This window comes from Sphingopyxis sp. NJF-3 (assembly GCF_053514865.1).
Genome location: NZ_CM130726.1, coordinates 2146286 through 2607658, shown reverse-complemented (window position 1 = coordinate 2607658; position 461373 = coordinate 2146286). Strand labels below are relative to the sequence as shown.

The window sequence follows — 461373 nt, the reverse complement described above, 5'->3', positions numbered from 1 at the left end:
CCGCCTTCGATCAGCGTCGCCATTGCGGCAACGATGCGGCGGCGACTCGTCACGCTGCGCGCGCGGCGGCCGTCGACGGGCTTCGGCGTCTTCGTCACGGATTTCGCGCTGATCGTCATCACCTCCCCGCTGACCCTAGTTGACGCGCCGGGTCAAGCCCGACGCCGAAGTGGCTTGCGCCTCCCATAATATAATGACACACATAGTGCCATAAGTTTCGAGCAGTCGGATGATCGGTGGGGCGATGGACGATCGAGGCCTTTGGATCGCAGGGACATGGGGTGCGGCGCTACTGCTGTGGCTCGGCTTCCGGCTGTTTTACGACGGGCTGCGGCGACGGCTGCGGCCGCGTGAGATCGAGACCTTCCTCGCGGGACTCGGCGAGCGGATGGACGCGACCGGCAACGACACGGCGCGGCTGCGCGCCTTTCTGGAGGCCGACGACGGGCGCGAGTTCGTGATGCTCAATCTCGTCAAGACGCGCCCCGGCGTCATCACCGATCCCGAAAGCGGTGAGACGCTGGGTGGCGCCGAATGGCTGCGGCGCTATTCGCGGACCTTCGTGCGCGGGCTGATCCGCCGCGGCGGTCATCCGGTCTTCGTCGGACGCAAGGTCGGCGGCTATATCGACGCCTGGAATAGCTCCGCCGACCCCGGCTGGACGCTGTTCGGGACAATGCGCTACCGCAGCCGCCGCGACCTTGTCCGCCTCGCGGGCGACCGCGCCTTTCGTGCCGTGCATCCGGCGAAGCTGCTCGGGACCGAGGCGACCTTCAGCTTTCCGGCGCAGCGCATCTTCGGCTTTCACGCCGGGCCGCGCACGACCGTCGGGCTGGTGCTCGCGCTGCTCGCGGCGCTCGGCCATGTTGCGATACTGACGTGGGGATAGAGGACCGATGAAAAAGAGATGGATCGCGCTCGGCCTCATCGCACTGCTCGGCGCAGGGGGCTATCAGGCGTTTCAGGCGAACAAATATCGGCTGCCGGGCCTGATCGCCGACTGGCGCGAGCCGGTGCAGGCCAACCGGCCCGTCGCCTGGCAGCAGGGGCCCGCGACGCGGCCCGCGGGCAAGCGGCCGCCCAACATCATCCTGATCGTCGCCGACGACATGGGCTGGAACGACATCAGCCTGAACGGCGGCGGCGTCGCGGGCGGGATCGTTCAGACACCCAACATCGATGCGATCGCGCGGCAGGGGGTGGATTTCACGACCGCCTATGCCGCCAACGCGACCTGTTCCCCGTCGCGCGCCGCGATGATGACGGGGCGCTATCCGACGCGCTTCGGCTTCGAATATACTGCGGTGCCGGTCGAGTTCGCCGAGAATCTGACCCACGGCAGCGGTATCGGGCCGCTGAAGCCGGTCTTTCACAAGGAGCTGATCACCCCCGACATTCCCGACTATCCCGACATGGGTGTGCCGCCGAGCGAAGTGACGATCGCCGAGGCGGTGAAGGCCGCGGGCTATCACACCATTCATATCGGAAAATGGCATCTGGGCGAGGCGCCGCGGCTGCAGCCGCAACGCCAAGGCTTCGACGAAAGCCTTGCCGTGCTCGCGGGGGGCGCAAAATATCTGCCCGATGACGATCCCGACGCGGTCGATGCCAAGCTGCCCTGGGACCCGATCGACCGTTTCATCTGGGCCAATCTGCGCCACGCGGTGACCTTCAACGGCAGCGAGCGCTTTCACCCCAAAGGGCATATGACCGACTATTTCGCGGACGAGGCGAGGCGAGCGATCGAGGCGAACAAGAACCGGCCCTTCTTCCTGTACCTCGCCTTCAACGCGCCGCACACGCCGCTGCAGGCGACGAAGGAGGATTATGCGAAGCTGCCGCAGATCAAGGACAGGAAAACGCGCGTCTATGGCGCGATGATCGCGCAGCTCGACCGGCGGATCGGCGACGTGATGGCCGAACTGAAGCGCGCGGGGATCGACGACAATACGCTGGTCATCTTCACCAGCGACAATGGCGGCGCCTGGTACAACGGCATGCCCGACCTCAACGCGCCCTACCGCGGATGGAAGGCGACTTTCTTCGAAGGCGGCATCCGCACTCCGCTGTTCATGCGCTGGCCAGGCCATATCGCGCCGGGATCGACGCGCGCCGACATGACCGGCCATATCGACATTTTCGCGACGATCGCGGCGGCGGCGGGGGCGAAGCTGCCCGGGGACCGCGTCATGGACAGCCAGAACATCCTCGCAGGCCCCGCGACGCGCGACGCGCTCTACTGGCGCTCGGGCGATTACCGCGCGGTGCGCGCCGGCGACTGGAAGCTGCAGGTGACGAAGCGCCCCGAAAAGGTCCGCCTCTACAATCTCGCGACCGACCCCACCGAGCGGCACGACCTGGCGGCCGAGCAGCCGCAGCGCGTCGCGCAGCTCCGCGCGATGATCGACGCGCAGAACAAGGGCATGGCGAAGCCGATCTGGCCGGGTCTGATCGAAGGGCCGATCCGCATCGACGTGCCGATGAACGCGCCTTGGAAAGACGGACAGGATTATATCTACTGGACGAACTAGGCCGCCGCCGCGTCCTGTTATGTCCCCCAAAGAAGAGCCGTCAGTCGATCCTGGCCTTGCCTCGCTTCGGGATCGCGGTCTCGAACGGTCCCACCGGCCAGCCCGACCGGTCGAACAGCGCCGGCGCCGGAACGTCGGCCCAGGCGTAGCGAACCGACCGGGGTTCGGTGCCGGCCGGAATCGGCAGTTCGACGTCGCGCGCTCCGATGACGCGGGCGGCGACGGGCGCGCAGCGTTCCGCGCATAGTTCGAAACCCTCGACCGCCGGCCCATCGCGCCCGCTGAGCGCGCCCGCGGCCGCAAAGCGGATGCGGATCGCGGTCTTCGTCCGCGCGATCGTCGCCGCGCGTGGACCCTTCGCGCCGCCCGATCGGTAGACGTCGGCCAGCGCCACCGCTGCCGCGCGTTCGGCGACCACCGCCTTTCGGAGCGGGTGCAGTTCGTGCGCGCTGCCCTGGTCGATCTGGACGACGAGGCTCGCGCTTTCGTCCTCCGCGGCGAAACGGCGCTGCGCTTCGCGGACGATTGCCCAGTTTCCGGCAGGATCCTTCGGTGTCGGGTCGAATGCGGGAAGCTGGATCACGACGAAGGGCAGGGGTTGCGCGAAGGCCTTGCGCCAGCTCGCGGCGAGCGCGGCGAGGCGCGCGCCATAGGCTTCGGGCCGATGGGTGTCGCTTTCGCCCTGATACCAGAGCACGCCGCGCAGGGCGAAAGGTGCGAGCGGGGCGATCATTCCATTGAAGACGCGCCCGCCGTTCTGGCGCGACGCCGGATCGGCGATGGAAGGAGCGAGTTCGCGCGACGTCAGCATATCCTCGTCGACGAAGGCCGCAATCTGTGTGCCGCCCCAGGCGGCGTCGATCAGCCCGATGGGCACGCCCAGCGCCGCGCGCAGCCGCTGCCCGAAATGATGGCAGACCGCGGAGAAATTCGCCGCGGTCGCGGGTGCCGACCGGGACCAGCCGCCGAGGGTCATCAGATGCGGCGAGGGCGTCGGGGCTTGCTGCCGTGCGACGTCGAGTATCCGCAGGCTCGCGTCGGGCGCGAAACGCTGGTCGAGATCCAGCGCCTTCGAACGGCGGAATTCCATGTTCGACTGGCCCGCGCACAGCCAGACATCGCCGATCACCACATTGTCGTAGCGGTCGTGGAACGATGGGGCGGATGCTTCCATCCGATAAGGTCCACCGGCGTGCCGCGCTGCGAGCTGCGTTCGCCAGACCCCGTCGGCGTCCGCGACCGCCTCAGCGCGCCTGCTCCCCAGCGAAACCTCGATCCGCTCGCCAGGCTTGGCGCGGCCCCAGATCGCGATCGGGCGATCGCGCTGGAGGACCATGTTCGCGCCGAAAAGCGAGTCGAGGCCGAGGCGCTCGGCGGCTGGGGGCGGCGGCGCGTCGCGGGTCTGCGCGGCGGCGGGGAGCGCGGCGAGCGCCAGCGCGGCGGCGGCTATCAGGCGGATACGGTTGCTTTTTCCGGGCATCGATACGCTCCAAAGGTCGCTAACATCGTTCATGATGCCCTTTCTAGTCCATCTTCCGGTTGACATATAGCTAAAATAGCAACAATAAAGATGCCACATCCAGCCGCTGATGCAAAGCGGCGGCACGAGGGGACGGAGGATATCGTGAAGGTAATTGCCAATATATCGGGAATCGCGTTGGTTGCGGGGATGATGGCCGCGGCGCCGCAATGTTTCGCTCAGGAGAACGAAACTGCGGCGCAGGCACAGGACGAAACCGATCAGGGGCCCGGCACCGCGATCATCGTCACCGGCATCCGCGCCGCCGAGGCCGAGTCGATCGACATCAAGCGTCAATCGACCCAGATCGTCGATTCGATCGTCGCCGAGGATATCGGCAAGCTGCCCGACCAGAATGTCGCCGAATCGCTCGAGCGCGTCGCCGGGGTCCAGGTGCGCCGCGAAATCGACGAAGCCGCCGACATCGCGATCCGCGGCCTCAGCCAGAACCGGCTGGAGTTCAACGGCCACACGCTGATCAGCCCCTATGGCCGCGGCGCCGACGGCCCCGACGACGGCGCCTATAATGTGCTGACCCTGATCCCGTCCGAGCTGGTCGCGCGGCTCGACGTCACCAAGCTGCCGTCGCCGTCGATGATCGAGGGGTCGCTGGGCGGCACCGTCAACATCCTCACCCGCCGCGCCTCGCCGAGCAAGAAATTCTTCGTCGGCGGGTCGGCGCAGATCGTCGACAAGTCGAAGGCGGGCGATCCTTCCTATCGCCTGACCGGCCTCGTCGCGGCGTCGCTGCTCGACGGCCGCCTCGGCATCTCGGTCGGCGCCAACTACCAGCGGCTCAACATCGGGCAGGATTCGTTCGACAGCTTTTCCTCATGGCGCGCCGAACCCGATAATTTCAGCCCCGACCCCGACGTCGTCGACCCCAATGGCGACGGCAACAACATCTATTATTTCAACGATATCCGCTATCAGCGCCTGCAGGAGAAGCGGACCAAATACGGCGTCACGACCAACATCTATTTCGACGCCACCGACAATCTCGAATTTCACGCCGACCTGCTCTACGCGCACGCCAACACCGACCGCACGCGCAACTGGGTGTCGATCCCGCTCAGCCGCAAGTCGACCGATTACACCGACCTCGTCGTTTCGCCAGACGAGAATATCGTCGCCGGCACGGTCAAGGCGGTCATCCAGGGCAATGCCGAGCGGCTGACGCTGCCGACCGACATCTATTCGGGGCAGTTCGGTACGAGCTGGCAGGCGAGCGACCGGTTGAAGCTGTCCGCCGACCTGTCCTATACCCGCGCGACGCAGCATTATGGGCAAACCTATCTGCGCGCCGACACGACCGCGGCGCAGCAGGTCTCGTTCGACTTCCGCGATGCCGACGTGCCCGCGGTCGGACTGCCCGCCAATGTCGATATCACCGACCCCGACCTCTATATCTATCGCACCAGCTTCGATAATAATTATGTCTATGCGGCAAAGGAGTTCACCGGTCGGCTCGACGCGACCTATGCGATCGACGGGCCGTTCCTGACCTCGGTCGCGGTCGGCTACCGCTTCGCGCAGATCGACCTCGGGCGCGAAACCTATCGCAACCAGACGACCTATCCGACCTCGGCCGCGACGCGGATTCCGGTCACCGATTTTCCCGACAATTTCGACATCGTGCAGTTCGACAAGTTCCTGACCGGCGTGGACGGCGATTTCCCGACCGCCTATCTGGTCCCGATCATCGACAAGCATGGAAATGCCGGAATCTGTCAGGTCTTCTCGGCGACCTGCACACCCAATCTCTATGACCCGACGTCGAGCTTCGACCTCAGCGAGCCCGTTCATTCGGCCTATGTCCAGGCCGATTTCGACACCTCGCTGTTCGGCCTGCCGGTCACCGGCAATTTCGGCGTGCGCTATGTCAGCACCAAGCTGATCGCGGACGGCTTCTACGGCATTCGCGGCGGCACCGACCCCGACAGCTATTCGCCCGTGCACCAGGTCGTGAAATATGACGACTGGTTGCCGAGCATCGCGACGCGCTTCGAACTCAACGACAATCTGCTGCTGCGCCTCGGCGCGGCGCGCGTGATGGCGCGGCCCGACACGCGCGATCTGTCGCCATCCTTCTCGATCACCTCGGCGGGGACGGGCGCCGGCGGCAACCCCGCGCTCCAGCCGTTCCGCGTCAACCAGATCGACGCCTCACTCGAATGGTATCCGAAGCGCGGCTCGCTCGTCTCGCTCGCGCTCTTCTACAAGGATGTCGAGAGCTTCATCTATTCGCAGACGGTCGAGGAGGTCATTCCGGGGCTCGACGCCGACCCCGACGACAGCGATCCCGAAACCCCCTATCGCATCGGCCGGACGTTCAACGGCGAAGGCGCGACGATCAAGGGGTTCGAGGTTCAGCTCCGCCAGAATCTCGACTTCCTGCCCGGACCGCTTTCGAACCTCGGGGTCAAGGGCACCTACACCTATATCTCCAGCAATTCGGGGATCATCGACGGCCGGACGCACAACGAGCTGCCGCTCCAGTCGCTGTCGAAGCACAGCGGCACCGCGCTCCTCTTCTACGAGGACGGGCCGCTGGGGCTGCGCGTCGGCTATTCGTACCGCAGCGGCTATCTCAACCGCATCGGGCTCGAGGGCAACGGCATCTATTATCGCGCCGCGGGCTATCTGTCGGCCGGAGTCAGCTACGACATCACCAAGGGGATCAAGCTGAGCGTGTCGGGGTCGAACCTGACCAACACGCCGACGCGCAAATATGCCAATTATGAGGAAGCGATCGCCAGCTATCTGGAGAATGGGCGGACCATCACGGCGAACCTGAGCTTCCGTTTCTGAGGCTCCTCTGCTGAGGTGAATCGCCCCTCCCCTTCAGGGGAGGGGTTGGGGTGGGGTCTCGAAACCTCGCGCAAGGCCGATGGACCCCACCCCCAACCCAGTGCCGGGTGAACAGTCCCCCGGACTGTTCAGGTCGGTCCGGGGGACCGACCGACCCGCCACTCCTGAAGGGGAGGGGCTTAGAGAATTCCAAGAAGGGCGGAATAGGTGAAGATGCGATATTCGTTGGCCCTCACACTGTTTGCGGGAACCGCGCTGTCCGCCTGTGCGGCGCAGATGCAGGCCCCCGCTGCGAGCGCGAGCGCGCCCGCCGCCGATGCTCTCGCGGCGCGGATCGAGGGGTTTTCGCTCGATTTCACCGTGCTGTACCGGCCCGACGACCCCGCCATGGCGCAGCGGCCGGCGGGGATCGAGGGGGTCGCCTATAATGTCGCGACGTGGCGCGCCTTCGACCCGGCGCGCGCCGACCTGGTCGCCGAAAAGCGCGACGCGGCGACCGCGGGCGACGGCTTCGACGACCGCATCCTCGATGCGAGCGCCGACAGCCGCAGCGCCAATTATTTCAACGCGGGCCAGCCGGTCGCGATGAAGCCCGAGAGCGTGCGGCGCGTCGGCGACAAATTGATCGCGACCTATCCCGCCGATCCGCGCTTCACGCTGACCGCCGAAGTCGACCTCGCGGCCCAGCCCTATCCGCTGCTGCAATGGCGGCTCGAGGCGCGCCAGCCCGGCTATTATTCGGTCGGCTATACTGGCGGACCTCACGTCGCGGCGGGCCAGGCGAGCGAGATCTGGCAGCCGCTGATCTGGCAGGAGCAAAGGCTGCCCGATCGGTCCTATCTGACGCTCGCCTATCGCGCGACCTTGCCGACGACGATGGTGCGCGAGGGCGACACCGCCTTCGCGGCGATCGCGCATCCCGGCGAATTCCCGTTCCAGCCGCTGCCGCTCGCCGACAACAGCCGCTTCGGGGTCGCGGTGCGCGACGGCGCCGGCGGCGCGAGCCCGATGATCTTCGCCCCCGTGATGGGCGGCGCCGGATCGAAGCTCGCGGGCGGCACGAGCACGAGCTTTCGCGCCTATCTGGTGCGCGAGAAGGCGGGCGACCTGACCCAGCTGTACGAGCGGCTCGCGCGCGGCGTCTATGGCTTCGGCGATTTCCGCCACAACGCGGTCGGCTCGCTCAATACGACCTTCGACCGCATGGTCGATTATTCGATGTCCTCCTACGCGCGCTGGATCGCCGAGCTGAAGGGCTCGTCCTATTCGACCGACGTGCCCGGCGCGGTGAAGAATGTCAGCAGCCTCAACCCGTTCGAGCTCGCGCTGGTCACCGACCGCCCCGGCATGTTCGAGAGCCGCGTCATCCCCTATGTCGAATATATGCTGTCGCGGGAGAAATTCCTGTTCAGCCTCGACCGCGAGATGAAGATCCAGAACCCGTCGCGCGCGCTGCGCGGCCCGACCGCGCCGGTGTCCGAACTCGCGACGCTTTATGCCGTGCTCGGCAAGCGCAATCCCGCGCTGCTCGACCTCGCGCGGCGCGAGTTCGAAGGATCGCGGACGCGCAACCTCGACGTCGCCGAGCAGGGCCGGACATGGCAGAACGCGCTGTCGCTGTTCGAGGCGACCGGCGACCGCGCGATGCTGGGCGAGGCGGTCGCGGGCGCCGACCGCTATCTCGCCGCGCGCGTCGACACGCCGCAGCGCGAATTCAAGGACGCGGCCTTCTTCTTCTGGCCCGCCTATGTCCCCGATTTCGTCGACCTCTATCGGCTCTACGAGGCGAGCGGCGAGAAGCGCTTTCTCGACGCGGCGCAGACCGGCGCGCGGCGCTACACGATGTTCACCTGGATGGCGCCCGCGGTTCCCGACGCGAAGGTGACGGTCAATCCGGGCGGCAAGGCGCCGGTTTATTGGTATCTCGCGTCGAAGAGGCATCATCCGATGTCGGCGCCGCAGGAGGATGTCCCGGCGTGGCGCCTCTCCGAAATGGGGCTGACCCCCGAAAGCTCGGGCACCAGCACCGGGCATCGCGCGATCTTCATGGCGAATTTCGCGCCGTGGATGCTGCGCATCGCCGAGGATGCGAATGACAAGTTCCTGCATGATGTCGCGCGTTCGGCGATCATCGGGCGCTATCGCAATTTCCCCGGCTATCACATCAACACGGCGCGGACGACGATCTACGAGCAGGCGGACTATCCGCTCCACGCGCACAAGGACCTCAGCGTCAACAGCTTCCACTATAATCACATCTGGCCGATGGCGACGATGCTGCTCGACTATCTGGTCAGCGACGCGCGCGGCCGGTCGGACGGCGCGATCGATTTTCCAAGCCAGTTCATCGAGGCCTATGCCTATCTGCAGAACGGCTTCTACGGTTATGCGCCCGGGCATTTCTATGGCGACCAAGGCGTCAATTTGTGGATGCCGAAGGGGCTGCTCACCGGTTTCGATCCCGAGCTCAACTATGTCGCGGGGTATCGCGGCGACGCGCTTTACGTCGCGCTCGCCAACCAGTCGGACGCGCCGGTCGCGAGCCGGGTCGCGATCGACCCCAGGCTCGCCGGACGGGTGGGGGCGCTGCGCGTGACCCTGCTGTCGCCCGCGGGCGCGGCGCGCGCCGAGGGCGACGGCATCGCGGTCGAAGTTCCCGCGCGCGGGCAGGTCGCGGTGCGGATCGACGGGCTGCGCGCGCGGGCGAAGATCGACCGTGCGGGGCTCGATCGCCCGGCGGCGGCGGTGCCCAACGACAGCGCTGCGCTGAGCGTCGGCGACGCGCGTGCCTATCTGCTCGATTTCGGCGGCTTCGGGCGGCGCGGCTATGTCTATCTGCGTGACGACGACGCCAAGGTGGTGCGCGCGCGGCTGCGTTATCGGAGCGGCGGGGCGTGGAAAACGCTGACCGACGACGCCTTTCCGTTCGAATTCAGCGTGCCGCGCGGGACGGGCGAGAGCTTTCGCTTCAGCCTGTCGGTCGACAAGGTCGGCGGCGGGAGTGCGACGAGCCCGGTGACGGTGCTGGGGGAATAGGGCTGGCTTTAGCCCCTCCCCTTCAGGGGAGGGGTTGGGGTGGGGGCCAGCGGAGAAATAGCGCGCGGCCGATTGGCCCACCCCGCTGCAACTAGGCAGCAAGCTGCCGAGTTTCGCTGCCCCTCCCCTGAAGGGGAGGGGTGATTCAGCCCTGTATCTTCTCCGCATGCGCCCACAGCGCCGCGCCCGGCGCGACACCGAGGCCGGGGCCTTCGGGTAGGCGGTAGGCGCCGGCCTCGCAGACCAGATCGCCGTCGAGCAGCGCGGCGTTCCGGTCGAGGATCGAATGCTGATACTCGTGCATCGGCAGCTCGTCGGCCGCCGCCGAGGCCTGGAGGCTCGCGGCCTGGAAGATGCCGACGCCGATCGTCGCGTGCGGGATCGTCGCGACATGGTGCGCGGCCGCGAGCCGGGCGATGCGTAGGAACTGGGTGATCCCGGTGTGCCCCATCTCGGGCTGGACGATCGACACCGCGCCCGCGGCGAGGCGGGGGAGGGCGTCGTGGACGCTCCGCCATTCCTCGCCCGCCGCGATCGGGGTCGCGACGGCGCGCGCGACATGCGCAAGCCCCTCGACATCCTCGGGCTTCACCGGCGCTTCGGCGAACCACAGACCATAGGGTTCGAGCCGACGGATCAACGCCGCCGCCTCGCCCCGCCCGAACATCCAGTGGAAGTCGATCATCAGCTTGACCTTGGGCCCCAGCGCCTCGCGCAGCGCCGCAAGCTCGGCCTCGATCCCGTCGGGGTCGACCGCGGCGGCGAACTTGATCGCGTCATAGCCCTGGGCGACGAAGTCGGCGGCGAGCGCGACACGCTCTTCGAGCGTCGCACGCGGCAGCCCCGAGACATAGGCGGGAATGCTGGCGCGCCGCTCGCCGCCGAGCAGCTTGCGCAGCGGCTGGTTCGCGAGCTTGCCGCAGAGGTCCCACAGCGCGATGTCGAGCGCGGCGAGCGCGTCGAGCCAGAAGCCGCCGTCATAGCCGCGCACGCGCAGCAGATCGTAAAGGTCGTGCCAGATCGCCGAGACGTCGAACGGGTCGCGCCCGCGCACCAGCGGCAGGATCAGGTCGTCGACGAACTCGCCGATCACGCGCGGCGCAGTGAGGCCGTAGGTCTCGCCCCAGCCGACCGCGCCGTCCTTCGTCGTCACCTTGACGAGCACCGAGCGATCCTCGGTCGGATAGATGGTGCGGTTGGAGCTGCGGACCAGATAGCCGCGCTCGTTCACGCTCTCGCCCGCGCGCAGCGGTCCCAGATAGGGGGTGTCGCGCGGGATGGTGACGACGAAGGTCTCGATATGGTCGATGCTGTCGCGCATGGCGGACCCGACTATACCATCTGCCGCGCGTCGAACGAGGTCCCCATTTCGCGCATCAGCGGTTCGAGCGCGGCGAGGAGCTGGTCGAGCTCGGCGCGGTCGTGCGCATCGAGTTCGGGCCCCGGCGCGCGGACGAAGGCGGATGCGATCAGGCCGCGGCGGCGCAGCACTTCCTTGGTCAGCCGCCAGCGATACACCGCCTGCATGTTGAGCAGCGGCAGCGTGCGCTCGAACAGCATGCGGACCGTCGCCTGGTCGCCGGCGCGGTGCGCGGCGATCAGGCGGACGTGGAGGTCGGCGATCTCGGCGGCGGGCATCGTCCCTTCGGCGCCGCGCGCCAGTTCGTCGGTGATGTAGCGCCCGCCGGCGCCGCCGAAGATCGCGCGGAGCTGCGGCGGCGCTGCGGCGCGCAGCGCCGAGATGCGCTGGCCGCACGGGGCGTTCTCTTCCTTGACGTAGAGGATGTTGGGCGCGCGGCCCAGGATGTGAAGGAGCGCGGCGGCGTCGAGTCCGAGTCCCATCGGACGCGGCGCGTTCTGCAGCATCACGGGGACGTCGGCTGCGGCGGCGAGTCCTGCGTAGAAGTCGCCGATCGCGTCGAGGTCGCCGTCGAGGCGCGTCGGGGTGACGATCATCGCCGCCGCCGCGCCGGCCTGGCCGGCGGCGGCGATCAGCGCGGCGCTCTCTTCGTCGTTCTGGCCGCTGCATCCGGCGACGAAGGCGACGCGTCCCGCCGCGAGCTCGCCGATCATCGCGATCAGGCGCAGCCGCTCGGCGAGGCTCAGATGATCATATTCGCTCGCCAGCCCGGGAAACACGACGCCGTCGACGCCGCAGCCGATCACCCATTCGACGGTGTTGCGCATCCCCTGCGCGTCGATGGCGCCGGTCGAATCGAAGATGGTGGGCAGCACCGGAAAGGCGCCGGCGATATTCGTCATGCTCGTCACTCCCTTGGGCGGCCGATCGGCGGCCGCGTCCAGAGAGGCTTAGGCATGTATTGCTAATTTAGCAATAGTTGAGACGCTAATCTCCGATCCGGTGCGCCGCATTGGTCAGCGCTTCGACGATCGGGGCGTTATTCTGTTCGGGGATCCAGCCCGACATGCCGACCGCGGCGAAGGAAAGGTTCGACACCGGGACCGCGACCGTGTGGCGATCCTCGACCGGATCGACGCAGACGCGCGCGTAGCCGAGCTGGCGCACCTCCTCGATCGCCGCCATCAGATCGGGCAGGCCGCCCGGAAAACCGTCGATCGCGCGGTCGGCGAACAGTTCGGCGATATGATCGTCCCCGTGCTGCGCGAGCAGCGCCATGCCGATGCCGCTCGAGGTTGCGGGAAGCAGACCGATGCGGCCGATGCCCTGCGTCGTCGTCATCCCGGGCGGCGCGTGGAACAGATAGCTGACGCTGTCGCGCCACAGCACGCCGAGCGCGATAGTGAGGCCGAAACGCCGCAGTTCCTCGAGCACCGGCAGCGCGTCCTGCATGATGCGCGAGGCGTGGAGGCTCTGCGCGGCGAGGACGTGCATGCCCGGCCCGGCGGTATATTTTCGGTTCGCGGTCTGGCGCGCGATCCCCAGATAGGCGAGCGTCTTGAGCAGCCGGTTGACGCGCGTCGGGTTGAAGCCGAGCTGGCGCGCGAGTTCGCGATTGCCGACGGGTTCGGGCGACACCGCGAGCGCCTGGAGCGTCGCGATGCCGTCGATAAGGCTCTGGTTCGGCTGGGCATTGGGTTTGGGGTTCATTCGCCTCGATCCATCCAACAAGGGGGCGGAAAAGCGATGATCGCCGCCCCTCGGCCGCGCATGATAGTGCCGCCGCGGGCGAATTTCACCTCCGCCGCTTTCTTCCTCCATAATGTCGCTAAGATTGCAACGCCAATGTTTCATCTGGCGTGACAAAAAGGGCAGGCGGGGATGGAAGGCCGCCTGCCCGAGGTGGTGGATCTGGTGGTTGCCTACCCTTCAGGGGTGGGGTTTATTCAGCCCGGGTTCGACGACGAGGGCGGATCGGCGGGGTAGTTGGTCACCGTGATCTTGCGCCGCGTGATCCGCGTGTGGCCGCTCGCGATCGACTTGCGGTAGAAGAGATAGCTTTTCCCGTTCGAATAGAGGCGGTCGAAGTCGGAATCGCCGTAATCGCCGCCGTCGAAGTCGATCGTCACCGGATAATTGGCCTGCGCCGAGGTCGACACGAGCAGATTTTGCCCGTCGCTCCAGTTCACCAGATCGGTCGAGGTCGCATATTGGACCGCGCTGCTGGTGCGGAAGAAGGCGATATAGTGTCGCGACGGCTTGTGCCAGACGACCGAGCGCAGATAGCTTTTGAACATCTCCGGCTTCACCACCGCGCAGGCGCTGTTGGTATAGACGGTCGGGTTGCGCATCTGCTGGGTGAAGCCCGGATTGCTCGTGTCGCCGTCCCACGCGCGCCAGCTCGTCCGGTCGGTCGGGTCGGCCGTGCGGAACAGGCAGACCCCCTTCGCCTGCCCGGCATAGGCCGAGCTGCTGTAGGCATACATGTAATAATAGCCGTCGAGCGTGCCGTCCTGGTTGCGCCCGCGGATGATGTTCGACGGCGTGCCATAGCCGATCCAGCCCGCGTCGGTCGTATTGGCGTCGCCCGGATAGGCGACGTGCGGGAAGATCGCGACATGATCGGGCGTCGCCGCCGAGCGCGCGAAGTCGATATGGCGGTCGGGGGGCGAGACGGTCGCGGTCCACAGCGGGATCGAGGCGTACCAGCAATAGGGCTTGCCGTCGCTCGTACCCGCATCGTGGCAGTCGGGGTCGTTGGTGCGGGTGCCGAAATAATCCTCGTGCCCATAGGCGTAGACGGTCGACCCTTCGAAATGGACCGCCTGGATCCAGGTCTTCTGGTCATAGGCGTCGGGGTCGGTATTGCCGCTGTTGCCGGTCATCACCCCGTCGCAGTCGAGCGCCGCCGTCTTGGGATTGTTGGTGAAGCCGGTGACCGATCCGGTCCATTGCCAGCCCTTGGCATTGGGATCGGACACGGTGAGGTGGATGACGTTGTTCTGATCCTCGAAGGCGCGGACCGGGCCGTCGATATGCACCTTCTGCGTTCCGCACATATTGTCGTCGCTGTCGTGGAAGGTTTCGATCACCGAATCGGCGAGACCGAGCGTCGGGGCGTCGAGCGTGGTCAGCGCCGCGCTTGAGGTTGCTGTCCGGGCGGAAGCGGTGCCCTTATTCTTGGCCGCGGGGGCGGGCGGCAGCAGGACCTTCCAAGTCGCCTCCCCCGATTCGGGCGCGCTGCTGAACGCCAGCGCCGCTCCGCCCGCCAGCGCCGCCACGCCGGCCAGCATCGCCCATTTCATCGCTCCATGCTGCATGATTCCTCTCCTGTTGCACGGCTTTGCCGCCGCTGCGCGCAGCGGCATGCCATAGAAATGCTAATAAAGCAATTTTATCATCGACGGCGTATCGATTTCAGGCCCGTAGAGCGAGCAACGGAAGTTCGGATTTATAGCAATAATTAAGCGTTTCTCGCGTGGTCGATGTCACCGTCGGCGAGGGGCTTGCCTTTGCATCACGTTGCTTTAATAGCGTTTCAAACGCACCGGAGAGGGAAAGCCGATGAGCAGAGCCGACGCGATCGTCCTGATCGCCTATCTTGCGGGCATGTTGGCGCTCGGCGTCTACTACATGCGCCGGAACACCAATTTGAAGCAGATGTTCGCCGCCGGGCACCAGTCGCCCTGGTGGGTCGCGGGTCTGTCGGGCTTCATGACGATGTTCTCGGCCGGAACCTTCGTCGTGTGGGGCGGGCTCGCCTATCGGTCGGGGCTCGTCGCGGTCGCGGTCAACATGGCCTATGGCGTCGCGGCGCTGCTCGCCGGGGCCTTCCTCGCCGGCCGCTGGCGCGCGCTCGGGGTCGAATCGCCGTCGCAATATGTCCGGCTGCGCTTCGGCGAATCGGCGGTGCAGCTCTATCTGTGGGCGATGATGCTGTTCCGGCTGATCGGGTCGGGGATCGCGCTCTACGCGCTCGCCGTCCTGCTCTGCGTGCTCGTGCCGCTCGAGCCCGGCCATCTGCTGCGCGATCCGGCGACGGGCAATCTGTCGGTGACCTTCGCGGTGATCGCCTTCGGCGCGGTGATCGTCCTCTACACGATGCTCGGCGGGCTGTGGGCGGTGCTGATGACCGATGTCATGCAGTTCATCATCCTCAACCTCGCAGTGCTGATCACCGTCGTCCTGATCCTCGCCCGGCTCGGCGGGCTCGAAGGTTTCGCGTATCGGGTGCCCGCGAATTTCTTCGCGCTGACCAACGACGATTACGGCTGGTGGTTCATCGCGGCGTGGACTGCGATCCATTTCTTCATGATCGGCGGCGAATGGGCGTTCGTGCAGCGTTTCCTGAGCGTGCCGACCCCGCGCGACGCGCGGCGCAGCGCGTGGCTGTTCGGCGGGCTCTACCTGATCTCACCGCTCTTCTGGCTGCTGCCGCCGATGCTCTATCGTGCGATCGATCCCGCCGCCGACCCCGAACAGGCCTATATGCTCGCCGCGCAGGCGGTGCTGCCGACGGGGATGCTCGGGCTGGTGCTCGCGGCGATGTTCTCGGCGACCGCGAGCCTGATCAGCGGTCAGCTCAACGTATTCGCCGGCGCGCTGACCCCGATGTTCGTCCGAGGCGAGGGCGACGCGCGCGCGGTGCGCGTCGGGCGGCTGGTCACCATCGTGCTCGGCCTGTTCCTGACGCTGGTCGGCGTCGCGATCCCGCTGCTCGGCGGCGCCGAAAAGGTGATCGTCGCGGCGACGAGTCTGCTCGTCGTGCCGCTCGTCGCGCCGAGCGTCTGGGGCTTTTTCAGCGACCGCGTCGACCAGCGCTCGGCGTGGCTGACAGTGATTGCGGCGGCGGCGCTCGGTCTGTTCCTGCGCTATCTGATCACCCCTGCGGGTCCGCTCGGCGGCGTGGCGGCGCTGCAGCCGTTGCAGCAATGGGCGGCGGGCGCGGGAATCCTGATCGACGTGATCGTCGGGGTCGGCGTTCCGATGCTCGTGCTCGGGGCCTATCATCTGCTGTCGCGGCGCGCCGCGCCGGGCGTCGCGCGCATCGCGGCGCTGCACCCCGCGACGATCGACGAGGGAGCAGCAACCAGCGCGTCCGACGCACCGCGGATCGTGGCGCTCACCGTCGGCGCGAGCGGCCTCATGTTGTGGTTGACGGCGCTGACCGCGAGCGCCGAGGATCGCGGGGTCCTGTTCCCGACGGGCGCGGTGCTCGTGGTGCTGGCGCTGTTTTCCGAATGGCTCGGACGGCGCGCGGCGCGCCGGGCAGGGATGGAGGCGCGGCATGGCGAGGCGGTTTGACGGAAAGCGGGCGCTGATCACCGGCGCAGCGGGCGGGATCGGCGGCGCGCTGGTCGCGGCCTTCCGCGCGGAGGGGGCGTGGGTCGCCGCGCTCGACCTCGAAGCGCCCGATAGCGGCGATTGCAATCTCGCCGCCGATCTCGGTTCCGACGCTGACGTCGCGCGCGCGCTGGCCGAGGCGCGCGATGCCGGCGGCGCGCCCGACATCGTCGTCCACGCCGCCGCGGCGAGCGTCAACGCCGGGGTTGCCGACACGCCGAGCGCCGACTGGCTGCGGCTCTACGACGTCAATGTCGTCGGCGCGGTGCGGCTGATCCAGGGCTGCGCGCCCGCGATGCGCGCGGCGGGCGGCGGCGCCTTCATCTTCCTGTCGTCGATCAACGCGCGCTTCGCGACCCCGACGCTCGCCGCCTATGCCGCGTCGAAGGCGGCGCTCGAGGGATTGATCCGCACCGCCGCGCTCGAGCTGGCGGAGGACCGGATTCGCGTCAACGGCGTCGCGCCCGCGTCGGTCGATACCGACCTGCTCGCGCGCAATTTCGCGCTGGCGCCCGATCCTGCGGCGGCGCGCGCCGCCAACATCGGGCGCCATCCGCTCGGCCGGCTCGGCACGCCCGAGGATGTCGCGCATGCCGTGCTGTTCCTGTCGTCGGCCGACGCCGGCTGGATGACCGGGACGATTGTCGAAGTGGATGGAGGTGCCGGTGTCACACGCCGTTGACGGCGCCCGGCCGATGGTCGGGATCAATTGGGGAAGCAGCAATTTTCGCGCGTGGCGGATCGATGCCGACGGCGCGATCCTCGACCATGTCGCGATGCCGAAGGGGGTCGCGTCGCTGGATCGCGACGGGATGGAGGCGTGCATCGCCGAGCTCGCGGCGCGCTGGGGCGATTTGGGCGACTGCTGGGCGTCGGGTATGATCGGATCGGCGATCGGCTGGGCCGACGCGGGATATTTTGAAACGCCATCCTCGGTCCGCGACCTCGCGGGCGGCAGCGCTGCGGCGCGGATCGGCGGGCAGGAGGTGAAGATCGTCCCGGGCCTCGCCTGCACCGGGCCGCACGGCGGCCCCGACGTGATGCGCGGCGAGGAGATCGAGCTGTTTGGCTATCTGGTGCTGGGCGGCACCGGCGCGGCGGCGGGGCGCGACCGCTTCATCGTCCTGCCGGGCACCCACAGCAAATGGGTGCATTGCCGCGACGGGCGTATCGTCGATTTCTTCACCAGCATGGGCGGCGAGATTTTCGACCGGATGAGCGCGCAGGGGCTGCTGTCGTCGGTGACCGAGGGCAGCGGTGCGGCGGGGCGCGTTTTCGACGCCGCGTGCGACCGCGCGCGGACGAGCGGAGTCGGGCTCGGCAGCCTGCTCTTCGAAACGCGCGCGCGCGCGGTGCGTGCGGGGCTGGGCAAGGGTGACGCGGCGTCGTGGCTGCGCGGGCTGCTGATCGGCAGCGAGATCGGCGATGCGCTGCGCTATTATCCGGGGCTCGCGCAGGCGCCGGTGACGTTGATCGGCAACAGCGCGCTCTGCGGCCTGTTCGCCCACGCGCTCGGGCGGCTCGCGATCGAGGCCGAGGTGGTCGAATCCGAGCGCTGCTGCATCGCGGGCTATCGCGCGCTCGCCGCCGCGAACTTCAGCGAAGCGGTGCGCGCGGCATGACGATGGACTCAGCGGCTGCGGTCGACGCCGCGCTGGCGGCGGCGCCGGTCGTCGCGATCCTGCGCGGACTGGCGCCGGACGAGGCGATCGCGGTCGTCGAGGCGCTGCACGATGCGGGCATCCGCGTCGCCGAGGTGCCGCTCAATTCGCCGTCGCCGTTCGAGACGATCGCGCTGCTGTGCCGCCATTTCGGCGAGCGCATGGTGATCGGCGCGGGCACGGTCACCGATTCGCGCGATGTCGACCGGCTCGCCGACATCGGCGCGCGGATCTGCGTCGCGCCCAATTGCGACCTCGCGGTGATCGCGCGCGCCGCAGCGCGCGGGATGGTGCCGATGCCCGGGGTGGCGTCGCCCAGCGAGGCGTTCCGCGCCTATGAGGCGGGCGCGCGCTGGCTCAAATATTTCCCGGCGGGCGAAGCGGGGCTGGCGACGATCGGCGCGCTGCGACCGGTTATGCCGAAGGACGCGCGCTTCATCGCGGTCGGCGGGGTCGGCGCATCGAACGCCGCGGCCTTCCTGGGCGGCGGCTGCGACGCGATCGGGGCGGGGTCGGAACTCTATCGCCCCGGCATGGCGGTCGAAGCGGTCGCGGCGGCGGCGCGCGCGCTCGTCGCGGCAGCCAACGCGCCATTGCCGCGACCCGCCACGCTCGTTGCCAACCCGGGCGCTACGATCAGCGAATCGCCGCTGCTCGACCGGACGGGAGAGGCATTGCTGTTCGTCGATCCGGTGCAGTCGGCCTTGCACCGCATCCGGCTTTCGGACGGATCGGCGAGCCAAGTCGACACCGCGGTACCGGTCAACGCGATCGGCTGGCGCGGCGAGACGCTGATCGGGCTCGCCGACGAGGCGATCGTCGCGCTCGACCCCGCGACCGGCGCGGCGCGGATGCTGGTGGCGGTCGACGTCGGCAGCGGATGCCGCTTCAACGACATGACGATCGACGCGAACGGGACGGTCTGGGCGGGGACGATGCATCGCGGGCTGCTCAGCGGCCGCGGTGCGCTGTTCCGCATCGACGCCGCAAACCGCGCCGCGCGCGTGTGCGATGGGCTGGGCGTCTGCAACGGCATCGCGATGGCCGCCGACCATACGCAGCTCTACCTGATCGACACGCTGTCGCGCACGCTGATCCGCTTTCCGGTGGGGGGCGGCGGCGAGGGGGTCGGCGAGCCCGTGATCGTCAGCGATTTCATGGGGCTGGCGGGAAAGCCCGACGGGATGGCGCTCGACGCCGCGGGGCACCCTGTCGTCGCGATGTGGGGCGGTGCCGGGGTCGTCGAGCTTGGTCCCGACGGATCGCTCCTGCGACATCATGCGCTGCCTGCGCCGCATGTCAGCAGCCTCTGCATCGACGCGGCCGGCGACCTGCTGGTGACGACGTCGCGGATGCGGCTGACGCCCGAACGCGCCGACGCGACGGGATCGGGCGGGCTCTACCGGATTGTGCGCGGGTAGCGGCCCGCCCTATCGGATCGGGCCGCCGCCGCGATCCTGCCAGCCACTGTCATCATTCCGACGGGCTTGGTCAGCGGGTGCAGAAATTCGGGCTCGGCCACGGCGGCTATCGCGCTGCTTATGGCGCGACGCTGCAATTCCTGATCGACTATCTCGCTTGGCTGGAAACGGGGCCGATCCCGACCGGTTCGCGGGCCTGCCGATCAACGATCCGGGGCCGACGAAGGCGGCTTGTTCGTTGGAGTGTGATGGCTCCGCTCGTGCGAACCATATCGAACTTCTTTAAGTATCCAACGGTTGAAGCACGGCAACTGGTCAGCAGGTATCGCGCCATGTTCAATATGAGTTATGAATAGGTGATCTAGATTTATCTGAAACGCGGTCAAAGGGCCGAGTTTTTTGATTCTGATCTTGGATCATACGTCCCGGCAGGATTTTATGCGACTGGGTTGATGCTCTTCGGATCGCAATGCCATGGCTTCGATAGTGGCAGTTCAGTCCCTGAAATGGGGCTGTAGCACGTTCCACCACCGGCTCGGTCGATCACCGTTTCCGAGAGCGGCAGTTCAACCTCATCGCTGAGGATTGTGGCACATCCGCATTCGGAAACGGGTCAATTCTTCCGTAGACCGTCTTGATCCCTGCACAATGTCAAAGAGTCATCGCGAGCACGGAGCATCGCATCGCGACGAGATCGACTTGGCTGCCCGGCAGTTCAGGACCCTTTCGAGCCTGTGGCACATTCCGGCGCCTCGTTTGTCTTCGCTCACAATGCCCATGGAAATAGCTGGTGCCAAGTGAGAGGGCACTAAAGTGCCGATTGTGCTCACATCGGATACTGTGCGCCTGAATCGGTCCTTCGGCGCGGCATCGCGCCCTCAAGCGCTGTCGGGAAGATGGGCGATCGTTTTCCCCCTGAGTTCGCTTCGGAGCAAATCCGCTAGGAAATCGGTGAAAGGCAGGATGTCCTGGTGACCGCTCGCGGCCTCAAGCGCCATCATATACTGGGCCCTGCGTTCGACCGGGATGATCGTCCACGGATAGCCGGTCGCGCGAACAATCGCCTTGATCGACGCTCCCTTCGTAAGCGGCGTCGCGACCCCACCTTGCGGGAGTGCCGTGCAGCGCCGAGTGTCCGCGCCCTGATTGCGGGTGAGGAAGCTGGTGCTATGACGATGCCATATGATGATGCTGGCACCAGCGGGGTTCAGCGCTTCGAGTTTTTCACTGGCAGGGGCAAGCGGCGGGATTGGCCACCGGAGGTCAAGGCCTCGATCGTTGCGGAGAGCTTTTCGGGTCAAGAGACGGTCAGTGCGGTGGCGCGTCGGCATGGCTTGAGCCCTACGCAGCTATTCAACTGGCGCCGCGATCTGCGCAAGCGCCTGGAAGGCCAGGGCTTGACGTTGCCGGCCATGTCATCAACGGCTCCCGCCTTCGTCCCTGCCGTGGTCGATCCACTGCCCGCGAGCGGTCCGCTTCCCGCCGTCAGGCATTCCGCGAAGCGGCACCGTCCGCAGGCAAGCGCGATCGAGCTGGAGATCGATGGCATCGCGGTGAGGATCGGCCGCGGCGCCGACGCCGGCATGATTACCGCGGTGATCGAAGCGCTCAGAGCACCGCGATGATCGGCCCCGGTGCTGGCGCGCGCGTGATGGTCGCAACGCGTCCCGTGGATTTCCGCAAGGGGCCCGACGCGCTGGCCGCGCTGGTCGCCGCTGACTATGGCGGCGATCCCTGGTCGGGCGTGATCTACGTATTCCGGGCGAAGCGCGCCGACCGGATCAAGCTGGTCTGGTGGGACGGCACGGGCCTCTGCCTGATGGCCAAGAAGCTGGAGTCCGGAGGCTTCAAGTGGCCGGGCATCCAGGACGGCGTGATGCGGCTGACCGCCGCGCAACTCGGCGCTCTTCTGGAAGGTCTGGACTGGCGCCGCGTCCATGGCGGGCGCCGGCCACAGACACCGCAGATTGCCGGTTGACGGGGCGTCCTTCCGCTGATTCACTGCTCCCATGCTCCTGGAAGCGGACCTGCCGGATGATGTTGACGCGCTCCGCGCGCTCGTCCTCGAACAGGCCCGCAAGCTCGAGAGTGCCGATGCTGAAGTCGAACGTCTGAGGACGATCCTCGAGGCGTTTCGGCGTCACCGGTTCGGCCGCCGTTCCGAACAGCTCGATCCCGATCAGCTGCAACTGGGTCTCGAGGATATCGAGGCGGCACTCGCCGAGGCCGAGGTCGTCGCCGAAGCGAAGGCCGGAAGGCCTCGCAGCGATCGGGTGCGCAAGACCAACCGCGGTTCGCTGCCGTCGCATCTCGAACGGATCGAGCAGGTCGTGGATATCGAGGAAGTTGATGGTGTCCGGGCCTGCCCCTGCTGCGGCGGTGCGCTCCACCAGATCGGTGAGGATGTCGCCGAGCGTCTCGATGTCGTGCCGACCACTTTCCGCGTCCTGGTCACGCGCCGCTCGCGCTACGGCTGCCGCGCGTGCGAGTGCGCCGTGGTCCAGGCCCCCGCACCGCCGCGCATCGTCGAAGGCGGCATTCCGACCGAGGCGCTGATCGCCCAGGTGCTGGTCTCCAAGTATGCCGATCACCTACCGCTTTACCGGCAAGCCCAGATTTACGCCCGGCAGGGCATCAACCTCGATCGATCCACCCTGGCCGATTGGGTCGGCCGAGCAGCATGGTATCTACGCCCCTTGCGCGACCATATCCTCGAACAGCTTCGCCGGTCCGAGCGGCTGTTCGCCGACGAGACGACGGCGCCGGTGCTCGATCCGGGGCGCGGGCGGACCAAGACCGGACAGCTATGGGCCTATGCCCGCGATGACCGGCCATGGGGCGGAAGCGACCCGCCGATCGTCGCCTATGTCTACGCTCCGGATCGCAAAGCGGAGCGCCCTCACGCGCATCTTGGCGATTTCGCGGGCATCCTGCAGGTCGACGGCTATGGCGGCTACGCCGCGCTCGCCCGGCGGCGCCAGCAGGTCCGGCTCGCTTTCTGCTGGGCGCACGTACGCCGCAAATTCTACGATCTCGCCGACACGTCGCCGGTCGCCACCGAGGTGCTGCGTCGCATCGCCTTGGTCTACGCCATCGAGGACGAAGTGCGCGGTTCACCCGCCGAGCAGCGCCGCTCCGCGCGGGCCGAGCGCAGCCGCGCCATCGTCGATGAGCTTCACCACTATCTTGTCGCCCGCGGCCGCCAGGTCAGCGCCAAGAGCAAGCTCGGCGAAGCGATCCGTTATGGGCTCACCCGCTGGGATGGCCTCACGCGTTTCCTCGACGACGGGCGTATCGATCTCGACTCCAATACCGTCGAACGATCGATCAGGCCGCTGGCACTCAATCGTAAAAATGCCCTATTCGCCGGCTCCGACGAAGGTGGTGATAACTGGGCCGTCCTCGCAACGCTCATCGAATGCTGCAAGCTCAGCGCCATCAACCCCCACGCATGGCTGACCGACACCCTCGCCAGCCTCGCCAATGGTCATCCCGCCCACAGTGTCGGCGATCTCATGCCTTGGTCCGCCGTGGCCTGAAAACACCGGTTACCTCCCTTCCGGAGCAGCCCGCGGATCATGTCGTCGGCATTCTGACGCCGTTTGAAGCCATCATATTGAAGCCGCTCGGCGCGAGTGAGAAGGGCTGGATCAGGTTCGGCCACCTGAAGGGCGTGGCGAATGGCGCGCATGGATTTACGGACAGCGTCGAGGAATGCCTGGCTGGCGTTCTCCATCAGGTGCCAGCGATCCGCGACCTGCCGGGCTCGTGGCAAAGCGCGGAGAGCGGCATGGCGGTAGCCACCCCCGCGATTGCGTGCGATAATGGTGATCTCCGGTCTTTCCTTGAGCCAGGCTTCCACTGTGGAAACGCTGCAATAAGGGAGGAGGTCGATAATCCGCCGACGTTCCAGGTCGCAGACGATCGTTCCATATCGTTGCCCCTTCTTCCACGCCCAGTCGTCGATACCGACGATCGTCGACTTCACTTGGGCCCTGTTGAAACGGCGGCGTACCGTGCGTAGCAAAGTGTCTTTGCTGACGGGCACCAGGAGGCGGCGCGCCAGACTGGCCGCCGGACGTCCGCCCAGCGCCAGCCCGAGGTGATGCACAATGGAATCGAGGCGGGACGTACGCCGGGCAAATGTCGCCGCGACATCCGATGGGAAGCGTTCGGCGAAAATATGCGTGCGGCAGCGCGATGTGGCACAGCGAAAACGGCGAGCGGTAAGCGTAATCCGAACCGGGCGACCATGAGATGGTAAATCGGCAAGCGTACGACGATATCGACTATGAACACGGGCCGATGGGCGCCCGCATCCTGGACATAGAGAAATCCGTGATCGCGACCGCCCCGTGATCTGTAGCTGCCCGGCGGCATACTCGACCTTGTCGATCACCAATCCCGTCGGCGCGATGCTGTCTCGAAACGCGCTGCCTCCCATGACGATATCCTCCTGCGGAAAACCTCGCCACTATCATCCCGACTGCACCAAAAGTGAGTCAGAGCCGAAGAGGGACCCCCTTTTCGGATATGATGCCGGTTAGTTGAGGGTCGCCTTGCGCTGCGTGCGGCGGAGGGCGGGCGTAGCCCGACCGGAGGCGCGCGCAGCGCAAGATAGATTTTTGAAGGGGCCGAAGGTGGCGGTCAGCTGCGGTTTTTGAAGCGTCAGCTGTCGTTGCCCGTCTCGATGATATCGCAGTGGTGGGTGACGCGGTCGAGCAGCGCCGTGGTCATCTTGGGATCACCGAAGACGGTAGGCCACTCGCCGAAGGCGAGGTTGGTGGTGATGATGACGCTGGTGCGCTCATAAAGCTTGCTGATGAGGTGGAACAGCAACTGCCCTCCGGAGCGGGCGAACGGCAGATAACCGAGCTCGTCGAGCACGATCAGGTCGAGCCGCGACAGCTGCGCCGCCAGGGTCCCGCCCTTGCCGATCCGGGTCTCCTCTTCGAGGCGTGTCACCAGATCGACGCGCTACATTCCCGACGCCATCACCGCCGTCTTCCCCGAAGCGATGGTTCAAACATGCATCGTCCATCTGCTGCGCAACTCGATGGATTTCGTGGCGTGGAAAGACCGTAAGGCGCTCGGAACGGCGTTGAAGGCCATCTACCGTGCCGTCGATGCCGCGGCGGCCGAGGAAGCGCTGACGGCCTTCGAAGCCAGCTTCTGGGGGCAGCGGTACCCCGCTATCGGCCAGAGCTGGCGTCGGGTCTGGCCCGAGGTCATTCCGTTTTTCGCCTTCCCCGATGAAGTCAGGCGGATCGTCTATACGACAAATGCGATAGAGGCCCTCAATTCCAAGCTTCGCCGCGCTGTTCGTGCGCGGGGTCATTTCCCGAGCGATGAAGCTGCCACCAAACTCCTATATCTGATCTTGAACCGGTCGGAGAAAGAGTGGAAAATGCCGCCCCGCGAATGGAACATGGCAAAGGCGCAATTTGCCGTGCTCTTCGGCGAACGCTTCATTAGGGCCATGACGGCCTGATGATCAACCGCCTCGCCGCACACGAAATTCCTGACAGTCCCGGGCGAGATCCCTGCCAAACGCAACCGCCGAAACTCGATTCCGCACGGCAGCGCCAAATATAAACGGTGCACCCTCATCGAGCGTCTCTTCAACAACCTCAATAACTGGCGCAGCCTTGTCACCCGATACGACAAGACCAAATAAGTACACTTGGGCTTCGTCGCCGTCGCCTCAATCAAATTGTGGAAGCTCTTTGTCTACGAAACCTACAACGAGATTCGGCCGCATAGCTCCCTCGGCAACCAAAACCCGGCAGAGCGCGCTTTTGCATCAGGACAGCCTGCCCTGATGCAAAAAAGAGTCGGCCTTTCTCACAGTGACCGGGCCAGAAAATGGGATAGGCCCAGTCGGATGAAAGATGAGGCTCGCATCTGTAGTTCCCCAATTAGGAACGAGGCTAATAGCCGGATCGCACGCAAAATACGTCGGCCAGATAAACGCGGCCGTCGAGCGTTTGCTGGCTTTCGGATTTCGATCCGTTCCATCCCGCACTCCGGCAAAATTCATCGGCAGTGCGTGCCGCGCAGCTCGCCGCGGAACCGCCGCCTGCACATGAAAGTATACGGAGTCCGTCGCGGCCCGGTGCTGGAAAGAATTCCGCGCTCATCCCGCGCAGCGAGGTTCCCGCAGGCGGGGCGGGCACTTCCGGCTGTACGCCCAGCGGGCGCATCGATTGCATCATACTGAGCCGGCCAAGGCGGCCGCTGATGTCGGGCTCGTCAGCGGCGACGCGAATGCAGGGGCTGCGATAATTGGTGCGGGCGCAAAGCTCCCATGTACCCGACCTCACGCGAATGGATCGGACGGGCCAGCTAAGCTTTAAATTGGGCTGCGCCTTGTTCACATATAGCGCTGGGCCGGCATGGCCCGTGTCACGATAGATGGTCGCTTCTCCCGTACCGATCGGCGCAAGCTTGTCGGCAGCTATGGCGGTGGCGCTCAACGCCGCAACGACTCCGATGCCGGTCAATGTTCGCAATATATGCATGTCCTGCTCCTCACCTTGACGTCCATGTCGGTGAATGCCGCTAACGGGGCATGGCCACCTGCCGGCATGTCTGGGGAGCGCTCCGGTCGGCCGTGTTCCACGTTGCGGAACCGCCCTGGATGTGCAGGCGTGCACCACCGGCTCCTTCATAATTCTGGCCGCCGACGCTCTGGGTCGTCCGCAGGGGCAGGGCGCGCCTGCCATCGACCGACACGAGCGCGCCGTTTCTGACATAGTCAATCTTCAGGCGCGTGCCGCGATCACATTCGTAATAGCTGCTGCCCCCCGGCCCGCCGACGGTCTGACATGCACCCAACAAAAGCGCCCCGCCCAGCGCAAGGCCAGCACGAATATGAAGTCGTTTCATCTTTGTCTCCTTTTTTGCTTTATTGCGTTGAATCGCTCGTCGAGACCTTTGCTTCGGGCAAAATGCCGAGATGTCGCGACAGGAAATCGACCATTGCGCGCACATAGCGATCGGCCTGGTCGCCTTCGGTTCCGATCGTGACGCCGCGGCGCACGAAACCGTCTTCGATTGAACGGCGCACGAAATCGGCCGACGTCAGCGTCGGGTTCGGCTGGCCTGTGGCAGGATCGTAATAATTTCCTGCGTCGTCCATATAGACGGTCGGAAAGGTCGTGGACGTGACGGCATCCTCGATACGCAGCGGCGCCACACCGTCACGGTCGAAGGCATGACGCGCGCCGGGAAAAATTCGCATGCTGGCGTTGTTTCCCCCCGCCGCGAGGGCGTGAACGGCATCTTGGCATTGCTGCACCGAAACCCAGTCGTCGCGGTCGCCCGACAGGACGAGGAGGGCAGCATTGTTCGCCAACCGCGGCGCATAAAATTGACTACCACACCAAGGGTAGCCCGTCACGGCCGCCTTGAGCCCGGCATGACTGGGGAAATATCGGGACAGATGCTCGGACAAAGCGAAAAGGACGGCGCTGCCGCCGCGGCTGCTGCCGACGGCACCGATGCGGTCGACGTCGATGTCGTCGCGGCTTCGCAGATATTGGAAAGCGGCAATCACGTCGAAGGCGCCGGCTGCCCAGCTCAGCCGCGCCTGATCGGCGACGGTGTCCCGAATGCCGCGGCCATGAAATGGGTCGATCAGCAGCACCGCGAACCCCGCATTGGTCAACGCCGCACTCTGACGAAGATGATGCGGTCCGATACCGCCGCTACCCGGCACCATGATGACGGCCGGCAGCCTGCCAGCGGCGGTGGCGGGATGGAAGAACTGGGCGGTCAGGGTCACGTCTGCGCCCAAGTCGCCCCGCAACATGGGAGCAAAATCTGAAGGCGATCTGCTCGGAAAAGTCACTAGCGTGCCGTGCACGCCATTTTCCAGGTGCCGCGGCGCGGAGGCGAACGCGCGTCCGTCAATTGGTGGCGGCAAAGCGCCTCTCGCTGGGAGGCTTTCTCCCAACATCGCCATGACGACTGCAGCCGCGCCCACAAGTCTTGCTCGATGTACTCGACTTGCGGGAAAATGCCTCATGCTGCCCCCAACCTCTCTCGGTGATCCGAGCCGAGCATAAGGGCGAGGGCGTGAGAAGATTGTCGGCGTACCGACAATCACAGCAATAATCAGATATTTTCCGGGGAGCGGACCGATATCTGCCGCAACAGCACGGTGTCGGAAACGCGAATTTCACCATAAGCGAGCGAAACGGCTCCCGCAGCCTCAAGCTGGCGAAGCAGCTGATTGATCGTTTGTCGCGACAGGCCTGCGGATTTCGCCAACTGGGCTTGGCTGATCCGTGTCAATAACAGGTTTGCCTCCCCGATGTCCGAATAGGGCCACCGACTGAGCGCGATGAGCTGATATGCGACGCGCTGTAGCGGCGTGGGTCGCTGCATCTCGGCAAACAGACGGTAATGGTGCCGCGTGCTGGCCAGCTGTGGTGCGACCAGCAATTGGTATGTCGCGACATCCTGTTCAAAAATTTCGCGAACTGCTGCCACCGGCAGTGTTCCGATAACGCTCGGCTCGGCAGCGCGAGCTTCGAACGCATAGGGCAACCCGTCCAATGTCGCGAGGAAGGCGGTCCATTCGCCCAAGCGCAATATGGCCATCAATGCCTCGTCGCCATTTTCGGCGAGACCAAAGATGTGCAGGCAACCGTCAAGCAAGCAGTGAAGTCCGTTTGGCGAATCTCCTTGCCGAAACAGCATATCCGACTTCCCGAGCCGGGCTATCTTCAACCGCTCAATGATCTGTGCCTGAACGTGTTTCGGCAGGCTTCCATACCAACTGCCGTTCGCCAGCGCAGATTGAACACAGGTCGCGCGCATTCCCTCGATCATGCCCATACTCCATGCGGCTCGGCGTCGCATTCGATGAACATAGCCCCGATTTCGGGATCGGCAATCGCTCGCCATCATCAGATGCCGAACAGCCGGCCCGCCGGGGCAGGGCGGTTTCGCAGGCGCCATCCGGGCTTGTCGTCCCCGCGGGCGGTGAGATCTTGCTACGCTTCAGCGGCCCAGGCCCGAAGAAAGGTTTCGACCGCGCAAGCGGCGTCATCGATCCGTTCCGAAGAATCGGGGGCTTCCCTCATTCCAAAGAGAACATGATGAAAATTCGCGGCCTGGCACAGGCTGATGAATTGCGACGCGGCGGTTGCCGGGTCGCCTGTTCGCAAACCTCCCTGCTTCATGGCGCCATCCATATAAGCCGTGAGGCGTTGAAGCCCCCGTTCAGGACCACGCGCGAAAAACATGCGCGCAAGATGGGGAAAATGCTGGGCTTCGCCGACTACGAGGCGATGGAGGGCCAGGATATCGGGAGAAAACAGCGAATCGAGCAGAGCGCGGGCGAAGCTGTCGAGCACGATCGTGACGGGCTCGGTCTGAGGAAGGTCGACGGACAGGGCTCTTGCGTGAAGCTGTACGACCTCATCGACAACCGCCGCAAACAAGTCCTTCTTCGACCGGAAATAACTCCAGAGCGTGGTTTTTGAACCGCCCACGCTCGCCGCGATGGACGACATCGTCGTCGAACCAAAGCCGTGGGTCAGAAACGCATTTTTCGCGGCGATTACATAGGCCTTGCGTTTCCGTTGGGCCATGGAATCCGCTTTTTTCATCCTGTCGTCGGCCAACTCTTCCTCCTTTCGAGTTGGGCTGGGAGGGCCTGAGCTCGCGCCGCCACCTGTTGCTGCAGATTATTGCCGCAGTGGTTGACGTCAGAATGCGGCGATATCGGTAATCGCGCGGCCGAGGATCAGCGCATGGACATCATGCGCGCCCTCATAGGTGTTGACGGTCTCCAGGTTCATCATGTGACGGATGACTTGATACTCCTCCGAAATGCCGTTTCCGCCGTGCATGTCGCGCGCCTGCCGCGCGATATCGAGCGCCTTGCCGCAGTTGTTGCGCTTGACGATCGAGACCATTTCGGGTGCGAAGCGGCCTTCATCCATCAGTCGCCCGACACGGAGGCTCGCCTGAAGGCCGAGCGCAATGTCGCTCAACATCTCTGCAAGCTTCTTCTGGTAAAGCTGGGTTGCGGCGAGCGGGCGACCAAACTGCTTGCGGTCGAGACCATATTGGCGCGCGGCATGGAAACAGAATTCGGCGGCGCCGAGCGCGCCCCAGGAAATTCCGTAACGCGCACGGTTAAGACAGCCGAACGGACCCTTGAGGCCCTGAACGTCGGGGAGGAGCGCGTCCTCGCCGACTTCGACGTCGTCGAGATTGATCATGCCGGTGATCGAGGCGCGGAGGCTGAGCTTGCCTTCGATCTTCGGAGCCGAGAGGCCCTTGGCGCCCTTCTCGACAATGAAACCCCGGATCTGATTGTGATGTGCGTCAGATTTCGCCCAGATCACGAACACGTCGGCGATCGGCGAGTTGGATATCCAGGTCTTGTTGCCGTTCAGACGATAGCCGCCATCGGTCTTGACCGCGCGCGTGCGCATTCCGCCGGGATCCGATCCCGCGTCGGGCTCGGTCAGGCCGAAACAGCCGATCCATTCGCCCGAAGTGAGCTTCGGGAGATATTTTTCCTTCTGCGCTTCAGACCCATAGGCATGGATGGGATAAATCACGAGACTGGACTGAACCGACATCATCGACCGGTAGCCGCTGTCGACCCGCTCGATCTCGCGGGCGATCAGCCCATAGGCGACATAGGTGGCATTTGCGCCGCCGAACTTCTCGGGCACGGTCGCACCGAGAAGGCCCCGCGCGCCCATTTCACGGAAGATGTCGGGATCGGTATGCTCTTTCGCATAAGCTTCGATGACGCGCGGCTGCAGCTTTTCCTGGGCATAGGCACGCGCGGCGTCGCGGATCATCCGCTCGTCGTCGGTCAACTGGTCGTCGAGAAGAAAGGGATCGCTCCAGTCGAAGCGGCTCATCTGGCTCATGGCGATGTCCTTGGAATGGGTGGGAGATAGGGGACGGTCAGTCCGGAACGACCGCCGTCACTTCGATTTCGATCTTGGCTTCGTCTTCCATGAGCGCGACGACCTGCACGACGGCCATGGTCGGGTAGCTGCGCCCCAGATAGGCGCGATAGATTTCGCCGATCTTCTTCGCGTCGCGAACATAGGCTTGCTTGTCGGTGACATACCAGGTCATGCGAACGATATGTTCGGGGCCCGCATCGCCTTCGGCGAGCAGGGTTACGAGGTTTTTCAGCAGTTGCTCGAACTGGCCGGGAATATCCTTGGCGACGAACTTTTCTTCCTCGTTCCATCCGATCAGACCGGCGACATAGATGGTCCGTCCGCGCGCTTCGATGGCGTTTGAATAGCCCTTCGGCCGCGGCCATCCCGCGGGTTGCAAAATCTTCATCGTCACCCCTTTGCTTCGGCGATTGTAGAGCGCGCGATGACGACTTTCTGAACTTCGCTCGCCCCCTCGTAGATGCGCAATGCGCGGATTTCCCGGTAAAGTTGTTCGACGGTGTTTCCGCTGACGACGCCTGCGCCGCCAAAAAGCTGCAACGCCTTGTCGATCGTCTGCTGCGCCGTGTCGGTAGCGTAGAGCTTGGCCATGGCAGCCTCGCGCGTCACACGCGGCTGACCGCGGTCCTTCGCCCATGCGGCGCGGAAAATGAGCAGGGCGCTCGCGTCGTTGCCGAGCGCCATGTCCGCGATCGCCGCCTGGGTCAGTTGCAGATCGGAGAGCGGGGCGCCGAACAGGTGGCGGCTCGTCGAGCGGTCGACCGCTTCGTCGGTGGCGCGTCGCGCGAAACCAAGCGCGGCAGCACCGACTGTCGAGCGGAAGACGTCGAGCGTCGCCATCGCGATCTTGAAGCCGTCACCCGGTGCGCCGATCAGATGATCGTCAGGGATGAAGCAATTCTCGAAGTGGATCGTCGCGAGCGGGTGCGGCGCGATCACGTCGATCCGTTCGGTGACCGAAAAGCCCTCGGTCGCGGTCGGGAAGACGAAGGCCGAGAGACCTTTTGCGCCCGGCGCTTCGCCGCTGCGCGCGAAAAGGGTCAGCACGTCGGCGATCGCGCCATTCGAAATCCAGGTCTTCTCGCCGTTGATAACCCAGCCGCCGTCGATCTTGGTCGCGCTCGTGTCCATCGCGGCGACGTCCGACCCCGCTTCCTTCTCCGAAAGCGCGAAGCCAGCGATCATGTCGCCCGTGGCGATCTTCGAGAGATAGGCTTGCTTGACCGCTTCGCCTCCGAAAAGGCCGATCGCGCCGGTGCCGAGCCCCTGCATCGCAAAGGCGAAGTCGGCGAGCGCCGCATGATAGCCGAGCGTCATGCGGGTAAGACAGAGTGTGCGGACGTCGAGCTTCTCGTTCAGTCCGCCATAAGCAGCGGGCACCGCGGCGCGGAACCATCCAGCGCCGCCGAGCATCTTGACCAGCCGCTGGCAGTCGGCCTCGACGTTGCCGCTCTCCTGGTGAAGTTCGTGCGCGTGCGTCTCGCACCAGGACGAGAGTGTGTCGAAGTGGACGCGGTGGCTTTCTTCGAAGAAGGGCCACGCGATGAAGCTCGTGTCCGCCATCTCAATTCCCCTCGAAGACCGGCTTCTGCTTGGCGACGAAGGCGTTGTATGCGCGCACGAAATCTTGCGTCTGCATGCAGATCGCTTGCGCCTGCGCCTCGGCCTCGATCGCCGTCGCGACGGGCATCGCCCATTCCATCTCGAGCTGGTTCTTCGTCATGCCGTGCGCGAAGGTTGGCCCGCTCGCGAGATTGGCGGCATAGGCCTGCGCCTCGGCAAGCAGTAATCCTGCATCGACGATCCGGTTGTGGAAGCCCCAGCGCTCGCCCTCGTCGGCCGACATCGAGCGCCCCGTATAGAGGAGATCTGCGGCGCGGCCCTGGCCGATGATCCGCGGCAGGATCGCGCAGGCACCCATGTCCGCGCCGGCAAGGCCCACGCGCGTGAACAGAAAGGCGGTCTTCGTCTCTGGCGTCGCGATACGGATGTCCGAAGCCATGGCCATGATCGCGCCGGCGCCCGCGCAGATGCCATCGATCGCGGCGACGACGGGCTGCGGGCAGGCGCGCATGGCTTTCACGAGATCGCCGGTCATGCGCGTGAAGGCGAGGAGCTCGGGCATCTCCATTCTTGTGAGCGGCCCGATGATTTCATGGACGTCGCCGCCCGAGCAGAAATTGCCGCCCGCGCCCGTCACGACGACCGCCTTCACATCCTGCGAATAGACGAGGTTGCGAAAGAGGTCGCGGAGTTCGGCATAGCTTTCGAAGGTCAGCGGGTTTTTGCGCTCGGGGCGGTTGAGCGTGATCGTCGCGACTTTGCCATCGACGCTGAACTGGAAATGTTCGGCCTGATAGGCTGCTGCATCAAACATAACGTGTTGCACTCCTCACATGATTTCACCGCCGGCGACCGTGATCGCCTGGCCGGTGACCGAGCGTGCGGCATCGGAGATGAGCCACATGACGGTCCCTGCTACTTCTTCGGGTGCGACAAGCCGCCCCTGAGGATTGGTGCCGGTGAAGTTCTTCAGCGCGTCTTCCTCGCTGCGCCCCGTTTTCTCGACGATGGTTTTCACGGAATTTCGGATGATGTCGGTATCGGTGTAGCCTGGGCAGACCGCATTCACGGTGATCGCCGTCCCGGCAAGTTCGAGCGCCAGCGCCCGCGTGACGCCGAGCACCGCATGCTTCGATGCGGTGTAAGCGCTCGTATAGGCATAGCCCTTGAGCGAGGCCGTGCTGGCAATGTTGACGACCCGTCCTGCCGAAAGTCCGCGCATCGCCGGCAGAACCGCGCGCGTCGCATGGACTACGCCCATCACATTGGTGCGCCAGAGCGTCTCCCACTGGTCGAGGCCAGCCTTTTCGAACGGCGCAGTGGTCACGACCCCCGCGCAATTGACGAGCAGCGCTGCCGGGCCGCGCGCTTCAGCGGCGTCGGCGATCGCCGCGGCGACGCCGGCGGCGTCGCCCACGTCGCAAGACACCGTCTCGAAGCTCTCGCGCGAAGCTTTCGCCGCCGCCAGCCGTTCGGGGCTGCGCCCCAGAAGGGTGACTGTCCATCCCGCGTCGGCGAGAGCTTCGGCGATCGCAAGCCCGATGCCGCTCGCGCCGCCGGTGACGAGCGCGTGACCGGGCGCCATCGTCACTTGCCTGCCGCCATCTGCGCCGCACGCTGCGTCTGCAGCGTCAGCTGGAAATAGCCGCTCTTATACTGATCGGGCACCGGCGCGTCCTTGTAATCCTGCATCGCCGCCGCATGGATCGTCCAATTCGGGTCCATCTGGTGCGGACGGGCGAGCGCGCAAAGATCGGCGCGGCCCGCGGCGATGATCGAATTCACATGATCGGCGTCGAAGATATTGCCGACCGCGATCGTCGGGATGTCGACCTCGTTGCGGATCTGGTCCGAGAACGGCGTCTGGAACATGCGTCCGTAGACCGGCTGCTCGGCCTTGGTGACCTGGCCCGAGGAGACGTCGATGAGATCGACCCCAGCCTGTTTGAAGGCGCGCGCAATCTCGACCGCCTCGTCGGGTGTGACGCCCTGATCACCAACCCAGTCATGGGCAGAGATGCGGACCGACATCGGCTTGTCCTGATGCCAGACCGCACGCATCGCGCGGAATATCTCAAGCGGATAGCGCAGCCGGTTCTCGAGGCTCCCGCCATAATCGTCGGTTCGGCGGTTCTGCGTCGGGCTGACAAAGCCCGAGAGCAGATAGCCGTGGCCGCAGTGCAACTCGACCATGTCGAAGCCCGCCGCCTCGGCGCGGACCGTGGCCGAAACGAACTCATGCTTGATCCGGTCCATCGCCGCCTTGTCGAGCGCCACCGGAACCTGGCTTTCGGAGGTATAGGGCACGTCCGACGGTGCGACGAGCGGCCAGTTGCCGCGCTCGAGCGGCTTGTCGATGCCTTCCCATGCGACGCGCGTCGACCCCTTCGAACCCGCATGGCCGAGTTGGAGACAGACGCGCGCGCCGGGTGTGCGGTGGATGAAGTCGGTGATGCGTCGCCACGGGGCGATCTGGGCGTCGCTCCACAGGCCCGTGCAGCCGGGCGTGATCCGACCTTCGGGCGATACGCAGGTCATCTCGGTGACGATGAGCCCTGCCCCGCCCAGCGCGCGGGCGCCATAATGGACGAGGTGGAAATCGTCGGGCACGCCGTCGATCGCCGAATACATCGCCATCGGCGACATCACGATCCGGTTGCGCATCGTCATACCGCGCAGCTTGAACGGCAGGAACATCGGCGGAACCTTCTCGCCGACCGGATGGCCAAAGGCCGAGGCAGCGAGCATGTTTTCGAGTTTGGCCAGCCACGCCGGGTCGCGCTCGCGCAGATTCTCGTGGCTTACCCGCTGGCTGCGCGTCAGCAGCGTGTAGGTGAACTGCATGGGATCCATTTTGAGATAGCGATCGAGATGCTCGAACCATTCGGTCGAATTGCGCGCCGCATTCTGGAGCTTCACGACCTCCAGCTGTCGTTCTTCCTGATATTCCTCGAGCGAGGCGTCGAGCCGCGTCAGGTCGATGTTCGGGCGGTTCAGCACCTCCGCGAGCTTGATGGCATCCTCAAGCGCGAGCTTGGTGCCCGAACCGATCGAGAAATGAGCGGTGTGCGCGGAGTCGCCGAGCAGGATGATATTCCCGTGGCTCCACTTGCGACAGATGATGCGCGGGAAGCTGATCCACGCCGAGCCGCGGATATGGCTGGCATTGGTCATCAGATCATGCCCGCCAAGATAGTCTGCAAAGATCTTTTCGCAGAGGCGGCAGCATTCTTCCTGGCTCATCTCGTCGAAGCCGAACGCCTCGAACACTTCGGGCGTCGTCTCGACGATGAAGGTCGCCGTATCCTTGTCGAACTGGTATGCGTGCGCCCAAATCCAGCCATGTTCAGTGTTCACGAAGAGGAAGTTGAATGCGTCGAAGCGCTGATGCGTGCCGAGCCAAACGAATTTGTTGCGCTTGACGTCGATGTCGGTCTGGAAGCTCTCGTCGTAGCGGCGACGGAGCTTGGAATTGAGCCCGTCGGCCGCGATCACCAGATCATAGTCCGCAAGAAAATCGCTGTCCGGCTCGATCTCCACCTCGAACCGGAGATCGACGCCGAGTTCGCGCGCCCGGTCCTGAAGAATGTTGAGCAGGCGTTTGCGGCCGATGCCGATGAAGCCGTGGCCGCTCGAGGTCATGCCGGTCTTGCGCTCGCCGTCGTCGACATGGACGTCGATATCGTCCCAGTGCGCAAGCTCATCGATCATCACCTGCGCGCTGATCGGATCATTCGCGATGAGATGCTCCACCGTCTGGTCGGAGAAGACGACGCCCCAGCCGAATGTGTCACCCGGGCGGTTGCGTTCCAGAACCGTGATTTCATGCTCCGGGTTCCTGAGCTTCATCGAAATCGCGAAATAGAGACCCGCCGGACCCCCGCCTACGCAAGCAATCTTCATATGCCTTACCCCGATTCTCTCAGTCATGTTGGCGGTAGGCTGTCTCGAAAATTAGTTCAAGCATAAATCATTTTCTGGTGACGGATCGCTTCTGGGCGGCGATGTCGTCCGAACATCGTTCTTTTTGCGATCAGTCGTTGGAAGCGGCGGCGCTGGCCGCGATTTTTGCGCGCAGGGCGTCAGGCCAAAGCGCCGATTTCTGGGCTTGCAGATCCATGCAGACGATCGTCGCCTGACCGCGCACCCGATCGCGCCCATCGCCCGTGAAGCGATAGTCAAAGGCGCAACTTGAACGGCCAATATGTTTCGGTTCGATCTCGACAGCCAGCCGGTCGCCGAGTTCGCTGGGAGAGAGAAATTCGGTTTCGAGTTTGACCATCGGTGTGCCGAGGCCATGGCCGATGTGCAGGGTGCGGAAATCAAAGCCCATTGCGGCAAACCAGTCCTCGACGGCCGCGTTGAGCATCTCGAAATAGCGCGGATAGAAGACGATGGCTGCCGCATCGACATGCGCGAATCTCACCTGGGCCGTCGTCGTGAACATGCCGCTCAAGCCTTCGCGATCGAGGATTTGAGCTCGGCGAGAAGTTCGAACAGTTCGCGCTGGCTGGTGCGTGGAAAGTCGCGCATCAGGTCCTGAATCCAGCCATGATGAGCGGCCGCCAATTCGTCGAACACATGACGTCCCTTTGCAGTCAGCGCGACGATTGCCGACCGCCGATCCGCAGGATCCACGGTCGAAACGACAAGTTCCTGTGCTTCGAGTTGGCGGACGATCGCGGTAACATTGCCCTTGGACACGAGCAGCGAACGCGACAAATCACCCATCGTCTGCCCCTGCGGATGACGATCGAGCGACGCCATGACGTCGAACCGCGGAAGCGTTGTGTCGAACTGCTCGATAAAATTGCGGCGAATGGATTTTTCCATTCGCATGACGCAACTCAGCAGACGGACCCAGACCCTGAGGTCCAGAGGCCCCGATGTCGCCCCCTCGAGCTTTTCCTGCATGCCATCCTCATTCACTCTGTTCTGGCCAGGCTGAAACGCCCCGGCGCAGGCTTGTCAGCAAAGGTTTCAGCTTGCGGCATAAGCGCCAGGCGCGAAATGGTCACTGCAGATTTTACTTCAACCATAGACTAGCATTCGTGGGCAAGGCGACGGAAGCCAATCTCTTGGACAGGCATGGCTGGCAACCTATGCTGCTGGGGCTTGTCGCAGCCTGTACCGCTCAATCTTGCCCGTCGCTGTCTTGGGAAGCGCATCGACAAATTCTATCCAGCGCGGGTATTTGTAGGGCGCCAGCGCTTGCTTTACATGGTCCTTGAGGTCCTTTTTGAGCGTCGCCGTCGGCGATTGGCCCGCCTGAAGCACGACAAAGGCCTTGGGCTTGACCAATCCGTGTGGATCGGACCACGCTACCACGGCCGCTTCATGCACCGCCTCGTGCGTGAGTATCGCGTTTTCGACTTCCATCGGCGAAACATAGATTCCACTGACCTTCAGCATGTCGTCGGATCGTCCGCAAAAGACGTAATGTCCTTCTTGGTCGCGCAGGAATTTATCTCCGGTGCGTATCCAGGGGCCAAGAAAGGTCGCTTGGGTCTTGTCTCGCTTGCACCAGTATCCGAGTGCGCTGGTCGGCCCGCGGACGTGCAGCTCGCCAATCTCGCCATCCGCGACGGGCTTTCCATCTTCGTCGATCAAGCGCAGTTCATATCCCTGGACCGGACGGCCCGTCGTTCCATAGGCGATGTCGTCTTGCCGATTGCTCAGGAAGATATGGAGCATTTCCGTAGAGCCGATTCCATCAATAATATCAGTGGTATATTTTCGCGTCCATTCTTCACCGATCTGCCTAGGCAGCGCCTCTCCGGCAGAGGTGCAAAGGCGCAGCGCCAGTTCGTCTCGATCGGGAGCATCCGGTTCATGGAGCATGGACGCATAGAGGGTCGGCACGCCGAAGAATATGGATGGCTGATGTGCCACAAGGCGCTTCCAGACCTCGCCAGCCGTCGGCCTTCCGGCCATCAATACCGCGGTCGCTCCCACCGAAATGGGAAAGACCAGGCCGTTTCCGAACCCATAGCCGAAGAAGAGCTTCGCTGCGGAAAAGGTCACGTCGCGATCGGTCAGATCGAGAATTTCGCGTGGATATAACTGCATGAGGCTACGCAGATTTGCGTGCGAGTGGATCGTCCCCTTGGGCCGCCCGGTTGTCCCCGACGAATATTGCCAAAGACAGGGCTCGTCGGGGCGCGTCGCGGCCGACATGGCAAGCGGTTCTGCGGCTTCGATGACGTCCGCAAGCGAGGTTTCTCCCTCCGGCATATCTCCGTCGGCCAGAAGCCATCGGTCGAGGAATGGCTGATTCGCTACAAGGGGCGCCAGCCTTGGCCAGGCCGATGTCGACGCGACCAGTAAACGGGCGCGACTGTCTTTCAGCATATAGTCGAAATCTTCGCTGGAAAGCAGTGGATTGATCATGACGGGAACCAGTCCCGCCTTGATGGCGCCCAGACAGGCGACAGGGAAATTTACCGAATCCTCAAGGCAGATCATGATCCGGCTCTCGGGCGCCCAGCCCGTCCCGGCCAGATAGCCGGCGAAGCGATCGATCCGCCTGGATAGCTCGGCATAGGTGTAGCTGCCGTGGTCGTCGATCACGGCAATCTTGTCACGTCTATCGGCCAGGTTCCGGTCGATAAGATCGGTCGCGGCGTTGTAGAATTCCACCGTCGTATCTCCCTGCATAAGAAATCCAAGTTCAATCCATCTAGTTTAAGATTAAACTATATAAGAGTGTCAAGCCCGATCGGAATTCTGCCCGCCATGCACCATTCCTGAGCCCGTCCGCCGTGCGGCTTCTTGCTTCTGCAAGGTCAGGATGGCGAACAAGGCGATGGCAGCGAATGCCATAGTTGCCAAAATTGCGGTCTGCGGCGTCGAAGCCAGCGAAAGCAAAACTCCGCCAGTCATCGGTGCAACCATCGCTCCGACCCGGCCCGCGCCCGTGGCATATCCCAGCGCCGTTGCGCGAATGGCGCCGGGATAAATTTGGTTGACGATCGCGGTCAGCGCGAATTGTGAGCCGATTATCGATGCGCCCGAAAGCGCAATGACCACCACGAACTGCCAATCCGACATCGTGCCTAGTCCGAGTATCGCGATGCAGGCGAAGGTTATGAGATTGGCGCTTGCCAATATGATATAGGGCCCGGCCGGACGCAGGAGCAGCGACATGGCGATGCCTCCAAGCACGCCTCCAAAGCTGAAATAGGCGGCGCCCGACACCGCGACGGCGACGCTGGCGCCTTGCGCGGACAAGATGCTCGGCAGCCAGCTGACGAAATAATATACGAGCGCCATGTTGGCGAAATTGACCGCCCACAACAGCGGGGTTCGCAACCGCCATTCGGGCGCGAACAGGGCGACGACAAGCGAAAGCGCAGTCGGCCGGCTGTCAGATAGGCCGTGGGATAGGGTGTCCGGAACCCCCGGCATGTTCTTCCCAGGAGCGGTGACCAGGCGTCTCAATCGCGCAGAGTCTCCTCCGTCCGTTCGCGACAGGATAGTCGGCGATTCGGGCAACCACAGAAAACTGCCGATCAACGCGACCAATGTCGCGGCGCCGCCGGCTTTGAATACAAGCGTATAATCCTGTGCGACATAGGGTCCGACAAACAGGCCGCCGATTCCGGCGCCGAGCGCATAGCCGCTGCACACAATGGCCACCACGACCGCGCTCAGCCGTCTCGGCATCACTTCCACGGCTAGGATGATGACAACCGGCATCGCAAGGCCGAGACCGACTCCCGCCACGAACCGTACGAGCATAAGCGTCGTGATATCTGCCGCATAGGCTCCTGCGACAGTCCCGTACGCGGCAATGCCCAGCCCGAGGAGGATTGCCGGACGCCGCCCTTTTGAATCGCCCAACGGACTTAGAACGAAGCTGCCGAAAACGAGACCGGCAACCGACGCCGTCAGGATCAGCCCGGTCATCATCGGCACGAGCCGCCACTCGCTGGCAAGCGATGGCGCCGCGAGCGCCATCGCCTGGATATCGAAGCCTTCGGTCATGCTGATGACGAGGCACCAGATCACGATGCCCCAAGCAAAGGGTCGGGGGCGTGCCAAGTGCGCCGGTTCACTCCCGTTCGCGCTTCCCTGCAGAGGATCGGAATGGCTGTTCATGTCAGGCCCTCGCTCCCGCCCGGTGCGCCATGCCGCCTCAGTACCGCCACCGCACCGTCGCCGACCATGTGCGCGGCGGCGCCAGGACACCCGTCAAGGTTCCGGTGGTGTTTCGGCTTCTGCCGATCGAGGTATAATATCCGCTGTCGGTCGCATTCTTGACGCTGACACCCAGTTCGAGCCGCTCGTTTGCAAAGCGATAGGTGGCGCCAGCGTTGACGAGGACCATCGATTCCTGGCTGACTTCGCGCTCATTGAGCAACGAGAAGTAGATGCGATCGGTCAGCGACACGTCGCCGCGCAGGACGATCTCGCTGCCATCCGCAAACGGCAACGTCACGCTCGTCCCGGCGGAGGCCTTCCACGCGGGTGAAAATGGCAGGCGCTTGCCGACCGGCACCGGAATACCCTCTTCATTGAGCGTCGGGTCGGCGCGGGTGAGGCGGGTGTCCATGTGGGAAAGGCTGGCATCGACCCGGACATAGCGCGATGGCGCCGCGACCAGTTCCATCTCGATGCCCTTGATCCGCGCATCGCCCGCGTTGATCACCGTGCCGAAGGGCGGAACCAGATCGGTGCGCGTGCCCGGTCCCTGAAAATCCTTGTAGCCGGTCGAGAACAGCGCAACATTCGCGCGCAGCTTGTTGGACAGCAAGTCGGCCTTGAATCCGATTTCATAGCTCTGGGCCTTTTCAGGGCCATAGGTGGGAATCGAGGAAACCTGCCCTATGATGCGCGGCGGGAAGCCCCCGCTGCGAAAACCCTCGGAATAGGAGGCATAGGCGAAAAGGCCTGGCGCCAGATCCGCGGCCAGCGTGACCAGCGGCGTGACGCGCTTTACCGTAAGTTCGCCTTCGAGACCCTGCGGTGCAGCGGGCCGGAGTATCAGAAGGGCGTCCTTCTTTTCATATGTCCACCGCAAGCCACCCGTCAGGTGGAGCCAGGAAGTCAGATCGTAGGTCGCCTGTCCGAATGCCGCCACATTATAGGTGTGCGTCGGCTGTTCATTGTCGGTGAGCAGGGGATAGGTCGTGCCGAGAAACGGCGCCGCAGCCAGAGCAGACAGCACGTCGACGTGGCTGAAAGTATATTCATAGAAGAAATAGCCGCCGAGAAGCCATTTGAGCTTGTCATCCAGCACTGTGCCGCCGATCTGGATTTCCTGGCTATATTGCTCGGCATCCTGCTGGTCCGCCGAAGTCTGGAAAAATAGCCCGCCGACAAGTCCGCCGTCGCCGGAGTAATCGCTCCGGAAACGCCGGTAAGAGCTGATGCTGCTGACCGTCGTGCTCCCCGAAATATCCCATTTTAGCGCGAGGTTCACACCGAGGACTTCGAAGCGGTTGACCGGATCAACCCGGTCGAGCGACCGCGAAAAGAAGGCTGCGTTGGAAACCCGTGGATCGGACGAAACCTGGACCGGACCGAAGCAGGCCATGTTGCTTTGCTGGCCGGCAGGCGTCATGCACGACGGATCGCCGGTGAGAATATTGTAGAAGGTGGGAGTCAGCGCGGACGGATAGGTGTCAAGCAAGACTGCGGGCGCACCGGTGTTGCGCGTGGACGAATAGTCGAAGGCGAGATCGGCTGTGAAATTGTCCGACGGACTCCAGCGCAATTGCGCCCGCGCTCCCCATGTCATGTCGTCGCCGAACTCGCGTCCGGGATAGTTCACGAGATCGATATAGCCGTCCTGCCGATTCACGAAACCCGAGATCCGGGCGGCCAGATTCTCTCCGATCGGCAGGTTTATCATCGCCTTGCCGCCGATCCGGGCATAGTTGCCCGCCGTCAGTTCGGCGCTCGCGGCAAAGCGATCAACCGGCTTCTGGCTGACAAGGTTGATGGCGCCGCCGATCGTGTTCTTGCCGAACAATGTCCCCTGCGGTCCGCGCAAAATCTCGACGCGTTCGAGATCGACAAGGTCGAGGATCGCGCCGGTGTTGCGCGCGATATAGACGCCGTCGAGATAGAGGCCTACGGCGGGATCTGCCGTGAGCACATTGTCTGCCTGGCCGAGACCGCGCAGAAAGATGGCGGGGGTCTTGGAACTGCCATTGGCACCCGACGCCTGAAGGACGAGATTGGGCGTTGAGCCCGATAGTTCGGTCACGTCCTTGATTGCCCGGTCCTCGAGCATCTGGCCGGTAAAGGCACTGACCGCGACCGGCGTCGTTTGAAGGCTCTCCTCCACTCGCCGTGCGGTGACGACGATGTCCTCAATTCCGTCCGGGGTCGTGGTGCGTGCTTCAGCCGTTTCCTGCGCAGCGACATGGCCAGGTATCGTAATCGCCGACAGAGCGCAGGAAACCCAGAGGCCGGTGCGAGCCATTTTGCGCGATAGAGCATGGCCATGGCGCATTGGATGATATGAATATTTCTTCATGATTTTCCCTCCCGATCTTCTTCTAGTCACATTGCGAATTCGCCTTGTCGGTCCGCTTCAGGTGGCGGTCGAAAAACGAAGACACGATTTGAATGATGTGCGGCGTCCAGAAACGAACACCGTGGTTCCCACCCGAAACCTTATAGAAATCCACGGCTTTCCCGGCGTCGTTCAGGGCCCGGTAGAGCTCGACGCTTTGCTGAAATGGAACGATGGCATCGGCATCGCCGTGAATGAGTAGGAAGGGAGGAATCTTCCGATCCGGCGAAATATAGTGGACCGGGCTCTGCGCCGCGGCGCGTTCGGGTTCCACGAGCGGCGATGCGCCAAGCATCAACGAGCCGGGAGAATCGGGCGCATCATGATCGAGCCAGCTTGGCGGTCCGCCAAGGGTCCGCAGGTCGCTGACCCCGTAAAAGTCCGCCACAGCGGAAACGGCGTCCGATTGGCCGGGATAGTCGGCCGTATCGAACGCCGCGACGCCTTCGGTTGTTCCGACCAGCGCGGCCATATGTCCGCCGGACGAATCTCCCCAGATGCCGACGGCGTCGGGATCGATCCCATATTCATCGGCATGGGCGCGCATGAAGCGGATCGCCGTTTTGACATCCTGAATTTGCGCGGGTGCCGTCGCCACCGTCGAGGGACGATATTCGACACTCGCGACGACATAACCGCGATGCGCCAGTTCGGCGAGCTGTGGGATCGCCGAATAGATATTCTGGGGACCCCAGCCCGAACCCTGAACATAGATCACGAGCGGGCGACGCGGCTGTTCCGATGCGCCTCCCATGAAGGGCGGCACATCGCGCGGCTTCAGTATCTGCAGCCGAAGCGGCGTGCCGGCGCGCGTAATATAGGGAACGTCCGGCAGATAATCGGCGGCATAGCCGTCATCGCAGGATTGGATGATCGTCATGCCCGGTATCGCTTCGGTGGATTCGGGAATAGTGACCGGCGTCATTCTCGGCATAAATGCCGCTGGAGCCGGAGCGGGCTTCGCCATCGCCGATGTCGATGGCGCTAACAGAAGCGCGGCGAGGGGCAGGGCGGTCCGCCTCATGCGAGGGCCTCCCTCGACAGCTCCGCGTCACCCGTCGGAGTGGCGATCGGCACGGACCCAAGCCAACTGGGGTCGTCGAAATGCATCAGCGGCCGTTGCAGCGCCGACCATGGCGCGAAGCCGGGGTCGCCGGTGCGAACAAATCCACCCCAACTCGCCATCATCGTTTCGGTGAGGCGCAACATCGAAGCCGGGTCAGCACCCGCAAGGAGCGGCGCGTCGCGCCACGCAGAGGCCGTTCCAAACATGAAGGGAATGTCGAGGCAGTGACATGCCCCGCGCCTCGAATCCTCGAGCGACCAGTCGAATTGATAGACAAAGGCGTTGCCGCTGGCGTCCGCAACCTCTTCGGCAAAGCGTATCGATGCGTTTCGGAACGCGCTCGCGGTTACCGCGTCGATATAGTTCGCGCGCAGCGAAGCTGCGTCTTTCAGCAAGTCGCGGGCCATTATCTTGCCCCACAATGCGGTCGCGAATGCCCCGAGCGCCTTCGGGTCGGGTTCGGCAAGCATGGGATGTTCGGACAGGAAGAATGCGGCTTCATCGCGCGTCCAGCCGATCAATATATCCACCCTCCGTGCCGCTGCGGCCCGCGCGGCTTCAATGGTCAGGTCGAATGGAACGGCGGGATGGGGCGCGGTAGTCGCCGGAAGCACCGAGGGACGCAGATCTCCCAGAATCGCGCGCCCGGCGATAACCGCTCCGGCGCTGTCCTGCGCCTGCAAAAGACGGTCCACCGGCATGTCGCGCAGCACATCGAGCAAGTCATGCCGGGCAGCGTCAATGCCGAGCGCGTCGAGAAAGGCGACCGCGCGTGCTTGCGATTCAGCGGCGTTCGCCAGGCCGATCCCAAGCGGCGGGCTTTGCAGGATCGCTCGCGAGAACAGACCCTGGCTTTTCGGGGTGGTGAGCAAAGACGCGATTGAATGCGCGCCCCCGGATTCTCCGGCAACGGTCACGGCATCGGGATTGCCGCCGAACGACGAGATGTTCCGCTGCACCCAGCGCAGCGCTTCGAGCTGATCGAACAGGGCGAAGTTGCCCGGAACCCGATCGTCAATCGCCAAATAGCCGAGCGCACCAATTCGGTAATTGATGCCGACGACAATCATGTTCTGGTCCGCGGCGAGGGCACTGCCGTCGTACCAGTCGAGCGCGCCGCCGCCGGTCAGAAAGCCGCCGCCGTGAATCCAGACCATGACCGGAAGGTCCCGTTCGCCGCGATCGGGGGCCCAGATTGCCAGCGTCAGGCAATCTTCGTCCTGCCGCCCGGTGATCGGGCCCATGACATGATCGGCGCGCGAAGGGAGCTGCGGCGCGATCGCACCGCGGACGCGGCCGTCGCGAACACCGTCCCATGGGCGGCATGGCTGGGGAGGAAGGAAACGCAGGTCTCCCACCGGGGGGCTCGCGTAGGGTATATTATGGAACGTCAGGAGATTGGCATGCCGGACGCCACTGATGCGGCCGCAATCCGGAATCTCCCGTTCGATATATGTCTCTGCCATATTCATTCGACGAGACTAATTGTTTCCAAACGGCGAAAAAGATGGCTATTTTGTGAAACATTATCCTAAGATTGGGATAATAAACTTTCCCGATTCTGGAGGCTCGCCGTGACCCGAGCAGACGATCTCATCCTGCTCGCTCATCTTATCGAGAAGGGCTCATTTTCACGGGCAAGCGCTGCTGCAGGGGTGTCGAAATCCTTTCTCAGCCGTCGTATCGCGGAGTTGGAAGTCGATCTCGACGTCCGCCTCATCGAACGGACGACACGGACTTTCTACGTCACCGACATGGGTCGGCAGCTATACCAACATGCCTGCGCGCTTCGAGAAGCGCGAGAGGCCGCGCTCGCGCTCGTCGACGCCCGCCTCGCCCAGCCCACGGGGCCGCTCTGTGTCGTATGCCCGGTCGTTCTAGCCGAAACGCTCATCGGGGATATTGCGATCAGCTACGCGGCGATGTTCCCCGAAGTGCATCTCACCTTCGATGTCGTCAGCAGCTTGCCGAACGTATTGCCCGAACATTATGATATCACTTTCGTTCCCTCGTACGGATCGCTGCCCGACTCCGCGATGATAGCGCGGCGGATTTTGCGCACACCCTATATCCTTGCCGCCGCGCCAGGCTGGATGGCTGAGGCGGGGATCATTCGTGGGTGGAGGGATTTGCAGGATCGTGAGGGGATTGGATGGTGGCAGGCCGGCACCAAGCCGATCTGGAATCTGTTGGATACGAACGGCGATCCCATAGAACTTCACATTCGGCCGACACTCCAGACCAACAATCTTCAGATCGCGCAAGGGGCTGCCGTTGCCGGATTGGGTATGGCGCGGTTGCCGCTGCAGCTTTGCCGCGACGATCTGGAATCGGGGAAATTGGTCGAGGTCCTGCCCGGCGTGACGCCGCGCCCCATCATCATCCATGTCGCCTATCCGTCGCGCCGGTCGTTGAATGCCGCCGGGCGGGCCTTTTTGGCACTGCTCGACGAAAAGGCGCAAGATCAGTTTCGCGATTACAACGAAACTGCAACCGAAATCCGAGGCCTCGGCAAGCAAGGCAGCGGGCCTCAATAGCGGTCAGGGCTGGTTTCTGGCCGGCACTGAACGCGCCCTTTTACCGGACCGAGCGATCGTCAGGATGTGCCCCGCACGACAAGATTCGTAGGCAGAAAAATGGTGTCGAGGCTGGCGACATGTGCATCGGCGATAATCGCTACCGCTTGAAAGGCGAGATCGGCAATGGGCTGATGGACCGTGGTCAGGGGCGGCCAGGCCAGTTGGGCGATATAGCTGTCGTCAAACCCCGCGACCGCAATATCCTCGGGGATTGAAAGGCCCAAATCGCGCACCGCTGCCATCGTTCCGATTGCCACCTCGTCGTTGAACGCGAAGATCGCGTCGGGCAGCGTCTCCGCGTTACGCAGCAGATGCTGGGTCGCTATGCGTCCCGCTTCAGAAATTATGTCGTGAAGCTCGATGCGGGCCAGCGACACATTCGCCGGGTTGCCGCCCAGCACGGCCAGGGTGTCGCGGAAAGCCTTTTCGCGAACCATCGCCGCCGTGTGGTCATCCGGGCCGGCAATGATTGCAAAGCGGCGGCGACCGCGTTCCCACAAATGACGCGCGAGTTGCTCGACCCCCTGTCGTTCGTCGGCGCTCACCGCTTTTGAGCGCGTGAACTGCTTGCCGGGTGCGATCCGCACATAGGGCAGACCATCGCGATCGAGCGCGTCGAGCAGCCTCTCGTCGTCGCAGACCGGTGGTGTCAGGATCAACGCATCGCAGTGCGCGCCACGCAATCCCTGTTCGTAGCGATCGACAACGCTGTCCGCGCCATGATCGAACTCCTCGAGGACGAGGTGATAGCCATGCTGGCGGCAGGCATTCGCCGCGCCCCGGAAGATCTCCGCGAAATAGAAGGAGGAGATATGCGGCATGAAAGCACCGATCAGGAAGGAGCGCGACGCGGCGAGCGACCGCGCGGCCTGATTCACCCGATAGCCGGTTTCGCGAATCGCCGCCTCGATGCGCTCGCGCGTCGCGGCGCTGACATTCGCGTCACGGTTTACGACGCGCGAAACGGTCTTGGCCGACACGCCCGCGATCATCGCGACATCGTCAAGCGTCGTCGCCTTTTTCGAAGGAGAGACAGGGACTTTCATGGCGCCTTGTTAGACAGCGAATACGTATCCGGTCCAGTCATTAATGTCAGCGCTGACATTTTTCATTGTCAGCGCTGACATGATTAGATAGCTAGCGATTCGAGAATAGATAAATTGGGAGAGATTCATGAAATCGTGGCTTTGCTGCGCAGCGCTGCTTGCGGCCTGCTCGACGTCCGCCATCGCCCAGCGAGCGCAGGCGCGCGAACCGGCGGCCGAGGCTGACGAACGCGCCGCCGCCACCGAAGCCGCGATGACGGACGCCGAACGGATCACGCTGCTCAATGGCATCATGGCTATGCCCTATGGTGATGTGAAGATACCCGACGGCGTGCCGTTCGGCGCGGGCTATATTCCCGGCATCGAACGTCTCGGCGTTCCCGCGCTCACCGAAACCGATGCGAGCCTCGGCGTTTCCTATATCGGCGGATTGCGCGGCGACGGTGCGACCGCGCTGCCGTCGGGGATGGCGATGGGATCGACGTGGAGCCCGGATTTGATGCGCAAGGGCGGCGCGCAGATCGGCGGCGAGGCGCACGCCAAGGGGTTCAATGTCCTGCTCGCGGGCGGTATCAACCTTGTTCGCGATCCACGCGGCGGCCGTGTGTTCGAGTATCTGGGCGAGGATCCGCTCCACTCGGGCCTGCTCGGCGGGGCCGCGGTGGCCGGTATCCAGTCGCGCCACGTGATTTCGACGGTCAAGCATTTCGTGCTCAACCCGACCGAGATCGGGCGCCAGTTCCACAACGGCGTCATCGACGAAGGCTCGCTCAGGATGAGCGACCTGCTCGCCTTCGAGATCGCGATCGAAAAGGGGCAGCCCGGGTCGGTCATGTGCGCCTACAACAAGATCAATGGCGCGCAGGCGTGCGGCAATGGCCTGATGCTCAACGACATTCTCAAGAAGGATTGGGGCTATAAGGGTTGGGTGATGTCCGACTGGGGTTCGGTGCGGGCGACCGATTTCGCGCTCAAAGGCCTGGACCAGCAGTCGGGATCGCAACTCGACGCAGCGGTTCATTTCGGTACCCCGCTGCTCGATGCGGCCCGGCGCGACAAGCGCTATCGCGATCGCGTGAAGGACATGAATCGGCGCATATTGCGCTCGATCTATGCCGTCGGCGTCGACCGCACCCCCCCGCGCAAGGCGCCGATCGATGTCACTGCGGGCGCGGCCGTCGCGCAGGAGATCGCCGAAAAGGGCATCGTCCTCCTCCAGAATCGCGGCAACATCCTGCCGCTCGCTGCCACAGCGAAGCGCATATTGGTCGTCGGCGGCTATGCCGACAGCGGTGTGCTCTCGGGCGGCGGATCGTCGCAGGCGCAGGGTGAAGGCGGCCCGGCGGTGTCGCTTCCGACCATGAAGGACGGGCCGTTCACGGCGATGATGGCGCAGAATTATCACCGCTCGTCGCCGCTCGACGCGCTCCGCGCTCGTGCGCCGCAGGCCGAGGTCGTCTTCCGTGACGGCCGCTACCCGGCCGAAGCGGCATTGGCGGCGAAGAACGCCGACCTCGTCATTGTCTTTGCGACGCAATGGATGACCGAAGGTCTCGACGTTCCCGACCTGTCGCTGCCGCAGGGACAGGATGCGGTGATCGCTGCGGTGGCAAAGGCCAATCCGAACAGCGTTGTCGTTCTCGAAACCGGCGGACCGGTCGTCATGCCGTGGAAAGATGATGTCGGCGCCATCGTCGAAGCCTGGTATCCCGGAGCGCGGGGCGGCGAAGCGATCGCCGCAGTGCTGTTCGGTGACGTCAATCCCTCTGGGCGGTTGCCGGTGACCTTTCCGGCCTCGGTCGCGCAGCTTCCGCGTCCCGCCCTGCCGGGCGCGGATGCGGTCGAGCCCAGTTTTTCCGGCTATGGCAAACCGGGCCAGACGCTTGACATCGACTATAATATCGAGGGGGCCGACGTCGGCTATCGCTGGTTCGCGCGCAAGGACGCAAAGCCGCTTTATCCCTTTGGCTTCGGGCTCAGCTATACCAGCTTCGAGCGCGCGGGCCTCATCATTTCGGGCGGGCCCAGCCCCAGTGCAACTTTCACGTTGCGCAACAGCGGTGCGCGCGAGGGCGCCGACGTCGGGCAGGTCTATCTGGTCGAAACGCCGCGCGGCAAGACACGTCGGCTCGTTGCATTCGAGCGCGTGAATCTCAAGCCCGGCGAAGCGCGCACGGTCGAAGTGCCGATCGACGCGCGGTTGCTCGCTGACTGGACAGAGAGCGGCTGGTCCATCGCGCCCGGAACCTATCGCTTCGCACTTGGCGCGTCGGCCGAAGACTTGCTCGGGCAAACGGACATCACGCTCGCCGGAAGGACGTGGAACTACCGCCAATAGATAATCGAAACAGGGGAGATGGACATGAAGAGAATTTGGATTTCCGCCACCGCGCTGGTCACAACGCTCGCGCTCGCCACGCCCGTGCTGGCCCAGGATGCTGCGTCGACCGACGAGCGGTCCGGCGGCTTCGGTGACATCATCGTCACGGCACAGAAGCGCGCCGAAAACCTCCAGGACGTGCCGATCTCGGCAACTGTCGTCAGCGCCGACCAACTTGCCGCGCGCCAGATATTCGACCCGTCGCAGCTTCAACTCGTTGCGCCCAGCCTTCAGGTCAAGAGCTTCAACGCCGCGCTCGGCGCATCCAATTTCTCCATTCGCGGCGTCGGCACGCTCAGCTTTTCTCCGACGATCGAATCGAGCGTGACCCCGGTGATCGACGGCGTCGTCATGGGCAGTCCGGCGCTCGGCTTCATGAACTATCTCGACCTTGCGCAGATCGAGGTGCTCAACGGGCCGCAGGGCATGTTGTTCGGCAAGAACGCATCCGCCGGTCTGGTCAATATCACGACGCGGCGGCCCGAGATCGGTCGCTTCGACGGGCAGTTGATGGGTGAAGTCGCGCAAATGAAGGTGCCCGGCGACGGGCTGCTCTATCGCCTTCAGGGCATCGTCAACGTGCCGCTGGGAGAGACGGCCGCGCTGCGCGTCAGCGCGTCGCAGACCCACACCGATCCGGTGATCAAGAATTTGGTGGCCGTGCCCGACAGCCAATATGGCCAGGACCAAACCAGTCTGCGCGCCAAGCTGCTCTGGGAGCCGACGCCCGAACTCAGCATCTATATTGCCGGCGACTATGCCCATTCGTCGGGGGTCGGTTCGGGCGGCGCCGCCGATCGCATCGTCCGGCCGGCCAGCCCGTTCGCGGCCGAAAATGCCTCTCTCGGCATCATCGCCAGCCCCGACAATTTCTATTCAAGCTATGGCGCGCCGACGCGGGCTACCTTTGACGTCGGCGGGGTGCAGGCCAATATCGACTATGAATTTTCGGGCGGGCATACGCTGACCAGCATCACCGCCTGGCGCAAATTCGACTCCACCAACCTGTTCGATTCGGACAAACATCGGGTCGATATTCTCGACACCAACCTCCAGCTTTCGACGATCACCCAGTTCACCGAAGAATTGCGCCTGGCGTCTCCGGTCGGCCAATTCTTCGAATATCAGCTCGGTCTCTATTATTTCGATATGGATACCGACACCAGCATCACTGCCAGCGGCGCCTTCGGCCAGACGGCACCGCCACCGGCGGGGTTCGACGCGTGGCTTGGAATTCGCTCGGACGGCATTCTTGCGTCGAAAAGTTATGCCGCCTTTGGCCAGGGGACACTGAACCTCAGCGATCGGCTCCGTTTCACGGTTGGCGGCCGCTACACCTATGACAAGCTGAAACTGAATTCGGTCAACGATGCGAGTGGGTTCGTCATTCCGCTCGGCGGGCCGGGATCGCGCGACCAGCGGATCAGCGAGGAGAATTTCTCGTGGCGTATCGGCGCGCAATATGACCTCACCGACAACGTCATGGCCTATGCCTCGGTCGCCCGCGGCTACAAGGGGCCAGGCTTCAACCTGTCGATCGACCCCAATGCGCCGCTGATCATGCCCGAAATTCCGACATCCTATGAAGCGGGTATCAAGTCGACGCTGCTCGACCGCCGTCTGATCTTCAACATTTCGGGCTACACCTCGACCTTCAAGAATTTCCAGGCACAGGCATTCGACACCGCGAGCAACGGCTATGTGCTGCTCAACGCCGGCGAACTCAAATCGCGCGGGTTCGAGATCGAGGCGTCGGCGCTGCCGGCGGAAGGCCTCGTCTTCAACCTGGGGGTGAGCTACGTCGATGCCTTCTTCTCGGATTTCCAAGGGGATAAATGTTATCCGTTCCAGCCGAACTGCCGCGCCAACGGCACGGTCGATTCTTCGGGCAATCGCTTGCCGAACGTCCCGAAATGGACGGTCAGCCTGACGGGCCGCTACGAAACGCCGGTGAATGAAAGCATGGCGGTGTTCCTCCAGGGCGCTCTCTATGCCCGCACCAGTTCGAACTTCAGTTCGACCGAGGACCCGAACACCGAATTGAAGGGCTATGCGCTGTTCGACGCGAGCGTCGGGCTCAAGCAGATGGACGACAAGTACAAGCTGACGCTGTTCTGCCGCAATTGCTTCGACAAACGTCAACCGACCTTCATCAACTCCAACTCGCAGGCGCGCGGCGACTATTACCATATGTTTGGGCTCAATTCGTTTCGGACGCTCGGCGTGTCGCTCGAAGGCCGTTTCTGAAGAACAAGATGCGTCGGGTCATCGAACGCGATGGCCCGGCGCCGAGGAGGTTGGGGCGGATGAGGAAATGGATCGTGGCCGCGGCGGGCGTCCTGGCTCTTGCGACGGGCATCAGCGCCTCCGCCGCCGAGGGAAAGACCGAGGCGCCGAAGCTGGTCATCCTGATTTCGATCGACCAGTTTTCGGCCGATCTGTTCAACGCCAGCCGCGGCGAATTTCACGCGGGGTTGGCGACGCTGGCGCAGGGGATCGTCTATTCCAACGGTTTTCACGCGCACGGTGTGACCGAGACCTGCGCCGGCCATGCTGTGATCGCCAGCGGCCGGCACCCCAATGCGACGGGGATCATCGCGAACCAATGGTATGACCAGCGCGGCGCGGTCGATCGCTATTGCACAGACGACGGCGTTCACGTCGCGGCGCATGCCGTCCGCAAGCCCGGCGTCGGGCCGGGGATGCTGGAGGTATCGACGCTCGGCGACTGGTTGAAGGCCGCGTCGCCCGCCAACCGTGTCTTTTCAGTCGCGGGCAAGGATCGCTCGGCGATCATGATGGGCGGCCACCATCCCGACGGCGCCTTCTGGTTCGACGGCAAGCAGGGATTCGATAGCTGGGGCGACGACGCCGAGCATGCGCAGCGGCGCCTCGCGCCGCTCGACCGCCTCAACGGAGAACTCGCGAAGCGCCTCGCGGCGGCGCCGCCGCTGTGGACCTATCGCCGCGAAAGCTGCCGCGCGCGGGAGACCGTTATACCCCTGTCCGGCGGCAAGAAGTTCCACGCGCACCTGCCGCCCGATCCGCCAGCGGCGATCCCCGGACAGCCGCAGGTGAACGGTCCAAAGCTGCCGCCGTGGCTCTATGACCAGCTTACCGTCGACGCCGCGCTCGACCTGCTCGACCATCAGGCGCTCGGCCAGTCGTCGGGGACCGATTTGCTCGCCGTCGGCTTGTCGGCGACCGACATGGTCGGCCATGCCTATGGCACGCAGGGCCCCGAGATGTGCGACCAGATGGCGCGCGTTGACGAAGAGGTTGGCCGGTTGTTGAAGCGAGTCGAAGAGCTGCATATTCCCGTGCTTGTCGCGCTCACCGCCGACCATGGCGGCGGGGACATACCCGAGCGACTGACGATGCGCGGCTATCGCGATGCCGGCCGCATCGATGGCGCCGCGCTGCTCGCCGACCTCAACGCCGCGGCGCGCGCCGCGACGGGCATCGGCTGGAACCCGCTGCGCCCCGCCTTTTTCGATCCGACGCAACTTGTCGTCGTCGATACCGAAGGGCGCCCCCTCGCCGACGCGGCGCTCAAGGACCGCATCGCCGCCGCCGCCGCCGACCGCGCGCGGACCCGGCCGGGGATATTGGGCGCGTGGACCGCAGCCCAATTGCGCGCGCGGAAGCCCGATCCGCATCTTTCGCCGGACCTGCTGCCCGTCGCCGACCGCATGGCGCTGTCTTACTATCCCGAGCGCAGCGGCGACCTGCTGATCGCCACCGATCCGCTGAAAATCGCGGTGCCACCGCTGCCCGGCCTGTTCATGATGGGCCATTCGGGGCCGAGCGACTTCAACCGGCGCGTTCCCATCCTCTTCTGGTGGCCAGGAATCGCGCATCAGGAACGCGCGCTGCCGGTCCGGGTGGTCGATCTGGCGCCAACGCTTGCGGGCGCAATGCACATTACGCCGACCGATCCGGTCGATGGAGAATGCCTCGAACTGCGTGATGCCGGGACGATCTGTCCCGCTTCGCCGGTAGCGCGGTGATCAAGTGAAAGGACAGACAATGCGGATATTCCAAGGCATCGCACTGGCACTGGCACTCGCCACCCCCGCGGCGGCGGCCGATACGGCGCAGCCGCTCGTCGTCAAGGCCGATGCTGGCGCCGTGCAAGGCGTCGCCGAGGGGCAAAGCATCGTCTATCGCGGCATTCCCTTTGCGCTGCCGCCGGTCGGCGACCTGCGTTGGCGCGCGCCGCAACCCGCCCACCGCTGGAGCGAGGTCCGGGTCGCCGACCAGTTCGGACCCGACTGCATGCAGATTCCTTACAAGGCCGACGCGGCGCCGCTGGGGGTGAAGCCGTCGGAGGATTGCCTCTACCTCAACGTCTGGACTCCGACCAAGCCGTCGTCTGCAAAGCGGCCGGTGATGGTCTGGATCTATGGCGGCGGCTTCGTCAATGGCGGTAGCTCGGCGCCCGTCTATTCGGGGCGCGCCTTTGCGGAATCGGGCGTCGTCTTCGTCAGCTTCAATTACCGGCTCGGCCGCTTTGGCTTCTTCGCCCATCCCGCGCTGACGCGCGAGGCGGCAGGGGCTCCAACCGGCAATTTCGCGATCCTCGATCAGATTGCGGCGCTGAAATGGGTACAGGACAATATCGCCGCGTTCGGCGGCGATCCGAACAATGTCACCATTTTTGGCGAGTCTGCGGGCGGCGGGTCGGTGCACGCACTGGCAACGACACCGCTCGCCAAGGGACTGTTCGCCAAGGCGATCGCGATGTCGGGCGGGGGGCGTGACCTGATGGGACCGCCCAGCACCGCTGCGCAGGCAGAGGCGATCGGCGCCGCCTTCGCGGGGACGAAAGGAGTGACGGGCGATAGCGCCGATACGCTCACGGCGCTCCGCGCCTTGCCGGCCGACGCCGTGATGAACGGGCTCAACCTGATGAGCTTGTTTGGCCCAAGCGCGAAGGATTTCACCCCGCTCTACATCGACGGACAGATTGTGCGTCGACGGGTCGATGCCGCCTATGCCGCCGGCGACGGCGCCGCGATTCCGATGATGATCGGCGCCAACGACGCCGACGGCTTCTTCTTCGGCGGCGGGCTCGATCAGGCCTATGCGCCGCTGGCGGGGGTGCGGGCCGAGGCCGAGAAAGTCTATGATCCCGAGGGCCGCAAGGATGCGATGCGCATCGGGGTCGCGGTCTCCGCCGACATGATGTTCCTCGAACCCGCACGGCACGTCGCGCGGATCATCGCTGGCCGGGGACAGCCCGTCTTCACCTATCGCTTCGGTTATGTGCCCGAATATCTGCGCGCGAAGATGCCCGGCGCGTTCCATGCCAGCGAACTGCCCTTCGTCTTTGGCACCGTCGATGTCCGGCACGGCGCCGCGACGGTCCCCGCCGACCGGGCCGCAGCGCGGCTGGTGCATGACTATTGGGTCAATTTCGCCAAGACCGGCGTGCCGTCGGCGACGGGCGGCGGGCGCTGGTCGCCCTATCGCACGGCGACCGACAATGTGATGATCTTCGACGCGACAGGCGCCCATGAGGAGCCCGATCCGATCCGCGCCCGGCTTGATTTCGTCGAGCAGGTCGTGTCGGCGAAGGCGCCCTGAGCGGGCAAGTGGGAGTCATGAGGATGCGCCTTTTCTCTACCCTCGTCGCGCTGCTGGGCGCGTTTCTGGTCGCCCCGTCCGGGGCCGCGCAGGATAGGACCGCGACGGTCGAGAGCGGCGAACTCATCGGCACCGCCGACGCGGGCGTCGTCCGCTTCCTGGGCATTCCCTATGCCGCGCCGCCGGTCGGCGAACGGCGCTGGGCCGCCCCCGCCGCGCCGCTGCCGTGGGCCGGGCGGCGCGAGGCAAAGACAAATGGCCCCGGCTGCATGCAGGCGATCACGCCCGGCGGCTTCGGCCCGTGGACGCACGAATATGTCACGCCGCCGCCGGTATCGGAGGATTGCCTGACCCTCAATATCTGGGCGCCCGCGAACCATGACGGCGGTCCGCTGCCGGTGATGGTCTGGATTCACGGCGGCGCCTTCATGTCGGGGTCGAACGCGGTTCCCATCTATGACGGCACCGAACTGGCGAAGCGCGGCATCGTCGTCGTCTCGATCAACTATCGCCTGGGCGTCTTCGGCTTCGCCGCGTTCCGGGACCTTGCGGGCGATCCGGGCGGCGGCGCCAACTTCGGCTTGCAGGACATGGTCGCCGCGCTGCGCTGGACACAGCGCAATATTGCGGCATTCGGCGGCGATCCTGAACAGGTCACCGTCGCCGGCCAGTCAGCGGGGGCGATGGCGGTGCATATGCTGCTTGTCTCGCCGCGGTCCGACGGGCTGTTTGCGCGCGCGATCGCCCAAAGCGGCATCATCGAAACGCCGCTGCCCGGCCGCGCCGAGGCCGACCGTCGCGGCGCCGACCTGTTGGCGCGAGCGAAGCTGGCCGATGTCGCAGCGCTGCGGCGGCTATCTGCCGATCGCGTGATGGCGCTGCTCGCCACCGGGCCGCTCGCCGGAGCGGGCGAGGTCGGCGGTATGCCGCTGCTCGGCCCCGTCGTCGATGGGGCGATCCTGCCGGGACAGGTCGCCGCGCTCGAAGCGGCGGGCGCGCGGCGCGCGGTTCCGGTGATGGTCGGGCTGAATGCCGACGAAGGCGTGCTGAATCCGGGCTATTTCCGCACCACGCCCGCCGAGGTGCGAGCCCGCGCGGCGCGGATGGCGGGCGAAGCCGGGGCCGACGCGCTGCTGGCGGGTGATCCGCTCGACAACGAGGCGGCGGTGCTGGCGGCGGGCCAACGCCTGACGCGCCTCTACGGCCTCGCCTCGCTCGTCGATTGGGCGCGGGCGTATCGCGGGCCGGTCTTCGCCTATTATTACACCCATCCCGAGCCCGGGCCGGGATCGGAGATGTTCGGGGCGTTTCATTCGGCGGAAATCCCCTATGTCTTCAACGCATTGTCGGCATCGCCAGAGCGCCCCTTCACCGCGGCCGATCGTGCCATCGCCGAAACGATGTCGCACCTGTGGGCGAATTTCGTGAAGCGCGGCGACCCCAATGGGGCGGGCTTGCCGCGCTGGCCGGCCTTTGCCGGGGTGGGCGGCGAAGTCATGGAGTTGGGCGCGCGCTTCGCACCCTATCGCGGCGACCGGAAAAGCCTGGACCTGCTGCTCGGTCGGCTTTCGGGCCGCTCGATCTTTGGTATCGACAGCTTCGCCGAAACCTCGCCAAGCCGATAATCATTTCCCGATCGGACAGGACAGACCGCATGGCATTTGCCGCCGCCAGTCACACCACCACCTCCTCGCCGTCCGCAGTCGACGCTCCCGAGCTTCGCCTGTTTGTGATGGGGCTGTTTTTCATCTTCGGGGGAATCACGTCGCTCAACGATGTGATCATCCCGAAGCTGAAGGAATTGTTCACGCTGAGCTATACGCAGGCGATGCTGGTGCAGTTCTGCTTCTTCACCGCCTATCTGCTGATCGGGGTCCCGGCGGCGAAGCTGGTCAAGAAGATCGGGTATATGCGCGGCGCGGTCGCGGGGCTGCTCACGATGATGATCGGCTGCCTGCTGTTCATTCCCGCCTCGCGGACTGCGACCTATGGCCTGTTCCTCTTTGCGTTGTTCGTGCTCGCGAGCGGCGTCGTGGTCGTCCAGGTCGTCGCCAACCCGCTGATCTCGCTGCTCGGCAAGCCCGAGACCGCGCACAGTCGCCTGACCTTTGCACAGGCGTTCAACTCGCTGGGAACGACGGTGTTTCCGGTCGTCGGTTCGATGCTTATCCTCGGCGGCCTCGCCAAGATCAGCGCCGATCAATTGTCGGGTGCCGAACTCGATGCCTATCGCACGGCCGAAAGTCAGGCGATCGTGCATGGCTATCTGGGCATTGCGGCGGCGCTCGCGGTCGTTGCGGCGGCGGTATGGCTGTTCCGCGGCCGTCTGAAGGGCGAACGCCATGAGCCGAGTGCGGGTCTAGCGGGCTTCGACCTTTTGAAGCGGCCGCGCTTCGGCTTCGGGGCATTGTGCATCTTCCTCTATGTCGGCGCCGAAGTGTCGATCGGGTCGCTGATCGTCAGCTATCTGATGCAGGGCCATGTCATGGCGCTCCCCGAACAGGCGGCGGGCAAGCTGATCGGCCTGTACTGGGGCGGTGCAATGGTCGGCCGCTTTATCGGATCGGGGCTGATGCGCGTCGTTAGCCCGGGCAAGCTGCTCGCCGCCGTCGCGCTCGGCGCGATCGCGCTGATCCTCGTGTCAACGGCCACCACCGGCGCGCTGTCGGGCTACAGCCTGCTCGCGATCGGACTGATGAACGCGATCATGTTCCCGACGATCTTCAGCCTCGCCTCCGAAAAACTCGGCCCGCGCGCCGCGGACGGATCGGGGATCATCAACGTCGCGATCTTCGGTGGGGCTGTCGTTCCCTTGGCGACCGGCGCCATCGCCGACCTTACCGGCCATCTCAGCCTCGCGCTATTGCTCCCCGCCGCCTGCTACGCGGTCATAGCCGTCTTCGGAATCTATGCCCGGCGACCGGCTCTCTGACCTTCTCACGATTATCCTGCACCAGGGCGGCGCATCCTTGTGCTTTGCGATTGCAAGAAGCAAGCTGCGGCTTGTCACCTGAATCTCTTTCGGCATTTGGCCTTTTGGCGGCTTCGATGAATTCACCTCGTTGCCTATCAAACTGCACCGACGACTCTTCACGGGCCATCGTCGATAGATAACCCATCTTCTTGCAGCCGTTCGGCTCCGACACTTTCGCGGTCTATCAACATATCATGGGCGCCTCGCCCCGCAAGAACCTCAGCAGGTTGCACGGCTGAAGCGGTCTGCTTTCGCCGGTCGATATTAAAGCCCGATGATTGCCAATTCGGTCCCGTGCTTTGTCAAACGGCGTTCAAAAGGGACCCCCTATCGGCGTCGAAGAGGGACCCCCTTTTCGGATATGATGCGGTTAGTTGAAGGTCGCCTTGCGCTGCGTGCGGCGGAGGGCGGGCGTAGCCCGACCGGAGGCGCGCGCAGCGCAAGATAGATTTTTGAAGGGGCCGAAGGTGGCGGTCAGCTGCGGTTTTTGAAGCGCCAGCTGTCGTTGCCCGTCTCGATGATATCGCAGTGGTGGGTGACGCGGTCGAGCAGCGCCGTGGTCATCTTGGGATCACCGAAGACGGTAGGCCACTCGCCGAAGGCGAGGTTGGTGGTGATGATGACGCTGGTGCGCTCATAAAGCTTGCTGATGAGGTGGAACAGCAACTGCCCTCCGGAGCGGGCGAACGGCAGATAACCGAGCTCGTCGAGCACGATCAGGTCGAGCCGCGACAGCTGCGCCGCCAGGGTCCCGCCCTTGCCGATCCGGGTCTCCTCTTCGAGGCGTGTCACCACCACTGTCTCCACGATCAACATCCCGTTCTCGCCAACTGATCAAAACCAGTCGGCCGACTAAATCCCCGGGATGAAGGGGTCCTTTTTGCACGCCGATCACCCCACGAAGGGGGTGCCTATTGCACGCTGATCCTCATACATTCGGGAGGAAGCGCTCGATCTTGCGTTCAAACATGCGCTATCCAGGCTCCGTCTCGACGACGAGACGTTTCGGCTCCTCGCTCGGGCGATTCGTGAGAGCCATGCTGATGAGCGGCGGGAACGCGACGAGACAGTCGCGCGCCTCCGCGCGGAGGCCGACCGTCTCCAGCACCGACTCGATACACTCTATATCGACAAGATCGATGGGCGGGTGACGACGGAAATGCACGATCGCGTATCTGCGACATGGCGCGAAGAACGCGACCGTTGCATCCGGGATATGGAGAGCGTGAATACCGCCGAGGACAACCTGATCGACGACGGTTTGGCACTTTTGGACTTTGTCCGAACAGCCCATAATCGCTTTGAAAACCAGCCTTTGACCAGCAAGCGAAGGGCTCTCAATCTCGTATTATCGAACTGCTCATTCGCCGATGGCAAACTCGGGGTTACCTATCGGAAACCATTCACTATTTTGGCTGAATCGGGAAGGCCCGATGGCGATGATTCCGGAGGCATTTTGCGCCCGAATTCAGAAGTGGCTCCCCGGGTAGGATTCGAACCTACGACCGATCGATTAACAGTCGATTGCTCTACCGCTGAGCTACCGAGGAACACCCCGCCGGAGCGGGCAAGGCGGCCCCTTTGCCGCCAACGGACATATTTATCAAGGGGGTTTTGGCGGGTCCGGCGCTCTAGACGATAAATTGTTCCATCGCGATGCGTTCGTCGAGGCCCTGGTCGGGGTCGAACAGCAAGGTCAGCGGGCGGCTGCGGTCGGTGGTGACGAGGACGGTCTTCACGTCGCGGATCTCGCGCTGGTCGGCGACCGCGCTGACCGGGCGCTTCGCCGCCTCGCGGACGTTGAAGCGGATGCTCGTCGATTCGGGCACCAGCGCGCCGCGCCAGCGTCGCGGGCGAAAGGGGCTGATCGGGGTCAGCGCGAGCATTTCCGATTCGAGCGGCAGGATCGGCCCGTTGGCGGACAGATTATAGGCGGTCGAACCCGCGGGCGTCGCGACGAGCACGCCGTCGCAGGCGAGTTCCTCGAGCATCGTCTTCTCGTTGATCAATACCTCGAGCTTCGCCGCCTGGCGCGTTTCGCGCAGCAGCGAAATCTCGTTGATCGCGGGCAGGATATGGCGCTCGCCGCTGATCGTCGTGATGTCGCCCGAGAGAGGATGGATCAGGAAGGGGCGCGCGCCGGCAAGGCGTTCGAGCAGCCCCTCGACGCGGAACTCGTTCATCAGAAAGCCGATGGTGCCGCGGTTCATGCCAAAGACGGGCAGGCTCCGCCGCTGGTCGAGCAGCTGGTGCAGCATGTGGAGCAGGAAGCCGTCGCCGCCGAGCGCGATCAGCAGGTCGGCCTCCGCCAGATCGACGAAATCGTAGAGCGGACGCAGCTCGGCCTCCGCCTCCTCGCCCGCGGGCGTGTTCGATGCGACGAGCGCGATCTTGCGATGCATTTGGTCCGGTCCCCCTTGGGGCGCTGTTCTCAGCCGCCCGTTGCACTCATATGACGCGCGACCGCCGGTTTGGACTTTCGTTCGATGTGAAAGTCATGCGCGCGGGGTTTGCCAGCCAAAGCGGCATCAATCAAGCCATCGACCGCGCCGATGCCGCCGTCGCGCAGCGCGGCGCGCAGGTCGATATGGTCGTCCTGGCCGAGGCACATGTAGATCCGCCCCTCGACGGTCAGCCGGATACGGTTGCACGTCGTGCAGAAATTGTCGCTGAGCGGGGTGATCAGGCCGAGCGTGACCGGGCTGTCCTCGACCCCGAAATAGCGCGCCGGGCCGCCGGTGCGCTTGTCGACGGGGTAGATGGCGCGCTCGGCGCGAAGCGGGGCGATGAAGCGGTGGAGCGGAATATAATGGTCGCTGCGGTCGCCCTCGACGTCGCCGAGGGGCATCGTCTCGATCAGGGTCAGGTCGCAGCCGGTCGCGGCGCAATAATCGAGCATCGGGAGGAGCTGGTCCTCGTTGAGTCCCGCGAGAGCGACCATGTTGATCTTGACCGAAAGGCCCGCCGCGCGCGCCGCGTCGATCCCGCGCAGCGCGACGGCGACGTCGCCGACGCGGGTGATGTAGCGGAAGGCGTGCGGGTCGAGCGTATCGAGGCTGACGTTGACGCGCCGCACCCCGGCATCGGCGAGCATCGGCGCATGGTCGGCGAGGCGCATGCCGTTGGTGGTCAGCGTCAGCTCGTCGAGCCCGCCCCCGATCAGCGCGCCGAGCCGGCCCGCGAGCAAGTCGATGCCGCGCCGCACCAGCGGCTCGCCGCCGGTCAGGCGGATGCGCCGGATGCCGCGCGCGACGAAGCGTGTCGCGAGCGCGCCCATTTCTTCGATGCTGAGCACCGCCGAGCGGGGCAGGAAGCTCATATGTTCGGCCATGCAATAGCGGCAGCGCAGGTCGCAGCGGTCGGTGACCGACAGGCGCAAATAGCTGATCCGGCGGCCGTGGCCGTCGGTCAGCGGGGCATCTGCGGGCGAATGAACAGCCATCGCGCCGATTGTGATGCAAAAGGGAAGGGATTGGCAAGCAAAGCCTGATATGGCGACGCGATGAATCGCTCCGTCGACCCGAATAGCGCCAGTATCCGCCACCTGACCGAACTGCACGCGCGTCACGATGCCGATGTCGGCGTGATATTGGTGCAGGTCGACCAGCTCGCGCGAATCAATCACAGCGCGGGGACCGAGACGGGCAATGCGCTGCTTGATGAGGTCGCGCGGCGGCTCGAGAATTTCGCCGGCGACGAATTCGGCCACGGGGCGGTGGTCGAGCGACTGAGCGGGCCGCGCTTCCTGATCGTCCCCGCGCTACCGCTGTCGCTCGCCGCCCTGAATGCGCAGGAGCGGGCGTTGCACGTCGCGCTCGCCGAGCCGATGGTCGGCGACCCGAGCGGGCGGCTTGCGATCCGCATCGCCGCGGCGCTGATCACCCGCGATGAGCCGATCGCCGACCAGCTCCGCACCGCCAGCGACCAGCTCGCGCGCCCGGCCTCGGCGCGCGATGGCGCAATGGTCAAGGCGGCGTTGTCGCACGGCGAGGTCGCGATCTTCTATCAGCCGCAATATGACGTCGCGAGCGGCGCGATGACCGGGGTCGAGGCGCTGCTGCGCTGGCGGCATCCCGAGCTCGGGCTGCTCGGCGCCGGGCCGCTCGTCACCGCAGCGCGCGCCGCGCGGATGGAGCGCGAACTCACCGAGCATGCGCACCGCGTCGCGCTCGCCGAGATCGCGGGCTGGCCGAAAGCGCTCGGTGGCCTCCGGGTGTCGCTCAACATCACCGCGGCCGACCTCGGCGACCCCGGTTTCGCCGACCGCTTCGCGGCGATGGCGAAGCAGGCGAAGGTCGACCCCGACCGGCTGACGCTCGAACTCACCGAACAGGCGATGCTCAGCGACCCGGCGAGCGCCGCGGCGCAGCTCGCGCAGATTCGCGCGCTCGGCTCGGCGATCGCGATCGACGATTTCGGCACCGGCTATTCGAGCCTGTCGCTGCTTGCGCGGCTGCCGATCGACTATCTGAAGATCGACAGCGGCTTCACCCGCACGATCGACGGCAGCGACCGCGACCGCATCGTCGTGCGCGCGATCGTCGACCTGGCGCGCGCGCTGGGATTGCTGGTGGTCGCCGAAGGAGTCGAGAACGACCGGCAGCTCGCGCGGCTGAAGGAGATCGGGGTCGCGACCTGGCAGGGCTTCCTGAAATCGGGACCGGTGCCGGGGGAGGAGCTTCTCGCTTTGATACAATAGCTCCGTCATTGCGAGGAGCGTAGCGACGAAGCAATCTCCAGCTATCGGCCTTGCGCAAGGCCAATAGCTGGAGATTGCGTCGCTCCGCTCGCAATGACGATGTTTTACGCCGCCTGCCGTGCCAGCTTTCCCAGCCCTTTGGACAGTTGCAGCGCGCCGTTGAGCCGTGCCCCCGCGCTCGCCCACTCGCCGCTGACCGACAGCCGGTTATCGGGGCGGATGCGCGCGCGGCCCTTCAGCCGCTCGACATAGGCGATCAGCCCCGGCACGTTGGCGAATTCGTCGCCGTGGAAGCTGACCAGCGCGCCCTTGGTGCCGACGTCGAGCTTGGCGATGCCCGCGGCCTTCGCGTTCGCCTTGATCTCCATCAGCTGGACGAGGTTCGCGGTCTCGGGCGGCAGCGGACCGAAGCGGTCGATCATCTCGGCCGCGAAGGCGTCGAGCCCCGCGCGGTCCTCGGCCTCGTTGAGGCGGCGATAGAGCGCCATGCGCAGCGGCAGGTCGGGCACATAATCCTCGGGGATCAGGATCGGCGCGTCGACGGTGATGACCGGCGACAGCGCCTCGCGCGGCGGCGCAGCGCCCATGCCCTCGGCCTTGGCAACGAGAATCGCTTCCTCGAGCATCGACTGATAGAGCTCGAAGCCGACCTCGCGGATATGCCCCGACTGCTCATCGCCGACGAGGTTACCCGCGCCGCGAATGTCGAGATCGTGGCTCGCGAGCTGGAAACCAGCGCCCAGCGTGTCGAGGTCGCCGAGCAGCTTGAGGCGCTTTTCCGCGGTGTCGGTGATGCCGCCGTGGTCGGGCGTCGTGAGATAGGCATAGGCGCGCGTCTTCGACCGCCCGACGCGGCCGCGAAGCTGGTAAAGCTGCGCAAGACCGAAGCGGTCGGCGCGGTGGACGACCAGCGTGTTGGCGCTCGGAATGTCGAGCCCCGACTCGACGATGGTGGTCGAGACCAGCACGTCATATTTGCGGTCGTAAAAGGCGCTCATCCGCTCCTCGACCTCGCCCGGCGCCATCTGGCCATGCGCCACGACATATTTGACCTCGGGCACCCGTGTGCGCAGGAACTCCTCGATGTCGGGCAGGTCCTTGATCCGCGGCGTGACGAAGAAGCTCTGGCCGCCGCGGTCGTGCTCGCGCAGCAGCGCCTCGCGGATCACCACCGGGTCCCACGGCGCCACATAGGTCCGCACCGCGAGCCGGTCGACCGGCGGCGTCTGGATGACGCTCAGCTCGCGCAGCCCCGACATCGCCATCTGCAGCGTACGCGGGATCGGCGTCGCGGTCAGCGTCAGCACATGGACGTCGGCCTTGAGTTGCTTCAGTCGCTCCTTGTGGACGACGCCGAAGCGCTGCTCCTCGTCGACGATGACGAGGCCGAGCCGCTGGAACTCGACCGCTTTCGCAAAGACCGCGTGGGTGCCGACAACGATGTCGATCTGCCCGCTCGCCACCCCGTTGCGCGTCTTCGCCGCTTCGCCCGCGGGCACCAGCCGCGACAGGCGCCCGATGTTGATCGGGAAGCCTTTGAAGCGCTCGACGAAGTTCGTGTAATGCTGGCGCGCGAGCAGAGTGGTCGGACAAACGACCGCGACCTGCACCCCTGCCATCGCGGCGACGAAGGCGGCGCGCAGCGCGACCTCGGTCTTGCCGAAGCCGACGTCGCCGCAGACGAGCCGGTCCATCGGGCGCCCCGATGCCATGTCGGCGAGCACGTCGCCGATCGCGCGGTCCTGATCGTCGGTTTCCTGATAGGGGAAGCGGTCGGCGAAGGCAGGATAGGCGGCATCCTGTGCGAGCAGTTCGCCCGAGCGCAGCGCGCGCTGCGCCGCGGTGGCGAGCAGTTCGCCCGCGATCTCGCGGATGCGCTCCTTCATCCGCGCCTTGCGCCGCTGCCACGCCTCGCCGCCCAGCTTGTCGAGCCCGACCCCCTCGCTCTCGCCGCCGTAGCGCGACAGCACGTCGAGATTCTCGACCGGGACATAGAGCTTGTCGCCGCCGGCATAAGTGAGCGCGACGCAATCGTGCGGGCTGTTCCCGACCGGGATCGAGGTCAGTCCCTCGTAGCGGCCGATGCCATGATCGAGATGGACGACGAGATCGCCGACGCTGAGCGTCGCGAGCTCGGCGAGGAAGGCGTCACCGCTCTTGCGGCGCTTCTGCCGCCGTACGAGGCGTTCGCCGAGGATGTCCTGCTCGGTCAGCAGGCTGATCGCGTCGGACGCGAAGCCATGGTCGAGTGGGAGGACGACCATCGCGGTGGTGCCGCCGCTTTCGGCCGAAGCTGTGCCGAGTGCATCCTGCCAGCTGTCAACCGGTGCGAGCGACGTTACCCCATGGTCGCGCAGCAGTCCCGAAAGCCGCTCGCGCGCGCCCGCCGAATAGCTGGCGATGATCGTGCGCCGCCCCTTGCGACGTTCGTCGGACAGGTGGTCGGCGACCTTGTCGTAGACGTTGAGGTCGGCGGTCCGCTCGGGCGTGAAATCGCGCGCCGCGAAGGTCTCGAGGTCGAGCACCGTGGGCGCTTCGGGGACGTCGAACGGGGTGACGACATGGACGGGTCGCGCCGCCTCGGCGTCGCTCCATTCGGCCTCGGTCAGATAGAGCGTGTCGGGGGCGAGCGGGCGATAGCTGCCCGCCTGCTCGCGCTCGGCGGCGACGCGGTTCGCGTGATAGTCGCGGATCGCGTCGAAGCGCGTCTCGGCGGTCGCGTCGGTGCGGTGGCCGCGCAGCACCGGGGTTGCGGGGTCGATATGGTCGAACAAGGTCGCGAGCCGTTCCTCGAACAGCGGCAGCCAATGGTCCATGCCCGCCTGCCGCCGCCCTTCGCTCACCGCCTGATACAGCGGATCGCCGGTCGCCTGCGCGCCGAAGATTTCGCGATAGGTGGAACGGAAGCGCTTGATCGTCGCTTCGTCGAGCAAAGTCTCGGCGGCGGGGAGCAGCGACAGCGCCTTGGCGGGGCCGAGGCTGCGCTGGTCGGCGGGGTCGAAGCGGCGGATGCTCTCGATCTCGTCACCGAAGAAATCGACGCGGAGGCCCGTTTCCTCGCCCGCGGGGAACAGGTCGACGATGCCGCCGCGCACCGCGAACTCGCCCTGATCGGCGACGGTGTCGACGCGGTTGAAGCCGTTCGAGACGAGCAGCTCGGTCAGCGCGTCGCGGTCGATTCGCTGGCCGGGCGCGAGCGTCGTCGCGAGCTGGCGGATGCGGAACGGCGTGAGCGTGCGCTGGGTGATCGCGGCAACGGTGGTCAGGATCAGCTCGCCGCGCTGCGCGGGCGCCTGCAACGCCGACAGCGTCGCCAACCGATCGGCGCTGACCCGCATCGAGGGGCCGGCGCGATCGTAGGGCAGACAGTCCCACGCCGGAAAGCGATGGACGATCAGGTCGGGCGCAAAGAAGGGTGCGGCGTCGGCGACCGCCTGCATCGCCGCATCATCGGTGGCGACATAGACGAGGCGCTTCTCGCTCGCCCGCGCCAGATCGGCGAGCAGCAGCGGCAGGAAGCCGTCGGCCGCGCGCGCCAGCGTCAGCGGCGCCGGCGCCGATCCGATCGCGGCGAAAAGGTCGGCGGCGCTTCGGGTCATGGCAGCGGAATATAGTCCAGCCGGCGCATCGCGGCGATCAGATCGGGCTTGTCGAGGTGCGCGGGCGGGTGCCCGGTGCCGAGCGCCCACGCCATGATGTCGACGTCATCCTCCTCGCACACGGCCTCGAACCATATGACTTCGTCCTCACCCCATTCGGGCGCATAACGGTCGAAGAAGCCGCCGATCATATAGTCGGCCTCGCGTGTGCCGCGATGCCAGGCGCGGAATTTCAGGCGTTTCAGGCGGTCTTGCATCTGTTTCTCTTTACCCCCTTCTCCCTTGACGGGAGAAGGATACGAAGCCTTGCCGCTTTGCGGCTAGGCGAAGTTGGATGAGGGTGAGTGCTCGCATGGCGAGCACGCGCTTGCTTTGCAAGCGCAACCCCTCACCCGCTGCGACTAACGAGCAAGCTCGTAAATCTCGCTGCCCTCTCCCGCAAGGGGAGAGGGGAGGTGCAAGTTCGTGCCGGCCGCGCTAGACGAGATCACCGATGCGACCCGAAATCCTCAACCCGCTCTTTGCCGCGCTGACCGACCTCAAGGGCGTCGGGCCGCAGCTCGCCAAGCCGCTGGCCCGACTGGGGCTCGATCGCGTGATCGACGTGCTCTTTCATCTGCCGACGGGTCTCATCTCGCGCATTCCGGTCGAGCGGCTCGATCAGGCGCAGGCGGGGCAGACGATCATCGTCGACGTGACCGCGCAGGACTATCGCCCCGGCCGATCCCCGCGTGCGCCCTTCGGGGTCGAGGCGTTCGACCGCGCGGGCGACCATGTCCGGCTCGTCTATTTCGGGCGGACGTCGGGGCTGGCGCGCAAGCTGTTTCCGCTCGGGGAGACGCGCCGCGTCTCGGGGCGGCTCGACCTTTATGGCGACATGCGCCAGATCGTTCATCCCGATCATGTCGCCGAGCCCGGTGACGAGGGCTCCATCGCGGTCCACGAACCCGTCTATCCGCTGACCGAGGGGCTGACCAACGCGCGCCTGTCGCAGCTCGCAGGCGTCGCGCTCGACCGGCGGCCCGAGCTTGCCGAGTGGATCGACGCGCCGCTGCTGGCCTCGCGAAACTGGCCCGCATGGCGCGAGGCGATGGAACGCGCGCACGCCAGCCCGCGCGACGAGGCGGCACGCGACCGTCTCGCCTATGACGAGATTTTCGCGAGCCAGGTCGCGCTGATGCTGATCCGGCAGGGCCTGCGCACCCGCAAGGGGAGGGCGATCCGTGGCGACGGCCGGTTGACCGATGCGCTGAAACTGCCCTTCGGTCTCACCGGCGCGCAGGACCGCGTCGGACGCGAGATCGCGGGCGACATGGCGCAGGACGTGCCGATGCTGCGGATGCTGCAGGGCGACGTCGGCTCGGGCAAAACGCTCGTCGCACTCCGCGCGATGCTGGCGGCGGTCGAAGCGGGCACGCAGGCGGCGCTGCTCGCCCCGACCGAAATCCTCGCGCGCCAGCATCATGCGACCTTGCAGGCGATGCTCGCGGGGCTGCCGGTCAACCTCGCGATCCTTACCGGCCGCGACAAGGGGAAGGTCCGCGAATCGACGCTGATGGGGCTCGCCGACGGCAGCATCGACATCCTCGTCGGCACCCACGCTATCTTCCAGGAGGCGGTGCAGTATCGCGACCTGTCGCTCGTCGTCGTCGACGAGCAGCACCGTTTCGGCGTCGCGCAGCGGCTGATGCTGACGAGCAAGGGCGCGCGCCCGCCGCATCTCCTCGTGATGACCGCGACCCCGATCCCGCGCACGCTGCAACTCGCCAATCATGGCGAGATGGACGTCTCGCGGATCGACGAGATGCCGCCGGGGCGCACGCCGGTCGACACGCGCGTCGTTTCGGTCGACCGGCTCGATGAAGTGGTGGGCGGGCTCGAACGCCATCTCGCGGGCGGCGCGCAGGCCTATTGGGTCTGTCCGCTGGTTGCGGAGAGCGAGACGAGCGAACTCGCGGCGGCCGAGGACCGCGCGGCGCTGCTGCGCGAACGCTTCGGCGATACCCGCGTCGGGCTCGTCCACGGCCGGATGAAGGGCCCCGACAAGGATGCGGTGATGGCGCGCTTCCAGGCGGGCGAGATCGGCGTGCTCGTTGCGACGACGGTGATCGAGGTCGGGGTCGACGTCCCCGCCGCCAGCCTGATGATCGTCGAACATGCCGAGAATTTCGGCCTCGCCCAGCTCCACCAGCTCCGCGGCCGCGTCGGACGCGGTGCGGCGAAGTCGGTGTGCCTGCTGCTGCGTTCGCAGTCGCTGTCGGAAACCGCGCGCGAGCGGCTCGCGCTGATGCGCGAGACGAATGACGGCTTCGTGATCGCCGAAAAGGACCTCGAACTGCGCGGCGGCGGCGAGCTTCTCGGCCTCAAGCAGTCGGGCGACGCCGACTATCGCGTCGCGACTCCCGAACAGCTCGTGCGCCTGCTTCCCGTCGCCCACGACGACGCGCGCCTGTTCGTTGAGCGCGATGGCGGCATGGACGGCCCGCGCGGCGAGGCGGTGCGCCTCTGCCTCTACCTCTTCGAACGCGACGCTGCGGTGCCGCTCCTGCGGAGCGGGTGAAAGCTTCCCATCCTGAAAATAGTTTGTATCCTAACCTTTCTGGGAGGATGGGCGAAGGAGCCACAATGCAGGACCTGTCATCGGGCGAAGTGACCTTCACCGAAACCAGGCGCGTCGTCTTCGGCCGGCCGGCGGGGGAGGTGCTTCGCGAGCAGGCGGAGGCGATGGGCGCGGGGCGGGTGCTGCTGATCGCCTCGACCTCGCTGTGCACGCGCACCGATGCGATCGCGGGGATCGAGGCCGCGCTCGGCGGCCGTCATGCCGGCACCTTTCACGGCATCGCGCCGCACGCCCCCCGCTCGGACGTGCTACGCGCGGTCGAGGCGGCGCGGGCGGCCAAAGCCGACCTGATCGTCTCGATCGGCGGCGGATCGGTCACCGATGCGGCCAAGATCGTCGCGCTCGCGCTGAAGCACGATGTGCGCCGCGTCGAGGATTTCGAGCCGCTGCGCACGCGCGTCGATGCCGAGGGGCACGCGGTCAATCCGTTAATCGAAGGCCCCGACATCCGCGTCGTCTGCGTGCCGACGACGCTGTCGGGCGGCGAGTTCAACCCGCGCTCGGGCGCCACCGATGAGCGGACACAGCACAAGCAGGGCTACGGCCATCCGGCGATGGTTCCGGTCGCGATCGTCCTCGATCCGGCGCTCGCGGTCCACACCCCCGAATGGGTGTGGCTCTCGACCGGCGTGCGCGCGGTCGATCATACGGTGGAGACGCTCGCCTCGCACCGCTCGAACGATTATGCCGACGGTCTGGCCGACAGTGCGCTGCGACTGCTCGTCGAGGGGCTGGCGCGGGTCAAGGCCGATCCGAGCGACCTCGAAGGCCGCCTCAAATGCCAGATCGGCGCGTGGCAGGCGATGATGCCGGTGCTCGCCGGGGTGCCGATGGGGGCGAGCCACGCGATCGGTCATGTGCTCGGCGGCACCTGCGGGGTGCCGCACGGCTATACCTCGTGCATCCTCTCGCCGACGGTGCTCGCCTGGAACGCGGAGCATGACGCGCGCCGGCAGGCGCGGATCCTGCAATGCCTGGGGGGCGGACAGGCGACCGCCGCGGCGGCGCTCGACGCCTTAGTGCGCGGTCTCGGCATGCCGCGCACACTCGCGGAGGTCGGCGTCGGCGAGGCGCAGTTCGGGCAGGTCGCGACCTATGCGATGCACGACCTCTGGCTGCGCACCAACCCGCGGCCGATCGGCGGCGAAGCGGATGTGCTGACGATCTTGCGGATGGCGGCGTGATGACGCGGGTCGCGCCGCTCGGCCTTCAGTTGAGGTCGCCGCGCGCGCCCATGGCGCGGATCATCGGCAGATAATCCTCGACCGTGATCATCTTGTCGAACTGGACCCCGGTCTTGCCGCCCAGCGACCAGATGACCTTCGCCGCGGTGCGGCCGATGATCGGCATGCGGAACACGACGAGGTCGCCGGGCTCCAATCCGCGCTCGAAGCGCATCAGCAGGCCGTCGGCGCTGATGTTGACGCAGGTGCACATTTCCTGCCGTCCGTCGGGCATGACGAAGGGCAGGCGGCAATAGACGTCGCTACGCGGCGAAAGCCGCTGGTCGAGCCCGACATAATGGGCCTTGCTGGTGTCGATCTTGCGCATAGTCGTACCCTTGCTGGTCTGGCGTGCAGGATCGACTCGATTCCTCAAGAATCGGTAAATATCCGCGCTCGACTCATCGCGTCACGAGGCCGTGTTTCTTGGCGCCCAGGCTGACCGGGACCGGCTCGTCGGCGGGCTGGATCAGATGGTTCGGATCGCGGATGACGACGCCGCCCGCTCTCACCGCGCCTTCGTCGAGCTTGCGCCGTGCTTCCTTGTTCGAGGCCGCGAAGCCGAGTTCGCGCAGCGCGTCGAGAATGCGCAAGCCTTCGGCGGGCGCCGCGACCTGCGGCAGATCGCCGCCGATATGGCCCTTTTCAAAGGTTTGTGTCGCGGTCTCGGCGGCGGTTCGCGCCGCCTCCGCGCCGCGGCACATCGCGGTCGCAGCATTCGCGAGGATCTTCTTCGCCTCGTTGATCTCGGCGCCTTCGAGCGCTTCGAGCCTTGCGATCTCGTCCATCGGCAGATCGGTGAACAGCTTCAGGAAGCGCCCGACGTCGCGGTCGTCGCAGTTGCGCCAATATTGCCAATAGTCGAAATGGGACAGTTGGTCGGCATTTAACCAGACCGCGCCGGCCGCGGTCTTGCCCATTTTTGCGCCCGCCGCGGTGGTCAGCAGCGGCGTCGTCAGGCCATAGAGCTCGGCGCCGTCCATCCGGCGGCCGAGTTCGACGCCATTGACGATATTGCCCCACTGGTCCGACCCGCCCATCTGGAGGCGCACCCCCATGTCCTTCGACAAATGGCGGAAATCATAGCCCTGGAGGATCATATAGTTGAATTCGAGGAAGGTCATCGGCTGTTCGCGGTCAAGCCGCAGCCTGACCGAATCGAAGGTCAGCATGCGGTTGATCGTGAAATGCGTCCCGACCTCCTGCAGCAGCTCGATATAGCCGAGCTTCCCCAGCCAGTCGTGGTTGTTGACCATCACCGCGTCGGTCGGCCCGTCGCCGAAGGTCAGGAAGGGTTCGAAGATCGTGCGGATCGACGCGATATTGTCCTCGATCGTCTGATCCGACAGCATCTTGCGACTTTCGTCGCGCCCGGTAGGGTCGCCGATCCGCGTCGTCCCGCCGCCCATCAGCACGACGGGCTTGTGCCCCGTTTGCTGCAGGCGGCGCAGCATCATGATCTGGACGAGGCTGCCGACATGCAGACTGGGCGCGGTTGCGTCGAAACCGATATAGGCCGGGATGATCTGCTTCGCCGCAAGCGCATCGAGCCCTTCCGCATCGGTCGTCTGGTGGATATAGCCTCGCTCGTCGAGCAGGCGTAGCAGGTCGGATTTGTAAGTCGTCATAGCGCGCGGGCGCTTAGCATGGGGTTTGCGATTTGGATAGCGTGCGCAAGGAACTGCTCTGCCACCCGGCCACTCCGGCGCGCGCTGTCCGCGCGCTGTCGGTCGAGATCGGCCTGTCCTTCGACGACGGCTTCGTGCTCCGCTTCGTCGTCGAGGGCGAGATCGACCGCATCGTCCTGCCCGCGGGCGACGGGCAGCTCGTGATCGCCGATGGCGCGACCGACGGGCTGTGGCAGGGCACCTGCTTCGAGGCTTTCCTGACCGAGGATGGCACCCCCGACTATACCGAATTCAACTATGCGCCCGACGGCCGCTGGGCCTGCTACCAGTTCGACGATTATCGCTCGCTGCTTGGCCCCGACGATCTGGCGCCGTGGGACATGGCGGCCGAACGCGAGCCGGCGCGCTATGCGCTGCGCGTCGAGCCCGGCATCTTTCCCGATCGCGGCAGTAAGGTCGCCCTCTCCGCGATCATCGAGGAAACCGACGGCACCAAAAGCTATTGGGCGCTGTGCCACCCGCCAGGGAAGCCCGATTTCCATCATCCCGATTGCTTTACGCTGACGCTTGGGGCACCCGACCCGGCATGACGATCCTGTTCGGCATCGACCGCCTGCTCGCCGACCCCGCGCTCCGCAAGCCGCTGGAGGGACGGCGCGTCGCGCTGCTCGCGCATCCCGCCTCGGTCACCGCGGACCTCACCCACAGCCTCGACGCGCTGGTCGCGGCGGGGGTCAACGTCAGTGCGGTGTTCGGGCCGCAGCACGGGGTACGCGGCGACCTGCAGGACAATATGATGGAGTCGCCGGATTTCACCGATCCGGTTTATGGTGTCCCCTGTTTTAGCCTCTATGGCGAAGTGCGGCGACCGACCGGCCAGTCGATGCATACGTTCGACGTGATGCTGGTCGATCTTCAGGATCTCGGCTGCCGCATCTACACCTTCATCACCACCCTGCTCTATGTGCTCGAGGCAGCGGCCGAGCATGGCAAGGCGGTGTGGGTGCTAGACCGGCCGAACCCGGCAGGGCGTCCCGTCGAGGGCACGCTGCTCCGCCCCGGCTGGGAGAGCTTCGTCGGGGCCGGGCCGATGGCGATGCGGCACGGGTTGACGATGGGCGAGATGGGGCACTGGTTCGTCCGCCACTTCGGGCTCGACGTTGATTATCGCGTGATCGAAATGGACGGATGGAACCCCGATGCCGCGCCGGGTTTCGGCTGGCCGCCGGAGCGGGCGTGGATCAATCCGAGCCCGAATGCCGCGAACGTCAACATGGCGCGTGCCTATGCCGGAACAGTGATGGTCGAGGGCGCGACGCTGAGCGAAGGGCGGGGCACGACGCGCCCGCTCGAACTGTTCGGCGCGCCCGATATCGACGCGCGCGCGGTGATCGCCGAAATGCGGCGACTCGCGCCCGGCTGGCTCGGCGGATGCAAGCTGCGCGACATCTGGTTCCAGCCGACCTTCCACAAGCATGTCGGCGCATTGAGCAGCGGCGTTCATATCCATGCCGACGGGCCGTGGTACGACCCCGCCGCGTTCCGGCCGTGGCGCGTGCAGGCGCTGGGGTTCAAGGCAATCCGCAATCTATATCCGGATTACCCGATCTGGCGCGGCACCGATTTCAAATATGAATATACCGAGGATGTGCTCGCGATCGACGTGATCAACGGCTCGCCGCTGCTGCGCGAGTGGGTCGACGATGCCGGCGCCGAGCCGGGCGACCTCGACGCGCTTGCGTTGCCCGACGAGGCGGCGTGGCGCGAGGAAGTGGACGGCGTGCAGCTTTATCGTTAGCCCATTGGATGGACATTAAAATCCGTTCGTGCTGACCCCGGATCAAGTCCGGGGGAAGCACTGTCCTTTTTCTCTATCCGACGTCAAAAGGAAGGACGGCCCTTCAACAAGCTCAGGGCGAACGGGGAACAGGGAGTAGTTGAGATCATGCACCGGCGGAATTTTCTGGGCGCGGCGGCGATCGGCGGCCTCGCGGCGAGCCTGCCCGCGGCAAGCTGGGCGGCCGACGATTTCGCGGGCCTGGCGAACATGGCGAAGGATGCGAAGCCGATCGGCGCCGACGAGCATAAGGCGCGGCTGGCCAAGGCGACCGCGCTACTGCGCGCGAACGATATGGACGCGCTGCTGATCGAGCCCGGCGCGAGCCTCATCTATTTCACCGGCGTCCGCTGGGGACGCAGCGAGCGGCTGACCGCCGCGGTGCTGACGCGCGAGGGCGAGGTGGCGATCGTCACCCCCTTCTTCGAAGAACCTTCGGTGCGCGAAAGCCTGGGCGTCGAGGCCGAGGTACTGACGTGGAACGAGGACGAGAATCCGCTCGCCGCGGTCGCGGCGTGGCTCGGCAAGCGCGGGCTGACCAAGGGCCGCATCGGCGTCGAGGAGACGGTGCGCTATTTCGCGGTCGACGGGCTCGAAAAGGCGATGCCGGGTGCTACCGTGGTCAACGGCGCCCCGGTCGTGCGTGGGTGCCGCATGATCAAGTCGGCGGCCGAGATCGCGCTGATGAGCCTCGCCACCGACATCACCATGGCCGCCTATCGCTATACCGCGCCGCGCGTCGTGGCGGGAATGACGCCGGCCGACATCAGGGTGATCATGAACGGCGCGACCAAGGCGCTCGGCGGGTCGCCCGAATTCGCGCTGGTGCTGCTCGGCGAGGCGAGCGCCTATCCGCACGGCAGCGGCCAGCCGCAGATGGTGCGGCCGGGCGAGGTCGTGCTGATGGACTGCGGCTGCAACGTCCACGGCTATCAATCCGACGTCTCGCGAAGCTGGGTGCACGGCACCGCGACCGCGCGCGAGCGGCAGGTGTGGGAACAGATGCGCAAGGGCCAGCTCGTCGCCTTCGAGGCGGCGAAGCTCGGCACCCCGGCGGGCGCGGTCGACGACGCGGTACGCCGCTACTACGAAAGCCTCGGCTACGGCCCCGGCTACAAGCTTCCCGGCACCTCGCACCGCACCGGACACGGCATCGGGCTCGACGGGCACGAACCCGTCAACCTAGTGCGCGGCGAGACGACGCGGCTCGCCCCCGGCATGTGTTTCTCGAACGAGCCCGGCATCTACATCCCCGGCGAATTCGGCATCCGGCTGGAGGATTGCTTCCATATGACCGAAAGCGGACCCCAATGGTTCAGCAAGCCGCCGGTGTCGTTCGACGACCCGATCGGTTGATCTTCGGTCAGCTTGAGCGCGGCCGGGAGTCGTCGTCCAGCCCCCGCGGTCGCTGCACCAGGCTGACCAGCACGAACGAGATGATCATCAGCAAATACCAGCTGCCGAGCTTTTCCACCCCGACCATATGCCAGCCGTCCTGCTGGCTGGGGTAGGTCCACGCGCGGGCGAAGGTGCCGATATTCTCGGCGAACCAGATGAACAGCGCGACGAGCGCCCAGCCGACCAGCAGCGGCATGCGGCGATGGACGCGCAGCGGACGGAACCACACCTGGCAGCGCCAGAAGAGCAGCGCGGTCGCCGCGAACAGGATCCAGCGGATGTCGGGCAGCCAGTGATGCGCGAAGAAATTGACGTAGATCGCCGCGGCGAGGGCGTAGCTCGTCCAGGCGGGCGGGTAGCCCGTGTAGCGGAAATCGAAGATGCGCCAGACGCGCGCGATATAGCTGCCGACCGCGGCGTACATAAAGCCCGAGAAGAGCGGCACCGCGCCGATATGGAGCAGGCTGCCCTCGGGATATTGCCACGATCCCGCCGCGGTCTTGAACAGCTCCATCACCGTGCCGACGATGTGGAAGATCAGGATGACCACCGCCTCTTTCGGCGTTTCGAGCCGGAAGGCGAGCATGGAGAGCTGGATCAGCACCGCGCCGATGGTGATCGCGTCATAGCGGTGGATCGGCGCGCTGTCGGGCCAGTAGAAGTGCGTTCCGAGCAGCAGCGTCAGCATCAGCGCCCCGAACAGGCAGGCCCAGCCTTGCTTGAAGCCGAAGACGAGGAATTCGAGGAACCAGCCGCGCGGCCCGGGCTCGACCGCCATTGCCTCGAGCCGCGCGCGGACGCGATAGAAGCGCGAATGGGCGCGGCGCGGTTCAGACATGGACGGCAACGAGCGCGATCAGCGACGCGGCGGGGAGCAGCAGGGCTTGGGCGAGGACCGTGCCGGCGAGGCGGCTCAGCGAGATGAAGGTGATCGCGCGGCGGAAGTCGGCCTCGTCGACCTTCCCCTCGACCGCGTCGTCGGTCATCACCGACAATTGCGGGTCTATGAAGGCGAAAAGCAGGATCGTCGCAAAGCCGTTGATCAGCGCCGACAGCTGTGATGCGGTAACGCGGAATTCGGGGGCGAGATAGCCGGCGTAGAGCGAGGCGACCACCCCGACCGCGAGCAGGGATTGCGCGAGGCAGTTGGCGATCAGCACGCCCCAGCCGATCCCCTGCGGCATGTGCCAGCCCCTGAGATGCGCAAGGCTCGGAAAGCGGAGCGACTGGCGCAGGGTGCGCACCCCGGCGGGGCTCGCCGCCTTGAGCGCGAGTTTCGTGGTCGAGCGATTGTCCTGATACCAGCCGATGGCGGCGGCGAACATCCGCTGCCCGGTCGGCACGAGGAGGATGCCGACCAGCGTCGCGGCGCTCGCCGCCGCGAGCACGAGTTGCATGTCAACGAACAGCGACGCGCCGCTGCCGTCGTGGATGCGCGTCTCGATCCGCTTGGCGAGGAAGGGGCCCAGAAAGCTGTTCGACGTGCGCGAAAAGAGCACGAGGATGTTGAACAGCGCAAAGGACATCGCGATCCGCCGCGTCCGCACCCCCGCGATCCGCGCGGCGTAGGCGAGCGCGCCGATCAGGTTGATGAAGCCGGTGAGCAGGAGGATGGTGACGAGGGGGAGGTCGATCATCGACCCGGTCTTTCCAATAAGCTGCCCCTTCTTCCGTTCGCCCTGAGCCTGTCGAAGGGCCGTTCCTCTTCAAGCGTCAAAGAAAGAACGGTGCTTCGACAAGCTCGGCACGAACGGGCAAAAGAGAAAGCGAAAAATTCGATCGACGTTGCCTAGCGCACCCCGCCGCGCCGTCAATGCTTTCGCGTCAACTCGCGCATCGCATCGTCGAGCCCCGCGAGCGTCAGCGGATACATGCGGTCGTTCATCAGCTGTTTGATCAGCTTCACCGACTGGGTGTATCCCCAATGCGCCTCGGGCACCGGGTTCAGCCACACCGCGGCGGGATAGACGTGCGTCATCCGCTGGATCCACACCGCGCCCGCTTCCTCGTTGAAATGCTCGACGCTGCCGCCCGGATGGGTGATCTCATAGGCGCTCATCGACGCGTCGCCGACGAAGATCACTTTGTAATCATGGCCATATTTGTGGAGAATGTCCCACATCTGATGCCGTTCGGACCAGCGCCGCTTGTTGTCCTTCCACACGCCTTCATAGGGGCAGTTGTGGAAATAGAAGAATTCGAGGTTCTTGAACTCGCTCGTCGCGGCGCTGAACAATTCCTCGCAGAGCTTGATGAACGGGTCCATCGATCCGCCGACATCGAGGAAGAGCAGCAGCTTCACCGCGTTGCGTCGTTCGGGGCGCATGCGGATATCGAGCCAGCCCTGCCGCGCGGTGCCGTCGATCGTGCCCGGGATATCGAGCTCGTCGGCCGCGCCCTCGCGCGCGAACTTGCGCAGGCGGCGGAGCGCGATCTTGATGTTGCGGGTGCCGAGTTCCTTGGTGTTGTCGAGATTCTGGAACTCGCGCTTTTCCCAGACCTTCAGGGCCCGCTTATGCTTGCTCTCGCCGCCGATCCGCACGCCTTCGGGGTTATAGCCCGAATTGCCGAAGGGGGAGGTGCCGCCGGTGCCGATCCACTTGTTGCCGCCCTGGTGGCGCTTCTGCTGTTCCTCGAGCCGCTGCTTCAGCGTCTCCATGATCTCGTCCCAAGAGCCGAGCGACTTGATCGCCTCCATTTCCTCGGGAGTCAGATATTTCTCGGCGACCGCCTTCAGCCATTCCTCGGGGATGTCGACCGGATTCTGGCCGTAATCGGTGAGCAGGCCCTTGAAAACCTTGTTGAACACCTGATCGAAGCGGTCGAGCTGCCCCTCGTCCTTCACATAGATGGCGCGGGAGAGATAATAGAATTGCTCGGGGCTGCGGTCGATCACCTCGCGGTCGAGCGCCTCGAGCAGCATCAGATGCTCCTTGAGGCTGGCGGGAATGCCCGCGGCGCGCAATTCGTCGAGGAAGCCGAAAAACATGGATGTCGGCGTAACCCGTCGCGGCGGGGGACGCAACCGCTTTACGTAAACGGAAAGTGACGGCGGGCGACGCGGAACGGCCGGTTGCGCTGGCCGAAAATATACTATAGGGGGGTATGGTATGAGCCACCTAGCTACGCGCCCCGAGCTTCTCGCTCGTGTCCGCCGCATTGCCGGCCAGGTCGCCGCGGTCGAGAAGGCGCTCGCCGCGAACGAGCCCTGCGCCACCGTCCTGCACCGCGTCGCGGCGGTGCGCGGGGCGGTGAACGGGCTGCTCGACGAGGTGATCGCCGAGCATCTGACCGAGCATGTCGCGCTTCCCGGGCTCAGCGACGCCGAGCGCGCCGCGGGCGCCGACGAACTGCTGGCGGTGATCCGCCGCTACGCGAAATAGGGTGCGGCCTATGTCCGACAGCGATTCTCCGGCCACCCGGCATATCCACGACTTTCTGGGCGCCTCGCACGACGAGAATGCGAAGCGGACCCTGTGGGTGGTCGCGCTGACCGCCGTGATGATGGTCGGCGAGATCGCGGCGGGATACTGGACCGGATCGATGGCGCTGCTCGCCGACGGCTTTCATATGGCGACGCATGCGGGTGCGCTGGGGCTTGCGGCGCTCGCCTATCGCTATGCGAAGAACCACCGGCACGATCCGCGCTTCAGCTTCGGCACCGGCAAGGTCGGCGACCTGACGGGTTTCGCCTCGGCGCTGATCCTCGGCATCTTCTCGATCGGGATCGCGGTCGAATCGGTGCTGCGGCTGATCGACCCGGTGCGCGTCGATTTCGCCAGTGCGACGTTCGTCGCGGTGCTCGGGCTGGTGGTCAATATCGTCAGCGCGCTGCTGCTGATGGGCGGGCATCATCACGGGCACGACCACGATCATGACCACGGTCCCGAAGGCCATCACCATCATGGGCACGACAACAACCTTCGCTCGGCCTATTTCCATGTCCTCGCCGATGCGCTGACCTCGCTCCTCGCGATCGCGGCGCTGCTCGCGGGGCGCTACCTCGGGCTGCGCTGGATGGATCCGGCGATGGGCATCGTCGGCGCGATCGTCATCGCGCGCTGGTCGTGGAGCCTGATGCGCGACACCGCGGCGATCCTGCTCGACGAGACCGACGCGGAACTCGCCGCGGCGCTGCGCGAGCGGATCGACGCGATGGCGGGGCTGCGCCTCGCCGACCTGCATGTCTGGCGCGTCGGGCCGCAGGCGCGCGCCGCGATCGTCGAGGTCGAGGGCCGGGTGAACGAAGCCGAATTGCGCGGGCGCCTCGCCGATATCGATTCCATCGCGCATCTGACCATCGCGATTCGCTGATCCGAAGGGGCATTTCGCTTCCGGTCCCGGAATGATAGATCGCCTCAGTTCCCACACGGAGGATGAGATGCAGATCGCGGTTCTGACGTTCGACGGCTTCAACGAGCTCGACAGCTTCGTCGCCGCCGCGATCCTGAACCGGCTGCGCGGGCAGGGCTGGGCCGCGCATATCACCGCGCCGACGCCGCAGGTGACCTCGATGAACGGCGTGACGGTCGAACGGCAGAAGCCGCTGGAATTCGCCGCGGAGGCCGATGCAGTGATCATCGGCAGCGGCGTCCGCACGCGCGACTATGCCGCCGATGCCGATCTGCTGGCGCGCATCCGGCTCGAACCCGAACGCCAGCTCATCGGCGCGCAATGTTCGGGGACGCTGCTGCTCGCGAAGCTGGGGCTGATCGGCGACCTGCCTGCCTGCACCGACCTCACCACCAAGCCATGGGTGATCGAAGCGGGGGTCGAGGTGCTCGACGCGCCTTTCGTCGCGCACGGCAATGTCGCGACCGCCGGCGGCTGCCTGGCGTCGCAATATCTCGCGGCGTGGATCATTTCGCGGCTCGCGGGCGAACCTGCGGCCGAGGCGGCGCTGCACTATGTCGCGCCGGTAAGGCGAGAAAGAGCTTTATATTGCGCGGGCGATGGCGACGGTGCGGCCGTTCCTGCCCGTGGAGGCAGCGGCTTAACTGGCGATCCCGTACAATACGCCTTGCCTCGACCGGCTATAAACCGGCATCTGCGATCAAGGGCAAAGGGGGCAGGGCGATGGCGGCACCGTTCAATTTCGGGCAGCTCAAATTTCTGAAGGCGCTGACCGAGGCGCTGTTCCACGAGGCGGAGATGGTGATCTCGGCCGATCAGGTGGTTGCCAATGTCTGCGAACTGTTCGCGAAGGTCGGCGGCACGAAGCTCGACGAGATCCAGCTTTCATTGACCGCGACCGAAATCGTGCTGGGGCCGCTGTTCGCCGCGTCGCGCGTCGAAACGCGCGCCGAGCGGATCCGCGGCCGGCTGCAGAACAGCCAGTTCGATCTGTTCCAGGATATGGCGCGGCTGCGCGGGATCATCTACGCCTGCTATTACGGCCATTGGCAGCCGGGGACCGAGCCCGGCGACCAGGACGCCAATGTCGCCAATCCGGTGCACGCCCAGATCGGCTTCACCCTGCCGAAGTTTCGCGCGCGCGGCGCGGGCGAGATGCCGATCACCCGCGTCGATGGGCGCGAGATCGATCCCGCGCATGTGCTGGGCGCCGCCGATCTCGAACCCGAATATGACGTGATCGTTGTCGGGTCGGGCGCGGGCGGCGCGGTCGCGGCCTATAACGTGGCGGCGCAGGGCTATAGGGTGCTGATCGTCGAGGCGGGACCCTTCTACCCCTCGCCGCGCATCACCCACCACGAGCTCGACATGGTCGCCGAACTGTTCAAGCACGGCGCGTTGCAAACCTCGACCAACCGCGATTTCGTGGTGTTCCAGGGGCGCTGCGTCGGCGGATCGTCGACGATCAACAACGGCATCTGCCTGCGCGTCAACGAGGCGGGGCGCACCCATCCCGACGCGCCCGACATCCTCGCCCGATGGGCGAACATGGGGGCGCCGATCGACGCGGCCGCCTTTCACGCGAGCTATGACGCGGTGCAGGCGAAGCTGGGCATCGCGAAGATCGAACCGCGCAGCGGGCGCCATAATGGCCCGCACCTCCTGAACGGCTGGGCTGCGCATGCCGCCACCTCGACCGATCCCAGGGAGCGGCGCGCGGTCGCCGACTGGTTCGCGAAAAATTTCGGGCCGCCGAACACGCCGACCGCCTGCGCCTATTGCGGTTATTGCAATTCGGGCTGCGCCTATGGCCGGCGGATGGGGATGGCGCAGACCTATCTGCCCGAGGCGTGCCGCGATTTCGGCGCGCGCATCCTGCCCGGCACCAAGGCCGACCGGATCGTCTGGCAGACCGCGATCGACGGGCGGCGCGAGGCCGAGGCGGTGAAGCTGGTGCTGCCCGACGGATCGAAGGCGCTGGTTCGCGCCCGCGTCGGCGTGATCGTCGCCTGCGGCACGATCGCCTCGTCGAAGCTGCTCGACCGCAGCGATATTGATAGGACCGGCCATCAGGTATCGCTCAACGTCGCTTCGCCCGTCGTGGCGCTGATGCCCGAGGGCGTCGGCGGCGACGCGTGGGACGAGGACCAGATGGCGAGCTATGTCGATTGCGGCGACTTCCTGCTCGAAAGCCATTTTCAGCCGCCGATGGCGATGGCCTCGCTGATGCCCGGCTGGTTCGCCGATCATAGCGCGCGGATGAAGAATTACGATCGCGTCCATTCGGCGGGCATCCTGTTCCCCGCCGACCGCCGCGGGCGGGTGAAGGACGGCAAGCTGAAATTCCAGCTCGACGCCGAGGAGGACCTGCCGGTGCTGCGCCGCGCGATGGCGACGCTGACCAAGGTGCATTTCGCCGCCGGCGCGATCGAATGCTACCCGGCGCTGACGGTCGGGCAGACGGTGACCCCGGATATGGACATCGATGCCTTCTTCGAGGACGCGATCCGCGAGGCCGACGATGTGACGCTGTCGAGCAGCCATCCGCACGGCGGCAATGCGATCAACGAGAATCCGCAACACGGCATCGTCGACCCCGAATGCCGCGTCCACGGCACGACCAATGTGCTCGTCACCGACGCCAGCGTCTTCCCGAGCTGCATTCGCGTGAACGCGCAATGGACCACGATGGCGATGGCGCATTATGTGACAGGGAGGGGCGATCCGTTTCGGTGACGGAGACTTTTGTTCGGAACGGGGCACGGCTATGAGCCGCGCCATGAGCTTCACTGTCGCCGCCCTCTATCGCTTCGCGCCATTCGACGATCCCGCCGCGCTGCGTGCTCCGCTGATCGACCTTTGCGCGGCGCAGGGGATCAAGGGCACGCTGCTCCTCGCGCGCGAGGGGGTCAACGGGACGATCGCGGGGAGCGCCGGGGGCGTTGCCGCCGTCATCGCGCATCTCCGCGCGCTGCCTGACTGCGCCGATCTCGACGTCAAATATTCGACCGCCGCCGCGATGCCGTTCCAGCGCATGAAGGTGCGGTTGAAGAAGGAAATCGTGACGATGAAGGTCGCGGGGATCGATCCCGCGCGCGATGCCGCGCCCTATGTCGACCCGGCCGACTGGAATGCGCTCGTCGACGATCCGGACATCGTGCTGATCGACACGCGCAACGATTTCGAGGTCGGTTACGGCAGTTTCGAAGGCGCGCTCAACCCGCATACCAGAAGCTTCGGCGATTTTCCCGACTGGTGGCGCGCCAACGCCGACCGCCTGGCGGGAAAGCGCATCGCGATGTTCTGCACCGGCGGCATCCGCTGCGAGAAATCGACGGCCTTCCTGAAGAGCGAAGGCGTTGAGGATGTCGTCCATTTGAAGGGCGGCATCCTCGCCTATCTCGAGCAGGTGCCCGCAGGTGAGAGCCGCTGGCGCGGCAGCTGCTTCGTCTTCGACGAGCGCGTAAGCGTCGGGCATGGGCTGGTCGAGGTGGGAGAGGGGGAATAGGGTTAGGTTGAGCGCGCGGCGGCTTTGGGGGTGGGAAGCGAATGTTATGACCTAATGTGAGTTTTCCTTTCTTGGTCGATATGCTCGGTAAAAAAGGAGGCAAGCGGACGCCACAAATATAGGCCACGTCCAATTCTCGACGATACGGTCGAAGGCCACCCAACCCAAGCCAATCATCACGAACGCCATTAGCAGTGACCAATTATCCTTTGGTTTCACAGCAATATCTCCTCCGAGCCAAGGCATTATCTATACCGTGGCCGATTCAGCCGCAACGTCCGCAATCGGCCGCTACCTGCCGTCGCCTCGCGCCGTCACTCCGCGCTCACCCGGTATGTCACCCGATATTCGCTGCGGTCGCCGTTCAGCGTGCGCACGAAGCTGCCGGTGCGCGGTTCGAGATCGATCGTGCCGAGGATGTCGCTGCCGCCGACGTCGTCGTCCTCAAGCAGCTGGACCGTCGAATTGCCGTCGAAATCGAAGCTGCGCGGAATGACCCAGCGCTGGCCCTTTTTCATCGTATAGCTGTCCTTCTTGCTCTCGGGGAACCGCTGGTCGCCGCCGAAGCGCAGGAAGAGCTGGTCGGGAAGCCCCAGGAAGCCGGTGACCTTCACGCATTCGATGACGATGTCCGAAACGCGATACTGGCCGCTGCGCACCGCGCCGTCGGCGCTCGGCTGAAGCAGGCGGGCGATTGCATCGGAGGCGTCGGCCGCATGGCGTCCGCCCGGAAATTCGGAGAGATAGGCGCTGAACGCGCGTACGCTGCTTTCGGCGAGCGCGCCCTTCCAGAGCAGTTCCTCGCTGACCGCGCGGTCGGTCGCGGGCGCGGCGGGCGGCGGGGCGACGAGCGTCGCGACGGTGCGTGGAACCAGATAGACCGGCGTGCCGGTGATGCTCGCGCTGACGAAGGGACGCTGGTTGCCGCCGGTCGCGGCGAGCACATCGTCGCGGATCGCGCCGCCGAGCAACTGCACCGGCAGGTCGGGCTGCGGCAAGCGCCGCGCGAGCGCCTCCGCAAAGGGGCTGTTGCCGCCGGTGCCGTCGGCGGCGGTCTGCCCCGGCGCGGCGGCGAAGATTACCAGCACATCGTCGGCCTCGACCCCCGCGAGTCCGCGCGCGATGGCGCGGGTTCCCGAGCGCCAATTCTTGCCGAACGGATTGTTGCGGCACGAATCGAGGACGATCAGGCGAATCTGCGCTCCCGACACCGCCTCCATCAGCCGGTCGAGATTGATCGCCTCATAGGGAAGGTCGAGGTCGGACTTCAGCTCGGCATCGACCGGGACCAGCCAGTTCTTCCCCTGCGCCTCGATCCCGTGGCCGGCGAAATAGACCATCGCCACCTCGGCCCCGTCGGCCTTGGCGCGAAAGTCGCGCATCGCGTCCTGGAACGCCTTGTTGGTGAGATTGTCAGCGACCGTGACGTCGTCGAACCCGGCGCGTTTTGCCGCGTCGGCGACGAGCTTGCCGTCGTTGACCGGGTTGGCGAGCGGCGTGGCGTGCGCATAGGCGGCGTTGGCGATCACCAGCGCGACCTTGCGCGCTTCGGCCGCCGTCGGCGCGAGGAGGAACAACAGGGAGAGCAGGGTCAGCCAGAATCGGGTCATCGCGGCATCCTCTCTACGATGCGTGGGCGGCTCCATATTCGACCCAGCCGAAGGGCCGGGGGGTCTTGGGCATATAGCGCGCGCCGCGGCGGTCGACCGCGAAGCCAGCGCGGGCGTAGGCGTCGGCGATCGGGCGCGTCAGGTGGCAATTGCCGCCGATGCGCTTCCACAGCGGTTCGATCCGCCGCTGCCATTTCGCGACGCCGGCGTCGGGGGCGGCGCCATGTTCGAGGAACAGCGCAGTGCCGCCGGGTTTGAGCACGCGGCGAATCTCGGCGAGCACCGCCGCGGGGTCGGCGACCGAGCAGAGGGTGAAGGTGGTGACGACGGTATCGAAGCGTCCGCTTTCGAACGGCATCGCCTCGCCCACGCCGCCCCGGATGTCGGCGTCGATCCCGCGCCCCTGCGCCGCCGCGCGGCTCATCGCGAGCAGTTCGGGCGACGGGTCGAGACCGCTGAAGCGCGCGATGCGGGCGGGGTCGTAGAATTCCATGTTGATGCCGCCGCCGCAGCCAAGCTCCAGCACGTCGCCCGATGCCTGCGGCACGACCTGGCTGCGCAGCTTCATGATCTGCCCCTGCGAACAGGCGCATTTGATCAGGCGCGGTACCCCGTGACGCTCCCACCAGCTCGGCATCTGCGCGACTCCCCCTTGGCGCGGAAGGTGAGCCTTGCTAGCGCGATTGGCAACACCCATCTGTGCTGTCCGGCACAGGGCCGCAAAGGATCGTCATGCCCACCACGCACCACACCAAGATGCTCATTCTCGGCTCCGGCCCCGCCGGCCTGTCGGCGGCGATTTACGCGGCGCGCGCGGGGATGCAGCCGATCGTCGTGCAGGGGCTCCAGCCGGGCGGCCAGCTCACCATCACCACCGACGTCGAAAATTATCCCGGCTTCGCCGAGGTGATCCAGGGCCCCTGGCTGATGGAACAGATGACCGCGCAGGCGGTCCATGTCGGCACCAGCATGATCTGGGACACGATCGTCGACGTCGATCTGTCGCAGCGCCCGTTCAAGCTGACCGGCGACGGCGGCGACGTATACCTCGCTGAAACGCTGGTGATCGCGACCGGCGCACAGGCGAAGTGGCTGGGCGTTCCGGGCGAGCAGGAACTCGGGGGCAAGGGCGTGTCGGCCTGCGCAACCTGCGACGGCTTCTTCTATCGCGGCAAGAAGGTGGTGGTGATCGGCGGCGGCAACACCGCGGTCGAGGAGGCACTCTACCTCACCAATCACAGTGACGACGTTACGCTGATCCACCGCCGCGACAGCCTGCGCGCCGAAAAGATCCTGCAGGATCGCCTCTTCGCCAATCCGAAGATCAAGGTTTTGTGGAACAAGACGGTCGACCGCTTCGTCGCGGGCGAGGGGACGGCGGGGCTGGTCGGGGTCGACCTGATCGACACCGTCACCGGCGCCGCGAGCCACGAGCCGACCGACGGCGGCTTCGTCGCGATCGGCCACAGCCCGTCGACCGAACTGTTCAAGGGCAAGCTGCCGCTCGACGCCGACGGTTATCTCGAGGTCACGCCGGGCACGTCGCTGACCGCGATCCCCGGCGTGTTCGCGGCGGGCGACGTGACGGACAAGGTCTACCGCCAAGCGGTGACCGCGGCGGGCATGGGCTGCATGGCGGCGCTCGACGCCGAACGCTTTCTAGCCGAGGCCGAGTATCACGCGATGGTGGACGCATAGGGCCAGGACCCGCGCCGTCTGCCCTGATCCTCCTGCTCACCGTCAACGAAAAAAGCCCCGCCGGATCGCTCCGGCGGGGCTTTTTGTCGGGCCATCGGGCCGGCGAGGCTTATTCTTCCTCGCCGCCTTCGGGACGCTCTTCGACCATCACGTCGTCGGTCGTGAAGTCCTCGCCCTGCACCTTGCCGAGCGGGTCGTCGCCCATCGCGGCTTCGGGGCCCTGCGCCAGTTCGGCCTCATGCTCCTCGGCCGCGGTCTGCGGCGCGATCAGATGCTCCTGGTTCGCGGCGCGCATCGCGGCGCGAAGCGCGGCATCCTTCGACGAGGCGGTGACGCGAACGCGGTTCATGGCAGCGCCGGTGCCCGCCGGGATCAGGCGGCCGACGATGACATTCTCCTTGAGGCCCATCAGCGAGTCGACCTTGCCCTGCACCGACGCTTCGGTGAGGACGCGGGTCGTTTCCTGGAAGGACGCGGCCGACACGAAGCTGCGCGTCTGCAGGCTCGCCTTGGTGATGCCCAGCAGCACCGGGCGTCCTTCGGCGGGCTTGCCGTTCTTCGGCAGCTTCGCGTTATATTCCATCATCTCCAGATAATCGAGCTGTTCGCCCGGCAGCAGCGTGGTGTCGCCGCCGTCGGTGATCTCGACCTTCTGCAGCATCTGGCGGACGATCACCTCGATGTGCTTGTCGTTGATCTTCACGCCCTGGAGTCGATAGACTTCCTGGATTTCCGCGACCAGATATTCGGCCAGCGCCTCGACGCCCATGACGTCGAGAATGTCGTGCGGGTTCGGCGAGCCCGAGATCAGCGCGTCGCCGCGCTTCACATGGTCGCCTTCCTGCACTTCCAGAACCTTCGACTTGGGGATCAGATACTCGATCGGATCGCCTTCCTCGGGAACGATCGCGATCTTGCGCTTCGCCTTGTAATCCTTGACGAATTCAATGCGACCGCTGATCTTCGCGATGACGCTGTTGTCCTTCGGAATGCGCGCTTCGAACAGCTCGGCAACGCGCGGCAGACCGCCGGTGATGTCGCGCGTCTTCGACGCTTCGCGGGTCACACGAGCGAGAACGTCGCCCGCCTGCACTTCCTGGCCGTCCTCGACCGACAGCATCGTGCCGACCGCGAGCAGGTAGCGCGCGGCTTCGCCCGAGGCGTCGTCGAGCAGGGTCAGGCGCGGCTGAAGGTCTTCCTTCTTGCCGCGGCCGGCGGCGCGATATTCGATCACGACGCGCTGCGCGATGCCGGTCGCTTCGTCGACCTGCTCGATCAGCGTCTTGGAATCGATCAGGTCCTGATACTTCACGACACCGTTCTTTTCGGTGATCAGCGGCATGGTGAACGGATCCCATTCGGCGATCCGGTCGCCCTTCTTCACCTTCTCGCCGTCCTTGTGCATGATCTGCGCGCCATAGGGCAGCTTGTGGGTCGCGCGCTCGCGGCCCTCGCTGTCGATGACCGCGATCTCGCCCGAACGCGACAGCGCCAGACGGCGGCCGCGCTGGTCGACGATCGTCGCCATGTCGCGATATTCGATCGTGCCGTCGGAGATGGCTTCGAGGTTCGACTGCTCGTTGACCTGCGCCGCGCCGCCGATGTGGAAGGTCCGCATCGTCAACTGGGTGCCGGGCTCGCCGATCGACTGGGCGGCGATGACGCCGACCGCCTCGCCGATGTTCACCGGCGTACCGCGCGCCAGGTCGCGGCCATAGCATTTGGCGCAGACGCCCAGCGTCGCTTCGCAGACCAGCGGGCTGCGGATCTTGACCGCCTGCACTTCGGCGTCCTCGATCTTCGCGACCATCGCTTCGTCGAGCAGCGTGCCCACCGGAGCGATGACGTTGCCGTCCTTGTCGGCGACGTCCTCGAGCGTCGTGCGGCCGAGGATGCGCTCACCGAGCGAGGCGATCGTCGAACCGCCCTGCACGATCGCGCGCATTTCCATGCCGCGTTCGGTGCCGCAATCCTCCTCGATCACGACGCAGTCCTGCGACACGTCGACGAGGCGGCGGGTCAGGTAACCCGAGTTCGCCGTCTTGAGCGCGGTGTCCGCGAGGCCCTTGCGGGCGCCGTGGGTCGAGTTGAAATATTCAAGGACGGTCAGGCCTTCCTTGAAGTTCGAGATGATCGGCGTTTCGATGATCTCGCCCGACGGCTTGGCCATCAGGCCGCGCATGCCGGCGAGCTGCTTCATCTGCGCCTGGCTACCGCGGGCACCCGAATGCGCCATCATGTAGATGGAGTTGATCGGGGCGAGACGGCCGTCGTCGAGCTTCGGCGTCGCGCGGATTTCCTCCATCATCGCGTTCGCGACCTTGTCGCCGCACTGCGACCAGGCGTCGATCGCCTTATTGTATTTTTCCTGCTGCGTGATCAGGCCGTCCTGATACTGCTGCTCGAAATCCTTCACGAGCGCGCGAGTTTCGTCGACCATGCCTTCCTTCGACGCCGGGATGATCATGTCATCCTTGCCGAACGAGATGCCCGCCTTGAACGCGTTGCGGAAGCCCAGCGCCATGATGGCGTCGGCGAACAGCACGGTCTCTTTCTGGCCGGTGTGGCGATAGACCTGGTCGATCACGTCGCCGATTTCCTTCTTGGTCAGAAGGCGGTTGACGACGTCGAAGGGCACGGTGTGCGACTTCGGCAGGCATTCGCCGATCAGCATGCGGCCCGGGGTGGTCTCGAACCGCTTCAGATACTCGTTGCCCTCTTCATCGGTCTGCGGAACGCGGCTGATCACCTTGGTGTGCAGCGTCACCGCGCCCGTGTAGAGCGCCTGGTGCACTTCGGCCATGTCGGCGAGCAGCATGCCCTCGCCCGGCTCGCCTTCGCGCTCCAGCGACAGATAATAGAGACCCAGCACCATGTCCTGCGATGGAACGATGATCGGCTTGCCGTTCGCGGGGCTGAGGATGTTGTTGGTCGACATCATCAGCACGCGCGCTTCGAGCTGGGCTTCGAGGCTCAGCGGGACGTGCACGGCCATCTGGTCACCGTCGAAGTCGGCATTGAACGCGGCGCAGACCAGCGGGTGAAGCTGGATCGCCTTGCCCTCGATCAGCACCGGCTCGAACGCCTGGATGCCGAGGCGGTGGAGCGTCGGCGCGCGGTTCAGCAGGACCGGGTGCTCGCGAATGACTTCGTCGAGAATGTCCCAGACTTCCTTGCGTTCCTTTTCGACCCACTTCTTCGCCTGCTTCAGGGTCATCGACAGACCCTTGGCGTCGAGGCGCGCGTAGATGAACGGCTTGAACAGCTCGAGCGCCATTTTCTTCGGCAGGCCGCACTGGTGCAGCTTGAGTTCGGGACCGGTCACGATGACCGAACGGCCCGAATAGTCGACGCGCTTGCCGAGCAGGTTCTGACGGAAGCGGCCCTGCTTGCCCTTGAGCATATCGGACAGCGACTTGAGCGGACGCTTGTTGGCGCCGGTGATCGTGCGGCCGCGGCGGCCGTTGTCGAACAATGCGTCGACGGCTTCCTGCAGCATGCGCTTTTCGTTGCGGACGATGATGTCCGGCGCGCGCAGCTCCATCAGCCTCTTGAGACGATTGTTGCGGTTGATCACGCGGCGATAGAGGTCGTTCAAATCCGACGTCGCGAAGCGGCCCCCGTCGAGCGGCACCAGCGGGCGCAGTTCGGGCGGGATAACCGGCACGACTTCGAGGATCATCCACTCGGGGCGGTTGCCCGATTCGATGAAGCTCTCGACGACCTTCAGGCGCTTGATGATCTTCTTGGGCTTGAGTTCCGACTTGGTCGTCGCCAGCTCTTCCATCAGGTCGACGCGTTCCTGTTCGAGGTCGAGATTTTCGAGCAGGACACGGATCGCCTCGGCGCCGATGCCGGCCGAGAAGGCGTCTTCGCCATATTCGTCCTGCGCGTCGAGCAGTTCGTCTTCGGTCAGAAGCTGGAACTTCTCGAGCGGGGTCAGGCCGGGCTCGAGGACGATATAGGCCTCGAAGTACAGGACGCGCTCGAGCTGCTTCAGCTGCATGTCGAGCAGCAGGCCGATGCGCGACGGCAGCGACTTCAGGAACCAGATGTGCGCGACCGGCGCGGCGAGCTCGATATGGCCCATGCGCTCGCGGCGCACTTTCGTGACCGTGACTTCGACACCGCACTTCTCGCAGACGATGCCCTTGTATTTCATGCGCTTGTACTTGCCGCACAGGCATTCATAATCCTTGATCGGACCAAAGATGCGCGCGCAGAACAGGCCGTCACGCTCGGGCTTGAACGTGCGGTAGTTGATCGTCTCGGGCTTCTTGATCTCGCCGAACGACCACGAGCGGATGCGCTCGGGGCTCGCGATGCCGATCTTGATCATGTCGAAGGTTTCGGGCTTCGCGACCGGGTTCATGAAGTTGGTAAGCTGGTTCATATTCTAGGCTCCATCTTCCCCTCTCGCCGCAGGGCGAGAGGGGTGAGGAAAAATCATTCGGCGGCTTCGGGAAGGGCTTCGGGACCTTCGTCGGGGTCTTCGTCCGCATAGGACGAAAGCTCGACGTTGAGGCCCAGCGAGCGCATTTCCTTGACGAGCACGTTGAAGCTTTCGGGAATGCCGGCCTCGAAGGTGTCGTCGCCCTTGACGATCGCTTCATAGACCTTGGTGCGGCCGATCACGTCGTCGGATTTCACCGTCAGCATTTCCTGCAGCGTGTAGGCGGCGCCATAGGCCTGGAGCGCCCAGACCTCCATTTCACCGAAGCGCTGACCACCGAACTGCGCCTTGCCGCCCAGCGGCTGCTGGGTGACGAGCGAGTAGGGGCCGATCGACCGCGCGTGGATCTTGTCGTCGACGAGGTGGTGGAGCTTCAGCATATAGATGTAGCCCACGGTCACCTTGCGGTCGAACTTGTCGCCGGTGCGGCCGTCGTAGAGGTCCGACTGGCCCGACGAGTCGAGACCCGCCAGCGTCAGCATGCTCGACACGTCGGCTTCCTTCGCGCCGTCGAACACCGGCGTCGCGAACGGGACGCCGACCTTCAGGTTCGACGCGAGCTCGACGATGCTGTCGGCATCGCGCGACTGGATGTCGGCCGTATATTCGGCGCCATAGACATGCTCCAGCGTGTCGCGCACCGCTTCGGGCATCTGGCCGCCGGTCGCGTCGGGGTTGGCGTCGCGCCAATCCTCCAGCGCCTGCGTGACCTGCCGTCCGAGGCCGCGCGAGGCCCAGCCAAGGTGCGTCTCCAGGATCTGCCCGACGTTCATGCGCGACGGCACGCCCAGCGGGTTGAGCACGATGTCGACCGGCGTCCCGTCTTCGAGGAACGGCATGTCCTCGTTCGGCAGGATGCGGCTGATGACGCCCTTGTTGCCGTGACGGCCGGCCATCTTGTCGCCCGGCTGCAGCTTGCGCTTCACCGCGACGAAGACCTTGACCATTTTGAGCACGCCCGGCGCCAGTTCGTCGCCGCGCTGCAGCTTTTCGACGCGATCCTCATACTTCGCGTTGATCCGCTTGATCGCGTCGTCATACTGCGCCTTGATCGCCTCGAGCGCGGTCTGCGCCTTGTCGTCGACGACGGCGAGCTTCCACCAGTCGGAGCGATCGAGGCCGGTCAGCATTTCCTCGCTGACCTCGTCGCCCTTCTTCAGGCCCTTCGGCACCGCGCTGGTCGTCTGACCGATCAGCAGGTCCTTGAGGCTGGAGAAGGTCGCGCGGTTGAGGATCGCGCGCTCGTCGTCGGCGTCCTGCTTCAGCCGCTCGATCTCTTCGCGTTCGATCGCGATCGCGCGCTCGTCCTTGTCGATGCCGTGACGGTTGAAGACGCGGACCTCGACGACGGTGCCCGACACGCCCGGCGGCAGGCGGAGCGAGGTGTCGCGCACGTCGCTGGCCTTTTCGCCGAAGATCGCGCGCAGCAGCTTCTCTTCCGGCGTCATCGGCGATTCACCCTTGGGGGTGATCTTGCCGGCGAGGATGTCGCCCGGGCCGACTTCGGCGCCGATATAGACGATGCCCGCCTCGTCGAGGTTGCGCAGCGCTTCCTCGCCGACATTCGGGATGTCGCGGGTGATGTCCTCGGGCCCGAGGCGCGTGTCGCGCGCCGTGACTTCGAATTCCTCGATGTGGATCGAGGTGAAGACGTCGTCCTTCACGATGCGTTCGGAAATGAGGATCGAGTCCTCATAGTTGTAGCCGTTCCACGGCATGAACGCGACGAGCACATTCTTGCCGAGCGCCAGCTCGCCGAGCTCGGTCGACGGGCCGTCGGCGATGATGTCGCCGGTGCGGACCACGTCGCCCACCTTCACCAGCGGACGCTGGTTGATGCAGGTGTTCTGGTTCGACCGCTGGAACTTCTGCAGGCGATAGATGTCGACGCCCGACTTGCCCGGCTCGACCATGTCGGTCGCGCGGATGACGATGCGGGTCGCGTCGACCTGGTCGATCACGCCGCCGCGGCGCGCCGCGATCGCCGCGCCCGAATCGCGCGCGACGGTGCCTTCCATGCCGGTGCCGACGACCGGAGCCTCAGCGCGAAGCAAGGGCACCGCCTGGCGCTGCATGTTCGACCCCATCAGCGCGCGGTTGGCGTCATCGTTTTCAAGGAACGGGATCAGCGAGGCCGCGACCGAAACGAGCTGCTTCGGCGACACGTCCATCAGCGTGATCTGGTCGCGCGGCGCCATCAGGAACTCGCCCGCCTCGCGTGCCGAGATCAGCTCGTCGATGAAGCTGCCGTCGGGGTTGAGGTCGGCGTTCGCCTGCGCGACGGTGTGCTTCTGCTCTTCCATCGCTGACAGATAGACGACCTCGTTGGTCACCTTGCCGTCGATGATGCGGCGGTACGGCGTCTCGATGAAGCCGTATTTGTTGACGCGCGCGAAGGTCGCGAGGCTGTTGATCAGACCGATGTTCGGCCCTTCGGGCGTCTCGATCGGGCAGATGCGGCCATAGTGGGTCGGGTGGACGTCGCGGACCTCGAAGCCCGCGCGCTCGCGGGTCAGGCCGCCCGGCCCGAGCGCCGACACGCGGCGCTTGTGGGTGACTTCCGACAGCGGGTTGGTCTGGTCCATGAACTGCGAAAGCTGCGACGAGCCGAAGAATTCGCGCACCGCGGCGACCGCGGGCTTCGCGTTGATCAGGTCGTTCGGCATCACCGTCGACACGTCGACCGACGACATGCGCTCCTTCACCGCGCGCTCCATGCGCAGCAGGCCGACGCGATACTGGTTTTCGAGCAATTCGCCGACCGAACGCACGCGGCGGTTGCCGAGATTGTCGATATCGTCGATCTCGCCCTTGCCGTCCTTCAGGTTCACCAGCTCCTTGACCACGGCGAGGATGTCCTCGGCGCGCAGCGTCGTCACCGTGTCCTCGGCGTCGAGGCCGAGGCGCATGTTGAGCTTGACGCGGCCCACCGCCGACAGGTCGTAGCGCTCGGGGTCGAAGAACAGCCCGCCGAACAGCGCTTCCGCGGTCTCGCGCGTCGGCGGTTCGCCGGGGCGCATGACGCGGTAGATGTCCGACAGCGCCTGGTCGCGATCCTCGGCCTTGTCGGCCTTCAGCGTGTTGCGGATCCAGGGACCGGTGTTGTTGTGGTCGATGTCGAGCAGCACGAGCTGGTCGATGCCCGCAGCGTCGAGCTTCTCGAGATTCTCGGCGGTCACTTCGTCGCCCGCCTCGATATAGATCTCGCCGGTCGCTTCGTTGATCAGGTCGTACGCCGAATAGCGGCCGAAGATTTCCTCGGTCGGGATCAGCAGCGTGTCGAGACCGTCCTTCGCCGCCTTGTTGGCGAGGCGCGGGCTGATCTTGTGGCCGGCGGCGAAGACGACTTCGCCGGTCTTGGCGTCCACCACGTCGAACGCGGGCTTCGAACCGCGCCAATTCTCAACGACGAAGGGAACCTTCCAGCCATTCTCGGCGCGCTCGAAGATCAGGCGGTCATAGAAATGGTTGAGGATTTCCTCGCCCGACATGCCCAGCGCATAGAGGAGGCTGGTGACCGGCAGCTTGCGCTTCCTGTCGATGCGGACGTTGACGATGTCCTTGGCGTCGAATTCGAAGTCGAGCCACGAACCGCGGTACGGAATGACGCGCGCGGCGAACAGGAACTTGCCCGACGAGTGGGTCTTGCCGCGGTCATGGTCGAAGAGCACACCCGGCGAGCGGTGCATCTGCGACACGATGACGCGCTCGGTGCCGTTGACGAAGAAGGTGCCGTTCTCGGTCATGAGCGGCATGTCGCCCATGTAGACGTCCTGTTCCTTGATATCGAGAACCGAGCGGGTGTCGGTTTCGCTGTCGACCTCGAAGACGATCAGGCGCAGCGTGACCTTCATCGGCGCCGCATAGGTGATGCCGCGCTGACGGCATTCCTCGACGTCGTATTTCGGGTCTTCGAGTTCGTAATGGACGAAGTCGAGCTCGGCGGTGCCGGCGAAATCGCGGATCGGGAACACGCTGCGCAGCGTCTTCTCGAGGCCCGAAACATAGCCGACCGAGGGGTCGGACCGCAGGAACTGCTCATAGGATTCGCGCTGCACCTCGATGAGGTTGGGCATCTCCACCGCTTCGTGGATATTGCCGAACAGCTTGCGGATTCGCTTGCTAGCGGTTGCTTCGAGGGCCTTGCCCACCGACTTCGCCTTGGTCGCCATATGTGATTGTCTCGCCTCAATAAAATCAAATCGCGAGCGCGATAGAGACGCAAAAAGGCCGCGAGCAACCGTTGCCGGTTTACCGCAGCTTCTCAACGCATCTCGAAATCCCCGACGCCCTATTCATGGAACCCGCTGCGCAAGATCGGGTCCGTCCCGGACGGAAGGGTGTGATCGCCATATAGGATTAGGGGCGCGTGAAGTCAACGGCCGCACCCCACCGGACAAGCGGCGATCGCGCAAGGCTCAACCGCAATCGCCCCCGACCGCACAGCTCTCGCCGCCGCCTTCGGCCGCCGCGACCACGCCTTCCCCTTCATCGAGCAGCTGCTGAATCGCCGCGCCGACTGCCAGGTCGGGGACATGGCCGAAGCGGTGGAGGCGAAGGCGTCCCTGCCGGTCGATCAGCAACAGGCTGGGCGTGCCGCGCAGGCCATAGCGCGCCATGGTGACCGGCACGCCCGCCGGATCGTCGTGGCGGTCGACCGCGACCGGCCAGGCGATGCGATATTCGTGAAGAAAGGGCTCGAGCGACACCGGCGTCATCGCGGCGTGATGCTCGAACACACTGTGCAGGCCGATCACCGTTACCGCGTCGCCGGGAAAGATATCGTGGATGCGCCGAAGCTGCGGCAGGCTCTCGGCGACGCAGCCGGGGCACAGCATCTGGAACGCCCCGATGACGACGACGCGCCCGCGCAGGCCGGCAAGCGACAACGGCGCGCTGTTGAACCAGCGCGCGATGTCGAGTTCGGGTGCCGTCGCTGCGGTCATAGTCGTCGTCCGCCTTTCCTTTCGCGCGCCGGGACTCGGTCGACCGGCGTATTCGGCGATCCTAGGGCGGCGAACCGCGAGTATAAACCACGACCTTCTGCCGCTCAGCGCAGCAGGATGTGCGCCACTTTGAAACGGTTCATCCCGCAACGGCCACGGTTCGGCAGCAATTCCGTGGTCATCGCCCGCGCGGATGCGTTGAACCCGGACCGCAATGACCAAATTCTCAAGGAGAGACGACGCGATGCGAAAGATCGCTGCTTTTGTGACTTCCCTTTCCCTCGGCATGGCCCTCGCGGCCGGTGCGCCCGCGATGGCGCAGGATGCCGCCGCCGCCCCGGCCGCCGGCCCCAACCTTGCGCCCGGCACCGTCGTCTACGACAGCGAAGGCGCGACGATCGGCCCCGTCGCCAGCGATGCCGGCGACAATGTCGTCGTGACGCTGAACGGCAAGCCGGTCACCCTGCCCAAGAACGCCTTTGCCAAGGGCGAGAAGGGCCCGACGATCACCGTCACCGTCGCGCAGCTCACCGCAGCGATCGACCAGGCCGCCGCCGCCAGCGCGCAGGCGCTCGAAGCCGCCATCAAGCCCGGCGCCGAGGTGCGCAGCGCCAACGGTTCGGCCGTGCTCGGCACGGTCAAGCTCGCCGACGCGTCCGGGGTCGTCGTGACCACCCCGACCGGCGACGTCAAGGTGCCGAAGAACGCCTTCTTCGTCGCGCAAAGCGGCCTCCAGACCAGCTTCACCGCCGACCAGTTCGCCGCCGCGATGCGGCAGGCGAGCCAGGCTTCGGCCGCCGATGACGCCGCAGTGACCGCGGCGCTGAAGACCGGCGCGGAAGTGCGCGGCATCGAGGGCACGGCAGTGCTCGGCACGGTCAAGTCGTTCGACGCCGCGAATGTTGTCGTCACCACGACGAGCGGCGATGTCGCGCTGCCGCGCAGCGCCTTCAACATGGGCGCGAGCGGTCTCAGCGCCGCCTACACCGCGGACCAGTTCGCTGCCGCCGTCGCCCAGGCGACCGGCGCCGAGGCTCCACAGACGGCCGACGCCTCCGACGCTGCCGCACCCGCGGACGAACCGCAGGCGAAGGAAGCCAACTAGAGTGTTTTCAAGTCAGGTGGAATCACCTGACGACTCGGAAAACACGGTAAAGCAAGAATCTGGAGTGCCGGTTTTGATTGAAGCAAAACCGGCACTCTAAGCCGGCAGGCTTTTTAGGAAGGGGCGCGAGGACACCGTTCCTCGCGCCCTTTTTTTTGCGCCCGCTATCTTTGCCCCAATATGTTCAATATTCGTGCTGCCAACCAATCGGCATCGGCGCCGGCGAAGCTGTGCGAGGCGCTGTCGAGGCGCTCGACGGGCACCGCGCCGGGATGGCACGCTTCCATGAAAGCCTGCGCCGTCCGGTCGCCGGTGGCGAGCAGGATCGTCGCGGGGCAGGGGAGCGACGCCAGCGCGGCATCGAGGCGCGCGGCGAGGCTGTCGGGCGCGGCCTGCGGCTTCTTCCGGCCCAGCGCCGCGACGCCGCGCAGCAATTTCCTCAGATCGACCTCGCCCTTGATCAGCCGGATCAGGCTTTTGGGGTCGCGGAGCCGCGCCAGATAGCGCGCGCGGATCGCCGCGGCGGGGGGCAAGGCGGACTCTCCCGCCGCTCCATCGTCGGCGTCGCCTTCGTAGGTCCACGGATTGGCGAGAATCAGCGCGTCGAGCCCCGCCGGGCGGTGGAGGAGCAGCGCGCTCGCGGCGTCGCAATTGCCGAAGGCGACGATGCGGGTGATGTGCGGCGCGGCGGCGCGGAACGCGGGAATCGCGGCGGCGATGTCGAGGCCGCTCGTCTCGAAGCCGCCGTTCGCGCCCTCGCTGTCGCCGATCCCGCGGCGGTCGAAGCGGAAGACCGGGTGGCCTGCCGCGGCGATCCGTTCGGCAAGTATCGCCATGCCGCGGTGCGCGCCGCTGCGGATCTCGTTGCCGCCCGACACGATCAGCAGCCCGGTCGTCCCCGGCGCTTCGTCGAGCGTCGCGGCGAGCTCGGCGCCCGCGCAGGGAAAGCTCAGATGATGCCGCATGACCGGCTCCATGCGGCGATGTCGGCGGCGATCGCCTGCGCCATGCCCGCGTCCTCGCCGGGCTCGGCGCGCAGCCACAGCGGAGTACCCGCGATGCCGTCGGCGCCGAGCGCCACGCTGCGCAGCGGCTCGACGGGATGCGTCTCGGCCTCGGCGAGTTCGGCGATCATCGTGGGGGACAGCAGATTCCCGGCGAGCAGCAGCGGCGCCGACGCCGCTTCGGCCTGCAGGCTGTCGAGCGAGGAAGCGACGCCCGCCTCGCGATCGGCCGAAACGCGGGCGCGGAGCAGCGTGCGGAGCAGCGAAGTGCCGCTTGCCGGCGCAAGCCGCCACCATGCCGCGGCTTCGGCTTCATGATCAATCAGCGCCCCGCCGCGCAGCGAGGCGACGATCAGCGGGCCGTCGATGCCGTGCGCGACCTCGGCGAGCGCGGCGCGCCAGCGCGTCAGATCGGCCTCGACGAGCGGGGCGAGGCTTTCGTTCTGCCCCGGCAGGTCGGGCAGAAGCGCCGCGAAACCTTCGGCCGCGAGCGCGCGCATTGCGAGCACCAAAGTGCGCCGCGTGCGGTTCGCTTCCTCGAACAGCGGCGGAACGAAAAGGATGGTCGCGCGGGGGAGGCCGGCGGGGTCTATGCGCAGTTGATATTCGCCCATGCGCCCCCGCGATTCGCCTCAGCCCGCGACCTTGCGCACCGAAAAGGCGAGCAGATTGCCGTAGGTTTCGAAAATCTCGCCGTCGACCTCGTCGTCGTCGATCAGGATGCCGAGCCGGTCCTCCATTTCAGTGAGCACGGTCGCGACCGCCATCGAATCGAATTCGGGCAGTTCGCCGAACAGGCCGCTGTCGGCGGTCAGCGCGGCGGCGCGCGCCTCGCCGAGGCCGAGGACATCGGCGAGCAGCGCGCGCAGGGTGGCATCGACGGCGGTGGCGGGCGTATCGGTCACGAGCATATCCTTCAGGCGCGCCCGAGCGCCGAGCGCGCAAAAGCCTTGAGTGCCGGCCCCCATGCCGCGATGCGCGACGGATTGAAAGCCTCGATATGCCACAGCGGATCGTGCCGGTTCATCCAGTCGCGCTTGTAGCCGTCGTTGCCGGTGCCGAAATCAACGCGCGCGACGTGGTCGACCTCGATGACATGGCGAAACAGGGCGGCGGACAGCAGGGTGCCGGGCGACGCCTTCAGGCTGTCCTCGACATGCGCGAGCTTGTGGATGAAGGCGGTGCCGTCCTCGACCGTCCAGAACTGCGCGGCGACCGGCGCGCCCTCGATCCGCGCAAGCCCCATGCGAAAGGTGCCGCGCAGGCTCTCGGCCTCAGCAAAGGCGCGGAGCAGCGCGGGGTCGCCTTCCTCGGGTTTCCAGCTTGCGGCGTAGATCGCCTCATAGGCTTCCCAGACCGCGGGATCGAAGGCGGTGAGCAGCGAAATGTCGACCATGCCCTTTTTCGCCTTGCGCTTGACCGTGCTGCGCAGTGCGCCGGGCCGGCTCTCCCACCAGCCGTCATGGTCGAGCCCGGCAAGGTCGAGCCAGTGGCGGTCGCCCTTGGGCGCGGTCCGAACCCACCAGCCGGCGGCGCGCATCGCGGCGGCGATGCCGTCCTTCTCGCTATCGGGAACGGGATAGAGCGTCAGGCGCGCCGCCCGCTTGCGGAGCCGCGCGAACAAATCGCAGAGCGCGGCGGCGCGGCCCTCTTCGCCGGTGTAGAGCGGCCGGATCGCGAAGCTGTACCAGTTGCTCAGCCCCGCCAGCGCACCCGGTTTCTCGACGCGGAGCGGCAGCCACGCGGTCGTATCGCCCGCCGCGCCGCTCGCGTCAAAGCGCCCGCCGGGCGCGAAACCGTGCGCCGCCAGCAGGTCGAACCACGCCGCGCGGTCGAAGGGCGAGGCGAAGCCGGCGCCGCGCGCTGCGGCGGGCAGCACCTTATCATTAGCCTGATGTTCACCGTTCCCTTGCATGACGGGGCGCTCTATCACCACTCTCCTAACAGCCGATGACCAAAGCCCTAAGTCCGCCCTCCTGTCCGATCGACCATCTCGTCCGCCGCGGTGCGCCGGACGCGCCCGCGCTGCTGATCGGCGATCGGGTCACCCGCTTCGCCGATCTCGACGCCGGGGTCGGGCGCCTCGCGTCGTGGCTGCTCGAACAGGCGGGCGGGCCGGGCGAACGCGTCGCGAGCTGGAGCGCGAAGACGCGGACGGCGTGCCTGATGCCGCTCGCCGCGGCGCGCGCCGGGCTGATCCATGTGCCGGTCAACCCGCTGCTCAAGGCGCCGCAGGTCCAGCATATATTGGCCGACAGCGGGGCGAAGCTGCTGGTCACCAACGGTTCGCGCGCCGACTCGCTCGGCGGCGGGCGCCCCGAAGTCTGTGCGCTGCAGGATTTGACGATCGCCGAGGAGGTGATCGATTCGGGTGGCGAAGGCCTGCCGCCGTCGCTCGCCGAGCCCGGCGATCTCGCCGCGATTCTCTATACCAGCGGTTCGACCGGGCGGCCGAAGGGGGTGATGCTCAGCCACGCCAATCTGTGGCTGGGGGCGGAGAGCGTCGCTTCCTATCTGAAGATCGTGCCCGACGACCGCGTGCTCGGGGTGCTGCCGTTCAGCTTCGACTATGGGCAGAACCAGCTGTTTTCGACCTGGCATGCCGGCGCCGCGGTCGCGCCGCTCGACTATCTGACCCCGCGCGACGTCGTGAAGGCGGTCGCGCGGCATGGCATCACGACGCTTGCGGGGGTGCCCCCGCTCTGGGTGCAGCTGGTCGAGAGCGAGTGGCCCGCCGAGACGGCGGCGCTGTTGCGACGCCTCACCAACAGCGGTGGCGCGCTGACGCCGTCGCTGATCGATGCGATGCGCGCCACGTTCCCGAAGGCCGACATCTATCCGATGTACGGGCTGACCGAGGCGTTCCGCTCGACCTTTCTCGACCCCGCGCTCGTCGCCAGCCATCCGACCTCGATGGGCCGCGCGATTCCGCACGCCGAAATCCTCGTCTGCCTGCCCGACGGCAGCATCGCCGCCGACGACGAGCCGGGCGAGCTCGTTCATTGCGGGCCGCTGGTCGCGCAGGGCTATTGGCAGGATGCCGAGCGTAGCGCACAGCGGTTCCGGCCCGCGCCCCCTTCGTCGATCTATGGCGGTACGGCGGTCTGGTCGGGCGATACGGTGCGGCGCGACGCCGACGGCCTCCTCACCTTCGTCGGCCGCGACGATGCGATGATCAAGACCGCGGGCAACCGCGTCAGCCCGACCGAGGTCGAGGATGCGGCGGTCGCTTCGGGACTGATCTACGAGGCGGTGGCTTTCGGCGTTCCTGATCCGCGGCTGGGCGCGGCTATCATATTGATCGTGCGCGGCAAGGGCGGCGCGGAGGATGCCGAGGGGCTGGCGGTTTATTTGCGGCAGAATCTGCCGAACTTCATGCAGCCGCAGACGATCGAGTGGCGCGACGCGCTGCCGCGCAATCCGAACGGCAAGCTCGACCGTGTCGCGATCGCCGCCGAATGGGACGGAAAGGTGACGGCATGAAGCCGCATGGCCCGATCCCCCCCGGCTACGCCGCCGACGAGGACGGCATGTTGCTGATCGGCGGCCACCGCGCCGATGCGCTCGCCGACAGGGCCGGGGACACACCGCTGTTCGTCTATGACAGCGCGATGCTCGCGGCACGCGCCGCCGAATGGCGCGCGGCGATGCCCGCCGAAGTGCAGCTTCATTATGCGATGAAGGCCAACCCCTTCGCGCCGCTGCTCACCCATATGGGGGGGCTGGTCGACGGGTTCGACGTCGCGTCGGGGGGCGAGCTCGCGGCGGCGCTGGCGAGCGGCATGGCAGCCGAGCACATCAGCTTCGCCGGACCCGGCAAGCGCGACCGCGAACTCGAAGCGGCGATCGTGGCGGGCGCGACGCTCAACCTTGAATCGGCGGGCGAGACCGAGCGCGCGCTGCATATCGCCGCGCGTCGCGGCATGACGCCGCGGCTCGCGGTGCGGGTCAATCCCGACTTCGACCTCAAGGGCTCGGGGATGAAGATGGGCGGCGGGGCCAAGCCCTTCGGGGTCGATGCCGAGGCGGTGCCCGCGCTGGTCCGTCGCCTGATCGACGCTGGCGCCGACTGGCAAGGCTTTCATATCTTTGCGGGATCGCAGGCACTCGACGCCGCGGCGATCGCCGAGACGCAGGCGCAGACGGTCGCGCTCGCGGCGCGGCTCGCGAACGAGATCGGCGTGACGCCACCGCTCGTCAACCTGGGCGGTGGGATGGGTGTGCCCTATTTCCCCGGCGACGGCGCGGTCGATGCGGCGGCGGTCGGAACGGCGCTCGCGGCGACGCTGGCGGCGCGCGATCCGGTACTGGACGGGAGCCGTTTCGCAATGGAACTCGGCCGCTGGCTGGTTGCCGAGGCGGGCGTTTATTTGACGCGCATCGTCGACCGCAAGGTCAGCCACGGCGAAACCTTCCTCGTCACCGACGGCGGCCTCCACCATCAGCTTGCCGCGAGCGGCAATTTCGGGACGGTGATCCGCCGCAACTATCCGATCGCACTCGCCAGCCATTTCGGCGCCGAGCCGGTCGAGACGGTGTCGGTCGTCGGCTGCCTCTGCACCCCGCTCGACCGGCTTGGCGACCAGGTCGCGCTACCGCGCGCCGAGGTCGGCGATCTGGTCGCGATCTTCCAGGCGGGCGCCTATGGCGCCTCGGCGAGTCCCGCCGCCTTCCTGGGGCAGGGGCCGGCGGGCGAAATGCTCGTGTGAGGGCGAGCCCGCTTCTGTCCCGAAACGGAACGAAAGCCGACGGGCGCGGCGCGAACTTATTCCAATACTAACGGTATGTTCACCCTTTTCGGTGATGGCTGAGGCTGACGCAATGGCTGTCGCCGCGAGCTTTTGGCCCGCGGTCGCCTCCCCGGCCGGTCGAAAGGTGATTTGAACATGACGTCCTTCCCCTCGCTTCGCGCCGCGCGCGCCGCGCTGATTTCGGGCATCGCCGCCACCGCCCTGACGGGCTGCGCGGGCGGCGTCGGCGACGCGCCGCAGCTTCCCAGCGCCAATTTCGTCGCGAACCAGGAAGGACCGGGCGAGGAATATATCATCGGCCCGCTCGACGAGCTGCAGATCTTTGTGTGGCGCAACCCCGAACTCGGCGGCAAGGTGCAGGTGCGTCCCGACGGGCGGATCACCACGCCGCTGATCACCGACATGCCCGCGGTCGGCAAGACCGCGACGATGCTGCAGCAGGACATCAAGCTCCAGCTCAGCCAATATATCACCGATCCGATCGTCAGCGTCATCGTCACCAGCTTCAACAGCACCTTCTCGCAGCAGGTGCGGATCGTCGGCGCGACCGAAAAGCCTGCGTCGATCCCGTTCCGTGCCAATATGACCGTGCTCGACGCGATGATCGCGGTCGGCGGGCTCGGCGAATATGCGGCGGGCAACAAGGCGCGCCTCGTCCGCTTCGACAAGGGCAGCGGCAAGCAGCACGAATATGCGCTGCGCCTCAATGACCTGATCAAGCGCGGCGACATCAAGGCGAACGTCCGGCTGCAGCCGGGCGACGTCATCATCATTCCCGAAAGCATGTTCTGACGCGAGGCCGCAGCCACCGCCACGCTCAACCCTTCCAAGGATCGACCCCGACCGATGAACAGCCTTTACGACGAATTCCGGGTGGCGCTGCATAGCGTGTGGACGCGCCGCTGGCTGGTGCTGGCGGTCGCCTGGGGCATCTGCATCCTCGGCTGGCTCGCGGTTGCGTCGATCCCCAATCGCTATGATTCGCGCGCGCGGCTTTTGGTCGACATCAACCAGATCCTTCCCGACGACACGGGCGGGCCGATCGGCGGGCGGCGGCAGCTCGACGAGATCCGCGGGACGCTGACCAGCGCGCGCAATCTGGAGAAGGTCGCGGTGACGACCGGCCTGGTCCCCGCGGGCGCGAGCGATCGCGAAAAGGCCGGCGCGGTCGCGATGCTGCAAAAGAACATCAAGGTGGTTCCGCAGCAGGACAATATCTTCGAAATCACCTCGAGCATTGCGGTCGGTAGCCTGTCGGACGCCGACAATGCGAAGCTCGCCTCTGGCGTGCTCGACAGCCTGATCACCGTGTTCCGCGACGACCAGCTTCGCGGCGGCCGGATGAATGCGCGCGAGGGACTGAAATTCCTCGATTCGCAGATCGCCGACCGCGAAAAGGCGCTGCGCGAGGTCGAGGCGCGGCGCGCCGCGTTCGAGGCGCAGAATATCGGATTGATTCCCGGCGGATCGGGCTCGCCCGCGCAGCGTGTCGACGCGGCGCGCGCCGAGCTCAACCAGATCGAATCGCAGCTCGTCGCGGCGCAGGCGTCGCTCGCGGCCACCAACGGCCAGCTCGCCTCGACCCCCGCGACGATCAACGTCCCCGGCATGTCGGCGACCGGCGCCGGTGTCGCGCGGCAGCAGCTTGCGGGGGCGCAGAACGAACTCTCCGCGATGCGCGCGCGCGGGCTGACCGACGCGCACCCCGACATCATCGCGATCAAGAGCCAGATCGCCTCGCTGAAGGCGCAGGCTGACCGTGAGGGCAGCGGCGGGGGCGGCGGCAACGCGCAGAACCCGGCCTATGCCTCGCTCGCCGCGATGCGCGCCGAGCGCCAGGCGACGGTGAGCGCGCTCAGCGCGCGCAAGGCGCAGCTGACCGGCGATATCGCCAGGATCACGTCGCAGCAGATCCAGAACCCCGGCATCGCGGCCGAATATGACCGGATCAACGGCGAATATACCGCGATGAAGGCGCAATATGACAAGCTGCTCGGCCAGCGCGAACAGGTGCGGCTGCGCGGCGACGTGCAGACCGAAACCGACGCGATCAAGGTCGAGCTGCTCGACCCGCCCTCGAAGCCGACGAGCCCCGCCGCACCCAACCGGCCGCTGTTCCTGACGCTCGTGCTGCTCGCGGGGATCGGCGGCGGTATCGGTGCCGCCTTCGGCCTCGCCCAGGTTCGCGCGAGCTATCCGACCGCCGCGCGCCTCGAACGCGCGAGCGGGTTGCCGGTCATCGGCTCGATCACCGAAGTGGTGACACCCGAGCGCCATGTCGAGCGCAAGAAGAAACTCGTCTGGCTCGCCAGCGGCGGCGGGGCGCTCGTCGGGCTCTATGCGCTGCTGCTCGTCGCCGAATTCGTCCAGCGCGGCATGGTCGCCTGAGGGGACAGGATATGAACGAACATCGCCCCGTCAAGCGCCAGCCCTCGCTGCTCGAACGCGCCGCCGACCTGTTCGGCATCGATCCCGCCGCGGGCGCGCCGACGATCGACGTCAGCGGCCTGCCGCCCGAGCCTGAAAAGAAGGCGAAGAAGGCCGAATCGGTCATCGAACCCGAACCCGCCCCCGAAGCCGTGCCGGCCGTCGAGGCCGAACCGGTGGTCGAGGCTGCGCCGACGATCAAGCCTTCGCCGCGCAAGGAGGTCGCGCACGCCGCGCCCGCGGTCGTGCCGACGCGGCAGGGGACGATCGACCGCGACCGGCTCGGGGCGCGCGGGATGATCGTGCCCGGTGCGCCGGTGACGGGCATTTCCGAAGAATATCGCATCGTGAAGCGCGAGATCATCCGCAACTTCACGGGCGCGCCGGGGCGTCCGCTGCTGCCGCGCGGCCATCGCGTGCTGATCGCCTCGGCCAATCCGGGCGAGGGCAAGACTTTTTCGGCCGTCAACCTCGCGCTGAGCCTTGCGGTCGAGGCCGATCACGACGTTCTGCTGATCGATGCCGACATCGCGAAGCCGAGCGTGCTGGAGGCGCTGGGGCTGGACGACGGGCCGGGGCTAATGGACGCGCTCGCCGATCCGCACCTGCCGCTCGGCGACTGCCTGATCCAGACCGACATCGCGGGGCTGAAGGTGATGCCCGCGGGCACCCAGCATATGCACGACACCGAATTGCTCGCCTCGGCGCGCACCGAGGCGCTGCTCGCGCAACTCGAGGCGGGGGCGCCGGGGCGCATCCTGATCCTCGATTCGCCGCCGGTGCTCGCGGCCTCGCCCGCCGCGGTGCTCGCGGGGCATGTCGGCCAGCTGATCATGGTCGTGCGCGCCGACGAAACGCTCGAAAGCTCGCTGCGCGACGCGATCGGGCTGATGGGCGCCTGCCCGCACATCCAGCTGCTCCTGAACGGGGTCAAATATTCGCCGGGCGGCCGCCGCTTCGGTACCTATTATGGACAAGGAGGCGCGTCCTGATGCGCACCAACCGCAATCTCATGCGCCGCACCGCGGCGCTCGCCGCGCTGCTGCTTGCCGGAACGGCGGGCACGGCGCAGGCGCAATTTTCGGGCGACGCGGGGCCGGGCGGCGGCGATGCGCCGGGCGCCTCGGCCCCCGGACCCTCGGCCGAGGGCGGCCGCGACGCCACGCGCGGCAAGCAGAAGAAGCAGCGCCAGGTCGACGTCAGCCCCTATCTCGAGGTCGGGCAGGTGCTTTCCGCCGAGCTCAAGGGCGACGGCGACGTCCTCACCTATACGACGGTGGCGGCGGGCGTCGATGCGGCGATCGTCACGCGCCGCGCCGAAGTGGCGGCGACCCTGCGCTACGAGCATCGCTTCGGCGAATCGGGCGGGCTCGGCGACGCGGACATCATCAGCGGCCTCGCACGCGGCCGGGTCGAGGTCGCGCGCGGCCTCAACCTCGAGGGCGGGGCGCTCGCGACGCGCACGCGCGCCGACGGCGGCGGCATCGGCGGCCTCATCACCGGCGGCGACAATGTCGCGGACATCTATTCGGTCTATGCGGGTCCGACGCTGGCGCAGCGCGTCGGCAGCCTCGACGTCGGCGCGGGCTATCGCTTCGGCTATACCAAGGTCGACGTCGACGGATCGGGCAATGTCCCCGGCGGCAATTTCGACAGTTCGACCAACCATGTCGCCTGGGCGAGCGTCGGCCAGCGGCCGGGCGACCTGCCGTTCGGCTGGCAGGTGTCGGGCGGTTACGAGCGCGAGGATGCGAGCCAGCTCGATCAGCGTTTCGAGGGCAAATATGCGCGCGCCGACGTCACGGTGCCGATCGGTCCGACGGTCGCACTGCTCGGCGGTGTAGGCTACGAGGATATCGAGATCAGCCAGCGCGACCCGGTGCTCGACCCGAACGGCGTGCCGGTGCGCGACGCGAACGGTCGCTTCGTCACCGACAAGTCGCAGCCGCGCCAGCTGTCGTTCGACACCGACGGGCTGATCTGGGACGCGGGCGTGATGTGGCGGCCCAGCCGCCGTACCTCGCTGACCGCGCGCGTCGGCCGCCGCTATGGCGACACCATCTATACCGGCAGCTTTTCCTACCGCCCCGACCATGCGACGATGGTCCAGGTCGGCGTCTACGACGGGCTGTCGAGCTTTGGCCGCGGTCTGTCGAGCGGGCTGTCGTCGCTGCCGACCCAATTCGACCCGACGCGCAATCCGATCGACGGCAGCATCAACCCCTGCGTGTTCGGCGAGGAAGGCGCGGGCTGCCTCAATCCGCAATTCGGCAGCACGACCAGCCTCCAGTTCCGCAATCGCGGCGTCCAGGCGCTCTATTCGTCGCGCTTCGGCCGCTGGAGCTATGGCGTCGGCATCGGCTATGACCAGCGCCGCCTGCTCGTGCCGGAAAATTCGGTGCTCGCACCGCTCAACGGCATCAAGGACGAGAATTATTATCTCTTCCTGACCGCAGGCCGCCAGCTCGACGCCGATTCCGACCTCAGCCTGTCGGGCTATGTCAGCTACTTCGACAATGGCGCGGCGGGCGTCGGCGACATGCAGTCGGCGGGAATCGCGGCCGCCTATTCGCGACGTTTCTGGCGCGACCTGACCGGCACCGCCGCGGCGTCGCTCAACGCCTTCGACCAGGACGGCTTCGCCAGCGAACTGATCGGCTCGGCGCTGGTCGGCCTCCGCTACAATTTCTGATCCGGACCCCAAAGGGAAATAGCGATGTACGATCAATATTATGGCTTCACCGGACGCCCCTTCCAGCTGACGCCCGACCCGCATTTCTATTTCGAGAGCGGGACGCACAGGAAGGCGATGTCCTATCTGGGCTATGGTCTCGCGCAGGGCGAGGGCTTCATCGTCATCACCGGCGACGTCGGGGCGGGCAAGACGACGCTGGTCGGCCATCTGATGAACACGATCGACCCCAACCGCCTGACCGCGGTCAAGCTGGTGTCGACGCAGGTCGAGGGCGACGACCTTCTCCGCCTCGTCGCCGAGCAGTTCGGGCTCGAATGGGAAGGGCAGAGCAAGGCCGAGTTGCTGCGGTCGATGGAGCAATATCTGCGCGAACAGGCGCGCGCCGGACGGCGCACGCTGCTGATCGTCGACGAGGGGCAGAATCTCGCGATCTCGGCGCTCGAAGAGCTGCGGATGCTGTCGAACTTCCAACTCGGCGGTCATTCGCTCTTGCAGATATTCCTGCTCGGCCAGCCCGAATTCCGCCAGACGCTCTTCCACTCGCCGACGCTCGAACAGCTGCGTCAGCGGGTGATCGCGACGCATCACCTCGACCCGATGGAGCCCGAGGAGGTCGAGCCCTATATCCTTCATCGCCTCGGCAAGGTCGGCTGGACGGGCAACCCCAGCTTCAGCCCCGACGCGTTCGAGGAGATTTTCGACTATAGCGAGGGCGTCCCGCGCAAGCTGAACGTGCTGGTCAGCCGGCTGCTGCTCTATGGCGCGGTCGAGCAACTTGGCCGCATCACCGGCGCGCACGTCCGCGACGTGGTGAGCGAGATCGAGGCCGATCGCGGGATCGACCAGGCGACGCTGGTTGCGCTGCCGGTCGAGGCGCCGGCCCCCGTCGCCGAACCCGCAGCCGTGCTCGAATGGCCCGCTCCGCCCGTCGCCGCCGAGCCCTTGGCGGTGGCGCCTTTCGCGGCGCCCGAGGCCGAACCGCTCGATCTCGCCGCGTCGATGGCGCCGGACGAGACCGAGCCGGTCGTGGCACCGTCGCCGCACTACGGCGATGGGGGCTTTGCCGAGGCGCGCTCGCTCGTCGCCGAACAGCTTGGCCTCGCACCCGCCGATATCCGCGAACCCGAACCCGAAGCCGTTCCGGCTGCGGAACCGCGCGCGTGGGAAGCGGCGGCCGACGAGATCCCGGAGGAAACACCCGCGCCCGTCGACGACGCGCATCTGGTCGCGCTCGAGCGCCAGATCGCCGGGCTCGAGGCGCGTATCGCCGATCAGGACGCGGCGCTCCGCCGCGTGCTCGACCTGCTGATCGACTGGGTCGAGCGCGACCCGGCGAACGCCCCCGATCCGGCGGCATCGCAGACCTGGGCGGCCTGAGGCGCCACCCGGCCAACGGGATCGACGAAGGTGAGGGATGATGCAGAACAGCTTGTCGGTCGATGTCGAGGACTGGTTCCACGTCGGCGCCTTTGAGCGCACGATCGACCGTGCCGACTGGCCGCGGCTCGAATGCCGTGTCGAGGGGAATTGCGACGCGGTGCTTCAGATTTTCGCCGATGCCGGGGTCACCGGCACCTTCTTCACCCTCGGCTGGGTCGCCGAACGCTATCCGGCGCTGATCAAGCGCATCGTCGCGGCGGGGCACGAGCTCGCCAGCCACGGCTATGACCACAAGCGCGTCTTTGCGATGACCGCCGGCGAGTTCGCCGCCGACCTTCAGAAGACGCGCGCCATCCTCGAGGATGCGGGCGGGGCCCCGGTACGCGGCTATCGCGCGCCGAGCTTTTCGATCGACGCGCGGACGCCGTGGGCGCATCCGGTCCTCGCCGAGCAGGGCTATGCCTATTCGTCGAGCGTGGCGCCGGTGGTCCACGATCATTATGGCTGGCCGCAAAGCCCGCGCCATGCGTGGCGGCCGGTCGAGGGCAGCGATCTTGTCGAATGGCCGGTGACGACCGCGCGCGCGCTCGGCCGCACGCTGGCGGCGGGCGGCGGAGGCTTCATGCGGTTGCTTCCCTATGGCTTCACGCGCTGGGCGATCGGGCGGATGAATGCCGAGGGGCACCCGGCGATCCTCTATTTTCATCCGTGGGAAATCGACCCCGGCCAGCCGCGCGTCGCCAATGCGCCGCTGAAATCGAAAATACGCCATTACAGCGGTTTGTCGGCCATGGCTGACAAGCTGAAGAGGTTGTGCGCCGATTTTGAATGGACCCGCGCCGACGCGCTCGTCCCCGCGCAGCGCGGCCGCGCCGCGCCGTGGCGCGCCGCGGCGTGAACGCGCCCGCGCATCCTTTGGCAGGGGGCGATGTGTCGGCCGCGCCGCTCGGCGATGCGGCCGAATGGGACGCCTATGTCGCGGCGCATCCCGGCGCGACGCCCTTTCACAGCCGCACCTGGTGCGAGGCGATCACGCGCGCGACCGGGCATCGCTGTCATCTCGTCACCGCGCGCGATGCGGCGGGGGCGCTGACCGGTCTGCTGCCGCTCCACCATGTCCGCTCGCCGCTGTTCGGGCAGGCGCTGGTCGGCAGCGGCTTCGCGGTCGGCGGCGGTATCCTCGCCGACGATCCGGCGGTCGCCGCCACGCTCGCCGAGGGCGCGGCGGATATCGCGAAATCGCTCGGCGTGCCCTCGGTCGAACTGCGCGGCGGGCCGCTGCCCGAAGGCCCCGGCTGGGCCAGCGAGGAGGGCGTCTACGCGGGCTTCGCGCGCGACCTCGCGACCGACGACGAAGCCGAACTGCTCGCCATCCCGCGCAAGCAGCGCGCCGAGGTGCGCAAGGCGCTCGCCGGCGATCTCCGCGTCACGACCGGCCGCGATGCTACCGAGCGCCGCGATCATTATCGCGTCTATGCCGAGAGCGTGCGCAACCTCGGCACGCCGGTTTTTTCGCGGGCCTTGTTCGATGCCATCCTCGACGCGTTCGGAGGCGATGCCGACATCCTGACCGTGCGCGATGGTGACCGGCCCGTCGCGAGCGTTCTCAGCCTTTACTGGCGCGGCACGGTGATGCCCTATTGGGGCGGCGGCACCTTCGACGCGCGGCGGCTGCGCGCCAACGAGCTGATGTATTTCGCGCTGATGCGCCACGCTCGCGAGCGCGGCGGCACCCGCTTCGACTTCGGGCGCTCGAAGGTCGGGACGGGCCCGTTCGCCTACAAGAAGAACTGGGGTTTCGAGCCCGAGCCGCTCGTCTATGCGCGCTGGCTCGCGCCGGGCGAAAAACCGCGCGACACCAACCCGAACAGCGCCAAATACCGGCTACAGGTCGACCTGTGGAAAAGGCTGCCGCTGTGGGCGGCGAACCGCATCGGGCCGCTGATCGCGCGCGGGCTCGGCTGATGGCCGAGATATTGTTTTTGGTGCACCGCGCGCCGTGGCCGCCCGACCGCGGCGACCGCATCCGCAGCTGGCACATGTTCGAGGCGCTCGCCCGGCTCGCCCCCGTCCATGTCGCGGCGCTTGCTGACAATGCTGCCGAGGCCGCGCTCGCGCGCGCGAAAATGTCGCTGCTTTGCAAGAGCCTGGCGATCGAAGTGCGCAAGGTGTCGCGGCCGCTCGCGCTTGCGCAGGCGGTGCTGCATGGCGAGCCCGTGTCGAACCGGCTGTTTCGCAGCACGGCCTTGTCGGAGCATGTCGATAAGTTGCTCGCGAGCAGGGCGATCACCCATATCGTGGCCTTCTCGGGCCAGATGGCGCAATATCTGCCCGCGCGTTTCGACGGCCCGGTGATCATGGATTTCGTCGACGTCGATTCGGCCAAATTCGCCACCTATGCCGAACAGGATCGGGGGCAGCCGATGCGCTGGGTTCATGCGCGCGAGGCTGCCAAGCTCGGCACGTTCGAGGCCGAGGTCGCGCGCGCGGTCGATGCCAGCCTGTTCGTCAGCGAGGCCGAGGCGGCGCTGTTTCGCGATCGGAGCGGGCTGGGGGCCGGGCAGGTGCGCGCGGTCGAGAATGGCATCGACACCGCCCGCTTCGACCCCGCGCAGCCGCTGGCGACGGTGGGCGAGGGTGAGGGGCCGCTTGCGGTGTTCACCGGGCAGATGGACTATCGCCCGAACATCGACGCGGTGCGCTGGTTCGCGGACGACATCCTGCCGCTGATCCGCACGCGCCACCCGCAGGCGCGCTTCGCGATCGTCGGCCGCGCGCCGACCGTCGAGGTGCGCGCGCTCGAAGAGCGGCCGGGGGTGCTCGTCACCGGTCAGGTTCCCGATGTGCGGCCGTGGCTCGCGGCCGCCGACGCGGTGGTCGCGCCGCTGCTGCTCGCGCGCGGAGTGCAGAACAAGCTGCTCGAGGCGATGGCGATGGCGCGTCCCGTGGTCGCGAGCCGCGCCGCCGCGACCGGAATCGACGCGGAGGCGGGCGAGCATCTGCTCGTCGCCGACGATGCGGAGGCGATGGCGAGGGCGGTGTGCGGGCTGTTCGACGATCCGGCAACGGCGGCACGCATCGGCGCCGCGGCGCGCGAGCGGATGATCGCGCGCTACGGCTGGGAGGCACGGCTCGCGCCGCTCGGGCAGTTGCTGGGGCTGGCGGCGTGACCGCCCGCACGCTTTCACGGCCGCAGGGCTGGTCGCTCTGGCAGCGGCATCTGGCGGCGCTTGCCGGGCTGTCGGCGGTGATCCTGCTGATCTTCCATCGCGACGCCGCCGACATGGCGGGCATCTGGTGGACGAGCTCGGCCTTCACCCATTGCCTGCTGATGGTGCCGATGATCGGCTGGCTGGTGGCGCAGCGTGTGCCGCTGCTCAAGCCCCTGACGCCTGCCTTTTGGTGGCCCGCGCTCGCGTGGATGGCGGGGGCCGGTGTCGTGTGGCTGGTCGGCGAGGCGGCAGGGGTCGGCCTGTTCCGCCAGCTTGGGCTGGTGCTGATGCTGCAGGGCGCGGTCGCGGCGACGCTCGGCGCGAAGCTGGTGCGCGCGCTGCTCTTTCCGCTCGCCTATGCGCTGCTCCTCGTGCCCTTCGGCGAGGAACTGGTGCCGCTGCTCCAGACGCTGACCGCGCATATCTCGGTCGTGCTGCTCCACCTGTCGGGCCTGTCGGCCGAGATGGAGGGGGTGTTCATCACGACGCGCGCGGGCTTCTTCGAGGTCGCCGAGGCGTGCTCGGGGGTCAATTTCCTGATCGCGATGCTCGCCTATGCGGTGTTCGCCGCGCATCTCTGTTTCCGCAGCTGGACGCGGCGCATCCTCTTTGTAGCGCTCGCGCTCGCGACGACGATCATCGCCAACGCGCTGCGCGCCTATGGCACGATGGTCGCCGCCGAGATCTGGGGGGTCGAGGCGGCGGGCGGGATCGACCATGTCTTCTACGGCTGGATCTTTTTCGGGCTGGTCATTCTTGCGGTAATGCTCGTCGCGCGGCGCTGGTTCGACCGGCCTGCGAACGATGCGGCGGTCGATGTGGCGGGGCTGGACGGTCCGCCGCATTTGGCCGGGCCGGCGAAGGCGGTGCTGCCCGCGGCGCTTGCGATCCCGCTGATCTTCGCGGGCTGGGCGGCGCTCGCCGGCGCGCGCACGGAACCGCTTTCTCCGACGATGGCGGTAGCGGCCCCGCCCGGCTGGACCCTTGCCGCGCCGCAGGGCATCGCCTGGGCTCCACGCTTCGACGGCGCCGACCAGCGGCTCGTCCGCCATTTCGCCGATGCCCGCAGCCGCCAGGTCACCGTGGCGGTCGGCGGTTACGAGCGGCAGACTGAAGGGCGCGAGGTCGCCGCCTTCGGACAGGGCGCGGTCGACCCCGACGGCCCATGGGCGTGGAGCGCGTCGCTGCCGGCGATAGACGGGGCGAAGACCGAGCGGCTGCTGCATCCGGGGCCGGTGCTGCGCGATGCCGCGACCTGGTATGTGGTCGATGGCCGCGCGACCGGCAGCGCGCGGGCGGCGAAGATCGCGGGGCTGAAAGCGCGCCTGTTAGGCGGCGATCCGCGCGCGCTGTCGCTGATCGTGTCGAGCGAGGAAGGCGAGGGCGGCGCCCGCGCGATCGCCGATTTCGTCGCCGCGTCGGGCGGCGCGCAAGCGATGGCTGACCGCGCGCTGAAACTGCGCTAGGCATCGCGCGCATGTGCGGGATCGCGGGCCTCTATCATCTCGAAACGGCGAAGCCGGTCGATCCGGCGCGGCTGCGCGCGATGCTGCATCCCATGAGCCATCGTGGCCCCGACGGATCGGGCGAATGGACTGCGCCGGGCGTAGGCCTCGCGCACCTCCGCCTCTCGATCATCGACATCGCGGGCAGCCCGCAGCCGATGGCGAGCGACGACGAGACGGTGACGCTGACCTATAACGGAGAAATCTATAATTTCCGTGAGTTGCGTGCCGAGCTCGAGGACCGCGGACACCGTTTCCGTACCAGTGGCGATACCGAGGTGATCATCGCGGCGTGGCGGCAATGGGGCCCCGATTGCCTGTCGCATCTCAACGGCATGTTCGCCTTCGCGCTCCACGATCACCGCCGCGGCTGCCTGTTCCTCGCGCGCGACCGGCTGGGGGTGAAGCCGCTCCATTATGTCCGCCTCTCGGACGGGTCGATCGCCTTCGCGTCCGAACTCAAGGGGCTGCTGCGCCACCCGCTGCTGCGGCAGGAGGCGAATCTGTCGGCGGTTGAGGATTTCCTGGCGCTCGGTTATGTGCCCGACGACAATTGCATCGTCGCGGGGGTGCACAAGCTCCCAGCGGGCTATTTCCTCCTACTCGAACGCGGCAAGCCGCTACCCGCGCCGACCTGCTGGTGGTCGCCCGATTTTTCGCGGCGCATCCGCGCGAGCGAGGACGAAGCCGCCGAGCATCTCGTCCACCTGATGCGTGCCGCGGTGACCGACCGCATGGTCGCCGACGTGCCGCTCGGCGCCTTTCTGTCGGGCGGGGTCGATTCGAGCGCGGTCGTGGCGCTGATGGCGGAAGCCAGCAGCAAGGCGGTCAAGACCTGCACGATCGGTTTTGATCAGGCGGCGCTCGACGAGACCGCTTACGCGCAGCAAATCGCCGAGCGGTTTGCGACCGACCATCGCACCCGAACCGTCGCGGCGGTCGACTTCGCGCTCGTCGACCGGATCGCCGACATGTTCGACGAACCCTTCGCCGACGCGAGTGCTCTCCCGACCTATCGCGTCTGCGAACTCGCGCGCGAACAGGTGACGGTGGCGCTGTCGGGCGACGGCGCCGACGAGGCGTTCGCGGGTTATCGCCGGCTCGTCTTCCAGCATCAGGAGGAAAGGCTGCGCGGGCTGATCCCGGCCTTTCTGCGTAAGGGGGTGATCGGGCCGCTGGCGCGCGTCTGGCCGCAGACGGACTGGGCGCCGCGCCCGCTGCGCGCGCGCGCGACGCTCGCCAGCCTCTCGAAAACCGGAGCCGAGGGCTATGCCGAGGCGGTCGGCGTGACCGGCCCGACGCAGCGCGCCCGGCTGTTCAATGACGCGGCGCACCGCGCGCTCGGCGATCATGTCGCCGAAGCGCGCTATTGGCGGGCGATGGCCGAGGCGCCGGCGCGCGAGGCGCTCGACCGGGCGCAATATGCCGACCTCAAGATCTGGCTGCCGGGCGATATCTTGACCAAGACCGACCGCATGAGCATGGCGGTCAGCCTCGAAGCGCGCGAGCCCCTGCTCGACTATCGTCTCGTCGAATTCGCCGCCAGCCTGCCCGCGTCGATGCGCGTCAAGGGCGCGACGGGGAAGGCGGTGCTCAAGCGCGCGATGGAACGCTATCTGCCGCACGACATCCTCTATCGCCCCAAGATGGGCTTCGTGACGCCGGTCTCGCACTGGTTCCGGGGGCCGCTCGCCGAACAGGCGCGCGGGCTCGCCACCTCGTCGACTCTCGCGCGCTCAGGCTGGTTCGACATGGCGGAAATCGAGCGCCTCGTCGCCGCGCACCAGTCGGGGCGGCGCGATCATGGGCGGCTGATCTGGCAATATTTCATGCTGGAGAAGTCGCTGGCGAGATTGTTCGGGATTTGAGGTCTTCTCCCCTCCCGCAAGCGGGAGGGGCTTATAGGCATCGCCACTTCATCTTAACCCTTGGCGGCTACGCTCGCCACCGATGACGGTCCATCCTGCCTTTCCTGTCGACGGCACCCCGGTGCCCGCCGGCGGCGCGCCGCTGACGGTGCGTGTCGTCGATCCGCTGGCGCTGTCGACCGACCTCGCCGCGGCGTGGGACGCGCTCGCGGCCGAGCCGAGCGAACCCAACCCCTTCGCCGAACGCTGGTGCCTGCAATCGGCGCTGCACCTGTTCGACCCCGACCGGCAAGCGCGGCTGGTGATCGTCCAGGGCGCGCCCGACGGGCCGGTGATCGGCACGATGCCGCTCGCCGCCGCGACGCGCTACGGCCGCCTGCCGCTGCGGCATGTGACCGGCTGGGCGCATCCGAATCATTTTCACGGCGCGCCGCTCGTCCGCGCAGGATTCGAAAGCCTGTTCTGGTCGATCCTGCTCGGCTGGTGCGACGCCGCCCCGTGGGCGCGCACGCTCGTCCACCTGCCGCGGCTGACCGAGGACGGGCCGTTGCACCGCGCGCTGGTCGAGGTCGCGCGTGCGCGCGGTGGCGAGGCCGTGACCGTCCACCGCGAAGAACGCGCGCTACTCGAAAGCGAGCTGTCGCCCGAAGCCTATTGGGACGCAGCCATCCGCGCCAAGAAGCGCAAGGAATTGCGCCGGCAGGCCAGCCGGCTTGCCGATCAGGGACAGGTCGGCTTTCGCCGCTGGCAGGCGGGCGAGGCGCTCGATCCGTGGCTCGATGCCTTCCTCGCGCTCGAAGCGCGCGGATGGAAAGGCCAGGCCGGTTCGGCGATCGCGAGCCATGGCGACACCGAAGCCTGGTTCCGCGCGGTGCTCGGCGGCGCGGCGGAGGCGGGCAGGCTCGACCTGCGCGCGCTCGACCTCGATGGCCGCCCGCTCGCGATGCTGGTCAACTTCCTCTGCCCGCCGGGGGGCTTCTCGTTCAAGACCGCGTTCGATGAGGATTATGCCCGTTTCTCGCCCGGCGTGCTGCTCCAGCAGGCGAACCTCGACCTGCTGCACGATGCGCGCATCGCCTGGGTCGACAGCTGCGCTGCGCCCGACCATCCGATGATCGACAGCGTGTGGCGCGAGCGCCGCCGCCTCGTCTGGGTCAATGTCCCGCTGTCGGGCACCGCCGACCGGATGCGCTTCGCGGCGCTCCGCAGGATCGAAACCTTGTGGCGGCGCTGGAAGCGTCCCGCACCCTCCGCCGCAGAAATCCAGGACCAGCCATGACCGCGCATCAAGCCATCACCCGCCCCGTCTTCCCGGCCGAAACGCTCGATGCGATGGAGCGGCTCTATCCGCTGCACACGGGGCTGCTCCGCCACCGGCTGCCCGACCATCCCTTGCTGTCGCTCGCGGCGCTGGCCGATCTCGGCGAGCGGTTGCCCGCCGCGCAGGTCGAATATAATCCGGGCGACCTTCCCGTCGGTATCCGGCCCGAGGACGTGCCCTCGAACGGCCTTTCGATCGGCGAGACGATCCGCACCATCGACACGAACCGGAGCTGGGCGGTGCTCAAGAATATCGAGAGCGAGCCCGCCTATCGCCAACTGCTCCTCGATCTGCTCGGCGAGCTCGAACCCGTGGTCGCGCCGCGCACCGGCGCGATGCTGACGCCGCAGGGCTTCGTCTTCATCTCGTCGCCGGGCTCGATCACCCCCTATCATTTCGATCCCGAGCACAATATCCTGCTCCAGCTGAGGGGCAGCAAGGTAATGAACGTCTGGCCCGCGGGTGACGAGCGCTTCGCGCACCGGATGGAGCACGAGCGTTATCACACCGGCGGCCACCGCAACCTCCCGTGGGAGGATGCGTTCGAAGGGGAGCAGCAGCGCGTGCCGCTCGCCGCCGGCGATGCGGTGCTGATGCCGGTGATGGCGCCGCATTTCGTCGCCAATGGCGATGCGCCCTCGATCTCGCTGTCGATTACCTGGCGCAGCGAATGGAGCTATCGCGAGTCCGAGGCGCACGCCGCGAACGCGGCGCTGCGGCGTATGGGACTCGACCCCGCGATGCCGCCGCGCTGGCCGAACCATGCCCGCGCGAAAACGCTCGGCTGGCGGATCGCGCGCAAGCTGCGCCTCGTATCCTGACACGCCTTTGCGACAGATCGCTTTCCATCGCGCCGATTTGGCGTTATGGGCGCGCATCCCCGATATTTCGAGCCCATAGAGGATAGATGGCGAAAGAAGAACTTCTGGAAATGCGCGGCCAAGTGGTCGAACTGCTGCCCAACGCGATGTTCCGCGTCAAACTGGAAAACGATCACGAGATTCTGGGCCATACGGCCGGCAAGATGCGCAAGAACCGCATCCGTGTGCTGGTGGGCGACGAAGTGCTCGTCGAGCTCACCCCCTATGACCTGACCAAGGGTCGGATCACCTATCGCTTCAAGTGAGCGGCGCGGCGAAAATGCCCGCCCCCGTGCGACATCTGGTGCTCGCCTCGACCTCGCCGCGCCGGCGTGAATTGCTGGCGCGGATCGGCGTCACGCCCGTCCGCATCGCGGCCCCCGACATCGACGAGACGCCGCTGAAGGGCGAGCTTCCGCGCGCCTATGTCGCGCGGCTGGCGCTCGGCAAGGCACTGGCGGTCGAGCGCGCGGCGGACGAGGTCGTGCTTGCGGGTGACACGACGGTCGCGGTCGGGCGCCGTATCCTCGAAAAGCCCGTCGACGAGGCCGATCTGCGCCGCATGCTCGGCCTGCTATCGGGACGGCGGCACCATGTCTGGTCGGGCGTGTGCGTCGTCGATGCCGACGGCAGGCCGCGGGCCCGCGTCGCCGATACCATCGTCGCATTCAAGGTGCTGAGCGCGGCGGAGATCGACTGGTATGTCGAAAGCGGCGAGGGGATGGGCAAGGCGGGCGGCTATGCGATCCAGGGCCGCGCCGAAACCTTTGTCCGCTTCCTTTCGGGGAGCCATTCGAACGTGGTCGGCCTGCCGCTTTTCGAAACCCGCGCGCTGCTGAGCGCCGCTGGCGTGCCGCTTGGCTGAGTGGCTCTATGAAGCCGGGATCGGCGAAGCGCGCGCGGCGCTCGTCGAGGGCGGGCGGATCGTCGAGGCGCGGATCGAGCGCGAAGGCGAAGGCCCGCGCGTCGGCGCGGTGCTCGCTGCGCGGCTGGCGGAGCCAGGCAAGGTTGTGCTCGATGCGCCGGGCGAACCGGTCGCGACGATCGCGGGCGTACCGCGCGACCTATCGACCGGCACGCGGCTCACCGTCGAGATCACCCGCATGGCGCTGCGCGAGCGCGGGCGCGACAAGCCCGCGCGGGCGCGCATTGCCGAAGCGGGGGCCGCCTTGTCGGACGGTCCCGATCTGCGTGCGCGGATCGAAGCGACGGGCTTGCCCGTCACCGAAAGGCATACGACCGGCCCTGACCAGCTCGAAGAGGCCGGCTGGTCCGAACTGATCGACCATGTCCGCACAGGCCATTGGCCCTTCGCGGGCGGCACGCTCTGGGTCGACGCGACGCCCGCGATGTTGCTGATCGACATCGACGGCGAGGGCGACGGTTTCGCGCTCGCCAAGGCTGGAGCGGAGGCGGCCGCGCATGTCATCCGCTGCTGCGACATCGGCGGCTCGATCGGGATCGATTTTCCCTCGCTTCCCGGCCGCGGCGAGCGGCTGGCGATCGATGCGCTGATCGATGCGTTGCTGCCGCAGCCGTTCGAGCGCACCGCGACCAACGGCTTCGGTTTCTTGCAGATCATCCGCCGCCGCGAGCGGCCGTCGCTGGTCGAGCAGGTGCGGTTCGATCCGGTCGCGACCGACGCGGCGCTGCTCCTCCGCCAGGCCGAGCGCGCCATCGGCCACGGCCCGTTGCAACTGACCGCGCGTCCGGCCGTTGCCGATCATATCGAGGCGCATCCCGACTGGATCGCCGAACTCGGCCGGCGCACCGGCCGTCCGGTCGCGATCATCGCCGACGCCACCGTGAAAGGAGCCGGCCATGCCCAGTGACGTCCCCGCGAAACCGCGCCGCTGCCCGCTCTGCGGCAAGCCGCGAGCGGAGGAATACAAGCCTTTCTGCAGCCGTGGCTGCCGCGACCGCGACCTCAATCGCTGGTTCGACGAGGGCTATCGCGTGCCCGTCGATCAGCCGCCCGACGGTACCGCCGACGACGATCGTTTCGACGAGGGCTGATGCGCCAAAATAGGGCGAGAAAGCCACTGGACAGGATGAAACACCCTGCCTATAGCCGCCGCTCGCCAGCAGGCCGACCGGCCTCGCGGAGCCCGTGCCCGGGTAGCTCAGTTGGTAGAGCATGCGACTGAAAATCGCAGTGTCGGTGGTTCGATCCCGCCCCCGGGCACCATAAATTCGCCAGGTTCCGCGGACTGCCGCCCGATTTGCCGTGCGGCTCGACCGCAAGGGCATGCGGCGATCACGCGCCGTGGTCCCCTTCCGATCTTTCGCCTCCTCGCATGAAGCGAAGCAGGTCTTCGGCGCCCGCGCGGAGGTAAAGCGACCGCTCGTCGGCCGACAGCACGTCGATCGCAGCTATATCCGAGCAAATCTGGTCGAGGCGTGTCAGCACCAGGCGCGCGCGCACCCGTTCGATGCCTCCGGACAAGGCCGCCTGAAAACCACCGACGCCATCGCCGCCCAGCATGTCGATCAGGCGGTCGCCGTCGTGCCGCAGCCGCTGCCTGAAGCTGGACTCGAAGGTCGCGAGCTGGATCACCAGCGAGGTGATATAGCCATGCTCGACATAGATATGGGCGAGGCGGTGGAGCCAGGTTTCGAGCGCGGCCTGATCGGGATGCGTCATCGCCGTCAGTTCGCGGTAAAGACCCAGCCAGTCGGCCTCGATCGAATCATAGATGGCGAGCGCCAGCGCCAGCTTCGAATCGAAATGGGTGTAGAAGGTCGCCCGGCTCACCCCGGCCGCAGCGATCAGTTCGTCGATCGTCGCGAACACATAGGGCGTGACTGAAAAGACCGAGGCCGCGCCCGCGAGGATCGCGGCGCGCGTCTGTTCCTTGCGCTGCTGCTGAAATTCGTTCCGCCCGCCGGTGCGCAGGCCTTTCGGACGGGAAGCTTTGATGCCGGTCATGCCGCGGGGTCGATCAATATCTTGCAGTCGGCCGAAGGCTTGCGGAGCCCCTCGAACGCGGCGGGCAGCGCATCGAAGCCGATGGTGCGGGTGTGCAACGGTTCGGGATTCGCGCGCCCGGCGGCGATCGCGCCGATCACCGCGTCGAAATCGCGTTCGGTATAGCATTGGCTGAACCGCAGCGAGACCTCCTTGCCCAGCGCGGCGACCGGCTTGATCGCGTCGTCCTGGAAACAGGCGCCGGCGACGACGACGCGGCCGCGGATGCCCGCGAGGTCGATGCATTGCTGGATCAGTCCCGGCACGCCGACGCATTCGAAGATCACCGGTGGCGCGCGGTTGGCGATGACGGCAAAGGCCGTGTCGACCGGCCCGGCGCCAGGGTCGATCGTCGCGGTGGCGCCAGCCTCGATCGCGAGCGCGCGGCGTTCGGCGAAGCGTTCGCTGACGACGACGTTGCGCGCGCCCGCGAGCCGCGCGAAGAGTGCGACCGCGACCCCGATCGGCCCCGCGCCGATCACCAGCACATCGTCGGCGGCGCTGAGATCCGCCATCGCGACCGCATGATGCGCGACCGCGAGCGGCTCGACCATCGCGCCCTCGTCGAAGCCGACCCCGGCGGGCAGAGGCTGCAGCATCGCGGCGCGCGCGGTCACATATTGGGCATAGGCGCCCTGCGCGAGCGGCGAGGTGCCGGTGAACATGCCCGTCCGGCAGAGGCCGGGCAGCCCCGCGTCGCAGGCGTCGCATCGCGAACAGGCGTGGAGCGGCAGCGCCGTCACCCGGTCGCCGACCACCCAGCCGCGCACCTCCGCGCCGCATTCGACGATCGTTCCTGCGAACTCGTGGCCGAAGATGGTGCCCGCGGGCGCGAAGCCATATTCGGCCATGTGCAGGTCGGACCCGCAGATGCCCGCGCGTGCGACCTGGATCACCACCTCGTCGGCCTTCGGGCGCGGGTCGTCGACCCGGTCGATGGTCAGCGGCTGGCCTGCGCTTTGATAGATTGCTGCGCGCATCGGTCAGCCTGCCGCGCCATAGGCGGCATAGACCTCGCCGATCGAGGGATTGCGGCGCAGCGTCTGGCCGCCGCTGACATGGATGGTCTGGCCGGTGATGAAGGAGGCCTCCTCGCTCGCCAGCCACAGCGCCGTGTCGGCGACGTCGGCGCAGCGGGTGCTGCGACCGAGCGGCACCTCGCGCCGATAGAGCGCGGCGACCCTGTCCAGCATCAGCCCGCCGCCCGACATAGGCGCATCGACCACGCCCCCCGGCGCGATCGAATTGGCGCGGATGCCCTGAGGACCGAATTCGTGCGCGATGCAGCGGACGACATGGTCGATACCCGCCTTGGTGCCCATATAGGCCGCGTGATCGTCGAACATGATCGTCGCGGTGACCGACGAGATCTGGATGATCGACCCGCCCGACGGCATCGCCGCGACGAGCGCCTGAAAGAAGCGGAAAGGCCCGGTGAACTGGACCGCGTTCATCGCGTCGAGGTCTTCGCGGGTCATGGCGAGGAAGGGTTTGAGCAGCCCCCAGCCGGTCGCATTGACCCCGACGTCGAGCCCGCTCTGGTGCGCCGCGGTGTCGGCGACGAGCCGCGCGGGATCGCCCTCCATCGTGATATCGCACGCCTGCCAGTCGGCGCCGATCGTCGCCGCCACCTCGGCAAGCGCTTCGGCACGGCGGCCCGCGATGGTGACGCGCGCGCCTTCCTCGATATAGCGCCGCGCGATCGCCTCGCCGACATTGCCGGGGGCGACCCCCAGCACGAGCGCCGATTTGCCGGCCAGCCTTCCGTTCGTCATCTCATTGCTCCCCGAGGTCGATCACCGTCACCGGGTCGCTGCCGTCCCAGCCCCGCGCCGCGGCGATTCCGGAGGCGACCATCTCGCGCATTCCGGCGCCTTCGATGAATTCATAGAGGAAGCCGGGATCGTCCGGGGCCTCCAGATAGGCGACGCGGGTCGAGGGGTTCGACGCCTCGAACACCACCGACAGTCCCCGCGCGGTCGCGCTTGCCACCGCTGCGTCGAGGTCATCGACGATCCACGCCATGTGATGCATCCCGCAAAGCGCCGCGCCGCTGCCGTCGCGATAGGGGGAAGGGGCGTCGCCGACCGGCTGGATCAGCTCGATCTGGACGTCGCCCTGATAGGCCAGCGCAACGTCGATCGCGACATGGGTCGGCTCGCCTCGAAAGCGTCCGTCGAGCGTCACGCCGCGAAAGACGGTCCAGGGGCCGAGGCCGAGCGCGCGCATCCGGCTGGACAGCGATCGGTCAAGGTCGGCGACCACAAAGCCGATCTGGTCGATCGGTCCGAGCATCCTATCCGCCATCCGGCTCCCTTTCCTGCATCCCCGAGTCATCCCGGGGGCGGTGACGGGTATCCCGAACTATTAGTTCGGTCAATTGGTTCAGTATGTAACCACGCCGGTTGCTGAATCCGGCGAGGATAGGTTTCCAGAGCATCGGGATCGACCCGGAGAAGGGTGGGCGGCATTTCCGAGCGCCACCGCTATTCGCCACAGGAGTGAACAGTGTGGTTACAACCGTGCGCTTTATCGGCATGGAAGGTCGGTTATCGTCCCGCTCCACAATCGGGCCACGCAGAAGAAGCCCGGATATTGGCGGCTCCAAAAGACCCGTCGCTGGAGAGGGAGGACTTATGGCATTTCGGAAAACGGCTCTTTGGGCGATCATGGCCGCGTCGGCGCTCAATTCCTCGGTCGTGATGGCGCAGGAGGCGTCCGGGGACGAAGCGGCGGGAAGCCCGGCTGCGAGCGAGGGCGACATCGTCGTCACCGCCCAGCGCCGCGAAGAGCGGCTCGTCGACGTGCCGATCTCGGTTTCGGCGGTCGGCACCGCCGCGCTCGATCGCGCCCAGGTGAGCACCGTGACCGACCTCGCGACCGTCGTGCCGAATATCCAGATCAACGAAACGATCGGCAACACCTATGGTCCGCTGATCACGATCCGTGGCCTGTCGCCATCGGCCGACACCAGTCTCGCCCGCGACCAGCCGGTGGGGCTCTATATCGACGGCGTGCCGATCGGAAAATCGACCGGCGCCGCCTTCGACACGGTCGATCTCGAGCGCGTCGAGGTGCTGCGCGGCCCGCAGGGCACCCTCTATGGCAAGAACACCATCGGCGGCGCGGTCAACATGGTCACGCGCGAACCGTCGGGTGAGTTTGGCGGCCAGTTTCTGGTCGGCGGCGGCAGCTATGGCCAGTTCACCCAGCGCCTGTCGGTCGACCTGCCCGAAGTGGCGGGGTTCAGCGCCAAGGTCGGGGTGGTGACCAAGCTCGACGGCGGCTATTTCCGCAACACCGCGCGCGGCGAGCATTATGGCAAGCAGGAATTGTGGGCGGGCCGTTTCGACCTGATGTGGCGCCCCTCGGACAATTTCAGCGCCCGCTACGCCTATGACATCAGCGACAGCAAGGGGACGCCGAACCAGCTTGCGCTGAGCGCCGTCACCGGTTCGGGCCAGACCGCCTTCCTCAACACCCTGATCGACGATTATGTCGTGACCAGGCGGACGCGCGACACCGCGGCGCAGAGCGCGATCCTCAGCGATTTTCGCACCACCGGCCATGCGCTGACCCTCGAATGGCAGCCCGGAATCGGCGATCTGACGCTGAAGTCGATCACCGCGCGCCGCACCGCTTTCACCGATTCGGCCAGCGATTTCGACGGCACGCCGCTCGACCTGCTGCGCATCATCCTGCGCAACAATTACAAGCAGTTCACGCAGGAACTTCAGGCGATCGGCACCGTCGGCGATTTCAAATACACGCTCGGCTTCTTCTATCTCGACGACGACTATGACGTTTATAACCCACGCTGGAATTTCCAGTTCGGCGGCGACAATTACGACGTCAGCGATCGCGGCGGGCACTCGAAATCCTACGCCGGCTACGGGCAGCTCGCCTGGACGCCGCAGGCGCTCGACGAGCGGCTGACGGCATCGGTGGGGCTGCGCTACACGCGCGAATCCAAATATGCCTATGAACTGCTGCTCGCCAACTCGGCTTACAGGACCGACCCGACGGCACCCGGCGCCGGCGTGTTCGTGCGCGACGAGGATGGCAATCCGGTGACGCGCAGCGGCGGGCCGGCTTCCGGCGCACGCCCCGGCTCGGGCGGTCCCGGCTACACCGACCTCAGTCCGCTCGAAAATTCGGGGGTGTGGAAGCGCTTCAATCCCGAATTCAACATTCTCTACAAGATTCAGCCCGATTTCTCGATCTACGGGCGCGTCGCGACCGGGTTCAAGAGCGGTGGGATCAACGACACCGCGGCGACCAACGCGGCCTTCATGACGCCCTATAATCCCGAAAAGCTGACGTCGTTCGAGGTTGGCGTGAAATATGCGGGGTGGAACAATGCCCTGCGCCTCAACGCCTCGGTCTACCACTCGATCTACAAGGATTTCCAGGCGGGGGTGTTCGTCCCGTCGCTGGTGACGACCAACATCATCAACGCGGGCGAGGCGAAGTTCACCGGGTTCGAAATCGAGGGCACGCTGCGGCCCGTCGACAGCCTGGTCCTGAGCTTCGGCGGCGGCTATGTCGATGCACGCTATACCGATTTCGTCCTGCCCGACGGCACCGACGTCACCGACACCTATGTCCTCTCGCGCGTGCCCAAATGGAATTATCAGCTCGGCGCCCTCTATCGGCAGGACGTCGGGGTCGGGCGGATCGAGGCAAGCCTGAACTATAGCTGGCGCAGCAGCCAATTCTCTTCGATCACGCCCGATCCACTGGCCAGGATGCCGTCCTACGGGCTGCTCGACGGGCGCCTCGCGCTCGCCGGGATCGAACTCGGCGGCGGCACGACCGCGGAGATCGCGCTGTGGGGCAAAAATCTGACCGACAAGGAATATAAGGTCAGTGCGATCAACCTCAGCATCCTGACGCTCAGCCAATATGGCGATCCGCGCAGCTTCGGTGGAGAGCTGCGCATTCGCTTCTGATCGGGGCGGTTCGATGCCGGTGTTGTCATCCCCGTCGCTGGCCGGGTCGCGGTGGGTGCTGCCCTTTCTGGGGGCGGTCACCTTTCTGACCGCGATCGGCAACCTCGGCCTCGTGTCGGTGATGCCGGCGATCGGGCGGATGCTGCACATCCCCGATTTCCTCGTCGCCGGCATCTTCTCGGTCTCGGCACTGACCTGGGCGGTCAGCTCGCCCTTCTGGGTGTCGCGCATCGGGCGTGGCGGGCCCGCTTTCTATATCCGCGGCGGCCTCGTCGGCTTCGTGCTGTCGATGGGCGGCTGCGCCCTGTCGGTCGAGCTCGGCCTGCTCGGTCTCCTGCCGCCGCTCGCGACCTTCGGCTGTTTCGCGATATTGCGGTCGGTCTATGGCCTGCTCGGGTCGGCGGCGGCGACCGCGACGCAGGCGCTGGTTGCGGCCCGCACCGAGGGTGCGCAGCGAACGCAGGCGATCGCCGGCCTCGCGGGCGCGCTCAGCCTCGGAACCATCGTCGGCCCCGCGATCGCCCCCGCGATGATGGTCGAGCCGCTGGGGCCGCTGGGTCCGATGCTCGGCTTCGCCCTGTTTGGACTGGTGGCGCTCGCCGGCGCCTATCTTTTTCTGCCCGCCGAAGCGCCGGGGCGGACGGCGGCGTCCGCCGATCCGCGCGGGCCGTCGCTGACCGAGGTGTGGCGGCGCAGGACCATCGGCCGTCATCTCAATTTCGGGCTGCTGCTCTGCTCGGCGCAGGCGATCAACCTCTATACGATCGGCTTCGTCATCATCGACCGGACGCCCGCCGGGACGCTGACCGCGCAGCAGATGATCGGCATGGCGATGACCGCCGGCGCCATCGCCGCGCTGCTCGCGCAATGGGGGCTCGTTCGGCTGCTGTCGCTTTCGCCCCTGTCGATGATGCGGGCGGGCGCGGGGCTCGCCTGTGCCGGCAATGTCCTGGCGGTGGCGGATGGCGGCGTCTGGGCGGCGACGTCGGGGTTCGTCCTCGCCAGTTTCGGTTATGGGCTCGCGCGGCCCGGTTTCAGTGCGGCGGCGTCGCTCGCGGGGTCGGCGAAGGAGCAGGTCGGCATCGCCTCGGCGATCACCCTGATCGCGGGCGCGTCGATCACCCTGCCGCCGATCATCGCGTCGATGGCCTATCAGGGGTGGCGCCCCGCGCCCTTCGCGATCGCGGCGGCGATCGGCGGTGCGCTGCTGCTCGATTATCTGCGCCCCGAACCGGCCGGCGCCATTGTCCATGACGAGCGATAGTGCGTTGCCGCCGAGCCGCTTTTTCCGGCGCGGGAAGCGCATAGTGTCGCACCATGGTCATGCGGCCGGTCGGAACCTCCCGCGGAGGGTGACGCGGCGCGTGTTGGAAGAATGAAGCGGAGAAAAAGGATGGATCGTTATCTTGTCATTTCGTCGGACGGCCATGCCGGCCTGCCGCCCGAAAAATATCGCGGCTATCTCGAATCCCGATATCACGCCCGCTTCGACGAGACGATCCAGCAGGAAATCAAGGCGCGCGAGGAGCATGAGAAGCGTTTCCTGATCGACGATTTCAACACCAAGTGGCGCGCGCGCGTCGGCGACGGCCTGGAAGGCGCGTGGGACGGGACGATCCGCAACCGGGTGCTCGACGGCGACGGCGTCGCGGCGGAAGTCCTATTCCCCGACGGCATCACCGAACGCAACGCGCCGCCCTTCGGCGCCGACATCGGGCTGAAGCCCAATGCCGCGCGCGCCGAGCTGCAATGGGCGGGCGCCCGCGCGCACAACCGCTGGCTCGCCGAATTCTGCCAGGACGATCCGCACCGCCGCATCGGGCTGGCCGTGATCCCGGCGCTCTACGATCTCGACGAGACCGCGAAGGAAATCGAATGGGCGCGGAAGAATGGGCTCAAGGGTGTGTTCTTCCCCGCGCTGACCGAAGGTTACGACCTCTACAACCACACCAAATATCACCGGATCTGGGCGATGCTCCAGGATCTCAATATGCCGCTCCATTTTCATTCGGGCGCGTCGCCGGCCTATGACACGACGCAGCCGGGCTGGATCGGCACCTATTTGTGCGAATTCGCCTTCTGGATGACGCGGCCGCTGTGGTCGATGACCTTCGGCGGGGTGTTCGAGGAATATCCCGCGCTCAAGGTCTGCTTCACCGAAGCGGGGGGCGAATTCTGGTTCCCCTGGGTCATGCAGCTGATGGATATCCGCGCCTCGGCCAAGCATACGAGCGGCAAGCTCGGCGATTATTATGCGAACATGAGCATGAAGCCGAGCGAGTATTTCGCGCGCAACATCTGGGTCGGCTGTTCGGCGCTGCCCGACGAGGAGACGACGGAGGCCTATTACGACATCGGCGTCGACCGGATCCTGTGGGGCACCGACTATCCGCACCCCGAGGGCACCTGGCCGAGCACGCTCGAAAAGATGACGATCAGCCTCGGCGGTCTTCCCGACGACGATATCCAGGCGATGCTCGGCATCAACGCGCTCGACGTCTACGACGTCGATGCCGACGCGCTGCGGAAGGTCGCGGGACGGATCGGCCCGCGCCGCGAACTCTTCGTCAAGCAGGCGGCGGAATGAGCCATCGAGGTCCCTCGCTTCGCGCGAGGGGCTCTTCGGGATAAGCCGATTGCATTCGGGCCCCTGCTTGATAGCATCCCGGCCTTTTGGGATGGGACGATGGCAAGCTGGCGCGGGATCGAGGAGTTTCTGGCGGTCGTCGAGCAAGGCAGTTTCACTGCCGCCGGCGACCAGCTCGGGGTGTCCAAATCCTATATCAGCAAGACGGTGCACGAGCTGGAGGAGCGGTTGGGCGTCCAGCTGCTCGTCCGCACCACCCGCCGCCTGTCGCTGACCGGCGCCGGCGAGAGTTTTCACCGCGAATGCGCCGAGCTTCAGCAGCGCCTCGGCGAGGTCGAAAAGCAGGTCGGCCGCTACAGCACCGAACCCGTCGGTCGCCTGCGCGTGGGTTTGAGCGACATCTTCGGGTCCGATTTCATGTCGGCGCTGCTCGCCGAATTCAGCACCGACCATCCCGGCATCGTCATCGAGCCGATCGCCTATCTCAACGAGAATGAGATCGTCCAGGAACGGTTCGACGTCGTCATCCGCTATGGCATCCTGCCCAACTCCAATCTGCGCGCGCGGACCTTCGGCTATCTCTCCTACTGCCTGTGTGCCGCACCCGACTATGTCGCCGCGCGCGGCTGGCCGGAGGCGCCGCAGGACCTGCTGGAGCACGACTGCCTGACCGACCTCAGCGCGACGATGAACTTCAACGACGACGTCAGCGTCAAGGTGGGTCCGCGCTGGATGAGCAACAGCGGCATCGCGCTGCGCAGCGCGGCGCGCAAGGGGCTCGGCATCGCGAGCCTGCCGGTCAGCATCGTCCGCCAGGACCTCGCGAGCGGCGGAATGCTCGCGCTCGATGCCGAATGGTCCTTTTACGACCGGAAATGCTGGGTCGTCTATTCGCCGGGGATCATGTCGGTCGCGACGCGCGCCTTCATCGACTATCTGGTCCGCCAATTTTCGCGCGTGAAGGTGCGGCCGTCGATGGCGGCCTCGCTCGCGGCGCGCTACTGATCGGGCCTCCCAATCCCGCTTCCATTGTTCGCCACCACGCACAAACTGTGCGCGATTCGGGTCTTACCTCGGGCGCGACAGGCGATACACTTGCCCCACAAGAGCCGCCCGGCAAGGACGGCCATCCGGGAGACTGACGTTGCCAAAGGTTGAACGCTTTCCGATGCCCATTCCCTATGGCTGGTTCGGAATCGGCTATGGGGCCGATCTGAAGGTGGGCGATGTCCGGCCGGTCCATTATTTCGGGCGCGACCTCGTGCTGTTCCGCAACGAGAAAGGCGAGGCCGGGCTGCTCGATGCCTATTGTCCGCATCTCGGGGCGCATATGGGGCATGGCGGGCAGGTCGATGGCGACAGCCTGCGCTGCCCCTTCCATCACTGGGCATTCCGCCCCGACGGTTTCTGCAGCGCGATCCCCTATGCCAAGGCCTTTCCGCCGCGCGCCAAGCGCGAGCCGCTGGCGGCAGCCTATCCGGTCGAGGAGAAGAGCGGCGTCATCTGGGCCTGGTATCATCCCGACGGCGCGGCGCCGATGTTCGACGTCATCGATTATCCCGAATTCACCGACCAGACCTTCGCCGAACCGACCAAGCGTGAATGGCGCTTTGCCAGCAACCCGCAGGAAATCGCCGAAAACGGCGTCGACGTGGCACACTTCGCCTATGTCCACGCGATGGACGCAGTGCCCGAGGGCGAGACCCATTATGACGGCGTGACGCGGCGCAGCGTCGCGCGCGGCCACCGCACCATCGATCTGCCGTCGGGCGAGCGCAAGCAGCTCCCCTATTCGGTCGAGACGGTCCAGAACGGTGCGGGGCAGAAGTTCACGCGGCTGAGCGGACTCGTCGAGCTGTCGCTGCTGGTGATCGCGACCCCGATCGAGGCCGACGACGTCGAGCTGCGCTTCTGCTTTACCCATCCGAAGGTCGAGCCCGGCTCGCCGCAGGCAAAGGCGATCGAGGCGGCGATCGAGAATACCTGTGGGCAAAAGGGCGTCGAGGGCGACATTCCGATCTGGCACAACAAGATCCACCGCGCGCAGCCCTATCTGTGCGACGGCGACGGCCCGATCCTGCGCTTCCGGCGCTATTTCGAGCAATTCTACGCCGAAGGGCCGGACGGCACCCGCCTCGTCGAAGCGGCCGAATAACCTAGCTCATTTCCCGCTCCGGCGGACCTGTCGATTACCGCGCCCGCGGGCGCCATTGGGAGAGTTGCGATGTCGAGACTGCGTTATATCCAGGGCCCCGTCGAAACCCGCGCGCCGGGGATGCTCAAGAACACCGTCTATGGGATCCGCGCCACTTACGAGACCGATCCGGAGGTCGTCGCGGCGCTGCTGCCGCAGCCGCTCGTTGCAATCGAGCGGCCCGAAATCTGGCTGCAGATGGTGCATGTCGCGATGCATGTGACCGAGACCGATACGGTCGAGATCGGCGCGCTGACCGTCGGCGTCAATTGCACCCATGAGGGCGCGCCGGGCGCCTATTGCTTCCACATGGCGATGGAGGGCGAAACGGTCGTCACCTCGGGCCGCGAACGGTACGGCGAGCCCAAGAAGATCGCCGAGACGCATTTCGAGCGCAACGGCGATCACCTGCGCGCCACCTGCACGCGGCACGGCGTCGCCTATTTCGAGATCGAGGGCACGATCGGCGAGGCGGTCGACGCGCCGCTGGCGTTCGAGGAGCATCTCTTCTGTTACAAGGGCATGCCGTCGATCGACACCCCGGGCCAGTTCGACGGCGACGTCTTCCTGACCCGCCTCAACTGGGTGCGCAACTATAGCGGCCGCCGGGCGATGACCGGGACGATCACCCTGCGCGAATCGCCCTATGACCCGCTCGTCGACATTCCGGTCCGCCGCATCACCGACATGCAATATGTCGAGGGCGGCACCGCGACCGGCGGCACCATCCTGCGCACCGTGCCGGGCGAATGGATCGCGCCACACTGGGTCGGGCGCCACGACGACCCGCGCAACACCGGCCTTGAAATCGGCGCGCGGAAGGCCGCCTGATGCGGGATTTCTCCGGCCGGGTGGCGGTCGTTACCGGCGGAGCGAGCGGGGTCGGCAAATGTCTGTGCGCCGATCTCGCCCGCGCCGGCGCCCATGTCGTCATCGCGGATATCGACCCGGGGCGCCTCGAGGCGGTGCGCGCGGAGATCGATGCGCTGGGCGAAGGCGAAGTGCTCGCCATCGCCTGCGACGTCACGAAGGAGGCGTCGGTGCGGTCGCTCGCCGACCGCGTGTTCGATCATTTCGAAACGGTCCACCTGCTCTTCAACAACGCCGGGGTCGGGTTGGGCGAGGCGCAGCGCAAGATCTGGACCTTGCCGCTCAGCGACTGGCGCTGGGGGATCGACGTTAATGTCCTCGGCGTCGTTCACGGCATCGCGGCCTTCGTGCCGCGGATGATCGAGGCGGGACAGGAAGGGGTGGTGATCAACACCAGTTCGACCAACGGCGGGCTGCGTTCGCTGCCCAACACGCCGATCTATGCCGCGACCAAGGCTTCGGTGACCAGCATCTCCGAAGTGCTCCACCAGCAACTGCTCCGCGAAGGCGGAAAGCTGCGCGCCGCTGTCCTCTTCCCCGGGCCGCATACGGTCAACACCGCGATCATGGCGTCGGGCGAAGTGCGCCCGGCTGACTATGTCGAGAATGAGGCGCAGACCAGGGTCGCCTATCGGACGATGGAGGATCTGGTGCGCACGACCGGCCTCAAGCTCAAACTGACCGAGCCCGAAGAGGTTTCGGCCTTCGCGCTCGACGGCGTGCGCGCCGGACGTTTCTGGCTGCTGCCCGAAAGCGAGGAGAATGATGGTCTGATCGCGGCGCGGACCGAACAGATATTGGCGCGGCAGGACCCGCCCTCGGCATGGTGAGCGCAGCGGCGTCCGACGCGCCGGCGGTAGGCGCCGCACCCTCTCGCGGCGTCTATCGCTGGCTCGTCGTGGCGATCCTGTTCGCCGGCTATTGCTTCAGCGCCATCGACGCGCGTGTGCTGACGCTGATGGTCGAACCGATCCAGAAGGACCTCGGCCTCAGCGATTTCGAGATCAGCCTGCTGCAGGGGTTCGCCTTTTCGCTGCTCTACAGCGTCGCGGCGCTGCCGATCGGGCGTTTCGTCGACCGGACGAAGCGGCGCGCGACGCTGATCGTCTGGGGCGTCCTTTTCTGGTCGCTGATGACCGCCGCCTGTGGCTTCACCAGCAGCTTCATCGGCTTGTTCCTCGCCCGTGTCGGCGTCGGGGTCGGCGAAGCGACGCTCAGCCCCACCGCCTATTCGCTGATCAGCGATTATTTCGAGCGGCGGCGGCGTGCGCTGGCGATTAGCTTCTATGCGATCGGCTATCCGATCGGCGGCGGGCTGGCGCTGCTGTTCGGCGGCTGGCTGCTTGGCCATTTCACCGATGCCGGCGGTTGGACGCTGCCGATCCTCGGCAGCTTCGCGCCGTGGCAGGCGGTGTTCCTCTGCGCCGCCGCGCCCGGACTCATCATCGCCGCGCTGATGATGACGATCCGCGAGCCCGCACGGCAAGAGCTGGCCGCGGACCTCTCGGCAAAGAGCAGCCTGCGCGAAGGCTTTGCCTATATCGCCCAGCGTTGGGCGCTGTTCGGATCGCTGATCGGTTCGCTCAGCCTGATCGCGCTGCTCGCGATCGGCACCGCGCTGTGGTTCCCGACCTTTCTGATGCGCAGCTATGGCATGACCCCGGCCGAGGTCGGCCTGTCCTACGGGATGGTGATGCTCGTCTGCGGCACCGTCGGCACGCTCTCGGGCGGCTGGTTCGCAGGGCGGTTGATGCAAAGCGGGCGCGCCGATGCGAACATGCGCGTGGTGCTGATCGCGACGCTGCTCAAGGGGCTGCCGATCATCGCCGCACCCTTGATGCCGACCGCTTTCCTGTCGCTGACCCTGATGGCGGTCGGCACGCTGATCGGCCAGGCATCGCAGGGGGTGATGCTGACCGCGATCCAGGACGTCACCCCGAACCAGCTCCGCGGCCAGGTCACCGCCATCTCGCTCCTTTTCGTCAACCTGATCGGGACCGGACTGGGGGCGAGCGTCATCGCAGCGATCACCGATTTCGGTTTCGGCGACCAGGCGGCGCTCGGCTATTCGATCGCAATCGCCGGGGCCGTGGTGCTCCCGCTCATCGTCGCGCTGCTGCTCGTCGCGCTGCCGCACTATCGGCGCGCGGTCGAAGGCTGATCCGCGGCGATCGCCCATACGATATGGTCCGTTTGAGTGATGCAAGCCTCGTCGGGGCTGCATAGGAGGGAGGTCGTACAGGATAATCAGGCGGAGTGGACAGCGTGCAGCGCAATCTGGATTTGCGATATGTCGTCATCGGCGCGGGCATGTCGGGGATATTGGCGAGCATCCGGCTGCGCGAGGCGGGTTACCGGCATGTCACCCTGCTTGAAAAGGCGCACACGATCGGCGGCACCTGGCGCGAGAATCGCTATCCGGGGCTCAATTGCGACGTGCCCGCGCACGCCTATACCTACAGCTTCGCGCCCAATGCCGAGTGGAGCAGCTATCTGGCGCCCGGCCCTGAAATCCAGGACTATTTCGAGGATGTGACCGACCGTTTCGGCCTGCGCGAAATCGCGCATTTCGGGCAGGAGGTCGATAGCTGCACCTATCAGGACGGCGCCTGGGCCGTCACGACCAAGGCGGGCATGACCGTCGAGGCCGATGTCGTGATCACCGCGACCGGGGTGCTCCATCACCCGCGGATGCCCGAGATCGAGGGGCTGGAGAGCTTCGCCGGCACCGTCGCGCACAGCGCACGCTGGGACGAAGCGACCCCGCTCGATGGGCAGCGGATCGGCGTGATCGGCAGCGGCTCGACCGGCGTCCAGCTCGTCTCCGCGCTCGCCGGACGCGCGGCCAGGCTCGGCCATTTCCAGCGCTCGCCGCAATGGATCATGCCGATGCCGAACACCCCCTATACCGAGGAGCAGCGCGAAGCGTTCCGCCGCGATCCGGCGCTGATCGACGCGGTTCGCTACGATCCCGAATATCAGGCCAATGTGCTGCGCTTCACCGCGGGGATCATCAAGCCCGACAGCGAAGAAATGCACATCATCGAGACGATCGTGCGCGACAATCTGGAGCAGAGCGTCGCCGACCCGGTGCTGCGCGAACGGCTGCGCCCCAATTACCGCGCGGCGTGCAAGCGGCTGATCTTCTCGCCCGACTATTATCAGGTCGTGCAGCAGCACGACGTCGACATCGTGATCGAGGGTATCGAGCGCATCGAGCCCGAGGGCATCCGCACCAGCGACGGGGTGCTCCACGAACTCGATCTCATCATCCTCGCGACCGGCTTTCACGCCGACCGTTTCATCCGCCCCGCGGTGGTGACGGGGCGCGGCGGCGCGTCGCTTGACGACATGTGGGCGAAGCATGCGACCGCCTATAACGCGATCTCGCTCCCCGATTTCCCGAACTTCTTCTTTTTGAACGGGCCAACGGGACCCGTCGGCAATTTCTCGCTGATCGACGTCGCCGAACGCCAGTGGGGCTATATCGAACAGCTTCTCGACAAGGTGGCGACGGGCGAATGCGCCGAGATCTGCGTCACGCCCGATGCGATGGCGGGTTATGACCGGGCGCGCACCGAGGCTGCGAAGGGCACGATCTTCGCCTCGGGCTGTTCGAGCTGGTATCTCGGCAAGGACGGCGTGCCGATGACCTGGCCGTGGAGCTACGGCCATTTCGCCGAGGTGATGGCGAAACCCGACTTCGCCGATTTCGAGATGGTGGGGGCGAAGCAGGCGGCTTGAGCCGGCGCGCGGCCTTTTTATTTGGCAGTTCGATATTGGCGAAGCTGTTGCCGATGTTTGCTTTGGGGTGGGGAGCGGCCGTTCCTACTCTTTCGTCATCCCGGACTTGATCCGGGATCCATTCACGCAGCGCTTGGATCAATGGATCCCGGATCAAGTCCGGGATGACGATTAAAATAACGTCGCCTTCCGGTCGGAAGCTGCCGTCGTCCAGCTGCTCCTCGCAAATATGCGGCCGTCCTTTTGCTCTGCCGCACAAGTCGGATCAGGACCCGGCGTGCATCGCCTCCGCCCGCCCCTTCAACGCATAGGCGGTGTCGTCGAACGCGCGCTTCACCCAGGGGCCGGCGAAGCGCATCACATGGATGCCGTTCGGGCCCAGAAAGGCGTCGGTCGAATGATAGGCGCAGGCCTCGTCGCCCAGCGGCTCGATGATCTGGTCGCGCCGCGCCGGATAGGGCCAGGCGTCGTCGTGCGGCAGCGCCCACGACAGCAGCCGCCCGGGCTCGAAGGCGCAGACATATTCGCAATTGGGAAAGGTCGCGTCGGGCTCGGTATAGCTTTTCAGCGTCATATGCACCGGCGCGCCCATTTCGAGGGTCGATTCCGCCGCGACGCAGAAGGGATTCCATTCGCCGTAGCGCGGCAGGTCGATCAATATCTCCCACACCAGCGCGGCGGGTGCCGCCATCTCGACGCGCTCGGAGCGCACGATCGTGTCGGGGTTGGTGTAGGCATTATCGTTGACGTCCGACATGATGATCTCCCGTTGTTCAGGCTTCGCTATCGGTCGCCCAGGGATCGGGCAGGCCGGGATCGGTGTGACGGATGACATGCTTGAGCAGATGCTTGAGCAGCGCCGTCTCATTCGCGTCGAAGGCGCCGAGCGCCTCTTCCTCGGCCGCCTTGGCCGCGGCGGCGAGTTCGATCATCACCCGGCGCCCGGCGTCGGTCAGCCACAGCCGCGCGCTCGCCGGATCGGGGCGGACGAGGCCGCGCGCGGCGAGCGAGGCCACCTGTTCGGGGGTGATGCGCGCTCCGGTGAAGCCGATCATCTCGCCGATTTCGTCGGCGGTGCGCCCGTCCCTGATGCCGAGGATGGTGACGATGAAATGATCGGCGGGATCGAGGCGATGCCGCGCGAGGCTGTCCTGCATCCGCGCGTAGAGCTGGAAATGCGCGCGGCCGAGCAGGTAGCCGAGGAAATCCTCTCCGAAGCTGCCCGGCGCGTCGGCGTCGGCGCTCGCGGTCAGCGCCGCGGCCTTGCGTGCCGTGAGCGCATAGCGGCCGCCGTGAAAGAGCAGGGGGGCGCGGTCGTCATGGTCGAAGGCGATCACCTCGCCGACGAAGATGATATGGTCGCCGCCCTCATATTGATAGGCGGTGCGGCACTGGAAGCGCGCGGTGCAGCCGGTGAGCAGGGGGATGTCGCCCACGCCGCGCTCGGGCGTCAGGCCGGCGAACTTGTCGGCGCCGCGCCTGGCGAAACCGTTCGACAGCGGCTCCTGGTCGGCGGCGAGGATATGGACCGCGAAATGCTCGGCGCCGCGAAACGCCTCCATGCTCATCGAATTGCGCGCGAGGCTCCAGAGCACCATCGGCGGATCGAGCGACACCGAATTGAAGCTGTTCGCGGTCAGTCCGCAATCCTGCCCCGCCGCATCGCGCGTGGTAACGATCGTCACCCCGGTTGCGAAGGAACCGAGCGCGCCGCGAAAGGCGATGGGGTCCGCGTCGCTCGCCATGGCCTGTCCTCGCTCCCTTGTCCCGCGCCTGGTGGTGCGGGCGTCGGGCAAGACTAGGACCGCGGCATCCGGCCGCATCGCCCAATTGGACTAGATCGGAGCGATCACCCCAGCACCGCGACGCTGCGCAGGATCAGCCGGACAAGGTCGGCCTGGCGGCCGACTCCGGTCTTGCTGAGGATCGTCTTGCAATAGCTGCGCACCGTATTTTCGGTGAACTCCAGCTTTTCGGCCGCTTCGCTGAGGCTCAGCCCCGAGGCGAGCAGCGCCGCGAGCTGCGCCTCCGACGGCGTGAGGTCGAAAATCTGCGCGACGAGCCGTTCGAGCGGCTGGTGGGTATCGAGCCCCGAGACATAGACGACCGCCGCCGGTCCTGCTTCGTTGCCATAGTGCGAACGCGCCTCGATCGAGCGGACGAGCAGGCCGAGATGCCCGTCGGGTTCGGCCTCGACGCGCAGTCCCTCGGCGAAGCTGCCGCCGTCGCGGTGGGCGCTCACCGCCTTGCCGATCAGCCGCTGGAGCTGCGCATTGCCCGACTGTCCGGCCAGCGCGAGGCGGTCGTTGGCGGCGCGCAGTCCGCGGCTCGACCGGACGAGCGCGCGCCCTGCGCTGTTGGTGCGCAGGATTCGCCCCGATCCGTCGAGGATGAAGGTGCAGAGCGTCAGGCGGTCGAGCGTGTCGATCATCACCTGCACCTCGGTCTCCTCACGGCGCAGGCGCGCGAACAGCGCAAGCGACAGCTCGAGGTGCGGGCGCAGCGCGATCAGCATCGCCTTGTCGGCGTCGTTGAAGTCCTCGCCGCCCGGGCCGTTGGTCAGCCCGACATTGCCCTCCCACCCGCCGGGTTCGGAGATATACATGCCGATCTGATATTCGATGCCGTAGGGACGCAATATCTCCGTGTAGAATCGGCTCGCGTGCAGCTCGTCGGGCGATGTGACCTCGCTCAGCCGATAGATGTCGCCCGGCCGCGCCAGCGCGTTGCGCAGCGGGTCGAGGTCGCCCATTTCGGCGTGGATGCGCTGGATGCGGCGCGCTTCCTGCTCGCCGATCGGCGGCCTTGGCGCCCAGATGATGAAGGGCGGCATGCCGGGGCGGCTGAGGCGCAGCGTGATCGCGGCGCTCATGCACTGCATCCGGCGGGCGAGCGCCTCGAGGAAGCTCTGCCACGGCGTGTCTTCGAGCGGACCGCGATAGATCAGCGTCACCAGCTCGTCGACGTCGGCGATGGGCTTGCTGCTGCGCATTCCGATTCCGCTCCATTCCCCTCGTTCGCCGTTCCGCCTCTATAGACCTGCGGCGCGGCGCGGCAACCGCGGCGCTTCCTGTCGGGCAAGCCCCCGAATAGGGGTTGTCGCGCCCGCCGCGGCGCGCCACCCGACAGGAACGAAGCTCGACTGGGAGACGATGAGAGTGGCTGAAACGAAGACGACGATCCCGCATGGCATCCTCGCCGCCGCGGCCGTTCATGCGGATCGTGTCGCGATCCGCGGCGAGGATGGGCGCGAGATCGCCTATCGCGACCTGCCGGCGCTGGTTCGCGCCGCCGCCGCGGCCTTCATCGCGGCCGGTGTCGTGCCGGGCGACCGGGTCGCGATCTGGGCGCCCAACTCGATCGAATGGATCATCGCCGCGATCGGCGCGCAGGCGGCGGGGGCGGCGGTGGTGCCGCTCAACACGCGGCTCAAGGGCCGCGAGGCGGGCTATATATTGCGCGCGAGCGGCGCGAAGCTGTTGCTGACCGTCGGGGAGTTTCTCGGCACCGCCTATCCCGCGCTGATTGCGGACGAGGAATTGCCCGACCTCGCCGGTATCGTCCTTCTAGACGGGGGCGAGGGCGGCCTACCGTGGCGGGACTTTCAGGATCGCGGCGCGGAGGTCGCGGCCGAGGCGGTCGAAGCGCGGCTCGCGGCGCTGGACGACGGCGATGTCTGCGACATCCTCTTCACCTCGGGCACCACCGGCAACCCCAAGGGCGCGGTGACGACGCACGGCCAGAACGTCCGCCTCTATCGCGCCTATGGCGAACGGCTGTCCTATGGTCCGGGCGACACTTTCCTGATCATCAATCCCTTCTTCCACAGCTTCGGCTACAAGGCGGGCTGGCTCGTCGCGCTGCTGCGCGGCGCGACCGTGCTGCCGCATGCGGTGTTCGATACCCAGCGTATTCTCGAACGCATTCAGGACGAGCGGGTAACGCTGCTCCCCGGTCCCCCGACGATCTTCCAGAGCCTGCTCGCGGGGCGCTGGCGCGATTATGACCTCTCGTCGCTGCGCGTCTCGATCACCGGCGCGGCGTCGGTGCCGGTGACCTTGATCGAGGAGATGCGCGGCGCGCTGGGCATCGACGTCGTGCTCACGGCCTATGGGCTGACCGAGACGTGCGGCGTCGTGACGATGTGCGGCGCGGGCGACGATGCGGCAACCGTCGCCAACACCGCCGGGCGGCCGCTCGAAGGCATCGAGGTGCGGCTCGTCGATGGCGACGGGAACGACGTCGCGGCGGGCGAGGCGGGCGAACTGCTCGTGCGCGGCCCCAATATCATGCGGGGCTATTTCAACGATCCGGAGGCGACCGCGGCGGCGATCGATGCCGGGGGCTGGCTCCGCACCGGCGACATCGCGGTGCGCGACGCGCGCGGCAATGTGAAGATCACCGACCGTGCGAAGGACATCTTCATCGTCGGCGGCTTCAACGCCTATCCGGCCGAGATCGAGGGCCTGCTCGCCGCGCACCCGGCGGTGCTGCAGTCGGCGGTGATCGGCGTGCCCGACGATCGGCTGGGCGAGGTACCGATGGCGTTCGTGGTCCTCCGCCCCGGCGCGGCGGCGTCAGCGGAGGAAATCATCGCCTGGTGCCGCGACAATATGGCGAACTACAAGGTTCCGCGCCGGGTCGAGATCGTGGACGCGCTGCCGATGAATGCGGCGGGAAAGGTGCAGAAATTTCTGCTGCGAGGATGATCCGGGTCGGCGAGTTTCGGCCGGTTGCGGTCACATGCAACGTGATCCCCGGCGAAAGCCGGGGTCCAGGGCGGTGGAAGGCCGGCGCTGCTCGGCTACGCTCTGGACCCCGGCTTTCGCCGGAGACCACCAGTTGGCTATCCACCGGAGCGCGCGCTTGTCTTTCATCGTCACCCCGGACTTGATCCGGGGTCCCGCTCGACCTTCCGGGGCCCGTCGATGCCTCAAAAAAGCGGGATCCCGGATCAAGTCCGGGATGACGAATGTCGGAAACCGACCGTAGCGGCCATTTCACCATCGTCACCCTGAACTTGTTTCAGGGTCCATGGCCTGCCGTCTACTTCGACGCGGCATCGAACGAGAGGTCTGGTCATGGATGCTGAAACAAGTTCAGCATGACGTGATTCTGAGCGGCCGCTATCCACCCCAAAGCCGTTCCGGTCCCCGATTTTTCGCTGTCCTACGCGGCCTCCCCGCGATAGCGTCGGTGGATGATACCTGTCTTGCCGAAAGCGCCGTCGCGAAAAATGCGATTCCTGAATGACGTTGCGCAGTTTTTCGCCCCTTTTTTCGCACGGGACTCTGCATGCTGAGCGTCGAGACCCACGCGGCGACACCCTGGCCCGACGGACTTGACTGGGAGACACGGGCGGCGGAGGCGGCGGCCGCGGCGCTGGCGCTGACGCCCTATGCCGCGCTCGCCGATGTCGCGCCGCTGGTCGAGGTGGCGGTGCGGCTCACCGACGATGAAGAGGTGCATGCGCTCAACCGCGATTTCCGCGGCAAGGACAAGCCGACCAACGTGCTCTCCTTCCCGCAGGTGCAGGCCGATCTGCTCGAAGGCCTGTCGAACAGCGACGACGGCGAGATCCTCCTCGGCGACATCGTTCTCGCGCGCGAGACCTGCGCGCGCGAGGCGGAGGAGAAGGGGGCGTCGCTCGCCGATCATGCGACCCATCTGATCGTTCACGGCATGCTCCACCTCGTCGGCTACGACCATATGGACGATGCGAGCGCGGCGGCGATGGAGGCGCTCGAGGTGAAAGCGCTTGCCTCGCTGGGCATCGGCAATCCATATGGCGACGAGCATTAAGGAAGGACGCACAGCGCATCATGCCCGACGAGCAGGGATCTTCGAACCGATCGGAAGAGGACAGTAGATCCGGCCTGCTGGCCGGCCTCAGGACATTGCTGTTCGGGGGCGACAAGGAACCGTCGCTGCGCGAACAGATCGAAGAGGTCATCGACGAGGCCGAGGAAGATGGCGACGAGCGTCGCGGCGGCAGCATCGTCGGCGACCTCTCGCCGATCGAGCGCAAGATGCTCCGTAACCTCCTGCATTTCGGCGAGCAGACGGTCGACGACGTCGCGGTGCCGCGCGCCGACATCATCGCGATCGCGGAGAGCGCGCCTTTCGAAGACATCGTCGCACTCTTCGCCGAGGCGGGGCACAGCCGCCTGCCGGTCTATCGCGAAACGCTCGACGAGGTCGTCGGGATGATCCACGTCAAGGACGTGTTCGCGGTGCTCGCCGACGGGCGCGCGCCACCGCCGCTGCTCGACCTGATCCGCCAGCCGCTCTACGTTCCGCAATCGATGGGCGTCCTCGACCTGCTCGCCGACATGCGCGCGCAGCGCACCCACCTCGCCATCGTGATCGACGAATATTCGGGGACCGAGGGGCTCGTCACGATCGAGGATCTGGTCGAGGAGATCGTCGGCGAGATCGAGGATGAGCATGACGACGAGCCCGTCACCCTCTTCGCGCCGGGCGAGAATGGCTGCTGGGAAGCCGATGCGCGCGCCGAGCTCGACGACATCGGCGAAGCGATCGACCCGCGGCTCGCCGAGATCGAGGAGGATGTCGACACCGTCGGCGGCCTCGCGGCGGTGCTCGCCGGCCATGTGCCCGAGGTCGGCGAAATCCTCGTCCATCCGAGCGGCTGGCGGATCGAGGTGACCGAGGCCGACGAACGCCGCGTCCACCACCTTCGCCTCCACCCGCCGGTCGAGGTCGATCTGGAGGCTTCGCCGGCGCGCGGCGAGGAGTTCTAGCAGGGCGGGCTCGACCCGCTCCGCCGATTGCCTTTGGCGGGCGATGCGATTAGCGCAGGCGCAATGGACGTTTCCGATCTCCGCATCGCGCTATTCAGCGGCAATTACAACATGACCGTCGACGGTGCGAACAAGGCGCTCAACCGGCTCGTCGGCTATCTGCTGGAGCAGGGGGCGGCGGTGCGCGTCTATTCGCCGACCGTCGAAAATCCCGATTTCGCGCCGACCGGCGACCTCGTCAGCGTGCCCTCGATGGCGATCCCCGGCCGCAGCGAATATCGCATCCCGTTGTCGCTGTCGGGCCGGGTGCGCGAGGATCTGGCGATGTTCGCGCCCAACATCCTCCATATCTCCAGCCCCGACCGCGTCTCGCGGCAGGCGGCGGCGTGGGCGCGGCGGCGGCGCATCCCGGTCGCCTGTTCGGTCCACACGCGCTTCGAGACCTATTTCCGATACTACAACCTCTCCTTCCTCGAACCGCTCGTCGTCGCCTGGCTGCGCAAGCTTTACCGCAAGTGCGACGCGCTGATCGCTCCGTCGGAGAGCTTCGCGCAGGTTCTGCGCGAACAGCGGATGAACTATGACATCGGCATCTGGACCCGCGGCGTTGAGCGCGACGTCTTCAACCCCGGGCGGCGCGATGGAAGCTGGCGTCAGTCGTGGGGCATCGCCGACGACGTCCCCGCGATCGCCTTCCTCGGCCGGCTGGTGATGGAAAAGGGGCTCGACGTCTTCGCCGACGCGATTGACGTGCTGCGCCGCCGCGGCGTGCCGCACGAGGTGGTGGTGATCGGCGAGGGACCTGCGGGCGACTGGTTCGAATCGCGGCTGCCGCGTGCCAAGTTCGTCGGCTTCCAGGGCGGCGAGAATCTGGCGCGGTCGCTGGCCTCGTGCGACATGCTGTTCAACCCCTCGGTCACCGAGACGTTCGGCAATGTTACGCTGGAGGCCATGGCCTGCGGTCTGCCTGTGGTCGCGGCGCGCGCGACTGGCAGCGCGAGCATCGTCAAGCACGGCCAGACGGGTTATCTGGTCGCGCCGGGCTCGATCGGCCTTTTCGCCGACGATCTGGAGCATTATTGCCGCGACCCGCAGTTGCGCGCCGCGCACGGCGCCGCGGCGCTCGCCGAAAGCGCCTCCTATCAGTGGGATGCGATCAACCAGGCCGTCGCCGACACCTATCTGCGCCTGATCCGCCAGAAACAGCGGCGGCCCTGACGTCATGGCCGCGGATCTGTTCGGCGACGATGCGCCGGTGTCATCCGGCAGCGGGGCCGCGGGTCCGGCGCCGCTCGCCGAGCGGTTGCGGCCGAAGAATCTGGGTGAAGTCGTCGGTCAGGAGCATCTGACCGGCCCTGACGGCGCGATCGGCCGCATGGTCGCGGCGGGGCAGCTTTCGTCGATCATCCTCTGGGGGCCGCCCGGAACCGGCAAGACGACGATCGCGCGCCTGCTTGCGGAGGCGGTGGGGATGCGCTTCGCGCCGCTGTCGGCGGTTTTTTCCGGGGTCGCCGACCTCAAGAAAGCCTTTGCCGATGCCGAGAAGATGGCGGCGGCGGGCAAGCGCACACTGCTTTTCGTCGACGAGATTCATCGCTTCAATCGCGCCCAGCAGGACGGCTTCCTGCCCTTCGTCGAGCGCGGGACCGTGGTGCTCGTCGGCGCGACCACCGAAAACCCGAGCTTCGCGCTCAATGCCGCGTTGCTCAGCCGCGCGCAGGTGCTGGTGCTGCACCGGCTGGACGAGACCGCGCTCGCAACGCTGGTCGAGCGCGCCGAGGCCGAGGTCGGGCGGTCGCTGCCCGTGACCGGCGAGGCACGCACCGCGCTGATCGCCAGCGCCGACGGCGACGGCCGCTTCCTGCTCAACCAGGTCGAGACGCTGTTCGCCGCGGCGATCGACGCGCCGCTCGACCCCGCCGAACTCGCGCAATTCCTGCACCGCCGGATGCCGGTCTACGACAAGGACCGCGACGGGCATTACAATCTCATCTCGGCGCTGCACAAGGCGATGCGTGGTTCGGACCCGCAGGCCTCGCTCTACTGGCTCGCGCGGATGCTCGTCGCGGGCGAGGAGCCGCTTTACGTGCTTCGCCGCATCACCCGCTTCGCGAGCGAGGATATCGGGCTCGCCGACCCGCAGGCGCTCGTCCAGTGCCTCGCCGCGAAGGACGCCTATCAGTTCCTCGGATCGCCCGAAGGCGAACTCGCGATCGTGCAGGCGTGCCTCTATTGCGCGACGGCGCCCAAGTCGAACGCGGCCTATGCGGCGCAGAAGGCGGCATGGGCGGCGGCGCGCGACACGGGCAGCCTGGCGCCGCCCGCGAACATCCTCAACGCGCCGACGAAGCTGATGAAGGATCTCGGCTACGGCGCGGGCTACAGCTACGACCATGATGCGCCCGAGGGCTTTTCGGGCGACAATTACTGGCCCGACGAAATGGATCCGGCGACCTTCTATCATCCCGTCGACCGCGGCTTCGAAAAGCGTATCGCCGAGCGGCTCGCCTGGTGGGATGCGCGGCGGCACGGGCGCGGGGAGGGGGACTGATGTCGCGTTTCGACAGCTGGGACGACGTCATCGCCTTCGTCTGCGCGCTACCCGACGTCGAAATGGCGCCCTTCTATGGAACGCCCTGCCCGAAGGTGAATGGCAAGGCCTTCGTCTCGCCGGGGCGCGAGGCGGACAGCTTCCACGTCATGGCGCCGCACGAGGAGAAGGAGATGCTCCTCGAAACCGATCCCGGCACCTTCTGGCAGACGCCGCATTACGAAGACTGGCCGGGGCTGCTCGTGCGCTATGGCGCGTCCGATGCCGACCGCGTCGCCGACGTCATCCGCCGCGCCTGGTGGGACCGCGCGAAAAAGGCGCAGCGCGCCGCCTTCGGCCCGCGCCCCTAGCCCGGATAGCGTTCGAAGCTCGGCATCTGGTCCAGCCTTTCCATCCAGCCGATACGCTCGGCGGTCTGGATCTGCACCTGCGCCGGGATCAAGTCGGGGTCGTCGAGCGTCGCGGTCTGGACGTCGATCTTTCCGGGGAAGACCTGTTCGTTGGTATAGAAGAGCCCGGTCCCGCATTCGCCGCAGAAATGGCGGCGGCCATGTTCGGACGAAGCGTAGATCTTCGGCGTTCCGCTCACGTCGAGCGCATCCCGGGCGACCATGCCCCAACCGACCAGTGGTGCGCCCGCGTGACGGCGGCAGTCCTGGCAATGGCAGAGCGCGTGATGTTCGACCGCGGTCGGCATCGAATAGCGGATGGCGCCGCAATGGCATCCGCCGGCGGCACGGGTAGGTGTTTCGGTCATCTCTCTCTCTCTCTCTCTCTCTCTCTCTCTCTCTCCTCGGGAATCGGGTTGAGAACATAACATAAACACAACCTGAGCCAACCCCCGGCCGAAGACCCAGGGTTAACGGGAAATTAGGCAGGTTCGGGCAAAGCCTGTCGCGGCAATGGCGAGGCGAGATGGCGATTTCGTATAATCCGGTGGCGCCCGGCGCCGATGGCCTCCTGTGGGTGGCCCGGCCGGCCATGGCGCTCATGGCGGCTGCGGCGTTGCTTGTCGCGCTGTGCGGCGGCAGCGCCAATCTTTCGCTTTTCTATCTGGCGCGGCAGGATCTGTGGCTGTTGGCGGCGACGACGCTGTCGCTGCAGTTCTGCCTTTGGCGCTCTGGTCGCGCGGGCCATCTGCCGGCGATGCCACGATATCTCCCGCTGCTCGTCGGCGCGGGGCTGGCGCTTGCCGCCTATGCCGGCCATTATCTGATCCTGTCGGGATATGATCTCAGTCGCGACGAACAAATGGCGAGCTTCGACGCCGCGATCTTCGCGCGGGGCGAACTCGTCGCCCCGCTGGCGGGGGTCTGGCGCGACCATGCCGGCGCGCTCAACACGATGTTCATGTATCCGACCGGGCAAAGCGTGGCCTGGGTTTCTGCCTATCTTCCGCTCAGCGCCGCGCTGCGCGGGCTGTTCGCGCTGGCGGGCGACGCGGCGCTGACCGGGCCGGCGATGACCGGGCTCGGCGCGCTGGGGCTGTGGGGATGCGCGCGGCGGATCTGGCCGGACCATCGCGAGGCGCCGATCGTAGCGCTTCTGCTCTATCTCGGGTCGGGGCAGGTGCTGTTCAACGGCATGACGGCCTATGCAATGCCGGCGCACCTCGCGTTCAACCTGTGCTGGCTCTGGTTTTTCCTTCGCCGATCGGCGTGGGCCGACATGGCCGCGCTGGCGGTGGGCTTCGTCGCCGTTGGATTGCATCAGCCGATCATGCATCCGATGTTCGCGGCGCCTATCCTGCTCACGGTGGTTTTCGACCGCGACTGGGGCCGCGCCGCTCTCTATTTTGTGGGATATGCCGCGATCGGCGCCTTCTGGCTCTGGTGGCCGGGCTTCATCTGGTCGCTGGTGGAGGCCAATCCGCTAGCGCCGCGCGCGGATGGCGTCGACTTCTGGGCCCGGCTGCTGCTCACCCTCGAAAAGGGCGATACCCTCCGATTCGCGAACATGGGGGCCAATCTGCTCCGTTTCGCGGCGTGGCAGCATCTGCTCCTTCTGCCGCTGTTGTTGCTCGGGTTGCGTGCGGTTAGGCGCGACCGGTTGGCGGCGGCGCTCGCGGGCGGCATCGGGTTGACGCTGGTGGTCATGACGGTGATTCTGCCGTATCAGGGACACGGGTTCGGCTATCGCTATCTGCACGGGTTGATCGGAAACGCGATCCTGCTTGCGGTCTTCGGCTGGGTCGCCCTCGGCGATCGTCTCGCACCGTGGCGCCCGTTGCTGATGCGCACCACTGTTGCCGGGCTTCTCGTCCTGCTTCCGGTGCAGCTATGGATGGCGCACGGCTTCTACGCCCCTTTTGCCCAAGCCTCGGCGCGGATCGATGCGAGCGATGCCGATTATGTGGTGGTTGGCGAGAGCGATGCTCCTTTTGCTGCGGATCTTGTGATCAACCCGCCCTTTCTCGAAAGACGCCCGATACGCTTGCTGCGTGAGGAGATGGACCCCGCGCTGATGCGCGCGCTCTGCGCTTCGTCGGCCCGGGTCGGGCTGGTCGATGCGGAAATACTCGGACCGATTGCTGCCTATTTCGGCGCGCCCGCGCTTGCGGAGACCACCGCCCAGCCCGCGCTTGCCGCCGAGTTGCGGCGTGCAGGCTGTTCCGTTTCGGGCGTGCAGTAGGCGGCATGGTCGATACAGAGCCGAAACCGGATTTATCCAGTTGTTAACCACAAGTTCCTAAACCCGATCCGAAACGGATTTGTGGGGGGCTTCCATGTATCAGCAGCGGGCCGAAGTGCTGGCATTCCATCAGGCGCGGGCGCTGAAGCTGGGCGTTACTATCGTCATGCCCTGCCTCAACGAAACGATCAGCCTGCCGCATTGCATCGCAAACGCGCGGGATGCGTTGCGGATGATCGAGGACCGTTTCGGCCTCTCGGGAGAGATCGTCATCGCCGACAATGGATCGACCGATGGCAGCCAGGCGCTCGCCGAATCGCTGGGCGCGCGCGTCGTTCCCGTCGCGCGGCGCGGTTATGGCGCGGCGCTGATCGGCGGCTGCCAGGCGGCCTATGGCGACTATATCCTGATGGGCGACTGCGACGGCAGCTATGATTTCACCGAAGGCGTCGCGATGGTCGGCAAGCTGATCGACGGTCACGATCTGTGCATGGGATCGCGCTTCGACGGTGGAATCGCGCCTGGCGCCATGCCGTGGAAGAACCGGTATATCGGCAATCCGGCACTGACCGGCATTCTCAATCTCTTCTTCCGGTCGGGAATCAACGATGCGCATTGCGGGCTGCGCGCGATCAGTCGCGAGGCGTTCGACCAACTCGGCCTCGCGGGCGAAGGCATGGAGTTCGCGAGCGAAATGGTCATCAAGGCCTCGCTCAAGAAGATGAAAGTGGCTCAGCTTCCGGCTACCCTATCGGTCGACCTGCGTCATCGCGCGCCGCATTTGCGCCCCTGGCGCGACGGCTGGCGGCACCTCCGCTACCTTCTGATGCTCTCACCGACGTGGGTTTTCGGCGTGCCGGGGATAACGGCGCTTCTTCTCGCCGCCATCATATTCGGCGCTGCAGGCGCCTATGCGACCGGCCTGGTCGCGGGAACGCCCTTCTTCGGCGTGAGTTGGTGCGTGGTCGCGGCCTTTCTCGCCACCTGCGGTCATTTTTGCCTGCTCATGGGGACAGCAATGCACCTTCATGGAGTGCGATGCGGCTATCGCCGCCTGCGTCCTTCCATCGCCCGTCTTGGCCAGATACTGACGCTGGAGACGATGTTGATCACGGGCCTTGCGCTGATTGCGGTCGCGTTGGTCACGCTGGGGCTTGTCGGAATACAATGGACCAAGGGCGGCTTCGAGGCGCTGAGCAATCCGCTTCCGCTGATCGGTGGCGCGGCGCTTGGTGCGATCGGTCTGCAAACGGCGTTCGGCGCGTTCGTGCTGGCGATCATGGCCGGCAACGACAATCGTTTCGCTCCGCCGGCCGAGATCACAGGCGGATGAAGCGACCGTTTCTCTCGGTCGTCATGCCGGTCCATGGCGGCGGACAATGGCTGGATGCGGCCTTGGCCAGCGTCCGCGCGCGGGGTCGCGACGACGTCGAAATCGTCATCCGCGATTCGACCCCCGGCGAATCCTGCGAAGCGATTGTGAAACGGCACGCCGACAGGCTCCGGATCGATTATGCCTATCTGCCCGAAATACCAAGTTGGACGCGCAAGACCAATTTGGCGGTCGAGGCAGCGAGTGCGGCGCATATCTGCCATCTGCATCAGGATGATCTCTGGCTCGAGGGCCGGCTCGCGGTCGCCCGCGGCATGATCACGGCGGCGCCGGATGCGGCGCTCCTCCTCACGCCCGCCCTGATCGTCGATGGAGCGGGGAACCGGCTTGGCCGGTGGCGTCCCCCGTTTCGCGTTGGCCGGGTCGATTCCGCCGAATATCGCGACGCGTTGCTGGTGCAGAATTCGATCGCCATTCCCGCACCCGTCTTTCGCCGTGACGCCTATCTTGCCGCAGGCGGAATGGACGAAAGCCTGTGGTACACGCCCGATTGGGATTTATGGTTCAAACTGGGGGAACAGGGCCCGATATATTATGATCCGCGCGCGGTTACAGCCTTCCGCATCCATAAAAGCTCCCTGACGATGACCGGCGATCGACAAGAGTTCGCCGAGCAGATGGAACTCGTCCTCGAACGCAATCTGTACGCAGGCGGAAAGACCGAACGCATCAGTCGCACGTCCGCGCGGATCAATGCGTTGCTGTCCGAGGCAGCGCTTGGCCATTCCCATGCGTTGATCAAGGCACTTGCTGCCTTCCTTGCTCTTGGTCCGATCGAGGGCAGCCGCTACATTCGCTATTCACGCATCCTCGAACGGGTCGTGCCGCGGCTCAGGCTGCGGTTCGCGGGAGTCATGTGAGATGGCGCTCGGCTCCCTCATCCGCAAAAGCTTCGGTCGCCACGAGCATCGCGTCGCCGGACTGTATCGCAGCGCCTTCCTCGACCTTCGCGACTATTCGGCCAAGATCGGCGATTGGGTTCCAAGGGCGCACCGCATTCTGGAGGTCGGCTGCGGCGAAGGCGCAGTGACGGAAATTCTTGCCGACGTCTATCCCGATGCGGATATTCTGGCGATAGACATTGTACCCAGCCTGGGACGTCTCTATCGCGGTCGACCTGACGGTGTTGCGTTTCGGCAGGCTCCGGTCTCCGATATTGCAGTCGAACGTCCCGCTTCGTTCGACCTGATCACCCTGTCGGACGTCATGCATCACATTCCGCCCGAACTGCGTCCGGAAATTCTTCGCTCCATCCGGCGCTGCCTGGCGCCGGGGGGACGGTTCGTGTTTAAGGACTGGGCGCGGACGCCGACACCCATTCATTGGCTCTGCTACGCCAGTGATCGATGGCTGACCGGCGATCGCGTGGCCTATCTGACTCCGCAGGAAGCGATGGCCTTGGTGGCGTCGAGCGATCCGGCTTTCGAACCGGTCGCACAGTGCAATGTCGGTCCGTGGAAAAACAATTATTCGCTGATCTTCCAATGTTGAGTATATTGCTCGACAGCAGGCCCGCTCGCTATCTCGCCGTGGGCGCGATCTGTGCGGTCGCGAACAATATTATATTGATAGCCGGCGATGCGGTAGGGATACCTTATTGGGCCCTCGTGCCGTTGACGTTCGTGCTGATGGTGCCGCCGAGCTATGTTGCCCACGCACTATGGGTGTTCGGGGTCCGCACATCATGGGCGGCCTTTGGCCGCTATGTGGCCGGGACGATGTCGAGCCTAGCGGTCGCGGCGCTGACGATCGGATTGCTTCGCGGTGCCATGATGTTGCCGATGGTCGCTGCTGCGCCGATCGCGACGCTAGCGATGGTGCTCTATAACTATCTGATGACACGCTGGGCCGTATATCGGGGCCACGGCCGCGCCACCGGTCGCCGCCCGGCGCCTCAATCCCCCAAATCGACCTGATTCTGCTCCGCCCACGCCTGATATTGCCCGCGCGGGTTCGCCGCCGGTCGTGTCAGTATCGCCGGCATGTCCTGGCGCAGCGCGGCGAGGTCGAGTGAGCGGATCATCGCCTTGACCGGGCCGACGCCGGCCGGGGTGATCGATAGCCGGTCGATGCCGAGACCGAGGAGGGCCATCGCCTCGAGCGGGCGCCCCGCCATTTCGCCGCATACGCCGAGCGTGACCTTGCTGCCCGACACCAGCCCCACGACGCGGGCGAGATAGCGCATCACCGTCGGGGACAGCCAGTCGTAGCGTTCGGCGAGGCGCGGATGGGCGCGATCCGCGGCGAACAGGAACTGCGTCAGGTCGTTGGTGCCGATCGACAGGAAGTCGAGGTGCGGCAGCATCAGGTCGAGCGTCTCGACGAGCCCGGGCACTTCGAGCATCGCGCCGTAGCGGATCGCCGCCGGCAGCTTCTTGCCGCGGCTCGCGAGCCAGGCGCGCTGGCCGACGAACAGGGCGCGCGCCGCCTCATATTCCCAGGGCTCCGACACCATCGGGAACATGACGTTGAGCGTGCGTCCCGCGGCCGCCTCCATCAGCGCGCGTGCCTGCACCTTCAAAAGCCCCTCGCGTTCGAGCGCCAGGCGCAGCGCGCGCCAGCCCATCGCGGGATTTTCCTCCAGCGCATTCTCGTCGACGTTCATATAGGGCAGCGCCTTGTCGCCGCCGATGTCGACCGTGCGGAAGATGACCGGACGGTCGCCCGCGGCGTCGAGTACGTCGCGATAGAGGCGCTGCTGCCGCTCGCGCTGGGGAAGCGTCGCCGAGACGAGGAACTGAAATTCGGTGCGGAACAGCCCGATGCCCCTTGCACCGGTCAGGTCGAGCGCGGCGACATCCTCGCGCAGTCCGGCGTTGATCATCAGTTCGATCGGCACGCCGTCCCTGGTCACCGCGGGCAGGTCGCGCAGCGCGGCGAGGTTGGCGCGGCGCTTCTGCGAAATTTCGAGCTTCGCGTCGAAGGCGTCGAGCATCGCAGAGGTCGGCCGCACCTGCACCGTGCCGGCGGCGGCGTCGAGCAGCAGCAGGTCGCCTTCGCGGATCGAGGTGCGCACGTCGCGGACGCGGCCGATCACCGGCACGCCCATCGCGCGCGCGACGATGATGACGTGCGCGGTCAGCGACCCTTCCTCGAGCACCACGCCCTTCAGCCGGCGGCGATCATATTCGAGCAGTTCGGCGGGGCCGAGGTTGCGCGCGATCAGGATCGAATCCTGTCTGAGGCCCATCTGCGCCGCGGTGCCCATCTGGCCCGACACGATGCGGATCAGCCGGTTCGACAGATCCTCGAGGTCGTGCATGCGATCGCGCAGCAGCGGGTCGTCGATCTGGCGCATCCGCATCCGGGTGCGCTGCTGGACGCGCTCGATCGCCGCCTCGGCGGTCAGGCCGCTGTCGATCGCCTCGTTGATGCGCCGCGACCAGCCTTCGTCATAGGCGAACATCTTGTAGGTTTCGAGCACCTCCTCATGCTCGCCGCCGATGCCGAATTCGGCCTGGCTCGCCATGCGGTCGATCTGCTCGCGCATCTTGTCGAAGGCGGCATAGACGCGGTGGCGTTCGGCCTCGATATCGTCGGCGACCGTATGCTCGATGGTGATCCGCGGCTGGTGGAACACCGCGATGCCCTGGCCCATGCCGTCGACCAGCTTCTGTCCGGTCAGCCGCTGCGCCGACTGGTCGGCGGCCGCGGCGTCGATGCGCGCGGTGGTGTCGACGAGATCGGCATTGGCGATCAGCTCCGAAAGCACCATCGCGACGGTCTGCAGCGTCTCGATCTCGATCTCTTCGTAGCGCCGTGGGTCGCTGTGCTGGACGCAGAGCACGCCCACGGCCTGCTCGCGCCGGATGATCGGCACCCCGGCAAAGCTGTGGAACAATTCCTCGCCCGTTTCGGGGCGATAGGAAAAGTCGGGATGTGCGGCCGCCTCGTCGAGATTCAGCGTTTCGATCTGTTCGGCGATCATGCCGACCAGCCCCTCGCCGAGCGCGAGGCGCGTAACGTGCACCGCCTCCTGCTTGAGGCCGCGGGTCGCATAGAGTTCGAGCGATCCGTCGCGCAGCAGGTAGATCGAGCAGACTTCGCTGTCGAGGCATTCGCCGATGATGCCGACGACCTGGTTGAGCTTGCTCTGCGCGTTGGTCCGCGCCGCCATCACCTCGTGCAGCCGGGTCAGGATGTTGCGGGCTGACTGCGCGGCGGTCGAGGGCGGGGGCGGGGCGTTGGTCATCCTGAAGACCTGCTAACAGATGCTTGGGCCCCGCGCCATCGTCTGCCGCGATATTCGGCACCCTATTCGGCAAGCGACGGGCGTGTCAGCCGGTGGGTGCCGCCGGCCCCGCTGCCGTCGTCGTCGCGGCGGATGGGTCGACCGGCCCAACCGGTGTCGGGCCGACCGGCGCCGCAGGGCCTGCCGGCATCGGCGTTGCCGTGGCGGGGGTGCCGAAGAGAGGCGGGGCCACTGGCGGCGGCGCATATTTCGCGTCCCAGGCCGCGGCGTCCGACTGATATTTGGCGTAGGCCTCATAGAAATCGACGAAGGGCTGGTCGAGCTGGGCGAGCTGGGCCGGCGCCTGGTCGACCACCTGCGCGGTCGGGGTGGTCGAGACGAGCTGCGCCACCGCGTTGGCGCGCGCGCAGAAATCGCGCTGCGCGGGCGGCTGCGCGAAATAGTTGAAGAGCTGCGTCGACAGCTTGTCGCGGGCCGCGATGCCGTTGGAACCGCTTTCCTTGCCGAGCTGCGCGATCACGCTTTTCTCGGTCGAGCGGATCGCCTTGGCGTGCGACTTGATGATAGTGTTGTAGGCGGCGACCAGCGTCGCTTCCTCGAGCCCGCGGCAGCCGATCGCGGCGACGTTCAGCGCGATCTTGAGCTGCCAGAAGGCACGGTCGCCGGTGATGTTGCTGTTCGCGGTGACGAAGCGGCCATCGAGCCCGCGCATCGGCAGGATCTGGGTCGCCGACGCCTGGCCCGGGGGGATCGGGCGCGGCGGCACGATGATGACGACGGGTTCGGGCGGCGGCGGCGGGGGAGGCGGCGGGGGTTTGGGGGCGCAGGCGGCAACGCTCGCCAGTAACCCTATAACGATGATCTTACGCGACAAATTCATGATACTCTCCCCAGCCGCAGCAACATGCGGCGTCAACCCCGAGCGTGCAAGGCGGCTTCGGCCTGTTGCACCAAAGCCGCGATAATATCGGCGACGCTTTCTTCCTGCGTTACCATACCGACAGATTGCCCTGCCATTAACGAGCCCCCCTCGATATCGCCGTCGATCACCGCGCGGCGCAGCGCGCCGGCCCAATAATGCTCGATCTGGAGCTGGGCTTCCATCATGTCGACGTCCCCCGCGTCGAGCAGGTTCGCGACCTCGCGCTGCTTGGCGGTGAAGGCCTCGGTGCCGTTGTTCTTGAGCGCGCGCACCGGGATGACGGGCAGGCGCGGGTCGATCTGTACGCTGGCGACGGCGTCGCGCGCGGAGGCGCGGATGAACGCCTTCTTGAAAGCGGGATGCGCGATGCTTTCGGTCGCGCAGACGAAGCGGGTGCCGAGCTGGACTCCCGATGCGCCCATTTCGAGATAGCCCGCGATCGCCTCGCCGCGGCCGATGCCCCCGGCGACGAAGATCGGCAGTTCGGACGCGAGCTCGGGCAGGATTTCCTGCGCGAGAACGCTCGTCGACACGGGGCCGATATGCCCGCCCGCCTCCATGCCCTCGATGACCAGTGCATCGACGCCCGAGCGCATCAGCTTCTTCGCGAGCGCGAGCGTCGGCGCGAAGCAGATGACCTTGGCGCCCGACGCCTTGATCGCCTCGAGGCTGCCCTTGGGCGGCAGGCCGCCGGCGAGCACGACATGGCCGACGCCATGTTTGGCGCACACATCGATCAATTCGAAAAGCTGCGGGTGCATGGTGATCAGGTTGACGCCGAAATTGCGCGTCGCGAGCGCCTTGGTCGCCGCGATCTCGGCATCGAGAAGCTCAGGCGTCATCGCGCCGCAGGCGATGACGCCGAAGCCGCCGGCGTTGCTGATCGCGCTGACCAGATGGCGTTCCGAGACCCAGCTCATCGCGCCGCAAAGAATGGCGTAATCGCTACCGAGAAGCTCGGTTCCGCGCGCCATCAGATCGTTAATTTTGCTCATCATCAGCGCCTTTGCCAGCACATGCGCGCGGGCGCAATGGATTGCCGCCGCGGCGGGCGCGCCGATGGACGAAAACCGATCCGCTCGGTTCGGCGCGCCAATTCGTCCTTTGGGCGCAGAAAGCAAAACAATCATTGTCAACTAAAACAGTTGGCATATGCTTTGGCGGCGAATCCACCAACGAAAGGAAGCCGCATGTCCACCAACGACCAGACCGCGAGTGCACGCGAAGCCGTGCCGCGCGCGATCCAGACGGTGCTCGACGCGCTCGACAAGCTGCGCTTTGGCGCCATCCAGCTCACCGTTCATGAAGGGAAGCTGGTGCAGGTCGATGTGACCGAGCGCCACCGCTACCCGAACTGACCAGGTCCTCCCGACGGGGGCACGTCCCCCCCAATACTGCCGCAGACCGGACCACCGGATGTGGCAATTTTCTTTGCAACAGGAAATTGCCATGACTGCCAAATATCCTTCCGCGCGCCGCCGCATAACGGCCGCATCCCTGACATTGCCGCTGATCCTCGCCTTCGCCGTCCAGTCCGCGGTGGCCGCCGAAACGAACGCCGACACGGCCGCGACCACTGACGCCGCCGCCGAGCAGGTCGAGGGCGGCAGCTACGGCGGCGACATCGTCGTCACCGCGCGCCGCCGCGCCGAAACCGCGCAGGACGTTCCGATCGCCATTTCGGTGGTCGCGGGCGACCAGATCGACAACACCGGCAGCTTCAACGTCGGGCGGCTCCAGCAGCTTGCGCCGACGCTGCAATTCTATTCGTCCAACCCGCGCAACTCGGCGGTCAATATCCGCGGCATAGGGGCGCCCTTCGGCCTGACCAACGACGGCATCGAACAGGGCGTCGGCATCTATGTCGACGACGTCTATTACGCGCGCGTCGCCTCCGCGACCTTCGACTTCCTCGACGTCGCGCAGATCGAGGTGCTGCGCGGGCCGCAGGGTACGCTCTATGGCAAGAATACCACCGCCGGGGCGATCAACATCACCACCAACCAGCCGACCTTCGATTTCGAGGGCAAGGCCGAACTCAGCATCGGCAATCTCAACTTCAAGCAGGCGAAGGCCGCCATCTCGGGCCCGCTGACGAGCAATCTGGCGGCGCGGATCGCGGTGTCGGCGACCAGCCGCCGCGGCACGCTCTATAATGTGACGACCGACCGCTGGGTCCACAGCCAGGACAATATCGGCCTGCGCGGTCAATTGCTGTGGCGCCCGACCGACAATCTCGACGTCACGCTGACCGGCGACTGGAACAAGCAGGACGCGGTGTGCTGCGGATCGGTCTTCGTCCGCACCGGCGAAACGCAGCGCCCGCTGAATCGCCAGTTCGCGGCGCTCGCGGCGGCGCAGGGCTATGTCGTGCCGAGCACCAATCCCTATGACCGGCTGACCGACCTCGACGCCAATCTCAATGCCGGAAACGAGATCGGCGGCGTCGCGCTGCGGGTGAAATGGGACGTGGGGCCGGGGACGCTGACCTCGGTCACCGCGTGGCGCTATTGGGACTGGCAGCCCGAGAACGACCGCGACTTCACCGGCCTGCCGATCGTCACCAAGTCGCAGAACCCGTCGCAGCAGAACCAGTATACGCAGGAGCTGCGCTATAATTATTCGGGCGAGCGCTTCGATTTCGTGGTCGGCGGTTTCGCCTTTCACCAGCGGATCGACACGCAGGGGACCGAGCAGCACGGGCCGGCGTCGAGCCGCTGGACGCTCAATCCGTCGAGCCCGCTTGCAAACGACCCCTCGGTGCTCGACGGGCTGACTGCGATCAACACCCAATATCTGAAGAACACCAGCCTCGCTCTGTTCGGGCAATTGAGCTGGAAGCTGAGCGACAGTTTCACGATCCAGCCCGGCGTACGGCTGAACTACGACAAGAAGAACGGCTATTATCAGCGGCTCGTCTATGCCGGCGACGGCTCGGCGGTGACCGCCGATCTGACCGACGCCGTTTCGGTCGCGCGGCTCGGCGTGTTTTCACCGCAGGAATATGCGCCGTCGTTCAGCGACTGGAACTTCAGCTATGACCTGACCGCGACCTGGAAGGCGGCGCCCGACATCCTGCTATACGCGACCTATGCGAAGACGTTCAAATCGGGCGGCATCAACCAGAATGGCGTGCCGAACGGCGCCGACGGCAGTCCGCTGCTCGCCGCCGCGACGATCAAGCCCGAGTCCGTCCAGCATGTTGAAGCGGGGGCGAAGGCCGAATTCTGGGACCGGCGCGGCACCTTCAACCTGTCGATCTTCCGCACCGACATCAAAAATTATCAGGCCAATGTGAACAACGGCCAGTTCGGCGTGCTCCGCGGCTATTTGGCCAATGCCGGCAAGGTGCGGACGCAGGGGGTCGAGGCGGATTTCTCGATCCGGCCGAGCGAGCGGTTCCGCGCCTATGCCAACGGTGCCTATACCGACGCCAAATATGTCCGCTTCGTCGACGCGCCGTGCCCGCCCGAATTGTCGGGCGGCAGCAGCAGTCCGCCGAATTGCGACATTTCGGGCCAGCGCCTGCCCGGAGTGTCGAAATGGGCCCTTTCCTATGGCGCGGAGGTCAATGCCCCGGCCAAATTGCTCGGGCAGGACGGGCAGGTCTATCTGGGCTATGACGGCAGCTACCGGTCGAACTTTTCCTCGAACGCATCGGCGTCGGCCTATACGTGGATCGACGGCTATGCGCTGTCGAACTTCCGCGCGGGCTTTCGGACCGAGGCGGGGCTCGACGTCTATGCGTGGGTCCGCAACGCCTTTGACCAGAAATATCTTGAGCAATTGTTCGTGGGACCGGGGAACACCGGCCTGATCACCGGCCTGCCGGGCGATCCGCGCACCTGGGGCGGGACGATCAAGGCGCGCTTCTAAAGGGGCGGGCCTAAAGGAGGAAGCTATATCGATTGCAAACAGGGTTGGGTTCACCCTCCTCTCCCGTCACCCTGAACTTGTTTCAGGGTCCATGGCCTGCCCTTGAATGAGGCGCGGCACAGGAGGATGAGGTGGGGCCATGGATGCTGAAACAAGTTCAGCATGACGAAAGGAGAGAGTGGGGGCGCCTCAAAAACGGCCCCACTTTTGCAATCGGCATAATCCTCAAGACATAATCCTCAAAAAAGAGGGCCGCTCCGGCCGGGGCGGCCCCTTTTATTCCTGCAGCCGCGTCAGCGCTGCTGGTTCGGATTGCGATCCTGCTGATCGCGGCGGGGCTGCTCGCCCTGCTGGCGATCCTGGCCGCCCTGCTGTTGCTGGTGCTGGCGATCGCGATCCTGCTGGCGGTTCTGGCCCTGCTGTTGCTGTTTGTTGGGCATTTCACTACTCCTGCAAGCGCCGCAGGCATGCCGTCATGTCGCGGCACGGGGTCAACCCGCGGGCAGGAGCGGGAGTTCCGCCACTGCGACGGCCCGTGGCCCCGTCGCGGTCGCCGCGCCGCCCACTGATCGGCCCGCTCAATCACTCAATCCACCTTATTCGGTTTTTCTGAAACGCCGCGCCGTGCCTATTCTCCGTCCGTCGAAGCGAAAGGATGGATCCCATCGACTCACGTTCGCCCGCGCCGACGCCCTTTCGTGGCCGCCGCCGCGCCGTCATGCGCGGGTCATCCTGCCGCGCCATCCGTTTCAACGATATCGAGAGAGGAGAGACTGCATGAACGCCGAGACCCCCGTGGACCCCGCCAAGGGCTGTCCGATCAGCCACGACCGGTTCCGTTCGCTGCTCGGGCGGACGAACAAGGACTGGTGGCCCGACGCGCTGCCGGTCGATATCCTGCACCAGGGCGGCGTTTCGCCCGACCCGATGGGCGAGGATTTCGATTATGCAGCGGCGTTCCGCTCGCTCGACTATCAGGCGGTGAAGGACGATCTGACCGCGCTGATGACCGACAGCAAGCCGTGGTGGCCCGCCGACTATGGCCATTATGGCCCCTTCTTCATCCGCATGGCGTGGCACGCCGCGGGCACCTATCGCACCGCCGACGGCCGCGGCGGCGCCAATGCCGGGCAGCAGCGCTTCGCGCCGCTCAACAGCTGGCCCGACAACGGCAATCTCGACAAGGCGCGCCGCCTGCTGTGGCCGGTGAAGCAGAAATACGGCAGCAAGATCAGCTGGGCCGACCTGTTCATCCTCGCCGGCAACGTCGCGATCGAATCGATGGGCGGGCCGGTGTTCGGCTTCGGCGGCGGCCGCAAGGACGTCTATGAGGCCGAGCGCGACATCTATTGGGGCGCCGAGGACCAATGGGTCAACGAAGGCGTGCAGACGCGCATCGACCCCGAAAAGCAGCTCGACCTCGAAAACCCGCTCGCCGCAATCCAGATGGGGCTGATCTACGTCAACCCCGAGGGGCCGGGCGGCAACCCCGACCCGCTGCAATCGGCGCGCGACATCAAGATCACCTTCGAACGCATGGCGATGAGTCATGAGGAGACGGTGGCGCTGACCGCGGGCGGCCATACCTTCGGCAAGGCGCATGGCGCGGGCGATGCGAGCCTGGTCGGCGCGGCGCCCGAAAACGGCGACATCACGCTGATGGGTCTCGGCTGGTCGTCGAGCTTCGAGACCGGGGTCGGCGCGCACGCGATCACCAGCGGACTCGAGGGCGCGTGGGTCAACACGCCCACCGAATGGTCGGAGAATTATTTCCGCCTGCTCCTCGACTATGATTACGAGCTGGTGAAGAGCCCGGCTGGCGCGCAGCAGTGGCAGCCGATCAATCAGAAGGAAGAGGACATGGCCCCCGACGCCCATAATCCGGGCAGACGCGTGCCGACGATGATGACCACCGCCGACATGGCGCTGAAGATGGACCCCGAGCTTCGCCAATATTCGGAGAAGTTCCGGAACGACCATGAAGCGTTCAAGGACGCTTTCGCGCGGGCGTGGTTCAAGCTCTGCCACCGCGACATGGGGCCCAAGGTCCGCTATCTCGGGCCCGAGGTGCCGGCCGAAGATCTGATCTGGCAGGACCCGGTTCCGGCGGGAAGCAAGCCGTCGGATGCCGATGTCGCGGCGTTCAAGAGCGCGATCCTCGGCTCTGGGCTCAGCGTCGGCGAACTCGTCAAGGCGGCCTGGGCTTCGGCCTCGACCTTCCGCAAGACCGACTTCCGCGGCGGCGCCAACGGCGCGCGCGTCCGCCTGTCGCCGCAGAAGGACTGGGCGGTCAACGATCCGGCCGAGCTGGCGAAGGTGCTCGCCAAGGTCGACGAACTGCGCGGATCGCTGTCGATGGCCGACGCGATCGTCCTCGCCGGTTCGGCGGCGGTCGAAAAGGCGGCGAAGGACGCGGGCTTCAACGTCAGCGTTCCTTTCACCGGCGGCCGCGGCGACGCGACGCAGGAGTGGACCGACGTCGAGAGCTTCGAGGTGATGGAGCCCAAGGCCGACGGTTTTCGCAACTATCTGGCGACCAAGCATCGGGTGAAGACCGAGGAACTGCTGCTCGACCGCGCGTCGCTGCTCGGCCTGTCGGCGCCCGAAATGACGGTGCTCGTCGGCGGACTGCGCGTCCTCGGTGCCAACCAGGGTGGCAGCAGGCATGGCGTGTTCACCAGCCGGGTGGGCCAGCTCACCAATGACTTCTTCGTCAATCTGCTCGACATGGACACGATCTGGGAGGTCGTCGACACCAGCGGCGACGAGGAGTTCATCGGCTATGACCGCGGCGGGCGCCAGGAACGCTGGCGCGCGACGCGCACCGACCTGATCTTCGGCTCCAACTCGCAGCTCCGCGCGACGGCCGAGGTTTATGCCGAGAAGGGCCATGAGGAGAAGTTCGTCAAGGACTTCGTCAAGGCGTGGGTCAAGGTGATGAACGCCGACCGGTTCGATCTGGCCTGATCTGCGGGCTCGCCGGTCCCGCATCACGCCGCGGGACCGGCGGCTGCCGCCAGGACGGGGAGTCGCGGGTCCGCCTTCGGGGGCATGGGCCCGGTGGCAGGCCGGCGCAGGGATCGCTTGGGAATCTCAAAGTTCAGGAAAGTTCAGCCTATCGCATTCCCCGTCCGGGCCTTGAGGCGTGCTGGACGCGCCCGGCACGCCTTGCTGTGACTGCGCGCGCAAGCGGGACCGCCATCGCTTTGTCGACCAAATGAAAGAGCCGGACAAAGCTGGCACAGCCGAATAATGTAGGAAAGGCCTATTTGCAGCCGATGTCCGCTTTGGGGTGGGGAGCGGCCGTTGCGGCGACAGGACAAAGTTGCGAGAAGGATGCATGCATAAGTTTCCGCAATCGTCTGAGCTACAGTTCTTAGTTGGAAAAGAGCTGGCGCAAATAGCGCTCGATCCAAACTCGGTGCAATTTCGCTGGTCTGAGGGCGGACAGATCACCGTCACTGGCGACTTGGAGCATGTGGACGAAGATCGTGTGGTCCACCTTTACGACTGCGCGGCATACACCGGCCCGCCGCTCCTGCTGCATAGGCTTCTTATGAAGAAGATCGTTATGATTGAAGCGCAGCCCATGTGTCTCACACTTGGCTTTGAGGGCGGACAGCAGTTGCGGCTGAGGTCCGAGGAAGGTCCGTGGGAGTGTGGGCTGATCTGCTTGACCGACGATCTAGCAGACGGGTGGATCGTATACTGAACGTCCGCAACTGGTCGACAACGACCCTCTCCCGCATCGTCATCCCGGACTTGATCCGGGATCCATAGCTGCGCCGTCGTCGTGGATCCCGGATCAAATCCGGGATGACGATTAAAATAATGTCGTTTTCCGGTCGGGAACGGGTCAGCGCCTCCTTCTATGTTTACACCGTCAATTTCCCCTTGACGCGCGGCCTTCGCAATGTTTACAATGATAACATTGAATATGCGAAAGGACGAAATCATGAAACCGTTGCTCTATGCCGTGGGCCCGCTGGTTTTCGACTCGCTGGGGGTGATTGTCTTCGCGGTGCTGCTGGCGTTCCATGTCGACCTGATCGTCGCGACGGTCGCCGGCACCGTGGCCGCCTGCGCCGTGGTGCTGTTCGAGATCGCCCGCGGCCGCGCGGTCGCCGCGCTGCAGTGGATCAGCCTGGCGATGGTGCTCTTCTCGGCAGCGGCGACGATGCTGACCGGCGATCCGCGCTTCGTGATGGTCAAGCCGTCGATCGTCTATCTGATCGTCGGCGCGGCGATGCTGCGCCGCGGGTGGATGAACCGCTATATCCCGCCCGCGGACCTGCCGCTGGTCGGCGACGTGATGGAGCGTTTCGGCTTCGTCTGGGCGGGGCTGATGTTCGCGACCGCGGCCGCGAACCTCGTCATCGCCTATGCCTTCACGCCCTGGTGGCCGGCGTTCATCGGTATCTTCCCGCTCGCGTCGAAGGCGCTGCTCTTTGCGGTGCATTTCACGATCGTCCAGCTCGTCGGCCGCGCGCGGACGCGCCGCCGGAACGGCGGCGAAGCGCCGGCAGCGCGGCGCCTCGCAGCGGAATAGGACGGCGCACGACTTCCCCTCCGGCCGGAAAATGGCTATTCCGGAACGGGTTGAGGGGGAGCGGACGTTGAGGGGTTTCGGTTGGTGGGTCGGGCTGGCGATAGCCGCCCTGGTGTGGACGGCGCCGGCGCGCGCCGAATGGTTCGAGGTCCGCACCGATCATTTCGTGCTGGTGACCGATGGCGATGAAACAGCCGCGCGCGATTTCGCGACCCGGCTCGAGCGGTTCGACGGCGCGCTGCGGCAGCTGTACGGCATCGCGGACAATCCCGACCTTCACAGCCGGCCGGTCGCCATCTATGCGCTCGATCCGCGGCTATTCTTCGATGTCTGCCGCTGTCCGGGGGTGCTCGGCTATTATTCGGGGCCGCTCGCCGGGCCGCGGATCATCGGGATCAGCGATCCGAAGGCCGATCGCAGGCTGAAGCTCGGCGATCTCCATTCGCAGGCGCTGATGCTGCACGAGTACAGCCATCATTTCATGCTGACCAATTTCCCCGGCGCCTATCCTTATTGGTATGTCGAGGGCTTCGCCGAATTCAACGCCAATGTGGATTTCGGGGAGGATGGATCGATCGTCCTCGGCTATCCGGCCAATTATCGCGGATCGGCGCTGCTGGGCGGTTCGAACCTGCCGTTGCGCCGGCTCGTCGCGCCTGAGCAATATGGTTTTGGCGACAATGTCGATCTGACTTATGGGAGAGCCTGGCTGCTCACCCATTATCTGATGCTGCGCCCCGAGCGCTCCGGTCAGCTGAACCGCTATCTCGCCGCGATCCGCGCCGGCAAGTCGAGCCTCGTCGCGGCCAAGGACGCTTTCGGGGATTTCGATACGCTCGATCGCGAGCTCGACGCCTATATGAAAGGCGCCCTGGCGCCGCCCCTCCGCATTCCAGCGGCATCGGCCCCGCCGAAGGTCGCGCTGCGCCGGCTGACGGCGGGCGAGGAGGATGTTCTTCCGGCGTGGCTGACCATGAAGGACGGCGTCGCCAAGGGCTATCGCAAGGGCTATGCGCTGAAGGCCGAGCGCGCTGCGCGGAAACATCCCGACGATGCGGTCGCGCAGGCGATGGCCGCGGAAGTCAGCTTCATGGCCGATCGCTTTGGGGAGGCGGAGGCCCTCGCCGATCGAGCCCTGGAGCTCGACCCGAAATCGGATCGGGCGTTGTTGCTGAAGGGACGTCTCGCGACGCAGAAGGCGATCGAGGGCGCGCCCAAGGATTCCGCCGGCTGGGCCGCGGGGCGCGAATGGTTCGTTCGGGCCAATCGCGCCGATCCGCAATCGGTCGAGGCCTTCTACCGCTATTTCGGCAGCTATGCCTGGGCGGGGAAGGCCGTCCCCGCGGGGGCGGTGCAGGGGCTGATCCGCGCTTCGATACTGGCGCCCGAAAACGAGCAGGTCGCCGTATCGCTGGCGCTGCAGAAATTGCGCGAGGGCGACGGGGCGGCGGCCCGATCGCTGCTGATTCCGCTGGCGTCGGCGCCGCACCGGCCGCGCGACGACAATGTCGCGCAGTCGATCATCGGCCAGATCGACGGCGGCAAGACGCAGGATGCGATCACCACACTCGCGGCCCTCGAGGTGAAGGCACGCGGCCGCTATTGAAGGGGTCGTCCGTCAGTCGGCGGCGTCGAGGCCGTAGGCGGTGTGGAGGACGCGAACCGCGAGTTCGGTTTCGTCCTCGTCGATCAGCACGCTGACCTTGATCTCGCTGGTCGAGATCGCCTGGATGTTGATGCCCCTGTCCGCGAGCGCGCGGAACATCGTGCTCGCGACCCCCGCGTGGCTCTTCATCCCGACGCCGACGACGCTGATCTTCGCGACCTTGTCGTCGCTGAGAATGCGGTTGAAGCCGATCTTCTCCTTCGCGCCTTCGAGCAGGTCGATCGAGCGCAGGAGGTCGGTCGCGGGGACGGTGAAGGTCACGTCGGTCTCGCCCTTGTCGCGCCCGACGTTCTGGATGATCATGTCGACATTGATCCCCGCCGCGGCGAGGGGGCCGAAGATGTTCGCGACGCCGCCCGGCTTGTCGGGCACGCGGGTGACGATGATCTTCGCTTCATTCTTGTCGTGGGCGATGCCGGTGATCAGCTGCCGTTCCATCTGATGTTCCTCTATTTCCTCGTCGCTGACGATCATCGTGCCCCGCTTCGGCGCCTCGTCGCCCTCGACGAAGCTCGAAAGCACCTGCACGCGCACGCCTTCCTTCATCGCGAGCCCGACCGAGCGCGTCTGGAGCACCTTGGCGCCGACGCTGGCGAGTTCGAGCATTTCCTCATAGGTCACATAGTCGAGCTTGCGCGCGCGCGCGACGATGCGGGGATCGGTGGTGTAGACGCCGTCAACATCGGTGTAGATGTCGCAGCGATCGGCCTTCAGCGCCGCCGCCACGGCGACCGCGCTGGTGTCCGACCCGCCGCGGCCGAGCGTCGCGACGCGGCCGTCGTCCATCAGGCCCTGGAAGCCCGGGATCACCGCGACCTCGCCCTTGGCCATCGCCGCGCCGAGCGCGCCGGTGTCGATGTTCGCGATGCGCGCGCGGGCGTGCGCTTCCTCGGTGCGGATCGGGAGCTGCCAGCCGAGCCAGCTGCGTGCCGGGGTGCCCATCGCCTGCAGGGTGAGCGCGAGGAGGCCCGAGGTGACCTGCTCGCCCGCCGCGACGACGACATCATATTCTGCGGGGTCGTAGCGCGGGTTCGCCTCGCGGCAGAAACCGACGAGCCGGTCGGTCTCGCCCGCCATCGCAGAGACGACGACCGCGACCTCGTTGCCCTGCGCGACCTCGCGCGCGACGAGTTTTGCGACGGTGCGAATCCGCTCGGTGCCCGCCATCGACGTGCCCCCGAATTTCATCACGATCCGCGCCATGTCGCCCCGCTTTCCTGTGCTGGTTTCAGCCGCAACTTTTCGAAGATTTCCGCGGCGCGCCGCTGTTACGGAAGGGGGGAGGCGATGGCAAGGCGATGATGCCCCCGCTGCGATATATTTTCTTGCCCGCGCCCAACGAAAGGCGCGGATCCACACCGCGGGACGGCGCGCCGCGGCAATTTTCTTGCGCCGGCGGGCGGGCGGTGCCACATCCTGCCGCATGAACGCCGCGACGATCAACCCGCACGAAGCCGCTCATTTCGGCGCGCTCGCCGCCGACTGGTGGGACCCGCACGGCTCGTCGGCGATGCTCCACAAGCTCAATCCCGTGCGCCTGTCCTATATTCGCGACCAGATCGATGCGCACTGGCATGTCGACGCGCGCGAGCGGCACCCGCTCGCGGGGCGGCGCGCGCTCGACGTCGGTTGCGGCGCTGGACTGCTCGCCGAGCCCTTGGCACGGCTGGGCGCGGCGGTGACGGGGGTCGATGCGGCGCCCGAGAATATCGCGGCAGCGCGGGATCATGCTGCGGGGCAGGGGTTGGCGATCGCCTATCATGCGGGCGAGCTGGCGGCGCTGCCGCCCGCGACCTTCGACCTCGTCACCTCGATGGAGGTGGTCGAGCATGTCGCCGATCCCGCCGCCTTCGTCGCCGAACTCGCCGCACGGCTCGCGCCAGGCGGGTTGATGATCCTTTCGACGCCCAACCGGACGATCGCCTCGAAGCTGCTGCTGGTCGAGGCGGCCGAGCGCGTCGGCGCGGTACCGCGCGGGACGCACGACTGGGACCGCTTCCTGCGGCCCGAGGAACTGACCGCGCTGATCGAGGGCGCGGGGCTGGCGGTCATCGACCGCACCGGGCTGTCGCCCTCGCCAGGGAAAGGCTTCAAGCTCGGCGCCAGCGAGGCGCTCAACTATCTGATCGCGGCGCGGCACGCGGGATGAGCGGCGGCCGCGACCCGCGCGTCGACGCCTATATCGCGAAAGCCCAGCCCTTCGCGCAGACCATCCTGACCCATATGCGCGCGCTGGTGCACAAGCACGCGCCGGATGCCGCCGAGACGCTGAAATGGGGCGTGCCGCATTTCGTGTTGAACGGGCAGAATCTGGCGGGCATGGCGGCGTTCAAGAGCCATGCGACCTTCGGTTTCTGGCGCGACGAGGAGGTCACCGGCGCGGCGCGCAAGGAGGGGGCGATGGGCAGCTTCGGGCGGCTCGTCTCGCTCGCCGATCTGCCCGACGACAAGGCGCTCGCGGCGATGATCGCGAAGGCGGTGGCGCTGGCGGGCGAGGGCAAGCCAAAGCGGGCGAAGGCGGCGGCCAAGCCGGCGCTCGACCTGCCCGCCGACCTGGGGGCGGCGTTGAAGGCGAATGGCGCCGCGCAAGGCCATTGGGACGCCTTTTCGCCCGGCAAGCGGCGCGACTATATCGAATGGGTGCTCGAGGCGAAGCGCGAGGAAACGCGCGTCAAGCGGATCGAAACGATCGTCGCGCAGGTCGCCGAGGGCAAGGACCGGAACTGGAAGTATAAGGGCTGCTGAGCGCGAGGCGGCATTAAAACACACCGCATCCCCGAGCGAAGACGAGGGGCTCGTTCGAGCGAAGCGAGAATCAGATACGTCGCAGCCTCGACTTCGCTCGGCATAGCCCCTCGTCTTCGCTCGGGGATGCGGATTTATGTCGGTTTAGAAATCCACATCCTCGTAATATTTCGGCGGACTGACGATCTCCATCCGCTCCGCCAGCAGTGGGCGGAAGCTCGGGCGCGATTTCAGGCCCGAATACCAGCCCTTGGTCTGTTCGTGGCCGGTCCAGTCGATGCCGCCGAGATAGTCGGCGACCGAGATATGCGCCGCGGCGGCGAGGTCGGCGAGGCTCATCGTCGCGCCGGCGAGCCAGGTGCGGTGGTCGATCAGATAGTCGACATAGTCGAGATGGTTGTTCGCGGCCTTCATCGCCTCGCGCAGCGCGCCGCCGTCGGGCGGCTGGCGGTGGACGATGCGCTTTTGCATCCGCTCGAACAGCAGGGGGCCGGTGACCTCATAATAGAAATCCTGGTCGAACCAGGCGACGAGACGGCGGATTTCGGCGCGGTTGGCGGCCGTGCCGTTGATCATCGCCTTGCCCTCGACGGTTTCCTCGAAATATTCGGCGATCGCGGCGCTGTCGATCAGCACCTGACCGCGTTCCTGGTCGACCATCACCGGGGTGCGGCCCGCCGGGTTGAGGTCGATGAATTCGTCGCGGCGCTCCCACGGCGATTCGCGCAGCAGTTCGTAGCCCACGCCCTTTTCGCCGAGCAAAAGCCGAATCTTGCGCGAAAAGGGACACAAGGGGAATTGATAGAGTTGCCACATGGGTTCGGCATAGCGGCAGCGGGGCCGCGCGCGCAACGGCTATGGCGCCGAATAAACAGGGACTGTCCCTATTTATCCACCAAAGGGATCAGCGCCGCGCGGCGTCGCGCTCGCGTTCCCACTGTGCGGCCATGTCGCGCGCCATGTCCTTGAGCACGGGGGCGTAGGCGGCCATCGCGGCGGCCATGTGACCCGCCATGCGCGTGCCGGCGCGGACGTCGCTGCCGAGGCGTTCGCCATAATCGGGGTCGCGGCCGGCGAGTTCGCCGAGCGTCGCGTCGGGCGGGATGTAGGCGGCGTCGGATTCGGGATCGGCGCGGGCGACCGCTTCGGCGAGCGGGCCGACGTTGAGCCGCATCAGCGCGTCGACGAGCGCGGTGACCGTGTCGGCCATGCGATCCTGCGCGACCGGGTCGCCAAGCACCGCGGCGGCGGTATCGCCGTCGGCGGCGAAGGCGGGAAGCGGCGCGGCGAGCGCGAGCAGGGGGAGGGCGATCAGGGGCAGGCGGCGGGTCATGGCATCATCCTTCCATAAGGACGCGAGGCTATTAAGCCGCGCCCTCTACGCGATCGACGCTTTCGCTGCGCTGAACGCTGCCGCAGGTGCGACGAGACGCGCCGCCGGTGCGGCGAACCTTTCGCCGGGTTCCACTCATAGACATGGCCTTGATTCGTCATTGCGAGCGAAGCGAAGCAATCCAGAGCGGTTTACGCGCACTCTGGATTGCTTCGCTTCGCTCGCAATGACGCGAATTGGGGCGTGGCGCTACTCGGCGGCCACCACCTCGATCTCGGCGTCGCTCAGCGGCTGGGCGAGGCGGGGGAGCATTTCCTTGGGGCAGATTTGCCAGAACTGGCCCTTGCGCAGGTCCCAGTCGGCGAGGATCTCGGCAGACCATTTGCTGCCCGTCGCCTGCGCATGGTCGGCGATCAGCTCCTTCAGCACCGCTTCCCAATGCGCGCTGTCGAGGCGCTGCCAGACGATCGATTCGCCGTTGGCGCGGCGCTCGAAGGCGTCGTCGGTGTCGAGCACGAAGGCCATGCCGCCGGTCATGCCGGCGCCGAAGTTCGAGCCGACCGGGCCGAGGATCACCGCGGTGCCGCCGGTCATATATTCGCAGCCGTTCGCGCCGCAGCCTTCGACGACGACGTTCGCGCCCGAATTGCGCACCGCGAAACGCTCGCCCGCCTGCCCCGCCGCGAGCAATGTGCCCGCGGTCGCGCCGTAGAGGACGGTGTTGCCGACGATGCTGTTGTGCTGGCTGACAAGCGGGCTTGATACCGTCGGCCGCACGATGATGCGGCCGCCCGACAATCCCTTGCCGACATAGTCGTTGGCGTCGCCGAACACTTCGAGGGTGATGCCCTGGCACAGGAAGGCACCGAGCGACTGGCCCGCGGTGCCGCGCAGGCGAATCTCGACATGGCCCTGCGCGAGGCCGGTCATGCCGAAACGCTGCGTCACCTCCGCCGACAGGCGGGTGCCGACCGCGCGGTGGGTGTTGCGGACATTGTAGGTGAGTTGCATCCGCTCGCCGCGTTCGAACAGCGGCTTCGCGTCGTTCAATATCTGCGCGTCGAGGCTGTCGGGAACCGGGTTGCGGAAATTCGGCCCCTGCGATCGGCGCTGGTCGTCGGGCGCGTCGACCTTGGCGAGGATCGGGTTCAAATCGAGGTCGTCGAGATGCTCGGCGCCGCGGCTGACCTGACGGAGCAGTTCGGTACGGCCAATCACCTCGTCGAGGCTGCGGCAACCGAGCCTGGCGAGAATCTCGCGCACCTCCTCGGCGATGAAGGTCATCAGGTTGATCACCTTCTCCGGGCTGCCGGTGAACTTCGCGCGCAGCTTTTCATCCTGCGTGCAGACGCCGACCGGGCAGGTGTTCGAATGGCACTGGCGCACCATGATGCAGCCCATCGCGACGAGGCTCAAAGTCCCGATGCCATATTCCTCGGCGCCCAAAATGGCCGCGATCACGATATCGCGTCCGGTCTTGAGCCCGCCGTCGGTGCGGAGGCGGATGCGGTGGCGCAGCCCGTTGAGCGTCAGCACCTGATTGACTTCGCTGAGGCCCATTTCCCACGGGGTGCCGGCATATTTGACGCTCGTCTGCGGCGAAGCGCCGGTGCCGCCGGTGTTGCCGGAGACGAGGATCACGTCGGCGTGGGCCTTGGCGACGCCCGCCGCGACGGTGCCGATACCCGCCGAGCTGACGAGCTTGACGCAGACGCGCGCGCGCGGGTTGATCTGCTTCAAATCGTAGATGAGCTGCGCCAGATCCTCGATCGAATAGATGTCGTGGTGCGGCGGTGGGCTGATCAGCATCACCCCCGGCGTCGCGTGGCGCAGGCGGGCGATGAATTCGGTGACCTTGAAGCCGGGCAGCTGGCCGCCCTCGCCGGGCTTGGCGCCCTGCGCGACCTTGATCTCGATCTCGTCGCACGCGCCCAGATATTCGGCGGTGACGCCGAAACGGCCGCTCGCGATCTGCTTGATGTTGCTGTTGGCATTGTCGCCGTTCGCATAGGGGCGATAGCGTTCGCTCGCTTCGCCGCCTTCGCCCGACACCGCCTTGGCGCCGATGCGGTTCATCGCGATCGCCAGCGTCTCGTGCGCCTCGGGCGACAGCGCGCCGAGCGACATGCCGGGGGTGACGAAGCGCTTGCGGATCTCGGTGATCGCCTCGACGCTGTCGAGCGCCACGCCCTGCGCGGGGAAGTTGAACTCCATCAGGTCGCGCAGATACACCGGCGGCAGGTCGGCGACCCCGCGCGCGAACTGCAGATAGGTCGAATAGCTGTCGGTCGCGACCGCGGTCTGGAGGAGGTGCATCAGCTGCGCCGAATAGGCGTGCGTCTCGCCGCCCGCGCGCTGGCGATAGAAACCGCCGACGGGGAGGGTGGTGACGCGCGCGTCGAACGCCGCCTCGTGCTTCTCGGTCGCGTTGATGAACAGCGACTGATAGCCTTCGCCCGAAATCTTCGCCGGCATGCCGGGGAAGAGGTCGTTGACGAGCGCGCGCGACAGGCCGACCGCCTCGAAATTATAGCCGCCGCGATAGCTGGAGATCACCGCGATCCCCATCTTCGCCATGATCTTCAAAAGCCCGTCGTCGATCGCCTTGCGGAAGCGCTTGCGGCAGTCGGCGAGGTCGAGCTCGCCGAACAGCCCGCGCGCCTGGCGGTCGGCGATCGTCGCTTCGGCGAGATAGGCGTGAACCGTGGTCGCGCCGACGCCGATCAGCACCGCGAAGCTGTGGGTGTCGAGCACCTCGGCCGAGCGGACGTTGACCGAGGCGTAGCTGCGCAGGCCTTTTCTCACGAGATGGGTGTGGACCGCCGCCGCGGCGAGCACCATCGCGACCCCGACGCGGTCTTCGCCGATATTCTGGTCGGAAAGGAACAGCTCGCTGCGCCCGGCGCGCACCGCATCCTCGGCCTCGCGGCGGATGCGCGCGATCGCGTCGCGCAGGGTCGAGGCGTCGCCGCCGACGGGGAAGGTGCAGTCGATGTCGGCGACCGCGTCGCCGAAATAGGCGCGCAGCCGGTCCCAGTCGTCGCCGACGAGCACCGGCGAGTCCATGACGAGGACATGCTCGCTCTGCCCCTTTTCATCGAGGATGTTGGCGAGGTTGGCGAAGCGCGTCTTCAGGCTCATCACGTGCCGTTCGCGCAAGCTGTCGATCGGCGGGTTGGTGACCTGGCTGAAATTCTGGCGAAAGAATTGCGCGACGTGGCGCGGCTTGTCCGAAATGACGGCGAGCGGCGTGTCGTCGCCCATCGATCCGACGGCTTCCTTCGCATCCTCGACCATCGGCGAGAGGATCAGTTCCATGTCCTCCATCGTCAATCCGGCCGCGACCTGGCGGCGCAGCAGTTCGGAGCGCTCCCAGCCGGCAAGGCTCGACTTCCCGCCCTTGGGCAGATCGGCCATGGTGCGGAAGCCCTTGACGCGCGCGGGATAGTCCTGAACGCTGGCGATCCGGTCCTTGATCGCCCGGTCGTCGTAGAGCGCGCCTTCGTCGAGGTCGACCGCGATCATCTGGCCGGGGCCGAGCCGGCCCTTCTTGCGGATGCTCGCCTCGGGCAGCAGCACCATCCCGCTTTCGGAGCCGACGACGAGCAGATTGTCGGCGGTCAGCGTATAGCGCAGCGGGCGGAGCGCGTTGCGGTCCATCCCCGCGACCGCCCAGCGCCCATCGGTCATCGCGAGCGCGGCAGGGCCGTCCCACGGCTCCATGACGCTGGCGAGATAGGCGTACATCGCCTTGTGCGCCTCGGGCGCGTCGGGGTCGCTTTCCCATGCCTCGGGAACGAGGATCAGCTTCGCGGTCGGCGCGTCGCGGCCGGCGCGGCACAGCGTCTCGAACACCGCGTCGAGCGCCGCCGTGTCCGACGCGCCCGCCGGGATCACCGGCTTGATGTCCTCCGAATGCTCACCGAAGGCGAGGCTCGCCATCTTGATCTCGTGGCTCTTCATCCAGTTGCGATTGCCGCGGATCGTGTTGATCTCGCCATTATGGGCGAGGCAGCGGAAGGGCTGGGCGAGCCACCATTGCGGGAAGGTGTTGGTCGAATAGCGCTGGTGGAAGATCGCGACCCGGCTTTCGAACAGCTTGTTCGCGAGGTCGGGGTAGAAATCCGCGAGGCTCTCGGCGAGGAACAGCCCCTTGTAGATGATCGAGCGCGCCGACAGGCTGCAGATGTAGAAATCGGCGATCTGCGCCGCGATGACCTTTTTCTCGATGCGGCGGCGGACGAGATAGAGCTGCTTTTCGAACTCGTCGACCGACTGATCCCCGGGCAGCGGTCCGGCGATCATGATCTGCTCGATCTCGGGGCGCGTACGCTGCGCCTTGTCGCCGATCACCGACACGTCGACCGGCACCTGGCGCCAGCCGTAGATGGTGTAGCCCGCCTCGATGATCTCGGTCTCGACGATCGTGCGGCATTCCTCCTGCGCGCCCAGATCGGTGCGCGGCAGGAAGATCATGCCGACGGCGAGGCGGTTCGGGCGCACCTTGTGCCCCGACGCCGCGATCGCATCGTCGAAGAAGCGTTCGGGAAGGTCGACATGGATCCCCGCGCCGTCGCCGGTCTTGCCGTCGGCATCGACCGCGCCGCGGTGCCACACCGCGCGCAGCGCCTCGATCGCGGCCTCGACGACGCGGCGCGACGCCTTGCCGTCGGTCGCCGCGACCATGCCGACGCCGCAGGCATCGGATTCGAGGTCGGGGCGATAGAGGCCCTCGGCGGCAAGCCGCGCATGTTCGGGGGTGGGGAAATGGGTCATCTTATGATCCTGTCAATTCTATCTCCGTCATCCCGGCGAAGGCCGGGATCTCATCCTTGCATCCTGACGCACCGGCGAGATCCCGGCCTTCGCCGGGATGACGATAAAGTTTACGGCGACGGCGTTTTCTTGCGGGCGTTGGCGACCGCCTCTTCCTGCGCGTCGAACGCGGCCGAGGAGGCGTTGCTGGCGGCCTCTTCGAGCTGCTCGACCCGCTGGCGGTCGGCCTCCGACCAATTGTCGCGGTCATAGGCGGGGTCGTCGATCGCGGCATCGGCGGCGGCTGCCGCCGCATCCGCCGCGTCGGCGGCCACGGCCGCTTCGGCCCCATCGGCCGCGGCGTCGGCCGAATCCCATGTGGCCTCGTCACCCGGTTCACCGATCATAGCATCCGCTGGCTCGCCATCGCCGCTCCACATGTCGCGATTGTCCTTCAGCGTCTGGACGTCGACCTTCATCAGCTTGGCGAGCTTCTTCATCTCGGCGTCGCTGAGGTCGGCGAGCCCCTTTTCCTTGGGCAGATCCTTGAGCTGACCCTCGATTGTCGGCGCGCGGTCGATGAATTTGGTGACCAGCGGCGGGACCGCCTTGATCACCGCGAGCATCACCTCGGGATCGGCCTGCAGCGCGAGCGATTCGCCGGCGTAGGACTGCCCCGTCGGTGTCGCGAAGAAGGCGTTGAGTTCGGTGAGCTGGTCGGCCGAGAATTTGCGGGCATAGGCTTTGGCGAGCCCCGCGCGCATCGGCGGCTCGAGGTCGGCGAGAGCTTCGCTGATCAGCGGCCGGATGACCTTCACCACCCGATCCTCGCGCTCCTTGCGGTGCGGGTCGAACAGGTCGGCGACGGCATTTTTGGTGTCGGCGTCGAGCGCCGCGATCCGGTCGCTTTCGACCCCGGTCTTGATCGACAGCGACAGGTCCGAATTGCCGCCGGTTTCCTCGAGCATCGTGCGCAGCATCTTGCCGTACAGATTGTCCATCATCTTTTCGAGGCTGCCGTCGGGGATCAGCGCGGCGGTCGTGCGCTCCGCCAGCGTCAGGCGCGCGGGTTCGATCGGCGGCAGGTCGCTGGTGTCGAACATCTTCTCCACGAGCGCGATCGCCGCGTCCATTTCCTTCTGCATCTTCGCCTTGGCGCCTGCCATCATGGCTTCGTCGCTGAGGCCCTGGCCTTCGTCGGCGGATTGCGCTTCGGTGGAGTCCGAAATCGGCGGTGCCACAACCTCCGCGGCCGGCGCTTCCTGCGCGAAGGCGGGGTGGAGCGGCGTGACGGCGATCGTGCCGGCGAGCAAGATGGATTTCCAGGTCGACATATGGTGATTCCTTACCCTGTTGGTCAGGCGGCCTTCTTTTCGCTTTTTGCTTTCGCTTTCAACCATTTCGACATTTGTTCGCTGACATCGCGCCCGTCGCGGATGCCCCAGACGACCAGGCTGGCGCCGCGGACGATGTCGCCCGCGGCGAAGACGCCCGACAGGCTGGTCATCATCGTCTGGTGATCGACGCGCAGCGTGCCCCAGCGCGTGACGCTGAGATCGGGCGAGCCGAAGAGCTGCGGCAGTTCCTCGGGGTCGAAGCCCAGGGCCTTGATCACCATGTCGGCGGGGAGATCGAAGGCGCGGCCCGGGTCGGGCTCGGGGCTGCGCCGGCCGCTGGCGTCGGGCGCGCCGAGGCGCATCCCCTTGACCGCGACCTCCTTGACCGCCGTGTCGGCGGTGAAGCGTTCGGGAGCGGAGAGCCAGACGAACTCGACGCCTTCCTCTTCGGCATTGGAAACTTCGCGCTGCGAGCCCGGCATATTCTCGCGGTCGCGGCGATAGAGGCATTTGACCGACTTCGCGCCCTGGCGCACCGCGGTGCGGACGCAGTCCATCGCGGTGTCGCCGCCGCCGATCACGACGACATGCTTGTCCGCGGCGTTCAGGCGGCCGTTCTCGAATTCGGGAACCGCGTCGCCGAAGCCCTTGCGGTTCGAGGCGATCAGATAGTCGAGCGCGGCGATGACCCCCGCGGCTTCGTTGCCCGGCACGGCGATCTCGCGCGCTTTGTAGACGCCGGTGGCGATCAGGATCGCGTCGTGCTTCGCGCGGAGCTGGTCGAGCGTGGCGTCCTCGCCGACCTCGAAGCCGAGGTGGAAGTGGATGCCGCTTTCCTCGAGCCGGGCGACGCGGCGCATCACCACGTCCTTCTCGAGCTTGAAGCCGGGGATGCCATAGGTGAGCAGTCCGCCGGCACGGTCGTGGCGATCGTAGACGTGCACCTCATGCCCCTGGGTGCGCAGATATTCGGCCGCCGTCAGCCCTGCAGGCCCGGCGCCGATGATGCCGACCGACTGGCCGGTCGCGGGGCCGGGGTGGATCGGCTCGACCCAGCCTTCGGCCCAGGCGGTGTCGGTTATATATTTTTCGACGCTGCCGATCGTCACCGCGCCGTGACCCGAGAATTCGATCACGCAATTGCCCTCGCACAGCCGGTCCTGCGGGCAGATGCGGCCGCAGATCTCGGGCATGGTCGAGGTCGCGTTGCTGAGCTCATAGGCCTCGCGCAGCCGCCCCTCGGCGGTCAGGCGCAGCCAGTCGGGGATATGATTGTGCAGCGGGCAATGCACCGAGCAATAGGGGACGCCGCACTGCGAGCAGCGCGCGGCCTGCGCGTCGGCGTCCGGCGCGGCGTAGCGTTCGGCGATTTCCTTGAAATCGCGCGCGCGCTCTTCGGGCGAGCGCTTGTCGGGGTAGGATTGTTCGCGCCCCACAAATTGGAGCATGCGGTCGGCTGCCATGCAAAGTCCCTTTCGTTGCGGGCCGGATGCATGGTGCGCGGGGCGCTGTCACGGAAGAAATTCCATATAGGACAGCTATACTGACCTTAAATCATTTTCTTGAGGATGTAATTTCGCTCTACGCAATTATCTTTCGCAATTTAGTACCGGTTCGGTTCTATCTGAGGGCGAGCCAGACCAGCGCGGCGCCGCCGACGATGATTCGGTACCAGGCGAAAGGCGCGAAGCCATAGCGGGTGACGACCGCGAGGAAGGCTTTGATCACCGCCCAGGCGACAACGAAGGAAACGAGCGCCCCGACCGCGATCAGCCCGAGATCGCCCGTCGTGATCGCATCGCGATGCTTGAAAAGCTGGAGCGCGGTTGCCCCCGTCAATGTCGGCAGCGCGAGGAAGAAGCTGAACTCGGCGGCGGTCTTGCGGTCGACGCCGAGCGACATCGCCCCCATGATCGTCGCGCCCGAGCGGCTGACCCCGGGGATCATCGCGAGACACTGGACGAGGCCGACGAGGATCGACTGGCGCGTGGTCAGCGCGGCGACCCCGCCGCTCTCCTTCGGTTTGGCGAAGCGCTCGACGAGCAATATGCCGAAACCGCCGATCACCAGCGCCCAGGCGACGACGACGGCGTTTTCCAGCAGCAGCTCGATCTGGTCGCCGAAAGCGAGACCGAGGATCACGGCGGGGAAGAAGGCGAGCAGCAGGTTGCGCACGAAGGCGATGGCGACCGGGTCGCGGCGGAACAGGCCGACGAACATGTCCCAGAAGAGGTGGCGATAAAGGACGACGATCGCGAGGATCGCGCCGGGCTGGATCGCGATGTTGAAGATCGCCCATTTCGACGCGTCATAGCCGAGCAGCTCGGTCGCGAGGATCAGGTGCCCGGTCGAGGAGACGGGCAGGAATTCGGTCAACCCCTCGACGATGCCGAGGATGATCGCGGTCAGCCAGATCAACGGGATGCTCCTTTGGCGGCGGCGCAGCGGACGGGGCAGGGCAGGGTCATGCGCGGGTCCTGATGGGGAAGGATAGGCGAAAGGGCGCCCGACGCGTGCCGAACGCCCTGTCCTGAAACGCTCTTATGCCGTCGCAGGCGCTTTTGCCAAGCGGCGCGAAAGCCGCAGGTCGCCGCTGCGGCTCACTGCGCCGCAATCTCGGCGAAGCGGCCGTGGCGGCGATATTGCACGAGCCAGCCCTCGGCGATCGAAGCGAGCGAGGCGGGCGCGATGCCAAGCGCGGCGAGCCCCTCGGCTCCCGGTGCGACGACATTCTCCGATTGCAGCATCAGCCATTGATCCTTGGTGATCGGCGCGCCGGGCGCCCAGCCAAGCCCGCTCGCGAGCGCCGAGGCGACGGCGTCGGGCACGTCGACGAACAGCCGCCTGCGTCCGGTGGTGTCGGCGATCCAGCGGAGCAGCGCCGCCATCGTCAGCACTTGCGGCCCGCCGAGTTCGAAGGTGCGGCCCGCGGCGGAAGCCTCGAGCGCCGCGACCACCGCGTCGGCGACGTCGCCGACATAGACCGGCTGGAACTTCGCGGCGGGGGCGATCACCGGGACGACCGGCGACAGGCGGATCATCGCAGCGAAGCGATTGATGAAATGATCCTCGCGGCCGAAGACGATCGAGGGACGGAGGATGACAGCGCCGGGGAAGGCGGCGCGCACCGCGGCCTCGCCGTCGCCCTTGCTGCGGCCATAGGCCGAGGGGCTCGCCGGGTCGGCGCCGATCGCCGAAAGATGGACGAGCGCGCGCACGCCGGCCGCCTTCGCCGCCGCCGCGACATGGGCGGCGCCGTCGGCCTGCACGGCCTGCATGTCATCGAAGCTGCCTGCGAGGTTGATCACCGCGTCGCTGCCCGCGACCGCGCGCGCGACGCTCGCCGCGTCGCGGACGTCGGCGGCGACGAACTGCGTCTGGCCGAGCCCGCCGAGCGGCTTCAGGAAGGTCGCCGCGCGCGGCTCGCGCTGCGCGACGCGAACGCGTGCGCCGCGGGCGAGCAGCCTTTGCACGACATAGCGGCCGATGAAACCGCCGCCGCCCAGCACCGTGATCAATTGCCCGTCGAGGTTTCGCATATCGTCCGTCCGTGATTCTGTCCCGGCGCCGCGCGCCGCATGGGCTCCCCCATGCCGCGAAGCGCCGGACGGAGCAAGGGGCGACGCCGCCCCCGCCGCCGCAAAGCGGCCGCTCCGAAAGAAAATATCGGACATCGCCCCGAGCGCGGTTGACAAGCCACAGCCCCCACCGCTAAGCGCCCGCTCCTACCCCGTGCCCAGATGGCGGAATTGGTAGACGCACCAGCTTCAGGTGCTGGCGATCGCAAGGTCGTGGAGGTTCGAGTCCTCTTCTGGGCACCATTTACCCTTCTCAGGGCAATCGACAAAATCCCGGAAATATGTTAGTTTTCCGTGGGTTTTGTTCCGAATTGTCCGAGGGTGTCTCACACAATCTCACCCCAAAACGGGCCATCAAAAAAGCCATAATGGCCCGTCTTTTCTGGAGTGAGTTTTGCTCGATGGCCCGTTCGCCTCGAGCGCTGTGATTGGTGCCGGTCCTAACCCTTTCAAAGGAGTTGAGCCGTGCCTCTTAGCGATGTTCAAATCAGGTCCCTCAAGCCGCGGGATCGCGTCTACAAAGTCTCCGATGCCCATAGCCTCTATATCGAGGTGCACCCGACCGGTGCGCGCCTTTGGCGTTTCAAATACACGATGCATGGAAAGCAGAAGCGCATTGCGCTTGGCGCCTATCCGGATGTTGGCCTCGCCGAAGCCCGGCGCAAGCGCGACGAGGCCAAGCTGAAAATCCATGAGGGCACCGATCCGCTCGCGGAGCGGAAGCGTCACAAGCTCGTCGGCAAGTTCAAGGCCTCGAATTGTTTCGGCGATCTCGCCGAGGAATATATCGAGATGGTCACCAAGGAAGGCCGGAGCGAAGCAACGATCGAGAAAACGAAGTGGCTTCTCGAAAAGCTTCGGCCGATCGCCGGCACGCCCATCGCGGACCTGCAGGCCGTCGATCTCTTTGCCGTGCTCAAGAAGATCGAGGCGCAGGGGCACTTCGAGACGGCGCGTCGCTGCCGTTCCTTTGCGAGCCGTGTGTTCCGCTATGCTGCGGCCTCGGGGCGCGCGGACTCCGATCCGACAACGCTTCTGCGCGGTGCGCTGATTGCACCGAGGCCGAAGCACCACGCCGCGCTCGTCGAGCCGGAAGAGGTCGGCGGGTTCCTTCGCGCGCTGGACGGATATTCGGGCTATCCGATCACCTTGCTCGCCTGCAAGATATTGCCGCACGTCATGGCGAGGCCCGGCGAGCTTCGGCTCGCGCGCTGGGCCGAGTTCGATTTCGAGAAGGCCGTCTGGACTGTCCCGCCGGAGCGCATGAAGATGCGGCGGCCCCACTATGTCCCGCTGTCGCGGCAGGTGATTGCCCTGTTGGAAGAGCTGCGGCCCTATGTCGGCGGCGAGGATTATGTCTTTCCGGCGTTCCACACATGGAAGCGACCGCTCAGCGAGAATACGATGAATGCGGCCTACCGCCGAATGGGCTATGGGCCGCGGGATTTGACGTCTCACGGCTTTCGAGCGACCGCCTCTTCGCTTCTCAACCAGTGCGGCAAGTGGAATCCCGATGCCATCGAGCGATCACTCGCGCACGCCGACGGCAATCAGATCCGCCGCATCTATAACCGAACGCCCTATTGGGAAGAGCGCGTGCGGATGCATCAATGGTGGAGCGACTATCTGGATGCGCTGCGCAGCGATGACGAAGCTGCGATCTCTGCCTTGCTGGAGGACTGACCGTGGAGCGGAAAGATGAGATGATGGAGGCATCACCGGAAGCGCAGAGCCGCGTATTGTCCGAGGCTGTGGCGCGCGTTGCTGCGCTCTGGAGCATCGATGACGACTTGCTTGGAGAGATGCTCGGCATCGCGGGCGGTCGCGCAGCGGACCTGCGTGCCGGGACATTCCAACTTGCTCGACCGGACCCGGCATTCCGGGCCGGTCAATATCTCGTGCGGCTGTTTCAGGAACTGACTGTGCTGCTTGGCGATGACCGGTCCGTCATGGCCTGGCTTCAAACGAAGAATATGGATCTGGGCGGAATGCCGATCGATCTTGTTCGAACAGAAGGCGGGTTGCGCGATCTGCTCACCTATGTGGAGACGAGAAGGGCGTCTTCCTGATTCAGGCGGCGCCAAATGACCACAAACAACGGCTTCCGGGAAAAGCGAATCCCGCCTAAGTCGTTGAATTATGGGGTCGATGGTGCCGCTTACAGGACTCGAACCTGTGACCCCATCATTACGAATGATGTGCTCTACCAACTGAGCTAAAGCGGCAACGAGGGGCGCCTCTACCAGCGTGTCGGCGTGAAGACAAGCGTCGTAGCGCAGTTTCCCGGTGACGAGCCCGAGAGGGTGTTCGGGCGCTGCAATCCGCAGCAATCACGAGAGCGATCCGGCCGTTTTCGAATTGAAAGGATGCTTCTGCCATCGGGCGCCACCCTACACCCAATGCAGGAGTTTATTGAAAGTGCCCACCATTTTGGCGGAACGCCCGCTGCTCGCTCCCATAGCCGAGAGCGCGGATCTCGCTGGCCATCCGAAAAAGAAGCGCGGCCCGAAACCGAAGGTGATTGTCGAATTCCCCGAGGCATCGGGAGAAGAATGGGTTGATCCGCCCTCCTTTCCCGAAGCGCTTGCGTTGCACATGCGCCGGCACGGCGACAGCTGCAATCATCTCCACCGCGCCATCATTGGACCGGGCGACAAGACCGATCGCAAGACGATCCAGACGTGGGCGACCGGAGTAAAGGCGCCGGGCACGATCGAAAGCCTCTCGGTCCTGAGCAGAATCGAGCGCCGCTATCGCCTGCCCGAGGGCTATTTTCAGGCGAAACTCGATCGGACCGGGCGTGCCACCGCGCGGCCCGCGATTGCGGCGCTAACGGCTTCCGAGCGGCGGAAACTCGCCTGGCACCTTCCGGGCGATTTCTCCAAGCGGCCCAAACGCGAGCGTGAAGAAATACTGGCGTGGGTGCGTTCCGTCATTATCGAGGGCGCGACAGAGTATCGCCGCTTCCAGCGGGAAGCGACGCAGCAGCGCTTCTCGCTCCGATTCTCGAACGCTGCATCGGTCGACGCCGGTGCGACCGGCGAGAGCATGGCTGGCTGCCGTGATGCGCCACCCCGCCTTCAGAGCGAAGTCCACAGTCTCATTGCGTTCAAAACGTCGACGCTCGCGCCATCAGGCCTGCTTCGCCAGGGCATGTGGGGGGAGGAAACGGCGTCGCAGAAATTGGAACATCTCGGACTTATGTTCGGTGCTCTATGCTCGCCGCCGGATGGCGATGTTCGCGGATTTGGCGTTCCCGCCGATCGACTGTGCCTTGCGCTGCTGCTCTTCCCGTCGGTCTGGGACTGGTATCTCCATTGGCGCGAGGAGCGCCGCGGCTTCTACACGAGCTGGGAGGTCAATATGCTCGACTTCGCGCTCTCGCTTGCGCGCGAAAAGACGGGTTGGATGCGGCAGCATCCAAGCCTTGCAGACGCGCTGCAACCGATAGATGACCTGATTTCGGCGGATGAGGTCGACGAGGCGCGTCGGGATTGGGACGCGGTCTGCGACCGCTTCACCATCTATGCGCTGAACCGGAAGAAGGATGTTCAACGCGTAGCGAAGGTCCATCGCGATCCGTTCGAACCGATATTGCCCATCCTCGAAGCCGAAAGCCCGGTCGGCGAATATCGCAAGATCACCGAGGAAATATTGGCGCGGATGCCGAGCGCGCGGCGTCATCCGAAGTCAGCGGCCGAGGCAGTACGCGCATTCCTGATGCTGCGCTTTGGCTTGCATCTTGGTCTTCGTCAGAAGAATCTTCGCCAGCTTCGATTCTGCGTTAGAGGCGGGCGGCACAGCAGCGAGAAGCAACTCGAGAAGCTGAAATGCGGCGAGCTTCGATGGAATGATTTATCCGGCGGTTGGGAGGTCTTCATTCCCGCCGTCGCATTCAAAAATGCGTCATCGTCCTTTTTCGGCCGGAAGCCCTATCGGTTGCTTCTGCCCGATCTCGGGCGGCTCTACGAGTTCATCGATATGTATCTCCGGCGAGACCGGCAGATCCTGCTCGGCGGTGCCGAGGATCCGAAGACTTTCTTTGTGAAATCCGCCAAGCTGACGACGAAGGATGCCGCATATAGTCAGGTCGGATTCTACGATGCCTGGCGCCTCGCGATCCAGCGTTACGGCATCTATAATCCATACACCGGCCAAGGCGCGATCAAGGGCTTGCTCCCGCACGGTCCGCATAATGTTCGCGATGTTTTAGCGACGCATGTCCTCAAGAAGACCGGCTCATACGAGCAGGCCGGCTATGCCATTCAGGACAGCCCGGAAATCGTCGCGAAACATTATGGCCGGTTCTTTCCACACGACAAATCCGCTCTGGCGGCAGTGGTGCTCAATGAAGCTTGGGAGAGCTGAGCCGGCGGTAGATTGAGCGCGGCCTCAAATGAGCGCGCACTGGCGGCGGCAGGCTACCGCCAGAGGTCGCACCTTTGCTTGGGTTGGCCGCGCGGCGCTCTTGGCTCGCTGATCTTGGCGGAGCGGCGGCTAAGCACAGCTGCGCACGCATGCCGCCCCGCCTGCGGCTTCGCCAAGGGCGCGTCTGTTTTCCGGGGTGGACGCCGCGCTGATCGCACGGCGGCGTTGTTTTGTGGCCGGCCACGGACAGCGTGTCGTTCGGCGCACGGCTATGGGACCGCTCGGCCGTCGCGCAAGCCGGTCCTTCGGACCCGGCTCCTCCATTGCATTGCGGCCCTTCGGGTGCGCGCCGTCCTTTGGCGCGGTCCCGTCGCCTCTTCTCGCCGCCCGCCCCGCCGTCCGGGGCCGGGTGTGGTTGAAGAGAGAAGGAAGAACATCATGAAGCTGGATTTCATCGATCTGGGCAATCTGTCCATCGCCGCCGCCAACATGCGCGGAAAGGGGAAAGACCCCGACGTCGCAGACCTTTTGCCGAGCATCCGTGCGCGGGGGGTGCTGGTCCCGCTGCTTGTTCGGCCCAATTGTGCAGACGGGCATTATGAGATCGTCGCGGGGCGTCGGCGCTTCACTGCCGTCGGTGCTGTCGCGCGCGAGGGCGGGGTGGTCCACCCCATCCCGTGCGCCATTCTCGACGTAGGCGACGATGCCGATGCGCTTGAAGCCTCGATGCTCGAAAACCTCGCACGGGTGCAGCCCGACGAGGTCAGCCAGTGGGAAGCGTTCGTCGCACTCGTCAAGGCCGGGCGCACGGTCGAGGAGGTCGCCGACAGCTTCGGCTTCGAGTCGCGCGCGGTGAAGCGCATCCTCGCGCTCGGCAATTTGCTCCCGCGCATCCGCACCCTCTATCGCGGCGGCGAGATCGACGCGGGCACGGTACGTCATCTGACCCTCGCGTCGAAGTCGCAGCAGAAGGCGTGGCTGGCGCTGTTCGACGACGAGGGCGCCTATTGCCCGACCGGTCATCAGCTCAAGGCATGGTTGTTCGGCGGCACCGCCATTCCGGTGAAGCATGCGCTGTTCGATGTTGCCGAGGCAAAAGCGGCGGTCGTGTCCGACCTCTTCGGCGAGGACAGTTTCTTTGCCGATGCCGACGCTTTCTGGTCGGCGCAGATGGCGGCCATCGAGGCGCGCAAGGCCGACTATCTGGAGGCCGGATGGTCGGATGTCGTCATCATGGCGCGCGGCGACTGGTTCCGGTCGTGGGATCATGCCCATGCGGGCAAGCGCAAGGGCGGGCGCATCTATGTCGAGGTCCGCGAGAGCGGAGAGGTTACCTTCCACGAGGGCTTCGTCACATCGAATGAAGCTAAGCGGCATTCGGGCGGCGGCGGGGATGGCGAAGGCGATGCCGTCACCGCGACGCCGGTACGCCCTGAGGTGTCGGGTCCGCTCAATGCCTATATCGACCTTCATCGTCATGCGGCGGTGCGCGCCGATCTGGCGGGCCATGGCGGCGTGGCGTTGCGGGCGATGCTCGCGCACGTGATCGCGGGCGCGGACCTGTGGCGCGTCGATGTCGAGGGACAGCGTGCGCCGAAGGAGGATATCGCGGAGAGCGTCGAGGGCTGTTCCGCCGAGGTGGCGTTCGACATTAAACGCCGCGCGGTGCTTGCCGTGCTCGGTTTCGATGCAGAAGCCCCCACCGTCACGGGAAGGCCGCTGAACCGTCCCCCTTTTGCGCCGCTGTTCGCGCGGTTGCTCGAATTGCCCGATCCGGTGGTGCTGGAGATTGTGGCGATCGTCATGGGCGAGACGCTGCAAGCCGGAAGCGAGGCGGTGGAGATGATCGGAGTCCATCTCGGCACCGACATGCGCCAGCACTGGTCGGCGGACGCGGCCTTCTTCGACCAGCTGCGCGACCGCGAAGTGCTGCTCGCCATCACCGGCGAGGTCGCGGGGCCGGAGGTTGCGGCGGCGAACGCCGGTGAGAAGGGGAAGGCGCTAAAAGCGATCATCGCCGATTGCCTTGAGGGTACCAATGGCAGGAGCAAGGCCAAGCCGTGGGTGCCGCAGTGGATGGCATTCCCGCCTTCGGCCTACACCACGCGGGGCGGGGTAGGCAGCGTCAAATCTGCACAGCTGGTCGCGCACGAGCTTGCAGTTCCGGCAGCGCCCGAACTCGAGGTGGAGGATGAGCAGCCCTTGGCAGCTTGATCGGACGGCGGGCGGCTTCGGCCGCCCGCCTTTTTCTGCGGGCGCAAAATGACGCGCCGGCCTTGGCGGCCGGCGCGGCGTTTCCGGTTTTGCGCGCGCCGTCGCCGCAAGCGGCGCCGTCGCGCGGTTCTGCCAAAGAAAGAGACGGCGCGAAGTCGCCTTCGCACCGCCTCAAACGAAGGACTATCCATCCATCGCCCCCACCATCGATGGCTTGCCTTGGGTCGCAGTCAGCAAGCCGGACGGAAGTTGCGGAGCCCGATAATATCGCTTCTGACCCTCGGATTGTACGAAAACGCCAAATCGCATGCCGTGGTCATTGTTTTCTTGCCGCCCGGATGAGCCGATGGGAGGCCGGACTGCCTACTCGGGCGCGGCCGCTCTAATCGCAGCCACAGTTCGCGGTTAGATCGCTTTTCTCACTCAAGTTTCGGCGTTTGATCGTTCATGCCCATAGCGCGGGCTCGCTCCGCCTGCTCTGCAGGGCCATCCCGGCGACGGGCGATGTGACCTGAACCGGCGCGGCATCCCGCGAAAGTGCGGCGGCGCGATTATTTCCCCGTGTGCTACGCACGCTCCTCGCGGCCGCTCCGCTTCAAATAATCGCGCCGCCGCACTCCTCCGCTTCGCTGCGGCCCGGACGGGTTCGCAGTTCGCCTCATGCGCCGGTCGCTGGTCCGCCCATGCCGCAGGGATGGTCCCGCGGTACATCAAGGAGACGACCAATGGCAGCTATCGGCTTTGTGAACGGCACCATCGAAACGGGTTTCGTGGGCCAGCTGAAAACCCTCTCGATCCGCGCCGCGATCGAGATCCGGACCAACCGCAGCAAGAACGGCGATGTCCAGCCCGACTATCGGGTCTGGTCCGAAGGCGTCGAAATCGGTGCCGGATGGATCCGCGTCGGGCAAGTCTCCGGCGAACCCTATGTCTCGCTGAGCCTCGCCGCACCCGAGTTCGGACCGCGCCGGCTCTATGCCAACCTCGGCCGGGCGGCCGGCCAGGATGGCGAGGACGGTTACGCCCTCATCTGGAACCCCGCCGACTGAGCCGGGTTTCCACCCCGCGCCGCTACCGCGGCGCGGGGCTTTGGCGTGCCTGGCTGTTCAATCTTCGTTCGGTGGGAGGTCATCGAGCGTGAAACTCATCGGATTGCGCAGCCAGATGTTGAGATGGGACTCGCGCCAGCCGCAGCAGCGAACGGCGAGCTTGTACTGCGGCGGGAAGGTCCCCGCCTGGATTTTCCGGTAGAGCGTCGCCCGGCTGAGGCCGGTGCGGTCGAGAACATCATTGAGGCGAAGATAGCGATCGGAAGGCTGAGACGTCATAATTGTTCACTCCATCAAGTGGTGGTGGATGAAGCCCCTGCGACGAGAGATCAGTGAGAAGCCTGCGACATTCAAGACGTTGGCGGGCGAGGGTGCGTCCAGTTGCGGCGAGGATGTACGATCGTGCTGTAGGGAGTCCTCTGGAGCCCGACAGAGTATGATCGAAAAATTGGCCCCAATCTGGTTCCTTCGCTGCGCATGGGAAAATTGAGACTGTCTGAGACAGTCGCGTCGCGATGGACCGCGCCGACTCGGCGCGGGCGTCGTTCGATCCTTTCAATTGATGGTTGCAGCGGTCGCCGCTCGCGCGGCGGCGTTGTCTGTCCCGGCACGGCGGGGACGGAGGTGGGCGTCACTCGCCTCTAGCCCCGCCCGGCCGGGCCGCAACCCTGCGGGTCCTCCACTTCGTTACGGTCCTTCGGATGCAGCCCGCCCGATGATGCGGGTCTGCCGGCTCCTTCCTGCCGCCCACCTCCGCCCCCTTCCGGGCCGGGGTGCGGTTGGCGGGAAGGAGAAAGGATATGCGCAAGGAAAGGACCGAGAGGGCGAGCCTCTATTCCGAGGTCACTAACCGGATCATCGCCGAGCTCGAAGAAGGGCGGCTACCATGGGTGCAGCCTTGGGATAGCGCGGCGTGCGGATGCACGATGCCGCAGAATGCGGGGACGGCGCGCAAATATAGCGGGATCAATGTGCTGATCCTGTGGGCGGAGGTCGTGTCGAAGGGCTATGCGTCGCAACGCTGGCTGACCTACCGTCAGGCCGAGGCGGCCGGTGGCAATGTCCGGCGCGGCGAGAAAGGCACGGTCATCTGCTATGCCGACCGGTTCACGCCGAAGGCAGAAGCCGAGGCGGCACGCGGCGAGGATCGCGAGGCGCGGCAGGTGGCGTTCCTCAAGCGCTTCGTCGTGTTCAATGTCGACCAATGCGAGGGACTGCCCGACGACTATATCGCGCCGATGGTCAGCCCCGATCCGGTGATTGCCATTGCCGACGCCGATGCGTTGATTACCGCGTCTGGTGCACGTTTCAATATCGGCGGGGGCGAAGCCTTCTACAGCCCGAGCCATGACTTTGTGCAGGTGCCGCCGCAGGCCGCGTTCCACGAGCCAGTGAACTGGTATCGCACCGCGTTGCATGAGCTAGGCCATTGGACCGGCCACCCCAGCCGCTTGGACCGCGACCAGAGGGGCGGGTTCGGGTCGGAGGCATACGCCAAGGAAGAGCTTGTCGCCGAAATGGCGTCGGCGTTCACCTGCGCTTCGCTCGACATCGCGCCGACGGTTCGGCACGCCGATTATATCGCATCGTGGCTGTCGGTGCTGCGCGCAGACGAAAGGGCGATCTTTCGCGCCGCCAGCCAAGCGAGCAAGGCGAGCGACTATCTGCTCGCATTCGCGGGAGCGGAACAATGAGGCGCCGCGATCTTTCGACAGTCACCATTGAAGATGCCGAGCGCCGTATGGTGATAGCACTCAGCAAGATGACCGCGCGGCAGGGCGATATCTTCCTGTCGATCCGCTTCGATGAAATACCCTATGACGAGCTGGCCTCGCGCCACGGTATCACCGTTGACGAGGTCACCCACGACTTCGCCCGCGCGCTTGGCATGTGGTCGCGCTGCCTTCATGCGCGCTTCCCGCGCTTAGTCTGGCCATGGCTTTGATCGGCGGCGGGCCGGATGGCGCTTGCCATCCGGCCCGCCGCCTTCCTAAGGTTGCCATAATGCGAAACGGCCTCGATCATCTCCCGCAATCCAAGCAGCGCGAGCTTGCCGATGTGGTGCGCATCCTGTTCGAGGAATTCGAGACCGCGCATGCGCGCGGGACACAGGACTGGAACCGCAAAGGCCGTATCTTCAAGATCGTCCTCTACGGTAGCTATGCGCGCGGCGACTGGGTCGACGATCCGGTCGGCGGTTATCAGTCGGACTATGATATCCTCGTCGTCGTCAACAATGAGCGGCTGACCGAGTTTGAACATTGGTCGGCCGCCGAAGATCGGCTGATGCGCGAAGTCACGATCAGCCACACGCTGACCGCGCCGGTGAGTTTCATTGTCCATTCGCTGAAAGATGTGAACGCGCAGTTGGAGCGCGGGCGGCCGTTCTTTGTCGATATCGTTGAGCAGGGGATCGGCCTCTATGAGGCCGAGGGATATGAGTTCGCGCAGCCGCGCAATCTGCCGCCCGACGAAGCGCGCATTGAGGCGCAAAAGCATTTTGAGGAATGGTTCAAGACCGCATCGGGCTTTGCGCGAAACGCAGGGTATGCAGTCCGCGATGATGACAAAAAGCTAGCCGCGTTTCTCTACCATCAGGCGACAGAGCGGTTTTACCACTGCCTTCTTCTCGTCATGACGCTCTACAGCCCCAAATCCCACCGCCTCAATTTCCTGCGCTCGCAGTGCGAACAGATTGCACCGGCGCTGGTCGAGGCTTGGCCGCGCGACGCCAAGTTCAGTCGCCGCTGCTTCGAGCTTTTGCGGCTTGCCTATGTCAACGCGCGCTATTCGCCGCACTACAAGATCAGCGCCGAGGAACTGACCTGGATCGGGGAGCGCGTCGCCGTGCTCGAAGGACTCGTCGAGAAAATTTGCCGCGATCATATCGCGGCGCTCGGCAGCGCGGACCGCGCTGCCGAATAGGGAGAGACAAATTGGAAGATCATGAAACGCTGGTCACGCTGACGGCCGATATTGTCGCCGCACATGTCAGCAACAACAGCGTTGCCATATCGGATATTCCGCTGGTCATCCGCTCGGTGCATGAAGCACTCGCTGGTCTTTCCTCAAACGCCGCGCCGGAACCCGAACCGCAGCAACCCGCCGTGTCGGTTCGCGCGTCGGTGAAGCCCGACTACATCGTCTGCCTCGAAGACGGCAAAAAGCTCACGATGATGCGCCGCTATCTGATGACCAACTTCGGCATGACGCCCGACGAGTATCGCGCGAAATGGAATCTGCCGAAGGACTACCCCATGGTCGCGCCGAACTATGCCGAGAAGCGCCGCGAACTTGCCAAGCAGATCGGCCTCGGCACCAAGGGCCGCGGCGGTGGCCGCAAGCCCGCCGCGCGCGGCCGCGCCAAGGCGAAATAGCTACTGCCCGCGATAGGGCTCGCACGCGATCCCGTCATTGTCGGCATCGAGGCCATCGCGATAGCCCGGCTCGCCCCGAGAAATAGGGGCTGAACCCGCTGCACGCGCGTCGTCGCAGCGTCGCCAATAATCACCCTCTTGCGGTGCGCGTGCACGAGCCATTCCGGTCGCTACTGCCACTTCACTCGCTGCCGACATCAATTGCGTGCGACCTTCGGGCGTAGTCGCGGTCGAGCCCAGCCCGACGACCGCGCCGACCACACCTGCGCCGACGAGAAAATTGACGGCCGAATTCTTCGGCCGGTGTCGCCGTCTATGCTGCTGCCATTGCCGTGCCATGCCCGGATCATGACAGCCGAAAGTAAATCTCCAGTAAGGGAGCCTTATGGGGCGGCAGCTGCCGCTTCGAAGGCGCGTTGCCCGCGCCGTCGCCAGAGCAGCAGTTGCTGCTCACGACGTTCGCTTCCCAACGTCGCGGCGGCATCGATCAGCAGCCCGAGTATCACTGCACGATCGTCGCCGGTCAGCTCGATCAGATCGGCCTTGGCGACGAGACCGCCGAGCTCGATCAGCTGGCGCGTGCGCTCGCGGCGTTTCACCTGCCACGCTCGCGTGTCATGCCGCGCCCGCTTCGCCTGAAGCCGGTTGCGCGCTTGAACCGTCCGACGATGCGCCGCCCGCGTTCCCGCGAGCGCCTTTGCGAGCACGGGCGCCGTCGCCGCGAAAGAAGGCCGCGCCGCTCTTGCGCCACGCCTCCTTTCGCGCGGCATCTGCGTGGGCGGCATCGAGCATTGCACCCGCGAGCTGCTCGATCGACAGCCCATCGGCGCCGGTCGCCAGCACCAGCTCGCCGAGCTGACCTTGCTTCTTCGTCTTGAGCGTCTTCGCCTTGTCGGTGAGCGCCCGGAGTTCGGCGTCGAAATCGCGGGGTTTGCGCATCGTCTGTCCTTCCATGTTCGAGGATCGGACCAACCAACTATGGCGAGTCTCACGTCTCCGCAAGGCGTTGGAATTAAATGAGATGTCACGATCCCGAGCGCGATGAAATCGTGTGAGGGCGCGCTTATACGTCGTGCCGACGTGCCCGTTTTGCCGTAAATGGGACGCCGCTATGGCAATCTACCACTTCTCGGCAAAAGTCATTTCCCGCGCTGTCGGCAGCAGCGCGGTCGCGGCGGCTGCCTATCGCTCGGCCGATCGCCTGCACGACGAGCGGCTTGGTCGAAGCCACGACTTTTTGAACAAGGCCGGCGTCGTGCACAGCGAGGTGCTGCTTCCTGAGGGTGCCGATGAGACGTGGCTCGATCGCGAGAAGCTCTGGAATGATGTCGAGGCGGCAGAGTTGCGCAAAGACGCGCAGCTCGCGCGCGAGATCGAGTTTGCGATCCCGCGCGAGATGACCGAGGCGCAGGGCATCGAGTTGGCCCGCGACTTCGTCCAATCCGAGTTCGTCGAGCGAGGCATGATCGCCGATCTCAATGTCCATTGGGACGTCGGCGCCGACGGACTGGCGCGGCCACACGCGCATGTGATGCTCACGATGCGCGAGATCAGGATCGGTGAGAATGGGAGCGCCGAGTTCGGCGCCAAGGTCCGCGACTGGAACCGCACCGAGCTGCTAACCCATTGGCGCGAAGCCTGGGCCGATCACGTGAATGAACGCCTAAACGCGCTCGATATCGATGCACGCATCGATCATCGCAGTCTCGAAGCGCAGGGTATCGACTTAGAACCCCAACACAAGATCGGCCCAGCCGCATCGCGGATGGTCGAGCAAGGACTCGAAGTCGACCGCGCCGAAGAGCATCTCGATATTGCGCGGCGGAACGGCGAGAAGCTGCTCGCCAACCCGGCGCTTGCGTTCGACGCCATCACCCATCACCAGGCGACGTTCACCAACCGCGATCTCGCGATGTTCGTGCATCGGCACAGCGCCGGAACGATCCAGTTCGAAGCGGTCATGGGCGCGGTTAAATCATCGCCCGATCTGATTGCGCTTGGCAAAGATGGGCGCGGCGAAGACCGGTTCACCTCGCGCGCGATGATCGAGACCGAGCAGCGGCTCGAACGCGCAACCGCGACGCTCGACGCGCGCCGCAATCACGGCGTTGCGGAGCGCCATCGCGAACGGGCGCTGGCAAGCGCGTCTGCGCGCGGCCTCGACCTGTCGGTCGAGCAGCGCGGCGCCTTTGAACATGTCACATCGGCCCGCGGCGTCAACAACGTCATCGGCTATGCCGGAACCGGCAAGAGCGCGATGCTCGGTGTGGCGCGCGAGGCGTGGGAAGCCGCAGGCTATCAGGTGCAGGGCGCGGCGCTGTCGGGCATTGCGGCCGAAGGGTTGGAACTTGGTTCGGGGATCGGTTCGCGCACGCTCGCAAGCCTCGAACATCAGTGGGGACAAGGTCGCGAGCGGCTGACAAGCAAACACATCCTCGTTATCGACGAGGCCGGCATGGTCGGCACACGCCAGCTCGAGCGTGTCGTCTCCGAAGCCGAAAGACAGGGCGCGAAGGTCGTGCTCGTCGGCGATCCGCAGCAGTTGCAGGCGATCGAGGCGGGTGCCGCGTTCCGTGCCGCGACCGAGCGTCATGGCGCCGTCGAAATCATGGACATCCGCCGTCAGCAGGAGGGCTGGCAGCGCGAGGCAACGCGCGTGCTCGCGACCGGGCGCACTGGCGAGGCGATCGGGCGCTATGCCGACGCTGGATTCGTCCACGCCGCCGAGACGCGTGATGCAGCGCGCGCCGAACTCGTCGATGCTTGGGATCGCGATCGGCAGGCACATCCGGACACGAGCCGGATCATTCTTACCCACACCAATGACGAGCGCGAGCAGCTCAACAAGGCGGTGCGCGAGCGGCTGAAGGCGGGCGGTGCGCTCGGCAATGAGGTCGCGATCACTGTCGAGCGCGGCGAGCGGAGGTTCGCGACCGGCGATCGCATCATGTTCCTGAAGAATGAGCGCGACCTTGGCGTGAAGAACGGCTCGCTCGGCAGCGTCGAGAGCGTGAGCCCGGCGCGCCTGGCCGTGGCGCTCGACGACGGGCGTCGCGTCGCGTTCGACCTCAAGGACTATGCCCATGTCGATCACGGCTATGCCGCGACGATCCACAAGGCGCAGGGGATGACCGTCGATCGGGTCCAGGTGCTCGCGACGCCGGGGGTAGACAGCCACTCGACGTACGTCGCGCTGTCCAGGCATCGCGAGCAGGTCGATGTATATTATGGCCGCGACGATTTTGCCAATCAGTCGAAACTTGTCCGCCTCGCCTCGCGCGAACGCGGCAAGGATATGGCGAGCGATTACCGGGTGCAGGAACCGGCGAAGGCGGCCGAGCCCAAACGCAGCATGTTCGCAGGCCTGAAACTGAAGCGCACGATCTCCGCACAAGCACTCGGAAAAACGGCTCCCGAGCCACGGCGCGAGGAACGCTCCAGCCGGATGCGTGTCAGCGCACGGGCGCTCGACCCGGCGCCGACGCGCGAGGCGATCGACAAGGCGGTCGAGCGCTATGCCCGCGCCAGCCGCGATGTCGCCGACATGCAGGCCATCGGGATGAACCCGGTCGCCCATCAGCGGGAAAGCCTCGCCACTGCGACGCGCGATCTAGATGCGCTCAGCAAGGATGGTGTGAAGGATATCGGCGCCGCCTTTGCGAAAGACCCTTCGCTGATCGTCGAGGCGGCAACCGGGCAGCCGGGGCGGGCGATCCAGGCGATGCGCGCCGAGCGCGAACTGCGGATCGATGCGCCGGCGCGCGCCGACCGGTTCGTCGCCGAATGGCAGGCGCGATCGAAGCAGATGCAGCAATATAAGGACAGTCATGACCATGGCCGCGCCAGACAGGTTGGCGCGCATCTCAATGACATGGCGAAGAGCCTGCACCGCGACCCGCAGGTCGAGTCGCTGCTCCGTAATCGCACCCGCGAGCTCGGGCTAAGACCGCTTGAGAGACATTCGGTGTCTCAGGCGCTGCAGGACTATCTCACCCCCTCGCGTTCGCGTGGACTGGGGCTTTAGAGCCTCCGCCATGAGCAAAACCGAACCTGAAAACATCGACCACGACAACATCGTCGACGATGACATCGCCCTTGACGAGGCCTTCAACAAGCTGTCGGGACGAATCTCCATTCTGACCAAGGCGTTCGACGGCTTCGCTGATCGCCAGGACGAGCTTGTCGGGCGCGACTATAGCAAGGACCTCGCCGCAATCGAAAATGGCTTGGGAGAGGTGAGCGAGGAGATCGCTAATCTCGCTGTCCAGCCTGTCCTGGCGCTCACGCCCGACCGCGTGGCGGAACAGATCGAAATTGCTGGGCGAAGGGTTCGATCATCCGATCACGATCAATGGCACAGGGCGCAGAACCGTCTCGACGAGCTCGCGCGATCCATGGAGGGTCGGCTGGGTTCGGCGCGGACTCGCAATGAACAGGACAAGTGGATTGCTGTCGTCGCCGGCATCGCCGCGATTCTGGCCTTCTTTGCTGGATGCACCGTGCCACCCGCCGTCAGCCGATCGGTACCGGAGAGCTGGCATTGGCCGGAGAAGCGGGCGGCGAACCTGCTATCGCGCGACATGTGGGGTGCGGGCATGCGATTGATGCAGACGGCCCATCCGGATCGCTGGAACGAGCTTGCCCGCGCGTCGCGCCTATACCACGAAAATGCCAAGGCGATTGCCGCGTGCGAGGCGAAGGCGCCGCGTCGGAAGAAGCCGGTGACTTGCAGGATCGAAATCCCCCCACCGGTGGCCGGGTAAAGATCGACCGGTTTGCGCCTGAATTCAGATCTCCAACCCTTCCGGGGCACGCCTCGATAGCGGAGATCAATCGGCGCTCACGAGAATGACCGCAATATCTGACAGTCCCGAAGGGCTCCTTTCAGAGGCGTGGTTTGGGATAGTAGCAGCCACTCTCCGCCGGGATTGCATGTCAGCTACGCGCCTTCTTTGCTCCACGCGGCTAATTCCGATGGCGAGACTCGCTATCAAGTGGAAGTGTTCGGCCGCCTCGCTATAGTGTGGACGCAGGTAGGGCTCGGGTCCTACTGGCGCTCTCGATGAATGGAGGTTTATCTGATCGACACGCTTGAAAAGACCGTAGTTTACGACAGCTACTGGCGGTTTGCAGCAGAGCGCCTTGCAATGTACGAGCGTCGGCTTGTCGACCCCCACGGCCCCTGGACCGACGATTCGATCTTGTCGTCCTATCGCTTCACCAATACCTTTCGCGTCGCGGATCGGGTGAGCCAGTATCTCATCGACCAAGTGCAATATCGGTCGGACCGCTCGCAGGCGCCGGCTGAAATCTTCTTTCGCACCTTGCTCTTCAAGTTCTTCAACCGGATCGAAACTTGGGAGTCGCTCGAGCGCGAGCATGGGTCGCTCTCATGGCAATCGGCGGACCTGGATGCGATCTGCGCGAGCCTTGATCGCGCGATGCAACGTGGCAGCAGGGTTTATTCGGCCGCCTATATCATGCCTGCACCCCGCTTCGGCCAGGTACGCAAGCATGCCAATCATATCGCTTTGTTACGCGCCATGATGGACAAGGGGCTGCCTGCCCGCATCGAGCGAGCCAAAAACTTGGCTGAGGTGTACCACTTGCTGTTGTCGTGGCAGGGGCTGGGATCGTTCTTGGCATTCCAGTATTCCATCGACCTCAATTATTCCGCAATGCTGGACTTCGAGGAATCGACCTTTGTGGTCGCTGGCCCAGGCGCTATCGACGGTATAAGCAAGTGTTTTATTTCAACGAAAGGACACACTGCCGAAGAGATCATTCATTCGATGGTCGAGGCGCAAGAATATGAATTCCGGCGGCTTGGCATCAATTTCGGGGGCCTGTTTGGTCGCCGGTTGCAGCCGATCGACTGCCAGAACTTGTTCTGCGAAATCAGCAAATATGCACGTCTCGCGCATCCTCATGTGACCGGGACGAGCGGCAGGAAAAGGATCAAGCAGGGATATGCTGGCGAAGGCGTCCTCCCACGCCCAACCTTTCCACCGCGGTGGGGGGTCGAGGTTCCCGCCCTAAGACCGCTTCCCTCCCGACCACTTCAAGGGGTTCTCCTTTGACGTCGCCCAAGGCGCGCGCAAAAACGGCGGTCGGCGCTCGAAGCGCTTATCGAGCGCATCGAGGCGTATGGACCCGCCAGAAGGTCCGGGACAAAGCGACAGCCGAGCTCCTGTTCTCGAATGAGGACGACAGCTCAGCCTTTCGCGAGGATCGCCTGGACCATGCCGGGTACAAGCTGTCGATGGGCCCCGAATATTATGTGTCGCCGGCCCACGGGGATGCCCGAGCCAGCGTGAAGACCTTCGATCAGGACCCGGCCTTTTTCATCCCTCCGGGGCAGTTCGCGTTTCTCCTGACCGAGGAGATCGTTCGCATCCCGGACAATGCCTTTGCTTTCATTGCCCTGCGCTCAAAGGCGAAGTTCAAAGGGTTGGTGAATGTCTCGGGTTTCCATGCGGATCCAGGATTCCATGGACGGCTTATATTCGCGGTATTCAATGCCGGACCGGGCGATGTCCATATCCGCCGCGGCGAGGAACTCTTTATGATCGCGTTCTGCGACCTGGAAGATGACACCGAACTGCCGCGGAGGGATGCGGAAAGGCAGCTGAACATCCCGATGGACCTCATTCTCCCGCTCTCGGGTCAGGTACAATCGCTAGCCGGGCTGAAGGAGAACATCGACGATGTCGAGGAGGATCTCGACGAACGCCTCAATGCGATGGAGCGCGAAGTAGCGATCCTGCGATGGGCGCTGGCTCTTATAATCGGTGGATTGGTGGCACTCGTCGTCAAAACATTTTTCTAACAGCAGGATCTGCAGGCCCCATGAGCAACATGAGCGAACGACCAAAAGAGACCTTGGAGAAGGATGGTTCGCTGACTCGCCGTCTGGTATCGGGCGCTGTCGCTGCGGGCGCGGCCTTGCTCGCGGCGCTCCTCTTTTGTTCGGTTCGATCGGCCGCTGTCGTCAATTCCTATGACAAGGCTATTCTCGCGGGCTTGCTCGCGATCACCATTGTCGCAGGGGCGCGCGCGTTAGAATATCCTGCGCCCGAGCCGGTGCGCAGGCGGCGCGCCGCACCGACGCTTGCCCTGCAAATGGCGCGCTCTTGGCTTCTATGTTTCCTCGCCATCTCCGCTGTTTTCCTGCTCAATGATGTCGTAGCAAAATACGATCCCGACGCAGTTGGCGGAAAATCTGAGCGTGGGGTGATGGGAATTTCCGGTACGCTTACGGTAACGACGTCAGCCGAAACTCACGACTTTGAAGTAGCCGGGAAGAGCGCCGAATGAGTTCCCCAGGGTTCCTGATCCTGCTCCGCCGCAGGCTGCTCCAACAGGGTCAATCACGACGCCATGGCTAATCTCGAACCCAGCCCGGGGGCAATTGTTGAACGCCTGGCGCAATTGAAGTTCGACAATGTCTTCAATCCGTATGCTGACATATGCGAGGTCTATGACGGGGACGGTGCCACATCGATCCGCCAAGCAAATTTGCGCATGACACTCGAAGCTGCGTCGAAGGGTACCGCTGAGCTCTGGCTAGCGTTGGAACCGGGACATCGCGGCGCCCGGCGTACCGGGCTTGCCATGACCGACGATCGGCGCTTGCAGATGCATGCCGACCATTGGGGGATCGAAGGCATCCAGCGCGCGACATCGAGCGGGCCGGAGACTGAGGCAACGGCAGGCATTGTGTGGTCTGCTGTGACCATGAAGGATGGACCGATCTTTCTCTGGAACGTCTTTCCGCTGCATTCACATAGACCCGGCAACGCTTTGTCGAACCGGCGACATACTCGCAGCGAACGTGGGGCGTGCAACGATGTAACGTTGGCGATCTTCGAACTACTCGAGCCCGATCGCGTCTTCGCGATCGGCAAAGACGCATATTTGGCGACAGAAGAGCTCGGAATTGAGGCCGTTCGCGTTCGGCACCCTTCGTTTGGGGGTAAAATGGAGTTTCTCAAGGGTATAGGTTTGACATGACACAGGCACATCCCGAGCAACCCATCTCGCACCACACAACCTTGAGCGATCTGACAATTCACGAATACGCCGCGTTCGTGAACAAGACTGACTTGGGCAAGGACCAGCCGGCCGAACGGTTTGACATCTCACTTTATGGCCTTGTCGGAGAGATCGGTTCGCTGGGCGCCGCAATCAAAAAGCGGCTCTTGCAGGGAGGGCGGAAGGACTGGAATATCGCAAATGAGGAGATTATCGAAGAGCTTGGGGATTCTCTTTGGTATTGCTTCGCGATCGGAGCCGCGCGCGGCATCGGATCATCGTTCGTTGCCGAAGATATTGCGCTTCTTCAGGAGGAAGTCGGGGGAAGCGATGATCGCTCCAAACGCATTCGCGAGATCCTCGGATCGAGGGCCGACCGCTTCCTTCAATCGGCACCAGCCTTTCTCGAAGAACTCGAAACCACTGCCACTCTCGATGATTTCAGGAAACTGGCATTCCTGACGTCTAGGACGAAGGAAGACGAACTGGTGGAGGTGTGTCTTGCAGTGCTGCAACAGCTTACTGCAGAACTTATGCGACACAAGCTGCCCGATGTGGAACTGGAGCTCAACACACGCTTGGCGGAACGTCCTATTGAGCGAGTGCTAGGCGAGGTCATCTGGCATCTCGCTGCACTGGCCAGCCTGTATTCGCTCAATCTAGGTGCCGTTGCGAGAGAGAACATGGCGAAGCTGCATCGCCGGTTCGGCCGCGGAAACCCGACGCCCTTGCCCGACGAGGGCCGCCCCCCCCACGAACGGATACCGAGACAATTCGAGGTGGCTTTCGTATCGGTCGGCAAGGGTCGCTCTCGCATGTATATGGGTGGTGAGCGGCTCGGTGATGACCTCACCGACAATTCCTATGGTGAAGACGGCTACCGGTTCCATGACGTAATGCACCTTGCCCTGATGGCGAAACTGGGCTGGTCGCCGGTGCTAAGAAAATTGATGGGCCGCAAGCGCAGGGAATCGGCAAAAATCGACGAAGTTGAGGATGGCGCCAGGGCTGCGATCGTCGAGGAGGCGATCATCAACGCAATCTATGCGGAAGGACGACGCGTCGCTAACCTCGCCGCGCTTCCCGGTGAAGCGGGTCCTAAACAAATGTTCACCGACAGCTCCGAAATATCCTTTACCTTCCTTAAGCGCCTCGAAGCGCTCGCCTATGGCATCGAAGTCGCGAAGAACAACTACTGGGAATGGGAAGATGCGATCGTTGAAGGCTTTGCTCTCTTCAACAACTTGCGACGTGCTGGGCGCGGAACGATCACGGTAGGCCTGGAAAGTCGCTCACTCAGCTTTTCTCCGCAAGTGTTGATGGATATTCGCGGCAAGGTCGCAGGCGTTGGGACGGCCTATAAAGAGCAGACCGAAGATGCCGACACCTTTCAATTCGACAGCACGGAGGCCGCACTTGCGCAGGTGCACGGTCTTGCAGCTGTCGTCGCCCGCCGCCAAGCAATTGTCACAGCAGCGCAGCTACCGCAGACCAGCGCACGGGAAATTCATATCGGCGGCTGGCGTGACCATGTTGTCGACGTTCGCGCGACCGGCTCGGCGCAGCAAGTCTTGTGGAGCAAAGCGATTGTCGCGTTTCAGGCGCATGCCCGGCAGGAAGGGGGTGGCTGTCATGTGACGGCTATTGCGCTAAGCGACGGCTGATCCTGGAAGCCAAAAGTTGCTCCTCAGCAACTGCATAACCGCAAGCGGAATATTGTTGAGCGAGGGCTTTTTGAAGAGGGTCGCTTAACATGCAATTATCGCCTATACTCCCGGCTCTATTTTGGCCAGAAGGTTTGCCTGAAGGGGCTCAACCATGAACAAGAGTTTCGAGACTTTGGAGGCCGGCGACGGTCGTATATTCGTCATCCTGCACGTCTCCTGTACTGCGAGCAGGGATGACATACTCAAATTACTTGAAGTTGCTGGCATCGAGCGAGATAAGGTGACTTTCTTAGAGACCGACGACGCCAGAGATTTCACAGAGCTGGACGACGCAGTAGTATTGATACCTATCAACGGCGAGACCTGCGATGTGCCAGAACTGGAAGATGTCGGCCGCCAGTGCGGACAGGCAGGCGGACGGGTGGTTGTAATCTTCGAAGAGGGGTTCGCCTTTAGCGATCTTCATCCCATCGCCGAGAAATACGGTACCCAGTGCAGCTGGTCGGGCGAAGATCTCGGACAATGCGTTTCAGGCAAGGATCCGGAAAGGGCCAGCGACAGCGAAGGAAACCCCGTGCCGCGTTCGGGTGTCAAGCAAGTCAATTGCTAGACACAGTGCATTGACTACGCGCACTTATCGTCTGGATCACGACTTGGGGTTTGCGCCTAATCCCTTCTTCGGATGGTGCAGCCTAGCTTGCTGCATGCCGCAGATCAGGCGGCACGCGAAGATCGAGGATGTCATTATCGGAATGGCTGGCTCCAGCGCGAGCGGCCTCAAGCGCATTCACCCGCAGGTTATCTTCTGGATGCGTGTGAAAGAGGCGATGAGTTTCGACGAATACTGGTCGGACCCTCGCTTCGCGAAGAAGCGGCCCGACATGAAGGGACCAAAAATGCGTAAAGTTGGAGATCGAACTTATCGACGGGATCCGACTTCAGGCAACTGGCTGTTTGACCAGTCGATGCATTTTCTCCCGTTGGCCAAACAGAAGGACGGTGGCCATGTGCGGCGCGACACCAAGGTGGATCGATTGCTGTTGGGCAACGAGTTTACCTATTGGGGTGATCGCGGTCCTAAGGTGCCTGCCCATCTTCTCGGGCTCTTTCCCAATCCGCGTGGACAAAAATGTCCAGAGGAGAGCCCGCTGCTAGACGAGCTGCATGATTTGATCGGAATTTACGAACCACGCGGCGTCGTTGGCGACCCTGCCGATTGGGATAATGCGCGCTATTTCCCTCCGCATTGATCCTAATGAGGAGTGCCTGATTGGAAGATGGTGGCTTCTAATCCGGTCAAGGCAGACCGTTGGTAACGCGCTTCACCCGCACCTTTGCCGGTGCCCTGCGTCCACGAGCGCTGCCGCCCCCACATTTGGAGGCCGACAAGGCTAGTGATCAAAGTGCTGTGGTTTCAGCCCAAACAGCCCCATCGACGCATTCGGTCACCGGTATCAAGGGGCATCTGCAAAGACGATAGGCTCGCTCGACTACGGTTGCCAGAAAAGGATCGATCACGCGGACGATTGGCGGCGAAAGTCCCGGTTAAAAAGCCCATAGATTCAAAGTTGATGTTGACCTATTATTCTTGAAAAGGGGTGGACTTGCCTAACAATGACGTAACAGCAATCGAAGGGAATGCTGCATCCGCGACGGACCAATTGGCTCTCGCTGACGCGATGACTGCGCTTCTGAAGAACCACGCGGGCCTCGGCATCCGCTTGAAAGAGGTCCCGTTCGACTGGACGTCTGGGATGCACCGGCTCACCGGTAGCTTCCACTACATCACCTTTGCTGATGGCGTCCCCACGGTGCAGGAATTCGTCGAGTATCTTTACGACTGTCTGATTCCATACTGCCTGCCAAAGAGCAAGGTCAGGGAAGCGCTACAGGGGATCGACCCCATTCTCGATTATCACCGCATCGTAAGACTTGGTGACGATGCGAAGAGCTTGTTTATCAAAGCGAAGAATCAACTCGAGTCCGGCGGAGAGCCGGGAGAGCTAATCCTCTATGCCTTGCTAGAGTGGGTGCTGAAAGCCCCTCGCTTGGTTTCGAAGATGTACCTGAAGACCAATCACAACATGCCCGTCCATGGCACGGATGGTATTCATCTTGGCTATGACGAAGCCAAGGATCTTCTGACCATCTATTTTGGCGAGTCCAAAATATACCAGAACTTCTCGTCGGCGGCTGACGCTGCGTTCACCTCCATGGCCGAGCTCTTGGCGAATGCCGGTCAGATCTCTCGTGAGATCGAGATTCTGAACAACCTGTCCGACCTTAACAGTTTGGACCCGGCGTTTCAGGCGAAGATCGCGGACTATATCAACCCTTACTCAACGTCGAAGCTAACGCTGCAAAGGCGTATCGTTCACGCATGTCTGCTGGGCTTTGAATATGCCGCTTACAATCGCATCCTCGCGCTTGAACCCGACAAAGTCGCCTCGGCATTCGAGGATAAGTACAGGAGGAGGATCGGAAGCGCCTGCCGCGTCATCGAGCGCCACTACGGCAAGCGCCTGCCGGTCACCACGAACCTGCATCTCTTCCTTTTGCCGTTTCCATCTCTAAAGGTCTTTAGGGCGGCTTTCTATGAGAAGCTCGGAGTGGCGGCATGAGCTTCGTGGACGGGCTTTGCGAAGCGATTAGCGGCGATCCCCGCTTCGCTGCCGACTATGAGGCCATTCTGAGACAATCGATTTTGAGCGGCGCGGGCTTCGCAGACGGCCCCGCGCTTGAAGAGGAAGCCCTGCGGCGGCTCCTTCAAAGCGCGACGATATTTGCGCAATCTGAAGAAGCGGAATGGCGACAGCTGGCCTATCGCATTAGTGTTGGATCGCTAGCCTATAGCGACACTCTCGCCGGGATCAGGGGTGCGTCCAGACTTATCCTGGCGCGACTTGGAAATTACCCCGCGATCAAATTTGCGTTTAAAGGCGAGGCGGAGCCACGGACGCTCACTGAAGGAGTGTTTTACGAAATCCTCGGCCGTCAGCTGGACAATACCGTGCGCATTGGCGAGCGCAGGGCCGTCCTTACCGACATGCAGCGGGCGGTCTGGGAGGCCCTGGCATCTGGCTCCTCGCTGGCGCTTTCCGCGCCCACCTCGGCGGGCAAGTCTTTCGTGTTCCTGGCGTATATCGAACAGCTCAAGCGAACACGTCCGCACGCCAACCTAGTCTATCTGGTGCCGAGTCGAGCCCTGATCAACCAGGTTGCCACGGAATTGCGCGCAGCAAGCCTCGACAAGGCGTTCGAGGTGACGACGGTGCCGATACCGGCGGCGCCGACTGTCTTAGGCACACCGATCTATGTGCTCACGCCGGAACGGCTCCAGGTGCTGTTTCATGCCGCTCCTGAACTCAGCTTCGACGTGGCGATCGTCGATGAGGCGCATCTTATCGGCGAGGGCTCCCGGGGAGTGGTTCTGCATTCAGTCTTGCAGGACTTGCAACGGCGTCACCCCGACATGCAGTTCCTGTTCTCATCCCCGCAAGTTCGAGAACCGGCCGTCTTCGGCACGGTGGTCGGCCGCGAGAGCGTCAAGGTGGTCAAGACCAAAGACTCCCCTGTCGCTCAGAACATCATCCTGCTGAACCGCAGAGCGGGTGACAATAAGAAGATCGATATGCTGCTTTGGCGGGACGGCGAGAAGACTCCGCTCGCGGAAATCGACGCCGCGATCCCAATCTACAATTCCCATGATGGGCTCGTGTATCTGAGTTGGGCCCTTGGAAACTCCTCTCAAAGCCTCGTTTATGCTGTCGGTCCTGCGGCATGCGAGGATATCGCGTTCAAGATCAAAGAGCTGTCGCAAGATCCGGCGGTTGCTGAAGTGGGGACATCCTCCGGACCCGGTGAGCTATCTGTACAGGTTCGCAAGGACCTAGCTGCCTTTGCGAAAGAGGCGGTCCATCCGAGCTACGTGCTTGCTGAAACCGCCGAGGGTGGAGTCGGCTTCCACTACGGCCGCATACCTCCGCTGCTGAGGAACGCGGTTGAGAGTGCCTTTGCTGAGGGGCATCTCGACTACATCGTCTGCACAAGCACTCTGCTGCAGGGCGTCAATCTGCCCGCGCGCAACGTGTTCATGCAGAACCCCCATAAGGGGGAAGAGAACCCCATCGAACCCGTCGATTTCTGGAACCTAGCCGGACGTGCCGGTCGACTCGGCAGGGACTTCCAGGGGAACGTCTTCCTCGTCGATTACGATGAGTGGGAATCGAGTCCGCTCTCCGGGCCGAAGGATGAGCCCATCAAGCCATCGCTTGAGGTCACCCTGACCGATACGTCGGCCGAGCTGCTGGAGTATATAGCGGCGACGGACCGGCCGTCGGGCGAAACTCCGCATCTGGAAGCCGCCTTCTCAAAGCTATTGCGCGACCGTCGGCAAGGGCAGCTTGACGACACCCTTGACCGCTTAAGCGGATTGTCGCCGCAGACACGGGTGAGCATCACCTCCGCCCTGGCGATCGCTGACAATAAGATCGGTTTGAACCTGGAAACGCTGGCGGCCAGCCCGCAGATCTCGGGGTACCGGCAGCAGGAACTCTATGATTACATGGTCGAGAAGGTCGGGAAAAAGGGTCCCGATTATCTGATCCCGTTGCATCCGAGCGCGGGGTGGAAGGAAGCGCTCGACAAGCTGCGACCGGTTTTTGCCCGCGTGCACAAATATCTTGAGTTGAAGAGCGGCCAGCATCATCGGTACTGGGCGCCTCTGGCTCTTCGCTGGATGCGCGGTGAGCCGCTGCCGATGATCATCGAGGAGGCGATCAAGTATCACAAGAGTCAGGGAAAGAACCGGTCCAGCCGGACGGTCATCCGAGAAGTGCTGACGGATGTGGAAAGCAGCCTCCGGTTCAAATACGTGAACATGCTGGGCTGCTACGGAGCTGTACTGAGAGAGGCTCTGATCGCAACCGGACATGCTTCTCACGCCGCGAAGATACCGGCACTGACCCTGTATTTGGAGCTTGGGGCAGCATCACAAACGATGATCCAGCTTATCAGCCTCGGCCTCTCTCGCCACACGGCGCACATCCTGTCCGGCTTGACGATCAACAGGGATATGGATCTAGGATCAGCGCGACGCTTCCTCTCTCGGCTGACACCCGAGACAGCGGGGCTATCGCCTTACGTGGCTGGGGAACTTAGACGAGTGCTTCAAAACGTCTGAGCGCGCGCATGGACGAAGCGGTCGGTCGATAACATTCTAGGGATGCGGGTTAGCCTGCTAGTAGCGGCGCAGCCGCCGGCAAAATAGTCCGCTACCAGCGTCATTTCGTCCGAAATCGTCCCTCAGCAACGGGTCTCTTTTTTCGTTCCGGTGCGAAATGCCGGGACCCCTTGATGTCCGCGGCTGCTGTAACCCGCACTTCAACTCCGAGCCTTTAAACGACGGCTTCATCCCAAGCCGGTCGTTCGCTACCGCACGCCAGATTGATGAATGAACGGCACGTTTTAGAGATCTGTTTCGGGCGGTCTGATGGCTGCAATTTCGGTGGCTGCTGACCGTGTCAATGGTCTGCCCAAATTGTCCGCTGCCCGAATTTCTATGCCTAGGAAAGGCCAAGGCGGCCAGTCGTTATGTCAACGCTCTGCGCGCAGCTGCGATGTCAATGTCCGCAACGAAGCCATGGCGATCGAGCATATGAAGCAGATTTGCACCGTTCATCAATGTGATCGGCTTGCCGTTAGCAAAACTATATGCATCGGGACCGTAGTCTGCGGTGGTTACCAAGATGCCGCGAGACGCGCCTTCGTTCATCATGGTGCCGTACAGGTCTCGCACGGCGGAAACGCCCACCGTTCGGGTGTAGCGCTTCGCCTGAATGACAATCTTGCCCCCGGTGATCGGATCGGGATCGAAGGCAACGGCATCGACACCGCCGTCACTGCTGGACTGCGTGATCTTCACTTCGCCACCGCGTGATGCGAACTCCTTCTCGAACAGCTCACGCACGAGATGCTCAAAATCCTCCCACGACATGGCGGCGAGGTTGGTGCCTTCGTCGAGTGTCGCGCCGACCTCGCGCGCGTCGACAAAGCGACGATCTTCCGTGTCGAGTTCCATGACCGGGGCGATTGGCGCCAGCGATGCCAGTGATGCCGCCGAAACTCCCTTCAATGATTTGAAGCATGTTTTCGGCTCAACCCGGGCAAGATCGATCGCGCAAAATGTTGGCCGATCGACGAGAAGCGACAGCAGGCAGCTTCGCTTCTGTAGGCCGGTCGCGGGATCGATAAAATCGACAAAGCCATTGAACAAAATGGCGTCGATATTGCCGGCCTCGTCTGCTTCGAACAGCTCATGAACGGTGCGAAGGCAGATTTGATAGGCGACAGTCTCGAAATTTGCCTTGCGCTCGCGCTCGGAGATGAAGCTTTCCTTCAACTCGCCGGAGACCTTCACGAATTTGACCGCTTTTGTTGACGGCAAGACGTCGATCGACGGCAAGTCGTATGCGAGTTTGATGAGTTTGCGGGAGCGGTCATATTGGAGGAGATAGGATTTCTCAAAGAGGCCGTCGTAATCCGAGCGTTCAAGTACGAGCGAGGCGTGTTCGATGACGGCTTCTTCGTCGCCGCTGGCCACGTCGGCAGCCAGCCGGTCAACTTCAGCGTGTGAAGCGGCCTGTTCCGCTTTGAATGCGTCCTCCTGAGCCTTGTGCGCGTCCCAGAACGCCTTGCGCCGCTTTTCCCATTCGTCGGTTGCATGGGCGAGCGACTTCTTACGCCGCGTCTCTTCCTCGTCCCAGGCACGTACTGCGGCTGAATGTTCCTCTTGCGCGGCGGCGACGATCGCCGTTTTCTTGCCCATGATGAGCTGGAAAAATCCCACTTTCGGTTCGACATATTCGGGTATTTTAGCAGGGCTGCTCGAGGGTTTGGGTTCAGGGAAGTCCTTCGGATAATCGTATTTCGACCGATCCTTCAGCGTTTCCCAATCGATCTTGTCGTCTACCCGCAGGGTGTGGGCGAGGATGCGGCCGAGGGAATCCAGCTTCAGGCTGGCCTCGATGGTCAACTCATCGGCAGCTGCTTGGCCTGAGAGCAGGGACTGCCGCTTCTGGTAGGACGCATATTTTTCGTCCCAACCTGCCATCAGTGCGTCCAGTTTGCTCTGAAGGATAAATATTTCGGGGGCGCTGACTTCCTTATGGAGATTGAGCTTCGTGTGCCGAACGTCGATGTAGTACCGCAGAATCCGATCGCCACGGGCGCTCCATTTAGCGTCCAGCGATCCGATCACGATATTCTCGAGATTATTCGAATGTATGGTGACTTTGGTCACTTCAATCCCCCCGGATTATATTTGAATGGTTCTAGAAAGCCGGTTGATTGGAAGAGATCAAGCCCCATCAGCTCCGATTTCGCGGCTGCTCGCTCAATCTACGCTTCAGGTTTGCGACATTTTTGGGTGATCGCGCACAGCGATGCTTGACGGAGCTGGGTTTCAATCGGCTTAGTGGCAATGGGTGGAGATCGTCACGGGGACGGAATTTTATGGGCCTTTCAAATCCTGGGTTTGGCTGCCGAGCAGGTTCGCGCACTTGAAAGCGGTCTTCGAGATCAGCGGGACGTCCCGCTATGATGACCTCATCACGGAGCGGTATCACTTTCCGAAGAACTATCTCGCGATAGCGCGACAATGCGTGGGTGACTGGATCGTCTATCGCGAAACCGGGGCGTCTGGCGGGCGTAAGGCCTATATCGCGGCAGCGTTCGTGACAGCGATTGATCCCGACCCGTCAGATAGCGGGTTGTTCTACGCGCGTGTCGAACAGTTTCTTCCGTTTGACCGGGCGGTTCCGTATCGTGATCGTGATGGGCGGTTCGCTGAGCGCTTCATGCGGGACTATGGCGACCCGGCAACGATCGGCAGACTGATGCGGGGCAGGTCGGTTCGGTTGCTGGATGGTGCCGATTTCGTTGCGATCGTCGATGCGGGCTTGGACGCTGTCTTCGATGCGGAGAATGCCGTCCGTCTTGAACTTGATACCCCGCATCTCGATCCGGCAACGGCAGCCCTCTTGAGCGAGCCGCCCAGCGAACGGCGCGTCGAGCAAATGCTCGTGAACCGGAAGATTCGCGATGCGGCTTTTCGAAAGAATGTGCTGGACGCCTACGACAGCACTTGTGCTGTCACCGGCCTGCGGATCGTCAATGGGGGTGGTAAAGCGGAAGCGCAGGCCGCTCATATATGGTCGGTTGCCAGTGGCGGGCCTGACGTCGTCCAGAATGGTATCGCGCTTTCGGCGACGGCCCATTGGCTGTTTGACCGCCATTTGATCAGTCTCGCCGACGACTATTCGTTGCTCATTTCGCACAACAAAGTTCCGACCGAGTTGAGAGGCCTCTTTCCGCCGATCGGGCAGACCATTCGCTTGCCCAAAGATCAGCATAGCTGGCCACGCCCTGACTACATTGCGCGACATCGTGAGCGATTTGCGGGCAATGGGCTCGCGTGAACAGCAACCGCCTCGCGCAATGTCGATTTTGGCGGCTTCCCGAGTAGAGAAATTAGGGCATCGGACAAAGGGCATTACAAAAAAGCATTGTGTGAAACCATTGGCGAAGATATAAGATTGAATGAGATGCCATGATGTTAATTGGTAATCGTATCACTGCATATCTGAATTTATAGTGTCACCAGTGGGGCCATTCTATATTGGTCTAATAATTAGATTTTTCTTATCAAAATCATAGGAGTATTCTTAGTTTCCTCTTCTGGGCACCATTTTTCTTTCCGGACACTTCCGCAAGTGTCCGGAAAAATCCAAGAAAACAGCCGGTTAGGACAAGTTCGGCGTCCATTGGCATCCGGCCGAATTCGTTGAAATTGGCGGTACATGACGGTATATCTGACGGTATCAAAACCGACAGAGGTGGCACCATGCTGACCGATCTGGCCGTCCGAAAAGCCACGCCGCGCGACAAGCCTTACAAGCTTTCCGATGGGGGCGGGCTGTACCTGCTGGTGACGGCCGCGGGTCAGCGATACTGGCGGATGGACTATCGTTTCGGTGAAAAGCGGGCCACTGCCGCACTCGGGGTCTATCCGACCATCACCCTGGCCGAGGCGCGAGCTAAGCGGCTGGAGATCAAGAAGCAGATCGCCGAGGGGATCAACCCAGCGGCCAAGCGCAAGATCGACAAGATCACCGGTCCGCTCGCCAATGTGAACAGCTTCAAGGCCGTGGCGGAAGAATGGCTCGACAAGACGCTGACGTCGATCCCCTCGAGCGTGACGCCGCGCATATTCGCCAGCGTGATGCCGTGGCCGCAGGTGCCGCTGATCCCGCGCAGCGTGAAGCCTTCGAGCGGCTTGTCCGGGTGGATGTTCACGGCCTCAACCAGGATCGGCACGTCCTTCACGCTGATGCGCTCGAAGGTGAAGTTGCGCACGGCGGGGATGCCCTCGCGGCCGGGAACCGGGAATTGGTCCTGCTTGCCGCTGTCGAGGAAATTGAGCCGCAGGAAGCCATAGCCCGCGCCCGAGACGTCGAGGTCGCGCATCGCGATGTCCTCGATGAATGCGCCGCGGCCTGGCCGACTCTTGAGGTAGATGGCGAAAGTGTGGGCGGCGAGGCATTGGCAGTGCTCGACCAGCACGCGCCGAATCCCGCCCGATGTCTCGCTGCCGATGCCGATGCACGCCCAGCGCCGGTCGCGGAACACGCAGTCGGTGATCGTCACGTCCTCGGTCGGTCGGCCGATCGTGCGGCCTTCCATGCCGCGGCCGGATTTGAGCGAGATGCAATCGTCCGCGGTGTCGAACTCGCAGCGGTCGATCAGGACGCGGCGGCATGAATCGATGTCGATCCCGTCTGCATTGCCCACCACGGTGAGGCCGCGGAACACCGCGTCGTCGGAATAGACCGGATGGATCGACCACATGTCATTCTGTTCGGTGTGGAGATCGGTGACGCTCAGCCCTTGCACCGCGACGAATTCCATCAGCGCAGGGTGGCGCAGCCCGGCCTTGCTGACGCGACCGTGGATTTCCTTCGAAGCCACGATGCGGCCCTTGCCGGTGACCTCCACGTTGCGCGCGTCCTGCGCCCGGATCAGGCTGGCGTAGCCGGGAACCCAGCGGCCCTCCCACCGCACCTGCACGACCGGAAAGTCGGCGAGGTCGGGCGAGCCCTGGAGCACGGCGCCCTCGGCCATGTGCAGCGTGGTGTTCGAGCCGATCCGTAGCGCGCCGGTGAGCCATGTGCCGGCGGAGAGGATGACTTCGCCACCGCCCATCACAGCGCAGCGATCGAGCGCCTGCTGAAGCGCGGTCGTGTCCTTGGTGGCGCCGTCGCCCTTCGCGCCGAAGTCACGCGGATCGAGTATCAAGCCCGTGTCGCGCGCCGCGGACTTTTCCGGGAGCGCGGGCCGCACCGCGGTCTGCGCGGCCGCGGGCGTCGCCAGCGCGGCAGCGACCGATCCGCCGACTGCGGTAGCGAGGAAGGAGCGACGGTCGGCGTCCATGGCTTGCCCGTCAGCGGCTGGAGGGAGGAAGGATCGGATCGCGCGCACCGCGCAGGATCAGGCGCGGCGCGGCGGGCAGGGCCGCGGCTACGTCGGCAGCCTTGAGCGGCTCGTTCACACTGTTGACCGGATTGACCAGCGTTACCTTGCTGCCGAGTGTCGCGATCAGATCGGGCAGGTCATAGCGTGCGAGCACACCGGGCAGGTTCACCTCGGCCATGTCGCGGCTGATCGGGCGCAGCACGAAGTCGCGGTAGCTGAGAATGCCGCCGTCCGCGGTGACGGAGGCGACGCGTGGATCGAGCACGCCGACATGGAGCGCCACTGGGGCAAGCGCGCCGACGCCATAGACGTTCAACTGGCGGGCGTCGACCTCGGGGCGCGCCGCGAGCCAGTTGAGCGCGGTCAGCGCATCGTCGGCGCGCAGACCGACCGGCGTTTCTCCGACGAGCAGTGTTCGCAGCGACAGCAGGGTCCAGTCGCCGGTCAGCGCCGACTTGGCTTCCTCGGTGCCGCCCGAGCCCGCGGGCTCGATCGCCAGCACGTTCCATCCCGCTTGGGTCCAGTGTTCGAGCAGCCCGCCGGGCGTGGAGAGCGTCCGCAGCGGCTGGCTCGACAGGAAGAGCATCGTCGGATGCTTTCCAGACTTGCCAGCGCGGGCATAGACGCTGTTGACGTCGAGGCCCGGCGCGGCGCGGAAGGTTACGTTGGTCAGCGTGTAACCGGCGCGCGTTTCGGGCGTGCCTTCATCGACTGCGGTGAGCTTGGCGCCGCTCTTCACCCGGGCGCGCGTGATGTCGCGGATCGCGACACGCAGCCGTTCGAGTCGTGCCGCAGGCGTCTCGCTGGTGGGCGGGGTGGGCGGGGTCGGGATCTCGCGCGCGATTACGGCGCGCAGGGTGTCGCCGCCGCCCGAGGTGGCGAGTTGGCCGTTGGAGGTCGCCCACAGTCGCGAGGGATCGCCGGTCGGCACCGCGTCGAGCACGGGCTCGCCGGGGGAGCCCTTCAGCCAGCGGTTGAAAAAACCGATGATCCTGGGCGCGATCGGCCCCAGATTGCCATGGGGGCCCGGTCCCTCAATTATTGTGATTTTGTCGGCGGCACCCATCACTTCGTAGAAGCGGCGCGCCTCGGCATAAGCCGCACGGGCCCCCGCGATCGGGAACATATCCTCGGTGGTCGCGACGATCGCATAGGGTCGCGGAGCAGCCGCCTCCACCCAGTCGGGAATGTCGAGGCCGCGGTCGATGAAGAAGGGGATCGATTGCTCGGCGTCCTGCGCCCCGGGGCCGCCGGGGCCGAGCAGATGGTCGAAATCATTGATGTAGCAGGCCGTCGCGGTCGCCTTGATGCGTGGGTCGAGCGCGGCGAGATACGCCGTCATCGTGCCGCCGCCCGAGCAGCCGAAGGCGCCGATCCGCTGGTCGTCCACCTCGTCGCGCTGCATCAGCAGATCGACGCCGCGCATCGCGTCCTGGATGAAGAAGCGCGAGACGTGCCCGCCAGTGGGCAGCGCCTGGCCGAACGCCATCGAATGCTCGCCGGTCGGTCGGCCGACCTTCGACGCGCCGATCTCGGGATCGTAGAACTGGACGCGCTCGCCCTCGCCGACGATGTCGACCGCGAGCACGGCGAACCCTGCGCGGGCGAGGTTGACGGCGAAGCCTACCCCGCTGAGCCGCCCCTCGACTCCGTGCCCCGGCTGGGTGATGATCGCGGGGAAGGGGCCCTGGCCCTCGGGCAGGTAGAGATTGGCGGTGACGCGATAGCCTGGCAGGCTTTCGTACCAGAGATTCTCGACGCGATAGCCCTCGCCGGTGCTGCGACCGGTGACTTCGAACGTCACCGGGCCGGCGGCATGCTCGAACTGGATCATCTCCGAAAGCAGCGCGCGCACGCGGACCTGGCGGCGGCGGGCCTCCTCGGGCGTGGCGATCGCGGCGACCGTGGCGGCGCGCGCCGCGGTCTTCTCGTGCGCGAGCCGGGTGAGATGCGCGATCAGCGCGTCGCGCGGGCTGGGTGCCGCCGCCTGCTGGGCCGCGGCGGGTGCCGCCAGCCAGAGCATCGTGCCGAACGCCACCGCGCCGGCACCGGAAAGGCCGAAGAATCCCTTCATATGCCTCGATCCTTCTCAGCCATCCCTGTCGGCCGGCACGACCACGCCGCCCGGTGTGGGGCCGGACACCGGCCGGCCGTTGCGGCGAACATTCTCGTAACGAAGCCCGTCGACATGGGCGACGATGTCGGGCTCGGCGGCGCGCACCACGATGCAATCGACCAGCCGGATGTCGCGGATCGGCGCGTTGGCGAACCCCTGAAGGTCGAGCATGCGCTGGCAGCGACCGACGAGCAGCCGCTCGATCGTCAGCCCGCGAAAGACCGGCGTAAAGCCTCCCTTGGCGCCCTCGCCGTAGTTATAGTCGATGGTGATCGCGGCGCGGCCCACCTGGCCCACGGTCACGTCGCGAACATGGATATTCTCCAGCGTGCCGCCGCGCGCCGCATTGTTCTTGAAACGGATCGCGGTGTTGAGCTGCGGGCTGTCCATCCGGCAATTCTCGACGAAGACATTGCGCACGCCGCCGCTGATTTCGCTGCCCAGTGTCACGCCGCCGTGCCCGTCGGCCATCGTGCAGCCCGATATAATCACATTCTCGGTCGGCCGGTTGAGGCGGCGCCCGTCGGCGTTGCGGCCGGACTTGATCGCGATGCAGTCGTCGCCCGTGTCGAACAGGCAATTCTCGATCAGGACATCGCGGCAGCTCTCGGGATTGCAGCCGTCGTTGTTAGGGCCGTGGCTCGAGATGGTGAGGCCGCGCACCGTTACATTCTCGCACTCGACCGGGTGAACCTCCCACATCGGCGAGCGGATGATCGTAAGGCCTTCGATCAGCACGTTGCGGCAGCGATAGGGCTGGATGAATTGCGGACGGATGGTCGAGCCCGGTCCGAACACGCGCTCGGCTACCGGCACGCCCTCTTCGGCCAGCCGCTTCAGTCGCGCGCCGTCGCTCTCCGACCCATCGGCGGGGCCGCGCTTCCAGGGCCACCAATGTTCGGTGTCGGCCTGTCCGTCGAGAATGCCATGACCGGTGATCGCGACATTCTCGCAATCGATCGCGTAGATGAAGGGCGAGAGGCCCATCAGTTCGTTACCCTCGAATCGCGTAAAGACCGGCGGGAAATAATGCGCGGGGTCGCGAGAGAAGCGGATCGTGCTTTCGCGGTCGATATGGAGTTCGACATTCGAGCGCAGATGGATCGGCCCGGTAAGCCAGACCCCGCCCTCAACCACCACACGCCCACCGCCCGGTGCCTTCGAGGCGGCCTCAATCGCTTTGGCGAAGGCTTCGGTCGCGAGAGTCTGGCCATCGGGAATTCCGCCGAACTGCTGCGGGGTAAAGCGGTTCGCGCGCGGGAAACGCGGTGGAAGGATGCGGCGCCGGATCGTCTCGGCAACCGCCCATGATCTATCTTCTTCCGCCGTTGTTGTGGTGGCACGCGCATCGCGCAGCGTCAGGAGCGCAAGGATACCGGGAATCCCGCCGACGAAGCTACGGCGACTGGCGGCAGAATAGGATGACATCGATCGGGCGTCCCCTGCAAATATGTGCGTGGAGAAGGATTCGTAATATTATCTGGCAAAATAAGGACACCGGTGTCAACGCCGTAGTAGGTATATATGATAGCTGCTGCCAGCTTTATCGCCGGCGTCGGGCTCGCGCGTATGGGCGATTATCACGTCCGCGCCGACCTTGCCGCGGGACGCCTTGTCGAGGTGCTCGCCGATGTTGTCGAATCCGACAAGGAGCAGCGCCACGCCGTTTTCTTCGGCGGCGGCTACATACCTCAGCGCGTGCACGCCTTCCTCGACTTCGTCGCGCCGCGCCTCCAGCAATTTCTGAGCGCGGGCGAACCATAGTCGCCCCAGAGCGGGCCCGTCACATGCCGGGCCCTCGAATGGCGAGGCAGAAGCGCAGAGCGATCTCCACCACCTCATCGGTAGGGCGCGCAAAATTCTCGCGCATCCACGCGAGCGCGATCTGATGCAGTCCTCCGCTCACGCCGCGCAGGCGGAGGTCGACCGTGTCGCTCGCGGGCACCGGCATATCGAGCAGTTCGGCCATCGCTCGCTCGAACCGGCGGATGGCGTGTTCGAAGAGGACATCGACCCGTTCGCTGACATTGACCGTGTCGATGAAGAAGACGCGCGTCGCCGACGGCCGCTGGTGCAGCGCGTCATAATAGGCCCGGAGTCTGGCGTGAATGCGCTGTCCCGGCTCGCCGCCGCTGTCCGCCGCGTTCACGACTTCAAATAGCTCGTCCGATATCGTCTCGAACGCCGCGACGAGCAGTTCTTCGCCCGACGCGAAGGATTCGTAGAAATAGCGCTCGGTGAGCTTCGCTTCCTTGCAGATCGCGCGCACCGACGCCTTCGGATAGCCCCGCTCGGCATAGACGGTGATCGCGGCCTCGATCAGCCGCTCGCGCCGTTCGCGCGCGCGATCGGCGCCCGAACTGCCGCGATATTCGCGTTGGCCTTTGACATTCTCCGTCATGACTGCCATGTGACAACATGTGATGTCAGATGCAACTGCCATCTCCTTTGCAGGATGAAAAAATGCCATCAGCCGCAAAAGACCCGCAAGCGCAAATCTTCGACATGGTGATCGTGGGGGCCGGCCTGTCGGGGATCGACATGGCTTATCGTTTGTCGACCGAGTGTCCGGACAAGAGTTTCGCGATCCTCGAGGGCCGCGATGCGATCGGCGGAACCTGGGACCTGTTCCGCTATCCGGGCATCCGTTCGGACTCCGACATGACGACGCTCGGCTTTCCGTTCCGGCCGTGGCGGGGCGACGATGCGATCGTCGATGGCCCGAGCATCCGCGACTATATCGAGGACACCGCCGAGGCGTTCGACCTCAAGCAGCATATCCGCTTCGGCCACAAGGTCGTCGGGGCAGCCTGGTCGAGCGAGGCGGCCGAATGGACGCTCGACATCGAGGCGGACGGCAAGCCCACGCGCTTCCGCTGCCGTTTCCTGTTCGTCGCGGCGGGCTATTATGACTTCGCGCAAGGCTTCACTCCCGAATTCGAGGGGCGCGAGGATTTCGCGGGGCCGATCGTCCATCCGCAGCACTGGCCGCAGGATCTCGACTATGCGGGCAAGACGATCGTCGTGATCGGTAGCGGCGCGACCGCGATCACGCTGATCCCGTCGCTGCTTCCAGAGGCCGCGCATGTCACCATGCTCCAGCGCTCGCCGACCTATGTCGTCTCGCGTCCGCAGCAGGACAGGGCGGCGATCGCGCTGCGCCGCTGGCTGCCCGCCGGATTCGCCGACTGGCTGGTGCGGTGGAAGAATGTCTTGACCGGCATCCTGATCTTTCAGGTCTCGCGCAGGCGCCCGGCACGGGTGAAGGACCAGATCGTCGCGGGGGTCCGGCAGGCACTCGGCCCCGGCTATGACGTCGACCGGCATTTCACGCCGCGCTACAATCCCTGGGACCAGCGGATATGCCTCGTGCCCGACAACGATCTGTTCGACGCGATCCGCGACGGGCAGGCGTCGGTCGTGACCGACCGGATCCGGCGCTTCACGGCGGGCGGAATCGAGCTCGAATCCGGCGATCGACTCAACGCCGATATCATCGTCACCGCGACCGGGCTCAACCTTCGGATGATGGGCGGCATCGACCTCAGCGTCGACGGCCAGCTGGCGTCGGCGGCGGGGCGGCTGGTCTACAAGGGGATGATGCTCGACGGGGTTCCAAATTTCGCCTTCGCCTTCGGCTATACCAATGCGTCGTGGACGCTCAAATGCGACCTCTCGGCGCGCTATACCTGCCGGCTGATCAATCATATGGCGGCGAAGGGCGTGCAGATATGCCGCCCGGTCGCGAAGCCCGGGACGCCCGAGGAGGATCTGCTCGATTTCTCGTCGGGCTATGTCCAGCGGGCGGCAAATATCCTGCCGAAACAAGGCGCGGCGGCGCCGTGGCGCGTGCACCAGAATTATCTTCTCGATACGCTCGATCTCAGCTGGAAGCCACTGGAAGACGATGCGATGCGCTTTGAAGCGGCAGGCGCCGCGCGGGTGGCGGCATGAGCAGGCGGATGCAACTAGCCCGGAAGACCGCGGTAGCGACCGGCCGGTGGCGGTATCGGCCGCGCGATCGCCACATCGCTGGGACCGATCGCGATGCCGTCGCGGCGCTGCCCGGACCCGTCGCGGCGCATCACCCGTCGGTCGATCTGCTCGTCATGGTCACGAAGGTTGATGCAATTTCTTCGAGTTGCTCGCGACCGGCCCAGGCTTAGGCCTCACTCTTCCGAGCTTTGGGTCCGGCCATTGGTCCTTCGTCTGCCTTCTATCGCCGGCGAACTGCTGCCAGGACAAGCATTTCGCTCTCTAGGGTCAGGACCCCTTAATTCCACGCTTGAGGCGTCGAAATGGCGAAGATATCGGGCTTGGGCGGGTGCAGCGGGTAGCATCGCTACCCGCAAGGCCGTGCGAGCCCGAGATCGAAGCCATTTCGGCGTCCCTGCGGGATTTGATCGATTTTGCCCAAGGCCCAAAACGCGATATTGGTCGGATGGTGCCGCTTCAGGACTCGAACCTGTGGCCCCATCATTACGAATGATGTGCTCTACCAACTGAGCTAAAGCGGCAACGAGGGGCGCCTCTACCAGCGTGCCGGAGCGAAGACAAGTATCGTCCGCGCCGATTTCGCTTTAGGGCGGCTGCCCGCGGTTTCGGGCGGGTTTGTGCGGCGTATCTGCGCGAAGTCCCGGCCGGCCAAAGCCGCCCTTGTCCTTCACAGGGGTGCTGGTGCCGGCTGTCAGACTCGAACTGACGACCTACCGCTTACAAGGCGGTTGCTCTACCAACTGAGCTAAGCCGGCGCGCCTGTGCGCCCTTTGCGTCAAATGATGCCGAAGGTCCAGCCTTCGGTTGCGGCGAGCGCGGCGGTGAGCGGCGATGGCGACCAGGGCGCAGCGTCCCCGGCGATCGCGCGCAGCCAGGCGGCGGCGAGCAGCGCGTCGCTCGCATGGTCGCTGACCGGACCCGCAAGCCCGGCGGGCGGCGATCCGATCGCGGTGAGCGCGGCGTCGAGCGCGCTGCCGTCGCGGATCTTGCTCCGTCCCGGCGGCAAGCCCGCCGCGCGCGCCGCGAGGCTGGTGTAGATTTCGACGAGCAGCGGCCCGTGCGCCGGAACCGGATCGAGCGGCCACAGCGGAATGCGGCCGCCGAGACGATGAAGCAGGCGCATTCCCGACAGGCTCGCCTTACCGACCTGCGCCGCGCCGACGAGGTTGAAATTGCTGACGCTCGCGGCCTGTTTCGTGACGCGCTGATATTGCTCGACGATGCGCAGCCGTCCGCCGCCCGCGCCGAACAGGTCGCCGACGACGCCCGCGCCGTGGCGGAAATGGCGATGCGCCTCGGGATGCGCGAGGAAGGCGCCCGCTTCGAAGTGCGGATCGCCGCCCGCGAGCCGTTCGACCAGCGTCCACAGCGCGTGGATATCCGCCGGACTGTCGCGCCATTCGGGAAAATAAGCCGCACGATCGGCAAAGGCGAAGGCGGCCGAGAAATCGAAGCCGATCAGCATGTCGGCGCCCGATGCCGCGACATCCTCCAGCCAATCGAGTATCTCGGCGCGCGACCAGACATGCCCCGGTCGGACGAGCGCGGGCGCGCCGGCCCCGCTCGCCACCGCGAGCGCGATGCCGCGCTGGCGCTCGCCGCGGGCGCCCGACCAGTCGAGGGCGGCGAAATGGGTGAAACGGCGCATCGCCGCGCCCTAGCGCATGTTTGTCACCTTGCACAAAGCGCGAATGAGTCCCACATGCAGCCCATGCTGATCGAAACCGAATCGACGCCCAATCCCGCGACGCTCAAATTCCTGCCCGGACAGGCGGTGATGGAGGCGGGAACCCGCGATTTCGCGAACCCCGAAGAGGCCGCCGCCTCGCCGCTCGCTACCGCGCTCTTCGCGCTCGGCGACGTGACGGGCGTGTTCTTCGGCCGCGACTTCATTTCGGTGACGATCGCGCCGGGCGCCGAATGGGTCGATGTGAAGCCCGACGTGCTCGGCATCGTCATGGACCATTTCCTCGCCCGGATGCCGCTGTTCCATCCCGCGAGCGCCGCGGGAATCGCGGTACCGGCGGAAGAAGAGGGCGGTTTCGCCGACGATCCCGCCGACGCCGACATCATCGAGCAGATCAAGGAACTCATCGAAACGCGCGTCCGCCCCGCGGTCGCGAACGACGGCGGCGACATCATCTATCGCGGTTTCGACAAGGGCAATGTCTATCTGAAGATGCAGGGCGCCTGCTCGGGCTGCCCCTCGTCGACCGCGACGCTGAAGAACGGCATCGAATCGCTGCTCAAACATTATGTCCCCGAAGTGACGGCCGTTCACGCCGTCTGACGCCATCCCGACAGGAGAATGCCCATGAGCGAGCCGCTTTCCGATAGCGCTCTCGACCAGCTGTTTCGCACCGCGCGCACCTATAATGGCTATGTCGACCAGCCGGTGTCGGAAGAGCAGTTGCAGGCGATCTGGGACCTGATGAAATATGGCCCGACGAGCGCCAACAGCCTGCCGGCGCGGATCGTCTGGTGCGTGTCGGACGAGGCGAAGGCGAAGCTCGCCGCGCTGTCGATGCCCGCGAACGGCGAGAAGATATTGAAGGCGCCGGTCACCGCGATCATCGCGATGGACAATGAATTCTACGAGCATCTGCCCGAATTCTTTCCGCACACCGACGCGCGGAGCTGGTTCGCGGGCAACGAACCGCACGCGCAGACCACCGCCTTTCGCAATTCGAGCCTGCAGGGCGCCTATTTCATCCTCGCCGCACGCGCGCTGGGCCTCGACACGGGGCCGATGTCGGGCTTCGACAATGCGGCGGTCGATCAGGCCTTTTTCGCGGACGAGCCCAATGTGAAGAGCAATTTCATCTCGACGCTCGGTTATGGCGATCCCGCGACGATCTTCGAGCGCAGCCCGCGGCCGGACTTCGGCCGTTTCAACCGCATCGCCTGATCGGCCGGACGCACCGCCGTGCTGCGACTGGTCATCGATTCGGCGAGCGAAGCCTGTTCGGCGGCGCTGTTCGATGACGCGGCGCTCGTCGATTTTCGCCACGAGACGATTGGTCGCGGCCATGCCGAGCGGCTGGTGCCGCTGATCGCCGAACTGAAGGGCGGGGGACGCGCCGATGCCATCGCGGTCGGCTGCGGGCCCGGCAGTTTCGCGGGTGTGCGGATCGGCGTCGCGGCGGCGCGCGCGCTCGCGCTCGGGTGGGGCGTTCCCGTGCAGGGGTTTTCGACTCTTGCGCTCGTTGCGGCGGGCGCCGCAGCGGAGTTTGCCGAAGCGGGGGGCGGGCTCGTCGTGATGGAAGGCGGGCACGGGCAATGGTTCGTCCAGCCCTTCGCTGCCGATCTGTCGCCTGTCGCCGCGGTGCGCTCGCTGCTTCCGGGTGAAGCGGTGGCGTTGGAAAATCCGCTCGTCGTCGGCAACCGTGCCGAAGCCTTCGTCGCCCGGCGCGGCAGCGGCCGCGCCCTGTCGGCGCTTCCCGATGCGCGCGCCTTCGCAACACTACCCGCTGCCGCCCTGTTCGCCGACCCGAGCCCGATCTACGGCCGCGCGCCTGACGCCAAGCCGATGGCCGCGGCATGAGCGACGCGATCCGCCTCGGCACCGCGCGCGTTGGCGACGTCGGCGCGGTGATGGACGTGATGGAGGCCGCCTTCGACCCCGCCTATGGCGAGGCGTGGAGCGCCGCGCAACTGCTGACCCTGTTCGCGCTACCCTCGGCGCGCGTCTGCCTCGCCCGCGACGGTGACCGGCCGTGCGGCTTTTCCGCGGCGCGGGTCGCCGGACCCGAAAGCGAATTGCTGCTTCTTGCGGTGAACCCGCTCTGGCGCGGTCGCGGGGTCGGGCGGCGGCTGATCGACGACTGGCAGGCATGGGCCGCGCGGGAGGGCGCCGAGGATTATTTCCTCGAGATGCGCGCCGACAATTCGGCCGCTCGCCTGTACCGGGAAGCGGGTTTTTCGGAATGCGGGCGTCGGCCCGCTTATTATCGCGGCGGCGACGGGGTTGTTCGCGACGCCATTACGATGCGGCGCAGCGCAAACGCTTCGTAACCAAATGATCTTTCATTGCGGCGTTGCCACCAAAATGGCATGAATAGCTGTGGACGAAGAAATATAGGACTATTCGCCGTCCATTCTTCTGGGATGAATAGATAAGGAATCGCCCCCATGTCGGACCAAACCGATACCAACGAAATGCTCGTCACCCTGACGGCCGATATCGTCGCAGCGCATGTCAGCAACAACAGCGTCGCGATTTCCGACCTCGCGATGCTGATCAACAATGTCCACGCCGCGCTGTCGGGGCTGGGAAGCCAGCCCGCGCCCGAGGAGAAGCCGGTCCCCGCCGTGTCGATCCGCGCGTCGGTGAAGCCCGACTACATCGTCTGCCTCGAGGACGGCAAGAAGCTGAAGATGCTGCGCCGCCACCTGATGACGCATTACGACATGACGCCCGACGACTATCGCGCGAAATGGGGCCTGCCCGCGGACTACCCGATGGTCGCCCCCAATTATGCCGAGAAGCGCCGCGCGCTGGCGAAGGAAATCGGCCTCGGCACCAAGGGGCGCGGCGGCGGGCGCAAGCGCCGGAAGGCGTGAAATCTTTCGTTGAGGCTCCCCTTGCGGGGAACGGGAAGGGGCGGTGCCGCGTCGGCGCCGCCCTTGTCCTATTCCCGGCACGACCCTATACAATGGGTATAAGAAGAAACACGACTGCGTCTTGCAGGAAAGGCCCGCATGTCCGGTACCATCGATCTTGAAGCGCTGTGTCACGAAAAGGGGCTGCGCATCACCGAGCAGCGCCGCATCATCGCGCGCGTCATTTCGGATTCCGAGGATCACCCCGACGTCGAGACGCTCTATGAACGCGCATCGAAGGTCGACAGCGGCATTTCGATCGCGACCGTCTATCGCACCGTCCGCCTGTTCGAGGAAGCGGGCATCCTCGACCGCCACGATTTCGGCGACGGCCGCTCGCGCTACGAAGCGGCGCCCGAGGCGCATCACGATCATCTGATCGATGTCGAAACGGGCAAGGTGATCGAATTCGTCGATCCCGAACTCGAGGCGCTGCAGAAGGTGATCGCCGAACGGCTGGGATTCCGCCTCGTCGATCACCGCATGGAACTTTATGGTGTCTCCCTCGATCGCAAGCGCGACTGATCGCGCTCCGATCACCTGGCGCTCGGTGCTGCGCCTCGCCGCGATGGTGCTGGCGCTGCTGTTCCTGATCGTTCCGCATCTTTGCTACCGCGCCGTCGGCCGGCCGTCGCCGATGGTCATGGCCTTCCTGAACGCCGCCGGCTGGATCGCCGGGCTGCGCGTCCGCACCACCGGTACGCGGCTGCGGCGCGACGTGCTGTTCGTCTCCAACCATGTGAGCTGGCTTGACATTCTTGCGCTCGGCGGCGCGGCGCGCTCGGCCTTCGTGTCGAAGGCGGAGGTCGAGACGACCCCTCTCGTCGGCTGGCTCGCCGACCAGAACCGCACCATCTATGTCCAGCGCGAGGCGAAGCGCGAGATTCACAATCAGGCGAACGAACTCCGGGGTGCGCTCGCGCGCGGGCGCCCGGTGACGCTGTTCCCGGAAGGGACGACCAGCCCCGGCGACGGGCTTCTGCCCTTCCGCGCCTCGCTGCTTCAGGCGGTGATTCCGACGCCGCCGCGGCTGCGGGTCCAGCCGGTGTTCCTCGATTATGGCGAGGAAGCGCCCGACATCGCCTGGCTCGATCCCGAATCCGGGCTCGACAATTTCAAGCGGCTGCTCGCGCGCAAGCGCCCGATCCCGCTGACTATCCACTATCTCGACCCGCTTCCCGACGCAGTGGAGACCGACCGCAAGGCGCTGGCCGAAGCGGCGCGCGCGGCGATCGCGGCGCGGATGGAAGAGGCGGCGCGCACTTCCGCGACCGCGCGCTATCGCCTATAGCGCCCCGATGAAATCCGACTCTCCAAAGACTTTTCACGTCAAATCCTTCGGCTGCCAGATGAACGTCTATGACGGTGAGCGCATGGCGGAGATGTTGGGCGCGCAAGGTTATGCGCCCGCGGCCGAGGGCGCCGACGCCGATCTCGTCATCCTCAATACCTGCCACATCCGCGAGAAAGCGGCGGAGAAGGTCTATTCGGACATCGGCCGGCTGAAGCGCGAGGATGGCAGCACCCCGACGATCGCGGTTGCGGGCTGCGTCGCGCAGGCCGAGGGCGCCGAGATCGCGCGTCGCGCGCCGAACGTCGATATTGTCGTCGGCCCGCAGGCTTACCACCGCCTGCCCGAACTGATCGCGCGTGCCGAAAGGGGCGAGACGGCGATCGATCTCGACATGCCGGCGATCAGCAAGTTCGGCGCGCTGCCGAAGCGCAGCGGCAACCAGCGCCCGACCGCCTTCCTGACCGTGCAGGAAGGCTGCGACAAATTCTGCACCTATTGCGTCGTCCCCTATACGCGCGGCGCCGAAACCAGCCGGTCCTTCGCCGACCTGATCGCCGAGGCGCGTGCCTTGGTTGCCGGGGGCGTGCGCGAGATCACGCTGCTGGGGCAGAACGTCAACGCCTGGGACGGCGAGGATGAGCGGGGGAGGGCGATCGGCCTCGACGGTCTGATCCGCGCGCTGGCGGCGGAGGACGGCCTCGAGCGCATCCGCTACACGACCAGTCACCCCAACGACATGACCGAGGGGCTGATCGCCGCGCATGGCGAGGTCGACAAGCTGATGCCCTTCCTCCACCTGCCGGTGCAGGCGGGCAGCGACCGCATCCTCGCCGCGATGAACCGCAGCCACAGTGTCGAATCCTATCTGCGCATCATCGAGCGCGTCCGCGCCGTGCGTCCCGACATCGCGATCTCGGGCGACTTCATCGTCGGTTTTCCGGGCGAGAGCGAAGCCGATTTTCAGGCGACGCTCGATATCGTCCGCAGGGCGAACTATGCGATGGCTTACAGCTTCAAATATTCGCGCCGTCCCGGCACGCCCGCGGCGTCGATGGAGGATCAGGTCGACGAGGCGGTGATGAACGAGCGCCTGCAGCGACTTCAGGCGCTGCTCAACGAGCAGCAGCAGGCGTTCAACGAAGCGACCGTCGGCCGGACGACGCGCCTGCTTCTCGAGCGCAAGGGCAAGCATGAGGGGCAGCTCATCGGCAAGTCGCCCTGGCTCCAGTCGGTGCACGTCACCGCGCCGGGGCTGGCGATCGGCGATATGATCGACGTCCGCGTCACCTCGGCCGGTCCGAACAGCCTTGGGGCCGAGCCTTTGATGGCGGAAGTCGCCTAGTGGATATGGCTCCCGTGCGTTCCCGCGCAGGCGGGAACCCAGAGCGTCGCAGCACGAATGTCCCACTCTGGACTCCCGCTTTCGCGGGAGTACACAGTTTATGCCTTTAGCCTAGGAGCCCTGCCCACGTGTCCAAACGCCCGCTGACCGCCGCAACTCCCGCCGAACCCGGCGACCGCGTCCGATTGACCGCGGAGTTCGAGCGAACGCAGCTCCTGGGCATCCTCTTCGGCGAGTTCGACCGCAATCTCGTCGCGATCGAGAACCGCCTTGGCGTCTATATTTCGGCGCGCGGAAACCGCGTGCAGATCGAGGGCGAGGCGGAGGCCGCGGCGCGCGCGCGCGACGTGCTCACCGAACTTTACAACCGCATCGAACAGGGGCAGGAGGTCGACGCAGGGCTCGTCGACGGAGTGATCGCGATGTCGGCGCAGCCGACGCTCGCGGGCATCATCCGCCACGACGCCAGCGAAGCGCCGCCGGTCATGATCCGCACGCGCAAGAAGACGATCGTTCCGCGCGCGCCGTCGCAGGTCCCCTATATGCAGGCGCTCGCGCGCGACGAGGTGATCTTCGCGCTCGGCCCGGCGGGCACGGGCAAGACCTATCTTGCGGTCGCGCAGGCGGTCGCGCAGCTCATCACCGGCAGCGTCCAGCGCCTGATCCTCTCGCGTCCGGCGGTCGAGGCGGGCGAGAAACTCGGCTTCCTGCCCGGCGACATGAAGGAAAAGGTCGATCCCTATCTGCGCCCGCTCTACGACGCGCTCCACGATTGTTTGCCCGCCGAACAGGTCGAGCGCCGCATCGCGAGCGGCGAGATCGAGATCGCGCCGCTCGCCTTCATGCGCGGGCGTACGCTCGCCGACGCCTTCATCATCCTCGACGAAGCGCAGAACACGACGATCCCGCAGATGAAGATGTTCCTCACCCGCTTTGGCATGAACAGCCGCATGGTGATTTGCGGCGACCCCAAGCAGGTCGACCTGCCGCTCCCGGCCACGTCGGGCCTCGCCGACGCGGTTGCGCGACTGGAGGGCGTCGAGGGCATCAACGTCAGCCGCTTTACCGCCGCCGACGTCGTCCGCCACCCGATCGTCGGGCGGATCGTCGAAGCCTATGAAGGGCCGGGGGCCTAGCGCGCAGCGCGATCCCATAGCCTCATTGCGAGCCCTTCGACAGCCTTGCAGGCGCTCGGGATGAACTACGCGAAGCGATCCAGGGCATAGCAGGCCGATCTGGATGGCTTCGCTGCGCTCGCAATGACGACCGTCTTCCGCTCTGCATATTTTTCGAGAACGATTCTCAATAGCATCTTGACCCTCTGGATTTGACCTGCTTAGAGCGCCGCTATTGCGACTCACTCGCAATCAAGCAGGGGAAGACAATTGACCATCCATCGTGCGCCGTTCAGCCTGCGCCTCGTCACAGGCAGCGCGCTGGGCCTTGCGCTCGCCACGATCGCTCAGCCGGCCGCCGCGCAGGACAATGACGGCGAATATTGGGTCGGCCTCAAGAACCGCATCGTCGTCACCGCGACGCGCACGCCGGCAAAAGCCGAAGACCTGCCGGTCACCATATCGGTCAAGAGCGACGAGCAGATCGCCGACGAACTCGTCACCGACATCCGCGACCTCGTGCGTTTCGAGCCCGGTGTCAGCGTCCAGCGCCAGCCCGCGCGCTTCGGCGCCGCGCTCGGCGCGACGGGGCGGGCGGGGAACGACAGCTTCAACATTCGCGGCATCGGCGGCAACCGCGTGCTGATCCAGGTCGACGGCGTCCGTGTCCCCGACGGCTTCAGCTTCGGCGCGCAGGCCGCGGGGCGCGGCGACTATGTCGACCTCGGCCTCATCAAGTCGGTCGAGATCTTGCGCGGCCCCTCGTCGGCGCTCTACGGCAGCGATGGTCTTGCGGGCGCGGTCAGCTTCATCACCGCCGATCCGGTCGATTTTCTCGGGAACGGAAAGAGCGTCGGGGGGCTGCTCCGCGCCGCTTATGCGAGCGCCGACGACGAGTTCAGCGAAACCGCGATTCTCGCCGGGCGCAGCGGCGGCTGGTCGATCATGGGCGCCTATACCCGCCGCGACTGGCAGGAACTCGACAACAAGGGGACGGTCGGCGGCATCGGAGCCGCGCGCACCGAGCCCAACCCGCAGGACGGTCGCTCCAACGCCGCGCTCGCGCGCCTCGTTTACGATCCCGCGAACGGCCATAAGCTGCGCCTCACCGGTGAATATCTCGACACGCATCTCTACACGAACGGGCTGACCGGGCTCAGCGGCACCGTCGACCGGCTCGAGGGCTTCGACAGCGGTGAACGCAAGCGCGTCTCGCTCGACTGGAGCTGGGAAGGCGAGGGAGCGATCGATTTCGCGCGCGTCGCCCTCTACTGGCAGGATGGCGAGGATCGCCAATATACCGAGGAAGACCGCACCCCGGCCGCCGACCGCACCCGCCTCAATACCTTCGAGAACCGCGTTATCGGCGCCTCGGCCGACGCGCGGGCCGATTTCGCGACCGGCCCGCTCGCGCATCGCCTCGTCTTCGGCGGCGACATCAGCAAGACGCGCCAGAATGGACTGCGCGACGGCACGGTACCGCCCGCGGGCGAGGTGTTTCCGACCCGCGCCTTTCCGACCACCGACTTCACGCGCGGCGGGCTGTTCGCCGGCGACGAGATCTCGATCGCGGACGGGCGGCTGATCCTCTATCCGGCGCTGCGTTTCGACTGGTACGATCTGTCGGCGCGGAACGACCCGCTGCTTCCTGCTTTCTCCGGCGCAAGCCAGGACGGATCGCGCCTCTCGCCCAAGTTCGGCGCGGTGTGGAAACTGACCGACCAGGTGCGGCTGTTCGCCAATTATGCGACCGGCTTCAAGGCGCCCGAGCCGGGACAGGTCAACCAGTTCTTCGAAAATCTCGCCTTCGGTTATACGTCGGCGCCCAACCCCGACCTCGGGCCCGAGCGCAGCGAGAGCTTCGAGGGCGGCATCCGCTTCTCGAGCGATCATGTCAGCCTCGACCTCACCGCCTTCACGGCGCGCTACAAGGATTTCATCAGCCAGGAGGTGGTCAGCGGCAGCTTCACGCCCGCCGACCCCGCCGTCTATCAGTTCGTCAATCTCGATCGCGCCAGGGTTCAGGGGGCCGAGGCGCGGTTCGAGGGGCGGGCGTCGTCCGGCCTATATGCGACGCTCGCCCTATCCTATGCGAAGGGCAGCGAGATATTGCCCGACGGCAGCCGGGTGCCGCTGGCGACGATCGATCCGCTGAAGCTCGTCGCTGGCGTCGGCTGGCGCGAGCCGACGAGCGGGCGCTTTGGCGGCCAGATCATCATGACGCACAGCGCGCGCAAGGAAGCATCGCGAACCGATGGCCTGTGCAGCCCCGAATGCTTCCGGCCGGACGGCTTCACCATCCTCGACGCGACCGCCTTCGTGCGGCTGGTCGAGGGACTGACGCTGCGCGCCGGCGTCTTCAACATCCTCGACGAGAAATATGCCTGGTGGAGCGACGTGCGTGGCCTTGCGTCGACCTCGACGGTGACCGACGCCTACACCCAGCCTGGCCGCAACGCGAGCGTCTCGCTCAGCTTCCGCTTCTGACCAAAAAGGACTGCCCATGACCCGCTTTCGCTCGATCGCCGCCGCGCTGCTGCTCACCGCCGCGCTGCCCTTCGCAGCATCGGCGCATCCGCCGATCGCCGCCGCGCAAGCTGCCGCGCAGTTCGAACAGGACCGCGCCGACATCCTCGCGATGGCGGGCAATTATCACGTCGGCTTCAACATGCAGGAATCGACGCGCTGGGACCCCGATTACGAAGTGCTCGAGCCCAAAAGGTCGGGCGGCAACGAGGTCGTCCGCGTGATCGAGGACACGGGGCGCAAGATCGTGCTCCAGCACATGCTCGTCATCACCGGCGACGATGGCGAGAGCTTCGTCATCAAGCATTGGCGGCAGGATTGGGAATATGAACCGGGCAGGGTGCTCGTCTACTCGGATCGCAATCAGTGGACATGGGAAGACGTCCCCGAAAAGATGCGCACCGGCCGCTGGTCGCAGACGGTGTATCAGGTCGACGATAGCCCGCGCTACGGCGGCTGGGGCCAGTTCGAGACGCAGGCCGGCATTCGTCGCTGGCGCTCCAACTGGACCTGGCGCCCGCTCGCGCGCCGCGATGCCGTCCGCAGCCCCGTCTACGATCGCTATTATTCGATCAACCGCCACCAGCCGACGCCTGACGGCTGGATCCACTGGCAGGACAATACCAAGATGGGGATCAAGGACGGGAAGCTCGTCCCGATCGTCCAGGAATATGTTCTCAATACCTATATCAAGCACGACCAGTATGACGTGAAGGCGGCCGACGATTATTGGGCCGCGACGAAGGATTATTGGGCCGCGGTGCGCGCCGAATGGGATCGCGTCGCCGCGACAAAGGGCGGTATCGCGATCGAGGAAAAGGCCGATACCGGCACTGTGATCAGCGGCCGCCTGCTCGAAATGGCCGACGAGGTCCAGGACGGCAAGCTGACGACCGCCAAGGCGATCGCCGAGGCGAAGAAGCTGATCGAAACCAACACGCGCAAGCTCTGACCGACTTCACCATGTGAAGCCCGCAACTGGGGGCGGTTCGAAAGAGCCGCCCCCTATTTTTTCAGGCTGGCTTCGAGCGCGCGCCGTCGACGCTCCAGATTCCGGCGCCGCGCGTCGCGATGAACAGGAAGAGGAAGCAGTAGAGGACGATCGTCTCGCCGCCGTTGGCGATCGGATAGAGGCCCTTGCTGCCGTGCACCATCCAGTAACCGACCGCCGCCATGCCGCTGGCGACGAAGGCCGCGGGGCGGGCGAAGAGGCCAAGGACGATCAACGCGCCCGCGATCAGTTCGATCGCGCCGGCGGCCTGCAGCATCGGGTTGAGCGGCATCGGAAATGCCGTGGGAAAATTGAAGAATTTCTGCACGCCGTGCGCGAGGAACAAGAGCCCCGCCACGATCCGCAGCAACGCATAGGCCTGTTCGCCGAAACCATCGAGAAACTTCATGATCATTCCCCTCCTGTCGAAAGACGAAGCGATGCTAGTGCAGCTTTCTAGCCCGTCAAAGCGCATTATCCGAAACGATGCGTTTCCAGTGACTTGGCGTTGCGTCACAGGAAAATCGCGGTAGGCATCCCATTTTTTTCGCAGCGCATGTCACATCCGCCGCCGCTGCCTCGTCATGCTTGTACAACCCCAATCAAGGAGACACGACATGACCAAGGTTACCGATCCCTTCGCAGCCTCACCCCAGCTGATGAAACAATGGATGGCGGTCAGCCTCGCGGCCGAAAAGAGCCTCGAAAAGAGCCTGATCGAACTGGTGAAGATCCGCTCGTCGATCCTCAACGGCTGCGCCAACTGCATCAACATGCACACCGCCGACGCCCGCGCGCAGGGCGAAACCGAGCAGCGTATCTACCTGCTCGCCGCCTGGCACGAAGCGCCGGTCTACACCCCGCGCGAGCGCGCCGCGCTCGCCTGGGTCGATGCCTTGACCCGCCTGTCGCAAGGGCACACACAGGCCGAGGCGCGCGCCGCTCTCGACGAGCATTTCACCGCGGAGGAGCAGATGAACCTGACCGTGATGATCAACGTCATCAATGGCTGGAACCGCATCGCGGTGGGCTTCGATCTCTGGTACGAAGGCGGCGCGCCGGCGAAAGCCGCCTGATGACGCCGCACGGCGCCCCTGATCCGGCGGACGCGGCGGCGAGTTTCGACCCGCTGCGTCCGCTGCTCACCCGCGTCGCCTACCGCATGCTCGGCTCGGTCGCCGATGCCGAGGATGTGGTGCAGGACGCCTTTCTCCGCTGGCTCGCCGCCGACCGCGACGCGGTGCGCGAGCCCGCGGCCTTCCTGCGCCGGACGGTGACGCGGCTTTGCCTCGATCAATTGAAATCGGCGCGGCGCGCGCGCGAGACCTATATCGGCCCCTGGCTTCCCGACCCGCTGATCGAGGAGGAGGAAGAGGATGACGTCACCCTGCCGCTGATGCTCGCGCTCGAACGGCTCTCCCCGCTCGAACGCGCCGCTTTTCTGTTGCACGACGTGTTCGGCGTGGGCTTCGACGAGGTCGCGACGACGATCGGCCGCGATGCCGCCGCGACGCGCCAGCTCGCGGCGCGCGCCCGCACCCACGTCCGTGAGGCGCGTCCGCGCTACAAGCTGGAGAAAGAACAGGGTCTCGAAATCGCCAACGCCTTCTTTGCGGCCTCGCGCAGCGGCGACATGAGCGCGCTCGGCGCGCTGCTTGCCGCCGATGTCGGCATGTGGTCCGACGGCGGCGGCAAGCGGCCCGCGGCGATGGAGCCCGTTCTCGGCTTCGATATCGTGATGAAGCTGCATCGCAGCCTCGCGGTGCTGTTCGGCAAATATGGCTCGACGCTCGTTCACACCGGCACGATCAACGGCCTCCCGGGCTTCGTCACCCGCGAAGCCGACGACGAGCTTCAGACCACCGCGCTCGAGATCGAGGATGGCAAGGTCACCGCCATCTATGTGATGCGCAACCCCGACAAGCTGCGGCATGTGCACTGAACGCAGCTGCCGGCCTTCGAAGGTCAGGGTAGTCGCGTCAGCTCCGCGATGCGGATCGCCTTCGAGGCGAGCATCGGTTCGAGGATGATGCCGATGCGGCGCGCGCGGGCCGAATGGACGGTGATATTGTAGAGGCTGTTCGCGATGACGTCGGCGATCTGCACTCCGTCGCTGCGGCGGCTGTCGGCGAGCGAGGCGCGGCCCCAGCCGGCGAGGCCGGCCTGGATCGTGTCGCGGACGCGGCCGAGGATCGCGGGGTCGTAGCGGCCGTCGTCGATCACCACGTCGGTGCACACGCCGCCCGTCTCGGGCAGCCAGTGGCCGACCGCGGTGTCGAGCAGTGCGGCATAAAGCGCGAGGTCGGTCGGCGCGGTGCCGTTCGCGTTCGGTTGAATCTTCGTGCTTTGCGCCACCGCGACCCAGGCGCGGCCGCCGGCGCGGTCGAAGAGTTCGAGCAGATAGGCGCGCTCGGTCAGGCTGATCCGGCTGCCCTTGAGTTCGCCGCGAAGCCCGGTGACGGCGCGGAAGCGTGCGTGGATCGACGCCGCGGCCTCGGGGGTCAGCATTACGGCGGAAAAGGTCATCGCCCCCGCGTTGAGCCCGCCCGATTCATCGCAATAGATCGTCATACATCCATGCGTTGGCGCATTATGCCGGGCAGGGATAGCGCTTTTTCATCAGCGCGTCGAAGGCGGTATAGATCGACACCGCCCGGCGCCGGCTCGCGGGATAGCTGCGCAGATGCGCGAGCCATTGTTCGGGGGTCAGCGTACCGCTTTCGGGCGGGCAGCTCGTCGTCCTGCGGCCCGCGCGGCGCTCGGCGTCGATCCGCGCCTTGTAGCGTCTGGCGGTCGCGACGACCTCGCCCTTCAGCCGGCTCGCCTCGGGGGTCGCCATCGCGAGCGGTCCGAAACGCAGGATCGCGTCGGAGCGCGCGAGGAAGGCGGCGACGCTCATGTCGCCCGGCGCCATGCCGCAGAGCAGCAGCCCGGCGAGCAGGGCAGGGCCGATGCGCGCGATATCCCCCGTGACCATGCGGCGGACGGGCCGTCAGACGCCTTGCGGATTGGCGTCGCCGAAGGGTCGCGGCTTGCGCTTGATCTGGGGCAGGCCGCCGGCGTGGCCCTGGACGGGGGCGCCGTGCTTGCCCTGATCGTCCTCGCGGCCGATGTCCTCGCCCCTGATCGCGCGCTTGGCTTCCTCGCCCGACAGCGTCTCATATTCGAGCAGCGCGCCCGCGAGCAGGTGGAGCTCGTCGAGATGGTCGGTGAGCACCTTGCGCGCGACCTTTTCGCCTTCCTCGACGAGGCGGCGGACCTCGGCGTCGATCAGCTTCGCGGTCTCCTCGGACATGTTCTGCGCGCGCGACACGCTGTGGCCGAGGAACACCTCGTCCTGATTGTCGCGATAGCGCAGCCAGCCGAGCTTTTCGGACATGCCATATTCCATGACCATCGCGCGCGCCATGTCGGTCGCCTGCTGGATGTCGTTCGACGCGCCGGTGTTGAGTTCGTCCTTGCCGTAGATGAGCTGCTCGGCGATGCGGCCGCCGAAGCAGAGCGCGAGGCGCGCCTTCATCTGCTTCATATTCTGCGAATAGCGGTCGCGCTCGGGCAGATTCCACGTCACGCCCAGCGCGCGCCCGCGCGGGATGATCGTGACCTTGTGCAGCGGGTCGTTATGCTCGACGTGCAGCGAAACGAGCGCGTGGCCGGCTTCGTGATAGGCGGTCGCCTTCTTCTCGTCCTCGGTCATCACCATCGAGCGGCGCTCGGCGCCCATCATGACCTTGTCCTTCGCTTCCTCGAACTCGTTCGACGCGATCAGGCGCTTGCCCTTGCGCGCGGCGAGCAGCGCCGCCTCGTTGGCGAGGTTCGCGAGGTCGGCGCCCGAAAAGCCCGGGGTGCCGCGCGCGATGCGGCGGAGGTCGACGTCGGGCGCGAGCGGCTTCTTGCGCGTGTGGACCTCGAGGATCTTCTGACGGCCCTCGATGTCGGGGCGCGGCACGACGACCTGGCGGTCGAAGCGGCCCGGACGCAGCAGCGCGGGGTCGAGCACGTCGGGGCGGTTGGTCGCCGCGACGATGATGATGCCCTCGTTGGCCTCGAAGCCGTCCATTTCGACCAGCAGCTGGTTGAGCGTCTGTTCGCGCTCGTCGTTGCCGTTGCCAAGCCCGGCGCCACGATGGCGACCGACCGCGTCGATTTCGTCGATGAAGACGATGCACGGCGCGTTGCGCTTCGCCTGTTCGAACATGTCGCGGACGCGCGATGCACCCACACCGACGAACATTTCGACGAAGTCCGAGCCCGAAATGGTGAAGAAGGGCACGCCCGCTTCACCCGCGATCGCGCGGGCGAGCAGCGTCTTGCCGGTGCCGGGCGAGCCGACGAGCAGCGCGCCCTTGGGAATCTGGCCGCCGAGCTTCGAGAATTTGGTCGGATCCTTCAGGAACTCGACGATTTCCTCCAGCTCCTCGCGCGCCTCGTCGATGCCGGCGACGTCGTCAAAGGTCACGCGGCCCTGCTTTTCGGTCAGCATCTTCGCGCGCGATTTGCCAAAGCCCATCGCGCCCGAACCATTGTTCTTCTGCACCTGGCGGAAGACGAAGAAGGCGATGCCGATGATCAGCAGGAAGGGCAACGACTGGACGAGCAGATACATCCAGAAATTCGGAACCTCGGTCGGCTTGCCCTCATATTTGACGTTCTTCTCGTTCAGCAGCTTCAAAAGCTCGGGATCGCGGACGAGATTGGCGGTGAAGCGGTCGCCGTTCGACAGCTCGCCGGTGACGCGGTCCTCGGACAAGACGACCGACTTGACGCTCCCGTCCTCGACCTTCTGCCGGAATTCGGAATAGGCGAGGGCGTTGCCCGCGGGCTGCGTCGCGCCGCCGAACATCGAGGCGACGAGGAGCATGGCGAGCAGGATGCCGCTCCAGATCATCACGCTCTTCATCCAGGGATTGCCCTGCGGTTCCTTGTCGTCCTGCATGCGGAATCTTTCGAGATCGTCGCGAAACGCCGCGACTCTTGGGCTCAAGATAGGAAGTTCGGGTTAAATGACAATGAGCCAATATGTCTCAGATGCGCGCTTTTCGGCGGGGGGCAGCGCCGGATTGGATACCGGACTTCCCTTTTCATGCCCGATAAAGGGCAACCCGAGGTCACGAGGCGGGCCGCTAGCAAAAGCGCAGGCGCGCCGCAATCGCCAACTTGCAATCGATGGGGCGAGGCTCGACATAGGCGCCGAACCGGGAGTACCGCATGGATATCGCCTTCGACAATAGTTTCCACTCGACGATGGAAGGCTTCTACGCGCCCGCCGAGGCCGCGCCGCCTTCCGCGCCGCGAATGCTGATGTTCAACCACGCGCTCGCCGCGCGGTTGGGGCTCGACGTCGCGGACACTGGCGATGCGGAACTGGCGCGTCTTTTCTCGGGCGCCGAACTGCCTGCGGGCGCCGATCCGCTCGCGCTTGCCTATGCGGGGCATCAGTTCGGCCATTTCTCGCCGCAGCTCGGCGACGGCCGCGCGCTGCTTTTGGGAGAGGTCGTCGCGCCTGATGGCGCGCGTTTCGATATCCAGCTCAAGGGTTCGGGGCCGACCGCCTTTTCGCGCAACGGCGACGGCAAGGCGGCGATCGGCCCGGTGCTGCGCGAATATCTGGTGTCCGAGGCGATGGCCGCCATGCGTGTGCCGACGACGCGCTCGCTCGCGGCGGTCGCGACCGGCGATCGCGTCCAGCGCGAGCGCGCGCATCCGGGCGCGGTGCTGACGCGCGTCGCGAGCAGCCATATCCGGGTCGGGACCTTCCAGTTCTTCGCCGCGCATTTCGGGGCGGAACATGTCGTCCAGCTTTCGGACTATGCGATCCGGCGTCACTTTTCCGAGCTGGTCGACGCGCCCAATCCGCATCTCGCGCTGCTCGACCGGGTCATCGACCTGCAATGCGCGCTGATCGCGCATTGGGCGGGGGTCGGCTTCATCCATGGCGTGATGAACACCGACAATGTCGCGATCAGCGGCGAGACGATCGACTATGGTCCCTGTGCCTTCATGGACCGTTTTTCGGTCAACACCGTGTTCAGTTCGATCGACGCCAACGGCCGCTATTCCTACGGACGCCAGCCGCAGATCATGCACTGGAACATGGCGCGCTTCGCTGAGGCGCTGCTGCCGGCGGTCCATGCGGTCGATCCCGCCGATGTCGATCGCGCGAAAGAACTGGTCACCGCTATCCCCGACCGCTTCCGCCTCGCCTGGTTCGAACGGATGCGCGCGAAGCTCGGGCTTGCGAAGGCCGACCAGGCCGATTCCGAACTGATCGACGGCTTGTTCGTCGAACTCGAGCGCCATGGCGTCGATTTCACCGGATTCTTCCGCGCGCTCGCCATGCTGCTGCGCGGCGACGGGGCGCCGATGGACGCGCTGCTGCCCCAGCCCGACGCGATGGCGCCGTGGATCGCCGGCTGGTGGGCGCGGCTCGAAAGCGAACCCGTGGGGCCGATCGAGCGCGCGGCGGCGATGGATGCGGTGAACCCGCTCTATATCCCGCGCAACCATCAGGTCGAGGCGGCGCTCGCTGCGGCCGAGGCGGGCGACATGGCGCCGTGGCTCCGGCTGCTCGACGTCGTTCAGCACCCCTATGCCGAGCGCCCCGGCTGGGAGGAGTTCGCCGGTCCCGCCCCCAACGACTTCGGCCCCTACACGACCTTCTGCGGAACCTGACGCCGGCCGGCTCGTTGCCCCCTTGAGTGATTGCACGGTCCTGTCAGGGGGATTTCATCGCAAATGCCGGTTTCGTGCGACCCTTCCCCGGCAAAATCGCCTTGCACGCCGCCGCGGCGCAAGCCACAAGTGCGCATCGGCTGTTCACAGATGCAAAATTCTGAAAATCCTCGCTTATTGAAACGCGGGCGGGCGTGGCGCCCGCACCCTCGGCTGATTCTGTCCGCCTCGCTTTTCGCGATCGGCTGGGCGGGGCCCGCGCTGGCGCTGCAGGCGACGCCGGCCCCGATGCCGCCGCCGGCTGCCGAAAGCCAGGAGGAAAAGCCCGCCGCGGACGCGCAGGAAGGCATCGCCGTGCCCACCCCGCCGCCGCCCGACGTGCAACTGCCCGAGGTCGCGCCGATCATCGGCGACGACGAGTTCAAGGATGCGATCCCGTCGATCAGCGCCGAGGACGACCCCGAACTCGACCGTCCGCTCGAATCGATCGCCGAGTTCGAGCGGCGCCAGGCGGCCGCCCGTGCCGCGGATGCGAAGGCCGGCGCCGATGGCGCGCAGCCGCCGACGATCGATGGCACGCCCGTCCCCGCGCTTGCCGACGGCGATGCCGCCGAACCGATCGGCGACGCGCCGATCACCGACAGCGAGCTCGCCGCGCCGCTTCCGGCCCTCGAAAATTTCAACGTCGAGCCGGTCGAGTTCGCCGAGCCCGAGGATGCCGACGCGCATCGGACCATCGAATATACGGTCCAGGTCAACGGCCTCGAAGGTGCGGATGCGACCACCGACGTCGACCTGGCCGATCTGTTCGGCGACCTTTCGGCGCTCTACGACGGCGACGGCAAGGCCGAAAACGGGGCGATGGTCCGCGCACGGCTGTCGGCCGATGCCGAGCTGATGCAGCGCATCCTGGCATCCGAAGGCTATTATGACGCTAAGGTCGAAACGCGGATCGACCGGACGCCGCGCGCCGAGGACGCCGCCCCCGCAACGGGCGGTGAGAGCGGGTCGCGACGGCGGCGCGGTCCCATCATCGCGATCATCGACGTGACGCCGGGCCAGCGCTACACCTTTTCCAGCATTGCCATCGACGCCAAGCCGACCGTCCCGCCGAAACTGATCGAGGATAATTTTCCGCTCAGCGTCGGCGAGCCGATCGTCGCCGAGCGCGTGCAGGGCGCCGAGGCGGCGATCGCGCTCAAGCTGCCCGAAGAGGGCTATCCCTTCGCCAAGATCGGCCAGCGCGACATATTGCTCGACGGCGCGACCGGCGGCGGCGATTACACGCTGCCCGTCGATATCGGCCCGCGCGCGCGCTTTGGCGGGTTCGAGACGACCGGCGACCTGGCCTTCGACGTCGAGCATGCCGAAGTCCTGTCGCGCTTCAAGCGCGGCGAGCTCTACGACAGCCGCAAGGTCGACGACCTGCGCCAGGCGCTCGTCGCGACGGGGCTGTTCTCGACCGTCGCGGTCGAGCCGCAGAAAACCGGGGAGAGCGCGGGCGACGACACCGAATATGTCACGATGCTGGTGACGCAGGACGCCGGCCCGCCGCGCACGATCGCCGCGAGCGCCGGCTATGGCACCGGCGAGGGCATCCGGCTCGAAGGGAGCTGGACCCACCGCAACCTGTTTCCCCCCGAAGGCGCGCTGATCATCCGCGGCGTCGCGGGCACGCAGGAGCAGGGAATCGGCGCGACCTTCCGCCGCTCGAACGCGGGCAAGCGCGACCGGACCTTCGAACTGGTCGCCGAGGCGTCGCGCAGCAACTACAACGCATTCGAGGCGCTGACCGGCCGCCTCGCCGCGCGCGTCAGCTATGATTCGACGCCGATCTGGCAGAAGAAATTCACCTATGCCTATGGCGTCGAACTGATCGCGACGAGCGAGGACGATTACGACTTCACGCGCGGGGTGCGCGACCGCGACCTTTATTATATCCTCGGATTGACGGGGCAGGTCGGGATGGACCGCACCGACAGCCTGCTCGATCCGACCAAGGGGTTCCGGATCACCGCGCTCGTCCAGCCCGAAGGCTCGCTGAGCGGCAAATTCACCCCCTATGCGCGCACCCGGCTCGACGTCAGCGGCTATTATCCCGTCACCGACAGCATCGTGCTGGCGGGGCGCGTCCGCGTCGGGTCGATCCTCGGCGCGTCGCGCGAGCGGCTGGCGCCATCGCGGCGCTTCTATGCCGGCGGCGGCGGTTCGGTGCGCGGCTTCGGCTATCAGCAACTCGGGCCCAAGGATCCCAATCTCGACCCGATCGGCGGGCGCAGCATCAACGAGGCGGCGGTCGAGGCGCGCTATCGCTTCGGCAATTTCGGCGTCGTCGGCTTCGTCGACGCGGGCCAGGTCTATCGCGGTTCGACCCCGACCTTCTCCGACCTGCGCTTCGGCGCGGGGATCGGCGCGCGCTACTACACCAATTTCGGCCCGATGCGCCTTGACGTCGCGACGCCGATCGACCGCCAGCCGGGCGAGGCGAAGATCAGCGTCTATGTCTCGATCGGGCAGGCCTTCTGATGGCGGACGACGCGCCCTTCGAGGCCGAGGACGGCGGCGCCCCCGCCGTCAATCCCTGGCCGCGCCGCATCGCGCGCTGGGTCGGCATCACGCTGCTCGGGCTGGTCGCGCTCGTCGCGCTGTTCCTGATCGGGCTCAACAGCGACGCCGGGCGGCGCTTCGTCGTCACCCAGATCGAGAAATATGAATTCGAAAACGGGATGAAGATCGGCATCGGCCGGCTCGACGGGTCGCTGTACGGCGAGATGATCGTCCGCGATTTTTCGCTGTCCGACCCCAAGGGGCGGTTCCTGACCTCGCCCGAACTGCGCATAGACTGGCGCCCCTTCGCCTTTCTGTCGAACCATGTCGATGTCCGATCGGCGACGTCCAAGCTGATCAACGTCCAGCGCCTGCCCGAATTCAAGCCGGTCCCCGACACCGGCGAGCCGCTGCTGCCCGATATCGACATTGACGTCGCGAAGCTGCAGGTCGACCGGATCGTCTTTGCCCCCGCCGTTGCCGGCGAGCGCCAGGAAGCGCGGTTGAGCGGCAAGATCGCGATCGCCGACCGCCGCGCGCAGGTGACCGCCGATGCCGAAACGATCGGCGCGAACGCCAAGGGCGATACGCTGAAGCTGCTGCTCGACGCGGTGCCCGAGAAGAACCGGCTTGCGATGACGCTCGACCTGCGCGCGCCCGAAGGCGGCGTGCTCGCGGCGATGGGCGGCTTCAAGGAGCCGCTGACCGCGAAGCTCGACGGGCGCGGCGACTGGACGGCCTGGAACGGCAATCTCACCGCGAACCTCGGCGCGAGCCCGCTGGCGCGGCTCGCATTGACCGCGCGCGACGGAAATTTCGCGGTCAAGGGGCAGGCGCAGCCGTCCCGGCTGCTCACCGGCGCGACCGCGGCGCTGCTCGGGCCGCAGACCGACATCGACCTCAAGGCGCGCCTTGCCGAGCGCAAGGCCGACCTCGACGGGCGCATCTCATCCGAGGCGTTCCGGCTCGGGATCAGCGGCGGCGTCGATCTCGGCGCCAACAGCTATCGGGATCTCCAACTCGCTTTCGTGTTGCTGCGCCCCGGCGCCGTCGCGCCTGCGGTGCGCGGCAACGGCGTGCGCGCGAGCGCCAAACTCAACGGCGCGTTCGGACTGCCGACGGTCGAATATCAGGCGAACGCGAGCACGCTCGCGGTCAACGACATCGTCGTCGAGGCGCTGAGCCTTTCGGGCAAGGCGCGCGTCGATGCCGACCAGATCCTGATCCCCGTGGCGGGCCGCGCGGCGCGTATTCGCGGGCTCGATACGGTCGCGGGCGGCACGCTGACCGCGGTGCGGCTCGACGGCGATCTCGCCTATGCCGACGGCCGCATCCTCAGCGACAATCTGCGCCTGCGCTCGCCGCGCATCGACGCCAAGGCCATCATCGTCGCCGATCTGGGCAAGGGCTTCTACACCGGCGCGATCGACGGGCGCGTCAACAATTACCGGATCGAGAGCGTCGGCCTGTTCAACATCGATACGAAGATGGATCTGAAGACCGAGCCGCGGGGCGGCTGGGCGATCGCCGGGCGGGTTCGCGCGCGCTCGACGCAGCTTTTCAACTCGGGTGTGCGCGACCTGCTCGGCGGCAATGCGGTGACGAGCGCCGACGTGCGCTATGGCACCGACGGCATCGTCCGCTTCTCGAACCTCCGGCTCAGCGCGCCGCTGCTCCGCGTCACCGGCGGGCAGGGGAGCTATGCGCCCGACGGCCGCATCCGGCTCGCCGCGCGCGCGCATTCGACCGACTATGGCCCGCTCGGCGTCGAGGTCGCGGGGACGATCAGCGATCCGCGCGCGGTGCTGCGCGCCGAGCGGCCGGGACTCGGCATCGGGCTCGCCAATCTCGAGGCGCGGATCAATGGCGCGCCGAACGGCTATCGGCTCGCCGCGACGGGCGACACCGATTACGGCCCGCTCTCCGCCGACGTCGTGCTGCTCACCGCGAGCGGGCCGCTGACGATCGACGTCGAGCGCGCCGATCTATCGGGCATCGTGATGCAGGGACGGCTGGTCCAGAGCCAGGCGGGGCCGTTCGTCGGGAGGCTCGACGCAACGGGGCAGGGGCTCGGCGGGCTCGTTCGCCTCAGCGCCGATGGACAATATCAGGCGGCGGCGATCAACGTGCGGGCTAACAATGTCACGCTGCCCGGCCCCGCGCAGCTCCAGATCGGGTCGGCGGTCGTCGATGCCGACGTCACCCTCTATGACCGGCCGCGCGTGATCGCCGACATCCAGCTCGCCTCGACGCGCATCCGCGAGGTCGACATCGCGGTCGGGCGCGTGAAGGTCGATTATCAGGACGGGCGCGGCAAGGCGCAGGCGCTGGTCGAGGGGGTGAGCGGCGTCCCGTTCCGCGTCGCGGTGAATGCCGACCTCCAGCCCGAACTCTGGCGCGCCTCGGTCGAGGGCCGCGCGACGGGCATCTCGTTCAAGACGACCTCGCCGGCGCGGATCATCCCCGGCGCCGATGGCTATGAGCTGCTGCCGACGACGGTCGACCTCGGCCGCGGCAGCAGCGCGCGTCTCGCGGGGCGGTTCGGCGAGGGCATCATGCTCCAGAGCCGGCTCGACCGCGTCAACATGGCGCTGCTCAACGCGGTCTATCCCGACATGGGGCTCGGCGGCCGCGCGACCGGCAGCTTCGACTTCGAGCAGGCGAGCGCCGACGCCTTCCCGCGCGCCGACGCGCGGCTGACGATCGACAATTTCACCCGCACCACCGCGGCGACGGTCAGCGAGCCCGTCGACATCAATTTCGCGGGCAAGCTGCTCACCGACGGCGGCGAGGCGCGCGCTGTGATCCGCAAGCGCGGCAGCGTGATCGGGCGCCTGCAGGCCTCGCTCCGCCCGCTCGGCCCCGGCGCAGGGGCGTGGACGACGCGGCTCAGCGCCGCGCCGCTGTCAGGCGGCATCCGTTACAACGGCCCCGCCGAAACGCTCTTCTCCTTCGTCGGCACCGGCGAGCAGCGCGTGTCGGGGCCGATCGCGGTCGCCGCCGATTTCAGCTGCCGCGTCGCTGACCCCTGCCTCAACGGCGTCGTGCGCGGCAACGGCATGACCTATGAGAATCTGACCTATGGAACGCGGCTCACCAATATCGTGACGAACGGCCGCTTCACCGGCAATCGGCTCGAGATCGAACAGCTCACCGCGACCGCGGGCGACGGGACGATCAAGGCGAACGGCTATGTCAGCCTTTCCGCCGCCGACGGCTATCCGATGAGCATTGCGGCGACGCTCGACAATGCGCGGCTTGCCCGCAGCGACAATATCGGCGCGCGCGCCACGGGCAATCTGACGCTCGAAAAGGTCGCTGGGCAGGCCGCGCTGCTCTCGGGCAGCCTGCGGCTTCCCGAAACGCGCTATCGCATCGTGCGCGAAGGCGCGGCGCAGGTGCCGGTGCTCACCGGCGTCCGGCGCAAGCCGCCGGCGGGACGCCAGCGGATCAGCGGCGACGGGCTGGCGGCGGTCGGCGGCAGCCTGTTCGACCTCATCCGCCTCGACATCCGCCTGCGCGCGCCCGACCAGATCTATGTCAGCGGCATGGGGCTCGAGTCCGAATGGCAGGCCGACGTGACGCTGAAGGGCACGACCGAGGCGCCGCGCGTGACCGGCGAGATCGACCTCGTCCGCGGGACGCTCGGCTTCGCCGGGCGCTCGTTCGACCTCGAGGACGGCAAGGTGACCTTCCCGACCGGCGATGCCTATGACCCCTCGATCCGCCTGCTCGCGAGCGACACGATCGAGGAGGTGACGGTCAACGTCTCGGTCTCCGGCCGCGCGATGAACCCGCAGATCGCCTTCTCGAGCGTGCCCGGCCTGCCGCAGGACGAAATCGTCTCGCGCATCCTGTTCGGCGATTCGATCACGACGCTGTCGCCGCTGCAGGCGGTGCAACTCGCTTCGTCGCTCAATGCGCTGCGCGGCGGGGGCGGGGGGCTCAGCCCTCTGGGCGCGCTCCAGTCGGCGACCGGCATCGACCGGCTGCGCATCCTGGGGCCCGACGACACGCAGGGCCGCGGCACCGCGCTCGCGGCGGGGCAGTATATTTCGGACGACATCTATCTCGAGGTGATCACCGACGCGCGCGGCTATACCGCGACCCAGCTCGAGATCAGCCTGTCGCGCGCGCTGTCGCTGCTCAGCCAGGCGGGCGGTTCGGGCCAGTCGAACCTCTCGATCCGCTATCGCAAGGATTATTGATGCGCGCCGCCGCCCTCCTGCTGCCTCTCCTGCTGCTGTCGGCGTGCAAGGACGAACCCGATTTCGACACGCGCTACGACAAGGCGGCGAAGGAGATCGAGACGCGCGCGAAGGCGATGGACGCCGATATCGCCGAGGCCGACCGCGCGGCCAAGGCGGCGGGCGCGGATCCGGCCGACCCGCCCGCGCTCAGCGAACCACCCGAACCCGGCACCGAATAATCCCGTTCGCCGGGCTTGCCTTGGGGCCATCCGCCGTTTAACGCGTCCCCGTCATCTGGGGAGTAGCCAGCCGCCCGTTTCGGGGCGGGCCGCCGCGTCAACATACTCGGTCGAGAGGCCGTGGTGCGGTGGAAGCGGGTCACCGCTTGGGCGAGACCAATGGCATCGATCCTTCGTCCGGGCCGGGCGGCGGGTTCGATGACCGTTGGAATCGCGCTGCCGCCCGGCCCCGGAGTCTCTTCATGGAAGCCATTTTGACCTCGACCGCGGTCGTCGCGCTCGCCGAGATCGGCGACAAGACGCAGCTGCTCGCGATATTGCTCGCGACGCGCTTCAACCGCCCGGTCCCGATCATCCTCGGCATATTGGTCGCGACGCTTGCCAACCATGCGCTCGCCGCGCTGCTCGGGTCGCAGGCGGCCGCTTTCCTCGACAGCGACATCTTCCGCTATGCGATCGCCGCCTCGTTCCTCGCGATGGCGGCGTGGACGCTCGTTCCCGACAAGCTCGACGACGAAGAAGCGCCCAAGCCGCGCTTCGGCGCTTTCCTGACGACGCTGGTCGCCTTTTTTCTCGTCGAGATGGGCGACAAGACGCAGGTGGCGACGATCGCGCTCGGCGCGCAATATCACAGCGTCCTCGCGGTCACGACCGGGACCACGCTCGGCATGATGATCGCCAATGTGCCCGCGATCTTCCTCGGGAACGCACTGCTCAAGCGGGTCGATCTCGCGAAGGTGCGGATGATCGCCGCGGCGCTGTTCCTGGTGATCGGGCTCTGGGTGCTCGCGCAGACCGCCGGGCTGATCTGATCCTAACCGACAAAGGCGCGTTCGATGACGAAATCGCCCGGCGCGGCATTGGACCCTTCCTGGAAGCCGCGCCGTTCGAATGCGCCCTGAAGATCGCGGATCATCGCCATGCTGCCGCACATCATGATGCGGTCGATCGCCGGGTCGAAATGGTCGGGCCCGGTCAGCGGATGGCCGAACAGTCGCCCGCTTTCGATCAGCGCGCCGATCCGCCCTTCGGTGCGAAAGGCTTCGCGGGTGACGGTCGGCAGATAATGGAACTGGAGGAGCGCCTGATCCTGCACCAGCGGATCGCCGGCGAGTTGGCTTTCGAGCTCTTCGCGGAAGGCGAGATCGCTGACCTTGCGCCCGCAGTGGACGAGCAGGACCTGGCCGAAGCGGTCGTAGATATCGGGATCGCGCGCGAGGCTGAGGAAGGGGGCGAGACCGGTCCCGGTCGACAGCAGGAAAAGCCGCTTGCCGGGCATCAGCGCGTCGGCGACGAGTGTGCCGGTCGGCTTGCGCCCGAGATAGATGGGGTCGCCCGGCGCGATCTTCTGCAACCGCGAGGTGAGCGGACCATCGGGAACCTTGATCGAGAGGAACTCGAGCTCGTCGGCATAGGCCGGGCTCGCGATTGAATAGGCGCGGAGCAGCGGGCGTCCTTCGCCGGGCAGGCCGATCATCACGAACTCGCCCGAGCGGAAGCGGAAGGAGGGCGGGCGGCTGATCGAGAAGCTGAACAGATTCTCGTTCCAGTGGCGCACACGCAGCACCTCCTCGACGGTCAGCGAGGCGGAAGGCGCAAGGCGCGAGGCGGCGGCGATACGGTCGCTCATGATGATCGGTTGTCCTGATGTGTGGTGGTCTGGAGGGAGAGATGGGCGAGTTCGAGGCCCGCGGCGGTCAGTTCGGCCGATGCCTCGGCCATGGCGGCGGCGATGGGCGCGACCGATCGCGCCTCGACGATCAGCGCCAGCGTCGTTCGGGCTCGCGCGGCGCGATCCGAGGCGATGTCGTGCCACAGTCCGATCAGGATCGCCTCGTCCTCGCCGATTCGCGGGCTGCCGACGGGGGAGAGCGCGAGACGCTCGATCCCGTCGGTGTTGAGCAGCGCCATCGCGACATGGAAATGGGGAAGCGCGGCCAGCGCGTCCATGCTCGCGAAGCCGCGGCGCAGCGCCTGCGGCGGGCAGGTTCGCCATTCGGCGGCGTGGGTCCAGCCGCGCATCGCCCACAGCAGGAAACGGTCGCTGTTGCCGAGCAGGGCGATGGGGCGATCGACGAGATGATAGATGGTCTTGCCTTTCCGATCCGCGGTACGGGATCGGTGGCTTAATATGTTAATGCGAGTCATTTGCAAATATGAAATCGAGGCATTAGACTTGTGCGACGATTTCGGGACGGGGAGGATGAAGACATGGCAGGACTGATCGAATCCGTCACCGCGCTCGAAGCGGTCATCGGCCGGACGCCCCCGGCGGTGAACCTGAAAGTCATCGACCATATCGATGCCGGCGCGCGCCGCTGGCTCGCCGCCTCTCCGCTGATGTTCGCGGGCTGCGATGCGGGAGACGGCATGGCGATCACGCTGGGCGGGGGGGCGCGGGGTTTCGCCGAAGCGGAGCAAAACCGCCTCGCGGTGCCGCTGGACAACCTCGACGATCCCCACATCGCCCGGCCCGGCGCCGGCTTTTCCTCGCTGTTCCTCGTGCCCGGCATCGGCGAGACGCTGCGGATCAACGGCCGCGTCGCCGATTGCGCCGGCGGCGTGCTGAGCGTCGCGGTCGAGGAATGCTATGCCCACTGCGCGAAGGCGCTGATCCGTTCCGAATTCTGGAAGGCGGAGCCCACCGCGGCCCGCGCGGCCGATGCCCGGGCTTTCGTCGCCGCGACGCGCTTCGTCGCGCTCGCGACCGCCGATGCCGCGGGGAATGCCGATCTCAGCCCGAAGGGCGATCCGGCGGGGGCGATGGTCCGCATGGATCGGGGCCGCCTCTGCTTCGCCGAGCGGCCCGGCAACCGGCGCGCCGACGGGTTCCGCAACATCCTGACCCAGCCGCGGATCGCGGCGGTCCTGCTCGTGCCCGGATCGAGCGAGGTCGCGCTGGTGCAGGGGACCGCGAGCCTGACGACCGACGAGGCGATGCTTGCCGGCTTCGCGGTCCAGGGCAAAGTGCCGCTGCTCGCGACGTGCATCGACGCGCCGCGCATCGAATTGCGGGCCAGTCCGGTGCTCGAACGCGCGCAATTGTGGCCCGTCGCCGAGGCCCCGGCGGACATTCGTCCGGCGCGGATGTTCGCCGATCACGTCAGGCTCAACAAGGCGAGGGGCCTCGGCGCGCGCGTCGCGGCGGCCTTCGTCTCGGTTCCCGGACTGATGCAGAAGGGGCTCGACAAGGATTATAAGGACAATCTCTACTGATCGGCGGTGTCGATCGGAGGTCGGCCTGCCAGGAATGCGGAACATTTTAAGGCGCCGGAGCATTATCCGGTCAAAGGACCATTTCTTTCAAACGAAGAAGGGAAATAGCGGCGGCCGGGCTGGCAGTCGGTAGCCCGCTGCCGTCCCGCAGGTTGCGCCGTCGCCGCGATGCGGTTTATGGCGGGTGTCTCGAAGCGCATCTCCAAAGGTGTTCGATGCACAGCCCCTATCTGATGATGAATTTGCTGAGCGCCGTCTATTGGTTCGACGAGGCGCTTCAGGCTGCGCTCAAGGAAGCGGGGATTCCGAACGTCAGCCGGGCGCAGTCGATGCTGATCGCCAACATCTCGGCCGGCGAGCATCGTGCGACGCGCATCGCCCGCAACCTTGGCGTGACGCGCCAGGCGATCAGCCTGATGCTGAGCGAACTCGAAGCGCGCGGCATCGTCGAGCTCGTGCCCGACCCCGGCGACCGGCGCGCGCGCATCGTCCGCTTCGCCGAACAGGCGAACGACACGCGCCGTGCCGCCGCGAAGGCGCTCCATTATCTGGAACTCAAGCTCGTCGAGCGGATCGGCCTGCCCGCCTATCACGGTCTGCGCGACGCGATGCGGATGGACTGGGGCGCTCCGCCGCGCGTGCCGCCCGAGGCGCTCGAAAATGCCGAGCCCGAGGAGGCGGCTAGCAGGCTCGCTTCGATTGAGTGATGGCGCAGGTTGAAGAAGGGGCGTGATTTTCCCTATTTCGTCACCCCGGATCAAGTCCGGGGTGACGAGGAGGTTCAGGGGATCTTCTCCTTTCATGCCATCATCATTTAGTTAAGTTTCTTGACAATATTCTTCCCCGGCCTATTCTGGCCGCAACAGCCGATTCAGGCTCGCCGGGAGGAAGGATGTCATGAATATCGCCGTTCAGACGCGCAAAGCAGAGGAAGAGGCCTACGCTGATCGCCGGATCCCGAAGGGGGGCGACTGGCTGTCGCGCGAAGAGCTCGAGGCGCTGACGCCCGAGGAACTGGTGCGCCGGACGACCGCGCTCAAGCCGCTCGTCGCCGCGCATGCGCTCGAATGCGAACGGCTGCGCCGCCCCGTCGATGCGGTGTGGGACGCGATCCGCAGAACGGGTGTCTTCTACCATTTCGTGCCCAAGCGTTATGGGGGGCTCGAATTCGACATCGACAGCTTCATCGACGCGATGCTGCCGATCGCCGAGGGCTGCGGGTCGACGGGCTGGGTCACCGCCTTTTGCGTCGAGCACAATTGGATGCTCGCGCAATTCCCCGAAAAGCTGCAGGACGAGACCTTCGGCGGCGATTTTCCCTATATCATCGCGCCGGGCGCGACCAACCCGCCGGGCGTCGCGCAGCCGGCAGAGGGCGGCTACCGCCTGTCGGGCCGCTGGAAATGGGGCACCGGCGTCATGCACGCCGACTGGGTGATGATCACCGGCATGATCCCGGGCGAAAACCCGCCGCGCCAGCTTTTTCTCGCGCTCCCGGCGGAGGATGTCGAGGTTCTCGACACCTGGCACGTCGACGGGATGATCGGGACGGGCAGCAACGACATCCGCTGCGAGGATGTTTTCGTTCCCGAGCATCGGGTGATGGACATGGGCGAGATGCGCATGGGCTGCGCGCCCGGCGCGGCAATCCACGCGCATAACCCGATCTACCGGATGCCGATGACGCCCTTCCTCGCCATCACCGCCGCGATCGGCGCGGTCGGCGTCGCGCGCTCGGCGGTCGATCATTTCAAGGAGCGCATCGGGGTGCGCACGATGCTGGGCACGACGATCAAGCAGAACGAGAAGGCCTCGGCGCACATGCGGCTCGGCGAAGCGGCGGCGAAAACCGAGACCGCCGAGATGATCCTGCGCGAGGTCGGGCGCCGCAACGTCGCGCTGACCGAGGCGGCGGGAGGCGGGCTGGTCAGCAACGAGGACCGCATCGCGCTCCGCGCGCAGGTCGCGCTCGCGATGGATCTGTGCCGCGACGCGATTCGGCTGCTCGTCGAGGGCGCGGGGTCGAGCGCGCATATGACGAGCAGTCCGCTCCAGCGCGCGCTGCGCGACGTCAATGTGATGGCGAGCCATGTCGTCTATGATTTCGACGGGGCGACCGAACTGCTCGGCCGCTCGCTGATCGGCCTTTCTCCCAACACCCCCATTTACTGAATGAACGCCCGCTCCTAAAATTTGCGCAAGCAACTTGACAAAATTTGGGAAGCGGGCATTATCTTAGAATACTAAGAAACAGGCTGACCGGCTTTGGGAGGTACGGGATGCGCGACAAGGCAGAGATCGATCGGCGGACCTTGCTGGCCGGAGGCGCGGCGGCGCTGGTGGCGGCGAACGGTGTCCAGGCGGCCGGGGCCCATGCTCCGGCGCGCGCGCCCGGAAAGCGGCGCGGCGGGCGGCCCAACATCCTTTTCATGGTCAACGATCAGGAACGCGCGCTCGCCGATATTCCCGATGGGCTGCCGCTTCCCGCGCACGACTGGCTGCGCGAACGGGGCATCTCGTTCGACCGCTTCCATGTCAACACGACGCCCTGCGGCCCGTCGCGATCGAGCATCTACACCGGGCTGCACACGCAGCACACCGGCGTCTACGCCAACCCCAATTCGCCGCCGCATCCCGAGCTGAAGCCCGATATTCCGACGATCGGAACGATGCTGCGCCAAGCCGGCTACCGCACCGTCTACAAGGGCAAATGGCACGTCTCGAACCTCAACGAAGGGCTGAATTTCCGCGGGGTCGCGGGCGGAATCTTTCCGAACACCAGCGACATCCTCGAACCCTTTGGCTTTTCGAGCTATAATTTCGACGGCGAGCGGGTCGGCCTGTCGTGGGAAGGCTTCATGAACGACGGCGTCACCGCGGCCGAGGCGGTGACCCGGCTCCGCGCCTTTGCCGACGACGATGACGAAGCGCCCTGGTTCATGGCGGTGAATTTCGTCAATCCGCACGATATCATGTTCTATGATGCGACGGGGGAAGGGGAGGCGACGCGCCTGCGGCCCAATCTCGTCTCGCCCCTGCTGCCAGCGCCGGGCGATCCCCTCTACGACCGCGACTGGGGCTTTCCGCTGCCGCGCAGCTTCTATGCCGACGACCTGTCGCGAAAGCCGCGCGCCCACGCCGCGATCAACGCGAGCGAGGGCGCCTTCTACGGCCGCATGCCGCACGGCGACGAGGCGGTGTGGAAGCGCAATCTCAACTATTATCTCAACTGCATCCGCGACGCCGACCGCCATATGAAGACGGTGCTCGACGCGCTCGCCGCCTCGGGGCAGGCGGGCAACACGATCATCGTCTTCACTTCCGACCATGGCGAGCGCGCGGGCGCACACGGGATGCGGCAGAAGGGCGGCACCATCTACAAGGAAGATGTCGGCGTGCCGCTGATCGTCGTGCATCCCGATCTTCCCGGGGGCCGCACCACCCATGCATTGGGCAGCGCGGTCGATCTCGTGCCCACCATGCTGGCGTTCGCCGGCGTCGACGACGCGGCGCGGCGCGCGATGCAGCCGAAGCTGGCGGGTCACGACCTGTCGGCAGCGGTCGCCTCGCCCGCCGCGCGGACGAGCCGCGACGAGGCTGGCATCCTGTTCAACTATGCGGTGCGCTACGGATGGAACGCCCCCGATGTGCCGCCGGGGGTCACAGAGACCAAGCCGCTGCCCGAAAACGACCTGATGCTGCGCCGCCTGCACCGCGGCGTCCACGACGGCCGCTACAAGTTCGCGCGCTATTTCGCGCCCGCGCAGCATCATGTTCCGAAACGCTGGGACGATCTGGTCGCCTACAACGACCTCGAACTCTACGACACGGTGGCCGACCCCGACGAGATCGACAATCTCGCCTGGCGCCCGGACGCCCACAAATCGCTCATCGAACGCCTGAACGCCCAGACCAACGCGCTGATCGAAGCGGAGGTCGGTGAAGACAAGGGCGCCGAATATCCGGGACCGGCCGCACAATATAGCACGCTGCACCTGGCCTGACCCGTTCACCTTGGGAGAGGGACTATGAAAATCGGGATATTGCTTTGCGGGAGCGCGGTCGCGCTCGCGATCGGGACGCCGGCGCTTGCGCAGGAGGCGGCACCGGACACGGCGAGCGAGCGCGACGATCAGTCGATCATCGTCACCGCCACGCGCCGCGAACAGACGCTGCAGGAGGTACCCATCTCGGTCGCGGTGGTCAGCGGCGACCAGATCGAAAAGCAGGGCATCCTGCTGTTCGACGATGTCCAGGACAATGTCCCCAACCTTCAGATCGACCGCACCAACGGCAATTTCGCGATCACGATGCGCGGGCTCGGCGCCGGCACCGGCAATCTGTCGTTCGAGCAATCGGTCGGTCTCTTCATCGACGGCGTCTATCTGAGCCGGTCGCGCGCGTTCCAGAACCCGCTGCTCGACGTGCAGCGCGTCGAGGTCGTGCGCGGGCCGCAGGGGGCGCTGTTCGGCAAGAACACCAATGCGGGCGCGATCAGCGTCGTCACCCGGCGCCCGACGCGCGAGCTCGAAGGCTTCATCCGCGCGAGCGGCGAGGTCGAGCACGGCGGCTGGAACCTCGAAGGTGCGATGTCGGGTCCGATCTCGGACACGCTCAGCGTCCGGCTGACCGGCCGCGCGGGGTCGATCGGCGACTTCATGGAGAATACGATCACCGGCCGGAAGGAAAACGGGTCGCAATATGAGGCGGTCCGCGGCCAGCTCTTGTGGGAGCCCACCGACAATTTCGAAGCGCTGGTCAAGGTCGAGCATTCGTCGAACCGGATCGACGGTGGCACGACGGTATTCAACAATATCGGGAGCGCGAGCTGCGCGCTGTGCAACGCGGTGCGCAACTCGGGCGAGGATGTGCCCGAATATCCCTCGTTCCGCCGCGCCGCGCGGACGATCAATCCCGAATATGACAACACCAAGACGACGATGGCGCAGCTGACGATGAACCTCGACGTCGGCGACTGGACCGTCACCTCGGTCACCGCGTGGCAGGAACTCGATGGCGGGGTGAATTCCGACTATGACGGGCCGCTGACCTTCCTCGAATCCGACATCACCGAAAAATCCAACTCGCTGTTCCAGGAAGTGCGCGCGCAGCGCGAGATCGGCGACGGCGGCTCGTTCATCGCGGGCTTCACCTATATCGACACCAATCTGCACATCCAGCAGGCCTCGCTGTTCGACGCCGCGAGCGCGGGCGTCGCGCTGCCGCTCAACGGGCTGTCGACGCGGCAGTTCGACCAGTCGGGCAACAGCTGGTCGCCCTTCGTGTCGCTCGAGGTGCCGGTGACCGAGCAGATCATGCTCAGCGGCAGCCTGCGCTATTCGCACGAAAAGCGCGAGGGCCGCGCGCGCTCGTTCAGCGACGGGGTGTTCCCGGCGACCTATCTGCCCTACGACCTCACCGAGACGCGCAAGGAGAATCTGTGGGATTATTCGCTCCGCGCCCGTTATGAATTCACCCCCGACGCCTATGTCTATCTGAGCTACGCGACGGGGACCAAGGGCGGCGGTTTCGTGTCGAACGATGCGCTGCTTCTCTACAATATCCAGAACGGCCTCGCGACCTTCCAGTTCGATTCCGAGCGCGCGAGGTCCTGGGAAATCGGCGGCAAGTTCCGCTTCCTCGATGGCAAGGGCCAGTTCAACATCGCGCTGTTCCGCACGAATTTCGCCGACCTGCAGGTGTCCGAATATAATGGCACGGCCTTCATCACCGGCAACGCGGCCTCGGCGATTTCGCAGGGGGTGGAGATCGATACCGACATCGGGATCGGCGACAACTGGCGGATCGGCGGCAGCCTCGGTTATCTCGACGCGCACTACAAGGATTATCCGGGCGGCGCCTGCCTCTACGATGCGCCCGCGACCTGCACGCCGCAGACCAACAATCTCGCCGGAACGCGGCTCGTCCGCGCGCCCGAATGGACCGCGAACGGCTTCATCGAGGCCAAATATCCGGTGTCGAGCAGCCTCTATGCGCTCGCCCGCGTCTCGGCCAATTACCAGTCGCGCTCCTTCTTCCAGCCCGACATGAACCCGCTCAACTCGCAGCCGGCCTTCACCAAATATGACGCGCGGCTTGCGGTGGGGCGCGAGGACGGGAAGTGGGAGCTCGCGCTCGTCGGCCGCAACCTCACCGACAAGGTGACGACCACCCAGGGGTTCAGCACGCCGACCTTCGGCGGCGACAGCCACATGGCGATGGTGGCGGCACCGCGGACGGTGACGGTGCAACTGTCGCTCGATTTCTGATGATGGAGGAGCAGGGGAGCCACGATGGCGCAGCCGGACCTGTTGCTGCTGGCCGGAGGAATCCGCCGCGGCTCGCTCAATGAAAAGCTGATCGGCTGCGCGTCGCAAGCGGCGCGCAGCCTGGGGCTCGGCGCGACGCGGCTGTCGCTCTCCGACTATCGGCTGCCGCTGTTCGGTGCCGAAACGCTGTCGGTCGACGAGGTGCCCGAGGCGCTGGCGCTCAAGGCGATGTTCGAGCGGCACGGCGCGGTGATCATCGCCAGCCCCGAGCACAACGGATCGGTGACGGCGATGCTGAAGAACGCGCTCGACTGGATTTCCTGCCCGAGCGCCGGAGAGGCGCCGCAGGCCTATATCGCCTTCCGCCGCAAGGCCTTCGGCCTCGTGTCGGCGTCGTCGAGCCCCTTCGGCGGCATGCGCGGCCTGTCGCAGCTCCGGCATATCCTGACGACGGTGCAGGCGCTCGTCGTGCCCGAACAACTCAGCGTGCCGCACGCCCATCGCGCCTTCGACGAGGAGGGGCAGCTGTCGGATCCGTTTCTGGGCGGACTACTCGCCGACCTCGTTCGGTCTGTGGCGGACGTGGCACGGCGTTAGGGGGGAGGATTGTCGAAGGCGGAACCGCGACGCAAGGGTGATTATTGGGCGTTCGAGGACAGCCTCGGCTATCTTGCCCGCCTGATGTTCCGGTCCTTTTCGCAGGTCCGCGAAACGCGCACCCTCGACCACGGCATTTCGGCGGGTCAGTGGACCTTTCTGCGCCAGCTCTGGCGCGGCGACGGGATCAGCCAGCACGAACTGAGCCGGCGGCTCGCGATGCGCGATGCGACCACCGCGGTCGCGCTGCGCGGGCTCGAGGAGGCGTCGCTGGTGCGCCGCTGCGTCAACCCGCGCGACCGGCGCGAGACATTGGTGTTCCTGACCCCGCATGCCCGGCGGCTGCGGGGGCTCCTGTTTCCGGTGACCGAAGAGGTGCATGCGCTCGCGACACGCGGCTTTTCCGACGAGGAGGCGGCGACGCTGCGCGATCTGATGCAACGCATGATCGCGAATCTGGCGCGCGAAGACCCCGATATCGGCGAAGCGGGCCGATGCCGTTGGCGGGGGCTCAGGTGATCTCGAACACGTCGTAGCGTACCGCGCCGCCGACGCTCGCGCCCAGCCCGACCGCGACGATGTCGTTGAGCCACAGATAGCGCTCGTCGCCCGTCTCGAACATCGGCGTGGTGCGGAAATAGATTTCGCGCTTTTCGGCGTCGGTCTTGGGTCCTCCATTGCGGGCATGCTTATGCGCGACGGTCAGCGGCCGCAGCACGCCGCGATAGGAGACATAGATCAGCGCGCCGTCGTGCGTTTCGAAGGTGATCCGCGCATCGAGGCGCAGCGTGTCATTGTCGTCGATCGTCGCCCAGTCGCCGCCGCTCGGCATCACGCGGCCGCGGAGGCGTTCGCCCTCGACCTCGCCGCCGGTCAGCGCGGCGATCATCCGGCGGCCGAAATGCGCCTTGCCGATCTGTTGCTGCGGTTCGGTGAAGGCCGCGCGATAGGAACAGAGATAGCGGAAACCGGGCTCGATCATGTTGGACTCTCCGTCGTGCCGATGGTGCGGCGGCGGGCGTCGATCCCGCCGCCGGCAAGTCAGATTTTGAACGCGATGGTCGCGCCATAGGTGCGCGGCGGCGCATAGGGGGTCAGGATCTGGCGGAAGGCGCCGAAATAGGTGACGTAGGTCGGCGTCAGCTCGTCGGTCAGATTCTTGCCCCACAGCGATAGCTCCCAGCGATCGTCGGGACCCGAGAGCGACAGGCGTGCGTCGAGGTTTTCGTGGCTCGGCCAAAGCTGCTGCGGAATGTTCGACGCCTCGAAATAGGCGTCGTCGACCCAGCTGTAATCGACCCTGAGCTTCGCCGAAAGGTCGCCGAGCGGGGTTTCATACTGGCCACCGATGTTGAACTTGTTCTTCGGCGAGCGCGGGAGCCGGTTGCCCGTGTAATTCTGCCCCGGGATCGTATATTCGGTGAACTTGGCGTCGAGATAAGCATAGCTGCCGTCGATCTGGAAACCCTCGAACGGCCGGACGACCGCCTCGACCTCGACGCCCTTGATCCGCGCCTTCGCCGCGTTGCTGACGACGACGCAGCACAGCGGGATGAGCTGCGAGATCTGGAGATCCGAATAGTCGGTGCGGAACGCCGCGATGTTGAGCCGGAGGCGGCGGTCGAACCAGTCGGTCTTCGCGCCCACTTCATAGCCCCAGGCGAATTCGGGATCATAGGGGGTCGAGGCGCCCTCCGCGGTGCCCGACAGCCCCTGGAAGCCGCCGCTCTTGTAACCGCGCGCGACCGAGGCATAGAGCAGCACGTCGTCGGTCGCCTTCCAGTTGAGCGCGAAGCGCGGGGTGAACGCCTTCCAGCTCTTCTTGCCGGTCACGTCATAGCCGTCGAGCGATCCCAGCGGCGGCGGCAGGCCCGGGCCGTCGTCGGCCTTGAAGCCGGCGAAGCGGCCGCTTTTGCGCTCCCAGGTCATGCGCGCGCCGAGGGTCGCGGTCAGCGACGGCACGATCTCGACGTCGACCTGGCCGAAGACCGCGAAGCTGCGGGCGTTGACCGATTGCGGATAGATGCCGGTGCCCGAACCCGCGGGGGTCGGGAAATCCTGGATCTGCCCTTCGATGCGGTCGTTGTTCTCCTTGAGGAAATAAAGGCCGGTCTGGCCCTTCAGCCGGCCGCCCCAGGCGTCGAAGGAGAGGCGCAGTTCCTGGCTGAACTGGCTGTTATTCTCTTCGCCGAAGCTCGTCGATTCGATCTGCGCGGGCGGGTTGATCGGGTTGCTGAAGAAGGGCGTGACGAAGTTGAACTTCACCTTGCGCAGCGCGGTGAGCGAGGTCAGCGTGCCGAACGGCAGCTCGAGATTGACCTCGCCCGAATAAGTCTGGATCGTCCGCTTCACCTCGCCGTCGATATAGGCGTTCACGACGCGCGGATCGGGGTTGATGCCGACGCAGTGGATGCCATCCTGGAAACTCTCGTCGCAATTATTGTGGCGCGGATTGCCCTTCTGGTCCTGATGCGCGACGTCGGCGCGCAGGATGATGTCGAGCGTATCGGTCGGCACGAAGCGGAGCGCCAAGCGGCCCGTCGTCAGGTTCAGGTCGTTGACGCGATTGCCCGTCGTTTCGTTATATTCGAAGCCGTCGCGCTGCTTGTGCGACAGGCCCGCCGACAGGTATAGCTTGTCGGTCAGCGCCATATTCCCGCGCGCGATTACCCCGACGCGGTCATAATTGCCGTAGGTGCCCTCGAAATAGAAGCTTTCCTCGTCGGTCGGCTTGCGGCTGATGAACTGGACGAGGCCGCCGATCGCATTCTTGCCGAACAGCGTTCCCTGCGGTCCGCGCAGCACCTCGACGCGTTCGAGGTCGAGCGCGTCGAGGTCGGGGGTGCCGCCGCGCCCCGCATAGACGCCGTCGACGAAGACGACGACCGAGGGGTCGCCGCCGGCGTTCTGGCTGATCCCCGGCGCGCTGCCGATGCCGCGCATCGAGAAGTTGGTGTTGATCGGGTCGACCGCGCTGACCGCGAGGCCGGGGGTGCGGATCGCAATGTCCTGCACCGTCTCGATGCTGTTGTCGCGAAGCTGCTCGGCGCCGAAGGCGGTGACCGAGACCGGGACGTCCTGCAGCCTTTGCTCCTGGCGCTGCGCGGTGACGATGATGTCGCCGCTGTCGGCGGCGCCTTCGGACGCCTCCTGGGCGAGCGCCACGCCGGGGATGGCGGCGAGGGCGGAACCCGCCAGCAAGAGGACGGACGGCGTGTGTATTTTCCTGACCATTTTCACTCTCCCAGACTGTGTTCTTGTTGCCTGACGCCCGCGATCGCATAAGATCGCCGGCAGATATTTACTTAGCTTTCTAAGTATATTAAACCCTGTATATGGCGAGAGACTGGCCCGCGCAAGGGGCTGTCCGCCGAAAAAGAGAATGGGAGAGACGATGGCGACCGCGGTTGACGAGAAGGAGGTCATGGGTTCCGAAGGCACGGAAATCGGGGGAAACCCGCCCTGGCCGCGGCCCGTCTATAGCTGGTACGTCGTCGGCGTCCTGCTGCTCGCCTATACGCTGTCCTTCGTCGACCGCATGATCCTGACATTGCTCGTCGCTCCGATTCGCGCCGCGCTCGATATTTCCGACACGCAGGTCAGCCTGCTCATCGGGCTTGCTTTCGCGCTCTTCTACACGCTGCTCGGGCTGCCGCTCGCCTGGGTCGCCGATCACTACAGCCGCCGCAACCTGATCGCCGCCGGAGTGGCGGTGTGGAGCGTAATGACCGCCGGCTGCGGCTTCGCGGGCAGCTATGCCACGCTCTTCCTCGCACGCGTCGGGGTCGGGGTCGGCGAGGCGACCTTATCACCTGCCGCCTATTCGATGCTGAGCGACTATTTCCCGCGCGACCGGCTGGCGCGCGCGATGGCGGTTTATTCGATCGGGGTTCCCCTCGGATCGGGCATCGCACTGATCCTCGGCGCCTTCGTCGTGCAGGCGGTGCTGGCCCAGCCGATGGTCGAACTGCCCTTCTGGGGCCCGATCGAGGCGTGGCGGCTGATTTTCGTCTGGGTCGCCGCGCCGGGCCTGCTCCTCTGCCTGCTGCTGCTGACGGTGCGCGAGCCCTATCGCCGCGGGCGCGCGGCCGCGGCGGCCGTCGCCGAACCGGGGCAGGGAAGGGGGCTCGTCGCGCATCTCGCGGCGCATCGCGCCGCCTTTGCCGCGCTGTTCGGCGGCATGTCGCTGATCGGGATCGTGATGTACGGCGCGATCGCGTGGATTCCGACCTTCTTCGCGCGCAGCTACGGGATGGCGATCACCGATGCGGGGCTGTGGTTCGGGGTGATCATGGCGATTGGCGGCGCCGCGGGGCTCGTCATGGGCGGATCGCTCACCGATCGCTGGTTCGGCCGCGGCGTCGCCGACGCCCATCTGCGCGTGATGCGCCTGTCGATGCTGCTCGGCGGGCCGCCGCTGCTCGCGACGACATTGATGCCCACCCCGGGCTGGGCGTTCGCGATGCTGGCGCTCGCCTTTCCGCTGCTCACCATGCACGGGGTCGGAACCGTCGCGCTGCAACTGATCACGCCGAACGAATATCGCGCGCGCATGACCGCGATCTATTTCTTCGTCGTCAACCTGACCGGCCTGGGTTTCGGGCCGATGCTGATGGCGCTGCTGACCGACCATCTGTTCGCGAACGACGCGATGCTGCGCTATTCGATGGCGCTCGTCATGGCTGTGGCGCTGCCGTTGGCGGCGATCATTCTGACGCTGGGCTTCCGCGGCTATGCGCGAAGCCTTGCCGAAGTTTCGGGGCCTCCACCGTCCGGCTGATGCTCCCGCGCGGGCTTATCCGGCAGGGTTTCGATCGTTGAATCCCGACAGGAAGGCGGCGACGTTGATCCCGAGTTCGCCAACGGCATAGCCGCCCTCCATCACCACCAGCGTCGGCGCGCCGAGCGCGGCGATCGCGCGGGCGAATTCGACATAGTCGGGGCGTTGGAGCGCGAAGCTGGAGATCGGGTCGCTGCTGTGCGTGTCGGCGCCGAAGGAGAGGATCAGGAACCTCGTGCCCCGGTCGGCAATGGCTCCGAGTGCGCGGTCGAGCGCCGGGCGATAGGCGGCGCCGTCGGTGCCGCGAGGCAGGGGGATATTCAGCGTCGAACCCTCGCCGGCGCCTTCGCCGCGCTCGTCGGCATGACCCCAGTAGAAGGGATAGTCGGTGACGGGGTCGGCGTGGATCGAGGCGAAGAATATATCGCCGTCGGCGTAGAATATGTCCTGCGTCCCGTTGCCGTGATGATAGTCGATGTCGAGGATCGCAACTGGACCCAGCCCGCGCGCCTGCGCTTCGCGCGCGGCGATGGCGGCGTTGTTGAGATAGCAATAGCCCCCCATATAGTCGCGCCCGGCGTGGTGCCCCGGTGGGCGGCAGAGCGCGAAGGTATGCCGTTCGCCGCCCTGCGCCAGCCGATCGAGTGCGGTGAGCGCGCATTGCGCCGACCAATAGGCCGCCTGCCACGTTCCCGCCGCGATGGGGGTCGCGGCGTCGAAGCTGTAGGCGCCCAGATCGGCGTCGATCCGCCCAAAGGAGAGGGGCCGCCGCCGTACGACGGGGAAGCTGTAGCCGATGGCGTCGCCGCTGCGCCCGGCCGCGGTCCAGTCGCGGTGCGCGCGTTCGAGGAAGGCGAGATAGTCGGCGTCGTGGACGGCGGCGAGCGGCGCAATGCCGAAGTCGCGCACCGGCTGCCAGCCGGCGAGCGCCGCGACGATCGAGCGCGGCCGCTCGAGATTTTCGGCATAGGGAACCCATTCGCCGTTGTGGAGCTCGCGGACGGGCGCATGCGCGGTCTGGCGATCGTCGAAGAAAAGCTTCATGGCTTCGGCTGTCCTTTCGCTGTGTCGTCCCTTCTGTTCTGTCATAACTCTTCCCGATGCGCCGCCATCATCGATTCGGGCCGATTACCGCGCCAGACAGGCCTTTGGCCGCGCGGCGGCCGTGGTCAGGGAATAACGCGCCCTTCGTCGCGCTGCGGCATCGGGGCGACGAAACGCAAGGCGGCGGACGAGGCGATCAGCCAGCCGGCGGCGGTCAGGATCGCCGCGGGCAAGGTCCAGAGGTCGGCGACGACACCGAGCAGCCACGCGCCAAGCGCCATGCCGCCGAAGGTCACGGCCTGATAGATCGACAGGCAGCGCCCGAGGATCGCCTCGGGCGAGCGGAGCTGCATCGCGACGTTGAGCGTCGTCATCGTCGCCACCCAGCACATCCCGGCGACGAAAGCAGCGGCGAGAACCGGCGGCAGGTTGTGCGATAGCGCGACCGCGATCATTGCGGCGGCGAACATCAGCGCCGCGCCGCCGACCAGCATGTCGCTGCCCCAGCGATGACGCGCCTTGCCGACCCAGAGCGCCGCGAAGATCGACCCGGCGCCGAAGCCTGCGAGGCACAGGCCATAGACAAGTTCGTCGCCCGCGAGCTGATCGCGGACGATCGAGGGCAATAGCGCCTGAAACCCCGCGGCGCCGAGCCCGAAGGCGAAGCCGCGCACCAGAACCCGGCGCACCGGGTCCGACTGCGCGCAGAAGCGAAGCCCGGTGGCGATCGCAGACAGCATCGGCGACCGCTTCGGCGGTGTGACCTCCGGGTGCCAGCGCAGCAGCACGATGATCAGCGCGACATAGCTCAATGCATTGAGCCCGAAGCCGATCGCGGGGCCGGTCAGCGAGATCAGCAGCCCGCCGAGCGCGGGGCCGACGCTGCGCGCGAGGTTGAAGGCGATGGTATTGAGCGCGATTGCCTGCGGCAGATGCTCGTGTCCGACCTGCAGCCGCACCGACGCCTGCCACGCGGGCGCGTTGAGCGCGGTTCCGCAGCCGACCGCGAGGGTGAAGCAGAGTAGGAGGACCGGATTGATCGCGCCGGCCCATGTTGCAAGGGCGAGCAGCGCCGAGACGACCAGCATGCCGCTCTGTGCGGCGAGCATCACGCGTCGCCGGTCGAAATTGTCGGCGATCGCGCCCGCGAAGATGCCGAGCAGCATGATCGGGATCGTCGCGCTCGCCTGCACCAATGCGATATAAAGGTGCGACGGCGTCAGCTCCGTCATCAACCAGGCGGCCCCGACCGCCTGGATCGTCGAGCCCATGTTCGATGCGAGGTTGGCGATCCAGATCGCGCGAAAGGCGGGGAAACGGAAAGGGGCGAGCGCGGAAGGAGCGGAAGGCTTGTCGGGACTCACGTCATTGCGCCTAGACCGGCTGTCACGGCCCGGCAAGCCCGTGGTCGTGAGCCGGGCTTCAACAGGTCAGCGCGGCTTCGAACAGGCAGCGGAAACGATATTCGCATTCGACGCGCTGGGCAGGGGAGCCGTCGAGGGCGTCGACCTTCATGATCGTACGCAGCACGCCGATCCCCATCAGGGTCGCAAGCAGCATGTTTGCGCGCAACTCCGCGTGCTCGTCGCCAATGACTTCGGCAAGCGGGCCGAGCACGTCGAGATGGACGAGATCGCGAATGATCTCGCCGGCTTTGGGGGAGGAGGCCGAACGCAGCATGACGATGAACATTTCCATGCGGTTCTGCCGGTCCTCGTCGCCATCCTCGACCACGAGCTGCGCGAGATAGGCGGGAAGTTCCGCGGCGGTCATCGGGTGGCGGAGCAGGCCGGCGTCCCTGTCCGCGAGCAGGACGTCGCGAAACAATCCCTCCTTGCCGCCGAAGTACCGGCTGATCAGCGCGACGTCGACGCCCGCGTCGCCGGCGATGTCACGCAGGCCGACGCTGTCGTAACTTTCGCGCAAAAAGCGCTGGTGCGCCGCCGTCAATATGGCCGCGCGCGTCGCGACCGCGTCGCGCTTCCGGATTCCCGGGGGGATGGTCGTGGTCCTCGACATGATGGTTCTTTATCGCCGCTGAGAAATAAATCAACACCTGTTGACTTGTTGGATATCCCGAATTAGTTCACTCCTCCGGCATCGCGCTGCGCCTCCCCCTCCCTGCCGCGCGATGCCGAACCGTCCAGACAGAAAAGACCAAAACCATGTCCAAGCGCCCCCTCCTTGCGCCCTTGCTCCTCCTGTCGGTGCTGCTTTCCGCCTGCTCGGGCGGCGATTCGGGCGCCGGTGGACCCCCGGCGCTGCCCGTCACCGCCGCCCATCCGCTGGTGAAGGAGGTCACCGAATGGGATGATTATGTCGGCCGCTTCGAAGCGATCCAGAGCGTCGACGTCCGCCCGCGCGCCTCGGGCTATCTAACGCGCTCGCACTTCACCGACGGCCAATATGTGAAAGCGGGCCAGCTGCTCTTCACCATCGACGCGCGGCCGTCGCAGGCGGCGCTCGACCAGGCGCGGGCGCAACTCGCGCGGGCGCAGGCGACCCTCGCCAATGCGCGCACCGAACTTGCCCGCTCCGAAACGCTCGCCGCGTCGCAGGCGGCAAGCCAGGAAGAGGTCGAACAGCGCCGCGCCGCGGTGCGCACGGGCGAAGCCGATGTCGCCGCCAACCGTGCCGCGATCCGCGCCGCCGAGCTCAACGTCGGCTTCACCCGCGTCACCGCGCCGATCTCGGGCCGCGTGTCGCAGCGCCTCGTCGACCCGGGTAACGCCGTCACCGCCGACCAGACCGTGCTGACGACGATCGTGTCAACCAACCCCTTGCACTTCAGCTTCCAGGGCTCGGAGGCGAGCCTGCTCGAATATGAGCGGCAGGGAGACACGCTCGAGGGTTCGCCGGTGCGCATCCGCCTGCAGGGCGAAGAGGATTATACGCGCACGGGCAAGATCGACTTCGTCGACAACGCGCTCAGCACCGGGTCGGGCACGATCACCGTGCGTGCGGTCGTCCCCAATGCCGACGGCAAGCTGCGCCCCGGCCTGTTCGGCCAGCTCCAGCTCGCGGCCTCGGCGCCGCATCCCGCGATCCTCGTTCCCGATACCGCGATCGTCACCGACGCCGCGCGCCGCATCGTCTATGTGATCGGCCCCAAGGATGTCGTTCAGGCGCGCCCGGTCACGCTAGGTCCCGTCATCGACGGGCTGCGCGTCGTGCGCACCGGCCTGACCGCCAGGGATCGCGTGATCGTCAACGGCATCCAGCGCGCGATGCCGGGCAAGCCCGCGAAGGTCGAAGCCGGCCGCATCCTGGCGAACGGCAAGGTCGCGACCGACAAGGGCAAGGGCGCGGCGCCCAAGGCGGCTCCCACAAAGGGTGCCGCCCAGTGAGTTTCAGCCGCTTCTTCGTCGACCGCCCGATCTTCGCGGCGGTCATCGCGATCTTCATCACGCTGATCGGCGCCTTCGCATACCCGCAGCTTCCGCTCGCCCAATATCCGGAGATCGCTCCGCCGACGATCGGCATCACAGCCGCCTATCCCGGCGCGTCGCCCGACACGATCGCCGAGACGGTGGCCTCGACGCTGGAGCAGGAGATCAACGGCGTCGAGAATATGCTCTATATCCAGTCGTCGTCGACGCAGGGTGCGGCGCAGATCACCGTGACCTTCCAGCCCGGCACCGACCTCGATGCCGCGCAGGTGCTGGTGCAGAACCGCGTCGCGCTCGCCGAGCCGCGCCTGCCCGAACAGGTACGCCAGATCGGCGTGCAGGTGAACAAGCAGGAAACCGGCTTCCTGATGATCGTCGCGCTGACGTCGACCGATCCCGCGATCGACACCGATTATGTCGGCAACTACGCCAATTCGACGCTGCGCGACCGGCTGCTGCGCCTCGAAGGCGTCGGCGGCGTGCAGATCTTCGGCGGCGGCTATTATTCGATGCGCGTGTGGATCGACCCCGACAAGGCGGCGGCGCGCAACCTGACCGCGACCGAGATCGTCGCGGCGCTGCAGAGCCAGAACGTCCAGGTCGCCGGCGGTTCGGTCGGCGCGCCGCCCTATGGCAAGGGCAATCCGGCGTTCGAACTGCCGGTCGAAGTACCCGGGCGCCTTATCACGCCCGAGCAGTTTTCGAACGTCGTGATCAAGACCGATACGCAAAACGGCGCGATCACGCGGCTGAAGGATGTCGCGCGCGTCGAGCTCGGCAGTCAGGACTATGGTGTGCGCGGCGTGTTCAACGGGCAGGAGGGCGTCGGCATGGCGGTCATCCAGCAGCCCGGTGCCAACGCGCTCGACGCTGCGAACCTCGTGCTCAAGGAAGTCGAGGCGGCGTCGAAGGATTTTCCGCCCGGTCTCGAATATCAGATCCCGTTCAACCCGACCGAATATGTCCAGGCATCGGTCACCGCGGTGCAGGAAACGCTGGTCGAGGCGCTGATCCTCGTCGTGCTCGTCGTCCTCGTCTTCTTGCAGACGTGGCGCGCCGCGATCATCCCGATCGTCGCGATCCCGGTGGCGCTCGTCGGCACCTTCGCGGTTCAGCTCGCGCTCGGATTCTCGATCAACTCGCTGTCGCTCTTCGCGCTCGTGCTTGCGGTCGGCATCGTCGTCGACGATGCGATCGTCGTCGTCGAGGCGGTTGAAAAGCATGTCCGCGCCGGGCTCAGCCCGCGCGAGGCCGCGCATCGCACCATGGACGAGGTGTCGGGCGCGTTGATCGCGATCGGGCTCGTGCTTGTCGCGGTGTTCGTTCCGACGGCCTTCGTTCCGGGCATTCCCGGCATCTTCTATCAGCAGTTCGCGGTGACGATCGCGGCGGCGACGGTCTTTTCGCTGCTGACCTCGCTGACGCTGTCGCCCGCGATGGCGGCGCTGCTCCTGAAGCCGCATCAGGAAGGGCATCACGAAGAGCCCAAGAATCCGCTGATGCGTTTCGGACGTCGCGCTGCCGACAAGTTCAACCACGCCTTCGACACGCTGTCGGAACGCTATGGCCAGACAACGGCGAAGCTGGTGCGCAAGACCGGGCTGATGCTGATCATCTATGCAGTGCTGCTCGTGCTCACCGGCTGGCGCCTGACCGACACGCCGACGGGTTTCATTCCGGACCAGGATCAGGGCGTGCTGATCGGCGTCGTCCAGCTGCCGCCGGGCGCGTCGCTCGATCGCACGAGCGAAGTGCTGAAGCGCGCGCAGCAGACGGTGTCGGGGATCGACGGGGTCGACAGCATCGCGACCTTCGCGGGGCTCGACGGGTCGAGCTTCTCGACCGCGTCGAACGCCGGGACGATGTTCATCCGCCTCAAGGATTGGGAAGAGCGCGGCAGGGAATTGAGCGCGACCGCGCTGTCGGGCCAGCTTTCGGGCGCGCTGGCCGGCGCGCTCCCCGAGGCCAACGCCTTCGTCATCGCGCCGCCGGCGGTGCAGGGGCTCGGCAATGGCAACGGCTTTACGATGATGCTTCAGGCGCGCGGCGGCGAAAGCTATCACGAGCTCGAACAGGCGACCGGCGCGATGATGGGCGCCGCATCGCAGAACGATCAGGTGCAGCAGGTCTTCTCGCTGTTCAACACCGGCAGCCCGCGCATCTTCGCCGACGTCGATCGCGACAAGGCGCAGATATTGGGCGTCGACCCGAGCCAGGTCTATGCCGCGCTCGGCACCTATCTTGCCTCGACCTATGTCAACGACTTCAATTTCCTCGGCCGCACCTTCCGCGTGACCGCGCAGGCCGAGCCGACGTCGCGCGCCACCATCGAGGATGTCGGACGGCTGCAGGTGCGCTCGTCGTCGGGCGAGATGGTGCCGCTTTCGTCGGTTGCGACCTTCCGCAACGACAGCGGGCCGACGCGTGTCGTGCGCTATAATCTCTTCCCCGCGGTCGAATTGCAGGGGCAGGCGGCCCCTGGCGTCTCGTCGGGCGCGGCGCTTACCGCGATGGAAGGCATCGCGGCCAAGACGTTACCCGCGGGCTTCGCCTATGAATGGACGGGGCTCGCCTATCAGGAAAAGGCGGCAGGCAGCAGCGCGGTGCTGATCTTCCTGCTTGCGGTGGTGTTCGTCTTCCTCGTCCTCGCGGCGCAATATGAATCGCTGCCGTTGCCGCTCGCGGTGATCCTGATCGTTCCAATGTGCATCCTGGCGGCGATGGTCGGGGTGAACCTGCGCGGGATGGACAATAATATCCTGACGCAGGTCGGCCTCGTCGTGCTCATCGCGCTCGCCGCGAAGAATGCGATCCTGATCGTCGAGTTCGCCAAGCAGGGCGAGGAGGAAGAGGGAATGGGAACGATGGAGGCCGCGGTCCACGCCGCGCGCTCGCGCCTGCGCCCGATCCTGATGACCAGCTTCGCCTTCATCTTCGGCGTGATCCCGCTCGCGGTCGCGACCGGGCCGGGGCAGGAGATGCGCCAGGCGCTCGGCACCGCCGTGACCTTCGGCATGCTCGGGGTGACCTTCTTCGGCCTGATCTTCACTCCCGTCTTCTATGTCGTCTGCCGCGGGATAGGCGACCGGGCGAAGGCCTGGGCGAAGCGCCGGGGCCATAAAGAGGGCGGCGACAAGTCGCTGGAGGCGCAATGATGACGCGTTCGATCCTTCTCGCCGCGACGGGCGCGCTCGCGCTGTCGGGCTGCACCGTCGGCCCGGCCTATGTTTCGCCGACACCAGCCGCACCGTCGCAATCGCCCTTCCTTGAGGGCGGAAAGTCGCCCGCCTTCACCGGCGACCAGCCGCCGGGCGAATGGTGGAGCCTGTTCGCCGACCCGACGCTCGACGCGCTGGTGCGGCAGGCGCTCGCCGCGAACACCGACCTGCGCGTCGCCGCCGCCAATCTGGCGCAGGCGCGCGCGGTGTTGAAGGAAGCGAAGGCCGGGCGCCTGCCCACGACCAGCGTCAGCGCCAGCGGCACCTATGCGCGCCAGCCGGGCAGCGTCACCGGCGTGGGCCCGGTGGAGGGCGAAAGCTATGATGTCGGGCTCGACGTCGGCTATCAGGTCGATCTGTTCGGCCGCGTCGAAAGCGCGATCCGGGCGAGCCGCGCCGACGCCGAGGCGGTGCAGGCGGCGTTCGACCTGACGCGCATCACCGTCGCCGCCGAAACGACGCGCGCCTATTCCGACGTCTGCTCGTATAATCGCCAGCTCGCGGTCGCGCAGGAAACGCTGCGCATTCAGGAGCAGACCTTCGACCTGACGCGCCGCCTGTTCGAAGGCGGCCGCGCGACGCGGCTCGAAACGGGGCAGGCGGGGGCGCTGCTCGAACAGACGCGCGCGACGCTGCCGACGATCGAGGCGCAGCGATCGGCGGCGCTCTACCGGCTCGCCGTGCTGACGGGCAAGCCGCCCGCCGAAGCGCCCGAGGTCGTGCTGCAATGCCAGGCGCCGCCCGCGCTCGACCGGCCGATCCCGGTTGGCGACGGCGCATCGCTCCTCGCGCGCCGCCCCGACATCCGCCGCGCCGAGCGCGAACTCGCCGCGGCGGCGGCGCGGGTCAATGTCGCGACCGCGGATCTTTATCCCAGCATCAGCCTCGGCGGCTCGATCGGGTCGAGCGCGGCGTCGATCTCGGGGCTCGGCAAGTCCGACGGCTTCCGCTTCTCGCTCGGCCCGCTCATTTCGTGGAATTTCCCGAACGTGGCGGTGTCGCGCGCGCGGCTGAAGCAGGCCGAAGCCGGCGCCGACGCCGCGCTCGCGACCTTCGACGGCACGTGGCTGTCGGCGCTGCAGGAAACCGAAAGCGCGCTCGCCGCCTATGCGGGTGAACTCGACCGGCTCGCAGCGCTCCGCCGCGCGGCGGACGAAGCGGGCGAGGCGGCGCGGATCGCGCGGCTGCGCTATCAGGCGGGACGCGAGGCTTTCCAGGTCGTGCTCGACGCCGAACGCTCGCTCGCGCAGATTCAGGCGAGCATCGCGCAGTCGGAGCAGCAGCGATCGACCTATCTCGTCGCGCTGTTCCTGGCGCTGGGTGGTGGGTGGCAGGAGGCGCCGGCCGGCGCGTGACCCGAACAGGGGTGGAGCATCCCCCAATAGCTCCACCCCCGCGTCGCCGCATCCGGGCGACGCTTAGCCTTCACGCAATCTCGACCCGGTTTCGTCCGCTTTCCTTGGCGCGATAGAGCGCCTCGTCCGCGGCTTTCAGCGCCGCGCGCGGGTCGGGGTAGCCGAACAGGTCCGCGACGCCGCCCGAGAAGGTGACGACGCCGAAAGGCGTGTCGGTCTTGCGGTTGATCAGGCGGCGGTCCGCGAGCCGTTCGCGCGCGTCGTCGAGGCGCGCCGCCGCCTCGGCGGGGGAGAGGCCGCGGAACAGCATCACGAACTCCTCGCCGCCGTGGCGTGCGACATGACAATGGTCGTTCGAAATCTGCGCAAGCGTGTCGGCGATCACTTTCAGCACGCGGTCGCCCGCCTCATGGCCGTGCGCGTCGTTGATCGCCTTGAAATTGTCGATGTCGCAAAAGGCGACGCTCAGCGCCACCGGGGTCTCGCGCGCCTCGCGATACTGACGTTCGAGCAGCGCCTCGAAGGCGCGGCGGTTGGGCAGGCCGGTCAGATAATCGACCTCGGCGTCGCGTTTAGCGCGCGCAAGACTGCGGCGCAGCGATTTCGCCTCGTCCTCGCTGCGGCGCATTTCGTCCTCGGCCTTGCGCGTGCGCTCGAGCATCGCCTTCGCGAGGTCGGCGAGGCTCGACACGATCTGGCCGGTCTTCTGCAATTGTTCGAGGTCGGTCAGATGTTCCTCGAGCTCGCTGCCATAATCGCGCGTCATCTGGTGAGCGGCCTTGGACCGCGTCTGGAAGGCATCGAGATTGGTTTCGAGCCGCGCCATCAGCCGGTCGAGGTCCGCCCGTCCGTCCGGCGGCGCCTCGTCGCCGGTGACCTCGTCGATCCATTGCTGGGTCACGCCTTCGCGCGACTGGCTGCGCATCGCGATCTGGCGTGCGAGCTGCGGATTGCGCCCCGAAAAGGCGCTATGGGCGACGACCAGATTGGCCGGCGATACGTCGAGGTCATGGTCGATCAGAAAGCGCCCGATCGCCGCGACGAGGTCGCTGCGCGCCTGCCGCCCCCCTCCGGGGTCGGAGGCATCCTCCCCCGATAGGCGCGCGCCGTTTCGGGAATGGCGCAATCCCAGCCAGCCGAGGAGCCGCCCGACCGGCTCCTGCGATGAAGTGGTTCCTGTGGTCATGCGACGATTAACGGGTGAACTCGGGGCAATTTAAGCGCCCTTTGCTCCGTTTCGGAGGGGCGCTGGAACTAGTTCAGCGGCGCGTCGACCGCCGGTCCGTCATCGTCGCCATATTGGCGGCGCAGCGCGACGAGCTGATCCTTCATCGCCGCGATCCGGCGCTGCATCGCGGGGTCGTCGATGCGATTGTGCATTTCGTGCGGATCGCTTTTCAGATCGTAGAACTCCCAGGCATTGATGTCGTCGCTGTAGAAGCGGACGAGCTTGTAGCGCTCGTCGCGCATCCCATAGTGCGCGCGCACCGAATGGAAGCCCGGATATTCGTAATAATGATAATAGACGGCCTTGCGCCAGTCCGCAGGCGCGCGCCCGTCGAACAGCGGGACGAGCGAGCGACCCTGGATCGTGTCTGGGCCCGCCACGCCGGCGAGCGCGAGGAAGGTCGGCGCATAGTCGACATTCTGGATCGGCGCCTCGACCCGCGTGCCGGGGCGGATATGCCCCGGATACTGGATCAGAAAGGGTGTACGCAGCGATTCTTCATAAATGAAGCGCTTGTCGAACCAGCCATGCTCGCCGAGATAGAAGCCCTGGTCGGAGGTGTAGACGACGACCGTGTTCTTCGAAAGGCCGCTCGCCTCCAGATAGTCGAGAACGCGCCCGACGCCCTCGTCAACCGCGGCGATGGTCGCAAGATATTGCTGCATGTAGCGCTGGTATTTCCACAGCGCGAGATCGCGGCCGGTCAGCTTCGCGGCGTTCATCCGGTCGTTGTCGGGCTGCATCGCCGCGTCCCACTGCGCCTGCTGGTCGTGCGTCATGCGGTCGAAGGCGCCCGGCCAGCGATTATAGCGCAGCCGCGCCGAGCCCTCGGCGACCGTCATCTTGAGGTCGTGCCCCTCGTACATGTCGCGATAGATGTTCATTTCCTGCGCCGCCGCGGCCCGGCGCCCCGCATAGTCGTCGAAATAGGTGTCGGGGACGGGGAAGGTGACGCCTTGATATTTGGTCAGATGGCGCAGCGCGGGCATGAAGTTGCGGTGCGGCGCCTTGTGATGGATCAGGATCGCGAAGGGCTTCGACTTGTCGCGCCCGGTCTTCAGCCAGTCGAGGCTGTAGTCGGTGATCAGATCGGTCGCATAGCCCTGGACGATGCTGCGCCCCTTCGGCGTGATGATGTCGGGGTTGTAATATTCGCCCTGATCGTCGAGCACCTTCCAGTCGTCGAAGCCGATCCCGGCGGGCGAGGCGTTGATGTGCCATTTGCCGAACATCGCGGTGGCATAGCCCACCTGCGACAGCGCCCGCGGCCACACCCAGACATTGTTGTCGAAGCTGGTGCCGTTCCGCGTGAAACCGTGCGCATTGCTCTGCCGCCCGGTCAGAAGCGTCGCGCGGCTCGGCCCGCAGAGCGAATTGCCGACGAAGCTGTTCGTGAAGATCGCGCCATTCTTCGCGATCCGGTCGATGTTCGGCGTTGGCGCGAGCGTCGACAGCGCCGATCCATAGGCCGAGATCGCCTGCCAGGCATGATCGTCCGACATGATGTAGACGATGTTCGGGCGCTCGGCGGGCTTCGCTTGCGCGGCGCCCGCGAGCAGCAACGGCAGGGCGAGCGCGGCGACCGACAGATGGCGAAGCATCGCTCGTCTCCTATTGAGTCAGCGTGAAACCGGCCTCCGCGCCTTCGGCCGACGATGGCCCGATCCACAGCTTGAAGTCGCCGGGTTCGGCGCCCCAGCTCATGTCGGCGCGGGTGAAGGCGAGGTCGGCATCGGTCAGGGTGAAGCTGACGGTCTTGCTCTCGCCCTTCCTGAGCAGGATCTTGCGGAAGCCCTTGAGCTCCTTGACCGGCCGCGTCACCGACCCGACGAGGTCGCGGACATAGAGCTGGACCACCTCCTCGCCGTCGCGCGCGCCGCTGTTGGTCACGGTGACGCTCGCGGTCAGCGGTTCGCCCGGCTTGATGCTCGCCTTGCTCAGCGTCACCGGCGAATAGGTAAAGCGGGTGTAGCTGAGCCCGTAGCCGAAGGGATAAAGCGGCGTGTTCGGCGTGTTCAGGTAACGCGAGACATATTTGGCGTCGGGCTTGGCCGGGTCGATCGGCCGCCCGGTGTTCTTCATATCGTAATAGAGCGGCACCTGCCCGACATTGCGCGGGAAGGTGGCGGGCAATTTGCCCGACGGATTATAATCGCCATAGAGGACATCGGCGATCGCGTGGCCGCCCATCGTGCCGGGGTACCAGGCCTCGAGGATCGCATCCACATTGGCATCCGCCCATTCGATACTGTTGGGGCGACCGCTCATCAGCACGAGGATGATCGGCTTGCCGGTCTTCTTGAGCTCCTGAAGCAGCGCCTGCTGGTTGCCGGGCAGGTCGAGCGAGGTGCGGCTCGCCGCCTCGCCGGTCATGTCCCAGCGCTCGCCCATCGCCGCAACGATGACGTCCGATTTCTGCGCCAACGCGATCGCCTCGGCGAAGCCCTCGGTCTTGCCTTCATCCTCGAACGCATAGCTCGCGCCCTTGGCATAGGCGACGCTCTGCCCCTTGGGCGCGCGCGCCTGCATGCCTTCGAGCAGGGTGACGGGGCGCGTCTTGCGGTCGCCCGCCGCCGACCAGCTTCCGATCATGTCGGCCTTGCTGTCGCCGAGCGGGCCGATCACCGCGATCGACTTCGCCGAAGCGGCGAGGGGGAGGGCATTGTTCGCATTCTTCAGCAGGACCATCGACTTGCGCGCCACGTCGCGCGCCGCCTCCAGGAAATCGGGGCGATAGATGGTCGCCTTCTCGCGCGCCTCGTCCGAATAGCGATAGGGGTCCTCGAACAGGCCGAGGCGGTATTTCATTTCGAGGATCGCCTTCACCGCGGCGTCGACGCGCGCGACGTCGACCTTGCCCTCGGCGACCGACTTGGCGAGATGCTCCATGAACACCGCGCCCTGCAGGTCCATGTCGACCCCGGCGTTGATCGCCTGCTCGCCCGCTTGCTGCAGGTCTTTCGAATAGCCGTGCGCGACCATCTCGTTGATCGACGTGTAATCGGTTACCACGAAGCCCTTGAAGCCCCATTTGTCGCGGAGCACGTCGGTCAGCAGATAGTGATTGCCCGAAGCCGGTATGCCGTCGACCTCGTTGAACGAGGTCATGAAGGTCGCGGCGCCCGCGTCGGCGGCGGCCTTGAACGGCGGCAGATAGATGTCGCGCAGCGTGCGCTCCGAAATGTCGACGGTGCCATAGTCGCGCCCCGCCTGCGCTGCGCCATAGGCAGCGAAATGCTTCGCGGTCGCGAGCACCGTATCGACCGCCCTCAGGTCGTTGCTCTGAAAGCCGCGCACTCGCGCCTCGGCGATGCGGCTACCCAGATAGACATCCTCGCCCGCGCCTTCGGAGATGCGGCCCCAGCGCGGGTCGCGCGCGACGTCGACCATCGGCGCGAAGGTCCAGTGGATGCCTTCGGCCGAGGCTTCGGTTGCGGAAATTCGCGCTGCCTTTTCAATAGCTTTCAGATCCCAGCTCGCCGCTTCGCCGAGCGAGATGGGAAAGATGGTGCGGTGGCCGTGGATCACGTCATAGCCGAAGAGCAAGGGGATCTTGAGCCGCGTTTCCTCGACCGCGATGCGCTGGAGGTCGCGCGTATATTTGGCGGTGAAGGCGTTGAAGATCGATCCGATGCGGCCCTTGCGGATATCCTCCTGATAGCCTTGGCGCATCGTCGGACCGGTCGAATCCCAATCGCTGGTCAGCAGCGACAATTGGCCGATCTTCTCCTCCAGCGTCATCTTCGCCATCAGTTCGGCGATAAATTTGTCCATCGCGGGATCGGGCTTCATCCACCCCGTCGAATCGACGTCGGCGGCGGCGCGCGCGGTCGCGGCGGGCTTGGCGAGCAGCGGGGCTGTCGTCAGCGACCCCGCGAGCATCAGAGTCGCGAGCGTCAGGTGCGTCAGATTGCGCGGCTTCGGCGGCATGATTCGTCCTTCCCCAAAATATTCCATTGGCATTTCAGCGCGGGAGATCGGCTGAAATCTGTCCCTTGCGGGCGAGTTGCGGGCGAGCATCGCTGCTGCCCACCGGCTTCGCTTCCCCCTATACAGTGATCGTGAAACCGGTTACAAACCAAAAAAGCAAGAAACGGGATCCCCCGCGATTCGTCGCCGCGCCGGTTGCCAGACCGGACGGCAAAAGAGGCGAAGGCTGGGGGTCGGGGCCATGAAAAGGGAGGATGCCGTGACGTCACAGCGTAAGAATCAATTCCATAACCCGCGCCGCTCGCGTGCCCGGACGCTCGCCGCCGCCTTGGCATGGAGCAGCGCCGCCGGCGCGCTCGCCATCGGCGTCGCCGCGCCCGCGCATGCGCAGGTGTCGAACGCGTCGCTGCGCGGGACGGTGAAGGCCGAAGGCGGCGTGTCGCAGGTGAAGGTGATCAACGTCGATACCGGCTTCAACCGTACCGTCAGCGTCGGCGCGAACGGCAGCTATAATTTCGCGTCGCTCCCCACCGGCACCTATCGCCTCGAACTCACGACCCCGAACGGAGTGCGCAGCACCGACGAGTTCACGCTCAACGTCGCGCAGAATGCCGTGCTCGATTTCGACTTCTCGGCGCCCGACATCGCGAGCGGCGGGGATGACGCGATCATCGTCACCGGCAGCCGCATCCGCACGATGGAGGGTGGCGAAGTCGGCGTGAACATCAGTCAGCGGATGATCGAGCAGCTGCCGCAGAACAACCGCAACTTCCTCGCCTTCGCCGACCTCGCGCCGGGGGTGCAGTTCATCACCAACGGCAGCGACCAGTCGCGGCTTCAGGGCGGCGCGCAGGGCAGCAATGCGGTCAACATCTTCATCGATGGCATCGGGCAGAAGGACTATGTCCTGAAGAACGGCATCACCGGCCAGGATTCGACGCAGGGCAACCCGTTCCCGCAACTCGCCATCGGCGAATATCGCGTCATCTCGTCGAACTACAAGGCCGAGTTCGACCAGGTCAGTTCGGTCGCGATCACCGCGGTGACCAAATCGGGGACCAACGAATTCCACGGCGAAGGTTTCATCGACTTCACCGACCAGAGCCTGCGCGACCGCCGGCCGAACGAAATCTATCCAACGACGATCCCCAAAACGCGCACACGCGACCTGCAGTTCGGCGGCGCGCTCGGCGGGCCGATCATCAAGGATGTGCTGCACTTCTTTGCGACCTACGAAGGCAAGCGCCGCATCAATCCGCGTGACGTGTCGCCGGGCCTCGAACTGCCCATCAGCTATTTCCCGTCGGAATATCAGCAATATTTCGGCCCGCAGAGCGAGACGTTCAACGAAAATCTCTATTTCGGCAAATTGAACTTCACCCCAACGTCGAACGACCTGTTCGAACTCTCGGTCAAATATCGCGATGAATCGGGCGAGACGTTCAACAGCGGCAGCAACGCGTTCGACACGCGCACGATCGCGAAGGTTCAGGAATGGCGAGGCCTCGCGCGGTGGGAGCATACCGCCGATACGTGGATCAACGATTTCAAGGTCGCCTATGAGGATGTGACCTGGGGGCCGCGTCCGGTGCAGTTCGGCAACGTCACCGTATTCAATGCGACGGTTCCCGCCGGATCCGGCGGCACCCGGCGCGGCAATATCCTGACCTTCGGCGGCGGCACCAATTTCCAGGACAAGGGCCAGTCGGGGTGGCAGGTTTCCGACGATTTCACCTATGTCGGGCTTGAGGGCCACACGATTAAGGCGGGGGTGAAGACGAAATGGGTGACGCTGCGCACGACGCAACAGAACGGCGTCAACCCGGTCTTCACCTATAATGTGAACTACAACCCGGGCGGCGGGACGTTCAACGACACGATCCCCTATCGGATGACCTTCGGCGCGCCTGTCGGCGATGGCGACCCCAATATCCGTTCGAAAAACTTCCAGTTCGGCGCCTATATCCAGGACGATTGGGAGGTGACCGATCGGCTGACGCTCAACCTCGGCGTGCGCTGGGATTATGAGCGGACGCCCGCTTTCCTGAATTATGTCCACAACCCTGCGATTGCCGCGTTCGTCAGCGGGCAGGCGCCCTTTACGGCGCCTGACGGCACGGTCACCCCGGCCTATACCAACCTTCTCAACGCCGATTACGATATCAACGACTATATCTCGACCGGCAGCGAGCGAAAGGCGTTCAAGGGCGCGTGGCAGCCGCGCATCGGGTTCAGCTATGAGCTCGACGACGAGGCGCGCTTTGTGGTGTTCGGCGGTTATGGCCGTTCATACGACCGCACCCAGTTCGATTTCATCCAGCAGGAACTGGCTCAAGGCCTCTATACGGGCCGCACCTTCAACTTCAACAATCCGGGCGATACGCTCAACACCTGTACGCCGAGCGCGACCTGCATCGCCTGGGATCCGGCCTATCTGACGCAGGAGGGCCGCGATGCGCTGATCGCCAGCCTCGTGCCGGGCGCGGGCGGCGAGTTGCGCTTCATCAAGAACGATCTGAAAATGCCCTATTCGGACCAGTTCAGCCTGGGGGTGCGGGGCCGTTTCAACCTGCTCGATGCCGAGATCGGCTACAGCTATGTGGCGAGCCACGACGGCTTCGCCTATCTGCTTGGCAACCGGTTGCCCGACGGCAATTTCTTCCCACCCTCGGGGAATGCGAATTCGCCCTTCGGCTCGCCGCCTTCGCCCTTCGGCAGCATCATCATCGGCACCAACGGGATCGAGACGCGCGCGAACACCGCCTATCTCAAGCTCACCAAGCGATACACCGTGGCGTCGCCGTGGAGCCTCGATGCGACCTACACCTTCACCGACGCCAAGGAGAACCGGCAGTTCGGGGAGGTTTTCAGCCTCGATTTCCCGAGCATGGAGGATTATCCGTTCATCACCTCGACCGGGGTGCGCAAGCATCGCTTCGTGATGGCGGGGACGGTCGACATTCCGGGCGGCTTCACCCTGTCGGGCAAGTTCCAGATGGCGTCACCCAAATATCTGGCACGGCTCGTTTCGACCGCCGGCACGCCGCCGACCCGCGACGTCCTGACGACCAAGACCAAGGGCAATGGCGATCTGTGGGGCTACCGCCAGATGGATCTGTCGGTGACCAAATATGTCCCGATCCGCTTCCTCAGCGACGAGGCGCGCTTGCGTTTCCGCGTCGACATCATCAACCTGTTCAACGATCGCAATTATAACAGCTTCAACGCGACGACGGGCGAGCGCAATCCGACGAATGTCGATATCGACGGGCCGCCGCGCACGATCAAATTCTCGGCCGGCTTCCAGTTCTGACCGGCCAGAACAGCGGGCGTCCGGTCACAACCCCTCCCGTGACCGGGCGCCCCTTTTATTTTGGAGTAGAAAATGTCCTTCCGGCTCGGGTCGCTCGCCTTGCCTCTTCTGGCGCTTGCCGCTGCCTGCACGCCCATCGCCGCCCCATCGGCACCTGCCGCCCCAGCCGCATCGTCCGAACGCCTCGTATCGCTTAGTCAGGCCCAGTTCGCCGAGGAACTGACCGAACGGACCTTCCGCTATTTCTGGGATACCACCGATAGGGCGCGCTGTCTCGCGCCCGATCGGTGGCCGAGCAACCCCTTTTCGTCGATCGCCGCGACCGGTTTCGCGCTCACCGCCTACGGGATCGGCGCCGAGCGCGGCTATGTGACGCGCGACGAGGCTGCGGCGCGGACGCGCGATTGTCTGCGCTTCTACTGGACCGCGCCGCAGGGGCCGGAGGCGACGGGGGTCGCGGGCTACAAGGGCTTTTTCTATCATTTCCTGAACAATGCGGACGGGACGCGCCGCGGCAAGACCGAGCTGTCGACGGTCGATACATCGCTGCTGCTCGGCGGGGTGCTGTTCGCGCAAAGCTATTTCGACCGCGACACGCCGGTAGAGGCCGAGATCCGCGACCTTGCCGAGAAGATCTACGGCCGCGTCGACTGGACCTTCGTGCAGCGCGAGAACAGCCGCATCCCCTCGGCCAACGGGGGCGGGCCGAAGGCGATCGCGATGGGCTGGTATCCCGAGCGCGGCGACGGCGGCGATTTCGGGACGCACGACTGGGTCGGCTATAACGAGGGGATGCTCGTCTATATCCTCGCCTTCGGCTCGCCGACGCATCCCGTCGGCCAGGATGCGTGGGACAAGGGCTGGGCCGCGCACCTCGAAAAGGATTGGGGCCGCTTCTACGGCTATGAGCATCTCCAGTTCGAGCCGCTCTTCGGGCACCAATATAGCCATGTCTGGGTCGATTTCCGCGGCATTCGCGACGATTTCATGCGCGGCAAGGGCATCGACTATTTCGAGAACAGCCGCCGCGCGACCTTGGCGCAGCGCGCCTATGGCGCGGACAATCCGAACAAATGGGTCGGTTACAGCGCCGATATCTGGGGTTGGACCGCATCGGACGGCCCCGGCTATTCGAAGGACGAATATCGCGTGAACGGCACTCCGCGCAGCTTCAACGGCTATATGGCGCGCGGGGTGAGCGCCATCCGCATCGTCGACGACGGCACGGTGGTTCCGACCGCGGCCGGCGGCTCGGTCGCTTTCGCGCCCGAGGTCGCGATTCCGGCGCTGATGGCGATGCGCGAAACATACGGGTCGCGGCTCTACACGCGCTACGGCTTCAAGGACGCGTTCAACCCCAGCTTCACCTTTGCCGATGCGGGGTCGAAATCGGGCGCGGTCGATCCGGCGCAAGGCTGGGTCGCGAACGACTATCTCGGCATCGACCAGGGCCCCATTCTCGCGATGATGGAGAACCATCGGAGCGGGCTCGTCTGGAAGATCATGCGCAAGAACCCGCACATCGTCCGCGGCCTGAAGCGCATCGGCTTCACCGGCGGCTGGCTCGATCAGTCCGCCGCCGAATAGGGATCAGCAACCCTTGCCGACGCAAAGGTCGGTCAGCACGGGATAGTGATCGGAGGGGAGCTTGCCGCCCGTCTGCTGCGTCAGCGTCGCATGGCGCAGCACCGTCACGCCATTGCCGACGAAGATATGGTCGATCGGGCTCGGCTCGACCTGTTCGATCTTGAAGGCGGTGAAGGTGCCCAAGGGGCCGAAATGTGGGGTGCGGCTGATGTCCTGCGTGTCGTGCAGGGGGATCAGTCCCGGCGTGTCGGCGAGGATCGCCTGATAGGGCGGGCTGCCGGTCGGGACGTTGAAGTCGCCCATCAGCACCACCGCATCGCCCGGCTGGCGGTGCTCGCCGATCCAGCGCCGGATCAGCTTCGCGCTTTCGAGCCGCGCGACGGTGCCGATATGATCGAAATGGGTGTTGACGACGAGCATCGTCTGGCGCGCCCTCTTGTCCTTCAGCCGCGCCCAGCTTGCGATGCGGGGATAGGCGGCGTCCCAGCCCTTGCCGGGCCGATCGGGGGTCGGCGACAGCCAGAAAGTGCCCGAGGCGAGCAGGTCGAAGCGGTCGGTGCGATAGCCGAGCATCGAATATTCGCCCGCCTGCTTGCCGTCGTCGCGCGCGACGCCGACGAATTTATAGGCTGGCAAGTCGGCCTCGATCTGATCCTTCTGATGCTGGAGCACCTCCTGCATCCCGACGAGATCGGGGGCGTAATAGGCGACGAGGCTGGTCAGCGCCTTGCGCCGGTGCGGCCAGGCATTGTCGCCGTCGGAGGCGAGATCGAGACGGATATTGTAGGTCATCGCGCTGAAGCGATCGGCCTTCTCTTTCGCCGCTACCGGAAGCGCGAGGAGCGCCGCGAGCAGAATGACGAGCCAGCGGGTCATGCGACATTCCCTCCATTGGTTGCGATGATGTTGCTGTAGAAACGCGCGCTGCGCTTGGGGGTTCGCACCTGCGTTTCATAATCGACGTGGACGATGCCGAAGCGCTTCGAAAAGCCCAGCGACCATTCGAGATTGTCGAGCAGCGACCAGACCATATAGCCGCGCACGTCGACCCCCTGCCGGATCGCGTCGCCAATCGCCGCGATGTGCGTGCGCAGATAATCGCAGCGCAGCGGGTCGTCGATGCCGTCGGGCCCGGCCTGCGGAGGGTCATAGAAGGCGGCGCCGTTCTCCGTGATGTAAACGGGGATGTTGCCGAAAGTGTCGCGGAACCAGACGAGCATGTCGGTGAGCGCGGGGGGATAGACTTCCCAGTCGGTGGTGGTGTGGGTCGCGGTCTGCCGGACGGGGGAAGCGCCGAGGGGCCATTGGTTCGGGTCGGCGCGGACGACGTTGCGGGTATAATAGTTTATTCCAATAAAATCCAGGGGTTGGCAGATGTTCTTGAGGTCATTTTCCGGCCAGTCGGGCCAGGCTTCACCGAAGATTTCGGCCAACTCGGCGGGGTAACGGCCCTGAAGCGCGGGTTCGAGATACTGACGGTTCATATAGGCATGGGCGCGCGCGGTCGCGGCGACATCTTCGGGGCTGTCGCTCGCCGGATATTTCGGCTCGATGTTGACGACGAGGCCGATCTCGTGCGCTCCCTCCGCCCGATAGGCGCGCACCGCGGCGCCGTGCGCGCGCATCAGATTGTGGCTCGCGATCGGGGTTTCGAAGAGGTTGCGGTGACCGGGCGCGAGTGCGCCGTGGAGATAGCCGCCGTCGGTGATCACCCAGGGTTCGTTGAGCGTGACCCATTTCTTCACGCGCCCGTCGAGGCGCCGGTAGAGGACCGAAGCATATTCGGCGAACCAGTCGGCACTGTCGCGGTTGAGCCAGCCGCCCCGGTCGTCGAGCGCGACCGGGAGGTCCCAATGGTGCAGGGTGAGCAGCGGCTCGATATCATGCTTCAAAAGTTCGTCGACAAGCCGCTCGTAGAAGCCGAGCCCGGCCTCGTTCACGCGCCCGGTCCCCTCGGGCAGCACGCGGCCCCAGTTGACGCTGAAGCGATAGGCCTTGAGCCCCAATTCCTTCATCAGCGCGACGTCGCTTTCCATGCGGTTGTAATGGTCGCAGGCGATATCGCCGGTGTCGCCCTTGTTCGCCATCAGCCGCGGATCGTGGCTGAAACGCTGCCAGATGCTCGCGCCCGCGCCATCGGCGAGCGGCGAACCCTCGATCTGATAGGCGGCGGTCGCGGCGCCCCACAGGAAATCGTCGGGAAAGCTCGTCTGGGTCATTTTTTATCCTTGGTTTTCGGTTTCGCCGCGTCGGGCGGCGTGGGGAGGCGGTGCGAGAGCAGCCAGAGGTAGAGCGCGGGATCGTCATAGGCCGGGTCCCAACTGTTGTGGCCGAGGTCGGGATAGATGGTCAGCCGCGAGAGCTGCCCGCCACAGGCGCGGATCGCGCGCGCCATCGCGAAGCTGCCCTCGGGCACGACGACATCGTCGCGGTCGCCGTGAAAGGCCCAGATCGGCGTGTCCTTGAGCGCGCAGGCGGTCGCCGGATCGCCGCGCCCCGCGACGGGCGCGACCGCCGCGAAGCGATGCGGCTCGGCCGCCGCCCAGCGCCAGCTCGCATGGCCGCCGCGGCTGAGCCCGGTCAGGTAGATGCGTGTGCGGTCGATGCGCAGCGTCTTCGTCAGATGATCGAGCAGGCGGTCGAGCTTCGCGACGTCCCAATCCTGATCGGCGCCGAGCAGCGGCGAGACGGTAACGAAGGGGAAATCGGGGGTGCGGTCGGCAATCTTCGGCGGGCCGTGGACCTTCACCTTCGCGACATCGTCGCCGCGCTCGCCCGATCCGTGGAGGAAGATGAGCAGCGGCCAGCTCGCCTTCGGATCGGCGGTGTAGCCGCGCGGCAGGAACAGCTGATAGGGATAATTGCCCGCCTCGATCGCGGGCTGCGGGCTCTGTCTGTCGGCTGATTGCGCAGCGGCGGGGGAGGCGAATGACAAGGCGATTGCTGCGAGCGAAGCAAGAACAACACCCAATCCCGTTCGCCCTGAGCTTGTCGAAGCCTGTCCTGAGTGCCTGCAAGGCAGTCGAAGGGGGCCGTTCTTTTCTTTCAGCTTCGCTAAGGAAAAACGGTGCTTCGACAAGCTCAGCACGAACGGGGTATTTTGGAGTTTCAAGGATTTGTTCCTCATAGCTGTCATCCCTTCACGCTCCCGGCGAGCAGCCCGCTCAGGTAGAAGCGCTGCAGCGAGAGGAAGAGGATGAGCACGGGCAGGGTGGTGACGACGGCGCCCGCCATCATCAATTCGTTATCCTGCACATGCTGGCGGCTCATCGCCGCGAGCGCGACGGGGAGGGTGTAAAGCTGCTGGTCGGCGAGGACGATCAGCGGCCACATGAAATCGTTCCAGCTCGACAGGAAAACGAACAGCGCGAGCGTGACGATGATCGGGGTCAGGATCGGCAGCACGATGCGGCGGAGGATCTGCGCCTCGCTCGCGCCGTCGATCCGCGCCGCCTCGAGCATCTCGTCAGGGATCGACAGGCAATATTGGCGGACGAGGAAGATGCCGAAGATGCCCGCGAGCCACGGCACCAGCGCGCCGGCGTAGCTGTTGACCAGTCCCATCGCCTTGAGTTCGAGGAACAGCGGCAGCATCCCGATCTGCCCCGGTACGACGAGCGCGGCGACGAGCAGGCGGAAGGTCGCGTCGCGCCCCTTGAAGCGCAGCTTGGCGAAGGCATAGCCCGCGGGGACGGTGAAGAGCAGAGCGAGGCCGGTGGCGAGCGTCGAGACGAGCAGGCTGTTGACGAGAAAGCGCCCGATGCCGAAGCTGCCGAACAGGGTGCGGTAATTGTCGAGGCCGGGGTTCGCCGGGAACAGCGGCGGCGGAAAACCCGATGCTTCGCCCGGCGCCATGAAGCTGACCGAGAGCATCCAGAGGAGCGGCGCGATGGTGACGAAGGCGACGAGTGCCGCGAGCAGGGTGACGGTCCAGCGGCGTAGCATCATATCGCGCCTCCGCGCTTCGCAAGGCGCAACTGCACCAGCGTCACCGCCAATATGCAGAGGAAGAGGAGGAAGGCGACCGCCGCACCCGACCCCAGATTCCACCATTTGAACCCCTCCTCATACATGAAATAGAGGATGGTGACGGTCGACTGGGCGGGGCCGCCCTGCGTCATCACATAGGGTTCGGCGAAGAGCTGGAACATCGCCGCGACGGTGAGCACCGAGACGAGCAGCACGGTCGGCGCGATCGCGGGCAGGGTAACGTGGCGCAGCCGCGCGAGCCAGCCCGCGCCGTCGATCCGTGCCGCCTCGTCGAGCTCGCGCGGCACCGTCTGCAAGGCGGCGAGGAAGATGATCATGTTATAACCGAAGGTCTTCCACCCGACGAACAGCAGGATCGCGGGAAGCGAGGCGGTCGGGCTGCCCAGCCAGTCGATCGGCGCGATGCCGAAGAACGAGAGGAGATAGTTGACGAGCCCGTAGCGCGTGTGGAGCAGATAGCGCCACACCACCGCGGTCGCGACCAGCGTCGTCACATAGGGCGCGAACAGCGCGACGCGCCACACCGGCCGCCAGCGCAGCCAGCGCGAGTTGACGAGCATCGCGGCGAACAGCGACAGCAGAACAACGAAGGGCGTGCCGATCGCGACGAACAGCAAGGTGTTCGTCATCGCCTTCCAGAACAGCGGGTTTTCGACGAGGCGTTCGTAATTCTGCAGTCCCACGAAGCGCAGATTGCCGATGTCTGCGAGCGCGTAGATGTCGAAATCGGTGAAGCTGAGGACCAGCGAAGCGGCGGCGGGCAGGGCGAAGAAGACGAGGATCGCCGCGAGCGCCGGGCCGGTCATCATCCAGCCCGCGCGCGCCTCCTCCGTCTCCCGCCGCGCGGTCATAGCGCGCGTCCCTTGTCGAGCATCCAGCGGCGCTTCTCGAGCAGCCGGTCGGCGCGGATGTCGATCTCGCGCGCCGCTTCGTCGATGCCGTACTGGCCGCGCACCATGCGTTCGGCGACGATCTGCATCTCGGTGACGATGCGTTCCCATTCGGGCACCTTGGGGAGCGCGGTCGCATGGTCGAGCTGGGTGGCGAAGGGCGCGACGACCGGATCGGCGGCGAGGCCGGCGCGCGCCCACACCGACCGGCGCGCGGGAAGGTCGCCGGTCAGCGCGTTGAAGCGAAGCTGCGCGCCGGGCGTCAGCAGCCGCGCGATCAGGTCCCACGCCGCGCGATTGCCGCGATGATCGGCGAAGACGACGAGGCTCGATCCGCCGGGCGCCGCCGAGCCGATGCCCGCCGGGCCGGGGTTGGGCGCGGTGCCCCATTTGTCCTGCATCGCGGGGGTGAGGCGCGTCCTGAGGTCGCCGATCGTCCAGGGCCCCGAGAGGAAGAGGCTGAAATAGCCGCGCGCGAACTCGTTCCAGACGTTCGAAATCTGCGCCGACGAGACGATGGGCGCCAGCCCCTCGTCGAACAGCGATTTGTAGAAGACGAGCGCGGCCTTGAACTCGGGGTCCGAAAAGGCGCCGCGCCCGCCATCGTCGCGCAGCAACCGGGCACCCGCCGACAGCGCGAGTGTGGTCAATTGCTCATATTCGTTGACCGGCAGCAGCGCGGCATAATTGCCGTCACCCGCGGCCGCCTTGACCTTGTGCAGCGCGCGTTTCCATTCGGCCCAGTCGCTGGGCGGCGCGGCATAGCCCGCGCGCGCGAACAGGTCGCGGCGATAATATTGGAGCCGCGTGTCGACATACCAGGGAATGCCCCAGACCTGGCCCGCGATGCGGTTGGTATCGACTACGGCGGCGAACTGGTCGTCGAGCAGGCCATGCACCGCCGCGGGCACCGGGGCGATGGCGCCGATCGCGGCCATCTCGGCGATCCAGCTGTTGCCGACCTGGCCGATGACGGGGAGCGATCCGCCCGCGAAACCGGTGAGCAATTTCTCGTGCGCGGCGGTCCACGGCAGCGGCTGGACGGTGACGCGCGGCGCGCCGGCGGGGCGCTTCATGTCCCTCAGCAATTCGGGCAGGCTCGCGGCTTCGTTGCCCATCGCCCAGACCGTCAGCCCGGTATCGCCGCGCGGCGCGCAGGCGCCGAGCGCGGGGAGCAGGGGAAGCGCCGCGAGCGCGCCCGTCATCCGGCGGCGGGTCAGGTCCATGGCGCGTGCATGTGGTGCGGGAAGCCATTATAAAGCCGCATCCCCGAGCGAAGCCGAGGGGCTCGTTCGAGCGAAGCGAGAACCTCGGGCGTCGCAGCCTCGACTTCGCTCGGCAAAGCCCCTCGGCTTCGCTCGGGGATGCGGTTTCTTTTTGTGGCTTGCCGCTTCAGCCGGAGTTCCAGAAGCCGCCGGCCCATCATGCCCGCGCCTCCTCCGCAACCACCGGCACCGCCGTCGTCCCACGCGCGATCAGCGTCGGGGTCAGGATCGTCGCGCTCGCCGCGCCCAGCGTTTCGCCGCGCAGCAGGCGGAGCAGCATCATCATGGCCGTGGAACCGAGCCGGTCGATCTTGACCTGCATCGTCGTCAGCCCCGGCGTGACGTGGCGCGCGAGCGGGATGTCGTCGAACCCCGCGACCATCAGGTCGCGCGGCACCGCCAGCCCCGCCTCGCCGAGCCCCATGATGCAGCCGACCGCCATCAGGTCGTTCGCCGCGAATACCGCGTCGACGGGAAGCTGTCCCTCGAGCAGCAGCCGCGCCGCCTGCGCGCCCGCCTCCTCCGAGAAATCGCCGGGCAGGATGACCGGGCTGCGCTGCCCCGCGATCTTCGCCATCGCGTCGGCAAAGCCGCGCTGACGGTCTCGCGCGTCGCGGTTGTGCTTCGGCCCCGCGATATGGACGATGTGCCGCGCGCCGCTCGCCAGCAGCGCCTCGGTCACCGTCCAGGCGCCGCGATAATTGTCGACCGCCACATAGGGCAGGTCGAGCGTCGCGGCGTCATAGTTGAGCAGCACCGTCGGCAGCACGGGATCGAGGTTGGCGGCGAGCGTCTCGGGCTTCAATTCGGGCGGCATGACGAGCAGCCCGTCGACGCGGCCGCGCATCGACGCGACCGCCGCCGCGGTCTCGTGCGCGCTGCCGTGCATGTTGCCGAGCAGCAGGTGCATCCCCGCCTCGTGCGCGACGAGGTCGATGCCGCGGATGATCTCCGAGAAGAATTCGCCGAACAGGTCGGGCAGGATGACCCCGACGGTGTCGGTCTTGCGCCGGGTCAGGCTGCGCGCGCCGCTGTGGGGCACGAAACTGAGCTTCTTGACCGCCGCCATCACCGCGGCGCGCGTCGGCGCGGTGACGTTGCCGAGCCCGTTGATGGCGCGCGACGCCGTCGCGACCGAAACGCCCGCCTCGCGGGCCACGTCCCTCAGCGTTGCCATCGGTCTTCTCCCCTCATTCGGCGGACCTTCGTGCGATCGCGCGGCCATCGGCGTCGAACAGATGCAGACGGTCGGCGGGCAGGCTCGCGGGTGCCGTGTCGCCTTCGCGCAGGCTGCCGTCGTCGCGAAGCTGGCACGCGATCGGCTCGCCGCCCCCCCCGCCCTGCAGATGCACGGTCGCGAGCCCGCCGAGCCGCTCGATGAAGGCGATGGTGAAGGGTAGCGCGCCCGATGCCGCGCCGATCGCGATATCCTCGGGGCGGATGCCGATCGACACCGGCATTCCCGGTTCGAGTGCTGCCGCCAGCGGGGGGAGGGCGATCTCGCGCCCACTTTCGAGCGTCGCGCGCCCGTTCGCGGTTGCCGTCGCGGGCAGGATGTTCATGCGCGGCGTGCCCAGGAATTGCGCGACGAAGAGGGTCGCCGGCCGCTCATAGAGGTCGCGCGGGCTGCCGATCTGCTCGACCCGCCCGTCGCGCAGCACGATGATGCGGTCGGCGAGCGTCATCGCCTCGACCTGGTCGTGGGTGACGTAGAGCGTCGTGGTGCCGAGCGTGCGGTGCAGGCTCGCGAATTCGTAGCGCATCCGGACGCGAAGGTCGGCGTCGAGGTTCGACAGAGGCTCGTCGAAGAGGAAGATCTGCGGCTGGCGCACGATCGCGCGGCCGATCGCGACGCGCTGGCGCTGGCCGCCGGAGAGCGCAGCGGGCTTGCGACCCAGCAGCGCCTCGATGTTCAGGATTTCGGCGGCGCGGCGCACCGCCTCGGCGATCTCTGCCTTGCCGGTCTTCGCGATGCGGAGGCCGAAGGCCATATTCTCATAGACCGTCAGGTGCGGATAGAGCGCGTAGGACTGGAAGACCATCGCGATCCCGCGGTCCGAAGGCTTGAGATCGGTGACGTCGCGCGAGCCGATGGCGATGCGGCCTTGGTTCAAGGATTCGAGCCCCGCGACGGCGCGCAGCAGGGTCGATTTACCGCAGCCCGAGGGGCCGACGATCACCGCGAACTCGCCCTCGGCGACGTCGATCGACACGCCTTTCAGCACCTCGGTATCGCCGAAGCTCTTGCGCGCGCCCTCGATCGACAGGCCGGCCATTGCTCAGCGTCCGCGCGTCACGGGCGCGTCGGCAGGGAAGGCGGGCGGCCACCGATGGCGGTCGCCGGCTGGCTGGGCGCGTGCATCCTGCTGTCCTCCTCCCGATCCCATGCTATAGGAGGGTGGTCTAACGGGACGGTTTACTCAATGCAACCGGTTACATTGGCGTGGATCGCGGCTTCGCGGCGGCGCTGCCGTGGCCTCCCAAATATTCGTTCATCGCCTACTGGCGCGTTCGGGCTCGACTGGTTACATGGGCCGCCACCGAACGAATCGCGCGTGCCGCTCCCGTGATGCGGGGCAGGCGCCGCCCGCACCAGAAAGTGGCACCCATGGAAATCATCACCGGCCTGACCTTCGACGACGTGCTGCTGGTGCCCGGCCCGTCGGACATGCTGCCGTCCGACGCCAATCTTTCGACCCAGATCACCAGCGATATCCGGCTCAACATCCCCATCCTCTCCTCGGCGATGGATACGGTGACCGAAGCCGACATGGCGATATTGATGGCGCAGATCGGCGGGCTGGGCGTGCTCCACCGCAATCTGACGATCGAGGAACAGGCCGCGGCGGTGCGCCAGGTCAAGCGCTTCGAAAGCGGGATGATCGTCAATCCGATCACGATCGGCCCCGACGCGCCGCTGTCCGACGCGACCGCGCTGATGGCGCAGCACAATATCTCGGGCATCCCGGTGGTCGAGGCGGGGGGCAAGCTCGTCGGCATCCTGACCCACCGCGACGTCCGCTTCGCCGAAAATCCGAAGCAGCCGGTGCGCGAGCTGATGACCGCCGACAATCTCGCGACCGTCCGCCCCGGGGTCGGACAGGACGAGGCGCGCAAGCTGCTCCACCAGCGGCGCATCGAAAAGCTGCTGGTCGTCGACGGCGATTATCGCTGTATCGGGCTGATCACCGTCAAGGACATGGAAAAGGCGGTGAATTTCCCCGACGCCACCAAGGATGAAAGCGGCCGCCTGCGTGCCGCCGCGGCGACCACCACCGGCGACAGCGGAGTCGAACGCGCCGAGGCGCTGCTCGACGCCGAATGCGACCTGATCGTCGTCGACACCGCGCACGGCCACAGCAAGATGGTCGGCGCGACGGTCGAGAGGATCAAGAAGCTGTCGAACCGGGTGCAGGTGCTCGCGGGCAATGTCGCGACCGGCGATGCGACCAGGGTGCTGATCGACGCCGGCGCCGACGGGGTCAAGGTCGGCATCGGCCCCGGCTCGATCTGCACCACCCGCGTCGTCGCGGGCGTCGGCGTGCCGCAGCTCACCGCGATCCTCGACAGCGTCGAGGCGGCGGCGAAGCAGAATATCCCGGTGATCGCCGACGGCGGCCTGCGCACCTCGGGTGACCTTGCGAAGGCGCTCGCGGCGGGCGCGTCGTGCGTGATGGTCGGCTCGCTGCTCGCGGGGACGAGCGAGGCGCCGGGCGAGACCTTCCTCTATCAGGGCCGCACGTACAAGAGCTATCGCGGCATGGGCAGCGTCGGCGCGATGGCGCGCGGTTCGGCCGATCGCTATTTCCAGCAGGACATCAAGGACCAGATGAAGCTGGTTCCCGAGGGCATCGAGGGCCAGGTTCCTTTCAAGGGCCCCGCGAAGGACGTGATCCACCAGCTTGTCGGCGGCGTGAAGGCGGCGATGGGTTATACCGGCAGCCGCACGCTCCAGGATTTGCGCGAGCGCGCGAAATTCGTCCGCATCACCAATGCGGGGCTGCGTGAAAGTCATGTCCACGATGTCGCGATCACCCGCGAGGCGCCGAACTATCCGGTGGGGTGAGATGCATGCGAATCCTACATCCCTCCCGCAAGCGGGAGGGGCAGCGAGACTTGGCAGCTTGCTGCCTAGTCGCAGCGGGGTGGGTTATCCAACCGCGCCGTTGCCCACCCCGCTGCGAGTAGCGAGCAAGCTCGCAACTCTCGCTGCCCCTCCCGCTTGCGGGAGGGGAGAAAAAGGATGACCCCCGCCGCGCGCGTCCAGACCGCGATCGAGATTCTCGACGCCATCGCCGCCGCTGCGCGCGAAGGCGGGGCGCCCGCCGACGCGCTTTTCGCCGAGGCGATGCGCGCGCGCCGCTACGCGGGATCGAAGGACCGCCGCGCGATCCGCGCGCATGTCTATGACGCGATCCGCGCGGTGCGCTCGGCTCCGCCGTCGGGGCGCGCGGCGATGCTGGCGCTCGCCGATGCCGACCCCCAGCTTGCCGCGCTGTTCGACGGTTCGCCCTATGGCCCCACACCGATCGCGCCCGACGAGCCGCGCGCCGAAACCGGCCTCGCGGCGTCGGCGCTGACCGGGCTCTTCGATCCGCTCGTCGGCGCGGACGCCGAAGCGGCGGCGATGCTCGCCCGCGCGCCGCTCGACCTGCGCGCCAACCGGATCAAGGCGAGCCGCGACGCGCTGTCCACGCTCTTCCCCGAAGGCGAGCCGATCGCGCACGCCTCCGACGGCTGGCGACTGCCGCCCGAAACCGCCGCGGCGCAGCATCCCGCCCATACGGAAGGCCTGTTCGAGGTGCAGGATGCCGCGAGCCAATATGCCTCGGCGGCGCTCGCTGCCGCGTCGGGCCTGCGCATCGTCGATCTGTGCGCGGGTGGCGGAGGCAAGACGCTCGCCATCGCCTCGGCGACCGGCAACGGCGCCGATATCCTCGCCTGCGACACCAACCGGGCGCGGCTCCAGCAACTGCCGCCGCGCGCCGAACGGGCGGGGGCGACGCGCATCGAGACGCGGCTGCTCGATCCCGGCAAGGAGGCAGCGATGCTCGCCGACTGGCGGGGCAAGGCCGACCGCGTCTTCGTCGACGCCCCCTGTTCGGGCAGCGGCACCTGGCGGCGCAGCCCCGAATTGCGCTGGCGGCTGACGCCGTCGCGGCTCGACCGGCACCTTGCCGACCAGGCGAAACTGATCGACCTCGGCGCCGAGCTTGTGGCGCCGGGCGGAAAACTTCTCTATGCCGTCTGCTCGATCATCGCGCGTGAGGGGCGGGCACAGATGGATGATTTCCTGAACCGGCATCCGGGCTGGACGGCTGACGCCGGCCCGCTTCCGGACGGCGTCGGACGGCCTGCGGGCGCCGGTTTCCTGCTGACTCCGGCGCACGACGGCTGCGACGGCTTTTTCCTCGCGCGACTGACGGCGCCATGTTAGGCTCGGCGGGCATGACGAAATGGGAGAATGCGATGCGCGTCAGTTTCCTGGCCCTCGGTGCCGGCCTTGTCCTTGCCAGCCTGCCCACAGCCTCCGACGCGCAGCGCGCCGACAACGACATCCTTCCGCGCTCGACCCAGCTGCAAAAGCAGGGCGAGGAAGCGCAGAGCAAGGGCGATCTGAACGGCGCGGTCGACTATTATGAGTCGGCGCTCGCCGCCGATCCGCGCAATCGCTCGGCGATCATCGCGATGGCGCAGGTCGCCCGCGCGCAGGGGCTGCCGGGCAAGGCGATCGGCCTCTATCGCGAGGCGCTGCTGCTCGAACCCAACGACGTGACCGCGCTGACGGGGCAGGGCGAGGCGCTCGCCGACAAGGGCGCGATCGAACTCGCGCGTGAGAAGCTGGCGGCGGCGCAGCGGGCCTGTTCGGACAAATGTCCGCAGGTCGCGGCGCTCGAAAAGGCGATCACCGCAGGCGCGTCGAAACGCGTCGTCGCCGCGGAGGCGATCGCGCCGAAGCCGGTGGTGACCACGGTGACGAGCGGGCAGAACTGACCTTGGCGGCCGGTTGCCGGTTGCCGGACCTTTCTTCGATAGGGTGAGTTGGAACAGGAATCGCGCGGGGGTGCGGAGGCGATGGTCCTTTGCCTCTGCGGTTTCTGCGCGCATTTTTCCTGCTCGCCGACGGACCGTCCGTTGACGACCGGAAGCGGCCCTTCTTTCATCGTCATCCCGGACTTGATCCGGGATCCATTCACGCTCCGTCGAAGGAATGGATCCCGGATCAAGTCCGGGATGACGATGCGGGAAAGGTTCGTTGCGGCCGATAACAGCCGCCGCCCCCGCGAAGGCGGGGGCCGCCGTCGTTTTACGCAGCGGTGCAGGAATAGGCCTCCAGCGGCCCCCGCCTTCGCGGGGGCGACGAGTCATGCAACGTCCGCTTCCCACCCCAAAGACGCCGCCGCCAACTTCGCGCTGGACCGCTCGCCTCGCGTCCGCCTATAGGCGGGCCCGACATTCGCGCCCGCGGGCGCCAGCGAAGGATCAGCGACGATGAGTGTGACGACGGTTCCATTGCGCCCGGTGAGCAAGGGCGGGCTGTGGCTGCTGTGGATCGGCCTGGCGGTGCTGGTCGCCGCGGCAGCGGGCACCGCCTGGTATCAGACGATCGTTCAGACCACGAAGGTCGAGGTCGTCAAGGCCGGTGAGGGACCAAACCCGACCGATGCCGATATCGTCCTGATCAAATATAAGGGCAGCCTGGACAATGGCACCGTCTTCGATCAGCAGGAGCAGGCGCCGATGCCGGTGGCGGGCGTGGTTCCGGGATTCAGCAAAGCGCTGAAGCAGATGCAGCGCGGCGGGCAGTACAAGATCGTGATCCCGCCCGAAGAGGGCTATGGCAGCGAAGCGAAGGGCCCGATCCCGGCGAACAGCACCCTCCATTTCGACGTCGAACTCCTCGATTTCCGGAGCGAGGCCGAAGTCCGCGCGATGCAGCAGATGATGATGCAGCAGCAACAGATGATGCAGCAGGGCGGCCCCGGTGGACCCGGCGCCCCGCCGCCGGGCATGCCGCAATAATCAGCCATTGAGGCGTCGGCCCCGCGAAGGCGGGGCCGCTAGAGCGGCGTGCGTTAGATCAGCAGCAGCTCAAATTCCGTTCGTGTCGAGCGAAGTCGAGACACCCCATCGGCCGGCGCTATTCCGATGGGCGTCTCGACTTCGCTCGACACGAACGGAAGGTGGGTCAGTTAATGGCTCAATGCCCTAAAGAAATAGCGCAAGACTGCGGACGGCCCCCGCCTTCGCGGGGGCGACGTTCATGATCAAGGCCTGGCCTTGCCCTGCGCCCCGGCATTGCGTTCGGCCTCGCGCTCGAGCGCGACCTTAATCATCGCGACGATGGGATCGGCGAGGAACAGCCCCATGATGCCGAGCAGCGCCCCGAACAGGATCTGCGCGGCAAGGACGAGCGCGGGGGCGAGGTCGACGGTCTGCTTGGCGACCATCGGGACGATCAGATAGCCGTCGACCGTCTGGACGACGAAATAGATGATGATCGCATAGAGGCCGGTGTCGGTCCCCGCCGAGAAGCCGACGAGGACGAGCAGCACGCCCGAAACGATCGCGCCGATATTGGGAATGAAGGCGAGCAGGCCCGTGAGCAGGCCCATCAGCGCCGCCATCGGAATGCCGACCGCGAGGCAGGCGAGCCAGGTGCCGATGCCCTCGACGATCATGCCGAGCAGGCGCCCCGCCATCAGTCGCCGCAAGGTGAAGCCCATGCGCGCGGTGGTGATGTAGAAATTCTCGCGGCTTTTCATCGGCAGCATCCATGCGACCCCGCGCTCGTAGAGGCGCGGCTCGATCGCGAGGAAGATGCCGAGCACCAGCACCATCACGAGGCTGGTGAGCGCGCCGAGGACGGTGCCGACGGCGGCGGTCACGCGCCCGACCGTGCCGGCCAGATTCTCCGTGATCGTCTTGGTATCGATCTGGACGTTGCCCATGCCGTGTGCGCTCGCCCAGGCCGCGATGCGTTCGATCTGCGCCATCACCACCTTTTGCAGCGCCGCGGCCTGGTCGGCGATCTGCGAGCCCGCGAACAGCACCGTCCAGGCGAGAAAGGCGACGAGCGCGAGGCAGACGATCAATAGCCGCCAGCCGCGCGCGATCGGCAGCACCCGGCCGAGCAGGCGCGTTCCGCCGTCGAGCATCGACGCCATGACGATGGCGGCGAAGATCAGCAGGATCGGCTGGATCAGGATGATCGACACGCCGATCAAGAGCGCGAGGCCGAGCCAGACGCCGGCCTTCAGCAGTTCGGTGCGGACGAGCTGGCTGCGGATTTCGGTGGGGCCGGGGGCCTCGGCGCTCGCCTTGGCCTGCGCCGCGGCGCGCTCTTTCCTCTCCGCCATCGCGTCACTCCCTGTTGGCGCTGCTCTCACGCGCGGGCCTCAGATCGGTTCCGGCGCGGCCCGATCGCAGCCCCTCGAACCAGCTCAGCGGATTATACCATTCGGTGGTTCCGTCGGTCGAAAAGCTGATGATCTCCGCGCGGCCGGCGATCGCGTCGAAGGGAACGGGGCCGCCCAGCCCCTTGCGGTCGACCGAGACGCGGCTGTCGGCGCTGCCGTCGCGGTTGTCGCCCATCAGGAACAGATGGTCCGCGGGCACCTTGACCGGCCCGTAATCGTCGGTCGCATAGCCGGGCCCCATGTCGATCGTGTCGAAGGTCGCGCCGCCGGGCAGCGTCTCGCGCACGATCGGCAGCTCGATCACCTCGCGCCCCGTCGCGTCGCGGGTGACGAAGCGGAACAGGCTGCTGTCGGGGCCGGGAAGATTGGCGTCGACCGGGATCGACAGCATCGGCTGGACCTCGCGCCGGATCGGCTTGCCGTTGATGATCAGCGCGCCGCCCTTGAGCTCGATCGTGTCGCCGGGCAGGCCGATCACGCGCTTGATATAGTCGATCCGCGTGACCGGATGTTCGAGCACGACGATATCGCCGCGCTGCGGCAGCGCGCCGAACAACCGGCCCTCGACCTTGGGCGCGAGATGGAAGCTCACCGAGGCGTAGGACCAGCCATAGGGATATTTGCTGACGATCAGCCGGTCGCCGTTGCGCAGGGTCGGCATCATCGAATCCGACGGGATATAGAAGGGCTTGGCGACGCAGCTGTGGATGCCGAGCACGAGAACCAGGATCACCACGATATCGCGGATCAGCTTGCCCCAGCTTCCCTCGCCCTCGGCCTTTTTCCTCGCCATTACTCGTCCTTGATCGCTTCGATGATGACGAAGGCCTGCGCCCAGGGGTGGTCGTCGGTCAATGTCAGATGGATATGCGCGCGATACCCCGCCGGGACCATCTGCGCGAGCCGTTCGGCGGCGCCGCCGGTGAGTGCGAGCGTCGGCGCGCCCGAAGGCGCGTTGACGACGCCGATGTCCTTCATGAACACGCCGCGCTTGAAGCCGGTGCCGACCGCCTTGGAGAAGGCCTCCTTGGCGGCGAAGCGCTTGGCATATGTGCCCGCGCGCGTGAACGGCCGCCGCGCCGCCTTGGCGCGCTCGACCTCGGTGAAGACGCGATTTTCGAAACGCTCGCCGAAGCGGTCGAGCGAGGCCTGGATGCGCTCGATATTGCAGAGGTCGGAGCCGAGGCCGATGATCATGCCATCAACCCAATGCCGTCATTGCGAGCGAAGCGAAGCAATCTCCAGCCATCGGCCGCGAGCTGGGCCGATAGCTGGAGATTGCCGCGTCGCCTTCGGCTCCTCGCAATGACGAAATTCTTCACCCTCTTGCCTCGTCCATCAATTCGCGCATCCGGCGCACCGCGTCTTCGAGCCCGGTGAAGATCGCCTCGCCGATCAGATAATGGCCGATGTTGAGTTCGGCGAGCTGCGGGATCGCGGCGACCGGCACGACATTCTCGTAAGTCAGGCCGTGCCCCGCATGCGGTTCGATGCCGTTTTTCCACGCGAGCGCGGCAGCGTCGGCGAGGCGGCGGAGTTCGGCGGCGCGTTCCTCGCCCTCGCAATGGGCGTAGCGGCCGGTGTGGAACTCGACGACCGGGGCCTTCAGCCGCATCGCCGCCTCGATCTGGCGCGGGTCGGGCTCGATGAACAGGCTGACGCGGATGCCGGCGTCGGACAGGCGCGCCACGATGGGCGCGAGGTGGTTGTGCTGGCCCGCGGCGTCGAGCCCACCCTCGGTCGTGCGCTCCTCGCGCTTTTCGGGGACGATGCAGGCGGCGTGCGGCGCGTGGCGCAGCGCGATGGCGAGCATCTCGTCGGTCGCCGCCATTTCGAGGTTCAGCGGCAGGTCGGTCGCGGCCTGGATGCGCGCGAGGTCGTCGTCGCGGATGTGGCGCCGGTCCTCGCGCAGATGCGCGGTGATGCCGTCGCCACCGACCGCCGCGACGATTTCCGCCGCGCGCACCGGGTCGGGATGGTCGCCGCCGCGCGCGTTGCGGATCGTCGCGACATGGTCGATGTTGACGCCGAGCCGCAGGCGCTGGCCCGAGGGGAGGGGAGCGCTCATGCCGCCGCCCGGCTTCCCGGCTTGACCGCGGGCGACGCCGCGAGATGCTCGGGAAGCTCGTCCTCGGCGTAGGTCGGGAAGTTGATCGCGACGAGCGGATAGAAGGGCACGCCCAGATCGACGCTGCCCGCCGAGCGGTCGACGAGCGCCGCCTCGGCGACCACCTCGCCGCCCGCGGCGCCCACCGCTTCCATCGCCTCGCGCGACGAGAGGCCGGTGGTGACGACATCCTCGACCATCAGCACTTTCGCGCCCCGCTCGATCGCGAAGCCGCGGCGCAGTTCGAACGTGCCCGTGGGGCGCTCGACGAAGATCGCGGGCTTGCCGAGCGCGCGGCCCATTTCATGCCCGATGATGACGCCGCCCATCGCCGGCGAGACGACGAGGTCGATCGCCTGGCGCAGCTCGCGCGGCAGCTTCGCGGCGAGCGCGGAGGCGAGGCGACCGGCGCGGTCGCTGTCCATCAGCACGCGCGCGCATTGCAGATAATATTCGCTGTGGCGGCCCGAGGAGAGGAGGAAGTGTCCGTGCAGCAGGGCGTCGGCGGCGCGGAACTCGGCCAGGATATCGTCGTCGGTCATCGGGAGATCGGTCTTTTTCCTATCGTCGCCCGCGCGGGCGACCGGGTTTTGGCGGCGCGGATTTGCCAGCCGCAAAATAGTGTTAGAGATGCTTGAGGCAAGCGGCAAGCGGGTCTATAGCGCCCGCGAGATTCAGCCTGTCCTTCGGCCGTCGCGACCCGTGTCCGGCGGCCGGTTCGGATAGGCTGAGGGATCGAGAACACAACAGGCAACGGGCGGCACTATCCTTATGAAGAGCTTGAAAACCCTTGTAATTGCGGCGGCCTTGTCGCTCGGAGCGATGGGCACTGGGCATGCGCAGGCACCCGCGGCGGCGCCCGCCACGGCGCCGGTTGCGACCACGGCGGCGACTCCGGCGCCGGCCGCGCCCGATGCGGCCACGACGACGCCGGCTCCGGCGACCACCGCCGCCGTCGCGCCCACCGGCGACGCGACCTATGTGCCGATGAAGCCGACCGCAGGGGTTGGCCAGCCGGTCGACGGCGGCATCAATTTCCAGCCGCAGGTCAGCCCGGTCGGCGAACAGGCCTATTGGTTCAACCATGTCATCCTGCTGCCGGTGATCACGGTCATCTCGCTCCTCGTCCTCGGCCTGCTGCTCTGGGTCGTCGTCCGCTATCGCGCCGCCGCGAACCCGGTGCCGTCGAAGACGACGCACAACACTTTCATCGAGGTCATCTGGACCGCGATCCCCGTCCTGATCCTCGCGGTGATCGCGGTGCCGTCGATCCGCCTGCTCGCGCAGCAGTATGAGCCGCCGAGCAAGGACGCGCTGACGATCAAGGTCACCGGCTACCAATGGTATTGGGGCTATGCCTATCCCGACCAGGGCATCGGCGAATATGTGTCGAAGATGCTGACCGAGGACCAGGCCGAGACCGCCGGCGAACCCTATCACCTCGCCGTCGACAACCGCATGGTCGTGCCGGTCGGCAAGCAGGTGAAGCTGATCATCACCGGCGCTGATGTGATCCACAGCTTCGCGGTTCCCGCGCTGTGGACCAAGATGGACGCGGTCCCGGGCCGTGCCAACGAAACGACCTTCACCGTCGACAAGCCGGGCGTCTATTACGGCCAGTGCTCCGAACTGTGCGGCGTCGACCATGGCTATATGCCCATCGCGGTCGAGGCTCTGCCGATGGACAAGTGGAAGGCGTGGGTCCGCTCGAAGGGCGGCAATCCCGATCCACAGGCTGCAGCGCCCGCCGCCGCGGCGCCCGCGCCGGCCGGTCCGGTGCCCGCCGCGACCGCGACCCCCGCCGCCACGACCGAACCCGCGCCGGCTGCGGCTCCCGCCGCCCCGGCCGCCAAGAATTAAGACAAGGGGTCCGACAGATGACCGATATCGCAGTGACTGCACCCGCCCACGGCCACGATCATGCGCATGACGACCATGATCACAAGCCCGGTTTCTTCGTCCGTTGGTTCATGTCGACCAACCACAAGGACATCGGCACGCTCTACCTGATCTTCGCGATCATCGCCGGCATCGTCGGCGGCGTGCTGTCGGGCATGATGCGCCTCGAGCTCGCCGAGCCGGGCATCCAGTATCTGCACGGCTGGGCGCAGTTCTTCGACCCCGCCGCCGGCGACACGCAGGCGAAGCATTTCTGGAACGTGATGATCACCGCGCACGGCCTGATCATGATCTTCTTCATGGTCATGCCGGCAATGATCGGCGGCTTCGGCAACTGGTTCGTGCCGCTGATGATCGGCGCGCCCGACATGGCCTTCCCGCGCATGAACAACATCAGCTACTGGCTGACGACCGTCGCGTTCGTCATGCTCGTCGCCTCGATGTTCTTCCCCGGCGGCAGCGGCCTCGGCGCGGGCACCGGCTGGACGCTGTACGCGCCGCTGTCGACCAGCGGATCGGTCGGCCCGGCGGTCGACATGGCGATCTTCTCGGTCCACCTCGCGGGCGCGGCGTCGATCCTCGGCGCGATCAACTTCATCACCACCATCTTCAACATGCGCGCGCCGGGCATGACCCTGCACAAGATGCCGCTGTTCGTGTGGTCGGTGCTGGTCACCGCCTTCCTGTTGCTCCTGTCGCTGCCGGTTCTCGCCGCCGCGATCACCATGCTGCTGACCGACCGCAACTTCGGCACCACCTTCTATGATGCGACGGGCGGCGGCGATCCGGTGCTCTACCAGCATCTCTTCTGGTTCTTCGGCCACCCCGAAGTCTACATCATGATCCTGCCGGGCTTCGGCATCGTCAGCCAGGTCATCTCGACCTTCAGCCGCAAGCCGGTGTTCGGCTATCTCGGCATGGCCTATGCGATGGTCGCGATCGGCGTTGTCGGCTTCATCGTGTGGGCGCACCACATGTTCACCGTCGGCATGAGCGTGAACCTGAAGATGTACTTCACCGCCGCGACGATGGTCATCGCGGTCCCGACCGGCATCAAGATCTTCAGCTGGATCGCCACCATGTGGGGCGGTTCGCTGAGCTTCAAGACGCCGATGGTCTGGGCGCTCGGCTTCATCTTCATGTTCACCGTCGGCGGCGTCACCGGCGTCGTGCTCGCCAACGGCGGCGTCGACACCAACCTGCACGACACCTACTATGTCGTCGCGCACTTCCACTATGTGCTGTCGCTCGGCGCTGTCTTCTCGCTGTTCGCGGGCTTCTATTACTGGTTCCCGAAGATGTCGGGCCGGATGTACAACGAGACGCTGGGCCAGCTGCACTTCTGGATCTTCTTCATCGGCGTGAACGTCATGTTCTTCCCCCAGCACTTCCTGGGCCAGCAGGGCATGCCGCGCCGTTACCCCGACTATGCGGAAGCCTTTGCTTACTGGCACCATATCTCGTCGATCGGCTATGCGATCATGGCCGTCGGCATGATCTTCTTCTTCGTGAACCTCGTCTGGTCGCTGTTCGCGGGCAAGAAGGCTGCGGATAATCCGTGGGGCGAAGGCGCGACGACGCTCGAATGGACGCTGTCGAGCCCGCCGCCGTTCCACCAGTTCAACGAACTGCCGCGTATCGCCTGATCGCGCTCGCCCCCTGCCGAGATCGGCAGGGGGCGTCCGCCATCCGGCCGGAGGATGAATTGGCGCAGAGCCTGACCCACGGCGAAATGACGCTGCCCGCGGATTGGCGCGACCTGTTCGCGCTGACCAAGCCGCGGGTGATGTCGCTCGTCGTCTTCACGGCGCTGTGCGGGCTGCTCGCGGCGCCGGGGCATGTTCATCCGGTGCTCGGCTTCTCCTCGATCCTCGCGATCGCGCTCGGCGCCGGCGCGTCGGGCGCGCTCAACCAATGGTATGAGGCGGGGCTCGACGCGAAGATGAAGCGCACCGCCGGCCGGCCGCTTCCCGCAGGACGGCTCGACCCGCAGACCGCGCTGCATTTCGGGGTCGGGCTCGCCGCCTTCTCGGTCTTCCTGATGCTGTTCGCCGCCAATTGGCAGGCTGCGGCGCTGCTGACCGTCTCGATCCTCTTCTATGTCTTCGTCTACACCATGTGGCTCAAGCCCCGGACGCCGCAGAATATCGTGATCGGCGGCGCGGCGGGCGCCTTTCCGCCGCTGATCGGCTGGGTCGCGGCGACCGGATCGGTCGCGCCGCTGCCGGTGATGCTCTTCCTCCTCATCTTCCTGTGGACGCCGCCGCACTTCTGGGCGCTCGCGCTGTTCGTGCGCTCGGACTATGCCGCGGCGGGGATTCCGATGATGCCGGTGGTGGCGGGCGAGCGTTCGACGCGGCGCCAGATCCTCTTCTATGCGCTGATCATGGCGGCGGCGGCGATCGCGCCCTGGCCGCTCGGTTACACCGGCGCGCTCTATGGCTGGACCGCGATCCTGCTGTCCGTCCTCTTCGTTGCGCTGTCGGTGCAGGTCGGGGTGCGGCAGACGGGCGCGAGCGATGCGATGCGGCCCGAAAAGCGCCTGTTCGCCTATTCGATCGTCTATCTCTTCATCCTGTTCGGCGCCGTCGTCGCCGACCATATGTGGCCGCTATGACCCAGGACCAGACCCCCGAACCCTTCGACGAAGCGGAATATCGCCGCCGCCAGCGGAGCCGTGCCAATCTGATGGCGTGGATTCTCGGCGCGCTGGCGCTGCTTTTCTTCTTCATCACCATGGCGCGCATGGTGCATTGATGAGCGGCGATGCGATCCGTTCGAGGAACCTGCGGACCGCCGGGCTGGCGGGATTGCTCGCGGCGGCGATGGTCGGTCTCGGCTTCGCCGCGGTGCCGCTCTATAATCTGTTCTGCAAGGTCACCGGCTTTGGCGGAACGACCCAGCGCTACGACCCTGTCGCCGCCGCGGAGCAGCCGAAGATTCTCAGCGACACCATCTCGGTGCGCTTCGACGCCAACGTCTCGCCCAAGCTGCCGTGGAAATTCTATCCCGAGCATCCGACCGACACGGTGAGCATCGGCGCGCGCGACATGGCGATCTTCATCGCAGAGAATAATTCGGCGCATCCGATCACCGGGACCGCGACCTTCAACGTCACGCCCGACCAGGCGGGCAAATATTTCACCAAGATCCAGTGTTTCTGCTTCACCCAGCAAACCTTGCAGCCGGGTGAGCAGATTCGCATGCCGGTGCTCTTCTTCGTCGATCCGAAGATCAAGGACGACGTCGATGCGCGCGACATTCAGGAAATCACGCTGAGCTATACCTTCTACCCTGTGGACGAGGGCAAAAAGGCGAGCTAAGGCCGCGATCGAGAGTCTTCAAGGACCGGCGGGCGATGGGGAATCGCGATGCTGGGGCAGCTAAACGGGAATAATGACATGGCCGGTGCCAAACATCATGACTATCACCTCGTAAACCCCAGCGTCTGGCCGATGGTCGGCTCGATCGCGGCGCTCGTCATGTTCTTCGGCGGCGTGATGTGGATGCACACCGACTATTTCGGCGGCGCGGGCAAATGGGTGTTCGGTCTGGGCGTCGCGGGCGTGATCCTGACCTTCTTCCAATGGTGGGCCGACGTCATCAACGAGGCGCATGCCGGCGATCATACGCCGGTGGTGCAGCTTCACCTGCGCTACGGCATGATCCTGTTCATCGCGTCGGAAGTCATGTTCTTCGTCGGCTGGTTCTGGGCGTGGTTCGATTTCTCGCTGTTCCCGGTGCCGGTCGAGATCGTCGACGGCGCGGTGTCCTCGCTGTTCGGCCAGGACGGCGCGGCGGCGATCACCCAGTGGCCGCCGAAGGGCATCCACGTCATCGACGCCTTCTCGCTGCCGCTGCTCAACACGCTGATCCTGCTCTGTTCGGGCACGACGGTGACGTGGGCTCATCATTCGCTGATCCACGGCGACCGCGAAGGGCTCAAGAAGGGTCTGTGGCTGACGATCATCCTCGGCCTGACCTTCAGTTCGATCCAGGCCTATGAATATGCCGAGGCGCCGTTCCCCTTCGGCACGATCAACTATACCTCGGCCTTCTTCATGGCGACCGGCTTCCACGGCTTCCACGTGCTCGTCGGCACGATCTTCCTGATCGTCTGCCTCGTCCGCACCTACAAGGGCCATTTCACGCCGCAGCAGCACTTCGGTTTCGAAGCCGCGGCCTGGTACTGGCACTTCGTCGACGTGGTGTGGCTGTTCCTCTTCATCATCGTCTATGTCTGGGGCGGCTGGGGCGCGCCGGTCGCTGCGCACTAAATTGCCGGACAGCGATTCCAATCCAAAGGGGCAGCCGCCGATTGCGCGCGCTGCCCTTTTTGGTCTCTGCCCCGAATGCGGAGCGCCGACCCTGTTCGACGGGCCGGTGAAGTTCCGCGCGAAATGCGACGCCTGCGGGCTCGACTATGGCCGCTATAATGTCGGCGACGGTCCCGCAGCCTTCCTGACCCTGATCGTCGGCGCGCTGCTGATCGCGCTCGCGCTGACGCTCGACGCGCTGCTGCACCCGCCGCTGTGGGTCCATGTCATCCTGTGGATACCGCTGACCGCGCTTGCCGTGGTCTACGGCCTGCGCGTCGGCAAGGCGGCGCTCCTCGCGAGCGAGCATCAGCGCCAGGCCGCCGAAGGACGCCGCGTGGAGGAGGAACCGCATGACTGAGCCCGCCGCTCCGGCGCGCCGCTGGCCGCTGATCCCGACGCTGCTCGTGATCGCGGCCATCGCGGTCATGATCGCGCTCGGGGTGTGGCAGCTTCAGCGCAAGGGCGAGAAGGAGGCGCTGATCGCGCTCTACGATCGGAACCGCGCGATGTCGGCGACGGTCGCCTATCCCGAGCTGCCGCCGGTGCCCGATGCGCTGCTCTTTCGCAAGAGTAGCGTGACCTGTCTTGAGCCCGTGCGCTGGAACCCGCGCAGCGGCACCGATCGGGCCGGAAAATCGGGCATCCGCATGGTCGCCGACTGCCGCACCGGCGCAGAGGGACCGGGCGTGCTGGTCGATGTCGGCATCGCCGACGATTTCACGCCGCCGAAATGGAGCGGCGGGAGCGTGGCGGGAACGATCGTGCCCGGCCCCGAGCAGCCGAGCCTGATCGCGCGGCTGACCGGCAAGGCGGCGCCCGCGCGCGCAATGCTCGTCGCCGATGCGCCGGTCGCGGGCCTGCGCGCGAGCGCGGTGCCGAACGGCGCCGACCTGCCCAACAACCATCTCGCCTATGCGGTGCAATGGTTCCTTTTCGCCCTCGCGGCGGCGGTCATCTACATATTGGCGGTTCGCCGCCGCTTGCAGCGCTAGCCGGGGCTGCCTTCCATCTTCGTCATGCTGAACTTGTTTCAGCATCCATGACCCGGCGCTCGTTTGGCAGGGTGGCGCTAGTTTGTTTCGCGCGAAGACGCGAAGACGCGAAGAGGTTGTTCCGGCCGCGAAGCGGCTTTTCTCTTGCGATGTCGCGACAGGCCGCACCGTCGAAAGACGATGGGGCCTGTCGGTCCAAGCCTTTTTCTTCGCGTCTTCGCGTCTTCGCGCGAAACAAAAATAGGCACGGCGCCTGACGAAAAGGTAGGTCATGGATGCTGAAACAAGTTCAGCATGACGAGGGACAGGGGACGGCTTTTCGCTTTTGTCGCCTTCCACGCATCGGCGGATGTTCCCTTTGGCGTGGAATCGCTTTAGGCGCATTCCCGTCATGGATTATATCAGCACGCGCGGCTCTGCGCCGACCCTCGATTTTCGCGCCGCCACGCTCGCCGGCCTCGCCAGCGATGGCGGGCTCTATGTGCCGGCGCAGTGGCCGCGGCTGAGCGCCGACGAGATTCGCGCCCTCGCGGGCCTCGATTATGTCGAGACCGCGGTGCGGATCATGGCGCCCTTTGTCGTCGGGGTGCTCGCCGAGGACGAATTGCGCCGGCTCTGCACCGCCGCCTATGGCCGCTTCGGCCACGACGCGGTGACTCCGCTCATCCAGCTCGACCATCGCCACTGGCTGCTCGAACTGTTCCACGGGCCGACGCTGGCGTTCAAGGACGTCGCGCTGCAACTGCTCGGCCAGCTTTTCGAAACCTTCCTCGCGGGCGGCGGCACCGACATCACGATCGTCGGCGCGACGTCGGGCGACACCGGATCGGCGGCGATCGAGGCGGTGGCGGGGCGCGAGCATATCCGCATCTTCATGCTCCATCCCGAAGGCCGGGTCAGCGACGTGCAGCGGCGGCAGATGACGACGGTGCTCGCGCCGAACGTCCACAATATCGCGATCGACGGTAGCTTCGACGACGCGCAGGCGATGGTGAAGCGGCTGTTCGGCGACGAGGAGGCGCGGAGCCAGGTCACGCTGTCGGCGGTGAACAGCATCAACTGGGCCCGGTTGATGGCGCAGATCGTCTATTATTTCTACGCCGCCGTCCGCCTCGGTGCGCCCGACCGCGCAATCGCGTTCAGCGTGCCGACCGGTAATTTCGGCGACATCTTCGCGGGCTATGTCGCGGCGCAGATGGGGCTTCCCGTGGCAAGGCTGGTGGTCGCGACCAACGTCAACGACATCCTCCACCGCGCGCTGACCCGCGGCGATTACAGCGCCGGCACGGTGACGCCGACCGCGACGCCGAGCATGGACATCCAGGTCAGCAGCAATTTCGAGCGGTTGCTCTTCGATCTTTCGGGTCGCGACGGTGCGGCGATCACCGCCATGATGGGCGAGTTCGACGCGAGCCGCGCGATGACGATCCCCGCCGACATGCTGCGCGGGGCGAGCGGGCTGTTCTCCAGCGCGCGGATCGACGGCGACGCGATGGCACTCGCGCTGCGCTGGGCGCAGGAGCATGGCGGACAGATCATCGACCCGCACAGCGCGGTCGGGCTGGCGGCCGCGCGCGATCTTGACATCGACCCTGCGGTGCCGGTGGTGACGTTGGCGACCGCGCATCCGGCGAAGTTCCGCGACGCGGTCGAGCGCGCGACCGGCGTGCGCCCGCCGCTGCCGGCGCGGCTCGGCAATCTGTTCGACCGCGAGGAGCGCTATGAAAAGCTCCCCGGCGATTATGACGCGGTGAAGGCGCATATCCTCGCCGAAGCGGCCCGTGGCTGACCTGCTTCCCCTGCGCACGCTCGTCGGCGAGGCGTGGGAGGATTATGGGCTGATCGACAGCGGCGGCGGGCGCAAGCTCGAACGCTATGGCCGCTATCGCTTCATCCGCCCCGAGCCGCAGGCGATGTGGGCTCCAGCGCTCCCCGCGAGCGCGTGGGACGAGGCCGACGGCGAGTTCGTCCCCGCGTCGGACGAGGATGGCGGCGGGCGCTGGTATTTCCATAGCCCCGTTCCCGCCGAGGGCTGGCCGCTCGGCTGGCGCGAGACGCGCTTCACCGCGAGTTGCACGCCGTTCCGGCATCTCGGCTTCTTTCCCGACATGGCGCCGGTGTGGGACTGGCTACGCGAGCGCACCGCCGACAAGGCCGACCCGGCCTTCCTCAACCTCTTCGGCTACACCGGCGTCGGCAGCCAGGCGCTCGCCGCGACGGGCGCGACGGGCGCGACGGTGACCCATGTCGACGCGTCGAAGAAATCGGTCGCGCAGGCGCGCGACAATGCGGCGCTCGCGGGAATGGCCGAGAAGCCGATCCGCTGGATCGTCGACGATGCGGGGAAATTCACCGCGCGCGAGGTGCGGCGCGGGCGGCGCTACGATGCGATCCTGCTCGATCCCCCGAAGTTCGGCCGTGGCCCCAACAATGAGCGCTGGCAGATCGAGGAGGGGCTGGCGCCGCTGCTCGCCGACTGCCGCCAGCTGCTCGACGCTGACAGCCGCGCGCTGTTCCTGACCGTCTATGCGGTGCGCATGTCGGCGCTGGCGATCGGCGAACTGCTCGCGCAGATATTCGCCGACCTGCCCGGCACGGTCGAATGCGGCGAACTTGCGGTGCGCGAAGAGGCGCGGGGGCTGCTCCTCCCCACCGCCATCTTCGCGCGCTGGAGCCGCTAAACCGGCTGGTTGTACATCTCGGTCGGCCCCGGATATTCGCGGCCGTCGTCGATGCCCACCTCGCGCTTGATCAGCGCGTTCGCCATCTTGTTGAGGCGCAGGACATCCTTCCTGTGCTTCGGGTCGTTCGCGAGGTTGACCATCTCGCCCGGGTCGGCGTGGGTGTCGTAGAGTTCGAGGTCGTTCATCGCGGTCAGCGTCTTCCAATCGGTCGGCGTGTGGTGGTGCGCCGGCGCGAAATAGCGCGCGAACTTGTAACGCCCGTCGTGGACGCCGCGATGCAGTCGCCGCTTCGTAAGGTCGAAACGTTTCGAATAGTCGGGCTCGCCTGACGGCAGCGTCGCGGTCCGGTCCCTCGTCGGTTCCCAATAATGGACGACGGCATAGTTGAAGAGATGCCCCTGCCGGTCGCGCTCGGTCGGCGCCGCGGGTGAGGTCAGCAGGCCCGACACGTCGAGGCCAGGGAGGCCGGGGAAGCGCTTCGCCTGCTCGTCGGTGGAGAGGCCCGCGAGGCTCATCAACGTCGGCGCGATATCGATCGCGCCCATCAGCCCCTTGGTCGTGCGCCCGCCCGCGACGTCGGGGTGTGCGACGATCATCGGGATATTGACCTCTTCGCGGTACATGGTCGCGCCCTTCTGGCGCATCCCGTGCGCCCCCGCGCGCTCGCCATGGTCGCTGGTGTAGATGATGATCGTATTGTCGATCTGCCCGCTCTCCTTGAGCGCCCAGAGCAATTGCCCGAGCCGCCGGTCGACGTCGCGCAGGCAATTGTAATAATAGTTGATGAAGCGGTGCCAGCTTTCCTCGTCGTCGTGGCGCATGGTGCCGTAGAAGAGGTCGTTGAGCCGCACGATCGCGCGATGCGCCTCGGGCTTGGTGCTGAGGTCGTCCTTGTAGAAGCTCTCGGGCAGGTCGAACTTGTTGTCGACCTCGTAGAGCGGATCGCCGGGCTCGCGGCGCAGCGGCCCCAGGGCATTGGGATCGGGGCGGCTTTCGGCCTGCTTGCCCGTCGCGTCATAGAACATGATGTCGTGCGGATTGACCAGCCCGACGACCTGGAACCACGGCTTCCCGCCCGCCTTGTCGCGCCGCGCATAGTCGAAGATCGCGCGCGCCGCGTCGCCCGCGACGAACATGTCGGCCTTGTAGCCGTCCCACGTCAGCCCGACCTCCTCGCCGTCGAAGCCGTAATCGTGGAAGCCGTATTTCTCCATGGCGTTTTCGGTGGTCGGATAGATGCCGCCAGGGATTCGCGTCCAGTTGCGATCATTGTTGATGCGGCTGAGGTGCCACTTGCCCTTGTAGCAGGTGTAATAGCCCGCGGCCTGCATCATGTGGCCGAGCGTCGGCATGTCCTCGGCCGCGACGGGGTAGGGGGCATTGTCGCTGTTGAGGAAAAGCCCCGTCTGCTGGGTGTGATGCCCCTGAAAGATCGTCGAGCGCGATGGGGTGCAGGGGGTGGTGTGAACATGGTAATTCTCGACCAGCAGCCCGCGTTCGAGCAGTTCGCGGTGCGCCGGCAGCTTTTCGAGCAGCCCCTTCGGATAGCTCGCGATGCTCTGTTCCTGGTCGGTGACGATCATCAGGATGTTGAGCTTCTTGCCGTTTTTCGCATAGGCCGGCATCGCCAGCCCCGCGGCCGCCAGCGCGCCCATGCCGCCGACGAATGTCCGGCGATTCACGTCCCAACCCATCATCACTCTCCTATTATTCTATCGGCTTCGCCCGCGGCGCAGCTGCGCCGCGGGCGGCCCGGTCAGAATTTGAACGCTACATCGACCCCGAATTCGCGCGGCGGCTGGTAGAATTGCTGGATCGGCGTCGCGCCGGCCGAGATCGCGCCCGAGATCACCTTCTGGTCGGTGAGGTTCGACCCGTAAAGCGTGACCTTCCACTTGTCGTCCTCGCCCGCGACCGCGACGCTGGCGTTCAGCAGCACGACCTCCTTGCGGTAATAGCCCGGGTCGTTGTCGCGGCCCCAGGTGTTGAAGCGGCTCGAATAGCGCGCGTCGCTGTGCAGCTTGATCTCGCCGAACGACATCGGGATCACATAGTCGGCCGAGACGCTGCCGCTCCACTTGGGTGCGTTGGCGAGTTCGAGCCCGGTCGAATCGGTCGGAACCGCGAAGGTGCCGTTGGGAACCCCGTTGAGCAGGATCGGCACCGCGGGGCCGCACTGGCCGGGCTCGGGCGCGCCATTGGTGAACACGCCGTCGGTGTCCGCGCAGAAGTCGGTGTAGCGCGCGTGCAGATAGGCAATGTTCGCGCCCAGCGTGAAATTATGCGACGGGCGCAGCAGCGTCTCGACCTCGAAGCCATAAATTTTCGCGGCGGCGACATTGGTCGTGATATTCTCCGGCCGCACCGAACCCATCTTCGTCACCGAGCTTTGCAGGTCGCGGTAATTGTTGACGAAGCCCGCGACGTTCAGGCGGAGCAGGCGGTCGAACAGGTCGGTCTTCGCGCCGACCTCGAACGCGTTGACGCGCTCCGGATCATAGGGGCCGACATTCTCGGGGATCGTGCCGCGCGAATTATAGCCGCCGGCTTTATAGCCTTGCGAATAATTGGCGTAGAGCATCGCCGACGGGCCGATCTTGTATTCGACCGTCAGGCGCGGAGTGAACTCGGCCCAGCTCGCCTCAAGGCTGCTCTGGAACGACGACCGCTGGACATTGTTCACCAGCACCTGCGAGGCGATGTCGTACTTCTTGCGATCGTGACTGTAGCGGCCGCCGATCGACAGCGTCAGGCTGTCGGTCGGGTGCGCGTTGACCAGCGCGAACAGCGCGTAGCTTTCGGTGTCCTGGTGAAGCTGCGCGAGCGTCGTCGTGGTCGGATTGGCGAGCACGGTGTTGAACTGGCGCCACTTGTCGGCCTGATAATAGGCGCCGACGACGAAATCGACCGGCTCGTCGGCGGGCGAGACGTAGCGCAGCTCGGCGCTCTTCGAATTGCCCGAGAAGTCGCGCGTGACGTCGAGCTGCGGCGCGGGGGTGATCAGCCCGTCGAAATCGCCGCGCGTCACATAGTCGAGGTGGCGATAGCCGAGCACCGCGGTGACCGTGCCGTAACCGACGTCGAGGTTCGAGGTCCACGACCCGCCATAGCTTTCGGTATTGGCATAGGGGTCGAAGGGCACCGCCGCCTTGCGCACGTCGTCGCGGGCGGCCTTGGGAAGCAGATCCCAGTTGGGATCGCCATTGTCGAGCACGTGCGGCGCGGGACCGGTCGTCTTCTGCTTCAACCAGTCGACCACCAGCGTCGAATTGAAGGCGCCGCCCTGATCGAAATTGAGCGCGCCGCGCACCGACTTGACGTTGGCACCGTTGAGCCGGTTGCCGGTGATGACGTTGCGGCTGTAGCCGTCATAGTCGCGGAAATTGACCGAGACCTTGGCGGCGAGCGCGTCGCCCGCGAAGCGCCCGGTGTTGATCTTGCCGCGGAACTGCTTGAGCCCGAACGAGCCCGCGGTCAGCCGTACTTCGCCGCCGAAATCGTCGGTCGGCCGCGCGGTGATGACGTTGATCGTGCCAGCGAGGTTGTTCTTGCCGAACAGCACGCCCTGCGGGCCCTTCAGCACCTCGATGCGCTCGACGTCGAACAGGTCGAGCATCGTGCTCGATACGAAGGGGATATAGACGCCGTCGATGATCGTGCTGACCTTGGGGTCGGCATTGGGATCGGGGTCGGCGGTGCTCATGCCGCGGATCGAGATCATCGGGACGTTGGCGACCAGGCCCTGCGTCTGGAGCACGACGTTGGGCGCGAGGCCGTTCAGGCTGGTGATGTTGGTGCTGCCGCTCGCCTCGACCATCTCGCTGTTGAAGGCCGAGATCGCGATCGGCACATCCTGCACGCTTTCGGAACGGCGCTGCGCGGTGACGACGATGTCGCCGCCATAGCTGTCGTCGGCGGGCGCCGCGGCGGCACTGTCGTCGCTCGCTGCGGCGGCGTCGGTCGACTGGGCGTGAACCGGGGTCGCCGCCAGGGCGGCGATCGCGGTCGAAAGCAATAGATAGCGGGTCGTCATGCTGTCCTCCAAACTGGCCGCGCGGCCTCGCTTTCCGCACGCGCCACCGCGGCGGATATGCGGCTCGCGCATCCGGCCTCTTCTGTCTCGAGGGAAGCGGGCCGATCCCGACGGCTGCCGCATGGTCCGGGTGGCGGGGAAGATCTGTCGCCTTCGCGCTCGCCATCGTGCGGACGGATGATCCCCGTTCCCATCGTCGCTCTAGCAGATGACAAAAATACTTCAAGTACTAAGTATTATTTTCCGAGGGCAACGCTTTTCCGGCGGTTGCCGCTTGCGAAGGTCCGTATCGCCCGCATATAAGTTAGTATACTAAGTAAATGATGAAAGCGATTCGATGGCGGCGGAGCGGCTGACGACAACGGAACGACGGGGAATGCGATGACCGGCGCGCGGACGCTCTACGACAAGATCTGGGATGCCCACGCGGTCGCCGAGGACGAGGGCGAGACTCTGCTCTACATCGACCTCCACCTGCTCCACGAGGTGACGTCGCCGCAGGCCTTTGCCGCGCTCGCCGCGGCCGGGCGGCGGGTGCGGCAGCCTTCGCGCGCGCTCGCACTGTCCGACCATAATGTCCCGACCGAGGGGCAGGCGGCGGGCCCGGCGGGCGTCGCCGACGACCAGGCGCGCGCGCAGCTCGAGGCGCTCGCCGCCAACGCCGACCATTTCGGGATCGAGCGTTTCGCGATGGGCGATCCGCGCGGCGGCATCGTCCATGTCGTTGGGCCCGAGCAGGGGCGCTCGCAGCCGGGGATGACGATCGTGTGCGGCGACAGCCACACCTCGACCCACGGCGCCTTCGGCGCGCTCGCCTTCGGAATCGGCACCAGCGAGGTCGAGCATGTGCTGGCGACCCAGACCATCCGCCAGCGCCGGTCGCGCAACATGCGGATCGCCGTCGACGGCATGCTGGCGCCGCATGTCTTCGCCAAGGATCTGGCGCTCCATATCCTCGGCGCCATCGGGGTCGACGGCGCGGGCGGGCATGTGATCGAATATGCGGGGCCGGCGATCCGCGCGCTGTCGATGGAAGCGCGGATGACTTTGTGCAACCTCAGCATCGAAATGGGCGCGCGCGCCGGGCTCGTCGCGCCCGACGACACGACCTTCGCCTATCTGGAGGGGCGTCCGGCGGCGCCCCTGGGCGCGGCGTGGGACGCGGCGCGCGCGCGCTGGCGCCTGCTGTCGAGTGACGCGGATGCCCGCTTCGACCGCGAGGTGCGGATCGACGCTGCCGCGGTGCGGCCGATGGTGAGCTGGGGCACCAATCCGTCGCAGGTGGTGCCGGTCGACGGCCAGATTCCCGACCCGACCATGCTGGTCAATGCCGAGTTGCGCGCCGCGGCCGAACGTGCGCTCAAATATATGGACCTGACGCCCGGCACGCCGGTCGCCGGCATCCGGCTCGATCGCGTCTTCATCGGTAGCTGCACCAACAGCCGGATCGAGGATTTGCGCGTCGCCGCCGATATCGTGCGCGGCCGCCGCGTCGCGCCGCATGTCCGCGCGATGGTCGTGCCCGGGTCCGGCCTCGTGAAGCGGCAGGCGGAGGAGGAGGGGGTCGCCGACATATTGCGCGCGGCGGGCTTCGACTGGCGCGAGCCCGGCTGCTCGCTGTGCGTCGGCATGAACCCCGACCGGCTGAACCCCGGCGAACGCTGCGCCGCGACTTCGAACCGCAATTTCGAGAACCGCCAGGGCCGCGGCGGCCGCACCCACCTGATGAGCCCCGCGCTCGCGGCGGCAAGCGCGATCGCGGGGGCGATCGCCTCGCCGGAGAGCTTGGCGTAGGGCGGCAAACAAGGGGAGGGGCTTCTCTGCCTATGGCCCCAACCGGTCGGTTTTAGACATTCGTCATCCCGGACTTGATCCCGGATCCATAGCTGCACCGTCGTCATCGATCCCGGATCAAGTCCGGGATGACGAAAGAGGGCCCGGGCCGACGAAAGAGGGGAAGCGACGGCTTCCGCTCGTTTCCGGTCATTCCAGCCAAATTTCCCTCGCGGATGCGGCTCGATTCGGGTTCCGGGCCTAACCAGCCTCCTCGAAACGCGTGATCGCACCCGCATGGCGCAGCGTGCGGCCGATGTCGTCGAGCCCTTCGAGCAGGACGCGGCGGTCGTCGGGATCGACCGCGAACGCGATCGTCTCGCCCGATGCGAGCCGGATCGTCTGTGCTTCGAGATCGACTTCGACCGGAGCATATTGCGACAATTCGATCTCGCTCCGCAGCCGTTCGCAGACGGCATCGGGCAGGCGGATCAGCAGCAGGCCGTTCTTGCGCGCGTTGCTCGCGAAGATGTCGCCGAAGCTCGGCGCGACCACGCAGCGGATTCCGAAATCGGTGAGCGCCCACGCCGCATGCTCGCGCGACGAGCCGCAGGCGAAATTGCGGTCGGCGACGAGGATTCCGGCGCGGCGGCACGCGGGGTGGTTGAGGATGAAGTCCGCGCGCTCGCTGCCGTCGCCGGCATAGCGGAGTTCCTGGAACAGATGCTTGCCGAGCCCGTCCCGGGTGAGCGCCTTCATGAAGCGCGCCGGAATGATCATGTCGGTGTCGACATTGGCGAGCGGCAGAGGGGCGGCCACCGCCGTCACCCGCACGAATTTTTCCAAGGGGGGACTCCTATAACTTAGTATTCTAAGTATATCGCATCTTCGGGCTTTGTCCAATGCTATCGCGGGCTTGTGGCGCCGTTCCGGCGACGAAGCGCCTTGCCGGGCGAATCTTCGGCCTCTAAGGTTCGCGCAGAGGCGGGCTGCGGGCCCGCCACCGAAAATGGCCGCAGGGGAATGGAAATTGGCCAAGAAAACGAAAAGCTATCGGCACCCGGCCGAATTTTACACCAACCCGGAAAACAGCATCGGCTATCTGGCGCGCGTGGTGTTCCGCTCCTTCTCGCGCCTGCTCGAACGCCGTACGCTCGCCTATGACGTATCGGCGGGCCAGTGGCGCTTCCTGCGCCAGTTGTGGCGCGAGGACGGCATCACCCAGCGCGAACTCAGCGAACGCGTCGGGATGCGCGAGCCGACCACGGTCGTGGCGCTGAAGGGTCTGGAGAAGGCGGGCTTCATCACGCGCAAGAAGACCGAGGACGACCGGCGCAAGACCTTCATCTTCCTGACCCCGCACGCGAAGAAGCTCGAACTGGTCCTCGCACCGATGAACGCCGAGATCCACGAGATCGCGACGCGTGGCATGACCGATGACGAGGTCGAGACGCTGCAGGCGCTGATGCGCCGGGTGATCGACAATCTGGCGGACGAGACGCGCAAATTGTCGGTGCTTTCGGACGTGAAGGCCTGAGCGCGGCGGATAGGGTCGGTTTGGATTTCCACCTCGACAGGGAGCCGATCGCTTTCTTCCTTCGTCATGCTGAACTTGTTTCAGCATCCATGGCCGGCTCTCTCTTCCGACACCGCGCTCATCGAAATCTCGGGCCATGGACCCTGAAACAAGTTCAGGGTGACGGAAAAAGAGAGGCGCGCGCACCATGCAGGTGGAAATTCAAACCGACCCACTACTGCGCAAAGCAGGGAGTTGCGTTTCGCCCGAATCATAAGTTAGTATTCTAATGATCTGGTTCGGGAGGAATGATGACAAAGATTGCGGTAATCGTCGGCAGCACGCGCGACGGGTCCTATAACCGGGCGCTGGCGCGGCTCGCCGCCGCGCGGCTCGAGGCGCACGGGGCCGAGGTGGCGGCGCTCGATCTCGCGACGCTTGACCTGCCTATCTATTCGGACGCGCTGGAAAAGGGCGCTTTCCCGCCCGATGCGCTCGCGCTCAAGCAGTTGCTCGCCGCGCAGGACGGCATTCTCTTCGTCTCGCCCGAATATAATGGCTCGATCCCCGCGCTGCTCAAGAATGCGATCGACTGGGCGTCGCGGCCGACCGGCGACGAGGGGCCGGTGGCGCTGACCGCCTTCCGCGGGAAGGCGGCGGCGATCATGTCGGCGTCGGTCAGCCCCTTCGGCGGGCTGCGCGGGCTGACGCACCTCAGACAGATCTTGAACACGATCCAGATGGTCGTGATCCCCGAACAAGTGCTTGTGCCGCTGGCGCACACGGGCTTCGGGGAAGACGGCCAGCTCAGGGAGCCGCTGCCGGCGTCGCTGGTCGACATGACCGCGGCGCGGCTGGTCAAGGTCGCGGCGGCGCTCTCCGTCTAGGCGCTCCGGCGGCGCGGCGCGGGGTCGCGTTCGATATTCTCGCCCCAATCGGCTTCGAGCGCGGCGAGCAGCGCGTCAAACCGGTCCTGGCCGAGCCGCGCGGCGATCTGCGCCGACAGCGCGTCCATCGAACGCTGCGCATCCTCGCGCATGCGGGTCCCTAGGTCGGTCAGCGAAACGATCATGTGGCGGCGGTCGGCCGGATCGACCTCGAGCTGGACGATGCCGAGCTTCACCATCTGGTTGATCGTGCTGTGGATCGCCTGGCGCGAAATGCCAAGGTTGCGCGCGATGTCCGACGGGCGCACGATGCCGCTGACGATGTTGGTCATCACCATCGACTGCGGCCGGTTGACGTCGGGCCAGCCATGATCGTGCAGCCGCGCCTGCAGCCCTTCGTCGAGCCAGCAGAAGCGTTGGAAAAGGGCGATGATAAGCTGATTGGTGCGCATGAAGAGCCGCGATAATCCCCGTTTGCCGGCCAAGCGCCAACGGCGTCACGCTAGAAGAAGGGCCGGGGCGAGGCAAGCGGAGCGGCATTGCAAAGGCAAGATACTTAGTATACTATCTTTCTCGGATGCGATAAGAGCGGGCGTGCACGACGTTGGCCGCGATGGGGAGAAACGGACCGAAATGGACGGGTTGATGCAGAATGTGCCGCTGACGGTCGACCGGATCCTCGACCATGCGGCGAACTGGCACGGCGGCCGCGAGATCGTGTCGCGTGATGCCGAGGGACGCGTCACCCGGTCGACCTATGCCGATGTTCATGCCGATGCGAAGCGCGTGTCGAATGCGCTGGCCGCCGAAGGCATCAAAGCCGGCGATCGTGTCGCGACGATGGCGTGGAACGGCGCGCGGCATCTCGCCGCCTGGTACGGCGCGGCGGGCATGGGGGCGGTGCTCCACACGCTCAACCCGCGGCTCTTCCTCGAACAGATCGCCTATATCGCGAACCACGCCGGCGACCGGCTGCTGATCGCAGACCCCGCGACCGCCGATCTGGTCAAGGAACTGCTGCCGCAGGTGCCGTCGATCGAGAAGGTGATCTTTTTCTGCGACGCTGCTTCGATGCCGAAGACCAGCTTCGATGCGGTCGCCTTCGACGACTGGATCGCGGGGCAGCCCACTGAATATGACTGGGGCGGCTTCGACGAGAATGCGGCGTGCGGCCTCTGCTATACCAGCGGCACGACCGGCAATCCCAAGGGCGTGCTCTATTCGCACCGCTCCAACTATATCCACGCGCTGATGACCCTGCAGCGCGACGCGCTCGCGCTGTCGGCGCGCGACACGGTGCTGCTCGTCGTGCCGATGTACCACGCCAATGCGTGGGGCGTGGTTTATTCGGCGCCGGCGGTCGGCGCGAAGCTCGTGCTGCCGGGGCAGCGGATGGACGGCGAGTCGATCTATAATCTGATCGAGCGGGAGGGCGTCACTTACTCGGCCGCGGTGCCGACGGTGTGGCAGATGCTGCTCCAGTACATGCAGGAGAATGGCAAGCGTTTCACGACGCTGCAGCGCGTGACGATCGGCGGCTCGGCGTGCCCCGAATCGATCATCCGGACCTTCCGCGACGATTATGGCGTCGATGTCATCCAGGGCTGGGGCATGACCGAAACCTCGCCGCTCGGCACGGTGTCGGTGCCGAGCGCGTCGGTGGCGGCGAAGTCCGACGCCGAGCAGATGGCCTACAAGCTCAAGCAGGGGCGGTTGCTCTGCGGGCTCGAGATGAAGCTGGTCGACGATGCCGGAAGCCGCCTGCCGCACGACGGCAGGACGCCGGGCCGGCTGATGATCAAGGGGCCGACGATCGCGGCGGGCTATTTCGGCGGCGAGGGCGGCGACGTGCTCGACGAAGAGGGATTCTTCGACACCGGCGACGTCAGCACGATCGACGCCGAAGGCTATATGCAGATCACCGACCGCGCCAAGGATGTGGTGAAATCGGGCGGCGAGTGGATCAGCTCGATCGAGATCGAGAACATCGCGATGGGGCACGAGGCGGTCGCCAACGCGGCGGTCGTCGGCGTCGCGCATCCGAAATGGGACGAGCGGCCGATCCTGCTGTGTCAGCTCAAGGATGGCGCCCGCGCCTCTGCCGACGACCTCAAATCATTCCTCGACGGAAAGATCGCGCGCTGGTGGATGCCCGACGATGTGCTGTTCGTCGATGAAATCCCGCTCGGCCCGACGGGCAAGATCGACAAGAAGGCGATCCGCGCGGGGCTGGAGGGGTATAAGCTGCCTTTTGAAGTGACCCGCTAATATGTTCGCCACGCTCGTCATCCCGGACTTGATCCGGGATCCATTCATCCAGCGTCGAGAGAATAGATCCCGGATCAAGTCCGGGATGACGATGATGAGATATGACAATCAGGAGAGAGACTAATGAACCCCAACGGCATCGAAGGACTGGACGCGCAATTCATCGGCCGCGTGTCGCCGACCGCGCCGCGCATTCAGGCGGGCGGGCATCCCTGCCAGGGCATCTATTGGACCGAGGCGGGCAAGCGCCCGAAGGTCGCGATCATCGCTACCCATTACAATGTCGACTTCTCCGAACATTATATCGCGCCCTATTTTGCCCGTCAGGGCTTCGGCTTCCTCGGCTGGAACACGCGCTATCGCGGCGTCGAGGACCAGTTCCTGCTGGAACATGCGGTGCTCGACATCGGCGTCGGCATGAAGTGGCTCAAGGAAGAGGCGGGGGTCGAGCAGATCGTCATCCTCGGCAATTCGGGCGGCGGCTCCTTGATGGGTGCCTATCAGGCTGAGGCGATCGCGCCCACCTTGACCGACAGACTGCCCTCGGTGGGACAGGATGCGCTGGCGAACCTCGTGAAGGGCGACCTCTACATCAGCTTCAACGCGCACCAGGGGCGGCCCGAAGTGCTGACCGACTGGATGGACGCGTCGGTGGTCGACGAGAATGATCCGACGCTGACCGACCCCGAACTCGACCCGTTCAATCCCGACAATGGCCCGCCCTACTCGGAAGACTTCATCGCCAGATATCGCGCCGGCCAGCGCGCGCGCAACCAGCGGATCACCGACTGGGCCAAGGCCGAGCTGAAGCGCCTCAACGATGCCGGCATCCCCGACCGCATCTTCCCGATGTTCCGCTGCTGGGGCGACATCCGCTGCGTCGATCCGGCGATCGATCCCTCGGACCGCAAGCCCAACTGGTGCTATCGCGGCGACCCCGCGATCGCGAACCGTACGCCGAGCATCGGCCGCGCCAATACGATCAAGACGTGGCTCAACATGTGGAGCCTCGAAACCTCGCCGTGCCAGGGGCAGCCGCATCTCGCCAAGCACGACACGCCCGCGCTCGTCGTGCAGGGGACGGCCGACACCGGCGTCTTCCCGAGCGACGCGCGCAAGATCTTCGACTTCCTCGGTTCGGCCGACAAGAAGCTCGAACTGATCAAGGGTGCGCATTATTTCGAAGACTCGATCGAGGAACGCCAGAACGCCGCCGACCTCGTCGGCGCGTGGATCCGGGAGAAGCTGTGAGGTGACGGTGGACGCCGGCATCATCGAAGGATTGCGCGGCGCCGGTCTGGCAGGCGAGGGCGATATCGTCCTCGAGCCGCTGACCGGCGGCGTGTCGTGCGATGTGTGGAAGGTCGAGACGCCTTCGGGACCGATCGTCGTCAAGCGCCCGCTGCCGCAGCTTCGCGTCGCGGCCGAATGGCTGGCGCCGGTCGAGCGTGGGACGAGCGAGGTGCGCTGGCTCAAGCGCGCGCGCGGCGTCGATCCGCGCATCGCGCCCGAGGTGCTTGCCGAACTGCCGGGCCACGCCTTCGCGATGCGCTTCCTCCCCGGTTGTCCGGTGTGGAAGGACGAGCTGATGGCGGGCCATGTCGATCCCGCCTTCGCCGCGCAGGTGGGGCAGGGGATCGCCGCGGTCCACGCCGCGACTGCAGATAATGATAACGACCGCGCCGCCTTTCCCAACGACGATATGTTCCGCGCGCTGCGCGTCGACCCCTTCCTGTTCCATGTTGCGCGACGGGACAGCGAACTGGCGCCCGCGCTGACTGCGCTCGCCGACGATCTCGTATCGCGCAAGATCGCGCTGGTCCACGGCGACGTCAGTCCCAAGAATATCCTCGTCAGCGCCGATGGCCCGGTGTTCCTCGACGCCGAATGCGCGGTCTATGGCGATCCGGCCTTCGACCTCGCCTTTTGCGCGACGCATCTGCTGCTGAAGGCCGTGTGGTCCGGCGACGCGCGGCTGAGCGAAGCGGCTGCCGCGCTGGTTGCCGCCTATCGTGCGGGGATCGACTGGGAAGATGCCGACGGCGTGCTGCTGCGCGCGGGCAAGCTTGCCGCCGCGCTGCTTCTGGCGCGGGTCGAGGGCAAGTCGCCAGCGCCCTATCTTACCGACCCCGGCCACAAGCGCATCGTGCGCGATCAGGCGCGGGCGCTGATCCGGGCGCCGTCGCCGCTCGGCGAACTTGCCGCCAACTGGAAAAGGACTCTCCCATGACTTCGCGTATCGCCTCCGTCACCGGCCGCCAGCTCTGGGATTCGCGCGGTCGGCCCACTGTCGAGGCCGAGGTCGTGCTCGAATCGGGCGCGGTCGGCCGCGCCATCGCCCCCGCCGGCGCCTCGCGCGGCGCGCATGAGGCGATCGACCTGCGCGACGGCGGCGAAGCGTTTGGCGGCTTTGGGGTCAATGGCGCGGTCGCGGGGATCGGCGCTGAGATCGCGGGCGCCATCGCGGGCATGGATGCGCGCGATCAGGCTGGAGTCGACCGCGTACTGTGCGACCTCGACGGCACGCCGAACAAGGCGCGGCTCGGCGCCAATGCGGTGGTCGCGGTGTCGATGGCGGTGCTCCACGCCGCCGCGGCCGATGCGCGCGAGCCGCTGTGGCGCTATCTGGCGGGCGGGCGCAAGGTGCGCGTGCCGCTTCCCGAAATCCAGATCTTCGGCGGCGGCGCGCATGCGGGGCGGCGGACGGATGTGCAGGATTTCATGGTCATGTGCCCGAAGGCGGGCAGCTTTCGCCGCGCGCTCGAAATCACCGACGATGTCTACCGCGCCGCGGGCAGGCTGATGGAAGCGAAGGGTCCGCTGTCGGGGGTCGCCGACGAGGGCGGCTGGTGGCCGAATTTCGATTCCAACGAGGATGCGCTCGACACGCTGACGAAGGCGATCGAGGCCAGCGGCCACCGTGCGGGCGAGGAGGTGTTCATCTCGCTCGACATCGCCGCGAATGAGCTGGGCGATGCGTCGGGTTATAGCCTCGCGCTCGATGACGGCCGCCTGACCAGCGAGGAGATGGCGGCGCGGATCATCGAATGGGCGAGGCGCTATCCGATCCTCTCGATCGAAGACCCGGCGGGGCAGGACGACTGGACGGCGATGGCGGCGGTGACCGCGGCGATCGGCGACAAGGTCCAGATTATCGGCGACGATGTGCTCGTGACCAACGCGACGCGCGTCGCGCGCGCGGGCGACGCCGCCGTGTGTAACGCGGCGCTGATCAAGGTCAATCAGGTCGGCACGGTGACCGAGGCGAAGGCCGCGCTCGACGCGGCGGTGGCGCGCGGCTGGGGCGCGATCGTCTCGGCGCGCTCGGGCGAGAGCGAGGACGTCACCATCGCGCACCTCGCGACCGGCTGGGACGCCGGGCAATTGAAGGTCGGAAGCTTCACGCGCTCGGAGCGCATGGCGAAGTGGAACGAGATGCTGCGGATCGAGGAAATGATGGGCGCCGACGCGGAGTTCGCCGGCTTCTCGGCTTTCGCCGGTCCGATTGGCCGGGTGACCGCATGATCGTCCTCCACGCCCGGCCGAGCCCAGGTTTCCGCGAAGCGGTCGACACGATCTTCGGCCCCGGCGTCGTCGTGCATGTCGATGAGGCGGCTTCGCTCGACGAAGTGGCGCCCGAGATCAGCATACTGCTTCATGTGCTGACGCCGGTGACGCCCGAGTTCATCGCCTCGGCGCCGAAACTGAAGCTGATCCAGAAGCTGGGCGTCGGGGTGAACACGATCGCGCTCGACGCGGCGCAGGGTCACGGCGTCGCGGTGTGCAACATGCCCGGCACCAACAGCCAGGCCGTTGCCGAGATGGCGCTGTCGCTGATGATGGCGGTGCTGCGGCGCACCTGCTTCTTCGACGCGCGGACGCGTGCGGGCGAAGGGTGGACCGCCGATCCGTCCGAGCTCGACGGTGTCGGCGAGGTGGCGGGGCGGACCGTCGGGCTCGTCGGTTTCGGTCATTCGGCGCAGTTGCTGGCACCGGTGCTCGCCGCGCTGGGGGCGAAGGTCGTCTACACGGCGCGGAGCGCGCGCGACGTTCCCTATGACTATTGGCCGCTCGATCGGTTACTGGCGGAAAGCGATATCGTGTCGCTGCATATCCCGCTGACCGACGAAACACGCGCATCGATCGATCCCTTCGCCATGAAGAAGGGTGCGGTGCTGGTGAATACGGCGCGTGGCGAGCTGGTCGATCAGGAGCGGCTGGTCGATGCGCTGGCATCGGGTCATTTGCGCGGAGCGGGACTCGATGTCTTCGCCGAAGAACCGCTGCCGCGCGGCAATCCGCTGCTCGGCCTGCCCAATGCGGTGCTGGCGCCGCATATCGCCTGGCTGACGCCCGAAACGCTCGTGCGCAGCCTGTCGGTTGCAAGGGAAAATTGCCGTCGCCTCGCCGCGGGCGAGGCGCTTCTTCATCAGGTAGTCTAGAGATTTGCCCCTTGCCGTCATTGCGAGGAGCGTAGCGACGAAGCAATCTCCAGCTATCGGCCTCGCGCAGAACCGATAGCTGGAGATTGCTTCGCTTCGCTCGCAATGACGAAGAAATTAGGATTTGCTCAAATGACTCTCCCCATCGTTCTCATCACCGGCCAGCTTCTGACCGAGGCCGTGTGGCAGCCGCTACTCGACGCGTGGGCCGACCGCGAGGTGATCGTCGCGGACAATCGCGGCGACGACACGATCGAGGGCTTCGCGCAACGTCTGCTCGACAATGCGCCGCCGAAATTCGTGCTGATCGGTCATGCGATGGGCGGCTTCGTGGCCTTTGAGGTCATGCGCCGCGCCGCCGGGCGCGTCGCGAAGCTGGCCTTGATCTCGACGCTCGCTTCGGCCGACGGCCCGGCGCAGACGGCGCGGCGGCAGGGCTATATCGACCTCGTCGAGAGCGGTAATTTCGACCAGGTTGTCGAAGAGCGCATCCCGATCCTCTTCCCCGAAGAAAAACGCAGCGACGAGCGCCTGCTCGGCATCGCGCGCCGGATGGCGGCCGACACCGGCGCCGACACCTTTCTCGCGCAGCAGCGCGCGATCATGGCGCGCATCGACAGCCGCCCGCGGCTCGGCGAGATTGCGGTGCCGACGCTGCTGATCTGGGGTGAGAGGGACGGCATCACCAGCCGCGCGCATCACGACGAGATCGCGGAGGCGATTCCGGGTGCGCGGCTGGAAGTCGTATCCGGAGCGGGGCATTTGCCGACGGTCGAGGCGCCCGAGAGGGTGGTGTCACTGCTGACAGGCTTTATCGATCGATAACCTTCGTCATTGCGAGCGCAGCGAAGCAATCTCCAGCTATCAGCCTTGCACAATGCCGATAGCTGGAGATTGCTTCGTCGCTCCGCTCCTCGCAATGACAAGGAGGTTTGGAGAGCTATTTCAGTTCCGCCCTCACAATCGCCGCGCCGTCGACCATCGCCTTCAGCTTCGCCTGCGAATGTTCGCGGCTGTGGTATTTCATGCCGCAGTCGGGCGCGATCCACAGCCGTTCGGCGTCGACGTAACGCAGCGCGTCGCGAATGCGGCCCGCGACGACCTCGGGGGTTTCGACCTCGGGAATCGACAGGTCGAGCACGCCGTACATGATCGTCTTGGTCGGCAGCTCGGCGAGAATCGACGGGTCGAGCCCCGGCTGCGCGGCTTCGATGGAGATGACGTCGATATTCGAGGCTTCGAGCTCGGCGAGGAAATCATAGGCCTTGGGCTTCGGTCCCGTCGTGCCCGCGCCGTGGTGCACCATCGCATAGCCGAAGCAGATGTGGAGCGCGGTCGTGCCGTCGACCCCGTCGAGCGCGCGGTTGATGGCCTCGATCGCATAGGCGCCCGCGGCGTCGGCGCGCGCCTGCAGATAGGGTTCGTCGAGCTGGACGACGTCGACCCCCGCCGCGAACAGGTCTTTCACCTCGGCATTCACCGCGTCGGCATAGTCCATCGCGAGGGCCCGTGCGTCGGGATAATAGCCATTCTCCGCTTGCTGCGTCATCGTGAACGGGCCGGGGAGGGTGAGCTTGACCGGCTTCGTCGAATGACGGCGAAGGAAGGCGGCATCCTGCGCCTCGATCGGCGCGACGCGGCGGATCGGGCCCGAGACGAGCGGCACCGGGTTGGCGTTGCCGGTGCGGTCGATCGCGGTGCCGTGCTTTTCGGTGTCGATCCCCGACAGGGCGGTCGCGAGCCGGTTCGAATAACTTTCGCGCCGCATCTCGCCATCGCCGACGATGTCGATGCCGATTTCTTCCTGGTCGCGGATCGCCATCAGCGTCGCCGCCTCCTGCGCTTCGGCAAGCCAGGATTCGGGGATGCGCCACAGCGTCTCCGCACGCACGCGCGGCGGCAGACTCGCCTTCAGCCGCTCGCGGTCGATCAGCCAGTCGGGTTGGGGGTAGCTTCCGACGATCGTCGTGGGCAGGATGGGATGGTCGAACAAGGCTGATCCTCTCGAATTTTGGGGCTGGTCAGTATTTACTTAGTATTCTATCTAATTCAAGCGAAACAGACGGTGGGAGAGCGAAATGATCGATCTGGATGCCATCAGGACGCTGGCCGATATCCCGGCGGCGCAGGCGCGCGCGCGCGGCGATGCGATCGCCGTCAAGTTCGGGACGCGCGAAACAAGCTTCGCCCAGCTCGATGCGCGGTCGAACCGCGTCGCGAATGCGCTGATCGCGTCGGGCGTGGTTCCGGGAGATCGCGTCTCGGTGCTCAGCAAGAACCACGACGCCTGGTATCCGCTCTTCTTCGGGACCGCGCGGGCGCGCGCCTGCCTCGCGCCGGTCAACTGCCGGCTCGCAGCGGGTGAGATCGCCTTCATTCTCGGCGATGCGGCGCCCAGGCTGCTGTTCGTCGGCGAGGATTTCTTCGACATCGCGCTCGCGGCGGTCGCGGACCTCGACAGTCCGCCGCGGCTGATCGCGCTCTATGGCGCGCATCCGGGGTTCGAGAGCTTCGATGCGTGGCTGGGCGACGCGCCCGCTACGCCGCCCGCCGACGAGCCGCAACTCGGCGACGACGTGCTTCAGCTCTATACCAGCGGCACGACCGGGCGGCCGAAGGGGGTGGTGCTCGCGAACAAAAACTACCGCCGCTTCCTCGAAATGGCGACCGAGGTCGACGGCTTCGCTTATGGCGAGGACGAGACGGTGATGATCGTCATGCCGCTGTTTCACGTCGCGGGAACCAATGTCAGCTTTTCGGGCCTCGCGCAGGGCGGGCGGCTGGTGCTGGTCAAGGATTTCGCAGCGCCCGACGCGATCCGCATGATGAACGAGGAACGGGTCGCGCACGCCTTCCTCGCGCCCGCGATGATCCAGATGATGCTGCAGCAGCCCGAGGCGGCGGGCGGCGATTATTCGCAGCTCCGTTCGATCGCCTATGGCGCCTCGCCGATCGCCGAGGATGTGCTGCGCCGCGCGCGGACGACCTTCGGCTGCGACTTCGTGCAATTCTATGGCATGACCGAAAGCTCGGGCGGCGGCTCCTATCTGTCGCCCGCGGCACACGACCTGCCGGGCAAGCTCACCTCGTGCGGCCAGCCGTGGCCGGGGACCGAGATGGCGATCCTCGATGGCGCGGGGCGGGCGATGGGCGACGGCGAGATCGGCGAGATCGCGATCCGCGGCGACATCGTGATGAAGCAATATTGGAACCGGCCCGAGGCGACCGGGGAGACGGTGGTCGACGGCTGGCTGCACACCGGCGACGTCGGCTATCGCGACGCCGACGGTTTCTATTTCGTCCACGACCGGATCAAGGACATGATCGTGTCGGGCGGCGAGAATGTCTATCCGGCCGAGGTCGAAAGCGCGATCATGGGCTGCCCCGGCGTGGCCGACGTCGCGGTGATCGGCATCCCCGACGAGCGTTGGGGCGAGGCCGTGAAGGCGCTGATCGTGCCCGCCGCCGGCGCGGCTCCCGATCCGGGCGAGGTGATCGCCTGGGCGCGCGAGCGAATCGCGGCTTACAAGGCGCCCAAGAGCGTTGATTTCATCGACGCGCTACCGCGCAATCCGTCGGGCAAGGTGCTGCGGCGCGAATTGCGCGCGCCCTATTGGGAAGGCCGCGATCGCGCGGTGGGGTAGGGATAGGTCGGTTTGGCGTGGGGAGCGGGCATTCCCCTTCTTTCGTCATCCCGGACTTGATCCGGGATCCATTCACGCAGCGCTTGAGCCAATGGATCCCGGATCAAGTCCGGGATGACGATTAAAATGACGTCGCCTAACGCCCGCACCCGGCCAAATCCGGTCGCCGCCTTCGTACAAAAAAAGCCCGGCGCGAACGCCGGGCCCCAGGGGTCTTCTCGGAGGAGAAACCTATTCTGCCGGAACCGGTGCCCGGCCGGTGATCATGCCTTCGGCCTTTGTACCATCGGCCCGGACGGGGTCATGCGCGATGTCGCGTTCGTCGAGGGCCCGCGTCCACGCCGCGAACTCCAGGCAGACACCGTCGGGGTCGAAGAAATAGACCGAGCGGACATAGACGTCGTCGTTCATTTCGGGCGACGACTGGGTCGGCGAATTGTCGTGGTTGAGGATCGGCGTTACTTCGACGCCCTTGTCGACCAGCCGCTGGTAATATTCGTCGAATTTCTCGGCGCGGACGTTGATCGCGATATGGTTCATCGAACCATGCGCCGACACGAAGCTGCCCCGGGTCGGCAGCGCCGCGGGGGCCGACACGCCCGGCGCCGCCTCTGGCGCATTCGGGAACCAGAAAAAGGCGAGCGCATCGCCGTTGCCGATGTCGAAGAAGAAATGCTGGCCGCGCCCGCCGGGCAGGTCGATCGTCTTGGTCAGCGGCATGCCGAGGATGTCGCGATAGAATTCGACCGTCTTGGCCATGTCCTTGCACACGAGCGCCAAATGGTTGACGCCGCAAAATTCGAACTCGCTATTCGTCTCTGCCATCATCCGTCTCCTTTGTCTTAGCTTGGGTTGGCGCTGGGCCGGGCCTTCATGCCCTCGTACCAGCGCAGGATATTGCCATTGGCGGGGTCGAGCGACTGTCCCACGCCCGCCCCGAAATCGAGGAATGCGAAGAGCAGGATATCCGCGAGGCTGATCCGGTCGCCGGCGACGAATTCGCGGTCGGCGATCAGCGGATCGAGCCATTTCAGCCCGTCCTGAGCGACCGCCTTCAGTCCCGCCGCCGCTTCGGGCAAACAGCGCATCCGCGCCTCGAACAGCGGCAGCCCCTCGGCGAAGCGGAAGCCGTTGGTGAGCGGCTCGCAGATCTTGAGGTCGACGCGGCGCGTCCACATCCGCGTCACCGCGCGTTCCTCCGGCGTCGCGCCGATGAGAACGGGGTCGGGAAAGCGCTCTTCCAGATATTCGCAGATCGCGGTGATCTCGGTGAGAATGGAGCCGTCGTCGAGTTCGAGCGCGGGAGTCTGACCCGCGGGATTGACGTCGACGTTGTAGGGCGCGCGCCGGTTCTCTCCGCCTCGAAGGTCCACCGCGACCTCGGGAATGCTGATCCCCTTTTCCGCCATGAACAGCGCCACGACGCGGGGGTTAGGGCCAACGCTATTGTAAAATTTCATCCTGTCCTCTCGCGAGTCTCTATAGTCATTTCCATGCCAATTGTCAATTAAATTGACGATTGATTCAGGCGAAGCCCCGGTCGCGGCCAGCGCACGCGATAGAGCGTTCCCGTCGTCGACGCGGTGATATAGGCGTCGCGCCGGTCGATGCCGCCGAAGGCGATGTTGGTGATGCCGATGTCGGGCAACGGCAGGAAATCCGGCGGGCCGCCGTCGGGATCGAAGATGGTGATCCCGCCCTCGACCATCGTGCCGACGCAGATGCGGCCGCTTTCCTCGACCGCCAGGCTGTCGAGCAGGCGAAAGGCGGGCGGCGTGCCGACGAAGCGTCCGGGCGCCCACGGCGGCGGCGGGGCGAGTTCGCCCGGCGCGACGACATCCATCGCCCAGACGCGCGCGGTCATCGTCTCGCTGACATAGAGCGTCCGGCCGTCGGGCGAGAGGCCGATGCCGTTCGGCCCCATCACCTCGGCGCGCTGGCGGGTGATATGCGAACCGTCGGCCTTCGCGTAATAGATCGCGCCATGATCGCGGCCGCTGGCGCGCACCTGCCCGTGATCGGTGAACCAGAAGCCGCCTTCGCCATCGAAGACGATGTCGTTCGGGCCCTTGAGCGTTTCGCCCTCGAATCCGTCGTAGAGCGTCGTCACCGTGCCCGTGGCGAGGTCGACGCGCTGGATCGAGCCGCAGGCGTTTGCGTTCGCGGCATGGCCGGGGAAGAGCAGGGGGCCGGCCTCGACCCACTGGAAGCCGCCGTTGTTGCAGACATAAGCGGCACCGTCGGGGCCGATCGCCAGCCCGTTCGGTCCGCCGCCAAGCTCGGCGACGATCGACAGGCTGCCGTCGGCCGCGACGCGGGTCAGCGTGCCGCGTGCGATCTCGACGAGCAGCACCGACCCGTCGGGCATCGGCACCGGCCCTTCGGGAAAGCGGAGGCCCGTTGCGACGACCTCGGGCGCGCCGAAGCCGCTCATTCGGATTTCGGTCGCGGCGCGCTGAGGAAGTCGGCGGCGTTGAAACCTTCGGGCGCCGCGATCTCGACGATCGGGTCCTCGCGCGCGTCATATTCCATGCGCAGCGCGCGGGTGATCACCGCATGCATGTCGTAAAGGCAGGTGATGTAGGTGAATTCGAAGATCTGCTCGTCGTTCCAGAAGGTCTTGAGCTTGTCGAACACCTCGAGCGGCACGCGCCCGCCGGCCTGGCTGAGGCAGTCGGCGTAGGCGAGCACCGTGCGTTCCTGCTCGTCGTAGCAGTCGGCGACGGTCCAATAGGGGATGCCCGCGATCTTCTCCTCGCTGACGCCAAGACCGCGGAGCGACTTGCAATGCTGCGAAAAGACGAACTGGCTGCCCTTCACCCAGCCGGCACGCGTCTGGCCGAGCTCGCGCAGGACCGGGTCGATCGTGCGGGCGGGGTTGCGATAGACCGCGAAGCCCTTGACCGCATGTTCGAAAATGTCGGGCGACAGCGCGAAAACGGTCCACCAGTCCCCGGGCGTGCCGGTCGCGGTGCCGGGCTCGGCGACCGGATCGCGGTCGCCGAACAGGCGGTTGTAATAGGCGGTGACGGTCTCGTCGGTGACTTCGGAACGGGGAACCTGGCGCAGAACGGGCATGGGGGACTCCTGAGAAACGATTGAATTTCAGTGCCTCGTCATTGCGAGGAGCGAAGCGACGCGGCAATCCAGAGTGGCGTAAACCGCTCTGGATTGCTTCGCTTCGCTCGCAATGACGATTACTTGGTTCACCGTCATCATACGTTCGCGAACTTGCGGAATTCGACGACGTGCGCCGAATCGAAATATTCGTCGAGGCGGGTGATCTTGCCATTTTCGACCTTGCAGACGATCGCGCAGGGCAGGCGAACCTCGCCATCGTCGTGGACGCGCCTGCCCTTCAAAACATGCTGTTGCACGAAGCCGCCGGGAAAGGCGGTGAGCTGGCGTTCGGCATATTCGCGGTCCTTGATCCGCGCGACCATGCCGGTCAGCGTTTCCGCGGTCTGCGCGGGGGTGACGATCTTTTCGTCGGTGTTGTGCCATATCTCGGCATCCGGGGTGAAGCTGCCGAGCATCGTCTCGATATCGCCCGCCTCGATCGCGTCGAAAAATCGTTTCGCCATGTCGCGGATATCATTCTCTTCGGCCATGTCTCTCTCCTAGTGTTTCGCGCCGAACATGCGGCCGCCATTGGCCGCGATCAGCCCGTCGATATCGTCCCCCTTGTACCCCGGATCGGCTGACTGCCCGAACGCCGACAGCATATCCTGCGTCATCCGTTCGGCCATCGCCTTCCATTCGGGGTGGGTGAAGATCCAGTAATCGCCATTCTCGATCGCCTGCGCGACGCGTTCGCCGATCCTGTCGGGCGACATGCCGCCTGCGAGGACGCCCTGCATCGCCTGGCTGGTGGCAGCCGCCTTGCCGACTTCCTGGTCGACCGGGCGAAGATCGCGCGTCGTCTCGACGATCCGCGTCGCCGACATGCCGGGCATCAGCACCGAAATGTCGACGCATGTGTCGGCAAGTTCGTTGCGTAGCGCCATCGCGATGCCCAGCGTCGCATATTTGGAGCTGATATAGGCGACCGAAATCGGCGGCGGCACGATCGCGACCATCGACGAAGTGATGACGAGGTGACCCCGCTCGCCGCTCGCCTTCATGTCGCCGAGGAAGGTACGGCAGGCATAGAGGTGGGCGTGCGCGTTGACGGCATAATTCCAGCGCCAGACGTCGGTGTCATACTGCTCGAACGGTCCCGACCCGCCGCCGACCCCGGCATTGCTGAACAGGATGCGCACCGGCCCGAAATCGCGCGCGGCGGTGCCGGCCTTCGCCCAGCTCGCTTCGTCGGTGACGTCGAGCTGGAGGCCGAGCGTATCGGCGCCTTCGCCGCGGAGCGTTTCGGCCGCCGCGATGGCGCCGGCGCCGTCGATATCGGCCAGGATGATACGCGCGCCTTTCGCCGCCAGGGCGCGCGCGGTCGCAAGGCCGATCCCGCTCGCGCCGCCGGTGATGAAGGCCGTCCTTCCGTTCACCTCGGTCATTCGGCGAAATCCCGTTCGAGATGACGCGTCATCGCGAACTGCGCGAGACCGGCGGCGACCGCGAAGGGGATGATCGTCATCAGCGCCCAGCGCAGGCTTTCGTCGCCGTGCCCCGGCTTGAGCGCGTCGCTGACGACGCCGATGAACAGCGGGCCGAGCCCCAGGCCGACGATGTTGAACATCAGCATCAGCACCGCTGCCGCGGTCGCGCGGCTGCGCGGCGGCGTCAGATTCTGGACCAGCGCCAGCGCGGGGGCAACATAGGCGGTGCACGCCGCCATCGGGATCAGCATCAGCGCAAGCGAGAGCTGCCATGTGTCGACGAGCAGCGCGGCGATGAAGGTTGGGATCAGCACGGCGGTCGCGAGCGCGGGGATCGATCCATAGGCGCGCGGCGAACGCTTCGCGGCGTGGCTGACCAGCCAGCCGCCGCCGAGGATGCCGATACCGAAGGTGATGCCGGCGGCGGGGGCGAACCAGGTGGCCATCGCGTCGAGCGGCATGCCCTGCGTCCGCATCAGGAAGGCGGGGATCCAGTTGAGCATGCCATAGCTGACGAAGGCGGCGAGGCCGCTGCCGATCATCACCATGCGCAGCGACGGGCGGCGGACGAACATCGCGAGGCTCTGCGCGAAGGGCAGGGCTTCGTCGGCGGGCCTGTGCGCGTCCATCGCGCCGCGCGCGGGCTCGCGCACCAGCCAGATCAGCAGCGGCGCGACGATGACGCCGACCACCCCGATGACCAGAAAGGCGTTGCGCCAGCCGATGTTCGCCGCGGCCCACGCGCCGAAGGCGGCGCCGACGAAGACGCCGAACGGGCCGTTCAAGGTGAAGAGGCCGATCGCGAGCGGGCGCTGCGCCGATGGGTAGAGGTCGGCGATCACCGACAGCGACGGCGCGGTGCCGCCGGCCTCGCCCGCGCCGACGCCGAAGCGCATCAGTGCCAGTTGCCAGAAGTTCGAGACCATGCCGCACGCGGCGGTGAAGCCGCTCCACACGACGCAGGCGATTCCGATCAGCTTCACCCGGTTCCAGCGGTCGGCGATCATCGCGACGGGCACGCCCATCGCGGCATAGAAGAGCGCGAAGGCGAGGCCGGTGAGTAATCCGAACTGGGTATCGCTGAACTGCATCTCGGCCCGGATCGGCTCGACGAGTACGGACAATAGCTGGCGGTCGACGAAGTTGATCGTGCCGACGAGAAACAGCATCGCGAGCGCGAGGTTGCGCCGGACGGCGAGCGAACGGTCCGACGGAATCGTGCCTCCATCCACGGTGGTGGCCTGCGTCATGTCTCTCCCCAAATCGGCGATTCTTCGCGTCCGAAAATACTTAGGTATTTAAGTTTATCTGTCAACGTGCTTTACGGTCTTCACAAGATGGACGGGAGAGAGCGATGGATATCAATGGCAAGCGAGCGATCGTCACCGGATCTGCTGGCGGTATCGGACGTGCGACGGCGGTGATGCTGGCCGCGCGCGGGGCGGCCGAGGTCGCGCTGGTCGACATCAAGGAAGCGGCGCTCGCCGAAACCGCGCGGCTGGTCGAGGCCGCGGGCGCCCGCGCGAGCGTGCACGCGCTGGACCTGTCCGATATCGATGCCACCGAAGCCTGGTTCCGCGCGCATGGCGACGTCGACATCGTGCACAATAACGCCGGAGTAGTATCGGGCCTGCCGCAATTTCCCGATGTCGATGCGGCGCGGATACGCTGGATCGTCGATGTCAACGTCACTTCGCTGATCGCCGCGACGCAGATCGCGATCCAGGCGATGCGGCAGCGCGGCGGCGGGGTGATCGTCAACACCGTCTCGACGGTTGCGCTCGGCACCGGATTCTATGACGCGATGTATGCCACCACCAAGGCGGCGGTGATGATGTTCACGCGTTGCTGCGCGTCCCTGAAGGAGGAATGCAATGTCCGCGTGGCGGGCATGCTGCCGGGGCTGGTCGACACCCCGATCCTCGACACGACCGGCGCGGGCGGCAAGTCGGAGTGGATGAAGGCAGTGCTCGCGAACAACGAGGCCTGCGCGCCCGAAGACATCGCCGCGGGGGTCATGGCGCTGATCGAGGACGACAGCCTGGCGGGCGGCGATTGGCTCGCGGTGCGGCGGCTGAACGGAAAGGTCGACTATCAGTGGGGGCACGCCGACACTATTTGACCCATTCCCCTCCTGCCGGCGGGAAGGAAGAGACCGTCACCGCGTCGGCGCTTCCAGCATATTCTTCCCGAACAGGTTCGACCATTGCTCGTCGGTCAGCACCGGGCGCGCGCTCGACAGGTTGGCAGCGTTCTGGACGTCGGTGCCCGCGATCACCGCGGGGCGCTCGCCGATGCGCGCGAACCAGTCGGCGACCGCGGGATAGTCGTCGAGCGTCAGCCCGATCGCGCGGATCGCGCGCGTCCACGGCCAGCATGCGATGTCGGCGACCGAATATTCCTCGGCCAGATAATCGGCCTCGCGCAGCCGCCCGTCGAGGACGTGGAGCAGACGCAGCGTTTCGCCCCGATAGCGTTCGACCGGATAGGTCTGCCCCTCGGGCGCGTAGCGGATGAAGTGGTGGGCCTGGCCCTGCATCGGACCGAAGCTCGCCATCTGCCACATCAGCCATTGCTGCGCCTGACTCCGGCGCCGCGGGTCGGCGGGGAGCAATCGTCCGCTCTTTTCGGCGAGATAGAGCAGGATCGCGCCGCTCTCGAACACCGGCAGCGGGGCGCCGCCGCCGATCGGATCATGATCGACGATCGCGGGCAGTCGGCCATTGGGGTTGATGCGGCGATATTCGGGGGTCAGATGATCGCCCGCGAGCATGTCCATCTTCAGCAGCCGGTGCGGTAGCCCGACCTCCTCCAGCATGATCGACACTTTGTGCCCATTGGGGGTGGGAGTGAAATAGACGTCGATCATCGGAAGTCCTCCGCAAGGATCGGGGCGGCCGTCGATACCCTCCGATCGCGGAAAGCGTCGATGGCGGCCGCCCCGAGGGACATCGTCAGAATTTGAACCCGGCCTCGACCGAAATATTGCGGGTGGGTTCGAGGTAGAGGATCGCGCGCGATACCGGCGTGATCGGGAAGGGGAGGCGGAAGGCGCTGCCGGTCGTGAGCTGGTTGGTCAGGTTCTTGCCGACCAGCGCGAGGTGCCAGCCTTCGTTCTGATCCGACAGCTGGACGCGCAGATCGAGCTTCACATAACCCTTCTGAACCCCGAAGATCGGGCTCTGGTCGTCGGAGTCGAAATATTTCGAGCGGCCCGACGCGACGCCGGTTACGTCGAGCTTCAGGTCGTTGGCGAATTCGACGCGGCCATGCGCGGTGACGCTGCCGGTCCATTTCGACGTATAGGCCGGGCTGTAGCCCGCGAGATTGTTGGTCGCCGGGGTGCAGCCGGTTTGCGACGCAAGGCAGGCCGCGCCCGGATAATCGTCATATTTGATATCCTGATAGGCGCCCGACGCGGTGATGTCGAAGTTGCGGAACGGGAAAAGGCTGAGCGATCCCTCGATCCCCTTCGACGTCGCGCTCGCAGCGTTGCCGGTCAGATAGCTCGAGGATTCGGGCTGATAGACCGAGACCTGCAGATCCTTGAACTCGGTGTGATAGGCCGACAGGTTGGCGACCACCGCGCCGCCCGCCAGCGTCGACTTGATGCCCGCTTCATAGTTGGTCGAGCGTTCGGGTTCGAAGGTGAAGGTCGCATCCCGCGTACCCAGCGTGTTGCTGACGAAGCCGCCCGACTTCGATCCGCGGCCATAGGTCGCATAGACCATGACGCGCGGCGCCACGTCATATTGCAACGTGACCGAGGGGTCGACATTGCCCTCGCTGATCGACCCCACGGCGCTGGTGATCGGGCGGAGCGGGAAGGGTTGCCCGTTGAGCCCGTTCGAGGCGTGGACGAGCGTCGTGTCGAAGGTGCCGTCCTTCTTCGTATGGCTGTAGCGCAGGCTGCCGATGACGCGGAACGCGTCGCTGATGTTGAGCGTCCCCTGGCCGAACACCGACCAGCTTTCGGCCTTCTGCCGGAAGATGCTGTCGATGCGCGCATAATAGGGGCCGTCGAAGATCGGGATGCGCGGATCGGTCGGCGTGGCGCCCGGAATATCGATGAACAGGTCGGGGAGGTCGAACCCCTGATATTGCTGCAGCGTATAATCCGAACGGTCGTAATAGGCACCCGCAATGAACTCGAAAGTGCGGCCGGTCGGCGACAGGATGCGCAGTTCCTGCGAGAATTGGTCGAAACGTTCGGGGAAGCTGTTGTAGACCGAATTGTTGGTCACCGCGCCGCCGCCCGGGATCGTCTGGTCGAAGCCGTTGACGATGTTCGCGTTGAACCATGAATAGCCGGTGACCGAGGTCAGCGTATAGTCGCCGAGCGCGATGTTACCCGTGCCCGACACCATCACCGATTCGGTCTGGGTACCCTCGTCGCCGAGTGCCGAGCGTTCGAGATAGCGCCTCGTGTGCGGATCCTGCGGCCCGGTGAGCGGGCTCGACACGGTGATGCCGCCGATGACGTCGCGGTTCGCATATTCGGCCTTCACCGTATAGTCGAAGTCGCTCGACGGCTCCCATTTCAGCGTCAGGCGCGCGAGCTGCTGGCGCACCTCGGGATCGTCGTGGTTGGTCGCCAGATTGCGGATATAGCCGTCCTGGTTGACGATCTTGTAGGCGAGGCGCGCGCTCAGCGTGTCGCTGAGCGGACCCGAAATATAGCCCGAGACGTCGATGCCCTTGTGGTCGAAATTATAGAGCGCGGTGAAGGCGCCTTCGGGGGTGCTCGTCGGGCCCGCCGAAACGACGCTGACCGCGCCCGCCGCGGTGTTCTTGCCGAACAGCGCGCCCTGCGGGCCGCGCAGAACCTCGACGCGCGCGAGGTCGAAGAAGGGCGCCTGCGCCTGGCGCGAGCGGCCGGCATAGACGCCGTCGACATAGAGCGACACCGACTGGTCGAAGGCGAAGTTCGCCGGCGGCGAGCCGAAGCCGCGGATATAGATGACGTCGTTGCCCGCGGTCGACTGGACGAAGACGTTCGGCGTGTAGTTCATCACCGCCTTGATGTCGTTCGAGTTGAATTCGGCAAGCTTCTGGCCGCTGACGACCTCCATCGAGATGGGCACGTCCTGCAGGCTCTGCTCGCGCTTCTGCGCGGTGACGATGATTTCGTTGCCGCCGCCGCTGTCGCTCGCCGCCGCCGCATCGCCTTCGTCGCTCGCTTGCGCGAACGCCGGCACGGCATAGGACGTCATCGCGGCAATCGCCGCGCCCGACAGCAGAAGATGATTCAGAGCCTTCATTTGCACCCTCCCATTGAGCGATTCCGTCGACGGTCGCGGGAGGCGCCGAAGCGGCTCCATCCGTCAATCTGATTGACCCTTAGTATACTAATGGTTTTATACTTGTCCATAGTCTTGGAAGGAGGATTCAGCATGACCCAGCAAGTTTCGGCACCGGTTCCGCCCGCGCTCGAAAGCCGCCACCTCTGCACCGTCGAATTCGACGTAAGTGGCGGAATTATCGCGATCGGGGCGTCGCCCTTCGGCGAACAGCGCGTCGGCTATGTCACCGGCGGACGCATATCGGGCCCGCGGATCAGCGGAGAAGTCCTGCCCGGCGGCGGCAACTGGCCGCGCTCGGGGCGACTCGGCGACGCCGCTGTGGGGACCTTCGACGCGCGCGCGGTGTGGAAGACCGACGAGGGCGACCTCATCTATCTGACCTATACCGGGCGCAGCCTGATCCCCGACGATGTCCGCGCGCTGTTCGCCGATCCCGCGAAGCCGCCCGTCGATCCGTCGCGCTATTATCTGCGCATCGCGGCGGTCTTCGAGACCGCGAGCGAAACATACCGCTGGCTCAACGGCACGCTGGCGGTCGGCGTCGGCGAGGTCACGAGCTTCGGGGTCCGGCACGTCTTCCATGAGGTCGGCTGATGATCGACCTTCATTATTCGGCGACGCCGAACGGCCAGAAGATCGCGATCATGCTCGAAGAGATCGCCGAGCCCTACCGCGTGATTCCCTACGACATATTCGAGGGTGATCAACTCACCGCCGAATTCGGACGCATCAATCCGAACCACAAGCTGCCGGCGATCGTCGACCGAGGCCCGGCGGGTGGCGGCGATCCGGTCACCGTGTTCGAATCGGGTGCGATCCTGCAATATCTGGCCGAGAAAAGCGGACGCTTCCTGCCCGCATCGGGCGCGCCGCGTGCGGCGGCGCTGTCGTGGCTGACGTGGCAGGTCGCGGGGCTCGGCCCGATGGGCGGGCAGGCGAGCCATTTCCTGCGCTATGCGCCCGCCGGGCAGGATTATGCGATCGAGCGCTATACCAGGGAACTCAATCGGCTGCTCACCGTGCTCGAACGGCAGCTGGAAAAGAGCGCCTATGTCGCCGGCGACGATTATACGATCGCCGACATGGCGATCTGGCCCGGCCGCGCCTCGGCCTTCGTCATGGGGATGGGGCTCGACGAATGGCCGGCGATGCACCGCTGGTTCGAACGCATTCGCGCGCGGCCTGCGGTCGAGCGCGCCATGAACCGCGAGGATCTGAAGGCGCCGGCGAAATATGTCGGGCGGCATCAGGCGCTGGATGACAAGGAATGGTCGAACATGTTCGGCGATGCGAACCATGCGGCAGTAAAGGGGGATTGAGGCCGGGGGTCTGGTTTCGACCGGAAGCGGCCATAGGCAGAGAGAAAGCCCCTCCCCTTCAGGGGAGGGGTTGGGGTGGGGTCTATCGGCCTTGCGCAAGGCCGATAGACCCCACCCCACTCCGACTAGGCAGCAAGCTGCCAAGTCTACGTTGCCCCTCCCCTGAAGGGGAGGGGCTTATCGGGACGCAACGTCCGCTCACCACCCCAAAGCCGCCATTCAGCAGTCGCCTCAACGCTTCACATGCTGCCGGTCGCCCCACAGGATCGCGCGATGCTCGTCGGTGAAGCCGGTCAGCCCGCCTTCGATCGTCTCGGCGCGCGCGACGCCGACCTGCATGCCCTCGGCGACCGCGGGGCGGGCGAGCATCGCGGCGCCCCACCGCTCGACATTGGGGAAACGTCCCGCCTTGTCGACGAGCTGGCGGCGCAGATAGGGCAGGGTGGCCATGTCGGCGACCGTATATTCGTCGCCAGCGAGCCACTCGGTCTCGCCGAGCCTCTTGTCGAGCACCATCATCAGCCGGTCGACTTCGCGCGAATAGCGTTCGATCGCATAGTCGTGCCGGTCCTTGGCATAGTGAGTGAAATGCGCCTCCTGCCCGAACATCGGGCCGACGCCCGAGACCTGAAACATCAGCCACTGCCAGCAGATCGCGCGCTTCACCGGATCGGCGGGCAGGAAGCGCCCGGTCTTTTCGGCAAGATAGAGCAGGATCGCGCCGGTTTCCCACAGCACGAAGCCGGGGCCGTGCGGTCCCTCGTCGTCGACGATCACCGGGGTCTTGTTGTTCGGGTTGAGCGCGAGGAATTCGGCGGTCAGCTGATCGCCCGCAAGGATATCGACCGGCTCCAGCCGCCATTCGAGCTCCATTTCGAGGAGCGCGATCGCGATCTTGCGCGCATTGGGGGTCGGGCCGCCGTGGAGGGTGATCATCGCCCTATCCTTCGCGGCCGAGCCAGCGTTTCAGGACGTCGGCGCTGTCCTGCCCGACGCGGAGCGGGGCGGGGCGGCGGATACTGCCGGGGGTTCCGGACAGCTTGGGGAAGATGCCCTGCATCCGGATCTCGCCCAGCTCCTCGTCGGGGACGGTGACCAGCGCCTCGCGTGCGGCGAAATGCGGGTCGGAAAGCATGTCCTCGGCATCATAGACGCGGCCTGCGGGAACCCCGGCCTCGACCATCTTGGCTTCCAGCTCGTCGATCGTCAGCGCCTTCGTCCATTCGCCGATCAGCGCGTCGAGTTCCTCCTGCCGCGCGCCGCGGGCGCGATGCGTCGCATAGCGTTCATCGGTCGCGAGCTCGGGGCGTCCCATCGCCGCGGCGAGGCGCGCGAAGACGCCGTCCTGGTTGGCGCCGATCAGATATTCGCCGTCGCGGCACGGATAGACGTTCGACGGCGCGATGCCGGGCAGGGTCGATCCGGTGCGCCGGCGCTTGGTCCCGCTCGCCGAATAATCCGACACCGTCGATTCCATCACTTGCAACACCGCCTCGTAGAGCGCGGAGTCGACGATCTGGCCTTCGCCCGCTTTGCCGCGATGATGGAGGGCGGCGAGTGCCCCCATGCAGCCGTAGGTCGCGGCGAGCGTGTCGCCGATCGACACGCCCATGCGCGCGGGCGGCAGGTCGGGATAGCCGACGATGCCGCGCCAGCCGCCCATCGCCTCACCGATGCCGCCGAAGCCGGCGCGCGCTGAATAGGGGCCGGTCTGGCCATAGCCCGAAACGCGCACGACGATCAGGCCCGGGTTGGCCTTGCGCAGATCGGCGGGGTCGAGATTCCATTTCTCGAGCGTACCGGGGCGGAAATTCTCGATGAGGATGTCGGCCTTCGCGATCAGGTCGCGCGCCAGCTGCTGGCCCTCTTCGCTGCGCAGGTCGACCGCGACCGAATATTTGTTGCGCGCGATGACGCGCCACCAACTCGGCTTGTCGCCCTGGCCCCAGTGGCGCATCTGGTCGCCGGTGCCCGGCGGTTCGAGCTTGACGATCTCGGCGCCCATGTCGCCGAGCAGCTGGCCGCAGAAGGGGCCCGCGATGAGCTGTCCCATCTCGACCACCCTGATGCCGTCCAGCGCTCCCCCATGTGTCGTCATTGCGTTCCTTTCGGTGCCCAAGCCGGTCTATGAAGCCTGTCGCGGCGATTGGCATCAACTCTTGTGGCCATGATATACTTAGAATGCTATGTAATTTTCAACCGGCAAATTGGTTCGAACGAAAACGGAAGTGCGAAATGGCGGAAAATCGAAGGGTGGAAATGGTCGAAGTCGGCCCGCGCGACGGGCTGCAGAATGAATCGGCGATCGTCGCGACCGCGGACAAGGCCGCGCTCGTCCGCCGCGCGATCGGCTATGGCGCGCGGCGCATCGAGGTGACGAGCTTCGTCAACCCGAAGAAGGTGCCCCAGCTTGCCGATGCCGACGAACTGGTGGCGTTGCTGCCCGACCGCGACGACGTCACCTATATTGGGCTGGTGCTCAACCGCCGCGGCGCCGAGCGCGCGCTCGCGACCGGGCGGATCGACGAACTCGGCGCGGTGTGCGTGACGAGCGACAGCTTCGGCATCCGCAACCAGGGGCAGTCGTCGGACGAATCGCTCGCGGCGGCCATGGAGATCGTGGGAATGGCGAGGGCGGCGGGGCGGAGCGGGCAGATCACCATCGCCACCGCCTTCGGCTGCCCGTTCGAGGGCGAGGTGGCCTTGGCCCGCGTCGTCGAAATGGCGAAGCGCGCCGCCGATGCGGCCCCGCGCGAAGTCGCGCTCGCCGATACGATCGGCGTCGGCGTGCCCGCGCAGGTCGCGGAAATGGTGGGGCGGGTCGCCGAGGCGATCGCGCCGCTGCCGGTGCGCGTGCATTTCCACAATACGCGCGGCACCGGCCTCGCCAATGTCTGGGCCGCGGTGGGAGAGGGGGCGGCGACCGTCGATGCGTCGCTCGGCGGGCTCGGCGGATGCCCGTTCGCGCCGGGCGCGGCGGGCAATGTCGCGACCGAGGATGTCGCCTATATGCTGGAGCGCAGCGGCGTCTCGACCGGCCTCGCGCTGCCTGCGGCGGTCGAGGCAGCGCACTGGCTGACGGGCGTGATGGACCGTCCCCTGCCGGCGATGGTCAGCCGGGCGCCCGCTTTTCCAGGCTGATTGCCGGCCTTTCATCGTTTTATTTTGCTGCGCCCGGCGTGCAGCATTTTTGCACCATCGACATCGCAATCGTATGCACGCCGCATTGACAAAGGGAACGTTATCAATTAGTGAACGTTCACATAAGACGAATGCCGCCGAAATGAGCGGCTGACATTGGGGAGGATAGGGGTGCAGGCATCTCAAAAGCGTTGGTTCGCCAGCTTGCTCGTCGGTACGTCGGTATGCTCGCTGACGGGCTTCGCGCCGAGCGCGATGGCGCAGGAAGCGCCGGGCGACAGCGTGGCCGACAGCGACGCGATCGTCGTCACCGGCATCCGCGCGAGCCTTGCCGCATCGGCCGACATCAAGCGCGAGGCGCAGGGCGTCGTCGACGCGATCTCCGCCGAGGATATCGGCAAATTCCCCGACACCAACCTAGCCGAGTCGCTGCAGCGCATCACCGGCGTCTCAATCGACCGTCAGAATGGCGAGGGTTCGCTGGTCACGGTTCGCGGCTTCGGCCCCGAGTTCAACCTGGTCACGGTCAACGGCCGTCAGGTCCCGACCGCGCTGATCGGCGACGGCGGCAGCGCGCCCTCGTCGCGCTCGTTCGACTTCGCAAACCTCGCTTCCGAAGGCATCGCCGCGGTCGAGGTCTACAAGAGCGGCCGCGCGACCGTGGAATCGGGCGGCATCGGCTCGACGATCAACATTCGCACCCCGCGTCCGCTCGATAATCCCGGGCTGCGCGGCAGCCTGTCGGTCAAGGGCGTCTACGACACCTCGCGCAACGAGGGGCATCCGATCACCCCCGAGGTGTCGGGCATCATCAGCACGACCTTCGCCGACGACACGATCGGCGTCATGATCGCCGGGTCGTATCAGAAGCGCAAATCGAGCACGAACACCGCGAACGTCGGCTGGCGCGACGGCTATCTGGGCAGCGAGAACAATTGGGGCTCGCTCGCGCAGCCCGGCGATCCGCGGTATGACAACATCACCAATCGCCCCGAAGGTAATGACGTCTACCAGGTCCCGCAGAATGCGTCCTACGACCTCAACGACATCGACCGCGAGCGCATCAACGGCCAGGCGGTGCTGCAATTCCGCCCGACCGACGGGCTGACCGCGACGGTCGACTATATCTATTCGCGCAACACCGTCGAAACGCGCAACAGCAACGTCGGCGTGTGGTTCAATCATGAGGATACGTCGAGCGCGTGGACCGACGGCCCCATCGCCGGCCCGATCTTCTACTCGGAGCATTTCGGCGCTCCCGCGGGCGTGCCGAGCCCCGACGCCCTCTATGGCGGCAAGGATCTGTCGTACAGCGGCGCGCTGACCAAGAACCGCGCCGAAAACAAGTCGCTGGGCTTCAACCTCGAATGGGAAGCGCCGGGCGGCGTCACGATGGAACTCGACGCCCATCATTCGACCGCGCAGGTGAACCCGGTCAACCGCTTCGGGTCGAGCATGTCGCTCGGCAATGCGGTGTTCGGGGTCGAGAATCAGACGATCAACTTCGAGAACGACCTGCCCGTCATCTCCTACGGCATGTATCCCGGCATCGACCCGCTCGACCCGGCGATGATCACCCCGACCGGCAACGCCTTCCGCAACGCCTATTTCCGCAACCGCATCAACCAGGTGCAGGTGCGGGGGCATTACGACCATGACGAAGGCTTCCTCGACAGCATCGATTTCGGCGTCTCTTATGTCGACAGCAAGGTGCGCTCGGCCTTCGGCACGATCCAGAACGACGATACCTGGGGCGGCGCGGGTCCGGCGTCGGACATCCCCGACGACATCTTCAGTCTCGTGACGCTGCCCGACAAATTCCCCGGGCTCGCGCAGCCGGGGATGATCGACAGCTTCTACACCTTCGATTTCGAGCGGCTCGCCGATCTGGTCGAGCAGAATTACCAGGCGTGCAGCAATCCGGTGACCGGGTCGGCGCAGCCGGGAACCTGCCTCGCCAACTTCAACACCGACCGCCGGATCAGCGAAAAGACGCTGGCTCCCTATCTGCAGGTCGCGACGCAGTTCGACCTGATGGGCAATCCCGGGCATTTCGTCGCCGGTGTGCGTTATGAAACGACGACCATCTCGTCGGCCGCGCTCGTACCGGCGCCCGCGACCACCGACTGGGTAGGCGAGAATGAGTTCAACATCGTTCTGTCGGGCGACAGCGAATTCACGCGCTTCAAGGGATCGTACCGGAACTGGCTCCCCGCGTTCGACCTCGATGTTTCGCCGATGGAGGACGTCAAGCTGCGCGCATCGTACAGCCACACGATCACCCGACCCGACTATGCGAGCATGCAGGGCGGGCGCACGCTCGACACGCTCTTCCGCGTCGGCGGCGGCACGGGCGCGCAGGGGAACCCCGGCCTGATCCCGTATAAGTCGAAGAATATCGATCTGTCGGCCGAATGGTATTACGCGCCCGACAGCTATGTATCGGTCGGCTGGTTCCACAAGGATGTGAGCAATTTCATCTCCTCGACCCGGGTCGACTCGACGGCCTTCGGGCTGACGACACCGGTCGAAGGACCACGCTGGCAGGCGGCGGTCGCGGCGCTCGGCGCGAACGCGACGGTCGGGCAGATCCGGCAGTATATCTTCTCCAACTTCCCCGACACGGTGACGGTCACCGGTGGGACGGCGGGCAGCTACACCGGCATCATCCATGCCGCGCCGGGCGATCCGCTGGTCAATTTCGAGATCAACCAGCCGATCAACAGCGACCAGACCGCCTCGCTCAACGGGTGGGAGTTCGCGATCCAGCACAGCTTCTGGGACACCGGCTTCGGCGTCATCCTGAACTATACGATCGTCAACGGCGACGCGACCTATGACAATACGCAGCCGTCGACCGTGGCGCAGTTCGCGCTGACCGGGCTCAGCGACAGCGCCAACGCGGTCGCCTATTACGACAAGGGTCCGATTCAGGCTCGCGTCGCCTGGAACTGGCGCGACGAATTCCTGGCAGGTACGGGCCCCAACCCCTTCTATGTCGAGGCGTATTGGCAGATCGATGCCAGCGCGAGCTATGAGTTCATCCCGGGCTTCACCGGTTTTGTCGAGGCAATCAATCTGACCGGTGAATCGCGACGCGGCCATTTGCGGCACGAAAATAACGTGACCTTCGCGTCGCCGGGCTTCGCCCGCTACGCGGCGGGGATACGGTTCAACTTCTGACGGGGCGACGCCCCGCTATGGCTCTGGCGAGGGAGCCGCACCTCCTCCCAGGTGCGGCTCTTTTGCGTGACGCGGCGGGCCAGCTCGCCTAGGATATCGGCGATGAACGGAATGGTCGGGAGAGTGATCATCGTGGGCGGCGGCACCGCCGGCTGGCTCTCGGCCTGCTCGCTCGCGGCGGCGCGTCCGGACCTTTCGGTCACGCTGATCGAGGCGCCCGACATTCCGACGATCGGCGTCGGCGAGGGGACGTGGCCGACGATGCGCGCGACGCTCGCCTCGATCGGCATCGGCGAGGCCGAATTCCTCGCCTCCTGCGACGCGTCATTCAAGCAGGGATCGCGCTTCGATGGCTGGGTCGATGGTGCCCCGAACGACCGCTATTTCCATCCCTTCACCTCGCCGCCAGGGATGCCTGTCCGCGAGTTGCTTGCGGCATGGCGCGAGGGTGCGAGCGAGCTGCCCTTCGCGGCAGCGATGACCCCGCAGGTCCATGTCTGCGAGCGCGATCTCGCGCCGCGCCAGCGGGCGATGCCCGACTATCAGGGCGCGGCCAACTATGCCTATCATCTCGACGCGGGGAAGTTCGCGGCGCTGCTCGCGCGCCACGCGGTCCAGCGGCTCGGCGTGAACCATCTCGCCGACCATGTCGTCGATGTGCGGGCGGACGGGCAAGGAGGAATCGCCGCCGTCGTCACGCGCGAAAATGGCGGGATCGCCGCCGACCTGTTCCTCGACTGCACCGGCCATGCGGCGCTGCTGATCGGGCGGCATCTGGATGTCGAATGGATCGACCGCGGCGATGTGCTGATCAACGACCGTGCGCTCGCGGCGCAGGTGCCGGTGCCGTCGGGCAGCCCCATCGCGTCGCAGACGGTCGCGACCGCGCATGCCGCGGGCTGGATCTGGGACATCGGCCTCCCTGCTCGCCGCGGCATCGGCTGCGTCTATGCGAGCCGCTTCATGGACGACGAGGCCGCCGAGGCGGTGCTGCGATCCTATATCGTCACAGCGCTGCCCGATGCCCCCGACGTTCCGATACGCAAGCTCAGCTTCCCCACCGGGCACCGCGCGCGCTTCTGGCAGGGCAATTGCGTCGCGATCGGCCTGTCGGCGGGCTTCATCGAACCGCTCGAATCCTCGGCGATCGTGCTGATCGAGCTGTCGCTGCGCGCGCTGACCGAGAATTTTCCCGCGAGCCGCGCCGCGATGCCGATCCACGCCGGGCGCTTCAACGCGCTGTTCCGCTACCGCTGGGACCGGGTCGTCGAATTCCTGAAGCTCCACTATGTGCTGAGCCGCCGCGACGAACCCTATTGGCGCGCGCAGCGCGACCCGGCGCATGTGCCGCAGGGCCTCGCCGACATGCTCGCGCTGTGGCGCGACCAGCCTCCATCGGCGTGGGATTTCCCGCAGGCCGAGGAGATTTTCTCGGCCGAAAGCCACCAATATATCCTCTACGGCATGGGATATCCGGTACCGGACGGGCAGGCCGCGACCGATCGTGCGCGGGCGGCGCTTGCGGCGAATGGGCAGCGCGCGCGGACGCTCGCGGCGGCGCTGCCGACCAACCGGGCCTATCTCGACGCGCTGCTCGCCGAGGACGGCGCCGGGCCGGCACTGATGGAAGGGCATTGATGACGAGCCACGCGCCCCTCGACAAGAATGTTCACCGCGACCTGCGCGTGCGCACCGACGCCGGCGCGACGCTCGGCGACGCGGTGATGGCGACGCTGACGGTGCCGAGCGAGTTCCGCAACGTGCAGGGCCATTTCCCGATCCTCTTCCGCCGCGATCCGGGGCAGGGCGATTTCATGGCGCTCGCGCTCTTCGGGTTCGAAAATGGCGAGAATCTGATGCTCGACGGTGACCGATGGGATGCGCGCTATCGCCCCTGGTCGCTCGCGATCCAGCCCTTTCTGATCGGGCGCCCGGCGGGCGGCGAGGGGCCGGGGCAGGTCCATATCGACCTCGACCATCCGCGCATCGCCCAAGGGGGCGAGGGCGTGCGACTGTTCGACGAGGACGGCATGGCGACCCCCTATCTGGACGCGATCGCCGAACGGCTCGGTGCGCTCGACGAGGGCTATCGCGCGAGCGGCGCATTTTTCGCGGCGCTGCGCGATCATGACCTGCTCGAACCCTTCACGCTCGAAGTCCCGCTCGCCGACGGGTCGAAGCATTCGCTCGTCGGCTTTCACATCATCGACGAGGCGAAGCTCGCGGCGCTCGATGCGGGCACGCTGGGCAAGCTGCATGCGGCAGGGCATCTGATGCCGATCTTCATGGCGCTCGCCTCGCTGTCGCAGATTTCGGCGCTGGTCGAGCGCAAGAACCGGCGGACGCGCGGTGGCTGAACGCGACGGCCCGATCTACGACCGGCTCGCGCGCGTTCCCGAGCGCGAATGGGATAAGGGGGCGGGGCTCGACGCGTTGCTGACAGGCGCGCGCGAGCCCTTTGTCCTGCGCGGGCTGGTCGCCGACTGGCCGCTGGTCCGGGCGGGACGGCAATCGGCGCGCGCGGCGCGGCAGCATCTGCTGGACCACGCGCGCGACCGCCCCTTCACCGTCGCGATCGGGCCGCCGGGACACGACGGGCGGCTGTTCTACGACGCCGACATGGCGATGAACTTCCGCACCGGGACCGGCAAGCTGCCCGACATCTTCGCGGGGCTCGACACGGCGGAGGAGCAGGGCGAGGCGCGCACCGTCTATCTCGCCTCGATCGACATCCCCTCGCATTTCGATGGGCTCGACGAAGCGAACCCGATCGACCTCGGTGTACGCGAGCCGTTCAAGAGCATCTGGATCGGCACCCGCACGCGCATCGCCGCGCACAACGATTTTCCTGACAATCTCGCCTGCTGCGCGGCCGGCCGGCGCCGCTTCACGCTGTTTCCCCCCGATCAGTTCCGCAACCTCTATCTGGGACCGATCGACAATACCCCCGCCGGACGCGCGGTGAGCCTCGTCGATTTCGACGCGCCCGACCTCGCCGCGCATCCGCGTTTCGTCGACGCCATGGCCCATGCGCAGACGGTCGAGCTGGAGCCCGGGGACGCGATCTTCATCCCGTCGATGTGGTGGCACCATGTCGAGGGGCTCGAGCCCTTCAACATCCTCGTCAACTATTGGTGGCGCGACACGCCGGCGTGGCTCGGCCAGCCGCAGGGCGCGCTCAACCACGCGATCCTCGCCATCCGCGACCTGCCGGAGGAGGACAAGGCGATGTGGCGCGCGCTCTTCGACCATTATGTGTTCGCGAACGACGGAACCGTCACCGGCCATATTCCCGAAGCCGGGCGCGGCGTGCTGGCGCCGCTGACCGCCGAAACCGCGGGGCAGCTCCGCGCCTATCTGTTGAGGACCCTGAGCCGATGAAGGAAGAGCAAGCAATGCGACGGATCGTGATCGCGGGCGGCGGCACCGCCGGCTGGATGGCGGCGGCGGCGATCGCGCGGACGCTGGGGCCGGTCGTCGAACTGACGCTGATCGAATCCGAGGCGATCGGGACGATCGGCGTCGGCGAAAGCACGATCCCGCCGCTGGTCAACTATAACCGGCTGCTCGGGATCAACGAGGCCGATTTCATGCGCGCGACGCAGGCGACCTTCAAGCTCGGCATCCTGTTCGACGACTGGAAGGATCTCGGCACCCGTTATTTCCACAGCTTCGGATTGACCGGCAAGGATCATTGGTCGGCGGGTTTCCAGCATTTCTGGCTGCACGGACGCGCGAAGGGGCATGACGCGCCCTATGAGGAATATTGCCTCGAACTGGCCGCGGCGGTTCAGGGCAAGTTCGCGCATCTTCCCGACGACCGGCTCAACTATGCCTATCAGCTCGACTCGGGGCTCTACGCGCGCTTCCTGCGCCAGATGGCGGAGGGCGACGGCGCGAAACGGATCGAGGGCCGAATCGCGCGCGTCGAACTCGACGGCGAAAGCGGCGACATCGCCGCGCTCGTCCTCGATGGCGACCGGCGGATCGAGGGCGACATCTTCATCGATTGCACCGGCTTTCGCGCGCTGCTGATCGAAGGGGCGCTCCACGCCGGGTTCGAGGACTGGAGCCACTGGCTGCCTTGCGATTCGGCGATCGCGATCCAGACCCCGAACGTCGGACCGCCGATGCCCTATACCCGCGTGATGGCGCACGATGCTGGCTGGCAATGGCGCATCCCGCTGCAGCACCGGACGGGCAACGGCCTCGTCTATTGCAGCCGCTACCTCGACCGCGAGCCCGCGCTCGAACGCCTGCTCGGCAATATCGAGGGCGACCCGCTGACCGAACCCAATTTCCTGCGCTTCACCGCGGGGACACGGCGGCGGCAATGGTATCGCAACTGCGTCGCGATCGGGCTGTCGGGGGGCTTCATGGAGCCGCTCGAATCGACCGCGATCCACCTGATCCAGCGGTCGGTGCTGCGCTTCGTGCGGATGTTGCCCGCGGGCCGGGTCAGCGAACGCGACATCGCCGAATATAACGACCAGCAGATGCAGGACATGGTGCAGATCCGCGACTTCCTCGTCTGCCACTATAAGGTGACCAACCGCCGCGACAGCCCCTTCTGGCGGCATTGCGGGGCGATGCCGATCCCCGACACGCTCGAGCAGAAGATCGAGCTGTTCCGCGAGACCGGGCGCGTCTTCCGCCGCAACGAGGAATTGTTCGCCGAGAACAGCTGGGTGCAGGTGATGATGGGGCAGGGGGTCGAACCCGAAAGCTATCACCCGATCGCGGCCAAGCTGCGCGACGACGAGCTTGACAGGCTCCTTCGCATGATCCGCGGCCAGGTCGCCGACACCGTCGCCTCGCTGCCCGATCATCAATCTTATGTCGCGCGCTATTGCGGCGCCGAGGTGCCGCAGGCGGCATGATCGGCGCGCTCGGCCTGATGCTCACCGCAGCAACGGCGGCGCCCGCGGCTGCGCCGAAGGAGGGCTGGCATCTCGTCTGGTCGGACGAGTTCGACGGGCCGCGGATCGACGCCGCGAAATGGGATTTCGACGTCGATTGCTGGGGCGGCGGCAACGACGAACGGCAATGCTACACCGACGATTCGCGCAACGCTGCGATCGAGGATGGCAAGCTGGTGATCACGGCGCGCCGCGAACGCCGGACCGGCCCCGCCTTTCCTTTGGCACAGCGCAGCGACCCCGCGAAGGCCGATGTGACCGCGACGAAGGATTTCACTTCGGCGCGCCTTGTCACCCGCGGCAAGGCAGCGTGGACCTATGGCCGGATCGAGGTGCGCGCGAAGCTGCCGCAGGGGCAGGGGACGTGGCCCGCGATCTGGATGCTGCCCGAGGCGCCGCATTACGGCCCCTGGGCCGCGTCGGGCGAGATCGATATATTGGAAGCGGTCAACCTCGGCGTGCGCTGCGCAGGCTGCGCGGGCGGGATCGAGAACCGCATCCTCGGCACGCTCCATTTCGGCGGTGCGTGGCCGGGTAACCGGCACAAGGGATCGGAAACCGCGCTTGCCGCACCGCTCGACGGCTGGCACGTCTTCGGCCTCGTCTGGCGCAAGGGTCGGATCGACTGGACGGTCGATGGCCGAGTCTATGCGACGCAGGTCGCGGGCGACTGGAGCACGAGCGCGTCGAGCGATCCGGCGGCGCCGTTCGACCGGCCTTTCCACCTGATCCTGAACCTCGCGATCGGCGGCGGGCTGGCCGAGAGCCGCGGGGTCGGCGGCGTCGACGCGGAAGGCTATCCGAAAAGGATGGAGATAGATTGGGTTCGCGTCTGGCAAAGCGGCGAAGAGGGCGCTAGCAGCACGGATAAAGGCGTGACGGAGGGGCGGAAGAACTGATGGGGCGTCGGCGGCAGTCGGTGACGATCAAGCATGTTGCGGCCGACGCGGGCGTGTCGCTGCAGACGGTGAGCCGCGTCATCAACAACGAGCCCAACGTCCGCCCCGAGATGAAGGAGCGGGTGCAGGCGTCGATCGACAAGCTCGGCTATGTTCCTTCGATCGCGGCGCAGCGGATGAGCGGCTCGCGTTCCTATCTGATCCTCGCGATCAACGACCGCGAGCGCACCATCGCCGATTGGCGGGGGCGGCAGGGGATCGACTGGGTCGACCAGATGCTGCTCGGCGGGATGCTGAAATGCGCCGAGCTCGGCTACCGGATGATCTTCGAACTGGTCGACACGCACAACGACCACGTCGAGCGCGAACTGCGCGCGACGATCGCCGCGCTGCAGCCCGATGGAGTGGTCCTGACCCCGCCGCATTCGGACAATCCGCTGATCGTGGGCCTGCTCGACAAGGCGAAGATTCCTTTTGCGCGCATCGGGTCGCTGGGCGGCGCGGCGGGCATCGCGCTGACGATGGACGACGAAGGGTCGGCGCAGCTCGCGACGCGGCACCTGATCGACCTCGGCCACCGGCGGATCGGCTTCATCGCGGGATCGCCCGAATATAGCCTGAGTGGTTGGCGCGTGGAGGGCTGGCGCGAGGAAATGGAAGCGGCTGGGCTCGGCACGGACGATCTGCTGGTCGAAGGCGACTTCAGCTACGCATCGGGCGAGCAGGCGGCGCGAACCCTGCTCGACGGCGCCGATGCGCCGACCGCGATCATCGTCAGCAACGACCAGATGGCACTCGCGACGCTCGAGGTCGCACGGTCGCGCGGGCTCGAAATTCCGCGCGACCTGTCGATCATCAGCTTCGACAATACGCCGATCGTCCGCTTTACCCAGCCGCCGCTGACCGCGGTCGATCAGCCGATCGCCGAGACGGTGTCGCGCGCGGTCGAATTGATCATCGCCCAGCAACGCGGCAAGCCGAAGGCCGACGCGCCGACCGTGGTGCGCGGCAGCCTGGTCGAGCGCGCGTCGACCGCGCCGCCGCCCGGACGGGCATGAGGGACGGCGATTTTCCGCGCCGCCAATCGCTCGGCTTTCTGCTGCTCTATGCGCTCGCCGCCGCGGGCGGCGCGATGGCCTATGTGCCTTTCCTGACGATCTTGCTGCCCGCGCGGATGACCGCGCTCGCGGGTCAGGCCGACGTCCAGTATCTCGGTTATATCACCTTCTGCGGCGCCGTCGCCGCGAGTCTTGGCGGCATCCTCTTCGGCTGGCTCAGCGACATCACCGGCAACCGCCGCGGCTGGGTCTCGGGCGGGTTGGTGCTGACGATCGCGTTGCTGCTCTCGGTGCCGCTCGCGAAGGACGTATGGACGCTGATCGGCATCATCATCGTCTGGCAACTGGCGCTCAACATGATGCTCGGCCCGCTCGCCGCCTGGGCGGGCGACTGCGTGCCCGACGAGCAGAAAGGGCTGCTCGGCGGCCTGCTCGCGCTGTCGCCCGCGCTCGGCGCCTGGTCGGGCGCGATCGCGACGATGCCCGGGCTCGTGCCGGTCGATGGCCGGCTCGGCGTCGTTGCGCTGCTCGTCGCAGCGGCCGTGCTGCCGGTGCTGCTGCTCGGCCGGCCGCGGCCTTTCCCCGAGCTGACGGCGCCCCCGCCGGTCGAGGCCGACGGCGATGTCGCGGCGCGGCCGAAGGGACCGGCGGTTCGCATGTGGCTCGCGCGGCTGCTCGTCCAGATCGCCGAGGCGGCGCTGTTTGCTTATCTGTATTTCTGGTTTCGTGCGATCGACCCTGCCATGCAGGATAATGAAAAGGCGCGGCTGTTCAGCCTCGCGCTGACCGTCGCGGTGCCGATCGCGCTCCTCGCCGGGCGCTGGGCCGACCGCAAGGACCGCCCTTTTCGGCCGCTGGTGCTCGGCGCGAGCGTCTCGGCGGTCGGGCTCGTCGGCATGGCGCTCGCCGGCGACGCCGATACGGCGAAGGCGAGCTACCTCGTCTTCGGAATCGCGACGACGGTGTTCCTTTCGCTCCATTCGGGGCAGACATTGCGCATTTTGCCGCGATCGGACCGCCGTGGGCGCGACCTTGGCGTGTTCAACCTCACCAACACGGTCCCGTCGCTGATCATGCCGTGGCTGACGATCTCGCTCGTCCCCGGCTTCGGGTTCGGCGTGCTGTTCCTGCTGCTCGCCGCGCTCGCGGGGGGCGCGGTGCTGCTGCTCGCGACCATGCCGCGCATCCGCTGAGACGCTGGCGCACAAACTAGCCCTTGATTTCGGGAAGGGGCTATGCGAGACGATTATTGATAACGTTCACATAATCGGGATTGGGATAGAGATGCAGCGATCGGCATTTGCGATGGCGACGGCGCTTTTGCTGGCGGGAACCGCCCTGGCGGCCGCTCCCGAAGAGGGCGCGGGCGCCGCGACCGTCCATCCCGAACTCTGGCCCGCGGCGAAGAGCCCCGCGGCGATCACCGACGCCGCGACCGAGAAGCGCATCGACGACCTCATGGCGCGGATGACGATCGAGCAGAAGGTCGGCCAGCTGATCCAGGCCGACATCAGCACCGTCACCCCCAAGGACCTCGAAACCTATCCGCTCGGATCGATCCTCGCCGGCGGCAACAGCGGACCCAACGGCAACGAACGTTCGAGCGCCGCCGACTGGGCCAAGCTGGTCGGCGAGTTCCGCGCCGTCTCGCTGCGCCCTCGGGACAATGGCGTCGCGATCCCGATCATCTTCGGCGTCGACGCGGTGCACGGACACAATAATATCCCCGGCGCGACGCTCTTCCCGCACAATATCGGGCTCGGTGCCGCGCACGATCCCGAACTGATCCATCGCATCGGCGCGGTGACCGCCGCGGAAATCTCCGGCAGCGGCATCGAATGGACTTTCGCCCCGACGCTCGCGGTGCCGCAGGATCTGCGCTGGGGGCGCAGCTACGAAGGCTATTCGTCCGATCCCAAGCTCGTCGCCGATTATGCGCGCGCGATGGTGCTCGGGTTGCAAGGCAAGCTCGCGACCGGTCGGCCGGTCGACGCCACGCATGTCGCGGCGACCGCCAAACATTATCTCGCCGACGGCGGCACCTTCGAGGGCAAGGATCAGGGCGATGCCAAGATCGGCGAGGCGGAGCTGATCGCCAAGCATGCGCAAGGCTATCCCGCCGCGATCGACGCCGGCGCGCTGACCGTGATGGCCAGCTTCTCGAGCTGGAACGGGGTCAAGAACCACGGCAACAAGGGGCTGCTGACCGACGCGCTCAAGGGCAAGATGGGCTTCGAGGGTTTCGTCGTCGGGGACTGGAACGGCCATGGCCAGGTCGCGGGGTGCAGCGTCACCGACTGCGCGCCGGCGGTGAACGCCGGGCTCGACATGTATATGGCGCCCGATAGCTGGAAGGGGCTTTACGAAAGCACGCTCAAGGAGGCGAAGGACGGCACGATCGGCGCGGCGCGGCTCGACGACGCGGTGCGCCGCATCCTGCGCGTCAAATATAAGCTTGGCCTGTTCGATACCGATCATGTCGACCGCGGAAATTTCGCCGCGGTGGGCTCCGCCGATCATCTCGCCATCGCGCGCGAGGCGGTTGCCAAGTCGCTGGTACTGCTCAAGAATAATGGGAGCCTGTTGCCGATCAAGCCGGGCGCCAAACTGCTCGTCGCTGGGCCCGGCGCCGACAATATGGCGATGCAGGCGGGCGGCTGGACGATCAGCTGGCAGGGCACCGACGTCACCCACGACGACTTCCCGAACGGCCAGACGATCTGGGAGGGGCTGAAACAGGCGGCCGAGGCCGCGGGCGGCAGCGCGACCTTGTCGGCCGACGGCAGCTTCAGCGAGAAACCCGACGTCGCGATCGTCGTATTCGGCGAGGAACCCTATGCCGAGTTTCAGGGTGACGTACCGACGCTCGACTATCAGCCCGCCGAAGCGACCGACCTTGCGACGCTGAAGAAGCTCAAGGCCGCGGGCGTGCCGGTCGTCGCGCTTTTCCTGTCGGGCCGGCCGATGTTCACCAACCCGGAGATCAACGCCGCCGACGCCTTCGTCGCGGCGTGGCTGCCGGGATCACAAGGCGCCGGGGTCGCCGACGTTCTCGTCGCGGGTGCGGACGGAAAAGCGCCGAAGGATTTCACCGGCACGCTGCCCTTCGCGTGGCCCGCCGATGCGCGCTCGCCGGTCGAAAAACCGCAGTTCGCGGTCGGCTATGGCCTGACCTACGCCGACAAGAAGACGGTGCCTGCGCTTCCGGAGGAGCTGGGGGTCGACGTGGCGGCGATGATGAATGTCGAGAATTTCTTCGCGGGCGGCCGCGCGCGGGCGCCATGGACGCTGTCGGTCGCCGACGCGGGCGGCTCGCGCCAGGTCGGGTCGGCGCCGCAGGACAGCAGCTATGGCCTGCTCCAGGCGCGCTCGGTCGACGTGAAGGCGCAGGAGGACGGCAAGGCTTTCGTGTGGAGCGGCCCAGCGACTTTCAACCTGTCGGGTCCGGTCGCCGACATGACGCGCCAGCTCAACAACAGCTTCGCGCTGCGGCTCGACTGGCGGATCGACGCCGCGGGTGCGGCGCCGGTGACGCTCGCGCTGGGTGGCGTGCCGCTCGACATAAGCGCGCTGGTCAAGGGCGCGCCGGCAGGCGAGGTGTCGACGTTGAAGGTCCCGCTTCGCTGCTTTGCCGACGCGGGCGCCAATCTGGCGCGCGTCGACCATGCGGTGTCGGTAAAGGCGGACAAGGGCTTCGCGGCGACGCTGCTCGCGGCAAAGGTCGAGGCGGTGGGCGAGAATCTGCCCTGCCCGATGAAGGCGCGATAAAGCCGCGCGGCTTGCCGGGGTCGCGGTGATGCTTCACCCTGTTCGCGATCGCCGAATTCGCCTAGGCTCGCCGCGATGGAACCGAGGAAGCGCGGCAAGCTGAGGAGCAACGATCCCGAAGGGATGCGCGCGCGCATCCTCGACGCCGCGGCCGACCTGTTCCAGGCGCGCGGCTATCACGATACGTCGGTGCAGGATGTGAAGCGCGTCGCGGAAGTGTCGAGCGGCGCTTTCCACCATCATTTCGAATCGAAGAAGGCGCTGGGCCTCGCGGTGGTGAACGACCGCGTGTCGGGCGCGCTGCGCGAGGCGTGGCTCGACCCGCTGCTCGCGGCGCCGACGGTCGCCCAGGGGGTGCGGGACGCGATCGGGGCGACGAGCGGCGACTTGCGCGCGCAGGGCTTCGTGCGCGGCTGCCCGGTCAATAATCTGGCGGTCGAGCTCGCCTTTTCGGATTCGGATTTCCGCGAGGCCTTGCAGGCGATCTTCGCCGACTGGCAGCGGACGATCGCATCGCGGCTGGCGGCGGAACCCGAACCGCCCGCCTTCGCCGGCGTCAGCGCGCACGATCTCGCGGGCTTCATCGTCGCCGCCTATTCGGGCGCGATGACGATGGCGAAGGCTGAGCAGTCACCCGAGCGGCTCGACGCGACGGTCGCGATCCTGATGCGGCTGCTGAGGGCTTAGGTCGCTGTGAATGCGAATCCGCTGAGCCAATTGCTCGACGATATCCGCGCGTGCCGGCGCTGCGCCGACGATCTGCCCTGCGGTCCGCGCCCGGTCGTGCAGGCGGGAGAAACCGCGCGGCTATGCATCGTCGGGCAGGCGCCCGGCCGCAAGGTGCACGAAACGGGCATTCCGTGGGACGATGCCTCGGGCCGGCGGCTCCGCGACTGGCTCGGGCTGACGCCGGCCGCCTTCTATGATCCGGCGAAGGTCGCGATCGTCCCGATGGGCTTCTGTTATCCCGGCAAGGCTGGGTCGGGCGACAATCCGCCGCGACCCGAATGCGCGCCGCTGTGGCATGGCAGGCTGACGGCGCTGCTGCCCGATATCGGGCTGACCGTGCTGGTCGGGCACTATGCGCAGGCCTGGTATCTGGGCCGCAGCCGCAGGGCGACGCTGGCCGAGACCGTGCGCGCGTGGCGCGACTATCTGCCTTCGGGCTTCCTTCCCCTGCCGCATCCATCGCCGCGCAATCAGCCCTGGCTGGCGAAGAATCCGTGGTTCGAGGCCGAACTGGTGCCGCACGTCCGGGCGGCGGTGCGCTCGCTGGGCCTGTAGGCGTCAGTCCGCGATCTTGCGCAGGGCCGACCCCTTGTGCATCGCGACATGGTCGGTCTTGTCGCTCTTGATCTCATATTGCGGCTCGGACGGGCTCGCGTGGTGCGTATAGCCCTTGTAATCGACGTTGCTGGTATGGACCTTGACGATGTGGCCGCTGACGTGCCCGGCTTCGGAGTTCCATCCGACATGGTCGCCCACCTTGAAGCGATCGCTCATTGTTCGTCTCCCGCGATGGACCAGAAACGAGTTCTGGGGCCGGATCGTTGCACGCGCGGAGGCCCTTATCCCATCACGTCCTGAGGCGCGCGCCAGCCGGGACGGGCCTCGATGCGCGCAAGCCAGGCGCTTATCGCGGGATAGCCCTCCAGGTCGAGGCCGGGGATGTCGCGGTAGAGAAGATAGGCGCCGCACGCGATATCGGCGGCGGTGAGCGCGTCGCCGAGCAGGAAGGGAGAGGCCGTCACCGCCTCCTCGAGCGCCGCGAGATCGGCCGTCATCCGGCCGTGCAGCCACGCCATCACCGCGTCGGCGGGGCTATCGCCGAACAATGTGTGAAAGCGGTAGTTGGGCAGCGAGAAGCCGATGCGGTTGGCTTCCCAGAACAGCCAGCTCGTGACGCCGTCGGCCTGCTCCGGCCAGCCGAGCGCGCCATGCGTGCGGCAGAGGTGGAGGAGGATCGCGTTCGACTGGACGATGGGGACGCCGTTCGCGATCAGCACCGGCACCTCGCCGAAGCGGCTGTGGTGCCGCCATTCGGGGTCGCGCGCTTCGCGCGGCACCGCGATGTCGATCGCGCGATAATCATGCTCGACCCCGAGCAGCAGCAGCGCCAGCCGCGCCTTGTAGGAATGGCCCGAATGGAGGCTGCCGAACAGCGTATAGGCGGTCATGCGCGGGTGAAGTCCATGATCCAGTTACTTTCCCAGCTGGCGCCGCCGTCGGCGGAGAAAGCCTGCTCCCACCGCGCCGACGCCGGGGTGATCTTCGACCAGATGAAGCGCATGTCGATCGGCCGGCCTTCCCACTCGTCCTGGCCGAAGAAGGTGCCGATGCCATCCTCGAAGCGGCCGTCGAGCGGCGCGGCGAGACCCGGAAAGCGCAGGTCGATCCACCAGATCGTCCAGATGCCGGTCGCGGGGTCGGCGCGCCGCACCGTCGCGGCGGTGTAGGCGCCCGCGGGGTCGTCGAGCCAATGATCGTCGACATTGCCCGCGCCGCCGAGCATTTCCCAGCCGCGGCAGATGCCGCCGAATTCGTGCCAGTCGTCGCTCCCCGCGAGCCGCCGGCGCAGCTTGCGGTGCCGCACCCGCCAGTCGCCGGTCTGGAAGGCGAAATCATGCAGTCCCTTCATGCCGTCCCTCCCGTCAACGCAGCGCCGAGCGCGGGGTCGGGTCGAGGCGCAATATCTGCGGCGCGCGCTCCTCGGCATCGCGCAGCGGCGCTTCGACCTCGGCCCGCCAGCGCGGCGACGCTCGCGCCGAGGCGAGCGCGGCTTCGATCGCGGCATGGCTGTCGCCGCGCACGAACCAGACGAGCAGCTTGCGGTCGTCGCGGACCGGAAGGCGCGGGAAATTATTGGGCTCGGCGAGCGGCACATAGGCGCCGACGACCTTCACTCCGGCTGCGGCCAGCGCCGGTTTCATCCGCTGGTCGAAGAAGGCGGCGAAACCTTCGTCGGGCATCTTCCACAGATATTCGATGACCGCCCATACCGCGCCGCCCGGCGCGCCGGTGGCTTCGCGCGGCGCGGCGGGCGCGAAGGCGAGGCCGGGTGCGGCGGGGCGCAGCAGCAGGACATTGTCGTTGTCGACGAGCATCGGGTTCGCCGCCTCGCGGTTCGCCTGCCAGACCGGGCCGAAATAGAAGGCGTTCAGCCCCGTCTCGCGCGACGGCATGTCCGCGAAGGCGCGAATCCAGGTGAAGCGGTCGGGGTCGGCATGGTCGCGAAACTGGCCGACGAGCCGCATACCGAGCACCTCCTGGCTTTCGACGAACTTGTCCTCGAACAGCTCGACGAAGGCGTCGCGACGCCCCTCGGCCAGCTTGTACTGCCGGAGTTCGACGACCTGGGCGTCGCCCTCCTTCGCCATTGCGGGCGCGATGCCCGCCGCCGCGATCGCCGCCATCGATGCTGCCTTGAACAGGGGTTTGACCATGAACGCATCCTCCGAGTCCAATACAGACGGGTCAACCTGTTTTGTCAAGGATGCGGAATCGAGACGACATTCCCCTATCGTCACCCCGGACTTGATCCGGGGTCCACTCACACCGGCGCCGGAAGAATGGATCCCGGATCAAGTCCGGGGTGACGAAAATCGGGAAGGGCCCGCTCAGTCGATCGTGCGTGCGAGTTCGCGGTTGAGCCACAGCGCGACGAGCGTGCCGATCGCCCCCGAGAGGAGATAGGCGCCCGCGGCGAGCAGGCCGAACTCGCTCGACAGCCACAGCGCCACCATCGGCGCGAAGCCCGCGCCGAACAGCCAGGCGAGATCGGAGGTGAAGGCCGATCCCGTGTAGCGGTGGCGGGGGTGGAAGTTCGACGACAGGGCTCCCGACGACTGGCCGAAGGCGAGGCCGAGGAGGATGAAGCCGAGGATCATGAACGCGGCCTCGCCGACCTCGCCCGCGCCGAGAAGCTGCGGGGCGAAGCCGCTGAACGCCGCGATCGCGGCGGCGGTCGCGCCGAGCAGGGTGCGCCGCCCGATGCGGTCGGCGATCATGCCCGAAGCGATGATCGCGGCGACGCCGAAGACCGCGGCGATCGCCTCGATCATCAGGAAGCGCACCGGGGTCTCCTCGGTGAAGAGGAACACCCACGACAGCGGAAAGACGGTGACCATGTGAAAGAGGGCGAAGCTCGCGAGCGGCGCGAAGGCGCCCGCGACGATGACCCGCCATTCCGAGCGCACGGTTTCGAGGAGCGGCGCGGGTTCGAGGTCGCGGTTCGCGAAGCCTTGCTCATATTCGGGGGTCACGACGATGCGCAGCCGCGCGAACAGCGCGACGACGTTGATCGCGAAGGCGACGAAGAAGGGATAGCGCCAGCCCCAGTCGAGGAAATCCTGCGCCGGCAGCGCCGCGATCAGGAACATGAAGAGCAAGCTGGCGACGATCAGGCCGAGGGGCGCGCCGAGCTGCGGGATCATCGCGTACCAGCCGCGCTTGCCCTCGGGCGCGTTGATCGCGAGCAGCGAGGCGAGCCCGTCCCACGAGCCGCCGAGCGCGACGCCCTGGCCCATGCGGAACAGCGCGAGCAGTAGCGCCGAGCCGAGGCCGATCGTCGCATAGCCGGGCAGGAAGGCGATCGCCGCGGTCGAGCCGCCAAGCAGGAAGAGCGCGATGGTGAGCTTGGCGCCGCGGCCGTAGCTGCGGTCGATCGCGGTGAAGATGATGGTGCCGACCGGGCGCGCGGCGAAGGCGAGGGCGAAGATGGCGAAGGACCAGAGCGTGCCCGTCAGCGGATCGAGGTGCGGGAACACCAGCTTCGGGAACACCAGCACCGAGGCGATGGCATAGACGAAGAAGTCGAAGAATTCGGACGTCCGCCCGATGATCACGCCGATCGCGATCTCCGCGGGCGCGAGGCCGTGGCCGTCGTCGTGCAGCGCGCGGGCATCGCGTTCGGCCTGCGTCGTATTAGGGCTCGTATTGGGCGCGGTATCGGCAGACATTGATCTTCGGGTCCTGCTGCTGGCACCCTAGCATATGGGCGCGCGAGTCGGAAACAGGGGCAGGGCCCCTTGATGAAATGCCCCCTGCGCCAAAGCGCGCCGCGGGGGGATTGGACAAAATGTCCTATGTGCACTGCAACAAACCAGGCCTAGGCGCGCCCATATGCCCAAGATGCTTTCCCGTTCGACCGCCCGATTCAAGCTGCTGGCGCCGCTCGGCCTGCTGCCGCTGCTCGCCGGATGCAATCTGGTGGTGCTCGACCCCGCCGGCGACGTCGCGCGCCAGCAGGGCAATCTGATCCTGATCTCGACCGCGCTGATGCTGCTGATCATCGTGCCGGTGATGATCCTGACGGTGCTTTTCGCGTGGCGCTATCGCGCCGCGAACAGGCACGCGACCTACAAGCCCGACTGGGACCATTCGACCCAGCTCGAACTGGTGATCTGGGCGGCGCCGCTGCTCATCATCATCTGCCTCGGCGCGCTGACCTGGGTCGCGACACATCTGCTCGACCCCTACCGCCCGCTCGCGCGCACCGCGCCGGGGCAGGTGGTGACGGCCGAGGTGCGGCCGGTCGAGGTTCAGGTCGTCGCGCTCGACTGGAAATGGCTGTTCATCTACCCCGAACAGGGCATCGCGACCGTCAACGAACTCGCGCTTCCCGCGCATCGTCCGGTGCGCTTCCGCATCTCCGCCTCCTCGGTCATGAACAGCTTCTACATTCCCGCGCTCGCCGGGCAGATCTACGCGATGCCGGGGATGGAGACCAAGCTTCACGGCGTGTTCAACAATACCGGGCAATATACGGGTTTCTCAGCCAATTATTCGGGCGCGGGCTTTTCGGACATGCGTTTCGCGGTGAAGAGCCTGTCCGACGCCGATTTCGCGGCGTGGGTCGCGGCGACCAAGGCGGGCGGCGGCACGCTCGACCGCGCCGTCTATCTCAAGCTCGAAAAGCCGAGCGAGAAGGTCCCCGCGCAGCGCTTCGCGTCGGTCGATCCGCAGCTTTTCGATGCGATCGTCAACATGTGCGTCGAGCCGGGCAAGATGTGCATGCACGACATGATGTCGATCGACGCCGCGGGCGGCGCCGGCGTCGCGGGGATCGGCAACGTCCGCAGCCTGACCTACGACAAGTTCGCCGCGCGCGGCACCGAGCCTGGCTATTGGGGCCGGCGCTACGTCGGCGCGCTGTGCAGTTCGCCGCTGATCGCGAGCGGCGACCGCCCCGACGCGACCCCAGTCGACCTCGCCCCGCTCACCGGCGCCGGCCTGAAACAGACCGCGTTCGCCGACCGCTCCGCGCCGCCGCATTCCTGATCGCCTGCAAGAGATCGTCATGACCCCGCATCCCGCTCCCGAAACCGGTCCTCTGCTCGGCAAGCTGTCGCTCGACGCGCTGCCGCTGCACGAGCCGATCCTCGTCATCACCTTCATCGCGGTCGCGATCGGCGGTCTCGCGCTCGTCGCCGCGATCACCAAATACCGCCTCTGGGGCTATTTGTGGAAGGAGTGGTTCACCACCGTCGATCACAAGCGGATCGGGATCATGTACATGATCCTCGGCCTCATCATGTTCCTGCGCGGCTTTTCGGACGCGATCATGATGCGGCTCCAGCAGGCGATGGCGTTCGGCGGGTCCGAGGGCTATCTGCCCGCGCATCATTATGACCAGGTGTTCACCGCGCACGGCGTGATCATGATCTTCTTCGTCGCGATGCCGTTCATCACCGGCCTGATGAACTATATCGTCCCGCTGCAGATCGGCGCGCGCGACGTCAGTTTCCCCTTCCTCAACAATTTCAGCTTCTGGATGACGACCGCGGGGGCGGTATTGTGCATGATCTCGCTGTTCGTCGGCGAATTCGCGCAGACCGGCTGGCTCGCCTATCCGCCGCTGTCGGGGGTCGCCTACAGTCCCAATGTCGGGGTCGATTATTATATCTGGTCGCTCCAGATCGCCGGCGTGGGCACGACCTTGTCGGGCATCAACCTGATCGTGACGATGCTCAAGCTGCGCGCGCCGGGCATGCGGCTGATGAAGATGCCGGTCTTCACCTGGACCAGTCTCTGTGCCAACATCCTGATCGTCGCGACCTTCCCGGTGCTCACCGCGACGCTCGCGCTGCTGACCCTCGACCGCTACGTGGGCACCAATTTCTTCACCAACGACTTCGGCGGCTCGCCGATGATGTATGTGAACCTGATCTGGATCTGGGGTCACCCCGAAGTCTATATCCTGATCCTGCCGCTGTTCGGAGTCTTCTCCGAAGTCACCTCGACCTTCTCGGGCAAGCGGCTTTTCGGTTATACGTCCATGGTTTACGCGACGATCTGTATCACCATCCTCAGCTACCTCGTGTGGCTGCACCATTTCTTCACCATGGGGTCGGGCGCGAGCGTCAACAGCTTCTTCGGCATCACGACGATGGTGATCTCGATCCCGACCGGCGCAAAGCTCTTCAACTGGCTGTTCACCATGTACCGCGGCCGCATCCGCTTCGAGCTGCCGATGATGTGGACGGTCGCCTTCATGCTGACCTTCGTCGTCGGCGGCATGACCGGGGTGCTGCTCGCGGTGCCGCCCGCCGACTTCGTGCTGCACAACTCGCTGTTCCTCGTGGCGCATTTCCACAACGTCATCATCGGCGGCGTATTGTTCGGCCTGTTCGCGGCGATCAATTACTGGTGGCCCAAGGCGTTCGGTTTCAAGCTCGACGTCTTCTGGGGCAAGATCAGCTTCTGGTGCTGGGTCGTCGGCTTCTGGCTCGCCTTCATGCCGCTCTATATCCTCGGCCTGATGGGGGTCACCCGCCGGATGCGCGTGTTCGACGATCCGAGCCTGCAGATCTGGTTCGTCGTCGCCGGCATCGGCGCTGCGGTGATCGCGGTCGGCATCGCGGCGATGCTCGTCCAGTTCGCGGTCAGCATCTGGCGCCGCGACCAGCTTCGTGACGAGACCGGCGATCCGTGGGAGGGGCGCACGCTCGAATGGGCGACCAGCTCGCCGCCGCCCGACTATAATTTCGCCTTCACGCCGGTGATCCACGACCTCGACGCCTGGCACGACATGAAGCGGCGTGGCCACGGCCGCCCGGTGACGGGCTTCCGCGACATCCATATGCCGAGCAACACCGGCGCGGGGATCATCCTCGCGGGGATCAGCCTGGTGATGGGTTTCGCCCTCGTCTGGCATATCTGGTGGCTCGTGGTGGCGAGCTTCATCGCGCTGATCGGCGCGGCGATCGTCCACACCTTCAACTACAAGCGCGATTTCGACATTCCGGCGGCGACCGTCGCGGCCGTCGAAGACGCGCGCACCCGCCAGCTCGCGGCGACGGGAGCCTGACATGAGCACCAGGACCCTCGCCGCCGCGGACGAAGAGCTGCGCTTCTACGACCTCGACGAACATGCCCATCCCGAGGGGCACAGCACGATGCTGGGCTTCTGGATCTATCTGATGAGCGACTGCCTCATCTTTGCGATCCTCTTCGCCTGCTACGCCGTGCTCGGCGGCAATTATGCCGCGGGGCCGGCGCCGAAGGACCTGTTCGAGCTGCCACTGGTCGCGCTCAACACCGCGATGCTGCTCATCTCGTCGATCACCTTTGGTTTCGCGGTGCTTCAGATGCAGCAAGGCAAGGTGCGCGGCACGCAGATATGGCTCGCGGTGACGGCGCTGTTCGGCGCCGCCTTCCTCGCGATCGAGCTCTACGAGTTCCAGCACCTGATCCACATCGGCGCCACGCCGCAGCGCAGCGCTTTCCTGTCCGCCTTCTTCACGCTGGTCGGGACGCACGGGCTGCACGTCACCTTCGGCATCGTCTGGCTGCTGACCCTGATGGTCCAGCTCGGCAGGCACGGGCTGATCCCCGCCAACAAGCGCCGCGTCATGTGCCTGTCGATGTTCTGGCACTTCCTCGACGTCGTCTGGATCGGCGTCTTCACGATCGTCTATCTGATGGGAATGCTGCAATGAGTCCCGATCCCACCCACGGCGATACGGCCCATCCGCACGAGATCGAGATGCCGCACGCCTCGCTGCGCGATTATCTGATCGGCTTCGCGCTGTCGGTCGTGCTGACCGCCATCCCCTTCTGGCTGGTGATGACGATGCCGCTATCGGCGGGCGCCACCGCGGCGATCATCATGGGTTTTGCGATGGCGCAGATCGTCGTCCACATGGTCTTCTTCCTCCATATGACGCCGAAGGCCGAAGGCGGCTGGTCGCTGATCTCGCTCGTCTTCACGATCATCGTCCTCGGCATCGCGCTCGCGGGGTCGCTGTGGGTCATGCATCACCTCAACACCAACATGATGCCGATGCCGCACGACATGAACCAGCTGCCGTGAAACGCCGGCTGCTGACGGCGCTGGCGCTGCTGTTCGCGGCCGGCTTCGTCGCGCTCGGCGTCTGGCAGGTCGAGCGGCGCGCGTGGAAGCATGAGCTGATCGCCGCGGTCGATGCGCGCATCCACCGGCCGCCGGTCGCCGCGCCGGGGCCGACCGAATGGCCGGGCATTTCGGCGTCGCGCGATGCCTATCGCCGGATCAGCGCGACCGGCCGCTTTCGCCACGATCGCGAGACTTTGGTGCAGGCGGTGACGACACGCGGCGCGGGCTATTGGGTCCTGACCCCGCTCGAGACGCCGGGCTTTACCCTGCTCGTCAACCGCGGCTTCGTGCCGCCGGACAAGCGCGCTGCGACGACGCGCGCCGCGGGGAATCGGGGCGGGATGGTCACCGTGACGGGGCTGCTGCGCATCAGCGAGCCCGGCGGCGCCTTTCTGCGCGCCAATGATGGCGCGGCGGGGCGCTGGTATTCGCGCGACGTCGCGGCCATCGCCAGCGCGCGTGGGTTGCGGCGCGTCGCCCCCTATTTCCTCGATGCGGACGCCGCGCCCAATGCGGGCGGCTATCCGGTCGGCGGGCTGACCGTGGTGCGCTTTCGCGATAGCCATCTCGTCTATGCGCTGACCTGGTTCGCGCTCGCCGCGCTCAGTCTGTTTTTCGCCTGGTTGCTGTGGCGTCCGGCGCGGCTTCGGTCCAATAGGGACGCCTGATGGCCGATACCTCGCTGACGAGCGCGCTGCCGGAAGCCGACGCCGGCCGCCGCAACATGACGCTGCTGATCCAGCTTCGCTGGCTAGCGGTCGGCGGCCAGCTCGCGACGATCGGCGTCGTCATCGGACTGATGGGCATCGCGCTGCCGCTGGCGCCGCTGTTCGCAGCGGTCGCGGTGCTGGTCGCGATCAACGTCGCGAGTCTCGCGCTGCTCCGCCGCGGGCGCGCGGTCACCAACATCGAACTGACCGCCGCGCTGCTGTTCGACGTCGCGGCGCTCGCGTGGCAGCTTCACCATAGCGGCGGGCTTTCCAACCCCTTCGCCTCGCTCTTCCTGCTCCAGGTCGTGATCGGCGCGATCCTGCTGACGCCGCGTTCGTCGTGGGCGATCGTCGCGGCGACGCTCGCCGCGCTCGCGGCGCTGCGTGTCGACCCGACGCCGCTGCTGCTCCCCGCGCGCTACGCCGCCGATCCGCTCGGCCTTTACCTCCAGGGTAGCCTCGTCTGCTTCGTGCTGATCGCGGTTCTGCTCGTCGCCTTTGTGACGCGGATCAGCCGCAATCTGCGCGACCGCGACGCGGCACTGGCCGCGGCGCGCCAGCGCGCGGCGGAGGAGGATCATATCGTCCGCATGGGCCTGCTCGCGTCGGGCGCGGCGCACGAACTGGGCACGCCGCTGTCGACGCTGTCGGTACTGATCGGCGACTGGCGGAGCGCGCCGCGGCTCGCGAAGGATGGCGAGTTGCAGGCGGATCTCGTCGACATGGATACCGCGGTGGGGCGCTGCAAGACGATCGTCAGCGGCATATTGATGTCGGCGGGCGAGGCGCGCGGGGTCGCGCCGCGGCTGACGACGATGCGCGCCTTCCTGACCGACATCGTCGAGGATTCGCGCGCTGGGCGGTTGCCGGGGACGGTCGAGTTCAACGACCTGTTCGGCGCCGACGTTGCCATCGTCTCCGACCCAGCGCTGCGGCAGGTGATCGGCAACGTCATGGACAATGCGGCCGAGGTGTCGCCCGACTGGATCGGCGTCACCGCCTCGCGCGACGGCGACATGGCGGTGATCGAGATCGCCGACCGCGGGCCGGGGTTCAGCGACGAGATGCTCGAACATTTCGGCCAGCCCTATCGCTCGACCAAGGGGCGGCCGGGCGGCGGGCTGGGGCTGTTCCTGCTCGTCAATGTGCTGCGCAAGCTGGGCGGCGGCGCGAGCGTCGCGAACCGCGACGCGGGCGGCGCGCTCGTGCGTATCCTGCTGCCGATCTCCGCCATCGCGCCGGGCGAGGGAGAGGCGCCATGACCGGCAGGCGGCAATTGCTGATCGTCGAGGACGACGAGGCGTTCGCGCGGACGCTGAAGCGCTCGTTCGAGCGGCGCGATTACGAGGTGCGCACCGCGGCGAGTCCCGACGCGATGGAGGCGGTGCTGGCGGGCTATCGGCCGGGCTATGCGGTGGTCGACCTGAAGCTGGGTGGCGCCTCCGGGCTGGCCTGCGTCCAGACGCTGCGCGCCGCCGACCCCGCGATGCGGATCGTCGTCCTGACCGGTTTCGCGAGCATCGCGACCGCGGTCGAGGCGATCAAGCTGGGCGCCTCCTATTATCTCGCCAAGCCGTCGAACACCGACGACATCGAGGCGGCGTTCGATCGCGCCGAGGGCAATGTCGATGCGCCGCTGGACGCCCGGCCGTCGTCGATCAAGACTGTCGAGTGGGAGCATATCCACCAGACGCTCGTTGAAACCGGCTTCAACATTTCGGAGACCGCGCGGCGGCTGGGCATGCACCGGCGCACGCTGGCACGGAAGCTGGAGAAGCGGCAGCTGCGGTAGTTGTGGGACGGCATCCGTTGAATCGTCATTGCGAGGAGCGAAGCGACGCGGCAATCCAGAGTAGGCGTAACCCGCCCTGGATTGCTTCGCTGCGCTCGCAATGACGAAGGTGGGTCAGTCTCGCCTTACACGCTCACCCAATCATCATCAGGCTGGCGTTGCCGCCCGCAGCGGTGGTGTTGATCGAGGTCGAGACCTCTTCGAGCAGCCAGTCGGGGTGATAGGCGAGGCCGGGTTCGCGGCTCGCCGCATGGAGCGAGGCGATCGGGCCGGGGAGGGCCGCGACGGCGGCCGCGGTGTCGGCGACCCGCGCGGCGTCGCCCTCGACCAGCGCGGCGCCGAACGGGCCTTTGCCGCCGGGTGAAAAGGCCGCCGCGACGCGCCGGGGCAGACCTGCGGGCAGGTCCATCCCTTCGACGACGCCGCGATTGCCCGTCGCAAGCACCGCCGCCATCTGCTCGAACAGGCCGGCGCGCGTCGCGGGGCGCAGCAGGATGCGGCCGCGCGGATGGAGCGCATAGACGTTGCGCTCGCCGACCGGGCCGGGGAGCAGCAGTTCGGCGCCGAGCGCCGAGGCGCCCTCATAGCGCCGCGCGGTCGCCGCGGCCTCCGTCTCACCCTGCGCATCGAGCCAGTCGGCGAAATCGTCGAGCGGCGTATCGAGATGTCCCGCGCGCGCCGCGAACACCGGCGGGGTGGCCACGAGCCGGCCGAGATAGAGCGGACCGCCCGCCTTTGGCCCGGTGCCCGACAGGCCGCAGCCGCCGAAGGGCTGGGTGCCGACGATCGCGCCGATGGTGTTGCGATTGACGTAGCAATTGCCCGCCTTCACCCGCGCGAGCACGTCGGCGACCGTCTTGTCGAGCCGGGTGTGGAGGCCGAAAGTGAGGCCGTAACCGGTCGCGTTGATCGCGTCGGTCACCTCACCCAGTCGCTCGCGGCGGTAGCGCAGGACGTGGAGAACGGGGCCGAAAACCTCGCGCTTCAGGTCGGCGATGTCGGCGATCTCGATGATCGTCGGCGGCACGAAAGTGCCGTGCGCGGCCTCGGCGGGGATCGGCAATTGCTCGATCCGATGGCCCAGTGCGCGCATCGCGTCGATATGCTTTTCGATATTGGCCTTGGCCTCGGCGGTGATGACGGGGCCGATGTCGACCGCGAGCCGGTCGGGGCGGCCGAGCGCGAGTTCGGCAAGCGCGCCCTTCAGCATCGCGAGCGTGCGGTCGGCGACATCGTCCTGCAGGCAGAGGATGCGCAGCGCCGAACAGCGCTGGCCCGCGCTGTCGAAGGCCGAGGCGATGACGTCGCCGACGACCTGTTCGGCGAGCGCCGAGCTGTCGACGATCATCGCGTTCTGCCCGCCCGTCTCGGCGATCAGCGGGATCGGTTTCCCCGCGGGCGACAGGCGTTTCGCCAGTTCGGCCTGGATCAGCCGCGCGACTTCGGTCGAGCCGGTGAACATTACCCCCGCGGTCTCGGGCGCCGCGACCAGCGCCGCGCCGATCGCGCCGTCGCCGGGGACGAGCTGCAGCGCGTCGGCGGGTACTCCCGCTTCGTGGAGCAGGCGCACGCCCTCGGCGGCGATCAGCGGGGTTTCCTCGGCGGGCTTGGCGAGCACCGGATTGCCCGCGACGAGCGCCGCGCAGACCTGGCCGGTGAAGATCGCCAGCGGGAAGTTCCACGGGCTGATGCAGGTGATCGGGCCGAGCGGGACCTGGCCGGGGCCGAAGGTCGCGCGCGCCTGCGCGGCGTAATAGCGCAGGAAATCGATCGCCTCGCGTACCTCGGAAATCGCGTTGGGGAGCGACTTGCCCGCCTCGCGGACGATCAGCCCGAGGAGGATCGGCATGCGCGCCTGCATCGCGTCGGCGGCGCGGTTGAGCATCGCGGCGCGCGTCGCGACCGGGGTCGCGCCCCAGCCGGAGGCCGCGGCGCGGGCGACGGCGGCGCGCGCCGCGTCGGGAGAGACCTCGACGACGGTGCCGACATGATCGCGATGATCGGCGGGGTTGCGCACCGCGCGCGGCGTGCCTTCGCCATCGGCCGCGGCGGCGCGCCAGTCGATCGCCGCGCTTTCTTTCAGCGCGTCGGCGAGCGCCGCAAGCTGGCGCTCGTTGCTGAGATCGAGCCCCGCCGAGTTGCGGCGGTCGGGGTAGAGGTCGGCGGGGAGCGCGATCTGGTCGTGCTGCGCGCCCGGATGCGGCATCGCGCGGACGACCTCGGCGGGATCGGCGATCAACTCGTCGACCGGCACCGCGGGGTCGGCGATGCGGTTGACGAAGGAGGAGTTGGCGCCGTTTTCGAGCAGGCGGCGCACCAGATAGGCGAGCAGCGTCTCGTGGGTGCCGACGGGGGCGTAGATGCGGCACGGCCGGTTCAGCTTCTTCGCGCCGACGACTTGCTCGTAGAGCGGCTCGCCCATGCCGTGGAGGCACTGGAACTCATATGTCCCGATCGCGAAATCATCGCCCGCGAGGCGATAGATGGTGGCGAGCGTCTGGGCATTGTGCGTCGCGAACTGCGGGAAGACCGCATCGGTCGCGGCAAGCAGCTTTCGCGCGCACGCGATATAGGCGACGTCGGTGTGGACCTTGCGCGTGTAGACCGGAAAGCCTTCGAGTCCGTCGACCTGCGTGCGCTTGATCTCGGCGTCCCAATAGGCGCCCTTGACCAGTCGCACCATGATCCGCCGCTCCGCGCGGCGCGCGAGGTCGACGATCCAGTCGATGACGAAGGGGCAGCGCTTGCCATAGCCCTGGACCACGAAGCCGAGGCCGTTCCAGCCCGAAAGATCGGGGTCGAGCGCGAGGCTTTCGAGCAGGTCGAGCGAGAGTTCGAGCCGGTCGGCCTCTTCGGCGTCGATGTTGAAGCCGATGTCATAGCCCTTGGCCTGAAGCGCGAGCGCCTTCACCCTCGGCAAGAGCTCGCCCACCACGCGGCCCGCTTGCGCGCGCGAATAGCGCGGATGGAGCGCCGACAGCTTGATCGATATGCCCGGCCCCGCATAGATGCCGCGCCCCGCCGACGCCTTGCCGATCGCGTCGATGGCGCGCTGATAATCGTCGTAGTAACGGTCGGCGTCGGCCATCGTCGTCGCGGCCTCGCCGAGCATGTCGTAGCTGTAGGCGAAGCCCTTGGCCTCCATCGCCCTGGCGCGCTTCAGCGCCTCGACGATCGTCTCGCCGGTGACGAACTGTTCGCCCATCAGCCGCATCGCGAGGTCGACGCCGCGGCGGATCACGGGTTCGCCGGCGCGCGCGACGAGGCGCGCGAGCGCGGCGCCGAGGCCGCGGTCGTCGACGCTGCCGACGAGCTTGCCGGTGACGACGAGGCCCCAAGTCGCGGCGTTGACGAACAGCGAGCGACCGTCGCCGAGATGCGCGCTCCAGTCGCCGTCGGCGATCTTGTCGCGGATCAGCGCGTCGCGCGTCGCATCGTCGGGAATGCGGAGCAACGCCTCGGCGAGGCACATCAGCGCGACGCCTTCCTCGCTCGACAGCGAATATTCCTGCACCAGCCCCTCGACGCCGCTGCTCTTGCGACCCGCGCGAAGCGCGGTGACGAGGCGGCGCGCGGTCTCGCGTATCTCGGCGCGGAGCGGATCGGGCAGCGTCGCGGCTTCGAGCAGCGGCGCGAGCGCCTCGGCTTCGTCGCGGCGGGTGGCGGCGGTGATCGCATCGCGGAGCGGGGTCGCGGGGCGGATCGGCGGGGCGAAGTCGGCGAAGATCGGCATGGGCGCAACCTTACTATCATCGTCCACCGGCAGGTGACTTTTGATATGGAAAGCTCAAGGTCGATCGGCCTATATTGAGGGGGTATATGGTCGAAAGGACTAGGGATGACCGATAAGTCAGGCGATCTGGACGAGTTCGACCGGAAAATGCTCGCGATTCTGCGCGATGAGGGGCGGATCACCGTGACCGAGCTCGCCGAGCGGGTCGGGCTGTCGAAGACGCCATGCCAGGTGCGGCTGCGGCGGCTGATCGGCAGCGGGGTGATCCGGGGATTCCGCGCCGCGATCGATCCCGCGAGGATCGGCATGGACCATGTCGCCTTCGCCGAGGTCAAGCTGAGCGACACGCGCGAGACGGCGCTCAAGGAGTTCAACGCGGCGGTGCGGCGCATCCCCGAGGTCGAGGAATGCCACATGATCGCGAGCAGCTTCGACTATCTGCTGAAGGTCCGCACCGCGAACATCAACCGCTATCGCGTCGTGCTCGGCGAACGCATATCGAGCCTGCCGCACGTCGCGAGCACCTCCACCTTCGTCGCGATGGAGACGGTGAAGGATAGTTGGAGCTGAGGTCTAAAGCGCGATCATAGTTGATAGAATCGTCATCCCGGCGAAGGCCGGGATCTCATCGTCTCGGCCTAACGCACCGGCGAGATCCCGGCCTTCGCCGGGATGACGAGATGAGGGGCAGCAATGTTTCGACCCCATTATGCTCTACTCCGCTTCGGTACTCAGCCCCAGCTCGGGGATGCCGATCGAGCGGCGGCCGCCGAAGTCGGAGCGGACGACGACCGCGCCCTGCCGCTCCATATATTCGACGAGCCGGCGCACACGGCCCGGCGAGCGGGTGCCGTAGGCGCGGCCGAGCTCGTCGTCGTCGGGGCAGGGAAGTCCCTCGGCCGCGGCGCGCGCGATCAGCACGAAGGGGGCGAGCATGTCGTCGGGGAGCCGCGCCGCCGCGCCCAGCATCTCGTGCCAGCGCGGCTCGGCGGGGTCGAAGATGCCGCCCTTGGCGAGCGCGAAGCGGCGGCGGAAGGCGGCGAGATCGAGGGGCACCCGCGCGAGCCGCTGCATCCGGCAGCGCACCGAGAAATCCTGATAGAGAAAGCTTTCGGGATGGAAGGCGCATTCGGGGTCGGCGAGCATTTCGCGCAGCGCCGCTGCGATCGCTTCCTCGACATCGGCGGCGTCGGCCTCGGCGGCTTCGGGGACCGTCGGCGCGACCGGGGCGGCGCTGTCGTCGCTCTCGCTGATCCGGCGGAGCAACTCGCCGGCGGCGACCGGGGCGGGCGCGGGCGGAGGCGGCGGGGGCGGCGCGGCCTCCATCGCCGCGAACAGCATGGTGCGCATGTCCTGCGGCTCGGCGTCGGGCAGCGGCAGCAGCCCGTGCGTTCCCGCGCGCGAATGGGTTTGGGTCGACCCGATCCGCACCGAGACGGGGCGGCGCGCGATGGCGGGGCCGAGCCCGAGGAAGCAGCCGCGTTCGAGGTCGCGGATCGCCTCGGCCTGCCGCCGCTCCATGCCGAGCAGGTCGGCGGCGCGCGCCATGTCGATGTCGAGGAAGGTGCGGCCCATCAGGAAATTGCTCGCCTCGGCCGCGACATTCTTGGCGAGCTTGGCGAGGCGCTGGGTCGCGATCGCCCCCGCGAGCCCGCGCTTGCGCCCGCGGCACATCAAATTGGTCATCGCGGCGAGGCTGGCGCGGCGCACCGCGTCGGAGACGTCGCCCGACGCGCTCGGCGCGAACATCTGCGCCTCGTCGACGACGACCAGCGCGGGAAACCAGTGCTCGCGCGGCGCGTCGAACAGCGCGTTCAGAAAGGCGGCGGCGCAGCCCATCTGCGCCTCGATATCGAGCGCGTCGAGGCTGAGGATGATCGAGGCGCGATGCTCGCGGATGCGCGCGCCCATCGTCGCGATCTCGCGCTCGTTATAGTCGCCGGCGTTGATCACGACATGGCTGTAGGCGTCGGCGAGGGTGACGAAATCGCCCTCGGGATCGATCACGACCTGCTGGACGAGTCCCGCGCTCTCCTCGAGCAGCCGGCGCAGCAGGTGCGACTTGCCCGATCCCGAATTGCCCTGGACGAGCAGCCGCGTCGCGAGCAGTTCCTGCACGTTGACGTGCACGGGCCGGCCGGCGCCGTCGGTTCCGATTTCGATGCTGTTGTTCACGCCGCCGCCCTACCGGGGCGCCCGCGGCTTGACAACCGGACGGCGCGGGCGTTCGGGTTTGCCGGCTTCTCACCCCTCCCCTGAAGGGGAGGGGCAGAGAGACTTGGTCCGGCGCAGCCGGGCCTAGTCGAGCGGGGTGGGGGCCATCGGCCTTGCACAACCTGGACAGCCCCCACCCCAACCCCTCCCCTGAAGGGGAGGGGCTTTGAAGGAAAGAGGCAGGCGATGGATTTCGACGACCAGCTCCGGCGCTATTTCGGGACGGCGGATCTCGCCGCGGTCCACCCCGAGGCGCTTGCCGCGGGGACCGAGCGGATGCGCGTCGATCTGGGGCTGGAGACGAACCGCGGGCGCCGTTTCGCGCTCTGGTCGCTGCTCTACATGCTCGGCGCAGCGCCCGACCTCGATGTCGCGTTCAAGGACGCGGCCGAGCGCGACGCGGCGCGCGACTTCATGGATATGATCGACCGGAGCGGGGAGGGGTGAGGGGGCGTTCAATGCATCAAGGCCCTGATTTATCACCGTCATTGCGAGCGAAGCGAAGCAATCCAAGGCGGTTTACGCTACTCTGGATTGCTTCGCTTCGCTCGCAATGACGGGGCTGATGGCATCGCGTCCTGCATCGCACGGTATCGGGCGATCGATTTTTCCATGTGGCGGCGCGCGGCGCGGCGAGCGGCGGCGGGGTCGCCGGCCTCGATCGCGGCATAGATGGCGCGGTGGTCGCGGTTGATCGTGCGCGCATAATGCTGGTGGCTCGGCTTGTCGCTGCCCTGCAGATAGAGTCGCCGCGAGGGAACCATCCGCACCCCGAGGAACTGGGTGAAGCGAAGGAAATAGGCATTGCCGGTCGCCGCGGCGATCGCGGCGTGGAAGCCCGCGTCGGCGCTCACCGAGGCGTCGACGTCGGCGCTGTCCTCCATCGCGTCGAGCGCGCGCCGGATCGCGGCGAGATCTGCGTCGGTGCGCCGCCGCGCCGCGAGGTCGGCCATTTCGGCCTCGAACCCCATGCGCATTTCGAGCAGCTTCAGCACATCCTCGATCTCGCCGACCTCGTCGGCGGCGATCTGGAAGGCGCGATATTGGGCGCCTTCGGGGACATAGGCGCCCGACCCGCGCCGCGATTCGAGCAGCCCGCGCGCGGCGAGGCGCGAATAGGCCTCGCGCACGACGGTGCGGCTGACGCCGAACGCCTCCGTGATCGCCTTTTCGGTCGGAAAACGCGCACCCGGCGGCATTTCCCCCGATTCGATCTGTTCCTCGAATCGCTGGACCAGATCATCGGCCAGCGACGCCGCCTTCGTTGCCATGGCCGGAACCGTTATCATCGGCCTTTGGCGCTGGCTAGGGCCGGAAATCCGGCCGCTCGGCATCGACATAGCTGTTCCAGTCGGCTTGGCGCGCGAGGTCGCCGCCCTTGTCCCATGCGGCGCCGCTGTAATAGACGAAGGGCTTGCCCGGCGTGACGCGGACGAGGATCAGATAATTGTCGGCATCCTCGGCAAAGCCCGCGAAGGCCGCGGGGTCGACGATGACCGCCGCGGCCATCCGGCCCTTGTCGCCGTCGGCGGGGCCCCACCAGCTCATCCGCGCGGCCCTAGCGTTCTTGCGGATTTCGCCCAGTGCGCCGCCGGTGATCGGCCGTTTGGATATCCCGATTCCGATCACCAGCTCGTCGGCGCTGCTCGATGCGATGGTCGAGGTCAGGCGGGTGAAATTCGTGCCCGCGGGCAGGGTGAAGCGCCGCGTCTCGCGCACCGTTCGCACCGTGTCGACCGGCCAGGGGTCGTAGTCGACGGTGAAATCGGCGGCGTCGGGGCCGGCGCTCAGGATATGCGGACGAACATAGTTGCGCGAGGTCCACAGCTTGTTGTCGTACCAGACGCCGAGACCGCCGACGCCGCGGCCCGTGCCGACATTGTAGAAGTCGAGCCCCTCGCCATGGTCGGCGTGCTGGTCGCCGGTGCGCAGCTGGCGGTCCATATAGGGCCAGCGCACGCGCTTGCCCCAGGCGTCGATCCCCGACGAGGAGGGTGGTTCGGCGGCTTCGAGCGCGTGGCCATAGATGCGGTAGGCGATGCGGTCGTTTTCCCAGAGGAGGTCGTCGTAGCGATAATCGGCGATCAGCGCCGCGGCATGCTGTTGCCGCTCTCCGGCGGTGGCCGGGCGCATCGGCTGATGCTCGCTGGCCGCGGCCGCGGTGGCCAGCAGGACGGCGGCGACAAGCAGCGCGCGCATCACCAGTTCCACATCGTGCCGTCCTCGAGCCGGTTCACCGGCAGATAGGCACGCGAATAGGGATGGGTTTCGGCGAGCGCTTCGTCGATATCGACGCCGAGCCCCGGCGCGTCGCCGGGGTGGAGCATGCCATCCGCGAAGCGATAGGCGTGCGGGAAGACCGCGTCGGTCTCCGCGGTGTGGCGCATATATTCCTGGATGCCGAAATTGGGGATGGAAAGGCCAAGGTGAAGCGCCGCCGCCATCGTCACCGGCGACAGGTCGGTCGCGCCGTGGCAGCCGGTGCGGACCTGGTGGAGATCGGCGAGCGCCGCGATCGCGCGCATATGGGTGATGCCGCCGGCGTGGAGCGCGGTGGCGCGGATATAGTCGATCAGCCGGTTCTCGATCAGCGCCTTGCAGTCCCAGATCGATGAGAATATCTCGCCCACCGCGAGCGGGGTGGTGGTGTGCTGGCGGATCAGCCGGAACGCCTCCTGATCCTCGGCCGGGGTTGCATCCTCGATCCAGAAGGGACGCCAGGGTTCGAGGTCGCGGCCGAGCCGGCCCGCCTCGATCGGGGTCAGCCGGTGATGAATGTCGTGGAGCAGGTGGACGTCCCACCCCAGCGCCTCGCGCGCCGCCGCGAACAGTTCGGGGACGACGCGCATATATTTCTCGGTCGACCAGATATTCTCGGTCGGCAGGTCGGCGTCGGCGGGCTCGTAGAAATAGCGGTCGCCGCTGACGCCATAGGTCGAGGGCAGGCCGGGAACGCCGCATTGCAGGCGGATCGCCTTGTAGCCCTGGCGCCGATAGTCGAGCGCCGCCTCGATCGTATCCTCGATCGTCGCGCCATTGGCATGGCCGTAGACCATGCAGCCTTCGCGCGCCGCGCCGCCGAGCAGCTGATAGACGGGCAGCCCCGCAAGCTTGCCCTTGATGTCCCACAGCGCCATGTCGACTGCGGCGATCGCAGTCATCGTGACCGGCCCGCGCCGCCAATAGGCGCCGCGATAGAGGAATTCCCATGTATCGCCGATGCGGTGCGCGTCGCGCCCGATCAGGCACGGTACGACATGGTCCGAGAGATAGCTCGCAACCGCGAGCTCGCGCCCGTTGAGCGTCGCGTCGCCTACCCCGGTCGTGCCGTCGTCGCATTCGACCTTCAACGTCACGAAATTGCGTCCCGGGCATGTCGTGATGATCCGGGCTGACACGATTTTCGGCATTCGTTTCCCTCTGTGCCACTGGATAGTTGTCTGACAACCTTATTGACATATCCGCGCGAAAAGGAAAGAGATTGTTACCGGTGTCATGAGCGATGGCACGGTCGTTCGGGAGAGAGGGCGATCGGGCCGAAAGCCGGTGGAATGCCGTTCCGCAATAGGGGAGATGATATGTCGCTGAGCCTGCTTGTGCCCTTCGTCCTTGCCGCCGCGCCGGTGCAGGCCGCCCAGGCCGAGCCCGCCATGCCGCGCGCGTCCGAAATCCTTGCCGAGACGCGCCGCGTCGCCGACTGGCAGCTCGCCAACCGCACCAATTGGGCCGCGATGCCGCTGGCGCGCAAGAGCGTGCGCGAGCCGCGCGATTGGCAGCAGGCGACCTTCTGGGTCGCGCTGACCGAGCTGGCGCAGCGCGACCGCCGCTATGCCGATCCGCTGATGGCGCTCGGCCGCGAGACCCGATGGACGCTGGGCGACCGGCCTTTTCACGCCGACGACCAACTGATCGCGCAGGCATGGATATGGGCGGCGCGCCACGGGGCGGCGGCGGCGGCGATCGCCCCGACGCGCGCCTATTTCGACCATGTCCTCGCGAACCGGCCGGCGGGTTCGCTCGAATTCATCCAGCACCAGCCTGGAAAGAACAGTTCCGATTGCACCGATCGCTGGTGCTGGTGCGACGCGCTGTTCATGGCGCCGCCGACGCTGCTGCGGCTCGCGCAGGCGACCGGCGACACGCGCTTCGCCACCTTCGCGCATGAAGAGTTCAAGGCGACGACCGACTATCTCTTCGACCCCGCCGAGCATCTCTATTTTCGCGACAGCCGCTTTTTCGACATGCGCGACGCAAAGGGACGCAAGCTGTTCTGGAGCCGCGGCAACGGCTGGGTGATCGCCGGGATCGCGCGCATGCTGCAGGCGATGGCGCCCGACGATCCGCAGCGGCCCTATTATGAGGGGCTGTTCAGGGCGATGGCGGTGCGGCTCGTCACGCTGCAAAAGCCCGACGGCTATTGGTCGGCCTCGCTGCTCGACACCGATCCCCGCACGCCGATCGAAACGAGCGGCACCGCCTTTTTCACCTATGCCTTCGCCTGGGGAGTCGATGCGGGCCTGCTCGACCGCGCGACCTATCGGCCTGCGGCGATTCGCGGCTGGAATGCGCTGGTGCGCGCGGTGCAGCCCAACGGGATGCTCGGCTGGGTCCAGCAGGTCGGCGACCGCCCCGACAGCGTGTCGGGCAGCGAGACGCAATTCTATGGCAGCGGCGCCTTCCTGCTCGCGGGGACCGCGATGTACGACCTTGCGGGCCGGGATGCGACATCCTCGAAATAGCCCGCTACCCCCTATATTTTGGCGGTTTCTGACCTTTTCCTCCTCCTTGTTGACTCATCTGGAAAATTTGTATTACAACCTTAGTTGTCATACATCTAAAACTGACACCGGTATCAATCGGACGATCAGGCCTTCCGCGAGAGGGCGCAACAGGGAGAGCAACATGACATCACGACCGGTCCACGCAGTCCGCGCGGCGCTATTGGCATCCACCATGCTGGCGGGGGCCGCCCCGGGCTTCGCGCAGGACGCATCGCCGGCGGCGAGCGAAGCGATCGCGGCGGCGCCCGCGCCCGGCGAGGAGATCATCGTCTCGGGCGTGCGCGCGACCCAGCGCAGTTCGATCGATTTCAAGCGCAACGCCGACGTCGTCGTCGACGGGCTGGTCAGCGACGAGATCGGCGCGACCCCCGACAATTCGGTCGGCGACACGCTCGAGCGCATCGTCGGCGTCTCGGCCGACCGCTTCAAGGGCAACGCCAACGAGCTGTCGGTGCGCGGGCTGGGGCCGACGTTGAGCTTCTCGACCTTCAACGGCCGCGAGGTGTCGACCGCGGGCCCCGACCGCTCGGTCGCCTTCCAGCAATTCCCCTCGGAGCTGATGAACGGCGTCCTCGTCTACAAGACCCAGCGCGCCGACTTCCTCGAAGGCGGGGTCGGCGGGGTGATCGAGCTCCGGTCGATGCGGCCGCTCGACTATGGCAAGCGGCGCATCCAGTTCGAGGTGCGCGGCGATTTCCAGCCGCAGGACGACGACGTCTATCAGCACGACGGGCTCGGCTATCGCGCCAATTTCTCCTACACCGACCAGTATGAGACCGGGCTCGGCGATATCGGCGTGTCGATCGGCTACCAACGGCAGGACACGACCGCGCCCGAGGATTATTACAACGGCAATTCGACCTTCCAGCTCTGCAACACCTCCGCCAACGATCCGTGGCAGCTCACCGGCAATTCGGCGACGCAGGCGGCCGCGGGCGCCAACGTCAATTGCACCTTCGCAGAGGGGCCGCGCACCGCGAACGGGGTGACGGTGGGCGAGACGATCGGCGACTATTATTTCCCGACCTCGTCGCGCAGCTTTCGCACCCAAAGGACGTCCGAGATCCGCGACGGGCTGATCGCTGCGATCCAGTGGCGCCCGTCCCCGACGCTCGAAATCGCGCTCGACGGTCAATATTCGAAGCGCCGCAGCCTTGAGGACCGCAACGTGCTGGGCATCGCCGAGGGGCTGCGTGGAATCGAGCCGCTGGTCATCGGCAACGGCAGCAACGGCTATTCGCCCGGCGCGCTGATCAGCTATCGCGGCAATTCGAACATCGAGAACCAGCTCGAAACGCGCCAGCGCAACGAGACCTACAAGGGCGGCGGGGTCAACATCGTCTGGACCCCCGACCGCTGGACGGTCTCGCTCGACGGATCCTATTCGGACAGCCATCGCACCGAGACGCAGAAGGCGACGCGGATGCGGTCGAACCGGCGCGTCGGCTATACGCTGACCTATGAGGGCGACGATGTCGTGCCGAACGTCGCGTTCGACGATTTCGATATCACCGACCACGACCTGTTCCTGACCACCGCGGCCAATTCGGTTTATGCGCGCAACCGCTTCGTGACCGACCGCCGCGACACGATCTGGGCGGCGAAGCTCGATGCGGAGCGCGAGCTCGACGGCTTCATCACCTCGATCAAGGTCGGCGGGCGCTATTCGGATCACCAGCGCACCAACGACAACGCCCGCAACAGCGACCGCAACACGCTGATCCCGGTCGACGGCCTGACCCCGGCCGAACTGATCGCGCAGGCGAACGCGCAGTGCCGCGCGCCGTTCACGACGACCTCCTACATGCAGGGGATGGGGACCAACGTCACGCGCTGGGCGACCTTCGACAACGACTGCCTGTTCCGCACCTTCACCGGCAGCGACGACGCGCTGCCCTATCCGACCGACGGGCGCGACCCGAGCGACATCGACGTCACCGAGCGCATCTACGCCGTCTATGCGATGACGAATTTCGCCTCCGACGCGGGCAGCATTCCGTTCAGCGGCAATGTCGGGCTGCGCTGGGTCAAGACCGACATCACCTCGATCGGCTATCGCCAGGCCTATATCCTGACCGTCGACACCGCGGGCGACACCTATACCGTCGACGTCGACCCGAATGGGGAGCTGGTCCGGAACAGCGCGAAGGGCAGCTATAATTATTTCCTGCCGAGCGCGAACGTCTCGTTCGACCTGTCGCAGCAACTGAAGCTGCGCCTTGCCGCCTATCGCGCGATCGCGCGGTCGGGGATCGAGAGCTTCGGTGCGGGGATCGACCTCAATCCGTCCGAGGGCACCGGGCTCGACAACATCATCTTCGACGCGACGACGGGCAATCCGAACCTCAAGCCGCTGCGCGCGTGGAACCTCGACGCGAGCCTCGAACTCTATGCGTCGAAGGACACGCTCGTCTCGCTCGCGGGCTATTATAAATGGGCGAAGGGCACGGTGATCCGCGCCGAGCAGCCGATTCCGACCGACGTCACCATCACGACGATCCGCGACGGCGGCGCGCCGGTGACCGAAACCGTCACCATCTCGCCCACCGCTCCGGCGAACGACAGCGAGACGCGCCATCTCTATGGCGTCGAGGCGACCTTCAGCCACGCCTTCACCTGGCTGCCCGACCCGCTCGACGGCTTCGGCATCCAGGGATCGGTCAACCGCGCCTTCGCCAATTTCGAATATCCCGACACCTCGCCGATCGCCGATTACGTCGACCCGGCGAACCTGATCGGCCTGTCGAAATGGACCGCGAGCGGGTCGGTCTGGTTCGAGAAATGGGGGCTCTCGCTGCGCGCGAACCTCCGCTACCGCTCGGGCTATTACAAGCCGAACAGCGGCACCAACCGCGAGATCCGGTCGGCGACCTATCTCAACCTGTCGGCGCAATATGATCTGACCAAAAATGTCCAGCTGAAGCTGCAGGCGCTCAACGTCACCGGCACCAACGACGTCATGATCAAGGGCGGATACGACAGCATCGCCGAAGTTTCGCACAGCGGCCCGCAATATTTCTTCGGGTTCCGGGTCCGCCTGTGAGGCGAAAAGGAAAAGCCCTCCACCCATGGGCTCTGACTGCCGCCGCCGTATGTCTTCCGACTGCGGCGGCGGCTTTTTCCTCGCCGCCGCCATCTCCCCCCGTCTGCCATGCGAGCGACGGCTATGCCGGGGCGTTCGGCGGTCGGCGAACCTTCGCGCTGCGCCCCGACGAACTCGCCGCGACCAAGGCGGCCTTCGCGGGCGATCCGTCGGCGCCGGCCTATCGCAACCTGATCGCCGAGGCCGACCGCGCGCTCGCCCGCCGGCCCGGATCGGTGATGGACAAGCGGACGATCCCGCTGTCCGGCGACCGCCACGATTACCTCAGCCTCGCGCCCTATTGGTGGCCCGACCCCGCCGACCCCGAGGCGCCCTATGTCCGCCGTGACGGGCAGGTGAATCCCGACCGCGCGACCGACCGCTTCGATCGTGCAGCCTTGGGCCGGATGGCGAGCGACGTCGATACGCTGGCGCGCGCCTATTATTACAGCGACGATCCGCGCTATGCCGAGGGCGCGGCGGCGAAGATTCGGGCGTGGTTCCTCGATCCCGCGACGGCGATGAACCCCAATATGACCTATGCGCAGGCGGTGCCGGGAAGGGCGAATGGCAGAGCGGAAGGCGTGCTGGAGACGAGCGGCTTCATCGGCGTGATCGACGCGGCCGGGCTGATCGCGCCGTCGGGGGCGCTGTCGCCCCCCGAGAGCGCGGCGCTCGAGCGCTGGTTTTCGCGCTATATCGACTGGATGACGACGAGCGCCAACGGCCGCGCCGAGCGCAAGGCGGGCAACAACCACGGCCTCTGGTACGACGCGCAGCTCGCGCGCTTCGCGCTGTTCGCGCGCCGGCCCGAGGTGGCGCGTGCGGTCGTCGCCGATTTTCCGAAGGCGCGGATCGCGCGGCAGTTCGACCCGTCGGGCGCGCTGCCGCATGAGCTGACGCGCACGCGCAGTTTTCATTATTCGCTCTACGCGCTGCAGGCGGCCTATACGCTCGCCGACAGCGCGGCGTGCCTCGGGGTCGATCTTTACGGCTATCGCGATGACAAAGGCCGCTCGCTGCGCCGCGCGACCGACTATGTCGCGGCCTATCGCGGCCGCGCCGCCGACTGGCCGCACAAGGAACTGCGCTGGCCCGCTGCGATGCTCGACGAACTGCTGGTTCGCGCGCGCCGGGCGTGGGGCGCCGATGCCTTTCCGGCCGCCGACAGCCGATGATCGCGCGCCGCGCCCTGCTCGCCGCGGCGCTGCTTGCGGGACCGGCGGCGGCTTTGGCGCGCGGTGGTGAAGTGCCGCTCGACATCGGCGCGATCGAGCGGCGGCGGGTGCTGCCGCGCGCCGCCGCGCTGCTGAGCGAGGCGCCGCGCACCATAGCGGCGATTCCGGCGCCGCGCAGTCCGGCGGGCCCGCAGGACTATTATTCGGAAGGCGATTACTGGTGGCCCGACCCCGCGCATCCGGGCGGCCCCTATGTTCGCCGCGACGGCCGGTCGAACCCCGACAAGTTCGACGGTCACCGCGACGCGCTGATCGCTTTCGGGCGGACGGTGCCGACGCTCGCGGCGGCGTGGGCGCTGTCGGGCGAGGCGCGCTTCGCCGAGGCGGCGGCGCGCCATATGGATGCGTGGTTCGTCGATCCGGCGACGCGGATGAACCCGAACCTCGACCATGCGCAGGCGATCATCGGGGTGAATGGCGGGCGCGCGATCGGGGTGATCGACACGCTGCAGATCGTCGAGGTGGCGCGGGCCGCAACGCTGTTCGCGGCGCGCGGCGCGCCGGGCTATGCGCGCATCCGCGCCGGGGTCGAGGACTGGTTCGCGCGCTATCTGGACTGGCTCACCTCCTCGCCCTTCGGGGAGGAGGAGCGCGATCAGGCGAACAACCACGGCAGTTGCTGGCTGCTCCAGGCGGCGGCGTTCGCGGCGCTGGTCGGGCGGAGCGATGTGCTGGCCGAGGCGCGCGACCGGCTGCGGACGGTGCTGATCCCGACCCAGATCGCGCCCGACGGCCGCCAGCCGCTCGAACTCGCGCGAACCAAGCCCTATGCCTATTCGCTGTTCAATCTCGACGTGCTGGCGGCGACGGCATGGCTGCTCGCGGGCGAGAGCGGCGAACTGATCGCGTGGAGGACTGCCGACGGGCGCTCGATCGCCGGCGCGATCGCCTTCATGGCGCCGTTCATCGCCGACAAGGCGCGCTGGCCCTATCCCCCCGACGTCGAATATTTCGAGGGCTTTCCGGTGCGCCAGCCGAGCCTGTTGTTCGGCGGGCTCGCAGCGGGCAGGGAGGACTGGCTCGACCTGTGGCGGCGGCTCGACCCCGATCCGGTGATCGGCGAGGTGGTGCGCAATTTTCCGGTCCGGCAGCCTTTGCTGTGGCTCGCCGAGGATCGGGATTACATATTGAATTAAAGGTATAATTTCGATTCCGGTTCGCCGGCTCGTGCCCGCATAGTTGTCATACAATTTTTTCTTGACAGCGCGGCGGTGCAGGCAGATCATTCCTGACACCGGTTACCAAAACCGGACAACGACAAGGGTGCCGACAGCTGGTGCGGGCGCCGAACGTGGGGAGGATGAGATGGCTATTCGCGGAAGAAATGCGGCCGGGATAGGGGTGCGGCTGGCGGGCGGCGTTTCGCTGGCGGCGCTCGCCATGGCTCCGGCCTTCGCGCAGGATGCGCCCGCGGGCGACGCGGCGGCGGGGGACGATGCGATCATCGTCACCGGCATCCGCGCCTCGCTCGAACAGGCGGCCGAGATCAAGCGCGAGTCCGACCAGATCCTCGACGTTATCACCGCCGAGGATGTCGGCAAGCTCCCCGATTCGAACGTCGCGGAGGCGCTGCAGCGGGTGACGGGTGTCCAGATCACGCGTGTCTTCGGCGAAGGGCAGGCGGTGTCGGTGCGCGGGCTGCAACAGGTGCGGGTCGAGGTCGACGGCCGCACCCTGCTCGGCTGGTCGGCGCGGCTGTCGCCGCCCGAGAACGACCAGCTCGGCCGTTCGTCGGGACTCGATTCGGTGCCGTCGAGCCTGTTCGGCCGCCTCGAGGTGCGCAAGTCGCCGCTCGCGAGCCAGGCCGAGGGCGGACTCGGCGGCACGGTCAACCTCGTCACGCCCAAGCCGCTGAGCTTCAAGGAGCCGACCGCGTCGCTGCGCGTGCAGGGGGTCTATTCGGAAAATTCGGACAAGTTCGAGCCCGCGATCACCGGCTTTGCGACGACCAAATTCGCCGATGGCCGCATCGGCGTGATGATCGCCGGCGAATATCAGAAGCGCACCTCGACCACCCAGGCGTTCGAGCGCAACAATTTCCTGAACCGCAACTACGCCGGAACCGGCGGGACGGTGGCGCAGCCGACGCCGGTGCTGCTGCAGTACGAGAATTTCGTCGTCGACCGCTCGCGGCTCGGGCTCAACGGCGCGATCCAGTTCGAGGTGACGCCCGAATTCACGCTGACCGCCGACGCGCTCTATTCGAAGCTCAAGACCGGGCGGCACCAGGATTTCTTCGCCTTCCGCCTGCCGACTGGGACCAATCCCGTGACCAATGCGGTGGTCGAGGACGGAATGGTCGTCGCGGGCAATGCCAACGGCACGGTGACGACCGCGGGGCAGATCCGCAACGAGCCGACCGAGAGCTTCCTCTATGGCCTCAATGGCAAATATGAGAGCGGCGGACTGACGATCGAAGCCGACGGCTATTACAGCAAGGGCACGATCGACCAGACAATCCAGATCATCACGCTGCAGGCGGCGGCGCCGGTTCCGGGGGCGTTCGATTTCCGGGACAACGCCGTTCCGTCGCTGACGCTCGGCGGCACGTTCGACCCCGCCGACTATGCGTCCTACAATCCCGCCAACAACGGCGTGCGCAGCAACCGGCTGCTCGGGCTGCTCGAGGAATGGACCGGCAAGTTCGACGTCGCCTATGAAAGCGATAGCGGCGTCACCGTGTCGGCAGGGGTGCGCTATACCGATCTTCACGCGCGCTCGAATGCCTTCCGCAGCCAGGTCACTCCGACGCGCGACGAGATCGAACCCTATCTGACCTCGATCGGCGCGGGCGACTTCCTGCCCGACATCGCCGGGACCTTTCCGCGCGGCTTCCTGAGCACCGCGCCGACCTACGATTATGTCTTCAACCGCGCGCAGGCGGCGCAGCCGAATCCCGATGCGGACGGGCGGTCGACGCTGCTTCCCAATTCGCAGCGCGACTATGATTTCAGCGAGCGGACGCTCGCGGGCTATCTGATGGTGTCGGGCGAGGGGGAGATCGGCGGCATCCCCTTCCGCGCCAACGCGGGGGTCCGCATCGCGAGCACGCGGCTGTCGGTCGACACCTTCCTCAACATCGGCAGCACGAGCACGCTCGTCACCGACAAGAACCGCTATACCAACGTGCTGCCGAGCGCGAACATCGCGTTCAACATCACCGACAATTTCATGATCCGCGTGTCGGGGTCGCAGACGATGCAGCGCGCGTCGATCGCCGACCTTGCGCCCTCGACCTTCTTCAACGCGACCAACCTGTCGGTGACCGGGGGCAATGCGGGGCTCGAACCGCCGATGTCGACGCAGGCCGATATCAGCTTCGAATATTATACGGGCAAGAGCTCGCTGATCTCGGGCGCGGTCTTCTACAAGGACGTCACCAACTTCATCGCCAATTTCGTGACGTCCGGGGTCGACCTGAACCTCGACCCGCAGGGGCGCGAGCTCGTCTTCTCGCGGCCCGAGAATCTGGCGAGCGCGAAGATCAAGGGGTTCGAGATCGGCATCCAGCAGTTCCTCGACTTCCTGCCGTCGCCGCTCGACGGCTTCGGGATCATCGCCAACTATACCTGGTCGGACTCGGAGGATAATGCGGGCTTCCCGCTCGTCGCGGTGTCTAAGAACAGCTACAATCTCGTCGGCCTCTACGAGAAGGGGCCGTTTTCGGCGCGCCTCGCCTATAATTACCGCGACGAGGCGGTGTTCGAATTCTCCGAAGGGCGGCCGAGCTTCATCGGCCCGCGCTCGCAGCTCGACGCGCAGATCGGGTTCGACATCAACAAGAATTTCGCGCTGTCGCTCCAGGCGCAGAATCTGATGCCGAGGAAATCGGCGACGCAGGAGTATAGCAATTTCGTGCCGACCGCGCTCAACAGCTATGCCTTGTCAGAGCGGCGCTTTTCGGTCGGGCTGCGTGCCAAATTCTGACTTGGAATGGGAAGAGAATCTATGAGGTCGCCAAGCGCGGGAACACGCGCCTTTTACATGATCCTGTCGGTCGCCGCCGGTGTGGTGCCCGCACGGGCCGAGCCGCCGGTACTGCCGAAGATCCTCGCCGACCCGGCGACGCAGGCGGCGCAGCCGTTGCCCGATTACAGCTATGCCGGATACGGCTTCGGCACCGCGCCGATCCCCGAGGGCGCGGGGACGGTGGTTGATGTCACCGACTATGGCGCGATCCCCGATGACGGGCTCGACGACAGCAAGGCGGTGCTGCGCGCGCTCGACGCCGCGAACAAGGTGAAGGGCAAGGTGACGCTGCGCTTTCCGGCCGGGCGGACGCAGATCACCGAGGTGCTGCGGATCATACGCAGCGACATCGTTCTCGACGGCGCCGGGGACGGGGCGGGGGGAAGCGAACTTTTCTTTCCGCGGCCGCTGAAGCTGATCGACAAGAGTCACGCTTTCGACGAGCTGCGCGCCTATCTGGTGCACGAGAAGAAATATCAGATCGAGCCCGAGCATAATATCGACTATCTGTTCACCGAATATAGCTGGGCCGGCGGGATGATATTCGTCGGCCCGGAGAATACCCGCCCCGTCTCCTACGACGGCAGCAAGGATGTTCGCGATCCGGTGCTCGCGAACGGTGTCGCGGGCAAGCAGTTCGAGCCTATGCTGACCGTCGACGACCCGGCGAAGTTGCACGTCGGCGATGTCGTCCAGCTGCAATGGTTCTCGGTCGACGGGCCCGACAGCCGGATATTGAAATCGCTCTACGGCGACACCGACCTGCCGATCGGGTCGCACCACTGGAGCTCGCCGAACCGGCCGGTCGTGGTCCAGTCGACGCGCGTCGCGGCGATCCGCGGCAAGACGGTGACCCTCGGCGATCCGCTGCTCCATGACATACGCGCCGATCAGCCCGCGGTGGTGGCGCAGTGGGAGCATCTTTCCAATGTCGGCATCCAGAATCTGCGGCTGCAATTTCCCGAGGCGCCCGCCTTCGGTCACCATCTGGAGCAGGGCTATAACGGCATCTACATGACCGGCGTGTTCGACGGCTGGATCCGCAAGCTGACGATCGACCGGTCGGACAGCGGCATATTGACCGACAATGCCGCGAGCCTGACGATTTCCGACATCACGACCACGGGCGATCGCCGCGCGCATTATTCGGTGCACGTCGGCGCCGTGCACAATGTGCTGGTGAAGGATCTGAAGGTCGAAAACCCGGTGATCCACCCGCTGAGCGTCAACACGCGCTCGACGCGATCGGTGTTCCTGCGCGCCGAGGTCGAGACGCACGCGATGATCGACCAGCACAGCGGATCGAACCACCAGAATCTGTTCGATCAGGTGACGCTGCGGATCGACCCCACGCTGGTCAAGGGCGACTGGCGCTATCAGCTCTGGGTGGGCGGTGGCGCGCCCTATTGGAAGCCGGGGCACGGCCTCTACAACATCGTCTGGAACGCGCGGCTCGTCATTCCCGACACCGTTCCGCACGACGCGACGGTGATGATCGACAGCGGACTCGAGGGACCGGGCGAGCGGATCGTTGGCCTGCACGCGAACCGCGCGATCGCGGTCCATTACAACCCGGCGCCCTATATCGAGGGGACAGGGCAGGCGGTCACGGGCGCGCCGTCGCTCTACGACTATCAGCTCGCGCGGCGCACCCGGTAATCGGCGGGCGCGGCGCCGGTCGCGGTCGGACCGCCCTGCCGGCCGCCGCGTACCGCCTCGCCGACGAGGATCAGCGTCGGGGCGTCGGCCGCGAGCGCGCGGACGGCGAGACCGAGCAGGTCGAGCCGGGTCGCGAGCCGCTGTTCGTCGGCGCGGCTGACGTCGCACGCGACGAGCACCGGCGTCGCTGCGGAGAGGCCCGCGGCGATCAGGCGCCGCGCGATCTCCGGCGCCGCGTCGCGCCCCATGTAGAAGGCGAGGGTCGACCCGCCCGCCGCGAGCGCGTTCCAGTCGAGGTCGAGCGTCGCGCCGCGGCGGCTGTGCGCGGTAACGAAACGGACGTCGCGCGCGATCCCGCGCAACGACAGCGACACCCCCGCCGAGGCCGCGGCGGCGCTCGCGGTGGTGATTCCGGGGCAGACGCGGACGCTATGGCCGGCGGCCCGGAGCGCGCCGATCTCTTCGGCCGAGCGCCCGAACAGCGACGGGTCGCCGCCCTTCAGCCGCACGACGCGCTGCCCCGCGGCCGCAGCGGCGACGAGCAGCGCGTCGATCGTCCGCTGGTCCTTCGAATGGCGCCCCGACCGCTTGCCGACGCTCACCCGCTCGGCGTGCGGCGGGATCAGCGCGAGCACATCGGGGCCGACGAGCGCGTCGTGAAAGACGATGTCCGCCGCGGCGATCAACCGGACCGCCTTCATCGTGAGCAACTCGGGGTCGCCGGGGCCAGCGCCGACGAGCCAGACGGTGCCGGGCGCGAAATCCTCATGCGGCATGGCTTTTCTCCTCGGTCAGGATGCGCGCGAGCGCGGGGCGGCACGATCCGCAGTTGGTTCCGGCGCCGATTGCGGCGCCGATCGCCGCGACATCGGCGAGATGCTGGTCGCGGATCGCCGCGATGATCGCCTTCAGCCCGACGTCGAAGCACACGCAAACGATCGGGCCGCGGTCGGCTTGCGCCCCCGGCGCGCGGCCGGCGAGCAGGGTGGGGGCGACGGCGGGGGCGGTAAGCTGCGCGATCAGCCAGTCGCGCGGCGGCAGTTCGCCGCTTGCGGTGACGAACAGCGCGCCGGCGAGGCGCCCGTCCGCGATCACCGCGACGCGCCGCGTGCCGCGCGCCGGGTCCTGCGCCTCGATCCTCTCGCCGCGCGGCAACAGCGCCTCGATGCGCTGAATATCCTCATCGCCCGCGAGCTCCCACAGCACCCCGGCGGGAACCGCGACGCGGGTCGCCCACAGGCAGGCGGGGCGCTCGGCGAGTTCGGCGGCGAGGAGCAGGAAACCGCGCCATTGCGTCGCGAGGGGGGCAATCGCCGCGGGAGTGCGTTTGAAGCCGGGCTGGCCCGAGACCGGATCGACGAGCGGGCGCGACAGCAATCCCGTCCGCCCGCCGCTCGCGGTGCGGTCGGTCCAGTGGATCGGCACGAACAGCTCGCCGGGGCGCTGCCCGTCCGAAAAGGCGACGCGGTAGACGCTCTCGCCCTGCGGCGTGTCGACGCGCGCGAGCCCACCGTCGGCGAGCCCGAGCCGCGCGCCGTCGGCGGGATGCATTTCGACCAGCGGTTCCTCGCGATGGCGCGCGAGCTTGGGCGCGAGGCCGGTGCGCGTCATGCTATGCCATTGGTCACGATAGCGCCCGGTGTTGAGCGTCAGCGGCCATTTCGCGAGCGGGCCGGGGAGGGGCTTCTGCGCGACCGGAACGAGCCGTGCGCGGCCGTCTTCGGTCGAAAAGCGCCCGTCGGCGAACGGGCGGTCGCCGCCCCAGCGAAAGGGCGCCATCGCGTCATAGGCGGCGTTGCCACCCTGCGCCGCGCCGGGCAGCGCGAAGCGGCGCGCGCCGTCGTTCTCATAGGTCGAGAGGCGGCAATGCTCGCGCCAGATGTCGGCGGGCCGGTCATAGGCGAAGGCGGTCTTCCACCCCATGCGCCGCGCGACCTCCTTGACGATCCACCAGTCGGGCATCGCTTCGCCGGGGAGCGCGAAGAGCGCGCGCTGGCGGCTGATCGTGCGATCCGAATTGGTGACGATGCCGTCCTTCTCGCCCCAGGCGGCGGCGGGGAGGCGGACGTGCGCGAAGGCGCCGGTGTCGGTTTTCTCGATCACGTCGCTGACGACGACGAAGGGGCAGGCCGCGAGCGCCGCGCGGACGGCGTTCGCGTCGGGCATCGACACTGCGGGGTTGGTCGCCATCACCCACAGCGCCTTGATCCGGCTTTCACCGACCGCGCGAAACATATCGACGGCTTTTAGCCCCGGCTTTTCCGCCATCGCCGGTGCGGCCCAGAAGCGCCGGACGCGCTCGCGGTTTTCGGGTGCGAAGTCCATATGCGCGGCGAGGGTCGAGGCGAGCCCGCCGACCTCGCGTCCGCCCATCGCATTCGGCTGGCCGGTGATCGAGAAGGGCGCGGCACCGGGCTTGCCGATGCGCCCCGTCGCGAGGTGGAGGTTGGTGATCGCATTGACCTGATCGGTTCCGGCGGTCGCCTGGTTGATCCCCTGGCTGAACAGGGTGACGGTGCGCGGGCTCGCGGCGAACAGGTCGAAGAAATGCCTGAGGTCGGCGGCGGGGACGTCGCAAGTGCACGCCACCGACCACAGATCATTCCCCTCGGCGAGCTGGTCCCAGAAATCCTCGGGCACCGCCACGTGCGCGGCGAGATAATCCGCGTCGACCACGCCCGCCTCGCGGCAATGCTGGAGCAGGCCGGTCATCAGCGCGACATCGCTGCCGGGGCGGATCGGCAGATGCAGATCGGCCTCTTCGGCGGTCTCGGTACGGCGCGGGTCGATGACGACGAGCTTCGCGCCTTCCTCGCAGCGTGCGCGGATGCGCTGGTAGACGATCGGATGGCACCAGGCGGTGTTGCTGCCGACGAGGACGATCAGATCGGCGGCATCGAGGTCGTTATAGGTGGCGGGCACGACATCTTCGCCGAACGCGCGCATATGCCCCGCGACCGCGCTCGACATGCAGAGGCGCGAGTTGGTGTCGATGTTCGCGCTGCCGATGAAGCCCTTCATCAGCTTGTTCGCGACATAATAATCCTCGGTGAGCAGTTGCCCCGAGACATAGAAGGCGACGCTGTTCGGGCCGTGGCGCGCGATGGTTTCCTTGAACCGCCTCGCGACAAGGTCGAGCGCCTTGTCCCAGCTCGCGCGCTTGCCACCGATCATCGGATGAAGGAGGCGGCCTTCGAGGCCGACCGTTTCGCCGAGGTGCGTGCCTTTGGAACAGAGGTGGCCGCGGTTGGCGGGGTGATCGGGGTCGCCGGCGATCTCGACCGTGCGCTCGCCCGTCACCGTCGCGCGGATGCCGCAGCCAACGCCGCAATAGGCACAGGTGGTGCGGATGGAGGTCACCTAAGCCCCTCCCCTTCAGGGGAGGGGTTGGGGGTGGGGTCCATCGGCCTTGCGCAAGGTTGCAAGACCCCACCCCAACCCCTCCCCTGAAGGGGAGGAGCTTTTGTTTGCTTCGTCTTCACGCCGCCGCCTTCAGCGTGCCCGCGCGGCAGATCAACACGCGGCCGCCGTCGATCTTGACCGGCACCGTCGGCGTGCAGCCCTTGTCCTCGCCGAGCGCCTCGCCGGTCGACAGGCTGATCCGCCAATTGTGCAGCGGGCAGGCGACCGCACCGCCGTGGACGATGCCTTGGCTCAGCCGCCCATGCTTGTGCGGGCAGCGGTCGAGCAGCGCGAAGACCTTGCCCTCGGCGGTGCGGAAGAGCGCGATGTCGTCGCCCCCCTCGACCTGCACGGTGCGGCTGCCGCGCACGGGAATCTGGTCGACCCAGCCGATGTCGAGCCATTCTGCATTCATGCCCTGATCTCCTTCAAGAAAGCGTCCTCCTGCGGGGTGAAGCGCGCCATCGGCGCATGATGTTCGGCCTCGGCGCCTTCGGCGCGCTGCGCCCAGGGGTCGTCCTGCGAAAAGCTCTGCGAATGGAGGAAACGCGCGCGGAGCGCTTCGCGGCCCGGCGTATCGTCGACGATACGCGCCTTGACATGGTCGAGCCCCACGCGCTCGATCCACGGCGCGGTGCGCTCCAGATAGCGCGCTTCCTCGCGGTAAAGCTGGATGAAGGCGGCGCAATAATCCATCGCCTCCTGCTCGGTTGCGACCTTGCAGAGCAGGTCAGTCGCGCGGACGTGAATGCCGCCGTTGCCGCCGACATGGAGCTCGTAGCCCGAGTCGACGCAGACGATTCCGAAGTCTTTGATCGTCGCCTCGGCGCAGTTGCGCGGACAGCCGCTGACCGCGATCTTGAACTTGTGCGGCATCCAGCTGCCCCAGCTCATCCGCTCGATCTTCACGCCGAGCCCCGTCGAATCCTGCGTGCCGAAGCGGCACCATTCGGACCCGACGCAGGTCTTCACCGTGCGCAGCGCCTTGCCATAGGCGTGCCCCGACACCATGCCGGCGGCGCCCAAGTCGGCCCAGACCGCGGGCAGGTCCTCCTTCCTGATCCCGAAGATGTCGAGTCGCTGACCGCCGGTCACTTTGACCATCGGGGCGTTATATTTCTCGACCACATCGGCGATCGCGCGCAGCTCGGTCGGATTGGTGAGCCCGCCCCACATGCGCGGGACGACCGAATAGGTGCCGTCCTTCTGGATGTTGGCGTGGAGGCGCTCGTTGACGAAGCGGCTCTGCTGGTCGTCGACATAGTCGCCCGGGAGTGCGCAGAGCAGGTAATAGTTGAGCGCGGGGCGGCAGGAGGAGCAGCCGTCGGGGGTGGTCCAGTGCAGCTTCTGCATCACCTCGGGGATCGAACGCATGTCTTGCGCCACGATTTCGCGGCGGACATCGTCATGGCCGAAGCTCGTGCATTTGCAGATGGTCCTGGGGCCGCTCTGCACATCGTCGCCGAGCGTCAGCGCAAGCAAAGTCTCGACGAGGCCGGTGCAGCTGCCGCAGCTCGCCGACGCCTTGCAGGTGCCGCGCACTGCGTCGAGACTGTGCGCGCCCTTGGCGATGCACGAAACGACCTGCCCCTTGGTGACGCCGTTGCAGCCGCAGATCTCGGCATCGTCCGAGAGCGCCGCAACGGCCGCCTTAGGGTCCGCCTGCCCACCTCCGGAGGCGAAGGCCTGGCCGAAGATCAACATGTCGCGAAGGCCGGAGACGTCCTCCTGCTTCTTGAGCAGGTCGAAATACCAGTTGCCGTCAGCGGTATCGCCATAGAGCACCGCGCCGACGACGCGGTCGCCCCTGAGCACGACGCGCTTGTAGACGCCGCGGCTCGCATCGCGCAGCACGATATCCTCGCAGCCGTCGCCGCCCGAGAAATCGCCCGCCGAGAAAACGTCGATGCCGGAGACCTTGAGCTTGGTCGAGGTCACCGAGCCGCGATAACCCGTGGGCTTTTCGACGAGCCCGTCGGCGAGGCTGCGGCACATGTCCCACAAAGGTGCGACGAGGCCGTAGACCTGCCCATCATGCTCGACGCATTCGCCGACCGCGAGCACGGCGGGGTCGCTGGTGACCATATGGTCGTCGACCTGGATGCCGCGCCCGACCGCGAGGCCGGCATCGCGCGCGAGGCCGGTCGAGGGACGAATACCAACCGCCATCACGACAAGGTCGGCGGGGATCAGCGTCCCGTCCTTCAGCTTCACGCCCTCGACCTTGCCGTCGCCGACGATCTCGGCGGTGTCGGCGCCGGTCAGGATCGTCTGGCCGCGCGCTTCCAGTGCCCGCTTGAGCAGCCAGCCCGCCGCTTCGTCGAGCTGGCGCTCCATCAGGGTCGGCATCAGGTGGATGACGGTGACTTTCATGCCGCGCAAGGACAGCCCGTGCGCGGCCTCGAGCCCGAGCAGCCCGCCGCCGATCACCACCGCGCTGCCGCCCTTTTCGGCGGCAGCAAGCATCGTGCCGACATCGTCCATGTCGCGAAAGGCGATGACGCCGGGGAGATCCCTGCCCGGCACCGGGATGATGAAGGGATCGGAGCCTGTCGCGATCAGCAGCCGGTCGTAACGCTCGACGCTGCCGCCGCGCGTCGCCACGGTCTTCGCGGCGCGATCGATCGCGACCACCGGATCGCCCGCGACCAGCGCGATGCCATTGTCCGCATACCAGCCCGCATCGTTGATCACGATATCGTCGAAGGCTTTCTCGCCCGCGAGCACGGGGGAAAGCATGATGCGGTTGTAATTGACCCGCGGCTCGGCGCCGAAGATCGTGATGCGGAAACGGTCGGGGTCGCGCGCGAGCAGTTCCTCGATCGCGCGGCATCCCGCCATGCCGTTGCCGACCACGACGAGATGCTCGCGCGTGTCGGCGTCGGGGGAGAGGGGGCTATGTTCCATTATCGAGTGTCCGTCGAATTGTGGTGGAAGAGGATCAGATTCGCACGCCCTCGGCGGCGGTCCACGACCGGCGCCACTGGTCCTTGACGAAGACGAGCGCGACGAGCGCCGCCACCGCGAGGCCGGCGAAAAAATGAAAGGCGGGGGCGTAGCTGCCGGTCCATTGGCGCGCGAAGCCGAGCGTCGCGGCGAGAGTGAAGCCGCCGACCCCGCCCGCCATGCCGACGAGCCCGGTCATCACGCCGATCTCGGCCGAAAAGCGCTGCGGCACGAGCTGGAAGACCGCGCCGTTGCCAACGCCGAGCGCGAGCATCGCGGCGACGAACAGCGCGAGCGCGGCGGGGAGGGCGACCGCCTGCGGCACCCCGGCGAGCGCCGTCGCGGCGGCGACGAACACGATCATCAGCGCGCGCACCCCGCCGATCCGGTCGGCGAGCGCGCCGCCCATCGGCCGCACGAGCGATCCCGCGAAGACGCAGGCCGCGGTGCAATATCCCGCCGTCACCGGGGTCAGGCCGAACCGGTCGGTGAAATAGATCGGCAGCGACGCCGCGAGCCCGACGAAACCGCCGAAGGTCACCGCATAGAAGGCCATCAGCCACCAGGCGTCGGCGGTCCGGAGCGGCTCGAAATAATCGGGCAGCTTCCGGGGCGCGGGCGCGTCGGGCGCGTCCTTCGCCATCAGGAGGTAAAGGGCGAAAACGATCGTCAGCGGGATGCAGGCAAGGCCGAGCACCATGTTCCAGCCGAACAGCGCGGCAAGGCCGGGCGCGAAGAGCGCCGCGAGCACCGTGCCCGAATTGCCCATGCCGGCGAGCCCCATCGCCTTGCCCTGATGCTCGGGCGGATACCAGCGGCTCGCGAGCGGCAGCGCGATCGCGAAGCTGGCGCCCGCGAAGCCGAGGATCAGCCCGAGCGCGAGCGTGCCCGCGAAGCTGTGGACGCCGAGGAGCCAGGCGGTGAAGAGGCCCGCGATGACGATCGCCTGGCTGATCGCGCCCGACCGCTTCGGCCCGATGCGGTCGACGAGCAGGCCGTTGACGACGCGCAGCACCGCGCCCGCGAGCGTCGGCACCGCGACCATCAGCCCCTTCTGCGCCGGGGTCAGGCCGAGATCCCCGGCGATGGCGGGCGCGAGCGGTCCGAGGATGACCCACACCATGAAGGCGAGGTCGAAATAGAGGAAGGCGGCGACCAGCGTCGGCCAATGCCCGCTGGACCAGAAGCTCGATTGTCCCTTCGTCATCGTCCGTCCCTTGTGCGACGGGCAATAAAAAAGCCGCCAGGACGGCGGCCTCATGCGGCGCATCCTGACGGCTTCATTGCCTGTTGGAGTGCGGGAAAAAGGCTCCCCGCCTGCCGCGCGGACCAGCCCCTTCGTTGGAGCGGCGCCGCTTTATCTCGGCCCGGCAGCTCTGCCGGGTGCGATCAAACTGCCTGATTCGTTCAGGTCGCGCAAGCGATTATTTTGCAGTGCAACATAATTGCCGAGCTGCGCCCTTCGCCTTCAGGGCAGATCGGCCAGATACCCCGCAATATCCTCTGGATCGAAGGCGCGACCGTCGAAGAAGCGGTCGCTGCCGAGGAGCAGGCGGCCCTGGGTCGAGCCGGCGCCGATCGGGGCGTCGAGGCCGCCCTCGAGCTTCGAGCTCGCGCCGGGCAGCGGGGCGCCCGACCCCGCGAGCGCGGCGCGGTAGATGTCGGGGCGGAACACCCCGGCGGCCGTCGCCGCGTCGGCGGGTGAAAAGGCGATGCCGTCCCAGCGCACCATCTGCGAATAGAGCCACGCGGCCTGGCTGCGCCACGGGAAGCTGGCGGCCTCGCGATACTGGAACATGAAGTCGGGATAGGCGACGGGCTCGCCGCCGGGAACGACGCGGATGCGGTCGGTGATCGCGCGTTCGATCGCATCCTGCGGCGCGTCGAGATAGGCGGGGCGGGCGAGGATGGCCGCGCTCTCCCCGGCGGTGCCTGGCTCGACGAAATGTGCGGCCGCGGCATGAAGCGCGCGGAGCAGCGCTTCGACCGCGTCGCGGCGCGCCTCGGTGACGTCGCTGCGGACCGCGAGCACCTTCTCGACCCCGCGCCGCCAGATCTGCGCGGTGGCGAGCGCGATATGGCCGACGCCGCGATCGACCGCGATCGCGTTCCACGGCTCGCCGACGCAGATGCCGTCGACCTCGCCCGCGGCGAGCGCGTCGGCGGCGAAGGGCGGGCTGGTGACGACGATCTCGACATCGGCGTCGGGGCGGATGCCTACCCCGGCCAGCCAATAGCGCAGCATGTAATTATGGCTCGAATAGCGATGGACCACGCCGAAGCGCAGCGGACGGCCCGCCGCCTTGCGCGCCGTGGCGACGCCCCGCAGCGCCGCGCCGACGGTTGCGGGGTCGCCGAGCCCGTCGCCGAGCCCGGCCTCGGCCGCGAGCGCGGTCGAAAAGGTCACCGCATTGCCGTTGAGTCCGAGCACGAAAGGCACCGCGAGCGGCACCGCCGGCCGGTCGCGGCCGAGCGCGGTCGCGATGGCGAGCGGGGCGATCATGTGCGCGGCGTCGGTGTGGCCGTAGAGCAGCCGGTCGCGCACCGTCGCCCAGGTCATGTCGCGGACGAGCTCGATATCGACGCCCTCGCGCGCGGCGAAGCCGAGCTCGTGCGCGAGGATCGGCAGCGCGGCGTCGACCAGCGGCAGGAAGCCGATGCGGAAATGTTCGGCGCTCACTCGATATCTCCCATCAGCGCGTCGCTGGTCACGATCGCCTCGGCGATCTCGGCGATGCGGCGGTTGGTCCGCATCGCCTGCCCGCGCAGCAGCGCATAGGCGGTGGGCTCGTCGATCCCGCGCCGCTTCATCAGGATCGCCTTCGCCCGGTCGATCGTCGCGCGCTCGGCAAGCGCGTTCTTCGCTTCGTCGAGTTCGCGCTGGAGGCGCGAGAAGGCCTGGAAGCGCCGCACCGCAAGGTCGATCACGGGCTTGATCCGCTGCTTCGACAATCCGTCGACGACATAGGCCGACACCCCCGCGTCGATCGCGGCTCCCGTCGCCTCGGCGTCGCTCTGGTCGACGAACATCGCGATCGGCCGCGCGAGCGCGCGCGACATGGCGAAGAAATCCTCGAGCAGGTCGCGGCTGGGATTTTCGAGGTTGATCAGGACCACCTCGGGCCGCGCCGCCTCGACCTGCGCGACGATCGGTCCCTTGGGATCGATGAGGACGAGGTCGTCGAGCCCCGCTTCGCGCAGGCCATCGGAAATGATCGCCGCGCGCGTCGTGCTGGTGTCGATGATCGCGATCCGCATGTCCCGCCCCATAGGGCGCGCGGGTCCGGTTCGCCAGCCCTCGGGATCGAATGCAAAGGAGAGGCGATTTGCGGGCGATATTCGGATAGACCGGCCGAACGGCGGACGAAGAGGTCTGCATCCGATCCGAGGTGCCGCAGGTGGAAGAGGCCGATTCCCGAATTTCCGAACGCGACTCGATCGCGCTCGCGGTCCGGCGCATCGGCCTGGGCGAGCCCGGTGACGCGGCACTGACGCGTGCGGTGCCGATCGAGGCGCCGGTGTCGATCGAGGTTTGCGGCATCGGCTATGCCGTGATGATGGCGACACCGACCGACCTCGAGGATTATGCGCTCGGCTTCGCGATGAGCGAGGGGCTGGTCGACGGCCCCGATCAGATTCGCGGCATCGATACCCAGCCAATCGAGGGCGGCTGGGCTCTGCGCATCTGGCTGCCGCCCGAACGGAGCGAGCGGGCGCTGGAACGGGCGCGGAAGCGGGTGAGCGAGAGCAGTTGCGGGCTGTGCGGGATCGAGAATATCGAAGAGGTGCTGCGCCCGCTGCCCGCGGTCACCGCAAGCATCGGGGTCGATCGCGCGGGACTCGCCGCCGCGCTCGCATCGCTCGGCGATCACCAGCCGCTCGGCCGCGCGACCGGCGCGGTCCACGCCGCGGCCTTTTGTGCGCCGGACGGCGCGATCCGGCTCGCACGCGAGGATGTCGGGCGGCACAACGCGCTCGACAAGCTGATCGGCGCGCTCGCGCGCGCGCGCATCGATCCCGCGAGCGGCTTCATCCTGCTGTCGGCGCGGTGCAGCTATGAACTGGTCGAAAAGACCGTCCGCGCGGGCTGCCCGATGCTCGTCACCATCTCCGCCCCGACCAGCCTCGCCGCCGAGCGCGCCGCCGCCGCGGGGCTGACGCTGGTCGCGCTCGCGCGGCCCGATTCGGCGCTGGTCGTCAGCGGACAGGTGGAGGGCGGGCTTTAGGAGCCGCCGATCGCGTTCACGGTGAACGCCAATATCCCCATGTTGAACAGGAAGGCGGCGAGCGAGTGGCCGAGCACGACGCGGCGCATATGCGCGCCCGAAATCGTCACGTCGGAGGTCTGGAAGGTCATGCCGAGGGTGAAGCTGAAATAGAGGAAGTCCCAATAGCTGGGCTCGCCCGCGCCCGGAAACTCCAGCCCGCCGCGGTCGTGGCCGTGCGGCTGGAGGTAGAAGAGATGGGCATAGTGGAGCGTGAAGACCAGGTTCGCGAACAGCCACGACAGAACGAGCGTCGCGACGATCAGCACGATATCGCCGCGGCCGAGCGCCTGCGGCCCGGCGATCAGCGACCCCACCGCGAACAGGATGACGAGCGACAGGAGCACCGAGATGGCGAGGAGGCCAGCGCGGTTGGCGTCGTTGCGCGCCGCGGTGCGGCGCATCGCGTCAGGATCGGCACCGAGCAGCGGCCAGGCCGCGCAGAGGAAGAGGAAGGCGGCGACGTCGAAGCCGGTCAGCAGCGCGATGCGCGGGGGAGCGCCCGCCGCCATCGCCGCGCCGCCCGCAGCAAGGAAGGCCGCGGCGAAAAGCAGGAAGCGCGCGGGCGCGATGCGGTCCCCCGGAGCGAAATCGCGCCGCGCGGCCATCGGCGCGTTAGCCTTTCGCCGCCGGAGCGACGACGCGGACCGGGATCGACTTCGCCGCGGGCGTGCCGCTGATCCGGTCGTAGTGGTCGAGCGGCAGCAGCGGGTTGAGCTCGGGATAATAGCCCGCCACGGCGCCGCGCGACATCGGATAGTCGATGATGGTCAGCCCCTCGACGCGCCGGTCGACGCCGTCGTCGCTGATCGTTTCGAGCGCGACGCGCGCGCCGGCGTCGAGCCCGCGCGCCTCGCGATCCGCGGCGTTCATGAACAATATCATGCGGTCGCCCCGCACGCCGCGATAGCGGTCGTTATAGCTGTAGATGGTGGTGTTGAACTGATCGTGCGAGCGCACCGTCGCGAGGCGCAGCATCGCGGGGTCGGCGATCTCGGCGTTGACCGCGAGGCCGGGCAGGACCAGGAAATTGGCCTTGCCGTTGGGGGTCGCCCACACGCGGCGGCGTGGCGGGATATCGAGGTGGAAGCCGCGCGGTGCCTTGATCCGCTCCGAAAAGCCTTCGTAGATCGCGGGATAGACCTCGGCGATCTTGTCGCGGATGCGGCCGTAATCGTCGATATAGCCCGCCCAGTCGACCTTGCTGTCCGGCAGCGCCGCCATCGCCATGCGGCAGACGATCTCGACCTCGGGCATCAGATGCGGGCTCGCGGGGTCGAGCACGCCGCGCGAGGCGGTGACGTTCGACATCGAATCCTCGATCGTCACGAACTGTTCGCCCGCCGCGGTCTCGATACGCTCGGAGCGCGCGACGACGGGGAGGATCAGCGCCTCTTTGCCGTGGACGAGGTGCCCGCGATTGAGCTTGGTCGCGATGCCGACGGTCAGGTCGAGCTTTCGCATCGCATCATAGGCCCGCTCGGTGTCGGGCACCGCGCGGACGAAATTGCCGCCGAGCCCGATGAAGACCTTTGCGCTGCCCGCGAGCATCGCCTCGACCGATTCGATGGTGTGATGGCCGTGCGCGCGCGGCGGATCGAAGCCGAAGACGTCGCGCACCCGGTCGAGATAGGCCGCGCCCGGCTTTTCGTCGATGCCGACGGTGCGGTCGCCCTGGACATTCGAATGGCCGCGGATCGGTGAGATGCCCGCGCCGGGCCGCCCGTAATTGCCCTTCAGCAGCAGGATGTTCGCGACCTGCTGCACCAGCCGCGACCCGAGCTGGTGCTGGGTCAGCCCCATGCCGTAGCAGATGATCGTCGCCTTCGAGCGGATGTAGATTTCGGCGCAGCGGCGGATCTGCTCCTCCGAAACCCCCGACGCCGCGACGATGTCGGCCCAGTCCTGCGCCTCGATATCGGCCTTCAGCTCCGCGAAGCCCTCGGTGTGCTCGCGAAGGAAGTCGTGGTCGAAGATCGTCTCGCCCGCGGCTTCGCGCTCGACCATCACCTTCATCATGCCCTTGAGCAGCGCAAGGTCGCCGCCGACGCGGATATGGACGAACTCGCTCGCGATCTCGGTCGAACCGAAGGTCGCCATCTGCACCGCGTCCTGTGGCTCGGTGAAGCGGATCAGCGCGCGTTCGGGCATCGGGTTGACCGCGACGATGGGGACGCCGCGCTTCCGCGCCTCGACGAGCAGGGTCATCATCCGCGGCGCGTTGGTGCCGGGGTTCTGGCCGATGACGAAGATTGCCTCGGCATGCTCGAAATCCTCGAGCACCACCGTGCCCTTGCCGACCCCGATCGCGGGCGGCAGGCCGCGGCTCGTCGGTTCGTGGCACATGTTCGAGCAATCGGGGAAATTGTTCGTGCCATATTCGCGCACGAAGATCGAATAGAGGAAGGCCGCCTCGTTCGGGGTGCGGCCCGAGGTATAGAATTCGGCCGCGTCGGGGTCATCGAGCGCGCGAAGATGACGGCCGATCGTCGCGAAAGCCTCGTCCCAGCTCGCCGGCACATAATGGTCGGTCGCGGGGTCGTAGCGCATCGGCTCGGTCAGGCGGCCCTGCATCTCCAGCCAATAGTCGGACTGCGCCATCAGTTCGGTCACGCTGTGCTGCGCGAAGAAATCGCGTGTCACGCGGAACTTCGTCGCCTCGTGCGCGAGCGCCTTGGCGCCATTTTCGCAGAATTCGAGCGTCTTGGTGCAATCGGCGTCGGGGAAGGCGCAGCTCGGGCATTTGAAGCCGCCGGGCTGGTTCATCGACAGCAGCGCGCGCGAGCCCTTGGTGACGACGCTCTGTTCGAGCAGCACCTTGGCGGTCGCGGCGGCGGCGCCCCAGCCGCCCGCGGGGCTGGTGTAGCTTCGATATCTGGGCTTGCTGTCCGTCATCGTCCGCGCTCCTTTCGAGGCCGTTCCGCGCGGTCTCCACAAGGTTTGTCTATCGCCAACGGCGGCGTGGCTCAAGCAATCGCGGACCTCCGAGAAATCAAACGCCACCGCATCCCCGAGCGAAGACGAGGGGCCCGTTCGAGCGAAGCGAGAACCAGAAGTATCGCTGCCTCGGCTTCGCTCGGCATGACCCCTCGTCTTCGCTCGGGAATACGGTTTGTACTATGCTTTGGAGTCCTGATCGTCCTGCGATGTCCGCGCCGACTTGCGCGCGCGGCCCAGCGTCGTGACGATGCCGTGCATCATCCGGATGTCGTTGTGCGACCAGCCGGTCTTGGTCAGCGCGGTGCGCAGCGTCCGCAGCGTCGCCGTGGTCCGCTCGGGCGGGAAGAAATAGCCCGCGGCGTCGAGGTCGCGGACGAGGTGCCCGATCAGATCCTCGAGTTCGCCGTGCGGGGCGGGGGGGTCGAGCGGTACGTCGGGCGGGCTGGCGAGCGCCTCGCCCTTCGACCATTCATAGGCGAGCAGGATCACCGCCTGCGCGAGGTTCAGCGACCCGAATTCGGGGTTGATCGGCACGGTGACGATCTCGTGCGCGAGCGCGACGTCGTCGCTTTCGAGGCCCGAGCGTTCGGGCCCGAAGACATAGGCCGATCGCAGCGCGGTCGCATGCACCTGCCGCGCCGCCGCCTCGGGGGTCAGCACCGGCTTGGTCACGCCGCGCTTGCGCACCGTGGTCGCATAGATGTGGCCGCAATCGGCGACCGCCTCGGCAAGGCTGTCGAACACTACCGCGTCGGCGAGGACGCGGTCGGCGCCCGAGGCGGCGGGCCCGGCATCGGGATTCGGCCAGCCGTCGCGCGGGGCGACGAGGCGCAGCTCGGTCAGCCCGAAATTGAGCATCGCGCGCGCCGCCTTGCCGATATTCTCACCAAGCTGCGGGCGGACGAGGACGATGACGGGGGGAGGGGCCTTGCTCACGAGCCGTTCTTGTGCGCCGCTTCGTTGATCGTCGCGGCGAATTCCTCGAAATCCTTGGCTTCGGTGAAGTCGCGATAGACGCTGGCGAAGCGGATATAGGCGACATTGTCGAAGCCCTTCAGCGCTTCCATCACCATCGCGCCGATCTGCGCCGCCTGCACCTCGTTCTCGCCCGAGGTTTCGAGCTGGCGCTGGATGCCCGAGACGAGCCGTTCGATGCGCGCGCCGTCGATCGGGCGCTTGCGGCATGCGATCTGGACGCTGCGCATCAGCTTCTCGCGGTCGAAGGGCTCGCGGGTGCCGCCTGCCTTGAGCACCGCGACCTCGCGTAGCTGGATGCGCTCGAAGGTGGTGAAACGCGCGCCGCAATCCTCGCACTGGCGGCGGCGGCGGATCGCGGCGCCGTCCTCGGTCGGACGGCTGTCCTTCACCTGGCTGTCTTCATGGCCGCAATAGGGACAGCGCATGGATCAGCGTCGGATCCGGCTGTAGAGCGCGATCGCGGCGCCCGCGAACAGGCCGACCGGCCAGCTGATCACGGGCAGCACGGCCCCTGCGACGGCGCCGATCGCGCCGCCGGTGAGCACGGGCTTGGTCGAAGGATGGTCCATTCCCTGCTTGCCCATCGCCTTGATCTCTTCGACCGTGTCGCCGAGCAATGTTTCGATTCCGGGCTTCGCCATGATCAGCCTCCGTAAATCGGGAAGCGCTCGCAGAGCGCGCGGACGCGCCCGCGAACGTCGGCCTCGACATCGGCGTCGCCATGCTCGCCCTTGTCGCGCAGCGCTTCGAGCACGTCGGCAACCATGTCGCCGATTTCCTCGAACTCGGCGATGCCGAAGCCGCGCGTAGTGCCGGCGGGCGATCCGACGCGGATGCCGCTGGTCTTGATCGGCGGCAGCGGGTCGAAGGGGATGCCGTTCTTGTTGCAGGTGATCGCGCTGCGTTCGAGCGCCTCGTCGGCGTCGCGGCCGGTGACGCCGAGCGGACGCAGGTCGATGAGCGCGAGGTGGGTGTCGGTGCCGCCCGCGACGACATCGGCGCCGCGCGCCTTCAACCGGTTCGCGAGCGCCTGCGCATTGGCGATCGTCGCCTTCGCATAGGCCTTGAACTCGGGGCGCAGCGCCTCGCCGAAGGCGACCGCCTTCGCGGCGATGACGTGCATCAGCGGGCCGCCCTGCAGGCCCGGGAAGACCGCCGAGTTGATCCGCTTGGCGATCGCCTCGTCATTGGTCAGGATCATGCCGCCGCGCGGGCCGCGCAGCGTCTTGTGCGTGGTTGTGGTGACGACATGCGCATGCTCCATCGGCGACGGATGCGCGCCGCCGGCGACGAGCCCTGCGAAATGCGCCATGTCGACCATCAGCAGCGCGCCGACATCGTCGGCGATGGCGCGGAAGCGCGCGAAGTCGAGCGTGCGCGGATAGGCCGAACCGCCCGCGATGATGAGGGCCGGGCGATGCTCTTTCGCCAGCGCCTCGACCTGATCGAAATCGACGAGATGGTCGTCGGCGCGCACGCCGTACTGGATCGCGTTGAACCATTTGCCCGACATCGCGGGTGCCGCGCCGTGGGTCAGGTGGCCGCCGGCGTCGAGGCTCATGCCGAGGATCGTCGCGCCGGGCTTGGTCAGCGCGAGCATGACCGCGCCGTTCGCCTGGGCGCCCGAATGCGGCTGGACGTTGGCGAAATTGCAGTCGAACAGTTTCCTGGCGCGGTCGATCGCCAGCGTCTCGACCTCGTCCGAGGGGGCGCAGCCCTGATAATAGCGGCGGCCCGGATAGCCCTCGGCATATTTGTTGGTGAAGACCGATCCCTGCGCCTCGAGCACCGCCTTGGAGACGATATTCTCGCTCGCGATCAGCTCGATCTGATAGCGTTCGCGTTCGAGTTCATGCTTCATCGCCGCGGCGACCGCGGGGTCGACGGCGGCGACGCCATCGGTGAAATAGCCAGCCGATTTGATGGGCTTGTCGAGCGTTTCGGTGGTCATCGGCTGTTCTCCAGGACGGGCGGGTGGGAAAGCTTGTCGACGCGGCGCGCGTGGCGGTCGCCGGCGAAGTCGGTGGCGAGGAAGGCGGTGACGCACGCCTTGGCCATGTCGATGCCGGTGAGCCGCGCGCCCAGCGCGACGACGTTGGCGTCATTATGTTCGCGCGCGAGCTTCGCCGACAGCGGTTCGGAGACGAGCGCGCAGCGGCATGCCGGGTTGCGGTTGACCGAGATCGAGATGCCGATCCCCGATCCGCACAGCGCGACGCCGCGCTCCGCGCTGCCGCTCGCGACCGCTTCGGCGAGGCGGTAGCCATAGTCGGGATAGTCGACGCTGTCGGGGCCGTTGGTGCCAAGGTCGGCGACCTCGTGCCCCTCGCCGCGCAGCCAGTCGACGAGCAACGCCTTCAGTTCGTAAGCGGCATGGTCGGAGGCGATGGCGATGCGCATGGCGCGTCTCCTGCGGCGAAGAGGGAATCGATGAGCGCGCTTTAGTGGAAGGAGGGGAGATTGGCCATAAGCCAGGTGGCAAATTTGTGACGCGGGGGGTAAAGCCGCGCCATGTCCGACACCATCATGTCCCTGCTGATGCTCACCGGGGTCGTCCTGACCGGCGGCGCGGTCTATGTCTTCCGCATGGGCGACCGCCGCCGCGCGCTGCTGATGTTCGTCGCGGCGCTGGTGATGTTCGCCAATATCGCGATCTGGCTGGTGCCGACGAAATAATCCTCCCCGCTTGCGGGGAGGGGGACCGCCGAAGGCGGTGGAGGGGGGGTCGTCCTTAAACGGGCGCGCGGGACCGCGAACCCCCTCCGTCAGCCCTTCGGGCTGCCACCTCCCCGCTTGCGGGGAGGATCAATCAGCGGATCGGCGAATCCGGCGCGAGGCGCATGTCGAGATAATTGTCGAGCGACTTCATCAGCTGTTCGAGTTCATGTTCGAAGAAGTGATTGGCGCGCGGGATCTCGTCGTGGTGGATGGTGATGCCCTTTTGGGTGCGCAGCTTGTCGACCAGCTTCTGCACCGCGGCCGGCGGCACGATCTCGTCGGCGCCGCCCGCGACGATGATGCCCGACGAGGGGCAGGGCGCGAGGAAGCTGAAGTCGTACATGTTCGCCGGCGGCGCGACCGACAGGAAGCCGCGGATCTCGGGGCGGCGCATCAGAAGCTGCATGCCGATCCACGCACCGAAGCTGAAGCCCGCGACCCAGGTCGTCTGCGCCTCGGGATGGATCGACTGCACCCAGTCGAGCGCCGAGGCGGCGTCGCTGAGCTCGCCGATGCCGTTGTCGAACGTGCCCTGGCTGCGCCCGACTCCGCGGAAGTTGAAGCGCAGCACCGCGAAACCCCGCGCGACGAAGCTCTTGTACATCGCCTGGGTGATGCGGTCGTTCATCGTGCCGCCGCCCTGCGGATGCGGATGCAGGATCAGCGCGACCGGCGCGCGCGGGCGCGGCGGGGGAGAGAAACGGCCTTCGATGCGGCCCTCGGGGCCGGGGAAAATGACGTCGGGCATGGGCGCACCTTCTATGGTTCTTGGGCTTGCCAGTGATTCGCCGGGAGACGGGGTGGCGGAGCGGAAGCGGCGCCTATATAGAAAATGGGTAGCAAGTTGCAACTTTTGCGAATCGTTCGCAATAAGAGGCCTTGCCATTCTTCGTTCGTCACCCCGGACTTGATCAGTGTTTATACCCTCAAGACAGTTATGCGAGTGCTCCCCGGCGAAATCCGGGGTCCACGCCATGCAGGCGTGCGCCATCTGGACCCCGGCTTTCGCCGGGGATCACTCACCTGTCTGAAAGGGATCAAGTCCGGGGTGACGAGGATTTCATGCGTTACTCGACACGAACGGGATTAGGGAGCAGAGGCTCGCAAGATGATCTACCTCGATTACCAGGCCACCACGCCGCTCGCGCCCGAGGCGCGCGAGGCGATGCTGCGCTGGCTGGGCGACGAAGGCGACAGCTTTGCGAATCCCTCCAGCACGCACAAGGCGGGTCGCGCCGCCGCCGCCGCGGTCGAGGTGGCGCGCGACCAGGTCGCGGCGCTGCTGCCGCGGGGCGGGCGCGTCTTCTTCACTTCGGGCGCGACCGAGGCGCTCAACTGGGCGCTGTTTCGCGGGGCGGACGCGAAGCCGGGCGGGGTCGCGGGGCTCAGCATCGAACATGCGGCGTCGCTGCAATGCCTCGAACGGCTGAACGCGGCGATCCTGCCGGTCGATGGCGAGGGACTCGCGCTGCCGCCCGATGAGGCGCTGATCCCCCAGAACGGGATCGTCGCGACGATGCTGGTCAACAACGAGGTCGGCACGATCCAGCCGGTGGCCGATTTCGCCGCCGCCGCCCATGCGAAGAACAGCCTGCTGCTCTGCGACGCGGTGCAGGGCTATGGCCGCGTCGCGATTCCCGATGGCCCCGACCTGGTCGCGCTGTCGGCGCACAAGATCCACGGGCCCAAGGGCATCGGCGCACTGTGGGTTCGGGACGGCGTCGACCTCGAACCGCTGATGGTCGGCGGCGCGCAGGAGCAGGGGATGCGCTCGGGCACCGTCTCGCCGGCGCTGTGCGCGGGTTTCGGCGCCGCCGCGGCGCTCGCGGCCGAGCGCTTCGACGCGGACGCCGAACATGTCGAGCGGCTGTGGTCGCTCGCGATGGACATGCTGCCCGAATGGACGGTCAACGGCGCGGCGGACCCGCGCTATCACGGCAATCTCAACGTCCGGCGCGAAGGGGTGAACGGCCTCCGCCTGATGTCCGACGCGCGCGAGGTCGCTTTCTCGCTCGGCAGCGCGTGCGGCAGCGGGTCGGGCAAAGTCAGCCACGTGCTCCGCGCAATGGGGGTGAGCGAAGCCGATGCGCGCGCGTCGATCCGCCTCGGCTGGGGGCGCTATACGAGCGAGGCCGGGCTTCGCGATGGGCTGGCCGCGATCAAGGCCGCGGCGCGGCTGCAGGGGGTCAATTGATGCGCGTCACCTTCGTCCATGCCGACGGCAAGGGGCGCACCGAGGCCGAGGCGAACCCCGGCGACGTGCTGCTCGACGTCGCGCAGGCGCATCTGATGCCGCTCGAAGGGACGTGCGAGGGCCAGATGGCCTGCTCGACCTGCCACGTCATCGTTGCACGCGAGGATTTCGACCGCCTGCCGCGCGCGAGCGAGGAGGAGGAGGACATGCTCGACCTCGCCGCCGGCGCGCGCCGCACCAGCCGCCTGTCGTGCCAGATCGTGCTGACCGAGGAACTGGACGGGCTGACGGTTCATATCCCGGCGGAAAGCCGCAACATGCAGGGGCCGCGTTGAGGCTCCGATCGAGCCGCGGTTCAAATTGTTCGCACGAAGCCACGAAGCCACAAAGTGGGGCTTATCCAAACCGTTCGTGCTGAGCTTGTCGAAGCATTGTCCTTTCTTTCGGCGTCGGAAGAAGGAAGAACGGCCCTTCGACAAGCTCAGGGCGAACGATTTTTGAGTGATTCTTTGTGGCTTCGTGGCTTCGTGCGAAACAAAATGGAGCAGCGAGTGAGGACTGGATGGCCGAACGGGTTTGCACCTCGATCACTTGCATTTCCGGTTCGCCCCCGCCATATGCGCCGCGGGAGTCGGGCGGACGCAGTCTTCGCCAACCCGGTCAGGTCCGGAAGGAAGCAGCCGCAACGAATTCGCTGCGGGTCGTTCCGGCTCCCACCCATTTCCCCCTTCGACAAGATCGCGCGTCGCCCCTAAGACGGGCGCATGGACGATTCCGCCGACGACGATACCCCGATGCTGGGAATGGACTTGCCCGAGGCGCCTGCGGTTGCGGCGTCGAGCGGTCCGTACCGCGTCCTCGCCCGCAAATATCGCCCGCAGACCTTCGCCGAGCTGATCGGCCAGGACGCGATGGTCAAGACGCTCGGCAACGCGATCGCGCGCGACCGGCTGGCGCATGCCTTCCTGATGACCGGGGTGCGCGGGGTCGGCAAGACGTCGACCGCGCGGCTGATCGCCAAGGCCTTGAACTGCATCGGCCCCGACGGGCAGGGTGGGCCGACGATCGACCCGTGCGGCGTCTGCGAACCCTGCCGCGCGATCACCGAGGGGCGCCATATCGACGTGATCGAGATGGACGCCGCGTCGAACACCGGCGTCGACGACGTGCGCGAGATCATCGAGGCGGTGCGCTATGCCGCGGTGTCGGCGCGCTACAAGATCTACATCATCGACGAAGTGCACATGTTGTCGCGTAACGCCTTCAATGCGCTTCTGAAAACCCTCGAAGAGCCGCCGCCGCACGTCAAATTCCTGTTCGCGACCACCGAGGTGAACAAGGTGCCGGTGACGGTGCTGTCGCGCTGCCAGCGCTTCGACCTCCGCCGCATCACCCCCGACATGCTGTTCGCGCATTTCAGCGCGATCCTGCAAAAGGAAGGCGTCGAGGCCGAGGCGCCGGCGATCTGGCTGATCGCCAATGCCGCCGAAGGGTCGGTGCGCGACGGGCTGTCGATCCTCGACCAGGCGATCGCGCACGCCGACCTGGAGGGCGGCGGCACGATCAGCGCCGACCAGGTGCGCGTGATGCTCGGCCTGTCCGATCGCTCGTCGATCGCGCAGTTGATGGCGGCGATCCTGGAAGGCGAGGCGGGCGGCGCGATCGACCTTGCGCGCGTGCAATATGCGCTGGGGATCGAGCCGGTCGCGATGGTGCGCGGGCTGATGGATCTGGTCCACGCGGTCACTCTTGCCAAAGTGTCGCGCCACGACGACCCGGCGCTGGCCGCGGCCGACCGCGAGCGGATCGGTGACTGGGCGCAGAAGCTGGGCTTCGCGCCGCTGAACCGGCTGTGGCAGTTGCTGCTCAAGGGGCATGACGAGGTGCTGCGCGCGAACAACCCGCTCGAACATCTCGAAATGCTGCTGCTGCGCGTGATCTACGCGGCGTCGATGCCCGACCCCGGCGAGCTCGCGAAGCTGCTCGAATCGGGCGGTCTGTCGGCGCTTCCCCAGTCTTTGCCCGCGGCGTCTGCAGGGCACGAGGGCAGGGCGGAGGCGCCTGCCGCAGCCGAAGCGCCCATCCCCGAGGCGCCGGTCGCCGCGCTGACCGTGGCGCAGATTCACCAGCTTCTAGAAAGTACCGGAAATCATCGGCTTGCGGGCCTGGTCTACGATCATCTCAAGCTGATCGAGCTCGAACCCGGCAGCCTCGTCTTCGCGCCGGTGCCCGCGCTCGGCGACGGCTTTGCGCGCGATCTCGGCGAGGCGCTGCTCGCCGCGACGGGGAGCCGCTGGCAGGTGCGCGGCGGCGAGGGGGCGGCGCGGCCGAGCCTCGGCGAGGTCCAGCAGGCGAAGATCGCCGACCATGACGCGCGCATCCGCGAACTGCCGGTCGTGAAGGCCGCCCTGGCGGCTTTTCCCGACGCGGCGCTTGAACCCCCCGAAGACAATCGCCATAGGTCGAACCCATGAAATCGATCGAAGAGATGATGAAGGCGGCGCAGGAAGCCGCCGCCACGGTGCAGGCGCAGATGCAGGAGGCGCAGGCGAAGCTCGACAGCGTCGAGGTTGAGGGCGTTTCGGGCGGCGGCCTCGTGCGGATCGTCGCGAGCGCCAAGGGCCGGATCAAGTCGATCCGCATCGACGACAGCCTGATCGTCCCCGCCGACAAGCAGATGCTCGAGGACCTGCTCGCCGCCGCGTTCAACGACGCGCGCGAAAAGGCCGACCAGGCGAGCAACGAGGAAATGGGCAAGATGACCAGCGGCCTGCCGCTGCCGCCCGGCTTCAAGCTGCCGTTTTGACGTCTTTTCTTCGTCATCCCGGCGAAGGCCGGGATCTCGCCCTTGCGTTGCGATGCACCGGCGAGATCCCGGCCTTCGCCGGGATGACGTGCTATGAAGGGCGAACGACCGTTCCGCCATTCACCCCACCGTCATTGAACGCGGCGCAAGTTACGCCATATTAGTGCGGACCACCCTATAGACGGGCGGCGCGCCGGTTCGCGACGCCGCCCAGGAGCCATAATGACGCAATCCTTCCCCCTGTTGCCGCTGCGCGATATCGTCGTCTTTCCGCACATGATCGTGCCGCTCTTCGTCGGTCGCGACCGCTCGGTCGCCGCGCTCGAGGCGGCGATGGAAGCCGACAAGGAAATCTTCCTCGTCGCCCAGCTCGATCCCGGCGAGGACGACCCGCAGCGCGACGACCTCTATGACGTCGGCGTGATCGCCACCGTGCTCCAGCTTCTGAAGCTGCCCGACGGCACCGTCCGCGTGCTCGTCGAGGGCAAGGAGCGCGCGAAGCTCGTCGCGCTCGCCACCGAAGACAAGGCGGTGATGGCGAGCGTCAGGCCGATCGCCGACACGATCGATGACAGCGTCGACACCGCGGCGCTGATGCGCTCGGTCGTCGACCAGTTCGAAAACTACGCCAAGCTCAACAAGAAGATGCCCGCCGAGACCGCGGTGCAGCTCTCGCAGATCGACGAAGCCTCGCGGCTCGCCGACTCGGTCGCGGGCAACCTCAACATCAAGGTCGCCGACAAGCAGGCGCTGCTCGTCGAGGATGCGCCCGCGAAGCGGCTGGAGATGGTGTTCGCCTTCATGGAGGGCGAACTCGGCGTGCTGCAGGTCGAAAAGAAGATTCGCGGCCGCGTGAAGCGGCAGATGGAGAAGAGCCAGCGCGAATATTATCTCAACGAGCAGCTGAAGGCGATCCAGCGCGAACTCGGCAACGACAATGGCGAGGGCGGCGACGACCTCGCCGAGCTGCAGGCCAGGATCGACAAGCTCAAACTGTCGAAGGAAGCGCGCGCCAAGGCCGACGCCGAGCTCAAGAAGCTGCGCGCGATGGCGCCGATGTCGGCCGAGGCGACGGTCGTGCGCAACTATCTCGACACGCTGCTCGGGCTGCCGTGGGGCAAGAAGTCCAAGCTCAAGAAGGATATCGCGACCGCGCAGGCGGTGCTCGACGACGACCATTATGCGCTCGAAAAGGTCAAGGACCGGATCGTCGAATATCTCGCGGTGCAGGCGCGCACCAACAAGCTGAAGGGCCCGATCCTCTGCCTCGTCGGCCCTCCGGGGGTCGGCAAGACCTCGCTCGGCCGGTCGATCGCGAAGGCGACGGGTCGCGAATTCGTGCGCCAGTCGCTGGGCGGCGTCCGCGACGAGGCCGAGATCCGCGGTCACCGCCGCACCTATATCGGCTCGCTGCCGGGCAAGATCGTGACCAACCTTAAAAAGGCCGGCACGATGAACCCGCTGTTCCTGCTCGACGAGATCGACAAGCTCGGCCAGGATTTCCGCGGCGATCCGGCGTCGGCGCTGCTCGAAGTGCTCGACCCCGAACAGAATGCGAAGTTTCAGGACCATTATCTGGAGATCGACGTCGACCTGTCCGACGTGATGTTCGTGACGACGGCGAACTCGCTGAACCTGCCGCAGCCCTTGCTCGACCGCATGGAGATCATCCGGCTCGAAGGCTATACCGAGGACGAGAAGGTCGAGATCGCCAAGCGCCACCTGATCGCCAAGCAGGTCGAGGCGCACGGACTGAAGTCGGGCGAATTCGAGCTGACCGAAGAGGGGCTGCGCGACCTCATCCGCTTCTACACTCGCGAGGCCGGCGTTCGCACGCTCGAGCGCGAGATCGCGCGGCTCGCGCGCAAGGCGCTTCGCAAGATCCTCGAAGGCAAGGCCGAGAGCGTGACGATCACGCCCGAAAACCTGTCCGAATTCTCGGGCGTCCGGAAGTTCCGCCACGGCGTCGGCGACCGCGAGGACCAGGTCGGCGCGGTCACCGGGCTCGCCTGGACCGAAGTTGGCGGCGAACTCCTGACCATCGAGGCGGTCACCGTCGCGGGCAAGGGGCAGGTCCGCACGACCGGCAAGCTCGGCGAGGTGATGACCGAGTCGGTGCAGGCCGCGCTCTCCTTCGTGAAGGCGCGCGCGCCGGCCTATGGCATCAAGCCCAGCCTGTTCGCGCGCAAGGACATCCATATCCACCTGCCCGAAGGCGCGGTGCCGAAGGACGGCCCCTCGGCGGGCGTCGGCATGGTGACGGCGATGGTGTCGACGCTGACCGGCATCGCGGTGCGCAGGGATGTCGCGATGACCGGCGAGGTCACGCTGCGCGGCCGCGTGCTCGCGATCGGAGGCCTCAAGGAAAAGCTGCTCGCGGCATTGCGCGGCGGGATCACGACGGTGCTGATACCGGAGGAAAATGAAAAGGATCTGGTCGAGATTCCGGCGAACATCACCGGCCAACTCAAGATCATTCCGGTGAGTCACGTCGACCAGGTGCTCGCCGAGGCGCTGGTGTCGCCGGTCGAACCGATCGAGTGGACCGAGGCCGACGAACTGGCCGCGTCGCCGCCGCACGCGCCGGGCGCCGACCCCGAAACGGCGATTCGCCACTGATCCGGATGGCCCGGTGATCGCCGCCGGGCCGCCTTTTCGTCGCAAAATCGTCATTTTATGGCGTTTCCCGCCGCTTTTTGCTTTGACAAGACGGTCCGAAACAGGGTTAGTGGCGCGCCATGGCACGGCCATGAATCACTTATTCAACCACATACAGGGGTTCCTTAGGCATGAACAAACAAGACCTGATCGCCACCGTCGCTGACTCGAGCGGCCTCACCAAGGGCGATGCGAGCAAGGCGGTTGAAGCCGTTTTCGACGCGGTCACCGCGGCCCTGAAGAAGGGCGGCGAAGTCCGTCTGGTCGGTTTCGGGACGTTCTCGGTCAGCAAGCGCAAGGCGTCGACCGGCCGCAACCCGCGCACCGGCGAAACGATGACCATCGCGGCGTCGAACCAGCCGAAGTTCAAGGCCGGCAAGGCCCTCAAGGACGCCTGCAACTAAGTTGCCGGCGCCTTCTGGCGAATGTCATTCGGGCCGCGGCGTCAAACCGCGGCCCGATTTGCATCCGATCGACCGGCTGGATGCAAATCGCCGTTGCAATCATCGCCGCAACGGCTATGGACGTCCCGCTTTCGGATGTCCGCTTCGTCGGAGCCGGAACGGGCGCGTAGCTCAGTGGTAGAGCACACCCTTCACACGGGTGGGGTCGCAAGTTCAATCCTTGCCGCGCCCACCATGATCCCGAAGGCCGAACGCCCGCCGAACGGATCATTCATCGCCTATTCAATGCGCTTGCCTTAGGACCGGGGCCATGATCCGCGCTTTGACCATCTCGCTTGCATCCGCGCTGCTTCTTGCCGCCGGGACGCCCGCCGCTGCCCGTGGCGACCGCGACCGCGATCAGGACAATCTGCGCGAGGCCGCCGCGCAGGGGCAGGTGATCCCGCTGGGCAAGCTGATCGCCGAAGTCCGCTCGCGCGCGCCCTACAGCGACATGACCTATCTGGGCGGGCCGCAGTTCGACGCGCGCCGCATGATCTATGCGCTGAAATTCATGGACGGCAGCCAGGTCGTCGTCGTCTATGTCGACGCGCGCACCGGGCGCATCGTCGGGCGTCGGCCCTGACCGGGCCTTTCTGCGGCACCCCCGCAACGACTTTTTGCGATGAACGTTCCGACTTGATAGAGACGAATGGACGGACCGGCGCGTCGCCGGCCCGCGGTTGAAAGGCGCCTGAATGCGGATTCTGATTGTCGAGGACGAGCCCACGCTGGGGCCGCAGCTCAAGGCCACGCTCGAAGGCAACGGCTATGCCGTCGATCTCGCCACCGATGGCGAGGACGGCCATTTCCTGGGATCGACCGAGGATTATGACGCCGCGGTCCTCGACCTCGGCCTGCCCGAGATCGACGGGCTGACCGTCCTCGACCGCTGGCGCAAGGAAAAACGCAATTTTCCGGTGCTCGTGCTCACCGCGCGCGACAGCTGGTCGGACAAGGTGGCGGGGCTCGACGCCGGCGCCGACGACTATCTCGCCAAGCCTTTCCAGACCGAGGAGTTGATCGCCCGCCTGCGCGCGCTGATCCGCCGCGCCTCGGGCAATGCGTCGAGCGAGCTGATCGCCGGGAAGGTGCGCCTCGACACGCGTTCGGGCCGCGTCACGCTTGACGGCCAGCCGGTAAAGCTGACCGCACAGGAATATAAGCTGCTGTCCTACCTTCTCCATCACAAGGGCAAGGTGGTGTCGCGCACCGAGCTGATCGAGCATATCTACGACCAGGATTTCGACCGCGATTCGAACACGATCGAGGTCTTCGTGACGCGCATCCGCAAGAAGCTGGGCGCCGATATCATCACGACGATCCGCGGTCTCGGCTATCAGCTCGACGACCCGCAGGGCTGACGCGGCGTTCGCATGGCCGATGCCCGCGTCGCCCCGGCGGTCGAAACGGACCCGGATGCGGCGGAAAAACCGCAGGCGCTGACGAGCCGGATCACCGGCTCGCTGGCGCGGCGCATGATCGCGATCGCGGCGATCTGGATTTCGGTGCTGCTGCTCGGCGGCGGCTTCGCGCTCGACCGGGTGCTTACCGGCGCGATCACGCGCAATTTCGATTCGGGCCTCGAATATGTGCTGATCGCGATGATCCGCTCGTCGGAAATCGGCCCCGACGGCGAGGTCCGCCTGCTCCAGCCGCTCGGCGACCAGCGTTTCCTCGAGCCCTATAGCGGGCTTTACTGGCAGATCAGCGGCGGCGGGCAGGAGCCTTACCCCTCGCGCTCGTTGTGGGAACGTCGGCTCGCGACGTCGGACAAGCACGAGGATCAGCAGCTCCACACCTATGACAGCCACCAGTTCCCCGACGAGGAATTGCGCGTGCTCGAACGCGACGTCGTGCTGCCGGGCAGCAAGACCAAGTGGCGGTTCCAGATCGCCCAGTCGCGCGACGCGCTCGACCTTCAGATCCGCGCGGTGCGCGCGACGCTGATCCCCAGCCTGGGACTGCTCGGGCTCGGGCTGATCGTCCTCGCGGCGCTCCAGACCTTCTACGGCCTCTGGCCGCTCCGCCACATTCGGCGCGCGATCGCGGCGATGCGCGGCGGGCAGAACCGCCGCGTCATCGCACCGCTCCCGCTCGAGGTGCAGCCGATGGTCGACGAATTGAACGCGCTGCTCGCGCATAACGAGAAACAGGCGGAGGAAGCGCGGCTCCACGCGGGCAATCTCGCCCATGCGCTCAAGACGCCGCTGACCGTGCTCGTCAACAGCGCCACCGGTTCCGACGATCCGCTCGCCGACACGGTGCGGCGCGAGGCGGCGACGATGCAGCGCCAGGTCGAGCACCATCTCGCGCGCGCGCGCGCCGTCGGGCGCCGCGGCGCGGCACAGGCGCGCGCGAATGTGTGGGACAGCGTCGAGGGCGTGTCGCGCGCGGTCGCGGCGCTCTATCCCGACGCGCGGCTCGACGCCGCGGGCGACAGGACGCTGATCGCGCGGGTCGAGCGGCAGGATCTCGACGAACTCGTCGGCAACCTCCTCGAAAACGCGGCCAAATATGGGGGCGGCAGCATCTTCGTGACGATCGAGCGCGAAGGCGGCATGGCCGAGATACTGGTCGAGGACGACGGCCCCGGCATCTCGCCGGCCGACCGCGTGCGCATCTTCGACCGCGGGGTGCGGCTCGACAGCAACAAGCCCGGCACCGGGCTGGGCCTCGCGATCGTCCGCGACGTCGCGGAAATCTACGGCGGCAGCATCGGGCTGGAGGAAAGCGAGGACCTGGGCGGGCTGCTGGTGCGATTGAGGCTGCCGGCGGGGTAGGATGGAATGTCGGTTTTGGGGTGGGGAGCGGACGTTGCTTTATGTCCCTTCTTCACCCGGATTTGATCCGGAATCCCGCTATTTGGGGCATCGACTGTCTTCGGTATAAAGCGGGACCCCGCCATCGATCGAAACCGCTCACACGGCTCCCGCAAACGGCAGCACCGCGCGATACGCCTCCACCCCCGGCGCGCCGCCGATCGTCACGCCCTGCGTCAGCAACCAGTAATGCCGCACGATCTCGGCCTGCTGTTCGAGCCCGTAGCGGTGGAGCAGCCAGCCGGGTTTGAGGCTGTAGCTATAGGTCGCGAAGGGGTGGCGCATCAGCACCAGATACCAGCGCCCGCGCGTCTGCGCCTGCCAGACGTGCGTCATCTCGTGGATGAACAGGCCCTGGAGCGCCAGCGAGGCGACGCTGAAATCCTCTGCATAGAGGTCCCCGTGCGGGTGGAAATGGAGCGCGCCCATCGGCGCCATCACCACGCGCTTCGGCTGAAAGAAGGCCCATTTGTGGTGGCACACGCGCACCCGCGCATAGTCGATCGAGCCGCCGAATACGCTGCGGGCGAGCGCGATCTCGCCGGCCGTCAGGGCGCGCGACGGGCGCGGCATGCGCGCTTATTTCTTCGCCGCGTCCGCCGCCCCCTTGTTGTCGCTCTTGTCCGCGCCGCCCATGTCCATCGCGCCATGGTCCATCGCCGCGCCGGCCGCGCCCTCCGCCGCCGGGGCTGGCTTGATCACCAGGTCGAACAGGATGCGTTCGTTGTTGTTGTTCGAGAAGACGAAGATCATCGGCAGCTTGCCCGCGCGCACCGCGGCGCCGTTGATGTTCCAGATCATCAGATGCTTGCCGCCGGGCTTGAATTCGAGCTTGCCCTTCGCGGGCACCGGCGCGCTGACCAGCGGCTTCATTGAGACGACGCCATTTTCCTTGACGCTTTCGTGCATCTCGACGCGCTGCGCGAGGTCGGAACTGACCGCCATCAGCGCGACGTCGCGCGGCCCGCCCTCGATGGTGAAATAGCCCGCGGCGGGGCGGTCGGGGGTCGCGCCCATTTCGATATAGCCGCTCGCGACGTGCAGCACCGGCCCCTGGCCCAGATTGTCTCCGCACCCGGACAGGGTCAGCGCGGCGGCGGCGAGGGCGGCGATTGCAAAGGACTTCATCGGGAGACTCCGGGTCTGGCTGGAATTATCCCGCCACCGATAAGCCTTCAAAGCCCTTGTGCCAAGGATTAGCGCACCTATATCGCGCCCAGAAACCCGTGAAGGGATCAACGACGGGCGTGCCTTTTCAGGGCGCCGCAAAAGCAACAAGGACGTGTATATTATGGCCAAAGTGATCGGGATCGACCTCGGCACCACCAACAGCTGTGTCGCGGTGATGGAAGGCGGCAAGCCCAAGGTTATCGACAATGTGGAAGGCGCGCGCACGACGCCGTCGATCGTCGCCTTCGCCAAGGACGGCGAACGGCTGATCGGCCAGCCGGCGAAGCGCCAGGCGGTCACCAATCCCGAAAATACCGTATTCGCGGTGAAGCGCCTGATCGGCCGCCGCTTCGACGACCCCATGACCAAGAAGGATATGGAACTCGTCCCCTACAACATCGTCAAGGGCGCCAACGGCGACGCCTGGGTCAAGGCGGGCGGCGAGGATTATTCGCCGTCGCAGATCAGCGCCTTCATCCTTCAGAAGATGAAGGAAACCGCGGAAAGCTATCTGGGCGAGAAGGTCGAGCAGGCGGTGATCACCGTTCCCGCCTACTTCAACGACGCCCAGCGCCAGGCGACCAAGGACGCCGGCAAGATCGCCGGTCTCGAAGTGCTGCGCATCATCAACGAGCCGACCGCGGCCGCGCTCGCCTATGGCCTCGACAAGTCGGAGAACAAGACGATCGCGGTCTATGACCTCGGCGGCGGCACCTTCGACATCTCGATCCTCGAAGTCGGCGACGGCGTGTTCGAGGTGAAGTCGACCAACGGCGACACCTTCCTCGGCGGCGAGGATTTCGACAGCAAGATCGTCGAATATCTCGCCGACGGCTTCAAGAAGGACGAAGGCATCGACCTGCGCGGCGACAAGCTGGCGCTGCAGCGGCTGAAGGAAGCCGCCGAAAAGGCGAAGATCGAACTGTCGACCGCGCAGTCGACCGAGGTCAACCTGCCCTTCATCACCGCCGACGCCAACGGGCCGAAGCATCTGGTCAAGACGATCACCCGCGCCGACCTCGAGAAACTGGTCGAGGACCTGATCAAGCGCACGCTCGAACCTTGCAAGAAGGCGATCAAGGACGCCGGCGTCAGCGCCAGCGACATCGACGAGGTCGTGCTCGTCGGCGGCATGACGCGCATGCCGCGCGTGCGCGAGGTCGTGAAGGATTTCTTCGGCAAGGAACCGCACACCGGCGTCAACCCCGACGAGGTCGTCGCGATCGGCGCCGCGATCCAGGCGGGCGTGCTGCAGGGCGACGTCAAGGACGTGCTGCTGCTCGATGTGACCCCGCTGAGCCTCGGCATCGAAACGCTGGGCGGCGTGTTCACGCGCATGATCGACCGCAACACGACGATCCCGACCAAGAAGTCGCAGGTCTATTCGACCGCCGACGACAACCAGTCGGCGGTGACGATCCGCGTCTTCCAGGGCGAGCGCGAGATGGCGGCGGACAACAAGCTGCTCGGCCAGTTCGACCTCGTCGGCATTCCGCCGGCGCCGCGCGGCGTGCCGCAGATCGAGGTGACCTTCGACATCGACGCCAACGGCATCGTGTCGGTCCACGCCAAGGACAAGGGCACCGGCAAGGAACAGCAGATCAAGATCCAGGCCAGTGGCGGGCTCAGCGACGCCGACATCGACCAGATGGTCAAGGATGCCGAGCAGTTCGCCGAAGAGGACAAGCAGCGTCGCGAGGCGGCCGAGGCGAAGAACAACGCCGAAAGCCTGATCCACTCGACCGAACGCCAGCTCGAAGAGCATGGCGACAAGGTCGACGCGGGGCTGAAAGGCGAGATCGAAGCCGCGATCGCCGAAGCCAAGACCGCGGTGGAGGGCGGCGATCCCGCCGCGATGACCGAAAAGTCGCAGGCGCTGGCGCAGGTCGCGATGAAGCTCGGCCAGGCGATCTACGAAAAGGAACAGCAGGCCGCCGCGTCGCCCGGCGCCGAGGCCGGCGAGGCCAAGGCCGACGACGACGTCGTCGACGCCGAATTCTCGGAAGTCGAAGACGACAAGAAGTAAGGATGACCTTCAGCCGTCATGCCAGCGCAAGCTGGCATCGCTCTCGGGAATGGCGCCGCCGGACCGACAGCGACCCCAGCTTTCGCTGGGGTGACGGGTTGAAGTAGGGGCTTTTGAGAATGTCGCTCGACATCGATTATTACGAACTGCTGGAAGTCGAACGCACCGCCGACGACAAGGTGCTGAAGGCCGCCTATCGCAAGCTCGCGATGCAATATCACCCCGACAAGAATCCGGGGTGCGGCGACAGCGAGGCGCGGTTCAAGGCGATCAACGAAGCCTATGACTGCCTGAAGGACCCGCAGAAGCGTGCGCTCTACGACCGCTTCGGCAAAGAAGGCGTGCGCGGCGGCGCGAATGGCTTTGGCGGCGGCAATGGCGCCGATTTCGGCGATATCGGCGATATTTTCGAATCGATCTTCGGCTCGGCCTTCGGTGGCGGGCGGCAGCAGCAGCGCGGCCCCGCGCGCGGCGCCGACCTGCGCTACGACATGGAAATCCGGCTCGAGGACGCCTTCACCGGCTGCAGCCGCGAGATTCAGGTCGATGTCGCCGCGCGCTGCGACGCGTGCGACGGATCGGGCGCCAAGCCGGGCACCACCACCCACCGCTGCGGAACCTGCGGCGGCCACGGCAAGGTGCGCGCGCAGCAGGGCTTCTTCATGGTCGAGCGCACCTGTCCCGCCTGCCAGGGCGCGGGCGAGGTGATCGCCGATCCGTGCGGCACCTGCCACGGCGAAGGCCGCGTCGACCGGCGCAAGACGCTGACCGTCACCATCCCGCCGGGCGTCGACGAGGGCACGCGCATCCGCCTGTCGGGCGAAGGCGAGAGCGGCGCGCGCGGCGCGGCGCCGGGCGACCTCTACATCTTTCTCCACATGGCGCGTCACCGGGTCTTCGAACGCGAGGGCACGACGCTGTTCACGCGCGCCCCGATCAGCTTCACCACCGCGGCGCTCGGCGGCGAGATCAGCATTCCGGGCCTCGACGGCGCCAGGCACGACATCCGCATCCCCGCGGGCATCCAGTCGGGCAAGCAGCTCCGCCAGCGGGGCGCCGGCATGCCGGTGCTCAACGGCCGCGGCCACGGCGACCTCGTCGTCCAGATCGACGTCGAGACGCCGACGAAGCTCAGCGCCAAGCAGAAGGAACTGCTGCAGGCGTTCCGCGAAACCGAGACCGGCGACGAATGCCCCGCGAGCCAGGGCTTCTTCGGCCGCATCAAGGAAATGTGGGACGATCTGACGGAGTGACTATCCAACCCTCTCCCCTTGCGGGAGAGGGATGCGCAGACTTGCCAGCTTGCTGGCTAGTCGAAGCTGGGTGAGGGGCATGCGCTCGCCGGGCGAGCGCGCGAGCCTCTGGCTCGCAACCCCTCATCCAACTGCGCCTAGCGCCTTTGGCGCAAGGCTTCGTATCCTTCTCCCGCAAGGGAAGAAGGAATCAACCAGCCCCTATCTCTCCCCTGAGCTCCGCGATCAGCGCCTTGACCTGCGGCAGCCTTTCCTCCTCCTCGTCCAATATCGCGTGGAACGCCCGCCGCTTGAGCGTCGCCAGCGCCTCGGCGGTCAGCGCGCCGTCGCCCGTCACGCTCGACGCCACGATGTCGCACAATCGGTCGGCGCCGTGGAGCCGGCCCCACAGATAGTCATTCTCGCGGTACGCGCGACTGAAGAAGGCGCCGAAGCTGTTGAACTCGATCCCTTTGAGCATCGCCGCGGCGCCGCCGGTGCGGATCGCGGTCGCGTCGGAAGGAGAGATGCGGTCGATCTTGATCGGATCGAATTCGTCGAACCCTTCGCCCTGCAGCAGCGGCAGCGTCGCGATGTCGTAAAAGGGATAGCCGAGATAGGCGAGCAGGAGCTGCCGCCGGTCGTCCTTCGGCAACGCGGCAAGGCTTTTGGCAAGCAGCCCGTCGCCCTCGCGATCGACCGCGGGCAGGTCGCGCCGTTCGCCGATCGCGTCGATCCATGCGCCCACGCCCGCATCGTCCGATACGTCGAGATCGGCGTGCCAGCTATCGCCCTCGCGCTCGAGATAGAGGCCGAGCGCGGTGAAGATCGCCTCGCGCATCGCCTCGCACGCCGGGTCGCGTTCGTCGCGCTTCGCCTCGACCGCGTCGAGCTCGCGCGCGAGGAAACGCAGGCGGCGGGTGCGGAAGCCCAGGTCGTGGGCGCGGAAGAAGTCGACGGCATCGCGGCTCGCCCCCGCGCCCTTGCGGCCCGAGATGCGGTCGAGCCCGCGCGCGCGCACTTCGTCCCACAGCGCCGCCCGGCGGTTGGCGCGATGCACCGCGCCTTTGGGCGGCGACAGCCGGTCGATCAGGCGGACCAGTTCCTCGACGATCGCCGACAGCTTGAGGTGCCCATAGGGCGCATAGGCGAAGCCCGCGCGCGACGCCGCCTCGGTCTGCGCCTTGGAACGCCAGCGGTCGAGCCGCGCCGGGGTCGGCGTGCCGAGGAAAAAGGTGGTGCCGAACAGCGCCGCGACCTGTTCCTCGACCTCGACCTTCATCGCGTCGACGATATGCTGCATCCGGCGGATGCGCCGCGACATCGCCTCGATCGCCTCGACATTGTCGCGGATCGGCTGTTCGCGCGGAATTTCGGAGAGCGCGCCGAGGATCGTGGTCAGGAAGCCCGGCAGCCTTTTCTCCTCGCCCTCGACCGGATCGCCGTGGCGGTTGAAGCTGATCGAGCGGTAATCGGGCTTGGGGTCGATATAGACGAAGCGCCGGTCGATCTCGCGCCGTGCCGGCCGCTGCTTGAGCGCGGCGATCGCCGGGCGGAAGGGCGCGTTGGCGAGTACCGATCCGTCGATCAGCACCCGGTCGGCGGGGTCGGCCTCTTCGCTTTGCGGCAGTTGGACGCGGATGAAGTCGGCGCGGTGGGGCCAGTCGATGCCCCGCTTTGCCAGAACCGCGTCGATCTCGCGCAGCGTGAAGGGGGGAAAGGCGCCGGGAAAGCTCGCGGTCGCGCGCGCCGCGGCGGCGAGGCCGGGAACATCGTCGAGCCGTTTGCCCGCACGGCCGTCGTGCCGGAAATGGATAACGAGCCGGTGTTCCTGCTCGGTGACGCGCGGCGGGCTGTTGAGCGCGAGCGGCATGCTGTGCCCGGCGAAATCGGTGACCGAGACGAACAGGTCGACGGGCTGCCCCGCCGGGACCAGCGCCGGCCCGCGCGGCCCGCCGTCCATCGCGTCGAACGCGTCGAGGATCAGGTTCGAGAAAGTCGCGCCGCCGAAGGGCGGTTCGAACCAGCGCGCGCGCACGAAGCGCGACAGCTTGGCGCGCACCTCCTCCTGCGCCGCGCCGCCGACGGTGCGGTCGATGACGTTGCCGCGCCGCTTCATCGCCCAGCCGGCGATCGGCACCGCCCAGAATTTGGTCGCCGCCGACAGCGGCCGCGCGTCGGGGTCGATCAGCCGGTCGACGTCGGCGTCGGTCAGCCACAATTCAGTGAGCGGATCGAGCGACTGGCCGGTCGCCAGCGCGCGCGCGAGGAAGATGCCGTTGATCCCGCCCGCGCTCGCCCCCGCGACGATATCGGCGAGCACGCGGAGCCGGACGTTGCTGCCCGCCAGCAGGTCGGCGAGCAGGTCGCGATAGACGCCGCCCGAACCCGCGATCGTCGCGCCGTCGTGAAAGGCGCGCGACGCCGCGGCGAGCCGCCACACTTCCTTGGTGATGCCGTGCATGTAAACGGCGAGACTGATGCCGCCGTAGCAAATCAGGGCGAAACGCAGTTCCTTTTCCCGCATGCTCGGGCTGATAGCGCGCTTTGGGGCGCGACGTCACCCTTTGAGCCGAAGGGCGACCGTTTTTGGGGTGGGGAGTTGCCGTTCAAAATCACGTCATGCTGAGCTTGTTTCAGCATCCATGACCCGGCGTTATCCGTCCAGGCCGGCGCCAGCTTGTTTTTCGCACAAAGACGCAAAGCCACCAAGGTGTTGCGCCGGCCGCAAAGCGGCCTTCCTTTCCCGCGCTGCGGCCAGCCGCATCGTTGGCAAGGAAACAGGCCCGTCGGCCGAAGGCTTCCTTCTTCGTGGCTTTGCGTCTTTGTGCGAAATAAAAGGCGCGGCGCCAAAACACGGCTCAGGCCATGAATCCTGAAACAAGTTCAGGATGACGATGCAATAAACGTCCGAAACCGGTCGGTTCCGGTGCCCCCTAAGCCGCCGTCACTTCCAGCCCGCGCTGCACGCCCGGCCGCGTGAGGCCTGTTTCGAGCCAGCGCTGGACATGGACGAAGCGATCGAACCCGACGATCTCGCGCGCCTCGTAGAAGCCGATCAGGTTGCGCACCCAGCCGAGCAGCGAGATGTCGGCGATGCTGTAATCGTCGCCCATCACCCATGCCCGCTCCGTCAGCCGCGCGTCGAGAACGCCGAGCAGGCGCGCGGATTCGGCCGCGTAGCGATCGCGCGGGCGCTTGTCCTCATAGTCCTTGCCGGCGAATTTGTTGAAGAAGCCGAGCTGGCCGAACATCGGCCCGGCGCCCCCCATCTGCCACATCAGCCACTGGATCGTCTCGTAGCGCGCGTTCGGGTCGGCGGAGAGGAATTGCCCCGTCTTGTCCGCGAGATAGATCAGGATCGCGCCCGATTCGAACAGCGCCAGCGGCGTGCCGTTCGGCCCGTCGGGGTCGTAGATCGCGGGAATCTTGCCATTGGGGTTGAGCGTCAGGAAGGCGGGGTCGTGGCTTTCGTTCGCCATGATGTCGATGCGGTGCGGTTCGTATGCGAGGCCCGTTTCCTCGAGCATGATGCCCACCTTCACCCCGTTGGGCGTGGGCGCCGAAAAGAGCTGGAGGCGGTCCGGATGCTGCGCGGGCCAGCGCGCGAAGATCGGATGGGTCATGCGTCCTTCTCCCGTTTGACCTGCTCGTGGTGGCGGATCACCTCGTCGATGATGAAGCGCAGGAATTTCTCGCTGAATTCGGGATCGAGGTCGGCTTCGCGCGCCAGCGCGCGCAGCCGTTCGATCTGACGCGCCTCGCGGTCGGGGTCGGCGGGGGGCAGGTCGATCGTCGCCTTGAGCTCGCCGACCGCCTTCGTCACCTTGAAGCGTTCGGCGAGCATATAGACGAGCGCGGCGTCGATATTGTCGATGCTCTGGCGGTAACGGCTCAACTGGTCGTCCATCGGGCGGGCGGCTCCTCTCGTTCGCGGCACGCTTGGCACCGCAAAGGGGGCGCTGGCAAGCCGAAAGTCGTTGCAAATTGCCCCCCGCGCGGCCAAGGGAGCGCTCGCCATGACTGCGGAAATCCATCAGCTCCACGGGGACCGCCCGCCCTCTCTCGATCCGATGATGGCGCTCGTCGCCGCCGACATGAACGAGGTGAATGCGGTCATTCTCGACCGGATGCAGTCGGAGGTGCCGCTGATCCCCGAGCTCGCGGGGCATCTGATCGCGGGCGGCGGCAAGCGGATGCGGCCGATGCTGACGCTCGCCTGCGGCCAGCTGCTCGACTATCCGGGCCACCGCCACTGCAAGCTCGCCGCCGCGGTCGAGTTCATCCACACCGCGACCCTGCTCCACGACGATGTCGTCGACGGGTCGGACCTGCGCCGCGGACGCAAGACCGCGAACATCATCTGGGGCAACAGCGCCTCTGTGCTCGTCGGCGACTTCCTGTTCAGCCGCGCCTTCGAGGTGATGGTCGAGGACGGCTCGCTGAAGGTGCTGAAGATCCTGTCGCGCGCCTCGGCGGTGATCGCCGAGGGCGAGGTCAACCAGCTTTCGGCGCAGCGCCGCATCGAGACGAGCGAGGATCAGTATCTCGCGATCATCAACGCCAAGACCGCCGAGCTGTTCGCCGCCGCGTGCAAGATCGCGGCGGTGGTCGCCGAGCGCGACGAGGCGACCGAGGCGGCACTCGACGCCTATGGCCGCAACCTCGGCATCGCCTTCCAGCTCGTCGACGATGCGATCGACTATGTCTCGGACGCCGAAACGATGGGGAAGGGCGTCGGCGACGATTTCCGCGACGGCAAGGTCACACTGCCCGTCATCCTCGCCTATGCGCGCGGCACGGCGGAGGAGCGCGAATTTTGGAAGCAGGCGATCGTTGGCCACCGGACCTCGGACGCGGATCTGGCCCATGCGACGTCGCTGCTGTTGAAGCACGACGCGATCGCCGACACGCTGGCGCGCGCGCGGCATTACGGGCAGCGCGCGGTCGACGCGATCGGCGGGTTCCGCGCCAGCCAGGCGCGCGCGGCGCTGACCGAGGCCGTCGCCTTCGCGGTCGCCCGCGCCTATTGATGCAAGGTGAGTCTGGATTGAACCGCCTCCCCGAGCGAAGACGAGGGGCCCGTTCGAGCGAAGCGAGAACCAGCGGGCGCCGCAGCCTCGACTTCGCTCGGCAAAGCCCCTCGTCTTCGCTCGGGGAGGCGGATTAATTTATGGCCTGCGGCCCCCAACCAAGCATTGATGCCGCGCGCCAATCGCTCCCCATCGATGCGGTGCTCCCCGACATCATGGCGGCGCTGGTGCTCAAGCCCAATGCCGTCGTCGTCGCACCGCCGGGCGCGGGCAAGACGACGCGCGTCGCGCCCGCGATCCTGGGTCAGCCGTGGTGCACGGGTACGGTGTGGCTGCTGTCGCCGCGCCGTCTCGCCGCGCGCGCGGCGGCGGAGCGCATCGCCGAGGAGATGGGCGAGGCGGTGGGCGGCACCGTCGGCTATGCGACGCGGCTCGACAGCAAGCAGTCGGCGGCGACGCGGCTGCTGGTGATGACGCCGGGGCTGTTCCGCACCCGCATCCTCGCCGATCCTGAACTCGCCGGGGTGAGCGCGGTGCTGTTCGACGAGGTGCACGAACGCAGCCTCGACGGCGATTTCGCGCTGGCGCTCGCCATCGACGCGCAGCAGGGGCTGCGCGACGACCTGCGCCTCGTCGCCATGTCGGCGACGCTCGACGGCGCGCGCTTCGGCGCGCTGCTCGGCGATGCGCCGCTGGTGAAGAGCGAGGGCAAGAGCTGGCCGCTCGAGCTTCGTCATGTCGGCCGCCGGGCCGAGGACCGGCTCGAGGCGAGCGTGCTCGCCGCGGTGCGGCAGGCGCTCGCCGATGAGGGGGAAGGCGATATGCTCGCCTTCCTGCCCGGCGCCGCCGATATCGAGCGCGCCGCGGCGGCGGTCGAGGAGGCGCGGCTGCCGCTCGTCGTTCATCGGCTCCACGGACAGATCGACCCGGCGGTGCAGCGCCGGGCGCTGGTCCGCGACGCGGAGGGGCGGCGCAAGCTGATCCTCGCGACGAGCATCGCCGAGACCAGCCTGACGATCGACGGGGTGCGGATCGTCATCGACGCCGGCCTGTCGCGCCGCCCGCGCTTCGACAAGGCAGCCGGCATCGCGCGGCTCGTCACCGAACGCGCGAGCCAGGCGTCGGCGACCCAGCGCGCGGGTCGCGCGGCGCGGCAGGGGCCGGGGGTCGCTTATCGCCTGTGGGAGGCGCCCGCGACCGCGGGGATGCCGCCCTTCGACCCGCCCGAGATCCACGAGAACGACCTGATGCCCGTCGTGCTCGACTGCGCGAGCTGGGGGATTGTCGATCCGCGCCAACTGGGCTGGCTCGACCCGCCGTCGCCCGCCGCGATCGCCGAGGCCAGGGCGCGGCTGATCGCGATCGGCGCGCTCGGCGAGGACGGGCGGATCACCGCGCACGGCAAGGCGCTTGCCGCGGTGCCGCTGCCGGTGCCGCTCGCGCATATGCTCCTCGACGCCGCGGCGGCGGGCGAGGCCGAGCTGGCGGCGCGGCTCGCGGTGCTGCTGACCGAGCCGGGGCTCGGCGGGCGCGGGGTCGATGTCGAGGCGCGGCTGCAGCGCTGGCGCGGCGCCAAGGGCGAGCGCAGCGAAGGTGCGTGGCGGCTTGCGCGGCGGCTTGCGAGCCTTGGCGAGCGGCTCGCGGCGGGCAGCGACCGGGTGCCGTCGCGCGCGATCGGCGGCTGGATCGCGACCGCCTGGCCCGACCGCGTCGCGCGGGCGCGCGCCGGGCAGCGCGGCGAATATCTGAGCGTCGGCGGGCGCGCCTATCGGCTCGACCCCGTCGATCCGCTCGCGAACGGCGAATGGCTCGCCATCGCCGACGCGCAGGGCCACGCGGCCGGCGTGCGCATCCTCGCCGCCGCGCCGATCGACGCGGCCGAGGTAGAGGCGCTGTTCGCCGACCGCATCGTCGCGCACGCCGCGAGCCGCTACGACCCCGCTAGCGACCGCGTCGATCATCGCCGCGAACGGCGGCTCGGCGCGATCGCGCTGGCGAGCGGCAAGGCCGGGCGCGGCGAGGGCGCCGAGGACGATGTCGCCGTCCGCCTCGCAGCGGTGCAGGGCAAGGGGCTCGGGCTGATCGGCTGGGGGCCGGCGTCGCAGGCGCTGCGCCAGCGCGCGTCCTTCGCGGGGCTCGACACGCTGTCGCCCGGCGCGCTCGCCGACAGCCTCGACCTGTGGCTCGCGCCGCTGCTCGCCGACAGCCGGGGGCTGCGCGACATTCCCGATCGCAAGCTCACCGACGCGCTGATGGGCTTGCTCGACTGGCCGGCGCGGCAATTGCTCGAAAAACGCGCGCCTTCCGACTATGCGACCCCCGCGGGCAGCCGCCACCCGATCGACTATGGCGCCGAGGGCGGCCCGACGGTGAGCGTACGGGTACAGGAGCTGTTCGGCCTGACGCGCCATCCGAGCGTCGGCGAGCCGCCGGTGCCGCTGGTCCTCGCGCTGACCTCGCCCGCGCACCGCCCGATCCAGACGACGCGCGACATCGCGGGCTTCTGGGGCGGCAGCTGGCACGACGTCGCGCGCGAGATGCGCGGACGCTATCCGAAGCATAGCTGGCCCGACGACCCGGCGAACGCGCGGCCGACCCTGCTCACCAAGGCGGCGCAGGCGCGGCGCGACGGGGCATAGAGGTTGTGGCAGCCCTCCTCAAACGGTCGTCATCCCGGACTTGATCCGGGATCCAGTCCTCCGGCGCTGGCGTGAATGGACCCCGGATCAAGTCCGGGGTGACGATGGAGATGAGGATCGCCTCGGAATGCGGGCTTTCCTCTTTGCGTCGCGTGCGCTTGACGCTAAGGCGGCGGCAGAAACACCAGCCAGGACGACCCGGAATGAAAGCGCGGATTTTCCAGAAGCCCAAGAATGCGATGCAGTCCGGCCGCGCCGGAACGCAGCGCTGGATGCTGGAATTCGCCCCCGCCGAGGCGCCCAAGGCCGACCCGCTGATGGGCTGGGCGGGCAGCGGCGATACGCGGCGCCAGCTCCGCCTCGGCTTCGCGAGCCGCGACGAGGCATTGGCCTATGCGGCGCGCAACGGCATCGAGGCCGAGGTCGTGCCGACCCCAGCGCGCACGCTGAAGATTCAGGCCTACGCCGACAATTTCCGGTAGGCGGCCGGGTCAGGCCGGATCGGACGAGCCGGCAAAGCCCTATATTCCTCCGATTGCCCCCTGACGGCGTTTCCGGCGCAGCGATCAGGCGCGGTCATGATGCGGGCTTTCCACGCTCCATCGTGCCGATATGGCGGCGCATGTCGCCCATCATCCAGCGGAGCAGGCTGCCGTAATGCGAGGGAAAGAGGCGCGCGAGCAGGTCGCCGAAGCGGGCGTCGGCGCCGATCAGCAGGCGCGGTTGGCCCTTGCGGATCGCGCGGACGATCCGCCGGGCGGCGCGCTCGGGGTTCATCCGCAGGAATTTTCCGAAGGCGGCGGTCGCTTCCTGTGCGGTTCCGGGGGCGATGGCGCGCGCGATCGCGGCGTTGCGGGCGATGCCGGTACGGATGCCGCCGGGATGGACCGACAGGACGCGGATCCCGGTTTCCGCCAGTTCGTGGCGCAGCGCCTCGGAAAAGCCGCGCACCGCGAACTTGCTCGCGGCATAGGGTATCTGACCCGGAGGCGCGATGAGGCCGAAGAGGCTCGATAGATTGGCGATCCGCGCGTCGACGCCGAGGTGCGGCAGGAACGCCTTGGTCATGGCGAGCGTGCCGCCGAAATTGATCGCCATCACCGTGTCGAATTCGTCGAGGCTCATCTGGTCGAAGCGGCCCATCGCGGCGATTCCGGCGTTATTGACGAGGATATCGACCGCGCGCACGCCGTCTTCGCCGATCAGCTTCGCGGGCAGCGCCGCCACCGCCGCGCGGTCGCCGACGTCGGTCGCGTGGGCGCCCGCAACCGCGGCGCCCAGCTCCACGGCCATGCGGGCGAGGGCGACGCGGTCGCGGTCGATCAGGATCAATCGGCAGCCGTGCGCCGCGAATTCGCGCGCGAGCGCCGCGCCGATGCCGCTCGCGGCGCCGGTCAGGACGACGGTGCGCCCGTCAAGATCATAGGCCATGTCAGCCCGCGGCGAGCCCCAGCCTGGTTTCGGTCTGCGCCAGCAGGGCGCGGTCGTCATGGTCCCACGGGTGGAACCCCGGCCGGTAATATTGGAGATAGGGGCGGAAGCAGCGGCGCAATACGCCGGGCTTCGCCAGCAGATATTTCGCGGTCCGCCACCAGGTGCGCGGCGTGTTGAGGCCGTCCTCGCGGTACAGCGAGGCCATGTTGGCGCCGATCGTCCAGAAGAAGAGCAGGGTGCTCGCCACCATCGTCAGCGTCCGCAGCAGATAGCGCCGCAGCGGCGACCAGTCCCGCGTCGCGACGCGCATCGTGTCGAAGGCGACCGCCTTGTGCTCCAGCTCTTCCATCGCGTGCCAGCTCCACATGCGCCGCGCCTCCTCGGGCGCGCCGGTCAGGTCGGTGCTGCCCTCGGCGAGCAGTGCATGGGCGAGGATCGCGGTGAAATGCTCGAGCGCGCAGGTCGCGGCGAGCTGGCGGATCTTCGCATTGCGCTGACCGAAGGCGATGACCCGCTGCGTCCGCGCCTCGAGCCGGGCGATGTCGTAACCGGCATCGGTCGCCAGCGCGTTGAACGTGCGGTGCTCGCGGCTGTGGACCGCCTCCTGCCCGACGAAATCCTTGATCTGCGAGCGCAGTGGTTCGTGGGTCAGGTGGCGAAAGTGGCGGACGCTGTCCATGAAGAATTTCTCGCCGTCGGGGAAGGTCGCCGACAGGGCGTTGAAGAAGGCGGTCGCGACCGGATCACCGCCGTGCCACCAGCGCTGGCTGCGCGTCGCATCGTCGAAGCGGAACTGAAGGTTGCGGACCCGGATCGACAGATCGCCGGGGCTTTTGGCCGGATGGGAGGTTTCGAGAGGCATGGATTCGACTCCGTTTTGACAATGATGTAAATTTAATCTTCTACAGACAATGATGTCAATATAAACTTTCCCGGCACTTCCGGACCCTTCATCAATGACGCACGGCCGATGGGGGCTTGGCGATGCGAGGAGCGGTTGCGCCTTTGGAGATATTATCGCCTATATACAAATATATCGCAGAGTCTTCGAAGAGGATTGCCCGGGATCGGGATGCGCCGCTGGGGGTCGTGAAAACCCTCGATATCGCGAGAATGTCCGGGATCTGGATAGAGGCTTAAATTTGATATTGACATTAATATCAGCAATCGCCCATCTGAAGGCGCAACGAATAATGCGCGGCGGATCAACCGCCGCTCTCAGGGGAGATGGGTTATGCGATCGCACAGGGTGGCGCGCGTCTGCGGCGCGGTGAGCTTGATGGCCGTTTCGATCGGGCTGACGGTATCCGCACAGGCGCAGGACGCGGCAGCGCAGGAGGAAGCGCCTCCCGCGCGCTCGGCGAACGAGATCGTCGTCACCGCGCAGAAGCGCGTCGAGAAGGTCCAGGACGTGCCGATCGCCATTTCGGCGTTCAGCGGCGAGGATCTGAACGCGCAGAAGGTCGAAGGCGGGTTCGACCTGATGAAGGCGGTGCCGAACCTGACCTTCAGCAAGAATAATTTCTCGGGCTACAACATCTCGATCCGCGGCATCGGCACCAAGTCGATCTCGACCACGTCGGATGCCGGCGCCGCCGTCAGCTTCAACAACACGACGCTGCTCCGCAACCGCCTGTTCGAACAGGAATATTTCGACGTCGAGCGGCTCGAGGTGCTGCGCGGGCCGCAGGGCACGCTCTATGGCCGCAACGCCACGGCGGGCGTCATCAACCTGATCTCGGCCAAGCCCAAGCTCAATAAGTTCGAGGGCAGCATCAAGGGCGAGGTCGGCAATTACAACAGCCGCCGGCTCGTCGGTATGCTGAATATCCCGATCGTGACCGACAAGCTCGGCCTGCGCCTTGCAGGCTCGATGACCCAGCGCGACGGCTATGATTATAACAGCGTCACCCAGCATCGCATCAACGGGCGCGACCTGTGGTCGGGGCGCGTGACGCTGGGCTTCGAACCCGTGCCGAGCGTGCGGGGCAGCCTGATCTGGGAGCGTTTCCACGAAAAGGACGACCGCTCGCGCACCGGCAAGCAGATATGTCACCGCGACGACGGACCGGACATTGTCGGATCGACCCCGGTGGTGGAGGACGATGCCGGCGATCCGGAAGGCAGGGGGTTCAACAATATCAGAAGGGCGCTGTTCAGCACCGGGTGCAAGGCGGGCAGTTTATACGATGACGACGCCTATGGCACCCCCAACGGCCTTTCGTTCCCGCCGATTGCGGCGCTGATCGAACTCAACACCCTTTTCGGCTTTGGATATGACGCCAGCGGTAATCCGGTGACATTGATAAATCCGGTCGATCCCTATGGCGGGGTAACGCAGTCGCGCAATCTGCGTGAGATCGCCTCGTTCAACGATCCGATCTATCGCGCCGGCGCCGATATTCTTCAGTTCAATCTCGATGTCGATCTGACCGATACGCTGACGCTGTCGTCGCAGACCGCCTATAACTGGGATCATGTCTATAGCTTCCAGGATTTCAACCGTTTCAACACGGTGCCGGTGTTCAACGACACCAGCGTGATCGATATCAATACGACGATGCCCCAGCCTTACGGTCGCTTTGACTATCGTGATCTCGCGCCGGGAGGAATATTCTGCGACCCGCAGATCGGATGTTCGAACACGATCGGGACCTTCGATGTCGCATCATCCGATTCGAAACAATTTTCGCAGGAACTGCGTCTGCAATCGGACTTTGACGGCCCGTTCAATTTCAGCCTCGGCGCCAATTTCACGAAGTTCAAGGCGCAGGAAGATTATTATATTATGAGCAACGTTCTAACGGCGCTCTCCTTGATCTTCCCGTTCAATAGCGGCAGCGACATAACGAATTGCGGGTTCTCCGGCCCCGCACTTGAACCGGCTAATTCACCCATCCCGATCAAGAACAGCTTCTGCCCCTATATCGACCCCAATCCGGTCGCGACCATGGACGGGCTCGGTCATAATTATTTCCGCAGTTCGAACCCCTATTCGCTCAAATCATACGGGCTCTTCGGCGAAGCCTACTGGAATATCACGCCCGACCTGAAACTGACCGCCGGGCTGCGCTATACGCTCGACAAGAAGCGCTTCACCCCGATCCCGAGCCAGCTTCTGCTGGCGCCGACGCTTATTGGTGGCGGTCTCACCGGCACCGGTTTCATCCCCGATCCCGACATCAATTTGAAATGGGGCACCTTCACCGGACGCTTCGGCGTCGATTGGAAGCCGGTGCTTGATTTCACCGACGAGACGATGATCTACGCCTTCTATTCGCGCGGATATAAGGGCGGCGGCATGAACCCCCCGAGCCCCGGATATCCGACCGGCGAGCAGCTTGTGGAAGCGGGCGTGTTCCGACCGGGAGATGGCCTATATGACGCCATTCTCGCCACGAACCCGGATCTCTTGAACATATTGACTCTGAGAAGCGTCGAATATGACCGGACCTTCAAGCCCGAATATGTGAACGCGTTCGAGGTCGGAACGAAAAACAGCCTGCTCGGCGGCGCGCTCATCCTCAACGCCAGCGCCTTTTTCTACGATTATAAGGACTATCAGGTTTCGCAGATTCGCGACCGCACCGCGGTGAACGAGAATTTCGATTCGACGATCTATGGCGCCGAGTTGCAGGCAGCTTTTTCGCCGACGCCCAATTTCCGCCTGATCGCCAATGTCGGTTATCTGAAGACGAAGATCGGCAAGGGCGAAACGTCGATCGACATCATGAACCGCAATTTGGGCAATCCCGACTACACGGTTTTCCGGCCGTGGGTGCAATTGCCTTCGAACTGCGTCGTTCCAACGGCGGTCGCCGAATCCTGGCTCCAGAATACGACGGAGTTGGTCAACTATTGGTCGGTCTGCGGCGGTATCGGGGGGTTGCTGGGCTTGATCGGCGCTCCGCCGACCGATCCTGCTACCGGCGCGCCCTATGACCCCGCCAATTATCCCGAGCTTAACGGCGGCGCCGGCCTGAAAACCGACCTGTCGGGCAAGGAGATGCCCAACTCGCCGCGCTGGACGGTCAATCTGGGCGCCGAATATACGATCCCGTTCGGTGAAGACTGGAGCGCCACGATCCGCGGCGACGGTTACTGGCAGGCCAAAAGCTGGGCGCGCGTTTATAATCTCAATCCCTATGACCGGCTGAGGAACTGGACGAACTTCAACCTGACGTTCGCCGTCGACGGGCCGGAGGGCCTGCACATGGAGGCCTATGTGAAGAATGTCTTCAATTCGACGCCGGTCACCGACTCCTTCCTCAACAGCGACGATGCCGCGCTGACCACGAACATCTTCGTGCTCGATCCGCGGATCATCGGGTTCAGCATCAGCAAGACCTTCTGATTGCGCGGCTGGTCTCCGGAGCGGGGCCTCTTCGTTCCTCTCCCTGCGGCGGGTTTCGACCCGCCGCTTTTGTTCGCCGAAAAGCGTGAAAAGCTGCCCGCTACGCAGCGCGATAAGCGGCCCCTAAAGCGGCCCGATGACGAACATCGGCAGCAGCTTGGCGGCGAGGCTGCGCATGGCGTCGTCGTCCTGCCCCAGCATGTCGCGCAGGTGCGGGCCGATCACCGCGTCGCCGAAGGCGCAGACCGCGATCATCAGCACCGCCGAACGGACGCGCGGGTCGGCGTCCTCGTCGAGGAACTTGTCGCGAAAGGCGACGACCAGGCTGTTCACCGCCTCGCGCACCGGCTCGAGGTGCGAAAAGTCGCGCGACAGGGCGATCCAGGCCGCGAGCTGCCCCGCGCCGCCCTCGCCGAAGGCGTCGAACACCTGGTCGACGATCACGCGCGGCGCGGCGCCATCGGTCTTGATCCGCTCGACCGCGCCGTCGAGCGCGTCGGTCAGGTCGCGGATCATCGACCCCATCAGCGCCGACTGCAGATCGGCGGCCGAGCCGAAATGATAGAGGACATTGGCGTGCGACATGCCGATCGCGTCGCCGACATTGGCGAGCGTCACCCCGGCCGGACCGCGTTCGAGCAACAGCCTGCGCGCCGCGACCAGCCCTTCCTCGCGCGCGACCTCGCCCTGTCTCTTGCGCCGCCGGACGCGCGGCGGTTTCGAGGCGTTCGCCGATTGAGTCAATGCCGCTCCCTTGTCGCCCCATGCTGCGCGCGCCGCAGGGCGCGCAACGGTCCAATGGACCTTCCCTGAACCCCCGGCACGGATTCGTCAATATGACAGCAATGTTGAAACGGCGCCCTCGGTCCATCTCCCCTCCGGCAAGCGGGAAGGGGGATCAGGCCGACAGCCGCCGGTCCAGCCATTCGCGGCCGGCGCGGCGCACTTTTTCGGCATAGAGGCCGCGCATGTGGAGGATGCCGTGCGGTGCGCCGGGCAGCAGCAGCGTTTCCACCGCGACGTCGGCCGCGTGCATATGCTCCGCAAGTTGCAGGCTGTCGTCGCGCAGCGGGTCGATGTCGCCGACGACGATCAGCGTCGGCGGCAGCCCCGCCATCTCGCCATAGAGCGGCGACAGGGCAGGGCGGCGGCGCTCGGCCGGCGACATGCGGGGGCAGAGCAGGGCGATCTGCCGTTCGAGCGAGGGGCCGTCGAGGACGAGCGTGTCGGGCCCGGCGGCGAGCGCGCTGGGGCTGCCGCCCAGATCATAGGCGCCATAATGGAGCAGCAGGCCCGCGAAGCGGCCGGCGAGCAGCGGATGGCTCGCGAGCCGCTGCGCGGCCGACAGCGCGAGATGTCCGCCGGCGGATTCGCCGGTCAGGAAGACGGGGAACTCCGCGAGGGCCTCCATCTTCAGAAGCGCGAGCAGCGCCGCGGCGCACTCGGCCTGCAGCGCGCCGATCGCGCGCGGCATGGCGAGCCGATAGTCGACCGACGCGACGACGAGTCCGCAGGCCTCGGCGAAGCCGGTGTTGAGCTTGTCGTCCATCGCGGCGAGCCCGATCGCCCAGGCCCCGCCGTGGAAATCGACGAGCAGGCCGCGCGGTGACCCCTGCGGGCGGATGATCCGCACCGGGGTCCGCTCGGGGGTGGGCAGCGTCGTGATCGTCAGTTCGAGCCCGCGCCGCCGCACCCGCGCCGCCGAGCCGATCGTCGCGGCGCGCAGCAGCCGGCGCGTCAGCCACAGGCGTCCGCGCCCGGCGACGGTCAGCCGGGGGAGGTGGCGGAGCCTGCGGTTCAACCGTTGCTGCGCCCGAATATCGCTCTCATCCAGCATGTTGCCTCGCATGAATTTGACATGAACAAATATATGAATTGATGAGATGGAGATTGGTCGTTTCGAAAATGACGGAAAATGGGAAGTTTTCGACTGGACGGCAGCGCATCATCTAACTTTAATTGACATGTATGTCAAAATATGAAATCGAGACCGGCATCGCAAACAAGGATGGAGCTCCCCCCATGTACAGCATGTACAAACCGACCGCCTTGATCGGCGCCGTTTCGATCGTCCTGGCCGCGCCGGCGGCCTCGGCCGCTCCCGCCGCGAGCCCGCGCGCCACGCTCGTCACTGCGGCATTCCAGACGACGAGCAAGACGCAGGCGCTCGCATTGGTCAACAAGGCGATCGGCGCGATCGACGCGACATTGGCGAAGGCGCCCGCGAACCGCGATGCGCAGCTCCAGCAGGGGATCGCGCTCGGCTATCGCGGCAAGCTGACGCGATCGATGGGCGATGCGCGCCGCGGCCGCGACCTGCTGACGGCCTTCGCAAAGCGTCATCCCAGCGACCCCGAAGCGCAGATCGCGCTCGGCGGATGGCATCTCACGGTGATCGGCGAGGTGGGGGGATTTGTCGGCGGCACCGCGCTCGGTGCCAGCAAGAGCAAGGGGCTGACCGCGCTCGACAGGGCGGTTCGTCTGGGCGGCAATCGCGCCTTCTTTCCCGCCTATGCCGGGCTGGCGCGGATCGCGCTCGATCCGGGCGACGCCGCCGCGGCGAAGCCCTTGCTCCAGAAGGCGGCCGGCGCTGCGGCGCCGTCCGAGGTCGACCGGATCACCCAGGCCGCGGCGAAGCGGGTCCTCGCGCTGGTCAACGCGGGCGATGCGAAGGGCGCCTCGCGCCTCGCCAGGCAATTGCTGCCCTTCGGCCGCGTGTCCTGAACGATGCCGCCGCGTCGGCGGCGGCCGGATAGGGGTTCCGCTTATTCGCTGTCGGGCTGCAGCAGCTTGTGCAGGTGGACGACGACATATTTCATCTCGGCGTCGTCGACGGTGCGCTGCGCGGCGGCGCGCCAGGCCTTTTCGGCCGACTTGTAATCGGGAAACAGGCCGACGACGTCGAGCGCGCCGAGGTCGACGAAATCGAGGCCCTGCGGATCGCTGACGCGTCCGCCGAATACGAGGTGCAATTTGCTCATGATGCTGTCCTTGGCGCGGGGCGCGGGGGAGATGGGGCGCCCCCTAACAGCGCCGCGCCCTTACGGCAAGCGCATCAGTCGTCCTTGCGGCCCGACTTCGGGAGCAGCGAGCCGAGCAGCGCGCCGATCGCGACCGCGCCTGCCACCAGTGCCATCGGCTGCTTTTCGGCGACGTCCTTGAGCTTGCTGTTGGCGCGCTTCGCCTGCGCCTTGCCCTTTTCATAGGCCTGGCCCGCGGCCTCGCGCGCGGCGTCGGCTTGTTCGCGGCCCTTCGCGGCGAGTTCGCTCGTCGCCTCGCGGGCGCGGTCGTAGCCGTCCTGCAGCCGCGCGCGCGCCGCCTCGGCGGTCGCCTTCGCGCTTTCGGCGGTTTTCTCCGCCAGTTCGCTCGCTTTCGCACGCGTTTCGCGCGCGGTTTCACCGAGGGGCTTCATCATCTTCCTCCATAGGGGTTTCGGCGTCGTCGGCCGCTTCGTCTTCGGGGCGCGCGGGGTGCAGATGCGCGATCGCGCCGTCGGCGAGGTCGCGCAGCTTGCGGCCTAGGCGCGGGACATGCTCCTTGATCGGCTCGCGGAACAGCCATGCAAGGCCCGCCGCCGCGGCGATTGCGATCGGCAGGCGGTTGTCGCGGAACTGCTCGCGAACGACATGCGCGGCGTCGTCGACCTTTTCGCCGACGCGATATTTGCCGCGGTCGAGCAGCGATTTGGGTTTCAGCGCGTCGCCGGCGACGTGCAGCTTGCGCCGCAGTTCGGCGCGCTGGATCATCGACCGGCGCACGGCGTTGATCAGGCGGGCACGCGACGGGCGCATCAATCGTCTCCCCGGGCGAGCAGGTCGTCGCGGAACGCCGCTTTGACGTCGCCATAGTTGAGCCGCGCGCGCCAGCCGGCGATCGCGGCGACCCCTAGCAGCACCGCGAACACGATCAGCGTCGCGAGCAGCGGGCCGATATGCTGCGCCAGCACCAGGATCGCGCCGAACGCCAGCGCGAGCATGGCAACGAGCAGCGCGCAGGCGGCGATGAAGCCCCACGCCGAGGTCCAGCCGACGCCATGATAGGCGAGCGCGCCGCGCGCCTTGAGCAGCGTCAGCTCGGCCTCCGCCGTCGCCCGCAGATCGTCGACGACGTCGCCGACGATCTTTTCGAGCGGTACCGGGGGCGGCGTGACCGGCCGACCGTCGGGCGCATAGCCGTGGCTCACGCCGTCGAAGCTGCGCTGGGCGGGCGGCGGGGTGTCGGGTTCGGAGGACGACAAGGGATCAGCCGTTGTTCGATCCGCCCTTCAGCATGCGGGCGAGCACAAAGCCGAGCACCGCGGCGGCGCCGACGGCGACCGCGGGATTCTTCTTCACCATGTCCTTGGTCGACGCGGCGAGCTCGTCGAGATCCTTCTTGTCGAGCGTCGAGGCGAGGCCGGCGACGGTCGAGGCGGCCGAGCGGGCATAGTCGCCGTACTGCTTGCCAAACTTGCTGTCGACGGTGCCGGCGCTGTCCTCGAGCATCTTGGCGAGGCTGCCGACGGCTTCGGCCGCCTTGTCCTTGCCCCTGGCCGCGGCGTCGCGCGCCTTGGCCGAGGCTTGGTTCTTGAACGCCGTCGCTTCGTCCTTCAACGATGCGGCCTTCTTCGACGCTTCGGACTTGATGGTGTCGCGCGTCGCGGCGAGCTGGTCGCGGATCGGATGATCCTTCGCGGCCTTCACGGTCGCCGGCTTGCGCGCGGGCGCCGCCTTGGTCGCGCCGGCCTTCGCGGGCGCCTTGGGACGGGGAGCAGCGGCTTTCTTCGTCGCGGGAGTAGCGGCCTTTGCCATCATCATGTCCTCTTCTCGTTCCGGGCGTCACGCCTGCCGGTCGTGCGCGTCCCTTTTTGGTCCTGTCAGAATATATAGCAAGGCGCGCGCAATGGTTCCATAGCGCCGCAAAATTCCTATGCGTCTTGCGCTCGTGCCGAGCCGCCGATAACAGGCGGGCGCCTTTCCCACCCGGCTCTTTTGCGGCCGCCAGCAGGACGACATCCATGACCGCCATCATCGACATCCACGGCCGCGAAATTCTCGACAGCCGGGGCAACCCCACGGTCGAGGTCGATGTGCTGCTCGAGGACGGCAGCTTCGGCCGCGCCGCGGTGCCCTCGGGCGCTTCGACCGGCGCGCACGAGGCGGTCGAACTGCGCGACGGCGACACGGCGCGCTACCTCGGCAAGGGCGTTACCAAGGCGGTCGCGGCGGTGAACGGCGAGATCGCGGAGACGCTGATCGGCCTCGATGCCGAGGATCAGCGCGAACTCGACATGGCGATGATCGACCTCGACGGCACGCCCAACAAGGGCCGCCTCGGCGCCAACGCGATTCTCGGGGTCAGCCTCGCCGCCGCAAAAGCAGCGGCGGATGCGCGCGGACTGCCGCTCTACCGCTATGTCGGCGGCGTCTCGGCGCGCACGCTTCCCGTGCCGATGATGAACATCATCAACGGCGGCGAGCATGCCGACAATCCGATCGACGTTCAGGAATTCATGATCATGCCGGTCGGCGCGGGCAGCATCGCCGACGCTGTGCGCTGGGGCAGCGAGATTTTCCACACGCTGAAGAAGGGCCTCGCGCAAAAGGGCCTCGCCACCGCGGTCGGCGACGAGGGCGGCTTCGCGCCGAACCTCGCCTCGACGCGCGACGCGCTCGATTTCATCGCCGCCTCGGTCGAGCAGGCGGGCTTCAAGCTCGGCAGCGACGTCGTCCTCGCACTCGATTGCGCCGCGACCGAGTTTTTCAAAAACGGCAAATATGAGATCAGCGGCGAGAAGCTGTCGCTGAGCCCCGAACAGATGGCCGACTATCTCGCCGCGCTGGTCAAGGACTACCCGATCAAATCGATCGAGGACGGGATGAGCGAGGATGATTTCGCGGGCTGGAAGGCGCTGACCGACCTCGTCGGCGACAAGTGCCAGCTCGTCGGCGACGACCTGTTCGTCACCAATCCGGCGCGGCTCGAAGAGGGCATCAGGACCGGTCTCGCCAACTCGCTGCTCGTCAAGGTCAACCAGATCGGCACCCTGTCGGAGACGTTGGATGCGGTCGATATGGCGCACCGCGCGCGGTACACCGCGGTGATGTCGCACCGCTCGGGCGAGACCGAGGATTCGACGATCGCCGACCTCGCGGTCGCGACCAACTGCGGCCAGATCAAGACCGGCAGCCTCGCGCGTTCGGACCGGCTCGCGAAATACAACCAGCTCATCCGTATCGAGGAAGAACTGGGCGACATGGCGCGCTATCCGGGGATGGCGATTTTCGGGTGACGTGATCGGATTAGAGTGGTCGGCTATCGAGGCTATCAGCCCCGGCGATCATCGCGATGGGGCCGATCAACGATAGGCAACCGATCAGGATCACTATCGGGTCTTGGCGCCCGACGATCATTAGTACGAGGATCAAAAGAACCATCATGCCGCTGCAATACGCCAGAAGCCGGCGTTTGGACGACCGATGGTTCGAAGTCGCGCGCGCATTAGCAAAGCAGAGGGTGCCGAGCATCAAGCAATACGCCAACTCGATTTCAAGCAGCCAAACATCTTCGGGTTCATGGGTATAGTGATCAAGGGCCGCTGGTAATCCCGCGACGATCAAGGCCACTGCGAGCAGGCAAAGGCCAAACGTGACGAGGTTTGCAATCCTGACGGCCATGACCTGAACGATATCACGCCGGCTGACCGGTTCAAGCATGATGGCGCGGCGATGGCAGCACGGAATCCGATGACCGGAGTAGTTCGCGGCCTGCTGCGTCTTGACGCCGCGAATCAACTCTGATTCAAGGCCCTGATGACGCAGCGCCACAAAGTCCGCAAATCGGTGAACCGGGCCATCGGTCCGACCGTCGCGGTGATCGCGGTGGCGGCGATGATCGGCTACATCATCTTCGGGCCGACCGGCCTCTATGCCTGGGGCGACTACAGCCAGTCGGTCGATAAGAAGCGCGTCGTGCTGACCGAACTGACCAAGAAGCAGAACGAACTCCAGAACCGCGTCAACCTGCTCGATCGCCGCCGCGTCGACCCCGACCTCGCCGACGAATATGTGCGCGAGAAGCTGGGTGTGATGCACCCCGACGAAATCGCGATCCCGATGGACGGGAACGAGAAGCCCTGAACGTTGGCACGCCCCTCGGAAGAGGGGTATATTCTATGCAGACTGCGTCCGATGTCGACCGATTGCGGACATTGCGAGCATCGCTTAGCGTGATCCAAATCTGTTATGGGGCTCGCGCATGAACTGGATCTCTGGACTGTTTGGTAACGCCGAAGCCGCGGGGGACGATCCGATCATACCGGTTCCTTTCCCGCCCCTTATTACGTTACTTCAGCAGCACGAGACTGCGAAGGGATCTGCGCTCACCGAGGCCGAAGTGCTGGATATACGCGATGGGGCTGTCTGCATGACGATGAAACGGTCTCGCGCTGAACAGCTTGCCGCAAGCAGAGGTTTTCCTGACATCGATCCCGCAAATGCTTGGGAAGAGTGGCTCCACGCCCGACACCAAAATTCTGATTAGTCTGCCGTCCGCTTCCCACCCCAAAGCAGCCGTGCATTTGCAAACGATGCAATCGCCTCTGAACGGGGAGGGGCTTTGCGTTTGCACCTTCGATTGCAAAAATTGCATACGTAACGCGCGTGCGCTCTGCCGCCCATGCGGGCGTTGCCAAACAGGGCGGGCCCCTCCTATAGGGGGCCTTGCCGTAACGGCTAAAATGCAAAGGAACCCCGCCTTGGCCAAAGCACCCGCGCGCAAACCCGCCGCGCCAAAAAAATCCGCTTCCACCCCAGCTCCCACGACCAATCGCGAGAAGCCCCGCGACCCCGCGCCCTATGAAGCGTCGCCGGAGGAACTCGAGAAATTCTATCGCGAGATGCTGCTGATCCGCCGCTTCGAGGAAAAGGCCGGCCAGCTCTACGGCCTCGGCCTGATCGGCGGCTTCTGCCACCTCTATATCGGCCAGGAAGCGGTCGCCGTGGGCCTGCAGTCGGCGCTCGACGGCGACAAGGACAGCGTGATCACCGGCTACCGCGACCATGGCCACATGCTCGCCTACGGCATCGACCCCAAGGTCATCATGGCCGAGCTGACGGGGCGTCAGGCCGGCATCTCGAAGGGCAAGGGCGGCTCGATGCACATGTTCAGCGTCGAGCATAAATTTTATGGCGGTCACGGCATCGTCGGCGCGCAGGTGTCGCTCGGCACGGGCCTTGCCTTCGCGCACAAATATCGCGGCGACGGCGGCGTCGCCATGGCCTATTTCGGCGACGGCGCCGCGAACCAGGGCCAGGTGTACGAGAGCTTCAACATGGCCGAGCTCTGGAAGCTGCCGATCATCTTCGTGATCGAGAACAACCAATATGCGATGGGTACCTCGGTCAACAGGTCTTCGGCCGAGGACCAGCTCTATCGCCGCGGCGAGAGCTTCCGCATCCCCGGCATGCAGGTCGACGGCATGGACGTGCTCGCGGTGCGCGGCGCGGCCGAGGCGGCGCTCGAATGGGTGCGCGCGGGCAAGGGACCGATCCTGCTCGAACTCAAGACCTATCGCTATCGCGGCCACTCGATGTCCGACCCCGCCAAATATCGTAGCCGCGAGGAAGTGCAGGCGGTGCGCGACAAGTCGGACGCGATCGAGCATCTGAAGAAGCTGATGCAGGATGCCGGCATCTCCGAGGACAAGTTCAAGGAGATCGACAAGGAAATCCGCGGCGTGGTGAGCGAGGCGGCCGACTTCGCCGAAAGCGCGCCCGAACCCGACCTTCCCGAACTCTATACCGACGTGCTGGTGGAGCAATATTGAGATGGCGATCGAACTGAAGATGCCGGCACTGTCGCCGACGATGGAAGAAGGCACGCTCGCCAAGTGGCTGGTCAAGGAAGGCGACACGGTCAAATCGGGCGACATCCTCGCCGAGATCGAGACCGACAAGGCGACGATGGAGTTCGAGGCGATCGACGAAGGCACGATCGCGTCGATTCTGGTTCCCGAGGGCACCGACAATGTGAAGGTCGGCACCGTGATCGCGACGATCGCGGGCGAGGGGGAGGAGGCCACTCCGGCGCCCGCTCCCGCCAAGAACGTCGCCCCAGCGGAAGCCGGGGCCGCTCCCGAAGCCGCTCCGACGCCAGCAGCCCCCGCCTCCGCGAGCGCGCCGGTCAAGGCGCCAGCCCCCGCCGAACGCGCATCCGACCCCGCGATCCCCGCCGGCACCGCGATGCAGCGGCTCACCGTGCGCGAGGCGTTGCGCGACGCAATGGCCGAGGAGATGCGGAAGGACGACCGCATCTTCGTGATGGGCGAGGAGGTCGCCGAATATCAGGGCGCCTACAAGGTCACCCAGGGTCTGCTCGACGAATTCGGCGACAAGCGCGTCGTCGACACGCCGATCACCGAATATGGCTTTGCAGGGCTCGGCACCGGCGCGGCGATGGGCGGGCTTCGCCCGATCATCGAGTTCATGACCTTCAACTTCGCGATGCAGGCGATCGACCACATCATCAACTCGGCGGCGAAGACCAACTATATGTCGGGCGGCCAGATGCGCTGCCCGATCGTGTTCCGCGGCCCCAATGGCGCGGCGAGCCGCGTCGCGGCGCAGCACAGCCAGAATTACGCGCCCTGGTATGCGAGCGTCCCCGGCCTGATCGTGATCTCGCCCTATGACGCCGCCGATGCGAAGGGCCTGCTGAAGGCCGCGATCCGCAGCGAGGACCCGGTCGTCTTCCTCGAAAACGAGCTGCTCTACGGCCGCAGCTTCGACGTGCCCGAGGTCGAGGATTTCGTGCTGCCGATCGGCAAGGCGCGAATCATGCGCGAAGGCGGCGACGTCACCATCGTCAGCTATTCGATCGGCGTCGGGCTCGCGCTCGAAGCCGCCGATGCGCTGGCGGGCGAGGGGATCGAGGCCGAGGTCATCGACCTCCGCACCCTGCGCCCGCTCGACACCGCGACGGTGCTCGCGAGCCTGAAAAAGACCAACCGCCTCGTGATCGTCGAGGAAGGCTGGCCGACCTGCTCGATCGCCAGCGAACTCGCGATGGTCGCGATGGAGCAGGGCTTCGACGACCTCGACGCGCCGGTTACCCGCGTGTGCAACGAGGACGTGCCGCTGCCCTACGCCGCCAATCTCGAAAAGGCGGCGCTGGTCGACACCCCGCGCGTGATCGCGGCGGTGAAGGCGGTCACCAACCGCGGCTGACGTCCTCGTCATTGCGAGGAGCGAAGCGACGAAGCAATCCCCAGCCATCGGTCTACAGGTCGCCGGCTGGAGATTGCTTCGCTGCGCTCGCAATGACGGTAATGGGATGATAGCGCGTCCCGGATGAACCGCACCGCTGAATCCGAACCCAGCCTCACCCCCGACCTCCGCGACCCGCGCGTGACGGTCGCGGTGCCGCGCGAACGGCGCGCGGCGCTCGCGACGCTGTGGGCGCTTGCCGAGCGGCTGACGAAGCTGCTCCATGACGCGCGCGAGCCGCTGATCGGGCAGATCAAGCTCGCCTGGTGGCGCGACATGCTGGCGCTGCTCGCGAGCGACCCCGCCGCGCTGCCCAAGGGCGAGCCGCTGCTCGCCGAACTGCAAGCGAGCTGGGCGGGGCAGGGCGGGCTCGGCGCCCTCGCCGACGCCGCCGAGGCGATGCTGCTCGCTGAAAGCGGCGAGGCGCGGCGCGATGCGGCGAAGGCCTTCGGTGCCGCGCTGTTCCGCCTGGCGGGCGCGTCCGACGCGGCCGGAAACCGCTGGGGCCTGGTCTGGGGCGCGGCCTTGCAGGAGGACGAAACCGCGGCGCGAGATCTGTTCGCGGCGGCGCGCGGCGCGCCCGCGCCGCCGCGCGCCGCTTTCGCCGGAGCGCGCGCCTTGCTGATGCTCGATCGCTGGGCGGGCACCATCGCGGCGCGCGGCGGCGAGCGGCGCTGGCGGCGCGAGGGACTGCTGCTGCTGCGGATCGGGCTTATCGGCCGCTGATCGAATAAAATGCGCCGGGGGTGGAAATGGCGCCGCCGAACATCTATCTTGCGCGGTACAGAAATAGGGTCGCAGGGGACAATCGATGTTCAACGGGCTGGTCGCCTATCTCGATTCGATCAAGGCGCGCGACCCTGCGCCGCGGTCGCGCTGGGAAATCCTCCTCTATCCGGGGCTGCTCGCGGTCGGCATGCACCGCGTCGCGCACTGGCTGTTCGAGGCCGACCTGTTTTTCCTCGCGCGCTTCGTCAATCATCTGGCGCGCTGGCTGACCGGGATCGACATTCATCCAGGCGCGAAGATCGGCCGCCACCTGTTCATCGACCACGGCTTCGGCGTCGTCATCGGCGAAACGGCGGAGATCGGCGACAATGTCTCCATCTATCAGGACGTGACGCTGGGCGGCACCGACCCCGCCAACGGCATCGGCGGCAAGCGCCATCCGACGCTCGCCGACGACGTCATCGTCGGGTCGGGCGCGCAGATACTGGGCCCGGTGACCGTCCACGAACGCGCGCGCGTCGGCGCCAATGCGGTGGTGACCAAGGACGTGCCCGAAGGCGCGGTGATGGTCGGCATCCCGGCGCGCTCGACGCTGGTCGACGCCGCCGAATATGCGCGCGAGTTCGTCCCCTATGGCACGCCGTGCAGCGAGACCTTCGACCCCGCGACGCAGAAGATCGAGATACTCCAGTGCCAGCTCGAGCAGTTGCAGAAGCAGCTCGCGGCGCTGATCGCCGAGCGCGATGCCGAAGGGGATGACGCGCCGCGGCGCAAAGGGAGCCGGACCCGCGCCTAGGGTCAGAATCCATTCATTGCGCGTTCGAGGTTTGAGGCGATTTTGTTCAGGGCGAGGAAGCGAGGCGCAGGCATATGAGAATATTCCAAGGCTCGCTGACGCGGCCATGGACAAAATCGGTCAAATCCCGCAGGGACGCCGAAATGGCTTCGATCTCGGCTTCGGGCGGCTTTGCGGGTAGAACCACTACCCGCTGCATCCGCCCGAAGCCGATATCTTCGCCATTTCGACGCCTCGAACGCGCAATGAATGGATTCTGACCCTGTGGGAACGGTCACGCCCTGGCCGCACACCCCGCGGACCATCCCGCTGCAGACCGGTTTCGACCGGCACGAACTGACCCGCATCCTCGACCTTTACGGCCGCATGGTCGCGGCGGGGAAATGGCGCGACTATGCGATGGATTTCCAGCGCGATGTCGCGATCTTCTCGGCCTTTCGCCGCACCGCCGAGCGCCCCGAATATCGCATCGAAAAACGCCCCGCCTTACGGAGCCGCCAGGGCATGTGGGCGCTGGTCTCCGAAGGCGGGGCGATATTGAAGCGCGGGGACGAGCTTTCGAATGTGCTCGCCCCCGTCGAACGCAAGCTTATGAAGCTGGTTGGGGGCTGACGGCGCCCCTACGCCGTCATCCCGGCGAAGGCCGGGATCTCGCCATCGGAGCATGACGCGCCGGAGAGATCCCGGCCTCCGCCGGGATGACGATAGGGATCATGCCTGCACAGGCCGCACCGTCGCCGGCAGCTGGCTCGCCAGATGGGCGGGCAGCACCCCGACCACCGCCGCGCGGGCGTTCTGCCAGAAGGCCGAGAGCAGCAGAAGCGCCGAGCCGATCACGAAGGCGGTCAGCGCGACATTGAGCTCGACCGCGCCGAAGGTCTGGAACAGCTGGGTCAGCGCGAACAGCACATAGGCGAGCGCCGAGACGAGCAGCGCGCGGCGGTCGATCGCCAGCGCGACCAACCCGAACAGAACATAGATGCCGACGACCAGCACCGCCGCGCCGCTCGAGATATTGTCGCCCTGGGTCACGCCGAGCAGGTGGAAGATCGGGTGCGCGATCATCGGCGCGGCGAGCAGGTGGAGCCAGAAGGCGACGTCGCTGCGACGCGTCTGACGCACCCGGTCGCTACGGTCCCACCACATGGCGATCGTGAAGACCCCGAGTCCGGCGACGAGCACCAGCGACATCAGCAGGTCGACATTCGGCTTGTCGGCGCCGCCGACCACCGCGAGGATCAGCGCGATCGCGGTCCCGGCGAGCGCGGCGCTGCCCGCGGCGACGGTGATCGGCACCATGAAACGCTTCCAGTGCAGCCAGGTCGCGGCCGCGGTGATCAGCGCCATCGCCGCGGCGACAATCGCGATCACCGATTCGTCGGGATGGCGGCCGAAAATATCTTCGCCATGCTTGACGAGAAAGCCGATCATCGAACCGAGCACGCCGCCGGCAAAGGCGAGGACGAGGACGATGCTGGGAAGCGCCATGCGGCGCTGGCGGGTGAAATATTCGGCGAGGCCCCACGCCGTGGCGGCGACGCCGACGCCGGCGAGCGCCGGATGGATTGAATCGCCGATCCACGCCACCGCGACGAGCAGGATCACCGCCGCGATGCTGACGAAAATATCGTTGAATCCGGTGATGAGGCGGAAATGTTCCTCGTCCGCGCCGGGGGCGGAGCGGGCCGACGCGATGTGCGACCGGAAAGCCGCGGCGGCCTCCGGCGTCAACACTCTGGCATCGACCGCGGCTTGCAGGTCGCTTTCACTATACATCGGGGTCGTCCTTCTAGACCGATCCCCTTGCCCCGCGGTGGTTATCGCATGGGCGTGTTAGTGTGTCAATACAGTGTGGCTGCGGGGTGCCCAACCTATCATCGTCACCCCGGACTTGATCCGGGGTCCCGCTAAGCGACGGCGGGAAAGCGGGACCCCGGATCAAGTCCGGGGTGACGAGGCAGGAAAAATCACGCTTCGCCCGTCAAACGATGCGACCGGCTGGCACCCTATCTTCCCCACGGCTGCGCCGCAGGGAGGTCAATCCATCACCCCAGCGCCTGCAACGCCTTCATCACGATCATCGACTGCTCGCTGCCCGACTGCGGGACGATCTCGCCGTTGCGGTCGATAATCCTGTCCCACGCCGCCGCGATGCCTTCGGGGGTGCGCTCATCCTCGGGCAGCGCGACGCCGGGGGTCGCGGTGACATAGGCGGCGTGATAGGCGCCCGCGCCCGCGCCGACGATCATGTTGGTGGGGGCATCCTCGCTGACGAGGAACAGCGCGGCGGGCACGACATTTTCGGGCGTGAACTTCTCGAACAGTTCGGGCGGGAAGATGTCCTCGGTCATCCGCGTTCCCGCGACCGGCGCGATCGTGTTGCAGCGGATATTATATTTCGCGCCTTCGAGGTGGAGCGTCTTGGTCAGCCCCGCGAGGCCCAGCTTCGCGGCGCCGTAATTCGCCTGCCCGAAATTGCCGTAGAGCCCGGTCGACGAGGCGGTCATCAGGATGCGGCCATAGGCCTGCTCGCGCATCAGGTCCCAGCACGCCTTGGTGACGTTGGCGCTGCCCAGCAGGTGGACCTGCACGACGAGGTCGAAATCTTCCATCGTCATCTTCGCGAAGCTCTTGTCGCGCAGGATGCCGGCGTTGTTGATCAGGATATGGACGCCGCCCCATTCCTCTTTTGCGCGTGCCACCATCTCGGCCATATGGTCATATTCGGTGACGCTGCCGCCGTTCGACATGGCGGTGCCGCCCGCCTCACGGATTTCCTCGACGACGGCCAGCGCCGCGTCCGAATGGCCGGTGCCATCGCGCGCGCCGCCGAGGTCGTTGACGACCACCTTCGCCCCGCGCCGCGCCAGTTCGAGCGCATAGGCGCGGCCGAGCCCGCCGCCGGCGCCGGTCACGATGGCCACGCGTCCGTCAAAATTGATCGTCATGATGAACTCCCAAAGCAGGGGCCCCGATGGGTTGCCCATGAAAACTGGCTTGTCCTTAGCCGTTCGCGGCGCGCTGGCAAGGGGCGAAAGGAAGGCGAAAGAAATCGCGCCTGTCACCGAAATGTCACCCAATTGACGTGCAACTGTCATCTATCGGTCATAACAGCGCCCCCAGATTGTCACCCTTACGCAATGGAGCAACACCGCATGCGCACCCGCCTGACCGCCGCCCTGCTGGCGACGACGATGTTCGCGATGCCCGCCGAAGCGCATGCGCAGGCGATGAGCGCCGAGGAAGCGGCGGCGCTGCGCGCCGAGCTCGCGTCGCTGCGCGCCAAGGTCGAGACGCTCGAAGCCCGGCTCGACGCCGCGCAGACCGCGCCCGCCCCCGGCACTCCGCCGGTGACCGCGAAGCCCGCGACCGAGATCGCGTGGAAAGGCGCACCCGAGATCAAGACCGCCGACGGCTGGAGCTTCAAGCCGCGCGGCCGGGTGCAGATCGACATCGCGGGGGTCGACGCACCCGACGGCGCCGGTATCCGAAGCGGCCTCGCGACCGAGTTCCGCCGCGTCTATCTGGGCGTCGCCGGCAAGATCCCCGGGGGCTTTTCCTACCGCGTCGAGGCCGATATCGCGAACAATGCGGTCGAGCTGACCGACGTCTATTTCACCTATGGCACGGGCCCGCTCTCGGTCACCGTGGGGCAGGTCAAACCCTTCTGGTCGCTCGACGAGATGACGAGCGACCTGTTCACCAGCGCGATGGAGCGCGCGGCCTTTTCGCAGGCGTTCGGCTTCGAACGCCGCGTCGGCCTGTCGGCGCAGTACAAGCGCGGCGCGGTGCTGCTGCAGGGCGGGGTGTTCGGAGCGAACGCCCGCGACCTGCTCGACGACGACAATCGCAGCATAAGCGTCGACGGGCGCGCGGTGTGGATGCCGAAGCTGGGCGACGTGCAATTGCACCTCGGTGGCTCGCTGCATCTGCGCGACCTCGGCAATCCCGCGGCGACCGTCCGCTACCGGGCGCGGCCCTTCGCCCACACGACCGACGTGCGCCTCGTCGACACGGGCGAGCTCGACGCCAAGGGCGAACGCGGCATGGGGCTGGAGGCCGCGGTGATCGCGGGGCCGTTCCATGCGGCGGGCGAGGGCTATTGGCAGACGGTCCAGCGCCGCGCGTCGGTCGACCCGACCTATTTCGGCGGCTATGCGGAGGTCGGCATGGTGCTGACCCCCGGCGACCGCCGTGGGTACAAGGACGGCGCCTTCGACCGGCTCAAGCCCTCGAAGCCGATCACCGAGGGCGGTATCGGCGCGATCGAGCTCAACGCGCGCTACGATCACCTCGACCTCAACGACGCGGGGCTGGTCGGCGGCCGCCAGCAGGCGGCGCTGCTGTCGCTGGTCTGGGCGCCGATCGACTATATCCGCCTGACCGCCAACTACGGCAAGCTGTGGATCGACGACGCCCGCGTCGCGACCGCGACGGGCGACCGGGATTATACCGCCGACACCTTCGGGCTGCGGACGCAGATCGACTTCTGATTGGAGCGGCTTCGGGGGTGGATTTGAGCCATTCCCCTCCCTTTTAGGGAGGGGAGAAGGTATGGCCGCAATCGGTCGGCTTCAGACATTCGTCACCCCGGACTTGATCCGGGGTCCCGCTTTTTGAGGCATCGACTGGCTTCGGTATCTAGCGGGACTCCGGATCAGGTCCGGGGTGACGAGCAGAGAAACCCGGCTTTCCGGTTTATTGTCGCCGGGCTCCGCGAACCTTCAGACGCTCTTCCCCGCGTCGAGCGCATAGCCCGCCGAGCGCACGGTGCGGATGATGTCCGCGGTGCCGGGCAGGTTGATCGCTTTCCGCAGCCGCCGGATGTGGACGTCGACGGTGCGCAGCTCGATGTCGCTGTCCTGGCCCCAGACGCTGTCGAGCAATTGCCCGCGCGAGAAGACGCGGCCCGGATGCTCCATGAAATGGCGCAGCAGGCGGAATTCGGTCGGGCCCATCGCGACGATCTGGCCGCCGCGCACCACCTTGTGCGCGACCGAATCGAGCTCGATGTCGGCATAGCTCAGCATCTCGCCGGCGAGCGCGGGGCGAAGGCGGCGGAGCACCGCCTGAACGCGCGCGACCAGTTCGCGCGGGCTGAACGGCTTCGTCACATAGTCGTCGGCGCCGGTTTCGAGGCCGCGGATGCGATCCTCCTCCTCGCCGCGCGCGGTGAGCATGATGATCGGGACGTTCGCCGACTTGGAGTTGCGGCGCAGGCGCCGGCACACCTCGATGCCCGGCAGGCTCTCGATCATCCAGTCGAGCAGGACGATGTCGGGAACGCGTTCCTCGACCAGGACGAGCGCCTGCTCGCCGTCGGGGGTCTGGCGCACCGAAAAGCCCTCGCGCGCGAAATGCCAGACGATCAGTTCGGCGATCGCCTCGTCATCCTCGATCAGCAGGAGGTCGGGTTGCGGCATCAGCCTTGCTCCTGCTCCGCGGCACCATCCTCGGGCTGTTCGCCGCGCTCGCGCTCCTCCATCCGCTCGCCGGTGACGACATAATAGACCATCTCGGCGATGTTGGTCGCATGGTCGCCCATGCGCTCGAGGTTCTTGGCGACGAACAGCAGGTGCGCGCTCTCGGTGATATGCTTCGGATTTTCCATCATGAAGGTCACGAGGGTGCGAAAGATGCTGTTGTAGAAATCGTCGACCGCCTTGTCGCGAACCGTCACCCGGACCGCGAGCTCGGCGTCGCGCGCCGCGAAGCTGTCGAGCGCATCGTGGACGAGTTCGGCGACAATCGCGGACATCGAGGTCAGCACCGGGATCGCGGCGATCGAGCGCGTCTGGTCCATCAGCGCGACGCGCTTGGCGATATTCTTCGCATAGTCGCCGATGCGCTCGACGACCGAGACGATCTTCAGCGCCGCGATCATCTCGCGCAGGTCGTCGGCCATCGGGGCCCTGAGGGCGATCGTCTGGACGGTGAGCTGTTCGACCTCGGCCTCGAGCGCGTCGATCTTCTTGTCGCCCTCGACGACCTGTGCCGCAAGCTCCTGATCGCCCTTGCCGAGCGCGGTCATCGCCTGGAGCAGCGCCTGCTCGGCGCGTCCGCCCATCTCGCTGATCAGCCCGCGCAGGCGGTTCAGATCCTCGTCGAAGGCCTTGACGGTATGTTCGTTGACTATTGCCATCTGTTTCGTCCTGTCCTGAAGGCTGCCCAGAAATCGGGCGCCTCCCTAATTTGCCTCGTCATGCTGAACTTGTTTCAACATCCATGGTCCGCCCTGTCCCCCCGGCGCGGCGCTTCAGGATAGCGCAGGCCATGGATGCTGAAACAAGTTCAGCATGACGAAGGGAGAGGACGCTGCGCCTACCCATAACGCCCCGTGATATAATCCTTGGTGCGGTCCTGCTTCGGGTTGGTGAAGATATCGGTGGTCTTGCCATATTCGACCAGCGTCCCGAGGTGGAAAAAGGCGGTGCGCTGCGACACGCGGGCCGCCTGCTGCATATTGTGGGTGACGATCACGATCGCATATTTTCCGCGCAGTTCGTGGATCAGCTCCTCGATCTTCGCGGTCGCGATCGGGTCGAGCGCCGAGCAGGGCTCGTCCATCAAAATCACCTCGGGGTCGACCGCGATCGCGCGCGCGATGCACAGGCGCTGCTGCTGGCCGCCCGACAGCGCGGTGCCGCTCTCGCCAAGCCGGTCCTTGACCTCGTCCCACAGCCCGGCGCGGACCAGTGCGCGCTCGACGATGCCGTCGAGGTCGGCCTTGGCCGGCGCGAGGCCGTGGATGCGCGGGCCATAGGCGACATTGTCGTAGATCGACTTGGGGAAGGGGTTCGGCTTCTGGAACACCATGCCGACGCGGGCGCGAAGCTGCACCACGTCCATCGACGGCGCATAGATGTCCTCGCCGTCGAGGGTGATCCTGCCCGTGACGCGCGCGCTCGCGACCGTGTCGTTCATCCGGTTCAGGGAGCGCAGGAAGGTCGACTTGCCGCAGCCCGACGGGCCGATGAAGGCGGTGACGAGGTCGGTGCCGACGTCGATCGACACGTTGCTGATCGCCTGCTTGTCGCCATAGAAGACGTCGACCCCTTCGGCCTTCATCTTGGGATCGGCGATAGTGAGATCGTCTTGGGTCATGTTCACCAGCGTTTTTCGAACTTGTTGCGAAGATAGATCGCGAGCGCGTTCATCGACAGGAGGACGATGAGCAGCACGATGATCGCGGCGGAGGTCTTCTCGACGAAGCCGCGGTCGACCTCGTCCGACCAGAGGAAGATCTGCATCGGCAGCACGGTCGAGGGCGAGCAGATGCCGCCCGGCACGTCGCCGATGAAGGCGCGCATGCCGATCAGCAGCAGCGGCGCGGTCTCGCCCAGCGCGCGCGCCATGCCGATGATCGTGCCGGTGAGGATGCCGGGCAGCGCGAGCGGCAGGACATGGTGGAACACGACCTGCACGGGACTTGCCCCGACCCCCAGCGCGGCGTCGCGGATCGACGGCGGCACCGCCTGGATCGCGTTGCGCGCGGCGATGACGATCACCGGCATCGTCATCAGCGCCAGCGTCAGCCCGCCGACGAGCGGGCTCGCCTGGCAGAGGCCGAACCAGTTGATGAACACCGCGAGCGCGAGCAGGCCGAAGATGATCGAGGGCACCGCGGCGAGGTTGTTGATCGACACCTCGATCAGGTCGGTCCAGCGGTTCTTGGGCGCATATTCCTCGAGATAGAGCGCCGCGAGCACCCCGGTCGGAAAGGCGATCAGGAAGGCGATGACGATCGTCAGCAGCGATCCCTTCAATGCCCCCCAGATGCCCGCGACCGCGGGGTCGGTGGCGTCGGCGTTGCGGAAGAAGGGCCAGTGGATGCCCGTCGAGAGCCGCCCGTCGCGTTCCAGCGCGTCGACGCGCGCGCCGAGTTCGCCCTTGGCGCCCTCCTTGGCGGCGATGTCGACCTCGCTCGACGCGGGCAGCTCGAAAACGCTCTTGCCGGTCAAGAGCTCGGGGTCGGCCTTGATCCCGGTCCGCACCTCTTTCCACGCATTCTCGCTGATCAGCGCCGACCCGCCGTCGCCCAGCGCCTCGTCGGCGGCGAAGGCGACGATGTCGGCGAGCCCGGCGTTCGCGATCATCTGGTCGGCGTCGGGGTCGTTTAGCCGCGAGGCGTCGACCGTCAGCGGGGTCGCCTGAAAGTCGATCGGCACCGATACATGGGTGTAGGTGAAGCCACGCGCGCCATTGCCGACCATGACGGTCAGCAGAAAGGCGAGGAACAGGCCCGACAGCAGCACCGCGCCGAGCCCGAGCAGCTTGAAGCGGCGCTCGGCGGCGTAGCGCGCCGCGATGCGCTTCTGCATCGCGGGAGCCGTCCAGTCGGTTGGGGCGGTGTTTCTATTCATAAGCTTCGCGATATTTCTTCACGATCCGCAGCGCGACGATGTTGAGCAGCAGCGTGACGAGGAAGAGGACGAGGCCGAGCGCGAAGGCGGCGAGCGTCTTCGCGCTGTCGAACTCCTGGTCGCCGGTCAGCAGCTTGACGATCTGCGCGGTCACCGTGGTGACGCTGGCGAAGGGATTGGCGGTCAGGTTGGCGGAGAGGCCCGCCGCCATCACCACGATCATCGTCTCGCCGATCGCGCGGCTGACCGCGAGGAGGATGCCGCCCATCACGCCCGGCAGCGCGGCGGGGATCAGCACCTGGCGGATCGTCTCGTTCGGCGTCGCGCCCAGCGCAAGGCTGCCGTCGCGCATCGCCTGCGGCACCGCGTTGATGCTGTCGTCGGCCATCGACGAGACGAAGGGGATGATCATCACCCCCATCACGATGCCCGCGGCGAGCGCGCTTTCGGTCGAGGCGTTGGGCACGCCCAGCATCACCGCGAAATTGCGCAGCGCCGGCGCCACGGTCAGCGCCGCGAAATAGCCGTAGACGACCGTCGGCACCCCCGCGAGGATCTCGAGGCACGGCTTCACCCAGCGGCGCACGCGCGGCGCGGCATATTGGGTCAGGTACACCGCGGTCATCATGCCGATGGGAATGGCGACGATCATCGCGATGATCGCCCCGATCAGCACCGTCCCCCAGAACAGCGGAATGCCGCCGAAGGTGTCGGCGACCGGCGCGCCGCTCTGCGGGTTCCAATAGGTGCCGAACAGCAGCTCGGTCACGGGGACGAGGCGGAAGAAGCGGATCGATTCGAACAGCAGCGACAGCACGATGCCGAAGGTCGTCAGGATCGCGACGAGCGAGGCGAGCAGCAACAGCCCCATCACGATCCGCTCGACCCGCGACCGCGCGCGGAAATCGGGCCTGATCCGCGTGAAGGCGTAAAGCCCCCCCGCCAGCCCGAGCGCCAGCATCGCCGCGATGCCGATCCAGGCGTAATGCCGCGTCGCCGCGGCATAGGGCGCGACCAGCGGCGCCGCGGCGGGAATGCGCACCGCCGCCTGCCGCCCCTGCGCGACATTGCGCGCGTCGGACAATATCGCGCCGCGCTCGAAGCCGAAGGCGGGCAGGCTTTGCGCGGCGTCGGTCGCCAGCACCTGGTTGGTGACCAGCGCGGGCGACACGCTCGCCCACACCGCGAGGAAGATCGCGGCGGGCGCGAACAGCCACAGCGCGACGTACCAGCCATGATATTGCGGCCGCGAATGCAGCTTCGCCCCCGCACGCCCCGCGAGCAGCGCCGACCGCGCCCGGCCGGCAAGCCAGCCGATCAGCGCGAGGCCGAGGATCAGGAGCAACAGGGCGGCGGCGTTGAAGGTCACGTGATCTTCATCCGGTCAAAATCTTCGTCATTGCGAGGAGCGTAGCGACGAAGCAATCTCCAGCAATCGAAATGCCGGAATGCTTGCTGGAGATTGCTTCGCTGCGCTCGCAATGACGATCCAAAAATCGGCGGCCGGGGAAGGGCGAACCCGCCCCGGCCGCCAGGCGGGGAGAGCCCTTATTTCAGCACCGATCCGTCGAGCGGCGTCATGCCCTTCGCCGCGGCGTTCGCGGTGTCCGCGACGTCCTTCGGCGAGACGATCAGGCCCTTGGGCGCCAGATAGCCGCCCTCGGCCGCGCCCTTCAGGAATTCCGCGACATAGTCCGCGAGCCCCGGGACGACGCCGACATGCGCCTTCTTCACATAGATGAACAGCGGGCGCGATCCGGGGTAGCTGCCGTCGGCGATCGTCGCATAGGTCGGCGACACGCCCTGCACCGGCACGGCCTTGATCTTGTCCTTGTTGGCGTCGAGGTAGGAAAAGCCGAAGATGCCGAGGCTGTCGGGGTTCTTGTCGAGCTTCGAGATGATCAGATTATCATTCTCGCCCTGCTCGACATAGAAGGGCGCGCCGCGCAGGCCGGTGCACACCGCCTCATGCTTGTCCTTGTCGCTGTCCTTCAGCGCCTTCATCGCGGGGTTGGCGTCGCAGCCCTTGCCGAGGATCAACTCCTTGAACGCATCATAAGTGCCGCTGGTCGACGGCGGACCGAACACCGAGATGCCGACCGCGGGCAGCGCCGGGTTGACGTCCTTCCACGTCTTCGCTGTGTTGGGCTTGCCATAGGGGTTCGCCGCGAGCGCCTTGTAGACGTCTTCCTCGGTCAGCTTGAAGCCGGGGCCGCGCGAAGCCTCGCCAAGCGCGATGCCGTCGATGCCGATCTGGATCTCGACGATGTCCTTCACGCCGTTCGCGGCGCAGGTGTCGAATTCCTTCTTCTTCATCCGGCGCGAGGCATTGGCGATATCGGGCGTGTCGCCGCCGACGCCCTGGCAAAAGCGCTCGAAGCCGCCGCCGGTCCCGGTGCTATCGATCTTGGGCGTCTTGTTGCCGGTGGCTTCGGCGAACTTCTCACCCACCGCGGTGGCAAAGGGATAGACGGTCGACGATCCGACCGCGCTGATATAATCGCGCGCACCGCCGCCCGAGGACGCCTGATCCTGGCACGCGGAAAGCGCCAGCGCGCACGTCGCGGCGCCGGCGAAGCCAAGGACCTTGGGGCCGAATTTCTGGAACATGAGGCAATCCTGTCGGGGGTCGTTACCGAACCAAGCCGCCACCCCCGCGGCGACTCGCTGAGCCGCCAATGGGGGTTTTGTGTGACGCGTTTGTGACAGGAAGTGTCATGGAAGTGTCATGGATCAAACGCGATTAGACTTGATTTGCATCTCAGCAAATATAAACCGAAAGATCGGGGGAGAGCAAAATGCCAGCTGTTAATCTGAAGATCGACGATCTGCTCCTTGATCTAATAAACCCGCGAACTCGAAAAGTTCAAACACAGCGGGAGGCTTTGCAGGCCGTCATTAAGAATCAAGGTGACCGCTTAGTTGCGTTAGCCCTAGACATAGCGAAAAATGGACTGAATCCCGCGGACCGATTGCTGGTAATGAAGCAAGCTAGTCCGAAAGGTTATGTCACGCTGGAAGGCAATCGGCGGGTAAGCGCATTGCAAATTTTAAAGGATTCAAGCGTTCTATCTGGATTGGACATGCCGGAAGGGCGGCGAAAAAAACTAAAAGCCGCTGCTGGCGAGTTCAGGGTAAACAAAGTCGAGCCAATTCCCGCATATACCTTTGAGAAGCGGGACGACGCACGGCGGTGGATTGAAATGAGGCATACCGGCCAAGGCGCGGGCGAGGGCATCGTTGGTTGGTCGGGTGTCGCCACGGCCAGATTTCGTGGAAACAGCCCTTCTCTTCAAGCCATCGATCTTGTGAGGCGCTTTGGGGATTTGTCCGACGATGAACGCGAACGGCTGAACGACGATATTTCGATATCGGTCATCGATCGCGTTATGGGTTCCGCGACTTTGAAGGGAGCATTCGGAATCGAAACAAAGGGCGATATTCTCTATACTAAGGTGGAGCCGTCAGAGGTAATTAAGCCACTTACTCATATCGTAAAAGAGGTTCTGGCTGGCGATTTAACCAATCGGACTATTAACAAAAAACAAGATCAAGAGGCGTATGTAAAGTCGCTTTCTAAGGAAGTTAAACCTGACTTGTCAAAGGCGATCGAGGCATCTCCTGTTGACACTCTCGCGCAGGTCGATTTTGTAAGAACCGAAAGCAGAAAAAAACGGAAGAGATCTCCATCCGCGCAAAAGGGAATATTTCCGCGCGGATATAAACTAAATATTCCTATTGCTAGGATTGATGAGATATTTCAAGAATTGTCCAAGCTTGAAATAGAGAAAAATAAGAATGCAATCGCAATTTTGATGCGAATTATTCTAGAAATGACTGTTGACGAATATCTAGACGATAAGCATATTTCAAGAAAGCGTGGAAATCCTCCTCATCAAAAAGATAAATCTTTGGCCGAAAAGGTTGGCGATTGCTGCGCTGAACTTGTTTCCGCTGGGGTTAAGGCGCATAAGCTCAAGCCAGTTACTCAATCCATCAACAATAAAAATAGCCCGCTTTTTCACGATCTTCTTAATCAATATGTGCATAATGCGTATCATAGCCCTTCGCCCGGCGAACTAAAATCCGGCGGAGATATATTGAAGATCTTTCTTGATAATGTTTGGGGCTGAATATGTCTCTGGGACACTACACCCCACTCCGCTACCCTGGCGGAAAAGGCAAGCTTGCAAAGTATATTAAGCAGCTGATTATCATGAATGATCTTTGCGATGGCACCTATGTGGAGCCATACGCAGGAGGGGCGGCGATTGCATGTGAGATATTACTGGAAAATTTTGTAAGAAATATTCATATTAATGACCTTTCTGTGCCAATTTTCTCTTTTTGGTATTCTGTAAAGAATTTCAATTTCGAATTGTGCAAAAGAATTGAAAATGCGGAACTGACAGTTGCCGAGTGGGATCGGCAGAAAGCGATATTTAAATCCTCAAAGGATATTTTTTCAGTTTCCAATGCGTTGGAATGCGGATTTTCAGCATTTTACCTGAACCGTGCAAATCGATCAGGAATTCTGAATGGTGGCATAATTGGCGGGCGGGCTCAGTCCGGCGACTGGAAGATCGATGCTCGCTTCAACCGCCCTGAGCTTGCAGATAGGGTAAGTAAGATAGGGTCGGCGTCTAGCAGAATAGAAATTTCGATGAGTGATGCCGCTGATCTATTGAAGAAATACTCGACAGATAATAATTTCAGGACCCTCATTTATCTGGATCCGCCATATTTTGAAAAGGGGAGGCAGTTATACTACAATTACTACGAGGAAAATGATCACGAGGTGATCGCCGGCATTTTACATGAGGTTGATTCTAGGTTTTCTTGGGTGGTCTCATATGATTCTGTCCGCCAGATTGCAGAGTTGTATCGAGATTTTCGGTCAATAGAATATTCTATTAATTACAGCGCAAGATCGGCAGGAACGGGAAGGGAACTGATGTTTTTTGATGATCGCTTGATCATACCCGATCCAATACGGCCAATGCACGCCGTTCCACAAAGCGTTGCCGCTTGATCCTCATCACCGGCCACGTCATCCTCACCCCCGAACATCGCGAACGCATGATCGCGCTCGGCACCGGGCATAGCGCGCGGTCGCGGGGTGAGGCGGGGTGTCTGGCGCATCATTGCCATGTCGATGTCGAGAACCCCGACCGCCTCGCCTTCGTCGAGGAGTGGGAGAGCGTCGACGCGGTGCGCGCGCAGGTCATCCCGGACCTGATCCGGGATCGCGGTGCCCGCGTCGGGAGCCTTCGTCGCCGAAATGCGCCGCCTCTCGCCCGAGCCGCCCGCGATCCGCATCCATGCCGCCGAGGATATCACCGCGACGCTGATGGGGTAGGGGCGGGGCGAAACTCCCCTCCCTCCCGCGGGAGAGGCAGAGGCTTGCCAGCCTCCTTCATCCCTCTCTCGTCCTTCCCGCGAAAGCGGGAATCTCGCTCTTCTTCGTGGCTTCGTGTCTTTGTGCGAGATTTTCGGTTCGCACAAAGACACGAAGCCACGAAGAAGGAGAGGCAAAAAGCACCGCCCCTCGGCCCCTCCCGCCAGCGGGAGGGGAGAAGGACAAAAATCGCTTTCCTACATTATTCGGCTGTGCCAGCCTTGACCCTGGCTCTTTCACATCATGGACAAAAGCGATGGCGCCCCGCGTGCGGGCGCGGCCCGGTTTGGCTTCGCCGCAGTACGCGGGGGACGGCCACGGCAAATCGGCGCACAAGGCTGAACTTTACTGAACTTTGGATCGTCGGGGCGCGCGGTCGCCGCAACCGCCCGCGATGCGCATCTATGCCGCCGAGGGTGTCACCGCGAGGCTGATGGGATCGGCATAGCACAACCCGTTTCCGTCACCCCGGACTTGATCCGGGGTCCCGCTTATCACCATGGCTGGGCGGGACCCCGGATCAAGTCCGGGGTGACGATGAAGAGGGGGAAGGGTGTCGCCGCCCCTACTTCCCCAGCAGCGGCGCCAGATATTGCCCGGTGAAGCTGCGCTTCTCCTTCACCACCTGTTCCGGCGTCCCCGCCGCGACGATCTCGCCGCCTTTGACCCCGCCCTCGGGGCCCAGGTCGACGATCCAGTCGGCGGTCTTGATGACGTCGAGGTTGTGCTCGATCACCACGACGCTGTTGCCCTGGTCGACCAGCGCCTGCAGCACTTCGAGCAGCTTCCTCACATCCTCGAAATGCAGCCCCGTCGTCGGCTCGTCGAGGATGTAGAGCGTCTGCCCGGTCGAGCGCCGCGACAGCTCCTTCGCCAGCTTCACCCGCTGCGCCTCGCCGCCCGACAGCGTCGTCGCCTGCTGCCCGACCTTGATATAGCCAAGGCCCACGCGGCACAGCATCGCCATCTTGTCGCGGATCGCGGGCACCGCCTTGAAGAAGTCGGCGGCGTCCTCGACCGTCATGTCGAGCACGTCGGCGATGCTCTTGCCCTTGAACTTCACCTCCAGCGTTTCGCGGTTGTAGCGCTTTCCGTGGCACGTCTCGCACGTCACATAGACGTCGGGCAGGAAGTGCATCTCGATCTTGATCAGCCCGTCGCCGGTGCAGGTCTCGCAGCGCCCGCCCTTGACGTTGAAGCTGAAGCGCCCGGGCTTGTAGCCGCGCGCCTGCGCCTCGGGCAGCCCCGCGAACCAGTCGCGGATGACGGTGAAGGCGCCCGTGTAGGTGGCGGGGTTGGAGCGCGGGGTGCGGCCGATCGGCGACTGGTCGATGTCGATCACCTTGTCGCAATGCTCGAGCCCCGTCAGCGCGTCGTGCGGCCCCGCGACGAGCCGCGCGCCGTTGAGCGTCCGCGCCGCGCTGGCGTAGAGCGTGTCGATGACGAGGCTCGACTTGCCCGAACCCGACAGGCCGGTGACGCAGGTGAAGGTGCCGAGCGGAATCGTCGCGGTGACGTTACGCAAATTGTTCGCCCGCGCGCCCTTCAGCACCAGGTCGAAACCGTTGCCCGGGCGGCGGTGCGCCGGCACCTCGATCTTCTTCGCGCCGGTTAGATAGGCCGCGGTCAGGCTCTTCTTGTTCGCGAGCACCTGTTTCAGCGTCCCCTCGGCGACGATCTCGCCGCCGTGGACCCCCGCGCCGGGGCCCATGTCGACGACATAGTCGGCATGGCGGATCGCATCCTCGTCATGCTCGACGACGATCACCGTGTTGCCGAGGTCGCGGAGCCGTTTCAAGGTCGCGAGCAGCCGGTCGTTGTCGCGCTGGTGGAGGCCGATGCTGGGCTCGTCGAGGACGTAGAGCACCCCCGAAAGCCCGCTGCCGATCTGGCTGGCGAGGCGGATGCGCTGGCTCTCGCCGCCGCTCAGCGTGCCGCTGGTGCGGTTGAGGTTGAGATAGTCGAGCCCGACATTGTTGAGGAAGCCGAGCCGCTCGTTGATCTCTTTCAGGATCGCCTTGGCGATCTGCTTCTGCTGCTCGTTCAGCTTCTCCTCGAGCGTGCCGAACCAGTGGAGCGCGTCGGCGACGCTGCGCCGCGCCGACTGGCTGATGTCCTCGCCCGCGATCTTCACCGCGAGCGGCTCGGGGCGCAGCCGCGCGCCGTGACAGGTCTCGCACGGCTGCGCGGTCTGATATTTGCCCAGCTCCTCGCGCATCCACGCGCTCTCGGTCTGGAGCATGCGGCGGTTGAGATTGCCGATCACGCCCTCGAACGCCTTGTGCGTCGTGTAAGTGCGCTTGCCGTCCTTGAAGGTCAGCTCGACGGGCATGCCGCCGGTGCCGTGCAGGATGATCTCCTGCACCCCGCCGGGCAGGTCCTGCCACGGCGTGTCGAGCCCGAAGTCATAGGCTTTGCCGAGGCTTTCGAGCACCTGCATATAGTAAGGCGAGGGCGGGTTCGATTTCGCCCACGGCACCACCGCGCCCTTCTTCAGGCTCAGCGCATGGTTGGGGACGACGAGCTCGGGATCGAACTCGAGCCGCTCGCCGAGCCCGTCGCACGCCGGGCAGGCGCCCTGCGGCGCGTTGAAGCTGAACAGCCGCGGCTCGATCTCGGCGATCGTGAAGCCCGAGACGGGGCAGGCGAACTTCTCGGAGAAGATGATGCGGTTCGCGGGAATGCCGGCGCCCTTGAGATTCCCCTCCCGCTCGCGGGAGGGGTTAGGGGAGGGCATGTCGAGGCCGGATGCTGCCGGAACAGACCCTCCCCCGACCCCTCCCGCAAGCGGGAGGGGAGAATTGGCGAGCGCCTCCGCCACCGTCGTATCCGCCAGATCGACATAGGCGAGCCCCTCGGCGAGTTTCAGCGCGGTCTCGAAGCTGTCGGCGAGCCGGGTCTCGATGCCTTCGCGCACGACGATGCGGTCGACGACGACCTCGATGTCATGCTTGTACTTCTTGTCGAGCGCCGGCGCCTCCTCGATCTCGTGGAAGGTGCCGTCGATGCGGACGCGGGTGAAGCCTTCCTTCTGCCATTGCGCGAGTTCCTTGCGATACTCGCCCTTGCGGCCGCGCACGACGGGGGCGAGCAGATAGGCGCGCGTGCCCTCGGGCAGTTCCATCACGCGGTCGACCATCTGGCTGACGGTCTGCGCCGAAATCGGCTCGCCGGTCGCGGGCGAATAGGGGGTGCCGACGCGCGCCCAGAGGAGGCGCATATAGTCGTAGATCTCGGTCACCGTCGCGACGGTCGAGCGCGGGTTGCGGCTCGTCGTCTTCTGCTCGATGCTGATCGCGGGCGACAGGCCGTCGATATGCTCGACGTCGGGCTTCTGCATCATCTCGAGGAACTGGCGTGCGTAAGCGGAAAGCGATTCCACATAGCGCCGCTGCCCCTCGGCATAGATGGTATCGAAAGCGAGGCTCGATTTGCCCGAGCCCGAAAGCCCGGTGATGACGATCAGGCTGTCGCGCGGCAGGTCGACGTCGACCCCTTTGAGATTATGCTCGCGCGCACCGCGCACGGAGATGTGAGTGAGACTCATGGGAGGGGTGTGTTCCATATTTGTTCTTGCGGCGCAAGAGGGTCCGCGCCAGCCCGGAACATGGGACGCAGCGGCGCCAACCGCAAGGTCCGCCGATGGCTGCCCTGCGTTCGTCGAAGCGATTCCGCCGCTTGCCACAAATATCGTGCCAGCCGTCGGCGGCGCGGCCATGCGAGGCTATCGCCCTTATGGGCATCAGTTGAAAACGGGGACATGTGATGAAGACACTCTTGCTCTTGTCGGCGGCGTCGCTTGCGCTGGCCGGCTCCGCCGCGCTGGCCCATTCGGACGACGCGCCCGCGGCGCAGGTGGCGCCCGCGGACGCCGGCTCGCTCAAGCCGCTGAGCTTCGGCAGCTGGGGCGTCGACCTCGGCGCGCGCGACACGTCGGTGAAGCCGGGCGACGATTTCGATCGCTACGCCAACGGCACCTGGTTCAGGAACACCGAGATTCCGGCCGATCAGGCCTCGGCGGGGGTCGATTACGACGTCTATAACCTGACCCAGCGGCAGCTTCGCGCGCTGGTGACCGGCGCGCCGGCGGCGGGGCAGGTGGGTGGGCTCTATCAGAGCTTCATGGACGAGGCGCGGGTCGAGGCGCTCGGCGCCAAACCGTTGATGGCCGACCTCGCCAGGGTCGAGGCGATCAAGGACAAGGCCGAAATGGCGCGCTTCATGGGGCGCTCGCAGGGCGCCTTCGGCGCGAGCATCGTCGGCGGCGAGCCCTATGCCGACACCGCCGATCCGACGATGAACATATTGTGGCTCGGCCAGGGCGGCATCGGACTGCCCGACCGCGAATATTATCTGTCCGACGAGTTCAAGGCGCAGCGCGACGCCTATCGCGCCTATATCGCGCGGACGATGCGGATGGTCGGCAATGCCGCGCCCGAAAAGGCGGCCGATGCGATCATGGCGTTCGAGACCGACATCGCCAAGGCGAGCTGGGCGATCGCCGATCGCCGCGACCTCGGCAAGATCAACAATCCGATGTCGTCGGCCGAACTCGCCGCCTATGCGCCGGGGCTCGACTGGAACGCGTGGTTCGCGGGCGCCGGCATCGCGCCGCAGAAGCGGATCATCGTCAACGAGAACAGCGCGATCCGCGACATCGCGGCGGTCTATGCGAAGACCCCGCTCGACACGATCAAGCTGTGGCAGGCCTTCCACGTCGCCGACAATGCCGCGCCCTATCTGTCGAAGGCGTTCGTCGACAGCCGCTTCGAATATGCGAAGGCGATGAGCGGGGTCAGCGAGCAGCGTCCGCGCTGGAAGCGCGGGCTGACCCTGGTCGACGGCAGCCTCGGCGAGTTGGTCGGCGAAACCTATGCCCGGCAATATTTCCCGCCGAGCGCCAAGGCGAAGATGGAGACGCTCGTCGCCAATCTGAAGCTCGCGATGGGCGACCGGATCCGCGGCAATGGCTGGATGGCGCCCGCAACCAAGGAGGCCGCGCTCGCCAAGCTCGAAAAGATGGACGTCATGGTCGGCTACCCCGACAAGTGGCGCGACTATTCGGGGCTCAGGATCGATCCCGCCGACCTCTATGGCAATGTCGAGCGCAGCGCGGCGTTCGAATATGCCTATGCGCTGAGCGAACTGAACAAGCCGGTCGACCGCAAGAAATGGTCGATGAACCCGCAGGAGGTGAACGCCTATAACGGCGGGCTCGAGAACAAGATCGTCTTCCCCGCGGCGATCCTGCAGGCGCCCTATTTCAGCGAGGGCGTCGACGACGCGGTCAATTACGGCGCGATCGGCGCCGTCATCGGCCACGAGATCACCCACGGCTTTGACGATCAGGGGCGCAAGATCGACGCGAGCGGCGCGGTGCGCGACTGGTGGACGAAGGAGGATGCCGCGCGCTTCGAGGCGCAGGCCAAGGGTTTCGGCGCGCAATATGCGACCTACGAGGCGGCGCCCGGCGCTTTCATCAACCCCGGCCTGACGATGGGCGAGAACATCGCCGACCTCGCGGGGCTCGAGGTCGCCTATGACGCCTATCACCGCTCGCTCGGCGGCAAGGAGGCGCCGGTGATCGACGGGCTGACCGGCGACCAGCGTTTCTTCCTCGCCTTTGCGCAGGCGTGGCGCGACAAGGCGCGCGACGACGCGATCAAGCAGCAGGTGGCGAGCGACGAGCACAGCCCGGCGCGCTGGCGCATCATCGGTCCGCTCCGCAACGTCGATGCGTGGTACAAGGCGTTCGGCGTCACGCCCGACGCCAAATATTATCTGAAGCCCGAAGATCGCACGCGGATCTGGTAAGGCCTATCCGGGCAGGGCGGGGGCGGCGTCGCGCCGTCCCCGCACCGCCATCACGCACAGCGACAGCGCGGCGCCGACGATCACGAACAGCGCCGGAAAGCCGCCGAGCACCGACATCATGCGGATGCCGTCGATCCCCGACGACGCGACAAGGACGATCGCGACGAGGCCGACGGTGACGCCCCAGACGATCTGGACGGCGAGCGGCGCCTCGGGCGCGTCGGGAGAGATGCCGTGCGTCGACAGCGCGCTCATCGCCGAGACATTGGCGTCGGCGCCCGCGACATAAGACAGGAAGATCGCGAACAGCACCGTCGCGGTGACGAAGGAGCCGCCGCCGAGCGCGTCGAACAGGCGGAACAGCACAGGGTCGGGGCCCTGGCTCGCGAGCACGGCATAGAGGCTGGCGCCGCTATGCTGGTCGATCGCGATCGTCGCGCCGGCGATCGCCGTCATCCACACCGCGCCGAACAGCGCGGGCAGGATCAGGTTGATGAGGATGAAGGCGCGCACGCTGTAGCCGACCGCGAGCCGCCCGAGGAACAGCGCGGTCACCGGCGCCCAGGCGAACCAGTTGGCCCAGTTGAAGATCGTCCATTGCCGGTGCCAGTCGGCATCGACGTCGAGGCCCAAGTTGCGCGGCACGAAGGTGCGGACATAGTCGGCGCCGCCGCGCAGCGACAGGCCGAGCATGTCGCCGAGCGGCCCCGCGACGAGCACGAAGGCGATGATCGCGAAGAACAGCCAGGTGTTGAGCACCGACAGGCCGGCGATGCCCTTTTGCAGCCCGGTCGCGGCCGAGATCAGGAAGCTCGCGACGATCAGCGCCGCGATCGCCCAGCGCAGCGGCACGCCGCCCGAAAAGCCGCCGAGCCCCTCGACCCCGCCGGCCAGCGACAGGATGCCGGCGCCGAGCGACGCCGCCATGCCCGCGACGAGCGCGTAGAGGCAGAGGATGTCGACCGCCGATCCGACCGGCCCGTGCGCCCGCTGTCCGATCAGCGGGACGAACAGCGACGACAGGCGAAAGGGCTCGCGGCGGTTGTAATAGACGATCGCGAAGGCGAGAGCGGCGACGGTGTAGATCGCATAGGGCGTCAGCGTCCAGTGAAGGAACATCGTCGACATGGCGAAGGTCGCCGCGGCATCGCTGCCCGGTGCGAGCCCCAGCATCTTCGGCGGCGCGTTGAGGTGGAACAGTGGCTCGGCGACGCCCCAGAACAGGATGCCGGTGGCGATGGTGGTGCACAAGGTCACGGCGAACCAGCGCCAGCGCCCGAGCAGCGGCTTCGCGCCCGCGCCGCCGATGATCGTCGCGCCGAAGGGCGACAGCGCGATGGCCGCGAGCAGTATGAGAAAGACAACGCTGGTGACCGTGAAGACGGGGCCGAAGTTGCGCAATATCCAGTCGTTGAAGGCCGTCTCTGCGGCGAGGAAGCGCGCCCCTTGCCACAGGCTTGCCACGAGCGCCGTCGCGAGCACCGCGAGCGGGATGAAGAAGACCGGGCGGTTGATCGGACGGGGCGGAAGCGCTGTCATGAAGCCGCCAGCATGACGGCGGCATGGGGCAACGTCAAATGGGGCGATGAGGGGAACGCAAGTCGCGGCGAAGCGTTTCCGGCGGCAGACAGCTATGTTGAAGGAGGAGGCGCTTCGATGACGAGGATGATTTTGACGGCGGTCGGCGCCCTGGCGCTGCTGGGCGCCGGATCGGCCGCCGCCTTTCAGACGCAGACCGAAGAACCGGCGACCGGACAGCCGGCGGCCGAGGCCTCCAGCCTCGATGCCGTCACCGCCGACCTCGCCAAGGATAAGGAACAGCCCGACGGCGCGACGCCTGAGGAACGCGCGAACACCGCACGGCTGAACGCCGAGCAGGCGGCACGCGCGAAATCCGAAAATGTCGCTTACGAGCAGGAGGTTGCGGCGGCTGCGCAGGAGGAAGCGGCGGCACAGGCGACCTACGCCGACGAGACCGCGGCCTATGAAGCCGAAAAGGCGCGCGTCGCAGCCGAGGCGGCCGCACAGCGGCTGAAGTGGGAGGCCGACGTCGCGGCATGCAAGGCGGGCGATACGACGCGCTGCGCGCAACCCGCGACGCCGCCGAAACCCTAGGATACCGAGCCTAGCGCACCATTGCGTCGATCGCGCCTTGCAGGATGAACGCCGCCGCCGCGCTGTCGATGCGCTCGGCGCGCTTGGCGCGGCTGACGTCGGCGGCGATCATCGCGCGCTCGACCGCGGCGGTCGACCAGCGCTCGTCCCAGAGCAGGACGGGGAGGGCGAGGGGAGCGAGGTTGCGGGCGAAGGCGCGCACCGACTGGGTGCGCGGGCTGTCGCTGCCGTCCATGTTGAGCGGCAGCCCGACGACGAGACCGACGACCGATTGCGCCGCGACGAGCTGGCGCAGCGCTTCGAGGTCGGCGGCGAATTTCCTGCGCAGGATCGTCTTGTCGGGGGTCGCGAAGCTCCACCCCGCGTCGCAGAGCGCGACGCCGATGGTCTTGGTGCCGACATCGAGCCCCGCGAGGCGGCCGCCGTTCGGCAGTACGGCGGCGAAGTCGGGGGCGGCGGTGGTGATCATCCTCGCCCCTTAGCCGTCATTGCGAGCGAAGCGAAGCAATCTCCAGCGGGCAACGGCGCGCAAGGTCGAGGGCTGGAGATTGCCGCGTCGCTTCGCTCCTCGCAATGACGATCTCAGGATTTGGGCGTCGCGGCGTCCGGTGCAGGCGTCGCCACCGGCGCTGCCGGCGGCGGGACCGGGGAGGGCTTGCCCTCGAAAGTCGCGAGCCGGCGCAGCACGTCGGCGCGGACATTGGCCCAGAAGAGGGTGATGTCGAAGACGTGGTAATTGTTGCCGGGAAGGACGTAGCTTGGCGCATAATCCTTCGCGACCTCGGCATCGCCGATCATCAGGAAACCGCGCGTGTCGTCGCACCGGGCGCCGATCACCCCCGCGACAAGCTGACCCTTTTTGAAGCCGTCCTCGGGCTTCAGCGTACCGATATTGGCTTCGGGCGCGGCTTCGGTGTCGGGGATGCCGGTGATCGGGTTGGTGCAGAGCATCCGCGTCTCGCGGCGCGGGCGGCCGTCGTAGCCGATCGTGCCGTCATAGGCGCCGGTGACCATCGAGGTGTCGGCAGGCTCGGCGAAGCTTGCCCAGCCGAGGATGCAGTTCGCCTGTTCGGGCGTCCCGCAGGCGGGGAGGCCGAGCGCCTCGAGGTCGGTGTCGCGGCTGATCGGCCAGCCGACGACATAGGCTGCGACGATGCGCTTTGCGAGCGGGGTGCCGGCGATGCGGTTCTTGATCAGCGTTTCGATATGCAGCGCGCCCTGGCTGTGGCCGGCGAGGATGATCGGCCGGTTCTTCGGCTGCGCGGCGAGGAAGGCGTCGAACGCCTGCTCGACGTCGCGATAGGCGGCGTCGATCGCCTTGCCCGCGGTGACGCGGTCGGTGGCGAGGAAGGCGCCGAGCGTCGCCTGGCGATAGCGCGGCGCCCAGACCTCGCCCGCGTCGGCGAAGGCGCTCGCCATGCCGCGCATGAACAGGTCGGCGCGGTAATTGGCGTCGCGGTCGTCGAGCGGGGCGTTCCAGCTCGACTTGCTGTAATAGCTGGTCGGGTGGACGAAGAAGATCGCGGCGTCGCCCTTTTGAGCCGCGGCGGGCGCCGTCGTTGGGGCGGCGTTTGCGGGCGGGATCAACTGATCGCGTGAT

General features: G+C 66.1%; 385 protein-coding genes, 7 tRNA genes, 1 other RNA gene and 7 pseudogenes (2 of these 400 only partly in view). 224 read left to right on the top strand and 176 right to left on the bottom strand.

The genetic code is table 11. The features are described 5' to 3' along the window. A protein-coding gene (locus ACOTSS_RS12610) for a TetR/AcrR family transcriptional regulator (protein ID WP_448688484.1) crosses the window boundary here: on the bottom strand, positions 1-119 show its 5' portion. The gene continues 496 nt to the left of window position 1, outside the view; the window shows 119 of its 615 coding nt (coding positions 1-119); it begins with the start codon at positions 117-119; its stop codon lies beyond the left edge, outside the window. 125 nt (positions 120-244) lie between these two features. Here ACOTSS_RS12610 and ACOTSS_RS12605 point away from each other — a divergent pair, with 125 nt between their 5' ends. Together ACOTSS_RS12605 and ACOTSS_RS12600 are read left to right on the top strand one after the other, a co-directional pair. Then, positions 245-889 (top strand): hypothetical protein, encoded by a 645-nt coding sequence (locus ACOTSS_RS12605; RefSeq protein WP_448688483.1) that lies wholly within the window; start codon positions 245-247, stop codon positions 887-889. A 7-nt stretch (positions 890-896) separates the two neighbouring features. After that, positions 897-2531 carry a sulfatase-like hydrolase/transferase gene (locus ACOTSS_RS12600; RefSeq protein ID WP_448688482.1) on the top strand — a complete coding sequence of 545 codons (1635 nt, stop codon included), beginning with the start codon at positions 897-899 and terminating at the stop codon, positions 2529-2531. A 40-nt stretch (positions 2532-2571) separates the two neighbouring features. Here the strand turns inward: ACOTSS_RS12600 and ACOTSS_RS12595 are convergent, their stop codons facing one another. Continuing rightward, positions 2572-4011, bottom strand: coding sequence for a sialate O-acetylesterase (locus ACOTSS_RS12595; RefSeq protein ID WP_448688481.1), 1440 nt, complete (start codon positions 4009-4011; stop codon positions 2572-2574). Between the two features lie 144 nt (positions 4012-4155). On the opposite strand from ACOTSS_RS12595, the gene ACOTSS_RS12590 reads away from it, so the two are divergent. Then, entirely contained in the window at positions 4156-6861 is a 2706-nt protein-coding gene (locus ACOTSS_RS12590; protein ID WP_448688480.1) for a TonB-dependent receptor, read from the top strand. 225 nt (positions 6862-7086) lie between these two features. Beyond that, positions 7087-9897: a hypothetical protein gene (locus ACOTSS_RS12585; protein ID WP_448688479.1), complete on the top strand. Its 2811-nt coding sequence runs from the start codon at positions 7087-7089 to the stop codon at positions 9895-9897. 145 nt (positions 9898-10042) lie between these two features. Here ACOTSS_RS12585 and ACOTSS_RS12580 read toward each other — a convergent pair whose 3' ends face one another. From ACOTSS_RS12580 to ACOTSS_RS12565, 4 genes are all read right to left on the bottom strand, one after another. Further along, a complete protein-coding gene (locus ACOTSS_RS12580; protein ID WP_448688478.1) occupies positions 10043-11218 on the bottom strand; it encodes a mandelate racemase/muconate lactonizing enzyme family protein in 1176 nt (391 codons plus the stop codon). 11 nt (positions 11219-11229) lie between these two features. Beyond that, on the bottom strand, positions 11230-12159 hold the full coding sequence (locus ACOTSS_RS12575) for a dihydrodipicolinate synthase family protein (protein ID WP_448688477.1): 930 nt from the start codon (positions 12157-12159) through the stop codon (positions 11230-11232). A gap of 85 nt (positions 12160-12244) precedes the next feature. Continuing rightward, complete coding sequence (locus ACOTSS_RS12570; RefSeq protein ID WP_448688476.1) at positions 12245-12967, bottom strand: IclR family transcriptional regulator; 723 nt, start codon at positions 12965-12967, stop codon at positions 12245-12247. Between the two features lie 236 nt (positions 12968-13203). Next, positions 13204-14577 carry a hypothetical protein gene (locus ACOTSS_RS12565; RefSeq protein WP_448688475.1) on the bottom strand — a complete coding sequence of 458 codons (1374 nt, stop codon included), beginning with the start codon at positions 14575-14577 and terminating at the stop codon, positions 13204-13206. A gap of 244 nt (positions 14578-14821) precedes the next feature. On the opposite strand from ACOTSS_RS12565, the gene ACOTSS_RS12560 reads away from it, so the two are divergent. The 8 genes from ACOTSS_RS12560 (at position 14822) to tnpC (ending at position 23221) form a co-directional block, all read left to right on the top strand. Then, the gene (locus tag ACOTSS_RS12560; protein ID WP_448688474.1) at positions 14822-16561 is read left to right on the top strand and encodes a sodium:solute symporter family transporter; all 1740 of its coding nucleotides are present in this window, start codon (positions 14822-14824) and stop codon (positions 16559-16561) included. Continuing rightward, positions 16545-17282, top strand: a complete 738-nt coding sequence (locus ACOTSS_RS12555; RefSeq protein ID WP_448688473.1) for an SDR family NAD(P)-dependent oxidoreductase — start codon at positions 16545-16547, stop codon at positions 17280-17282. The genes ACOTSS_RS12560 and ACOTSS_RS12555 overlap by 17 nt, the downstream gene beginning before the upstream one ends. Beyond that, positions 17266-18222 (top strand): 2-dehydro-3-deoxygalactonokinase, encoded by a 957-nt coding sequence (locus ACOTSS_RS12550; protein ID WP_448688472.1) that lies wholly within the window; start codon positions 17266-17268, stop codon positions 18220-18222. Before ACOTSS_RS12555 ends, ACOTSS_RS12550 begins: the two co-directional genes overlap by 17 nt. Next, complete coding sequence (locus ACOTSS_RS12545; protein ID WP_448688471.1) at positions 18219-19682, top strand: 2-dehydro-3-deoxy-6-phosphogalactonate aldolase; 1464 nt, start codon at positions 18219-18221, stop codon at positions 19680-19682. Before ACOTSS_RS12550 ends, ACOTSS_RS12545 begins: the two co-directional genes overlap by 4 nt. Positions 19683-19759: 77 nt before the next feature. After that, the gene (locus ACOTSS_RS12540) at positions 19760-20038 is read left to right on the top strand and encodes a hypothetical protein (RefSeq protein WP_448688470.1); all 279 of its coding nucleotides are present in this window, start codon (positions 19760-19762) and stop codon (positions 20036-20038) included. Positions 20039-20851: 813 nt separating this feature from the next. Then, a complete protein-coding gene (gene tnpA / locus ACOTSS_RS12535) occupies positions 20852-21307 on the top strand; it encodes an IS66-like element accessory protein TnpA (RefSeq protein WP_448688469.1) in 456 nt (151 codons plus the stop codon). Continuing rightward, a complete protein-coding gene (tnpB, locus tag ACOTSS_RS12530; protein ID WP_448688468.1) occupies positions 21304-21660 on the top strand; it encodes an IS66 family insertion sequence element accessory protein TnpB in 357 nt (118 codons plus the stop codon). The genes tnpA and tnpB overlap by 4 nt, the downstream gene beginning before the upstream one ends. 31 nt (positions 21661-21691) lie before the next feature. After that, positions 21692-23221 (top strand): IS66 family transposase, encoded by a 1530-nt coding sequence (tnpC, locus tag ACOTSS_RS12525; protein WP_448688467.1) that lies wholly within the window; start codon positions 21692-21694, stop codon positions 23219-23221. Positions 23222-23235: 14 nt separating this feature from the next. On the opposite strand, the pseudogene ACOTSS_RS12520 reads toward tnpC, so the two are convergent. Both ACOTSS_RS12520 and ACOTSS_RS12515 read right to left on the bottom strand, forming a co-directional pair. Beyond that, a pseudogene (locus tag ACOTSS_RS12520) lies at positions 23236-24126 on the bottom strand (ISL3 family transposase); the annotation flags it as partial. A gap of 224 nt (positions 24127-24350) precedes the next feature. Next, positions 24351-24656 (bottom strand): annotated as a pseudogene (locus tag ACOTSS_RS12515) (ATP-binding protein); the annotation flags it as partial. Positions 24657-24666: 10 nt separating this feature from the next. Between ACOTSS_RS12515 and ACOTSS_RS12510 the strand changes: the two are divergent. Then, a pseudogene (locus ACOTSS_RS12510) lies at positions 24667-25173 on the top strand (IS256 family transposase); the annotation flags it as partial. Between the two features lie 439 nt (positions 25174-25612). On the opposite strand, the gene ACOTSS_RS12505 reads toward ACOTSS_RS12510, so the two are convergent. The 18 genes from ACOTSS_RS12505 to ACOTSS_RS12420 form a co-directional block, all read right to left on the bottom strand. After that, a complete protein-coding gene (locus tag ACOTSS_RS12505) occupies positions 25613-26185 on the bottom strand; it encodes a beta/gamma crystallin-related protein (protein ID WP_448688466.1) in 573 nt (190 codons plus the stop codon). A 58-nt stretch (positions 26186-26243) separates the two neighbouring features. After that, positions 26244-26570, bottom strand: a complete 327-nt coding sequence (locus ACOTSS_RS12500) for an MliC family protein (protein ID WP_448688465.1) — start codon at positions 26568-26570, stop codon at positions 26244-26246. A gap of 19 nt (positions 26571-26589) precedes the next feature. Further along, the gene (locus ACOTSS_RS12495; protein WP_448688464.1) at positions 26590-27468 is read right to left on the bottom strand and encodes a dienelactone hydrolase family protein; all 879 of its coding nucleotides are present in this window, start codon (positions 27466-27468) and stop codon (positions 26590-26592) included. A gap of 332 nt (positions 27469-27800) precedes the next feature. Beyond that, complete coding sequence (locus ACOTSS_RS12490; protein ID WP_448688463.1) at positions 27801-28520, bottom strand: Crp/Fnr family transcriptional regulator; 720 nt, start codon at positions 28518-28520, stop codon at positions 27801-27803. A 164-nt stretch (positions 28521-28684) separates the two neighbouring features. Continuing rightward, complete coding sequence (locus tag ACOTSS_RS12485) at positions 28685-29317, bottom strand: TetR/AcrR family transcriptional regulator (protein WP_448688462.1); 633 nt, start codon at positions 29315-29317, stop codon at positions 28685-28687. An 84-nt stretch (positions 29318-29401) separates the two neighbouring features. Continuing rightward, a complete protein-coding gene (locus tag ACOTSS_RS12480; RefSeq protein ID WP_448688461.1) occupies positions 29402-30586 on the bottom strand; it encodes an acyl-CoA dehydrogenase in 1185 nt (394 codons plus the stop codon). Positions 30587-30623: 37 nt separating this feature from the next. Further along, positions 30624-31016, bottom strand: coding sequence for a RidA family protein (locus tag ACOTSS_RS12475; RefSeq protein WP_448688460.1), 393 nt, complete (start codon positions 31014-31016; stop codon positions 30624-30626). A 2-nt stretch (positions 31017-31018) separates the two neighbouring features. Beyond that, positions 31019-32191, bottom strand: coding sequence for an acyl-CoA dehydrogenase family protein (locus tag ACOTSS_RS12470; protein ID WP_448688459.1), 1173 nt, complete (start codon positions 32189-32191; stop codon positions 31019-31021). A gap of 1 nt (position 32192) precedes the next feature. Continuing rightward, a complete protein-coding gene (locus tag ACOTSS_RS12465) occupies positions 32193-33005 on the bottom strand; it encodes an enoyl-CoA hydratase family protein (RefSeq protein ID WP_448688458.1) in 813 nt (270 codons plus the stop codon). Positions 33006-33020: 15 nt separating this feature from the next. Then, positions 33021-33776 carry an SDR family NAD(P)-dependent oxidoreductase gene (locus tag ACOTSS_RS12460; RefSeq protein ID WP_448691345.1) on the bottom strand — a complete coding sequence of 252 codons (756 nt, stop codon included), beginning with the start codon at positions 33774-33776 and terminating at the stop codon, positions 33021-33023. Between the two features lie 2 nt (positions 33777-33778). After that, positions 33779-36040 carry a bifunctional salicylyl-CoA 5-hydroxylase/oxidoreductase gene (locus tag ACOTSS_RS12455; protein ID WP_448688457.1) on the bottom strand — a complete coding sequence of 754 codons (2262 nt, stop codon included), beginning with the start codon at positions 36038-36040 and terminating at the stop codon, positions 33779-33781. Between the two features lie 184 nt (positions 36041-36224). Next, positions 36225-36638 (bottom strand): acyl-CoA thioesterase, encoded by a 414-nt coding sequence (locus ACOTSS_RS12450; protein ID WP_448691344.1) that lies wholly within the window; start codon positions 36636-36638, stop codon positions 36225-36227. Positions 36639-36643: 5 nt separating this feature from the next. Continuing rightward, on the bottom strand, positions 36644-37105 hold the full coding sequence (locus ACOTSS_RS12445) for a MarR family winged helix-turn-helix transcriptional regulator (RefSeq protein ID WP_448688456.1): 462 nt from the start codon (positions 37103-37105) through the stop codon (positions 36644-36646). Positions 37106-37291: 186 nt separating this feature from the next. Beyond that, a complete protein-coding gene (locus tag ACOTSS_RS12440) occupies positions 37292-38830 on the bottom strand; it encodes a benzoate-CoA ligase family protein (protein ID WP_448688455.1) in 1539 nt (512 codons plus the stop codon). Positions 38831-38899: 69 nt separating this feature from the next. Then, positions 38900-40150 (bottom strand): MFS transporter, encoded by a 1251-nt coding sequence (locus ACOTSS_RS12435; protein ID WP_448691343.1) that lies wholly within the window; start codon positions 40148-40150, stop codon positions 38900-38902. Between the two features lie 178 nt (positions 40151-40328). Then, complete coding sequence (locus tag ACOTSS_RS12430) at positions 40329-42677, bottom strand: TonB-dependent receptor (RefSeq protein ID WP_448688454.1); 2349 nt, start codon at positions 42675-42677, stop codon at positions 40329-40331. A gap of 22 nt (positions 42678-42699) precedes the next feature. Beyond that, the gene (locus ACOTSS_RS12425; RefSeq protein WP_448688453.1) at positions 42700-43740 is read right to left on the bottom strand and encodes an alpha/beta hydrolase fold domain-containing protein; all 1041 of its coding nucleotides are present in this window, start codon (positions 43738-43740) and stop codon (positions 42700-42702) included. Then, positions 43737-45254 (bottom strand): carboxylesterase/lipase family protein, encoded by a 1518-nt coding sequence (locus ACOTSS_RS12420; protein WP_448688452.1) that lies wholly within the window; start codon positions 45252-45254, stop codon positions 43737-43739. Before ACOTSS_RS12420 ends, ACOTSS_RS12425 begins: the two co-directional genes overlap by 4 nt. Positions 45255-45356: 102 nt before the next feature. Between ACOTSS_RS12420 and ACOTSS_RS12415 the strand changes: the two genes are divergently transcribed. Beyond that, positions 45357-46319, top strand: coding sequence for a LysR substrate-binding domain-containing protein (locus tag ACOTSS_RS12415; protein WP_448688451.1), 963 nt, complete (start codon positions 45357-45359; stop codon positions 46317-46319). A gap of 59 nt (positions 46320-46378) precedes the next feature. On the opposite strand, the gene ACOTSS_RS12410 is transcribed toward ACOTSS_RS12415, so the two are convergent. Then, on the bottom strand, positions 46379-47407 hold the full coding sequence (locus ACOTSS_RS12410) for a LacI family DNA-binding transcriptional regulator (RefSeq protein WP_448688450.1): 1029 nt from the start codon (positions 47405-47407) through the stop codon (positions 46379-46381). A 127-nt stretch (positions 47408-47534) separates the two neighbouring features. Here ACOTSS_RS12410 and ACOTSS_RS12405 point away from each other — a divergent pair, with 127 nt between their 5' ends. From ACOTSS_RS12405 to ACOTSS_RS12380, 6 genes are read left to right on the top strand one after another with little or no spacing between them, the layout of a single operon-like run. Then, on the top strand, positions 47535-49745 hold the full coding sequence (locus tag ACOTSS_RS12405; protein WP_448688449.1) for a beta-glucosidase: 2211 nt from the start codon (positions 47535-47537) through the stop codon (positions 49743-49745). A 24-nt stretch (positions 49746-49769) separates the two neighbouring features. After that, positions 49770-52034, top strand: a complete 2265-nt coding sequence (locus ACOTSS_RS12400) for a TonB-dependent receptor (protein ID WP_448688448.1) — start codon at positions 49770-49772, stop codon at positions 52032-52034. Positions 52035-52093: 59 nt separating this feature from the next. After that, positions 52094-53797 (top strand): alkaline phosphatase family protein, encoded by a 1704-nt coding sequence (locus tag ACOTSS_RS12395; RefSeq protein WP_448688447.1) that lies wholly within the window; start codon positions 52094-52096, stop codon positions 53795-53797. A 19-nt stretch (positions 53798-53816) separates the two neighbouring features. Next, a complete protein-coding gene (locus tag ACOTSS_RS12390) occupies positions 53817-55376 on the top strand; it encodes a carboxylesterase/lipase family protein (protein ID WP_448688446.1) in 1560 nt (519 codons plus the stop codon). A 23-nt stretch (positions 55377-55399) separates the two neighbouring features. Next, positions 55400-57001: a carboxylesterase/lipase family protein gene (locus tag ACOTSS_RS12385; protein ID WP_448688445.1), complete on the top strand. Its 1602-nt coding sequence runs from the start codon at positions 55400-55402 to the stop codon at positions 56999-57001. A gap of 29 nt (positions 57002-57030) precedes the next feature. After that, positions 57031-58308, top strand: a complete 1278-nt coding sequence (locus tag ACOTSS_RS12380) for a sugar MFS transporter (protein WP_448688444.1) — start codon at positions 57031-57033, stop codon at positions 58306-58308. Positions 58309-58824: 516 nt separating this feature from the next. Here the strand turns inward: ACOTSS_RS12380 and ACOTSS_RS12375 are convergent. The 5 genes and pseudogenes from ACOTSS_RS12375 to moaA form a co-directional block, all read right to left on the bottom strand. Beyond that, positions 58825-59145: pseudogene (locus ACOTSS_RS12375) on the bottom strand (ATP-binding protein); the annotation flags it as partial. A 178-nt stretch (positions 59146-59323) separates the two neighbouring features. After that, positions 59324-59644, bottom strand: coding sequence for a hypothetical protein (locus ACOTSS_RS12370; protein WP_448688443.1), 321 nt, complete (start codon positions 59642-59644; stop codon positions 59324-59326). Positions 59645-59825: 181 nt separating this feature from the next. After that, positions 59826-59900: transfer RNA gene (locus tag ACOTSS_RS12365), tRNA-Asn, on the bottom strand. Positions 59901-59981: 81 nt separating this feature from the next. After that, positions 59982-60752, bottom strand: a complete 771-nt coding sequence (locus tag ACOTSS_RS12360; RefSeq protein WP_448688442.1) for an NAD kinase — start codon at positions 60750-60752, stop codon at positions 59982-59984. A 29-nt stretch (positions 60753-60781) separates the two neighbouring features. Continuing rightward, positions 60782-61792, bottom strand: coding sequence for a GTP 3',8-cyclase MoaA (gene moaA / locus ACOTSS_RS12355; protein ID WP_448688441.1), 1011 nt, complete (start codon positions 61790-61792; stop codon positions 60782-60784). Between the two features lie 60 nt (positions 61793-61852). On the opposite strand from moaA, the gene ACOTSS_RS12350 reads away from it, so the two are divergent. Next, positions 61853-63049, top strand: a complete 1197-nt coding sequence (locus ACOTSS_RS12350) for a GGDEF domain-containing phosphodiesterase (RefSeq protein WP_448688440.1) — start codon at positions 61853-61855, stop codon at positions 63047-63049. Between the two features lie 104 nt (positions 63050-63153). Here ACOTSS_RS12350 and mfd read toward each other — a convergent pair whose 3' ends face one another. Next, a complete protein-coding gene (mfd, locus tag ACOTSS_RS12345) occupies positions 63154-66648 on the bottom strand; it encodes a transcription-repair coupling factor (protein ID WP_448688439.1) in 3495 nt (1164 codons plus the stop codon). Beyond that, positions 66645-66905, bottom strand: a complete 261-nt coding sequence (locus ACOTSS_RS12340; protein WP_448688438.1) for a succinate dehydrogenase assembly factor 2 — start codon at positions 66903-66905, stop codon at positions 66645-66647. Before ACOTSS_RS12340 ends, mfd begins: the two co-directional genes overlap by 4 nt. 236 nt (positions 66906-67141) lie before the next feature. Here ACOTSS_RS12340 and recG point away from each other — a divergent pair, with 236 nt between their 5' ends. Together recG and ACOTSS_RS12330 are read left to right on the top strand one after the other, a co-directional pair. Beyond that, positions 67142-69208 (top strand): ATP-dependent DNA helicase RecG, encoded by a 2067-nt coding sequence (gene recG / locus ACOTSS_RS12335; RefSeq protein ID WP_448688437.1) that lies wholly within the window; start codon positions 67142-67144, stop codon positions 69206-69208. Positions 69209-69273: 65 nt separating this feature from the next. Further along, positions 69274-70452, top strand: coding sequence for an iron-containing alcohol dehydrogenase (locus tag ACOTSS_RS12330; protein ID WP_448688436.1), 1179 nt, complete (start codon positions 69274-69276; stop codon positions 70450-70452). Positions 70453-70477: 25 nt separating this feature from the next. Here ACOTSS_RS12330 and ACOTSS_RS12325 read toward each other — a convergent pair whose 3' ends face one another. Further along, on the bottom strand, positions 70478-70819 hold the full coding sequence (locus ACOTSS_RS12325; protein ID WP_448688435.1) for a PilZ domain-containing protein: 342 nt from the start codon (positions 70817-70819) through the stop codon (positions 70478-70480). A gap of 73 nt (positions 70820-70892) precedes the next feature. Then, complete coding sequence (tyrS, locus tag ACOTSS_RS12320; RefSeq protein WP_448688434.1) at positions 70893-72119, bottom strand: tyrosine--tRNA ligase; 1227 nt, start codon at positions 72117-72119, stop codon at positions 70893-70895. Positions 72120-72160: 41 nt separating this feature from the next. Here tyrS and ACOTSS_RS12315 point away from each other — a divergent pair, with 41 nt between their 5' ends. The 3 genes from ACOTSS_RS12315 to ACOTSS_RS12305 all read left to right on the top strand — a co-directional run bounded on the left by ACOTSS_RS12315 (position 72161) and on the right by ACOTSS_RS12305 (position 75312). After that, on the top strand, positions 72161-72709 hold the full coding sequence (locus ACOTSS_RS12315; RefSeq protein ID WP_448691342.1) for a DOMON-like domain-containing protein: 549 nt from the start codon (positions 72161-72163) through the stop codon (positions 72707-72709). Beyond that, positions 72706-73917, top strand: coding sequence for an exo-beta-N-acetylmuramidase NamZ family protein (locus ACOTSS_RS12310; RefSeq protein WP_448688433.1), 1212 nt, complete (start codon positions 72706-72708; stop codon positions 73915-73917). The genes ACOTSS_RS12315 and ACOTSS_RS12310 overlap by 4 nt, the downstream gene beginning before the upstream one ends. A 147-nt stretch (positions 73918-74064) precedes the next feature. Continuing rightward, positions 74065-75312 (top strand): M24 family metallopeptidase, encoded by a 1248-nt coding sequence (locus tag ACOTSS_RS12305; protein ID WP_448688432.1) that lies wholly within the window; start codon positions 74065-74067, stop codon positions 75310-75312. Between the two features lie 7 nt (positions 75313-75319). Here ACOTSS_RS12305 and ACOTSS_RS12300 read toward each other — a convergent pair whose 3' ends face one another. The 3 genes from ACOTSS_RS12300 to ACOTSS_RS12290 form a co-directional block, all read right to left on the bottom strand. Next, positions 75320-76192, bottom strand: coding sequence for a DUF817 domain-containing protein (locus tag ACOTSS_RS12300; RefSeq protein ID WP_448688431.1), 873 nt, complete (start codon positions 76190-76192; stop codon positions 75320-75322). After that, positions 76185-76991, bottom strand: a complete 807-nt coding sequence (locus ACOTSS_RS12295) for a lipid II flippase Amj family protein (RefSeq protein ID WP_448688430.1) — start codon at positions 76989-76991, stop codon at positions 76185-76187. The genes ACOTSS_RS12300 and ACOTSS_RS12295 overlap by 8 nt, the downstream gene beginning before the upstream one ends. 173 nt (positions 76992-77164) lie before the next feature. Then, positions 77165-78343, bottom strand: a complete 1179-nt coding sequence (locus ACOTSS_RS12290; RefSeq protein ID WP_448688429.1) for a vWA domain-containing protein — start codon at positions 78341-78343, stop codon at positions 77165-77167. 121 nt (positions 78344-78464) lie between these two features. Here ACOTSS_RS12290 and ACOTSS_RS12285 point away from each other — a divergent pair, with 121 nt between their 5' ends. From ACOTSS_RS12285 to trhO, 5 genes and pseudogenes are all read left to right on the top strand, one after another. Next, entirely contained in the window at positions 78465-78737 is a 273-nt protein-coding gene (locus tag ACOTSS_RS12285) for a metal/formaldehyde-sensitive transcriptional repressor (protein ID WP_095387165.1), read from the top strand. 10 nt (positions 78738-78747) lie between these two features. After that, positions 78748-79668: a CDF family Co(II)/Ni(II) efflux transporter DmeF gene (gene dmeF / locus ACOTSS_RS12280; protein ID WP_448688428.1), complete on the top strand. Its 921-nt coding sequence runs from the start codon at positions 78748-78750 to the stop codon at positions 79666-79668. A 67-nt stretch (positions 79669-79735) separates the two neighbouring features. Further along, positions 79736-80351, top strand: a pseudogene (locus ACOTSS_RS12275) (DJ-1/PfpI family protein). Between the two features lie 79 nt (positions 80352-80430). Next, positions 80431-82443: a GMC family oxidoreductase N-terminal domain-containing protein gene (locus ACOTSS_RS12270; protein ID WP_448688427.1), complete on the top strand. Its 2013-nt coding sequence runs from the start codon at positions 80431-80433 to the stop codon at positions 82441-82443. Between the two features lie 31 nt (positions 82444-82474). Beyond that, positions 82475-83215, top strand: a complete 741-nt coding sequence (trhO, locus tag ACOTSS_RS12265; RefSeq protein ID WP_448688426.1) for an oxygen-dependent tRNA uridine(34) hydroxylase TrhO — start codon at positions 82475-82477, stop codon at positions 83213-83215. 314 nt (positions 83216-83529) lie between these two features. Here the strand turns inward: trhO and ACOTSS_RS12260 are convergent, their stop codons facing one another. Continuing rightward, entirely contained in the window at positions 83530-84825 is a 1296-nt protein-coding gene (locus tag ACOTSS_RS12260; RefSeq protein ID WP_448688425.1) for a caspase family protein, read from the bottom strand. A 13-nt stretch (positions 84826-84838) separates the two neighbouring features. Then, positions 84839-85462, bottom strand: coding sequence for a class I SAM-dependent methyltransferase (locus ACOTSS_RS12255; RefSeq protein ID WP_448688424.1), 624 nt, complete (start codon positions 85460-85462; stop codon positions 84839-84841). A 95-nt stretch (positions 85463-85557) separates the two neighbouring features. On the opposite strand from ACOTSS_RS12255, the gene trxB reads away from it, so the two are divergent. Continuing rightward, positions 85558-86523, top strand: a complete 966-nt coding sequence (gene trxB, locus ACOTSS_RS12250) for a thioredoxin-disulfide reductase (protein ID WP_448688423.1) — start codon at positions 85558-85560, stop codon at positions 86521-86523. 109 nt (positions 86524-86632) lie between these two features. Here trxB and rpoC read toward each other — a convergent pair whose 3' ends face one another. The 3 genes from rpoC to ACOTSS_RS12235 form a co-directional block, all read right to left on the bottom strand. Beyond that, complete coding sequence (rpoC, locus tag ACOTSS_RS12245; RefSeq protein ID WP_448688422.1) at positions 86633-90916, bottom strand: DNA-directed RNA polymerase subunit beta'; 4284 nt, start codon at positions 90914-90916, stop codon at positions 86633-86635. A gap of 53 nt (positions 90917-90969) precedes the next feature. Beyond that, entirely contained in the window at positions 90970-95148 is a 4179-nt protein-coding gene (rpoB, locus tag ACOTSS_RS12240) for a DNA-directed RNA polymerase subunit beta (protein ID WP_448688421.1), read from the bottom strand. 246 nt (positions 95149-95394) lie between these two features. Then, entirely contained in the window at positions 95395-95922 is a 528-nt protein-coding gene (locus tag ACOTSS_RS12235) for a redoxin domain-containing protein (RefSeq protein WP_448688420.1), read from the bottom strand. A 265-nt stretch (positions 95923-96187) separates the two neighbouring features. Between ACOTSS_RS12235 and ACOTSS_RS12230 the strand changes: the two genes are divergently transcribed. Further along, positions 96188-97027, top strand: coding sequence for a hypothetical protein (locus ACOTSS_RS12230; RefSeq protein ID WP_448688419.1), 840 nt, complete (start codon positions 96188-96190; stop codon positions 97025-97027). A 164-nt stretch (positions 97028-97191) separates the two neighbouring features. Here the strand turns inward: ACOTSS_RS12230 and ACOTSS_RS12225 are convergent, their stop codons facing one another. Genes ACOTSS_RS12225 through ACOTSS_RS12210 form a run of 4 tightly spaced genes read right to left on the bottom strand, consistent with a single transcriptional unit; the run spans position 97192 to position 99946 of the window. Beyond that, entirely contained in the window at positions 97192-97992 is an 801-nt protein-coding gene (locus tag ACOTSS_RS12225) for a hydrolase 1, exosortase A system-associated (protein WP_448688418.1), read from the bottom strand. Further along, on the bottom strand, positions 97977-98645 hold the full coding sequence (locus tag ACOTSS_RS12220) for a hypothetical protein (protein WP_448688417.1): 669 nt from the start codon (positions 98643-98645) through the stop codon (positions 97977-97979). Before ACOTSS_RS12220 ends, ACOTSS_RS12225 begins: the two co-directional genes overlap by 16 nt. 18 nt (positions 98646-98663) lie before the next feature. Further along, positions 98664-98942: an acyl carrier protein gene (locus ACOTSS_RS12215; RefSeq protein ID WP_095387174.1), complete on the bottom strand. Its 279-nt coding sequence runs from the start codon at positions 98940-98942 to the stop codon at positions 98664-98666. Between the two features lie 5 nt (positions 98943-98947). Beyond that, the gene (locus tag ACOTSS_RS12210) at positions 98948-99946 is read right to left on the bottom strand and encodes a GNAT family N-acetyltransferase (protein ID WP_448688416.1); all 999 of its coding nucleotides are present in this window, start codon (positions 99944-99946) and stop codon (positions 98948-98950) included. 35 nt (positions 99947-99981) lie between these two features. On the opposite strand from ACOTSS_RS12210, the gene ACOTSS_RS12205 reads away from it, so the two are divergent. The 19 genes from ACOTSS_RS12205 to ACOTSS_RS12115 all read left to right on the top strand — a co-directional run bounded on the left by ACOTSS_RS12205 (position 99982) and on the right by ACOTSS_RS12115 (position 120238). After that, complete coding sequence (locus tag ACOTSS_RS12205) at positions 99982-101514, top strand: acyl-CoA ligase (AMP-forming), exosortase A system-associated (RefSeq protein ID WP_448688415.1); 1533 nt, start codon at positions 99982-99984, stop codon at positions 101512-101514. Continuing rightward, positions 101511-102740 carry a pyridoxal-dependent decarboxylase, exosortase A system-associated gene (locus tag ACOTSS_RS12200; RefSeq protein WP_448691341.1) on the top strand — a complete coding sequence of 410 codons (1230 nt, stop codon included), beginning with the start codon at positions 101511-101513 and terminating at the stop codon, positions 102738-102740. The genes ACOTSS_RS12205 and ACOTSS_RS12200 overlap by 4 nt, the downstream gene beginning before the upstream one ends. 177 nt (positions 102741-102917) lie before the next feature. Continuing rightward, positions 102918-103574, top strand: a complete 657-nt coding sequence (locus tag ACOTSS_RS12195; protein WP_448688414.1) for an XrtA/PEP-CTERM system exopolysaccharide export protein — start codon at positions 102918-102920, stop codon at positions 103572-103574. A 54-nt stretch (positions 103575-103628) separates the two neighbouring features. Further along, complete coding sequence (locus ACOTSS_RS12190) at positions 103629-105170, top strand: XrtA system polysaccharide chain length determinant (RefSeq protein WP_448688413.1); 1542 nt, start codon at positions 103629-103631, stop codon at positions 105168-105170. An 11-nt stretch (positions 105171-105181) separates the two neighbouring features. Further along, positions 105182-106201, top strand: a complete 1020-nt coding sequence (locus tag ACOTSS_RS12185) for a P-loop NTPase (protein WP_448688412.1) — start codon at positions 105182-105184, stop codon at positions 106199-106201. Beyond that, entirely contained in the window at positions 106201-107901 is a 1701-nt protein-coding gene (locus ACOTSS_RS12180; protein WP_448688411.1) for a hypothetical protein, read from the top strand. Before ACOTSS_RS12185 ends, ACOTSS_RS12180 begins: the two co-directional genes overlap by 1 nt. A gap of 24 nt (positions 107902-107925) precedes the next feature. Next, a complete protein-coding gene (locus ACOTSS_RS12175; RefSeq protein ID WP_448688410.1) occupies positions 107926-109281 on the top strand; it encodes an XrtA/PEP-CTERM system-associated ATPase in 1356 nt (451 codons plus the stop codon). Between the two features lie 37 nt (positions 109282-109318). After that, a complete protein-coding gene (locus ACOTSS_RS12170; protein WP_448688409.1) occupies positions 109319-110182 on the top strand; it encodes an XrtA system polysaccharide deacetylase in 864 nt (287 codons plus the stop codon). Continuing rightward, a complete protein-coding gene (locus ACOTSS_RS12165) occupies positions 110179-111249 on the top strand; it encodes a FemAB family XrtA/PEP-CTERM system-associated protein (protein ID WP_448688408.1) in 1071 nt (356 codons plus the stop codon). The genes ACOTSS_RS12170 and ACOTSS_RS12165 overlap by 4 nt, the downstream gene beginning before the upstream one ends. Further along, the gene (locus ACOTSS_RS12160; protein WP_448688407.1) at positions 111249-112454 is read left to right on the top strand and encodes a TIGR03087 family PEP-CTERM/XrtA system glycosyltransferase; all 1206 of its coding nucleotides are present in this window, start codon (positions 111249-111251) and stop codon (positions 112452-112454) included. Before ACOTSS_RS12165 ends, ACOTSS_RS12160 begins: the two co-directional genes overlap by 1 nt. After that, positions 112451-113962, top strand: a complete 1512-nt coding sequence (gene xrtA, locus ACOTSS_RS12155; RefSeq protein ID WP_448688406.1) for an exosortase A — start codon at positions 112451-112453, stop codon at positions 113960-113962. Before ACOTSS_RS12160 ends, xrtA begins: the two co-directional genes overlap by 4 nt. Before the next feature lie 11 nt (positions 113963-113973). Beyond that, entirely contained in the window at positions 113974-115869 is a 1896-nt protein-coding gene (locus ACOTSS_RS12150) for an XrtA/PEP-CTERM system amidotransferase (protein WP_448688405.1), read from the top strand. An 82-nt stretch (positions 115870-115951) separates the two neighbouring features. Next, the gene (locus ACOTSS_RS12145) at positions 115952-117148 is read left to right on the top strand and encodes a GNAT family N-acetyltransferase (RefSeq protein WP_448688404.1); all 1197 of its coding nucleotides are present in this window, start codon (positions 115952-115954) and stop codon (positions 117146-117148) included. Then, positions 117145-118011, top strand: a complete 867-nt coding sequence (locus tag ACOTSS_RS12140; RefSeq protein WP_448688403.1) for a transcriptional regulator — start codon at positions 117145-117147, stop codon at positions 118009-118011. Before ACOTSS_RS12145 ends, ACOTSS_RS12140 begins: the two co-directional genes overlap by 4 nt. 86 nt (positions 118012-118097) lie before the next feature. Next, positions 118098-118316 carry a translation initiation factor IF-1 gene (gene infA, locus ACOTSS_RS12135; RefSeq protein ID WP_010162480.1) on the top strand — a complete coding sequence of 73 codons (219 nt, stop codon included), beginning with the start codon at positions 118098-118100 and terminating at the stop codon, positions 118314-118316. A 14-nt stretch (positions 118317-118330) separates the two neighbouring features. After that, positions 118331-118915, top strand: coding sequence for a Maf family protein (locus ACOTSS_RS12130; protein WP_448688402.1), 585 nt, complete (start codon positions 118331-118333; stop codon positions 118913-118915). After that, on the top strand, positions 118908-119882 hold the full coding sequence (locus ACOTSS_RS12125; RefSeq protein WP_448688401.1) for a ribonuclease: 975 nt from the start codon (positions 118908-118910) through the stop codon (positions 119880-119882). The genes ACOTSS_RS12130 and ACOTSS_RS12125 overlap by 8 nt, the downstream gene beginning before the upstream one ends. Next, on the top strand, positions 119872-120066 hold the full coding sequence (locus ACOTSS_RS12120) for a DNA gyrase inhibitor YacG (protein ID WP_448688400.1): 195 nt from the start codon (positions 119872-119874) through the stop codon (positions 120064-120066). Before ACOTSS_RS12125 ends, ACOTSS_RS12120 begins: the two co-directional genes overlap by 11 nt. Before the next feature lie 96 nt (positions 120067-120162). After that, positions 120163-120238: transfer RNA gene (locus ACOTSS_RS12115), tRNA-Phe, on the top strand. Positions 120239-120307: 69 nt separating this feature from the next. On the opposite strand, the gene ACOTSS_RS12110 is transcribed toward ACOTSS_RS12115, so the two are convergent. From ACOTSS_RS12110 to ACOTSS_RS12095, 4 genes are read right to left on the bottom strand one after another with little or no spacing between them, the layout of a single operon-like run. Beyond that, positions 120308-120979: a TetR/AcrR family transcriptional regulator gene (locus ACOTSS_RS12110; protein WP_448688399.1), complete on the bottom strand. Its 672-nt coding sequence runs from the start codon at positions 120977-120979 to the stop codon at positions 120308-120310. After that, positions 120976-121998 carry an alcohol dehydrogenase catalytic domain-containing protein gene (locus ACOTSS_RS12105; RefSeq protein WP_448688398.1) on the bottom strand — a complete coding sequence of 341 codons (1023 nt, stop codon included), beginning with the start codon at positions 121996-121998 and terminating at the stop codon, positions 120976-120978. The genes ACOTSS_RS12110 and ACOTSS_RS12105 overlap by 4 nt, the downstream gene beginning before the upstream one ends. Before the next feature lie 3 nt (positions 121999-122001). Beyond that, complete coding sequence (locus ACOTSS_RS12100; protein ID WP_448688397.1) at positions 122002-122793, bottom strand: SDR family NAD(P)-dependent oxidoreductase; 792 nt, start codon at positions 122791-122793, stop codon at positions 122002-122004. 1 nt (position 122794) lies between these two features. Next, the gene (locus tag ACOTSS_RS12095; protein ID WP_448688396.1) at positions 122795-123313 is read right to left on the bottom strand and encodes a VOC family protein; all 519 of its coding nucleotides are present in this window, start codon (positions 123311-123313) and stop codon (positions 122795-122797) included. 341 nt (positions 123314-123654) lie between these two features. Here ACOTSS_RS12095 and ACOTSS_RS12090 point away from each other — a divergent pair, with 341 nt between their 5' ends. The 9 genes from ACOTSS_RS12090 to ACOTSS_RS12050 all read left to right on the top strand — a co-directional run bounded on the left by ACOTSS_RS12090 (position 123655) and on the right by ACOTSS_RS12050 (position 135365). Next, the gene (locus ACOTSS_RS12090; RefSeq protein WP_448688395.1) at positions 123655-125970 is read left to right on the top strand and encodes a TonB-dependent receptor; all 2316 of its coding nucleotides are present in this window, start codon (positions 123655-123657) and stop codon (positions 125968-125970) included. A gap of 13 nt (positions 125971-125983) precedes the next feature. Then, positions 125984-127234, top strand: coding sequence for an MFS transporter (locus tag ACOTSS_RS12085; RefSeq protein WP_448688394.1), 1251 nt, complete (start codon positions 125984-125986; stop codon positions 127232-127234). 129 nt (positions 127235-127363) lie between these two features. Further along, positions 127364-128557, top strand: coding sequence for an amidohydrolase family protein (locus ACOTSS_RS12080; RefSeq protein ID WP_448688393.1), 1194 nt, complete (start codon positions 127364-127366; stop codon positions 128555-128557). A gap of 99 nt (positions 128558-128656) precedes the next feature. After that, the gene (locus tag ACOTSS_RS12075) at positions 128657-129562 is read left to right on the top strand and encodes a LysR family transcriptional regulator (RefSeq protein WP_448688392.1); all 906 of its coding nucleotides are present in this window, start codon (positions 128657-128659) and stop codon (positions 129560-129562) included. A 163-nt stretch (positions 129563-129725) separates the two neighbouring features. After that, positions 129726-130712, top strand: a complete 987-nt coding sequence (locus ACOTSS_RS12070; RefSeq protein WP_448688391.1) for a Rieske 2Fe-2S domain-containing protein — start codon at positions 129726-129728, stop codon at positions 130710-130712. 69 nt (positions 130713-130781) lie between these two features. Beyond that, on the top strand, positions 130782-131582 hold the full coding sequence (locus ACOTSS_RS12065; protein ID WP_448688390.1) for an acetoacetate decarboxylase family protein: 801 nt from the start codon (positions 130782-130784) through the stop codon (positions 131580-131582). Next, on the top strand, positions 131582-132451 hold the full coding sequence (locus ACOTSS_RS12060; RefSeq protein ID WP_448688389.1) for an SDR family NAD(P)-dependent oxidoreductase: 870 nt from the start codon (positions 131582-131584) through the stop codon (positions 132449-132451). The genes ACOTSS_RS12065 and ACOTSS_RS12060 overlap by 1 nt, the downstream gene beginning before the upstream one ends. Next, positions 132445-133782, top strand: a complete 1338-nt coding sequence (locus tag ACOTSS_RS12055) for an MFS transporter (RefSeq protein ID WP_448688388.1) — start codon at positions 132445-132447, stop codon at positions 133780-133782. Before ACOTSS_RS12060 ends, ACOTSS_RS12055 begins: the two co-directional genes overlap by 7 nt. A 104-nt stretch (positions 133783-133886) precedes the next feature. Beyond that, complete coding sequence (locus ACOTSS_RS12050; protein WP_448688387.1) at positions 133887-135365, top strand: flavin-containing monooxygenase; 1479 nt, start codon at positions 133887-133889, stop codon at positions 135363-135365. Between the two features lie 265 nt (positions 135366-135630). Here the strand turns inward: ACOTSS_RS12050 and ACOTSS_RS12045 are convergent, their stop codons facing one another. From ACOTSS_RS12045 to ACOTSS_RS12035, 3 genes are all read right to left on the bottom strand, one after another. Further along, positions 135631-136122, bottom strand: a complete 492-nt coding sequence (locus tag ACOTSS_RS12045) for an SRPBCC domain-containing protein (protein WP_448688386.1) — start codon at positions 136120-136122, stop codon at positions 135631-135633. A 16-nt stretch (positions 136123-136138) separates the two neighbouring features. Further along, entirely contained in the window at positions 136139-137110 is a 972-nt protein-coding gene (locus ACOTSS_RS12040) for a flavin reductase (protein WP_448688385.1), read from the bottom strand. A 104-nt stretch (positions 137111-137214) separates the two neighbouring features. Further along, positions 137215-138357 carry a helix-turn-helix transcriptional regulator gene (locus ACOTSS_RS12035; protein ID WP_448688384.1) on the bottom strand — a complete coding sequence of 381 codons (1143 nt, stop codon included), beginning with the start codon at positions 138355-138357 and terminating at the stop codon, positions 137215-137217. A 166-nt stretch (positions 138358-138523) separates the two neighbouring features. On the opposite strand from ACOTSS_RS12035, the gene ACOTSS_RS12030 reads away from it, so the two are divergent. From ACOTSS_RS12030 to ACOTSS_RS12005, 6 genes are all read left to right on the top strand, one after another. Then, positions 138524-140074 carry a FadD3 family acyl-CoA ligase gene (locus ACOTSS_RS12030; RefSeq protein WP_448688383.1) on the top strand — a complete coding sequence of 517 codons (1551 nt, stop codon included), beginning with the start codon at positions 138524-138526 and terminating at the stop codon, positions 140072-140074. 586 nt (positions 140075-140660) lie between these two features. Continuing rightward, entirely contained in the window at positions 140661-141167 is a 507-nt protein-coding gene (ybeY, locus tag ACOTSS_RS12025) for an rRNA maturation RNase YbeY (RefSeq protein ID WP_448688382.1), read from the top strand. A 20-nt stretch (positions 141168-141187) separates the two neighbouring features. Beyond that, positions 141188-142129 carry a hemolysin family protein gene (locus tag ACOTSS_RS12020; protein WP_448688381.1) on the top strand — a complete coding sequence of 314 codons (942 nt, stop codon included), beginning with the start codon at positions 141188-141190 and terminating at the stop codon, positions 142127-142129. Positions 142130-142192: 63 nt separating this feature from the next. Then, complete coding sequence (locus ACOTSS_RS12015) at positions 142193-143347, top strand: glycosyltransferase family 4 protein (protein ID WP_448688380.1); 1155 nt, start codon at positions 142193-142195, stop codon at positions 143345-143347. Positions 143348-143351: 4 nt separating this feature from the next. Further along, a complete protein-coding gene (locus ACOTSS_RS12010) occupies positions 143352-144680 on the top strand; it encodes a replication-associated recombination protein A (RefSeq protein WP_448688379.1) in 1329 nt (442 codons plus the stop codon). Next, positions 144680-145030, top strand: a complete 351-nt coding sequence (locus tag ACOTSS_RS12005; protein WP_448688378.1) for an MmcQ/YjbR family DNA-binding protein — start codon at positions 144680-144682, stop codon at positions 145028-145030. Before ACOTSS_RS12010 ends, ACOTSS_RS12005 begins: the two co-directional genes overlap by 1 nt. Here the strand turns inward: ACOTSS_RS12005 and ACOTSS_RS12000 are convergent. After that, a complete protein-coding gene (locus ACOTSS_RS12000; RefSeq protein WP_448688377.1) occupies positions 145027-145437 on the bottom strand; it encodes a GFA family protein in 411 nt (136 codons plus the stop codon). The genes ACOTSS_RS12005 and ACOTSS_RS12000 overlap by 4 nt on opposite strands. Positions 145438-145595: 158 nt before the next feature. Here ACOTSS_RS12000 and ACOTSS_RS11995 point away from each other — a divergent pair, with 158 nt between their 5' ends. The 5 genes from ACOTSS_RS11995 (at position 145596) to ACOTSS_RS11975 (ending at position 150620) form a co-directional block, all read left to right on the top strand. After that, a complete protein-coding gene (locus tag ACOTSS_RS11995) occupies positions 145596-147311 on the top strand; it encodes a hypothetical protein (RefSeq protein ID WP_448688376.1) in 1716 nt (571 codons plus the stop codon). A gap of 94 nt (positions 147312-147405) precedes the next feature. Next, a complete protein-coding gene (locus tag ACOTSS_RS11990) occupies positions 147406-148644 on the top strand; it encodes a glycosyltransferase family 2 protein (RefSeq protein ID WP_448688375.1) in 1239 nt (412 codons plus the stop codon). Then, positions 148641-149564, top strand: a complete 924-nt coding sequence (locus ACOTSS_RS11985; RefSeq protein WP_448688374.1) for a glycosyltransferase — start codon at positions 148641-148643, stop codon at positions 149562-149564. Before ACOTSS_RS11990 ends, ACOTSS_RS11985 begins: the two co-directional genes overlap by 4 nt. A 1-nt stretch (position 149565) precedes the next feature. Beyond that, complete coding sequence (locus tag ACOTSS_RS11980) at positions 149566-150195, top strand: class I SAM-dependent methyltransferase (RefSeq protein ID WP_448688373.1); 630 nt, start codon at positions 149566-149568, stop codon at positions 150193-150195. Continuing rightward, on the top strand, positions 150192-150620 hold the full coding sequence (locus ACOTSS_RS11975; protein ID WP_448688372.1) for a GtrA family protein: 429 nt from the start codon (positions 150192-150194) through the stop codon (positions 150618-150620). The genes ACOTSS_RS11980 and ACOTSS_RS11975 overlap by 4 nt, the downstream gene beginning before the upstream one ends. Here ACOTSS_RS11975 and ptsP read toward each other — a convergent pair. From ptsP to ACOTSS_RS11960, 3 genes are all read right to left on the bottom strand, one after another. Further along, complete coding sequence (ptsP, locus tag ACOTSS_RS11970; protein WP_448688371.1) at positions 150599-152896, bottom strand: phosphoenolpyruvate--protein phosphotransferase; 2298 nt, start codon at positions 152894-152896, stop codon at positions 150599-150601. The genes ACOTSS_RS11975 and ptsP overlap by 22 nt on opposite strands. Positions 152897-152981: 85 nt before the next feature. Further along, positions 152982-153776, bottom strand: coding sequence for a hypothetical protein (locus ACOTSS_RS11965; protein ID WP_448688370.1), 795 nt, complete (start codon positions 153774-153776; stop codon positions 152982-152984). Positions 153777-153808: 32 nt separating this feature from the next. After that, complete coding sequence (locus tag ACOTSS_RS11960) at positions 153809-154813, bottom strand: NAD(P)H-dependent flavin oxidoreductase (protein ID WP_448688369.1); 1005 nt, start codon at positions 154811-154813, stop codon at positions 153809-153811. A 195-nt stretch (positions 154814-155008) separates the two neighbouring features. Between ACOTSS_RS11960 and ACOTSS_RS11955 the strand changes: the two genes are divergently transcribed. Together ACOTSS_RS11955 and ACOTSS_RS11950 are read left to right on the top strand one after the other, a co-directional pair. Beyond that, the gene (locus tag ACOTSS_RS11955; protein ID WP_448688368.1) at positions 155009-155176 is read left to right on the top strand and encodes a YezD family protein; all 168 of its coding nucleotides are present in this window, start codon (positions 155009-155011) and stop codon (positions 155174-155176) included. A gap of 91 nt (positions 155177-155267) precedes the next feature. Continuing rightward, a complete protein-coding gene (locus tag ACOTSS_RS11950) occupies positions 155268-157694 on the top strand; it encodes a TonB-dependent receptor (RefSeq protein WP_448688367.1) in 2427 nt (808 codons plus the stop codon). A 293-nt stretch (positions 157695-157987) separates the two neighbouring features. Here the strand turns inward: ACOTSS_RS11950 and ACOTSS_RS11945 are convergent, their stop codons facing one another. Further along, positions 157988-158134: a hypothetical protein gene (locus ACOTSS_RS11945; RefSeq protein ID WP_176473499.1), complete on the bottom strand. Its 147-nt coding sequence runs from the start codon at positions 158132-158134 to the stop codon at positions 157988-157990. A gap of 337 nt (positions 158135-158471) precedes the next feature. Here ACOTSS_RS11945 and katG point away from each other — a divergent pair, with 337 nt between their 5' ends. From katG to ACOTSS_RS11925, 4 genes are all read left to right on the top strand, one after another. After that, entirely contained in the window at positions 158472-160661 is a 2190-nt protein-coding gene (gene katG / locus ACOTSS_RS11940; protein WP_448688366.1) for a catalase/peroxidase HPI, read from the top strand. Between the two features lie 373 nt (positions 160662-161034). After that, positions 161035-161406, top strand: a complete 372-nt coding sequence (locus tag ACOTSS_RS11935) for a hypothetical protein (RefSeq protein WP_448688365.1) — start codon at positions 161035-161037, stop codon at positions 161404-161406. Between the two features lie 243 nt (positions 161407-161649). Further along, complete coding sequence (locus tag ACOTSS_RS11930) at positions 161650-162243, top strand: inner membrane-spanning protein YciB (protein WP_448688364.1); 594 nt, start codon at positions 161650-161652, stop codon at positions 162241-162243. Positions 162244-162310: 67 nt separating this feature from the next. After that, positions 162311-163849 (top strand): tetratricopeptide repeat protein, encoded by a 1539-nt coding sequence (locus ACOTSS_RS11925; protein WP_448688363.1) that lies wholly within the window; start codon positions 162311-162313, stop codon positions 163847-163849. 12 nt (positions 163850-163861) lie between these two features. On the opposite strand, the gene ACOTSS_RS11920 is transcribed toward ACOTSS_RS11925, so the two are convergent. After that, the gene (locus ACOTSS_RS11920) at positions 163862-165112 is read right to left on the bottom strand and encodes an aspartate kinase (RefSeq protein ID WP_095386490.1); all 1251 of its coding nucleotides are present in this window, start codon (positions 165110-165112) and stop codon (positions 163862-163864) included. Between the two features lie 220 nt (positions 165113-165332). Here ACOTSS_RS11920 and ubiG point away from each other — a divergent pair, with 220 nt between their 5' ends. Both ubiG and ACOTSS_RS11910 read left to right on the top strand, forming a co-directional pair. Continuing rightward, the gene (gene ubiG, locus ACOTSS_RS11915; protein WP_448688362.1) at positions 165333-166058 is read left to right on the top strand and encodes a bifunctional 2-polyprenyl-6-hydroxyphenol methylase/3-demethylubiquinol 3-O-methyltransferase UbiG; all 726 of its coding nucleotides are present in this window, start codon (positions 165333-165335) and stop codon (positions 166056-166058) included. Next, positions 166055-166654: a YdeI/OmpD-associated family protein gene (locus ACOTSS_RS11910; protein WP_448688361.1), complete on the top strand. Its 600-nt coding sequence runs from the start codon at positions 166055-166057 to the stop codon at positions 166652-166654. Before ubiG ends, ACOTSS_RS11910 begins: the two co-directional genes overlap by 4 nt. 144 nt (positions 166655-166798) lie before the next feature. Here ACOTSS_RS11910 and ACOTSS_RS11905 read toward each other — a convergent pair whose 3' ends face one another. The 7 genes from ACOTSS_RS11905 to ACOTSS_RS11875 form a co-directional block, all read right to left on the bottom strand. Further along, positions 166799-167470 (bottom strand): glutathione S-transferase family protein, encoded by a 672-nt coding sequence (locus ACOTSS_RS11905; protein ID WP_095386493.1) that lies wholly within the window; start codon positions 167468-167470, stop codon positions 166799-166801. A gap of 88 nt (positions 167471-167558) precedes the next feature. Beyond that, a complete protein-coding gene (locus ACOTSS_RS11900; protein ID WP_448688360.1) occupies positions 167559-167987 on the bottom strand; it encodes a hypothetical protein in 429 nt (142 codons plus the stop codon). Between the two features lie 249 nt (positions 167988-168236). After that, entirely contained in the window at positions 168237-172763 is a 4527-nt protein-coding gene (gltB, locus tag ACOTSS_RS11895) for a glutamate synthase large subunit (RefSeq protein ID WP_448688359.1), read from the bottom strand. Positions 172764-172873: 110 nt separating this feature from the next. Further along, positions 172874-174076 (bottom strand): DUF2059 domain-containing protein, encoded by a 1203-nt coding sequence (locus ACOTSS_RS11890; RefSeq protein WP_448688358.1) that lies wholly within the window; start codon positions 174074-174076, stop codon positions 172874-172876. Positions 174077-174099: 23 nt separating this feature from the next. Then, on the bottom strand, positions 174100-175542 hold the full coding sequence (locus ACOTSS_RS11885; RefSeq protein WP_448688357.1) for an NAD(P)-dependent oxidoreductase: 1443 nt from the start codon (positions 175540-175542) through the stop codon (positions 174100-174102). Positions 175543-175699: 157 nt separating this feature from the next. Further along, positions 175700-176503, bottom strand: a complete 804-nt coding sequence (locus ACOTSS_RS11880) for an undecaprenyl-diphosphate phosphatase (RefSeq protein ID WP_448691340.1) — start codon at positions 176501-176503, stop codon at positions 175700-175702. 176 nt (positions 176504-176679) lie between these two features. Continuing rightward, positions 176680-177618 carry a complex I NDUFA9 subunit family protein gene (locus ACOTSS_RS11875; RefSeq protein ID WP_448688356.1) on the bottom strand — a complete coding sequence of 313 codons (939 nt, stop codon included), beginning with the start codon at positions 177616-177618 and terminating at the stop codon, positions 176680-176682. Between the two features lie 195 nt (positions 177619-177813). On the opposite strand from ACOTSS_RS11875, the gene ACOTSS_RS11870 reads away from it, so the two are divergent. The 3 genes from ACOTSS_RS11870 to ACOTSS_RS11860 all read left to right on the top strand — a co-directional run bounded on the left by ACOTSS_RS11870 (position 177814) and on the right by ACOTSS_RS11860 (position 179726). Continuing rightward, positions 177814-177900: transfer RNA gene (locus ACOTSS_RS11870), tRNA-Leu, on the top strand. 222 nt (positions 177901-178122) lie between these two features. Further along, the gene (locus ACOTSS_RS11865; protein ID WP_448688355.1) at positions 178123-179340 is read left to right on the top strand and encodes a tyrosine-type recombinase/integrase; all 1218 of its coding nucleotides are present in this window, start codon (positions 178123-178125) and stop codon (positions 179338-179340) included. Between the two features lie 23 nt (positions 179341-179363). Then, positions 179364-179726 carry an MbcA/ParS/Xre antitoxin family protein gene (locus ACOTSS_RS11860; RefSeq protein WP_448688354.1) on the top strand — a complete coding sequence of 121 codons (363 nt, stop codon included), beginning with the start codon at positions 179364-179366 and terminating at the stop codon, positions 179724-179726. Positions 179727-179806: 80 nt separating this feature from the next. Here ACOTSS_RS11860 and ACOTSS_RS11855 read toward each other — a convergent pair. Next, positions 179807-179882 (bottom strand) — tRNA-Thr (locus ACOTSS_RS11855). A 193-nt stretch (positions 179883-180075) separates the two neighbouring features. Between ACOTSS_RS11855 and ACOTSS_RS11850 the strand changes: the two genes are divergently transcribed. The 3 genes from ACOTSS_RS11850 to ACOTSS_RS11840 all read left to right on the top strand — a co-directional run bounded on the left by ACOTSS_RS11850 (position 180076) and on the right by ACOTSS_RS11840 (position 185288). Further along, entirely contained in the window at positions 180076-182025 is a 1950-nt protein-coding gene (locus tag ACOTSS_RS11850) for a hypothetical protein (RefSeq protein WP_448691339.1), read from the top strand. A 438-nt stretch (positions 182026-182463) separates the two neighbouring features. Beyond that, positions 182464-184239, top strand: a complete 1776-nt coding sequence (locus ACOTSS_RS11845; protein ID WP_448688353.1) for a ParB/RepB/Spo0J family partition protein — start codon at positions 182464-182466, stop codon at positions 184237-184239. Positions 184240-184964: 725 nt separating this feature from the next. After that, positions 184965-185288 carry a DUF736 domain-containing protein gene (locus ACOTSS_RS11840; protein WP_448688352.1) on the top strand — a complete coding sequence of 108 codons (324 nt, stop codon included), beginning with the start codon at positions 184965-184967 and terminating at the stop codon, positions 185286-185288. Between the two features lie 57 nt (positions 185289-185345). Here ACOTSS_RS11840 and ACOTSS_RS11835 read toward each other — a convergent pair whose 3' ends face one another. Beyond that, complete coding sequence (locus ACOTSS_RS11835) at positions 185346-185567, bottom strand: helix-turn-helix transcriptional regulator (RefSeq protein ID WP_448688351.1); 222 nt, start codon at positions 185565-185567, stop codon at positions 185346-185348. Positions 185568-186088: 521 nt separating this feature from the next. Here ACOTSS_RS11835 and ACOTSS_RS11830 point away from each other — a divergent pair. The 4 genes from ACOTSS_RS11830 to ACOTSS_RS11815 are packed head-to-tail and all read left to right on the top strand — an operon-like array spanning position 186089 to position 188665. Next, positions 186089-186982 (top strand): ArdC family protein, encoded by an 894-nt coding sequence (locus ACOTSS_RS11830; RefSeq protein ID WP_448688350.1) that lies wholly within the window; start codon positions 186089-186091, stop codon positions 186980-186982. Next, positions 186979-187233, top strand: a complete 255-nt coding sequence (locus tag ACOTSS_RS11825) for a sigma factor-like helix-turn-helix DNA-binding protein (RefSeq protein ID WP_448688349.1) — start codon at positions 186979-186981, stop codon at positions 187231-187233. The genes ACOTSS_RS11830 and ACOTSS_RS11825 overlap by 4 nt, the downstream gene beginning before the upstream one ends. After that, positions 187224-188213: a HEPN domain-containing protein gene (locus tag ACOTSS_RS11820; protein WP_448688348.1), complete on the top strand. Its 990-nt coding sequence runs from the start codon at positions 187224-187226 to the stop codon at positions 188211-188213. Before ACOTSS_RS11825 ends, ACOTSS_RS11820 begins: the two co-directional genes overlap by 10 nt. 11 nt (positions 188214-188224) lie before the next feature. Next, on the top strand, positions 188225-188665 hold the full coding sequence (locus ACOTSS_RS11815) for a MucR family transcriptional regulator (protein ID WP_448688347.1): 441 nt from the start codon (positions 188225-188227) through the stop codon (positions 188663-188665). Here ACOTSS_RS11815 and ACOTSS_RS11810 read toward each other — a convergent pair whose 3' ends face one another. From ACOTSS_RS11810 to ACOTSS_RS11800, 3 genes are read right to left on the bottom strand one after another with little or no spacing between them, the layout of a single operon-like run. Next, positions 188666-189004: an excalibur calcium-binding domain-containing protein gene (locus ACOTSS_RS11810; protein ID WP_448688346.1), complete on the bottom strand. Its 339-nt coding sequence runs from the start codon at positions 189002-189004 to the stop codon at positions 188666-188668. Between the two features lie 44 nt (positions 189005-189048). Then, entirely contained in the window at positions 189049-189264 is a 216-nt protein-coding gene (locus tag ACOTSS_RS11805) for a conjugal transfer protein TraD (RefSeq protein WP_448688345.1), read from the bottom strand. A 16-nt stretch (positions 189265-189280) separates the two neighbouring features. Then, the gene (locus ACOTSS_RS11800; RefSeq protein ID WP_448688344.1) at positions 189281-189604 is read right to left on the bottom strand and encodes a conjugal transfer protein TraD; all 324 of its coding nucleotides are present in this window, start codon (positions 189602-189604) and stop codon (positions 189281-189283) included. A 172-nt stretch (positions 189605-189776) separates the two neighbouring features. Here ACOTSS_RS11800 and traA point away from each other — a divergent pair, with 172 nt between their 5' ends. The 11 genes from traA (at position 189777) to ACOTSS_RS11745 (ending at position 203548) form a co-directional block, all read left to right on the top strand. After that, entirely contained in the window at positions 189777-192689 is a 2913-nt protein-coding gene (gene traA / locus ACOTSS_RS11795; RefSeq protein ID WP_448688343.1) for a Ti-type conjugative transfer relaxase TraA, read from the top strand. Positions 192690-192699: 10 nt separating this feature from the next. After that, complete coding sequence (locus ACOTSS_RS11790; protein ID WP_448688342.1) at positions 192700-193428, top strand: DUF6118 family protein; 729 nt, start codon at positions 192700-192702, stop codon at positions 193426-193428. A gap of 303 nt (positions 193429-193731) precedes the next feature. Then, positions 193732-194745 (top strand): nucleotide kinase domain-containing protein, encoded by a 1014-nt coding sequence (locus ACOTSS_RS11785; protein ID WP_448688341.1) that lies wholly within the window; start codon positions 193732-193734, stop codon positions 194743-194745. Further along, positions 194742-195494, top strand: a complete 753-nt coding sequence (locus tag ACOTSS_RS11780; RefSeq protein ID WP_448688340.1) for a dCTP deaminase domain-containing protein — start codon at positions 194742-194744, stop codon at positions 195492-195494. Before ACOTSS_RS11785 ends, ACOTSS_RS11780 begins: the two co-directional genes overlap by 4 nt. A 20-nt stretch (positions 195495-195514) precedes the next feature. Next, the gene (locus ACOTSS_RS11775; protein WP_448688339.1) at positions 195515-195982 is read left to right on the top strand and encodes a hypothetical protein; all 468 of its coding nucleotides are present in this window, start codon (positions 195515-195517) and stop codon (positions 195980-195982) included. Positions 195983-196045: 63 nt separating this feature from the next. After that, complete coding sequence (locus ACOTSS_RS11770; RefSeq protein ID WP_448688338.1) at positions 196046-196678, top strand: uracil-DNA glycosylase; 633 nt, start codon at positions 196046-196048, stop codon at positions 196676-196678. Beyond that, the gene (locus ACOTSS_RS11765) at positions 196675-198363 is read left to right on the top strand and encodes a hypothetical protein (protein ID WP_448688337.1); all 1689 of its coding nucleotides are present in this window, start codon (positions 196675-196677) and stop codon (positions 198361-198363) included. The genes ACOTSS_RS11770 and ACOTSS_RS11765 overlap by 4 nt, the downstream gene beginning before the upstream one ends. Before the next feature lie 154 nt (positions 198364-198517). After that, positions 198518-198976 (top strand): hypothetical protein, encoded by a 459-nt coding sequence (locus ACOTSS_RS11760; RefSeq protein ID WP_448688336.1) that lies wholly within the window; start codon positions 198518-198520, stop codon positions 198974-198976. Further along, positions 198954-199616, top strand: coding sequence for an Nmad2 family putative nucleotide modification protein (locus ACOTSS_RS11755; RefSeq protein WP_448688335.1), 663 nt, complete (start codon positions 198954-198956; stop codon positions 199614-199616). Before ACOTSS_RS11760 ends, ACOTSS_RS11755 begins: the two co-directional genes overlap by 23 nt. 429 nt (positions 199617-200045) lie before the next feature. Continuing rightward, a complete protein-coding gene (locus ACOTSS_RS11750; RefSeq protein ID WP_448688334.1) occupies positions 200046-200987 on the top strand; it encodes a HamA C-terminal domain-containing protein in 942 nt (313 codons plus the stop codon). Further along, positions 200984-203548 carry a DEAD/DEAH box helicase gene (locus tag ACOTSS_RS11745; protein WP_448688333.1) on the top strand — a complete coding sequence of 855 codons (2565 nt, stop codon included), beginning with the start codon at positions 200984-200986 and terminating at the stop codon, positions 203546-203548. The genes ACOTSS_RS11750 and ACOTSS_RS11745 overlap by 4 nt, the downstream gene beginning before the upstream one ends. A gap of 408 nt (positions 203549-203956) precedes the next feature. Here the strand turns inward: ACOTSS_RS11745 and ACOTSS_RS11740 are convergent, their stop codons facing one another. Further along, on the bottom strand, positions 203957-205666 hold the full coding sequence (locus tag ACOTSS_RS11740; RefSeq protein ID WP_448688332.1) for a restriction endonuclease: 1710 nt from the start codon (positions 205664-205666) through the stop codon (positions 203957-203959). Positions 205667-205850: 184 nt separating this feature from the next. Between ACOTSS_RS11740 and ACOTSS_RS11735 the strand changes: the two genes are divergently transcribed. Further along, entirely contained in the window at positions 205851-206843 is a 993-nt protein-coding gene (locus ACOTSS_RS11735; protein WP_448688331.1) for an HNH endonuclease, read from the top strand. A gap of 425 nt (positions 206844-207268) precedes the next feature. Further along, positions 207269-207463: pseudogene (locus ACOTSS_RS11730) on the top strand (Arm DNA-binding domain-containing protein); the annotation flags it as partial. On the opposite strand, the gene ACOTSS_RS11725 reads toward ACOTSS_RS11730, so the two are convergent. The 3 genes from ACOTSS_RS11725 to ACOTSS_RS11715 all read right to left on the bottom strand — a co-directional run bounded on the left by ACOTSS_RS11725 (position 207430) and on the right by ACOTSS_RS11715 (position 212440). Continuing rightward, positions 207430-208545 (bottom strand): glycoside hydrolase family 28 protein, encoded by a 1116-nt coding sequence (locus tag ACOTSS_RS11725; RefSeq protein WP_448691338.1) that lies wholly within the window; start codon positions 208543-208545, stop codon positions 207430-207432. The pseudogene ACOTSS_RS11730 and the gene ACOTSS_RS11725 sit on opposite strands and share 34 nt — an antisense overlap. A gap of 319 nt (positions 208546-208864) precedes the next feature. Further along, positions 208865-210970: an acetylxylan esterase gene (locus tag ACOTSS_RS11720; protein WP_448688330.1), complete on the bottom strand. Its 2106-nt coding sequence runs from the start codon at positions 210968-210970 to the stop codon at positions 208865-208867. Between the two features lie 15 nt (positions 210971-210985). Beyond that, positions 210986-212440 carry a glycoside hydrolase family 28 protein gene (locus ACOTSS_RS11715; RefSeq protein ID WP_448688329.1) on the bottom strand — a complete coding sequence of 485 codons (1455 nt, stop codon included), beginning with the start codon at positions 212438-212440 and terminating at the stop codon, positions 210986-210988. A 96-nt stretch (positions 212441-212536) separates the two neighbouring features. On the opposite strand from ACOTSS_RS11715, the gene ACOTSS_RS11710 reads away from it, so the two are divergent. Continuing rightward, positions 212537-212776: a hypothetical protein gene (locus ACOTSS_RS11710; protein WP_448688328.1), complete on the top strand. Its 240-nt coding sequence runs from the start codon at positions 212537-212539 to the stop codon at positions 212774-212776. Positions 212777-212795: 19 nt separating this feature from the next. Here the strand turns inward: ACOTSS_RS11710 and ACOTSS_RS11705 are convergent, their stop codons facing one another. Next, positions 212796-213422: a TetR/AcrR family transcriptional regulator gene (locus ACOTSS_RS11705; protein WP_448688327.1), complete on the bottom strand. Its 627-nt coding sequence runs from the start codon at positions 213420-213422 to the stop codon at positions 212796-212798. 53 nt (positions 213423-213475) lie between these two features. On the opposite strand from ACOTSS_RS11705, the gene ACOTSS_RS11700 reads away from it, so the two are divergent. Then, positions 213476-214966, top strand: a complete 1491-nt coding sequence (locus ACOTSS_RS11700) for a flavin-containing monooxygenase (protein WP_448688326.1) — start codon at positions 213476-213478, stop codon at positions 214964-214966. 488 nt (positions 214967-215454) lie between these two features. On the opposite strand, the gene ACOTSS_RS11695 is transcribed toward ACOTSS_RS11700, so the two are convergent. The 3 genes from ACOTSS_RS11695 to ACOTSS_RS11685 all read right to left on the bottom strand — a co-directional run bounded on the left by ACOTSS_RS11695 (position 215455) and on the right by ACOTSS_RS11685 (position 216656). After that, a tRNA-Thr gene (locus tag ACOTSS_RS11695) sits at positions 215455-215529 on the bottom strand. A 158-nt stretch (positions 215530-215687) separates the two neighbouring features. After that, positions 215688-215763: transfer RNA gene (locus ACOTSS_RS11690), tRNA-Thr, on the bottom strand. Between the two features lie 20 nt (positions 215764-215783). Continuing rightward, positions 215784-216656 (bottom strand): hypothetical protein, encoded by an 873-nt coding sequence (locus ACOTSS_RS11685; protein ID WP_448688325.1) that lies wholly within the window; start codon positions 216654-216656, stop codon positions 215784-215786. A 63-nt stretch (positions 216657-216719) separates the two neighbouring features. Between ACOTSS_RS11685 and ACOTSS_RS11680 the strand changes: the two genes are divergently transcribed. The 11 genes from ACOTSS_RS11680 (at position 216720) to ACOTSS_RS11630 (ending at position 226839) form a co-directional block, all read left to right on the top strand. Next, positions 216720-217298, top strand: a complete 579-nt coding sequence (locus ACOTSS_RS11680) for a NifU family protein (RefSeq protein WP_448691337.1) — start codon at positions 216720-216722, stop codon at positions 217296-217298. 24 nt (positions 217299-217322) lie between these two features. Then, positions 217323-217916, top strand: a complete 594-nt coding sequence (locus ACOTSS_RS11675; protein WP_448688324.1) for a malonic semialdehyde reductase — start codon at positions 217323-217325, stop codon at positions 217914-217916. Positions 217917-217934: 18 nt separating this feature from the next. Continuing rightward, positions 217935-218552: a tRNA (adenosine(37)-N6)-threonylcarbamoyltransferase complex dimerization subunit type 1 TsaB gene (tsaB, locus tag ACOTSS_RS11670; RefSeq protein WP_448688323.1), complete on the top strand. Its 618-nt coding sequence runs from the start codon at positions 217935-217937 to the stop codon at positions 218550-218552. After that, a complete protein-coding gene (locus ACOTSS_RS11665; protein ID WP_448688322.1) occupies positions 218549-219022 on the top strand; it encodes a GNAT family N-acetyltransferase in 474 nt (157 codons plus the stop codon). The genes tsaB and ACOTSS_RS11665 overlap by 4 nt, the downstream gene beginning before the upstream one ends. Positions 219023-219139: 117 nt before the next feature. Beyond that, positions 219140-219571 (top strand): MucR family transcriptional regulator, encoded by a 432-nt coding sequence (locus tag ACOTSS_RS11660; protein ID WP_448688321.1) that lies wholly within the window; start codon positions 219140-219142, stop codon positions 219569-219571. A gap of 138 nt (positions 219572-219709) precedes the next feature. After that, complete coding sequence (locus tag ACOTSS_RS11655) at positions 219710-220135, top strand: Fur family transcriptional regulator (RefSeq protein WP_095388819.1); 426 nt, start codon at positions 219710-219712, stop codon at positions 220133-220135. Further along, complete coding sequence (locus tag ACOTSS_RS11650; RefSeq protein ID WP_448688320.1) at positions 220107-220901, top strand: lysophospholipid acyltransferase family protein; 795 nt, start codon at positions 220107-220109, stop codon at positions 220899-220901. The genes ACOTSS_RS11655 and ACOTSS_RS11650 overlap by 29 nt, the downstream gene beginning before the upstream one ends. Before the next feature lie 7 nt (positions 220902-220908). Then, complete coding sequence (gene miaB / locus ACOTSS_RS11645) at positions 220909-222246, top strand: tRNA (N6-isopentenyl adenosine(37)-C2)-methylthiotransferase MiaB (protein WP_448688319.1); 1338 nt, start codon at positions 220909-220911, stop codon at positions 222244-222246. 128 nt (positions 222247-222374) lie between these two features. After that, positions 222375-223382: a PhoH family protein gene (locus ACOTSS_RS11640; RefSeq protein WP_095388817.1), complete on the top strand. Its 1008-nt coding sequence runs from the start codon at positions 222375-222377 to the stop codon at positions 223380-223382. Positions 223383-223631: 249 nt separating this feature from the next. Then, positions 223632-225848 carry a TonB-dependent hemoglobin/transferrin/lactoferrin family receptor gene (locus tag ACOTSS_RS11635; protein ID WP_448688318.1) on the top strand — a complete coding sequence of 739 codons (2217 nt, stop codon included), beginning with the start codon at positions 223632-223634 and terminating at the stop codon, positions 225846-225848. Positions 225849-225864: 16 nt separating this feature from the next. Next, complete coding sequence (locus ACOTSS_RS11630) at positions 225865-226839, top strand: DUF6607 family protein (protein ID WP_448688317.1); 975 nt, start codon at positions 225865-225867, stop codon at positions 226837-226839. A gap of 61 nt (positions 226840-226900) precedes the next feature. On the opposite strand, the gene ACOTSS_RS11625 is transcribed toward ACOTSS_RS11630, so the two are convergent. After that, on the bottom strand, positions 226901-227287 hold the full coding sequence (locus tag ACOTSS_RS11625; protein ID WP_448688316.1) for a DoxX family protein: 387 nt from the start codon (positions 227285-227287) through the stop codon (positions 226901-226903). A gap of 208 nt (positions 227288-227495) precedes the next feature. On the opposite strand from ACOTSS_RS11625, the gene ACOTSS_RS11620 reads away from it, so the two are divergent. Next, on the top strand, positions 227496-227954 hold the full coding sequence (locus ACOTSS_RS11620) for a carboxymuconolactone decarboxylase family protein (RefSeq protein WP_448688315.1): 459 nt from the start codon (positions 227496-227498) through the stop codon (positions 227952-227954). Then, complete coding sequence (locus ACOTSS_RS11615) at positions 227954-228820, top strand: sigma-70 family RNA polymerase sigma factor (RefSeq protein WP_448688314.1); 867 nt, start codon at positions 227954-227956, stop codon at positions 228818-228820. Before ACOTSS_RS11620 ends, ACOTSS_RS11615 begins: the two co-directional genes overlap by 1 nt. Positions 228821-228843: 23 nt before the next feature. Here ACOTSS_RS11615 and ACOTSS_RS11610 read toward each other — a convergent pair whose 3' ends face one another. The 3 genes from ACOTSS_RS11610 to ftsH are packed head-to-tail and all read right to left on the bottom strand — an operon-like array spanning position 228844 to position 231814. Beyond that, a complete protein-coding gene (locus ACOTSS_RS11610) occupies positions 228844-229449 on the bottom strand; it encodes a DUF3800 domain-containing protein (RefSeq protein WP_448688313.1) in 606 nt (201 codons plus the stop codon). A 19-nt stretch (positions 229450-229468) separates the two neighbouring features. After that, positions 229469-229855, bottom strand: coding sequence for a hypothetical protein (locus ACOTSS_RS11605; protein ID WP_448688312.1), 387 nt, complete (start codon positions 229853-229855; stop codon positions 229469-229471). A 15-nt stretch (positions 229856-229870) separates the two neighbouring features. Then, positions 229871-231814 carry an ATP-dependent zinc metalloprotease FtsH gene (gene ftsH, locus ACOTSS_RS11600; RefSeq protein WP_448688311.1) on the bottom strand — a complete coding sequence of 648 codons (1944 nt, stop codon included), beginning with the start codon at positions 231812-231814 and terminating at the stop codon, positions 229871-229873. Positions 231815-232086: 272 nt separating this feature from the next. Here ftsH and ACOTSS_RS11595 point away from each other — a divergent pair, with 272 nt between their 5' ends. The 5 genes from ACOTSS_RS11595 (at position 232087) to ACOTSS_RS11575 (ending at position 241338) form a co-directional block, all read left to right on the top strand. Then, positions 232087-233550: a protein adenylyltransferase SelO gene (locus ACOTSS_RS11595; protein ID WP_448688310.1), complete on the top strand. Its 1464-nt coding sequence runs from the start codon at positions 232087-232089 to the stop codon at positions 233548-233550. A gap of 288 nt (positions 233551-233838) precedes the next feature. Then, complete coding sequence (locus ACOTSS_RS11590; protein WP_448691336.1) at positions 233839-236076, top strand: BamA/TamA family outer membrane protein; 2238 nt, start codon at positions 233839-233841, stop codon at positions 236074-236076. Continuing rightward, on the top strand, positions 236076-240305 hold the full coding sequence (locus tag ACOTSS_RS11585) for a translocation/assembly module TamB domain-containing protein (protein WP_448688309.1): 4230 nt from the start codon (positions 236076-236078) through the stop codon (positions 240303-240305). Before ACOTSS_RS11590 ends, ACOTSS_RS11585 begins: the two co-directional genes overlap by 1 nt. Beyond that, positions 240305-240526 (top strand): hypothetical protein, encoded by a 222-nt coding sequence (locus ACOTSS_RS11580; RefSeq protein WP_448688308.1) that lies wholly within the window; start codon positions 240305-240307, stop codon positions 240524-240526. Before ACOTSS_RS11585 ends, ACOTSS_RS11580 begins: the two co-directional genes overlap by 1 nt. A gap of 242 nt (positions 240527-240768) precedes the next feature. Further along, positions 240769-241338 carry a TMEM165/GDT1 family protein gene (locus ACOTSS_RS11575; RefSeq protein WP_448688307.1) on the top strand — a complete coding sequence of 190 codons (570 nt, stop codon included), beginning with the start codon at positions 240769-240771 and terminating at the stop codon, positions 241336-241338. A gap of 2 nt (positions 241339-241340) precedes the next feature. Here ACOTSS_RS11575 and ACOTSS_RS11570 read toward each other — a convergent pair whose 3' ends face one another. Next, positions 241341-242156 carry a ferredoxin--NADP reductase gene (locus ACOTSS_RS11570; protein ID WP_448688306.1) on the bottom strand — a complete coding sequence of 272 codons (816 nt, stop codon included), beginning with the start codon at positions 242154-242156 and terminating at the stop codon, positions 241341-241343. Further along, positions 242153-242674, bottom strand: a complete 522-nt coding sequence (locus ACOTSS_RS11565; RefSeq protein ID WP_448688305.1) for a hypothetical protein — start codon at positions 242672-242674, stop codon at positions 242153-242155. The genes ACOTSS_RS11570 and ACOTSS_RS11565 overlap by 4 nt, the downstream gene beginning before the upstream one ends. A 63-nt stretch (positions 242675-242737) precedes the next feature. On the opposite strand from ACOTSS_RS11565, the gene ACOTSS_RS11560 reads away from it, so the two are divergent. The 7 genes from ACOTSS_RS11560 to ACOTSS_RS11530 all read left to right on the top strand — a co-directional run bounded on the left by ACOTSS_RS11560 (position 242738) and on the right by ACOTSS_RS11530 (position 251127). Then, positions 242738-243742 carry a pyridoxamine 5'-phosphate oxidase family protein gene (locus ACOTSS_RS11560; protein WP_448688304.1) on the top strand — a complete coding sequence of 335 codons (1005 nt, stop codon included), beginning with the start codon at positions 242738-242740 and terminating at the stop codon, positions 243740-243742. A 215-nt stretch (positions 243743-243957) separates the two neighbouring features. Continuing rightward, positions 243958-244449 (top strand): MarR family winged helix-turn-helix transcriptional regulator, encoded by a 492-nt coding sequence (locus ACOTSS_RS11555; protein ID WP_448688303.1) that lies wholly within the window; start codon positions 243958-243960, stop codon positions 244447-244449. A gap of 190 nt (positions 244450-244639) precedes the next feature. After that, positions 244640-245914 (top strand): hypothetical protein, encoded by a 1275-nt coding sequence (locus ACOTSS_RS11550; protein ID WP_448688302.1) that lies wholly within the window; start codon positions 244640-244642, stop codon positions 245912-245914. A gap of 107 nt (positions 245915-246021) precedes the next feature. After that, positions 246022-247746 (top strand): sulfatase-like hydrolase/transferase, encoded by a 1725-nt coding sequence (locus ACOTSS_RS11545; RefSeq protein WP_448688301.1) that lies wholly within the window; start codon positions 246022-246024, stop codon positions 247744-247746. A gap of 24 nt (positions 247747-247770) precedes the next feature. Continuing rightward, positions 247771-250011 (top strand): TonB-dependent receptor, encoded by a 2241-nt coding sequence (locus ACOTSS_RS11540; protein WP_448688300.1) that lies wholly within the window; start codon positions 247771-247773, stop codon positions 250009-250011. A gap of 24 nt (positions 250012-250035) precedes the next feature. After that, entirely contained in the window at positions 250036-250608 is a 573-nt protein-coding gene (locus ACOTSS_RS11535; protein WP_448688299.1) for an NADPH-dependent FMN reductase, read from the top strand. 9 nt (positions 250609-250617) lie between these two features. After that, positions 250618-251127 (top strand): MarR family winged helix-turn-helix transcriptional regulator, encoded by a 510-nt coding sequence (locus ACOTSS_RS11530; protein WP_448688298.1) that lies wholly within the window; start codon positions 250618-250620, stop codon positions 251125-251127. Here ACOTSS_RS11530 and ACOTSS_RS11525 read toward each other — a convergent pair. Continuing rightward, entirely contained in the window at positions 251120-251590 is a 471-nt protein-coding gene (locus tag ACOTSS_RS11525) for a DUF3237 domain-containing protein (protein WP_095388767.1), read from the bottom strand. The two genes, ACOTSS_RS11530 and ACOTSS_RS11525, sit on opposite strands and share 8 nt — an antisense overlap. 59 nt (positions 251591-251649) lie before the next feature. Further along, positions 251650-253842 (bottom strand): TonB-dependent receptor, encoded by a 2193-nt coding sequence (locus ACOTSS_RS11520; protein WP_448688297.1) that lies wholly within the window; start codon positions 253840-253842, stop codon positions 251650-251652. A 160-nt stretch (positions 253843-254002) separates the two neighbouring features. Here ACOTSS_RS11520 and ACOTSS_RS11515 point away from each other — a divergent pair, with 160 nt between their 5' ends. Next, positions 254003-255388: a spinster family MFS transporter gene (locus tag ACOTSS_RS11515; protein WP_448688296.1), complete on the top strand. Its 1386-nt coding sequence runs from the start codon at positions 254003-254005 to the stop codon at positions 255386-255388. Between the two features lie 15 nt (positions 255389-255403). Here the strand turns inward: ACOTSS_RS11515 and ACOTSS_RS11510 are convergent, their stop codons facing one another. The 3 genes from ACOTSS_RS11510 to ACOTSS_RS11500 form a co-directional block, all read right to left on the bottom strand. After that, on the bottom strand, positions 255404-256432 hold the full coding sequence (locus ACOTSS_RS11510; RefSeq protein WP_448688295.1) for a histone deacetylase family protein: 1029 nt from the start codon (positions 256430-256432) through the stop codon (positions 255404-255406). 125 nt (positions 256433-256557) lie between these two features. After that, positions 256558-257796 (bottom strand): MFS transporter, encoded by a 1239-nt coding sequence (locus tag ACOTSS_RS11505; RefSeq protein WP_448688294.1) that lies wholly within the window; start codon positions 257794-257796, stop codon positions 256558-256560. A 58-nt stretch (positions 257797-257854) separates the two neighbouring features. Continuing rightward, a complete protein-coding gene (locus ACOTSS_RS11500) occupies positions 257855-258451 on the bottom strand; it encodes a TetR/AcrR family transcriptional regulator (RefSeq protein WP_448688293.1) in 597 nt (198 codons plus the stop codon). A 146-nt stretch (positions 258452-258597) separates the two neighbouring features. On the opposite strand from ACOTSS_RS11500, the gene ACOTSS_RS11495 reads away from it, so the two are divergent. From ACOTSS_RS11495 to ACOTSS_RS11485, 3 genes are read left to right on the top strand one after another with little or no spacing between them, the layout of a single operon-like run. Then, a complete protein-coding gene (locus tag ACOTSS_RS11495) occupies positions 258598-259779 on the top strand; it encodes an efflux RND transporter periplasmic adaptor subunit (RefSeq protein ID WP_448688292.1) in 1182 nt (393 codons plus the stop codon). Continuing rightward, complete coding sequence (locus ACOTSS_RS11490) at positions 259776-262976, top strand: efflux RND transporter permease subunit (RefSeq protein WP_448688291.1); 3201 nt, start codon at positions 259776-259778, stop codon at positions 262974-262976. Before ACOTSS_RS11495 ends, ACOTSS_RS11490 begins: the two co-directional genes overlap by 4 nt. Then, complete coding sequence (locus tag ACOTSS_RS11485; RefSeq protein ID WP_448688290.1) at positions 262976-264394, top strand: efflux transporter outer membrane subunit; 1419 nt, start codon at positions 262976-262978, stop codon at positions 264392-264394. The genes ACOTSS_RS11490 and ACOTSS_RS11485 overlap by 1 nt, the downstream gene beginning before the upstream one ends. Before the next feature lie 70 nt (positions 264395-264464). Here the strand turns inward: ACOTSS_RS11485 and ACOTSS_RS11480 are convergent, their stop codons facing one another. The 3 genes from ACOTSS_RS11480 to bglX form a co-directional block, all read right to left on the bottom strand. Then, entirely contained in the window at positions 264465-265580 is a 1116-nt protein-coding gene (locus ACOTSS_RS11480) for a diguanylate cyclase domain-containing protein (protein ID WP_448688289.1), read from the bottom strand. A 68-nt stretch (positions 265581-265648) separates the two neighbouring features. Then, complete coding sequence (locus tag ACOTSS_RS11475) at positions 265649-267223, bottom strand: sulfatase family protein (protein WP_448688288.1); 1575 nt, start codon at positions 267221-267223, stop codon at positions 265649-265651. Between the two features lie 10 nt (positions 267224-267233). Then, a complete protein-coding gene (gene bglX, locus ACOTSS_RS11470; RefSeq protein ID WP_448688287.1) occupies positions 267234-269552 on the bottom strand; it encodes a beta-glucosidase BglX in 2319 nt (772 codons plus the stop codon). A 259-nt stretch (positions 269553-269811) separates the two neighbouring features. On the opposite strand from bglX, the gene ACOTSS_RS11465 reads away from it, so the two are divergent. Next, entirely contained in the window at positions 269812-272865 is a 3054-nt protein-coding gene (locus ACOTSS_RS11465) for a TonB-dependent receptor domain-containing protein (RefSeq protein WP_448688286.1), read from the top strand. Between the two features lie 72 nt (positions 272866-272937). After that, complete coding sequence (locus tag ACOTSS_RS11460) at positions 272938-274452, top strand: glucoamylase family protein (protein ID WP_448688285.1); 1515 nt, start codon at positions 272938-272940, stop codon at positions 274450-274452. Between the two features lie 3 nt (positions 274453-274455). Here the strand turns inward: ACOTSS_RS11460 and ACOTSS_RS11455 are convergent, their stop codons facing one another. The 8 genes from ACOTSS_RS11455 to ACOTSS_RS11420 all read right to left on the bottom strand — a co-directional run bounded on the left by ACOTSS_RS11455 (position 274456) and on the right by ACOTSS_RS11420 (position 282873). Further along, positions 274456-275328: an endonuclease/exonuclease/phosphatase family protein gene (locus ACOTSS_RS11455; RefSeq protein ID WP_448688284.1), complete on the bottom strand. Its 873-nt coding sequence runs from the start codon at positions 275326-275328 to the stop codon at positions 274456-274458. Further along, positions 275325-276671: a GH1 family beta-glucosidase gene (locus ACOTSS_RS11450; RefSeq protein WP_448688283.1), complete on the bottom strand. Its 1347-nt coding sequence runs from the start codon at positions 276669-276671 to the stop codon at positions 275325-275327. The genes ACOTSS_RS11455 and ACOTSS_RS11450 overlap by 4 nt, the downstream gene beginning before the upstream one ends. After that, positions 276668-277387 carry a carboxylesterase family protein gene (locus ACOTSS_RS11445; protein ID WP_448688282.1) on the bottom strand — a complete coding sequence of 240 codons (720 nt, stop codon included), beginning with the start codon at positions 277385-277387 and terminating at the stop codon, positions 276668-276670. Before ACOTSS_RS11445 ends, ACOTSS_RS11450 begins: the two co-directional genes overlap by 4 nt. Positions 277388-277584: 197 nt before the next feature. Next, on the bottom strand, positions 277585-278400 hold the full coding sequence (locus ACOTSS_RS11440; protein ID WP_448688281.1) for a carbohydrate ABC transporter permease: 816 nt from the start codon (positions 278398-278400) through the stop codon (positions 277585-277587). After that, complete coding sequence (locus tag ACOTSS_RS11435) at positions 278397-279293, bottom strand: carbohydrate ABC transporter permease (protein WP_448688280.1); 897 nt, start codon at positions 279291-279293, stop codon at positions 278397-278399. The genes ACOTSS_RS11440 and ACOTSS_RS11435 overlap by 4 nt, the downstream gene beginning before the upstream one ends. After that, positions 279290-280558: an extracellular solute-binding protein gene (locus ACOTSS_RS11430; RefSeq protein ID WP_448688279.1), complete on the bottom strand. Its 1269-nt coding sequence runs from the start codon at positions 280556-280558 to the stop codon at positions 279290-279292. Before ACOTSS_RS11430 ends, ACOTSS_RS11435 begins: the two co-directional genes overlap by 4 nt. Positions 280559-280754: 196 nt before the next feature. Continuing rightward, entirely contained in the window at positions 280755-281774 is a 1020-nt protein-coding gene (locus tag ACOTSS_RS11425; protein WP_448688278.1) for a LacI family DNA-binding transcriptional regulator, read from the bottom strand. A 13-nt stretch (positions 281775-281787) separates the two neighbouring features. After that, complete coding sequence (locus tag ACOTSS_RS11420; protein WP_448688277.1) at positions 281788-282873, bottom strand: ABC transporter ATP-binding protein; 1086 nt, start codon at positions 282871-282873, stop codon at positions 281788-281790. 332 nt (positions 282874-283205) lie between these two features. On the opposite strand from ACOTSS_RS11420, the gene guaB reads away from it, so the two are divergent. From guaB to ACOTSS_RS11400, 4 genes are all read left to right on the top strand, one after another. Next, positions 283206-284663, top strand: coding sequence for an IMP dehydrogenase (gene guaB / locus ACOTSS_RS11415; protein ID WP_448688276.1), 1458 nt, complete (start codon positions 283206-283208; stop codon positions 284661-284663). Between the two features lie 177 nt (positions 284664-284840). Further along, positions 284841-286034, top strand: a complete 1194-nt coding sequence (locus tag ACOTSS_RS11410; RefSeq protein ID WP_448688275.1) for an RsmB/NOP family class I SAM-dependent RNA methyltransferase — start codon at positions 284841-284843, stop codon at positions 286032-286034. Between the two features lie 32 nt (positions 286035-286066). After that, on the top strand, positions 286067-286591 hold the full coding sequence (locus ACOTSS_RS11405) for a tetratricopeptide repeat protein (RefSeq protein WP_448691335.1): 525 nt from the start codon (positions 286067-286069) through the stop codon (positions 286589-286591). A gap of 498 nt (positions 286592-287089) precedes the next feature. Continuing rightward, positions 287090-287620, top strand: a complete 531-nt coding sequence (locus ACOTSS_RS11400; RefSeq protein ID WP_448688274.1) for an FKBP-type peptidyl-prolyl cis-trans isomerase — start codon at positions 287090-287092, stop codon at positions 287618-287620. A 245-nt stretch (positions 287621-287865) separates the two neighbouring features. Here ACOTSS_RS11400 and ACOTSS_RS11395 read toward each other — a convergent pair whose 3' ends face one another. From ACOTSS_RS11395 to pyrE, 5 genes are all read right to left on the bottom strand, one after another. Further along, positions 287866-288957 carry an AI-2E family transporter gene (locus ACOTSS_RS11395; RefSeq protein ID WP_448688273.1) on the bottom strand — a complete coding sequence of 364 codons (1092 nt, stop codon included), beginning with the start codon at positions 288955-288957 and terminating at the stop codon, positions 287866-287868. Positions 288958-288961: 4 nt separating this feature from the next. Beyond that, the gene (gene lepB / locus ACOTSS_RS11390; RefSeq protein WP_448688272.1) at positions 288962-289810 is read right to left on the bottom strand and encodes a signal peptidase I; all 849 of its coding nucleotides are present in this window, start codon (positions 289808-289810) and stop codon (positions 288962-288964) included. Next, positions 289810-290214 (bottom strand): holo-ACP synthase, encoded by a 405-nt coding sequence (acpS, locus tag ACOTSS_RS11385; protein ID WP_448688271.1) that lies wholly within the window; start codon positions 290212-290214, stop codon positions 289810-289812. Before acpS ends, lepB begins: the two co-directional genes overlap by 1 nt. A gap of 121 nt (positions 290215-290335) precedes the next feature. Beyond that, on the bottom strand, positions 290336-291085 hold the full coding sequence (locus ACOTSS_RS11380) for a pyridoxine 5'-phosphate synthase (protein WP_448688270.1): 750 nt from the start codon (positions 291083-291085) through the stop codon (positions 290336-290338). Further along, complete coding sequence (gene pyrE / locus ACOTSS_RS11375) at positions 291082-291666, bottom strand: orotate phosphoribosyltransferase (RefSeq protein ID WP_448688269.1); 585 nt, start codon at positions 291664-291666, stop codon at positions 291082-291084. Before pyrE ends, ACOTSS_RS11380 begins: the two co-directional genes overlap by 4 nt. Positions 291667-291895: 229 nt before the next feature. On the opposite strand from pyrE, the gene coxB reads away from it, so the two are divergent. From coxB to ACOTSS_RS11325, 10 genes are all read left to right on the top strand, one after another. Beyond that, on the top strand, positions 291896-292984 hold the full coding sequence (coxB, locus tag ACOTSS_RS11370) for a cytochrome c oxidase subunit II (protein WP_448688268.1): 1089 nt from the start codon (positions 291896-291898) through the stop codon (positions 292982-292984). Positions 292985-293001: 17 nt separating this feature from the next. Further along, a complete protein-coding gene (gene ctaD, locus ACOTSS_RS11365; protein WP_448688267.1) occupies positions 293002-294669 on the top strand; it encodes a cytochrome c oxidase subunit I in 1668 nt (555 codons plus the stop codon). 86 nt (positions 294670-294755) lie between these two features. Then, positions 294756-295640, top strand: a complete 885-nt coding sequence (locus tag ACOTSS_RS11360; RefSeq protein ID WP_448691334.1) for a heme o synthase — start codon at positions 294756-294758, stop codon at positions 295638-295640. After that, entirely contained in the window at positions 295637-295780 is a 144-nt protein-coding gene (locus tag ACOTSS_RS11355) for a hypothetical protein (protein ID WP_448688266.1), read from the top strand. The genes ACOTSS_RS11360 and ACOTSS_RS11355 overlap by 4 nt, the downstream gene beginning before the upstream one ends. Continuing rightward, positions 295780-296346 (top strand): cytochrome c oxidase assembly protein, encoded by a 567-nt coding sequence (locus ACOTSS_RS11350; RefSeq protein ID WP_448688265.1) that lies wholly within the window; start codon positions 295780-295782, stop codon positions 296344-296346. The genes ACOTSS_RS11355 and ACOTSS_RS11350 overlap by 1 nt, the downstream gene beginning before the upstream one ends. A gap of 78 nt (positions 296347-296424) precedes the next feature. Next, positions 296425-297300 carry a cytochrome c oxidase subunit 3 gene (locus tag ACOTSS_RS11345; RefSeq protein WP_448688264.1) on the top strand — a complete coding sequence of 292 codons (876 nt, stop codon included), beginning with the start codon at positions 296425-296427 and terminating at the stop codon, positions 297298-297300. Position 297301: 1 nt separating this feature from the next. Further along, the gene (locus tag ACOTSS_RS11340; protein WP_255246994.1) at positions 297302-297700 is read left to right on the top strand and encodes a DUF983 domain-containing protein; all 399 of its coding nucleotides are present in this window, start codon (positions 297302-297304) and stop codon (positions 297698-297700) included. Continuing rightward, positions 297693-298334, top strand: a complete 642-nt coding sequence (locus ACOTSS_RS11335) for an SURF1 family protein (protein WP_448688263.1) — start codon at positions 297693-297695, stop codon at positions 298332-298334. Before ACOTSS_RS11340 ends, ACOTSS_RS11335 begins: the two co-directional genes overlap by 8 nt. A 391-nt stretch (positions 298335-298725) precedes the next feature. After that, the gene (thrC, locus tag ACOTSS_RS11330; RefSeq protein WP_448688262.1) at positions 298726-300123 is read left to right on the top strand and encodes a threonine synthase; all 1398 of its coding nucleotides are present in this window, start codon (positions 298726-298728) and stop codon (positions 300121-300123) included. Then, the gene (locus ACOTSS_RS11325) at positions 300116-301015 is read left to right on the top strand and encodes a class I SAM-dependent methyltransferase (protein WP_448688261.1); all 900 of its coding nucleotides are present in this window, start codon (positions 300116-300118) and stop codon (positions 301013-301015) included. The genes thrC and ACOTSS_RS11325 overlap by 8 nt, the downstream gene beginning before the upstream one ends. On the opposite strand, the gene ACOTSS_RS11320 is transcribed toward ACOTSS_RS11325, so the two are convergent. Both ACOTSS_RS11320 and ACOTSS_RS11315 read right to left on the bottom strand, forming a co-directional pair. Continuing rightward, positions 301012-302712, bottom strand: coding sequence for a sulfatase-like hydrolase/transferase (locus ACOTSS_RS11320; protein WP_448688260.1), 1701 nt, complete (start codon positions 302710-302712; stop codon positions 301012-301014). The two genes, ACOTSS_RS11325 and ACOTSS_RS11320, sit on opposite strands and share 4 nt — an antisense overlap. Positions 302713-302774: 62 nt before the next feature. Further along, on the bottom strand, positions 302775-305051 hold the full coding sequence (locus tag ACOTSS_RS11315; protein WP_448688259.1) for a TonB-dependent receptor: 2277 nt from the start codon (positions 305049-305051) through the stop codon (positions 302775-302777). Between the two features lie 381 nt (positions 305052-305432). Between ACOTSS_RS11315 and leuC the strand changes: the two genes are divergently transcribed. Then, positions 305433-306845: a 3-isopropylmalate dehydratase large subunit gene (leuC, locus tag ACOTSS_RS11310; protein ID WP_448688258.1), complete on the top strand. Its 1413-nt coding sequence runs from the start codon at positions 305433-305435 to the stop codon at positions 306843-306845. A 240-nt stretch (positions 306846-307085) separates the two neighbouring features. Here the strand turns inward: leuC and leuD are convergent, their stop codons facing one another. Beyond that, entirely contained in the window at positions 307086-307670 is a 585-nt protein-coding gene (gene leuD, locus ACOTSS_RS11305) for a 3-isopropylmalate dehydratase small subunit (protein WP_448688257.1), read from the bottom strand. Between the two features lie 184 nt (positions 307671-307854). Here leuD and ACOTSS_RS11300 point away from each other — a divergent pair, with 184 nt between their 5' ends. Both ACOTSS_RS11300 and ACOTSS_RS11295 read left to right on the top strand, forming a co-directional pair. Beyond that, positions 307855-308361, top strand: a complete 507-nt coding sequence (locus tag ACOTSS_RS11300) for a MarR family winged helix-turn-helix transcriptional regulator (RefSeq protein WP_095385062.1) — start codon at positions 307855-307857, stop codon at positions 308359-308361. Between the two features lie 290 nt (positions 308362-308651). After that, complete coding sequence (locus ACOTSS_RS11295; protein ID WP_448688256.1) at positions 308652-309227, top strand: NADPH-dependent FMN reductase; 576 nt, start codon at positions 308652-308654, stop codon at positions 309225-309227. Here the strand turns inward: ACOTSS_RS11295 and ACOTSS_RS11290 are convergent. Next, a complete protein-coding gene (locus ACOTSS_RS11290) occupies positions 309224-309679 on the bottom strand; it encodes a MarR family winged helix-turn-helix transcriptional regulator (protein WP_448688255.1) in 456 nt (151 codons plus the stop codon). The genes ACOTSS_RS11295 and ACOTSS_RS11290 overlap by 4 nt on opposite strands. A 142-nt stretch (positions 309680-309821) precedes the next feature. Here ACOTSS_RS11290 and ACOTSS_RS11285 point away from each other — a divergent pair, with 142 nt between their 5' ends. The 6 genes from ACOTSS_RS11285 (at position 309822) to ACOTSS_RS11260 (ending at position 316762) form a co-directional block, all read left to right on the top strand. Further along, positions 309822-311495 carry a long-chain-fatty-acid--CoA ligase gene (locus tag ACOTSS_RS11285; RefSeq protein ID WP_448688254.1) on the top strand — a complete coding sequence of 558 codons (1674 nt, stop codon included), beginning with the start codon at positions 309822-309824 and terminating at the stop codon, positions 311493-311495. A 123-nt stretch (positions 311496-311618) separates the two neighbouring features. Further along, entirely contained in the window at positions 311619-312746 is a 1128-nt protein-coding gene (locus tag ACOTSS_RS11280; RefSeq protein ID WP_448688253.1) for an alpha/beta hydrolase, read from the top strand. Between the two features lies 1 nt (position 312747). Beyond that, positions 312748-313725 (top strand): phosphotransferase family protein, encoded by a 978-nt coding sequence (locus ACOTSS_RS11275; RefSeq protein ID WP_448688252.1) that lies wholly within the window; start codon positions 312748-312750, stop codon positions 313723-313725. Further along, positions 313722-315020, top strand: a complete 1299-nt coding sequence (eno, locus tag ACOTSS_RS11270; protein ID WP_448688251.1) for a phosphopyruvate hydratase — start codon at positions 313722-313724, stop codon at positions 315018-315020. The genes ACOTSS_RS11275 and eno (ACOTSS_RS11270) overlap by 4 nt, the downstream gene beginning before the upstream one ends. After that, positions 315017-315937: an NAD(P)-dependent oxidoreductase gene (locus ACOTSS_RS11265; RefSeq protein ID WP_448688250.1), complete on the top strand. Its 921-nt coding sequence runs from the start codon at positions 315017-315019 to the stop codon at positions 315935-315937. Before eno (ACOTSS_RS11270) ends, ACOTSS_RS11265 begins: the two co-directional genes overlap by 4 nt. 132 nt (positions 315938-316069) lie before the next feature. Beyond that, positions 316070-316762: an alpha/beta fold hydrolase gene (locus ACOTSS_RS11260; RefSeq protein WP_448688249.1), complete on the top strand. Its 693-nt coding sequence runs from the start codon at positions 316070-316072 to the stop codon at positions 316760-316762. Positions 316763-316877: 115 nt separating this feature from the next. On the opposite strand, the gene ACOTSS_RS11255 is transcribed toward ACOTSS_RS11260, so the two are convergent. Beyond that, positions 316878-317930 (bottom strand): 5-methyltetrahydropteroyltriglutamate--homocysteine methyltransferase, encoded by a 1053-nt coding sequence (locus ACOTSS_RS11255; protein ID WP_448688248.1) that lies wholly within the window; start codon positions 317928-317930, stop codon positions 316878-316880. A gap of 85 nt (positions 317931-318015) precedes the next feature. On the opposite strand from ACOTSS_RS11255, the gene ACOTSS_RS11250 reads away from it, so the two are divergent. Beyond that, entirely contained in the window at positions 318016-319581 is a 1566-nt protein-coding gene (locus ACOTSS_RS11250) for a long-chain-fatty-acid--CoA ligase (protein WP_448688247.1), read from the top strand. Positions 319582-319812: 231 nt separating this feature from the next. Here ACOTSS_RS11250 and ACOTSS_RS11245 read toward each other — a convergent pair whose 3' ends face one another. The 7 genes from ACOTSS_RS11245 to ACOTSS_RS11215 form a co-directional block, all read right to left on the bottom strand. Then, positions 319813-320406, bottom strand: coding sequence for a VOC family protein (locus tag ACOTSS_RS11245; protein ID WP_448688246.1), 594 nt, complete (start codon positions 320404-320406; stop codon positions 319813-319815). Between the two features lie 17 nt (positions 320407-320423). Then, a complete protein-coding gene (locus tag ACOTSS_RS11240) occupies positions 320424-321041 on the bottom strand; it encodes a glutathione S-transferase family protein (protein ID WP_448688245.1) in 618 nt (205 codons plus the stop codon). A 47-nt stretch (positions 321042-321088) separates the two neighbouring features. Further along, positions 321089-322015 carry an SMP-30/gluconolactonase/LRE family protein gene (locus tag ACOTSS_RS11235; RefSeq protein WP_448688244.1) on the bottom strand — a complete coding sequence of 309 codons (927 nt, stop codon included), beginning with the start codon at positions 322013-322015 and terminating at the stop codon, positions 321089-321091. After that, a complete protein-coding gene (locus ACOTSS_RS11230; RefSeq protein WP_448688243.1) occupies positions 322012-322659 on the bottom strand; it encodes a carboxymuconolactone decarboxylase family protein in 648 nt (215 codons plus the stop codon). Before ACOTSS_RS11230 ends, ACOTSS_RS11235 begins: the two co-directional genes overlap by 4 nt. Before the next feature lie 137 nt (positions 322660-322796). Next, on the bottom strand, positions 322797-323192 hold the full coding sequence (locus ACOTSS_RS11225; protein WP_448688242.1) for a nuclear transport factor 2 family protein: 396 nt from the start codon (positions 323190-323192) through the stop codon (positions 322797-322799). A 9-nt stretch (positions 323193-323201) separates the two neighbouring features. Continuing rightward, the gene (locus tag ACOTSS_RS11220) at positions 323202-324089 is read right to left on the bottom strand and encodes an SDR family NAD(P)-dependent oxidoreductase (RefSeq protein ID WP_448688241.1); all 888 of its coding nucleotides are present in this window, start codon (positions 324087-324089) and stop codon (positions 323202-323204) included. After that, positions 324086-325381: a spinster family MFS transporter gene (locus tag ACOTSS_RS11215; RefSeq protein ID WP_448688240.1), complete on the bottom strand. Its 1296-nt coding sequence runs from the start codon at positions 325379-325381 to the stop codon at positions 324086-324088. Before ACOTSS_RS11215 ends, ACOTSS_RS11220 begins: the two co-directional genes overlap by 4 nt. Positions 325382-325485: 104 nt before the next feature. Here ACOTSS_RS11215 and ACOTSS_RS11210 point away from each other — a divergent pair, with 104 nt between their 5' ends. After that, positions 325486-326253, top strand: a complete 768-nt coding sequence (locus ACOTSS_RS11210; RefSeq protein WP_448688239.1) for an SDR family NAD(P)-dependent oxidoreductase — start codon at positions 325486-325488, stop codon at positions 326251-326253. A gap of 36 nt (positions 326254-326289) precedes the next feature. On the opposite strand, the gene ACOTSS_RS11205 is transcribed toward ACOTSS_RS11210, so the two are convergent. Both ACOTSS_RS11205 and ACOTSS_RS11200 read right to left on the bottom strand, forming a co-directional pair. After that, positions 326290-327000, bottom strand: coding sequence for a glutathione S-transferase N-terminal domain-containing protein (locus ACOTSS_RS11205; RefSeq protein WP_448688238.1), 711 nt, complete (start codon positions 326998-327000; stop codon positions 326290-326292). 85 nt (positions 327001-327085) lie between these two features. Next, complete coding sequence (locus ACOTSS_RS11200) at positions 327086-329392, bottom strand: TonB-dependent receptor (RefSeq protein WP_448688237.1); 2307 nt, start codon at positions 329390-329392, stop codon at positions 327086-327088. Between the two features lie 132 nt (positions 329393-329524). Between ACOTSS_RS11200 and ACOTSS_RS11195 the strand changes: the two genes are divergently transcribed. After that, complete coding sequence (locus tag ACOTSS_RS11195; protein WP_448688236.1) at positions 329525-330028, top strand: DUF3237 domain-containing protein; 504 nt, start codon at positions 329525-329527, stop codon at positions 330026-330028. After that, positions 330028-330753: a glutathione binding-like protein gene (locus tag ACOTSS_RS11190; RefSeq protein WP_448688235.1), complete on the top strand. Its 726-nt coding sequence runs from the start codon at positions 330028-330030 to the stop codon at positions 330751-330753. The genes ACOTSS_RS11195 and ACOTSS_RS11190 overlap by 1 nt, the downstream gene beginning before the upstream one ends. Positions 330754-330984: 231 nt before the next feature. Here ACOTSS_RS11190 and ACOTSS_RS11185 read toward each other — a convergent pair whose 3' ends face one another. Beyond that, positions 330985-331689, bottom strand: a complete 705-nt coding sequence (locus tag ACOTSS_RS11185) for a glutathione S-transferase family protein (RefSeq protein WP_448688234.1) — start codon at positions 331687-331689, stop codon at positions 330985-330987. Positions 331690-331693: 4 nt separating this feature from the next. Then, positions 331694-332851, bottom strand: a complete 1158-nt coding sequence (locus ACOTSS_RS11180) for a CaiB/BaiF CoA transferase family protein (RefSeq protein ID WP_448688233.1) — start codon at positions 332849-332851, stop codon at positions 331694-331696. A gap of 161 nt (positions 332852-333012) precedes the next feature. Between ACOTSS_RS11180 and ACOTSS_RS11175 the strand changes: the two genes are divergently transcribed. From ACOTSS_RS11175 to ACOTSS_RS11120, 12 genes are all read left to right on the top strand, one after another. Next, positions 333013-333894: a hydroxymethylglutaryl-CoA lyase gene (locus tag ACOTSS_RS11175; protein WP_448691333.1), complete on the top strand. Its 882-nt coding sequence runs from the start codon at positions 333013-333015 to the stop codon at positions 333892-333894. A 255-nt stretch (positions 333895-334149) separates the two neighbouring features. Beyond that, positions 334150-337077 (top strand): TonB-dependent receptor, encoded by a 2928-nt coding sequence (locus ACOTSS_RS11170; protein WP_448691332.1) that lies wholly within the window; start codon positions 334150-334152, stop codon positions 337075-337077. A gap of 102 nt (positions 337078-337179) precedes the next feature. Further along, the gene (locus tag ACOTSS_RS11165; protein ID WP_448688232.1) at positions 337180-338715 is read left to right on the top strand and encodes a tryptophan halogenase family protein; all 1536 of its coding nucleotides are present in this window, start codon (positions 337180-337182) and stop codon (positions 338713-338715) included. Continuing rightward, on the top strand, positions 338715-339434 hold the full coding sequence (locus tag ACOTSS_RS11160) for a SapC family protein (RefSeq protein WP_448688231.1): 720 nt from the start codon (positions 338715-338717) through the stop codon (positions 339432-339434). The genes ACOTSS_RS11165 and ACOTSS_RS11160 overlap by 1 nt, the downstream gene beginning before the upstream one ends. After that, complete coding sequence (locus tag ACOTSS_RS11155) at positions 339427-340458, top strand: cupin-like domain-containing protein (protein ID WP_448688230.1); 1032 nt, start codon at positions 339427-339429, stop codon at positions 340456-340458. Before ACOTSS_RS11160 ends, ACOTSS_RS11155 begins: the two co-directional genes overlap by 8 nt. Before the next feature lie 14 nt (positions 340459-340472). Continuing rightward, positions 340473-341957, top strand: coding sequence for a tryptophan halogenase family protein (locus tag ACOTSS_RS11150; RefSeq protein WP_448688229.1), 1485 nt, complete (start codon positions 340473-340475; stop codon positions 341955-341957). Next, entirely contained in the window at positions 341954-342895 is a 942-nt protein-coding gene (locus ACOTSS_RS11145; RefSeq protein WP_448688228.1) for a glycoside hydrolase family 16 protein, read from the top strand. The genes ACOTSS_RS11150 and ACOTSS_RS11145 overlap by 4 nt, the downstream gene beginning before the upstream one ends. Further along, the gene (locus tag ACOTSS_RS11140) at positions 342895-343953 is read left to right on the top strand and encodes a LacI family DNA-binding transcriptional regulator (protein WP_448688227.1); all 1059 of its coding nucleotides are present in this window, start codon (positions 342895-342897) and stop codon (positions 343951-343953) included. Before ACOTSS_RS11145 ends, ACOTSS_RS11140 begins: the two co-directional genes overlap by 1 nt. Beyond that, positions 343950-345146 carry an MFS transporter gene (locus tag ACOTSS_RS11135; protein ID WP_448688226.1) on the top strand — a complete coding sequence of 399 codons (1197 nt, stop codon included), beginning with the start codon at positions 343950-343952 and terminating at the stop codon, positions 345144-345146. Before ACOTSS_RS11140 ends, ACOTSS_RS11135 begins: the two co-directional genes overlap by 4 nt. A 112-nt stretch (positions 345147-345258) precedes the next feature. Continuing rightward, on the top strand, positions 345259-347721 hold the full coding sequence (locus tag ACOTSS_RS11130; RefSeq protein WP_448688225.1) for a glycoside hydrolase family 3 N-terminal domain-containing protein: 2463 nt from the start codon (positions 345259-345261) through the stop codon (positions 347719-347721). 75 nt (positions 347722-347796) lie between these two features. Next, positions 347797-348408: an LmrA/YxaF family transcription factor gene (locus ACOTSS_RS11125; protein WP_448688224.1), complete on the top strand. Its 612-nt coding sequence runs from the start codon at positions 347797-347799 to the stop codon at positions 348406-348408. 6 nt (positions 348409-348414) lie between these two features. Continuing rightward, on the top strand, positions 348415-349005 hold the full coding sequence (locus ACOTSS_RS11120) for a uracil-DNA glycosylase family protein (RefSeq protein ID WP_448688223.1): 591 nt from the start codon (positions 348415-348417) through the stop codon (positions 349003-349005). 3 nt (positions 349006-349008) lie between these two features. Here the strand turns inward: ACOTSS_RS11120 and ACOTSS_RS11115 are convergent, their stop codons facing one another. The 5 genes from ACOTSS_RS11115 to ACOTSS_RS11095 form a co-directional block, all read right to left on the bottom strand. Beyond that, positions 349009-349224: a DUF2945 domain-containing protein gene (locus ACOTSS_RS11115; protein ID WP_448688222.1), complete on the bottom strand. Its 216-nt coding sequence runs from the start codon at positions 349222-349224 to the stop codon at positions 349009-349011. A 65-nt stretch (positions 349225-349289) separates the two neighbouring features. Continuing rightward, the gene (locus tag ACOTSS_RS11110) at positions 349290-349898 is read right to left on the bottom strand and encodes a glutathione S-transferase family protein (protein WP_448688221.1); all 609 of its coding nucleotides are present in this window, start codon (positions 349896-349898) and stop codon (positions 349290-349292) included. Beyond that, positions 349895-350359 (bottom strand): DUF1579 domain-containing protein, encoded by a 465-nt coding sequence (locus ACOTSS_RS11105; protein ID WP_448688220.1) that lies wholly within the window; start codon positions 350357-350359, stop codon positions 349895-349897. The genes ACOTSS_RS11110 and ACOTSS_RS11105 overlap by 4 nt, the downstream gene beginning before the upstream one ends. Before the next feature lie 13 nt (positions 350360-350372). Continuing rightward, positions 350373-351164, bottom strand: a complete 792-nt coding sequence (locus tag ACOTSS_RS11100) for an NIPSNAP family protein (RefSeq protein ID WP_448688219.1) — start codon at positions 351162-351164, stop codon at positions 350373-350375. A 174-nt stretch (positions 351165-351338) separates the two neighbouring features. Continuing rightward, positions 351339-352679, bottom strand: coding sequence for an MFS transporter (locus ACOTSS_RS11095; protein ID WP_448688218.1), 1341 nt, complete (start codon positions 352677-352679; stop codon positions 351339-351341). Between the two features lie 163 nt (positions 352680-352842). Here ACOTSS_RS11095 and cyoA point away from each other — a divergent pair, with 163 nt between their 5' ends. Genes cyoA through ACOTSS_RS11060 form a run of 7 tightly spaced genes read left to right on the top strand, consistent with a single transcriptional unit; the run spans position 352843 to position 359578 of the window. After that, positions 352843-354000: a ubiquinol oxidase subunit II gene (cyoA, locus tag ACOTSS_RS11090; RefSeq protein WP_448688217.1), complete on the top strand. Its 1158-nt coding sequence runs from the start codon at positions 352843-352845 to the stop codon at positions 353998-354000. A 19-nt stretch (positions 354001-354019) separates the two neighbouring features. Further along, the gene (gene cyoB, locus ACOTSS_RS11085) at positions 354020-356029 is read left to right on the top strand and encodes a cytochrome o ubiquinol oxidase subunit I (protein WP_448688216.1); all 2010 of its coding nucleotides are present in this window, start codon (positions 354020-354022) and stop codon (positions 356027-356029) included. Position 356030: 1 nt separating this feature from the next. Continuing rightward, a complete protein-coding gene (gene cyoC / locus ACOTSS_RS11080; RefSeq protein WP_448688215.1) occupies positions 356031-356660 on the top strand; it encodes a cytochrome o ubiquinol oxidase subunit III in 630 nt (209 codons plus the stop codon). Further along, positions 356657-357034 (top strand): cytochrome o ubiquinol oxidase subunit IV, encoded by a 378-nt coding sequence (gene cyoD / locus ACOTSS_RS11075; protein WP_448688214.1) that lies wholly within the window; start codon positions 356657-356659, stop codon positions 357032-357034. Before cyoC ends, cyoD begins: the two co-directional genes overlap by 4 nt. Next, a complete protein-coding gene (locus ACOTSS_RS11070; RefSeq protein ID WP_448688213.1) occupies positions 357031-357744 on the top strand; it encodes an SURF1 family protein in 714 nt (237 codons plus the stop codon). Before cyoD ends, ACOTSS_RS11070 begins: the two co-directional genes overlap by 4 nt. Then, positions 357744-359048 carry an ATP-binding protein gene (locus ACOTSS_RS11065; protein ID WP_448688212.1) on the top strand — a complete coding sequence of 435 codons (1305 nt, stop codon included), beginning with the start codon at positions 357744-357746 and terminating at the stop codon, positions 359046-359048. Before ACOTSS_RS11070 ends, ACOTSS_RS11065 begins: the two co-directional genes overlap by 1 nt. Further along, positions 359045-359578 (top strand): response regulator transcription factor, encoded by a 534-nt coding sequence (locus ACOTSS_RS11060; RefSeq protein ID WP_448688211.1) that lies wholly within the window; start codon positions 359045-359047, stop codon positions 359576-359578. Before ACOTSS_RS11065 ends, ACOTSS_RS11060 begins: the two co-directional genes overlap by 4 nt. 133 nt (positions 359579-359711) lie before the next feature. Here the strand turns inward: ACOTSS_RS11060 and putA are convergent, their stop codons facing one another. Next, a complete protein-coding gene (gene putA / locus ACOTSS_RS11055) occupies positions 359712-363311 on the bottom strand; it encodes a trifunctional transcriptional regulator/proline dehydrogenase/L-glutamate gamma-semialdehyde dehydrogenase (RefSeq protein ID WP_448688210.1) in 3600 nt (1199 codons plus the stop codon). 105 nt (positions 363312-363416) lie between these two features. On the opposite strand from putA, the gene ACOTSS_RS11050 reads away from it, so the two are divergent. Beyond that, the gene (locus ACOTSS_RS11050; RefSeq protein ID WP_448688209.1) at positions 363417-363881 is read left to right on the top strand and encodes an Lrp/AsnC family transcriptional regulator; all 465 of its coding nucleotides are present in this window, start codon (positions 363417-363419) and stop codon (positions 363879-363881) included. 144 nt (positions 363882-364025) lie between these two features. Here ACOTSS_RS11050 and ACOTSS_RS11045 read toward each other — a convergent pair whose 3' ends face one another. Then, the gene (locus tag ACOTSS_RS11045; RefSeq protein ID WP_448688208.1) at positions 364026-365486 is read right to left on the bottom strand and encodes a helicase HerA domain-containing protein; all 1461 of its coding nucleotides are present in this window, start codon (positions 365484-365486) and stop codon (positions 364026-364028) included. A 225-nt stretch (positions 365487-365711) separates the two neighbouring features. On the opposite strand from ACOTSS_RS11045, the gene ACOTSS_RS11040 reads away from it, so the two are divergent. Next, on the top strand, positions 365712-365972 hold the full coding sequence (locus tag ACOTSS_RS11040) for a hypothetical protein (RefSeq protein ID WP_448688207.1): 261 nt from the start codon (positions 365712-365714) through the stop codon (positions 365970-365972). A 77-nt stretch (positions 365973-366049) separates the two neighbouring features. Here the strand turns inward: ACOTSS_RS11040 and ACOTSS_RS11035 are convergent, their stop codons facing one another. Genes ACOTSS_RS11035 through manD form a run of 3 tightly spaced genes read right to left on the bottom strand, consistent with a single transcriptional unit; the run spans position 366050 to position 368935 of the window. Continuing rightward, a complete protein-coding gene (locus ACOTSS_RS11035) occupies positions 366050-366796 on the bottom strand; it encodes a FadR/GntR family transcriptional regulator (RefSeq protein WP_448688206.1) in 747 nt (248 codons plus the stop codon). A gap of 34 nt (positions 366797-366830) precedes the next feature. Continuing rightward, complete coding sequence (locus ACOTSS_RS11030; RefSeq protein ID WP_448688205.1) at positions 366831-367736, bottom strand: DUF4861 family protein; 906 nt, start codon at positions 367734-367736, stop codon at positions 366831-366833. Continuing rightward, positions 367724-368935 (bottom strand): D-mannonate dehydratase ManD, encoded by a 1212-nt coding sequence (gene manD, locus ACOTSS_RS11025; protein ID WP_448688204.1) that lies wholly within the window; start codon positions 368933-368935, stop codon positions 367724-367726. The genes ACOTSS_RS11030 and manD overlap by 13 nt, the downstream gene beginning before the upstream one ends. Before the next feature lie 168 nt (positions 368936-369103). Here manD and ACOTSS_RS11020 point away from each other — a divergent pair, with 168 nt between their 5' ends. From ACOTSS_RS11020 to ACOTSS_RS10995, 6 genes are all read left to right on the top strand, one after another. After that, positions 369104-370264: a glycoside hydrolase family 88/105 protein gene (locus tag ACOTSS_RS11020; protein ID WP_448688203.1), complete on the top strand. Its 1161-nt coding sequence runs from the start codon at positions 369104-369106 to the stop codon at positions 370262-370264. A gap of 163 nt (positions 370265-370427) precedes the next feature. Further along, positions 370428-373349 (top strand): TonB-dependent receptor, encoded by a 2922-nt coding sequence (locus tag ACOTSS_RS11015; protein WP_448688202.1) that lies wholly within the window; start codon positions 370428-370430, stop codon positions 373347-373349. Continuing rightward, entirely contained in the window at positions 373346-374566 is a 1221-nt protein-coding gene (locus tag ACOTSS_RS11010) for an alginate lyase family protein (protein ID WP_448688201.1), read from the top strand. Before ACOTSS_RS11015 ends, ACOTSS_RS11010 begins: the two co-directional genes overlap by 4 nt. Next, a complete protein-coding gene (locus tag ACOTSS_RS11005; protein ID WP_448688200.1) occupies positions 374563-375762 on the top strand; it encodes an alginate lyase family protein in 1200 nt (399 codons plus the stop codon). The genes ACOTSS_RS11010 and ACOTSS_RS11005 overlap by 4 nt, the downstream gene beginning before the upstream one ends. A gap of 169 nt (positions 375763-375931) precedes the next feature. Beyond that, positions 375932-378553, top strand: coding sequence for a TonB-dependent receptor (locus tag ACOTSS_RS11000; protein WP_448688199.1), 2622 nt, complete (start codon positions 375932-375934; stop codon positions 378551-378553). A gap of 21 nt (positions 378554-378574) precedes the next feature. After that, positions 378575-380254 carry a hypothetical protein gene (locus ACOTSS_RS10995; RefSeq protein ID WP_448688198.1) on the top strand — a complete coding sequence of 560 codons (1680 nt, stop codon included), beginning with the start codon at positions 378575-378577 and terminating at the stop codon, positions 380252-380254. On the opposite strand, the gene cobA is transcribed toward ACOTSS_RS10995, so the two are convergent. The 7 genes from cobA to ACOTSS_RS10960 all read right to left on the bottom strand — a co-directional run bounded on the left by cobA (position 380230) and on the right by ACOTSS_RS10960 (position 389860). Continuing rightward, positions 380230-381030, bottom strand: a complete 801-nt coding sequence (gene cobA, locus ACOTSS_RS10990) for a uroporphyrinogen-III C-methyltransferase (RefSeq protein ID WP_448688197.1) — start codon at positions 381028-381030, stop codon at positions 380230-380232. The genes ACOTSS_RS10995 and cobA overlap by 25 nt on opposite strands. Continuing rightward, positions 381020-383614 (bottom strand): molybdopterin-dependent oxidoreductase, encoded by a 2595-nt coding sequence (locus tag ACOTSS_RS10985; protein WP_448688196.1) that lies wholly within the window; start codon positions 383612-383614, stop codon positions 381020-381022. The genes cobA and ACOTSS_RS10985 overlap by 11 nt, the downstream gene beginning before the upstream one ends. Positions 383615-383732: 118 nt before the next feature. Then, positions 383733-384071 (bottom strand): nitrite reductase small subunit NirD, encoded by a 339-nt coding sequence (gene nirD / locus ACOTSS_RS10980; RefSeq protein WP_448688195.1) that lies wholly within the window; start codon positions 384069-384071, stop codon positions 383733-383735. Next, entirely contained in the window at positions 384068-386563 is a 2496-nt protein-coding gene (nirB, locus tag ACOTSS_RS10975) for a nitrite reductase large subunit NirB (RefSeq protein WP_448688194.1), read from the bottom strand. The genes nirD and nirB overlap by 4 nt, the downstream gene beginning before the upstream one ends. A gap of 34 nt (positions 386564-386597) precedes the next feature. After that, positions 386598-387809 (bottom strand): nitrate/nitrite transporter, encoded by a 1212-nt coding sequence (locus tag ACOTSS_RS10970; protein ID WP_448688193.1) that lies wholly within the window; start codon positions 387807-387809, stop codon positions 386598-386600. A gap of 261 nt (positions 387810-388070) precedes the next feature. Then, positions 388071-389282 carry an ABC transporter substrate-binding protein gene (locus tag ACOTSS_RS10965; RefSeq protein ID WP_448688192.1) on the bottom strand — a complete coding sequence of 404 codons (1212 nt, stop codon included), beginning with the start codon at positions 389280-389282 and terminating at the stop codon, positions 388071-388073. After that, positions 389279-389860 carry an ANTAR domain-containing response regulator gene (locus tag ACOTSS_RS10960; protein WP_448688191.1) on the bottom strand — a complete coding sequence of 194 codons (582 nt, stop codon included), beginning with the start codon at positions 389858-389860 and terminating at the stop codon, positions 389279-389281. The genes ACOTSS_RS10965 and ACOTSS_RS10960 overlap by 4 nt, the downstream gene beginning before the upstream one ends. A gap of 131 nt (positions 389861-389991) precedes the next feature. Here ACOTSS_RS10960 and fdhD point away from each other — a divergent pair, with 131 nt between their 5' ends. Then, entirely contained in the window at positions 389992-390828 is an 837-nt protein-coding gene (gene fdhD, locus ACOTSS_RS10955) for a formate dehydrogenase accessory sulfurtransferase FdhD (protein WP_448688190.1), read from the top strand. Here fdhD and ACOTSS_RS10950 read toward each other — a convergent pair. The 7 genes from ACOTSS_RS10950 to rpiB all read right to left on the bottom strand — a co-directional run bounded on the left by ACOTSS_RS10950 (position 390825) and on the right by rpiB (position 397185). Then, positions 390825-391475 carry a DUF1345 domain-containing protein gene (locus ACOTSS_RS10950; protein WP_448688189.1) on the bottom strand — a complete coding sequence of 217 codons (651 nt, stop codon included), beginning with the start codon at positions 391473-391475 and terminating at the stop codon, positions 390825-390827. The two genes, fdhD and ACOTSS_RS10950, sit on opposite strands and share 4 nt — an antisense overlap. A gap of 7 nt (positions 391476-391482) precedes the next feature. Next, on the bottom strand, positions 391483-393762 hold the full coding sequence (locus tag ACOTSS_RS10945) for an FdhF/YdeP family oxidoreductase (protein WP_448688188.1): 2280 nt from the start codon (positions 393760-393762) through the stop codon (positions 391483-391485). Positions 393763-393984: 222 nt separating this feature from the next. After that, a complete protein-coding gene (locus tag ACOTSS_RS10940) occupies positions 393985-394743 on the bottom strand; it encodes an RNA methyltransferase (RefSeq protein ID WP_448688187.1) in 759 nt (252 codons plus the stop codon). Next, entirely contained in the window at positions 394740-395210 is a 471-nt protein-coding gene (nrdR, locus tag ACOTSS_RS10935; protein ID WP_053553650.1) for a transcriptional regulator NrdR, read from the bottom strand. The genes ACOTSS_RS10940 and nrdR overlap by 4 nt, the downstream gene beginning before the upstream one ends. A 3-nt stretch (positions 395211-395213) precedes the next feature. Continuing rightward, a complete protein-coding gene (locus tag ACOTSS_RS10930; protein WP_448688186.1) occupies positions 395214-395426 on the bottom strand; it encodes a hypothetical protein in 213 nt (70 codons plus the stop codon). A 2-nt stretch (positions 395427-395428) separates the two neighbouring features. Then, positions 395429-396736 carry a serine hydroxymethyltransferase gene (gene glyA / locus ACOTSS_RS10925; RefSeq protein ID WP_448688185.1) on the bottom strand — a complete coding sequence of 436 codons (1308 nt, stop codon included), beginning with the start codon at positions 396734-396736 and terminating at the stop codon, positions 395429-395431. Continuing rightward, entirely contained in the window at positions 396733-397185 is a 453-nt protein-coding gene (gene rpiB, locus ACOTSS_RS10920) for a ribose 5-phosphate isomerase B (protein WP_448688184.1), read from the bottom strand. The genes glyA and rpiB overlap by 4 nt, the downstream gene beginning before the upstream one ends. Positions 397186-397296: 111 nt before the next feature. On the opposite strand from rpiB, the gene ACOTSS_RS10915 reads away from it, so the two are divergent. Further along, positions 397297-397461: a hypothetical protein gene (locus ACOTSS_RS10915; protein ID WP_448688183.1), complete on the top strand. Its 165-nt coding sequence runs from the start codon at positions 397297-397299 to the stop codon at positions 397459-397461. A gap of 133 nt (positions 397462-397594) precedes the next feature. Here ACOTSS_RS10915 and ACOTSS_RS10910 read toward each other — a convergent pair whose 3' ends face one another. Next, positions 397595-398251 carry an alpha/beta hydrolase gene (locus ACOTSS_RS10910; RefSeq protein ID WP_053553654.1) on the bottom strand — a complete coding sequence of 219 codons (657 nt, stop codon included), beginning with the start codon at positions 398249-398251 and terminating at the stop codon, positions 397595-397597. A gap of 360 nt (positions 398252-398611) precedes the next feature. Here ACOTSS_RS10910 and ACOTSS_RS10905 point away from each other — a divergent pair, with 360 nt between their 5' ends. The 11 genes from ACOTSS_RS10905 to ACOTSS_RS10855 all read left to right on the top strand — a co-directional run bounded on the left by ACOTSS_RS10905 (position 398612) and on the right by ACOTSS_RS10855 (position 408387). Beyond that, on the top strand, positions 398612-399697 hold the full coding sequence (locus ACOTSS_RS10905; protein ID WP_448688182.1) for a cysteine desulfurase family protein: 1086 nt from the start codon (positions 398612-398614) through the stop codon (positions 399695-399697). Further along, a complete protein-coding gene (locus tag ACOTSS_RS10900) occupies positions 399694-400032 on the top strand; it encodes a 2Fe-2S iron-sulfur cluster-binding protein (RefSeq protein WP_095383848.1) in 339 nt (112 codons plus the stop codon). Before ACOTSS_RS10905 ends, ACOTSS_RS10900 begins: the two co-directional genes overlap by 4 nt. Before the next feature lie 288 nt (positions 400033-400320). Next, positions 400321-400418: signal recognition particle sRNA small type (ffs, locus tag ACOTSS_RS10895), an RNA gene on the top strand. A gap of 43 nt (positions 400419-400461) precedes the next feature. Beyond that, positions 400462-402171, top strand: coding sequence for a DNA polymerase III subunit gamma/tau (locus ACOTSS_RS10890; protein ID WP_448688181.1), 1710 nt, complete (start codon positions 400462-400464; stop codon positions 402169-402171). Next, on the top strand, positions 402168-402503 hold the full coding sequence (locus tag ACOTSS_RS10885) for a YbaB/EbfC family nucleoid-associated protein (RefSeq protein ID WP_095383854.1): 336 nt from the start codon (positions 402168-402170) through the stop codon (positions 402501-402503). Before ACOTSS_RS10890 ends, ACOTSS_RS10885 begins: the two co-directional genes overlap by 4 nt. A 222-nt stretch (positions 402504-402725) precedes the next feature. Next, complete coding sequence (lon, locus tag ACOTSS_RS10880) at positions 402726-405122, top strand: endopeptidase La (protein ID WP_448688180.1); 2397 nt, start codon at positions 402726-402728, stop codon at positions 405120-405122. A gap of 170 nt (positions 405123-405292) precedes the next feature. Then, entirely contained in the window at positions 405293-405565 is a 273-nt protein-coding gene (locus ACOTSS_RS10875; protein WP_054588053.1) for an HU family DNA-binding protein, read from the top strand. A gap of 160 nt (positions 405566-405725) precedes the next feature. Then, positions 405726-405800: transfer RNA gene (locus tag ACOTSS_RS10870), tRNA-Val, on the top strand. Positions 405801-405875: 75 nt separating this feature from the next. After that, complete coding sequence (locus ACOTSS_RS10865; protein ID WP_448688179.1) at positions 405876-406190, top strand: PepSY domain-containing protein; 315 nt, start codon at positions 405876-405878, stop codon at positions 406188-406190. Between the two features lie 112 nt (positions 406191-406302). After that, the gene (locus tag ACOTSS_RS10860) at positions 406303-406968 is read left to right on the top strand and encodes a response regulator transcription factor (RefSeq protein WP_095383863.1); all 666 of its coding nucleotides are present in this window, start codon (positions 406303-406305) and stop codon (positions 406966-406968) included. Between the two features lie 12 nt (positions 406969-406980). Beyond that, complete coding sequence (locus ACOTSS_RS10855) at positions 406981-408387, top strand: sensor histidine kinase (protein WP_448688178.1); 1407 nt, start codon at positions 406981-406983, stop codon at positions 408385-408387. A 138-nt stretch (positions 408388-408525) separates the two neighbouring features. Here the strand turns inward: ACOTSS_RS10855 and ACOTSS_RS10850 are convergent, their stop codons facing one another. Then, positions 408526-408999, bottom strand: coding sequence for a vgr related protein (locus ACOTSS_RS10850; protein WP_448688177.1), 474 nt, complete (start codon positions 408997-408999; stop codon positions 408526-408528). A gap of 6 nt (positions 409000-409005) precedes the next feature. Further along, the gene (locus ACOTSS_RS10845) at positions 409006-409554 is read right to left on the bottom strand and encodes a copper chaperone PCu(A)C (protein ID WP_448688176.1); all 549 of its coding nucleotides are present in this window, start codon (positions 409552-409554) and stop codon (positions 409006-409008) included. Positions 409555-409717: 163 nt separating this feature from the next. Between ACOTSS_RS10845 and dnaK the strand changes: the two genes are divergently transcribed. Both dnaK and dnaJ read left to right on the top strand, forming a co-directional pair. Further along, positions 409718-411622, top strand: coding sequence for a molecular chaperone DnaK (gene dnaK, locus ACOTSS_RS10840; protein WP_448688175.1), 1905 nt, complete (start codon positions 409718-409720; stop codon positions 411620-411622). A 119-nt stretch (positions 411623-411741) separates the two neighbouring features. Then, positions 411742-412875, top strand: a complete 1134-nt coding sequence (gene dnaJ / locus ACOTSS_RS10835) for a molecular chaperone DnaJ (protein WP_448688174.1) — start codon at positions 411742-411744, stop codon at positions 412873-412875. Positions 412876-413065: 190 nt separating this feature from the next. Here the strand turns inward: dnaJ and ACOTSS_RS10830 are convergent, their stop codons facing one another. The 3 genes from ACOTSS_RS10830 to ACOTSS_RS10820 all read right to left on the bottom strand — a co-directional run bounded on the left by ACOTSS_RS10830 (position 413066) and on the right by ACOTSS_RS10820 (position 416764). Continuing rightward, a complete protein-coding gene (locus ACOTSS_RS10830; protein ID WP_448688173.1) occupies positions 413066-415381 on the bottom strand; it encodes a patatin-like protein in 2316 nt (771 codons plus the stop codon). Between the two features lie 409 nt (positions 415382-415790). After that, entirely contained in the window at positions 415791-416480 is a 690-nt protein-coding gene (locus ACOTSS_RS10825) for a glutathione S-transferase N-terminal domain-containing protein (protein WP_448688172.1), read from the bottom strand. After that, positions 416477-416764 (bottom strand): chorismate mutase, encoded by a 288-nt coding sequence (locus ACOTSS_RS10820; RefSeq protein ID WP_095383871.1) that lies wholly within the window; start codon positions 416762-416764, stop codon positions 416477-416479. Before ACOTSS_RS10820 ends, ACOTSS_RS10825 begins: the two co-directional genes overlap by 4 nt. A 109-nt stretch (positions 416765-416873) precedes the next feature. Here ACOTSS_RS10820 and ACOTSS_RS10815 point away from each other — a divergent pair, with 109 nt between their 5' ends. The 3 genes from ACOTSS_RS10815 to ACOTSS_RS10805 all read left to right on the top strand — a co-directional run bounded on the left by ACOTSS_RS10815 (position 416874) and on the right by ACOTSS_RS10805 (position 421008). Beyond that, the gene (locus ACOTSS_RS10815) at positions 416874-417887 is read left to right on the top strand and encodes a polyprenyl synthetase family protein (protein WP_448688171.1); all 1014 of its coding nucleotides are present in this window, start codon (positions 416874-416876) and stop codon (positions 417885-417887) included. A gap of 140 nt (positions 417888-418027) precedes the next feature. Beyond that, positions 418028-420526 (top strand): ATP-dependent helicase HrpB, encoded by a 2499-nt coding sequence (gene hrpB / locus ACOTSS_RS10810; protein ID WP_448688170.1) that lies wholly within the window; start codon positions 418028-418030, stop codon positions 420524-420526. Positions 420527-420729: 203 nt separating this feature from the next. After that, a complete protein-coding gene (locus ACOTSS_RS10805; protein ID WP_448688169.1) occupies positions 420730-421008 on the top strand; it encodes an ETC complex I subunit in 279 nt (92 codons plus the stop codon). 94 nt (positions 421009-421102) lie between these two features. Here ACOTSS_RS10805 and ACOTSS_RS10800 read toward each other — a convergent pair whose 3' ends face one another. Beyond that, complete coding sequence (locus ACOTSS_RS10800; RefSeq protein WP_448688168.1) at positions 421103-421957, bottom strand: SDR family NAD(P)-dependent oxidoreductase; 855 nt, start codon at positions 421955-421957, stop codon at positions 421103-421105. 1 nt (position 421958) lies between these two features. Further along, positions 421959-422822, bottom strand: a complete 864-nt coding sequence (locus tag ACOTSS_RS10795) for a metal-dependent hydrolase (RefSeq protein WP_448688167.1) — start codon at positions 422820-422822, stop codon at positions 421959-421961. A gap of 372 nt (positions 422823-423194) precedes the next feature. Here ACOTSS_RS10795 and ACOTSS_RS10790 point away from each other — a divergent pair, with 372 nt between their 5' ends. Then, positions 423195-426314, top strand: a complete 3120-nt coding sequence (locus tag ACOTSS_RS10790; protein WP_448688166.1) for a TonB-dependent receptor — start codon at positions 423195-423197, stop codon at positions 426312-426314. 123 nt (positions 426315-426437) lie between these two features. On the opposite strand, the gene ACOTSS_RS10785 is transcribed toward ACOTSS_RS10790, so the two are convergent. Beyond that, a complete protein-coding gene (locus ACOTSS_RS10785; RefSeq protein WP_448688165.1) occupies positions 426438-427058 on the bottom strand; it encodes a TetR/AcrR family transcriptional regulator in 621 nt (206 codons plus the stop codon). Positions 427059-427212: 154 nt separating this feature from the next. Then, complete coding sequence (locus tag ACOTSS_RS10780) at positions 427213-428115, bottom strand: alpha/beta hydrolase fold domain-containing protein (protein ID WP_448688164.1); 903 nt, start codon at positions 428113-428115, stop codon at positions 427213-427215. A gap of 221 nt (positions 428116-428336) precedes the next feature. Here ACOTSS_RS10780 and ACOTSS_RS10775 point away from each other — a divergent pair, with 221 nt between their 5' ends. Beyond that, positions 428337-429038 carry a hypothetical protein gene (locus ACOTSS_RS10775; protein WP_448688163.1) on the top strand — a complete coding sequence of 234 codons (702 nt, stop codon included), beginning with the start codon at positions 428337-428339 and terminating at the stop codon, positions 429036-429038. Positions 429039-429079: 41 nt separating this feature from the next. On the opposite strand, the gene ACOTSS_RS10770 is transcribed toward ACOTSS_RS10775, so the two are convergent. From ACOTSS_RS10770 to ACOTSS_RS10750, 5 genes are all read right to left on the bottom strand, one after another. Next, complete coding sequence (locus tag ACOTSS_RS10770; RefSeq protein WP_448688162.1) at positions 429080-429295, bottom strand: DUF4170 domain-containing protein; 216 nt, start codon at positions 429293-429295, stop codon at positions 429080-429082. A gap of 74 nt (positions 429296-429369) precedes the next feature. Then, positions 429370-429726, bottom strand: coding sequence for a hypothetical protein (locus ACOTSS_RS10765; RefSeq protein WP_095383889.1), 357 nt, complete (start codon positions 429724-429726; stop codon positions 429370-429372). Continuing rightward, a complete protein-coding gene (locus ACOTSS_RS10760) occupies positions 429710-430105 on the bottom strand; it encodes a hypothetical protein (RefSeq protein WP_448688161.1) in 396 nt (131 codons plus the stop codon). Before ACOTSS_RS10760 ends, ACOTSS_RS10765 begins: the two co-directional genes overlap by 17 nt. Beyond that, the gene (locus ACOTSS_RS10755) at positions 430105-430551 is read right to left on the bottom strand and encodes a phage holin family protein (protein WP_448688160.1); all 447 of its coding nucleotides are present in this window, start codon (positions 430549-430551) and stop codon (positions 430105-430107) included. The genes ACOTSS_RS10760 and ACOTSS_RS10755 overlap by 1 nt, the downstream gene beginning before the upstream one ends. Positions 430552-430555: 4 nt before the next feature. Continuing rightward, a complete protein-coding gene (locus tag ACOTSS_RS10750) occupies positions 430556-431104 on the bottom strand; it encodes a hypothetical protein (RefSeq protein ID WP_448688159.1) in 549 nt (182 codons plus the stop codon). A gap of 206 nt (positions 431105-431310) precedes the next feature. On the opposite strand from ACOTSS_RS10750, the gene eno (ACOTSS_RS10745) reads away from it, so the two are divergent. Then, positions 431311-432585, top strand: a complete 1275-nt coding sequence (gene eno / locus ACOTSS_RS10745) for a phosphopyruvate hydratase (RefSeq protein WP_448688158.1) — start codon at positions 431311-431313, stop codon at positions 432583-432585. A 10-nt stretch (positions 432586-432595) separates the two neighbouring features. Here eno (ACOTSS_RS10745) and ACOTSS_RS10740 read toward each other — a convergent pair whose 3' ends face one another. After that, entirely contained in the window at positions 432596-433120 is a 525-nt protein-coding gene (locus ACOTSS_RS10740) for a hypothetical protein (protein WP_448688157.1), read from the bottom strand. A 15-nt stretch (positions 433121-433135) separates the two neighbouring features. Between ACOTSS_RS10740 and ACOTSS_RS10735 the strand changes: the two genes are divergently transcribed. The 7 genes from ACOTSS_RS10735 to ACOTSS_RS10705 all read left to right on the top strand — a co-directional run bounded on the left by ACOTSS_RS10735 (position 433136) and on the right by ACOTSS_RS10705 (position 438695). Continuing rightward, a complete protein-coding gene (locus ACOTSS_RS10735; protein ID WP_448688156.1) occupies positions 433136-433432 on the top strand; it encodes an FtsB family cell division protein in 297 nt (98 codons plus the stop codon). Positions 433433-433550: 118 nt separating this feature from the next. Further along, positions 433551-433835 carry a hypothetical protein gene (locus ACOTSS_RS10730; protein WP_448688155.1) on the top strand — a complete coding sequence of 95 codons (285 nt, stop codon included), beginning with the start codon at positions 433551-433553 and terminating at the stop codon, positions 433833-433835. A 214-nt stretch (positions 433836-434049) separates the two neighbouring features. Continuing rightward, complete coding sequence (gene pdhA, locus ACOTSS_RS10725; protein ID WP_448688154.1) at positions 434050-435120, top strand: pyruvate dehydrogenase (acetyl-transferring) E1 component subunit alpha; 1071 nt, start codon at positions 434050-434052, stop codon at positions 435118-435120. A gap of 1 nt (position 435121) precedes the next feature. Beyond that, positions 435122-436519 carry a pyruvate dehydrogenase complex E1 component subunit beta gene (locus ACOTSS_RS10720; protein ID WP_448688153.1) on the top strand — a complete coding sequence of 466 codons (1398 nt, stop codon included), beginning with the start codon at positions 435122-435124 and terminating at the stop codon, positions 436517-436519. A 123-nt stretch (positions 436520-436642) separates the two neighbouring features. After that, a complete protein-coding gene (locus ACOTSS_RS10715) occupies positions 436643-437284 on the top strand; it encodes a hypothetical protein (RefSeq protein ID WP_448688152.1) in 642 nt (213 codons plus the stop codon). Positions 437285-437369: 85 nt separating this feature from the next. Beyond that, positions 437370-438083 (top strand): serine O-acetyltransferase, encoded by a 714-nt coding sequence (gene cysE, locus ACOTSS_RS10710; protein ID WP_448688151.1) that lies wholly within the window; start codon positions 437370-437372, stop codon positions 438081-438083. A gap of 264 nt (positions 438084-438347) precedes the next feature. Beyond that, the gene (locus ACOTSS_RS10705; protein WP_448691331.1) at positions 438348-438695 is read left to right on the top strand and encodes a DUF2794 domain-containing protein; all 348 of its coding nucleotides are present in this window, start codon (positions 438348-438350) and stop codon (positions 438693-438695) included. A gap of 99 nt (positions 438696-438794) precedes the next feature. On the opposite strand, the gene ACOTSS_RS10700 is transcribed toward ACOTSS_RS10705, so the two are convergent. Both ACOTSS_RS10700 and ACOTSS_RS10695 read right to left on the bottom strand, forming a co-directional pair. Next, on the bottom strand, positions 438795-439859 hold the full coding sequence (locus ACOTSS_RS10700) for a hypothetical protein (RefSeq protein WP_448688150.1): 1065 nt from the start codon (positions 439857-439859) through the stop codon (positions 438795-438797). A gap of 269 nt (positions 439860-440128) precedes the next feature. Further along, positions 440129-441031: an SDR family oxidoreductase gene (locus ACOTSS_RS10695; RefSeq protein ID WP_448688149.1), complete on the bottom strand. Its 903-nt coding sequence runs from the start codon at positions 441029-441031 to the stop codon at positions 440129-440131. A gap of 207 nt (positions 441032-441238) precedes the next feature. Between ACOTSS_RS10695 and ACOTSS_RS10690 the strand changes: the two genes are divergently transcribed. Continuing rightward, positions 441239-442576, top strand: a complete 1338-nt coding sequence (locus ACOTSS_RS10690; protein ID WP_448688148.1) for an OprO/OprP family phosphate-selective porin — start codon at positions 441239-441241, stop codon at positions 442574-442576. Between the two features lie 231 nt (positions 442577-442807). On the opposite strand, the gene phoB is transcribed toward ACOTSS_RS10690, so the two are convergent. The 6 genes from phoB to ACOTSS_RS10660 all read right to left on the bottom strand — a co-directional run bounded on the left by phoB (position 442808) and on the right by ACOTSS_RS10660 (position 449056). Next, positions 442808-443506, bottom strand: coding sequence for a phosphate regulon transcriptional regulator PhoB (gene phoB, locus ACOTSS_RS10685; protein ID WP_095383926.1), 699 nt, complete (start codon positions 443504-443506; stop codon positions 442808-442810). Continuing rightward, positions 443506-444225: a phosphate signaling complex protein PhoU gene (gene phoU / locus ACOTSS_RS10680; protein ID WP_448688147.1), complete on the bottom strand. Its 720-nt coding sequence runs from the start codon at positions 444223-444225 to the stop codon at positions 443506-443508. Before phoU ends, phoB begins: the two co-directional genes overlap by 1 nt. Before the next feature lie 179 nt (positions 444226-444404). Then, positions 444405-445187 (bottom strand): phosphate ABC transporter ATP-binding protein PstB, encoded by a 783-nt coding sequence (gene pstB, locus ACOTSS_RS10675; protein WP_448688146.1) that lies wholly within the window; start codon positions 445185-445187, stop codon positions 444405-444407. Between the two features lie 2 nt (positions 445188-445189). Next, entirely contained in the window at positions 445190-446446 is a 1257-nt protein-coding gene (gene pstA, locus ACOTSS_RS10670; RefSeq protein ID WP_448688145.1) for a phosphate ABC transporter permease PstA, read from the bottom strand. Further along, positions 446439-447815, bottom strand: a complete 1377-nt coding sequence (pstC, locus tag ACOTSS_RS10665; RefSeq protein ID WP_448688144.1) for a phosphate ABC transporter permease subunit PstC — start codon at positions 447813-447815, stop codon at positions 446439-446441. The genes pstA and pstC overlap by 8 nt, the downstream gene beginning before the upstream one ends. 179 nt (positions 447816-447994) lie before the next feature. After that, positions 447995-449056 (bottom strand): substrate-binding domain-containing protein, encoded by a 1062-nt coding sequence (locus ACOTSS_RS10660; RefSeq protein ID WP_448688143.1) that lies wholly within the window; start codon positions 449054-449056, stop codon positions 447995-447997. Positions 449057-449244: 188 nt separating this feature from the next. On the opposite strand from ACOTSS_RS10660, the gene ACOTSS_RS10655 reads away from it, so the two are divergent. From ACOTSS_RS10655 to ACOTSS_RS10645, 3 genes and pseudogenes are all read left to right on the top strand, one after another. Next, positions 449245-450579, top strand: a complete 1335-nt coding sequence (locus ACOTSS_RS10655; protein ID WP_448688142.1) for a hypothetical protein — start codon at positions 449245-449247, stop codon at positions 450577-450579. A gap of 2 nt (positions 450580-450581) precedes the next feature. Beyond that, positions 450582-451478 (top strand): DNA adenine methylase, encoded by an 897-nt coding sequence (locus ACOTSS_RS10650; protein ID WP_448688141.1) that lies wholly within the window; start codon positions 450582-450584, stop codon positions 451476-451478. A gap of 47 nt (positions 451479-451525) precedes the next feature. Continuing rightward, positions 451526-451606 (top strand): annotated as a pseudogene (locus tag ACOTSS_RS10645) (putative quinol monooxygenase); the annotation flags it as partial. 803 nt (positions 451607-452409) lie between these two features. Here the strand turns inward: ACOTSS_RS10645 and uvrA are convergent. Next, the gene (gene uvrA, locus ACOTSS_RS10640; protein ID WP_448688140.1) at positions 452410-455391 is read right to left on the bottom strand and encodes an excinuclease ABC subunit UvrA; all 2982 of its coding nucleotides are present in this window, start codon (positions 455389-455391) and stop codon (positions 452410-452412) included. Positions 455392-455609: 218 nt separating this feature from the next. On the opposite strand from uvrA, the gene ACOTSS_RS10635 reads away from it, so the two are divergent. Continuing rightward, positions 455610-457658 carry a M13 family metallopeptidase gene (locus tag ACOTSS_RS10635; protein ID WP_448688139.1) on the top strand — a complete coding sequence of 683 codons (2049 nt, stop codon included), beginning with the start codon at positions 455610-455612 and terminating at the stop codon, positions 457656-457658. A 3-nt stretch (positions 457659-457661) separates the two neighbouring features. Here ACOTSS_RS10635 and ACOTSS_RS10630 read toward each other — a convergent pair whose 3' ends face one another. Next, entirely contained in the window at positions 457662-459197 is a 1536-nt protein-coding gene (locus ACOTSS_RS10630) for a BCCT family transporter (protein WP_448688138.1), read from the bottom strand. Between the two features lie 117 nt (positions 459198-459314). Here ACOTSS_RS10630 and ACOTSS_RS10625 point away from each other — a divergent pair, with 117 nt between their 5' ends. After that, the gene (locus ACOTSS_RS10625) at positions 459315-459773 is read left to right on the top strand and encodes a hypothetical protein (RefSeq protein WP_448688137.1); all 459 of its coding nucleotides are present in this window, start codon (positions 459315-459317) and stop codon (positions 459771-459773) included. Positions 459774-459783: 10 nt separating this feature from the next. Here ACOTSS_RS10625 and ruvX read toward each other — a convergent pair whose 3' ends face one another. Both ruvX and ACOTSS_RS10615 read right to left on the bottom strand, forming a co-directional pair. Next, the gene (ruvX, locus tag ACOTSS_RS10620) at positions 459784-460242 is read right to left on the bottom strand and encodes a Holliday junction resolvase RuvX (RefSeq protein WP_448688136.1); all 459 of its coding nucleotides are present in this window, start codon (positions 460240-460242) and stop codon (positions 459784-459786) included. A 113-nt stretch (positions 460243-460355) separates the two neighbouring features. Further along, positions 460356-461373: the 3' portion of a DUF3089 domain-containing protein gene (locus ACOTSS_RS10615; protein ID WP_448688135.1), read on the bottom strand. It continues 266 nt past the right edge of the window; 1018 of the gene's 1284 nt are visible here — the last part of the coding sequence; its start codon lies off the right edge, out of view; the stop codon is at positions 460356-460358.

Bases quoted from the DNA above. Each gene is read 5' to 3' on its own strand.
- ACOTSS_RS12500 (WP_448688465.1), bottom strand. From the start codon at position 26,570: ATGAAACGACTTCATATTCGTGCTGGCCTTGCGCTGGGCGGGGCGCTT.
- infA (WP_010162480.1), top strand. From the start codon at position 118,098: ATGGCGAAAGAAGAACTTCTGGAAATGCGCGGCCAAGTGGTCGAACTG.
- ACOTSS_RS11265 (WP_448688250.1), top strand. From the start codon at position 315,017: ATGATCGTCCTCCACGCCCGGCCGAGCCCAGGTTTCCGCGAAGCGGTC.
- ACOTSS_RS11095 (WP_448688218.1), bottom strand. From the start codon at position 352,679: ATGTCTGCCGATACCGCGCCCAATACGAGCCCTAATACGACGCAGGCC.
- ACOTSS_RS11770 (WP_448688338.1), top strand. From the start codon at position 196,046: ATGGCTAATCTCGAACCCAGCCCGGGGGCAATTGTTGAACGCCTGGCG.
- ACOTSS_RS12080 (WP_448688393.1), top strand. From the start codon at position 127,364: ATGGATCGTTATCTTGTCATTTCGTCGGACGGCCATGCCGGCCTGCCG.
- ACOTSS_RS11985 (WP_448688374.1), top strand. From the start codon at position 148,641: ATGAAGCGACCGTTTCTCTCGGTCGTCATGCCGGTCCATGGCGGCGGA.
- nrdR (WP_053553650.1), bottom strand. From the start codon at position 395,210: ATGCGCTGTCCCTATTGCGGCCATGAAGACAGCCAGGTGAAGGACAGC.
- ACOTSS_RS11665 (WP_448688322.1), top strand. From the start codon at position 218,549: ATGAGCGACGCGATCCGCCTCGGCACCGCGCGCGTTGGCGACGTCGGC.
- glyA (WP_448688185.1), bottom strand. From the start codon at position 396,736: ATGACCACCGAAACGCTCGACAAGCCCATCAAATCGGCTGGCTATTTC.
- ACOTSS_RS12340 (WP_448688438.1), bottom strand. From the start codon at position 66,905: ATGCAAGACCGCCTGAAACGCCTGAAATTCCGCGCCTGGCATCGCGGC.
- ACOTSS_RS11580 (WP_448688308.1), top strand. From the start codon at position 240,305: ATGCGCGCCGCCGCCCTCCTGCTGCCTCTCCTGCTGCTGTCGGCGTGC.
- ACOTSS_RS12305 (WP_448688432.1), top strand. From the start codon at position 74,065: ATGCACCGGCGGAATTTTCTGGGCGCGGCGGCGATCGGCGGCCTCGCG.
- ACOTSS_RS10865 (WP_448688179.1), top strand. From the start codon at position 405,876: ATGATCCGCGCTTTGACCATCTCGCTTGCATCCGCGCTGCTTCTTGCC.
- ACOTSS_RS11790 (WP_448688342.1), top strand. From the start codon at position 192,700: ATGAGCAAAACCGAACCTGAAAACATCGACCACGACAACATCGTCGAC.
- ACOTSS_RS12160 (WP_448688407.1), top strand. From the start codon at position 111,249: ATGGCCGAGATATTGTTTTTGGTGCACCGCGCGCCGTGGCCGCCCGAC.
- ACOTSS_RS11775 (WP_448688339.1), top strand. From the start codon at position 195,515: ATGAGCAACATGAGCGAACGACCAAAAGAGACCTTGGAGAAGGATGGT.
- ACOTSS_RS12090 (WP_448688395.1), top strand. From the start codon at position 123,655: ATGGCATTTCGGAAAACGGCTCTTTGGGCGATCATGGCCGCGTCGGCG.
- ACOTSS_RS12600 (WP_448688482.1), top strand. From the start codon at position 897: ATGAAAAAGAGATGGATCGCGCTCGGCCTCATCGCACTGCTCGGCGCA.
- eno (WP_448688158.1), top strand. From the start codon at position 431,311: ATGACCGCCATCATCGACATCCACGGCCGCGAAATTCTCGACAGCCGG.
- ACOTSS_RS11110 (WP_448688221.1), bottom strand. From the start codon at position 349,898: ATGACCGCCTATACGCTGTTCGGCAGCCTCCATTCGGGCCATTCCTAC.
- ACOTSS_RS10875 (WP_054588053.1), top strand. From the start codon at position 405,293: ATGAACAAACAAGACCTGATCGCCACCGTCGCTGACTCGAGCGGCCTC.
- ACOTSS_RS12015 (WP_448688380.1), top strand. From the start codon at position 142,193: ATGGACGTTTCCGATCTCCGCATCGCGCTATTCAGCGGCAATTACAAC.
- ACOTSS_RS12130 (WP_448688402.1), top strand. From the start codon at position 118,331: ATGCCCGCCCCCGTGCGACATCTGGTGCTCGCCTCGACCTCGCCGCGC.
- ACOTSS_RS11515 (WP_448688296.1), top strand. From the start codon at position 254,003: ATGGCGACCGCGGTTGACGAGAAGGAGGTCATGGGTTCCGAAGGCACG.
- ACOTSS_RS11150 (WP_448688229.1), top strand. From the start codon at position 340,473: ATGCGACGGATCGTGATCGCGGGCGGCGGCACCGCCGGCTGGATGGCG.
- ACOTSS_RS12405 (WP_448688449.1), top strand. From the start codon at position 47,535: ATGAAATCGTGGCTTTGCTGCGCAGCGCTGCTTGCGGCCTGCTCGACG.
- ACOTSS_RS11700 (WP_448688326.1), top strand. From the start codon at position 213,476: ATGCCATCAGCCGCAAAAGACCCGCAAGCGCAAATCTTCGACATGGTG.
- ACOTSS_RS11105 (WP_448688220.1), bottom strand. From the start codon at position 350,359: ATGAAGGGACTGCATGATTTCGCCTTCCAGACCGGCGACTGGCGGGTG.
- ACOTSS_RS11040 (WP_448688207.1), top strand. From the start codon at position 365,712: ATGGATTTCGACGACCAGCTCCGGCGCTATTTCGGGACGGCGGATCTC.
- ACOTSS_RS11605 (WP_448688312.1), bottom strand. From the start codon at position 229,855: ATGGTCACGGGGGATATCGCGCGCATCGGCCCTGCCCTGCTCGCCGGG.
- ACOTSS_RS11575 (WP_448688307.1), top strand. From the start codon at position 240,769: ATGGAAGCCATTTTGACCTCGACCGCGGTCGTCGCGCTCGCCGAGATC.
- ACOTSS_RS11990 (WP_448688375.1), top strand. From the start codon at position 147,406: ATGTATCAGCAGCGGGCCGAAGTGCTGGCATTCCATCAGGCGCGGGCG.
- ACOTSS_RS11615 (WP_448688314.1), top strand. From the start codon at position 227,954: ATGACGCCGCACGGCGCCCCTGATCCGGCGGACGCGGCGGCGAGTTTC.
- ACOTSS_RS11840 (WP_448688352.1), top strand. From the start codon at position 184,965: ATGGCAGCTATCGGCTTTGTGAACGGCACCATCGAAACGGGTTTCGTG.
- ACOTSS_RS12445 (WP_448688456.1), bottom strand. From the start codon at position 37,105: ATGCAGGAAAAGCTCGAGGGGGCGACATCGGGGCCTCTGGACCTCAGG.
- ACOTSS_RS10805 (WP_448688169.1), top strand. From the start codon at position 420,730: ATGAAAGCGCGGATTTTCCAGAAGCCCAAGAATGCGATGCAGTCCGGC.
- ACOTSS_RS11910 (WP_448688361.1), top strand. From the start codon at position 166,055: ATGAGCGGCGGCCGCGACCCGCGCGTCGACGCCTATATCGCGAAAGCC.
- ACOTSS_RS11115 (WP_448688222.1), bottom strand. From the start codon at position 349,224: ATGAGCGATCGCTTCAAGGTGGGCGACCATGTCGGATGGAACTCCGAA.
- ACOTSS_RS12045 (WP_448688386.1), bottom strand. From the start codon at position 136,122: ATGTCGGACGTCAACGATAATGCCTACACCAACCCCGACACGATCGTG.
- ACOTSS_RS11720 (WP_448688330.1), bottom strand. From the start codon at position 210,970: ATGAAGGGATTCTTCGGCCTTTCCGGTGCCGGCGCGGTGGCGTTCGGC.
- ACOTSS_RS12100 (WP_448688397.1), bottom strand. From the start codon at position 122,793: ATGACGAACGGAAGGCTGGCCGGCAAATCGGCGCTCGTGCTGGGGGTC.
- ACOTSS_RS12470 (WP_448688459.1), bottom strand. From the start codon at position 32,191: ATGGCGGACACGAGCTTCATCGCGTGGCCCTTCTTCGAAGAAAGCCAC.
- ACOTSS_RS10815 (WP_448688171.1), top strand. From the start codon at position 416,874: ATGACTGCGGAAATCCATCAGCTCCACGGGGACCGCCCGCCCTCTCTC.
- ACOTSS_RS11980 (WP_448688373.1), top strand. From the start codon at position 149,566: ATGGCGCTCGGCTCCCTCATCCGCAAAAGCTTCGGTCGCCACGAGCAT.
- ACOTSS_RS11810 (WP_448688346.1), bottom strand. From the start codon at position 189,004: ATGGCACGGCAATGGCAGCAGCATAGACGGCGACACCGGCCGAAGAAT.
- ACOTSS_RS12575 (WP_448688477.1), bottom strand. From the start codon at position 12,159: ATGACGAATATCGCCGGCGCCTTTCCGGTGCTGCCCACCATCTTCGAT.
- ACOTSS_RS10715 (WP_448688152.1), top strand. From the start codon at position 436,643: ATGAACCGCACCGCTGAATCCGAACCCAGCCTCACCCCCGACCTCCGC.
- ACOTSS_RS11800 (WP_448688344.1), bottom strand. From the start codon at position 189,604: ATGCGCAAACCCCGCGATTTCGACGCCGAACTCCGGGCGCTCACCGAC.
- ACOTSS_RS11965 (WP_448688370.1), bottom strand. From the start codon at position 153,776: ATGAATTTGTCGCGTAAGATCATCGTTATAGGGTTACTGGCGAGCGTT.
- ACOTSS_RS10790 (WP_448688166.1), top strand. From the start codon at position 423,195: ATGCGATCGCACAGGGTGGCGCGCGTCTGCGGCGCGGTGAGCTTGATG.
- pstB (WP_448688146.1), bottom strand. From the start codon at position 445,187: ATGACCCAAGACGATCTCACTATCGCCGATCCCAAGATGAAGGCCGAA.
- ACOTSS_RS12110 (WP_448688399.1), bottom strand. From the start codon at position 120,979: ATGACCGGCATCAAAGCTTCCCGTCCGAAAGGCCTGCGCACCGGCGGG.
- ACOTSS_RS12565 (WP_448688475.1), bottom strand. From the start codon at position 14,577: ATGCAGCATGGAGCGATGAAATGGGCGATGCTGGCCGGCGTGGCGGCG.
- thrC (WP_448688262.1), top strand. From the start codon at position 298,726: ATGGATTATATCAGCACGCGCGGCTCTGCGCCGACCCTCGATTTTCGC.
- ybeY (WP_448688382.1), top strand. From the start codon at position 140,661: ATGCTGAGCGTCGAGACCCACGCGGCGACACCCTGGCCCGACGGACTT.
- ACOTSS_RS11145 (WP_448688228.1), top strand. From the start codon at position 341,954: ATGATCGGCGCGCTCGGCCTGATGCTCACCGCAGCAACGGCGGCGCCC.
- ACOTSS_RS10970 (WP_448688193.1), bottom strand. From the start codon at position 387,809: ATGACGAAGGGACAATCGAGCTTCTGGTCCAGCGGGCATTGGCCGACG.
- ACOTSS_RS12300 (WP_448688431.1), bottom strand. From the start codon at position 76,192: ATGTCTGAACCGCGCCGCGCCCATTCGCGCTTCTATCGCGTCCGCGCG.
- ACOTSS_RS12580 (WP_448688478.1), bottom strand. From the start codon at position 11,218: ATGCGCGACAGCATCGACCATATCGAGACCTTCGTCGTCACCATCCCG.
- ACOTSS_RS11360 (WP_448691334.1), top strand. From the start codon at position 294,756: ATGACGCTGCCCGCGGATTGGCGCGACCTGTTCGCGCTGACCAAGCCG.
- tnpC (WP_448688467.1), top strand. From the start codon at position 21,692: ATGCTCCTGGAAGCGGACCTGCCGGATGATGTTGACGCGCTCCGCGCG.
- ACOTSS_RS11435 (WP_448688280.1), bottom strand. From the start codon at position 279,293: ATGACCGCGCGGCGGGAGACGGAGGAGGCGCGCGCGGGCTGGATGATG.
- ACOTSS_RS12260 (WP_448688425.1), bottom strand. From the start codon at position 84,825: ATGACCCGATTCTGGCTGACCCTGCTCTCCCTGTTGTTCCTCCTCGCG.
- dnaK (WP_448688175.1), top strand. From the start codon at position 409,718: ATGGCCAAAGTGATCGGGATCGACCTCGGCACCACCAACAGCTGTGTC.
- ACOTSS_RS11240 (WP_448688245.1), bottom strand. From the start codon at position 321,041: ATGAAATTTTACAATAGCGTTGGCCCTAACCCCCGCGTCGTGGCGCTG.
- ACOTSS_RS10960 (WP_448688191.1), bottom strand. From the start codon at position 389,860: ATGCGGATCGCGATCATCGACACCAGCACGACGCGCGCGGCGATCATT.
- ACOTSS_RS11205 (WP_448688238.1), bottom strand. From the start codon at position 327,000: ATGATCGACGTCTATTTCACTCCCACCCCCAATGGGCACAAAGTGTCG.
- ACOTSS_RS10700 (WP_448688150.1), bottom strand. From the start codon at position 439,859: ATGTATAGTGAAAGCGACCTGCAAGCCGCGGTCGATGCCAGAGTGTTG.
- ftsH (WP_448688311.1), bottom strand. From the start codon at position 231,814: ATGCAGGACGACAAGGAACCGCAGGGCAATCCCTGGATGAAGAGCGTG.
- ACOTSS_RS11280 (WP_448688253.1), top strand. From the start codon at position 311,619: ATGAACCCCAACGGCATCGAAGGACTGGACGCGCAATTCATCGGCCGC.
- ACOTSS_RS11050 (WP_448688209.1), top strand. From the start codon at position 363,417: ATGACCGATAAGTCAGGCGATCTGGACGAGTTCGACCGGAAAATGCTC.
- ACOTSS_RS11430 (WP_448688279.1), bottom strand. From the start codon at position 280,558: ATGGACCTGACCCGCCGCCGGATGACGGGCGCGCTCGCGGCGCTTCCC.
- ACOTSS_RS11125 (WP_448688224.1), top strand. From the start codon at position 347,797: ATGGAACCGAGGAAGCGCGGCAAGCTGAGGAGCAACGATCCCGAAGGG.
- ACOTSS_RS12000 (WP_448688377.1), bottom strand. From the start codon at position 145,437: ATGACCGAAACACCTACCCGTGCCGCCGGCGGATGCCATTGCGGCGCC.
- ACOTSS_RS11685 (WP_448688325.1), bottom strand. From the start codon at position 216,656: ATGCGCCGTTTCACCCATTTCGCCGCCCTCGACTGGTCGGGCGCCCGC.
- ACOTSS_RS12360 (WP_448688442.1), bottom strand. From the start codon at position 60,752: ATGCATCGCAAGATCGCGCTCGTCGCATCGAACACGCCCGCGGGCGAG.
- ACOTSS_RS10860 (WP_095383863.1), top strand. From the start codon at position 406,303: ATGCGGATTCTGATTGTCGAGGACGAGCCCACGCTGGGGCCGCAGCTC.
- ACOTSS_RS11885 (WP_448688357.1), bottom strand. From the start codon at position 175,542: ATGGCAGCCGACCGCATGCTCCAATTTGTGGGGCGCGAACAATCCTAC.
- ACOTSS_RS11295 (WP_448688256.1), top strand. From the start codon at position 308,652: ATGACAAAGATTGCGGTAATCGTCGGCAGCACGCGCGACGGGTCCTAT.
- ACOTSS_RS11820 (WP_448688348.1), top strand. From the start codon at position 187,224: ATGGCTTTGATCGGCGGCGGGCCGGATGGCGCTTGCCATCCGGCCCGC.
- ACOTSS_RS12595 (WP_448688481.1), bottom strand. From the start codon at position 4,011: ATGCCCGGAAAAAGCAACCGTATCCGCCTGATAGCCGCCGCCGCGCTG.
- ACOTSS_RS11170 (WP_448691332.1), top strand. From the start codon at position 334,150: ATGGCGCAGGAAGCGCCGGGCGACAGCGTGGCCGACAGCGACGCGATC.
- ACOTSS_RS11550 (WP_448688302.1), top strand. From the start codon at position 244,640: ATGAATATCGCCGTTCAGACGCGCAAAGCAGAGGAAGAGGCCTACGCT.
- ACOTSS_RS11345 (WP_448688264.1), top strand. From the start codon at position 296,425: ATGGCCGGTGCCAAACATCATGACTATCACCTCGTAAACCCCAGCGTC.
- coxB (WP_448688268.1), top strand. From the start codon at position 291,896: ATGAAGAGCTTGAAAACCCTTGTAATTGCGGCGGCCTTGTCGCTCGGA.
- ACOTSS_RS11260 (WP_448688249.1), top strand. From the start codon at position 316,070: ATGACTCTCCCCATCGTTCTCATCACCGGCCAGCTTCTGACCGAGGCC.
- ACOTSS_RS12220 (WP_448688417.1), bottom strand. From the start codon at position 98,645: ATGGGCGAATATCAACTGCGCATAGACCCCGCCGGCCTCCCCCGCGCG.
- ACOTSS_RS12285 (WP_095387165.1), top strand. From the start codon at position 78,465: ATGAGCCACCTAGCTACGCGCCCCGAGCTTCTCGCTCGTGTCCGCCGC.
- ACOTSS_RS11175 (WP_448691333.1), top strand. From the start codon at position 333,013: ATGGTCGAAGTCGGCCCGCGCGACGGGCTGCAGAATGAATCGGCGATC.
- ACOTSS_RS10995 (WP_448688198.1), top strand. From the start codon at position 378,575: ATGAGGTCGCCAAGCGCGGGAACACGCGCCTTTTACATGATCCTGTCG.
- ACOTSS_RS11745 (WP_448688333.1), top strand. From the start codon at position 200,984: ATGAGCTTCGTGGACGGGCTTTGCGAAGCGATTAGCGGCGATCCCCGC.
- ACOTSS_RS12310 (WP_448688433.1), top strand. From the start codon at position 72,706: ATGACGATCCTGTTCGGCATCGACCGCCTGCTCGCCGACCCCGCGCTC.
- ACOTSS_RS11190 (WP_448688235.1), top strand. From the start codon at position 330,028: ATGATCGACCTTCATTATTCGGCGACGCCGAACGGCCAGAAGATCGCG.
- tyrS (WP_448688434.1), bottom strand. From the start codon at position 72,119: ATGACGACTTACAAATCCGACCTGCTACGCCTGCTCGACGAGCGAGGC.
- gltB (WP_448688359.1), bottom strand. From the start codon at position 172,763: ATGACCCATTTCCCCACCCCCGAACATGCGCGGCTTGCCGCCGAGGGC.
- ACOTSS_RS12145 (WP_448688404.1), top strand. From the start codon at position 115,952: ATGACGGTCCATCCTGCCTTTCCTGTCGACGGCACCCCGGTGCCCGCC.
- ACOTSS_RS10625 (WP_448688137.1), top strand. From the start codon at position 459,315: ATGACGAGGATGATTTTGACGGCGGTCGGCGCCCTGGCGCTGCTGGGC.
- uvrA (WP_448688140.1), bottom strand. From the start codon at position 455,391: ATGAGTCTCACTCACATCTCCGTGCGCGGTGCGCGCGAGCATAATCTC.
- ACOTSS_RS10720 (WP_448688153.1), top strand. From the start codon at position 435,122: ATGGCGATCGAACTGAAGATGCCGGCACTGTCGCCGACGATGGAAGAA.
- ACOTSS_RS11220 (WP_448688241.1), bottom strand. From the start codon at position 324,089: ATGACCGAGGTGAACGGAAGGACGGCCTTCATCACCGGCGGCGCGAGC.
- ACOTSS_RS10800 (WP_448688168.1), bottom strand. From the start codon at position 421,957: ATGGCCTATGATCTTGACGGGCGCACCGTCGTCCTGACCGGCGCCGCG.
- ACOTSS_RS11395 (WP_448688273.1), bottom strand. From the start codon at position 288,957: ATGGCGGAGAGGAAAGAGCGCGCCGCGGCGCAGGCCAAGGCGAGCGCC.
- cysE (WP_448688151.1), top strand. From the start codon at position 437,370: ATGTTCAACGGGCTGGTCGCCTATCTCGATTCGATCAAGGCGCGCGAC.
- ctaD (WP_448688267.1), top strand. From the start codon at position 293,002: ATGACCGATATCGCAGTGACTGCACCCGCCCACGGCCACGATCATGCG.
- lepB (WP_448688272.1), bottom strand. From the start codon at position 289,810: ATGGCGAGGAAAAAGGCCGAGGGCGAGGGAAGCTGGGGCAAGCTGATC.
- ACOTSS_RS12070 (WP_448688391.1), top strand. From the start codon at position 129,726: ATGCCCATTCCCTATGGCTGGTTCGGAATCGGCTATGGGGCCGATCTG.
- ACOTSS_RS12465 (WP_448688458.1), bottom strand. From the start codon at position 33,005: ATGTTTGATGCAGCAGCCTATCAGGCCGAACATTTCCAGTTCAGCGTC.
- ACOTSS_RS12380 (WP_448688444.1), top strand. From the start codon at position 57,031: ATGGCATTTGCCGCCGCCAGTCACACCACCACCTCCTCGCCGTCCGCA.
- ACOTSS_RS12205 (WP_448688415.1), top strand. From the start codon at position 99,982: ATGACCAAAGCCCTAAGTCCGCCCTCCTGTCCGATCGACCATCTCGTC.
- ACOTSS_RS11660 (WP_448688321.1), top strand. From the start codon at position 219,140: ATGTCGGACCAAACCGATACCAACGAAATGCTCGTCACCCTGACGGCC.
- ACOTSS_RS12480 (WP_448688461.1), bottom strand. From the start codon at position 30,586: ATGAGCCAGATGAGCCGCTTCGACTGGAGCGATCCCTTTCTTCTCGAC.
- ACOTSS_RS11955 (WP_448688368.1), top strand. From the start codon at position 155,009: ATGTCCACCAACGACCAGACCGCGAGTGCACGCGAAGCCGTGCCGCGC.
- ACOTSS_RS12420 (WP_448688452.1), bottom strand. From the start codon at position 45,254: ATGAATATGGCAGAGACATATATCGAACGGGAGATTCCGGATTGCGGC.
- ACOTSS_RS12150 (WP_448688405.1), top strand. From the start codon at position 113,974: ATGTGCGGGATCGCGGGCCTCTATCATCTCGAAACGGCGAAGCCGGTC.
- ACOTSS_RS10730 (WP_448688155.1), top strand. From the start codon at position 433,551: ATGAACTGGATCTCTGGACTGTTTGGTAACGCCGAAGCCGCGGGGGAC.
- ACOTSS_RS11100 (WP_448688219.1), bottom strand. From the start codon at position 351,164: ATGGTCAAACCCCTGTTCAAGGCAGCATCGATGGCGGCGATCGCGGCG.
- bglX (WP_448688287.1), bottom strand. From the start codon at position 269,552: ATGCCGCCGAAGCCGCGCAATCTGACGCACCTGACGCTCGCGACTCTG.
- pyrE (WP_448688269.1), bottom strand. From the start codon at position 291,666: ATGACCGACGACGATATCCTGGCCGAGTTCCGCGCCGCCGACGCCCTG.
- ACOTSS_RS10655 (WP_448688142.1), top strand. From the start codon at position 449,245: ATGCCAGCTGTTAATCTGAAGATCGACGATCTGCTCCTTGATCTAATA.
- ACOTSS_RS11350 (WP_448688265.1), top strand. From the start codon at position 295,780: ATGAGCGGCGATGCGATCCGTTCGAGGAACCTGCGGACCGCCGGGCTG.
- ACOTSS_RS11945 (WP_176473499.1), bottom strand. From the start codon at position 158,134: ATGCCCAACAAACAGCAACAGCAGGGCCAGAACCGCCAGCAGGATCGC.
- ACOTSS_RS10630 (WP_448688138.1), bottom strand. From the start codon at position 459,197: ATGACAGCGCTTCCGCCCCGTCCGATCAACCGCCCGGTCTTCTTCATC.
- ACOTSS_RS12290 (WP_448688429.1), bottom strand. From the start codon at position 78,343: ATGTTTTTCGGCTTCCTCGACGAATTGCGCGCCGCGGGCATTCCCGCC.
- ACOTSS_RS10890 (WP_448688181.1), top strand. From the start codon at position 400,462: ATGGACGATTCCGCCGACGACGATACCCCGATGCTGGGAATGGACTTG.
- ACOTSS_RS11750 (WP_448688334.1), top strand. From the start codon at position 200,046: ATGACTGCGCTTCTGAAGAACCACGCGGGCCTCGGCATCCGCTTGAAA.
- ACOTSS_RS11000 (WP_448688199.1), top strand. From the start codon at position 375,932: ATGGCTATTCGCGGAAGAAATGCGGCCGGGATAGGGGTGCGGCTGGCG.
- putA (WP_448688210.1), bottom strand. From the start codon at position 363,311: ATGCCGATCTTCGCCGACTTCGCCCCGCCGATCCGCCCCGCGACCCCG.
- ACOTSS_RS11630 (WP_448688317.1), top strand. From the start codon at position 225,865: ATGACCCGCTTTCGCTCGATCGCCGCCGCGCTGCTGCTCACCGCCGCG.
- rpiB (WP_448688184.1), bottom strand. From the start codon at position 397,185: ATGCGCATCGCCATCGCCTCCGACCATGCCGCTTACGAACTGAAGGCG.
- ACOTSS_RS12210 (WP_448688416.1), bottom strand. From the start codon at position 99,946: ATGCAAGGGAACGGTGAACATCAGGCTAATGATAAGGTGCTGCCCGCC.
- ACOTSS_RS10775 (WP_448688163.1), top strand. From the start codon at position 428,337: ATGTACAGCATGTACAAACCGACCGCCTTGATCGGCGCCGTTTCGATC.
- ACOTSS_RS11680 (WP_448691337.1), top strand. From the start codon at position 216,720: ATGCTGATCGAAACCGAATCGACGCCCAATCCCGCGACGCTCAAATTC.
- phoB (WP_095383926.1), bottom strand. From the start codon at position 443,506: ATGCCGCAACCCGACCTCCTGCTGATCGAGGATGACGAGGCGATCGCC.
- pstA (WP_448688145.1), bottom strand. From the start codon at position 446,446: ATGAATAGAAACACCGCCCCAACCGACTGGACGGCTCCCGCGATGCAG.
- ruvX (WP_448688136.1), bottom strand. From the start codon at position 460,242: ATGATCACCACCGCCGCCCCCGACTTCGCCGCCGTACTGCCGAACGGC.
- ACOTSS_RS11180 (WP_448688233.1), bottom strand. From the start codon at position 332,851: ATGACGACACATGGGGGAGCGCTGGACGGCATCAGGGTGGTCGAGATG.
- ACOTSS_RS11380 (WP_448688270.1), bottom strand. From the start codon at position 291,085: ATGAGCGCTCCCCTCCCCTCGGGCCAGCGCCTGCGGCTCGGCGTCAAC.
- ACOTSS_RS11935 (WP_448688365.1), top strand. From the start codon at position 161,035: ATGCATAAGTTTCCGCAATCGTCTGAGCTACAGTTCTTAGTTGGAAAA.
- ACOTSS_RS12385 (WP_448688445.1), top strand. From the start codon at position 55,400: ATGCGCCTTTTCTCTACCCTCGTCGCGCTGCTGGGCGCGTTTCTGGTC.
- ACOTSS_RS12450 (WP_448691344.1), bottom strand. From the start codon at position 36,638: ATGTTCACGACGACGGCCCAGGTGAGATTCGCGCATGTCGATGCGGCA.
- traA (WP_448688343.1), top strand. From the start codon at position 189,777: ATGGCAATCTACCACTTCTCGGCAAAAGTCATTTCCCGCGCTGTCGGC.
- ACOTSS_RS12120 (WP_448688400.1), top strand. From the start codon at position 119,872: ATGCCCAGTGACGTCCCCGCGAAACCGCGCCGCTGCCCGCTCTGCGGC.
- ACOTSS_RS11020 (WP_448688203.1), top strand. From the start codon at position 369,104: ATGTCGCTGAGCCTGCTTGTGCCCTTCGTCCTTGCCGCCGCGCCGGTG.
- trhO (WP_448688426.1), top strand. From the start codon at position 82,475: ATGAGCCGCGCCATGAGCTTCACTGTCGCCGCCCTCTATCGCTTCGCG.
- ACOTSS_RS11765 (WP_448688337.1), top strand. From the start codon at position 196,675: ATGACACAGGCACATCCCGAGCAACCCATCTCGCACCACACAACCTTG.
- ACOTSS_RS12475 (WP_448688460.1), bottom strand. From the start codon at position 31,016: ATGAAGATTTTGCAACCCGCGGGATGGCCGCGGCCGAAGGGCTATTCA.
- tnpB (WP_448688468.1), top strand. From the start codon at position 21,304: ATGATCGGCCCCGGTGCTGGCGCGCGCGTGATGGTCGCAACGCGTCCC.
- ACOTSS_RS11655 (WP_095388819.1), top strand. From the start codon at position 219,710: ATGTCCGGTACCATCGATCTTGAAGCGCTGTGTCACGAAAAGGGGCTG.
- ACOTSS_RS12430 (WP_448688454.1), bottom strand. From the start codon at position 42,677: ATGAAGAAATATTCATATCATCCAATGCGCCATGGCCATGCTCTATCG.
- ACOTSS_RS11760 (WP_448688336.1), top strand. From the start codon at position 198,518: ATGAACAAGAGTTTCGAGACTTTGGAGGCCGGCGACGGTCGTATATTC.
- ACOTSS_RS11210 (WP_448688239.1), top strand. From the start codon at position 325,486: ATGGATATCAATGGCAAGCGAGCGATCGTCACCGGATCTGCTGGCGGT.
- ACOTSS_RS11195 (WP_448688236.1), top strand. From the start codon at position 329,525: ATGACCCAGCAAGTTTCGGCACCGGTTCCGCCCGCGCTCGAAAGCCGC.
- dmeF (WP_448688428.1), top strand. From the start codon at position 78,748: ATGTCCGACAGCGATTCTCCGGCCACCCGGCATATCCACGACTTTCTG.
- ACOTSS_RS12560 (WP_448688474.1), top strand. From the start codon at position 14,822: ATGAGCAGAGCCGACGCGATCGTCCTGATCGCCTATCTTGCGGGCATG.
- ACOTSS_RS11960 (WP_448688369.1), bottom strand. From the start codon at position 154,813: ATGAGCAAAATTAACGATCTGATGGCGCGCGGAACCGAGCTTCTCGGT.
- ACOTSS_RS11905 (WP_095386493.1), bottom strand. From the start codon at position 167,470: ATGTGGCAACTCTATCAATTCCCCTTGTGTCCCTTTTCGCGCAAGATT.
- ACOTSS_RS12545 (WP_448688471.1), top strand. From the start codon at position 18,219: ATGACGATGGACTCAGCGGCTGCGGTCGACGCCGCGCTGGCGGCGGCG.
- ACOTSS_RS11320 (WP_448688260.1), bottom strand. From the start codon at position 302,712: ATGGGTTGGGACGTGAATCGCCGGACATTCGTCGGCGGCATGGGCGCG.
- ACOTSS_RS10760 (WP_448688161.1), bottom strand. From the start codon at position 430,105: ATGCGCCCGTCGCGTGCCCGCCTGATCAACGCCGTGCGCCGGTCGATG.
- ACOTSS_RS11035 (WP_448688206.1), bottom strand. From the start codon at position 366,796: ATGGCAACGAAGGCGGCGTCGCTGGCCGATGATCTGGTCCAGCGATTC.
- ACOTSS_RS12400 (WP_448688448.1), top strand. From the start codon at position 49,770: ATGAAGAGAATTTGGATTTCCGCCACCGCGCTGGTCACAACGCTCGCG.
- ACOTSS_RS11950 (WP_448688367.1), top strand. From the start codon at position 155,268: ATGACTGCCAAATATCCTTCCGCGCGCCGCCGCATAACGGCCGCATCC.
- ACOTSS_RS11455 (WP_448688284.1), bottom strand. From the start codon at position 275,328: ATGACCCGCTGGCTCGTCATTCTGCTCGCGGCGCTCCTCGCGCTTCCG.
- ACOTSS_RS12370 (WP_448688443.1), bottom strand. From the start codon at position 59,644: ATGGGCTGTTCGGACAAAGTCCAAAAGTGCCAAACCGTCGTCGATCAG.
- ACOTSS_RS12390 (WP_448688446.1), top strand. From the start codon at position 53,817: ATGCGGATATTCCAAGGCATCGCACTGGCACTGGCACTCGCCACCCCC.
- ACOTSS_RS12010 (WP_448688379.1), top strand. From the start codon at position 143,352: ATGGCCGCGGATCTGTTCGGCGACGATGCGCCGGTGTCATCCGGCAGC.
- ACOTSS_RS12555 (WP_448688473.1), top strand. From the start codon at position 16,545: ATGGCGAGGCGGTTTGACGGAAAGCGGGCGCTGATCACCGGCGCAGCG.
- tnpA (WP_448688469.1), top strand. From the start codon at position 20,852: ATGACGATGCCATATGATGATGCTGGCACCAGCGGGGTTCAGCGCTTC.
- ACOTSS_RS10950 (WP_448688189.1), bottom strand. From the start codon at position 391,475: ATGGCCGCGCGGCGCGATTTCGCTCCGGGGGACCGCATCGCGCCCGCG.
- cyoB (WP_448688216.1), top strand. From the start codon at position 354,020: ATGACCCCGCATCCCGCTCCCGAAACCGGTCCTCTGCTCGGCAAGCTG.
- ACOTSS_RS10795 (WP_448688167.1), bottom strand. From the start codon at position 422,822: ATGCCTCTCGAAACCTCCCATCCGGCCAAAAGCCCCGGCGATCTGTCG.
- nirD (WP_448688195.1), bottom strand. From the start codon at position 384,071: ATGAATGCAGAATGGCTCGACATCGGCTGGGTCGACCAGATTCCCGTG.
- ACOTSS_RS12105 (WP_448688398.1), bottom strand. From the start codon at position 121,998: ATGCGCGCAGCAATCTATCAAAGCGCAGGCCAGCCGCTGACCATCGAC.
- ACOTSS_RS12180 (WP_448688411.1), top strand. From the start codon at position 106,201: ATGCGCACCAACCGCAATCTCATGCGCCGCACCGCGGCGCTCGCCGCG.
- ACOTSS_RS12295 (WP_448688430.1), bottom strand. From the start codon at position 76,991: ATGATCGACCTCCCCCTCGTCACCATCCTCCTGCTCACCGGCTTCATC.
- miaB (WP_448688319.1), top strand. From the start codon at position 220,909: ATGAAATCCGACTCTCCAAAGACTTTTCACGTCAAATCCTTCGGCTGC.
- ACOTSS_RS11460 (WP_448688285.1), top strand. From the start codon at position 272,938: ATGTCCTTCCGGCTCGGGTCGCTCGCCTTGCCTCTTCTGGCGCTTGCC.
- ACOTSS_RS10695 (WP_448688149.1), bottom strand. From the start codon at position 441,031: ATGACGATCAATTTTGACGGACGCGTGGCCATCGTGACCGGCGCCGGC.
- ACOTSS_RS12035 (WP_448688384.1), bottom strand. From the start codon at position 138,357: ATGCGCAGCAGCAAGCCCATCGCCGACGTCGACGAGCTGGTGACGCTG.
- ACOTSS_RS11585 (WP_448688309.1), top strand. From the start codon at position 236,076: ATGGCGGACGACGCGCCCTTCGAGGCCGAGGACGGCGGCGCCCCCGCC.
- ACOTSS_RS12395 (WP_448688447.1), top strand. From the start codon at position 52,094: ATGAGGAAATGGATCGTGGCCGCGGCGGGCGTCCTGGCTCTTGCGACG.
- ACOTSS_RS12455 (WP_448688457.1), bottom strand. From the start codon at position 36,040: ATGAAGCTCAGGAACCCGGAGCATGAAATCACGGTTCTGGAACGCAAC.
- ACOTSS_RS10915 (WP_448688183.1), top strand. From the start codon at position 397,297: ATGTCCGACACCATCATGTCCCTGCTGATGCTCACCGGGGTCGTCCTG.
- ACOTSS_RS11135 (WP_448688226.1), top strand. From the start codon at position 343,950: ATGAGGGACGGCGATTTTCCGCGCCGCCAATCGCTCGGCTTTCTGCTG.
- ACOTSS_RS11545 (WP_448688301.1), top strand. From the start codon at position 246,022: ATGCGCGACAAGGCAGAGATCGATCGGCGGACCTTGCTGGCCGGAGGC.
- ACOTSS_RS11570 (WP_448688306.1), bottom strand. From the start codon at position 242,156: ATGAGCGACCGTATCGCCGCCGCCTCGCGCCTTGCGCCTTCCGCCTCG.
- ACOTSS_RS12330 (WP_448688436.1), top strand. From the start codon at position 69,274: ATGCAGGACCTGTCATCGGGCGAAGTGACCTTCACCGAAACCAGGCGC.
- ACOTSS_RS11560 (WP_448688304.1), top strand. From the start codon at position 242,738: ATGGCAGGACTGATCGAATCCGTCACCGCGCTCGAAGCGGTCATCGGC.
- ACOTSS_RS11610 (WP_448688313.1), bottom strand. From the start codon at position 229,449: ATGACGATCTATTGCGATGAATCGGGCGGGCTCAACGCGGGGGCGATG.
- ACOTSS_RS12185 (WP_448688412.1), top strand. From the start codon at position 105,182: ATGAACGAACATCGCCCCGTCAAGCGCCAGCCCTCGCTGCTCGAACGC.
- ACOTSS_RS10845 (WP_448688176.1), bottom strand. From the start codon at position 409,554: ATGAAGTCCTTTGCAATCGCCGCCCTCGCCGCCGCCGCGCTGACCCTG.
- ACOTSS_RS11065 (WP_448688212.1), top strand. From the start codon at position 357,744: ATGGCCGATACCTCGCTGACGAGCGCGCTGCCGGAAGCCGACGCCGGC.
- ACOTSS_RS11595 (WP_448688310.1), top strand. From the start codon at position 232,087: ATGGATATCGCCTTCGACAATAGTTTCCACTCGACGATGGAAGGCTTC.
- ACOTSS_RS12195 (WP_448688414.1), top strand. From the start codon at position 102,918: ATGACGTCCTTCCCCTCGCTTCGCGCCGCGCGCGCCGCGCTGATTTCG.
- ACOTSS_RS12410 (WP_448688450.1), bottom strand. From the start codon at position 47,407: ATGAAAGTCCCTGTCTCTCCTTCGAAAAAGGCGACGACGCTTGACGAT.
- ACOTSS_RS11705 (WP_448688327.1), bottom strand. From the start codon at position 213,422: ATGGCAGTCATGACGGAGAATGTCAAAGGCCAACGCGAATATCGCGGC.
- ACOTSS_RS11245 (WP_448688246.1), bottom strand. From the start codon at position 320,406: ATGGCAGAGACGAATAGCGAGTTCGAATTTTGCGGCGTCAACCATTTG.
- ACOTSS_RS12060 (WP_448688389.1), top strand. From the start codon at position 131,582: ATGCGGGATTTCTCCGGCCGGGTGGCGGTCGTTACCGGCGGAGCGAGC.
- ACOTSS_RS11845 (WP_448688353.1), top strand. From the start codon at position 182,464: ATGAAGCTGGATTTCATCGATCTGGGCAATCTGTCCATCGCCGCCGCC.
- ACOTSS_RS11215 (WP_448688240.1), bottom strand. From the start codon at position 325,381: ATGACGCAGGCCACCACCGTGGATGGAGGCACGATTCCGTCGGACCGT.
- ACOTSS_RS12435 (WP_448691343.1), bottom strand. From the start codon at position 40,150: ATGGCGCTCGCGGCGCCATCGCTTGCCAGCGAGTGGCGGCTCGTGCCG.
- nirB (WP_448688194.1), bottom strand. From the start codon at position 386,563: ATGGAACATAGCCCCCTCTCCCCCGACGCCGACACGCGCGAGCATCTC.
- ACOTSS_RS11480 (WP_448688289.1), bottom strand. From the start codon at position 265,580: ATGACCACAGGAACCACTTCATCGCAGGAGCCGGTCGGGCGGCTCCTC.
- ACOTSS_RS10765 (WP_095383889.1), bottom strand. From the start codon at position 429,726: ATGAAGCCCCTCGGTGAAACCGCGCGCGAAACGCGTGCGAAAGCGAGC.
- ACOTSS_RS11715 (WP_448688329.1), bottom strand. From the start codon at position 212,440: ATGTCATCCTATTCTGCCGCCAGTCGCCGTAGCTTCGTCGGCGGGATT.
- ACOTSS_RS12325 (WP_448688435.1), bottom strand. From the start codon at position 70,819: ATGCGCAAGATCGACACCAGCAAGGCCCATTATGTCGGGCTCGACCAG.
- ACOTSS_RS10770 (WP_448688162.1), bottom strand. From the start codon at position 429,295: ATGAGCAAATTGCACCTCGTATTCGGCGGACGCGTCAGCGATCCGCAG.
- ACOTSS_RS12425 (WP_448688453.1), bottom strand. From the start codon at position 43,740: ATGAGGCGGACCGCCCTGCCCCTCGCCGCGCTTCTGTTAGCGCCATCG.
- cobA (WP_448688197.1), bottom strand. From the start codon at position 381,030: ATGCCGCATGAGGATTTCGCGCCCGGCACCGTCTGGCTCGTCGGCGCT.
- ACOTSS_RS11725 (WP_448691338.1), bottom strand. From the start codon at position 208,545: ATGGCCGAGGGCGCCGTGCTCCAGGGCTCGCCCGACCTCGCCGACTTT.
- ACOTSS_RS10690 (WP_448688148.1), top strand. From the start codon at position 441,239: ATGCGCACCCGCCTGACCGCCGCCCTGCTGGCGACGACGATGTTCGCG.
- ACOTSS_RS12085 (WP_448688394.1), top strand. From the start codon at position 125,984: ATGCCGGTGTTGTCATCCCCGTCGCTGGCCGGGTCGCGGTGGGTGCTG.
- ACOTSS_RS11130 (WP_448688225.1), top strand. From the start codon at position 345,259: ATGGCGACGGCGCTTTTGCTGGCGGGAACCGCCCTGGCGGCCGCTCCC.
- ACOTSS_RS11930 (WP_448688364.1), top strand. From the start codon at position 161,650: ATGAAACCGTTGCTCTATGCCGTGGGCCCGCTGGTTTTCGACTCGCTG.
- ACOTSS_RS11315 (WP_448688259.1), bottom strand. From the start codon at position 305,051: ATGACGACCCGCTATCTATTGCTTTCGACCGCGATCGCCGCCCTGGCG.
- ACOTSS_RS11200 (WP_448688237.1), bottom strand. From the start codon at position 329,392: ATGAAGGCTCTGAATCATCTTCTGCTGTCGGGCGCGGCGATTGCCGCG.
- moaA (WP_448688441.1), bottom strand. From the start codon at position 61,792: ATGGCTGTTCATTCGCCCGCAGATGCCCCGCTGACCGACGGCCACGGC.
- ACOTSS_RS11475 (WP_448688288.1), bottom strand. From the start codon at position 267,223: ATGCTTCGCCATCTGTCGGTCGCCGCGCTCGCCCTGCCGTTGCTGCTC.
- ACOTSS_RS11235 (WP_448688244.1), bottom strand. From the start codon at position 322,015: ATGAGCGGCTTCGGCGCGCCCGAGGTCGTCGCAACGGGCCTCCGCTTT.
- ACOTSS_RS10905 (WP_448688182.1), top strand. From the start codon at position 398,612: ATGATCTACCTCGATTACCAGGCCACCACGCCGCTCGCGCCCGAGGCG.
- ptsP (WP_448688371.1), bottom strand. From the start codon at position 152,896: ATGACCAACGCCCCGCCCCCGCCCTCGACCGCCGCGCAGTCAGCCCGC.
- ACOTSS_RS11410 (WP_448688275.1), top strand. From the start codon at position 284,841: ATGACCCCCGCCGCGCGCGTCCAGACCGCGATCGAGATTCTCGACGCC.
- ACOTSS_RS12040 (WP_448688385.1), bottom strand. From the start codon at position 137,110: ATGGCGAGCGACGCGGACCCCATCGCCTTTCGCGGCGCGCTCGGTTCC.
- ACOTSS_RS11335 (WP_448688263.1), top strand. From the start codon at position 297,693: ATGACTGAGCCCGCCGCTCCGGCGCGCCGCTGGCCGCTGATCCCGACG.
- cyoD (WP_448688214.1), top strand. From the start codon at position 356,657: ATGAGTCCCGATCCCACCCACGGCGATACGGCCCATCCGCACGAGATC.
- ACOTSS_RS10885 (WP_095383854.1), top strand. From the start codon at position 402,168: ATGAAATCGATCGAAGAGATGATGAAGGCGGCGCAGGAAGCCGCCGCC.
- ACOTSS_RS11920 (WP_095386490.1), bottom strand. From the start codon at position 165,112: ATGGCGCGGATCGTGATGAAATTCGGGGGCACGTCGATGGCGGGCACC.
- ACOTSS_RS11290 (WP_448688255.1), bottom strand. From the start codon at position 309,679: ATGCGCACCAATCAGCTTATCATCGCCCTTTTCCAACGCTTCTGCTGG.
- ACOTSS_RS10820 (WP_095383871.1), bottom strand. From the start codon at position 416,764: ATGGACGACCAGTTGAGCCGTTACCGCCAGAGCATCGACAATATCGAC.
- ACOTSS_RS11160 (WP_448688231.1), top strand. From the start codon at position 338,715: ATGACGAGCCACGCGCCCCTCGACAAGAATGTTCACCGCGACCTGCGC.
- ACOTSS_RS10650 (WP_448688141.1), top strand. From the start codon at position 450,582: ATGTCTCTGGGACACTACACCCCACTCCGCTACCCTGGCGGAAAAGGC.
- ACOTSS_RS11015 (WP_448688202.1), top strand. From the start codon at position 370,428: ATGACATCACGACCGGTCCACGCAGTCCGCGCGGCGCTATTGGCATCC.
- ACOTSS_RS11485 (WP_448688290.1), top strand. From the start codon at position 262,976: ATGACGCGTTCGATCCTTCTCGCCGCGACGGGCGCGCTCGCGCTGTCG.
- ACOTSS_RS11140 (WP_448688227.1), top strand. From the start codon at position 342,895: ATGGGGCGTCGGCGGCAGTCGGTGACGATCAAGCATGTTGCGGCCGAC.
- ACOTSS_RS12235 (WP_448688420.1), bottom strand. From the start codon at position 95,922: ATGACCGCAGCGACGGCACCCGAACTCGACATCGCGCGCTGGTTCAAC.
- ACOTSS_RS12350 (WP_448688440.1), top strand. From the start codon at position 61,853: ATGAATCGCTCCGTCGACCCGAATAGCGCCAGTATCCGCCACCTGACC.
- ACOTSS_RS10825 (WP_448688172.1), bottom strand. From the start codon at position 416,480: ATGACCCATCCGATCTTCGCGCGCTGGCCCGCGCAGCATCCGGACCGC.
- ACOTSS_RS11860 (WP_448688354.1), top strand. From the start codon at position 179,364: ATGGAGGCATCACCGGAAGCGCAGAGCCGCGTATTGTCCGAGGCTGTG.
- ACOTSS_RS11535 (WP_448688299.1), top strand. From the start codon at position 250,036: ATGGCGCAGCCGGACCTGTTGCTGCTGGCCGGAGGAATCCGCCGCGGC.
- ACOTSS_RS11405 (WP_448691335.1), top strand. From the start codon at position 286,067: ATGCGCGTCAGTTTCCTGGCCCTCGGTGCCGGCCTTGTCCTTGCCAGC.
- ACOTSS_RS11230 (WP_448688243.1), bottom strand. From the start codon at position 322,659: ATGCCCGTTCTGCGCCAGGTTCCCCGTTCCGAAGTCACCGACGAGACC.
- cyoC (WP_448688215.1), top strand. From the start codon at position 356,031: ATGAGCACCAGGACCCTCGCCGCCGCGGACGAAGAGCTGCGCTTCTAC.
- ACOTSS_RS11520 (WP_448688297.1), bottom strand. From the start codon at position 253,842: ATGGTCAGGAAAATACACACGCCGTCCGTCCTCTTGCTGGCGGGTTCC.
- ACOTSS_RS11890 (WP_448688358.1), bottom strand. From the start codon at position 174,076: ATGTCGACCTGGAAATCCATCTTGCTCGCCGGCACGATCGCCGTCACG.
- ACOTSS_RS12055 (WP_448688388.1), top strand. From the start codon at position 132,445: ATGGTGAGCGCAGCGGCGTCCGACGCGCCGGCGGTAGGCGCCGCACCC.
- ACOTSS_RS12095 (WP_448688396.1), bottom strand. From the start codon at position 123,313: ATGCTCGGACCGATCGACCAGATCGGCTTTGTGGTCGCCGACCTTGAC.
- ACOTSS_RS11185 (WP_448688234.1), bottom strand. From the start codon at position 331,689: ATGATCACCCTCCACGGCGGCCCGACCCCCAATGCGCGCAAGATCGCG.
- ACOTSS_RS11525 (WP_095388767.1), bottom strand. From the start codon at position 251,590: ATGATCGAGCCCGGTTTCCGCTATCTCTGTTCCTATCGCGCGGCCTTC.
- ACOTSS_RS12175 (WP_448688410.1), top strand. From the start codon at position 107,926: ATGTACGATCAATATTATGGCTTCACCGGACGCCCCTTCCAGCTGACG.
- ACOTSS_RS11440 (WP_448688281.1), bottom strand. From the start codon at position 278,400: ATGATGCTACGCCGCTGGACCGTCACCCTGCTCGCGGCACTCGTCGCC.
- ubiG (WP_448688362.1), top strand. From the start codon at position 165,333: ATGAACGCCGCGACGATCAACCCGCACGAAGCCGCTCATTTCGGCGCG.
- ACOTSS_RS12065 (WP_448688390.1), top strand. From the start codon at position 130,782: ATGTCGAGACTGCGTTATATCCAGGGCCCCGTCGAAACCCGCGCGCCG.
- ACOTSS_RS11540 (WP_448688300.1), top strand. From the start codon at position 247,771: ATGAAAATCGGGATATTGCTTTGCGGGAGCGCGGTCGCGCTCGCGATC.
- ACOTSS_RS12020 (WP_448688381.1), top strand. From the start codon at position 141,188: ATGCCCGACGAGCAGGGATCTTCGAACCGATCGGAAGAGGACAGTAGA.
- ACOTSS_RS12140 (WP_448688403.1), top strand. From the start codon at position 117,145: ATGACCGCGCATCAAGCCATCACCCGCCCCGTCTTCCCGGCCGAAACG.
- ACOTSS_RS12490 (WP_448688463.1), bottom strand. From the start codon at position 28,520: ATGATCGAGGGAATGCGCGCGACCTGTGTTCAATCTGCGCTGGCGAAC.
- ACOTSS_RS11420 (WP_448688277.1), bottom strand. From the start codon at position 282,873: ATGGCCGGCCTGTCGATCGAGGGCGCGCGCAAGAGCTTCGGCGATACC.
- ACOTSS_RS11005 (WP_448688200.1), top strand. From the start codon at position 374,563: ATGATCGCGCGCCGCGCCCTGCTCGCCGCGGCGCTGCTTGCGGGACCG.
- ACOTSS_RS11510 (WP_448688295.1), bottom strand. From the start codon at position 256,432: ATGAAGCTTTTCTTCGACGATCGCCAGACCGCGCATGCGCCCGTCCGC.
- ACOTSS_RS11590 (WP_448691336.1), top strand. From the start codon at position 233,839: ATGCCGCCGCCGGCTGCCGAAAGCCAGGAGGAAAAGCCCGCCGCGGAC.
- manD (WP_448688204.1), bottom strand. From the start codon at position 368,935: ATGCCGAAAATCGTGTCAGCCCGGATCATCACGACATGCCCGGGACGC.
- lon (WP_448688180.1), top strand. From the start codon at position 402,726: ATGACGCAATCCTTCCCCCTGTTGCCGCTGCGCGATATCGTCGTCTTT.
- ACOTSS_RS11900 (WP_448688360.1), bottom strand. From the start codon at position 167,987: ATGACCCGCCGCCTGCCCCTGATCGCCCTCCCCCTGCTCGCGCTCGCC.
- ACOTSS_RS10660 (WP_448688143.1), bottom strand. From the start codon at position 449,056: ATGTTCCAGAAATTCGGCCCCAAGGTCCTTGGCTTCGCCGGCGCCGCG.
- ACOTSS_RS10830 (WP_448688173.1), bottom strand. From the start codon at position 415,381: ATGCGGGAAAAGGAACTGCGTTTCGCCCTGATTTGCTACGGCGGCATC.
- ACOTSS_RS12200 (WP_448691341.1), top strand. From the start codon at position 101,511: ATGAAGCCGCATGGCCCGATCCCCCCCGGCTACGCCGCCGACGAGGAC.
- ACOTSS_RS10910 (WP_053553654.1), bottom strand. From the start codon at position 398,251: ATGCCCGACGTCATTTTCCCCGGCCCCGAGGGCCGCATCGAAGGCCGT.
- ACOTSS_RS11785 (WP_448688341.1), top strand. From the start codon at position 193,732: ATGGAGGTTTATCTGATCGACACGCTTGAAAAGACCGTAGTTTACGAC.
- ACOTSS_RS12570 (WP_448688476.1), bottom strand. From the start codon at position 12,967: ATGAACCCCAAACCCAATGCCCAGCCGAACCAGAGCCTTATCGACGGC.
- ACOTSS_RS12190 (WP_448688413.1), top strand. From the start codon at position 103,629: ATGAACAGCCTTTACGACGAATTCCGGGTGGCGCTGCATAGCGTGTGG.
- ACOTSS_RS11835 (WP_448688351.1), bottom strand. From the start codon at position 185,567: ATGACGTCTCAGCCTTCCGATCGCTATCTTCGCCTCAATGATGTTCTC.
- ACOTSS_RS11225 (WP_448688242.1), bottom strand. From the start codon at position 323,192: ATGGCCGAAGAGAATGATATCCGCGACATGGCGAAACGATTTTTCGAC.
- ACOTSS_RS11425 (WP_448688278.1), bottom strand. From the start codon at position 281,774: ATGGCAACGCTGAGGGACGTGGCCCGCGAGGCGGGCGTTTCGGTCGCG.
- ACOTSS_RS10855 (WP_448688178.1), top strand. From the start codon at position 406,981: ATGGCCGATGCCCGCGTCGCCCCGGCGGTCGAAACGGACCCGGATGCG.
- hrpB (WP_448688170.1), top strand. From the start codon at position 418,028: ATGGCCTGCGGCCCCCAACCAAGCATTGATGCCGCGCGCCAATCGCTC.
- ACOTSS_RS12225 (WP_448688418.1), bottom strand. From the start codon at position 97,992: ATGCGGCATCATCTGAGCTTTCCCTGCGCGGGCGCCGAGCTCGCCGCG.
- ACOTSS_RS11165 (WP_448688232.1), top strand. From the start codon at position 337,180: ATGAACGGAATGGTCGGGAGAGTGATCATCGTGGGCGGCGGCACCGCC.
- ACOTSS_RS11060 (WP_448688211.1), top strand. From the start codon at position 359,045: ATGACCGGCAGGCGGCAATTGCTGATCGTCGAGGACGACGAGGCGTTC.
- ACOTSS_RS11400 (WP_448688274.1), top strand. From the start codon at position 287,090: ATGAGTGTGACGACGGTTCCATTGCGCCCGGTGAGCAAGGGCGGGCTG.
- ACOTSS_RS12215 (WP_095387174.1), bottom strand. From the start codon at position 98,942: ATGCTCGTGACCGATACGCCCGCCACCGCCGTCGATGCCACCCTGCGC.
- leuC (WP_448688258.1), top strand. From the start codon at position 305,433: ATGACCGGCGCGCGGACGCTCTACGACAAGATCTGGGATGCCCACGCG.
- mfd (WP_448688439.1), bottom strand. From the start codon at position 66,648: ATGACCCGAAGCGCCGCCGACCTTTTCGCCGCGATCGGATCGGCGCCG.
- acpS (WP_448688271.1), bottom strand. From the start codon at position 290,214: ATGATCATCGGCCTCGGCTCCGACCTCTGCAATATCGAGCGCATCCAG.
- guaB (WP_448688276.1), top strand. From the start codon at position 283,206: ATGGAAATCATCACCGGCCTGACCTTCGACGACGTGCTGCTGGTGCCC.
- dnaJ (WP_448688174.1), top strand. From the start codon at position 411,742: ATGTCGCTCGACATCGATTATTACGAACTGCTGGAAGTCGAACGCACC.
- ACOTSS_RS12005 (WP_448688378.1), top strand. From the start codon at position 144,680: ATGTCGCGTTTCGACAGCTGGGACGACGTCATCGCCTTCGTCTGCGCG.
- ACOTSS_RS12270 (WP_448688427.1), top strand. From the start codon at position 80,431: ATGGCGGCACCGTTCAATTTCGGGCAGCTCAAATTTCTGAAGGCGCTG.
- ACOTSS_RS11825 (WP_448688349.1), top strand. From the start codon at position 186,979: ATGAGGCGCCGCGATCTTTCGACAGTCACCATTGAAGATGCCGAGCGC.
- ACOTSS_RS12255 (WP_448688424.1), bottom strand. From the start codon at position 85,462: ATGCCGAGCTGGTGGGAGCGTCACGGGGTACCGCGCCTGATCAAATGC.
- ACOTSS_RS11675 (WP_448688324.1), top strand. From the start codon at position 217,323: ATGAGCGAGCCGCTTTCCGATAGCGCTCTCGACCAGCTGTTTCGCACC.
- ACOTSS_RS11995 (WP_448688376.1), top strand. From the start codon at position 145,596: ATGGCGATTTCGTATAATCCGGTGGCGCCCGGCGCCGATGGCCTCCTG.
- cyoA (WP_448688217.1), top strand. From the start codon at position 352,843: ATGCCCAAGATGCTTTCCCGTTCGACCGCCCGATTCAAGCTGCTGGCG.
- ACOTSS_RS10945 (WP_448688188.1), bottom strand. From the start codon at position 393,762: ATGACGGACAGCAAGCCCAGATATCGAAGCTACACCAGCCCCGCGGGC.
- rpoC (WP_448688422.1), bottom strand. From the start codon at position 90,916: ATGAACCAGCTTACCAACTTCATGAACCCGGTCGCGAAGCCCGAAACC.
- ACOTSS_RS12075 (WP_448688392.1), top strand. From the start codon at position 128,657: ATGGCAAGCTGGCGCGGGATCGAGGAGTTTCTGGCGGTCGTCGAGCAA.
- ACOTSS_RS11500 (WP_448688293.1), bottom strand. From the start codon at position 258,451: ATGTCGAGGACCACGACCATCCCCCCGGGAATCCGGAAGCGCGACGCG.
- phoU (WP_448688147.1), bottom strand. From the start codon at position 444,225: ATGGCAATAGTCAACGAACATACCGTCAAGGCCTTCGACGAGGATCTG.
- ACOTSS_RS10930 (WP_448688186.1), bottom strand. From the start codon at position 395,426: ATGGCGAAGCCCGGAATCGAAACATTGCTCGGCGACACGGTCGAAGAG.
- katG (WP_448688366.1), top strand. From the start codon at position 158,472: ATGAACGCCGAGACCCCCGTGGACCCCGCCAAGGGCTGTCCGATCAGC.
- ACOTSS_RS11625 (WP_448688316.1), bottom strand. From the start codon at position 227,287: ATGAAGTTTCTCGATGGTTTCGGCGAACAGGCCTATGCGTTGCTGCGG.
- ACOTSS_RS11565 (WP_448688305.1), bottom strand. From the start codon at position 242,674: ATGACTCGCATTAACATATTAAGCCACCGATCCCGTACCGCGGATCGG.
- ACOTSS_RS11620 (WP_448688315.1), top strand. From the start codon at position 227,496: ATGACCAAGGTTACCGATCCCTTCGCAGCCTCACCCCAGCTGATGAAA.
- ACOTSS_RS12460 (WP_448691345.1), bottom strand. From the start codon at position 33,776: ATGGCGCCCGGTCACGCGCTCGTCACCGGCGGCGCGAGCGGCATCGGG.
- ACOTSS_RS11555 (WP_448688303.1), top strand. From the start codon at position 243,958: ATGCACAGCCCCTATCTGATGATGAATTTGCTGAGCGCCGTCTATTGG.
- eno (WP_448688251.1), top strand. From the start codon at position 313,722: ATGACTTCGCGTATCGCCTCCGTCACCGGCCGCCAGCTCTGGGATTCG.
- ACOTSS_RS12170 (WP_448688409.1), top strand. From the start codon at position 109,319: ATGATGCAGAACAGCTTGTCGGTCGATGTCGAGGACTGGTTCCACGTC.
- ACOTSS_RS11450 (WP_448688283.1), bottom strand. From the start codon at position 276,671: ATGACCCAGACGAGCTTTCCCGACGATTTCCTGTGGGGCGCCGCGACC.
- recG (WP_448688437.1), top strand. From the start codon at position 67,142: ATGCGACCCGAAATCCTCAACCCGCTCTTTGCCGCGCTGACCGACCTC.
- ACOTSS_RS10850 (WP_448688177.1), bottom strand. From the start codon at position 408,999: ATGCCGCGCCCGTCGCGCGCCCTGACGGCCGGCGAGATCGCGCTCGCC.
- ACOTSS_RS10635 (WP_448688139.1), top strand. From the start codon at position 455,610: ATGAAGACACTCTTGCTCTTGTCGGCGGCGTCGCTTGCGCTGGCCGGC.
- trxB (WP_448688423.1), top strand. From the start codon at position 85,558: ATGCCCACCACGCACCACACCAAGATGCTCATTCTCGGCTCCGGCCCC.
- rpoB (WP_448688421.1), bottom strand. From the start codon at position 95,148: ATGGCGACCAAGGCGAAGTCGGTGGGCAAGGCCCTCGAAGCAACCGCT.
- ACOTSS_RS11250 (WP_448688247.1), top strand. From the start codon at position 318,016: ATGATCGATCTGGATGCCATCAGGACGCTGGCCGATATCCCGGCGGCG.
- ACOTSS_RS11710 (WP_448688328.1), top strand. From the start codon at position 212,537: ATGATAGCTGCTGCCAGCTTTATCGCCGGCGTCGGGCTCGCGCGTATG.
- ACOTSS_RS10750 (WP_448688159.1), bottom strand. From the start codon at position 431,104: ATGGCAAAGGCCGCTACTCCCGCGACGAAGAAAGCCGCTGCTCCCCGT.
- ACOTSS_RS11875 (WP_448688356.1), bottom strand. From the start codon at position 177,618: ATGCGAAACCTCGACGGGCAATTGATCACGGTGCTGGGCGGCGGCGGT.
- ACOTSS_RS11495 (WP_448688292.1), top strand. From the start codon at position 258,598: ATGTCCAAGCGCCCCCTCCTTGCGCCCTTGCTCCTCCTGTCGGTGCTG.
- ACOTSS_RS12605 (WP_448688483.1), top strand. From the start codon at position 245: ATGGACGATCGAGGCCTTTGGATCGCAGGGACATGGGGTGCGGCGCTA.
- ACOTSS_RS11830 (WP_448688350.1), top strand. From the start codon at position 186,089: ATGCGCAAGGAAAGGACCGAGAGGGCGAGCCTCTATTCCGAGGTCACT.
- ACOTSS_RS11355 (WP_448688266.1), top strand. From the start codon at position 295,637: ATGACCCAGGACCAGACCCCCGAACCCTTCGACGAAGCGGAATATCGC.